Here is a 453,160-nt window from a genome sequence, read left to right as displayed (position 1 = left end):
CTCGGCTTGACCACGGCATCGTCGAATGCCCCCTGTTCAAAATGCCCCGCCGAGGCAAGGTCAGACCACAGGCTGGTCACGACCAGCTCGTAATCGGTTCCATTCACTTTGACGGCAAGAGACGCGCCAAGATGACCGGGCAGTTCAGCCATCTCTTTGAAGGTCGTGCGTTCCAAATGGTCCGCATATTGTTGAAGCACCTCTTCAGACCCTGCAACGGCCCGCCACCATCGAATGATCATAAGCTATGCCTTTCCCAATTCGACGGCCCGGTCGCGGCAGGCGGTCATTGCCTTGGCGATCACATCCCCAAAGCCGTTTTCCTGCATCGCAACAATGGCCGCATGGGTTGTCCCGTTGGGAGATGTGACACGGGCGCGGAGGTCTTGTGGTTCATCGCCCTTGGTGGCCATGGTCGCCGCGCCAAGCGCGGTTTGCAGTGTCAGCGCCTTGGCATCCTCTGGGGTTAGCCCAAGAGCTGTGCCTGCCCGGATCATTTCTTCGATCATCAGGAAATAGTAGGCCGGGCCGCTGCCCGACACGGCCGTGACAGCATCCAGAAGGTCTTCGCGCTCGACGGTGACGCAAATGCCGAAGGCTTCGATGATCGCTTTGGCCGTTGCGCATCGGGCTTCGGTCGTGTGTTGGTTGACGTAAAGCCCCGTCGCCCCCAGGCCAAGTAGGGCTGGTGTGTTGGGCATGGTGCGGGCGATGGCCACCGGTCCAAAGAGACCTTCCAGCGATGCAATCGTAACCCCGGCGGCAATGCTGAGGATCAGCTTGCCAGACAGGTCCGCATCCATCTGTTTGGCCACAGCAGCAATGACCTGAGGTTTGACGGCCAGCACGATGATGTCGGCAGCAGCGGCTTTGGCCACGTCGTCAGTTGTGTGGACACCGTGCTGTTCTGCCAGCCGGTCCCGCTGATCCGCGTTCGGATCAACCACCGTGATCCGGGAGGGTGCCCAACCGCTGGCGATCATGCCACCAATGATGGCCGACGCCATGTTGCCGCCACCTATGAAGGCTATCTTGTCCATGGCTCAGAAGCTCGTGATGACGGTTGCGCCGATGGACTGGAATTTGTCCATGTTCATCAGGGCCTCGGGGGCGTCGTCGATGCTGATCTTGTCGCCGACCAGCCGGGCCGGGTCCAGCTTGCCGCTCTCGACCATATCGAGCATTGCGCCATAGCGATGCGCCTGCATCCCGTGGGAGCCAAGAAGTTCGATCTCTTGCCCGACGATCTTGGGCATCGGCACCGCAGGGGCGGCGTGATCGCCCAGCATCAGGCCGACCTGAATGTGCTTGCCGCGTGGGCGCAGGCACATGATCGAGTTGGTCATGGTCGCCGGATGGCCCAGAGCGTCCAAGGACACATGCGCACCGCCTTTGGTGATCCCTTTGATCGCCTCGACCACGTCACCCTTGCCATCAATGGCCGCAACCGCGCCAAGCTCTTTGGCCAGCGCAAGCTTGGCGGGGTCCAGATCAACACCAATCACATTCGCCCCCGCCGCGCTGGCGATCATCACCGCCGAGAGGCCCACGCCACCGCAGCCATGCACGGCGACCCATTGGCCAGCGCTGACTTTACCTTGGTCGATCACCGCCCGAAACGATGTGGCAAACCGGCAGCCCAGGCTGGCAGCGGTGGCGAAGTCCATTGTCTCGGGTAACGCGACCACGTTCAGGTCAGCCTGATGGATCGGCACATATTCCGCAAAGCTGCCCCAATGGGTAAAGCCCGGCTGTTCCTGATGCAGACACACTTGCTGATGACCCGCATGGCATTCGCTGCAGGACCCACAACCGCAGATGAACGGCACGGTGACCCGGTCACCGACTTTCCAGTTCTTCACATCCTTGCCAACCGCCTCAATCACACCTGCCAACTCGTGCCCCGGGATATGTGGCAGGTCAATGTCACTGTCATGCCCCATCCAACCATGCCAATCGCTGCGGCACACACCGGTGGCTTCGACCTTTAGAACAACCCCATGTGGCTCTGGGGTCGGGTCTGCGACGCTCACCACCTTGGGGGCTTCTTGGAATTTCTCAAACAGGACGGCTTTCATGGCAGAGTCTTTCGGTTGCAGAGACGGATTGAGTGAAAACTACCAATAGTTGGCGAAATAGCCTTGCTATTCTGCCCTCATATGTAAATATTTTGAGTATAAACCCCTCTCCATTGGTTATTTTTGAGGACAGTCTTCCCTTGTCAGGCATCGACACAGTCAACGCACAGATTCTCGAACTGCTTCAAAGCGACGGGCGCATGACCAACGCCAAACTGGCTGAGAACCTGAATATGAGTGAAACACCTTGTTGGCGGCGACTGAAAAAACTGGAAGAGACCGGCATCATTGAGGGGTACCAAGCCCACCTCAATCGCCGAAAGCTGGGACTTGGTGTCATGGCCTTTGTTCAACTGAGTTGCTCAGAGCACGATCAGGCCGCGACCGCTGAATTCCAGCGTATTATCGAGGTCACCCCCAATATCCTCGCCTGCCACAACACGACGGGCGAAGATGATTTCCTGCTGATCGTGGTCGCGCGCGATCTGGACGACTACAGCGCCTTTGTCGACACCACCTTACGGCGTCTGCCGGGTGTCACCAGCATACGCTCAAACCTGTCACTCAAAGAGATGAAAGCCTCGAGCAAACTACCAGTTCGCGTGGCGGAGCGATGATCAATACTCCACTCTGACAGCGGGCAATCGCGCGAACGCATCGAAAGGCAGCTCCGTTCCGTGTCTTTTTCGTTTGTTTCATGAGCAGCGAAGGCACGGTTTCCGCTCGGGAAAAAAACAACCTTGAACGACCGGTTTGACGACTTGCACCGCGTCGCAAAAAAAACAGACCTGGCGCTGAAGCAAACGAATGCTGCATCAGCTAGGTGTTCTTCATATGCCAGCTGTTGGCAAAAACTGACAGAGCGTAGTCGTCAGCGAAACCTTCGGCCACATGTTTGGTGACTTTGGAAATACTATTATCGGTGATTTTTGCTTTGACTCACCAAGAAGCTGCAGCCCCGGCCGCAACCCGCTGGTGGTAAGTGTCATCAGCTACAATGCACGAGCGCGCGGTATAGCGGTCCTCTGAAATGCGCTTTTCAGGCTCAGGTGCGCTTGAATAGCAAGAGAGGCTTCTGACCTAAGTTGTTCGACCGGTGCGTTTTTGAAACTACTTCCGAAAATTTCATGAATTGGCGAGCCGTGGAGGACTCGAACCCCCGACCTGAGAATTAGAAGTTCCCTGCTCTAATCCAGCTGAGCTAACGGCCCGCTCTAGCCATGGGTGTATCAGTCAATTCCCGCACCTTGTCAACTTGCTTGCCCGGGCGGTGACACGCTCGAAAACTCCCTCTTGCCACGGGCATTGCGCGGGTCCAAGCTGCGCAAAAATGAGGGGTGACCATGACCAAAGACATCGCTGAAAGCCTGTGGCACGAGACCGCCACGCAATCCATCACAGCGCCCGCTTTGGCGGGGCAGGTTGCGGCGGATCTTGTGGTGATTGGCGGTGGGTATACCGGTCTTTCGGCGGCTTTGCACGCCGCTGAGGCCGGGCTATCGGTCCGCCTGCTTGAGGCCGGAGTGATTGGCGGTGGCGGTTCAGGGCGCAATGTTGGTCTGGTCAATGCCGGGCTCTGGCTGCCCCCGGACAAGATCACCGCAAAACTGGGCAAGGAACCGGGTGAGAAGCTGATCAAGCTGCTGGGGCAGGCCCCGGATCTGGTCTTTGGCGTGATCGACAGACATGACATGGCCTGCGAACCGGTGCGCAATGGCACCCTGCATTGCGCCCATGCGCCCTCGGGCATGGCGGACCTGGAGAACAGGTATGCTCAGGCCAGCGCCCGCAATGCGCCGGTTCAGCTTTTGGGGGCCGAGGAAACCCGGGCGAGGGTCGGCTCTGACACGGTTTTTGGCGGGCTGTTTGATCCGCGCGCAGGCACGATCCAACCGCTGGCCTATGCACGCGGTCTGGCCCTTGCAGCGCAGGCGGGCGGAGCGGTTTTGCACGAGAACAGCGCGGCGCTCAGCATCGCGAAAACTGGCGCTGGCTGGCAGGTGAAAACCGCGCAGGGCGAGGTTACCGCGCAACACATGATTGTGGCCACCAACGCCTATACCTTGCCGATCTCTGGCCTGCCATCACCCAAAACCATCCCGGTGCATTATTTCCAGGCCGCAACCGCGCCCCTTTCAGCCACAGAGCAGGCCCAGATCCTGCCGGGTCGCGAAGGGTGCTGGGACACGGCGCTGGTCATGTCATCCTGGCGGATGGACGCGGCGGGTCGTTTGATCATCGGCGCGATGGGGCAACTGGATCATCCCGGCGCTGGTGTGCATCTGGCCTGGCTGCGCCGCAAACTGGCCAAGCTTTTCCCGGCGTTGGCCGAGAAACCGCTGACCCATACCTGGTTCGGGCGCATCGCCATGACCGAGGAATATATGCCAAAAATCCTGCAACCCGATCCATCGGCGTTGATCTGCTTTGGCTATTCCGGTCGCGGCATTGGGCCGGGCACGGTGTTTGGCAAGGCCATGGCCGAGGCGTTGATCACTCAAGATGTGACCGTGCTGCCCCGCGCGCCATCGGCTGACCACAACATCACCTTCCCCGGCCTGCGCCAAGTCTATTACGAGACCGGCGCGACCCTGACCCACTTGGTCAAGGATCGCGTTTAGGATCAGAAAGCTAGGGTCACACCGACCGTGTGATCCCGCCATCCACGCGGATGTTTTGCCCGGTGATATAGGCCCCGCCCTCTGAGGCGAGAAAGGCCACGGTTGCGGCGATTTCTTCGTAAGACCGGCCATAACGCCCCAAGGGGATCTGGCTGCGGAACTCCTCTTTCTCGGGCAGGCTGTCGATAAATCCGGGCAGGACATTGTTCATGCGCACATTGTCGGCGGCATGGGTATCAGCGAACAGTTTTGTATAGCTCGCGAGACCCGCCCGCATAACCGCCGAGGTCGGAAAGACCGGGCTGGGCTCAAAGGCGGCAAAGGTTGAGATATTGATGATCGCGCCTGACTTTTGCGCAATCATGTGTGGCGTGACCAGCCGCGTGGCGCGCACCGCGTTGAGGAAATAGACCTCCATCGCATGATGCCAATCCTCATCGCTGATCTCAAGGATCGGCGCGCGCGGACCATGCCCGGCTGAGTTGACCAACACGTCAATCCGCCCCCATCGCTCCATTGTGGCATCCACCAGTTTGCTCAGATCCTCAACGGATTGGTTGGACCCGGTCACGCCAATCCCGCCCAACTCTTGGGCCAGTGCCTCGCCTTTGCCGGATGAGGACAGGATCGCCACCTGAAATCCCTCCGCCGCAAGCCGCCTTGCGCTGTCCGCCCCCATGCCGCTGCCGCCTGCTGTGACAATAGCTGTTTTGATGTCTGCCATGATCTTGATCCGTATCTCTGATGTTTCGCTGCATTATTTCCTTGAATTCATCAGCCAACCAATCAAATCTCCTGCCATTACCCAGTAGAAATTCTATCGCACTTGGGCCCGTATATGCGCAATCTTCCACCCCTCAACGCTCTCAAAGCTTTTGAAGCCTCCGGGCGTCATCTGAACTTTCGCATGGCCGCCGAAGAGCTTGGGGTGACGCAGGGCGCGGTGGCCCAGCAGGTGCGCACATTGGAATCGCGCCTCAAGGTGCAGCTCTTTGATCGCCACGCGCGCGGGCTGACTTTGACCGATGAGGGGCGACGGTTCTTGCCGTCGCTCACCCAGGCCTTTGACCTGATCGCTGAGGCCAGTCAGGATCTGGTTCCGGGCAATCAGACCGCCACCATCAGCGCGACGCCTTCCTTTGCGACCCGCTGGTTGGTGCCGCGACTTGGTGCGTTGACCGCAGACCTCCCTGATCTTCAGGTCCGTCTTGATGCCTCAAACAGTTTGGCGAATTTCCAGACCGACGGGGTCGATATTGCCATTCGGCAGGGCAGGCCGCCCTTTGTCGGGCTTGATCATGATCTGCTCTTTGGGGCCGAGCTGATCGCGGTCTGTCATCCCGACCTGCCAAACAAGGACGCCCCGCTGTCTCAACCGCAGGATTTGCAGGCGCATACCTTGTTACAGGACGCTCATGGCCAATGGCCACTGTTTTTATCTTCGGTCTTTGGCGATCACGTTCCGTCGATCAAAATGACCCGTTTCAGCCAGACATCCCTGACGATTGATGCAGCTTTGGCCGGGCAGGGGGTGGCGCTGACCAACCGGGCTTTTGTGGCGAATGATCTGGAAAACGGCCGTTTGATTCAACCGTTTGAGCACAAAACTGTCACCCAGGACGCCTTCTATTTTGTTGCCCCGCGCCGCCCAAGACAGCCCAAAATTGTTGCCTCTCTCCGGGCCTGGTTTTTGAGCCAGATTTAAACCAACCTCAAAAATACCTTTTTAAAATAACGGCATAGAGTATCGCAAAGGCAACTTTTTCGGGCATCCCATTGACTATTGTCAAGTCGGGACTCAGCCGACAGGCGCATCTTCCGCTTGCCTCACCAAGCAAACGGAGAGTGATTATGTCACTTGGAATCACCCATAAGAAAGTCCGCGGCGCGCTAGGGGCAGGTTTTGCCATGATCCTAAGCAGCGTCGCTATGCCCGCATTCGCCGAAGGCCCCACCCTGAGCGAGGAAGCCTTTGAAGCCTCCAAGCAGCTCTATTTTGAACGCTGCGCCGGGTGCCACGGTGTGCTGCGCAAAGGTGCGACCGGCAAAAGCCTGGAACCCATCGTCAAGAAAAAGAATGCCGACGGGACCATCACCGAATCCGGCACGCTGAAGCTTGGTCAGGAACGCCTCGAGAAAATCATCTCCTGGGGGACCGAAGGTGGTATGAACAACTTCTCGGACATCATGACCGAGCAGGAAATCAAGGACATGGCGACCTACATCATGATGGATCCGCCCAAGCCGCCAGAAATGTCGCTTGAGCAGATGCGCCAGACCCGCAAGGTCTATGTCGAAGAAGCAGACTACCCAACCGAGCCTCTGCATGGTCGCAACTGGGAAAACTTCTTTGTCGTTATCGAACGTGACGTGGGCAAAGTGGCCGTAATCGACGGCGATACCAAAGAAGTTCTGGCCCACATTCCAACCGGTTACGCGGTGCACGTGTTGAAAGCGTCCGAGCACCACAAACTGGAAGAGCCAGAAAATCCAGGCCGTTTCTGGTACACTATGGGCCGCGACGGCAAGATGACCAAAATCGACCTCTGGCAGACCCCAGACAAGATGTTGGTGTCCGAAGTGTCCATCGGCTATGACGCCCGCGACGTTGCTGTGTCCGGCGACGGTAAATATGTCATCGGCGGTGCCTACTGGCCTCCACACTTTGCCATTGTTGATGCCCACACCATGGAGCCGCTCAAAGTTGTCTCGACCCGCGGTGTGAACGTTGACGGCGATTATGTTGAAGAAAGCCGCGTTGCTGCCATCTACACCACACCAAACGAACCAACCTGGATTGTTGCGGTGAAAGAGCTGGGTCAGCTGTGGCAGGTCGACTATTCCGACCTCGACAACCTGCGCATCGACAAGATCAACTCGGCCAAGTTCCTGCATGACGGCTTCTTTGATCCGACAGGTCGCTATTTCCAGATCGCTGCAAACGCATCGAACAAAATGGTTGTTGTCGACACCAAAGATCACAAGCTCGAAGCGATGATCGACACCGCGCCGCTGCCACACCCTGGCCCTGGTGCGAACTGGAACGACCCGAATTGTGGTCCGGTTGCCGGGACAACCCACTTGGGCGAAGGCACTGTGACTGTCTGGGGCAACGACCCGGAAGGTCATCCAGATTCGGCATGGAAGACTTGCTACGAGGTTGAAACCGATGGCGCGGGCCTGTTCATCCGGACGCACCCGAACTCTGATTACATCTGGGCTGACCAGACCAAGCACCCTGAATTGGAAGTGCAGCAATCTGTTCAGGTTATCTCGAAAGAGACCGGTGAGATCGTGAAAACCATCCAGGTGACCGAAGGCGACGGCAACGTTGCCGTACACTTCGAATTCAACAAAGACGGCACCGAGGTTTGGGTCTCCAAATGGAACCGTGCGACCTCGAAAGAGCCAAATGGTGAAATGGTCATCTACGACGCCAAGACCCTCGAAGAGATTGGTCGCGTCAAAGGTCTCTATGCACCGACCGGCAAGTTCAACGTCTACAACCGGTCGAACCACGTCACATAACGTGACTGTCTGACGACACCCAAGAGGGCGGGCCACGCGCCCGCCCTCACTCTTTCTCCCCACCCGTCGGGCACCCGCCGACATTCAGCCAATTCAACGGAGTCAGACCATGACCGACAGCAACGGTTCTGAAACCAAAAAGCCGATCTGGCGGCGGTATTTCCTCTTTGGAATGCCCATCGCCGGGGTAGCCGGTGCCTTTGCCGCCGGGATCATCTTTTGGGGCGGGTTCAACACCGCCATGGAAGCCACGAACACCATGCCCTTCTGCGTGTCCTGTCACGAGATGGGCGATTATGTTTATTCCGAATATGAGGGCACGATTCACGATGTGAACCGCTCCGGCGTTGGGGCTGTCTGCTCTGACTGCCACGTGCCCAAGGACTGGACCCACAAGCTGATCCGCAAGATCAAAGCCTCGCGCGAGGTGTGGGGCAAGATCACCGGATCCATCTCAACGCCCGAGAAATTTGATGCCAAGCGTCTGCATCTGGCGATGAATGAATGGGAACGGATGAAGCGCACCGATTCCATCGAATGCCGCAACTGCCATGACTTCCAGTCGATGATGCCGGAATTCCAGAAACCGCGTGCCCGGCAGCAGCACTTGAACGCGATGAAAACCGGTCAGACCTGCATCGACTGCCACAAGGGCATCGCGCACCTCGATCTGCGTGACCGCGCGGATGAGGACTATCTCGCCACGCTCGAGGCCCCGAATCCGAAATTCATCCGCGAAATCCCGCAGGCCTATCTTGATAGTCTCGCCCGCGTCGAAGCCAAAGAGGCCGAAGAAGCCGCCGCCGCCAAGGCCGCCAAAGACGCAGATCGCGCCAAATTGCTCGCCGCAGTTGACGCAGCGCGCGCCGATGAACGCGCCAAGGTCGAGGCTGAACTGGCAGGCCAGGCAGATGATGCCGCCGCAGCTGGGGCGAATGTGGGTGACACAATCGACTGGGGCGCGATTGCCGTAACAGATCTGACCCTTTTCTACCCCGGCCAGGCCTCCTTTGAATGGGTACAGAACGGCAAAACCCACGGCGGTGCCCGTCCGCTGACCAAGGGCGGCGATGCCTGCACCACCTGCCACGCCAAAGAGCTTGATGCGATTGGTAACAAGATTGTCGCCGGTGGCGGTGGTAAAAGCGATGAGCTGGAACCCTCGGCCATTCCCGGCAAACGCGGCGTGATCCCTGCTACCATCCAGGCGGCGCATGACGGCGACACCGTCTATTTCCGCCTGCAATGGGAAGAGGCCGGTCACAACCCCGCGCCCTTTGTTGAGGGGGGCAAGATGGACCCGGACAACCAGATCAAAGTGGCGATGATGATCGCCGGCACCGGCATCGAAATGGGTGAACAGGTGGGCTGCTGGGCGACCTGCCACGCTGACAACACCTATATGCCCTTTGATCCAGGTGCCGATGCCATCGCGGCCAGCGGTGACGTGGCCGCCCAACTGGGCGCGACCACAACCGTCACCAAATACCTGCCCGAATCCCGCACCAAGATCGAAATCAAAGGCCGCCGTGGCAAGGCGCAAGGGGGCTGGGACAAGCTCGCCACACCCGAGAATATCGAACAGTTCCTCAAGGATGGCACCTTTATGGATCTGATGCGGGTCTATGCCGACGGGTCTTCGGAAAACGGCTATCTGCTGGATCGCCGTGTGCAGAATGATGGTGACATGGCGGCCTCTGCCGTGCTGGGGGCTGATGGCATGTGGACCGTGACCTTTGCCCGCAAACTGGCTTCGGATGCGCCCGGTGACATTCCGCTTGAGGCGGGCAAGACTTACACGGTCGGCTTTGCCATCCACGATGATTTTGCATCGGCGCGCTTCCACCACGTGACGCTGAACACCAGCCTCGCGCTGGATAATGCCGAGGCGATGATCAACGTCCAGGGCCAATAAACCCGATCAAACACCGCGATGCCCCAGTTCTGGGGCATCGTTTTTGCGCAAAGGAGAATGCCATGAAACGGCTCCCCACCGCCCTACTGACTCTTGCTGCCCTCGCCATGGCCCTCCCGGCCCAAGCGCGGAGCAAGAAAGACCCGGCAGAAATCTGCGCCGAGGCTGAAACCCGATATCAGGAAATCTATGGCGCGCCCTCATCCGAGGCCGAGGGCGTCACCGTCGTTACGATGTATAAATACCAATTCTGCCCGCGCGAGATCACCGTGCCCGTCGGCACCACTGTGCGCTGGGTCAATGTCGACAAACGCACCAGCCATTCGGTCAAAATCGGCACAGACCCAGAAAGCGACCGCGCCTTCCCTGAGGAACATATCGAATTCACCTTCCTCTTCCCCGGCTCCCAAGACTATATCTGCGGCCCACATTGGGAAAGCCATGACATGATCGGCATGGTCACAGTCACCGAATAACTCGATCGCCCAGACACGCCCAAAGCCAATACCCCCAGGTTTCTTTGGGCCAAAAATATCCCGGGGTGATTTGATCCGACAGGATCAAGAGGGGCAGCGCCCCTTCTCCCCTTTGACGCAGGGCAAGACCCGCAATTGGTCACAAATCCCCAGCCTTGACTTAAGTTAAGGAAAACCTGCCCCCCCTGCGCCACTTTTATCGCACCATAGCGGACAAGCCTCACCTGCTGCCGACACCCGAATCGTTGACTGGCGCGCATCCCGCGCCAGCAGGGCAGGTTTGACCGTTTGCCATAGCCATCCATTGGACAAGCGAGACGACATATGACCGGCAAAGTATCCCTGATTGGCGCAGGCCCTGGCGACCCGGAGCTTTTGACCCGCAAGGCCGAACGGCTTTTGCAAGAGGCCACATGCGTCGTCTATGACCGGCTGGTGTCTGACGAGATCGTCGCCATGGCCAATCCGAAAGCCAAGATGATCTTTGTCGGCAAGATGCCGCAATGCCATCCCGTCACCCAGGACCGGATCAACGAGATTTTGGTCGAAGAAGCGCAAGCGGGCCAGCGCGTGGCGCGGCTCAAGGGCGGTGATCCTTTGATCTTTGGCCGAGGCTCCGAAGAGGCCGCCGTGCTGCGGGCGCAGGGCATTCCCGTCGAATATGTGCCCGGAATCACTGCCGCTCAGGGGGCCTCGTCGATCTCGGGCGTGCCGCTCACCCATCGCGGGTTGGCCACCGGGGTGCAATATGTCACCGGCCACCGTCAGGCCGACAAAAAGCTGGATCTGGATTGGAAACGTCTCGCCAATCCTGACACCACGCTGGTGATCTATATGGGCGTCGCCAATATCGGCCAGATCGCTGTGGGCCTGATGACCGAAGGCCTGCCCGGCACAACCCCGGTCATGGCGATTTCTCGCGCCACCACCAGCCAGGAACGCCGCATGACTTCCACCCTCGCCAAGGTCGCCCAGGATGCGCGCGAGGCCGAGTTGAAAGCGCCGACCTTGTTCATCATTGGCCAGGTCGTCTCTCTCTACGAGGCACAGGGCCTGCCGCTGGAGGATGATCGGAGAGAGGCCCATGCTTAGCCGTCCAGACCCCAATTTCGGAATTCAGAGCCCTAGGCGCAACGCAGGTTCGCACCCGGCCCCGAGGGCGGGGCTGCCTCGGCTTTTCCCAGCCGTCGATCACGTGACCGCGCAAAAGGAATTGCGCGGCTGCATCATTCGCACCCGCCCTGGGGGGCGGGATCGGGTGCGAACCGGATCGCAGGCGATCCGGACCGATAAGCCGAACCGTTTCGCGCACATCGTCCTAACCAGCCTCATCCTGCTCTTCGCCCTCCTGACCACCCCCGCCTTGGCCAACCCGATCGACGCCAAAGCGCTCGAACGCTTTGTCATTCAGGATTGCGGCTCTTGCCATGGGCTGACGCTCAAAGGCGGGCTTGGCCCCGATATCCGCCCGCAAAGCATCGAACATTACGACCCCGAAGTCCTGCAATCCGTCATCCTTGACGGCGTTCCCGGCACGCCCATGCCCCCGTGGCGCCCGCTGCTCAGCGAGGCAGAAGCCGCCTGGATCGCCGATTACCTCCTCAAAGGAGAAGCCCCATGAAAACCCTGTCCACCCTCTGCGCCATCTGCGCGCTTGGCACCGCGCTATCCGCTGAAACCATCGCCACCGGCGACCTTGGCCTGGTGATCGAACGCGCCACCGGCTCTGTCTTGTTGGTCGATCAATCCGAACGCGCCGCGCTGGACCGGATCACAGGGCTGGGCGACCTCTCCCATGCCTCCCTCGTCTACTCGTCAGATGAACGTTACGCCTATGTCTTTGGCCGCGATGGCGGCTTGACCAAGGTCGACATTGTTGACCGCAAAATCGCCAAACGCGTCGTTCAGGCCGGCAACTCCATCGGCGGAGCGATTTCCGACGATGGCACGCTGGTTGCCGTCTCCAATTACGAACCCGGCGGCGTGCGGATCTTTGATGCCGATACGCTCGATTTGGTTGCCGACATCCCCACCGACAGCAAAACCATCGGTCTTGTCGATGCGCCCGGCGGGCGCTTTGTCTTTACCATGTGGGATACGGGCGAGACCTGGATTGCCGACATGTCGAGCGGCCAAGCCGAAATCACCAAGATCGCCAATATGGGCGACCGCCCCTATGACGCGCTGATCACCGGTAATGGCCGCACCTATATCACTGGCTTGTTCGGCGAGGACGGGCTGACCGCGCTTGACCTTTGGGCTGACAAGCCTGAACCGATCCGCGTGCTGCCCAATTACGGCCGTGGGCAAGAAGAAATGCCGGTCTATAAAATGCCCCATCTTGAGGGCTGGGCGCATACCGGCGGCGAATTTGTCTTGCCCGCTGTTGGCCATCACGAGGTGCTTTGGATCGATAGCGACACCTTGCAGGAAACCGGGCGCACCAAGACCTATGGCCAGCCGGTCTTTGCCATGGCGCGCCCGGATGGACGCCATGTCTGGGTGAATTTTGCCCATCCCAAGAACGACACCATTCAGGTTATCGACACGGTGACCAAACAGGTGGTGCATGAATTCAAACCCGGCCCGGCGGTGCTGCATATGGAGTTTACACCGCGTGGGCACGAAGTCTGGCTCAGCGTGCGAGACGCCGGAAAAGTCGCGGTCTACGACACGCAAAGCTTTGAAAAACTGCGCGAGATTGAGGCCGAAAGCCCATCCGGCATTTTCTTTACCGCCCGCGCGCATCGCACTGGTCTTTGAAAGGACAGGTTATGATCCGAACTCTCTCGCTTGTCATAGCTGCGACCCTTGCCATGGGGGCCGCCCAAGCCGACCCGCGCGCCAATTATCTGGAATTCTGCGCCGATTGTCATGATGCCAACCGCCTTGGCGGCACCGGCCCGGCGCTGATCCCGCAGACCCTGAAACGCATGCGCGGCCCCAAGGTCGAGGCGGTAATCCGCGACGGGCGCGTCACCACGCAGATGCCCGGCTTTGCCGAAGATCTCAGCGACGCAGCCATTGCCGAACTCGCAACCTATCTCAAAACCCCGCTTGAGGCCGTGCCGCCATGGGGTGAAGAGCAGATCATGGCCAGCCGCGTGCTGGACGAAGATTACACGCCCGTCGACGCTCCGATCTGGGCCTCGGACCCGATGAACATCACCCTTGCCGTGGAAACCGGCGATCATCATGTCTCGGTGCTGGATGGCGACACCTTTGAGGTGCTCGACCGTTTCGCCACGCCCTTTGCCGTGCATGGTGGGCCGAAATTCGACCCCAATGGCCGCTTTGTTTTCATCATGTCGCGCGACGGCTGGGTGCAGAAATATGACATCTGGGCGTTGCAACAGGTGGGTCGCGTGCGCGCTGGTCTCAACAGCCGCAACATTGCGATGAGCGGCGATGGCAAATGGCTCGCCGTGGCCAATTATCTGCCCAACACGCTGACCATCCTGTCGACCGAAGACCTGTCCGTTGCCGAAGTGCATGAGATCAAGGGCAAAGATGGCACGCCCTCGCGCGTTTCTGCCGTCTATCAGGCCCCGCCGCGCGACAGTTTCGTGCTGGCGCTCAAGGATGTGCCGGAGATCTGGGAGGTGTCGTACGCGACATATCCCGATATGAACTATTTCGGCGGTGGCCTCGCCCATGATTGGAAGATCGAAGGCCCCGTGCCCCAAGACACCAAATTCCCGATCCGCCGCATCACGACGCCGGATTACCTCGATGATTTCTTCTTTGATCAGGCTTACGAACACGTCATGGGGGCCTCGCGCAAAGGCGAGGATGGCTTGGTCATTGACCTTGTTATCGGTCAAAAGGTGGCTGATCTCGCGCTCAAAGGCATGCCGCATCTGGGCTCCGGTATCACCTGGCAGCATGGGGATACAACGGTCATGGCCACCCCACACCTCAAGGACGCGACCATCTCGGTGATCGATATGCAGACTTGGGAAACCGTGAAAACTATCCCGACCCAAGGCCCCGGTTTCTTTATGCGCAGCCACAAGAACTCCAAATATGTCTGGGCGGATGTGTTTTTTGGTCCCAACAAGGACGTGATGCATATCATCGACAAAGAGACGCTTGAGATCGTGAAATCCATGCGCCCTGTGCCCGGTGCCACTGTGGCCCATGTGGAATTCACCAAGGATGGCAGTCACGCGCTGGTTTCGGTGTGGGAAGATGAGGGCGAGGTGCTGGTCTATGACGCCGAGACGCTCGAAATCGTCAAACGCCTGCCGATGCGCAAACCGTCGGGCAAATACAACGTCTGGAACAAGATTACTTTTGAGGAAGGGACAAGTCACTGAGGCAATTCCCGGATTGCCCGCAATCCGTTTCGCACCCGACCCGCCCGTAAAACCAAAGGTTTGCCTTCGGCAATACGGCGGATGCGAACCCGGCATTGCGCTTTCCTGCCCCCCTGTTAGGGTCGCCCCATGCTGCCCCGTCTCCATCACGCTGCCATCATCTGTGCCGATTACGCGCGTTCCAAACAGTTCTATACCGAAACGCTCGGACTCAAGATCCTAGCCGAGAACCACCGGGCCGAGCGGGACAGCTGGAAGCTTGATCTCGCCCTGCCAGATGGCAGCCAGATCGAGCTGTTTTCCTTTCCCGATGCACCCAAACGCCCCACACGCCCCGAGGCGCAGGGGCTGCGCCATCTGGCCTTTGCGGTGGAGGATATCGACGCGGTCATAGCCCATCTGACCGCCGCCCAGGTCGAGGTCGAACCGATCCGGATCGACCCTTACACCGATGCGCGTTTTACCTTTTTCGCCGATCCCGACGGGTTGCCCCTGGAACTCTACGAGGTCACGACCCCTTGAACACCGGCTTGCGCTTTTCCAGAAAGCTCGCCACGCCCTCGGCGTAATCATCGCTTTCGCCGCAGGTTTTCATGGCGTCGGCTTCGGTCTCCAGATGATCGCTCAGGCTTGCCGTTGCCGCCTGTTGGATGCACATCTTGGACAGGCCCAGCCCCAAAGTCGGCCCATGTGCCAGCCCTTCGGTCAGCTTGCGCGCCTCTGCCATCAGATCCTCATCCGGCAGCGCCTGCCAGATCAATCCCCATTCAGCGGCTTTTTCAGCGGGCAAAGACATTCCGGTCAGCGCCAGCCCCTTGGCCCGCGCTTCCCCCACCAGATGCGGCAAATGCCAGCTGCCGCCAGTATCCGGGATCAACCCGACCTTGGCGAAACTCTGGATGAATTTCGCGCTGTGTCCGGCCAGCACAATATCCGCCGCCAGCGCCAGATTGGCCCCGGCCCCCGCCGCCACGCCATTCACCGCGCAGACCACCGGGAATTCCAGCGACCGGATCAAGCGCACCAGCGGCGCATAGAAATCCCGCACGGTTTTGCCCAGATCCGGCATGCCCGCCATCTTGGATGGGTCACGGTCCCCCAGATCCTGCCCGGCGCAAAAACCGCGCCCGGCACCGGTCAGCAAAACCGCCCGCTTGCCGCCATCCCGCGCGGCCTCCAACGCCGCGCGCAACGCATAATGCATCTCTTCGTTAAACGAATTCAGCTTGTCCGGACGGTTCAGGGTGATCTCTGCCCAAGCTCCGTGATCCGCAACCTTGATCGTATCCGACATTATGCCCCCTCATAACCTGTCATCGCCTTTGCAATCTGCGCGCGCACCTTAGCCACTGCCTCCTCCTTGACCGGGCCAAAGCCGCGCACCTGCATCACCAGCCCGGCAATCCGGGCTGCCTCTGCATGATTAGCGGCGCTCAGCCCATCTGTCAGCCGCAACACAAGGTCGCGATACTCGGCAATTAGTTCGCGCTCCATTCGCCGTTCCGCGGTTTTGCCAAAGACATCAAACGCCCCGCCGCGCAGCCCTTTCATCCGCGCCAAGACACGGAACCCAACCCGCACCCACGGCCCAAAGGCGCGTTTCACCGGGCGTCCGCGCGCATCCAGCTTGCCACCCAGCAAAGGCGGGGCCAAGTGGTGCTTCACGGTGAAATCCCCCTCAAACCGGTCCTTCAACCCGTCAAGGAAACCGGTTTCCAGATGCAGGCGCGCCACCTCGTATTCGTCTTTATAGGACATGAGCTTGAACAAGGCGCGCGCCACCGCCTCTGACAAAAGCCCCGCGTTACCCATCACACGCCGCTCAGCCTCCATGACGCGGCTTACCTCGTCACGATAGCTTTGCGCCCAGCGGCTGTTTTGGTAATCGCTCAAAAACGCCACCCGCCGCGCGATCAGCTCATCCAGGCTTTGCACCGGCGCTTCGGGCAGGTTGGAGACGCGCGCGACCTTGTCGGGCGCGGCGACAACCAAGCGCCCCCAGGCAAAGGCCTGTTTGTTCTGCTCGGGCTTGACCCCGTTCAGCTCAATCGCGCGCATCAGCGCCTCAAACCCGACCGGCACCAGACCCGCCTGCCAGGCCGCGCCCAGCATCAGCACATTGGCATAAACCGTATCGCCCATCAGTGCCTCGCTCAGCGCATTGGCATCCAGTGATTGCAAACCCTCGCCAACCCCGTCGGCAATGCGCTGCACGCGATCCGCGGCGCGCAAATCCGCGTCGCGGTTGCGGGTGAAATCGCCCGTCGGCATCAGCGCGGTGTTAACAACCGCCTTTGTGTGCCCCTTGCGATAGGTGGCAGAGGCTTTGGGTGACGAACTCACCACCAAATCACAGCCAATCAGCGCATCGGCCGAGCTTGGTTCGGTGCGGGCCTGATTGACCGAGCCTTCGGTTGCGCCCATGCGGATATAGCTCAGAACAGGGCCGAATTTCTGCGCAAAGCCCATGAAATCCAGCACGCTCGCGCCTTTCTTTTCCAGATTGGCACCCATGGCGATCAACTGACCAACCGTGACAACCCCGGTGCCGCCAACCCCGGTGACTAGAATGTCATAAGGCTTGTTCAACCCGGGCAAGGCGGGCGCGGTCAACTCCAGCGACAGGCGTTTCAGCACCGCGCTATTCGTTTCCGCGCTGGGCTTTTTCAGCGTGCCGCCCTCGACCGTCACAAAGGATGGGCAAAAGCCGTTCACACAGGTGAAATCCTTGTTACAGCTGTTGAGGTTGATCTTGCGCTTGCGGCCAAACTCGGTCTCCAGCGGCTCAACACTCAGACAGTTGCTTTCCACGCTGCAATCGCCGCAGCCTTCGCAGACCAGCGGGTTGATTACGGCGAATTTCTTGGGGTCTTCCAGTTTGCCACGCTTGCGGAGGCGGCGCTTTTCCGTGGCGCAGGTCTGTTGATAGATCAGCACCGTGGTGCCGGGGATCTCGCGCAACTCGCGCTGCACCCGGTCCAGTTCGGATCGGTGCAAAATCTCCACCCCCACCGGGAAATCGCTGCGCTGGAATTGCTCGGGCTGATCCGAGACCACGACGACTTTCTTTGCCCCCTCAGCCACCATGGATTTGGCAATGCCATGTACCTCAATCGGGCCGTCCACAGTCTGCCCCCCGGTCATGGCGACCGCGTCGTTGAACAGGATCTTATAGGTGATATTCGCGCCCGAGGCGATGGCTTGGCGCACGGCGAGCGATCCGGAATGGTAATAGGTGCCTTCGCCGAGGTTCTGGAACACGTGCTTGTTTCCATTGAATTTTGAGCGCGCAACCCAGTTCACCCCCTCGCCGCCCATCTGGATCAGCGAGGTGGTGTTGCGGTTCATCCAGCTCGCCATGAAATGACAGCCAATCCCGGCCATGGCCTGACTGCCTTCGGGCACCTTGGTCGAGCTATTATGCGGGCAGCCGGAACAGAAATAAGGCGTGCGGGCTGCGCCTTCGACATTGATCAGCTTGGGCGCTGGCACGATGTCTTGCGCCTGTTCCGACAGGCCCAGACCAAAGTTCAAATCCAGCCGCGCCGCGATGATCTTGGCCAGCATTACCGCGCCCAGCTCATGCGTCCAGGGGATCAGCCGCTCGCCATGCTCATCACGTTTGCCGACCATGCGATCCGGTTTCTGACCCGGAAAGTCATAGAAATATTCCTTGAGCTGGCTTTCGATAATCCCGCGCTTTTCCTCGATCACCAGCAGTTCTTGCTTGCCACTGGCGAATTGCAGCGCGCCGACATCTTCGAGCGGCCAGACCATGCCAACCTTGTAGATATCCAGCCCCAGCTCAGCGGCGCGCGCCTGATCAATGCCCAGAAGGCGCAGCGCCTCAAGCACATCCAGATGGGATTTGCCTGTGGTGACAATGCCAAAGCGCGCATCCGCGTGCCCCCATTCCACCCGGTCAATCGGGTTGGCGCGGGCAAAGGCCAGCACGGCGTTTTTCTTGGCCTCCATACGCTCTTCGATCTGCGGGCCGGGCAGGTCAGGCCAGCGGTAATGCAGCCCATCGGTGGGCATCGCAAAATCCGGACTGATAAAGTCGCGATCGGCGGGCAGATCAAAGCTCATGCCACTTTCCACCGTCTCCGAAATCGCCTTGAACCCAACCCACATGCCGCTGAAGCGCGACAGGGCATAGCCCCATTCTGCGAAAGGCAGGAACTCGGCCACATTGGCTGGGTTCACCGTGGGCATGAAAAAGTTCATGAAGGCCACGTCGGATTGATGCGGCATGGACGAGCTGACACAGCCATGATCATCCCCCGCCACCACCAGCACACCGCCCCTGGGTGACGACCCATAGGCATTGCCGTGTTTCAACGCATCCGCCGCGCGATCCACCCCCGGCCCCTTGCCATACCAAAGGCCAAACACGGCCTCGCAGGTCTTGTCCGGGTCGGTTTCCACCTGCTGGGTGCCAATCATTTGCGTCGCGCCGAATTCCTCGTTCACCGCGGGCAGAAATTCGACCCCGGCCTCGGCCACAAGCTTGGCATTGTTGCCGATTTCCAGATCGATCCCGCCGACTGGCGAGCCGCGATAGCCCGAGACATAGCCCCGCGTATCCAACCCATTGGCGCGATCCCGCCGCGCCTGATCCAGCGCGATACGCACAATCGCCTGTGTGCCGGTCAAAAACACCCGGCCTTTGGTTTTGGTATAGCGATCTGTCAGCTCGTAATCGGCCAGGATCGGGGTTTGCTCTGTCATGGTGGTCCTCTGAAAACTCAAAGGGCTATCTGCCCGCGCGAGGGAATAGGGTAGCGGGTCTTGTGGAAAAAGCTGTTCAGATTGCATTGATTTTCGGGTAGATTTGATGGGCATTGTTCAATCTGGGGTCTGATGTGACAGAGTCTTTCCAAATCACCGATCTTGACCGCCGCATTCTGGAATTGCTGCAACGCGATGCCTCGACCTCGATGGCGGATCTGGCGGATAGCGTCGGCTCGTCTTCGGCCACCTGCTGGCGCCGCATTCGCGCGCTGGAAGAGGCGGGCATTCTGGGCCCGCAAATCCGGCTGGTTGATCCGCATAAGGTCGGGCGCAAGATGGATGTGTTCTGCCAGGTGCGGATGAAGTCCCAGGACGCCGAGACGCGCGCCGGGTTCAAACGCGCGGTTGAGCTGGAGCCGACAATCGTCACCGCCTATTCAATCTCAGGCGAATGGGATTACCTGCTGCATCTCCTGGTGCGCGATATGGCCGATTTCGAAGACATCCTGATGCGCCGTGTGTTGGAGCATGAGGCGGTGGCGGCAACCAACACCATCTTTGCCCTGAGCCGGGTGAAATATGCGACCGAGGTGCCGGTCTGAGCGGGTGGACGATCTGACGATCGGCGCGTGCCGCGGGCGGGGCGGGGGGCGCTGCCCCCCGTCGCCAGAGGCGACTCCCCCCGGAATATTTGAACCAAGAAGAAACATGGCTGTGTCGCGGCGGGGTTGTTTTCCCCGTGGGCTGTTGCTTTAACCCCTTGGTGAAACGGAGGAGTTCAGCGGCCCATGACCGATATCGCCACACGTGTCTGGAACCACAAATGGAAGATCGATCCGATTGTGCGCTCGCTGATCGACACGGATTTCTACAAGCTGTTGATGTGCCAATCGGTGTTCCGCAACAAGCGCGACACGCAGGTCACCTTTAGCCTGATCAACCGCTCTACATCCGTGCCCCTGGCCCATCTTATTGATGAGGGCGAGCTGCGTGAGCAGTTGGATCATATCCGTTCCCTTTCGCTGACCCGTGGCGAAAGCACCTGGCTGCGCGGCAACACGTTTTACGGCAAGCGGCAGATGTTCCGCCCTGATTTCATGGAATGGTTCGAAAACCTGCGCCTGCCGGATTACCATTTGGAGCGCGTTGGCGATCAGTATGAGCTGACATTCGAGGGCAGCTGGCCCGAGGTCATGCTGTGGGAAATTCCAGCGCTTGCGGTGTTGATGGAGCTGCGCGGGCGCGCTGTGCTGAACCAGATGGGCAAGTTCGAGCTGCAGGTGCTGTATGCCCGCGCCATGACCAAGCTATGGGAAAAGGTGGAAAAACTGCGAGAAGTGCCCGAGCTGCGGATTGCCGATTTTGGCACCCGCCGCCGGCATTCGTTCCTCTGGCAGGATTGGTGTGTGCAGGCGATGCTGGACGGGTTGGGGCCGGCCTTTGTCGGCACTTCAAACTGTCTTATTGCCAAGAACCGCGATCTTGAGGCGATTGGCACCAATGCCCATGAATTGCCCATGGTCTATGCGGCGCTGGCGCAGGATGACGCGGCTTTGGCGCAGGCCCCCTATGACGTTCTGGCCGATTGGCACGAAGAGCATGAGGGCAATCTGCGTATCATCCTGCCCGACACCTATGGCACCGAAGGGTTCCTGCGCAATGCGCCCGATTATCTCGCGGGCTGGACTGGCATTCGCATCGACAGCGGCGATCCGGCCACCGGGGCCGAAGTGGCGATCAAATGGTGGCAGGACCGGGGCGAAGACCCGCGCAACAAGCTGGTGATTTTCTCGGATGGGTTGGATGAAAACAAGATCCTCGAGCTTTATCAGCAGTTTGCGGGCCGAGTGCGGGTGTCCTTTGGCTGGGGCACTTTGTTGACCAATGATTTTCGCGGTCTGACCCCGGATAACGGGTTGGCCCCGTTCAGTCTGGTCTGCAAGGCGGTGCGCGCCAATGGCAATCCGACGGTCAAGCTTTCGGACAACCCGAACAAAGCCATGGGCCCAGAGGCCGAAATTGCCCGCTATAAGCGGGTGTTTGGCGTCGGAGATCAAGCGGCGATGGATGTTGTGGTCTGACAACCCGTCGAAAAGCCCCGGATTGAACGCAATCCGGTTCGCGCCCGTCCGTCCATGCGTTCGGGCGTATAAATCTGGCTTGATTGGTGACTTGCATAGGTTGGTTATGACGATCCTAACTTAACGAACGTTGCGAGAAACGATGCTGTAATCTTCCATTAAATGCGTAAATTCAATGAGTTGATAGATTGCCAATTGTCAATTCAGCGCGGTTTTTCTGCCATAGCTTGAGACACCATTGACCGGCTTTGTCATTGCCACTTTTCACCACCTGCGCGCGCAGGTAACACGGTCCCGACAGGAGACAGATATGACTCAGATCGAAGCCAAAGCCAGCGTGATGGAAATTGACCTTTATGTCGGGGGGAAATCCTCGCTTGAAGGTGTGTCAAACGTGACCAAGCTGAGCTCGAATGAAAACCCGTTCGGGCCCAGCCCGGATGCGCAGGAGGCGGTCAAGCGTTGCGTGCATGAGCTGCATCGTTACCCCTCCTCGGATCATTCGGCATTGCGTAACGCCTTGGCCGAGATCCACGGGTTGAAGGCTGATAACATCATCTGCGGCGCGGGTTCGGATGAGGTGATCACTTTTCTCTGCCAGGCCTATGGCGGCGAGGGGACCGAGGTTCTTTATACCGAGCACGGCTTTGCCATGTATCGTATTTGCGCTTTGGCCGCCGGGTCGACTCCGGTTGTGGTCAAGGAACGTGACCGCGTGGTTGATGTAGACGCGATCCTTGCGGGCTGCACGGATAAGACCAAGCTGGTCTTTATCGCCAACCCCGCCAATCCGACCGGGACCATGATCGGCATGGCGGAAATCGAACGGCTGGCTGCGGGCATTCCGGATCAGGCCTTGTTGGTGCTTGACGGGGCCTATGCGGAATATGTCGAAGGTTATGACGGCGGGGCCAAGCTGGTCGAGATGCGCAACAATGTCGTGATGACCCGCACCTTCTCCAAGATTTACGGTCTGGGCGGTTTGCGCATTGGCTGGGGCTATGCTCCGCGCGCGGTCATTGACGTGTTGAACCGGGTGCGCGGGCCGTTCAATGTTTCCAACACCGCCTTGGCCGCCGCCGAGGCCGCGGTGCGCGACACGGCCTATACGGAAAAATGCCGCGCCGATAATGCCCGGCTGCGCGCTTGGCTGTCCGAGGCGCTGGCCGAACATGGCGTGCCCAGCGATACCTCGACCGCGAATTTTGTGCTGGCGCGTTTTGCCGATGCAGAAGAGGCCAAGGCCTGCGATGCCTACCTGCAAAAGCAGGGGCTTTTGGTGCGGCAGGTGGCCGGTTATGGGCTGCCCAATTGTTTGCGCATCACCGTCGGGGATGAGCCGGGCTGCCGTCAGGTTGCCCATGCGGTGGGGCAATTCAAGGCAGGCGCGCGATGAGCGAGGCCCCGTTTCAGAAAGTGGCGCTGATCGGGCTGGGTCTGATCGCGTCATCGATGTTCTGGGCGATGAAACGCGCCGGGATGGACAGCCATGTCACCGGTTTTGCCCGCTCCGAGGCCACGCGGGACACGGCGCGCCGTTTGGGCTTGTGTGATCAGGTCTGCGACAGCGCCGAAGAGGCGGTCAAGGATGCCGATCTGGTGGTTTTGGCCGTGCCCGTTGGGGCGATGGGCCCGGTGATGCAGACCATCGCGCCACATCTGAAACCGGGCTGCGTGGTCAGCGAGGTGGGCTCGGTCAAACGCACGGTGATCGAAGCTGTGACACCGCATTTGCCCGAGGGCGTGCATTTTGTTCCGACCCACCCGATGGCGGGGACAGAGCATTCCGGGCCGGATGCGGGGTTTGCCTCGCTCTTTGACAATCGCTGGTGCCTGATTGTGCCCGAGGATCACACCGATGGGGATGCGGTCAGTCGGGTGGAAACCTATTGGACTGCGCTGGGTGCAAATACCGAGCGCATGGATGCGGAGCACCATGATATGGTCTGCGCCGTGGTCAGCCATATCCCGCACCTGATCGCCTATACAATGGTCGGCGTTGCCGATGATCTGGGTCGGATTTCTGACAATGAAGTCATCAAATTCTCGGCCGCGGGCTTTCGTGACTTCACCCGGATTGCCGCGTCTGACCCGACCATGTGGCGCGATGTGTTTCTGACCAACAAAGACGCGACGATCGAGATTCTGGGCCGCTTCACCGAAGAGCTGATGGCGCTGCAACGCGCCATTCGCACCGGTGATGGTGAGCAGCTTCATGCCTATTTCACCCGCACCCGTGCCATCCGCCGTGGCATTCTGGAGGCTGGACAGGATACAGATGCTCCTGACTTTGGCCGTGCAAAGGTGGATCGGTGAAAACTTGGGTTTTGGTAGGACTGCTGACCGTGGCGCTGGCAGCATGCGGCGGGTCGGACCGGCGCGAGGCGCGCAGCAATGACAGTGATCTTGATGGGGTGCGGGGGTTTTTGAACCGGGCCTTTGATCGCGATGATCCGGGCAATGCGGGCGGCGGTCTGTGCGGCGACGGTGATTTGCAGGGCGAGGTGGTCGGCACGGTGCCGGGGCGCATTCCGGCCTGCGGCATCGAGAATGCCATTCGCCTGCAATCGGTTGCCGGGGTTGAGCTTTCGCAAGGGGCCTTGATGACGTGCGAGACCGCCAAGGCGCTGAAAACCTGGGTGAATAGTGGCGTGCGCCCGGCGGTGGGTCGTCGTGGCGGCGGTGTCGCGCGGTTGCAGGTGGCAGCGCACTACGTCTGTCGGACCCGCAACCATCAGCCCGGTGCCAAGATCAGCGAGCATGGGCGCGGCAAGGCGATTGATATTTCCGCGATCCATCTCGAGGATGGCAGCGAAATCAGCGTGTTGGATGATTGGGGGCGCGGCAAGAACGGCAAAGCCCTGCGCCAGATGCACAAGGCGGCCTGCGGACCTTTTGGCACGGTCCTGGGGCCGGAATCGGACCGTTGGCACAAAGATCATTTCCACTTTGACGTGGCGCGCTATGGCAGCGGATCTTATTGCCGATAGGGGCCGAATGAGAAAAGGCGGGGACATCCCCGCCTTTTTTGGTTTTGATTTACTGCACCGGAGCGGTCGGCTCGTCAGCCTCTGGCGTGGCTGCCTCGCTTGGCTCTGGCGTTTCGCCCAGCAGGCCCGAGACGGTGCCATCCATGGACAGGCCCAGCTCATCACCCAGCTTTTTCAGCGCGGGCATTTGCACGGCCATGCCCATGATCGAATCCAGCGCCTGGTTCACCGGGGGTTTGTCGCCAGCAGAGCCAGAGCCGCCACCGTTTGAGCCTCCGTTCAACCCGCCGACCTGGTGAATGCGGATCGAGTCGATCTTTTCAGCCGGTTTCACCGCTTCGGCCAGGACTTTGGGCATTGCCTCAAGGCGGGCCAGGTCAACCTTCATGCTGATCAATTCAGCGCTGAGCGCGTTTTCAGCATCGGTGATGGCGCGTTTACCTTCGGCTTCGGCCAGCATGTCCTTTTTCTTGGCCTCGGCGCGGATGGTGAGCGCGTCTGCTTCGGCCTGGGCCTCTTCGCGGCGGGCTTCGGCGCGGTCTGACGCGGCCTCTTTTTCGGCCTGAGCGGCCAGACGGATCTTGGTCGCTTCCCGTTCCGCTTCTCGCGCCGCTTCGATCAGCGCAATTTGCTTCAGACGTTCGGCCTCGGCCACTTCCTTGGCGGTGGTGACCGCTTCCATGGCTTTGGTCGCTTCGGCGCGGGCAAGGTCGGCAGAGGCGCGGGCGCGGCTTTCTTCCTCGGATTTTTGCTGGATGATGATCTGCTTTTCCTGATCCGCCACTTCCAGCTCGCGCTCTTTGGCAATTTCTGCCTCGCGCAGCTTGCGCTCGCGCTCAATCTCGGCGGCGCGGACAGATTCCTCGCGGGCAATCCGGGCACGTTCGGTTTCGCGCATGGAATCCTCGGTGCGGGCTGCAATCTCGGCCTCTTGCGCGGCCTTAAGGGTTTCGATTTCCTGTTCCTGCGCGATGCGGGCCTGTTCCTCGTCCTTTTGGATGGTGAGGCGCTGACGCTCGGCCTCCATCTCGGCGCGGCGCACGGCAACCTGTGCTTCGGCCTCGATATTGGCGCGCTCTTTCTTGGATTGCGCGATGACCTCGGCCAGTTTGCGCATACCCACCGCGTTAAAGGCGTTGTTTTCGTCCAGTGCCTCGAACGGGGTCTGGTCCAGCGCGGTGAGAGAAACCGCTTCGAGCGACAGGCCGTTTTTCAGCAGGTCCTCGGAGACGGTATTCTGCACCTCCTGGACAAAATCGGCTCGGTTTTCATGCAGCTGGTCCATGGTCATTTGGGCGGCCACGGCGCGCAGGGAGTCGATGAGTTTACCCTCGATCATCTCGCGCAGCTGTTCGACGTCAAAGGTGCGGGCCCCCAGGGTTTGCGCGGCACGGGCGACGCCCTCATCTGTGGGCTGAACCGAGACATAAAACTCGACGCCGACATCGACGCGCATCCGGTCCTTGGTGATCAGCGCGCCGTCACCGTCGCGTTTCACCTCAAGGCGCAGGGTTTTCATGTTAACCGGGCTGACCTCGTGCAGCAGGGGCACGACGACCACGCCGCCATCCATAATGACCTTTTTGCCGCCCGCGCCGGTTTTCACCAGGCTGGTTTCACGGGTGGCGCGGCGATAAAGGCGGGCCATGACAAGGCCGATCACCATGAAAAATGCCAGAACGGCGCCAACAAGGATAAGAAGTGTGATGATATCCATTTTTCCTCCGATAAATCTGTGTGTCAGGCGCTGAGCGCCACGATGAAATAGCCACCGTCATAGCGATGGCGCAGGACGACAACTTCGGTGCCCTGCGGGATCTGCGCATCGTCGCGAAGCGGTTCGGCGCGCAGATAATGGGTGTTGCCGAAGCGGTCGGTGACCTTGACTTCGGCAGGGCGACCGCGGGCGGCGGTGCCTTGGGTTATGACGCCCTGACGGCGGCCAAGATGGCGTTCGGACAGGGCGGCGGTTTCGGTTTTCGGGATCAGTCGCGCAAAACCGCTGCCGAACCGGCGGGCAAAGAATATGGCCGCGACAGCAGCGGGGATCGCGGCCAGCAGCGCGGGCAGGGCCGCGCCGAACAGGCCAAGCACCAGGTTTTGCACGACGACACCGGTGATGCCAAAGGCCATGAGGATGGCCGAGAGCCAGATCAGCGCCGGCATTTTGCCAAAGCCAAGCCAGGCGGCGATGCCACTGGGCTGGGCCGCGCCATCGGGCAGGTCGGTATCGACATCGACATCGGCAAAGCTGGGCAATTCGAGATCCGAGGTGTCCAGCCCATCGAGGTCAATGTCGAGATCGCCGATCTCCATTTCAGGCACATCAAGGTCAGGCTCGTCGATATCCGGGCCATTCAGTTCAGCCCCGTCCATGCCGTCGCCCCCGGCCCCCAAAAGGGTGCCGCCAAGCAAGGCAAAGACCAGCTCAAGTGCGAAAAGGCCAAAGAGCAGGGCAAGCGAAAGGGTAAACGGGACGAACCCGTCAGACAGCAATTGGTCAAACATGGTGATAACGGTATGGTTGTGTATTCATTGGTATACAATGCATATGGGGTCCTCACGGGTTTGTTACAAGTCCCGTGATGCGAATAATTCTCAACAACGATGTCAGAGTGGTGTGACAGAAGCATGATGACAGGGTTCTGACAGACGGGATAGGCGGGTATGCCTTACCGTTGCTCAAATGGGGCGCTGCCCCGTCCCGAGCGCGCTCGGGACTCCCCGGGATATTTTTAGCCCAAAGAAACCTGATGATCTATGCTGATTGTCCACAGGCCCTAGTTAACTGACCTCGGTGAACCCGGCACTGCCGCGATCCTGGGGGTGTTTTTCCAGATGTTTGGCTTTGATTTCGGCAGAGGTGTCGCGGGAGCCGTCATGGCTCCAGCCCGGCGGGGCGACGCAATACATCAAACGGTCGCGCAGGGTGATGCCGGGTTGGGTGGCGTCCTTCCAGATGCCGACCCATTCGTGAAAGGCGACGCGGATCGGGTTGAAGGTGCCGAGATTGTGGACGAGGCCGTAATCGACCTTTTCATCGTCCTGTTCGGGCACGAAGGTGCCAAAGAGCTTGTCCCAAATGATGAAGACCCCGGCATAGTTGCAATCAAGATAGCGCGGGTTGCGGCCATGATGGACGCGGTGATGGCTGGGGGTGTTCATGATGGCTTCGAACCAGCGGGGCATTTTGTTGATGGCTTCGGTGTGGATCCAGAATTGGTAAATCAGGTTGAGCCCGCCGCAGAACAGCACCAGTGCCGGGTGAAAGCCGAGCAGGATCAACGGCGCACGCACGACCATCATAAAGGTAAAGGTGTAGGTCCAGGTTTGGCGCAGGGCTGTGGTGAGGTTGTAATGCTGGCTGGAATGATGGTTCACATGACTGGCCCAGACCCAACGGATGCGGTGGCCAAAGCGATGCACCCAGTAATAGCGTAGATCATCCAGGACAAAGCACAGGATCACCACCGCCAGCGAGCTGCCAAGGTCGAGCGGCGTGATCTCCCATAAGAGGGTAAAGAAGCCCCAGGCGATAAATCCAAGCGCGATGCCCGAAGCGACATTGCCCGCCCCCATGATCAGCGATGTCACCGCATCGCGGGTTTCATAGCGGCCACCGCGTTTTTGTGTGGTAATCCAGAGCAGCTCGATCAGGATGGCGGCGATGAAAAAGGGCACGGCAAGCGAAACCACATCGGGATAGGTGAGTTGATCGGTCATGCGGCGGCTCCGATGTGATTGGTCCAAAGCAGGGCTTCGTCGGGGGTGAGGCGGAGGGCGATGCGGGGTGCGCCGTAATCGGGCAGGGTCACGGTCAGGCCGGTTTCGGTGGCTGTGAAGGTTGCGCCGTTGAGCAGGCGGGCGGTGCTGTCGGCCCCCATGGCCCAGACGATGCCGGGACCGGCCTGGGTCATGATCAATGCGGCCTGAGCGGAAGCACAGAGGGTGACCGAGGTCACGGTGCTGTCGGGGAATTCGCGCAGCCAGGCGGTGCGGGCCTGGGCCTCGGACAGAAAGGTCTTGGGTTTCGACAGGCCGAGCAGATGGGTCAGCACGGCGATCCCGGCAATCCCGACGACCACAAGGATGATCAGAATGTCTAGCGGCATGGCTCCTCCTGCGGGGAACTGTCGGCGGGGCGGGGGCGGATTGTCAAAACTCTCGTAGCGTCAAGGGTCACATTTGCGCCCAATTTGCCGAATCGCAGCGGGTTGGGTGCGGGGATTCGGGCGGGTTTGGCCCGCGTTGTGCCGGGATGCGTGGCAATTTGGGCGCAATTATGGCGGGAATTGTTGGACTGGTGGAGACAAGTTTTGACTGTGCGGCTGATTGTTCCCGAGATTAGGGTTAATGGCGCGATTGTGGCAGAAAACCGTTGCGTGCTGCCGCGTTTTCGCCCAATTCTCTTAACCACTGGGTGGGGGCCCGGACACTGAGAGTAGCACAATGCGCCACATGATCGCCGCCCTGACCCTGACGTTGATCTCCACATTTGCGACCACTTCTGCGACGGCCGATATTTCTTGGCGCGCTGGTGAAATGGGCAATGGATCGGTCATGGTGATGAAGGATCGCAGTGGCGCGATGACCCATGTCAAGCGCGGCTCGGCCGGTGGGGTTCACCTGTTTGATCTCTATGCCGGGCAGGGCAGCGCGGCGGAATTCCTGGGCAGCTACAAGGTGAACGCGCGTGGCGAAGTGACCGAGACTATGGCGATTGACGGCGCGGTGACCCGCTACACCCCGCATCGCTGCAACCGCACCCTGGGCAAGTGCCAGTTCACCGTGACCCATGCGGATGGCTATGTCGAACAGCGCACCCGCGTGACCGAGGCCGTGCGCGGCGGCTTGCGTTACTGGGAATATGGCGCAGATGGGCTGATGGCCGAAGGCGCGATGCAGCTGGATCAGCTGGGGGCCTCTAAGGGGGGCTGGAAAAAGGGCCGGAGCAAACGCAAGACCCGCACCCGCCGGATTATGATTGCGCTGAAATAAGCCGCGAATACCTTCTCTCTCTCTCTCTCTCTCTCTCTCTCTCTCTCTCTCTCTCTCTCTCTCTCTCTCTCTCTCTCTCAGAGCGAATAGGGCGGCCCATTGGGTCGCCTTGTTTGTTTGAAAAGGGGCATAGGACGCGTTTATTGAGCGGCTAATAGCTGAAATAACAGACGAGCGCAGGGCAATGTGGAAGACAGGCGGTTTCCGGCATATTGATATGGCCATCGTTAAGAAGTTGTGAAGTCGGGGTCTTGCGTATCATGCATCTTGTTCTAATCATAATTGCGTTGTGCATGCTCACCAAGGCAACAGGCGTTTCAGCTCAGCAGGTCAATGAAAGCGAACTTTGCAAGCCGGTGACGTCACCTGAAATCCGTTCCGATTTGCTCGCCCTTTCGCGTGATGAACTCGCCGAGATGGGATATGGCGACCTGGATTTTGTCAACAGAGCCTTTTAAGTTGGGTGGAGTGTTTCATGTCTTGGTCTCCAAGTATGGAACGGTCCTCAAGGTTTTGGTGTTCGGATAGACGGCTCGCCAGATTTGGCCTCGTCACGCATACGCCCTTGTAGGCCAATTGCACTTTGCTCTGATTGCCCCTACACCCGGTTACATTGAAATCGTGGCGGCATATTCCGTTCGTAGGTTTGGGGTGCTTTATGCAACTGGCAGAAATTGAAGAGCTGCACGCGGAACATCTGCGGCCCAGATATGGGACGACGACGCCGGATGAGCTGAATTACATTCAGAAGCTGATCATCCGGCACAAACCCAAACGGTTTATCGAGATCGGCACGGCCTCGGGGCTGAGCACCGGATTTATCGCGCGCTTCATGGAAGAGAATGGCGGTGAAAGCGTCACTTCAATTGACTATTCGGCTAAATTCTTTGGGCAGGCGGATAAACCGGTCGGGTTTCTGGCCCCAAAAATTTACCCGAGCGGCCCAGTGCAAGTCGACATAATTCCGCGAAAGTCAGCGCTTGATCTGCAAGAGATGGGCGGGGAATGGGACATGGCATTTATTGATGCCAATCATCAGCACCCCTGGCCGATTGTGGACACGCTGGCGGTTGCGCCGCACATGCGCGGGTCCAAGGTGGTGATCCACCATGACCTACAGCTTTATCGTCGCTTCAAAGAGCTAAGGGGCATCGGACCGCGGGTGTTGTTCAACGAAATGCCCGACAGCCACCGCCATGCGGATATCGCCGGAGGGTGGAACATCTTTTCGGTCGATCTGAACCTGGACAAGGCGCTGCTGGAAGAAGTGGCGATTGGGGCGCTGAGCATGCCTTGGACGAGTTTCCCGAGCTTGACCCCAACCGAAGTGCGAAAATTTGAAGCGATTTTGGCAGCGTACTATTCCTCGAACCTTTTGAATGAGTTCCGGTTGTGCCAAAAGCTCTTTCGGCATTCGATGCCGCGTCGCGCTTTGTTTTCATTGCGTAGGTTCTTGGCAGAAAGCGCTGAGAAAGCAGGGGTGCGCCAAAGATAGCGCGCCCCGTCAGAGTTGTTTTACCCCTCAGCCCCAATCAGGGCGCGCAGCACGGCTTTGGCGCTGTCTGAGGACCAGTCGGCGTCGCCGGTCATGCGGCCGACTTCGTTGCCGTCGGGGTCGATGATCAGCGTTGCGGGCAGGCCGAGTACGCCCAGGCCGCGGGCCAGGGTGGATTTCGGGTCGCGGTGCAGGGGCAGGTTGGTGACGCCGATATCGTCAAAAAAGGCCTTCATCGCCGGGGGCGGGTTGCGCGAAGTGGCGATGGTGAGGACTTCGAATGTGTCACCGCCAAGCTCGGTCTGCAATTCGGACAGCATCGGCATCTCTTTGCGGCAGGGCGCGCACCAGGTGGCCCAGAAATTCACCACCAGCCATTTGCCCTGAAAATCCGACATCTTGAGCGGCTCACCCTCGAAGGTCATGAATTCGACCATGTCGCGGGTTTTGGGTGCGTCATGCAGGATCAGTTTCTTCATGTCGCCCTCGCGCGCGGCGGCGGCCGCGGCAAGATCCGCCTGTGCAGGGTTTGCAAGCGCCAGCGTCACCGTATACAGCAACAAAAGACCCAGATTTTTCATACTTCCTCCGAAGGACAGCTTATGTCGGATACTTCCTCGAACCAGATGTGGGGCGGCCGCTTTGCCGCCGGGCCGGATGCGATCATGGAGGCAATCAATGCCTCGATCGGATACGATCAGCGGATGGCGGCACAGGATATTGCCGGGTCAAGGGCCCATGCGGCCATGCTGGCGGCGACGGGCATCATTAGTGATAGTGATGCAGAGGCCATTCGGGAAGGCTTGCTCACAGTCTTGTCAGAGATTGAGGGTGGAAAATTCGAATTTTCCACGGCGCTGGAAGATATTCACATGAATGTCGAGGCGCGGCTGAAAGAGATTATTGGTGAGCCGGCGGGGCGTTTGCATACCGGTCGCAGCCGCAATGATCAGGTGGCGACGGATTTCCGGCTTTGGGTGCGCGATCAGTTGGATGCGGCAGAAACCGGGCTGTTGGCCTTGATCGACGCGCTGCTGTCGCAGGCCGAGGCCGGGGCGGATTGGGTGATGCCGGGCTTTACCCATTTGCAGACCGCGCAGCCGGTGACCTGGGGCCATCACATGATGGCCTATGTCGAGATGTTTGGCCGTGACCTGAGCCGCGTACGCGATGCGCGGGCACGGATGAATGAATCGCCTTTGGGGGCGGCGGCTTTGGCCGGTACCGGGTTCCCGATTGATCGGCATATGACTGCTGAGGCTTTGGGTTTTGATCGGCCTATGGCGAATTCACTGGATGCGGTGAGCGCGCGTGATTTTGCGATTGAGTTTCTGTCGGTGGCCTCGATTTCCGCGATGCATCTGAGCCGCTTTGCCGAAGAGCTGGTGATCTGGTCCAGCGCGCAATTCCGCTTTGTCACCCTGTCGGATCGGTTCAGCACTGGGTCGAGCATCATGCCGCAGAAAAAGAACCCCGATGCGGCCGAGCTGATCCGCGCCAAGATTGGCCGGATCTTTGGCGCGAATGTCGCCTTGATGATGGTAATGAAGGGTCTGCCGCTGGCCTATTCCAAAGACATGCAGGAAGACAAAGAGCAGGTCTTTGACGCCGCCGATAACTGGATGCTGGCCCTGGCCGCGATGGAGGGCATGGTGCGCGACATGACCGGCAATCGCGAACAGCTGGAGGCGGCGGCCTCGTCCGGTTTCTCGACCGCGACCGATCTTGCCGATTGGCTGGTGCGCGAAACTGGGCTACCCTTCCGGGACGCGCATCATGTGACCGGGGCCCTGGTGGCGCTGGCCGAGAAGAAGGGCTGCGATCTGCCGGATCTGAGCCTGGAGGAGATGCAGGCCGAGAATGCCGCGATCACCGAAGGTATTTTTGACGTGCTGACGGTGCAGAAATCGGTGGCCTCGCGGATGAGCTATGGCGGTACCGCTCCGGCGCGGGTGCGCGAACAAGTGGCCCGATGGAAGGAGGTGTTGGGATGAAGACAGTGATGTTTTTGGCGCTGCTGACCGTGTCAGCCTGCAGCCTTGCCGGATGTGGCGCGGATGGACCGCCCATTCGACCGGGCGCGGAAGCGCAACAGTGATGAGGAGGCCCTGGTTCGCGAGAACCGGGGCCTTTGTTTATGGGGGCTGTGTTGCGGATTGGATATTTTTGCCAAGAAGAAACACGAAGGGTGTTTTTCACATAAATGTTGCGCTAAGGCGGGCTGACGCAGGAACAGGAGGCGGCTTTGGATCATTTTCTCTATCGCGAGGGTGCGCTTTGGGCTGAGGATGTGCCGGTGGCAGAGATTGCCGCGCAGGTTGGCACGCCGTTTTACCTCTATTCCACAGCGACGCTGACCCGACATTTCCACCTGTTTGACGAAGCTTTGGATTGGGGGCCGCATCTGGTCTGTTATGCCATGAAAGCGGCGAGCAATCAGGCCATCCTGCGCACCTTGGCCGCCGAAGGGGCGGGTATGGATGTGGTCTCGGGCGGGGAGCTGGCGCGGGCTTTGGCAGCGGGTGTTCCGGGCGAGCGCATCGTGTTTTCGGGTGTCGGCAAGACGGATGAAGAGATTCACGCCGCCCTGACCGCGCAAATCCGCCAGTTCAACGTTGAGAGCGAGCCGGAAATGGCCGCGATTTCACGCATTGCCAGCGAAATGGGCGTTGAGGCCATGATTGCAATTCGGGTGAACCCGGATGTGGACGCCAAGACCCATGCCAAGATCGCCACCGGCAAGAGCGAGAATAAATTCGGCATTCCGATTGCCCGCGCGCGCGATGTCTACGCGCAGGCCGCCGCCCTGCCGGGGCTGAAAGTGGTCGGTATTGATGTGCATATCGGCAGTCAGCTGACTCAGCTGGAGCCGTTTGAGCTGGCCTATCAGAAAGTGGCCGAGCTGACCGAGACCCTGCGCGCCGATGGTCACGAGATTTCGCGCCTTGATCTGGGTGGCGGGCTGGGCATTCCCTATGCGCGCAGCAACGAAGCGCCACCACTGCCGACCGATTATGGCAAGCTGATTCAGCGCACTGTTGGTCATCTGGGCTGTGAGATCGAGATTGAACCGGGCCGTTTGGTGGCTGGAAATGCCGGAATTTTGGTCAGTAAGGTGATTTATTTGAAAAACGGCGAGGGGCGGGATTTTCTGATTCTCGACGGGGCGATGAACGATCTGATCCGCCCGGCTATGTATGAGGCGCATCACGACATCATTCCCGTGATCGAACCCGAAGTCGGGGTCGAGCCGCAACCCTATGATATTGTTGGCCCTGTTTGCGAAAGTGGCGACACTTTTGCCAAACAACGGCTGATGCCGCCGCTGGGTGCCGGCGATTTGGTGGCGTTTCGCAGCGCCGGTGCCTATGGCGCGGTGATGTCCAGCGAATACAATACGCGGCCTCTGATCCCCGAAGTTCTGGTGAATGGTGATCAATTCGCGGTTATCCGCCCACGCCCGACCTTTGACGAAATGATAAATCGCGATACCATTCCTGAATGGTTGTGAGGCAAACTCCTCGCATAAACCCATGCGAGGATGTTCATGGCCCGTCACATTGATCCGAATCTGAACCGCAAGCTGCGCTGGCCGTTGCTGCTGACCCATATGGGTTTGGTGGCCGAACGGGTGGTGCGCGCCTGGTGGCCGCTTTGGTCGGTGCTGTTTGTTGGCCTGGCCTTACCTATGTTGGGGGTGCAGGATCTTGTCGCGGTGGAATGGATCTGGGCGGTCGGAGCCGTGTTGCTGGCTTTGGTGGTTTGGGCCGTGTGGCGCGGGGTGCGACAGTTTCACTGGCCCAGCCGGGATGAGGCGCTGGATCGGCTGGATGGCTCGCTCAAAGGCAACCCAATTCAGGCGGCGATGGATACACCGGCGGTTGGGGCGCAGGATGCGGCCTCGATGGCGGTGTGGCAGGCGCATCAGGCGCGGATGATGGACCGGCTGAATGGGGCCAAACCGGTGGAGCCGGACCTGAAAGTCTCGCGCGCCGATCCTTTTGCGCTGCGCTATGTGGCGCTGTTGGCGCTGTCGGTGGCGTTTTTGTTTGGCTCCTTTGGCCGGGTGCAATCGGTGACCAACATCGGCGTGGGCGGCCCGGATCTGGCGCAAGGGCCAAGCTGGGAAGGCTGGCTGTCACCGCCAAGCTACACACGCCTGCCAACGATCTATCTGAATGATATCACAGCAGAAAACCTTGAAGCGCCTGAGGGCGCGCTGATCACCTTGCGCATGTATGGCGAGGTGGGCGCGCTGAGCGTGGAGGAAAACATCTCGGGCCGGGTGCTGACGCCGGAACTGGCGCAGGACACGGCACAGGATTTCGACGTGGTTCAGGCGGGCCGTTTGGCGATCAACGGACCGAATGGCCGCGCCTGGCAGATTGCTATGCTGCCGGATCAATCACCTGAGATTCAGCGTACGGGCGACATTGAGGTTGCCTATGACGGTGCGGCGCTGATCCCCTTTGCCGCGCAGGATGACTTTGGCGTCGAATATGGTGAGGCGCGAATTGTCCTGGCGCTGGACGAGGTCGACCGCCGCTATGGCCGCGCGCTGGAGCCTGAAAGCCGCGCCGCGATCAAAGTGCCGCTGCCGATGCCGGTGGCGGGCAGTCGGGTGGATTTCAAGGAAAATATGGGTGGCAACTTTTCGCTCCACCCCTGGGCGAACCTGCCCGTGCGCCTTGAGATGAGCGTGACCGATGGCCGGGGGCAGGTGGCGCGCACGGAGCCTGAGCTGATCACCCTGCCGGGTCGGCGCTTTTTTGATCCCTTGGCGGCGGCGGTGATTGAACAAAGGCAGGCCCTGCTTTGGAATCGCGAGAATGTCGATACGATCTCGATGCTGTTGCGCGCGATTTCCCACCGCCCGAATGAAATTTTTCGCAAGCCGGAGCAGCGCAAATCCCTGCGGGACGTGCTGAAAAAGATCGAAGAGCTTGCCGAAGGCGGGATCAGCGACGAACAGCAAGAAGAGCTGGCCGAAGCGCTGTGGGAATTGGCGATTGAGCTGGAAGAGGGCGACCTTCAGGATGCTTTGGAGCGCCTGCAACGGGCGCAGGAGCGGCTGGAAGAGGCGATGAAAAATGGGGCCTCGGACCAGGAAATCGCCGAGCTGATGCAGGAACTGCGCGAGGCGACACGGGATTACATGCGCGAATTGGCGCGGCAAAACCGGCAGAACGAAGAGCCGGGCGAGCCGATGGACCCTGAGAACATGATCGAACTGTCTCAGGACGACATTCAGCGCATGATGGATCGCATTCAGGAGTTGATGGAACAGGGCCGCATGGCTGAAGCGCAAGAGGCGCTGCGTCAGCTGCAGGAAATGATGGAGAATATGGAATTCACCCAAGGTCAGGGCGGCCAGACCCCGGGGGAACAGGCCATGGATGACCTTTCAGAAACGCTGCGCGACCAGCAAGAGCTGTCGGATGAGGCGTTTCAGGATCTGCAGGAACAGTTCAACCCCGGCAATCGCCAGGATGGCCGTGAACCGGGGCAGCAGCAGGGCGAGGGCGAACCCGGTAACCAGCGCGGCGATGGCCGTGAAGGGGCAGATGGGCAAGGTCAGGGACAAGACGGTTTGGAGCAAAGCCTGGCGGATCGTCAGCGCGCCTTGCGTCAAGAGCTGAACCGCCAGCGTCGCGGCCTGCCAGGGCAGGGGACCGAAGCGGGTCGCCGCTCGGCCGAGGCACTTGAGGATGCCGATCGCGCCATGGACGGGGCCGAAGAGGCTCTGCGAGATGGTGATCTGGCCGAGGCGATTGACCAGCAATCCGAGGCGATGGAGGCGCTGCGCGACGGTATGCGCGCGCTTGGCGAGGCCATGGCACAGCAGCGTGAACAGCGCGATGGCCAGCAGGGCTTTGCCGAGGGGCAGGATGGCGGCGAACAGCGCGACCCGCTGGGCCGCAACCAAGGAACCACAGGCCGGTCAGACACGGATGAGGGGCTGTTACAGGGCGAAGATGTCTATCGCCGCGCCGAAGAATTGCTGGGCGAGATCCGCCGCCGCTCAGGCGAGGCCGAGCGCCCCGAAGTGGAACGCGATTACCTGGATCGGTTGCTGGAACGCTTCTAAAATTCCGTGCACGGAATTTGCAAATTCCATCGATGGAATTTGGATGCTCCTGCCGCGCCGTTGTGTCCAACTTAACTGTCCGGGTCGACTTTGCCGCGCAGGGATTTCACCTCACCCCTTGCCTTCTTGCTCGCCAAGCGGCGCTTTTTCGAGCCGAGGGTGGGGCGTGTTGGAATGCGGCGTTTGGGTTTTATCAAAGCCTTGCGGATCAACTCGACCAATCTCTGGCGGGCGATCTCGCGGTTGCGGGCTTGGGAGCGGGTTTCATCCACTTGCAGGATCAGCGCGCCCTCATTGGTCCAACGCCGCCCCGCCAATTTGCGCAGCCGGTTTTTCACCGAGGCTGGCAGGTTTGGCGACCGCTCCGCCTCATAACGCAGCTCGACCGCGGTTGAAACCTTGTTGACGTTCTGCCCACCCGGCCCGCTGGCGCGGATGAACTGCTCGGTCAGTTCCCAATCCTCAATCGCGATATCGTCGGTGATCTGCAACATGTCCCTTGCATATGTGGCGCTTGGCAAAAGTGAAATGAAAAATTAAAAGGGCCGCCCTTGGGACGACCCTTCGAGAATACGGAGGCGGGGGCCGGTTAGGCTGCTCGCCAGTGTGTTAGGCATTGCCCTGGAATTACCCTAAAGCAGGACCCCGCACACTGTTCCGACACCCTTCTCCAATGTTTCTCTAGACACTGGATCACCTCCTTTCAGCTGTTTATCACGCAGTGAGGTCAGCCTAGTGGAAATTCGTTTCCAACTGGTTGCCTCAAGATGATGTTGCCATGGCTTGGCGAATCCACAAAGTGTTTTCTTTGCATCAAGCAGTGGTATTTGCCCCAACTGCCCGCGAAACGATCAAACGGAACGGCACCAGCGCGATCAGCGCCAGCGACAGCTTGACCATCCAATCGGCCACGGCGAGCGACACCCAGAGCGGTGCAACAGGGCCAGTGCCCAGCAGAGGCAGGGCTTCGTTTGCCCAGGCAACGTCATTGCCGGGCTCAAGGGCAACCAGCTGTGCAGAGAAGGCGATGGTGAAGAAAATCGCGGTGTCGAGGCTGGAGCCGATCAATGTGGAGGCCAGGGGCGCGCGCCACCAGCTGCCGGTCCGCAACCGGTCAAAGATCGCGACGTCGATCAGCTGGGCGGTCAGGAAGGCCAGGCCAGAGCCAATGGCAATGCGCAGGGTCACAGCCGGATAGGTGAACCCGTCACCTTGCAGCATGATCTGCGTGCCGATCAGCGAGCAAATGACACCGACGATAAAGCCGACAAACACCACTTTGCGGGCGGCGGCGGCACCATAGATGCGGTTCATCAGGTCAGTGACCAAGAAAGCGAGGGGATAGGTAAAGGCCCCCCATGTCAGCCAGTTGCCGAACAGGAATTGGACCAGAATGTTGGAGGCCAGAACAATGGCCGCCATGGCAAGGATGCCAGGAATATGCGTGCGTGTCATGTTAGGACCCGTTTTTGCAAGGTTGCGGGGACTTGGCCCGAAGGATTTCGGACGGGCTGGCCTTATAGATGCAACGGCCTTCGCGCAAGGATTAGTTTTGCACCAACCGGTATTCGACAAATTCGGTGCGCTGGAAGCGGCGGAAGTTGTCGTCTGAGATCATGGTGAGACGGATATCGCCCGACGCATCGCGCCAAACAGACAGGCCTTCGAGGTTGTCATGCCGCCAAACTGCTGTTTCCAAGAGGGTTTCTTCGCCCGTGACCGCATCGTCCACTATGGTAAAGCGCCGGATACGCGAGCGAAACCCGATCCCGGTGAACTCGCGTTCGAGCAGATATAACCGCCCCTCGGGGCCAAAATCGGCCCCCACCGGAAGGAAACCGCCGTCACGTCGCAAAGCATAGGGTTGGCGCCAGCTGCCATTGTCATAGCGCCAGACGGGGAAGGGGCGGGTGAGCCGACCAGAGCGTTCGGGAATCGCATAGATCCGGTCCTGGGCATCAATGGCGAGCGCTTCGAAGCCGGAATTGCCCTGCAAATCGCGGAAATATTGCGGGCGGGGCAGCGGTTTTGAGGTTTGCGCGGTGGGGTAGCCCGCCACGCGGTGCAAGCCTTCGAAGGAGACAAACAATCGCCCATCCGAGCGGGTCGCCAATCCTTCGGCGTCTCTGTGATACCCTTTCAGTTGATTGCCATTCCGGTCGCCCAAAAGGCTGGCCGCGCCGGTTTCAACGCCGGTGATGACACCGTCTTGGCGCTGCAGGTGACCAGTTAGCAGAAAGCCGCTATCGCTGATGGTGGTGAATTGGCGACCGCCGCCGGAGAGTTCCAGCCCGGAAAATCCGCCAAGCTTATGCTCTGAACTGGGCCAGGTGTAGCTGCCGACAAATTCCACAGCCTGTGGGGCCAGCGCCGGAGCGGCCAGGCCCCAACTGGTCAGCAAGAGTGTTGCGGCGGCGAGCCATCTGCGCCAGGACATGCGTTTCAGGACCATGCAGGGCCGCAATCAGTTCGAAGACAGGACAGCCGCGCAGGCATTGGGCAGGTCGCCCAAAGTCAGCTCGCGACGCGGTTTGGGCTTGGGCGCATTGGGGTCGCGTGGTTTGGGCGGCGGCGGGTTGAGGATATTGTCGACCCATTCCTGCGCATCGGCGCAACCGTCCCCTTTGGGGATGGGAGCTTGGTCAACGCAGCCCGTCGCCCCTTTGGGGCAGTTCAGGCGCACATGAAAATGATAATGGTGGCCATACCAGGGGCGGATCTTGCGCAGCCAGGCACGATCCCCTTTTTCATCCTTGCACATACGCACTTTGGCGCCGGGAAAGATGAAAATACGGGCCACGCGCGGGTCGCTGGCGGCGGCCTTGAGAATTTCGTGATGGGCGCGGGTCCAATTGTCGTTGGTAAAGGCCCCCTTGCTGCGGCGCAGGGAGATGGACGAGATGTTTTCGCGATCTGTCACCGAAAGGTTCAGATTGTCTGCCGGGCGCAGCCAGATATCGGCATCCAGCCCGATCTGATGGCTGCGATGGCCGGTCAGCATTGGCCCGCCCCGGGGCTGGCTGAGATCACCAACGTAAAGGCCATTCCAACCGGGCTGGGCGGCGGCTTTGCGGCTGAGGTCTTTGACATAGTCAATGAGCTCCGGGTGGCCCCAGTTGCGGTTGCGCGACAGGCGCATGGCCTGCCAGGTTGGCCCGTTTTCAGCCAGTTGCACGCCCCCGGCCAGACAGCCCTTGGAATAGCCACCATAAGGTGAGGCCGGTTGCGAGGATCCTGCCGCCTTGGCACCAAAGAGCTGCTTGGCTTGTTTCGTGGCGAGGATCGGATCGATCTGAACAACAGGTTCGGCAACAGTCGCGCGGGGTTTGCGTGGCTTGTCGCGGCCACAGGACACAAGGCTAAGGGCAATCAGAGTACACAGGACAAACCGGGCGATCACATCTGCTCTCCTTCTGGGTGTACCCATCTTAGCAGAATGAGGCCCAAAATGAAGAGTCCGATGACAGGCAGGAATGCCAGTTGGTTGCTTTGCGTGATGGCAAGGAACAGCGTGATCAGCGCCGGGGCCAGCCAGGCGGTGGCGCGTCCGGCCAATGCAAAAAGCCCAAAGGCTTCGCCGCTGCGGGCGGGGTTGGCATGGCGTACCATGAGCGAACGCGAGGCGGAATAGAGCGCGCCACCCATGCCGCCAATCAGAACACCGCAGATGTAAAAGATGATGTCGGGCAGGTTCGATCCTTCGGCCAATGGCATGCCAAACAGGCTTTCGCGGGACATGCCGACGATGACGCAGCTGACAAGGATGAGGACAATAATTGCGCCTTGGATCACCGGGCGCGGGCCTTTGCGTTGATCGGCAATGCCGCCCAGCCAGGTCAACAGCGCGGCGGCGATGGCGGCGATGATGCCGAAAATGCCGACCTGAATGACGCTCCAGCCCAGAACCAGCGTCGCATAGACCCCGCCATAGGAATACAGCGCGCTGAGCGCGTCGCGGTAGAATAGCGAGCTGAGAAGGAAATTGCGGGTCGAGCGTTGGTGCCAGATATTGCCGAGGCTGATTTTCAGGTCATAGATGACCTTGTTGGGGCGAATGGCGCGGTTGATCGCATCGGGTTCGTCGCGGGTCCACAGGAAAAAGGGGATCAGGAAGAGCGCGAACCAGATGGCGATAAAGGGGCCGACAAAGCGGGTGCCCTCACGCGTTTCGGGATCAAGACCAAAGAGCGGCGACAGCCCGGCCAGGGTTTTGCCGGTCTCTTCGCTTTCGGCAAAAAGCAGCAGCATCAGGAAGAGCGACAAAACCCCACCCCAATAGCCAAAGGCGGCGGCACTGCCGGAAATCCGCCCGACTTGCTCTTCGCTGCCGAGCTTGGGCAGGATGGCGTTGTTGAGGTTAAAGGCGCTTTCCGAGGCGATAAAGCCGATCCAGAACATCGCCAGCACCAGCAACAGCCCGGAGCCATCCGGTTGCAGCATCCAAAGCGAGGCGGCGCAGGCAATGGCAATGCCGGTCAGCAGCCAGAACCAGGGCCGTTTGCGCCCGGTGGCATCGGCCCAGGCCCCAAGGAAGGGTGCGATAATGGCGATGACCAGCCCGGCCAGGGTCTGCCCCGAAGACCAAAGCCCCTGCGCGCTGACCTTGGCGGCGGCAGCATCCGCGCCGAGACCCATGTAATATTGCGTGGCGACAGCGGCGAAATAGGGGCTGAAGACAAAGGTCAGGCCCAGCGTCGCGTAGGGCTGTTGCGCCCAATCAAAGAACATCCATGCCCAGATGCGCTTTTTAGTTGAAACTTCAGCCATATCCGCCCCGTTCGCCATTTTCAGGCATAGAGCCTTTTTCAAGGCAGGCTGGCAAGCTGATCTTAGGGTCAGGACCCATTAATTTGACGTCGCTGGCGCAAGAAGAGCAATAAAGCAGGGGGTTTGGACGCGCAGGAACTGGCGGGGTCAATTGCAAGCGGTCAAAGCCGCTGCTTTGCAGCGCTCCCTGCGTCTGCAAGATTTACCTGATCTCGCCCCTGACCTGCGTTACATCAACTTGAAAGACAACCAGTATTTCTGCGGTGACGTGTCTTGTCACGAACAAGACCAATCAAACCAGTGGTGTCAAATTAATGGGTCCTGACCCTAGCGTAACGTCAGGATTCAGTCGGTTTTGACAGGGGGCCAGGGGCGCTGATCTTCGGCCTCGATCCATTTCTGGACCCAGTCTGACAGGTCTGGTGACTCTGCGCCGGGTTTCAAGCAATCCATCAACTTTTGCGGATCAACAATGCCGTTTTTGTCAGTCAGGGCCATGCGCAGGACGGCGTGGCTGGAACAGGCTCCGTTGGTCTTCCACATGCTTTGATCCATGTAGAAAAACCGTTTGTCCCACCCGAGCATACGGGTGCGGATTTCGACCTTGTCAAACATGCGCACCCTTTGGCGATACCGGATGCAAGTGCCGGCCACGGTCATGCCCCATTTGTTGTCGCGCATGGGGCCATACATGCCCGCCCGTTGCCCGGCGGGAAGGCGTCCGAGATCATAAAGCGTCAGGGTGCGGCCATTGTTGAGTTCCATCCAGAAATCAATGTCCCAGGGCCAGCACATGTGATGCGAGATATGGGTCTCGAGCAGGTCCAGCTGTGGGGCTTTGCGGGCGGTAAACATGCTTTTGAACATGCGGAGGAAAGGGTACATGATGTGCTCCTGAACTATTCGGTTCAGTTGCCGCAGCTTTCACCCCTCGTCAACCAGAACCTCGCGGCAAACTTGCGCTTTTGTCGATGGGTGCTTAGGTGTTGTGCGAGATAGTCAAAGGGGCCCCGAAATGCAGTCGCTGTTTCAGATTTTGATGTTGTTGCTTGACATCGTCTGGTTCTTTATCATTGCGCATGTGATCATGAGCTGGTTGATCAATTTCCAGGTGCTGAATTTGCGCCAGCCGCTGGTTGCGCAGATCTGGGACGGGGTGAACCGGTTGCTGGAGCCGATTTATTCGCGCATTCGCCAATTTCTGCCTCCGATGGGCGGCCTTGATCTGGCCCCGCTGGTGGCTCTGGTGGCGATCATGATCATTCGGATCGTGCTGATCAACAACGCGGCGTTCTTTTACTAGGACGTGAGGGGCGCTGCCCCGCTTGATGGGTTTTAAGGGGCGCTGCCCCTCTGGGCGGCAGGCCTCCCATTCACCCCGGAGTATTTGCACCAAGAAGAAACCCAAGAGGCGGCATGGATATGCGGCCTCTTTTGCTTTGGGGCTTGATTCACCGAATCTTAGTATGAGAATGTCGGGATAAGAGCAGAAATAGTTAATCCCGCAGGTTCTCCTGATGCCACGTGATGCCGCGCCCGGTGAGGCGTTGTTGAAAGATGTCTTTGGCTTTGACGCCTTTCGCCCCGGTCAGGCGGAGATTGTTGAGGCCGTGGCGGCGGGGGAAAACGTGCTGGCGATCATGCCCACCGGGGGTGGGAAATCGCTGTGTTTCCAATTGCCTGCCCTGATGCGCCATGGGGTGACCGTGGTGATTTCGCCGCTGATTGCGCTGATGCGCGATCAGGTGCGTGGGTTGCGCGAGGCGGGGGTTGCGGCGGGGGCGCTGACCTCGGGTAATACGGCTGAGGAAACCGATGCGGTTTGGGATATGCTGCATGCTGGTGAGCTGAAACTGCTATATCTCGCGCCCGAGCGGTTGGCCAGTTCCAGCACGCAGCACATGTTGATGCAGGCGGGCGTGTCTTTGATCGCGGTGGATGAGGCGCATTGCGTCAGCCAATGGGGCCATGATTTTCGCCCCGACTACTTGCGGATCGGCTCGCTGCGCACTGCGTTGGATGTGCCTTTGGCGGCGTTCACGGCGACGGCGGATCAGGAAACCCAGCAAGAGATCGTGCAGCGACTGTTTGACGGGGTCGCGCCGCAAAGCTTTTTGCGCGGCTTTGACCGGCCCAATATCCATCTGGCGTTTCAGGCCAAGGACAGCCCGCGCAAGCAGATCCTGAATTTCGCCGCGGCGCGCAAAGGGCAATCGGGTATTGTCTATTGCGGAACGCGAGCGCGGACCGAAACCCTGGCCAAAGCGCTGAGCGATGAGGGACATAGCGCCTGTTTTTATCACGGTGGCATGGAGGCCGAGGATCGCCGCTCGGTCGAGGCGCGCTTTGCCCGTGAGGATGGGCTGATTGTCGTGGCAACGGTGGCCTTTGGCATGGGGGTGGACAAGCCTGATATTCGCTGGGTGGCGCATTCGGACCTGCCCAAAAGCATCGAGGCCTATTATCAGGAGATTGGCCGCGCTGGGCGCGATGGCGCCCCGGCAGAGACATTGACGCTGTATGGGCCCGACGATATCCGCCTGCGCCGTTCCCAGATTGACGAAGGGCTGGCCCCGCCTGAGCGGCGCGATGCGGATCATGGGCGGCTGAATGCCTTGCTGGGTCTGGCCGAGGCACAGGGCTGTCGGCGTCAGGTTTTGTTGGGCTATTTTGGCGAGCAGGCGGAGCCTTGTGGGAATTGCGACCTGTGTAACACCCCACCGGAATTGTTTGACGGCACCGAGGCGGTGCGCAAGGCGCTGTCGGCGGCGTTGCGGACCGAGGAAAGCTTTGGCGCGGGGCATTTGATCGACATTTTGCTGGGCAAAGAGACGGATAAGGTGCGTTCGCGCGGGCATGAGAACCTGCCGACTTTTGGCTGTGGCAAGGATCTGAGCCGCAATCAGTGGCAGGCGGTGTTCCGGCAGATGATGGGGCATGATCTGATCCGGCCTGATGCGGATCGGCATGGGGCGCTGGTGATGACAGATGACGCCTTGCCGATCCTGAAGGGTGAGCAAAGCATCCAACTGCGCAAGGATGTGGTGCAAAAGGCGGCCGAGCGGCGGCCAGCGGTCAAGATGCTGGTCAGCGATGAGGATGCGCCCTTGCTATCAGCCTTGAAGGCCAAGCGCCGGGCCCTGGCCGAGGCGGCACGCGCGCCCGCCTATGTGATCTTCCCTGACCGCACCTTGATCGAGATGGCGCAGACCCGGCCCAAGACACTGGATCAGATGGCGCGGATCAGCGGCGTTGGTGCAAAAAAGCTGGAGCGTTACGGCAGCACCTTTCTTGAGGTGATCACCGGCGCAATTGAGGCGTTGCACCCGACCCGGCGCAAATTGGCCAGCAGTGGCGCGGGGGAGGTTTATGATGCCTTGATGGAGGCGCAGGTGCAGCTGGCGCGGGGCGAGGATGGGACGGGTAAATACCTGTCTTGCAACAACTCTACCTTGGCCAAGATTGCCAAGGCGCGCCCCTCTAGCGTGGCGGCGATTGCTGCGGTTCCCGGGATGGATGCGCAAAAGGCTGAACGATTTGGCCCGGCTTTTCTTGAGGTTTTGACCCAGGTGGACTAAATCAAGAACAGAGCAACTGGGGGAACGGGCATGCTGGTGGTGATTTCTCCGGCCAAACGGCTGGATTGGAGCGAGCGCAAGGTCGAAATGACCGAGCCGGAATTGCTGGCAGATGCTGGGCGTTTGGCCAAGACGATGCGCAACCTGACCCTCAAGGATCTCAAGGGGTTGATGGGTCTCAGCGACGATTTGGCCAAGCTGAACCGGGATCGTTTCCGCGCCTTTAGCGAGGAGCCTTTGCCCGAAGATCTGCGCCCGGCGGCGCTGGCCTTTGCCGGGGATACCTATCTGGGGTTGGAGGCGGCCAGTCTGGAGCCCGAGGAAATGGCCTGGGCGCAGGATCATTTGCGGATTTTGTCGGGTCTTTACGGGGTCTTGCGCCCGTTGGACGCGATGCAGGCCTATCGCTTGGAGATGGGGTCGCGGCTGAAAACCCGGCGGGGGAAATCACTGTATGAATATTGGCGCGATGACATTGCCAAGGCCCTGCGGGTGCAGGCCGAGGCGGTGGGCAGCGATGTGCTGATCAATTGCGCAAGCCAGGAATATTTTGGTGCAGTACCGCCAAAGGCGCTGAAATTGCGGATCGTCACGCCGCAATTCATGGAAGACAAGAACGGCACGCCCAAGATTGTCAGCTTTTTCGCCAAGCGTGCGCGTGGGGCGATGGCGCGGTTCATCATTCAGAACCGGATCGTCGAACCTGAGGGGATTTTGGGCTTTGACACTGGCGGATATGAATATCGCGCTGATTTGTCTGAGCCGGATAAACCGGTCTTTGTGCGCCCGGCGGATGCGGGGCCTGTTTCCTAACCCGCCTTGCGGGCTTTGGTGATGATCTTGGTATAAAACTCGATCTTGTCGCCCAGATGGGCCTTGCGCAGGGGTTTGGTGAGGTAATCATCCAGCCCGGCCTCAAGAATGCTTTCCTTGTCGCCGGCCATGGCGTGGGCTGTGACGGCGACAATGGGGACATTAGGGCCATCCCCCTCAAGCTTGCGGATTTCGCGAGTGGCCTGTTTGCCGTCCATCTGCGGCATGGAAATATCCATAAAGATCAGGTCGGGGCGCTGTTTCTGGAATTCTTCGACCGCTTCGATGCCGTTATTGGCAAAACGCAAAGTGACGTTAAAGCCAGAGGCCATTTTCTTGAACACCAATTGATTGGTCTTGTTGTCTTCGGCAACGATGACATCAAGCGGCGCGCCTTCGGGTTCAGCCGTTTTGGTTTCAACCACTTCGGATTTCTGCGCTTTGACGGCCTTTTCGGCCGGGCTGACCGCCTCAAGGCTGGAAAAGAGCAAGCGGCGCGGGACGGGTTTTTGCAGAACGGCGACAATGCCACGGGATTCATCAACCGGCACCTGACCGGGATTATCTGACAGGACAAAGACCGGGATCTTGTGACCGGCACCGCGCAGATGGGTGACCAGTTCGACCGCCTCCATATCAGGCAGATCCTGTTCCAGGATCATCAGATCGGGCGGATCGACCATCATGTCGATGACTTCGGACCCGGTTTTGCAATACTCGGTCTTGAGACCAAGAATTTCGAGCTGTTTGGACAGGATCGTGCGGTTGGCGCTGTGATCATCCACCACCAGAACCCGTTTCAGGTAATCGGGGATTTTTGGGGTTTCGACATCAATCGGTTCCTCGGCTGGGAGGACGACGCGCATGCCAAAACAGCTGCCTTTGCCCAGTTCGGATTCAACCCAGACCTCACCCTTCATCAGCTCAACAAGACGGCGGGTGATGGCGAGGCCAAGCCCTGTGCCCTCAAACTTGCGGTTACGCTCATCCTCGACCTGATTGAATTCGCCAAAGACGTGATCGACCTTGTCCGGGGGGATGCCGATGCCGGTATCCTCGATCGTGATGTGAATGGCGGTTTCGCCATCCTCGTACCCGACCCCGACAACGCGGACCAAAACATGGCCTTCGACGGTGAATTTGACCGCATTGCCCAGAAGGTTGGTCATGATCTGGCGGAACCGTCCGACATCGCCGACAAAACGCGTCGACAGGAACATGTCGTAATCCACCAGAAGCGCGATATCCTTGTCCCGCGCGGTGGGCTGCAAAAGCATGACCACCTCGTGAATAGCGCGTTCCAGATCAAAGGGTTCGGGGTGTAGGGTGAGTTTCTCGGCCTCGATTTTAGAATAGTCGAGAATGTCGTTGATGATGACCAACAGCGCCTCACCTGAGCTGCGGATGGTTTCGACATAGAGGTTCTGTTCCTCATCCAGGTCGGTATCCATCATCAGATCAGCCATGCCGACAACCCCGTTCATCGGGGTGCGGATTTCGTGGCTCATATTGGCGAGGAAGGAGGATTTGGCGCGATTTGCAGCCTCGGCGCGGTTCATCGCCTCCTTCAGGCGTTGCTGATCCTCTTTGATCTGGGTGATGTCGATGCGCAGCCCAACGCGCCCGCCATCGCTGGTCTGGCTTTCATAAACGCGAATCCAGCGCCCATCCTCGAGCTTTTGTTCCAATTGCGACCGATCTGTGCGGTGATGGTGCATCCGCTCTTCGATCCATTCCTCTTCGCGCCCCAAGGCCTCGGTATATTGGCCGCGCTCTAGCCCGTAGCGCAGGATATCCTCGAACCGATTGCCTGGGACGATGGCGGGGGCAGAGGCGCTGTAGATTTCGCGATAGGGTTGGTTGCACATGACAAGCCGGTCTTCGGGATCGTACATGACAAACCCGTCGGGCAATTCTTCGACGGCGGACCACATGCGCGCCAATTCGGTGATATCGATGGCAAGGCTGACAACCCCACCATCATCCAGACGTTTGTCGAGAAGCTTGATGAAACGCCCGTTCCAAAGCCGGATGGTTTGCGGTGGGATCGGATCGCTTTCCCAGCGGGCCAGCATCATGTCGCGCCAGGCAACGGGTGTTTCGCCCTGCAGGTCAACCAGCCCCTCTTCGGACAGCACCTCGAGCACTTTGATATAGCTGGCCCCGTTGCCAACATCCTCGATCCCGTCAAAGAGCGACAGGTAGGCCTGATTGGCCAGCTCAATACAGCCATCCGGGTCAAACATGGCAAATCCATCCTGGATGGATTTCAACGCGGTCCAGAGCTGATCGGTGACGTCCTCGATCTTCTGAGTCGCCTCACCCAGTTCATGCACGACAATCTGATGCTGGTGCCGGACCTGAGCCACCTCAGTCCGGGTTTCCTTGATCTCGTCGCTCAATTGGCGGGCATGTTGCCCCAAACGACGATTGGCCTCAAACAGTTCAGCCTGTTTGAGGTCCAACAATCGTTCCGCCGCCAAGCGAGCACGTCTTTCATCGGCCAAACGTGAGGCCAAACTCATCGCAAATCCTCCTGCGTGCATGGCACTTTTGCGCGCTGAGGGTGAAGATCAGTTTAAAATGCCAGCCTTGTTCGAATCCGGGGGGCATGTCAGCATATGGGCATTGACCGAAAGGAGCATTTTGATGCGACGTATTGCGATGGCCCTGATAATGGGCGTTCTCGGTTTGCCATGTGTTCAGGGTGCGTGGGCGCAGGAACAAAACACAGCCATTCCTGACAGACGAGTCATCGTCACGCGGGATGTGGATTTCTACGGCTCTGACTTGCAATCGCTGTTTGATACGTCGCTGGATGCCTGCCAGAAACTGTGTTTGGACAATCCCGAATGCGTCGCTTTTACGTTTAATTCGCGCTCAAATTCCTGTTTCCCGAAATCCGCAGTCAGTGACCGGCAGCCCTATGATGGCGCGGTTTCGGCCTTGGTTCAGAACGCAGCGCCCGAGATGGTGGCACAGGCGGCAGAGCGGCGGTTGGATCTGGGCTTCTTGCGGGAGAAGGATCTGGAACAGGCGCGGGCAGAGGCAGCAGCCCTGGGGCGGCGGCATTCTGGCGGGCAGTGGAGCCCGCGCGCCCTTTTGGATGCGGCGCAAAACAGCGCAGCCTCGGGCAGTTTGCGCGATGCCGCACATTGGACCGGCGCGGCCTTGGCCCAGACGGATGAGGCGGCGCATTGGTTGCAATATGGCCAGTATTCTGCGCGCTACGCCGAAGAGGTCAAAGGCTCGGATCAGCGCAAATACCGCCAACGCGCCTTTATGGCGGCGATCAATGCCTATATGCGCGCTAGCGATCCGGCTCAGATGATGGATGCGCTGCATGATATGGCGGTGGTGCTGGAGAAGGTTGGGCGCGGCCGCGATATTATCCCGGCGCTGCGTTTGGCAGAGTTCTATGGTCAGCGCGACGAGATCACCGAGCTGTTGGACAATGCCATTGGCAAATACGGGTTCCGTATTCGGGAACATACGGTTGAGGCCGATAGCGCCGACCCACGTATCTGTGTTGAATTCTCGGATCGTCTGGTGCGCGCCGGGGTGGATTACGCGCCCTATGTGCGCCTGCCTGATCCGCGCATGGCGGTCACGGCGGATGATCAGCGGATCTGTGTGTCGGGCCTGCAACATGGTGGGCGTTACACGATCACCTTCCGTTCGGGCCTGCCTGCCGATAGCGGTGAAAGTCTGATCCGCAACACCGATATCACTGCCTATGTGCGCGACCGCGACCCCAAGGTGGGCTTTCCGGGCCGTGCCTATGTTCTGCCGCGTTCGGCGGATGCCGGGCTGCCTATTGAGACGGTGAACCTGTCCGAGGTTGATCTGGTTTTGCGCCGGGTGTCGGACCGCAACCTGCTGCGCGCGATTCAGGACAGCTATTTCGGCAAACCGCTATCGAAATGGGAAGAACGCCATTTCAGCAATGACATTGCCGAAGAGATTTGGCGCGGGACGGGTGAGGTTGAAAACCAGCTCAACGCCGATGTGATGACCCGCCTTCCCATGGGCGATGTGGTGGGGGATCTGCCCGCTGGCGTCTATGCGCTGACCGCCTCGGTGCCCAAGAGCGAGGAATTCTCTGATGGGCGCGCGACGCAATGGTTCCTGCTGTCCGATATCGGCCTGACCACGTTGCAGGGCAATGATGGGCTGAGCGTGTTTGCGCGCGGCTTGTCAGACGCGGGCGCGTTGGAGGGGATCGAGGTTGCGCTGATGTCTTCGGCCAACCGGGTGCTGGCGACGGTTCAGACCGACGCGCAGGGCATGGCGCATTTTGCGCCGGGCTTGCTGCGTGGCAAGGGAGGGGCCAAGGCGGCGCTGGTCACAGCCAAACGGGGCGAAGAGGATCTGGCCTTTCTCTCGCTGACCGATCCGGCCTTTGACCTGTCTGATCGCGGTGTCGAGGGGCGTGATCCGGCGGGGCCGATTGATGCATTCCTGACCACGGATCGCGGGGCTTATCGCGCTGGGGAAGTGATCAACGTGACCGCCTTGTTGCGTGATGCCAAGGCAGCAGCGGTGCCTGATCTGCCCTTGACGGCTGTGCTAACGCGCCCGGATGGGGTGGAATATTCACGCCATATCTCGGATGGCGGTGATGCGGGTGGGCATGTTTATACGCTGCCAATTGCGCCATCCGCTCCGCGCGGGACCTGGCAGATTGCCATCTACACCGACCCGGATGCGGATGCCGTGGCCAATACCTCGGTTCTGGTTGAGGATTTCGTGCCCGAGCGTATCGATTTCGATCTGACCCTGCCTGAGGGCGCGATCAACCCGTTGGAACCGCCGAAATTGGCCGTAGATGCCCGGTATCTGTTTGGCGCGCCCGGTGGTGATCTACCGATTGAGGGCGAGCTGCAGCTTTCCAGTCAAAACACACTCACGGAATTTCCCGGCTATCGCTTTGGTCGCCATGATGACGGGCGTATCCTGCGCACCAACAGCTTTGCCGCTGATCTGGTGACGGACGCGGCGGGTAAGGCGGCGCTGGACATACCCTTGCCGGATATCGACGCCAAGGGCCGCCCGATGATGGCGCGGGCGACCTTGCGGCTCTCCGAAGCCTCGGGCCGTCCGGTGGAACGCCGCATCTCGCGCCCGGTTCTGCCAAGCACGCCGATGATTGGCATTCGCGCCGGGTTTGACGGCGAACTGCCCGAGGGCACTGAGGCCAAGTTTGACGTGATGGCGCTGGGTCCGGATTTGAATCCGCAGGTGATGGAGGTCAGCTGGCAGGTGAACCGGGTGCGCACGCGGTATCAGTGGTATCAGCAATATGGCAATTGGCATTGGGAGCCGATCACCACCCGCAAGACCGTGGCCAAGGGCACAGGCCTGTTGGGCGCCGAGCCTTTCGAGATCAGCGCCGATGTGGATTGGGGTCAATATGAGGTGGTCGTTGAGCGTGTGGATGGCAGCTATATCGCCTCGTCGATGAGCTTTTACGCCGGCTGGTATGGTTCAGCGGATACGAGCGACACGCCGGATATGTTGGAGTTGTCATTGGACAAACCGGCCTATCAACCGGGCGACACCGCCACGCTGCGCATGGTGCCGCGCTATGCGGGTAAGGCCTTGGTCGCTGTTATGGCGGATCGGGTGATTTCGATGCAGGCCATTGATGTGACCGAGGGTGAAAACACCCTGACCTTGCCCGTGACCGAGGAGTGGGGCGCAGGCGTTTACGTCACCGCGCAGGTGATCCGCCCGATGGATGTCACAGCCGGGCAAAACCCGGCGCGGGCACTGGGGCTGGCCCATGCGGCGGTTGATCCGGGCGCGCGCAAGCTGGGCGTGTCCTTGGACGTGGCGGACGAGGTTACGCCGCGCGGACCGCTCAAGGCGGCGGTGCAGGTCGATGGTTTGGGGGATAGCGGCACGGCCTATGTCACTGTGGCTGCGGTCGATCTGGGCATTCTGAACCTGACCGGGTTCCAATCACCGGACCCGGCGGGTCATTACTTTGGCCAGCGGCGTTTGGGCGTTGAGATCCGCGATATCTATGGTCGCTTGATCGACGGGATGAATGGCGCGATGGGCGCGGTGCGCTCGGGCGGTGACTATGCCGCCGGGATGCGCATGCAAAGCCCGCCCCCGACCGAAGACCTTGTGGCCTTTTTCAGCGGGCCGGTGACGGTTGATGGCACCGGGCGCGCCGAGGTCAGCTTTGACATGCCGGATTTCAACGGTTCTGTGCGGCTGATGGCGGTGGCCTGGTCCGACACTGCTGTTGGACAGGCCGAGGCCGAGGTGCTGGTGCGTGATCCCGTGGTGCTAAGCGCCTCTGTGCCGCGCTTTCTGGCACCGGGGGATCAGGCGCTGCTGCATCTGGAACTGACCCATGTCAAAGGTGCGGCGGGCGAGATGCCGTTATCTGTCACGGCTGACGGGTTGGGGCTGGATACCAGCGGCCTGCCTGAGAAGGTGACTTTGGCGGATAAAGCCAAGCTGAGCTTTGACATTCCTGTCAGTGGCGATCTGGTTGGCGATCATACACTTGAGATCGCGCTGACGACGCCGGATGGCGTGGTTCTGACCAAGGGGTTGACCCTGGGCGTGCGCAGCAATGACCCGGCGATTGGCGCAACGCGGCGCTTGTCACTGGCACCGGGGCAGACCTTTACCCTGGATCAAGAAGTGTTTGCTGGGCTGCAATTGGCTAGCTCGTCGGCACTGGTTTCGGCCGGTCCGCTGGCGCGGTTTGACGCGCCGGGGCTTTTGGCCTCGCTGGATCGCTACCCTTATGGCTGCACCGAACAGGTCACATCGCGGGCGCTGCCGCTGCTCTACATGAGCTCGATCGCCGAGCCGCTGGGTCTGGGCAATCAAGAGCGGATCGATCTGCGCATTCAGCAGTCTATCACCCGCGTGCTGACCCGTCAGGCACCCAACGGGGCCTTTGGTCTCTGGGGGGCGTATTCCGGGGATTTCTGGCTGGATGCCTATGTCACCGATTTCCTGGGTCGCGCCCGTGCGGCGGGTCATGAGGTGCCGGATATCGCCTGGCGCAATGCGCTGGACAACCTGCGCAACCGCATTGCCTATGCGCCCGATTTTGACACCGGCGGCGAAGACATCGCCTATGCCCTGATGGTGCTGGCGCGAGAGGGTGAGGCAGCGATGGGGGATCTGCGTTATTACGCGGATGAGCGCATGACCCATTTTGCCACGCCCTTGGCGCGGGCGCAGTTGGGGGCGGCCTTGGCCTCGTACGGGGATCAGAAGCGCGCCGATATGATGTTTGCCAGCGCCGCTGGGTTGATCCCGCAAACGGTCTGGAGCAAGCATCGCGTTTATCGTGCCGATTTCGGCAGTGCGGTGCGCGATGCAGCTGGGGTTCTATCGCTTGCAGTTGAGGCGCGCAGCAATGCGGTGGATCGCGAGGCGCTGACTGGGCGGATTGCCGATGTGAACCGCCCTCTCTCGACGCAAGAGCAATCCTGGGCGCTGTTGGCGGCTCATGCCATGGTGCAGGACCCGACGGTTTCCGGGCTTGCCGTGAATGGCGAACCCCTGTCCGGCCCGTTTGTGCGCAAGATCGAAGGTGCGACATTGCAGGCGATGGAGATCAGCAATACTTCGGATCGCAACACCGACATCACTTTGACCACCATGGGCATCCCCGAAGGAGAAGTTGCTGCGACGGGTTATGGCTATTCCATTCAGCGTGACTACTACACAATGGATGGGCAAAAGCTGGGTGATCAGGTGCTGCGCAAGGGGATGCGTCTGGTCGCGGTACTGACGGTGAAACCGTCAGAGGACACCCGCGCGCGGCTGATGATCAATGATGCCCTGCCTGCGGGTTTTGAGATCGATAATCCGAGCCTGCTGCAATCCGGCGACATTCGGGCGTTGGATTGGTTGAAACCCTCGCATACCGAGTTCTCGGAGTTCCGCAGCGAACGGTTCCTGGCGGCGGTCAATCAGAATGGCAATAAGACGATCCAACTGGCCTATATCCTGCGCGCTGTGTCGCCGGGTGAGTTCCATCACCCTGCCGCGCTGGTCGAGGATATGTATCGCCCCGATTTCCGCGCCACCACGGCGTCGGGCCGGGTTGTGATCTTGCCCTAAGACATGCGCCGCCTGTTTGCCCTTGTCCTGATGCTCTGGTCGCTGGCTTTTGCCCGCGACCAGTTCGACGCCTATATCGATGCGACCGAGCTGCCGGTGATGGTACACGCCACCGCGACCGAAGTGCGGGATCGTCACGGCGAGCTGCTGCGCGCCTATATGGTCGAAGATGGGTTATGGCGGATGGAGGTCTCTGCCGATCAGGTCGATCCGCTGTTTTACGAGATGCTGATTGCTTATGAGGATAAGCGGTTTTTCGACCATCAGGGTGTCGATGGCTGGGCGATGGCACGGGCGGTGCGGCAGGCGCTTTGGAATGGGCGCGTGGTCTCAGGCGCGTCGACCCTGACCATGCAGGTGGCGCGGCTGCTTGAAGATGGGTCGACCGGGCGCTGGGATGGCAAGCTGCGGCAGATGCGGCTGGCCTTGGCGCTGGAACGGCAGCTGAGCAAGGATGAGATCCTGGCGATTTATCTGCGCATTGCGCCCTATGGCGGCAATGTCGAAGGGCTGCGCGCCGCGTCCCTGGCCTGGCTTGGCAAGGAACCGGGCCGATTGACCCCGGCTGAGGCGGCGCTGCTGGTTTCGCTGCCCCAAGCGCCCGAAAGCCGCCGACCGGATCGACATCCCGAAGCGGCGCGGATTGCGCGGGATCGGGTGTTGATGCGCATGGCCGGGGATGGGGTCATTGATATGGAGACCGCCCTGGCTGGGCAGATGGATCCCTGGCCCAAAGGGCGTCAGGCCGTGCCGCAATTGGCCCCGCATATGGCGGATCGCGCGGCGGCCATGGGCGAAGGGCGGCATGACCTGACGCTGGATGCCGGGTTGCAACGCAGTCTTGAGGCGCTGGTGCGTGATCACATGGCCAACAAAGACCCGCGCCTGTCCATGGCGGTGATGCTGGCGGATCATCAAAGCGGCGAGATCCTGGCCTCGGTCGGTTCGCCCGATTATGGTGATACGCAGGGGCAGGGCTTTGTCGACATGACACAGGCGCTGCGCTCGCCCGGATCAACGTTGAAACCGCTGGTTTACGGGCTGGGATTTGATGGCGGCATGGCACATCCCGAGACCTTGATCCTGGACACGCCGATCCAGTTTGGCAGCTATGCGCCGCAGAATTTCGACGGGGTGTTTCGCGGCGAGGTCTCGGTGCGCCATGCGCTGCAACTGTCGCTGAATATCCCGGTGATCCGGCTGACCGAAGCGCTGGGCCCGGCCCATGTGATGGCGGCGATGCAGCGGGCCGGGATGCAGGCCGAGTTGCAAGGTGGCGCGCCGGGTTTGGCGCTGTCCTTGGGCGGCGTCGGCACCAGTCTGCAAGACATGGTGCAGCTTTATGCCGGGATGGCCAATGGCGGCGAGGCGGTGCCCTTGCGCTGGCATCGTGGCATAGAGGAAGGAAAAGGTGCGCGGATCTTGTCAGCGGCTTCGGCCTGGCAGGTTGGCAATATTCTCGCCGGTCTGGCCCCGCCCGCCACGGCAGGCCCGCCGGGGCGTGTGGCCTATAAGACCGGCACGTCCTATGGCCACCGGGATGCCTGGGCGCTGGGCTGGGATGGGCAATATGTGGTTGGCGTCTGGATGGGGCGGGCTGATGGCACGCCGGTTCCCGGTGTCTTTGGCGGCGCGGATGCTGCACCGATCCTGTTTCAGGCGCTGGGGCGCGCGCGGGAGCGGGCGGTGCCCTTGCCACCGCCACCACCAGAGACATTGCAGATCGCGCGGGCGCAATTGCCTGCCAATCTGCAACGATTTGGTCCGCGTGAAAAACAGCCCACACTGCAACTGACCTTTCCACCGGATGGGGCGCGTTTGGCCCTGGAAGGCGGGGCTGTGCCGGTGAAATTGCGCGGCGGGGTGCCGCCTTTTGCGCTGTTGGTGGATGGGGCTGTGGTCCAGTCGGGCGTGCAGCGCCCGGAGTTTCTGGCACCGCTTGCCGGGCAGGGGTTTACCACTTTGTCGGTGATTGATGCGGCGGGCAATGCCGGACGGGTGTCGATCGAGCTGCAGTGAATGCGCAAGCTTCGGGTCGTTTTTGTGACTGCGGATAAGCAAGTTGCCTGAAAACAGGAGCTTGCAAAGATGATTTTTCGAGGATTGGAAACCGACATTGCGCGGCGCTATCAGAGGGGCGGTGTTGATGCTTATGGGAACTTGCCTGAGCGGAGCGTGTCAGACGGGCCGGGCAACCCCTGTCGGCATTGTCTGCGGACGGTGCCAGAGGGTGAAGAGATGCTGATTTTGGCGCATCTTCCCTTTGGCGCGTTGCAGCCTTATGCCGAAACCGGACCGGTATTCTTGTGTGGGGGTCATTGTGATGGGGCGGGGGATCAGGAGGGATTGCCCGAGGTGCTGACCCTGTCACCGCAATTTTTGATCAAGGCCTATAGTGCGGATGAGCGCATTATTTATGGCACGGGTGAGGTTGTAGCGCAGGCGGTTTTGGCGGAGGAGGTGGCGCAGCGTTTGGCGCGTGCGGATGTGGCCTTTGTCGATGTGCGATCCGCGCGCAACAATTGCTGGTTGGCGCGGGCGACGCGGGATTAGCGGACGGGGGTGACGCTGGTTTGCCTTTGGCAAACCTCGCCCCACCCACCGTCCCGTAGGCCGTGCCGCGCGATTAGATACGTTCAATCGCCAGTGCGATGCCTTGCCCGCCGCCGATGCACATGGTGATCAGCGCTTTGGAACCGCCAATGCGTTCCAACTCGTAAAGCGCTTTGACGGTGATGATGGCTCCGGTGGCACCAACCGGGTGGCCAAGGGCAATTGCGCCGCCATTGGGGTTCACCTTGGCCGGGTCGAAGCCGAGCCCCTTGTTCACCGCCAAAGCCTGGCTGGCGAAGGCTTCGTTGCTTTCGATCACGTCGAAATCGGACACAGACAGGCCGGTTCGTTTCAGCAGGTTTTCCACGGCAGGCACCGGGCCGATGCCCATGACCTCGGGGCGCACGCCTGCATGGGCATAGCCGATGATGCGGGCGCGGGGTTTGAGACCGGCAGATTCAGCTGCGGAGGCACGGGCGAGAACCAGAGCCGCTGCGCCATCATTGATGCCTGACGCATTGCCCGCGGTCACTGTTCCGTCTTTTTGAAAGACGGTGCGAAGGCCCGACAGGGCCTCAAGAGTGGTGGCCTTGGGATGTTCGTCCGTGTCAAAGGCGACCATATCGCGTTTCACTTTGACCTCAACCGGGACGATCTGATCCTTGAAATGGCCTGCTTCAATCGCGGCTGCGGCGCGGTTCTGGCTTTCCAGGGCAAAGGCATCCTGTGCGTCGCGGCTGATATCGTGCTCGGCGGCGACGTTTTCCGCTGTAACCCCCATATGGCCGGTGCCAAAGGGGCAGTTCAGCGCGCCGAGCATCATGTCCAGTGTCTTGATATCGCCCATCTTGGCCCCCCAGCGTTGGCTGGGCACGATATAGGGGCTGCGCGACATGTTTTCAGCACCGCCGACCAGGGCGAAATCGGCATCGCCCAGCATCAGGGATTGTGCGCCGGAAATGATCGCCTGAACACCGGAGCCACAGAGGCGGTTGACGTTCATCGCTGGTGTCGCCTCGGGGATGCCCGCCTGCATGGCGGCCACGCGTGAAAGGTACATGTCGCGCGGTTCGGTGTTGATGATATGGCCAAAGACCACATGGTCAATCTGCTGACCGTCGACGCCAGCGCGTTCCAAAGCGGCCTTGGCGGCGATGGTGCCGAGATCAATGGGGGCGGTGCCGGCCAGGCTGCCGCCAAAGGTGCCAATGGCTGTGCGTGCGCCGCTAAGAATGACGATATCGTCGCTCATGATGTCCTCCTCTTAAGTTGGGGAAACTATGAGCGCTGCAATGCGGCATGTCAGCCGCAACGTTCCGTCATTGTGGTGAGGTTTGTTGGGATTGGTCGCTAACTCTAGCGCCGGGATACTGGATATTTCACATTGCGGGCGGCAGGCGTGGCCCTGTTTTCCCTTTGTTTTGCGCGTAGGGTGCGCAAGAAGCCAAACAGGCTGAGCACCCCCGGTTTGGACCCGTTTGGCGCGCCGCGAGGCCCCTTGGGCTGCGCATCTTGCAAACCAGGTTTATAAGAGCGCCCGCCCGTGGCTGGAGAGGAAGAGAGAGACGTGAAACGCGACATGACCTGAACATGGCGCGGAAATTATTGAGATTGAGTTAATTCAAACAGTTAGTCTGCGGCTGAAATCAGAGACAAATCACCGTGTTTTGGCACGTCTTGCAAATAGGTTTCGCGGGCTTGCACAGTCACGGCCATGACCAGCAAGGCCCCGATCAGGGCAATATTCAAGATATTCAGACTGCTGTTCATTGCTCTGCCTTTTGTCTGAACGCGGGTGCAATACCCCGTTGCGCACGACGCGTTTGCGAAGCCTTTTATCAAGGGGGCGGGACGGAAAGGTTCAATGCGACATTTCGGCAGTTCAAGGGGGTTTGAGCGGGGTCTTGCGCGACTCACTTGATTTAGGACGCGGTGCTTTGTACATGCTGGGCATGTTTCCGCTTTTCGACATGGGCGACCGTGTGCGCCTTCGCGAACGTTTTTACGGTGCCAACTTTGCAGTTTTGGCCCGACTATAACTGCGCGAATTTTACGGCGTCGAAACGCCTTGTGAAAGCCAACCACCATTAGCAATCAAAACGGGAGAGGACCGCATGTCCCCCAAAACACTCTATGATAAAATCTGGGACGCTCATGTCGCCCACGAAGACGAAGATGGCACCTGCCTTCTGTATATCGACCGCCACCTGGTTCACGAAGTGACCAGCCCGCAAGCCTTTGAGGGGCTGCGTATGGCGGGTCGCAAGGTGCGCGCGCCGGAAAAGACCATTGCCGTGCCGGATCACAACGTTCCGACCACTGCTGGCCGCGAAGATCCAAGCCAGATGACCGAAGAATCCCGCATTCAGGTTGAGGCGCTGGATAAGAACGCCAAGGAATTTGGTGTGCATTACTACCCTGTTTCTGACATCCGTCAGGGCATCGTGCATATTGTTGGCCCCGAACAGGGCTGGACCCTGCCGGGCATGACCGTGGTTTGCGGCGACAGCCACACCGCGACCCACGGGGCCTTTGGTGCGCTGGCGCATGGGATCGGCACGTCTGAGGTTGAGCACGTGCTCGCCACTCAGACCCTGATCCAGAAGAAGTCCAAGAACATGAAGGTGGAGATCACCGGCAAACTCAAGCCGGGTGTGACCGCCAAGGACATCACCCTGGCCGTGATCGGTGAGACCGGCACAGGCGGCGGCACTGGCTATGTCATCGAATATTGCGGTGAAGCGATCCGTGATCTGTCGATGGAAGGCCGCATGACCGTCTGCAACATGGCGATCGAAGGCGGTGCACGTGCGGGTCTGATTGCACCGGATGAAACCACCTTTGAATATGTCAAAGGCCGCCCACATGCGCCAAAGGGTGCCCAATGGGAAGCTGCCTTGGACTGGTGGAAGACTCTTTACACCGATGAAGGCGCGCATTTCGACAAGGTTGTGACGCTGAAAGGCGAAGACATCCAGCCCGTCGTGACCTGGGGTACCTCGCCCGAGGATGTTTTGCCGATCACCGGCGTTGTGCCGCACCCTTCCGATTTTGAGGGCGGCAAAGTCGACGCGGCGGCGCGGTCCATCGAATATATGGGTCTGACACCGGGTCAGAAACTGGCCGATATCGAGATCGACACCGTGTTCATTGGCTCTTGCACCAATGGTCGTATCGAAGATCTGCGCGCCGCAGCCGAAGTGCTGAAAGGCAAAAAGATCAAGGACGGGATGCGCGCCATGGTCGTTCCGGGCTCTGGTCTGGTCCGTGCTCAGGCCGAAGAAGAAGGTCTGGCACAGATCTTTGAGGATGCCGGCTTTGAATGGCGTCTGGCGGGTTGCTCCATGTGTTTGGCGATGAACCCTGATCAGCTATCCGAGAACGAGCGTTGCGCCTCGACCTCGAACCGTAACTTTGAGGGGCGTCAGGGCTTTAAGGGTCGCACCCATCTGGTGAGCCCGGGCATGGCAGCCGCCGCTGCTCTGACCGGCAAGCTGACCGACGTTCGGGACCTGATGTAATGGCATCTGGTGCGCCAATCCAAAACGGGTCTATCCTGCCAGAGGTTGCAACCCTCTGGATCGGGCCAGAACTGGATTGGCTGCACCAGATGTGCCTTAGCAGCTTTGTGCATCACGGACATAAGGTGACGCTGTTCTATGCCGGGTCTGATCTGGCCCCCGTCGTTCCTGACGGGGTGATCACTCGCCCGGCAGCCGATATTTGGGATCCAGCAGACCACGGACATGGCGGGGCACCTGCCTCGATGGTGTCTGATCTGTTCCGGCTCTATCTGCTCAAGCAGACCGAGATGATCTGGATCGACGCGGATGTGTTGTGCCTGCAACCGTTCCCCGAAAAACCCTACCATGTTGGTTGGGAACCTTCGGGAACGGTGAATGGGGCCATTCTGCGTCTGCCAAAAGAGTCGGCCACGCTGAACAGTCTGATCGAATGGTTCGAAGATCCCGAATTTGTCCCGCATTGGATGACCGAGACGCAGCAGGCCAAAGTGGCCGAGGCGGAACCGGGAAAACGATTGGTGACGGCGTTCAAATTGGTGCGGCCTTCGGTCGGGCCACGGGCGTTGAAACACACCTTGCGGGCCAAAAAGGAAAAGCGGTTCATCAGCCCCGCTGAGGTCTATTACCCAGTGCGCGGCGTTTATACCGATGTGCTGTTTTCACCTTTTGGCGGGGTCGAACCTGGCCTGACCGAAGAGACGCTTTGCGTGCATCTCTATGCGTCGATGATCCGTGGCTATCACAAGAAACACACACCAGCGCCGGGCAGTTTCATTGCCGAATATGCCCGGGAAATTGAATTCGATATCGCCCCGTAAGGGCGAGAGTTTGAGGAGACTCAACATGGAAAAGTTTGAGAAACTGACCGGAATTGCGGCGCCAATGCCGCTTGTGAATATCGATACCGATATGATCATCCCGAAACGCTTTCTGAAATCCATCAAGCGCACCGGCTTTGGTGTCAGCTTGTTTGATGAAATGCGTTACAACCGCGATGGCACCGAGATCGAGGATTTCGTGCTGAACAAGCCGCAATACCGCGAGGCAGAGATCCTGGTCGCGGGTGACAATTTTGGCTGTGGCTCGTCGCGCGAACACGCGCCTTGGGCGATCAAGGATTTTGGCATCAAATGCGTGATCTCCACGTCTTTTGCCGACATCTTTTTCAACAACTGTTTTAAGAACGGCATCCTGCCGATCGTTTTGCCACAAGAGCAGGTTGATGTGCTGATGAAGGACGCGGAAAAGGGCCAGAATGCTCGTATGACCGTCGATCTCGAGGCGCAGACCGTGACCACATCGGATGGCGAGACCATTTCCTTTGAGGTGGATGCGTTCAAAAAGCACTGCTTGCTGCAAGGGCTCGATGATATTGGCCTGTCGATGGAGAAAGTGTCGTCCATCGATAGCTTTGAAGAGCAAGCTGCGCAGGCGCGTCCCTGGGTTTGATATTGGATTGGCCTGGCCCCGGTTTCGGGGCTGGGCCTTTTCACTATGCTTGTTGCACGAGGCAGCGAAACCCTTCGGGTGTGCCGTGTAACATCATCGTGCCGACGGCGCTGACAACGGTGCCGTCATGCACGGTTTCAACAGTCTCAAGCGTGTAATCGATATGGCCAAGATGGGCGATCTTGTCCATTTGCTGCATGAAAACCTGCATGACTGCGCCGGGGTCCTGCGACATCAGATCTTCTGGCCCTTCAAAACTGTATTCCCCCACCGCCTCGCGATTGCCATGCATCAGGGTTGCCTTGAATTGTGCCATGCGCGCCTCCTCTGTCTTAAAGTAACAGTTTTGTAACGGTGCGCCTTTTGAGCGACGTTGATCTTGGTCAGATTTGGTGCGGAATTCGGAAATCTTTGCTTGTGGCGCTTGTCTTGTGCCCGAGGGGCACAGGCCCCCTAGATATGGGTTGTCGTAAGGCGCGTTGCCTGACCTTGATGCAATCCCGCACCAGTCGGCGGGTGAAAAAGCAACAAATTCGGCAACTTGGCGATCGGCGTATTGTCGCCGAGATCAAAGTGAGGCAAAACTAAGGCAACAATGAGGCAAGCCGCCACAAAGGCGGCATCGGGATGGAACAAGAAACCGGCATCGTATCGGCTTCGTCCAGACTGAAAGGGCAGGTTCTGTGATCAAACGTATGATCGGCGCAGCCGTTCGGGCGATTCTTGTGGCATCGGTGTTTACCATGCCCGCGATACTCTTGCCCGGCACATCGGCGGATACGGTGCAGATGGTGGTTCTGCTGTCGCTGGTTGCAGCGCTGCTGGTCTTTGTCGAATACAGCTCGGAATATCCAAGCCTGATCGAATTTCGCAATGCACCGCCTTTTAACCGGCTGCGCTTTCTGGCGCTGTTTTGCACGGTTCTGACGTTGACGCTGATGGCGCGGGGGCAGGTCATGCCCACAGCGCTCAGCTCAACCCTGGTTGGGTTGGGGCATATGATCGGTAATGCGATGGATTTCCCATTCTCGCCGGTGCGCTTGATGGTCCTCTTGGCCCCCGAGGGCGCCACGCCACCGGAATTGGACCAGATCCGTATGCATGCGGGCATGTCCTATCTGATTGCCCTGGCAATGTTGCTAAGCTTTGTCGTTGTGGTGCGCCTGTTGGATTGGCCGCTGCGCCATGGGGCGTTCAATTTCTGGGTAAACCTGCCTTTGTTTGACCCGACTGCGGGTGGCGATGTCTTGCGCAGGCTCAAGCGGGACAGCCATGTTAACGTCGCCTTAGGCTTTCTTCTGCCATTCCTGATACCGGCGGTTCTGAAAACCGCTTCGGTTTATGCTGTCTCTGTGTCGCTGACCGATCCACAAACTCTGATCTGGACGATGAGCGCATGGGCCTTTCTGCCAATCAGCTTGATTATGCGCGGCGTGGCACTGATGCGTATCGCCGATCTGATCGAAGAAAAGCGTCGCCGCGCCTACGCGCAGGCCGAATTGCAGGTGGCCTGATCCTTCTTGCCAGTTATTTGTTGGTCGCGGCTGCCGTTTCGGCGGATCCTTTGCGCGTGGCCACATGGCATGGGGATTTCAGCCGCAAGGGGCCGGGATTGCTGGTGCGCGAATTGGCGGGCGACAAGCCCGTGCCGGGGGTAGCCAGCATTGCGCAGGCGCGGCCGGACATCCTGTTGCTGACCAATTTCGACTTTGACGCCGGGCATGTTGCACTAGGGGCGCTGCAAAGCCGGTTGCGCGACCAAAGCTGGCCCATGCCACATCTGTTTGCCTTGCGACCCAATACGGGCCTGCCGACGGGTGTGGATGTGGACGGCGACGGGAAACTGGGCGGGCCCCGGGATGCGCAGGGCTTTGGCTATTTCTCGGGGCAGGGCGGGCAGGCGATCCTGTCGCGTTATCCTGTGCGTTTGGTTGCCGATCATTCAGGGGCGTTCTGGGCGGATGCGCCGGGCAGTTTGATTGCCAAGGATGATCCGGTTGGCGCGGCGCAACGGTTGTCATCCTCGGCCCATTGGGCGGTCGAGGTTGAGGTTGACGGTGCCAAGGTGACCTTACTGACGTTGGCCGCGACACCGCCGGTGTTTGATGGGCCAGAGGATCGCAATGGGCGGCGCAATCGGGATGAGGTGCTGTATTGGTCGCATGTGTTGCATGACAAGGCCGCGTTTGCCGACGCGCCTGTTGTCGTTCTGGGCAATTTCAACCTGGACCCGGATCGCGGGCAGGGGTTGCACGAGGCTGTGGCTCAGGTCCTGGCGCATGACCGCTTGCAAGATCCTTTGCCAAAGGTGCCAACGGTGAAATGGGAGCGGGCAGGAGAGATGCGAATTTCTTACATCCTGCCCGATCAGTCGCTCCGGATAGGTAAGGCCGAGGTTATGCCGCCGGAGCCAAAGGCCGGGCCGCATCGCCTTGTCTGGATGGACCTGCTGTTGGATTGAACGGGCGCAAGGCCTGGGCAATCGCCTCAGACGGGGGCGTTACCGGGAAATCCGGCACAAGCTCGTCAAAGACCTGACCATCCAAATGGTGCGCTTTGTTCCAAAGATAGCTCATCTCGACCAAGTGTTTTGCCAAGGGCCAGAATGGGCGGGCGATTTGAATGGGCAGCCAGCTCATCTTTTTGAGCTTGACGGGTTTGCCCAAGGCTTCGGCGCAGAGGTGTGCCAGGTCATGTCCGCTCAGGGTATAGCCCGCAAAGGGGATGTCGGAAAACCTTGGCAGGAATTCGCGTTGCTCGGCCAAGGCGACAGTGGCGCGGGCAAGGTCGGGCAGAAAGGCCCAGGCATGGGGCAGATCGGGCGCACCGGGATAGGTGAACACGCCTTTCTTCAGGCTTGGGGCCATGATCTTGTCAAACCAGTTGCCCGACGCCTCGGTATCCAGAAAATCCCCGGCCCGCAGGATAATCGTCTGCACGCCCGAGGTGCGAAAGCGCTCTTCCATCTTGATCCGAACTTGGCCCAACGGGTTGCGTGCGGTGTGTGGGGTGTCGGCTGCGAACCGGTCCGGCGCATCCGGCCCGTAGACATAGACATTGCCGGGGATGATCACGGTTGCACCGCTGGACTTGGCGGCGGCGATGACTTGCTCTGTCAGCTTGGGCACTTGCGCCCCCCAGTCGGGATAAAGCGGGTTCCAGGCATTGACGATTACATCCTGCCCCTGCGCAGCCGTGGTCAGGTCATCCTTGGAGCGGTCAAACAGGCTGACCCGCCAGCCGGCATTCCAGAAGGCCTCAGCAGCGTTGCGACCAAAACGGCCATTCGCCCCTAAAATCAAAACTGTTCCTGTCATAACGACGCCTCCAAATTCACGCATGACAAGAATTAGCTATTCAAATTAATTTGGGAATTGCCTGAATTTGCATTGCGTGTATTCATCAATGAATGGATGCGGCGCTCTCAAAACTTGATTGGTCTTTGGTTCAAACCTTTCTGGCGGTGGCCGAAACTGGGTCGCTGTCTCAGGCGGCGCGACAGATTGGCGTTTCGCAGCCGACGGTGGGCCGGCAAATCAAACAGATTGAATCCGATCTGGATGTGACTCTGTTTACCCGACAACCGCGCGGTTTGGCCTTGACCGAAACCGGGGCGGCCTTGTTGCCCCATGCGCGCATGATGGCGGATGGGATACGCGCGCTAAGCCTGACGGCGGCGGGGCGCAGTGACAAACTGTCTGGCCCGGTGCGGATCACCGCCAGTGTGTTTACCGCGCAATACCAATTGCCGCGGATCCTGGCCAAACTGCGCGCCGAAGAGCCGGAGATCTTGATCGACGTCGTTGCCTCGGACAAGGCGGAAAACCTGCTCTATCGCGAGGCGGATATCGCCGTGCGCATGTTTGAACCCACCCAGCTGGATATCATCACCCGTCATCTGGGCGAGCTCGAGCTGGGAATCTACGCCGCCACCAGCTATCTGGATCGGGTTGGGCGACCGGGTGGGTTTGACGAGATGTTTCGCTATGATCTGGTTGGGTATGATCAGAATGACGACATCATTCGCGGTATGCGTGAGATTGGGATTGATGCGCAGCGGGAATGGTTTGCCACCCGCTGCGACCACCACGCCACCTATTTCGAACTGATCCGCGCAGGATGCGGTGTGGGGTTTGCCCAGGTCGGGATTGGGGATGCCTGCCCCGAGGTTGAACGCCTGTTCCCCGACTTTCCGATGCCCACCCTTCCGCTTTGGCTGGCCGCGCATGAGGCGGTCCGGTCGACGCCTCGGATCAAACGTGTCTGGGATGCCCTGGCCGGGGGGCTTTCGCCCAGTGTTTTATAGCGGGTTTCTTGACGCCGCACCCCTTGCGGGATAGGGCCTGTCCAACAGATTTGACAGAGGACAGCACCGATGACCAACCCTTCGATTCTTATCTTGCCCGGCGACGGGATTGGCCCCGAAGTCATGGCCGAAGTCCGCAAGATCATCACTTGGTTTGGTGACAAGCGTGGCCTGGCCTTTGACGTGAGCGAAGATCTGGTTGGTGGCGCGGCTTATGATGCGCATGGCGTGCCTTTGCATGACGACACCATGGCCAAAGCCCAAGAGGTGGACGCGGTTCTGCTGGGTGCCGTTGGCGGCCCGAAATACGACAATCTCGATTTCAGCGTAAAGCCTGAGCGCGGCCTGCTGCGTCTGCGCAAGGAAATGGACCTGTTTTCGAACCTGCGCCCGGCGCAGTGCTTTGACGCTTTGGCTGATTTCTCGTCCTTGAAGAAAGATATCGTGGCCGGTCTGGATATCATGATCGTACGCGAGCTAACCTCGGGCGTTTATTTCGGCGAACCACGCGGCATTTTCGAAGAGGGCAATGAGCGTGTTGGCATCAACACCCAGCGCTACACCGAATCCGAGATCGAGCGCGCCGCCCGCAGCGCCTTTGAACTGGCCATGCGCCGCAACAAAAAGCTCTGCTCGATGGAAAAAGCCAACGTTATGGAATCCGGTATTCTGTGGCGCGAAGTGGTTGAGCGTGTGGCGCAGGATTATCCTGAGGTCGAGCTGAGCCATATGTATGCCGATAACGGCGCGATGCAGCTGGTGCGCGCACCCAAGCAGTTTGACGTGATCGTCACCGACAACCTGTTCGGCGATATCCTGTCTGACTGTGCCGCGATGCTGACTGGCTCGCTGGGGATGCTGCCATCTGCCTCGCTGGGTCTGCCGATGGAGAATGGTCGCCCGAAAGCCCTGTACGAGCCGGTGCATGGGTCCGCCCCTGACATCGCCGGTCAGGGCAAAGCCAACCCGATCGCCTGTATCCTCAGCTTTGCCATGGCGCTGCGCTATAGCTTTGATCAGGGTGCCGAGGCGGATCGTCTGGAAGCCGCAGTTGAGAAAGTGCTGGCCGATGGCGTGCGCACCGCTGATTTGCTGGGCGAAGAGGGTGTGACCCCGGTTTCGACTAGCGAAATGGGTGACACCATTGTCGCGGCGCTGGACGCCAGCATCTAAGCGCTGATTGCGGATTGAGTCATATGAAACGGGCGTTCTGATCAGGAGCGCCCGTTTTGCGTTAGGTGAGGCAGTCGCCAAGATTTCGACACGTATTTCCCTTGCGGCATACCGGGCGAAAGATATAGGCAGATAGCGGTAACAGTCTTTGCAGGTCTGCCATGCCCCAAGCTTCGCTTCCGACACAATCGCCATTGCAAGCCTCTCTGTTCGGGTTGGCCGCATTTGCGGTATTTGCGACTCATGACGTGATCATCAAGCTGTTGGGCGGCACCTATTCCGCGATTCAGATCCTGTTTTTCGGGGCCTTGCTGAGTTTCCCGATCATCACCGTGATTTTGATGCGCGACCGCGAACCCGGCACGCTGCGCCCGAAACATCCAGGCTGGATCGCCCTGCGCAGTGTGTCTGGCTCTTTTGCCGCGCTGGGGGCGTTTTATGCGTTTTCGGTTCTGCCCTTGGCACAGACCTATGCCATCCTGTTTGCCGCGCCGTTGCTCATCACTCTACTGGCGATCCCGATCCTGGGGGAGCGCGTGCGCCTGCGTCGTGGTCTGGCAGTGCTTGCGGGTCTGGTTGGAGTCATGGTTGTTTTGCGCCCCGGTGCGGCCGAATTCGGTCTGGGGCACGCTGCGGCCTTGCTGTCGGCTGTGACGGGGGCGTTGAACTCAATTGTGGTGCGTAAGGTGGGCGCAGAGGAGCGCACGGTCGTCATGATCCTCTATCCGATGATGACGAACTTTATTCTGATGGCCGTGGCACTGCCCTTTGTCTACAAACCTGTCGCCCTGGTGGACATGGGATTGATGGCGGTTGTGGCAGCTATGGTGCTGGTCGCCATGGCCTTTCTCATCATGGCCTATCAACGCGGTCCCGCCGTTATGGTCGCCCCGATGCAATATTCGCAGATCCTGTGGGCGGCGTTGTTTGGGGCACTTTTTTTTGATGAATACCCCGATAGGGCAACCTATATCGGGGCCGGTATCATCATTCTGAGCGGCCTTTACATCCTGCGCCGTGAATCCGGCGACGATGTCTCGGAAAACCGCCCCGTTCTGCGGACCAGAACGCGCGTTGGCCTGCCCGTTGGGCCGCGTGTTGGGGCGTTGATGAAAACCGAAGATAAGGAAGAATAGGCTTGCCAATACCAGGCATCAAAGCTATCCCGCCCGCCACGGTCGGAGTGTAGCTCAGCCTGGTAGAGCACTGTCTTCGGGAGGCAGGGGCCGGAGGTTCGAATCCTCTCACTCCGACCAAATTATCTTATAATCCCGAATGGTTATCAGAAATCCCAATCTTCGTCTTCTGTCGCAACGGCCTTGCCAATGACATAGGACGACCCGGAGCCGGAAAAGAAGTCGTGGTTTTCGCTGTCCGGGCTCAGGGCGGCGAGGATGGCTGGATTTACTTCGGAGACTTCCGGCGGGAACAAGGCCTCAAAGCCGAGATTTTGCAGGGCTTTGTTGGCGTTGTAATGCAGGAAAACTTTGACATCTTCGGTCAGGCCCAGCTCGTCATACAGTTCTTCGGTATATTGGTTTTCGATCCCGTAGAGTTCGAACATCAAGCCAAAGGCATAATCCTTCATCTCTTGCTGTTCGGCCTCTGACAGTTTTTCGTAACCGCGCTGGAACTTGTAGCCGATATAGTAGCCATGCACCGCCTCATCGCGGATGATCAGGCGGATCAGGTCGGCTGTGTTGGTCAGCTTGGCGCGGCTTGACCAATACATGGGAAGGTAAAAACCGGAATAGAACAGGAAGCTTTCGAGGAAGACCGAAGCGATTTTGCGCTTGAGCGGGTCATTGCCCGGCGCATAAGTGTCGAGGATCGCCTTGGCCTTGGCCTGTAAATGCGGGTTTTCTTCGGACCATCGGAAAGCTTCGTCGATCTCTTTGGTCGAACACAGGGTCGAGAAGATCGAGGAATAGCTGCGCGCGTGAACCGCTTCCATAAAGGCGATATTGGTCAGCACGGCCTCTTCATGCGGCGTGATCGCATCGGGCATGAGCGAAGGCGCGCCAACGGCGTTCTGGATCGTGTCGAGCAGGGTCAAGCCGGTGAAAACGCGGATTGTCAGCTGCTTTTCGTGATCGGTCAGCGTTGCCCAGCTGGGAATGTCGTTGGACAGCGGTACCTTTTCCGGCAGCCAGAAGTTGACTGTCAGACGGTTCCAGACCTCAAGGTCTTTTTCGTCATCCAGGCGGTTCCAGTTGATCGCGCGGGGGATCTTGGTCTCGGTCATGTCTTTCATTTCTCTGGCCCCTTATAGCGAGCAAGACACGCAGCCTTGCACCTCGGTCCCTTCCAGGGCCTCTTGGCGCAGACGCACGTAATAGATTGTTTTGATGCCTTTTTTCCAGGCATATATCTGGGCGCGGTTGATGTCGCGTGTTGTGGCCTCGGCCGGAAAGAACAGGGTCAGCGACAGGCCTTGATCCACATGTTCGGTGGCCGCGGCGTAGGTGTCGATCAGCGCTTCTGGCCCGATTTCATAGGCGTCGCGATAGTATTCCAGGTTCACATTGTTCATGAAGGCTGCCGGGTAATACACCCGCCCGATTTTGCCCTCTTTGCGAATCTCGATTTTCGATACGATCGGGTGGATCGAGCTGGTCGAGTTGTTGATATAACTGATCGATCCGGTGGGCGGCACCGCCTGCAAGTTACGGTTATAAAGCCCGTGTTCCATGACATCGGCCTTCAGCGCCTCCCAATGGGCGCGGGTTGGCAGATCGTGGCCCTCAAACAGCTTGGCGACCACGTCGCTTTCGGGCAGCCAGTCGCGAGTGGTGTATTTGTCAAAGAAGCTGCCGTTTGCATAGTCGGATTTGTCAAAATCGACAAAGGTTGTGCCGTGCTCCTTGGCCAAGTCACAAGAGGTCTTGATCGCGTGATAGGCCACAGCGGCAAAGTAGACCGAAGTGAATTCGACCCCATCGGCGCTGCCGTAATGGATATGTTCGCGCGCCAGGAAACCGTGCAGGTTCATCTGACCGAGACCAATCGCGCGGCTTTCATCATTGCCCTTGCGCACGGATGGCACCGAGTCGATGGCCGACATTTCAGACACCGCCGTCAGCGCCCGGATCGATGCACCCACTGTGCGACCCAGATCCCGACCATCCATGGTCTTGGCGATGTTGAGCGAGCCCAAATTGCAGGAAATGTCATTGCCCATCTTGTTATAGCCGAGGTCATCGTTGAACTCGGACGCGGTGTTGACCTGCAGGATCTCGGAGCACAGGTTCGACATATTGATGCGACCCGCAATCGGGTTCATCCGGTTCACTGTGTCCTCGAACATCACATAGGGGTAACCGGATTCAAACTGGATCTCGGCGATGGTCTGGAAAAACTCGCGCGCATTGACCTTGGTCTTGCGGATGCGTTTGTCTTCGACCATCTCATGATATTTCTCGGTCACCGAGATTTCCGAAAACGGCAGGCCATAGACCCGTTCCACGTCGTAGGGCGAGAACAGGTACATATCGGCGTTTTTCTTGGCCAGTTCAAAGGTGATGTCGGGGATCACCACGCCAAGGCTCAGCGTTTTGATGCGAATCTTTTCGTCAGCGTTTTCGCGTTTGGTGTCGAGAAAGCGCATGATGTCGGGGTGATGCGCATTGAGATAGACCGCACCAGCCCCCTGGCGCGCTCCTAATTGGTTGGCGTAGGAAAAGCTGTCTTCGAGCAGTTTCATCACCGGGATCACGCCAGAGGATTGGTTTTCAATGCCTTTGATCGGCGCGCCGTGTTCGCGGATATTGCTGAGCAGCAGGGCCACACCGCCGCCGCGTTTGGACAGTTGCAGGGCCGAATTGATGCCGCGCCCGATGCTTTCCATATTGTCTTCGAGACGGAGCAAGAAACAGGAAATCAGCTCACCCCGAGACTTCTTGCCAGCGTTCAAAAAGGTTGGGGTGGCGGGCTGAAAACGTCCCTCAAGGATTTCTTCCATAAAGGACATTGCCAGTGCTTCGTCGCCGCGCGCCAGGGTCAGCGCGGTCATGACAACGCGGTCCTCGTAGCGTTCAAGAAAGCGTTGCCCGTCGCGGGTTTTCAGCGTGTAAGAGGTGTAATATTTGAATGCGCCCAGGAAGGTTGGGAAACGGAACTTTTTCGCATAGGCCGCATCCCAGATCGCGCGTTGGAAGTTCTTGGAATACTGATCCAGAACTTCGACCTCATAATACCCCTCATCCACCAGATAACCGAGCTTTTCATCCAGCGAATGAAAGAACACGGTGTTCTGGTTCACATGCTGCAAGAAATACTGCCGCGCCGCCTTGCGATCCGCGTCAAACCGGATGTTGCCCTCAGCGTCATAGAGGTTCAACATCGCGTTTAGCGCGTGATAATCTTGCTCGTTTACGCTGCTGTCGAGCATGGGTGTCTCCCTAGTTTTTCAAGCCCTGCGCGGACGCGGGCGATATCGGTGTCGGTGCCGGCCAGCTCAAAGGTGTAGAGCAGCGGGACATTGCATTTCTGGGCGATGATGCGACCGGCCAGGCCATAGGTCGCACCAAAATTTCGGTTACCAGCGCCGATCACCCCAAGGATCCCCTCGCGACGTTCTGGATCATTCAAGAACCGAATGACCTGTTTTGGTACCGCCCCGCGCCCTTCGCCATCGGCATAGGTGGGGCAGATCAGAACATAGGGGGACTGGGGGAATGGCAGCTGGTCCATCTCAGCCGAAAGGCGCAAAGCCGGAAGGCCCAGCCGCTGGATAAAGCGATGGGTGTTTCCAGATTTCGATGAGAAGTAAACCAGCGCCGGGATCGACGCTGACATGGTTTAGGACAGTTGAGCAATCATGTCCGGGCGGAAGCCGGACCAATGATCAGACCCGGCCACCACAACAGGAGCTTGGCGATAGCCCAGACCGGTCACATGATCCATGGCGCTGTCATCCTGAGTCAGATCGATCACGTCATAAGAAATACCCTTGGCATCCAGCGCGCGCGTGGTTGCGGTGCATTGTACACAGGCGGGTTTTGAATAAACGGTGATGCTCATCTGTCCTCTTCTCCGTTGTATAGATCCAAGGACGCCACGGTTTTTTGACCGTTTTCAACACGCCCCCGAACCCTCCGTTCGTGGTTATTCACATGCTTGCGGCAGGTCTCCTGACTTGCGGTTATATGTTTGGCTGACCTTCCCGAAAGCACGCTTTCAGTGGCGAATTCAGCCGCACAAACCGCTTACAGTTGCGGGGGCAGTGCCAGATTTTCACTGGTTTCCCTCTTAGCTTTCAACAGGAATCGAAAGAACCGAAGCAACACGATATTGGGGTTTGAGGGGGCTGGATGTCAACATATAGATTTAACCGCCGGCGCATTTTGTTTTGTTGACAACTTTGATTCCAGTGCGGCGCTTGGTTCACGTGCTGTAGCTTGGGCCGCTTTGGAATGCCAGTGGTCATGTACTATCCGCCTAGGCAATTGTCGCCGTCGCTTGCATGGCCAAGGCCCCATCCTGACGGCGCACCCAAAGGTCAAAGGTTTTTCCATCCGCACCGGGAGAGCCATGAATCGAGAAGGTTTCGTTGTCAAAGATCGGTGCTAAGGCGCGAAAGGCAAAGCTCTGCACCGTGGCTTCGGGATGTTCGCGACGCAATAAGTCCAAAAGCAACGTGGCCAGCAGGGGACCATGCACAACCAGGCCGGAATAGCCTTCGGTCGTGGTGCAAAAGGGGTGGTCGTAATGGATGCGGTGCCCGTTAAAGGTCAGCGCCGAATAGCGGAACAGCAGGACGGGATCCGGGTTAATGGCGCGCGAAAAGGCGCTGCTGTCCGGAGCGGGTTGGGGGTGCGGGGCAGGTGCATCCGGGGACGGTTTGGCGCGATAGACGATGTCATGATCTTCGTCGATGCACAGGGTCTGATCGTCAAAAACCTGATGGCCAACATTGACAAAGACCAGCGGTCCGGACCGCCCGGTTTTGGTTGTGACTGACTTGACCGTCGATACTTTGCGAAGCGTCTGCCCAATCGCCATGGGGGCGTGAAAGGTCAGATTGCTGCCCGCCCACATACGCCGTGGGAGCGGTACAGGCGGGAGGAATCCCCCCAAGGCTGCATGCCCGTCATAATTGGTGTCCGACAGTTTGAAGATCGGCAGGAAATGCAGCCAATGCCACAAAGGTGGGAGAGTGCTGCCGTCGCCATAGTCCGGATCATCCCGATCAAGCGTGGCCGCCAAAGCGTTGGCCGGGAAAGGGGCAATCCGTTCTTCGCGGGTTTCCGTGCGACCCACCCAATCTTGAAAATCCATCTTTGCATCACTCCTTGGCCCGCCACTGAGTTTTGCACGATTTTTGCCTTCGGTGAATTCGCGTTTTGGGAAAGTTGTGTTCGTGATAGTTTAAGGCAATGAAACTTGATCTTGTCGACCTTGGGTTATTCGTGAACATCGCAGAGAGCGGGAATCTGACCCATGGCGCCAGTAAATCGTTTCTGTCGCCCCCAGCCGCCAGCGCCCGGATCAAAGCCCTTGAGCAAGAGGTGGGACGCCCGTTGCTTGTGCGGGAGAACAAAGGGGTGCGTTTAACGGCGGATGGGCAGACCTTTTTGCGTCAGGCGCGTTTGGTCTTGCGGCAGGTTGATTTCATGCAAGATGAAATGTTGGGGGCCGGCCGTATCCGCCTCTTCGCGAATACCACCGCTGTGACCGAGATTTTGCCGGATGTTCTAGCCGGATTTCTCGCAGAGCGCCCGGGGGTCAAGGTTGATCTTCAGGAACGCACGACCAGTGAAGTGATCCGCGGCGTTACCGAAGGTGTGGCGGATCTGGGTGTCGTGTCCGGTGACGTCCCCATGACAGGACTAGAGGTCACACGGTTTTCCGAGGATCGGCTGGTTCTTGTCACGCCGGCTGACCATCCAGCCCTTGGTGCGCGGTCCCTGAGGTTAGAGGACAGTTTGGCATATGATCATGTCGGGTTGCATGACGGCAGCACGTTGAACAGATTCTTACGAGGCCAGGTTCCGCATGGAGGGTATGAGCGCAGTCTGCGCATCCAAGTGCGTAGCTACGAAGCCATGTGCCGCATGATCGAGGCCGGGGTGGGCATTGGAGTGATGCCGGTATCCGCAGCATGTCGGCACGCGGCTGTTATGAATGTGCGCATGACTTCACTCAAAGATAGCTGGGCGCTGCGGCATCGGTCCATTTTGGTCAGAGATCGACGTGCCCTGTCCGGGATCTGTAAGGCCTTGATGGATCACCTCATTGCGAAGGGCGATACCGTCGAACAGGGCTGAATTTTACCGAAGTACCCGCGTTACGACCGAATTTGCCGCAGGCTTGGCAAAATAATCTTCATTCAAAATCAGCAAAGAATGGGATATGCGGGCAGCAAAACGAGGGTTTGATCGGAGCGTGATCTTGCAACATCTCTCGTTTTTGTATACAACGGCATACAGCAAGCTTGTCCCGGGCGCGCCAAAGGATTCGCAGACCGTGGTCAAGCTAACATCGCACTCTAGACTTCTGGGATGAACATGAGCTTGTACACTGATTATCTGGCCGAGATTGAAACGCGCAAAGAGCAGGGTTTGAACCCCAAACCCATCGATGACGGAGCCCTGACCGCAGAGTTGATCGAACAGATCAAAGACACCGGCAACGAGCACCGCGAAGCGTCGCTGAATTTCTTCATCTACAACACGCTGCCCGGCACCACGAGCGCCGCAGGCGTCAAAGCGGCGTTCCTGAAAGAAATCATTCTGGGCCAGGCCGAGGTTGCCGAGATCACTCCGGAATTCGCCTTTGAACTTCTGTCGCACATGAAAGGCGGCCCATCCGTTGACGTGCTGATCGATCTGGCGCTTGGTGATGATGCTGCAATCGCGGCATCGGCTGCGGGTGTTCTCAAGACTCAAGTCTTCCTCTACGACGCAGACATGGCCCGCCTGAAAGAGGCGCTGGATGATGGCAGTGCCGTCGCCAAAGAAATCCTGGAAAGCTACGCCAAGGCAGAGTTCTTTACCGATCTTCCTGAAGTCGACGAAGAAATCAAAGTCATCACCTATATCGCGGGTATCGGTGATATCTCGACCGATTTGCTGTCGCCCGGTAACCAGGCGCATTCGCGAGCCGACCGTGAACTGCACGGCAAATGCATGATCTCGCCCGAAGCTCAGGCCGAGATCGAAGCGATGAAAGCGGCTCACCCTGACAAGCGCGTCATGCTGATCGCTGAAAAAGGCACCATGGGTGTTGGGTCTTCGCGGATGTCCGGCGTGAACAACGTGGCGCTGTGGACCGGTAAGCAAGCCTCTCCTTACGTGCCCTTCGTCAACTACGCGCCTGTTGTTGCAGGCACCAACGGCATCTCGCCGATCTTCCTGACGACAGTTGGCGTGACCGGCGGCATCGGCATTGACCTCAAGAACTGGGTCAAGAAAACCGACGCGGACGGCAATGTTGTCGAAGATGAAAACGGCGACGCGGTACTGGAAGAAGCCTATTCGGTTGCAACCGGTACCGTGCTGACCATCAACACCAAAGACAAAAAGCTGTATGACGAAACCGGCACCAAAGAGCTGGTCGATATCTCTTCTTCCTTCACTCCGCAGAAAGTGGAATTCATGAAGGCTGGCGGCTCCTACGCTGTGGTCTTTGGTAAAAAGCTTCAGACATTTGCCTGTGAAGCGCTGGGCCTGCCGCTGGAATCTGCCTTTGCGCCGTCCAAAGAAATTAATGTCGAAGGTCAGGGCCTGACCGCCGTTGAAAAAATCTTTAACCGCAACGCGCTGGGTGTGAAAACCGACAAGCCGCTGCATGCTGGTTCTGACGTACGCGTCAAGGTCAACATTGTTGGGTCTCAGGACACCACCGGCTTGATGACCATGCAGGAACTGGAGGCCATGGCGGCCACTGTCGTGTCGCCATCCGTTGATGGGGCGTACCAGTCCGGCTGTCACACCGCCTCGGTTTGGGACCTCAAGGCGCAGGCCAATACCCCGCGTCTCATGAAGTTCATGAACGACTTTGGTGTTGTTACTGGTCGTGACCCCAAAGGTGTTTACCACCCGATGACCGACGTGATCCACAAGGTCTTGAACGACATCACTGTTGATGACCGCGCGGTTATCGTGGGCGGCGACAGCCACACCCGTATGTCCAAGGGCGTCGCCTTTGGCGCGGATTCGGGCACCGTTGCGCTGGCGCTTGCCACTGGTGAGGCCTCGATGCCGATCCCTGAATCGGTCAAGGTGACCTTTAAGGGGCAAATGGCCGACCACATGGATTTCCGCGACGTGGTGCACGCCACACAGGCGCAGATGCTGGATCAGCATGGTGACAACGTCTTCCAGGGCCGCGTGATCGAAGTTCACATCGGCACTCTGTTGGCGGACCAAGCGTTCACCTTCACCGACTGGACTGCGGAAATGAAGGCCAAGGCCTCTGTCTGTATCTCCAACGATGAAACGCTGATCGGCTCTCTGGAACTGGCGAAATCGCGCATCCAGATCATGATCGACAAAGGCATGGAGCATGAGAACGGCACGCTGGCGCGTCTGCTTGACCTTGCTGACAAGCGTATCGCCGAGATCAAGTCGGGCGAAGTGCCTGCGCTGACCCCGGACGCGGACGCCAAGTATTTTGCTGAGGTTGTTGTTGATCTGGACCAGATCGTCGAGCCGATGATTGCTGACCCAGACGTTAACAATGACGACGTGTCCAAGCGGTACACCCACGACACCATCCGACCAATCTCGTTCTACAAGGCCGAGAAAAAGGTCGATCTGGGCTTTGTTGGCTCCTGCATGGTGCACAAGGGCGACATCAAGATCGTGGCACAGATGCTGCGTAACCTTGAAGCCGCCAAGGGCAAAGTGGAGTTCAAAGCTCCGCTGGTTGTGACCGCGCCGACCTACAACATCATTGACGAGTTGAAGGAAGAGGGCGACTGGGAAATCCTGCAGAAGTATTCCGGGTTTGAATTCGACGATGCCGCGCCGAAAACCACGGCTCGGACCGAGTATGAGAACATTCTCTATCTCGAACGCCCTGGCTGTAACCTCTGCATGGGTAACCAAGAAAAGGCCGCCAAAGGTGACACCGTTCTGGCCACCTCCACCCGCCTGTTCCAAGGCCGTGTTGTGGCTGACTTGCCCGAGAAAAAGGGTGAATCGCTGCTGGGGTCGACCCCGGTTGTTGTTCTCTCGGCGATCCTGGGCCGCACCCCAACGCTTGAGGAGTACAAGACCGCCGTTGAAGGCATTGACCTGACCAAGTTCGCTCCGCCGCTGGTCAAGCCGATTGATACCAAGTCGGTCCACTTCTAAAGACCACAACCAAATTCAAGATCAAGGGCACCTTTCCAAGGTGCCCTTTTTCGTTTTTGCAGTCTGACGTAATTGGCCTCTCTGCCTTGCGACCCCTTGCTTCGTTTCTGACATTTGTTAAGGCATAGGCAGGATTGTTATCGCTAACCTGCCGCGATGGCCCGCCTGAGTTGACACCCAAGGACACCCCGATGCCACACACCTTGAACGACGCTGATCACCAGAACTGGCTCCGCAAAGAAGCGCGCGCGCAGTTTGCGTTCTTTGCCAATAGCTGTCATCCGCAGGGTGGGTTTCATGTGCTTGGCATGACCGGGGCGCCTTTGTCAGACAGCACGCAGGTTCTGCACACGACCACGCGATTGGTCCACAGCTATACCTTGGGCAAACATGCCGGTGTTGCCGGGGCGGATCGGATCATTGATCAGGGTGTTCAATACCTGCTGTCTGGCCACAGGGACGCAGACAATGGCGGCTATGCCTGGGCCGTTGGCCCTGACGGTTTTGTCGATGGGCGCAAACTGGCCTATGGGCATGTCTTTGTCTTGCTGGCGGCCTCTGCCGCGACTCATGCCGGTCATCCCGACGCCAAGACCCTGTTCGACGACATTGACCAAATCCTGGATCAGTATTTCTGGGATGATGAGGCGGGCCGGTTTGTCGATGAGTTTTCGCAAGATTGGTCAGAGCTGAAACCCTATCGCGGCATGAATGCCAACATGCATGGGGTCGAGGCGCTGTTGGCTGCCTTCGAAGTCACAGGGTCGGAAAAGTATCTGACGCGGGCGGGGCGCATTTTGGCGTTCTTCTTTGATCAGATGGCCCCCAATTATGGCTGGCGCTTGCCCGAACATTATGATGCGCAATGGGTAGTTGATAAGAGTTTTGCCGGCAATCCGATGTTCCAACCCGCAGGAACCACCCCGGGTCACTCCTTTGAGCTTGGGCGTCTGTTGATCCAATACTGGGATCTGGCCGGTCGGGTTGATGAAACTGCGCTCAGTAAGGCGCGGCAGGTGATCTACCGCGCGTTGGAGGATGCCTGGGACAAGGAAAAAGGCGGTTTTGCCTATACCTTGACGTTTGACGGAACGGTTGATGTGCCCAACCGCTATTGGTGGCCTGTGACTGAGGCAATCGGGGCGTTGACTGCGCTTTCAAAGGTTGACCCAAAACCCGAGGATGGCGAATGGTATCGCCGTTGCTGGCAATTTGCCGAGGCACATTTCATGGATGAGACCGGCGGTTGGATTCCCGAGATTGACAGCGACGGCAAACCAGATGCGACGCAGTTTGACGGCAAGCCAGACATTTATCACGCCATTCAGGCCACTTTGTTGCCTTTGGTCCCCGGCGTGTCGCGGCTTTATGATGAGGTCAAAACCATTTCGCTCTGATCCGAAATAAGTGGTTACCACAAAGCCCGCCCAGGATACTTGGCGGGCTTTTCTATGCTGAGTGCACTGGTCGCCTTGGGGTTAGTGGCGCTGATCTCAGCTACGGCTCATGGTCAATCCGGGCGAATGAAAAAAATTTCACGCACGGTGTTTGTATCGCAAAGCGGCCAAGGCAATAACGTGTTGTCAGGTCGCGCAGATATGCTGTCCAAACGACCAAACGCGATGGAAGAGGCACAGAAATGGAGCAGGCTTGGGCTGAGGGGGAGGCGCTGGTGCGGTGGAATGTGGCCGCGCTGCAATCTCGTGCCTATCCCGGCTCGGCGCGTCCTATGCCTGACGTTGTTGACTATCGGTTTGAGAACGGTTGGACCGCGACCGGGGATCTTCCCTGCCGCGAAGCGTTGCGTGCAGAAATTGCGGCTCGGTCGGTCGATCTGCCAGAGCTTTCCTTTGACGAGGTTTATCTTGGCGGTGATGGCGGCGACGTTGATTTTTCTACCTTCTGCCATTTGCCAGAATGGCGCGTCCGCCATGCCCGAGTCACCCTGTCATCCGCCACCGAACAGGTGCTCCGCCTCAACGTGGTGACGGCTGGGGCCGTGCATATCTGGCGCGGTGCCGACTTGGTCCATCGTTTCGAACCTTTTAGTCGCAATGAAAAACAACACTCCGAATTCGAGATGCATGTGCAGGCAGGTGATCAGCCGCTGACCGTGCGTTTTGAGGATTTGCACGAACGGGATACGATTTTTGGGTTCCGATTGCAGTTGTTGCAGGGGCAAGGCCTATCGACGCGGATCGCCTGCGACGCGCAACCGACTGAAATAGCCGAAGCAACCGCCCTGCTCGAAGGGTTGCGGACTCTGGAAGTCTTTCACGAAACAAGCAAGGTCAGTGTGACGTCCGACGCCCTGTCGCAAACGCCATTTGAGCTGGTTTGTCTGGATCTGGATGATCAGGGCGGGCGGCTCTCGCGTGATCATCCGAGCTTTGACATCACTCTCCCAACCGGATGTTTTGGCCTGCGGTTTGGTATCGCGCTGGGTGGCACGATGCTGACTGCGGGGGTGGGCTCAACCGTTTTGACCGGGATGGGCAGGCTTGACCAATCCTGTTTTGAGACCCGCAAAACCGCGCTTTTGCAAAACCAGCAAAGCGGCGATGATATTGTCAATGTTCTGCTGGCGCTGAGCCAAGGCGAGTGGAACACATCCGTTCAGGCGATCTTTAATGAATCGCTAAAGCAAGTGGAACAACGCTACGATTGCGCTGATTTCCGGATGATGAGCCTGCTCTGGATCTGGGATCGGCTGCGTTCCAGGTTGCCCGCAGGACATGCAGATCGGTTGCGCAATGCAATTCTTGGCTTTCGTTATTGGATGGATACGCCGGGCGATGATGTCATGTGGTTCTGGAGCGAAAACCACGTGCTGTGCTTTCACATTGCCGAGCATTTGGCCGGGCAGATGCTGCCCGATGCGATCTTTGGCAATTCTGGGCTGCGTGGCACAGATCACCGAGATCAGGGGGCAACGCGCCTGCATCGATGGTTTGATGCCATAGACGAACATGGTTTGGCCGAGTGGAACTCAGCCGCCTATTACCCGATCAATTACCGCGGGCTGTTGGCGCTTTATACGCTGAGTCAGGATGAAGATTTGCGAGGCCGGGCCAAAACTCTGTTGGATCGTATTTCGCTGATGGTTGCCTTGCATGCGACGGGCGGAGTCTCGGCCGGGACGCAGGGCCGGATCTATGAGAAAGAGCTGCTGGCCGGGCCGATGACTGAACTGGGGGCAATCGCAAGCCTGATGTTCGGGGGCTGGCATGTGCCCGGCAAAGATGCCGCAGCCGTGATGCTGGCCCTGTCCGAGTATCGCCCGCCCGAGCGTTTGACCGGGCTGGCACATCCCAAGCCAGGAACCGTATTGCGCGCGCAATATGTTCAAGGGCTGGAGGGCGGTGCGCATCTGGCTTTGTTCAAAACACCTGCCGTGCAACTGTCATCTGTCGTGCAGCACAAAGCGGGGCAGGCCGGGCATCAGCAACATGTGCTGGATGTGCAATTTGCCAGTGATCCCATGGCGCGCCTTTGGATCAATCACCCCGGAGTCCTGCGCCCATGGGCCGAAGCGCGCCCATCTTTCTGGGCGGGCAATGGCCGTTTGCCCGAGCTTGTTCAGCAGGATGAAACTGCTGTGCTGCGCTATGAGCTACGCGATGGCGACATCGGTTTCACGCATCTCTTCCTGCCGGTGGATCGGTTGGATGAAGTTGAAATCAGCGATCATTGGGTGTTTGCGCGCGCAGGGGCGGGCTTTGCCGCGATTTGGAGCGCGGGCGTTTTGGAACAGCAGAAAACCGGGCTCTACGCGGGTTATGAGCTGCGCCAAGCTGGCCCTGTTTGCGGTTGGGCTGTGATGGTCGGCGACAGTGGCCAATGTGATTTCAACAGTTTTAAAGAGCACGCGCGGGCAATGTCACCCAGATTGGGCGCGGGTGATATAACCATCACAACGAATGTCGGCATCTGGGGAACAGGATCGGCTTGCCCTGTGCCCAGTTCCACAATTCCAAAGATAGAAGAACGCCAAATGCCCAAGGGGCGTTGGACAATTCAACAGGGTTCTCGATCATGAGTATTGACGCATTGCAGAGCAATATCGACGCGCTGTCCCTTGGGTTTCGTCGCCTGAAAGGGATTGGCGATAATGGTGATGCGAGCAGCGAAGAGATTGCCTTTGACGAATGGGATTGGGAAGTTGGCGTTGGCCTATACGGAGAAGCGCGCGCTGCACTGGAACAAAAAGACACGGCCAAGATTGCCCGGCTGGAACGGTGGTATGATTGGCAGATCGGTCGCGGGTTGCCGCGCCCACAGGTGAATTCTACCGCGCCCCTGCTGGCCCTGAGCATCTTGGCCAAACACAACCAACGGGATGATTGGTGCCGCGTGATCGAAGATTGGGCCACTTGGCTGGTCAATGAGATGCCCAAGACCGAAGAGGGTGGTTTTCAGCATACGGTTAAAGAGCGCGACAATGATCGTCAGCTTTGGGATGACACCCTGTTCATGGCGGTGCTGTTCCTTGCCTCGGCGGGCGAATTGTTGGACCGGCAGGATTGGATTGATGAAGCGCATTACCAATTCCTGACCCATGTGCGGCATTTGGGGGACGTGCAGTCGGGGCTATTCTTTCACGGTTGGAACTTTATTGGTCGGCATCACTATGCCCGCGCGCTTTGGGCGCGTGGGAATGCGTGGCTGACCATTGCCATTCCGGAACTGTTTCGAATTTCGCCCCCCAACGCCGTGATTGCCCGTTACCTGACCGAAGTCCTGCAAACGCAGGTCAAAGCCTTGCAAGATTTTCAGGGTCCCAACGGCATGTTCCACACATTGCTGGATGATCCGCAAAGCCCGGTCGAAGCCTCGGGAACCGCTGGGATTGCCTATGGGGTATTGGCCAGCGTGCGCCTGGGCTTGTTGGATGAGAGTTATCTCAAAATTGTTGAGCAGGCCCGCGCCGCGATCCAATCCCGGATTGGTGACGATGGGTTCTTGCAGGATGTTTCGGATGGGACGCCGATGGGGCCGGACCTGGACTTTTATCGCAAGATCCCCAACCTACCGACCCCTTACGGGCAAGCGCTTGGGTCGCTGTTCCTATTGGAGTTGCAACGCCACGAGGCAAGCCAAGCTTAGGGTCCTGACCCTAACCCAGATGCGGCCCGGTGGTGGAGCCGCGCACGATAATCTTGCAACCCAATTCCACCCGCCGGGCCGAACGTTCGTTTTTGGGCAGGGTGCGCGCCTCTTCCAGCAGGTTTAGCGCCACCTGTCCAATTTCCTCCATGGGCACGTGTACCGTCGATAGCGGTGGGTTCTGACGTTTGCCAATCTCAACATTGTCAAACCCCAGCACCGAGACATCGCCAGGCACCTTGACTCCCGATTTAGCCAAAGCATCCATGACCCCGATGGCCACATTGTCTGCTGAACAGAAAAAGGCGGTAAAGGGCAGGGGGCGGCGCTGAACGGCCAACCAGTTCAACATTTTCTGCGTCACGATCTCAGGCCGAAAGGTTTCCACGTCAATGATCGCACCGGGCGGCATGTGATAGCCGCTAGCGCGATAGGCATCGAGAAAACCGTATTTACGATGTTGCCCGATCAACCGCGTGCCATAGGTGACATGGGCAACACGGCGATGCCCGAGTTGGAACAGGTAGTCGGTGGCCATTTGGGCGGCAAAGCGATTGCCGGGGGACACCGTGTCGACTCGCATAGACGGATCCTGCCCGGACAGGATCACAATCGATGGGTCAAGACCGTGAACGGCGTCGATCAAATCCGTTCCATCATCCTGCATGATCGCAACCCCCTGCGGGCGGTGCTTTTCTATCGCGGCAACCAGGCTTTCGGGGATGATTTTATCGCCTTTGTCGATATGCGGGATAAGGCGAATGGATCGCGCCCGGCATTCCTGTCGAAAGGCGTTTAGCATCGTCCAAGAGACATAGTTGCGGTCTGATTTCGGGAAATTTGCCTCGCTGGCGGATAGCAAGACGGTGGGTAACAAGGCCACCGCAGCCTTGCGCCGACGCTTGGCGAGATATCCCAACTCGCGCGCAGCCGAGAGGATTCTTTGCGAAACCTCGGGACTGATCGGGGCGGTTCCGTTCAACACATGGCTAACAGTACTTGGCGCAACTTCTGCAAGCAGCGCGATGTCCTGAATTCGCGGGGTTTTGGCCATGTCTTTATGCCTTGTTCGGGGGTGTTTGGGTGCTGGACCTCAGAGATTTATCCTTTGATTTCAGCGCCCAACAACATTGTCTCGCCGCTTCAACTCCACAAAGGGAAAAGCATGAAATAAATTTCATACGCCTTTCTTGTGCGCAAGGCAATCACCGGAAATTTTAAAGCGCAACTGAGGAGGAGCGCCAGATCGGATGAGGAGGTCCGGGTGTGCCCGTCGTCAGGCTGACCTGAAAATGGAGGAATTCTATGCGACACACCTGGCTGAAACCCGCCACCGCCCTCGCGCTGGTTTTTGCGGCGCAATCCGCCGCTGCGCTTGACGAGGCTCCCATGCTGGCGGAGCAAGTCGCGGCAGGCACGCTGCCCCCGGTTGAAGAGCGTCTGCCGGAAAATCCCCGCGTGATTGATGTGGCGAACTCCATTGGTCAGTACGGCGGCACCTGGCATCGCGCCTTTAAGGGGCCATCGGATCGTTGGGGCCCCACCAAGCTGATGGAAGAGCGCGTGTTGCGCGCCGTCATGGATGCGGATCAGAACATTTCTTATGTTCCGGGCTGGGTCGAAAGCTATGCCGCTAACGAAGATTCCACCGTCTTTACCTTTACCCTGCGCAAGGGGCATCGCTGGTCTGATGGCGCGCCAGTCACCACGCGTGATGTGAAATTCTGGTATGATGACGTGTTCAACAATCGCGAGATCATGCCCGCGGTGCCAGCGCTTTACACCGCTGCAGGTGAGCCGATGGCGCTGGAGATCGTGGATGATCACACCTTTACCGTGACCTTTGCCGCGCCTTACCCTCTGTTCCTGACCGTTCTGGCCAAAGAATCCACCGGCAAGCCGGGGCTTGATCGTCCTGGCTTTATCGAGCCGTTCCACTATCTCAAGGATTTTCACCCGACCTATGCGGATGAAGCCAAGCTGGCGGCGGTCATGGAAAAGCACGGTGCCAAGAAATGGACCGACCTGTGGGATTCCAAAGGCCAGATCCAGGCCTGGTGGTTCAACCCGGATATGCCGGTGCTGACCGCATGGCGCGTGGCGACACCTCCGCCGGCAGATACCGTGGTTATGGAGCGGAACCCGTATTACTATGGCGTTGATGCTGAGGGGAACCAGCTGCCCTATATTGATCGGGTCGAGCACCGCCTGTTCCAGGACACCGAAGCGTTGAACCTGATGGTTGTGCAGGGCGAGATTGACCTGCAACAGCGTCACCTGAACGCCAATGACTTTACCCTGTTCAAGGAAAACGAAGCGGCGGGCGATTACGAGGTTGTGACCTGGACCAAGGCGTCGACCTGGACGATTTATCCCAACCTCAACACGCCAGATGAGACGTTGCGCGCTTTGTTTGACGACAAACGAGTGCGTGAGGCACTGAACATCGCCATTGATCGCGAAACCATCAATGAATTGTCTTTCTCGGGTCTTGGCGAAGCCCGTCAGGCCGGTCCGGTTTCCGGGTCTCCCTTCTTTGATGCCGAGCTTGAAAAAGCTGGCACTGTCTGGGATCCGGACCGCGCGAATGCGCTGCTTGACGAGGCTGGTCTGACCGAGCGTGACAGCGACGGTTTCCGTCTGCGCCCGGATGGCAAGCGCCTGACGCTGGTCATTGAAACACGCCACAACCCGTTGCTCTCGGTTCTGGAGCTGGTGCAGGCCGATTGGGCCGAGATCGGGGTAGAGGCGCTGGTGCGCAACTTGGATCGCACCCTGGTGCAACAGCATGTCGAGACCGGTGAATTCGAACTGGTTCTGGACAACTTTGACCGCTCTTCGATCATCACGGCTGATCCAGTTCGCTTCCTCGGACGATATGGCTTTGCGCATAACTATTTCAAATGGTGGAGCAGTGCCGGGAATAACGGGGTCGAGCCCCCCGCCGATCACCCGATCCGCGATATCTGGGCCGCATGGGAAGCGGCCCAGTCAGCGGGCTCTCTGGATGAGGCCAACGCCCATGCGCAGGATATGGTCAGTGTCTTCCGCGACAATCTCTGGACCATTGGCTTGATCGGCGAAACACCCGCCATCTTTGTCAAATCCAACGAAGTCGAGAATTTCCCGGCCGGTCTGATCGATGACGACGCTTTGCGCGGCATTGGTCTGGCGCAGGCGGCGCAGTTCTACTTCAAACAAGACTAACGGCAGTCGACTCCCGGAACTGTCCCCGAGTCTGGCGATCCTGGTCGCCAGACTCACTTGCCCTCAGGGCCTTGCCCGCTTGGGGCAAGACGTCAAAAAGGAACACCCGATGCTGTGGTTCATCCTGAAGCGCATTCTGTGGTCGATACCGACAATGGTGCTGATCTCGATTGCGACCTTCATCATCATTCAGCTTCCTCCGGGCGACTATGTGACCGCCTATATTGCCGAGCTGGAAGAGACCGGTGAATCGATTTCGGCATTAGAGGCCGTCGAGTTGCGCAAGAGCTTTGGCCTCGATCGCCCGATGATCGTTCAATATTGGGATTGGATCAGCAATATCGTGTTTTATGGCGATTTTGGCCTGTCGCTGGATTGGAAGCTGCCAGTGTCGGATCTGCTGTGGGATCGCATTGCGCTGACATTGATGATCTCGACCCTTTCTTTACTGCTGACCTGGGTGATTGCCATTCCAATCGGGGTTTATTCGGCGACACGGCAATATTCGGTCTTTGATTACGTGTTTACGGTCCTGGGTTTTCTGGGCCGCGGTATCCCGGATTTTCTTTTGGCGCTGGTGCTGATGTGGATGGGCTTTGCCTATTTCAACTTCCATGTTGGCGGGCTGTTTTCACCTGAGATGGCAGATGCGCCATGGAGCCTTGCCAAATTCTGGGATCTGCTGGTTCATCTTTGGGTGCCTGTCGTTGTCTTGGCAACGGGCGGGGCGGCCGGCCTGTTGCGTGTCATGCGCGCCAACATGCTCGAAGAGCTGGGCAAGCCCTATGTGGAAACCGCCTATGCTCAGGGCATGGGCGAACGCGAAGTGGTCTGGCGCTACCCGGTGCGCGTCGCGCTGAACCCGTTCTTTTCTACCGTGGGCTGGGCTTTGCCTGCGTTGATCTCAGGCGATGTGATCACTGCGGTGGTGCTGAACCTGCCAACCACCGGGCCGCTGTTGCTGCGCGCCCTGCTGAATCAGGACATGTATATGGCCGGAGGCTTTATCCTGATCTTGTCGATATTCACCATCATTGGAACGCTGCTGTCAGACATTTTGTTGACCCTGACAGACCCGCGTATCCGCCATGCATAACGGGGGTGACATGACGGATACCAATGTGACTGACATGGATAAGACCCAGGTTATCGACACTGCTCGCCCCATCACTTTGATGTGGTGGCGGTTCAAGCAACACAAATTGGCGCTCTGGTCGCTTTATTTGATCGGGTTCCTGTATTTCGTCGCGGCCTTTGCCGAGTTCCTGGCCCCCTATGATCCATTCAAGCATTCCAAACTGCACGCCTATGTGCCGCCGCAACAGGTGCATCTGTTCCACGAAGGCAGTTTTGTCGGGCCGTTTATCTACGGTCTGGACCGCAAGCGTGACCCCGAAACCGCGCGTTTGATTTTTAGCGAGGACACCGCCAAAGTCCTGCCGATCAAGCTGTTCCATCGCGGTGACAGTTATCATTTCTGGGGTCTGTGGGAGACGGACCTGCACCTTTTCGGCATCGAAGGAGGGCGGCGTGATCGGCTTTACCTGCTTGGCTCGGATTCCTTGGGGCGGGACCTGCTGTCGCGGTTGATCTATGGCGGGCGGGTGACACTGTCGGTGGGCCTGATCGGCGTATTCTTCAGCTTTGTGATCGGGATCACGCTGGGCTCGATCGCTGGACTTGTCGGTGGGCGCGTGGATGCCGCCATCCAACGGGTGGCCGAATTCGTGCGCTCCATTCCGACCATCCCGCTCTGGTTGGGGCTGGCGGCGGCTTTGCCGATCCATTGGGACCCGATTTTTGTGTATCTGCTGATCACGGTCATTCTGGCGCTCATTGGCTGGACGAACCTTGCCCGTGTGGTGCGCGGTCATTTCATGACCATCCGCAACCAGGATTTTGTTCTGGCCGCACAATTGTCGGGGGCGAAACCCAAACGGGTTGTCACCCGTCATATGCTGCCCTCAATGACATCCTATGTGATTGCGGCTGTGACGCTGGCCATTCCCGAGATGATCCTGGGCGAGACATCGCTGTCTTTCCTTGGGCTTGGTTTGCGCCCGCCGGTGGTCAGTTGGGGGGTGTTGCTGCAAGACGCGCAAAACCTGCGCTCCATCGCCTTGGCTCCTTGGCTACTGGCTCCGGGTGCTGCGATTGTTGCGACCATTCTGGCGTTTAATTTCCTCGGCGACGGTCTGCGCGATGCAGCCGATCCCTATCAGAAATAGGGGGCGATCATGCGTAATCCGGAAAACCTGTTGGAAATCGAGAACCTTAAGGTCTCGTTCCAGATGCGGAACTTTACCCTGGACGCGGTCAAGGGCATCGACCTGTCAATCAAACCCGGCGAAGTGGTTGGGGTGGTTGGCGAAAGCGGTTCGGGCAAATCCCTGACCGCGCGCGCCATCCTGAACCTGATGCCGCGCACGGCGCAGACGGCTGGGTCGGTCAAGTTCAAGGGGCGCGATGGCGTGGTCTCGGTCCTGGATCACGGCCGCGAAAGCCGCACCATGCGTGAGCTGCGTGGTGGCCAGATCGGGATGATCTTTCAGGAACCCATGACGGCGCTGTCGCCGGTGCATTCCATTGGCCAGCAGGTGATGAAGACCCTGACCCTGCATACCGATCAACGCAAGAAAGCGTTGGAGGATCGCGCTGCTGAGTTGATGGACCTGGTGCAACTGCCAGACCCGCGCGGGATGCTGAAAAAGTACCCGCACCAGCTTTCGGGTGGGATGCGTCAACGGGCGATGATCGCCATGGCCCTGTCCTGCAACCCCTCGCTTTTGCTGGCGGATGAACCCACCACCGCGCTAGATGTGACGACCGAGGCGCAAATCCTCAACCTGATCCGTGGCTTGCAAGAGCAGTTCAATATGGGCGTGATGTTCATCACCCATAATTTTGGCGTCGTGGCCGAGCTGGCGGATCGTGTCACGGTGATGAACCATGGCATTGTCGAAGAGACCGGCACCATTGATGAGATCTTTTACGAACCCAAAGCGGCCTATACGCAAAAGCTACTTTCCTTGATCCCGCGCCTGCCGGAATATGCCATGGCTGACAATGTCGAAGCTATCCCGGCGCAACCTGCCGCTTTCTCAAAGAAAGCGGATGAGGATGTGGTACTGAAGGTTGAGAACCTCAAGATGTACTTTCCCACGCAGAAAGATTGGCGCGGGCGGGTGACCGAACAGCTGAAGGCGGTGGATGATGTGAGTTTCACCATCCGGCGTGGCGAAACCTTTGGGTTGGTTGGGGAAAGCGGGTCGGGAAAATCCACCGTCGCCCGCGCCATTCTGCGCGCCTATCAGCCAACCGCCGGCACCGTGTCTTTTCAGGCTCCGGACGGTAACTTCCATGAGTTGACCGAGCTGCAAGGCGACCGGCTGCGCAGGATGCGCGCCCATATGCAGATGGTGTTTCAAGATCCCTATTCCTCGCTCAACCCGCGAATGACGGTGGAGCAGTTGATTGGTGAACCGATGGTCAATCAGGGGGAGACCAATCAGAAACTGATCCGCGAAAAGGCAGCGGCGTTACTGCATCAGGTCGGGCTGAAACCCGATATGTTATCACGCTACCCCCATGCCTTTTCCGGTGGCCAGCGTCAGCGCATCGGCATTGCCCGCGCCCTGGTGACGAACCCGTCCTTTGTGGTGCTGGATGAAAGCGTTTCGGCGCTGGATGTGTCCATTGCTGCGCAGACCATCGACCTGCTGCGCGAGTTACAAGAGACGTTGAAACTGACCTATCTGTTCATCACCCATGACCTGTCGATGATCGCCAATTTCGCCGACAATATCGGTGTGATGCAAAAGGGAAAATTGGTCGAGGCCGGGGATACGGTGAGCTTTTTCGCCAACCCGCGCGAGGCATATTCGCGTCGTTTGCTGAATGCGGTTCCCATCCCTGATCCGCGCCGGGCCCGCCGGTTGCAGGCACGTCGCGAAAAAGAGGCGCTATCGGCATGAGCATTGATCCCATTTTGGATGAGGCCCGCAGCTTTGCGCCTATTTTGCTGCTGGATCGGGCAGAACCGTTTCGCCCGGGGCAAATTGGCGTGCATGCCTTTCAGGCGGATGGGCCTTCTCCCAGCTCCAAGTTCCACGTCACGTTGCGCGGTGAGATCTGCTATGAATATGCGATCTTTTGGGATCACGACATTTGCCATACCTACGATCTGGAACATGTCTGGGTGCATGTGGCAGAGGGAAAGGTCATCGCGGTCGAAGCCACCTTTCACGGCAGCCGACATGAGGTGTCTCTGGTCTTGGCAGATGGGCAGCCGCTGATCTGGTGTGAGGCCGGCGCACATGCACATTTTCGCAATCGCGCCCATCGCGACCAGATGGCCGAGGCAACGCGCCTCACCTGTGGCAGTTCTGCAGGGCATGGCGGCATCCATACCGGCAATCCTTTTGCGCAAGACTGGACCGAGATCACCGCCGCCGACCACCGCTTGGCCAAACTCTATCTGCAACGGTTGCAATTCACACCCTGCTTTGGCCATGGGTTGGCTGTCGATCTGGCTGATGTGCCGTTTCTGCCCGCCACCGACCTTCCGGTTTTTATCAAGGCCCGGATGGAGATCCTGCTGGGCAAGCTGCGCACACAGACACCACATATGCCTGCGATCTTTTTTGATTGTGGTGATACGCTGGTGGACGAAGGCACCGAGATCAAGCGCGATGATGGCAGTGATGTGGTGATCAGCGCCGAGCTGATCCCCGGTGCGGAAAAGGTCGTTCGTGACCTCCATGACATGGGCTACCGATTGTGTCTTGTCGCGGATGGTCCGCGTGAGACATTTGAAAACGTGTTGAAACCCTCTGGCCTCTGGGATCTGTTCGAGCAGTATGTGATTTCCGGCGATGTTGGCGTGCACAAACCCGATGCTCGTATGTTTGAGGTCGCGCGGGAAAAGATGGGGCTGACCAAAGATCAGCTGCGCTATGTCCCGATGATTGGAAACAACCTGGAGCGTGATATTCTGGGGGCGAACCGGGCCGGGCATCCGTCTTTCTTTTTCGATTGGTCAGATCGCCGCCGCCGTATTCCCGAAACCGAAGACGAACAGCCCACGGTTCAATTTTCCCGGCTAGAGGTGCTGGTGCATATTTTGCAGCTCTTTGAATTCTCGCTCAGCAAGGATCCCTAACATGACAGAAATTCACGCGCCGCAAGAGGGCAACGTCATCACCGAGATATTGCAAGCCGCCATTGATAACACCGCTGCTGCGGGTGGTGGCCGCGTGACGCTTCCGCGCGGGCGCTGGGTGTCGGGCGCGATTGTCATGCGCTCGGGGATTGAGCTGCACGTGCCTTTGGGGGCAACCCTTGCCTGTTCTGGTGATTACGATGACTTTGTTGCGGGCACTGTGTCCGTCATTGCCGAGGACAGCGACCGCGGTTTCATCGTGGCCCGCGATGCCGAGAATATCGCGATCACCGGCAAAGGTGTGATCCATGGCAGCGGTCCGGATTGGTGTTCGCGTGAGGGTTTGTTCGACGGGGTCAAATGGGCAAACTACAACCGCCCCCGCATGGTGGTGTTCGAGGCCTGCCGCAATGTCGATATTCGCGACGTGACCTTCATCGAGGCCCCGATGTGGACCATTCACCTGGTCGCGTGCGAGCATATCCGGGTGAGCGACCTGACAATTCTCAACGACATGGCGATGCCGAACACAGACGGGGTGAATTTCGACAGCTGTCGCGATGCCTTTATGTCCGGGTGCAAGATTGTCGCCGCTGATGACTCGGTCTGTGTGAAAACCTGCGCCAAGCTTGATCCAGCCTTGGAAGGGCCAGCAGAACGCATTCACGTCACGAATTGCCATTTCACCTCGCGCAGTTGTTCGGTGAAGATCGGGACGGAAACCCATCAGGATGTGCGCGATGTGGTGTTTTCCGGGATCACGATCACGGGCACCAATCGCGCCTTTGGCATTATGGCGCGGGATGGCGGCACGATTGAACGCATTCGGTTTTCCAATAGCACGGTGGATTGCGCTCAGGCACCGCACGCCTATTGGGGATCTGGTGAACCGATAACGATCAACTCCCACGCGCGCGTCCGAGGCGCGCAGCCGTCGATTGTGCGTGACATCGCGGTGACCGGAATAACGGGGCGTTGCGAGGGGGCGATTGTCGTGCATGGTGATCCTGAAAGGCCCATTGAAAACCTGCTGATTTCAGCGGTCAACCTACGTCAGGAGCCAGGCGAATATGCGCATGAAATGTTTTTGGACCTGCGCCCCGTGCCCGAGGATGTGAACGATCTGGATGATCCTGAATTGGGACGGCGAAACTGTTTCGTGCGCCGCCCTGATGGCGGGATTTATGGAGTCGATCCTTACCCGAATGGCCTGCCCGGCATCTTTCTGCGCCATGTGCGGGAGGCGCGGTTGGAGCAAGTGCAAATTGATCGCCCCTCTCCCTTACCCGAAGGCTGGTCGCCTGACTTGATTGATCGGGACGGCTGACCCTACATGACCGCCCCAATGGTCCAGGGAACAAACTCCACCCCGCCATAGCCCAGCTTTTCGCTTTGCGTCTGGGCACCGCTGGCGGTGTTTATCAGAATATCCAGAAGCTCTTGCCCCTTATCTTCCAGTGAGACGCCATCGCTGACGATATCACCGCAATTGAGGTCCATATCGCCCTGCATACGGCGATACATCTCGGAATTGGTGGCCAGTTTCACGCATGGGACGGGCTGATAACCAGATACTGAGCCGCGCCCGGTGGTAAAGACGATCAGGTTCGCGCCGGATGCGATTTGCCCTGTCACCGAACAGGGGTCAAAGCCAGGGCTGTCCATAAAGACAAATCCGTTGGTGTCGATAACCTCGCCGAACTCATAGACCGCGCGCAGTGGGGCCGAGCCGCTCTTGGCCACTGCGCCCAGCGACTTTTCCAGAATCGTGGTCAACCCGCCGCGCTTGTTGCCGGGGCTTGGGTTATTGTCCATCTCACCACCATTGCGCGCGCAGTAGTCTTCCCACCAGGCAATGCGCGTCAGAAGCTTGTCGGCCACGTCCGGGGTTTCGGCGCGGGCCGTCAGCAAGTGTTCTGCGCCATATATCTCGGGGGTTTCGGACAGAATGGTTGTGCCGCCATGGCGCACGATCAGATCCGAGGCGATGCCCAAAGCGGGGTTGGCGGTGATACCGGAATAGCCATCTGACCCGCCACATTGCATGCCAATGGTCAGCGCGCTGAGCGGGGCGGGGGCGCGTTGTGCCTGATTGGCAACCTCGGCGATCCCACGCAATTCTTGCAGGCCGCGTTCCACCGTGGCGGCCGTGCCGCCTTCGGATTGGATCGTCATGTAACGCAGCGCCCCGTCCGAGCGGATTGGCCGCCCGCCAACAAGGTCCGCCACCTGCATGACTTCACAGCCCAGCCCGACCAACAGGATACCGCCAAAATTCGGGTTTTGGGCATAGCCTGCCAGGGTTCTGAACAGCGTGGCATAGCCTTCATCCGCAGCCGACATGCCGCAGCCCGTCCCATGTACGATGGGAACAATCCCGTCGACATTTGGGAAGCCATCGAGCAAGCCGGTTTCGGTTGCGGCCTGCGCGATGAAACGGGCGACAGAGCCGGAACAATTCACCGAGGTCAACACCCCGATATAGTTGCGCGTGCCCACCTTGCCGTCGCTGCGATGGTAGCCCAGAAAATGGCGATCCGATTGGATCGGTGCCAGCGGTTTGACCGCCTGTTGACCATCCGTCTTGGCCACATGATCGGCCATGCCCAGATTATGGGAATGAACATGATCACCCGGCGCAATCGGAGCCGTTGCCTGCCCAATCACCTGCCCGTAGCGGCGTAGATTGTCACCGACCCCATGCGGGGCAAGAGCTATCTTATGACCGCGCGGGATGTCGGAATTTGGAGCCAGCCCAAGGTCATCAATCATGCTGCCCGCCTTAAGATCGCTCAGGGCGATGGCGACGGAATCTCCTGTCTGCAATATCAGAGTTTGGGCCGTCATATCGCCTCCAACGCGTGGATAACCCCGCGCAGTTCCGCCAATCCTCGCATGCGGCCAATCAGAGGGTAGCCAGGATAGGTTCCCATGCTGGCATCGCTCAGCAGATCGTGACCGTGGTCCGGTCGGAAGGGAATGTCGCAATCCGGCCTGTCATTGGCTTTGCGTCTGCTTTCTTCGTTCAACAGGACACGGGCCAGCGCGACCATATTGGTGTCCCCTTCCAGATGCGCCGACTCTTCAAAGGAACCGTCGGGATCTTTGCGCACATTGCGGAGATGGGCAAAATGGATGCGGGATGCATTCTGTTCGGCAATGGCAACAACATCATTGTCCGGGTTCGCCCCAAGCGAGCCAGAGCACAGCGTCAGACCATTCGCGTTGCTGTCATGGGCGGACATGATCCAATCGATGTCATCAGCATTCGAAACGATCCGTGGCAGACCCAGAATATCGCGCGGCGGATCGTCGGGATGGACGCAAAACCGCATTCCCAACTCTTCGGCGGTGGGGATGATTTCGTCTAGGAACCGTTTGTAATTTGCCCTGAGATCCGAATGGCCCAGCCCGGAATAGCTTTGCAAGGCTTGCCGCAAACCGTTCACATCATAGCGGTCAAAGGCCCCCGGCAAACCCGCCATGATTGAGGCCAACAGGGTGTCACGATCTTCCTGAGTGCTGGCCGTGTACCACTCGGCGGCTTTGGTCAAAACATCCGAGGGATAATCCTCGGCCGCTTCCATGCGCCCCAGCATATGGATTTCAAACGCGGCCATGCGATGGGCCTCAAAGCGCAGACAGGTTCCGCCATTTGCGACGGGAGCATGCAAATCTGTGCGGGTCCAATCCAGCAGCGGCATGAAGTTGTAACAGATGGTATCAATGCCCTCCGCCGCGAGATGGGCCATGGATTGGCGGTAATTGGCAAAGAGCATCGTCAGATCGCCGGTGCCGCGCTTGATATCTTCGTGCAGGGGTAGGCTTTCGACCACTGTCCAATCCATGCCTGCCGCTTTGATAAGGTCACGGCGTTTGCCAATCGCATCACGCGACCAAACCTCGCCATAGGGAATTTCGTGCAAAGACGTGACGATGCCCGAGGCTCCGGTTTGCCTGATATCGGCCAGCGAGATCTTGTCCAAACCCTCACCATACCAGCGAAAGGTCTCTTTCATCGCGCGGTCTCCCTCATGGCTGCCAATGCCCCTTTGTCATCAAGTTTTGCAAGCGCCGCAAGCAGGGCAGGGGCGAGTTCGGCAGGGGGATCGCTGAACACGGCTTTGAAACCGATGAGCTTGGTCACCAGATCGTCGCGGGTGGCGGCGGTTGTGATCAACTCTTGCAACTGATCCTGAAGCGGGTCCGAAATGGAAAGGGCGTTGTCGTTGTCATCCTTGCCCTCAAGAAACCGAACCCATCCGGCCACAGCCAACGCCAAACCGTCAAAGCTGCGACCAGCCTTGGCATTGTCCTGAATGGTCCCAAGCAAGCGTTGTGGCAGTTTCTGACTGCCATCCATCGCGATTTGTTCCAGCCGATGCTGGATCGCCGGGTTTTGATACCGCTGCAGCAGGGCCTCGGCATAAGCGGGCAGGTCTGTGGCCTCGGGCGGGGTGAGGGTGGGGATGATTTCCGCAGTCCAAAGATGGGACAGAAAGTTTACGATATCTGCATTTTCGCAAGCCTCGGACACGGTGCGAAACCCGGCAACCGCACCCAGATAGGCGAGGCTGGAATGGGTGCCGTTCAACATACGCAGCTTCATATGCTCGAAGGCTGTGACGTCCTGCACGAACTGGGCTCCGACACTGGCGAAATCGGGGCGATTGTTGTCGACGAACTGGTCTTCGATCACCCATTGGCTAAAGGGTTCGTGACCGACCGGGGCAACGTCTTGTTCACCGGTATGATTGGCGATCTGAGCGATCAAAGCGTCGGTTGTTGCCGGGACAATGCGGTCAACCATCGTCGACGGGAAACGCGCCTCGGACTCGATCCAGGCGGCAAGATCCGGGTCGATTTGCGAGGCGAGAGACAACACGGCAGCTTTGATTTGCGCGCCGTTATTGGGCAGGTTGTCCAGCGACATGACCGTAAAGGGGCGCAGGCCCGCAGCGCGGCGGTGTTGCAAAGCTCTGACAATATATCCAGGCGCGGATTTGGGCATGTCATGGGCGATGTCATGCTGAATATCCGGGTGGTTCATGTCCAGTGCCCCGTCTGAGGAGGCCAGGCAATACCCCTTTTCCGTGATTGTCAGGCTGACGATCTTTACGGTCTCATCCGCCATAGCATCCAACACGGCTTGTGGGTTTTCCGGTGCAACAAGGACATCGTTCAGCACGGTGATGTCCTGCGTCTTCAAACCTTCCGGGCCCATCTCTGCCGCCGTATAGCGCCAGTTCTGCTCGCGCAGCTTGTCGCGGACCCCGGGAGACCGGAGGCTGACACCAATAATGCCCCAATCGCCGCCGTCTTTCTTCATGGCGTTCTGAATATAGACCGCGCCGTGAGAGCGGAAAAAAGCCCCTAACCCCAGATGGACGATCCCAGTTTTCGGGGCGTTTGACATGTCTTGTGTCATTGGCGGTGAGCTTTCTTTGCTGGTCCGGAGATCGGCTCTCGGAGGGAATTCATTGCCTCAGATGCACCCTGAACATCTGTCGCGAGGGTGTTGGGGCCAAAGGATGGACGGGCGTTGGCATTCTGGCACGGAGTTATGGGCAGGCTGCGGGTTCGCGGCCCGGTTTGGGCTGACCAATTTTCGCCATGCGGAACCATGAGTCGCCTTTCCCCTGAAGCACCTCTGGCTATACGAATTTCGCGCAGACTAGTCAACTAATATGTTAGATTGGCTATCCCCTTTATTAGCCGCAATCGTTGAAAACGAAAAAGGTCGCCATGCTACGCAATGGCGACCAAATTCTTTGCAACTGAATGGGCAATTTCTGCCTATCGTTTGCCGTAATAGAGGCCGACCACATGTTCGGCCTGGGCAAAGAATAACCAGCGCGACACCACGACACCGGTCACATGACTGATGACTGCGATCACCGCCAAGAGGTGGCCCGGATTGGTCAGCAACAGCAGCAATGGCAAGACCGTGCTGAGCGCCAGAGAGATCAGGCGCAGTTTGTCGCCGTGTTTGCGGCCCACCACATAGACGAACTCGTTCAGCAGGTAGTTTGTGCCGGTATGCGGCGGCTCGAAAGCGCGAACTTTGCCGCGCGATCCAAGGCCGGTCGCTGTGCCAAGGTCGGTGCCCGAATCCGAAAACCTCTGATCGCCTTGCCAGAACCAATAGGCCTGCACTGCGCCAGACAGGGCAATCAGGAACACCGCCGTGTTGATGTAACCGGCAAGCAAGGCACCTCCGCCCAGCGATAGGGCGAAAAACAATGCTGGCGTTGACCAATGGTTCCAGCGCGGCACGGTTTTCAACTGCGTGTAGATCATCGAGGTGGTGCCGACGGTTGCCAGGCACAGCAAAGCCCCCAGCCAACCCAGTGGCGCGATATGGATGCCCAGGAGGACCCAAAAGAACGCATAAAGCCCCATGACCGCCAGCGCACCGGCTGCGCTCCAGGCTTCGCGGCTCAGCCAACTGCTGCGCCATTGGGTAAACGCTTTGAGCGCACGTTCCGGGTGGCCCAAGTGGAAGGTCGACGCTGCCAAGCCCCCGCAGGCGAGTGCGAAGGCGATGAAGAAGAAGGTAAAGCCGACCCAGCCCCCATGCGGGTCAGGTGAAATACCAAGCCAGAACAATAGGCCGAGACCCAGGCCGGAAAAAGTGGTGAAGATGATAACCGAAGGTGCTGGATGCATCAGAACTTCTCCAGAGCTTTGTCGAGCCAACCAAAGAACCCTTGCGGTTCCTGCGCGACCGGTTCCAGCCAAGGGGCGAGCACATCGACCTCACCTTGCCAGCTGTCTTTGGGTCGTGGGGGGAGGTATTTATTGACCGGCTTGGTGCCCAGTTCCGGCATCAAATCCATGCCGCCGCGCTCGGCGCTGAGTTTGGACACATTGCTTTCGGGATCCGAGAAATCGCCAAAGTGACGAGCCCCTGCGGGGCAAGTACGCACGCAGGATGGTTCTCGATCTTCTTCGGGCAGGTTTTCGTTATAGATGCGGTCAACGCAGAGCGTGCATTTCTTCATCACGCCCTCGGCGGCATCCATTTCGCGCGCGCCATAAGGGCAGGACCAGGCGCAAAGCCCGCAGCCGATGCAATTATCTTCGTTGACCAGAACAATGCCGTCTTCGACGCGTTTGTAGCTGGCCCCTGTAGGGCAGACGGTCACGCAAGGCGCATCGTCACAATGCAGGCAGGATTTCGGGAAATGCACCAGTTGCGCCGGGCCTTGGTCTGGCTGGACCTCGTAACTGTGGACACGGTTCAGAAAAGTGCCCACCGGATCGGCACCATAGGGGTCTTGGTCAGACAGCGGCGCGCCATAGTTTTCAGTATTCCAGCCTTTGCAGGAAATCACGCAGGCATGGCAACCGACGCAAGTATCAAGGTCTATAACCAGACCGAGCTTGCGGTCTGTTTGTTCAGGAAGCGAGGTCATGCAGGGGCCTCATTCGTTGTGGGGCGCGGCAAGGGCAGCGAAATTGAGTATTTGGGCCAAGAAGAAACACAGGTCATTTGCCCACCTTCCAGCGCAGCTCTTTTGGGCCTTGTCCGACCGGTGAGGTCTGAGGCGCGAAATTCGGTTGGCTTTCTTCGGTTGGGCCGCTGGCCTTTTCGATCCGGACTTTGAGGTCGAACCAGGCCGCTTGCCCGGTGATCGGGTCAGAATTGGACCAGCGCAGCCCGTCTCCTTTGGGCGGGAGGAGTTCGTTGATCAGATGGTTGAGCAAGAACCCTTTGGTGGTTTCTGGCGCGTCATTTTCCAGCGCCCAGGCCCCCTTGCGTTTGCCAATGGCGTTCCAGGTCCAGACGGTGTTTTCGTTTAACGCCGCCATTTCCATCACGGGCACAGTGATTTCGCCATGGGCGGAACTGACCCGGGCCCAGTCGCCATCTTGCAAACCGTGCTCACGCATCAGTTTGGAGGGTAAATACAGAGGGTTGCGGCCATGCAGCTGGCGCAGCCAGGCATTCTGGGTGCCCCAGCTGTGATACATGGCCATGGGGCGCTGGGTCAGTGCGTGGATGGGATAACGATCCGGATCGACCATGGTGCCCTCAAACGGTTCGTACCAGATCGGCAGCGGGTCCATGACCTTTTTCAGGCGGTCGCGCAGGTGCTCGGGCGGTTGATGATCCCCATGCCCTTCGGCGGCGCGTTGGAACTTGCGCACCGGTTCGGAATAGAGCGTAAAGATATACGGCGCTGGGGCGTCGTAAAAGCCCATCTCAACCGCCCAATCCTGATAGGCCGCGTTCCAAGGTTTGAAATAGGCCGCTTCGGGCGCGATATGGGCGATGTGAAAGCCGCCATTTTCGATATAGCTGTCAAGCTGCGCGTCGTTCGGCGCACCTCGGCCGGTTGTTGGGCCGTCCTCGCCAATGCGCCAGCCGGTCAGCGGCCCAATGCCAGGTTTGCGTTCGTGATTGGTGATGTAATCAGCATAGTCCTGATATTTGGCGCTGCCATCCTCATTGGTGAAATTGGGCAGGCCGAGTTTGGCACCAAGCTGGATCAGGGCGGTCTGGAAGCCGCGCACATCGCGATCAGGTTCCACCACCGGCCAGCGGATTGCGTCGGCAGCACCGTCCGGCTCGGAAATCGGGCGATCCAGCATCGAGATGCAGTCATGGCGCTCCAGATAGGTGGTGTCTGGCAGGATCAGGTCTGCATAAGCCACCATTTCCGAACTATAGGCGTCAGAATAGATGATGCGCGGAATGACATAATCGCCGTTTTCATCCGTGTCAGTCAGCATCTTCATGACACCAGAGGTGTTCATGGAGGAGTTCCAGGACATGTTCGCCATGTAAAGGAACAGCGTGTCGATCTTATAGGGATCACCGGCATGGGCATTGGCGATGACCATATGCATCAGGCCATGCGCTGACATCGGGTTTTCCCAGGTAAAGGCCTTGTCGATTCGCGCCGCGCTGCCATCGGGTTTGAGCATCAGGTCCTCGGGACCACGGACAAAGCCCAGATGCGGGCCGTCCAGTGGCTGACCGGGGTTAACGCCGCAATGGGGTTTGGGGTGCGCCTCGACCGGTTTGGGGTAGGGCGGTTTGAAACGGAAGCCACCGGGAGTTTCGACAGAGCCGAGCAGGATTTGCAACAGATGCAGGGCTCGGCAAGTCTGGAACCCGTTGGAATGGGCCGAAATCCCGCGCATAGCATGGAAGGAGACCGGGCGGCCGATCATTTGCTTATGTGTCTCGCCGCGGAAATCGGTCCATTCCCGATCCAGAACAACAGGTTCTTCAAAGGCAACACGGGCCAACTCGGCGGCAAGGGCGCGAATACGGCTGGCCGAGATTCCGCAGCGTTCAGCGACAGCTTCGGGCGCATATTGCGGGTCGAGATATTTCTCGGCCATTTCATGCATCACCGAGTGATGGGTAACGCCCGCACGGCGGATATGGCCAGTCAGATCCGGGTAAATGCCAGGTGTGTCAAAGGCGACCAGCTCTTTGGTTTTGCGATCCATGACAAGGGGTTTGTCATTGTCGTCGCGCAGGAACAGGCCGTGGTTTTCTGACTTTGGGTCACAATCCAGCAGCACCGGCGCATTGGTGTAACGCGCGAGATAGTCGAGATCGATGCGCCCCGCCTTAAGCAGCTCATGCACCAGCGCCAGAATGAATAGCCCATCGGTGCCGGGGGTGATCCCGACCCATTCATCTGCCACGGCGTTATAGCCAGAGCGCACCGGGTTCACGCCAATCACCTTGGCCCCGCGCGCCTTGATCTTGCCGATGCCTGCTTTGATCGGATTGCTGTCATGGTCTTCGGCCACCCCAAAGATCATAAACAGCTTGGTGTGCTCCCAATCGGGCTGGCCGAACTCCCAAAAGGCACCACCCATCGTATAGATGCCTGCCGTCGCCATATTGACCGAACAGAACCCGCCATGGGCCGCGTAGTTGGGCGTGCCAAAGCTTTGCGCCCAAAGGCTGGTAAAGCTTTGGGATTGGTCGCGCCCGGTAAAGAAGGCCAGTTTTTCGGGGTTGGTTTCGCGCAAGGGACCAAGCCAGCCAGCGGCGATGTCAAAGGCTTCGTCCCAACTGATTTCTTCGAATTCACCTGAACCGCGCGGACCGACCCGTTTCATCGGTGCCCGCAACCGCGAAGGCGCATTGTGCTGCATAATGCCGGCGCTGCCTTTGGCGCATAGCACACCTTTGTTGACCGGGTGGTCGCGGTTGCCTTCGATATAGGCGACCTTGCCGTCCTTCATATGCACGTTGATCCCACACCGGCAGGCGCACATGTAACAGGTGGTCTTGCGGATCTCGTCCGAGACTTTGGGGCTGGTATCGATGTTCGGCTGTTGGAATGTCATTCGTTTGGCCCCGTCCCTTTGGCTCTGGTCTCGGGCAAACCTGCCAACGCCGCAGGTTCGCGTTTTTCTTGGCTATGCCTGCATCCGCTGAGGGAAATTTGGCGATCAGCCTAGGTCGAAACGGCGAAAAACACACGATGGATCAATTCGTGGCGCTTGGCTTCGCCTTGTCCCAAACCCATATTTTGTTAGGCCCTAAGCGCCCGGAGATCAGCTTGCCGGAAGCAAAGGCAATTTTTGGTCAGATGGCGGTTTTGTCTAATCATGGCGCGGAGAAAGTGGCGAAAATTTCCAGGATGAATGATGTAACATTCATGTATCAATTTTCGGTGTTGGGTTTTCTGTTACGCTACGAGCGTGTCCGAATACCCGCTTTCGAGCATGATTCATCCGCCATTCAGCCACCCCGCCCGGAATGCTCCGGGCGAGGCGGCTTGCGCTTATTGTGGGACCATGTCGTCGGCAGAGATGCCCGCCACTTCCACTGGCTTTTTCATGGCGTCACGGCGGAATGGCTCACCCAACTCTTGGTTGATCATGGCTTCGATCAGGGTGGTCTTGCCCTCTTTCTGATCCTCAATGGCCTTGTTCAGAGCAGCGGTGAGTTCGTCCATGGTGCGCGCAACGACGCCTTGCAAGCCGCAGGCCTTGGCGATGCCAGCATATGACACTTGCTCGTCCAATTCGGTGCCAACAAAGTTGTCGTCAAACCACAGGGTCGAGTTCCGCTTTTCCGCGCCCCACTGGTAGTTGCGGAAAACGACCTGCGTGATGGCCGGCCATTCGCCACGACCAATAGCGGTCAGCTCGGTGACGGCGATGCCAAAGGCTCCATCGCCGGAGAAACCAACAACAGGCACATCAGGGCAGCCGATTTTTGCGCCGACCACGGATGGGAGACCATAGCCACAGGGGCCAAACAGGCCCGGGGCGAGGTATTTGCGACCTTCCTCGAAGGAGGGGTAGGCGTTACCGATGGCGCAGTTATTGCCGATGTCGGAGGAGATGATCGCCTCTTTCGGCAGCGCCGCCTGGATTGCGCGCCACGCCATGCGTGGGGACATCCAGTCCGGCTTGGCGTCGCGGGCGCGCTCGTTCCAGGTGGTGCCCGGATCGTCATCTTCGTGGGTCATCGAGGTCAGCTCTTGTGCCCAGGCCGATTTCTTCTGCGCGATGTCGTCCTTGCGGGCCTGACGGCCTTCGTCACCGGCGGTGTCGGACAGCTGTTCAAGGATACCTGTCGCAACCTTGGCCGCGTCACCGACGATGCCAACGGTGACCTTTTTGGTCAGACCGATGCGATCCGGGTTCATGTCGACCTGGATGATTTTGGCGTCAGCAGGCCAGTATTCCATGCCATAGCCCGGCAGCGTCGAGAACGGGTTCAAACGCGTACCCAGCGCCAGAACAACGTCTGCCTCTTTGATCAACTGCATCCCTGCCTTGGAGCCGTTATAGCCCAGAGGACCAGCAAAAAGCGGGTGGTTGCCCGGGAAGGCGTCATTGTGCTGGTAGCCCACACAAACTGGGGCGTCTAAACGTTCCGCCAGTTTGATCGAGGCGTCGATGCCGCCCTCAGACAGAACAACGCCTGCGCCGTTCAGGATGACTGGGTTCTTGGCTTCGGACAGCAGCTTGGCCGCATCGGTCACCGAAGTCGAGCCACCGGAAGAGCGTTCGAATTCGATGGGCTCTGGGATTTCGATGTCGACAATTTGGGTCCACATATCACGCGGGATGTTCAACTGCGCCGGGGCAGAGGCGCGCTTGGCCTGAGCGATGACACGGGTCAACACTTCGGCAACGCGAGATGGGTCGCGCACTTCTTCTTGATAGGCAACACAATCCGCAAACATGCGCATCTGTTCCATTTCCTGGAAACCACCCTGACCGATGGTCTTGTTCGCGGCCTGAGGGGTGACCAGCAGCAGTGGCGTGTGGTTCCAATAGGCGGTTTTCACGGCGGTTACAAAGTTGGTGATGCCCGGGCCGTTCTGCGCGATCATCATCGAAACTTTACCGGTCGCGCGCGTATAGCCGTCAGACATGAATCCGCCCGAGCCCTCATGGGCGCAATCCCAGAAATGAATGCCAGCTTTTGGGAACAGATCAGAGATTGGCATCATGGCCGACCCGATAATCCCGAAAGCGTGTTCGATACCGTGACGTTGAAGCACCTTCACAAAGGCTTCTTCTGTGGTCATTTTCATTTAGGTGTCTCCCAAGAAAAGGCGGCCGACCAAAAGATCGACAAGATTTGCCTCATCGTAGACAGGACGACGCATGGGAAATAGGGCCAGTTATGGCTTTGCGATATGTCCAGAAATGCTCATTATTGATAATGAAAGGCTCAATAATTTTAGTTTTGTCGATTTTTGGACATTGTTAGCTGCTTTGAATCAGCCCAAACCGCTGCCCAATTTGCGTATGTAATCACGCAGCAAATGGGCTGTGGCGCTCCCCCAGGCATCCCAATTCAAGCGCTCTTCGTATTCCTGACGCGACGACCGGCTCATGGCGGTATAGGTGCCGGGATTCTCCAGAAAATAACGAATGGCGTGATAAAACTGTTCAGAAGTCTTTGAAACCGGGAAGATGCGTCCATTGACGTTGTCCCGCACCAGATCCGCAAGGCTGGGAAAACAGAGAGTCGGCACACCAAAGGCTGATGCCTCGCACACGGGAAAGCCCAATCCGACAGCTGACGGGTGCAAGAGGAAATGCGACCGGCGCAAAATGTCCATAAAGGTCGCTTCTTCCTCTAGTTTGGACTTGTCCAGAAACGGATGCACGGTCACCCATTCGTTCACATGTTGATCAGGCGGGACGCAGCCAACGATGGTCAAATGCGCATCGATACCACTGGAACGCAGCAGTTGAAGGGTTTGAAAGCTCAAGGCTCCGCCGCTGTTATGCCAGTTTCGTGTGATCAAAAGCAGTTGCAGTGGATGATCATACGAAATGGTTTTGGGCTGAAACCCGGATGTTGGGTTGATATTTGCCCCCCATGGCACGACCTCGACCGATGCATCGCCCAATCGCAGGTTCCTGGCCGTTTTGTCCGACGGGACGATAAGGAAGTCAGAAGAGGCCAAAAGCCGCGATTTTCGGATCGAGCGCAAGACATCAATCAGGAACAGAACCGGCGCGTCCGCGAATCTGGCGGGCCCGTGGATACTGTTTGGACCTAATGCGTGGACGGTCAAGGGCGCGTGCCTTTCGAAGAGCGTGTTAGAAAGAGGCACTGTTGGCGCCAGAAAAGTAACGTCAAAGGGCGGTCTGCCTTCGTCGCTCTCGTCGATTTGGGGCTGGGGCGGCTCGGTGTTGTTCACGTTAAAAAAGGTGACGTGGCCCGCATGTGCCTCCAGCGCCTTGCGCATGAAAAACTCTGCCCCGCCAGAGTGATGCCAATCCAATGTCGGCGACGCCCCCAAAAAGGCAATATTCAAGTCTTTCGCTGCCATTTTGGCGCCCCAATTGGATTTCTTCCGCGGGTATTGTGGGGCATATTTGGGACGGAATTTGGGCAGAAGATATAAGGTTTTCAGCGACTTTCGCGACAATGCGGCGCGACTTCGTGTTTTGTTTCCAGCTTCACGATTTTGTACCAATGGTGTCGCGACTTGGCCTTGTGAGATTGATAGAGTGTTAGGAAATCTGCCCTTTTTCAGGGGTGCCTCACGGGACGATTCGCAAAAGATGCCCAACCCGATTGCCTTTCTGGCGCTGGCTGTTTTTCCGCTGGTGGTGGTTGCCCTGTATGGGCGGCTGCGGGCTGATCGTGCCTTGGTCTGGAGCTTGATGCTCGGCTATCTGTTCCTTCCCGAACCGCCCGCCGTTTTTGACCTTCCGCTGATGCCGCCGCTGAACAAGCATAACATTCCGGCGCTTATGGCATTTATGATCGCGCTTTGGCGCTATGGGTATGACGGGCCGATCCTGCCGCAAAACCTGGTTGGCAAGGTCTTGTTGCTGCTCTTTGTCTTTTCACCCGTCATCACCGTTTTCACCAACGAAGAGCCGATTTTCTTTGGGCAGGTCGGGGTCGAGGGGCATAATTTCAAACATGCGCTCGCCCTTCCGATTGAGCAATTCCTGCTGATCCTGCCATTCCTTATGGCGCGCCAGTTCCTTGCTGATGGTGGATCGCAGCGCGAGATCCTTTGGGCGTTGATGATCGGTGGTCTGGTCTATTCGCTGTTCATGCTGATCGAAATTCGCCTGTCCCCTCAGTTGAACCTCTGGGTCTACGGCTACTACCAGCACCTGTTTGGTCAATCGATCCGGGCTGGGGGCTATCGACCTGTGGTCTTCCTGTATCACGGGTTGTGGGTGGCGTTTTTCACCATGACGGCGGTTGTCTCTGCCTATGCGCTTTGGCGAAATTCCAAGGAAACGCGGTTCAAACTGCTGATGGCAGCGCTTTACCTGACCGGGATCATGGTTTTGGCCAAGTCGCTGGGGTCATTGCTGTTCATGGTGCTGCTGGTGCCTTTGGTGGTTCTGTTCAGCACTGGCGTGCAGGTACGGATTGCGATTGTGATCGGCTCGATCGCCTTGGCCTATCCAATACTCAAAGGTGCGGATCTGATTCCGCAAGACCAGTTGTTGGCACAGGCAGCCGCCATCGATCCGCAACGCGCTGGCAGTCTTGAGTTCCGGTTTGACAATGAGAACACGTTGTTAGAGCGCGCCTATCAAAAGCCGATTTTCGGATGGGGCAGTTTTGGGCGGAACCACATCCTTGATCCGGTGAACGGCAATATTCTGACGGTGACCGATGGGCGCTGGATCATTGTGATTGGTGTCTATGGTTGGGTCGGTTTCATTGCTGAATTCGGGCTTCTGCTTTTGCCACTGATCCTGCTTGGCAGGGAAATTGCGGCGCGGCGCGGCCAGGAGATTTCGCCCTATATCGGCCCATTGAGCCTGCTCTTGGCGATCAACGCGCTGGATATGCTGCCAAACGCGACCCTCACTCCGCTAACATGGTTGTTGGTCGGGGCCTTGACCGGATACGCAGAAAAACTGCGCGCCGAGCGGTTGAAAATCACAAAACATAGCACCGCCATGAAATGGCAATCGGTGATGTAACGAGGAAGAGAATGACAGGGAAACCCAAGGTTCTGCTGGTCGCGGATGAATGCAATCCGGAATGGCCCAGCCTGCCGATTGTCGGTTACAAATACGCGCTTGAGATTGCCAAACTGTGTGACGTCACTTTGGCCACCCATGTGCGCAACCGAGAAAACATAGAAAAGGCCGCGCCGACGGGGCTTGAGATTGTCTATATCGATAATGAATGGATCGCCTCGCCGATGTTCAAGCTCGCGCGCCTCATCCGGGGTGGTGAAGAGGTCGGTTGGTCCACTTCGATGATCTTCAACTACCTGCCTTATCTGGCCTTTGAACACGGCGTTTGGCAGCGGTTTAAATCGCAACTCAAAGTTGGTGAGTTTGACATCGTGCATCGTATCACGCCGATGTCGCCGACTTTGCCCAGTTGGCTGGCGCATAAGGTGCCGCAACCCTTTGTGATTGGTCCCTTGAACGGCAATCTCGACTGGCCCGCTGCCTTTGCCGCCGAGCAAGCGCGCGAAAAGGAAAAGCTGCGCCGCTTGCGGGATTTCTATAAATATCTGCCTTTTGCGCGCTCAACCTATGATGATGCCGCGGCTGTTCTCAGCGCGTTTTCCCACACCCGAGCGGATTTGCAGCGGGTTGAGGATGCGCGCATCGTTTCCTTCCCGGAGATCGGGTTTGATCCAGAGATTTTTCACGCCAAGGGGGCCAAGCCCGCCGGGCAGCGTAGCAGTGATGGCAAGATCCACTTTCTGTATGCCGGGCGGTTGGTGCCCTACAAATTGCCAGAATTGCCGCTGCATGCCTTTGCCAAATCTGACCTGCTGAAACAGCACCACCTGCACGTGGTTGGTGACGGGCCAGAGCGTGCGCGCATGCAAATGGTGATCGACGCACATGATCTGGGCGATTGTGTCACCATGCATGGTCGCAAGACCCAAGGCGAGGTCGCTGACATGATGCGCGAGGTTGATGTCTTTGTTTTCCCATCGATCCGCGAACTGGGGGCCGGTGTGGTCATCGAAAGTATGGCTTGCGGCAATCACGTTCTGGTGTCGGATTATGGTGCCCCCGGCGATCTGGCCGGGCAGGGGCGCGGGGCCTGCGTGCCTATGGCAGATTTTGACGGGCTGGTTGCCGGTTTCCGCGCTGAGATGGAGCATTGCGTGACCGATCCGTCGACCATGGGGGCGACAGCCGCGCGGGCGCAAGCCTATGCCGAACAGGGATACCCCTGGGCGAAGAAGGGTGAAAAAACCATGGAGGTCTATCGCGCGCTCTTGGATGGATTGCCATTGGCGGGGTTGGGATATTGAGCATTCCGAGTTTTCACACCGAACGCCTCCACGTGCGCCCTTGGGAGGTTGTCTTGACCGATCCCAAAACACGAGCGCGTTTTGGTCAGGCGGTCATGGAGATGCTGACAGATCCTGTTTTGGAGCATTTGCCAGAGGCCATGCGACCCGGCGCTGGCCCGTCGGCAGCCGAGGATTGGATCAAAGCACGCGAGGGCAGTACTCCCATCGCGTTGGTTGAAAACCAAGAGGCGCTGGTCGGCTTGCTTTTCCTGTTTCATCCCAAGGATGCCCCGGCAGGTACCCCGCTTCACCTTGGCTATGTCTTTGGCGAAGAGGCCTGGGGCAAGGGATTTGCCAGCGAGTTGGTTGCGGGGCTGATGAATGAACTCGACAAAGGACCGGAACAAATGTTGCAAGCCGGGGTTTTACCCGGCAATCCGGCCTCTGCCCGTGTTTTAGAGAAATCCGGGTTTCGCCTGAATGACGCTCTCAGCGATGAAACGATCCTGATTTTTAATCGAACCGTCGGCGCAACTCTTTAACCCTCTGAAATCACCCGCGCTGGGATACCTGCGACGGTTGCACCGGCAGGCACGTCTTTTGTAACCACCGCATTAGCGCCAATCACCGCGTGATCCCCAACGCTCAAGGGGCCAATCAGCTTGGCCCCGGCTCCGACATCCACATGCCCGCCCAACGTCACAGGGCCGGCCAAAGTCACCTGATGAAAAATCATGCAATTTGGTCCGATCTTGCTGTCGGGGTGGATGATGATGCCCGTGGGGTGCGTCAGGCGCAGGCCACCGCCGATTTTTGTGTTCAGGTGCAGTTCGGACTGGCAAATTGTGGACCAGAACAGGTGGTTTAGCACCCAGTATTTCGACGCAATCTTACCCAACACGCCGCCCCGCGCCTGCGCCGCCTGATAGCGCCGTACCGCGCGGATCATCTTTTTCCCTGGCTCCCAGAACCGTTCGATCTGTTCACGTGACCAATCTGGTTCAGTGGCGGAAATGTCTTTTTCCTGCATTTTCTGGACCCTGCCCGTGAATTCGCCAAATTCCTGCCCCAGATTTGAGCCATCCTTGAGGATATGGCAACACTAACCCGTCACCCTGCGCCCGAATCCCCGCCGCAAAGGGCAAGATCCCGGAGAATCCGGAAGGACTGTTGATGAGCACGAACTGTCACACGGGGAGAAACCCCAAATGACGCATGGCACCCATTCCCTCCCTTATCGCAGTGATATTGACGGGCTGCGTGCCTTTGCCGTTTTGTCGGTGGTCCTTTACCATTTCGGCCTGCCTTTGAAGGGCGGGTTTGTTGGCGTGGACGTGTTTTTCGTCATTTCTGGGTTTTTGATCGGTGGGCTGTTGTGGCGTGAATATGATTCCGCCGGCCGCATCTGGCTGATGAATTTCTACGTGCGCCGTTTTCGTCGCCTCGCCCCGGCATTTTTCACCATGGTGCTGGTGACCGGGGCCTTTGCCTGGGTCATTTTGCTGCCCTTTGAATTCCGAGAATTTGGAAAATCTGGGATTGCCGCCACGGTCTATTTGTCCAACGTGCTATTCTACCGCCAAGCGGGGTATTTTGATGCGGCGTCCGAGGAAAAACCGCTGCTACACACATGGTCGCTTGCGGTTGAAGAGCAGTTTTACATCTTCCTACCGCTTTTGATCCTGCTTCTTGGTCGGTCGCGTCGGATGCTTCTGATTGCTTTGATCGGCTGCTGGCTCTTGTCTATTGCTGCCTGCATCCTGATGACGCCATCGCGCCCAATGGCGGCGTTTTACCTGTTCCCCTTCCGCGCCTGGGAGATGCTGACAGGCGTGTTGCTGGCGATTTGGGGATATGAATCTGATCGTGATTGGCGTGGCTATGCGGTGCTCAGCTGGCTCGGGGCTGCCCTGCTGGTGGTATCGGTGCTGTTCATTCCGGCAGGGCCGTTATTTCCTGGCATTCTGGCTTTGGTCCCGGTGATTGGCACCGCGTTGCTGCTGGCCAATGGCACCGGGCGCAACCAGATCAACAAGCTGTTGTGCCACCCGGTTGCGGTGTTCTTTGGCCTGATTTCCTATTCGCTCTACCTGTGGCACTGGCCTGTCTACACGCTCAGCACCTATTTGCGCGGTCATCATGCCAACCTAGTAGAGTCCGCGCTTTGGATGATTTTGTCGGTTGCTTTGGCCTGGCTGTCCTGGAAATTCGTCGAAACGCCTGTTCGTCAGGCGCGCCGGTTGCAGGGCGGTGTTGTTCTGGGCGGTATGGCAGTTGCGTCTTTGGCTGTTTTGGCAGGCGCGGGTTGGATCTTTAAATCCGATGGCGTGCCATCCCGGTTTGGTCCCAATGCCCTACCCCATATCGCTGCGACTGGCGATTTTCTTCAGGATTTCAGCCGATGCTACATCGCTGACACCCTGCCTTTGGATGGGTTAGAGGTCTGCCCAATCGGCCCCGATGGTCCGGCCAAAGTGTTGGTCTGGGGTGACAGCCATGTACGTGCCTTTAAGGAAGGGTTGGATTTGGCCGCGCATGAGGCAGGCGTTCCAGGGCTGATCATTTGGCGGGCCGGTTGCCCACCGCTATTTGGGTTGCGCAAGGTAGAAAGCGCGGCCACCCCGGCGCAAAACACCGCTTGTACGCAGGCCAACCTGCAAATCCGGCAAAGCTTTTCACGGCTCGGCTCCTTGGACTCCGTTCTGCTGATCGGGCGCTGGGCCTATTACGTGTCGGGCTCTGGAACAGGACTGGATGCGCATAACACGATCGATATTTACCCGACCGAAGGGGCGGATCTTTTGGCCTTGTCGCAACCGCAATTGGTTTCGAATGCGGCACGAGAGACGGTCGGTGTTCTGCAAGAGCATTTTGATCAGATTCATGTGTTGCGCCAGCCACCAGAGATCGCAGATTACGACGCCCGCCTTGCCGCGCGCGAGCAAGCGCATTTGGGCCTGCCCTTGGCCGCAACACAAAAGACTGAATTTGAGATGTCGCGCGGTGCTCTGACGATGCGGGCCGCCATGGCAGATGCCCCATGGACGCAGCTGGTTGAGGCTGGGGGGATTAACTGGCTCGATCCCTGGTCGCGCTTTTGCAATGCGGATACATGCAGCGCCTTGCATCAGGGTGTCGGGCAGTATTTTGACAACAACCACATCACCAATTCCGCGGCTTTGCGGGTCCGCGATCTCTTTGCACCGATCTTTGCCTCGATCACGCGCCAATCCGCTTTGATCCAAGGTGCGGATTGATGCCAGACACGACCCCAGAATGGGACGTTATCGTCATCGGAACCGGCATGGGCGGCGGAACAGTGGGGCGAGCCCTCGCCGTGGCCGGGCAAAAGGTGCTTTTTCTGGAGCAAGGGCAAGCCGGGTATCGCAGCGAAGTAAACGGGTTGTCCGAGACATTTGTTCCCGAAGCGCGCCTGAAACGAGGGCTATGGCCCACCCCGTTATCCGTCACGTTGAATGGCAAAGAACAATCCTTTTACGCGCCGCTTGGTGCGGGGGTTGGCGGGTCGTCGGTGTTCTACGCCGCGACGCTGGAACGACCAGAGCGGCATGATTTGGATGACCTATCTGACAGGCCGCACCCGACAGGTGGCTGGCCCTTAAGGTTTGATGATATGGCCCCTTGGTTTGCCCGGGCTGCAGAGATGTTTCAGGTCTATGGATCGCCTGATGATCTCTCAGCTGAGATACCCATTCCACTGCGCGATCCGCCGCTGCTTAACCCTGTGGAGGACTCGCTGTTTCAAACTCTACGCGCGGCGGGGCTGCACCCTTATCATGCGCATACGGGCCTGAAACGGGTCGCTGATTGTCAGACCTGTCTGGGCGTGAAGTGCCCAAAAACCTGCAAGATGGATGGTCGATCCGCTGGGGTTGAGCCTGCTCTGGCAACTGGCATGGCCAGGCTGATCACAGGGGCGCAGGTTACCCGATTGCATGAGGTTGAGGGGCGGATCACGGCCGCAGAATGCCTGATCAATGGCGAAACCCAAACTTTTCACGCGAAACGCTTTGTCCTGGCAGGTGGTGCGCTGGGCTCGCCGCGCTTGCTTTTGGCCTCGGCCAACGCGGCGTTTCCGAACGGGTTGGCAAACCGATCCGGCCAGGTTGGACGCAATCTGATGTTCCACCTGAACGAGATGTTTGCCCTTTGGCCCCAGCGCGGCACGCCGGGTGGCGACGCGACCAAGGCAATATCCATGCGCGATCTCTATTTCCAGAATGGAAGACGGTTCGGCACCATCCAGGCGATGGGCATTCGCGCCTCTTATGGCGAGATCGTGCATTACCTGAACCTCATGCTGGCCCGTTCGCGATTTGCGAAAATCCCGGGATTGTCGCAGCTCACCCGCATTCCGGCGGCCATGGCGCATAAGCTGTTTGGTCAAGCGCAAATCTTTGTCGGTCTGATGGAGGATTTGCCCTATGCAGAAAACCGCGTTCTCTATGATCCGCAAAACCCGGACAAACTGGCCATCAGCTATGATTTTCACCCCGAGCTATTGCAGCGCAGGCGTAGCTTTCGCAAAGCGATTTGGCGGTCTATGCGCGGCCATCGCCGGGCGTTTTTGGGCTTTACGCCCGAGCTGAATTACGGCCATCCCTGTGGAACATTACGGTTTGGCGATGATCCGGCGGCGTCGGTCCTAAATGCCGATTGCCGCGCGCATGACTTGCAAAACCTGTGGGTCGCGGATGCCAGTTTCATGCCGACCTCAATGGGGGTGAATCCAAGCCTGACCATCGCCGCCAATGCCCTGCGGGTTGCGGATGCCATTAAAAAGGAAAGCGCATGAGTTTTCTGACCCCAAAAGACGGGTTTGCGATTGTCACCGGCGCGGGCTCTGGCCTTGGGCGGGCCATGGCGCGCGAGTTGGTGGAGGCAGGTTTCACGGTCGCCGGAACCGGGCGCCGGGTTGATGCGTTGCATGAGACACGCACCTTGTTGGGGGATGGGTTCCTGCCTTGCCCGATAGATGTGTCGGATGCCCAGGCTGTTGCGCAAGGCGTTGACCAATTGGTTGCCGATTACGGGCCGCTTGCCATCCTGATCAACAATGCTGCCGTTTACCCGCGCCGCGATTTTCTGGACGAAACACCAGAGAGTTTTGCGCAGACCATGCAGATCAATCTGGGTGGCGTTGCGAATTGCAGCCATGCCGCCCTGCGCCACATGGCCCCAACCGGGCGCGGGCGCATCCTGAATGTTGCGACCTTTGCCGACATTGCGCCCTTGCCCTGCAGTTCGGCCTATTCCGTGTCCAAAGGGGCGGCACGCATCCTCACGCGGGCTTTGATTGCTGATTTTGGAGATCGTTTGCCGGGCATCGTCATCAGCGATTGGATGCCTGGGATGTTACAGACCGAGATGGGCATTCCTGACGGCATCCCCCCCGAGCAATCGGCGAAATGGGGGGCCAAACTGGCGCAGATGTGCGACCCGGATTTGACCGGAACGATTTTCGAAATGGACCGAGAGGTTTTGCCGCCGCGTGGGGTAAAAGGCAAAATCAAGGATGCCATGCTGTTGCGGCGGGCCAAGCCGCGTCAGCTTTGATCTTGGCCCCGAAACCGCAACCAAAGCGCGCGGATCACGTGACCCGGTAGGATCAGCATGCATTTCAGGTAACGCATGGCTAGCCGTTTGGGGTTGGACATCATGCGCCACAGCCATTCGATCTGCAATTTGCGTGCCCATTGCGGGGCGCGTTTCTGCGTACCCGCAAAGAAATCCAGCCCAGCCCCGATGGAGACAAAGCCGACCTCCGGAGTTTTCCTGCGCCCAAGTGCGGCGAATTCCTCTTGGCGGGGGGCTCCCATGGCGACAAAACACATGCGGGCCCCGGAATCGGCGATCTTGGCCAGAATCTCTTCGGCCTCAGCCCCTTTGGGGTCAAACCCCATGGGCGGAGCAATGCAGCAGACAATTTCGATGTCTCGCACTTCGCGTTCGAGATAGGCAGTCGCGGCGGCCAAAACAGGTTCGGTCGACCCTACCAGCGCAACGCCAACCCCTTGTTTGGCGGCCAGCCTTGCCAGCGGCAAAATGGCTTCGGAGCCTGGGATAAGCGACACAGGCCGCCCCGCCAAATGCGACAGCCACACAATCGGATTGCCATCTGCGCAGACAAAATCCTGCGCGGCATAGGCCGCCTGAAATTCGGTCGATTCAGCCAGTTTCACCAGATGGTCAAGGTTGATCGTTGCCAGGGCGAACCCCTTGCGCTGGGCCAGACGCTCGGTTACCCGCGCCTCTAGAACGGCCCAATTGGGCACGTTCACATCAATATCCCGACCGTTGAATTCAAATTGCATGGCAGCCACTTTCCGATGAGGCAGAGATAACCTGCTTTGCCGTCATGAAAAGTGCTAAATCAGCAACATGGCGATGAAATTATGCCCATGTGATGCCGCACCGCCGCATTTCTCGGACTTGGCCCGCTTATGCCGAATTCTGGCCATGTTTCTATGATTATGTCACACAGGAAAGAAAGGTGGGGATCAAACGCGTGTTGACCGGTATGTGCCGAAATATCCCGCTAAGTGGGGTGTGTTCATGACCAATCAGGTGTGCCTGTTGGGCTGCGGTTTTGTGGCGGATCTTTACATGCGGTCTTTGCAAGTCATGCCGAGGATCAAGGTTGCGGGTGTTTACGACCTAAACCCGGACCGTCTCAAAACATTTTGTGAGTTCTGGAAAGTCCCCGCCAAAGCGTCATTTGACGCGCTGCTGGCAGACGCGCCAAATGCGATCATTTTGAACCTGACCAACCCCTCTGCGCATTTTGAAACCACCAAAGCCTGTCTTGACGCCGGGCGGCATGTTTATTCCGAAAAGCCGCTGGCGATGACGGTTGAGGATGCCAAAACCCTGTACGATTTGGCGCAAGCCAAAGGGGTGATGCTAGCCTCGGCTCCGTGTTCGTCTTTGGGCGAGGCGGCGCAGACCTTGGGCCATGCTTTGCGCAATAATGTCGCCGGAACGCCACGCGCGATTTATGCCGAGCTCGATGATGGGTTCATCCCACAGGCGGCCTATAAGAAATGGCTGTCTGAATCCGGTGCTCCTTGGCCCTATGAAGATGAGTTTCGTGTCGGCTGCACGCTGGAACACGCAGGTTATTACCTTGGCTGGCTGATATCCTGGTTTGGACCGGTGCGCACCGTTGTGGCGGCCAGCGCCGAAACCATCCCGAACAAAGAGGGCGCAGGGCCCTTTGCGCCGGACCTGTCTGTCGCGACTTTGTTCTTTGAAAACGGGCCGGTGACACGGCTGACCTGTTCGATCACCGCCCCGCATGATCATTCCATCCGCATCGTTGGTGACAAGGGCGTCTTGGCCTGCAGGGCGGCCTGGGACAATGCGGCCAAGGTTACCTATGCCAAGCGGATGACCATTCGCCGTCGCCTGTTGGAAAACCCTTTTCCGCGTCGCGTCAAACTGGGCCAGCCCACTCACCCAAAGGTCGCGCGCTGGGGCGCGGCGGCGATGAATTTCATGCTTGGCCCGGCTGAGATGTTTGACGCATTGGCCGCCGACCGCCCCTGCCGCCTATCAAACGAATTTGCCCTTCACATGACCGAAGTCACGCTGGCTATTCAGAACGCGGGCGAACACAGTGGTGCGCAGAAAATGACCACAACCTGCCAAGCGATGGAGCCGATGACATGGGCGCAGTGAAACGCATCATGATCACCGGAGCCAACGGTTTCGTTGGCCGGGCCGCCGTCAGAGAGGCGCGCGCGCAGGGGCTGGACGTGATTGCCCTATACCGGCGCAACCCGCTGCCTGAATGGGCCGACGATCCGGCAATCTTTTCGCAGCAGGCGGATCTGTCTGATCCAGAAAGCGCCTATCTCTTGCGCGACATCACCCAGGATGTGCAGACCGTGATCCATGCCGCGGCCCATCTGGGGGATGATCCTGCCCGCCATGCCGAAGATACCTTGCGCGCCACAGAAACCGTTTTGACAACGCTGAGCGGGACCGAGGCGACCTTGGTTCTGGTCAGTTCGATTGCGGTCTATGACACCATGGCATTGCAACCCGGGGATCAAGTGACCGAGACGTCGCCGCTCGAAAGCCCTGACAAAGCGCGCGATGCTTATGCCGAGGCGAAACTGCGCCAGGAAGAGTTGTGCACTGAATCCGGCCACCCCCTGTGGATCATGCGACCCGGGGCGGTTTATGGACCGTCGCGCAGCTGGCACGCTTTGCTCGGCTTCTGGGCGTCCAAATTCCACGTTCAGATCAACTCTGAGGGGCAGTTGCCTTTGGTGCATGTGGACCATTTGGCCAAATCCTTGGTCGCGGCTGCCTTGGCGGAACCGCCGGGCATTTTGGCCCTGAATGTGGTGGATGATGATCTGCCCACCCGCGCGCGTTTCTTGGCCGCGCATCGCAAGCTGTTTGGCTGGCCAAAGCTGACTGTGCCGATCCGATTTGGGTTGTGGCTGTCTTTGGCCCGGCTCATGTCACGCTGGCAAGATCGTTTGCCGGGGCTGCTGCGTGAACCTGTTTTGCGCGCCCGAGTGATGCCGCTGGATTATCCCAATGTGGCGTTACGATCGGCCCTTGGTGGTGCGGATGAGGCGTCATTCGAGGTCATGTTGGCCAAATGCAAGGAAGGTGAGGCATGACTCGCTTGAAACTCGCCTATTTGACCGGGGAATATCCGCGCGCCTCTGACACATTTATCCAACGCGAAGTCGCTGCTTTGCGCAAATTGGGGCACGAGGTCGAAACCTGTTCCATCCGCACGACCGGGCCCGAGCATTTGGTCGGCCCCGAACAACGCGAGGAACACGCCCGCACCTTCAAGGTATTGGCCGCTGCGAAATCGCCAATGCGTCTGCTGCGCGCCCATTGGCGATGGATGCGTAACCCTGCGCGTTATGGCAAGGCGTTGGGCCTGGCGTGGCGTACCGCGCCCAAAGGCATCAAGGGGCGGCTTTATAACCTCATCTACTTCCTCGAAGCAGGTGTTTTGGCGGCCCATCTTCAGGATCAGGGTGTGCAACACCTGCACAATCATATCGCCAAGGCCTCTTGCACAGTGGCGATGTTAAGCGAAGCTTTGTCCGGCATTCCCTATAGCTTCACCATTCACGGCCCGGATATCTTTTTTGAGCCAAACCACTGGCGGATTGACGAAAAGGCGGCGCGCGCCAAGTTTGTTGCCTGTATCAGCGATTTCTGCCGTTCGCAGCTGATGTGTTTTGCCAAACAATCGGATTGGGAAAAGCTGCATATCGTCCATTGTGGCGTTGAACCCGAGCGGTATGGCAGAACCTGGCATTCAGGGCAGCGCATGTTGTTTGTCGGTCGATTGGCTGGGGTCAAAGGCGTGCCGATCCTGCTGCAAACTTTGGGCGAGCTGCAAAAGGACATGCCCGACCTGTCTCTCAGGCTTATTGGCGACGGACCCGAGCGGGCTTCGTTGGAACAAATGTCCAAGGAATTGGGCGTTTCAGACCGCTTAGAATTCCTTGGCTACAAGAACCAAACCGAAGTCGCTGAGGCGTTGTTAGAAACGGATTTGTTCGTTCTGCCTAGCTTTGCAGAAGGTGTCCCTGTTGTTCTGATGGAGGCCATGGCGTCCGGTGTTCCGGTGATAACCACGCAAATCGCCGGGATATCGGAATTGGTCACGCATGGTGAATCCGGTTGGCTGGTGCCTCCGGGCGACGTGCCGTCCTTGGCGGCCGCGATCCGGCGCGGCTTTGAAGATCCGCCTGAAAGACAAGCGATGGGCGAAGTTGGTCGCGAAACCGTTGAGGCGCAGTTTAACAGCGATAAAGAGGCGGCTTGGCTCTCGCACCTGATCACCAGTTATGCGAACGGAAAGCCTGCGCCAGGTAAACGACCGGAGCCAGGCGAATGACTCCGGTTGATGTGGTTTTGATTGGCCGCAATGAAGGCGCGCGGCTTGTCGCGGCTTTGGCTTCGGTTCAGGGGCAGGCGCGTCAGGTCGTCTATGTGGATAGCGGATCGGCCGATGACAGCATCGCTGAGGCGCGCAAGGTCGGGGCTAAGGTTGTGGAACTTGATATGTCCACGCCTTTCACCGCCGCCCGTGCCCGCAATGCCGGGTTTGACGCGCTGGATGACCCGCAGTTGGTGATGTTCATTGATGGCGATTGCACACTGGTTGATGGGTTCATCGAGGCTGGGCGCGCGCATTTGGCCGACAATCCAAAGACCGGAATGGTGACCGGTTGGCGTTCGGAAATTCATCGCGATGCCAGTCTTTACAACCAGTTATGCGATTGGGAATGGCACCGTCCTGCGGGTGTCATTGACGCTTGTGGCGGTGACATGCTGGTCCGGGCCGAGGCTTGGGCCGGGGTCGATGGCATGAACCCGACCGTGATCGCCGCCGAAGATGACGAATTTTGCACGCGCCTGCGCAAGGCTGGCTGGGTGTTGGAACGTATCCAGGTGGATATGACCCGCCATGACGCCAATATGCTGACATTCGCTTCTTGGTGGAAGCGCGCCGTGCGCACCGGGCATGGCTTTGCCCAGGTTGGTTACCTGCACCCGGAATACTTCAGGAAAGAACGCAAACGCGTGCTGGTCTATGGGCTGGTACTGCCGCTGATCATCCTTCTCAGCACGCAAATCGCCTGGTGGCTGCCCATCCTTCTGGTCACGGTTTACGAGCTGAACTATCTGCGCACCGCCCAGGGTTTGATCCGCGACGGGCTGCCCAGCCAAGAGGCCTGGCGGCACGCGGGCCTGCTCACCTTATCCAAATTTCCAAATCTTATCGGTATGGCCAAGTTTCACCTGCGCCGGATGCGCGGCGACGAAATGCGCCTGATTGAATACAAGTAGAGGGTCCCTGATGACTTCCCTGTCCCAAGAAATTCGCGTCGGTCTGATCGGGGCCGGGTATATCGCAACTTGGCATGCTGATGCCTTAAAGGCGACGCCCGGTGTCACCGTGGCCGCCGTGTGCGACCTGAACGAAAGCGCGGCGCGCGGGCTGGCTGACGGGTATGGGGCCAAGGCCTTTACCTCGGTGGAGGATCTCATCGCCGCCGGGTGCTGCGATGCTGTCCATATCCTGACACCGCCGCACCTGCACGAGGCGATTGCCATTCAATGCCTCAATGGCGGTTTGCACGTTCTGGTGGAAAAACCTGTGGCCGAAAGCGCAGATGCCACCCGTGCCATTCAGGCTGCGGCTAAAGCGTCGGGCATGGTGTTTCATGCGGGCCACAACTTCCTTGGCTTGCCATCCTATTCCCGGATGAAATCTGCCATGCAGGCCGGTGAATACGGCGTCGTTTCCGCGGCTGAAATCACCTGGGCCCTGCCTTTGGCACCGTTGCGGTCTGGCCCCTATAACCTGTGGCTTTTGCGTGAGCCGCGCAATCTGCTGCTAGAGCTCGGGCCGCATCTGATGGCCTTTGCCCATGACCTTTTTGGCGAGATCGACGTGCTTTATGCCGAAGCCTCGAAACCGGTGATGCTACCCGGTGATGATCCGCGCCCGCAGGGGTTCCGCATCTTGGCCCGCGCTGGCCATGTCGATTTGACCTTTACCATCTCGATGGTGGAAACGGTTGATGACCGCTCGGTCACCCTGCGCGGTTCCTCGGCCCGGGCGCGATTGGATTTTGCTCAGGATGTGCTGGTGGTCGAACGCGAAAACGCCTCGGACCTTGTGGTGAACCCGCTGCGCAGGCAGCTTGACCTTGCGGGTCAACACCTGTGGCAAGGGACCAAAAACGCGGCCATTCAACTGAAGTCGCTCAACACCAAAAACCCCTATGGGCAAAGCTTTCGCGGTATGGATACAGCGATTTATGGTGCACTTGCGCAAGGTCGCAAAGCGCCGGCTTGGGGCGGTGACGCGGCGGTTGCTGTCATGCAAGCGCTGGATGATGCTTTGGCCCTGTTGCCTGCCGAAACCCTGGCTGTCAAAGCGCCCGCCGTCCAAACCCGCAAGCCCAAGCCAACGGCCATGGTCATCGGCGGGACCGGGTTTATTGGGCGCGAACTGACCCGCCGCCTCGTGGCGGATGGCCGCGATGTCCGTGTCCTGTCGCGTGGTAAAACCGGCCCCTTCCCAGACCTGCCCGACAATGTGGAAACGATTGGTGTGTCTTTGCATGACCTGGACGGTTTGACCGAAGCGATGAAGGGGATCGACGTCGTCTTTAACCTGGCCAAGGCATTGGAGACCACATGGGCCGATTGTCTGATCAACGATGTTGGCGTCGCGACCCGGATCGGCATGGCCTGCGAAAAGGCGGGTGTGAAACGGTTGGTCTATACCGGAACCATCGCCAGCTACGACATGTCCAACCCCAATGGCGTGATCACCGAAAGCACGCCATTCCCTGAGGATATGACGGATCGCAACCTTTATGCGCGCTCCAAAGCTGAATGCGAACGCCAGTTGATGGCACTGCACAAGGAACGCGGATTGCCTTTGGTCATCGCGCGACCTGGCATTGTGGTGGGGGCGGGTGGCCCGCTCCAGCATTGGGGGATTGGCCGCTGGCACGGCGCTGGCGCGGTTCGGATTTGGGGCCATGGCAACAACATCCTGCCTTTCGTGTTGAATGAGGATATTGCCGATGGTCTTGTGCGCATGATCGATGCTCCAGTGGAAGGGCAGAGCTTTAACCTTGTCGGGGAACCCATGCTCAGCGCGCGCGGTTATTTTGAGGCGATCCATCAGGCATTGGGTGCGAAGATCCGGGTGAGTTCTGGCAATCTGACGGCGTTTTATGCCAGCGACGCAGTGAAATATGTGCTCAAGAAACATGCATTGCGCCGCAAGGGCGTCATTCGGCCATCGCTTGCCGATTGGAAAAGCCGCGCGCATTTCACACCGTTTGACAATACCCGCACCAAAACGGCCCTTAACTGGCAGCCCGAGGCTGATAAGGCCGCCTTTATTGAAAAAGCCATCACCAAGGCCAACCTTATAGGATGCTAGGCCTTGATGCGCCGTTTCGTAAACAATCCCCGCAAATCTGACTTATTCTAGCCAGATTTTGCTGGTCTAAACGGCGATTGAGTAGAAGGCCTTCGCCAGATTGGGCCAATTGAGTCGGAGTTGAGCAGTCACATGAGACAGGTCGCAAGGATCGTCATTCATGCCGGACGGGGCTATATTACTGCCTCGGGCTGCCTTTCGATGAGGCGCGGAGCATGAACGAAATGGATAATCGTAAATTCCGCCGCAAATACAAATCTGTTGATGCAACCGCTGAGCAAGCGGCCGAAGAGGTGCTCCGTCAAGAGGAGTTGCGGGCCGCTGCGGCTGAGGCCAAAGCAGCGGCCCAAAAGGCCGCTTTGGAAGCGCAGCGGCGGGAAGTTGCCAAACGTGCCGCTGCAGAACGGGCGCGTCAGCAGGCCGAAGCTGAACAGCGTGCCCGCGAAGAGGCGGAGAAAACTGCTGCGGAAGCCAAGCGATTGGCCGCTCTGGAAGCGCAGAAAATGGCTGCAGAAGAGGCGCGCCAAAAGGCTTTTGCCGAGGAACGCGCCCGCGAAGCCGAGCGCGTGAAAGCAGCTGAGCAAGCCGAGAAAGACCGCCAGCGGGTGGAAGCTGAGAAGCGCCGCCAGGCTGAGATCGAAGCCCAAAGGCAAGCGGAACTGGCCGCACGCGAAAAGGCAGAGGCTGTGCGTCGCGCCGAGGAGGCGCGCCAAATAGCTGAAGCCGAGGAGGCGCGCCAAAAAGCGGAAGCCGAGGAGGCACGCAAGAAAGCGGACGCGGAGAAAAAGCGCCTGGCCGAAGAGCAGGCAGCGTTGCGGGCTGAAAAGGAAGCGCGCCAGCGCGCTGAGGCCGAGAAACGCGCTCAGGAACGTGAGGCCGCGCGCAAAGCAGAAGAGCAAGCGCGTCGCGAAAAGGCCCGTCTGGAAGAGGCGCGCAAGGAAAAGGAACGTCTGGCCGCAGAAAAAGCTGCTGCGGAACAGGCCAAGCGCGAGGCCGAAGCACAGCGCAAAGCGCAAGAAGAACGCGCCGCCGCCGAAGCGCAGCGACAGGCCCAAGAACAAGCCCGTCAGGAACAAGAGCGTCTTGCCGCCGAGAAAGCCGCTCAAGAACAGCGCGACGCATTGGCCGCACAGCAAGCTGCGGACGCCGCGAAAACACCTTGGGATCGTGTTCCGGAATTCACCCTGAACGCCGCCCATTTGGCGCGCAATCGGATCATCACGGCAGAGCGTGAAGATCCGGCGCACACGGCCTTTGACGTCTTGCGCACACGCTTGTTGCAGGCGCTGTCGGACAATGGATGGAGCCGAGTGGCCATCACCTCGCCAACCAAAGATTGTGGCAAGACCTTTACCGCTGCCAACTTGGCCATCAGCCTTTCACGTCAGGAAAACTGTCGCACGCTTTTGCTGGATTGCGATATGCGGCGGCCCAGTTTGCACAGTGTCATGGGGGTGCAAAATCCCGGCTCAGTCGGTGAAATGCTTCGCGGCAACGTCGCGCCCGAGGACCATCTGATGCGTCTGGGTCAGAACGCAATTCATGCCGGTCGAAACATTGCTTTTGGGTTCAACAAAGCGATTGAACCCTATGCGTCGGAATTGCTGCAAGATCCGCGCACGGCTGAAACTTTGGACAGGATCGAGGCCGAGCTTGAGCCTGATGTCATGCTCTTCGATTTGCCGCCGGCCTTGTATTACGACGATGTCATCGCTTTCCGTCCCTTGTTCGATGGGGTGTTGTTGGTCGTCGGTGGCGGCACAACGACTGAGAAAGAAATCAAAGAAGTTGAGCGCCGTTTGGGTGAAACGACGCCCTTGCTTGGCATGGTGTTGAACAAGGCCGAGAATACGGAAATCAGCAAATACCGTTACTGATCAAAGGTTTTGGGGCATGTCGTGATTACTCGCAGGCCCTATAGCCTTTGTGCAGTTCAACCGCGCGCGGTCCGTTGCATGATGCGGTCAATAAATTCGCCAACCGCTGGGACGCGAGACCCCAAGAACTGAACCCCAGCCCAAAGCGCGGCCAACCCAGCAGCCAGAAATCCGAAGATTTTCAGGCCCCGCCCACCATGAGTCTTGCGGGCCGAGACATGCGGGATGGATACGACTGGTTGGATACCAAGCGCGCGTTCCAGTTGGGCCGCGCTGCGGATAGCTGGGTTCAACAGCTCGATCACAAAGGCAACGGCAACGCCAAAGATGAGCGCCGCCACCCCACCCATGATCGCGGTTTTCTTTCGCGAGCGCGAAACCGGGTATTCCGGTTCCAATGCGGTTTCCAAAACCTCATAACGGTCTGTCTGCTGGCGATCCTCCAACATCTGCCCAAGCTCAGCTTCGGCCTTGCGGCGCGTGATGACGGAGTATTGCTCTTGCAATTGGGTCATTTGGCGTTCGAGGTTGTTCAGCGTCCGCTCAACCTCGGGGCCAGCGGCCAGTTGCCGTTGGATCTGGGCAATGCGCTCCACAACCAGCAGCTTTTGCTCTTGGAGCAAGCCGATCTGGCGGTCCTTGACCTCTTCGCGTTGACGGTTCGATGTCCCTTGCAACGTCAGAATCTGCTGATCCAGATCCAGCTCACTCTCGCGCAGAGTGACCAACTGGCCGCGCAGGTCCACTTGACCAGCTGGCAACGCTTCGGAATTCTTGCTTTTGAAATCAGCAAGTTCCGCTTCCAAGGTCTCAATCTCGGACTTTACCCGCGCCTCTTCAGTGGCAAAGAATTCCAGCGTGTCGCGAGCACGGCCCACACTGCGGTCGCGAGATTGATCGATCACCGAATACATCAATTCGTTCGCCAGATCGGCGGCCTTTTTTGGATTGTCCAACCTGACGGTGATCAACAACCCTGACGGTACGTTGGCTCCGGGCGCAAACGGTTGCGCATTGTTGATGATCTGCGCGATATTGGCCGCCTCGCGCATCATGAAGATCCGCTCATTCATGGCAAGCGTTGGATCATCGGAAAACAGGTTATGTTTTTCCATGATCCGCACAAGGTTGTCCCGAGCCATGAGGCGTTGTTCGATCAGGCGCACGCGGTGGGCGGCGTCTTCGGCTTGGGCGGTGGCACCGGCCAGTTGATCGGGCACGCGGGCATCTTCGATTTGGACAACAGCGGTTGCCTCGTAGATTTTAACCTGGCTCAGGGCAAAATAGAGCGAGAGCATGCAGCCAACAAAGGTGATGGCCAAAATGACATAGGCACGTCGGCGCAGCGCCGAAAGAACTTCGTCGAACGATTGGAACTGGTTCATTTACCTACTCCCGCAAAGTGGCCCCCAATGCGTTCGAAAGCTGAGGAATCACTTAGAGTTCCATCAACTTCGTCACATAGAATAGCAAACTTGCCTAAATTTTGCCACGACTCACCGGCGTTCAATTGGAAACACTGCGTTCGTGGATTTGAACCTGAGGCCATAATTGATGCTCTCTTGACGCACATAGCGCCCGTCAATGCGCGGGAAGCGCACAAAGGGACAGGATCATACCGTCGCAGATCCATTGCTGGACAGTGAGGTCGCCAAGCGCCGTTTGCGGAAGGGCCAATGCCTCCTGATCCTGGGTAAACTGAACCCGTCCAGTTGCCAGATCGACGGTCAGCGCCTCAAAATCAAACAAGGTGCGGTACCGGGCGTAATGCGCTTTGAAGGCCGCCTCTTTGGCCGAGAATATCCGCTTGGGCAGTTTCACCTGTTCTGCGACTGGCACGTTTGCAAGGTCTTCGTCCCGGCAAAGATCGGCAACCAAGTCAGGATCCATTGCGACATCGGGTTCTAGATCCAGCCCGAGCCCGTCATAGCGACCTGATTGGGCAACCACGGCCATGCAGATGTCATCGGCATGGGTGATGCTGCCAATCAACCCGTCCGGCCAAGCTGGCGCGCGATCTTCTGTCATGGGAATGGCTGCTGGATGAAACCCAAGGGCCCACATCGCCTTGCGCGCAGCGATCCGGCCCCCGGTAAACTCGGCGCGCCGGATGGGGATGGCATGGGCGATGGCCTGCTGTTCCTCTGGAAACAGTTGATTGGGATCGTCCATGGGTTCGGACATGGCCCAGGCCAATCCCAAAGGTAAATCCGATCTTGCAAGGAGGGTGCGAAGGCTTTCTGCCTCGGTGCTCATCATGATCAAGCTCGTCGTTTTGCACGCATCTCACGCCGCCGCGCCATGGCATCTGACCGGCTTTGTGCGCGTTCATTGGTGGCGGTTTTGGGTTGACTGTCCGCTGTCGCCGGAGCGCTGGTGCCCTCCATCTTTGACGCGACACAAGCGACCAAATCGGACAACACCGGAAAGCGGAAGATGTCGGTGATCGATAGGGATTTCACACCAAACTCTTCGCGGATGGCACGATGCGCCTGTACCGCCAAAAGCGAATGCCCGCCGAGATCGAAAAAGCTGTCCCGCGCGGTAAAGCCCTGCACGCCCAGGATATTGGTCCAGATCAGGGAAATACCCTGTTCAATTGCGGCCAGATCACCCGCTGTGGCGTTAGGCACCGAAACCGGTTGTGGCGCGACTTCTTTTTGCACAACAGGCGCGACTTTGGCGGCCTGAGGTTTAGGAAGCGCCTTGCGGTTCACCTTCTTGTTCGGGGTCAGCGGGAACGCCTCCAGCTGCATAAAGCGCCCCGGCACCATAAAGCTGGGCAGGCTGGCGGCCATATGGGTTTTCAGCCCTGCTTCATCTTGACGTTCGCCGGTGTAATAACCAACCAGGCGAATGTCGCCGGGCGTGTCTTCGCGCGCGGCCACAACCGCTTGGGTCACGCCAGCAACGCTTTCCAACACGCTTTCGATTTCTCCCAGCTCAATTCGGAAACCACGCAGTTTGATCTGGTGATCCACCCGCCCGACAAAGTCGATTTTGCCATCGGCGCGGCGACGCACCAGATCACCGGTGCTGTACATACGCCCCGTATGGAAGGGGTTGGCGACAAATTTTTCAGCGGTCAGCTCGGGGCGGTTCCAATAGCCGCGGGTCACCCCGTCACCACCAATCCACAATTCGCCGTCCTGGCCAACGCCAACCGGTTCGCCGTTTTCATCCAGCACATAAAGCTGCTGATTCACCAGCGGCTTGCCGATATTGACGACAGTATCGCCGGGTTGAGCGACCTCGACCGAGGACCAAATGGTCGTTTCGGTTGGCCCATACATATTGGTGATTTTTGCGTCGGTAATCTCGGCAAATTCTTTAACCAAGGCACCGGGCAGGGGCTCTCCGCCGAGGAACAGGTTTTGCACATGACCAAGGGCAAAACGCGCCTCATCATTCATGGCAATCATCCGCGCCATTGAAGGGGTGCATTGCAGATGCGTCACGTCATGGCGCACGATTTGCGCAGCGATCGAAAAATCATCTTCGGCCAATTCCGGAGCTTTTTGCGCTGCTTGCACAACCCGAGCCAGCGGTTTGAGCCCCTCAAGCACCACGTCGCGATCAATGCCGTAATCCACCAGACAGGCAATTTCGGTCACACCGATCCGCTTAAGCTGCTCGGTGCGAGCAAGCGCGTCCTCAACCGTGCCAAACAGCCCGCTATCGTTGAAATAACGCTCAAAAGCGAAATCAAGGATCGCATCCAGATCTTCGGCCTCAAGATCGCCCAATTGCAGATCAAAGGCGTTGTTCACCCCTTCGGGGCGTTTGAAGGCCGGGAAGGCCCAAGCGTATTGTTTGATCAACCCGGCGGCGGAATTGAGATAATCGCGCATCGGCTGGCGCGCGGTTTCGCGGGCCTCATCACGGGTCTCGGCAATATAGGTGTGCAGCATCAACGAGACGCTGAAATCCTTGGGGTCGTGCCCGGCATTGCGCAGCTCGTCGTGATAGATCTTGATCTTATCCGCGACCTCGTCAATCGACTGGCCCAGCAGGTGAGTCAGCACGTTGCAGCCCAAGCGACCCGCCTCGCGCCAAGTCTCCGGATTGCCTGCGATGGTGACCCAAATCGGCAGCTCCTTGGTCACGGGACGGGGCTGCGTGACGACCTCGTGCATCGACCCATCTGCCTTTGGGAAAGCCACAGGTTCGCCGCGCCACAAGCGGCGGATCTGGTCGATGTTTTCAACCATCGCCTTCTTGTTGTTCGGGGGCGCATTTTCCGGGCGCAGGACAAAGTCATCCGGCTGCCAACCGCTGGCAATCGCCAGCCCGGCACGGCCATTGGTGAGATTGTCGATGACTGACCATTCTTCGGCGATACGGGCCGGGTGGTGCAGCGGGGCGACGACAGAACCGGATCGCACCCCGATATTCTGCGTAACCGCCGCCACAGCGGCCCCGGTTACAGAGGGGTTTGGATAAGGGCCACCAAAGGCGTGGAAATGACGTTCGGGCGTCCAAACCGCGCAAAACCCGTTTTGGTCGGCAAATTTCGCGCCCTCAAGCAGCATCTTGTATTTGTCTCGACCAACGCCATCATCATTGCCCCAGTAATAGATGGAAAACTCCATCGCGGCGTCAGACATGGGCATCGGTCCTTTTGAGATCAGCCCACGATCTTCATCCGAGGTTAGCACGGTTTTGAAACCGCGCGCGGTGGTCCAGAACAGTTCCAGCACCGAGATGTCAAAGCTGAGGCTGGTCACCGCCAGCCAAGTCCCGCCAAGCGGGATGTGCTGATCCATCCCGGCATAGAAGTTGATCACATTGCGATGCTCGATCATCACGCCCTTGGGCGTTCCGGTCGAGCCGCTGGTGTAGATGAGATAGGCAAGATCTTTTGGACCGCTTGTATCTGCCAGATTGTCCGGCGAAGCGGCGGCAAGTTTCGGCTCAGCGTCGAGCACCAGGATCTGTGCCGAGTTCTGCGGCAGGTTCGCCTCCATCGCCGCCTGCGTTACGATAACCTTGGCATCGCTGTCCTGAACAAAATGCTGAAGGCGATCCGCCGGATAGCTTGGATCCATCGGCAGATACGCCCCGCCAGCCTTGAGGATCGCCAAACCGCCGACCAACAGGTCAACCGAGCGCGAACAGCACAGGCCGACAATCTGGCCCGGCGCGACACCCATGTCTTGCAGGATATGCGCGGCCCGGTTGGCGCGGGCGTTCAAATCGGCATAAGTCAGCGATTGGTTCTCAAAAACCAGTGCGGTGGCGTTGGGGGTTTTGGCAACTTGCGCCTCAAACGCCCGATGCATGGTCAGGGCGCGATCATACTCCGCGCTATTGGTGTTCCAATCGTTCAGGACCATGTCCCGTTCCGCTTGCGGCAGGGCTTGCTGCAATTCCAGGCGCGCGATCAGCAATTCCACCATCGCGGCCGAGATTTTGCCGCTGTCATAGGTCAGTTGGCCAACCTCGGCGTTTACGGTGATGGCGGTTCCGTTGATATGGCCCAGCGAAGACAGGCCAAGATGCGGCATCTGCGGCCAGTCCAGCTCGGGCGCGCGGGCGAATAGGTCGGTCGCAAACCCGGCCTTGATGGCCAGATCTGGAGACCCGCTTTCCAGTCGCAAAGGCACCCAGCCCGCGACCAGGCCGGTTTCGGCTTGGCCACGAATGGCAGCATTGCTGTAGGCGATATCAACCGAAGTCCCTGCGGACAGGTTTTGCACCCACTCCGCCACCTGAGCCAACCCGTTGCTCAGGCTGACTGACCGCGTTTCGATTTTCCCGCTGTCAGTGGCAACTCCGCCCAGTTCCAGAGGCGTGAAATTTGCAAAGCGGTTGCGCCAGTACTGATCACGGCTGGCAATCTGCTTGATGGCGGCATCCACACCGGCGAAATCGCCAGCAACCGGCAACACGTCTCCCTCAAGCGCGACGACAACGGGTGCCACGGGCGTGCCGCAAATGCGGGTGATGTCTTGCAACTCAATCGCACCATTACCGCAGGCCACGGTCAGGTGATCCGCTGTCTCTTTCAGCACCGTGCCCGGCGCACCTTGGCCGTCGACAATACGCGCACTGGTGGCGAGCCAGATTTGATCCTTGGCCCGGAATTTTGGCGCGGCGAGCGGGTTCCAATAGGGGCCGTGATCCAAGGCGCGCACGAGACGCGCCAATTCTTCAGCAGGGCGCGAGAAATCCAGCAACCCATAGCCAGACGGGCGGTCCGCCAAAGCGTGATAGCTGCGCAGCGACAGATCCTGTTTGGTCCGGTTCAACTGACCGGCCTCAAGCTGATCCAGTAGGGCAGGGAAGCTGGCAATCGCTGCCTCATAGGCTTTGGTGTTCAGGGTCAAGGCCGTGTCACTGGCGCTGATATCAAAGCTGCGGGACACCAGCACGTCACCCTCATCAACGCCGCCTTCGATCATGTGCCACGAGATGCCGTGCTGCGTTTCACCCTGCATCAAGGCCCAAACCGGCGCGTTCAAACCGGCATGGCGGGGCAAGGGGCCATCATGAAAGTTGATCGCCCCCTTTGCGGGCAGGGCGAGTACGTCTTCAGGAATAATGTCGAGATTGGCGATGGACAGCAAATAGTCCGTTGCAACACCGGTCAGGCGTGCAGCAAGGTCCGAACCCGGTGCTTCGACCCGAAGTCCGGCCCCACGCGCCCAATCCGCAACACCGTCATTGCGCGTTACCACCGCTGCAACCGTGTTCCCCCGATCCAGCGCCGCCTGGGCGCATTGCACCAAAAGCGATTCATTGCCGATCACAATGCAGGAGAACTGGGTCATTTTATTTACTCCGTTATACCCTCAATTGCGGTGTTCCCCGAGACCGGGACCACCGCTTTGCGCTTTCCCGGCAGGGGCCGGGCCATCGCTTGGACATCATGTAGAACAAGATCACGCAAAAAATGTGGCGGATCAGCGGGGGTTTTGCGTTGAAGCACCCGCCGCATGCGCCAAAACAGCCCACCTAAAAGATGCATTCCGGTGGCAGCAATCGCATAGGCGCGGCCATGGCTCTTACTGAAATAGTGCCATCTGCTGTCGAGCCAAAACTGGGGAATGCGGGTCCAGACCTTCATGCCGGTCGAGACCGACCCGATATGAGCAACATGGCTGTCGCGCACATAGTGGGTCTGGTGCCCGGCGCGGGCGGCGCGCAGGCATAGCTCGGTTTCTTCGAAGTAGAGGAAAAACGTCTCATCAAAGAGGCCGATTTCGTCCAGCACGCTTTGCCGCATCATGATCGAGGCACCGGCAAGCCAATCCACCGGCTGCGTCTGTTCAGGAACGCCGATGGGGACGGATTTGTTTTTCAGCAGGCGTGATACGGGACCAAAACGCATGGCACCCTCAAGCTCGGACCAAAGTGTTGGAAAGCGAAAGGCTGTGACATGCGGATCGCCCTCTTCGCCATGGATGTAACTTCCGGCGAAACCTGCCTCGGGGTGGGTTTCCAGATGGGTCAGCAGTTTTTGCAATGCATCCGGGGCCGGGAAGGCGTCGGAGTTTAGCAGATAGACGTAATCGGGCTTGGACCCATCGGACCACCCCGCACGAATGCCGACATTGTTGCCGGCACCAAACCCGCCATTGTGGCCCGACTGGATCAACCGGATCGGCGCACCCTGCGCCCAATTGGCCTGATCCAATTCGGTTTGCATCTTTTCGAACGATCCGTCGCCGCTGTCATTATCGACCAGCACCAGCTCTGCATCCAGCCCTTCCATGGCACGCAAGGCAGATTGCACCGAGCGCAGGGTCATGTCGGGCGTGCGAAAATTCAGCGAGACCACAAGCAGTTTCGGCATCCGTTACTCCGCCGCTTGGGTGGGAAACTTGACCACCTCACCATGTCCGGCAACGCGGGCCTCGGCCTCTTCGATGGCCGCACGCATACCTGCCGCCAATACGCGGACATTGGGCTCGAGAACCATACTGTCGTGATCTCCGGGCACTTCATGAACCTCAACATGAGGGACGAAGAGCCCCCAGTCATTGTCATTGGTCAAATAGGTGCGTTCAGAATTGACCATCGCGCCGCCGGTCACCTGCCATTTGCCCTGCAGCGGCGGGCGGAAAAGAACAAGGCGGCCGGTCCAAGGTTTGACCGTATAGGCGGCGATGGAGCGATAGAACGCAGCCTCAATCTCGGCATTATGGAAGGCTCCGGCTGTCTCGGTCTCTTCAACCTGGCGGCGTTTTTCGAATTCCCAGGCGATGCGGTTCTTGGCCCAGATCAGCGGATAAAGCGGCCCCTTTTCGCGGGCCTGATGCCATTGGATGATCATCCGGTCCTTGCGCGACAGCGGGCGGCGCTGTGGTAATGGTGTGTCGAGCATAACGACCAAAGACACCTCTTCGCCCATCATTTCCAACTGATGCGCGATCTCATAGGCGGTGATGCCACCACCCGAGAACCCGCCAAGCATATATGGCCCTTCGGGCTGCACTTGGCGCATTTCCTCGATATAGTCGCGCGCGGCATCTTCAATCTTTTCATGCGGGGCTTCGCCGCCCAGCAGCCCTTTGGCTTGCAAGCCATAAAATGGACGATCCGCACCCAAGAGATGGGCCAGATGGCGCAGGTTCAACACATTGCCAAACATGCCAGCAATCAAGAAGAACGGCTGGCGCGCGCCGCCATCGCCATCATGCATCGGCACGATATGGCGGAACCGGCGTTCTGGCGCTTTGGGGGCGTCTGGGGTGTCACCTTCTTCCGGCATGCCGATCTGTTCCGCGATCAGCGCGGCACATTTGCGAATGGTTGGGGCTTCGAACAGGACCGAAATCGGGAAATCGATGCGGAAGGCCTTTTTGACTTTGGCAAACAGCCGCACCGCGATCAGGCTATGCCCGCCAAGGTCAAAGAAACTGTCCTCGACCCCGACATTTTGCACGCCCAGCAGCTCTTCCCAGAACGCGGCCAATTGCCGTTCGATTTCATTCTCGGGGGCGACATAATCGCCCTCCAATTCCGGGCGGTCAAACTTTTGCGTCTCTCCGGCTTCGGCGGTGCTGGCGGCGGTTTGCCGGGTCAGCGCATCGAGATCCATGGACGAGACGACCACTTGCGGTGCCCCCAAGGCCAAGGCGCGATGGAAGGCTTGCACACCTTCCGCAGGCAAAATCCCTTGCGAGAGGTTATGCGCCAGGCGTTCCTCGGCGGGCGATAAGGGCTGTCCAGCTTCTGGTGCGTCGTCAAATTCAACCTCGGCCGGGGTCAGACGGGCAGGGGCCTTGAGCACATCCAGGTTTTCCAGCTTGCGAATGGTAAAGCCCGAGATTTCAACGATCACATTGCCGTCGAGGTCACACAGGGTGACGTCAAAGCTGGCCGTTTCCGCATCCGCGCGGTTCTCGGCGGCATTGCGGACCCAAGAGATGATGCGATCAGGCAGAGGCGCATGGACACGCACCCGCGCATAGCGCACAGGCACCCAAAGGTGGGTCGGTTGATAGCCTTGGATCAACTCCATCGCCCAACCGGTGGCAATATCCATCAAGGCCGGGTGCAACAGGCAGTGATCGCCCTGCGCGAGATCAGGCAGGGACAGTTCGGCGATGCCCTCGCTTTGCCCCAAAGCGCGGTTATCCAAAACCTTCCAACGCGGACCAAAGGCCAGATGCACCTCTTGCGCGGTCGACAATTTCTGCCCCGGCGCGCCGGTTGGCGAACCGCATCGCCCATAGACGGCGTTCAGATCGACTGGATCGGGCCGCGACATGGGCAGTAAGGACAGACCACCTTGTGCGGTCAGGGCAAATCCGTTGCGCCCGTTCAAGGCTGTGTCGGCCAGCACGTCAAAACCATAACCCTCTTCGGTCCGGTTGAGACGGACACGCACATCGCGCGTGCCGCCATCTGCGACGCGCAAAGGACGCAGGAAATTGAGGTCGCGCAATTCGAATGAGCCACTTTGATGGTGGGCGTCAAGCGCATGGGCCGCGAGGGTCAGATAACCCGTGCCGGGCAACAGGGCGTCGCCTGCCTTGGTCCGGTGTTCGTCGATGAACCAGTCATCGGCGCTGTAACTCGCGTGGAAGATGCGATTGCCATGCGCGTCAAAGCTCATGTCATCGAGCATGGGCAGCTCAACAGGTTCAAGCGGCGCTTTTGGCAGATCACCGGAACGTGCGGCGACGGCTTCGGCGGCCATGCCGACCTCGTTCCAAATGCCCCAATTGATCGCCACGACTTTGGTGGCCCCACTGCGCGCGCGGGCGAAGGCGTTGAGATATTCATTGGCTGCCACATAATCGATCTGACCCGCCGGGGCGGTGACGGTCGACGACGAGCTGAACAGCACCATCCAGTCGACGGATCCATCTGGAAAGACTTGCCCCAGCACCTCGGTGCCGTGGATTTTCGGGGTAAACACGTCTTCGACACTGGCCGGGGTTTTGGTCATCAAAGGCGCGTCATCAATGACACCGGCCCCGTGGATGACACCGGTGATCGGGCCAAATTCGGCCTCGGCGGCATCTTTGACCGCCTGCATTTGATCGCGGTTGCACACATCTGCCGCGCGCACCATGACTGTTGCCCCCGCCTCTTCCAGCGCTTGCACCGCGCGGATACGGCGGGCGATGGCGTCTGTTGGGGCGTGTCGGGTGACATAGCTGTCCCACTCGGCGCGGTCCGGCAGGGATTTGCGGGCGAGCAGGATCAGCTTTGCGCCGTGTTGGGCGAAATCCATGGCGAGGCTTTGACCAATCCCGCCAAAGCCACCGGTGATCAGGTAGGTACCATTCGATGCCACCTTGGGGGTGTCGTCGAGTTTGACGGGTTTCATGGCGGCTTCGAACCGGCGATCTTTGCGCAGAGCCGCCACGAGGTCGGCGGGTTCGGCCAGCAACTCTTCTAAAACGCGCGATGTCAGCGCCTGCATCGAGGTTGCATGGCTGGCCATCGCCTTGGCCCGGCCCCAAAAGGACGATTGTGGCGCTTTGGGCAGTTCAAGGTCGCAGGTGCTGACCGTGACGCCGGGCAATTCCCGTGGGATCACCCGGGCGGGACCGGCAATGGTGGCTTTGGCGGGGTAGGGCAACGCCTCGTCCCGCAGCTTGGCCGCGCTATTGGTGAAAATGCTGATATGCGGTTTGGCGGTGCCCTCTTCGGCCAAGGCCTGAGCGAGGAACATGAGCGAATAAAACCCCTGTTCCTGTACGCGGTGAAAGAAGGATGAGCCGGGACGGTGGGATTCATCCTGCGTGACCAACCAGAAATGCGCGATCCGGGTTGGTACGACACCGCGCGCCGCCAGATCCTGCAACAGCATGTCATAACCTTCGCGCCCTCGCTCGGGCGACAAAAGGTAATGATCCTCGGACAGACGGGCGAAACTATCGCCGACGCTGACTTCGACAACCTGGTGGTTGGCGGCGCGCAATTGTGTGGCCGCACCGGAGGCGAGGCCAGACTCGTCGCGGAAGATCAGCCAGGTTTGCGGGTCCGCCTCTGCCAAATCGGCAATGTCAACTTCGACCTGGGCAGAACGGGGCCGCCAAACCGGTTTCCACCCCCAATCCGAGATGTCGTCGCTGCGCATGAGGTATTGTGAGGCGGTGTCGGTTTTGGCTTCGCCCGGCGCAATGAAATAGGGGCTGCGTTGGAACGCATAGGTTGGCAGGGGCACACGAACGCGACGCGCCTCGCCCCAGATTTGTTCCCAATCTATCTCGGCCCCCAGCGCCCAAAGGCGACCCATGACCTCAAACATATGTTTGTCATCCGGGATGGCGTCTTCGGGGTGGCGCAAGCTGCTGATGACCTGGTTGGGGGTCACATCGCTGTGCTGACGCGACAAGGCGGACAGGGCCTTGCCCGGGCCAACCTCAAGGAAAATGCGATCTTCCTTGGCGAGGGTGCCAATGCAATCGGCGAAATGCACCGTGCCGCGTAGGTGTTCGACCCAGTAATCCGGATCGGTGGCCTGCTCAGCCGTCATCAGCGCGCCGGTGCGGTTCGATGTCAGCGGGACTTGCGGTGGGTTCAGGGTGATCGAGCGCAGATAAGTGCGGAAATCTTCAAGGATCGGGTCCAGCATGCGGCTATGGGCGGCAATGTCGATCTGGATGCGCTGGGCGTCGATGTCCTTCGCTTTCAGCTCGGCCTCAAGCCGGTCAAGGGCGGCCTGAGGGCCGGAAGCGACGGAAAGCTCGGGCGCGTTCACAGCGCCAAGATCCAGATCAGCCCCCAAAAGCGGGCGCAAGTCCTCGGCGGGCATGGCGACGGATAACATGCCGCCAGCAGGCACCGTGTCGAACAGTTTGCCGCGCAGATGGACAAGGCCGATGCAATCCTCAAAGGACATGACACCTGCCACACAAGCAGCGGTGTTTTCGCCCATGGAATGCCCGGCCAAAGCGGCCGGTTCGATGCCCCAACTCATCCAAAGCTGGGCAAGCGCATATTCCACGATCATGATCAGCGGCAATTGCAGGCTCGGTTGGCGCAGGGCCTCGTCAGCCCGGACCCGGTCCGCCTCGGCGGGGAGCCAAAGTGCGCGCATATCCTCGCGGGATAAGGTGGCAAGGTGATCAAGGCCGCGATCCATCCATTCGGCAAAGACCGGCTCGGTTTCATAAAGATCACGCCCCATTCCTGCATATTGTGCCCCGCCGCCGGGGAACATGAAGGCGATGTCGGGATTGGTCAGCGCAGTATGGCTGTGGACGCGGCGCGTGTTGTCAGACCGAAGGAGTTCAGCCGCCTCGCTATGGGTTTCGGCCACCACCACCCGGCGTTTCTCAAAGGCACGGCGACCGTTTTGAAGCGTCCAGGCGATGTCGGCCAGGTCTTGATCGGCATGGGCCTCAAGATGGTCGGCCATGCGTTTGGCATTGGCCTCCATCGCGGCTTTTGAACGACCCGATATGCTGAGGATCTGAAACGGGAAATCGCTTTCCTCGGATGCGACCCGTGTTGGAGCCTCTTCGAGGATCACATGGGCGTTGGTTCCCCCAACGCCAAGCGAGTTCACCCCGGCGCGGCGTGGATGACCTTGGGCCTGCCAGTCGGTCAGTGTGTCATTGACACGGAAGGGGGAGTTTTCGAAATCAATCGCAGGGTTCGGGGCCTCATACCCCAGAGAGGGGGGCATTTGTTTGTGATGCAAGGCCAGTGTCGCCTTGATCATGCTGGCCACACCCGCCGCCGTATCAAGGTGGCCGATATTGGTTTTGACCGAACCGATCCGGCAATGCCCCAATTTGTTTGAGCTTTCGCCAAAGGCCTGGGTTAGCGCGGCCACCTCAATCGGGTCGCCCAAATAGGTGCCGGTGCCGTGGCATTCGACGTAATCCACGGTATCAGCGGTGATGTCGGCCAGCGCATGTGCCTCGGCTACGGCTTTGGCTTGCCCATCGACAGAAGGAGCCAGATAACCCGCCTTTTGCGCGCCGTCATTGTTCACCGCGGTGGATTTCAGAACGCCCCATATGTGATCGCCATCGGCCACCGCGTCCGCCATGCGCCGCAGCACAACAACGCCCGAGCCCGAGCCAAAAACCGTGCCTTTGGCGCGATGGTCAAAGGCGTGGCAGGCCCCGTCTGGGCTGAGGATCTCGTTTTCCTTGTAAAGATAGCCACGCCCTTGCGACAGCTCGATGGTGACACCTCCCGCCAAAGCCATGTCACATTCGCCGTTGAGCAGCGCCTGGGCGGCGTAATGGGTGGCCACCAGTGAGGTGGAACAGGCGGTTTGCACGCCGATGGATGGCCCGTGCAGGTCCAGTACGTGGCTTAGGCGTGTGGTCAGAAAGTCCTTGTCGTTGCCGGTATGGCGCAACAGGAACATGCCTGTGCTTTCCACCAGATCGGGATTGGAACAGATGTTGAAATAGAAATAGCTGCCCATCCCGCAGCCCGCAAAAACACCGACCTGACCGGGGAAGTTTTCCGGCACATGCCCTGCGTTTTCCAGCGCTTCCCACGCGGTCTCTAGAAATTGACGGTGTTGCGGATCCATGATCGCTGCCTCTTTGGGGGAAAACCCAAAGAATTCAGCATCAAACATCTCGAAATCATTCAACGGCGCGGCAAAAGGCACGTAATCGCGATGACGGATCAGGCCGGGATCTTCACCGGCGTCTTGCAACTCTTCCTCGCTCAACCGGCGGATCGAAGACACCCCATCGCGCAGGTTGCGCCAATAGGTGGCAATATCTTCGGCCCCCGGCAAATGCGCAGCCATGCCCACAATGGCAATGTCATTTTCGCCAAAGTTCTGGTCGTCACTCATCATCAATCCCTTACCCCGCGACACGAGTCTTGGTCATTTTAGGAGCCCAATGCGCAGTAAATGCGGCGAATTTGAGGTTTTCCGGCCAATTGACGCCCCATTCCATGGGTCAAGGGCTGGCCATTGCGCTCAAACGGATCAGAGGCAAAGGAATAGCAGAATTGTTTCCAAACCGGAAACGGGAGCTGTTACAGGCTATTCCCCGCAAATTCCGCGATGGCCGACCCGTTCACCCAAAGCGCCAAGGCCGCTAGGCCCAAGCCAACCAAAGCGAAACAGAGATCATGCAGCGGGTCCCAAGCACCCATATGGCGCGCGAGCCAGACAACAACTGGATAGGCCAGCAAGAGTGCCACGCCGAAACCGATCAATGCCCCCAACAATCCGGCGGATTGCAAGCCGATCATCAGGCAGGCAATCATCAACACAGCACGGGCCAATGCCAGAACAAAGAATTTCTTTGAATCCCCTGCTGCAAGCGCAGCTTGATCATAGGTCATCACGATCAACATCGGCATTTGCGCAATGGCCAGAATGACCGCAACGGCACCCGCTTCAATATAGCGGTGGTCATATAACATGTCGACAATCCACACCCCGATCAGGGCAAAGACACCGACAAAGCCCATCAGCAACGTCGACACGGCAAAGCGCATCTTGCGCAGCTTGAGGAAGTTTTCGCGTGAGGCGGTTGGCGGGGTTTCGCGGTAAATCGGGATCAGGATCTTGAGCGTCACCATATTGCCCAGCATCATCGGGAAGGAGGCCCAGAAGAAGCCGATATTATAGACGCCGAACACATCCAGGGGGACAAATTTACCGATCAGGATCTTGTCGGCCTGGGTGAAAAAGAACCCACAGACCGTGGCAAGAAATACCCATTTGCCAAAGCCGATCAGCTCTTTGGCGGCGCTTTTGTCCCAGTGGAACCGGTTGCTGGGCCCTGGGAGATAGCGCCAGTTGATGATAACCTCGACCAAGGCCCCGACGACGCCGGAAATGACCAAAGCCCAGACGGAATGCGTCGCAAAGGCCAATACGATGCCAACTGCGACGCCGGAAATCTGGGTGACCATGTCCAGAACGGTCAATCGGCCAAGGTTCAGGTGTCGGTTCGCCGTCACCATCTTGGTCGGGCGGAATCCGGTGATCAAAAGCGTCAGTGCCGAAACCGGCAGCATGTAGAGCAGCAAGTCTTGCCCATAAAGCGCCGCCATCGGCCAGGCACAGGCGCAGGCAACGAGCCACAAGCCAATGCCACGCACCACCTGAATACTGAATGCCGTGTCGAGAAAGTTTCGATCATCGCCTCGTTTGCTTTGCAGAATGGCTGGCGTGACGCCCACATCCGAAAACTGGCCAAGGCCCATCAGGAACACCATGACCAGCGCCATCAGGCCGAATGCCTCGGGGAAGAGCAGACGGGTCAGGATAAGGTTGGAGGCGAGGCGGATCATTTGGCTCATGCCAAAGCCGCCGATCGTCAGAACCGAAGAGCGCAGAACACGCGCGCCGAGGGATGATCCCTGGAAACGGGCCAGCACGCTCATCGTCCCCGGCTCCAGCCTGCGTTGCGGTTGCGGGTCAGTTTGCTGACAAGGGCTACACCGGAATAGACCGCAAAACTGATAGGAGCGTGCAGCGCCATGGACAGTTTGCGGGACAGCGGGAAATCCGGTTTGTCATCATTTTCTATGAGATCCGGGAATTTCTGCGCCACCTCATCCACGCCGACATCCTGGCGACGGCGGACCTTGACCAGATTGTGGAACCCTTCGGCAATCGGCCATTCATAACTGGCCTGCACGCCGACCCGTTCCTGAGGTGCAAAGCTGAGCCTGACATAGGTGTCATCTGAAATGATCTCGGGGAAGGCACCCCATCGGGCGCGGCCTGCGTCGTTCACGGCAAAGACACCACAACCTGGCACGCAGTCACTCATAAAGGGGACTTGCCGCCAAATCCGTGCATAAGCACGGCTGAGCCAGCTTTTGGCTGTGATGTTGACTTTGCCAGAGGCGTATCGCGGAGCGGGGCCGCTCAGGGCATCAGCCAATTGCCACAGCAAACCCCGGCTGATCGTGACATCTGCGTCGAGATAAACCCTTATGGGCGCATGTACTTTGGCGTCAGCCAGGTTCAACGCATTGAGTTTGCCACCTTTGGCCAAATCTAGGACTTCAAGATGCCAGCCAAGCCGGTCAAACGCTGTGGCAAACCCTCGCGCCTGCGCCACCGTATCATCGCTGCACCCGTTGGCGGCCACAATTACCTGAACACCACCACCCTGCCAATCCGATGCCAGAATCGCCTCAAGGCAGCCACCAATCAGCGCCGCCTCGTTGTTTGCAGGGATGATCACGCAGAGCCGCATCGACCCTGCCATCTTGTCTTGCATCATAACCCGTACCCGCAGGGCCACACCTTGTGAAAATACCGCCTCATTTACACAGCGTCTTGACAGTTAACTATGGCCAAAGAATGGAAAGGACTAGATTATTTCGGATATCCGTCTTTGGGAGGACGGTATGCTGCTCATTTTTCAAGGCTAGATCACAGTGACGCAAGCTTTGCGGATCGGATATATTGTTCCCCAGTTTCCTGGGCAAACACACATTTTCTTTTGGCGCGAAATTCTCGCTCTCGAAGAGATGGGGCACGAAGTGCATGTGTTTTCAACACGTAAGCCGCCCAAAGGCCTGATTGCGCATGATTGGTCCGATGAGGCGATGGCGCGCACGACCTATCTGGGCAGCGTCAATCCGGTCAGTGCCTTGATCGCTGGTGCGCGTCTTTTGCCTCAGGGCTTGCCCGGCTGGATGCTGCGCGAAGGAGCGCGGTTCGGCAAGGATGCGTTGGTGACCCTGTCGGCGGCTCAACAATTGGCCAAACACGCCAAAGCCTTGCAGCTGGATCATATCCACGCCCATTCCTGCGCGCGGGCCTCGTTGATTGCCTGTTTCGCCAACAAGCTTGGCGCTCCGAACTATTCCCATACGCTACATGGCCCCTTGTCCGATTATGGACCGGGGCAGCGGTTGAAATGGGAAAATGCCAGTTTTGCGACGGTCATTACCCAGAAGCTGCTGAATGAAATTGGCAATGAGCTTGCTGGCTTTCTGCCGGATCGAATCTCAATTCGTCCGATGGGGGTGGACACCAACGCCCTGCAACGCAGCACGCCCTATTCGGTGCCCGAACATGGCCGCCCGATCCGCATCTTCTCGTGTGGGCGATTGAATATTGTCAAAGGTCATCAGGATCTGATGTCAGCAGCCCGGCAATTGATCGATCAAGGGGTCGATATTCGCGTTGAAATCGCTGGCGAAGATGATGATGGCGGCAATGGCTATCGTCTTGAACTCGAAGCGCATTTGAAAAAGCTGCACCTTCAGGATCACGTGAAACTGCTCGGGGCCATTGACGCGGATCAAGTCAAGGCCAAGCTCGAAGAGGCGCATCTGTTTGTGCTTGCCTCTTGGCATGAACCCCTTGGTGTTGCCTATATGGAGGCGATGTCGATGGGTGTTCCAACCATTGGCACCGCGGCAGGTGGCGTGCGCGAGTTGATCGAAGACAGCGTCAACGGCTATCTGGCCGAACCCAAGGCGCCCAGCCAATTGGCTCGGATCATCAAAACCTTGGCCGGTGATCCCGCCGCTTTGCAACGGCTGTCTGGGGCCGGGCGCGAACATGTGGTCGCGCATTTCCGCGCCGAGTTAGGGGCAGAGACGCTGGTTTCGGAAATTCAGTATTTGTTGGCGCAGCAAGCAGGTTGAACGCTCAGAGCCCTTCAAGCTCTGCCGAAGGGATGATCGGAAAGAATTGGCCTGAGGACCAAACTCCGAACCAGCCGTCGTTATGCGTGCCAAGCTCAACCAAGCGGTAAAAGCTTTTGCGATCAATCAAGGCCTCAAGATTGGCCCGAACCAGAACATAAGGGGATGGTTCGCCTGTCTCTGGGTCGCGTTGGACGCGGATCGGGTGGTCAGCTCCTGCGATGGCGACATCATCCACTTGGGTGTGAAAGGTCAAAACTTGTTCGGTGCCGTCGCCTGTCACGTCAAAATCAACAGCAACAAAAGGCGCGTCATCAACGGTGATTCCCACCTTTTCGACGGGTGTGACGAGAAAATAATCCTCGCCATCCTTGCGCAAAATCGATGAAAAAAGCCGCACCAGCTCAATTCTGCCGATAGGTGTACCAAGGTAGTACCAAGTGCCGTCGCGGGCGATCCGCATGTCCAGATCGCCGCAAAAGGGCGGATTCCACTTGTGAACAGGGGGTAAACCCTTGCCTTTGGCAGCTTTCGCCGACGCTGCAATGCCCTCAGCCGACGGGGTCACAAGATTTTGTCCGCTCATATCTTTTGCCATTTTTAACTCACACGATACATTCATATGCAACGCGATTGATTGCAATGGAGAGTTCTTATGGCGGATGCCGAAAATCTGGTGGCTGAGATCGAAGCGCTGGAGGAAAAGCTGGCCGCGGCCAAGCAATCTATCAATGCCCGCTTTATTGGCCAGGAACGGGTTGTCGACCTGACATTGTCAGCGCTTTTATGCGGCGGTCACGGCTTGCTGATTGGCTTGCCGGGCCTTGGCAAGACCCGTCTTGTGGAAACCCTGAGCACGGTTATGGGGCTGAACGGCAATCGTGTACAATTTACACCGGACCTTATGCCTGCCGATATTCTCGGCTCTGAAGTGCTGGAAACCGGGGCGGATGGCAGCCGCGCCTTCAAGTTCATCAAAGGCCCGATTTTCTGCCAATTGCTGATGGCGGATGAGATCAACCGCGCCAGCCCGCGTACACAATCGGCGCTTTTGCAGGCGATGCAGGAAAAGCAGGTGACCGTTGCCGGGGAAACCCGCGAGCTGGACGCACCATTCCATGTGCTCGCCACGCAAAACCCGATTGAGCAAGAGGGGACCTATCCACTGCCGGAGGCGCAGCTTGACCGTTTTCTTGTGCAGATCGACGTGAACTACCCGGATCGTGACACCGAACGCGACATTCTGCTGGCCACCACTGGCGTTGAAGAGGGCGAGGCGCATCAGGTCTTTACCGGGGATGAGCTGATCGCCGCACAAACCTTGCTGCGTCGCATGCCTGTGGGTGAGGCTGTGGTCGAAATGATCCTTGACCTGGTCCGTGCCTTCCGTCCCGAAGATCCGGGTGCCCCGGATCGGGTGCGCGCATTGGTGGCTTGGGGGCCGGGGCCACGTGCCGCTCAGGCGTTGATGCTGATGGTACGTGCGCGGGCGCTGTTGCAGGGGCGTCTCGCGCCGGCACCTGAGGATGTGATCGACATGGCCCGCCCTGTCCTGACCCACCGTATGGCGCTCAGCTTCTCGGCACGTGCCCGTGGCGAAGACCTTGGCGCATTGATCGAAGAGGTCGCCGCCGGTTTGACCAAGGCTGAGGCTGCCGCGTGACCCAAACCGTCGCCCTCCTGCGCAGCCGCGCCCAAGAAGAGGCTGGCCGCTTTCCCGCGCTTTTGGCGCGGGCGGAGCAATTGGCCGGCAACATCCTGTTGGGCGAACATGGCCGCCGCCGCTCCGGGATGGGCGATGATTTCTGGCAATACCGCCCCATGCGCCCCGGCGATTCCCTGCGATGGGTCGATTGGCGCCGTTCTGCCAAGGGTGACGACCAATTTGTGCGTGAACGCGAATGGCAGGTGGCGCAAAGCGTCCAGCTTTGGGTCGATCCGGGGGCCTCTTTGCGGTTCAACTCAACCAAAGACCTGCCGACCAAGGCGGATCGGGCGCGGCTGATCGCATTGGCGACGGCGGTCCTGCTGATCCGAGGGGGCGAGCGCGTCGGCCTCACAGGTTGGGATCTGCCTCCGCGCCGTGGCGAAACACAGGTTTTGCGCCTTGCTGAAATGCTCAGTCAAGAGGGCGACGCCGATTACAGCGAACCCGAGGCGCGCGGGATCATTCCCAATGCGCGCGCGCTGTTCGTGTCGGATTTCCTGTCGGATCTCGCCCCGATCGAGGCAGCCCTTACCAAAGCCGCCGACCGCAATGTGCGGGGGGTTTTGTTGCAGGTTCTCGACCCAAGCGAAGAGAGCTTTCCGTTTCAGGGCCGCACGATCTTTGAGAGTGTCGGAAAATCACTGGCGCATGAAACGCTCAAGGCGGGTGAACTGCGCGACCGGTACTTGCAACGCCTTTCGGAACGCAAGGACCGGCTCGAAGCCTTGTGTCGCCTGACTGGCTGGCAATTCCATTGCCACCACACGGATCAAAGCGCCCAATCCGCGCTGTTGTGGCTCTATCGGGCTTTGGATGGAGGGCATGGATGACCCTGTTTGGCGTTTTGGGGTTCACGACCCCTTGGTTGTTATTGTCGCTGATTGCATTGCCAATCCTTTGGGTGATCCTGCGCGCCGTTCCGCCCGCCCCGGTGCGGCGGATGTTCCCCGGTGTTGTGCTTTTGCTGGGCCTGAAAGACGACGATCAGGTCACCGACCGCACCCCTTGGTGGCTTTTGTTATTGCGCCTCTTGGCGATGGCGGCGGTGATCATTGGCTTGTCCGGCCCGATTCTGAACCCTGAACCGGAACAAGAGGCGGCAGGCGATGCGCCGCTCTTGGTGGTGATGGATGCCAGCTGGGCCTCGGCCTATGATTGGCGGGCCCGGATCGAGGCTTTGGACGGGCTACTGGCCAAAGCCGGCCGCGATGCCCGACCGGTTGGCATCCTGCGCCTAAGCAATCCGGAATTGGTTCAATTCTCCAGCGCTGATGTGTTGCGGTCGCGGTTGACTGGGCTGCAACCCGAACCTTGGGAGCCCGGCTCAGCCACGGCAAGCGCGGCCATTGCTGCTTTGCCTGATGGCGATTTTGACACCTATTGGTTCTCGGACAGCCTCGCGCGCGAAGAACGTGACGGGCTGCTGCGCCTGTTCGAAACCCGCGGCACTGTTCAAGTCTTTGAAAGCCCGCGCGCTGTTCTTGCCCTTGGCCCTGCCACACTAAGCGAGGGGCAGTTGCACCTGACACTGCACCGGTTGCGCCCCGGGCCAGAGGTTGAGGTTTCGCTGGCTGGACATGGTAAGGATCCGGCTGGCAATCCAGCCGTTTTGTTCCAATCGCCTGTCACGTTTGTACAGGACGCGCTAAGTGCCGAAACCAAGCTGGCGCTCCCTGCGGAATTGCGCGCGCGCATCTCGCGCTTTGAAATCACCGGTAGCCGCAGCGCTGGGGCGGTCACCCTGCCGGATGACAGTTTGCGCCGCCGCGAGGTGGCCTTGATCGCCGGTCGCGAAGGACGCGAGGGTCTGCAATTGCTCGACCCGCTGCATTACCTGTTCAAGGCACTTGCCCCTACAGCAGATCTGTTGAATGGCTCGCTGGACGAGGTTCTGCTGGCCAATCCCGATGCGATTGTCTTGGCCGATGTTGCGACGCTCAGCCCGGGAGAAGAGGAAAAGGTTCTGGAATGGCTGGACAAGGGCGGGCTGCTGTTGCGCTTTGCCGGGCCGCGACTGGCGGCAAGCGATGTCAGCCGCACTTCCGAAGACCCGCTGATGCCGGTGCGTCTGCGCGCGGGTGGTCGCACAGTTGGCGGCGCGATGAGTTGGGGCGAACCCAAGACATTGGCCCCCTTTGCCGAGGATAGCCCCTTTGCCGGCCTGGCAATCACCGATGAAATCACCGTGAACAGTCAGGTCATGGCGCAGCCAGACCCGGCTTTGGCCGAACGCGTGATTGCGCAGCTGAGCGATGGCACGCCACTGGTCACGCGCAAGACCGTCGGGCAGGGCCAGATTGTTCTGGTCCACGTGACCGCCAATGCGGAATGGTCCACTCTGCCGCTGTCGGGCCTGTTTGTGCAGATGTTGGAACGGCTTGCTGTATCCTCAAGCACGGCGGTCGAGGACAGCGCGGCGTTGGAAGGGACCATTTGGCAGCCAGTTTCGGTCTTGGATGGGTTTGGCATTTTGCGCGATGGGGAAACCCTGCCGGGGGTGGATGGCATGGCCTTGTCCAGCGACCCACTTGGCCTCGAGCTGCGCCCCGGTCTGTACCAAGGCGAAGAGCGCAGCTTGGCGCGTAACGTGATCTCGGCTGAGCCTGATCTTCAACCGGTTGTTTGGCCCGATCACATTTCTGTCGAAGGTCTTAGCCGCCCGCAGGAACGCCCCTTGGGTGGGTGGTTGCTTGGCGCGGCGATTGCTTTGCTGCTCGCAGACGTTTTGGCCTCGCTTGCCCTATCAGGTCGTCTGATCGGGGCGCGGGCCGTGGCCAGCCTAATTTTTCTCGCGGCCCTTCCGTTCGACGTACAGGCGCAAACGCCCGATGAACAAATCGCGATAGACGCCACATCTGAGGTGGTTTTTGCCCATGTCCTGACCGGAGACGCCAAGCTGGATGAGCTTGCCGGGGCGGCGATGCGCGGCTTGTCCGATATCCTGTATTATCGCACCTCTGTTGAGCCGGCCAAACCTATGGCGGTAGATCTGGAGCAGGACGAGTTGGCCTTCTTTCCGTTCCTCTATTGGCCGATTTCACCCGATCAACCGATCCCCTCGGACGCGGCCTATATCAAGCTAAACTCTTATTTGCGTTCCGGCGGTATGATCCTGTTTGATACGCGGGACGCGGATATTTCAGGCTTTGGCAGCGCCACGCCCGAAGGGCGCAAGTTGCAGCAAATCGCGGCGCGGCTGGACATTCCGCCGCTTGAGCCCATCCCCGAAGATCACGTTCTGACCCGAACCTTCTACTTGCTTCAGGATTTCCCCGGCCGCTTTGCCGGGCGAGAGGTCTGGGTCGAGGCCGCCCCACCAGATGCGGAACTGGTTGAGGGGATGCCGTTCCGCAACCTCAACGACAATGTGACGCCTGTGGTTATTGGCGGCAATGATTGGGCCTCGGCCTGGGCGGTGGATGCCAATGGCGCGCCGCTCACACGTATGGCGCGCAGCTTTACCGGCGAGCGACAGCGCGAGATTGCCTATCGTTTTGGGGTGAACCTTGTGATGCATGTACTGACGGGCAATTACAAATCAGATCAGGTCCATGTGCCTGCCTTGCTGGATAGGTTGGGACAATGACGGGCCAAATAGTATTCGATCCGCTTTTGCCATGGGTGGTGATTTGGGTGCTGGCGGCCCTTGCCGGGGCGGGCGCTGTGCTGGCCTTTTGGCGCGGGCTGTCTGGCTGGGCCTTGCGTCTGTTGGCCGGGTTTGTGCTGGTGCTGGCCTTGGCGCAACCGTCCTATCAGGTCGAAGATCGCGCCGCGCTGTCTGACATTGTGCTGCTGCTGGTCGACGAAAGCGCATCCCAGCGGTTGGATGCCCGCGCCGAAGTCACGCAAGACGCGGTTCAAAGGTTAGAGGCGCAGTTGACAGCGCGCCCGAACACTGAAATTCGCCGTGTGTCCGTGCCAGATGGCGAAGGCAATAGCGGCACCCAGCTAATGACCGCACTTTCTGCGGTCCTGGCCGAAGAGCCGCGTGGACGGATCGCCGGTATTTTCCTGCTCTCAGATGGGCGGTTGCATGATCTGGAACGCGCGCCGAACCTGCCCGCCCCTTTGCATCTACTGCTCACTGGGCGTGAGAGCGATTGGGACCGTCGCCTATCCGTGCGCAATGCCCCCGCCTTTGCCATTTTGGGTGAAGAGGTCAAACTGACCCTACGCATAGATGATGACGGGGCTGCGCCAGGCGCGACTCAATCTGACATCCTGATCTCGGTGGATGGCGCTGACCCGCAGCGTTTTACCGTGCCCATCGGGCGTGATCTGGAAATGCCTGTCACCCTGCCGCATGGCGGGATGAACGTGATCCAGTTCACCGTTCCCACCGCTGATGGGGAGCTGACCGATCGCAACAACACCGCCCTTGTGCAGATCAACGGCGTGCGGGATCGTTTGCGCGTGCTGCTGGTTTCGGGCGAACCCCATGCAGGCGGGCGGACCTGGCGCAATCTGCTGAAATCGGACAGCTCGGTTGATCTCGTGCATTTCACCATTTTGCGTCCCCCGGAAAAGCAGGATGGCGTGCCGGTCAATGAACTGTCGCTGATCGCCTTTCCAACGCGCGAGCTGTTTCTGGAAAAGATCGACGATTTCGACCTGATCATTTTTGACCGCTACAAGCGGCGCGGGATTTTGCCGTCGATCTATCTGGATAACGTGCGAAACTATATCGAAAAAGGCGGTGCCGTCTTGGTCGCTGCCGGGCCCGACTTTGCCTCAGCGGATTCTCTGTTCCGTTCGCCCTTGGGTCAGGTTCTACCTGCCGAGCCGACCGCTCGCGTGATTGACCAAGCTTTCCGTCCAAGAGTGACCGACCTTGGCCTGCGCCACCCGGTCACGGCAGGCATGGCTGAGCCGGAAACATGGGGGCGTTGGTTGCGCCAGATCGAGGTCAATCCGAACACCGGCTCCACTGTGATGGAAGGGGTCGATGGCAAACCCTTGCTTGTGCTGGATCGTGTTGGCGAAGGGCGGGTTGCCCTGCTGGCCTCTGATCAAGCCTGGCTCTGGAGCCGGGGGTATGAGGGCGGCGGGCCCCAGCTCGACCTGTTGCGCCGCCTTGCGCATTGGATGATGAAAGAGCCCGAGCTGGAGGAAGAGGCGCTTTGGGCTGAACCGACTGGGCAAACCATGCGCATCATCCGCCGTTCGCTAGAGGCAAATGTTGGCGCGGTCACGATCACGCGCCCGGATGGCACACAAGAAGAGGTCACTTTGCTTGAAACCAGCCCCGGGCAATTTGAGACGCTTTATGAGGGGGCCGATATCGGCTTGTACCGTTTGTCTGAGGGCGCGCTTGAGGCGGTGATTGGCCTTGGTCCGGCCGCCCCAAAGGAATTCGAGCAAACCATCGCCAGTGGCACGGCCTTGGCCGAATTGGTCGCCACGCAGCGCGGTGGGATTATGCCGCTAGAGGATGGCGTGCCGCAAATCCGCTCGGTCCGCTCGGGCCGTCCTGCCGCTGGTCGGGGTTGGGTCGGCCTGACACCGCGTGAGGCGTTTGAGACGCTGGATGTGCGCCAGACCGCGCTGCTTCCGGCCTGGCTGGTCTTGCTCATGGCGTCGGTGATGATCGTCGGTGCCTGGTTGCGCGAGGGACGGAACTAAGGTCCGTCGGAGTGTTCACTGGCCTTAGAGCTATTCAAGCTCGAGCTTGAAGACCTCCTCGCTCCACCCGTCGACATTGCTGCGGGCGCGGATGTGTACGATCTTTGTGCCTTTGGGCACCGATACGCCGGATAGGCTGCGGGTAAAGGGTTGTTCATTGACATGGGGGTGGGCCAGTTCGCGTAGGCCCAGAACCTGGCCCTGCAGGTCTTCGACCCGCCAGCCATCGGCATAATCGTCCCAGCCGGTATCCGGATGGGACAAAGTCACGGAAAAGCGCCAGCTGTCACCCGCCTTGTTGGCCGTTGCACCTGTCACAACCGGCGCATCGGCAAAGGCCGCACCCGCCAAAAAAATCAAGGGAATCGCATATCTCATGCGGGCACAGTAGCAGCGTCCTAGTGCTGCGCGCATCACGAAGGCGTGCGGTCGGTGTCCTCGAGCAGAACCGTGCGCGAAAAGGAGGTGAATTCGCGTCTGACAATCACTAGCAACGCAAAGATTGTGGCTATGATCAGCGGGATCGCCCCCGCGAGCCAGGCCGCCGAGGCAATGCCGAAATAAACGGACCGCAATCCGCGATTATAGGCCTTGGCAGCGGTGATATTGATCTCTGCCGCCTTCTTGGCGCGGGGTTGCGCAAAGGGGTCTTTGGCATCCACTGGCACCGCGGCCATCAGGATCGAGCAATAACCAAACAGCCGGTGGGACCAGACAAATTTGAGAAAGGCATTGGCGGCGATCACCAGCATCAGGATCAGTTTCAACTCCCAAACCACCACTGGATCCGCGCTTGAGGTCAGGTCTTGAGCAACTCCGCGCAACCGATCCGCGTTCCCCAACAGCGCCAAACCGCCACCAATGGCAATCATGCTGGCCGAGGCGAAAAACGCCGTGCCTTGACGCAGGCTGCTGACGATTTGGCTGTCAAAGATCCTGGGATCGCGCTTCACAAATTCCTGCATCCAAAGACGGCGATATTCCGACATCAGCTTGGAGGTTGACGGGCGCGAGGCTGGCGGGTTTTCGATGATCGGGCTCACGCCCAGCCATAACAGCAAAAACAGGCACACCGCGCCCAGGTCAAGCGGGGTCAAGGCGTCTATGGCGGTGCCCCAACCCATGTTTAAAACGGCTTGGCCACCACGGCCCATAGAATGGCAATGGCCGCGACAACACTGATTTCATTGAAGATCCGCAGGAAAAGATCAGATTCGCGAAACACCCCTTTGCGCGCGCGCATCACCAGAACACCCGTCCAGACGTAATGCCCGGCCAGCGCAACAACGAGTGTCAGTTTCAGGTGAACCCAGGCGGGCCAGCCAATGTCAAAAGCCATCCACAGGCCCGTTGCCAAGGCGAACACACCCAGACCGGCAGAAAAGCGATAGAGGCGAATCGTCAGATCGCCCAGCGGGCCGAATTCACCGATCTTTTCCCATTCACGCTTCCAATAGATCAGGGCGCGCGGCACTGCAAAGATCGAGGTCATCCACCCCATCACGCATAGCAAATGTATGATTTTAACCCATTCCATGCCTGCAAATGACCCGTAACCGCCGCCAAATTCAAGGAGCCATTTGCTTTGCCCAAAGTTTCCTCTCGCAATTTCGAAATTTTGGTTATATTATTTTACCAATTCAAAGGAGCATCCCATGCAAATGCCTGACCCTGATGCCAGCATTCTGGCACGAAAAGCACGAATTGTGTCGCGTTTACAGGCGGTTTTGGCGCAGGGGGCGGTGATTTCCGATGAATCCGAAACGCGGGCATATGAATGTGATGCCTTGACCGCTTATTGTTGCCCACCTTTGGCGGCGGTCTTGCCATCTTCCACCAAAGAGGTCAGCGCGGTTTTGAAAATCTGCCATGAGGAGGGCGTGCCTGTCGTGCCGCGTGGCTCTGGCACCTCACTGGCGGGGGGCGCTTTGCCGACGGCAGATAGCGTGATCCTGGGCGTCGCCCGGATGAACGATGTGCTCGAAACCGATTACGACAACCGTTTTATCCGCGTTCAGACCGGGCGCACAAACCTGTCTGTGACCGGTGCTGTGGAAGAGAATGACTTTTTTTACGCCCCCGATCCATCATCGCAATTGGCCTGCGCCATTGCCGGCAATATCGCGATGAATTCCGGCGGGGCGCATTGCCTGAAGTACGGGGTGACAACCAACAATCTGCTCGGTGTGACACTGGTGCTGATGGATGGCACGATTGTCGAGCTTGGAGGCGCGCATCTTGACCCGGCGGGGCTGGATCTATTGGGGGTGATTTGTGGCTCCGAGGGGCAGCTCGGCGTGGTGACCGAGGCCACCTTGCGCATCCTGCGCAAACCAGAAGATGCGCGCCCGGTTTTGATGGGGTTTGACAGCAACGAGGTCGCCGGGGCCTGTGTCAGCGACATTATCAAGGCTGGTGTCCTGCCCGTGGCCATCGAGTTCATGGATCGCCCCATTCTGGAAATCGCTGAAAACTTCTCGGGCGCGGGCTATCCGGAGTGCGAGGCGCTGCTGATCATCGAGGTCGAAGGATCGGATGCCGAGATTGAGGAGCAGTTGGACAAGATCCTGTCCATCGCCCGGCAGCATAATCCTGTTGAGCTACGCGAAGCGCAAAGCAGCGAAGATGCCCAGCGCATTTGGCTGGGGCGTAAATCGGCCTTTGGCGCGGTGGGGCAGGTTGCCGATTACATGTGTCTCGACGGGACGATCCCAGTGTCGGAACTGCCGCGCGTTCTGACCGGTATCACCGAGCTGTCCAACAAATACGGGCTGCGGGTGGGCAATGTGTTTCACGCTGGTGATGGCAATATGCACCCGCTGATCATGTTTGACGCCAACAAGCCCGGTGATCTGGAACTGTGCGAGGAAATGGGGGCCGAGGTGCTGCGTCTTTGCGTTGAGGTCGGCGGGTGTCTGACCGGCGAACATGGGGTCGGAATTGAAAAGCGCGACCTCATGACCGATCAATTCACCACTGAGGATCTTGAGATACAAATGGCCGTTAAAGACGTGTTTGATCCCAAATGGTTGCTGAACCCGGCCAAGGTGTTTCCGCTGGCCACATCTGAAACCCGACGCAGCCAGCAAATGGCCGCAGAATGACTGTTGTATCCCAGATGCCCGCCGTGACCGCTCTTTCCCCGTCCTCCGAAGCTGAACTGGCCGAGGTCATCGGCTCGGCGACCTCCGCGCTGCACATTCAAGGCGGCGGTACGCGATCCTTTGCCTCGGTCGCTGCCGATACGGTGCTGAACACAGGCGGTCTGGCAGGTATCTCGCTCTATGAGCCCGGCGCGCTGACCTTGGTCGCCCAAGCAGGGACCAAACTGAGTGACATCCAGGAGGCACTGTCGGCAGAAGGCCAGCGTCTGGCCTTTGAACCCGCAGATATACGTGGTCTTGTGGGTGTCGAAGGCCAATCGACGATTGGCGGGGTGATTGCGACCAATGCCAGCGGGCCGCGCCGCATTCAGGCTGGGGCCGCGCGCGACTTTACGCTGGGCGTCCGTTTTGTGGATGGCAAAGGCACTGTTCTCAAAAATGGCGGGCGCGTGATGAAGAATGTGACCGGCTATGACCTTGTGAAACTGTTGTCAGGCAGTTGGGGCAGTTTGGGGGTGCTGAGCGAAGTCAGCCTGAAGACCCAGCCCATCCCGGAAACGCAGGCTTGTGTGTTGATCAATGGGTTGTCGATCCTTGAGGCGGTTCAGGTCATGTCACAGGCGCTCGGTTCGCCCTACGAGTTGACCGGTGCAGCCCATGCGCCAGCAGGTGTTGACGGTCATCCGGTGACCATGCTGCGGATCGAAGGGTTTGAGGGCTCGGTCAGCTACCGGGCCAGTAAACTAGCCGAGCTGTTTGGCACCTATGATGTGTCCATTGAAACAGATCCTGCAAAGGTAAGCAAAGGCTGGCAATGGGTTCGCGATGTTGTACTGCTCCAAGATCAATCGGGCGATGTCTGGCGGGTTTCTTGCAAACCCTCGGATGCACCAGACCTGATTGAAAAGTCCGGCGCGCAGCAAAGCTTGCTCGATTGGGGCGGTGGATTGGCTTGGTTGCGAATGCCCGCTGGCCGTGACCTCCGCACCGCGCTTGGCGGCTTTGACGGGCACGCGACTTTGGTCAAGGGCGAGGCTGCTTCGGCAAACCTCCCTCAATTTCACCCGCAGCCACCTGCCTTGGCAACATTATCGCAAGCCTTGCGCGCCAAATTTGATCCCAAAGGTATTTTGAACCCGGGGATCATGGGCTGATGGAAAGCAATGTTCTGATTGCATTTGGGATGACCTTTGTCGTGGGGCCAGTTCTGGCCGCGCTGCTGTTGCGCATGCCGCCGCGAGTATGGGTGATTGCCTTGCTTGCTGTGGGCGTCGTTGGCGCGACTTTTGTGGCCAATTGGCTGACGTCGCAAAGCCAGATGTCGCCCTACGCGTCTCTGGCGGCGATGTGGCTGGCTTGGGTTCTGGCGGTCAGCATGGTTGGGCTTGCTTTGCGCAAGCGCATTGAAAACCCGCGACTGCGGCGCTGGGTCACTTTGGTAACCCTTTTGGCGACTACGCTGCCGTGGTTTGGTTTGGCAACTGCGCAAATCATTTCCGGATAATACATGCCAAGCAAGCCAATGACTCCCTATGACTATTTCGCTGATCAAATCCCGTCGTCACAACGGCGCGCCATTCGGCAATTCTGGACGCATTTTGTTAGCAAGGCTGATGAACTGGATGCGTGCTTTAAAGGGCAGGGCGCACCGGGGCGGGTGAGCGAGATCATGGAACCTATCCAGACAATCCACCCCGATCTGATGTGGGAATTTGGCCCCGGAGAGGCAGGTCACGAGCTGGCGATCACCTCGGAATGGGACGCGGCGCAAAATGTCCTGGCCCGTGCTGTGCAACACTTGGCCCCTACACTCCCCGGTTGGAGCTTTCTGGATGCGCGACCGCAGGCCGCTGACATCAGCCTGATCCCTGATCACTACGCCGCACGGTTTGGCGAACAGCTGAGCCTGAGCGAGATCCAATGCGAAGTCACCCGCACTGGTCGCATCGGTTTGACGGTCACCGGCTATGGCGACAAGAACCAGCTGGTCGGCCAGGCCGAAGCTTTGACCGCGATGATGTTTGGCGAATGGGCCGAACGGTTTTACCTTGGCTGGATCGAGGCCGAGACGCAGAAAAAGCCGATTTTTGGCTTTGGCAAAAAGCCCGCGCTGGACCTGCAAGATTTTCACAGCGCCTGGCACAGCACGATGCATGAGGCGCGTGATCAAGCCCCGGGCAAGCCCGCCTTTAAGATTGATCAGGATCACGACAGGATCAGTTCCTTGGATCTCGAGGCTTTGCCAGATGATCATCCGCGCGCCGATCTCGAGACGATCACGACTTTTGATCGTCGCTTTTCTGAAACCGTTCTGGATGCTGGCCCGTTTTCTTCTCCGGCCCTGTCGCGCTTTGGCGAATGGTTCTGCACGCTGCGATTGGATGGCGAGGATGAGCCACATGAAGATTGGCAGGCCGCCTGTATGGATCTGGCCATCGACATGCATGACAGCCTGTCCGAGGCCGAAGCAGGCGGGCGCGTCATGAGCGGTTTTGGAGCGCGCTATTGTTATTTCGATTTTGCACTGGGCGATATTGCCTCGGGGATCGAGATACTCAACCGCCACCTGGTTCAGGCCGGCATGATGAATATCGCGCGACTGCGCTTTCTCGATGCGGGGCTGGAAAAGCTTGACGTTCCGCTTAACCCGCTCTCGACCCAACGACCGAATTGAGGACTGACGACCATGCAAACGCTCTTCACCCCGGACCAGTTGGAAGATCCCGGAACCAAACGCGCAAACGAAATTTTGCGCAGCTGTGTGCATTGCGGGTTCTGCACGGCGACCTGCCCGACCTATCAGGTCTTGGGGGATGAGTTGGACAGCCCGCGTGGGCGGATCTATCTGATCAAGGATATGCTCGAGAATGAGCGTGTGCCGGATGAGAAAACCGTTCAGCATATTGACCGTTGCCTCAGCTGTCTGGCCTGCATGACGACCTGCCCTTCGGGGGTGCATTACATGCATTTGGTCGACCATGCCCGCGCCTATATCGAAAAGACCTATAAACGGCCGCTTTCGGATCGGGCTTTGCGTTGGATATTGGCGCAGATCCTGCCCTATCCCACCCGGTTTCGTCTGGCCTTGCTTGGGGCCAAGATCGGGCGGCCCTTTGCCTTTCTGATGCCGGATGCGCGTCTGAGGGCGATGCTGGATATGGCCCCCAAAACCATCCCTCCGGTCAGTCGTAATGATGATCCGCAAAGCTTTGCTCCAAAAGCTGAACGCAAGAAACGTGTCGCCCTGATGACCGGCTGCGCGCAAAAAGCGCTGAACACCGATATCAACGACGCCACCATCCGGTTGCTGACCCGGCTGGGTTGCGAGGTGGTTGTTGCCAAAGGCGCAGGCTGCTGCGGGGCGCTGACCCATCACATGGGCAAAGAGGATCAAAGCCATGCCAGCGCCGCTGCCAATATCCGCGCCTGGCAGGCCGAAATGGCCAATGGCGGGTTGGACGCGATTGTCATCAATACCAGCGGCTGCGGAACCACCGTCAAGGATTACGGTCACATGTTCCGCAATGATGCCCTGGCCGATCAGGCCAAGGCGGTGTCAGATATCGCCATGGATATCAGCGAGGTGCTGATGCAGTTGGAGCTGCCGGAAAACACGGCGCAACCGCTGCGCATCGCCTATCACGCGGCCTGTTCGCTGCAACATGGGCAGCAGATCAAAACCCACCCCAAGACGCTGTTGAAACGCGTCGGGTTTGAGGTTGTGGAGCCGGCCGACAGCCATCTTTGTTGCGGGTCAGCGGGTACTTACAACCTGATGCAACCCGAGATTTCGGGGCAGTTGAAAACCCGCAAGGTCAAAACGCTTGAGGCCAAAAGCCCCGATGTCATCGCGGCGGGCAATATTGGCTGTATGATGCAGATCGGGTCGGGCACGGATGTGCCGATTGTTCACACGGTTGAATTGCTGGATTGGGCCACGGGCGGGCCGAAACCTCCGAAACTACAGGCCAGCGGTTTGTAAGCTACGCCCGGCGGCCCCTTCAAAGATAAGCTCTTCGATCCCGGCCATGCGAATGGTCCCCTGTGGGCCAGCTGCGATCAATCTGCCGTCTCGCGTCTCAAAGCTGTAATCCTCGGGCGCGCCGGGCAAAAGGGCGCGGTCGCGCCCCGCGCCGCCATGCATGATATCATCGCCACCGCTGCTAACCAGTGTGTCATTGCCCGCCCCCGCGATCAACAGATCAGGATAGGCCGTGCCCTGAAGCCTCTGATTTCCGCTGCCTGCAATCCGGGTGATCCCGTTGTTAAAAGCCTTTGGATCGCGCTGTTCCCATTCGCCTGGACTGGCGGCGTTAAAGGCCATCAGCATGTCCCAACGCGGGTTTTGATCATCCAAGTGACGCAGCGCGCCCCAGCTGCCCCATTTCGTCGCCGGGGCCACGTCAACAAAGGCGTTGAACATGGTCCCTCCGGCCTGCACCCAGCCCGCCAGTAGCAATTCATAGAGCTTGGCCATTTCGGGCGAATAGTTGAATTCGGTCAGAAAGTCGGTCAGGCGCTCATCATTGACCTGTGGACCATGGCCGGTGACATGGGTGCCGCCCTCATACATGATCAAACGCAGCCGCGCCTTGCGCGCCACGCCCGCCTGATAGGGAAATATCTCTTCGGTCAACTCGCGCAATGACCCTTCTTGCAGGGCCAGGGTGACCGGAGCGATGGCGGCTTCGAAGCGGGTTTTCTTGACAAATTCACGCAAGGCGACGCGGCGCAGACCTTGTGCTTCACCCGCCTTAGCGGCGATCTCTTCGGATTGATTCAGCCATTGCGTCATACGCCCGGCCCATTCATCCGTGCCCAGCTCGTAGCCAAAATAGCCGGTCACTGCGTAGGCATCGAAACTGTCCTGTGGAAATTTGCCCAGCTGGAGAAAGGCCAAAGGTGCGCGCAAGATATCCTCTTCCAAACCGGGCCAGCCGGTATGGGTCGATACCACACGCACCAGTCGCGCCTCCGCTTCGTCGCCAAAAACTCCGCTCCAGATATCCATCACCTGCGCTGCGCGCATGCCATAAAACTGCATCCAGCCCGTATCGCTTTCGCCCCAAAGCTCGGTGGCATTGTCCCGCGCCCAACGCGCCTGGGGAAAGATCTGGTTCCAGACCTCATTGGAAAATTCCACATGCGCCTTTAGCCGGGGATCAAGCCCGGCCTTCACCTGTTCCGCAAAAGCGCGGATATAGGCGTCATCAGCCATATGCGGCAGGGTAAACCACGGATCCGCGCCGATCTGATTGGCCAGGCGGATCATCACCTCAATCGGAACGCCCCATTGCGTCCAGCTGGCATCGCTCATCCTTGGGCGGTCTTCCCAGCTGATCACCGGCGAGCCATTGGTCATCATCCAATCCATAAACCGGACCGAACGCGCGTCTTCGACTTTGGCGATCCAAGCGGGGTTAAAGATGGCGCCGGCCTCGTACATTTCCAGATGATCGGCATGGATAACCTGAATATCTCGGATCGGGTCGCTGGCATCGATTTCGGTCAGTTGCATCCCAACCAGACCTTCGCCGGGGGAATAGGTGAACTCGACCCGCCCTTCGGAATAGCGCGCGCGCCGGGCACGACCGGTCAGCTTGAGGTCGCCTTTACCCTGATAGGTCAGCACGTAACTACCGGCGAGATGTTTGGCCGCCTCGGGTTGGTCGGTGAACATGACGCTTTCCAAAGCCAGAACACCTGCGGGAACCCTGACCGGCCAGCCGTTTTCATCCAGATAGCCACCCGCGCGCAGCTCTTCTGTGCTGACGGCACCCCATTGCCCCTCTTTATGTCCGACCCAGCCACGGGCGGTTTTGGCGTGGTTGAGAAACGGGTGTTGCGTTGACCAATCTGATATCCCGTTCAAACCCATCCCCAAAACCGGCACGCCTTCGGGGCGCAGGCCAGAGGGGGGCAGGGCGACGGGCAAACGCTCGGGCAGGTCAGGGGCGGCTTCGGTCTGCTCTGCGACGGCGGTCGGCGCAACCTCTAACGCGCGATCCAGGGCCTGTTTCTGCGGCATTTGTGACCAGATAAACCCGGCGATCTCAGCATATTTGTCAACGATATCAGGATGCAAAGTTGTGGGCGGGCGGTATCCCTCTGGCGGCTGTTCATTGTACAGCGCGGCATAGGTCACCATCGCCGCCAGGAAGTAAAGCGAGGGCGTGCCATGTGGCGCGTCGTCGGTGTAGAACGCCTCGGCTGGCAACCCCTCAAGCAGGCCGTCTTCCCCCAACAATTGCGACAAGACAGTGGCAACTGGGATCAACTGCACGTCGTGGTTGGGGCGCGTATTGGCTAGGGTCGAGATCAGCCCCTCATACCAGTCGTGGTAATCCGAGGTGTTAAAGCGATGATAGCGGCGCAGCCCGCGTTTGCTGGGCGGAAACCCTCCGGTGATACCACCCATCTCGGCCCAGCCCTCATAGACAAACATCCGCGATTTCGGACTTTGTTCAGCCACCCAATCAAACACCGTCAGCATCGCACCTAGCGGGCTTTCATTTGTCGGATTGTCCCCGTCATAGGGGACATCCGGCTTTTGATACTGGATGAAATTGGCGGGCGTGATGATGACCGAGTCATAGCCGATCTGCGCAAAATCAGCCCGGCGCGACGTCTTGGCGCTGCGCACGCCGTCAAAGCCCCAATTCGGGCTGGGGGGCAGCGATTCTGCAAAGTTGCGCATAAAGCCCCATTGCCCATCCACGGCAAAGCTCTTGCCCGCGCTCTGCGCCATCTCGTTCAACCAATGGGGAACGTTGGTAAAATCGTCCTCTTCGCTCAGGTGATGGACAAGGGAATTGCCAAAGAAATAGCTGCGCACCTCGTCGCGCCCCTGACCATGGGCGATGCTGCCAAACAGAACCGCCACAGCGGCCATTGCCCAAATTCGCAAGTTCATCCGATCACCTGTTACACTGCTTTGCGTTTTGCCGGTATTATGGCGCAAGCGGCCCGCCACTCAAACAGGCGAAACGCAAAATTTGCTGTTTCGCGCGAAATCACCAGGGGATTTCCTTGCCCGCCCAATCAAAGAACCGCCCGGATTGTTCCGGCGTCAGTTTAGTGATCACGCGCAGCAGGTTTTGCGCGGCTTGTGCGGGCGTCACGGTTGGATGCCGCGTCTGATAGCGTTCGGTAAACTTGGTGGCGACGGTTCCGGGGTGCAGGGCGACGCAGGCAGCCTGTTTGTGGGTCCGTGCCAGCTCAATCGCGGCGCAGCGGATCACTTGGTTCAACGCGGCCTTTGAAGCGCGATAGCCGGTCCAGCCGCCAAGATGATTGTCACCGATTGAGCCCACACGCGCGGATAGGGCGGCAATGATCGAGGGGCGCTCCTTGGGCAGCAACCGTTTAGCATGGCGCAATACCAAAGCAGGACCAACGGTATTCAGCGCAAATTGATCCATCATCGCCTGCGCAGATATCTGAGACAGCGACTTTTCGGGTCTGGCCCCATTGATCTCAAGCGCCCCCGTCGCGATCAGGATTAGGTCATAAGGGCCAGATATGCGGTCCATGTGGTCTTGTACGCTGATCTCATCGGTCAGATCCAACCCGTCGCCGCTGCGTGACAGGCGGGAAACCTGCCAGTGCCCTGCCTGCAACTGCCCGACAATTGCGCCACCGACCCCGCCGCTAGCACCAATGATCAATGCGTGTTTCATTTGGCCTCCTTTCCTCTGACCTAGTTCATTTGCCGCGCCCGACAAAATTTCTGCAAAAACCTGCTTTTCATTCACGTTGGGCTGGCTATAGTCGCGCCCATGTCAAAGCAGACTCACATAACCAGCATCGCGCGTCTTCCGGCGCCGTTTGCCCGTGGCTTTGACCTACTCCTAACGCGCCTCTGAGCGCGGCCGGTTCGGCGCGCGTGCTCAGAGGAGATGTGTTCGCGCCGTTACCCCGCAACTCTGTTAGGCAAATCCGTTAGGACAATCTGATGAACAAAGTGAACCTTGCTGAAAAGCTGGCCATGTTTGACAGCCATTGGGACCCGCATGTGGTCGCCAGCTATAATGACAACGACGTTATGGTGGTGAAATTCAAGGGCGAGTACCCGTTTCACAAACATGACACGACCGATGACTTCTTTCTGGTGCTCGAAGGCGAAGTGACCATGGATTACGAAGACCATGATCCCGTGACTTTTGGCGCGGGCGAGCTGGTGGTTGTGCCCGCCGGGGTGGTGCATCGCCCCCGGGCCGAAAGCGAAGTCAAAGTGCTTTTGATTGAACCCAAAGGCGAACCAAATTCCGGGGATAGCGACCGCGCGCCTGCCCCCAAACCGCATATCTGATTCAGGACCAAGACGATGACCAAAGATCGAGTACTCATTTTTGATACCACGCTCCGTGACGGCGAACAAAGCCCCGGTGCCACCATGACCCATGACGAAAAGCTCGAGATTGCCGAGCTGCTTGATGATATGGGTGTGGACATCATCGAAGCGGGTTTTCCGATTGCCTCCGAGGGCGATTTCCGCGCCGTGTCCGAGATCGCCGAGCGCTCAAAGAATTCGGTGATTTGTGGTCTGGCCCGCGCGCAATTGCCTGATATCGATCGCTGCGCCGAGGCGGTGAAAAAGGCGGCGAAACCACGTATTCATACCTTTATCGGGACATCCCCGCTGCATCGCGCCATTCCGAACCTCACCCAGGATGAGATGGCCGAACGCATCCATGAGACCGTGACCCATGCCCGCAACCTTGTGGATAATGTGCAGTGGTCGCCCATGGATGCCACCCGCACCGAATGGGATTACCTGTGCCGCGTGGTTGAAATCGCCATCAAGGCCGGTGCCAGCACGATCAACATCCCGGATACCGTCGGCTATACCGCCCCACGTGAAAGCGCCGATTTGATCAAGCGTCTGATCGAAACCGTTCCGGGGGCGGATGAGGTGATCTTTGCCACCCATTGCCACAACGACCTTGGCATGGCGACCGCCAACGCCTTGGCCGCGGTTGAGGGCGGCGCGCGTCAGATCGAATGTACCATCAACGGCCTTGGTGAACGCGCCGGCAATACCGCACTGGAAGAGGTCGTGATGGCCATGAAAGTGCGGGGCGATATCATGCCGTTTGATACTGGCATCGACACCAAAAAGATCATGCATATCTCGCGCCGCGTCGCGACCGTGTCGGGCTTTGCCGTGCAGTTCAACAAGGCCATTGTCGGCAAAAACGCCTTTGCGCATGAAAGCGGTATCCACCAGGACGGCATGCTCAAGAATGCCGAGACGTTCGAGATCATGCGCCCCGAGGATGTGGGCATCGCTGGCACGTCACTGCCGCTGGGCAAACATTCGGGCCGCGCTGCCTTGCGCGCCAAGCTCAATGATCTTGGGATCGAGGTTGGGGACAACCAGCTCAAGGATATCTTTGTGCGTTTCAAAGAATTGGCGGATCGCAAGAAAGAGGTGTTCGACGATGATATCCTCGCGCTGGTCTCCACGGCCGACGATGATGGCAATCAGATCAATCTGGTGAACCTCAAGGTGGTTTGCGGCACCGGTGGTCAAGCCGAAGCCGAGCTTGAGCTGGAAATTGACGGGCAGGATGTGACGGCGGTCTGCAAGGGGGATGGCCCTGTGGATGCGACGTTCAAAGCCGTGCGCAAACTGCACCCCAACACCGCGCGTCTGCAGTTGTATCAGGTCAACGCCGTGACCGAAGGAACGGATGCACAGGCAACCGTCTCTGTCCGTCTTGAGGAGGACGGCATCGTTGCCACTGGCCAGTCGGCGGATACCGACACGGTTGTCGCCTCGGCCAAGGCCTATATCCAGGCGCTGAACCGGTTGCTGGTGCGCCGTTCCAAGGTTGGGCCAGGGGCGGATGCCAAGGAAATCAGCTACAAAGACGTATAAGAAACGAAAGCCGGGCCTCGCGCCCGGCTTTTATCCTTCTGATACGATGCCCAGCTGCAGGTTGATGTTTTCGATCCGGGCGATCCGCGCCTTGGCCTCTGGTCCGGACCGGCTCACCAACATGCCGATCATCGTTTCGGCTAGGGCCATGCTGGCGACGTAAGATGAATAGAAATGCGGGCTTTCGGTCGGCACAAGAAAGCTGGCCGAGCAGTATCGCAGCGCCGGGCAAGCATAGGTGTCGGTTAGCACAATTACATAGGCCCCGTGTTCGTGCGCCAATTGCGCGGCCTTTAACACCGTGTCCGAAAAGGGCGGCTTGGTGATCACGATCATTGCATCGCCTTTTCCCAACTGGCTGACAGTTGCCCCGATGGATGATCCCATCCGGTTGGCCAAACGCCAATTTCCAACGCAATACTCGGCCATATAAGACAGGTATTCAGCCAATCCGGTCGACCCCAACGCCCCCAAAACAACGACCTGTTTGGCGCGGTACAATGTGTCGACCGCCTCGGCCAAGGCCTCTTGATCCAGTTGCGCAGCCATTTGGTCGATATTGGCGATACAGGCGGACAGATGGGCAGAGAAAAAGCTTTGCTGCCCCTTGCCATGCTCAGCTTGCAACCGTTCGGCGCGGGCGGCGAAGTTATTGACATCTTGGGCGATTTTGCCGCGCAGATCGGTTCTGAGCTCAGCAAAACTGGCATACCCCATGGCCCGCGCCAGTCGGGTAAAGGTCGCCGGGGCCAGGCCGGTATCTTCCTCAACTGATCGCAAGGAACGGGTGGCGATGTCGACAGGGTTTTTGGCCACGTAATCAGCTGCGGTCTGCAACCGCGTTGACAGCTGGCCATAGGTCTCGGCCAATCGTTTTTCAAAACTCTCTGACATAGCGCGTCTCCTGCCCCTTGTATGTTTCATTTGTTTCAATCGTTGTCAAACTTGAGGCCTTGTGTTTCATCTTTGGTGTAAGAACCGGAGGGCGCAATGAGCCATATCTTTCCCAGACACACCAAGTCGCAACCCCCTACTGCCGTCCGAGGGGACGGGGTTTATTTGATTGATTCCGAAGGGAAAAATTACCTTGATGCCTCTGGCGGTGCGGCGGTTTCCTGCTTGGGGCATTCCGATCAAGACGTGATCGAAGCCATCAAGAAACAGGCCGAGACGCTGGCCTTTGCCCATACCGGCTTTTTCACGTCCGAACCTGCTGAACGTTTGGCTAACCGTTTGATATCTAATGCTCCTGAGGGGATCGAACGGGTCTATCTGGTTTCTGGCGGGTCTGAAGCGGTCGAATCAGCGTTGAAACTGGCGCGGCAATTCATGCTTGAAACAGACCAGCCAAAACGAAACAAATTCATTGCCCGACGGCAGAGCTATCATGGCAATACGCTGGGGGCGCTGGCCACCGGTGGCAACATGTGGCGGCGCGAACCTTTTGCCCCGGTCATGGTCGAAGGCCACCATATTTCACCCTGCTATGAATATCGCAACCGAGCCGAGGGGGAGAGCCTGGAGGATTACGGTCTACGGGCTGCGAATGAGCTGGAAACAAAGCTACTGGAGGTGGGCCCGGAAACCGTGATCGCCTTTATTGCTGAGCCAGTTGTTGGTGCCACCGCCGGGGCAGTACCCGCCGCGCCGGGCTATTTCAAACGCATCCGAGAGATCTGCGATCAATACGGGATCTTGCTGATCCTGGACGAGGTTATGTGCGGCATGGGACGCACCGGCAGCTTGTTTGCCTGTGAGCAGGACGGCATCGCTCCGGATATTGTCTGCATTGCCAAAGGGTTGGGGGCCGGGTATCAGCCAATTGGGGCTATGTTGTGCTCTGGCCGAATTTACGAGGCGATTGAACAGGGCAGCGGGTTCTTTCAGCACGGGCACACCTATCTGGGCCACCCTATTGCCGCAGCGGCGGCGGATGTGGTGGTGCAAAAGCTGACCGAAGGCGGGCTTGTCAAACGCTCCGCCGAGATGGGCGAAAAGCTGGATCAGGCTTTGCATGCCGAGTTTGGGCAGCATCCCCATATCGGAGATATCCGCGGGCGCGGTATGTTCCGAGGGTTGGAACTGGTGAAAGATCGGGCAAGCAAAACACCGTTTGACCCGGCGATGGGCATCGCGGGCAAGTTGAAAAAGGTGGCGCAGGCCAATGGGTTAATCTGTTACCCCGGCAGCGGCACCATCGACGGCAAGCAAGGCGATCACGTCCTTCTGGCACCGCCCTTTATCATCAGTGACTCACAGATTGATGAGCTGGTTGGCAAGCTGTCCCTTAGCCTGAAAGATGTGCTTGGATGAGATTACCAAAAATCATGGTCGCCCCTAACGGCGCGCGCCTGCAAAAGAGCGATCATCCAGCTGTGCCAATCAGCCTGGATGAGATTGTTGCCTGTGCAAAGGCCTGTCAAAAGGCCGGGGCAGGGGCGTTGCATTTGCATTTGCGAGACGAAGATGGCGGCCATCTGTTGGATGCGAGGGCCTATCAGAATGCCCTGGCGCGGCTGCATCAGGAATGCCCCGGTTTGCTGATTCAGATCACAACCGAAGCGGCGGGCAAGTATCAGCCGGCGCATCAACGTCAGGTCGCGCTTAACTCTGCGGCCCGGCATGTCTCTGTTTCTGTGCGTGAAATCATGGGTGAGCCCGATGCCGCGCGGTCGTTTTATGAGGCCTGCCATGCCTGGGATATTACCATTCAGCATATTCTGTATGATGTTAAAGATGCTGACCTTTTGCGGGGTGTTCTACCGGCTGACCGGTTTAACGACCCGAACCTGCAACTGATCTATGTCCTTGGGCGCTATAGCGAAGGTCAGGCGTCACACCTTGATATGTTGGACCCGTTTTTGGCTTGGATGGAAACGAACAAGCTTGGCCCTGATTGGGCCGTCTGTGCCTTTGGTCCCAAGGAAACGGACTGCTTGGTTTATGCGGCCGCAAAAGGTGGGAAATGTCGCATCGGGTTTGAGAATTCCCGCCATATGTCGAGCGGTGCCATTGCGCAGAGCAACGATCAGCGCGTCGCCGAACTTGTGCGCCTATTGGTATAGAGCCACGGGCAATCTGTCCGAAAACCATCCAGTTTTGTACAGATTGCCCTGGGCTTGATTTCAGAGCATTGCGGGAATGACTTGATCCGGTGGGCGGTGCCCATCGGCAAAGGTTTTGACGTTGATGATGACCTTTTCACCCATCTCAACCCGGCCCTCCTCGGTGGCGGACCCCATATGGGGCAGCATCACCACATTGGGCATGTTGCGCAGCTCGGGGTTGCCTTTGATCCCGTGCTCATAAACGTCCAAACCAGCTCCTGCAATATCACCGGCCTTGAGCATGCGCGTCAGGGCGTTTTCGTCGATGACCTCACCGCGCGACGTGTTCACGATCACCGCGCTGGGTTTCAGCAGTTTGAGCCGGCGGGCGTTCAACAGGTGATAGGTGCTGGGGGTTGAGGGGCAATTGACGCTCAGCACATCCATACGGGCCACCATCTGGTCCAGACTGTCCCAATAGGTTGCTTGCAACGCGTCTTCGGTTTCAGGGCGGAGGCGATGGCGGTTGTGATAGTGGATCTGCATGCCAAAGGCGGCCGCGCGGCGCGCCACGGCTTGACCAATCCGGCCCATACCCAGGATCCCTAGGCGACGCCCGCCAAGACGCCCACCAAGGAAGGCCGTCGGAGCCCAGCCTTGCCACTCTCCAGCCTGCATAACGGCCAGACCCTCTTGGATGCGGCGCGTGACGCCCAGCATCAGGGCCAGAACCATGTCGGCTGTGTCTTCGGTCACGACGCCGGGTGTGTTTGAAACGAGGATGCCTCGGCTGCGAGCGGTCGCCACGTCGATATGGTCAAAACCAGCCCCGAAATTGGCAATCAGTTTTAACTGAGGCCCTGCCTGCCCAATGAGGCCCGCATCAATCGTATCCGTCACCGTGGGCACCAGCACATCGGCCTCTTGCACGGCGGCAACCAGCTCTTCCCGGGTCATGGGGGTGTCGCTGTCGCGCAAAGTCACGTCAAACAACTCTTTCAGTCGCGTCTCGACCACTTCTGGCAAGCGTCGCGTCACAACAACACTCAGACGTTTTGATGACATGGCGGCTCTCCCTAACTTCCCTGATTGCCCCTTGTTTCGCTAAACTGCACGTGGATCGGACGAGGCACAAGAACCTCGCCGCAATAAACTCGAGCGGGAATAGAAAATGTTTGTGAAGAGCTGGGCCTATAGCCTTGTTTTCATTCTATTTGGCAATCTTGTCGCAGCTGAGCAAAGCAGGGGGCCGGTGACGAACCTGCCTTTGCCGCGTTTCGTGTCGATGAAAGCCAATGAGGGCAATGTGCGCCGGGGGCCGTCGCTGACCCATCGCATCGACTGGGTGTATAAACGCCGCGACATGCCGCTAGAGATTACCGCCGAACACGGTCATTGGCGCCGGGTTCGTGATCGCGATGGCGCGGGCGGTTGGGTGCATTATTCGCTCTTATCCGGGGTGCGGACTGTGATCGTGGAAAAAGACTTCTTGCAACTGCATCAACGCGCCGATCCCGGCAGCCCGGTAAAAGCGCAGCTTGAACTGGGTGTGATTGCGCGTCTGGGCGAATGCGGCCCGGCCTGGTGCAAGCTGAGCGCAGGCGGTTATAGCGGCTGGGCACCCAAAACCGCACTTTGGGGTGTTGGGCCGGATGAGATCAGGGAATGACCAAAAGACAGATTGGCATCTTGGTCTTTGCGTTGTTCGGGTTCGTTGCCGGGTATTGGACTGTTGAACTGTTTCAGGCGGTTGATCGCGGCGAACGTGCGGTGGAGCTGTTCGAAACGTATTGTCTCTCTGAAGTGGAAGGTGAGCGGGCGGAAGCCGACGATGCTCTGATATCACTATCTTACCCGGAGGGGACTTGGGCAGATTCTGCGGGTAAACTTGTGGTGCAGATCACTCCTGAACACTGCCGAGTGTCCGACATACTTGAATTCCTGACCGATAAGGATTGGGAAACGGTTGAGGCTCGGATTTCTGCTATTGTTGAAAAAAGGTTTCCGCGGCTGACCGCCGATCTTGATCACGGGGTAAATTGGGACAGCTATGTGTTGTGGGCTGAATACCCTGTCTTTGATCCAAAACGTTGGGGCGTTACTGCCTACAGGTATGATTTTGGTGATGGAAACAGGCAAAGTGCGCTGGCGATCAAACACCCGTCCACAGGCCCTAGTCCCATCAAAAACTGACTGCCAAAAGGTGGCAGTCAGACAAGGTTCAGGTATCTACGCCACCTCATGCAACAAGATTGCAGCCTCAGAACTCGACAGATTGCGCCGCGCGTAGGACCCGTAGACATGCGGGTTTTCCGAGACTTGTGGCAGTTGGTTCAGCAGGCGCGCACGGTCGCCTTCGCCGATTGTCGACAAGGCGGTATTGGCGGGGTGGAAGCTTTCGGTTTCCACGCCGTTGGCGAACAACACCTCGTGGCGCGGCAGCAGCATGTGGATATAGGTCACTTCCTTAAGCTGGGTGTCGCGCACAACGCTGTCGCCATTCACCAGATCGCGGGCGGCCACCAGGACCTCTGGCGTGTTGAACAAGGCGCGGGCGACCACACCTTTGACCAGCATCCGATGCTCGGGCGAAACGATGATCTCTTCATCCGGTTCGCCAATGCCAAAGGCACCGGGGCGGATGCGCACCGGGCGCAGTTTTGGCATGGCAAAAAGGCGCGCGCCGGTCATACGACGGCTGCCAATCCACTGAATCTGTTGCGCTCCGCTATCCTTGGTCTGGACCATGTCGCCTTCGCGCAGGTCTTCGATACGGACATTGCCGCGCGGAGTCATGATCCGGGTGCCGGGGGTGAAACAGATGACACCGCTGGCCTGCTCGCCCGGTGTCTTGCCGCCCGTGCTTTCGATATTGTGGTGAACAATCCAAAGCTCGCGGCCCTTTGGCGGCAGTTCATCAAGGAACATCAGCAAGGGGCGCGACCCTTCTCCGACATCTATCAGGGTCACCGTGTAGCTTTGGCTGCCATCCGTCACGACAAAGCTGCTGTCGCTGAGCGGGTGGTCGACTTCGACCTGATCAAGGCGTGTTTGATGCGTGACGGCGGCGCCAACAAGACGTCTCACCATACGCGCTGCGCGTCTGCGAATATCGGCTTCGCCGTCTGCCTGATCTAGCCGCAGGATTGATGTAGGACCATCAACCCGAACAGCGTCACCCTGCCAGGACCATGCTGCCCCAACAGTGAGTGATGACGGAGGTGCGGCCTGAAGACCGTCTATTTCCGTCTGCGACCAAGAGATGACGAACGTGCCGCGATAGCCCGTTCCCATACCTGTCTGCCTGCCTCGTTTTATTTTATTAACGATAGGTTAACGAATGCGTGCTGAGCTGGGAACCCATTGAATGCGCTTGTTTGTTGCGAATTTTATCAACCAATAGATGTGTGGCAAAATAGCAACAGGTGCTGATTCTCTTTAGCGTCAGAATTGTAACTTTATTCTGACAGAGCCGACAGCCTGCCCCTGATCCTGTCCCTCAAACTCCTCTGTCAGATAGGTCACACCAAAAAAGGTGGAATTCAGCTCGCCCTGCCAATGCACCCCGGCACGCAGGCGGCTGCGCGTTTCTTCAACCTCGTAACCGCGGTCTTCGGGCAGAAAAACGCTGCTTTCAACCCAGGCAAAATCGCCGCCAAAGACGTAGGTCATGCCGGACACATATTCATAGACGCTGCGATAACGCTGGCCGGTGACCGGGTCGCGGACCAGTAATTCGCCCTGTCCAACGGGGCCAAAGCTGAAATCCGCCCCAACGCGTGCGAGGCTCTCAGCCCCCCAGCGCAATTCGGTAAAGGGGCGGACAACGCCAGAGCCAAGCGCGAATTGCCGACCAGCCTCGCCAACAAAGGTGGGGTGAATGCCGTTTTCGATCTGATCATCCAGAACCGACGGGCGCACCGGGTTTTGGCGCAACGCATCATGAATGGCGGTGTGCATGTCGCCCAGCCCGGTTTGTGGGCCAGTAAAGACAAGGTCTCCGCCCAGGGAAAACTCGGTCGCGCCACGGCTGAAATGTGTGTGCAGGCCAAGCGACAAGGCACCGGCAAAGGGGCGGTCATCAGGATCAGGGCGGCGCAAATCCGCAGGGGTGATCACCTGCCCCCCCAAACGGTATTCCAAAAGATCAAAGGGGCGATCCGGCAGAAAGCCATCCCATCCCCGCCCGACAACGCGGCTGGAGGCAACAGAGCCCGATTGCCAGCGATCTCCAAGATCCCCGAGCAAGTCATTGTTCACAAGACGGCCATGGCCCAGCACTTCTCGGCCTTGAGCCGAGGCAATGGAGGCACAGAAACACATGGCGAGAACGGCCATGCTCATCAGACGGATCATCTAATCCTCGAAACTGTCGTGCCCCCCCGGGCAAGAAAGCTCTAACATGGCAACATGTTTTCGCACAGGTCAGAGAGACGTTTCGCTCTGACCTGTGGCGCCGCGCCCTCAGTTTCGCGGATAGGTTCGGATCACTCGGCGGTGAAACCTTCGCGACCGATGCTTTCATAGGCGGCAAAGCCTGCGCGCTTGGCATCTTTGGGGGAATAGACATTGCGCAGGTCGGCCATATGCGCGGTCGCCATTTTGCCGGCGATCTTGCTCAGATCCAAGGCGCGGAATTCGTTCCATTCGGTCAGGATGACCAAGAGATCGGCGTTTTGCGAGGCTTTATATGGGTCGTCAACCCAGTTGACGCCCGGCAGCAGCGCTTCACCCTCGTGTTGACCTTGCGGATCAACCGCGCGGACTTTTGCGCCACCGCCAACCAGCGCCGGAACGATGGTCAAGGATGGAGCATCGCGCATGTCATCGGTGTTGGGCTTAAAGGTTACGCCCAGAACCGCAACGGTTTTGCCGTTAAAGGACCCGCCGCAAAGATCAAGCAGCTTGTCGATCATGCGGCGCTTGACCTCTTCATTGACCTTGATCACGGCCTCGGTGATCTGCATCGGGCTGGCATATTCCTGGCCGATCCGCGCCAAGGCTTTGGTATCTTTGGGGAAACAGCTGCCGCCATAACCGGGGCCAGCATGCAGGAATTTATTGCCGATACGGCCATCCATGCCCATGCCCTTGGAGACCGATTTCACATCTGCCCCGACCTTTTCGCACAGGGCGGCAATTTCGTTGATGAATGTGATCTTGGTCGCCAAAAACGCGTTGGCCGCGTATTTGATCATCTCGGCGCTTTCCAGATCTGTGGTGACGATCGGGAATTCACGCAAATAGAGCGGGCGATAGATTTCTGCCATGACCTCGGCGGCGCGATCATTCTGGACGCCCACAACCACGCGGTCGGGCTTCATGAAATCGTCAATCGCCGCGCCTTCGCGCAGGAATTCCGGGTTGGAGGCAACGTCAAATTCCAGATCCGGGTTTGCCTTGGAAATGGTTTGTTTGACCTGGCGGTTGGTGCCCACGGGCACGGTGGATTTGGTCACGACAACCACATAATCGCTGGCCGCTTTAGCGATCTCTTCGGCCGCAGCCATGACATAGGTCAGGTCCGCATGGCCATCGCCGCGACGGGTTGGTGTGCCCACGGCGATAAACACCGCTTGCGCCCCGTCAATCGCCTCGTGCAGATCCAGAGTAAAGGACAGGCGGCCTGCCTCGACATTCTTGGCCATCAATGTGTCGAGCCCGGGTTCGTAAATCGGAACCTCGCCGCGCTCGAGCATCTCAATCTTCTTGGGGTCTTTGTCGACACAAACGACTTCATGCCCAAAATCGGAAAAGCAAACACCTGAAACAAGGCCAACATAGCCCGTGCCAATCATCGCGATTTTCATCGTTGATGTCCTCAAAAGAAAGTTTGGGGCTAATTGGGGTGGATCGGCAGGGATTGTCAACGGTTCGAGCCGTTTTCCAAGGGGCAGCCCCGGTTGCTACCGGGTGATACCGCCTATGAGTCGCCAATTTGCCATAAATTGCAGCGATTTCACGCCCGTTCCCCAAGAGGCAGATTTGCGCTTGAACTCCCCTCACTGCCGCGGCTATACGGGTCGACGGAGACGTGGCCGAGTGGTCGAAGGCGCTCCCCTGCTAAGGGAGTAGGCGGGAAACCGTCTCGAGGGTTCGAATCCCTTCGTCTCCGCCATCATTTCATCAACAAGCCGGCACAGACGTTTTGCTAGCGGTGGCCGCATGGCCTGCCGGGTGCACCGGCTCCTGGGGGGGGTGAGGCGGCGATATTGAGCCTCAACAGATGTTTTTGTTTATGAACGGGTGATCCAGGCGGCAAACAGGCCGATTGCTGCGAGGCCAAGGAACAATTCAACCCCATGTGTGTGCATGCTTCCGTCTGAATGCGCCAGAGCGGGGGTTGCGAGTGCGGCGGCAACGCTGGCCAAGAGGGCAGATTTCATTCTTCGATTTCCTGTTTGCGTTGATAGAGAAAGTCGCGGATGTCGAGCGTGGATTTCTCATCCATCGACACATAGATCAGCGACATATTGGTGCGTTCCTGAACCATCTGACCGGGAAAGGGCAGATAGCTCAGCTCTCGGGATCCGAAAGAGGGGGAGGCGGTGCCAACCTGCCAGTCGGTTTTCAGCTCAACATCGATCAGTTTGAGCGCCTTGGCCCCGTCTTTGGAGGGGCGCTCGAACGGAACGCCAGCCAGTTTCAGATAGCTGGTTTTGTCGGAAGCTTGCAGAAACCCGTCAATGAACTGCGTGGCGAGGACCTGCAGGTCTGCGGCTTCGTCCTCGTGATGCATATGGCTGTGCAGGTGATCGCCATGGGCATGATTGTGGCCATGCCCGTGCGGGTGATCGTGGTGGTGGGGATGTGGGTGATCGTGTGGCATCAGACACCCACCTTATGCGGGCCGTCATTTGACCAGCGATTGCCTTTAAACTCGCCATGTGGGGTGGTTACTGGCTTGTCGATGAACTTCTTATGCGCACCCATTTTGCCATTCGACACCAGCGCCCCCAGCACATCTACAATCACACGGGTGCCCATCAGGGCGGTGATGTCCGAGGTGTCATAGGGCGGCGAGACCTCGACCAGTTCCATGCCACAGATGCCTTCGGCAGCAATGCCCGAAGCCAGTGCCAAAGCCTCGCGCGGGAGGAAACCACCGGGTTCCGGCCAGCCGGTGCCGGGCACAAAACCGCAATCGATGCTGTCGATGTCAAAGGACATATAGACCATGTCGACGCCGTCCCAGGCCATCTCAAGCGCCATTTCGATGGTTTTGTCGACGCCTATCTTTTCCATGTCGCCCATGGTGATGATGTTGGTCTCGCGTTCGCGGGCAACCTTGACCGCCTCGCGTGGGACCTGCCAGCCGCCAATGCCGATCTGCACGAGGTTCTTTGCAGGCACATTGGGCAGGTTGGTCGAATGAAACCAGGGCGTGGTGTGCATCCGCTCATCCAGGTCTTTTTCCTGAATGTCGGCATGGCGGTCGAAATGCACGATGCCGATCTTTTTCGAAGTGCATTCGGCAATGCCGCGCACGCAGGGGAAGCCGATGGAATGGTCGCCTCCAATCATAATCGGCAGAGAACCAGAGCTGAACACATGGCTGACTGCGCGGCTGATCTGGTCAAAGCTCTTTTCGATATTGGCGGGGATGGTGAACACATCCCCCGCATCGCACATGGTCATCTGTTCGCGCAGATCGACGCCAATCTCGTAGTTATACGGCGTATAAAGCGCCGAGATCTTGCGCACGCCTTGCGGGCCAAAGCGCGTGCCAGGGCGATAGGTTGTGCCGCCGTCAAAGGGGATGCCCAGCACAGTGGCGTCGTAATTGGCGACCTCTAGCACGTCCTCGGCATAGGGGGCCTTCAGAAAGGTATTGATCCCGGCGAAATGCGGCAGTTCTCCGCGCGCAAAAGTCGGGATGGACTTATCCTCGATGCTGTCCGCGCCGGTCAGGCCCATGCGCAGCGCCCAGCGGCGTTCTTCATCGGCGCGGCCTTCGGGCAGGTCTGCCTCTTTCTGCATGGCTTTCCATCCGGCCAGTTTGGTCAGGTCCGGGTGGTGAAAGCGTTTTTCGCGTTGCGCAACGCGGTCACGCAAATCCATCGGATGATGCGATTGTCTCCGCTTTGGTTCCGTAAACACGATGGTTTCTCCCAATTACATGTCCCGCAATTTGTGCGGGGGCTTCCGAGCTTTGGTGATCCTCTTCTGCGGAGCCCGGCGGCGCAGAGGAGGCTTGGCTTACCCCAGCGACAGTGAGGGGTATTGATCCAGAATGTCCTGAAACGGCATGCCCTTGTTTCGAGCGTCGAAATCATAGGTGATCGTGGCCCCGAACAGCCCGGGATCTTGTGGGTCCCAGCGCGGTTTGTCGAAGACCAAGACGCGGTCGCCCAGTTTGAACGCTTCGTCCAGGTCATGGGTGACCATGAAGACGGTCATGTTGGTCTCGTCCCGAAGTTCCAAAAGGAAATCATGCATTTGCAAACGTGTCCCCGGATCGAGCGCGCCAAAGGGTTCGTCCAACAGCAAGATGCGCGGCTTGGCTGTCATGGCCTGCCCGATGGCAAGACGTTGCTGCATTCCGCCTGACAGCGAGGCCGGGTATTGCTGGGCCACGTGGTTCAGGCCGATGCGTTCCAGCATGGTATCCGCGCGCTGCTCTGCCTGTTTGCGCGCGGTCCCGCGCAGGCGGCCAAAGGGTTTGTCAAAACTCTCGGCTGCGATCAGGTTTTCGCGCACCGTCAGGTGTGGAAAGACCGAATATTTCTGAAAGACAACGCCGCGCTCGCGGTTCGGCTCAACTGCGGTTTCGCCGCCCTCGATGCTGATATCCCCTTTATGGGGGCGCTCTTCGGCGAGAAGCATGCGCAGGAACGTGGATTTCCCACAGCCGGATGCCCCGACGATCGAGATAAACTCGGCCTCATCGACGGCGACGTTGACCCGTTCCAGGATTGAACGGTTTCCATAGCGTTGCCAGACATTTGTGACGCTTACAAAGCTCATAGGTTGGCCTCCATCCAGGGGAAGGCGCGGCGCGACAGGGATTTGAGCAGCCAGTCAATGACAAAAGCAAGAACAGTGATCCAGATGACGTAGGTCAGGATGACATCCATCGCCAAATAGCGCCGAACCAGGAAGATGCGATAGCCAAGCCCGACATTCGAGGCGACCGCCTCGGCGGCGATCAGGAACAGCCAGGCAGAGCCGAGCGACAGGCGAACATTTGAAATCAGGCGGGGCAGGATTTGCGGCAGCGCCACGCGCAGGGCAATGACCCAGCTGGAGGCCCCAAGCGTTTGTGCTTTGACGATTTGTTCTTTGGGAATCTCCATCACCCGTTGCGCCAGATCACGGGTCATGAAGGGGGTTATGCCAATCACGATCAGCACAACCTTTGAGACCTCGCCAAGGCCAAAAACGATGAAGAGGATCGGCAAGAGGGCCAGCGGAGGTACCATGGACAGGACAGCGATAAAGCCCGAGAACAAGGACCGCGCATAAGGCAGCAAGCCAATGGCCAGACCCAAGGCCAGTGACAGCATTGCCGAGATCGTCACGCCCCCCAAAAGCCGCGCCAAACTGGCAAAGGTGTCGTTCCAGAGCAGGATTTCCTTTGACCGTTTGTCCGGCACCGTAAACAGGCGCTCCGCCGTCTCGACAATGGTTGTCGGCGCTGGCAGCAGCTTGTCCTGCGGATTGGCAGTGAGGCGGATATCCGACGCAATCGAATAGGCCACAAAGATCATGATAAAGGGCAGGGCTGCCAGCAAAAGCGCAGCAGGGCGGCCCGGAATGTGATTGATCAATCTCATGGCAAGGCTGTCCTTGAGCTGAGAGGGATGGGCGGCGCGAAGATCACCGCCCATCAGGAAGCTTTAGAGAGCGCCGTCAGCGGCCATTTGCATGTAGGTTGTGTCAAAGCGGAACTTCACATTGGCTTCGGAGCCGGTGATCTTTCCGTCCGGATAGGCGATACCGACGAAATCCGCGCTGGGCGCGCCCTCGCCCAGAATGCCCTTGTCGAACAGGAACTCGGCCACATTGGTCATCGTGGTGGGCAACGCGTCAGAGCTGGCCTGTGCCACTGCAGCAGCCGGGTCAAAGAACATCTCGGTCGCCGCCAGCTGGGCTTTGTACCCGGCCAGATCGGTTCCCGAAGCCTCTGCCAAAGCGGTCAGGACCTCTTCGTCACCGGCAGCCATCAGCGCCATGACTTCGTACCAGGCACCGGCAACTGCCTTGCCAAAGTTCGGATTGGCCTCGAGCGTTTCGGTGTTCACCACCATCAGATCAAGGATTTCACCGGGGATTTTTGAGCTATCAAACAGGTTCACCGCATCCGGGCTGGACCCGATAATCTCGGACACCAATGGGTTCCAGGTGACCACGGCCTCGACCTCTTTGGTGGCAAAGGCGGCGATCATGTCGGCGTCAGAGGTGTTGATGACCGAGGTGAGATCGGATTCCTCGAGGCCGACACTGTCCAACCCACGTGCCAGCAAATAATGCGACACCGAAAGCTCCACCAGATTGACAGGCTTGTCCTTGAGATCCTTCAGGCTGTCCACGCCTTTGGCGATCACCGCGTCATTGCCGTTGGAATAATCGCCGATGATCAGCGCCGTTGTGTCGACGCCGCCGCCGGATGGGATCGAAAGCGTGTCCATATTTGTTGCTGATACACCGTCAAAGGCCCCGGCCGTATATTGGTTGATGGATTCGACGTAATCGTTGAACTGCACGATCTCGACATCAATACCGTATTTGTCGGCCCATTTATCCATGATGCCGCTATCCTCAAGATAGCCCCACGGCATCCAGCCCACATAGATGGACCAAGCCAGTTTGAATTCGGTCTTTTCTTGCGCGGCAAGCGGTGCGGTTGTCGCGGTCAGAATACCCAAGGCAAGAGCGGTCGCAGACATCAGTTTGGTCATGTGCATGTAAGTCCCCGTTGTCACGTCCCGCCGAAATCGTGGTTGGTTTTCGGCCCGCTGGCGGAACAATGAGATCAGGGCGCGGACAAAACCAGCGCAGTAACCTCCCGGGATTTTGGCCCGCCGTGTGCCTTTCCGGAATTTGCCGGAAAGGTGGCGCTTCTCGGACCTGACCTGATGATATCAGCGGAACCCTAAGCACCCTGCAGGCTCAGCACAGCGCAGAGCGGTTGCGATGAGCAAGTTTGCGGCGTGTGGTTTTTATCTGGGGGCGGAAAATGAACAAAAAACGGGCAGGATTCGCGGCGTGTGCACGTTTTCTGGTCTTGGGTTCGGCCTGTTTGGCTGGCGAACTGCCGGATTAACCCGGTGCTGAGATGCTTTCCGGGTGCAAAAGACCGGGGGCGAATCCCGATGCGAGATCAAGAAAAGATCGCGATTTTGCGCTATGTGCCGCGTCGATCAGCGGAGCTTAGTCGCTGAATTTCGTCAGGTCAAAATCGGGCAGCCTGCCAAAGGCTTCGCGCAAGGCACCGCCCCAACCGTCCGAGATGGCCGCATAATAGGGGTCATTTGCCTCGATACGGAATTCATGATCGCAGCTTAGGGAATCCGCCTTGTAAACGCGCACATCCAACGGCAAATCCACGCCCAGATTGGCCTTGATCGTCGAGTCAAACGACACGAGCAGCAATTTCACCGCGTCGTCAAAGGACATCTCGGCATCAAAGGCGCGCACCAGGATCGGGCGGCCGTATTTGGTTTCGCCAATTTGGAAAAACGGTGTGTCGGCGCTGGCTTCGATAAAGTTGCCCTCGGGATAGATCATGAAAAGCCGGTGATCCCCGCCCTTGATCTGCCCGCCAACCAGGATTGTGGCGTTGAAGCCGCTATCGGCCTTTTGCCCGGCCTCGGCATGATCTGCGATCACCTCCTTGAGCGTGTCGCCCACAAGGACCGCCACCTGAAACATGCTTTCGGCCTGCAAGATGCTTGGGTTGCGATCCTGCGCGGCCTTTACCCGCTCTTCAAGAAGGCTGATCACGGCTTGGGTCGTGGCGAGGTTGCCAGCGGTCATGATCGTAATCGACCGATCGCCGGGCACGTCCCAGGAAAACATCTTGCGAAAGGTTGAAATATTGTCGACGCCCGCATTGGTCCGGGTATCCGACATGAAGACCATGCCATGTTTCAACATAAGCCCAACGCAGTAGGTCATTGTGCCCTCAAATTAAGTTCACGCTCATTATTTAGGCTACTGCTGTACTTGCAAGGCAACTTCAAGCGCTTCTTGGCCCGCGCCCTGCCGAATACCCAGAATTGGTGCGGCATCGCGATAATCGCGGCCTGTGGCAAGGGTGATGTAGCGTGAGTCGGGGGAGATACCGTTTGAGACATCAAACCCAACCCACCCAAGGCCGCTGACATGGACTTCGCACCAGGCATGTGTTGCGTCCTGATCCACACGATCATCCATCAGAAGATAGCCAGAGACATACCGCGCCGGAAAACCCAAGGCGCGCGCAACGGCAATCATGATATGCGCGTGATCCTGACAGACACCTTGACCCGAGGCCATGGATTGCTCGGCGCTGGTTGTGCTGTCAGTGACGCCGATTTGATAGGCGACCGCCTTTGAAACCTCAGAAGACACCGCGTGCATCAAGGCCACATCATCCATGTCCTTGCGCAGTTTCTGCATCTCGCTGACCAAAGGCCGGATCGTCGCGCCCGGTTTGGTTTGCTCGGTGGGTTGTTGGAAAAGCCAAAGCGGCGCATAGCCGCGATGCGGGCCCGTCACACCGGCCAAATCATCGACCTCGACAACGCCCTCATTCAAGATCTCGACCGACGTTGCAGCATTGTCCACTTTGACCAGCTGCGTGCGGTTCTGGAATTGATCGTCAAATTCAACTTGCCTGGCCCCACCCGTCACCGAGGTGGTCCATTCCAGAACGGTTTGGCCTTTGCCGTCTTTCGGTGTCAAACGAAGTTGTTGCAATGCGTAATGGACAGGCACGTCATAAGAATAGGTCGTGACATGCCGGACCGTTAGTCGTCTTGTCTCAGCCATAAAAGCGGAAATCCTCCTCGATATGCCCGGCCAGTTTGGCATTATCGGCGATAAAGCTGCTCAGAAATTCGTGTAGCCCGTCCTCAAAGATCGTATCGACGGTCTGCGAATTGATCCGATGACACAAGGCATCGACCTGAACATTGCTTTCCTGCCGCGAGGCATATTCCTTTTCAAGATGCCCCAGGTTTTCGCCGATCTTCTTGGCGCAGAATGCCAGGGATCTGGGCATTCGGCTGTCCAAAATCAAGAAGTTCGCGATAGAGGCCGGCCCGCTTTCCCCGCCCGAAAGCCAACGATAGCTGCGCTCGGCAGAGACTGAGCGCAGGATGACCTCCCATTGCGCATTGTCGATCGAAGACCCGACAAACGCCGCTGAGGGCAGCAGGACGTAATATTTTACATCCATAATGCGTGCCGTATTGTCTGCCCGTTCGATAAAGGTGCCGAGGCGGGCAAAGGCAAAGATGTCGTTGCGCAACATGGTGCCGTGCAAGGCTCCGCGAACCACCGATGTGCGAAACCGGATCTGGGTGAGAATGTCATGCATCGCGCGTTCGGTCACCGGGCGCGACAGCAGATCCTTGAGAACCATCCAACATTCATTGGTGGCTTCCCAAACTTCGGAGCTAAGCGCGGTGCGTACCAATCGCCCGTTATTCCGGGCCGCCGTGATCGCGGTCATGACAGAGGATGGGTTATCCTTGTCCCGCAGCATGAAGTTGATCACCTGCGCAGCGTCATAGCTGTCATATTTCTCAAGATAGGCGTCATTCATCCCGGCCGTAGTGATGATTGACTGCCACTCGTTTGAATCCCCTTCCGAGCGGGTCAGCGCAATGTGCCAACCGGCCTCCAGAAGACGAGCGGTGTTTTCGGCGCGTTCAAGATAGCGGAACATCCAGAACAGGCCGCCAGCAGTTTTGCCCAGCATCATGTTTTAGTCTCCCAATACCCAAGTGTCTTTGGTGCCGCCGCCCTGAGACGAATTCACCACGAGGGAGCCCTTTTTCAGAGCGACCCTGGTCAACCCGCCAGGGGTGATGTCGACCCGATTGGGAGAGACGAGAACAAAGGGCCGCAGATCGACATGTCTGGGGGCCAGCCCCGCCTTGGTCAGAATGGGGACGGTCGACAGGGAAAGCGTCGGCTGGGCGATATAGTTCGCCGGGCGCGCGCGCAGTTTCTTTTCAAAGGCGGCAATTTCCTTTTTCGAGGCCGCGGGCCCAACCAGCATCCCATAGCCGCCTGATCCGTGCACTTCTTTCACGACAAGATCGGCCAGGTTGTCGAGCACATATTTCAGGCTGTCTGGTTCCGAGCAGCGCCAGGTTGGCACGTTCTTTAGAATTGCCCGTTCGCCTGTGTAGAACTCAACAATATCAGGCATATAGGAATAAAGCGCCTTGTCATCGGCGATACCTGTGCCAGGCGCGTTTGCAATAGTGATATTGCCCGCCCGATAGACATCCATAATCCCAGGAACGCCAAGCAGACTATTGGGATTGAATGTCAGCGGATCAAGGTAATCATCATCCACCCGACGATAGAGCACATCAATGGGTTGATACCCTTGCGTCGTGCGCATGGAGACATAGCCGTCTTCGACACGCAGATCGGTGGATTCCACCAGTTCAACGCCCATTTGATCCGCCAGGAAGGCATGTTCGAAATAGGCCGAATTATGGGTCCCCGGCGTCAGGACAGCCACAACAGGTTTGGCGTTCGGAGAGTTCGCCGGGCAGCTATCGGCCAATGAGCGGCGCAAAAGCTGGGGATAAGCCGAGACCGGACGCACCTTTAACTGGCTGAACAACTCGGGAAACATCTGCAACATGGTTTCGCGGTTTTCGAGCATGTAGCTCACACCAGATGGGGTGCGGGCATTGTCTTCGAGAACATAGAATTCATCCTCGCCGGTGCGCACCAGATCGGTACCGACGATATGGGTGTAAACGCCGCCGGGCGGTTTGACCCCGATCATTTCCGGCAGAAAGGCTTCGTTACCCGCAATGATTTCCCTGGGGATACGCCCCGCTCTCAGGATTTCCTGACGGTGGTAGATGTCATGAAGAAACGCATTGATCGCCCGAACGCGCTGTTCAATGCCCCTTTCCAGGGTGCGCCATTCTTTGGCGGCAATGATGCGCGGGACAATGTCGAACGGGATCAGCCGTTCATCCGCTTCTTCTTGTCCATAAACGTTGAAGGTGATGCCAATGCGGCGAAAGAAATTTTCGGCTTCTGCGGATTTGCGCCTGAGCGCCTTCACGTCTTCGCTTCTAAACCACTCAAAGTAGGTTTGGTATGGATTTCGCGGCTCGTCCGTTTCGAGCAACATTTCATCAAAATGCAGGCTGGTATTCGTCATAATATTACGTTCGCACAAGAATTTTTGAGTGCAAGCAGATATATTTAGAAACCGTTTACCTTTCGAAATTTCCGGCGCGGCGCGAAGAAATGATTAAAATTTAGGCAACCCACTGAGGTTGCATTGGAAATTTGATCAAGTTGGGTGCAAGAAATACGTGTATTTGAGCGGATATTTCACGCGGTCAAAGGCTGAAAATCGCTGTTCTCGGGGCCCGGAAATGATCCGCGTGACTGATTTAAAAAGCAAAATTCGACCCGAATCAGAGAGCCGTGTCAAAATCCGTCAATCCCGACCTTTGACGCATGCCCGGCTTTGGCATCCCCTTAGATTTCGCGCTGAAGGCGAAGGCCCGTGGCGGACTTTTGAGTCTCTGCCCATTGCCGAGGGGATTGGCCATACATGCGTTTGAACTCACGGCTGAACTGCGAGAGGCTGACATAGCCGACCTCGAATGCGGCTTCATTGATGCTGGTTCCCCCGGCAACCATCATGGCGGCATTATTCAATCTCATCGCTTTCACAAATTGAATGGGTGACAAGGTGGTCATTTGTTTGAATTTACGGTGGAAAACGGCGCGGCTCATGCCAGCCCGATCTGCCATATCTTCAATGGAAATGGCCGTACCCAGATTGGAAGAAACATGGGCGATAGAGCGGGCAATTGCGTTGCCAGGGCCAAAGGATTGCCGGGCAAACTCGCCAGCTTCACCCTTGAGGATCGCATAATGTAACTCGCGAAGCCGCGACGCGCCCAAAATGGCCGTATCGGTCTTGCTGTCCCCAAGTTGCAACACGCGCAATAACGCCTCGGTAAAGGAGTTATCCCAGCGCGCAAGGCCAATGCTTTGGTTTGGGGGGATGCGGTGACTGGCTGCGGAGTGCGCACCGGAATTGTCCATCTCCAGGATCAGTTCGGCCATGATGCGTTGATCGAGTGAAATCAAAACGCCAAATAGGGGGGTCGCCAAAGACGCCTCTGGCGTTCCGGCCTTGATCGGCATCGAGACCGGACAACAGAGATATTGACCGTCACCGTATACATGCCTTTGCCCGTCAAAGACCGCCTCTTTTGTTCCGCTGACAATGGCCACGATACAGGGGTCATAGACGACGGGTACGCACGGGATGGCCTGTGTCGCACGAAACAGCTGCACCCCCGATATCCCGGTCTCGGTCAGCCCCTCCTGGACGGCCCTTTGGGCGATAAGCTGTTTGATGTCTTCCTTGCTCATGCTTGGAATAGAGGCCGAGATTCTTCTTGTTGCAAGTCGTTTGATATAATTGGGCAAGTATATGCGAGAAATCAGCCTTATTTCGTCTGTTTCTGAGAGTTATTTGCATGGGCAAGATGCGAAACTCAACAGCGCTGTCTCGCAGGCAGTGAAGCAAGGACGAAGCGATGCCAGATACAACTTTCGGACCCAAAGGCTGGACGCCTGAGCGGCTTGGCCCGCAGAATGGGAAAACCTATCTGATCACCGGCGCCAATGCCGGAACCGGGTTTCAGGCAGCTCGGATCCTTTTGGCCAAAGGGGCGCAAGTGGTCATGCTGAACCGCAGTGTGGACAAGTCCGAAGCCGCCATTCAAAGTTTGAAGGATGAGTTTGGACAAGAGGCGAAGGTCAGCTTTGTGCGTATGGATCTTTCCGATCTTGCCAGCGTGCGCAGGGCGGCTCAGCACGTGCTGGAAACAGTCCCGCAGATCACTGCGTTAATCTGCAACGCGGCCATCGCCCAGGTGCCCGTGCAGAAACTCACCGTGGACGGGTTTGAAAGTCAGCTTGGCACCAATCATTACGGCCATTTCCTGCTTTGCGGGATGCTGTTTGACCGTTTTGAGATGTCCAAAGGGCGGATCGTGGTTGTCGCCAGTCTTGGTTACAATATGGGGATCAAAACCATTCAGTTCGAAGACATGAACTGGGACAAGAATTACAGCGCCAACCCGGTCTATAGCCAGTCCAAGCTGGCGCAAATGATGTTTGCCTACGAGTTGCAGGATCGCGTCAAAGCGGCTGGCAAGGCGGTGGGGGTCTTTGTCTGCCATCCCGGCTCGTCCGCGACCTCATTGATTACAACAAGCGGCGGCTTTTTGACCCGTATTTTGTTCAAACTCATGTCCCTGTCACCAATGGTGCAGAGTGCTGAAAAAGGGGCCTATCCAGAGGTGATGTGTGCAACCGAAGACGGGCTGGCACAACGCGCCCTCTATGGCCCTACGGGGCGGATGCAATTCGTTGGGCCTGTCGGCAAAGGCGTGCTCAACGCGCATGCATATGACAAACCGGTTATGACCCGGCTTTGGCAAGTGTCTGAGGAGGCGGTAGGGTTTACCTGGAACTTGCACAAAGCCGGGTCGTCAGAAGGGCGCACCCTTCTATGAATTGAGGTAGTTTTCGAGAGTCTTGGCGACTCCTTTGGTCCAGAGGGATCGAAGATGTCTGTCAAAGGTAGCTGCAAAACCTACGTTATGGGCAATATCGCCATAGATCTCGTCCATACCCAACCACATTTGCGGGTCCTGTTTGGCCAAACTGGCATTGTGTTGGAGCTTGTCCCAAACCGGGTCATTGGGGGCGATGGTTGAACCGTCTTCGCGGGTGCCCGCACACATGCGCGCCCAAAGGGCCTGAACCAGCGCCAGACCTGTGATAGGGGTTCCTGCCGCGATGGCTTCGCGGATGACCGGCAACAGCGCACCGGTGTGGCGGGATGACCCGTCAAAGGCAACGCGGCGGACGGTGTCAAGGATCTCGGGGTTGGAAAACCGCCGGTCGACCAGATCAACATAGGCGCTGGGCGTCATGCCGGGAACGTCTTGCACATGTGGGGCGATTTCCTCCAACACAACCTTGCGAAACAGGGCGCGGATAGCCGGGTTTTGCATGGACTGAGCGATGGTTTCGAGCCCAAGAATCTCTGCCGGGGCGGCAATGATCTGGTGACCGCCATTCAGAATACGCAGCTTCATCGCCTCATAATCATGAACCTTGTCGGTAAAGGTGACGCCGACTTTTTCCAGCGCAGGGCGGCCCGCGCAAAAGTTGTCTTCGAGGATCCATTGCCGGAAATTCTCGTGCGTGACAGGCACCGCATCGTCCAGGCCAAATTTGCGCACCAATGCCAGCTCTCGTTCTCCGGTGGCGGGCACGATGCAATCGACCATCGAATTGGGAAAGCTGCAATTATCCCGCACCCAATCGGCAAAGTCCGGGTCCATAAGTTGGGCAAGCGAGGTCACGACCTGACGCATGATCACCCCATTGCCGGGCAGGTTGTCACAGCTTTGAATCGTAAAGGGGCCGGTACCTGCAGAACGACGGTTTCTAAGCGCGGCGAGAATGGCTCCAAAGGCTGTGGTGGGCGCATCTGGCGTGGCGACATCCTGTTGAATATCGGGCTGGGTTGGGTCGAATTCCTTGGTTGAGGGCGACAGGTAATATCCGCCTTCGGTCACGGTCAGCGACACGATCCGAATGTCGGGCTGCGACATACGTTCGATCAGAGCCGCATGGCCCGGTGTGACCGGCACGTAATCGATCATCGAACCGACAATTTCCGCCGATGTGCCGGATGGGTCCAGCTCGACCAATGTGCTGAGATAGTCCTGCTCGGCCATCTTTTGGCGCTGGACCTCATCATAGCTGCGCACACCCGCGCCGATAATCGCCCAATCATGATCCTGTCCCTGCTGGAACAGCCGATGCAGATACCAGGCCTGATGCGCGCGATGAAAATTGCCCAGACCGATATGGAGAATGCCGGAGCGCAATTGGCTCCGGTCATAGCGCAGGCCTTTGACCCCCGCGGGGAGGGTGTCCAAAGCAGCGTTTTTGAGTTTGGTCGCCATAATGCACCGGTCTTGTTGTGCCTCCCGGTCGAGAAGGCGGGTTTCGTCGTTCATGTTGTCGCGAGCCCCTGTCAGCTCATCCAATTGCCGCCGTCGACATTGTATGTCTGCGCGACGATGTAATTTGCGTCTTGGCTGGCCAGAAAGACGGCCATGCCGGTCAGATCGTCGGCGGTGCCCATACGGCCAAATGGAACCGCCTCGCCGACCTCTTTTTTCTTTTGCCCCAAGGGTTTGTTTTCATATTTGGCGAACAGGGCGTCGACCCCCTGCCAATGTTCGCCATCCACCACGCCGGGGGCGATGGCGTTGACGTTGATGCCGTGTTTGATCAGGTTCAGCCCGGCGGATTGGGTCAGGCTGATGACCGCCGCCTTTGAGGCGCAATAGACCGAGACAAGCGGCTCTCCGCGTCGCCCGGCCTGGCTGGCCATATTGATGATCCGGCCACCTTGCCCCCGTGTGATCATGTGTTTGGCCACCGCCTGCATGGTGAACAAGACACCCGCCACATTGATCGAAAACACTCGGTCGAAATCTGCTCGTCTTACCTCGTCCAATGGCGCGGCGGTAAAGATCGCGGCGTTGTTGATCAGGATGTCGATATGGCCAAGGGATTGGATCGTGTGACCAACCGCCTGTTCGATACTGCCTTGGTCCGAGACATCCATCGCAACGGCAACGGCCCCATCGCCCAGCTCTGCCGCGGCTGTTTGGGCCGCAGCGAGGTCAATATCGGCTATCGCCACGCGCGCGCCCTCGGCGATATAGGCCTTGGCAAAGGCCAGGCCGATACCGCGCGCGGCCCCTGTGATCAGGGCGGTTTTTCCAGCCAGTCGCGTCATTCGATCCGCAAGCCTTTTTGGTCGAATTTGTGGATGTTCTGCGCTTGTGGCGTGAGAAAGACGGTATCCCCGTGTTTGACCGCCACATCGCCAGCGGCGCGCACGGTCATCGGGTCACAGCCGTCGATGCCATGCACATGGATGAAGGTGTCAGAGCCCAGATGCTCGGCCACGCCGACCTTGCCCTCCCATTGACCACCGGTTGTGGAAACCTCGATATGTTCGGGGCGCACACCGATGGTATGGGCATTGTGCTTTGCGGCCTCGGCCCCTTCGATCAGGTTCATCTTGGGGGAGCCAATGAAGCCGGCGACAAATTTGTTGCGCGGCTTGTGATACAGTTCGAGAGGCGAACCAACCTGTTCGATCACACCAGCCTGCAACACCACGATCTTGTTCGCCATAGTCATGGCTTCGACCTGATCATGGGTCACATAGATCATCGTGGTTTTCAGGCGCTCATGCAGCTCACCAATCTCAAGACGCATCCCGACGCGCAGCGCTGCGTCCAGGTTCGACAGTGGTTCGTCGAACAAGAAGGCGGCTGGTTCGCGGACGATTGCGCGACCAATGGCAACACGCTGACGCTGACCACCCGACAGGTCCGCCGGTTTGCGATCAAGGTAATCCATCAGGTTCAGCGATTGGGCCGCGGTTTCGACCTTTTGGTCGATCTCGGCCTGATCCATTTTCGCCATGCGCAGTGGAAAGCCGATATTCTTGCGCACACTCATATGCGGATACAGCGCGTAGGATTGGAACACCATGGCCAGCCCCCGCTCGGATGGCGGCACTTGGGTGGCGTCGTTCCCGTCAATCTCGATATAGCCCGAGGTGAGATCCTCCAATCCGGCGATCATGCGCAAGAGCGTGGATTTCCCGCAGCCCGACGGGCCGACAAATACCGTGAATTCCCCGTCTTCGATGGTCAGGTCCAGCGGTGGAATGACCTGCGTGTCACCAAAGCTTTTGGTCACGTTTTTCAGTACGATACGTCCCATTGTCTTTCCTTATTTCACAGCGCCAAAGGTCAGGCCCTGGACAAGTTGTTTTTGACAGAACCAACCCAGCACAACGATCGGGCCGACGGCTGCGGCCGAGACCGCCGATAGCCGTCCGAAAAACAGCCCTTCGGGTGCGCGGTTGCCTTCGATAAGCTTGGACAGGGTGGCCGCATCCGTGGTGGTGAGGCGCACGGTCCAATAGGCTTCGTTCCAGCAGAAGATGAAGCAGAGCAGGGCGGTCGAGGCGATGCCCCCCCAGGCCAGCGGGATCAGGATTTCCTTGATTTCACCCCAGGTGCTGACGCCGTCCATTTGTCCGGCCTCGATGATGTCCTTGGGGATTTCCTTGAAATAGGTGAACAGCATCCAGACCACGATGGGCAGATTGATAAGGCTGAGCACCAGGATGATCAGGAAATGGCTGTCAAACAGGCCAAGGCTTTTGGTGATGAAGGTCATCGGGTAAAGCACCGCCGCCGCTGGCAACATCTTGGTGGAAAGCATCCACATCAGCACGTCCTTGGTTGTGCGGCTGGGGTTGAATGCCATGGCATAGGCGCAAGGGATGCCCACAAAGAGGGTAAAGGCAGTGGCCAGAACGGAGGTGATGACCGAGTTCTTGGCAAAGCGCCAATAGTCGTAATTCTCGGTCATGTTCAGATAGTTTTCCAGCGTCGGCGTGAACCAGATCAGGTATTCCGGTTTGACCGCATCCGCATCGGTTTTGAAGCTGGTCAGGACCATCCAGAAGATCGGGAAAAAGAACAGCAGTCCCACGATCCAGGCCAGGGTTGGCCGACCAAATTTCGCGAATTTCGAGGGTTTAGCAACGATAGCCATCGGTCAGTTCCCTTATTCCATCAAGCTTTTGCCAATCATGCGCAGCAGAAAGATTGCGACGATATTGGCGAGGATGACCGCAAAGATGCCTGTGGCGCTGGCGGCTCCGATATTGTTGTTGGCGAATTCGCCGATCAGATAGGGCAGGTTCTTGTTGCCGTTGCCGCGGCTGACGATCTCGATCTCGGCATAGAGCGAGAGGTGAAAGATCGCCTGGATCATGACCACAATCGCAATGGGGCGGGCCAGGTGCGGCAGGGTCAGAAAGCGGAATTGCGACCAGGTTCCAGCCCCGTCCAGAACGGCGGCTTCTTTCTGCTGCTGGTCCTCGGATTGCAGCGAGGTCATAAAGATCAACACCGCGAAAGGCGTCCACTGCCAGGTCACCATGATGATCACCGCATAGGCCGATGTCTGGGTGGCGCGGAAGGAAATCGGTTCAAGCTCAGGCCAGAGCGAAAAGAAACCGCCGACCAAAGGCGCGGCACGCAGGGCATCGAGCAGGTCGTTGATGCTGCCAACGGCGATCCCTTGCAGACCCAGCACCGGGTCCAGGATCATGTTGATCCAAAGCACGGCATTCACGGCAGGCATCACGAAAAAGGGCGAGATCAGCAGAACACGGACGATCCCCTGTCCGGCAAAGGCCTTGTTGATCAAAACGGCGATCAGCACGCCAAGGATGACAGTCAGGAACAAAATGCTGCAGACGATCAACAGGCTGTTTTGGATGGCCAGCAGAAAGTCCTTTGAATTCAGGACGAATTCATAATTCCCGAAGCCACGCCAGTTCGATAGGCTGGGCGTCGTCCATTCCGGACGGCGCAAGTTGTTCAAAACATAGCGAATAAACGAAAAGTACAGTGTCATCCCCAATGGGATCAGCATCCATACCAAGAGCAGTAGAACTGCGGGTGTTTGAAGAAGGCGCGGAAGCTTTCTATCAGACATGATCCTATTCTCCCGGCAAAACGGTCTTTCCGTTTTGCTTGTCACTTTAGGTTGCGAATATCAGGACGTTACGCGTCGCCGGGGCGCTTAGGCAAATCTGACGACTGGTTGGCGGAGGGCCCGGGTGTCCCGGACCCTCGCTCAAGGGTCTTAGTAGTAACCAGCTTCTTTCATGATCGCATCAGCAGCCTTTTGCGAGGCAGCCAAGGCGTCTTCGACCGATTTTGCACCGGACAGGGCCGCAGCCATTTCCTGTGCGACAGCCGAACCAACCTCGGGGAATTCCGGGATCGCGGCGAACTGAACACCCACATAAGGTTTCAGATCAGTCGCTTCTGGTGCGGCGCTGTCAATCGCTGCCAGCTCTGCGGCAGCAAATTTTGCAGCAGCCTGGAATTCAGGGATGGCATAGGTCGAGGCACGCTGACCGGTTGGAACAGAGCCCCAGCCAAAGTCCGGGTGATTGCCAACGGCTTGGACGTATTCTTTGGACGTGGCCCATTGAATAAAGTCAGCCGCTGCTTCGGCATTGGGCGATCCAGCCGGGATGGCCATGGCCCAGGCCCACAACCAGTTGGCCCCAACCGGGTTACCGGCATTGGGCGACTGGGCATAGGCAACACCGTCAACGTCCAGGAAAGAGGCGGCGATGGTGGCGTCAATCCACATGCCACATTTGCCTTCGTTATACAGCGCGAGGATCTCGTTGAACGAGTTGCCCTCGGAGCCGGGTGGACCATAGTTGCCCAGCAGATCAACATAGAAGTTGATCGCAGCCTTCCATTCCTCGCTGTCGATGGTCGGCTTGTAATCCTTGTCAAACCAGGCCCCGCCAAAGGAATTCACCACGGTGGTGATAAAGGCCATATTGTCGCCCCAGCCGGGCTTGCCGCGCAGGCAGGCACCATAGACGCCGTTATCGGGGTCGTGAATGGCTGCTGCTGCTGCTTTGACATTGTCCCAGCTGTCATTGTCACCAATCGCAACACCTGCCGCATCGGTCAGGTCTTTGCGATACATAACCATGGACGATTCACCATAGAACGGTGCCGCATACAGCGTGCCCTCGTGGGACAGACCATTGCGCATCGCTGGCAGGATGTCGTCAACGTCATAATCTGCCGAGAAGTTGAGGGGTTCGATCCAACCGGCAGCACCCCAGATCGGGGCCTCTTGCATGCCGATATTGATGATGTCGTACTGGCCGCCGCCGGTTGCTGTATCGGACGTGACCTGTTCCCGCAGAACGCCTTCTTCCAGCGAAACCCAGTTCAGTTCAACGCCGGTCTCAGCCGTATAAGCCTCTGCGACTTTCTGCATGTTGATCATGTGACCGTTGTTCACGATCGCGATTGTCAGTGACTCTGCCGATGCGCCGCTTGCTGCAACAAGCGTAAGCGCGGTAGCCGCACGAAGTGCGTTCTTGAGTAACATCCGTCTCCTCCCTGTATTGGATGTGATGCCAATAAGGTAGTAATTAACACAACGCGCCGTCAACTAAAATTTTACGCGCGCAAAGTTTTGGGGCGATTTAGGCGGAGTCCCTCATCACCAATTTGCCTTCAAACAACGTCGTTTCGTGTTTGTTTTCAGACCCTTCGATGGCCTTGAACAGGGTCTCAACCGCGCAGCGGGAAATTGCGTCATAGTCCTGCGCTATGGTCGTCAAAGGCGGGCAGGTGAAGCGGGAAAAGGGGTGATCGTCATGCCCGGCGACGCGAATCTGGCAATCCGGATCACGGCCAACGCGGATCTTTTGCTCAAAACATGCGGCCAGAAACCCAATGGCCAGGCGGTCATTGCTGCACAAGATCGTGTTGCTTTTGAACAGCCCGGCGGCCAGTGCCTTGCCGCCTTCGCGCCGGCCAATCTCTTCGAACTCCCAACCTTCGCCGTCAACCTTCACGATCTGCGGCTCGTGTCCAAGCCGCTCCATCGCCTCAATATACCCCTTTCTGCGCCGGTTGGCATTGGGGTTTGACGGGGTTTTCATCTCAAGAAAACTGGGCGGTTCGCCGGTGCGACAGAGATACTCCACGATCAGACGGGCAAATTGCCAATTGTCCGACCCAACAAAGGCAAAGCCCATATCCGGCAGAAAACTGTCAAAGATCACCGTGGGGATATCGGCACAGAATTTTTCGACAATCGCCCGGTCCGATGTGCGCCCAAGCGGGGCCAGCAATACCCCGGCGGGTTTCAATGAGCGTAGGCTGTCGAGAATATCGTTTTCCAACTCCTGATCGCCATGCGAGCTATACAGGGTTGGCCGAAACCCGGCGGCGATACAGCGCTGCTCGATATTGCGGGCCAGTTCGGCAAAGAACGGATCTGCCAGGTAGGGAACAACAATCCCAAGGTTCTTGGTCAGTTTGCGGTTCTGATTGATCGCAAACATATTGGGGCGGTATTCGTATTTCTCGAGCGCCTCTTCGATCCGTTTGCGGGTGGATGTGCGCACGCTTTCCGGGTCGTTGAAGTATTTCGAAACGGTGGGGCGCGAGATGCCGCTGAGGGCCGCGAACTCCTCCATGTTTCGGATCGTGTTTTTCGCCATCGCCCCCCCTTTGTCAGGAAACCGGACGGGGTTCGTCAATGTTTCCAACCTCTATTTTGACGCGCGGAAAATATTAGGAAAAATTTTCTTGCCGGGAAAGTAAAAATTGGAGCGCTGATGGTGTCAGACTCCCTTGTCGGGCTAGATGACCTCGGCATTATGCCGATCCTCAGCCCTTATCCTCAAGGTGCTTTTGCCACAGGTCCGGCCGGCGTTCTTGCGTCAAAGCCTCGCTTTGTTCACGCCGCCAGGTGTCGATTTTGCCGTGATGACCAGACATTAGAATGTCGGGGATCGCCCGGCCTTGCCATTCGGCGGGGCGGGTATATTGCGGGTGCTCCAACAGGCCTGCGGAATGGCTTTCATCCACAGTGCTTTCGGCATTGCCCAACACGCCCGGCAGCAGGCGCACGGTTGCGTCCAGCATGGCCTGGGCCGCAATCTCGCCCCCGGTCAAAACGAAATCCCCCAGCGAGACTTCGGCAATGTTGTAATGTTCGATCACCCTTTGATCCAACCCCTCAAACCGGCCACAGATCATCGTGACCCCCGGCAAAGCCGCCCAATCGCGCGCCATCGCCTGATCAAAGCGTTTGCCGCGCGGTGACAGATAAACCAGCGGGCCCGGCGCGCGCTGTAGGGTGTAGTCAATGGCGCGGCCCATGACATCGGGGCGCAATACCATTCCCGCGCCGCCACCCGCCGGGGTGTCATCGACATTGCGATGCTTGCCCTCACCAAACAGCCGCAAATCCGTGGTCGAGAGCTGCCATTTGCCCTCTTTCAACGCCTTGCCGGTCAGGCTTTCGCCCAGAACGCCAGGAAAGGCGTCTGGAAACAGCGTGATGATATGCGCCTGCCAGGCCCGCGCCAGATCGGGGTTGTGACTCACCAATTCACGCGGCTTCAACGTGGGCCGGATCGACTTGCGACCATGCGATTTGCTTGGGGGCTGTTTGCGACCTGTTTCAGGGGGCGTGCTGTCTGACATGAGAATTCCTGCTTTGGCCCCCTCCTACCCGTTGCAGGCAAGTGGGGCAAGCATGCCCGATCACAGCCCGGAAAAGGCCGGTTCGAAATAGTCGCCTTGGCGTGGTGGTGCCGTCAGAGTGCCGGTCAAAAGGTCCCAAATGCTACGGTCACGTGGCGCGCGGCCTTCGAAATTGACAAAGATGCAATGCGGCGCGGGCCAGGCCTGCCCCAACTGCTCTGTCAGAAAATCCAGTTCGGCATCGAAAAACGGTTGCAGCGTCGCCACCCGGTGTGGCGGGTCCAGCGCCAATTCCTGGAGCTTATAGGTTCCGTCATTCCAACCTTGGATCAGTTGTCTGATGCGGTCCAGAAACTCGGGATTAGATTGCGCACGCGGATCGCGCAAGGTCTGATCACGGGTCAATCGGCCAAAATACCCCGCGACGGTGGCCCGATCGCAACTGGGCTGTTCCAGACACCAAAGCGCCGCGGCCTGTTGGTCTGCGTCGAACAGATCGTGTTCCATAACCACATGGTGCCAAAGATCCACGTCAGCATCCGGCAAGGATTTCAACACGCGCAGCAGCGGTCCCGCTGCCCGGTCCTGTTCCCAGATCGCCTGGGTCGACAGAAACGCGCCATAATCACGATCAAAGGCCGCGCGGCGCAGCGTGATCAGGTCGATTTCGTCGCGCAGATCCAACATCGTGTCCGGGCGGGCAAAGAGTTGCGCAATGCGCCCCGCTTCACCGGGATCGGCCCGCAGCATTGTGTTGATCAGATACAGTTCAGAGCGTTGCGCAGCCGACAGCTTGGCCAAATCCAACGTTTTCCATCCCTGCATAAACCCCTGCAAGGTCCGCATGATTGCGGTGTCCCGGTCCAGGGGCGCTCCGGGAATGTGATACTCCTGCGAGCAAGCCAGCGCACGCATCAGGTCCTGAGATATCGCAGACGGATTGGGCAGTTTGGCTCGCTCAGCCTTTGGCAAGGGGCCGCGCAGTAATGTGTCTGAACGAGCCCGGCCCGTGGTCCTGTTAACCCGATCCGGCTGTGGACGCAGCGAGGCTACCAAGGCATAGGCGCTGCCCAGCCCGCTCATCGTGACGCTGAGTCCAGACAAAGGCAGCGCGGCTGCAATTGCGGGCACCAGGGCCAAACCAGTTAGAAAAATACGCTGCACTCAGACGTCCACTTGCTGACTTCGATAGCTCGATTACGGCTAAAATTAGACAGAAATTGTGGCGTTAAGTGGGTGAAATATTCCAATTTATTACTGGTTAGGGTTCTCACTTGGCATCACTGTTTCAAATTGGATGAAATTGTTTCCAAAAAACGGGTTTTGGCAGTTGTGAACCAGATGAAGAATTTAGGGTCCCAAAGAATCTAATTTTTGCATTCGGTAAACGCATAGGGAGAAATCATACGCAAGGTTAAAACTCCGCATTGAAATGGTTAATTGAATGCGGCAACCTGCCGGGGCGCACTAAAGGTGTGCTATAATTGTAGGTTACCCGGGAGGGGGCATGTCAAAACTCTCAATCAAATACTTTCCTGTAGGCGGCGGCCTGTGTATGGGCGACGGCAAAGGTCACGATTCAAAGAAAATGGAACTCATTCGCCGTATTCTGGATCAGGATACAAGCGCGACCACGGAGCTGATCGACTATGTCATCGTCGGTGAAAGCGGGTCCAAGGACTCAGATGCTGGCAAGCAGCTGGCTGTCTATCTGAGCCAAGAAGAAAACTGGATCCCAGAAGCGGACGGCAATGATTTCCGCTATGAGGCGATCATGGGCGACATTACCATGCAGGTGACGGCCTATGATCGTGCCCCTGACGAATACATGTCAGCGGTACCCGAAGGGGCGCATAGCGCTCGTTTTGTCGAGATCAATCACTTCAACTCGGCCAATGGCTATCGCAAATCCTTTGGTTTTATGTATTACGCGACCAAAGAAAGCGAAGTGATCAGCGCCGCGCTATTCTCCAAGGCAATTGTCACCCGCGTTTGGGCCGGAATTCGCGCGCTATATACCTATGTGATGAATTGGATGACCGAGGGGCAGTTTGCCCCAGTGAACCAGGAACAAGCCGAAGAAATCGATGGTAACGCTAACCAGGAAGCCATCGATGTCCTAGAGGAAGGTGGCGAAGAGGTCGAGGATTTTGGCGTTGCGCTGGACGAGGCTGCGGCTGAACTTGCCGGGGCTGTCGATCTCGTTGCGATTGGCACCGTGCTTGGAACGATTGTTTTTGTCGGTATTTTGCTCATCGGAATGATTTTGCTGGTCGCAATCTTCTATCTGGTTCACGTGATCTGGAAAGTTCTTGGGGTCAGGTATCTTGTTATTAACATGTGCCAGGATCTGTCGTTCCATCTTAAGGCGTTGCACCTAGACAATGTTGATGAAGACAAAAAAGCGTTCCCGGGTATCCTGAAGGACGGGGCCAAGAACAATACCTTACCCTCTACTTCAAAGGTAAGGTTCGCAGATGACGCTGGAGGCTTTCATCCTACCGTTCCCGTTGTTCACTATGCGGTTTTCCAAATGTTGAACAACAAAAAGTTTCTTGAAGGACTTGGGGTTCTGTTGGAACTGCAAGATGTAAATGATGTGGGCGAAAGCCATGGCACCGACGTCTTTGCCAAATACGAAGTACACGCGGCAGAAGATAACGAGCAGGCTGTCGTAGAAGACCTGAACTTGCATACCCCAGAGCAGGAATACAATGACATCGGAGAGCAAAAACGTTTCGTACAGCTAAAAACGCGAGATGGGCTGACACTGACCCAGGCGACCCAGGCGCTTGGCGGTGAGAAGAGCGGCATCTATGATGTCGTCTGGATTGTGCAAGACGGGTCTTTGTAATCCGCCTGGCCGGAAGTGAAAGCGGGCGCGTGTTGAAATGCACGCGTCCATGATGACCGGTTTGGGCTTAATCAAACAACCCCTCAGGCGGATCGGCAACAATCCGGCCGGCGCTCAGATCAACCGTGGGCACCACTGCCAGGGTAAAAGGCATCAAAACAGTCTTGGACGATCCCGGAACCTGCAACTCCAGCAGATCCTCGGCCCCGTGGTTTTGTACCGCATGAACACGCCCCAATAGCGCGCCACCGCTGTCAAACACCTCAAGTCCCATCAGGTCAGTGTGGTAAAACTCGTCATCGGGCAAATTGGGCAACACATCGCGCGGGGCAAAAAGCTGCAAACCCTTCAGGGCGTCTGCCTCTTCCTTGCTGCCGATCCCGGAAATCCGCGCGGCAAACCCGTTCTTAAGCGACCGTGTCAGTTGGATCTGGTCAAAGACCTGTTCCCCGTCCTCAGAGGTCAGTGGCACATAATCAGCAATCGCTTCGGGATCGGCGGTAAAGCTTTTCAGACGAACCTCGCCATGCACGCCAAAGGCACCGGCCAATGCTCCGACACAGATTTTGTCCGTCATGATTTGCCCCCAATGCTGCACATCCCGTCGGCCCAAGAGCCCCCGGATTGATCGCAGAGTGTTTTCTGATTGTCACGTTCAAACAGGATGCCTGCGAGGAACGCAAACAGCACAAAGATCACAAGCCGGATCAGGCGGAACATGAGACGCCTCTTGGGCTAGGGAAAATCCCCGGCGAGGGTGGGCCTCGCCGGGAGCAAAAGAGAAATTACTCTTCTGCGGCAGCTTCCGCTGCTTCTGCGGCCTTGGCGGCTTTTTCTTCGGCGCGCTCAACGGCTTTCTTGCCTGGGGCACCTTTCTTGGGGTTGTTGCGCTCTTTCTTGGCAACAACGTCAGCCGCTTCGAGGAAGCGAGACACACGGTCGGTGACCTGTGCGCCTTCACCCAGCCAGTACTGAACGCGCTCGATGTCCATTTTCACGCGCTCTTCGCTGTCTTTTGGCAGCAGCGGGTTGTAGGTGCCCAGCTTTTCGATGAAGCGGCCATCGCGTGGCATACGCGAGTCAGCAGCAACAATGCGGTAGAAGGGGCGCTTTTTGGAGCCGCCACGGGCCAGACGGATTTTGATAGCCATTTTGTTGTTCTCCTTGAGATGGCAGTGTGACGCGGAGGGCGCGTCAGGATTGGTGTTGTTTGTGGTGTTGGATCACTTCCTGAATGATGAAATTCAGGAATTTCTTGGCGAATTCCGGGTCAAGATTGGCCCGGTTCGCAAGGTCTTCGAGCCGCGCAATCTGTTTTTCTTCGCGCGCGGGGTCGGAGGGCGGGAGGTCATGTTGGGCTTTCAGAACCCCAACAGCCTGCGTGTGTTTGAACCGCTCGCCCAGAGTATAGACGAGGATCGCATCGAGGCGGTCGATGCTTTCGCGGTGCTCTTTCAGCAGCTCGGCGGCGCGTGCGGTTGCGTCGGTCATATCAGTCAAGTGCCCAGCCTTTCGGTTTAAAGAGCGGATCCTGGTAATGCGCGATTTCCATATCGATCCCGTGGCCTAGCTGGCTTTGCAGCTCTTCCAGGGATGGGTGGCGATAGACCGCGTCATGGCCGTCAACGGTGGCGGCCGAGGCATCTTTGGTGCAGCCCAGACGTTCCGCCAAACGGATCGCTTCCAGGTTTTTCGGGTCGATATAGGACACGGCGGTGTCCCAGCCGAGATCATGGTAGAAATAGCGGCGCACGCGGTCAGCGGCCTCTAGCGCATAACCCTTGCCCGATTGGTCAGGCCAAATGATCCAGGCAATTTCCCGCTCCGGCCATTTCGCCGGGAACCAGCCCCCGGCCATGCCGACGGTTTCATCTGTATCCTTGAGGTGGATCATCCACATGCCATAGCCACGGATTTCCCAATGGCCGATTTCAGAGGCATAGAGCATCCAGGCTTCATATTCATTCAGCGGCCCGCCCATAAAGCGCGAGCGGTAGCTGGCAAAGGTCGCCTTGAAGTTCGGGTAATCCTCGGGCTCGGGCGCGCGCAATTGCAGGCGCTTGGTTTCGAGGACAGGAATATCGCGATGGACCATCAGGATGCTCCTTTTGCGCTGTGGCGATAGGCATAGGTATGCCCGTCAGAGGACAGGGTTGCTTCGAGTTCGCTGTCGCGCGCGGCACCCAGTTTTTCCATCAAACGGATGCAACGATCATTGTCCGGATCGACAAAAGACGCGACGCTGTCCCATTTTAAAGCGTCAAAAGCATAGTCCCGGGCGGCGATCATGGCCTCTTCGGCATAGCCGTGCCCCTCGGCCTCTTCGGTCAGGAAAATGCCCAGCTCGGCCTCGGGGTCTTCGTATTCATAGCCCAAGAGCACAAAGCCCGCCGAGGGTGTGGTCTGCGCGTCAATGGTCCAAAGCCCATGGCCATGCAGCAGCCATAGCGCGGAATACCCGGTGAATTCGGCCCAGGCTTCGGCACGGGTAAAGGGGCCGCCCATCAGGATGGACCGGTCGCTTTCCATGATCTTGGCATAGGCCTTGAAGTCATAGATACGCGGTGCGCGCAGTTGCAGGCGACGCGTGTCGAGCGATGGGATCTTGCCACCAAGGCGCGCGGCCTGACGGGCCGCGGGGCCGGGGCGATGCTTTTCGCAAGGGGCGAGGGTAGGTTTGTCGGTCATGACGCCCCCGCGATTGGCTGGCGATAGACGAGACAGGGGTCTTCGGGTTTTGGGACCGTCGCGTTTGGATCGCGTTGCGCGCCGAGCCGTTCGGCCAAGGTGATCGAGCGCGCGTTCTCTGGGGCGATATAGTGGACGATATTGGTCCAACCCAATGTGTCGCGGGCATCCTTAATGGCGGCCTGCGCGGCTTCAAAGGCAAAACCTTTGCCCTCAGACCCGTCAAACATCAGCCAGCCGATTTCAGTTTCCGGCCAGCCCTGCGGGTAGTAGGGGCCGACAAGGCCGATAATGTCATCCGACTCCTTGGTCGTAACCGCCCAAAGACCGTAGCCGCGCACGTCCCAATGGCCCAGCATGGCGCAGAAATTGGAAAAGGCTCGGAATTCGGGCACAAAGCCACCGACATATTGCGACCGCTCCGTCTGGTAAAAGGCGGTTGTGGCGGCGGCGTCCTTTGGGGCCGGAGGGCGCAGGATCAGGCGCTCTGTGCTCAGGGTGCGGGTCATGACAGCACCTCATCCGGGCCGGGATGGCGCCACAGCTCGTCTTCGCCCATGGCGACGTTTTCATAGGTGCGCTCATAAACGGCACCCAGCCGCTTGGCCAATGCCTGTGAACGGGTGTTAGACGGCACGATATTTGAGGTCAGGGTCGTGAAACCCAGATCTTCATAGGCGTAGCGGCGCACACGCAAAGCCGCCTCATAGGCGATGCCCTTGCCCTCAAAGCCTGCGAAAACCACCCAGCCGATTTCCGGCTCTGGCCAGCCTTCGGGGTTCCAAATGCCGCAAATGCCGGCAGGTTTGCCCGTGACCTTGTCTTCGATGACAAAGTAACCGTAGCCGTGCCAATGCCAGTGACCGACATTCAAGGTGAACCACCGCCAGGCATCGCCGCGATTGGGCGAGGCCCCAAAGCCTTCGGCGCGGTCCTGGTCGAGCAGGAAGGCAATCACCGCCTCTGCGTCGAGCTTTTCAGGGCCACGCAGGATCAGGTTTTTGGTCTCAAGGATCGGGGCTTGGGTCAGGCTCATGAATAGGCCTCCGCATTGCCATCGATATCGGGGCTGTGGCGGTAGACAACGTCGACATCATCATAGGTCTTGGCGGCCGGATCCAATTGGGCCCCCAAACGTTCCGCCAGCGCAATGGAGCGGGCATTGTTGCGATCGATATAGCTGACCAAGCTGGTCATGCCCTGTTCCCAGGCCCAATGCAGCGCGGCTGTGGCCGCTTCGGTCATGTACCCTTGGCCCTCATAGCCATCAAACAGGATCCAGCCGATTTCGCGTTCGGGGAAATGTGGCGGGTGGGTGATGGACACTTGCCCGATCAGCGCCCCGTCTTTGGTTTCCACAGCCCAGCCGCCAAACCCAACCAGATCCCAAGACCCGACCTCGGAACTGAACCCATACCACAGATGCGTCTTGTTCTGTGGCGCATCCACATGCTCTGCCCGTTTGCCCGCGAAAAACGCAGCAAAGGCATCCATGTCCGACAGGACATGGTGGCGCAGGCGCAAGCGTGGGGTTTCGAGGCTGGGTGCAGGCATGGTGTTCAGTGTGTTCGCGTGTCGTTTGGTAAGAGGTTGGCCCCCTTCGGGGAGAGTATTTGGACCAAGAAGAAGACCTTATTTCTTTTTGCCAAAACCAGAGAGGCCCGGGGGCAGGCCAGCGCCGCCCAAGCCGGGCAGTTTGCCGCCCATGCCTAGCTGCTTGGCCGCGGCCTCCATGGCGGCGGGGTCCATTTTCGACGGGTCCATCCCGGCCATGTCACCCATGCCCGATGGCATGCCGCCTTTGCCGAACATGCCCTTCATGGCTTGTTTCAGCATGCCGCCTTTGCCCATCTTGCCCATTTTCTTCATCATGTCGGACATTTGGCGCTGCATTTTTAGCAGTTTATTGAGGTCGGAGACCTCCATGCCAGCCCCGGCTGCGATACGTTTCTTGCGCGAGGCTTGGAGCAGCTGCGGATTGGCGCGCTCTTTCTTGGTCATGGACTGGATCAGGGCGATCTGCTGTTTCAGCACCTTGTCATCCATCCCGGCCTCGGTCGCCTGTTTGGCCATTTTGCCCATGCCCGGCATCATTTGCATCATGCCTTCCATGCCGCCCATCTTGATCATCTGTTCAAGCTGCATCTTGAGGTCGTTCATATTGAACTGGCCCTTGGAAAAGCGCTTCATCATGCGCTCGGCCTGTTCGGCCTCCAGCGTTTGCTGGGCTTTTTCCACCAGGGCAACGATGTCACCCATGCCAAGGATACGGCCTGCGACACGCTCGGGTTCGAATGTTTCCAGCGCGTCCATCTTTTCACCAAGACCGACGAACTTGATCGGCTTGCCGGTGACGGCGCGCATGGAAAGGGCGGCACCGCCACGCCCGTCGCCATCCATCCGGGTCAGGGCGACGCCGGTGATGCCGATGCGGTCGTCAAAGTTTTCGGCGGTATGCACGGCGTCCTGACCGGTCAAGCCGTCAACAACCAGCAGGGTTTCACGTGGGTTGGCAACGTCACGGACCGCTTCGACTTGCTGCATCAGCTCTTCGTCGATCGACAAGCGTCCAGCCGTGTCGAGCATATAGACGTCATAACCACCCAAGGACGCTTGGGTCTTGGCGCGTTTGGCGATGGTGACCGGGTCTTCGCCTTTGACGATGGGCAGGGTGGCGACACCGATTTGCTTGCCGAGGATCTCCAGCTGTTCCATTGCTGCCGGTCGGTTGACGTCGAGAGAGGCCATCAGGACTTTTTTACCGTCACGTTCGGTCAGGCGTTTGGCCAGTTTCGCGGTGGTTGTGGTCTTACCCGAGCCTTGCAGGCCGACCATCAGGATCGGCGCGGGCGGGCTGTCGATCTTCAACGCGCCAGGCTCACCTTCGCCTGCGAGAACTGCGATCAACTCGTCATGGACGATCTTTACCACCTGCTGGCCCGGTGTCACCGATTTGGTGACCGACGCGCCGGTGGCTTTCTTTTCGACAGCTTTGATGAATTGGCGGGCAACGGGCAGGGAGACGTCCGCTTCGAGCAGGGCGACGCGCACCTCGCGCAGGGCGGTTTTTACGTCATCCGCAGACAGGGCACCCTGCTTGGTCAGCCGGTCAAAGACGCCGCCAAGGCGTTCGGACAGATTTTCAAACATGGCGCGTGCTCCTCGTGCCGTATATATATAAGGACTGAGGATCATCTGGGATCCAAAGTGCCGATTTGCAAACCCTAGCGCTGTACTAAGCCAAATGCGCGAAAGCCCCCGTGGGCGCAACGCGCTGACGGAGGGCGATCCCGGGCAAACCCAAGGGACCGGAAGACACAACTCTCCCGGATAGTTGGGGGCGGTCTAAGAGATCACGCATGGTGAGTCAAGAAGGCTATGGCGAAGCTGTCATGTAGATGTGCCTAGAAAGCAGGCGAAATGAGTAACCTTTGGGGATTGGGTTAACCATTCCTGTTCAATTTACTAACAATTGTGTCAGTGCGTTGCCCAAAAACAGCAATCAAAGGGCGTTTTCCCGCCAAAGGGTATTGGTTGGCAGGATTTTAGCTGGCGATTTATCCTCAAATCCGCTACGAATCGCGTGAAGCCGCTATTTTTGATGGAGTTTGAAATGAAAAAGCTGATCGCTTCCGTGCTGGCATCCGCCGCCGTTGCAACCGCTGCCGCTGCTGGCGGCTACGACACTGCCCCTACCACCACTGTTGATGATGGCTATGACGCTGTTCCTGTAGCAGCTGCAAGCTCTTCGGGTGGCATGTCCACCGTTGCAATCATCGCCGGTGTTGTTCTGGTTGGTGCTGCTCTGGCATCTTCGTCGGGTTCCGACTGATATCAGACGTCTCGGCCTTCTTTGGTCGAACGATTGTGAATTCCGAAACAGCAGCCCTTGCGGGTTGCTGTTTCTTTTTTGTCAGTAAGCTGTGCCGTGCCTCTTGTAATTGAGCGAGAAAGGCCAAATTCCTTACGCAACGCCAACGAAAACAAGAGGGGCATCATGCAGAACTGGGATGAGATCAGAACAGCTTTTCATGTCGCGCGTTTGGGAACGGTCAGCGGAGCCGCCGAAGAGCTCGGTGTTCACCATGCGACGGTCATTCGTCATATCGACTCGCTCGAGTCCCGGCTTGGCGTCAAACTGTTTCAACGCCATACGCGCGGATACACCGCCACCGAGGCGGGCGATGACCTTTTGCGGGTGGCACAAGCCACCAATGATCAGTTTTCGCAGCTCGAAGGTCGGATCAAAGGGCGCGGCAATGATGTGACCGGCGAACTTATGGTGACCTCCATTGCATCCCTGGCCCCGCTTTTGGTGCCAGCCCTGGCCAGTTTTCAGCGCAAATACCCCGATGTCGTGGTGCGTTTTCTGACCGGCGAACGCCTGTTTCGCCTGGAATATGGCGAGGCGCATGTGGCTTTGCGCGCTGGGTCGGTTCCGTCCGAGCCAGACAATGTCGTACAGCCTTTCGCGCGCCAGCCAATCGCGCTGTATGGCTCCAAATCTTACCTTGCCGAGCATGGGATGCCGAAATCGGTTGCCGACCTGAAAGATCATCGTTTTGTCGGCAATGACAGCGAAGACAGTCGCGCCCCTTTTCAGGTCTGGCTGTTGAAACATGTGCCCTTTGATAATGTCATGTTCCGCGGCTCTGACTGGCGCTCTTTGGTGCATGCGATCCTGGCGGGGGCTGGAATGGGCTTTCTGCGTGTTGGTGAGGCAGCGCAATATCCGGATCTGGTTCAGGTCATGCCGCCCGAAGAGGATTGGAGCGCCTCGCTTTGGCTGGTGACGCATGTCGATCTGCATCGCACGGCCAAGGTTCAGGCATTTCTCAAGCACCTCAAAGATTACAGTGTGAATGAAGGCCTGAAAGGGTGAGGGCCATAACGTGAGCATGGGGGCCCAAGAGGCGCGGCGCGGGCATCTCGCGATGCTCAGCTTTTCGGCTTTGGTTGCCGGATCTTTTTCGCTGGGCGGAATGGTCGGGCCGTTTATCGAGCCTGAAGTTTTGAATGCGATCCGCTTTGCCTTTGTCGCCCTTGTTCTTGGCGCTTTGGCCTGGATGACGGGCGGAATGCAGCGCGAGACGTTTCGCGCGCCGTGGCGCTATCTGATCCTAGCCGGTCTTTTTGCCATCTATTTCGTGACCATGTTCGAGGGGTTGAAGACCGCGCAACCCGTCAGCATGGCGGCGGTTTTCACCTTCACCCCGGCCATGTCTGCGGTGTTTGGGTACTTTCTTTTGCGTCAAATCACGACATGGCGCATGGCCTTGGCCATCGTGACCGGCGCTTTCGGCGCGCTTTGGGTGATTTTCCGCGGTGATTTTGAATTGGCACGGCGGTTTGAAGTTGGTTTTGGCGAGATGCTGTTTCTGGGCGGTTGCGCCGCCCATGCCTTGTATACGCCGCTCTTGCGCAAACTCAGCCGCGGTGAGCCTGCCATGGCCTTTGTCACCGGTATCTTGATTGCCGGGGCTTTGATCCTGTCGATCTGGGCGGGGTGGGATTTGTTGGCGACAGATTGGGCTGCCCTACCTGCGATCGTTTGGATCACCATTGCCTATACGGCTTTGGCCGCAACCGGTTTGACCTTTCTGGCCTTGCGTTACGCAACCCTGCGTCTGCCCAGTGCCAAGGTCATGGCCTATACCTATCTGGTGCCAAGCTGGGTAATCCTGTGGGAATTGGCCTTGGGGCGATCTGTGCCGACGGCCATGGTTTTGCCCGGTGTCGGCCTGACCGTGTTTGCCCTGATCCTGTTGCTAAAAGACGAAGAGCCTCAGCCCGTTTCGGCTTGATCCGGCGCGGGGTCCGATAGTTCCTGTTCCAGAAATCGCTCAAACGCATCCAGATTGATCGGTTCAAACTGACCAAATCCCTGCATCCAGACCGAGGCATCGCGCAGGGCGTTGGGTTCAAGCTTGCACCATTTCACCCGACCGCGCTTTTCCTGACTGATCAGGCCCGCATTGGCGAGGATCATCAGGTGTTTGGAGATCGCGGCCAGTGACATTTCAAACGGGTCGGCCACATCGGTCACAGCCATATCATCCTCAAGAAGCATCGAAAGGATTGCGCGCCGGGTCGGATCGGCCAGGGCGGCAAAAACGGTGTCGAGGGTGGCTGTCATAGCGCAGCCTTATAAGGGATCGCTCCAGAATTCAAAACCCTCGGGGATCGTGCGGGCGATGCTTGTATAGATAGATTTGTTGCGGGTCCAAACCGATGTCGCGCAGGTGATGGTCGCTCATACCCTCTGGCAAGCCATCAATGATGTCCGTGGTTGTCGGGGTGGTGCGCGGCAGGCGCAGAGCGTGCAATAGGGTAAGTAAGCGCGCAAAAATCCCGCGCCGCCGCAATGGGTGGCTGCGATCATGTGTCATTTTGTGTCTCTCAATTTCTGGGGTAGGGGCAGTATTTCCCGAAAAGAAAGAGCAATCAAACGCAGTTGCTTGACGAATGCTGTGCGAAAAGCGCACAAATAAGGTATGTCACGCGTTCTCCCTCCGCTCAACGCGCTCCGCGCGTTTGAGGCTGCCGGCCGTCATCAAAGCTTTTCTTCTGCGGCCCAGGAGCTGGGTGTTGCCCATAGTTCAATCAGCCGCCATGTGCGCGGGCTCGAACAGCGATTGGGCGTGCAATTATTCCGCGAAGCGGCGCGTGGTGTCACCCTGACCAGCGAAGGCCGGGCCTATCTCGCGCAAGTCTCGCCGATGTTTGACGCCCTGTCCGAGGCGACCGAGGCCATGACCGGCCGTGCCAGTGGCGTCGTCACCATCAGTTGCGAACCGACTTTCGCCACGCATTTTGTTATGCCGCGATTGGGGGCCTTTCTGGATGCCTTTCCCGAGATTGAGCCACGCATCACGCCGTCCCAATCCTTGGCTGACCTCAGCGCGTTCGAGGCGGATGTCGCCATTCGCTCTATCGTTCGGACAGTGCCGGACCAGCCGAGCATGGTGGTCAGCAATGCGCCGCTATCGGTCTATGGCTGCCCACATGCCTTTGCTGATCTTAAAAAACCGGTCGAGCTGTTGGATCGTCGCCGGTTTCAGGACCGTCATGGCGATCCCTGGCGGGATTGGTTTTTGGCTGCCGGGGTCGATGTCTCTGATTTGGCTAGCCCGCAATGGCGCATGCGCGCAAATCTTGCTTTGCCTGCCGCGTTGGCCGGGCAGGGGGCGCTGTTGATCACCGATGACATCGCCCGGCTTTATGTAGAGCAGGGGGCGCTTGTTCGGCTGTTTGACCTATCGATCCCCGGCGGCACCTATCAGATCCTTGTTGAACCCCGTGCGGAGCGTCGCCGCGCGGTGCGGCAGTTCCGTGATTGGTTGGTGGCCGAAGGCGCGCCGTTTCGCAGTTAAATTTTCGCTATTGACTGCTAAATACAATTATTGCATATAGCAATCATGATGAAACACGACTCCTATCCACATTATTGGGTGAATCACTTGTCCTTTCTACTGCGACGCTCGCTGGTGCAAAGGTTCGAGGCCGAAGGGCTGGATGTCAGCGCCGAAGAATGGGCGGTGCTTTTGATCCTGCAATCGGTGCCTGACCTGACCGCAACCGAGCTGTCAGATCGCAGCATGCGCGACAAAACGACGATCACCAGAACTCTGGACCGGCTTGAGCGCAAGGGGCTGGTGCTGCGCCTGCGCGACACCAAAGATCGCCGGTCTGTCCGGCTAAGCCTGAGCCCGATGGGGCAGGCGGTCTTTGAAGAGCTGGCACGCATTGCCCAAGGGTTGATCAAGCAAACACTGGCAGGGATCGCCCCGGAAGATGTCGAGCAAGCCCTGACAGTCATGAAACGCATGGCCGCGAACCTAACGGAGGAACAACATGGCCTATAATTACAGCAGCTTTGATGCCAGCGATTATGACCTGGTCAATTTTCGCGGCCCCCAGCCGGGATCAAAAGCCCCGGACTTCGAAATTGATCTGGCCACTGGTGGGGCGACGCGGCTTTTGGACTTTGAGGGCGACTTTTTGGTGCTGGAAATGGGCAGCCTAACTTGCCCGCTCTTTCAGGGGCGACGCGAGGTGATGACGCGGCTCGACCTCCAGCATCCCGATGTCAGCTTTGCCGTTCTCTATGTCCGCGAAGCGCACCCCGGTAGCAAAATCCCGGCCCACTCGACCCAAGGTGACAAGGCCAGCTGTGCTGCGACCCTTGTTGCGGATGGCGAAAATCGCCGGGTTTTGGTGGATGATATTGCTGGGCGTGTTCACCAGGCGTATGGCGGCTATCCCAATTCGGTCTTTATCATCAACCGCAATGGCTGTGTTGTTTATGCTGTCGACTGGAACAATCCCGCCGTGACCGGACGCGCCATTGCGTTGTTGAAGGCTGGAAAACCCGCCGCGCTGCGCGCCTGGTTCAAACCCGTTCCTCCCAAGGTCAGCCTGACGGTCTTGGGTGAGGGCGGCAAAGGCTCGATGTCTGATTTCCTGCGCGGGTTGCCCAACCTGATCTGGAACAATCTTGTGCGCCGAAACCTGCGTTTGGCCTTTGGTCGCAAAGGGGCGGTGGCACCGGATGTGCAGTGCTGAATAAAGCAGGCTGCGAAACTCAACGTTTTGGTTGAATATGCATTTTGGCCATGATTGACCCGTGGCCAGCCTGCGACGGAATCTCCCATTGCCCGACGCGTCCTGTAAAATCATTTTATTTCAAATATTTACGTATAGGCTTACGCGGCTTAACCACCTGTTGACTCGGAGCCGCTGCGCGCATACCAACCCCCTGAACTCCAAACGGGGCGAAATGCGTGTCTGAAACCGATCCAAAGCAGCAGCTGAAAGAGCTGGAAGCCAAGATCGAAGCGGCCAAAGGGCCCAAAGGCGGCAAGAAGCACCAGGAGGAGCACTATTCCATGGCCAATCAGGCCTGGCGGATGGTGACGGAATTGGTGGCCGGTCTCGGGATCGGCTTTGGCATCGGATACGGGCTTGATGTGCTGCTGGGCACGACGCCTTTGTTCATGGTGCTGTTCATATTACTGGGTCTGGCGGCCGGCGTGAATGTCATGATGCGCACCGCCAAAGAGATCCAAGCGACACAAGAAGCCGCGCAAGTGGCAGATGAAGGGGACAAAGATGGCGTCTGACACCGCAGCAGCAGAAGGCAGCAGCCTGGTATTCCACCCGATGGATCAGTTCATCGTCAAGCCGCTGTTCGGCGACGGTGCAGTTGGCATGTTCACCATCACAAACGTGACCCTGTGGCTGTTCCTGGCGGTTCTGGCGGTCATCGGTCTGATGGTGATCGGCACGTCGCGCCGCGCAGTTGTCCCGACCCGCAGCCAGTCGATTGCCGAATTGGCCTATGGCTTTGTCTACAAGATGATCGAAGATGTGACCGGCAAAGACGGCCTGGTCTTCTTCCCATATATCATGACGCTCTTCATGTTCATCGTCTTCGCCAACTTCCTTGGCTTGATCCCGATGAGCTTTACCACCACCTCGCATTTTGCCGTGACCGTGATCCTGGCTTTTGCCGTGTTCATCACCGTAACCGTGGTTGGTTTCGTCAAAAACGGCGCAGGCTTCCTTGGCCTGTTCTGGGTTTCCAGCGCCCCTGCTGCGCTGCGCCCGATCCTGGCCGTGATCGAATTGATCTCTTACTTTGTCCGCCCCGTCAGCCACAGCATTCGTCTGGCTGGCAACGTTATGGCGGGCCACGCGGTTATCAAAGTGTTCGCGGGCTTTGCTGCGATCACTCTGGTTTCGCCGATTTCCATCGTCGCCATCACCGCGATGTATGGTTTGGAAATCCTCGTGGCCTTTATCCAGGCCTACGTGTTCACCATTCTGACTTGCGTGTATCTCAAAGACGCACTGCACCCGTCACACTAATGCAAATGGCGGGGTAGAACCCCACCCTACGGCATCCCTCATTCAACTTCCAATCGTAAGGAGATAGGACTATGGAAGGCGATCTCGCACACATCGGCGCAGGCCTGGCAGCAATCGGTTCCGGCGCAGCCGCAATCGGGGTAGGTAACGTTGCAGGCAACTTCCTGGCAGGCGCTCTGCGTAACCCATCGGCCGCTGCTGGCCAAACTGCTACTCTCTTCATCGGCATCGCGTTTGCGGAAGCGCTGGGCATCTTCGCCTTCCTCGTTTCGCTGCTGCTGATGTTCGCCGTATAATCCACGGAACATAATCCTTACGCGCGGGCGGTTCAGCATATCGCTGGCCCGCCCGATCGAAAGACAACGTTCCGACGGAGGACAGACATATGGCGTCTGATACACACGCTGCCCAAGCCGTCAGTTCCTGCGTTGACTCGCATGGCTCTGCTGTTGGCATGCCGCAGCTTTGCGGTGACTGGATCGGCAACCAGGTCTTCTGGCTGGTGATCACTCTGGTGGTGATTTTCCTTGTCCTGTCGCGCATCGCCCTGCCGCGCATCGCGTCGGTTCTGGCGGAACGTCAGGGGACGATCACCAATGATATCGCCGCTGCCGAAGATCTGAAGCGCAAGGCTGAAGAAGCCGAAGCCGCTTATGAGAAAGCACTGGCAGATGCACGTGCCGAAGCGCAGAACATCGCGCAGGCAACACGTGACGAAATCAAGGCCGAGCTCGACGTGGCCCTGGAAAAAGCTGACGCGGAAATCGCCGCCAAAGCTGCTGAGTCGGAAAAGGCAATCGCCGATATCCGCGCCTCGGCTCTGGAAAATGTCGAAACCGTCGCCAAAGACACAGCCGAGGCCATCGTGGCCGCGCTGGGTGGCAAAGCCGACGGTGCCAAGGTTGCCGCTGCTGTGGCAGAACGGATGAAAGGATAAGACATGAAAAAGCTGATCCTTCCCGCCGTTTTCGCCCTGAGCGCCACCCCGGCTCTCGCCGCTTCCGGCCCTTTCTGGTCGCTGGGCAATACCGACTTTGTCGTTTTGCTGGGCTTCCTGCTGTTCCTGGGTGTTCTGGCCTATTTCAAAGTGCCCGGAATGCTGGGCGGCATGCTGGACAAGCGCGCCGAAGGCATCCGTGACGAGCTGGACGAAGCACGCAAGCTGCGTGAAGAAGCCCAGACACTGCTGGCCAGCTACGAGCGCAAGTCGCGTGAAGTTGCTGAGCAGGCAGAGCGCATTGTTGCCCATGCCAAGCAAGAGGCCGAACTGGCTGCTGAGCAGGCCAAAGAAGACATGAAGGCTTCGGTCGCCCGCCGTTTGGCAGCCGCTGAATCCCAGATTGCGTCTGCCGAAGCCAGCGCCGTCAAAGAGGTGCGCGACAGCGCAGCCCGCGTCGCCGTACTGGCCGCGCAGGATGTTGTGGCCGGCGAAATGACCGCCGCCTCCGCAAGCACCTTGATTGATGATGCAATCGCTGAGGTTGGTGCTAAGCTGCACTAAGCCGCTTTAAACACGCTACAAAATGGCCTGGCCCTTTTGGTGCCGGGCCTTTTTTATGGCCGCCCCCGCGGGCCTGAGGTTTCTTTGGGCCTCAAATATCCCGGGGTGAATTGCCGCCTCGCGGCAAGAGGGGCAGCGCCCCTTATCCCCCTTACCGGCAAAGCCAGGATTGTGGACTGACAGACACTCTGACTTGGCGAAAAATCTCACCTGTCTTTCCTTGACGCAGCCCCACATATAGGATCAAAGCAGCGTTCTACAGGCATATCTGGACCAATCCCAAGCAAAGAGGCGCAGCGTGGCACATACGATCGTTGTCGGAAACGAAAAGGGCGGAGCGGGGAAATCCACCGTCTCCATGCATGTGGCCACGGCCCTGTCGCGCATGGGGCACCGCGTTGGCGCGTTGGATCTTGACCTGCGCCAAAAGACCATGGCGCGCTACCTCGAAAACCGCCGCAAATATCTGGATGCCCAGGGCCTTGATCTGCCCACACCGATCTATGTCGATCTCCCGGCGACCGAGGCGCAAAACGCGGCTGACGGCGAAAAGGCCTATGATACGCGCCTCAGCCAGGCGGTGGCCGAGTTGGAATCTCAATCGGATTTCATCGTGATCGATTGCCCGGGCTCTCATACCCGGCTGGCGCAAGTTGCCCATTCGCTGGCCGACACCCTGATCACGCCGCTCAATGACAGCTTTGTCGATTTTGACCTGCTGGCTAAGATCGACAGTGACGGGGAAAAGATCCTCGGCCCCTCGGTCTATTCTGAAATGGTCTGGTCTGCGCGGCAATTGCGGGCGCAGGCTGGTTTGCAGCCGATTGACTGGATCGTGCTGCGCAACCGCCTTGGGGCTCAGCAAATGGTCAACAAGAAAAAGATGGAGAGCGCTGTCACCCGGCTGGCCAAGCGGATCGGCTTTCGCGTGGCTCCGGGCTTTAACGAGCGGGTGATCTTTCGCGAATTGTTCCCGCGCGGCCTGACCCTGCTGGATCTGCGCGATATTGGCGTCAAGCAGCTCAACATCTCGAATATCGCCGCGCGTCAGGAGCTGCGTGACCTGATCAAAGCGCTGAACCTGCCCGGGGTCACTGTGGATTTTTAATCGCTACACCGCGACGCGTTCGCCAAACTGAAAAGGGCCGGGGACTACCCCGGCCCGTTTTCGTTACTCCGCAGGGACAGCCTGCACGGGGCTGTGGCCAAAGTGTTGACGACCCAAGCGCAACACCAGAGCAATCGCGATGATCTGCGCGATGATGGCCAGACCCGTCACGCTCCAATAGGCGACACCGAATTTGGCGATCAAACCAGAGGCGACGAGACCTTTGTTCACAAAGAAATGGATCATCACCGACAGGGCAACCGCTGGGCAGACCAAGGCATAGGACCCCGGGGAGGTCTTGGATCCGGTGACAAAGTCGTCGAAATACCCCTGCGCTTTCAACACAACCCAGCCCAGCCCGAGAAAGGCTAATTGGATCGCCAGCAGGCGGGTCAGAAAGATCATGGTTTCCCCGTCGCTGCCATGCACATCTAAAGTTGTGTGCAACCCATGGTTCTGACGCAGGAACATGATGCCCAACACGGTCACAATCGGCACGATGATCATCAATGTCGGTCCGGCTTCGCGCGCTGTCCCATGTTGCAACATCGAGGAAACTGCCGAGGCCGCAGCAAGGACCGTGTAAAGAATGGCGGTGACGCCAAGAATGGTCGACAACACCAGGGACACGCCAACGGTGGCGGGGGTCGTGCTCATCGCGGCGGGCGCGGCGAAACCGACAGCCACCATGGAAACGGCAAAGGCCGGCAAAAGCTGAGCAAAGCTGTTATGCGCCGTGACATCAAACACGCCGCCCTTGCTCAGGACCCGCCCCAGAAAGCGACCGATCAACCGTGCGGCAAGCACGCCAATCGCGGCAAAGGCGATCATCGCGAGGGGAAAGAGGTATTCGACCACGCTCCACAGGCCCGGCACAAAGACCAGCCCCACAATGAACATGGCGTTCACGGTCATGGCCAGAGCCAAGGGCATGGCCAGCAGCGTGGATTCGGCATTGGACTGCACGAGCTTTTGATAGGCCTCGGTCTGTTTGAACCGCCCCAATGCGGACAGGTTCCAAAGCAGCAGGCGCACATTCTGAAAAGCAAAGAACGCGATCCCGATCCAGGCCGTGACGATGGCGGCCTGCATCCATGGGCTACCCGAGGAAAAGGCGGCCATGATGTCTTCGAAAATCGGCACCGGGCGGCCCTTATGCGGGACCCAGAACATCAGGAACATGAAAAACGAAACTGTCACCCCGCCTGCGCCAAGCGAAGCCAGAAAGTAGAGCGGAGAGTAGCTGTCCGCTGGTTTTGTGTGCGTGGCCATGAGGGCCTCCATTAACATTCTGAATATGGAATGTAATATATATTCCAAAATCGGAATGTAAATATGTAATTTCCGGAATATGTATTTGCCTGCGCCTCCCCCCTTGGCCGTTAACCAGAAAGTAACCAAGGTTGCCTATCGATGAATCATGCGTAGATGGTTGCCTTTCCTCATTCTTTTACTCGGGGCCTGTGATGCGGCAGGCCCCGGGTTTCGCGGCATTCCCGGGATTGAGCGCGAATATGACGGGTCCAGATTCACGCTCCGGCACAATGGCGATGTGGTCGAGGCGATTCGCACCTCTCCGGAATGGCTGCCCAAATTTCCCGACGTGTCTGCCAAGGCGGCGCATCTGGCTCATATGGAAACCGGTTGCGATCCCGTCTGGGTCGATGGTGATGAATCCATGATGCGCGTTGGGCTGAAATGCGAGGGGCGCAAGGCCCCCAAACGCCCCCGCAAAAGGCGCACAATCTTTTGCGAAATCGGCGATCTTTGGCAAAGCGGGGAAAGCATCTCGGGCTACATGACCTGTGGATAACCCTATGCCGACCCCGCAATATCTTGTGGAGAAGTGGCGGCAAACCGCCAAATAGGCGTATATTTCGTTGACTCACAGGGGCTCGCCCGCCCAATCTGACCGCCAACAGCGGAATCAGGGCAGGCCTTTTGCGATTCAACAAACTCAGACTGACGGGCTTCAAAAGCTTTGTGGACCCAACTGATCTGGTCATCGCCGATGGCCTGACCGGTGTTGTGGGGCCAAATGGCTGTGGCAAGTCCAACCTGCTTGAGGCGTTGCGCTGGGTCATGGGCGAAACTCGCGCCAAAGCCATGCGTGGCGGCGGGATGGAGGATGTGATCTTTGCCGGGGCTGCGACCCGCCCGGCGCGCAACTTTGCCGAAGTGCTGCTGACCATCGACAATAGCGAACGCCTCGCCCCGGCGGGGTTCAATGACAGCGACCAGTTGGAGATCACCCGCCGCATCACCCGCGATGTCGGCAGCGCGTACAAGGTGAACTCAAAAGACACGCGCGCCCGCGATGTTCAGATGTTGTTCGCCGATGCCTCGACCGGGGCGCACAGCCCGGCTCTGGTTCGACAGGGACAGATTTCCGAATTGATCAACGCCAAGCCCAAAAACCGTCGCAAGGTTCTTGAAGATGCCGCCGGGATTGGTGGTCTCTACCAGCGGCGTCACGAGGCCGAGTTGAAGCTCAAGAATGCCGAGGCCAATCTTCTGCGCGTCGATGATGTGGTGGAACAACTGGCCGGGCAATTGGGACAACTGGCCCGTCAGGCCCGTCAGGCCGCACGCTACCGCGCCATTGGCGAAGAGCTGCGCCAGTCCGAAGGGATGTTGCTCTATCGCCGTTGGCGCGAGGCCGAAGAGGCACGCCTGGTCGCGCAGGATCAGTTGCGCGAAATGATCCAGCACGCGGCGCAGGCCGAAAAGATCGTGCGCGCAGCAGCGGCTTTGCGGGTCGAAAGCGAAGATGCCCTGCCGCCCCTGCGCGAAGAAGAGGCCATTGCCGCTGCGATCCTGCAACGTCTGGTGGTGCAGCGCGATGCCCTGTCGGATCAGGAAAAGCGCGCGGTGGAAACCATCGCCACGCTGAAACGCCGGATCGAACAGCTTGATCGCGACATGGAGCGCGAAGCCGGTCTGAACCACGATGCGGGCGAAACGATCAAACAGCTGGAATGGGAGGCCCGCGAGCTTGAGAAAGCCGCTGAGGGTCACGAAGATCGGTTGGAAGAGGCCTCGGATGCGGCCTCTGAGGCGGCCAGCATCTTGCATGAGCGCGAGGCAGACCTGTCGCAGCGCACCGAAGATGTGGCGCGTCTTGCCGCCCGCCACCAATCGGCGCAACGCTTCGTGGCGGATAGCCGCAAAGCCATGGATCGTGCCGAGGCCGAGGTTACCCGCGCGCGCCAAACAGTGGGGCAGGCGACCCTGACCTTGCAAGGCGCGGGCGAGGCGGCAGAGGCCGCTGAACAGGCGCAGGATGACGCGCAGGCCATGGCCGAACGCGCCGAAGAGTTGCTGGCCAATGCCGAAGAGGCCCGAACCGAAACCCAATCGCGCGAGGCTGAGGCGCGGGCAGAACGCTCCGAGGCTGAGGGCGAAATGAACGCGCTGCGGGCCGAGGTCACAGCCCTGGCCCGCCTTCTGGAACGCGACACTGCCGAGGGCGGCCAGATCCTGGATCGGTTGCAGGTCGAGCAGGGCTTTGAAAAGGCGCTCGGCGCGGCCCTGGCCGATGATCTGCGCGCCCCGCAGGTTGAGGCGGACGGCCCGACCGGCTGGTCCGAATTGCCAGCCTATGCCGAGAACCAACCGCTGCCCGAGGGCGTCACGCCTTTGTCGCGGCATGTTTCGGTGCCTGATGTTCTGGCCCGCCGCATGGATCAGATCGGTCTCGTTGGCTCAGATGATGGCCCGCGTTTGCAAGAGCATCTGAAACCCGGCCAGCGCCTTGTCACCCTCGAAGGGGATCTTTGGCGTTGGGACGGCTTCCGCGCTTGGGCCGAAGACCAGCCCTCGGCGGCTGCGCTGCGTCTGGAGCAGCTCAACCGGCTTGAGGCGTTGAAACAGGAAATGGCCGAAGCGTCGGCGCATCTGGATGGCACCCGCGCCGCCCATGAGGCGTTGCAGGCGCGTCTGGCCGAACTCACCGCCGCCGACAAATCCGCCCGTGAGGCGCGGCGCCAGGCTGACCAGCAACTCACCGCCGCCAATCGCGCCTATAACCGCGCCGAAGCGGACCGTGACATGGCCGAAAGCAAGCTGGAAAGCGCAACGCTCTCCGTGCGTCGTTATGAGGAAGAGATTGCCACCGCTCAGGAGCAGTTGACCGAGGCCGAGCGCGGATTGTCCGAGCTTGATGATCTCGACGAGGCGCGCGGTCAGGTCGAAGACATCAAAATGACCGTCGAAGCGGCGCTTATGACCATGATGGCCAAACGCTCTGCCCATGATGAGCTGCGCCGCGAAGGCGAGGCACGGGTTGGGCGCCGTCAACAGGTGACCAAGGAACTCTCGGGCTGGCGTCACCGCCTCGATACCGCAGAAAAGCGCGCGGGCGAGCTGGCGGATCGCAAAGAGGCCAGCCTTGAAGAGCTGGAAGAGGCGATCACCGTCCCTGATGAGCTGTCAGAAAAGCGCGATGAGCTGTCGGGCGGGATCGAAGAAGCCGAAGCGCGCAAGGCTGAGGCCACAGATGCGCTCAGCGTCGCCGAAAGCGCCCTGCGTAATGCCATCGCCGAAGAACGCGACGCCGAACGTCTGGCCAGCGAAGCCCGCGAAACCCGCGCCCGCGCCGAGGCCCGCGCCGAAGCCGCGCAGGAAACCGTTTCTGCTGCCGCCGAGCGCATTGCCGAAGACCTCGATTGTGGCCCCGAACAGCTGCTGGAACAGCTTGGCACATTGCCCGAGGACATGCCTGCCTCCGAGCAGATCGAACAGGATGTCGGGCGCCTGAAACGTCAGCGTGACGCCTTGGGGGCCGTGAACCTGCGCGCCGAAGAGGACGCCAAAGAGGTCCAGACCGAGCATGACGAATTGGTGCAGGAAAAGGCTGACCTTGAGGAAGCCATCCGCACCCTGCGCACCGGCATTGCCAGCCTCAACAAAGAGGGGCGCGAACGTCTGCTGACGGCCTTTGAGCAGGTCAATGCCAACTTCTCTATGCTTTTCACCCACCTCTTTGGCGGCGGCGAGGCCAATCTGGTCATGGTCGAAAGCGACGACCCGCTTGAGGCTGGGCTGGAAATCATGTGCCAACCGCCGGGCAAAAAGCTCTCGACCCTCAGCCTGTTGTCCGGTGGCGAACAGACCCTTACGGCGCTGGCGCTGATCTTTGGCGTCTTCCTCGCCAACCCGGCCCCGATCTGCGTGCTCGACGAGGTCGACGCGCCGCTGGATGACGCCAATGTGACCCGCATGTGTGACATGCTGGACGAGATGTGCCGCCGCACCGATACGCGCTTTTTGATCATCACCCACCATGCGGTGACCATGGCCCGTATGGATCGACTGTTTGGGGTGACCATGCAGGAACAGGGCGTTAGCCAGCTGGTCTCGGTCGATCTGAAAAAAGCAGAAAAACTGGTCGCATAATCGTGACGAAGCCGTTGGCTCCGGTTAGGGTATCCTGACATTCGGAGGTGCCCATGCGCGTGACCCTGACATTTCTGATGCTATTGGCCGCCCCGGTCTGGGCGCAAAGCTTTGTTCTCAAAAGCGGAGATGCCGCCTTTGAGAATGCCGAGCTGGATCAACGGCTGCGCGGTCAGGTTTTGACATTCTTTGATGATGGTCAGTCTAAATATTACGAAGACGGGCGGTATAGCTATACCTATGCCAATGACGGCGGCACCGCCTATGGCTATTGGGATATCAACCCGGCAGGCGCGGTCTGTATCCAGTTTCTCAACGAACAAACCCGCTGTGATATGTATGTCAAAAATGGCGACCGGTTGATCCTGATCACCGAAGAAGGTCACCGCTTTCCCGTGCGCCCATAGGCTGCCTTGATGAAGCTTTTCCTGCTCACGACGTTGACCATGGTGGCCTTTGCCGCCAATTCCCTTTTGACCCGCGCCGGGGTGTTCGGGGCCGGGTTGGATACCCAAAGCTTTGCCATGCTGCGGCTCATGTCCGGGGCCTTTGCGCTGATGGCGCTGTGCCGGTTAAACGGCATCCGCATTCAGGGCTTTGGCTGGAAACGGGTGGTCAGTGTCTTTGGCCTCGCGCTTTACATCATTGGATTCACTGATGCCTATCTGGTCATGGATGCCGGGATTGGCGCGTTATTGCTCTTTGGCACGGTGCAGGTGACCATGTTTTTCGGCGCGGTTCTGGCACGCGAAACCCTGCCGCCGCTCAGGATTGTTGGCTCGGCCCTGGCCTTTGGCGGATTGGTCTATCTCGTCTGGCCCTGGCAGGATATCTCCCGCTACCCGATTGGCGTTTTGATGATGATCGCGGCGGGCATTGGTTGGGGTATTTATTCACTTGCTGGTCGCGGCAGCGCTGCGCCTCTGGCCGACACCGCCGCCAATTTCCTTTTGGCCTGTTTGGTTGTCCCGCTGGTGTTCTGGGCGATGGGTGCCGACATGCCCATGCTGGCGGCACGGGCTGAGAACTGGGCTGGCATTGGCTATGCGGTGGCCAGTGGCGCGGTGGCCTCGGGCCTTGGCTATGCGCTGTGGTTCCACGTCTTGCCCCAGCTTCAGGCCAGCATTGCCGCCGTTGCCCAGCTCACCGTGCCACCCATTGCCATGGCGGGCGGGATGCTGTTTCTGGGCGAAGCGCTAACCCTGAAATTCACAATCGCCTCGGTTGTCATTCTGGGCGGTGTCGCCCTGTCTGTCTTGGGCCCGCGCTACTTGGTCAAAAGCTCCAACGCATCATAAGCAATCGCGTCAGACCAGGGGATATGGCGCAGGCTATCGGGTTTCAGATGTAACCTCTGCACCTCGTCTCGTGAAAAGAACCGCCGCTTGGTCACCACACCTTCGGGATCGGTCCACGCCGGTGGCAAGGCGCTGGTCAACTGGCAGCGAAAGAAGATCTCGACCTGATGGAACCCATCCGAAGGGTTGTGGAATTCATTGACCAGACAAGGCGCGCCGACCGTCACCGACAGCCCGCACTCCTCCATGATCTCGCGTGCCAGGTTATCGGGCAAAGATTGCCCTTTCTCGACACCGCCTCCTGGCGCGCACCAAAGATCCGACACCCCACCAGGCCAGGCATTGACCAAAAGCAGGCGGTCGCCCTGCAAAAGGACGCCACGTACGGCAAGCCGAATGGGGCGATTGGTCATGTGCTCTCCTTTTGCCCCTTTCCTACGGGGGCTGGGGTGCTTATTTCAAGCGCCATGAAAAATGTGCTGACATATGTGTTTCTGGTTTTAACTTGCCTCGCGACCCCGGCGCGCGCGGATTGCGTCGTCATGCTGCACGGGCTGGCGCGCACAGGCAATTCCTTTTTGGTCCTTGAGCGCGTGTTGCAAACCCGTGGTTACGAGGTGGTCGTCGCTGATTACCCCTCGACCGAGGCCCCGATCGAGCAATTGGTCCAAGTGATCCCCGAGGCCATCGGGCAGTGCCACGCGCCCGCGGTGCACTTCGTCACTCATTCTATGGGCGGCATCCTTTTACGCTACTGGACCGAGCATAATACCGCCCTTGGCATCAACCGTGTCGTCATGCTCGCCCCGCCCAATCAGGGCAGCGAGATTGTCGATGAATTGGGCGATCTGGCCCCGTTTGAATGGATTAACGGACCGGCAGGCCTGCAATTGCGCACCGGGGATGAGGGGATCACCTCGACCCTCGGTCCCGTGCAATTTGAACTGGGCGTGATTGCCGGATCCGACACCATGAATCCCGCCTTTTCCGCCTTTCTGCCGGGCGCAGATGATGGCAAGGTCACGGTTGAGTCAACAATCGTTGAGGGCATGAAGGCGCATCTGACCCTGCCGGTCACCCATACCTTTATCATGCAAGATCCCATGGCTATGGCGCAGGTCGATCTGTTCCTGCGCGAAGGCCGTTTTGACCCGGATCTGGATTGGACCCAAGAGGTGGACATGCACTTCTTTGGCTGCCTGGCGGGGATATGCCCGGCCAAGAAAAATGAGACACCCTATGAGCCTTGAGATCACGCTGAGCGGCGCGCGCTTTTTACGCCCCGATGGTTGGGATGACGCGCCCTTGCCCCTGGCGGGCGGGCAGTTTGTTGACGCACCTGCTGGGCGGGCGATTGACCTCAGTGGGTTTGACGTTCTGCCCGGTATCATTGATGTGCATGGCGATGGGTTTGAACGCCACATGGCCCCGCGCCGCGGGGCCTTGCGAGAACGTGATGCGGGCATGGTCGCCGTTGCGGCGGAACTGGCGGCCAATGGCATCACCACGGCGGTTCTGGCACAGTTCTGGAGCTGGGAGGGCGGGTTACGCGGCCCGGAATTTGCCCGCGAAGTCTTTGACTCCGTGCGCCTGATGCAGGACAGCGTGCCGATTGACCTACGCCTGCAAATGCGGCTTGAGACCCATATGCTGGATGATCTCGATGCGGCCGAGGCGCTGATAGCTGAACATGGCATTCGCTATGTGGTCTTTAACGATCACCTCCCCCATGCGCGTCTGGCCGAAGGGCGCAAGCCGCCGCGCCTGACTGGCCAAGCCCTCAAGAGCAAGCGCAACCCCGAGGACTATTTCAAATTCCTGCTGGACCTGCACGCGCGTGGCCCCGAGGTTGGCCCGGCGATGGAGGCTTTGACCGCGCGCTTGGCCGCGCAAGGCGTGACTATGGGCAGTCATGATGATCACAGCGCCGAGGATCGCGCGCTTTGGCGCGCGCGGCGTGCGCAGGTCTCGGAATTCCCCGAGACCCTGGAGGCCGCCCAAGCGGCCCGCGAGGCCGGGGATTTCATCGTGCTGGGCGCGCCCAATGTGGTGCGCGGGGCCAGCCATGCGGGCAATGTTTCGGCGCAGGACCTGATCGGGGCAGGGCTGTGTGATGCTCTGGCGTCAGATTACCACTATCCCTCACCCGCCCGCGCCGCCTGGCGCTGCTTCGAGCTGGGCCTTCTGGACGAGGCCGACGCCTGGCACCTGGTTTCTGCCGGACCGGCGCAGCTTTTGGGCTTGCAGGATCGTGGTCGGTTTGCGCCCGGTTGCCGCGCAGATCTGGTGGTGATGGAGCCGCAAACCCGCCGGATCGTGGCGACTCTGGCGGGCGGTCGCGTGGCATGGATGAGTGGAGACGTGGCACAACGTTTCGTCTAAGCGCACCCAAAATCCATTGATGGATTTTGCAAATTCCGTTGACGGAATTTGTTGCGCCTCCCTATAGCGTTTCGCGAAAATATTGGATCGCAAATACCTTGCCACGCTTCGCGTTCTCAGGACATTCGCGATCCGGGTGTCTCAACTATTTCTCGAAACGCTTAGCCCGAAACGATCCGGTTCACATGGGCCATTTTGCGGCCCGGTTTCACATCCGCCTTGCCATAAAGGTGCAGCGCGCAGGCGGGGTCTGCCATCAGCTCGGGCAGGCGGTCCATGTCGTCACCAATCAGGTTTTCCATCACCACATCCGAATGCCGGTTGCCATCGCCCAAAGGCCAGCCTGCGACCGCGCGGATATGCTGCTCAAACTGGCAGCAGGTACAGCCATTCTGTGTCCAATGGCCGGAATTATGCACACGCGGCGCTATTTCGTTGATCACCAACCCCTGCGGCGTGACAAAGAACTCGACCCCCAACACGCCGACATAATCCAGCGCATTCAGAATACGTCCGGCCATCAGCACGGCATCGGTCAGCAGTCGCGCCGGCACTTTCGCCGGAACTGTGGTGGTGTGCAAAATACCGTCGCGATGCACGTTTTCACCCGGATCAAAGGCCGAAACCTGACCATCTGCGCTGCGCGCGGCAATCACCGAAATTTCGCAGCTGAAATTCACAAACCCCTCAAGAACCGCCGGAGCCCCCTGCATATCTGCCAGCGCCTGAGCGGCATCCTCGGCGGATTTCAGGCGCGACTGGCCCTTGCCGTCATAGCCAAAGCGCCGGGTTTTCATGATCGAGGGCGTGCCAATTTCCGCCACCGCCGCCGTCATATCGACCTCGGATTCGACATTGGCAAAGGGGGCCGTGGACAGGCCCAGCTCGGCCAGGAACGTCTTTTCGGTCAGGCGATCCTGACTGATGCGCAGCGCTTCGCGATTGGGGTGGATCGGGCGCAGCGATTCCAACAGATCCAGCGACGAGGTCGGGATGTTCTCGAACTCATAGGTGATCACATCTACGGTTTCAGCAAAGGCGCGCAGGGTATCCGCATCTTCATATGAGGCGGTGGTCACCTTGGCCGCCACATCGGCAGCAGGTGGGTTGGCGCTGGGCTCAAAGATATGGGTCTTGAAGCCAAGGCGCGAGGCCGCGACTGACAACATCCGGCCAAGCTGGCCTCCTCCGAGGATACCGATGGTGGATCCGGGGGCGAGTGGCGTGGTCATGGCGGGCCTCCTGTTGAGATGAGGCTAGATGCCGCGAAAGAGGATCCCGATGCAAGAGGGGCAAAGGGGGCAATCTCTACGATTTGCCCCGTTTTTTGTACCTTTTGCCCTCAGATCAGGTCGCGATCAGGTTCATCTGCGATCGACGCTGACAAATCATTGCGCCATTTGTCCAGCCGCGCCGCCAGTTCTGCATCCTGCAGCGCCAGAATGCCCGCCGCCATCAACCCGCCATTCTTGGCCCCAGCTGCCCCAATGGCCATGGTCGCCACGGGAAACCCTCGCGGCATTTGCAGGATGGAATAAAGGCTATCGACACCGGACAAGGCACGGGTCTGCACCGGAATGCCAATCACAGGCACGCGGGTTTTAGACGCCATCATACCGGGCAAATGCGCGGCACCACCCGCGCCCGCAATGATCACCTGCAAACCACGATCCACAGCCGTCTTGCCATATTCCCACAACCGATCCGGGGTGCGGTGGGCCGAGACGATCTTGACCTCATGCGCGACACCCAGCTCTTCCAAAACATCGGCAGCTTCTTTCATGGTGGGCCAATCGGACTGGCTGCCCATGATGATCCCAACTTTGACGGCAGTGTTTGTGGCTTTGCTCATATCGATCCCCTGCGATGAAGAAGCGCGCACTATAGGCAGCCTGACCCATAGGGCAATGCGCCGGGTTCAGCGCAGATGATCCTGTGCCAGTTTTGCCATGAGAATATCATCATACCACTGACCGCCCAGGTTCACCGCCTCGCGCGCCACCCCTTCGCGGCGAAACCCGCAGGCTTCATAGCAGCGAATGGCGCGGGTGTTGATCTCAAGACAACGCAAGGCGACGCGGTGCAGGCCCAGCGTCCTGAACGCATGGTCCAGAATCAATGCCACCGCCTGCCGCCCGATCCCCTGACCCAGCCGCGCCGGATCAGCCAGGCCAATGGCCAGCGAGGCGCTGCCGTTGAACGTATCAAACCCATGCAGGCGCGCATCGCCGACAACCTGATCATCGACATCAATGATCCAGGCCGGATCATGATTGCTGATCCGTGTCACCCAATCCATCGCCACCTCGCGGGACCAGGGTTTCAGCTTGGCCGGATCAATGCCGTACATGCGCGCAATGGTCGGATCCTGCCCCAGGGCAAACCGCGCCTCTGCATCGCCAGCCCGGGGCGGGCGCAGGGTGACCGTTTCACCACGCAAAACACGCCCGTCAGTCTCCTCCTCCCCGACCAATCGCATGTCAGGCGATGATATCCGGCAACAGGCGATCCTCGATCAGGGCGATCTTGTCCTTGAGTTGCAGTTTCTTCTTCTTCAGGCGCTGCAGGGTCAACTGGTCAAAGGTGCCCGTGTTCTGCAAGGCGCGAATCGCATCGTCCAGGTCGCTATGCTCCTGCTTGAAAACCTCCAACTCGACGCGCAACACGTCATCGGTTTTCATGGACAGGTCTGTAGGCGCGTTCATGGTGGAACCCCCTGAAATACAACTGGCTTATAGGATAGCGGATTAATCGCGAATCCGCAAAGCCCTTGCACTAAAGCAAAGAGGTTCCCATATTCATAAAACGCGTCGGTCGCCAGGATGGGGCCGCCGCATGTGACGGTCGCTTTGCAAAAGGACGTGTCGATGACCAAACTGACCTTGGGGTCCTATCCCCATATGCTCGGCTTCGAGCAACTGGAGCGCCTGCTGGAGCGGACCGCAAAAACCAGTGAGGGCTATCCGCCTTTCAATATCGAACAAACTGCAGATTACGCGTATCGGATCACGCTTGCCGTGGCCGGTTTCGCAGAGGATGACCTGTCGATCACCGTCGAAGACCGCCAATTGGTGGTGCGCGGTCGGCAAAAGGACGATGGCAGCGAACGGGTGTTCCTGCATCGTGGCATCGCTTCGCGCCAGTTCCAGCGCTCTTTCGTGCTGGCGGATGGGGTCGAAGTGGGCGAGGCCAAGATGGAAAATGGCCTGCTGCATGTGGATCTGAAAATCAACCGTCCGGAAACGGTGGTTCAGACGATCCAAATCAAGAAAGGATGAGGCATGTTCGAAAAGTATGACTTTGACAAATCCGCCGAAGAAAAGCTGGTCTATGTCCGCCCGGTCAAGGGCAAGGATCTGCCAGATGACGTGCGCGCGCAGGTGGGCCGCCGCGCGACGCTTTATGCAGTGCATAATGCCGAAGGCGAACGTCTCGCGCTGGTCAAGGACCGTGCCTTGGCCTTTGTTCTGGCGCGCCAGAATGATTTGGCTCCGGTGACCGTTCACTAACTTGGGCTAATCGTGGTTGAACGGTTGTTTGACGTAAGTGCAGTCAATCTAGCAATGGCGATCCTGGCCGTTCTGGTGGTCGGGGTCGCGGTGGTGGATCGGCTTTGGCGATGGGCCAGGGCCAAGCAAAACAAGTCGGAAATAGCCGGCTGGCAAGCCGAGCTTTTGCGCCACAAAGACGCGCCCGATTTCTTTCAATATGTTGCGGCCTATCTGGCCAAGGTTGATCCGCAAGGGTGCGCACCAGAATTCGCTCCGCTTCTGCGTAAATGTCGCGCTGTTGTGACCGTTGACGTTGCTTTTAACGGCGAGGGGCTGGACTGGTTCGTGTTTCACGGTTCTGCTGCCGAGATTGAAGAGGCCGCCGAGGTGGTGGCAGAGCTGGGGTTGGACCCGCTGGTGCCAATCCTTCGCGAAGTCTTACCCTGGTTTGGCTGGAGTGAGGCCAACCCTCAGGCATCCGAATTTGACCACCCGGATCGGCAGGAATACATGGCCCGGCTGAGCGCGCTTCAACAGCGTTTTGCCGCGCTGGGCGGGGCGGATCTGGTTAGTGCGACGTTGAACGACGCGGTGCGCGACAGGTTGCCCGACATACTGGCCTATCGCCCGTGACCCAGGGCGATGGCCTGGGGGGGGGCGTTAAGATCTTGTTAAGTAGTTGACAGCTGTCAACTTTTTCCGACAGCAGCCGAAAACCACCCCCTCGCGCCAAGCGCCACCAAAATCCATCGATGGATTTTGCAAATTCCGTACACGGAATTTGGGCGCGTGTTGTAGCGGTACCAGTTTTTGTTGAAACAGAAAAAGGCCGGGGACTGCCCCGGCCTTTTCTTGGTTTTGTGCGAGACAATCCGCTTATTGCGCGGCGATCAGGCCCATGCTTTCCAGCTTCAGGATCACCTGATGGGCGCAGTTGTCGACTTCGACATTTTCGGTCTCGACGCTCAGCTCAGGGTTCTGCGGCACGTCATAAGGGTCCGAGATACCGGTGAACTCTTTGATCTTGCCTTCACGCGCCAGCTTGTACAGGCCCTTGCGGTCGCGGCGTTCACATTCCTCGATGCTGGTGGCAACGTGGACTTCGACAAAGGCACCGAATTGTTCGATGTCCTCGCGCACGGCGCGGCGGGTGGTGGCATAAGGGGCGATGGGCGCGCAGATGGCGATGCCGCCATTCTTGGTGATCTCAGAGGCCACATAACCAATGCGGCGGATGTTGAGGTCACGATGCTCTTTGCTGAAACCCAGCTCAGAGCTGAGGTTTTTACGCACAATGTCACCATCCAGCAGAGTCACCGGGCGGCCGCCCATTTCCATCAGCTTGACCATCAGCGCGTTGGCGATGGTGGATTTGCCCGAGCCGGAGAAACCGGTGAAGAACACGGTAAAGCCCTGCTGGCTGCGCGGTGGCTTGGTGCGGCGCAATTCCTTGACCACTTCGGGGAAGGAGAACCATTCGGGAATTTCCAGACCCTCGGCCAGACGGCGGCGCAGCTCGGTGCCCGAGATGTTCAGGATGGTGACATCATCCTTGTCAGCGATCTCATCCGCGGGCTCGTACTGAGCGCGTTCCTGCACGTAAACCATGTGCTTGAAGTCGACCATTTCCGCGCCGATCTCGTCCTGATGTGCGCGATAGAGGTCTTGCGCATCGTATGGACCGTAGAAGTCTTCGCCCTGGCTGTTCTTGCCGGGTCCAGCGTGGTCGCGGCCAACGATGAAGTGGGTGCAGCCGTGGTTCGCGCGGATCAGACCGTGCCAAACCGCCTCACGCGGGCCTGCCATACGCATGGCCAGGTTCAGCAGCGACATGGTGGTGGTCGATGCCGGGTATTTGTCCAGAACCGCTTCGTAGCAGCGCACGCGGGTAAAGTGATCAACGTCACCCGGCTTGGTCATGCCAACGATCGGGTGGATCAGCAGGTTGGCCTGCGCTTCTTTCGCGGCGCGGAATGTCAGCTCCTGGTGGGCGCGGTGCAGCGGGTTACGTGTCTGGAACGCAACCACTTTGCGCCAGCCCAGCTTGCGAAAATAGGCGCGCAGCTCGTTCGGGGTGTCGCGGCGGGCGCGGAAATCATAGTGAACCGGCTGCTGAATGCCGGTGATCGGGCCACCGAGATAGATCTTGCCAGCTGTGTTATGCAGGTAGTTCACCGCCGGATGCGCATCGTCATCGGCACCAAAGACTTTTTCCGCCTCAACCGATTTGTTCGGCTCCCAACGGTCAGTCACGGTCATGGTGGCGAGGATCACGCCCTCTTGGTCGCGCAGGGCGATGTCCTGACCAATCTCGATGGAGCCTGCGAATTCTTCGGATACGTCCAGAGTGATCGGCATCGGCCACAGGGTGCCGTCGGCCAGGCGCATGTTCTCCACAACGCCGTTGTAATCCTCTTCCGACAGGAAGCCTTTGAGCGGGTTGAAGCCGCCATTCATCAGCAGTTCCAGGTCGCAGATCTGGCGCGGGGTCAGATCGTGGCTGGTCAAATCTGCTGCTTCGACCTTCAGCTTCTGAGCGCTGTCATAAGAGACATAAAGCTCGGGGATGGGTGCAAGATTGTTTTGCATGATTTTGGTCCTGTGTTTAAACGGCTCTAGGCCGCTGGTCGTCCCGGTGAGTTCCGCGTGCAGAGCGTCATATTCTGCGAATTTGCGGGCCAAGAAATTGTCTCTGAGCCGGATCTGTTCGGCGGCGCCTTTGACGGTGATCGCATAGGCAAAGCGCTGGCGTTTGTCGGGGCCATCGCGGTCGCTGATCTTGATCAACCCTGCCTCGGCCGCCAGGCGCAATTGCGCATTCAGCTTGCCCAGTGACACGCCGACAGCCGCCGCCGTCGCGCGCTGAGACGCGTCAGGCGCGGCCTCAAGCTGGCGCAGCAGGCGAAAGAGCAGATCCTCTTCCTCAGCCAATTTTTGCGTGTCGGTTGGCATATCAGACTCAAAGTATGTTCACGCGTGAACGCATTGCACAGTTCGCAATCGCAGAAAAGCAAAAAATCCAACCCCTCGGGTCAATCGGCGGAATGCGGCAGATAGGCCACAAGGGGTGCGTGGCAAAACGCGAAACGGATTGCCCCAACGTTACGCTCGCAGCTTGGGTGTGGGCGGTTAGGGTGCGGCCATGGAATTTGACTATGTCATCGTGGGCGGCGGGTCAGCGGGCTCTGTCATGGCGTCGCGCCTGTCGGAAAACCCCAAGACCTCGGTTTGCCTGATCGAAGCCGGAGGGGCGGGGCAGGGCATCCTTGTGCGGGCGCCGGCTTTGGTGGCGGCCATGGTGCCGGGGTACCTCAAGCTCAACAACTGGGCGTTCAAAACCGTCCCGCAGCCGCATCTGAACGGGCGGCGCGGGTTTCAGCCGCGCGGCAAGGCCTTGGGCGGCTCTTCGGCGATCAACGCCATGCTCTATATTCGCGGCCACCCTTCGGATTATGATGATTGGGCCAATCTGGGTTGTGCGGGCTGGGATTGGCAATCGGTGCTGCCCTATTTCAAAAAGGCCGAGGGCAATAGGCGCGGATCTAGCGATCTGCATTCCGCTGACGGTCCGTTGCAGGTGCGCGACCAATCCGAACCGCGGGCGATCACCCATGCCTATCTTGAGGCCTGCAAACAGGCGCAATTGCCGCTCACCAAAGATTTCAACGGTGCGCAGCAAGAGGGAGCCGGGCTGTATCAGGTCACGCAGTTTCACTCAGGCCCGAAGGCAGGGGAGCGTTGTTCCGCCGCGGCGGCCTATCTGCCGCCCGAGGTCAAACGCCGGAGCAACCTGACGATCCTGACCCGCGCGCAGGTTTTGCGAGTCGTGACCGAAGGCAAGCGCGCGGTTGGCGTAGACATGCGTCGCAACGGTCAGGAACAGCGCGTGCAAGCACAGGCTGAGGTGATCCTGAGCGCGGGGGCTTTTGGCTCACCTCAGCTCTTGATGCTGTCGGGCATCGGCCCGGCGGAGGAGCTGAGCAAACATGGCATTCCCCCGGTCCATGTCGCGCCGCAGGTTGGGCAAAACCTGCAGGATCATCTGGATTACACCCTGTCCTATAAATCCAAACGTCCCGATACCGTCGGGCTCAGCGCGCGCGGAGCCTGGCAATTGGCGCGTGCCGGTCTGCGGTGGCGCAAGGATGGGTCGGGCCTGTTTGCCTCGCCCATGGCTGAGGGCGGCGGGTTTTTCCGCACCTCTCCAGATTTGGAGCGGCCGGATATTCAGCTGCATTTCGTTGTCGGTATTGTCGATGATCACATGCGCAAGCTGCATTATGGCTTTGGCTATTCCTGCCATGTCTGCGTGCTGCGGCCCGAGAGCCGTGGGCATGTGCGCTTGCGCTCCGCCGATCCTTTGGCCGCGCCGCGCATTGACCCAAATTTCCTGTCATCAGAGGGCGATCTTGAGGCGATGACGCGCGGGGCGCGGATGATGGAACAGATCATGCAGGCCGAGGCCCTGACCCCCTGGCGCGGTCAAAAGCTGTTTGCCCATGATGGCAGTGACGCCGCGCTTGAGGCTGATATTCGCGCCCGTGCCGACACGATCTATCATCCGGTGGGCACTTGCCGCATGGGCAATGATCCCGAGGCGGTGTGCGACCTGCAAGGGCGGGTCAACGGGGTGGAGGGGCTGCGCGTTGTGGATGCGTCCCTGATGCCCAGACTGGTCGGCGGCAATACCAATGCGCCAACCATCATGATGGCGGAAAAGATCTCGGCCGAGATGAAGGCGGATTAACCTTCAAGCCCCCAGCCGTCCGGGGTGAACCCATGCTCCAGCGCGGCGCGGGTTGCGACCTCTTCGCCGATCCAGATCCCGTCGGCAGACACGACCTGATCCATCAAGGTGGCCACCAGATAAGGGGCCTCGCCATCCTCAGGCTCGATATATTCACAAGTGTAATCGGCGCGGCTTAGCGTATCGGCCAAGGGCCGCCAATCGGCCTCATCCGAGCTGGGCACAAAGAAATAGTCCACATCGGCAATCTCAGGCAGCCCATGTTCGGATTGCAATTCCTCATAGGTCGCAAAGGTTTCGGCCTTTTGGGCGGCAAGATCATGGGTCATGGAGCTCTCCTTGGGCCGACTTACTGCGCTGCCTTTACCCGAGCGGCGCGCGCCTGTCACCAAAAGAAACCCTATGTTTCTTCTTGGTCCAAATACTCTGGGGGGGTGGGGGTGAAACCCCCACTCCGATGCGGGATTTATTCCTGTTCGGCCAGAAAACGCTCGGCCTCGAGCGCCGCCATGCAGCCCATGCCCGCCGATGTCACCGCTTGACGGTATTTGTGATCGGTCAGGTCGCCCGCCGCAAAGACACCAGGGATCGAGGTCGCGGTGCTGTCCGGCTTGGTCACCACATAGCCGCCCATATGGGTCTCCAGCACATCTTTGACCAACTCATTGGCCGGGGCGTGGCCGATGGCGACAAAGACACCGGCGCAGTCAATGACTTGTTCTTCGCCGGTCTTGGTGTGTTTGACGCGCACGCCTGTCACGCCTTTGGGATTGTCATCCCCCAGCACTTCCTGAACCTCGTGGAACCAGAGCGGTTCGATCTTTTCATTCTTGAACAGACGGTCCTGCAGGATCTTTTCCGAGCGCAGCTCATCGCGGCGGTGGATCAGCGTCACCTTAGAGGCAAAGTTGGTCAGGAACAGCGCTTCTTCGACGGCAGTGTTGCCGCCGCCGATCACGACAATCTCTTTGCCGCGATAGAAAAAGCCGTCACAGGTTGCGCAGGCCGAGACGCCAAAGCCCTTGAAGGCTTCTTCGCTCTCAAGCCCCAACCATTTCGCACGCGCGCCGGTGGCGAGGATGATCGAATCGGCGGTGTATACCGTGCCGCTATCGCCCTGCGCCACAAAGGGGCGCTGGTCAAAATTGATCGAGGTGATGATATCGCCAATGATCTCGGTGCCCATGGCGCGGGCGTGCTCTTCCATTTTCATCATCAGTTCAGGGCCCTGAATGTCGATGAAGGATGGATAGTTTTCCACCTCGGTGGTGGTGGTCAACTGGCCGCCTGGCTCAAGGCCCTGGACCAGAATGGGCTCGATCATGGCACGAGCCGCATAAACAGCGGCGGTATAGCCCGCAGGGCCGGAACCGACGATCAGAACTTTGGTGTGGCGGGTCTCAGACATGTGGGCTCTCCTTAAACGCTTGGCTGATATAGCGGGCGGATGGCCCGGATTAAAGAGCCTGTTCCAACACGCAAGGTTTTGTGAGGTCAGAGAGGGAAATGTTTCGCAAAAGCGGCCTCGCCAGAGGACGAAAACCGGATCACCCGGCTGTTTTCCAAACGCCGGGCCCAGCCGAGATCGATCATCCGGCTTAGCATGGCGCGCCCGACGCTGCCCGCCAGGTGGGCGCGCCGCTCGCTCCAGTCCAGACAGTCGCGGCATAGCGGGGCGCGGTTCCTTTGTAACGTGTCGAGGTCGATGCCAAATTCGCTGACAAAGGTCGCGCCGGTCTGGGTCAGGGATAGGTCAGTCTCGTCATGCAGGATCAGCCCGCGTTGCATCAGGCTGTCATACATGTGCGTGCCCATATCGCCTGCCAGATGGTTGTAACACACCCGTGCCTTGCGCAGGGCGGCGTCCTTGGGGCCGGTGCGGGTGCGCAGATGGCCGGATTTGGCGGCAATGCCCATCAGGCTTTCCAACAGATGCGCGACACCATCATTGGCGAGGGTGGAATATTTATGCCGCCCCTGTTTGCGCGTCACCACAAGCCCGCCTTCAGACAGTTTGGCCAAATGCGTGCTGGCGGTTTGGGCTGAAATCCCGGCCTCGCCCGCAAGTTCGGTCGCTGTCAGGGCCTTGCCGCTCATCAAAGCGGTGAGCATGTTTGCCCGCGCCGGATCTCCGATCAGGGCGGCAATATGGGCGATATCTGGACCTTCTTTCATAGTTCGATGCTAAGCGAAGCATTTGCGCTGATCAAGTCCGTATGCTGTCCGAGGCAGAATAGGAGATTGTCATGCTGACATGCGTCATTCGTTATCAAATCGACCCGACCAAACGGGCACAATTTGTGCAATATGCGCAAAACTGGGGGCAGGCCATCCCGCGCTGTGGCGCGGATTTGATCGGCTATTATGCCCCGCAAGAGGGATCCTCCACGCTGGCCTATGGGATCTACAATGTTGAGAATCTAGCAGAGTACGAGGCCTACCGACAGCGTCTGGCCCAAGACCCATTGGGGCGGGAAAACTATGAGTTTGCCCAGAAAGAAAGGTTTCTTTTACGCGAAGATCGGACATGGTTGCAGCATGTGTCGGCCCCTCATGGTCCGACAAAAACAGGAGGTGCCACGTGATTGCCGTCATTTTCGAGGTCGAGATCGCAGAGGGGCAAAAGCAGCGCTATCTGGATATAGCCGCGCTGTTGAAGCCTGAATTGGAGCAGGTGGAGGGGTTCATCTCGGTGGAGCGGTTCCAAAGCCTGACCAACCCGGACAAATTGCTGTCGCTCTCTTTCTTTCGCGACGAAGAGGCGGTTTTGGCCTGGCGCAATCTGGCGGAGCATCGCCAAGCACAGGCCGACGGGCGTGCTGGGATCTTTGCCGGATATCGGTTGCGGGTCACCCAAGTCTTGCGTGATTACGGCATGACGGATCGCGATGAGGCCCCCAAGGACAGCTTGGGCGCACATAAAGGGTGAACCTGCGGGGGGACTTAACGGCCGGGTCCCCCGAGTTTTAACAAAGAATATGCGCAAGCTTTGCCATTCTGGAATGATCTTGCGCTTTTACGAAACAATATTGCGTGGGCCTTGCAAGCTGCTATAACAATCGCGAATTGCAGGGGAAGACTATGCCAACGCACCGGCTTGATCCAATTGACCGTATGATTCTGGCCGAGTTGCAGGCAGATGGGCGCATGACCAATGTCGAACTGGCCCGTCGCGTCGGCATTTCCGCCCCGCCTTGTCTGCGCCGGGTGCGGACCTTGGAAGAGCAGGGATTCATCAAGGGCTATCACGCGGATGTGGATGCGCGCGAGCTGGGCTTTGAGGTGCAGGTCTTTGCCATGGTTGGGCTGGTCAGCCAGGCCGAAAGCGATCTGCGCGCCTTTGAGGAGCGGTGCCGGGAATGGCCGCTGGTGCGGGAATGCCATATGCTGAACGGCGAGGTGGATTTCATTTTGAAATGCGCCGCACCGGACCTGTCGACCTTTCAATCCTTCCTGACCGGTGATCTGTTGACCGCGCCCAATGTGGCCAGCGTCAAGACGTCTTTGGTCATTCGCGGGGCCAAGGATGAGCCCGGCGTGCCCTTTGACGTTCTTGAGGAACGGCTGAGCCGCAACGCCTAAGGCGTGGTGGGGTAGAACCCCACCCTACGGCATTCCTTATCAGGTCTAACTGTCCAGCAACTGTTCGATCACCTTGCGGGTAGAGCGGGTCAGGCTGACCTGGCCAAAATCGTTCAGGTCGGTGAGGTTGGGGAACATGGACAGGAAAAGCGCGCGCATGTTCTGGCCCAGATCCTGACCGATGCTTTTGCCGGGATGGTAGGTTTCCATCTCGACCCCGCCAATTTCGATCGTGGTGTGTTCGCGCACCATCAGGTGATACATCTGCACGGTGCCTGCGGGCGTGATTTCTAGGAAACGGTCGCCATCGACATAGTCCTGAACTGGAGCCAAAACACGGCCCTGACCCAGCAGATTGCGCAGCTTGTCATGGCGAACGACCATGCGGGCACCGGGGCCGACCATCAGGTCAAAGGCGGGTTTGCCAAGGCCGAAAGCGTCGCTTGTGATGCGGGTCAGGTGGGTCAGTGAACTGGTGCCGTCCTCGCGACCGGTCAAGGCACCGGGCACATAGGTGGTGGAACCGATCCAGGTGACAGGCTCGGCACCGTTTGCGGTTTCAATATAATCGCCGGGCAGCAGATCCTCGATCGCGACTGGGCCACGAACGGTCTGGATCAGCGTGCCTCGGGCAAAAGCACTCGCACATTCCTCAAACAGGGGCGTCGCAGGCGCCACATGTTGACGAAACGAAACTGTGAGATCGGGTAAAAGCGCCGCTGCCTCGTATTTGCGCATGAGAGAGGGTGCGCGGGCTGGCGTCTCCAGCGCGTCCCGTTCAGACGGGAGCGGTGCGGAGAGAGCATGTTGCATGCTGGAGGTGCCGTGACGGAGGCTGGACATGTGATCACCCTTTACTCAGGTATGTCACATTCGTGCTGGCCCCCACCAACAACGACAAATGGACGATAGCGTTTGCGTTTCGTTGAACACGAATAGGCCGCAATCGGGGATCATCGTCAAGATTAGGTCGTTTTTGAGGGGTGGAGCGCGGTCAATCCCGCGCGGATCAAAAGGATTGTCGAGAATTCATAAACGAAAATGCCACATTTCACCGGGAGGAGGGGTGAAACATGGCAAAATTTAAGAGAATCAGATTCGATTTGGCTCAGGCAGAGCGCAAATGCGCCTGAAGGGCCGCGCGACGGCGTGCGATGGAGGCCATACGGGTCGCGCCGCGTTCCCAAGGCATCTGGGTGTTGGTTTCGCGGGCGGTGGCTACGATGGACTTGATGAAGCGCGCTTTGCCGGTGGCGGGGGATTTGGTCGCGGTTTTCATGGGCCTGTATCCTGGTCTGTGTCTGCTCAATCTGGCGTTATGCCTTTGTTAAGCATGTTTTCCTCCGGAAATGGGGCAGACTTGTGACCTTGGTGGGATAATACGGCGACGATTTGTGGATTGTTTCGTGTTCGCGATCAAAGCCGAATGGCCGAGATCAAACGCCCATAATCAGCCTCTTTGGCATGGGTGGTGCGGCGATAGGAAAAGAAACGATCCGGGTCGGAATAGGTGCAATGGCCGGTCCACATCGCCTGAACACCCGCAGCGCGCAGCTTGGTCAGTCCATAGGAGGGCAGGTCAAACATCATGCGGTCGTTAAACCCCGGAATGAAGAAACGGCTGTTCTCGGGATCCTGGGCCTGAAAGGCTTCGACAAATTCCGGCCCGACCTCATAGGCCTTTTGGCTGATCGAGGGGCCGATCACGGCGGTGATGTTTTCGCGCTCTGCCCCGAGGTCGATCATCGCGTCAATCGTTGCCTCTAGCACCCCATCCCGCGCGCCTTTCCACCCGGCATGGGCGGCCCCAATCACTTCGTTGTCGGGATCGGCAAAGAGCACCGGCTGGCAATCAGCGGTGAGGATCGACAAGGCAATTCCCGGTGTGGCGGTGACCAGGGCGTCGGCCTTGGGCTTGTCCGCGCTTGGCTCGGTGACCGTGATGACATCGGGGGAATGGACTTGATGAACGGCGACGAGGTGGTCAGGTGCGATTCCCATCGCTTCGGCGACGCGGGCGCGGTTGATGGCCACCACATCGGATTGATCCGAAGAGCCGGTGCCGCAATTCAAGCCCTCGAACACACCCGAAGAGGCACCGCCGCGTCGGGTAAAGAAGCCGTGGCGCAGAGGGGCCAGCGCATCGGCGGTGATAATTTCCAAAGTCATGCATCAAATCCCGGTGGCAGCGCGGCACCTGTGGGAACAAGTGCCAGTGACTTGAATAACGAACCCATTTCTTGGGGGTGCGTCAACCTGCGATGTGCAGCGATATGCGATTCCAGTGCCGCGCCGCTCAGCGCCTGAGCGAGGGTTTGCGCACGGGCGGTGATGCCAAGGCTTTCCAGCACGACGCCTTGCGGGGTCATGGCGCTGGCTGTGACCCGGTTTGCAGATTTGGCCAGGGCTTCGAAGTCCACATGGGCGGTCAGGTCGGCCTGGCCGGGATGGGCAAACGGATCAGCGTGCTGGTGGTTTTCCAAGGCCTGGAACGTGTCGCCGTTGGAACGCCAATCGCCATAGTCAAAGATCAGCGCCGCGCCGCCATGATCCGCTATGCGTCGCGCGATTTCACCGGTGATGGGGGCGGCAGGGGCGCAGGTTTCGACGAGCTGGCCCGGTGTTGTGTCAGCAAGCCGGTGATCGAGCGCCTGGATCGGTGCGGGGTCCGACAGGGCAGGGATCAGATTGCCGTCTTGCGCCGCCACCATCGTTTCGCGCCAGCCTTTGTCGTCGCGGGTGAATTGGCGGATTGGCAGGGCGTCAAAGAATTCATTGGCGATGAGGAAGAGCGGGGCCTCGGGCAGGTCGGCAATGCTGTCATGCCAGATAGGAGAGTGCCCGGCCAACCGCTGCGCTTGTGCAGCGCGCAAGGTGGGGGAGGCCTCGACCAGATGGATTTGGGCAGCGGCGTGAAAACCCGGAACGGATCTGGTTGCGCGCAGGATGTCCGCCATGAGCGTGCCACGTCCTGGGCCAAGTTCGGCGAGCAGGATGTGCCGAGGGGCCCCTTGGTCAAGCCAAGTTTGCGCAAGGCACAGACCGAGCATCTCGCCGAACATCTGGCTGATCTCGGGCGCGGTGGTGAAATCACCGGCCTGCCCCAGCGGGTCGCGGGTGGTGTAATAGCCGTGCTGCGGATGCAGCAGGCATTGGGTCATGTAATCCGCCAGAGTGATCGGGCCGGTGGTGGCAATCTGGCGGATCAGGATGTCTTTGAGTGCGGTCATGCGGTGGCAGGGGCCGGGCGCTGGCGCAGGGCGCGCAGGATGAAATAGACCCCGATGGCGATCATGGGGATGGTCAGCGTCTGGCCCATGGTCAGCCCGAATCCGTCAATATGAAAGGCCAGTCCAAGCGGATTGCCGGGCGATTGGAATTGCGCATCCGGCTGGCGGAAGAATTCGACGATGAAACGGGCAAGGCCATAACCGGTCAGGAAAGTGCCCAGGATCAAACCGGGCGTTTTCAGCGCCCCACGACGGATGAGGACAAGGATGACCAGGCCCAGAAGGAGACCTTCGAGCCCGGCCTCATAGAGCTGGGAGGGGTGACGTGCGCAAAGCTCGCCCACTGCTTGGCCGCAATCCTGTGCGGCGGCACCGGGAAAGATCACACCCCAACGCACTTCTGTGGCGCGCCCCCACAGCTCGGCATTGATGAAATTGGCAAGGCGGCCAAAGAGCAATCCGACCGGGGTGGCAAGGGCCAGCATATCGGCGGTGGGCAGCTTGGCGATGTTGTTGCGCGCACAAAAGATCCAGGCGGCAATGACGGTACCGAGGAAGCCACCATGAAACGCCATGCCACCGGACCAGATCATCGGGATCTCGTGCGGATTGGCGAGGTAATAGCCGGGTTGGTAGAACAGTACATAACCAAGACGCCCGCCAATGATCACGCCCAGAATGATCCAGGTCAGCAGGTCTTCGATCTGTTTTGGCTGCATCGGTGGTTGATCGTCGCGCCAAAGCGCGGTGCGCTTGACGGTGATCACGGCCAAACGCCAGCCAATAAGGATTCCGGCGATATAGGCCAGCGCGTACCAGCGCAGCGCCAGATGGAAGCCAAAGAGATCAATCGCAAAGATCTCGGGCGAGAGGGGCGGAAAGGGGATTGCTGCCAACATGCGTCCTGTTGCCTCTGGTTTCGGGGGGAAGTCAAGCTTGTGACTTGTCCTTTTGCGCCCCATATAAGGGGTAAGTGTAATGCCGGAGTGACCTATGCAAAGCCGCAACAAGGTATTTGAAGATATCGGCCAGCTGATGACCAACGCAATGGGCGTGGCACAGGGGGCGAAAACCGAAGCTGAAACCGCGATGAAATCCATGATGGATCGCTGGCTGGCGGATCGCGATTTTGTGACTCGGGAAGAGTTCGACGCTGTGCGCGCCATGGCGCAAAAGGCACGCGAAGAGAACGAAGCGCTGAAGGCGCGTTTGGAGGCGTTGGAGAACGCATCCAAATAAGGATGATGGGTAACGTTCGTCCTGCGGACATCACCCCACCCACCATCCCTTTAGGATTCGCCCTGACGCGGCGTCTTATGCATACAAGAGCAAACACAGGATGCTGCCGATAATCAGCAGGCATCCCGCAATTTCTGTTCGATTGATCTTTTCCTTGAAGAAGAACAGGCTTGAGCCGAAGCTGAACAGCATTTCCACCTGAGCCACGACCTTGACCAAGGCCGCCTGTTGCAAGGTGAAGGCAGTGAACCAGCCAAAGGTTGCCGTCGCCCCGACAAAGCCAACCGCAAGGGCCGGTTTCCAAGCCGCGCGCATTTTCGCGAACTGGTCGCGTTCGCGCAGGGCGATATAGGCGAGCATGACACCTGTCTGAAAGGCGATGCCGATCAGCAAGGTTGTGGCGGCCTGGACAAAGAACACGTCCGAGGCGACGCTGCGCGCTGCGGTTTGAAACCCGATAGCGGCCAGCCCGAACAACGTGCCCGATCCAAGGCCGATCAGGGCGGTGCGGCTACCGATGGAGACAAACACATTGCGCAACGTGATTGAGGTTTGCGCAACTGAGATCAGCATGACTCCAAGCACCGCGATGCAGATGGACACCACCGCCCCGGCAGTGAACTCGGCACCAAATAGCACGATGGCAAACAGGGCGGTTTGCATTGGCTCGGTGCGCGAATAGGCATTGCCCACGACGAAATTTCGAAATGAAAACAGATGCACCAGAAGGAAGGTCGCGGCAATTTGGGCAAGCGCTCCGACGATCAGCCAGAGGGCAAAGCGGAAGGACAGGCCGGGCAGTTCAAACCCCATGGGGCCAAACAGGACGGCGCAGTAGAGCAGCGCAAAGGGCAGGCCAAAACCAAAACGGACAAAGGTCGCCCCTGTGGTGCTGAGATGGCCTTTGAGGTGCTTTTGTAGCGTCGAGCGCAGATTTTGCAGAAAGGCCGCGGTGACCGTGATGGGGATCCAAAGGCTCATGATCTGGTCACGCTGCGGCCTGTCTGTGTGTGGTTAGGCTTCGATCATATCGACGCGCGTGGCGTGACGGCCGCCTTCGAACTCGGTGTTGAGATAGGCGTCGACGATGTCCAGCGCCAGACCTTCGCCAACGACGCGCGCGCCAATCGACAACATATTGGCGTTGTTATGGGCGCGGATCATGCCCGCTGAGAACGTGTCAGAGCAGACACCGCAACGGATGCCCGGCACTTTGTTCGCCGCCATCATGATGCCCTGGCCCGTGCCGCACAGGATGATGCCAAGCGCGCAATCGCCCGAGGCCACCAATTCGGCGGCGGCTTGGCCGTGCTTGGGGTAATGGGTGCTTTCATTGGTCACCGGGCCGATATCGACCGGTTCCCAACCCGCCGCTTTGATATGGGCGGCGATGGTCTGGCGAAGGTCGATGGCGGCGTGGTCGCTGGACAGGGCGATACGTTTATTGGCGGTCATGGCAGGGTCCGATTCGAGAGAGTGTCAGGTCTTGGACGGGATAATCTGCTGAGCGATGCCTGCAAAGAGCAGATAGATGGATGTGACATTCAGCCCCCAATGCGCCCAGCTTTGCGGATGGAAATCCACCCACGCCGCCCAGCCGGCAAAAAAGGTCCAGGCCAGTGCAATGGGCAGCGAGAGCGCGCGCCAGCGCTCGGTGCGCACCGGGTGAATGAATTTGAGCGGTAGGAACATGGCAATCGCCAGCACGGTCACAAGGGCGAGGATGATCCAGAAATCGGGACGCAGCGCAAAGAGCACGATCACCAGCATGTTCCAGCATCCGGGGAAGCCTTGGAACGAATTATCCGCCGTCTTCATCCGGTTATCGGCGAAATACATCGCACTGGCAAAGGTGATTACGATGATTGCAAACCACCCGGTCCAGCCGGGCAAAAGGCCGGATTGGAACAGGGCAAAGGCCGGGATGAACACATAGGTCAGATAGTCGATGATCAGATCCAGCAACACGCCGTCAAAGCGCGGCGCATAAGTCTTGACCTCATATTTGCGCGCCAGCGGGCCGTCGATGCCGTCAACGGCAAAGGCCACCACAAGCCACAAAAACATCAAAGACCATTCTTCCTGCACAGCAGCCAGCATGGCCAACATGGCAAAGACGGCTCCGGTGGCGGTGAGCAGGTGGACAAACAGGGCGCGCGTTTCAAGTGTCATTCACCTGTCATGGCGGAAAATGACGTGGGGCGCAAACAGGCAGTTTTGGTCTTGAAGCAGTTTCAAGCTCATGGCACACCCGGTGCACTCTCAGGGCGGGGTGAAATTCCCTACCGGCGGTATGCAGTTTTCTGCGAGCCCGCGAGCGGCTTGGGCAGCCCCCAAGTGTCAGCAGATCCGGTGAGAGGCCGGAGCCGACGGTGAAAGTCCGGATGGAAGAGAGCGGACAGGGCGCGCCTGCAACAGGCGGCGTGCCTTTGGTCGTGATCGCCTTGGGTGGATGTGTCTGCACAAAGGAGATCATGATGACACACCCCCGATTTGCTTTTGTTAAAGCGGCGTGGCACGCGGAAATTGTCGATCAGGCTTATGCTGGGTTTTGCGAGCTGATTGACGCGGAACATGTCGATGTAATCGACGTGCCGGGCGCGTTTGAAATGCCATTGATGGCGCGGGATTTGGCCGCGACAGGCAAATATGCCGCCATTGCCTGCGCGGCGCTGGTGGTTGATGGCGGGATCTACCGCCATGATTTTGTCGCTCAGGCCGTGGTTGATGGGTTGATGCGCGCCGGGTTGGATACGGGCGTGCCGGTCTTGTCAGTGTCACTGACGCCGCATCACTTCCAACCGACCGAGCATCATATCGGCATCTATCGCGACCATTTCGTTGAAAAGGGACGCGAAGCAGCACAGGCAGCGCTGGGCATCCTTAAGGCGCGCGAAGCTTTGTGATTTATGCTCCCCGTCGCCGAGAGGGGGCGGGGAGGTTTAGGGTCAGGACCCATTAATTTGACGCCACTGGCGCAGGAAGAGCAATAAAGCAGGGGTTTTGAGCGCGTAGGAACTGGCGGGGTCAATTGCAAGCGGTCAAAGCCGCTGCTTTGCAGCGCTCCCTGCGTCTGCAAGATTTGATTGGTCTTGTCCCTGAGCTACGTTACATCACCTTGAAATACAACCAGTATTCCTGCGGTGATGTGCCTTGTCAGGACCAAGACCAATCAAACCAGTGGCGTTAAACTAATGGGTCCTGACCCTAGGATGTTTGGGGTGGGTTGGCCATCAGGGCCGCCAGCTCTGCCAGCTCTGAGCCGATCCCGGTTTCGACCTGATCCGCAGCGGCGCGGCGCACAGTGTCGTCCTTGTTCTGGCCAAGCTTCCAGGTGCTGTCGATATCTTCGACACGAAAGCGATAAGGCAGGATCATGCGCAAAAAGCGCGCCTGAACCTCATCGTTGAGTTTATCCATTTTCCAGACCGGTTTGGGCAGAAGCCGGGTTTCGTAATCATCTGATTGCGCCGCCAAAACGTCGGGCAGGTCCTCTGGCGGCAGCGGCTCTAGCACGCCCGTCAGATGCACCGCGACATAGTTCCAAGTCGGGACATGATCATCTTCACCATACCAATCCGGCGAGATATAGGCATCGGCCCCGGTCACCAGAATCTTGGCCGGACTTGGCTCTTTGAGGCGGGTGATCGGGTTGGAGCGCACGAGGTGCAGCACAGCTGAGCTGCCATCCTCGGCCAGCAGGAACGGGATATGTGAAATCAGAGGCACTGGATTGGCGGAGATCACCAAAGACCCAAAGGCCCGTTTGCGGGCAAATTCCAAGCTGATCTGGGTCTCGGTTTTGCGAAAATTCGGGTTCGGGTGCATGGCTGACCTCTTGGCTCATCTGGCGAATGGTCCAAGGGGTAGGGGCGCGGGATGAGCTGGGCAATGGTTACATTGTACCCCAAACAATTCCAGGTTTTGGGCAATTGCAGCTATCGCGAGGCCAACCACTGGCGTTGCGCTTCGCCCAGACGGAAATGCCCGGTGATCTTGTGGTCAAACAACATGTTTTCCGTCCGCGTACCCCAGCCGATATTATGGGTCACCAAAGGGGTGCCATCAGGGCTGTGTTTGTCCGAGATAATGCCGATATGGGGCAGGTTGCTGCCGGATAGGCGGAAAGACACGATGTCACCGGTCTCGAACGCGGATGGATCGGAGCTGAGCGGCAGGTCAGCCCCTGCGCGAGTCAGCAGAACTTCAAGGTTGGGAACACGGCGGTGGTCGATATTCCGATCGGTGGATTTCAGGCCCCAGATTGTTGGGTATTTGGCAAAATGCGCCTTCATGTCCTTATGCGTGGCCTCTTGCAGGTCGATCCCCCAGGCGTCACGCATGGCGCGGATCACCACATCGGTGCAAACGCCCCGCATCCGGGGCAGATCGCCCATGGGGTACTCCAAACCGACATAGCGCGGATCATAGATCAGGGTGACACCAACCTGGGTCTGTGCGGCTTGGGCCAGGCGAAGCGGCGGCTGGTCGGGCAGCGGCGGCGTGGCCTGTGCCTGATGGAAATAGGCGCCAATACAGAGGGCGGAGATCAGAGAAACAAGTAGGAACAGGCGCATAGAGAACTCGTGGCTTTGGAACAGGGGGGATTATGCGCAATGTGACTGGATTGGCAAAAGGGCCGGGCGGGAATTCGCTGGCGGCGCTTAAGGTTCTAGAGATGATAGGTCAGCGCGCGCTGGATGAAGAGCTGTGTTTTGCCATCTGCAAGATCCGCGTCATCCGACAACAGCAAAGCGCGCGTGCCGTCAAAGCTGAGAGTATCGGGAAATTGCGTCTGGAAATCGGCGACAAGACGGGTTTGGCAATGCACGAACAGCGCTTTGCCTTGGGTCTTCTTTGACACGCCAAGCCGCAGGGTGGTCCCCGACTTGGTGGCTGAGGTCAGATAGGCGGGCTGGCCCCATTTCAGACATTCCTCAAGCGGACCGATGGTCTTATCCTTGGCTGCCGTGGCAAAGATCAGCTCGCGCAACTGCAACAGGCCCGGGCGGAGATGCGCAGGAAAGGCGTCAAAGGCGGCTTGCACCTGAGGAGAGGCAAAGGGTGTCATTACCTAAGGTTGCGACGGGGCGCAGCAATGGGCAAGCCCCTATCAACCCTGTGCCAAGAGCTGGTTGCCCTTACTACCGGAAATTGTCGTGGAGACGATCTGCCCGACCTTTTGTGGCGATGCAAAATGCACTTCGGTGAATTGCTCGGTCCGGCCCATTTCCGGGCTTTCCATCAAAACCTGATGGGTCGCGCCCTGCTGCGCTGCGAGGTGTCGTTGCACCTGAGCCTCACCAGCTGCGCGAAGACGAGCGGCGCGAGCCTTGATGACTTTGCCATCCACCTTGTTTGGGATCTTGGCGGCAGGCGTGCCTTCGCGCACCGAATAGGGGAAGACATGCAGCCAGGTCAGATCGCAATCCTCAACCAGCTTGAGCGAGTTTTCGAAATGCGCCTCGGTTTCGGTCGGGAAACCAGCGATGATATCGGCACCAAAGGTCATGTCAGGGCGCAAACGGCGCGCCTCTTCGCAGAATTGAATGGCGTCGTCGCGCAGGTGGCGACGCTTCATCCGTTTCAGTATCAGGTCATCGCCATGCTGCAGCGACAGGTGCAAATGCGGCATCAAGCGCGGCTCAGTAGCGATGGCCGTCATCAGGTTCTCATCCGCCTCGATGGAATCGATCGAACTGATGCGCAGACGTGGCACATCGGTCAGGCGCAGGATGCGCATGACCAGATCGCCCAGGCGCGGTTCACCCGGAAGGTCCGCCCCCCAAGAGGTCAAATCAACCCCGGTCAGCACCACCTCGTTATAGCCCTGTTGAACCAGGCGTTTGATCTGATCCACCACGACACCGGCGGGAACCGAGCGGGAATTGCCGCGACCATAGGGGATGATGCAGAAGGTGCAACGATGGTCACAGCCGTTTTGCACCTGCACATAGGCGCGGCTGCGGGTGCCAAACCCGTCAATCAGATGCCCGGCGGTTTCGGTGACCGACATGATGTCATTGACCTGCACCGATTCCGTTTCGCCGATAAAATTCGGCCCCAAACCGTTCCAGGTTTCGGGGGACATCTTTTCGGTGTTGCCGATAACGGTGTCGACCTCCTCCATCGCGGCAAAGCTGTCTGGGTCGATCTGCGCCGCGCAACCGGTGACGATAAGCTTGGCATCCGGGTTTTCACGGCGCAGCCGCCGGATCTCCTGACGCGCCTTGCGCACGGCCTCTTGGGTCACGGCGCAGGTGTTGATTACCACGGCATTGTCGACCCCGGCCTTGGCCGCGAGGTCTTTCATGGCTTCGGTTTCATAGGCGTTCAGGCGGCACCCAAGCGTGGTGAACTTGGGCGGCTTGATATTGGGAATGTTCACCTTTGCGCCTCCAGCCAGTCGGTTTCGAACTGGCCGCTAAAGACATGAGCGGTGCCGCCGGTCATCCAAACGCCATCGTCTTTCCAATCGATCTGCAAGCTGCCGCCATCTAGATCAATTTGTACCGAGCGCCCGGTCAGCCCGCGCCGCGCCGCCGCCACCGCGGTTGCACAAGAGGAGGAGCCCGAGGCCAGCGTCACGCCAACGCCTCGCTCCCAAACCCGCATCCGCAGGTGGTTTTCGCCAATCAGGCTGGCGAATTGCACATTGGTGCGTTCAGGATAAAGCGGGTGGTGTTCGGTTTCGCTGCCCCGCGCCTTTAGATCAACCGCCTCCGCGTCCTCCACAAAGAAGGTGCAATGCGGATTGCCCATGCCGGTCGCGGTTGGTGCGCCGTCGATGGGCAGTTTCAACGTGTCCATTTCTTGCGCCAGCGGAACCTCATCCCAATTCAACTGCGGGTGCCCCATATTGACCGAGACCAGCCCATTGCCGGCTTCAAGCGCCCGCAACGTGCCGCGATCCGTGGTCAGGGTCAGGTCGGTCGCACCGGTTTCATCCATTAGATAGCGCGCCACACAGCGTGTGGCGTTGCCACAAGCGGCCGAGGTTGAACCATCGGAGTTGTAAAAGATCAGATGCGGGTCGCCATCGCGCAAGGTGATCTCGGCAAGTTGGTCGAATCCCACGCCGAAGTGGCGATGCCCAATGGCGGTGATCTGCGATTCTGACAACTCATGCTTGCGCGCACGGGAATCGATCACGACAAAGTCGTTTCCCAGCCCGTGCATCTTCATAAATGGCAGTGTCATCGCAGAATCCTGATTGTCTGAGGGGGCTATATACGCGCCCCAGCCCTTTGTTTCCAGCGCTTCGCACGGTGTGCAATCCTGCTATGCATTTTCTTGTGCAGTTTTTTCATTTAGGCGCTTGACCCCCCCCACCACCATCACTAAAAGCCCCCCTCACAGAGTGGGCCGTTAGCTCAGTTGGTAGAGCAACTGACTTTTAATCAGTGGGTCGCAGGTTCGAATCCTGCACGGCTCACCACTTTATCCAAAGGCTGACAAATGACACGTAGTTTGTCGCTTTTGACAGAGGTTTGCCTCTTTTCGACAGCTAATTTGTCACTTGGGGTGAGCTCTAGCTATTAGTAACCACCACACGACATGCATCTGAACATTTGACTGGCAACTGGCGTTCTTTCATATAGCTGGTGAGACGCAATCTTGTATCGCCCTCTTTCCGAGGCCCACGCGTGAGCGTGGGCTTTCGTGCATTTGGCGATCTGTTTCACCAACGTCGTGTATTCACGTGAGCTTGGGCACATATGTCCGTGTATTTCTGGGTCGATATCGTATAGGTGACCTGCAACTTTTCCTCGGGTTGCCTAGGTCGGCAATCATTTATGCGTTGGCTCCGAATTTGAAGAACTTTTCTCGTAATTGGGGTCTCTGGCGAAGCAACCTTTCGATTTCAAATGCTGAGAAGTGCTTTTGAGAAATGCTCCTCCGTTCTCAGATGGCATCAGCAGCGTCGAACAAGGTCGCGTCAATTACAGTGGAGGTCATGATGCCAAAACCATCCGCACCATACTGATCCAGCATGTCACCAATGTCAGTCACATCGCGCTTCCCGAGCGATTTCTTGGAAGTGACCAATTTACATTGAAAGACGAACTTCCTGCTCGGTTCTCTGTAAGCAAGCGGTTGAGTCCAGACGACAATGTCTCGACCGCCATCTCTAGACCGAGCCTTTCCCATCTTTCGAATTGTCTCGTGGTTGAAGCCAGGGTGGGAATAAATGATGTCGTAGCAAAGCGTCTCGAATTGCTCATCATTGAGAGTTCTCCAGTCAAACTGGTGGGCTGCCGAAAGACCTAAGGCTTCTTCGACGCTTTCTGAGAGTTGGGTGATTCTGTCAGCCAACGCCTTGGTCTCAAATGTATTCAGCGGTCTTGTGTCGAAAAATAGATGATGCCAACCTTCTTCCTTGTCGGATAGCACAATCAATTCTCCGCTTTCATGAACAAGACAATCGTGTTTCGCAGCAGTTTGTTCGAGCGCGTCTTGACCTCTGGCAGCTTGAGATGAAAGCAAACTGGGCGAGGTCGAAAACAATGGCTGTTGCCACCCTAAACGCAGGACTTGATCTTCCTCTCCGAGGAACGATTGGCAAACCCGCGCCTTGAGAAACCCATCCAAGGGAAAGTGAACGTGCTGACTGCCAGTTGTTGCGATGCAGGCTCTCTCCATCATTGTCAGTCTTGCAGCGTGAAACTGCGAGATTTTCACGTCCTGATTGAGGACTTCGAAGAGGTCATCAAGATCAACGCCTTCAGGGACAATCCAGCTCTCAATTGATGCATAGGCATCCCCACCGAGCCTTGTCGAGAAGGCGGACCTGTGGAAGCCGAAACGCCTTTCGGGATAGCGCGCCAAATCGGTCTGCACCCAGTCGGTTTGCTCGTATGTGTAATACGCGCCGTTGATGAGGTTTGCATAATAGTCGTCGACCAAGGCCGGGAAAAAGAACTGTGCCTCGTCGAGGTCTTTTTTGTATTGCTCCATGGTGTCTGGATACTTGTCAAAATAATCAGAGAATTGTTCGGCGATTTCCGGATCGTCGCCGCCAAAATGGATGCACGCCTGTCGCAGAACATCCAGAAATCCAGGTTCCGGCTCACACCCTTCGAACACGAACTGCGTCCGGTAAGGTGGATTAGATTGTCGCTCCATGGATAACTGAGGGTTGTGAACTCGGGCCGCCATGGCTTCGGCGACGAATGAAACGTCGAGAATGTCCTCACAAATCGATAGGTGTTCACTCGCCCGTCCGATCGCATAGGCGGGAATAATGACCGAGACGTGCTTTGGGCAATCCGCTTCGGCTTCGATACTCTTGATAATCAAGAGTAGATTGTCTGACTCGAGGTTGATCTGATGCGGAATACAGCTTTTCATTTCTTGTCCAAGTCAACGTTTAGGGATCGAGGGCGGCTAACTTGGCACTCCATTCATGTAAGATCGCCGCATCTAAAGAAAGCCGAAGGTTGCTGGTTTCAAATTCTTCCCTATTTTCTCCACGAATCGAATTCGGAAGGCAGCAAGCTGTAGACTTGCTCCTTGGTCATCGAATGCATGTCGAAATTCATTTGCAGCTGTTTCGCCACCTTGGTCGCCAAGCGTCTGGCGCTGCCAGGGGTTTCTTTGCCAAGCGCCTTTTTCTTCATAGCCCCGCTTTCGGCATCCAAGTACATTTCGACCGACACCTCCAGCAAAGCCGGTGTTGTCAGGAAATCCTTGTCGGAGGTATAGAGCTGCTCGATGGCATCGGAGTGCTCATACATGGGCCGAGACAAGAACAGGCGCGCAGCAGTCTCTCCCAGTTGCCTGTGAAGCCAGAACGAAATGAAAGCCAGATGCCTGTAGTAACGGAACTTGCTGTAGGCGAGGGGAATATACCGATAGGTACTCCATAGATCATGTGAGATTCCCCGACTGGATCGCTTCAGCAATTGAGGGAGGTAGACCGCCGATATCCAAGCCCATAGTCCCACATTCGAATACTGGACCTTGGACAATTCGGCAGGAAGTGCCTCGTGAAGATAGTGGCCGAAATCGTACCTTGAATCGAAGACCATGGAGACATCGATTGGGTCAGCTCCAGGCACCTCTTGAACCAATTCTGAAGTCCCAGCGATTTTTTCAACCATGGAAAAGAAATCTTCGGAAACCTTCGCTGGCTGCGAAGATTTCACCTTTACCCTCTCCGCATCCATCAGTTCCTGAAAGGCGACTACACCATCCGAATTGAACTCGCAAAGCGTTCTCTCCATTACAAAATCTCCTCGATCAGGGTTTTGCCGTCCCGCCATTTCTGACTGGTGAACGCAGCAACGATCTGTTCGACGAGGTCGAGCCTATCAATGTTGTCTGCGTCGTTGAGATGGGCAGCTTCTTCTCCCTCGAGGGGTATTGCGAGCCGTTGCTGAATAAAGCTCACCCACTTTGCCAATAGGGAATCCTCGTCAATGTCCTTGATGCTGTCAAATCTCAGAAGAATCCCTGTGGCGACACTTCTCACGATCTCGGGAAAGACATGCGCGGCGAACAGTGGATCGTCGACGAATTTGTGGAAATAGTCGGCGTGCACGAACACCTCGAAGTCTCCTTGCCCATCCCAGCCGACTTGCCAAATGCGATCCCCAATGCTCGTTGAGGGCTTGGGATGAAAGATACCTTGGTTCTGTTCCCCCGAGCCTTCGTCCCCACTGCCGGTATGGAGCCTTACACGCCCACCCGTCGCGGCGAGGATCTTCCCTGAAGCATCTACAGAACGTGAAATCACCTTCAGGCGAAATTCCAAGTTTGCTCCATCCGGGATCTCATGCAGCTCGATTTCATCCTCGTACCTGTATTCCGGAAGCACATGTCGACGGATGTCGCCGAGCGCGAAGACATCGAGTACGAACTCCTTAGGTTCTTCTTTGTCGAGCTTGCACTCTTTCTCGATCGCGGCCCGGTCGAATTTTGCATGTATTCGGACAGTTTCCCCTTGGCGGTCAATGAGTTGTAAAGAGAAAAGCTCGCTTTTCTGTTTGATCCGAGCTCGACCAGTGAAATTATGCGTGTCGTTGAATTCAAGCTGAATGGTCATCGGCTAACCTCATCACAATTTAATTCTTGGATGGATCAGCAAGTCCCGGTTCCCATCGAAACCTTTTGCTGAAACCCGAAACTCCGGCTGGAGCAACTCAACGGTGAAGGTATTCTCCGACGCCGAAATAACTTCTGCTGCCCCTTTTGGCGAAATCTCGATTGGAATGGTCTTTCCAAATTGGAAGTCAATTTTGCTGTAGTCCCGCCATGATCTGCTTTTTCCGAGAGCCGATACATATGCCGCTTTCACGGAAACTTCGACTGGGAAGGCAACTTCCTCTTCTTCGAACAGTTCGGCAATGTTCCCCACCGGGAGCAGGTCGAAACCCGGGTTCTCTGTATCCCTTTCGACCCGAATGGCAGGCGACCTCTTCACTGGGGGGATGTCATCCGGTTCCTCCGACTTTTTCCGCTTCTGTCCACGTTTCTTCTTGGAACCAACCCCCATCGGTTCCGTGACAGAGAAGATATCATCGGCGAAATTCTCGTATGTGCTCGCATCCTCATCTTCCCGCGAAAGGATGCGATACATGTGTGCTGGGAGATCCATCACAAACCGCAGCGCCCAATCGGATGTGAAGCTTTTTTGTTCATTGAAACGATTCAGGAACCACCTCGTATGTGCCGGCTCTTCGGCTTCCTTGAGGTAGTCCGACATATCTCGATCTTCAGCGATCAAGAAACAGGTGACATTCTTTGCCGGGATGTTCGAGGGTTGCCTCGATATGATAATCTGGTTCCGGATGAATTGCGCATTGTCGGTCAGCTTGTAGTCATCTTTTTTGAAATAGACTTCGACCAAACCGACCTGCTGCTCCCCATCAACAGTCTCGAATTTCAGGCTGAAGCTAAACCCAACCAGTTGACCATTCTCGAATGCAGAAAACATCCTTCCGAGGTTGTCTTCCGAAAAACATTCCTTGGAAACCGCTCCTCGGGTGTCTCCATGAGCAGTGTGGCTCATGGTCGGCTCATTTCCAGCAAACCAGTTTGGGTTTCCGCCGGTCTTGAGTTCAAGGATCTCCCGCACAATCCCGACACGGTGTTCAGTATCCGAAACAGCTTTCCTGAGCCGCTCTCCTTGATCTGCAATATGCGTGATCACTTCTGAGAGGTTCTCCGCGCACACCGTCGTCGTCTCGCCGGAAAGGCGATCGACGACTTCGACAACAAGATCACCCTTCAGGATGGGCCAGTAGTAATCGCGTACTGTCGCAAGGAGAAGCCCACTGCTGTCGACTGAACTGGGAATGCCCGGGATGAAGATCGACAAGCCGCTCTCGTCACGCTTCAAGGAGAACTCGGACAGGAACCTCTCAACGTCAGTAGTTTCCTCGATTGGCATGAACTTTTCATTGCCATCTTCATGAACGGATTGGCCAAATCGGCCATAGCCGAGATAACTGCTCCCGTTCACCCGATGATAGGGCAAGTTCGCAAAGCCAAGAAGATATCTCTTCCGGTCTTCGCTGCGCTTTGTCACCGCCAAAAACAGCGACATCCCGGAAATACGAGTAAGAGTGGTTTTACCAACGCCGTGACTGCCGCTGGACCCTTTACCCTTGCCACTGATCCCATCGTTCCACCAGAAGCCGACGAAGTTGGATCCCGAATGAGCGTTGCTTTTGTCAGTTTCGCCGATAAGGCCCTTGGTGCCTTCATCTTCGATAATCAAACAGCGAAGCTCCCTTCCGGCAAAACTCTCGGCGAATTTTCCGAGGTCGTTGCTCGACAGATGGTTGTCAACGGTCTCTCCTGCTTGACCAGTCCGGAGGAATGGCTCAAGCGTTTCCCATGGGAACGAGGCCAACGAAAGACGCACTCTGACCGGCTTCGTCGGATCAAGAGCTGCGTCCAATGAGTTCTGGACAGCTTCGCGAACCAGAGCCGTCGAAGCATCCTGATCGTTGAAGAACTCATTCAGTTTCGAACTTGAATTGCTGTGCTCTGGGCCGGCCTTTGGAAAACTCCACATCACATCTTCCTAATTTACAATTTGAAATCTTGGTCCGAGGGGCGGGTCTGAGCAAAACGCCCCTTTAATGCTTTCATTTCATCGTCGAGCGCCTTCATGATTTTCCGAACATCACTATCATCAAACGAATAGTTGTTCCTGTTCGAGAGATTTCCGATGAGGCGGAGATCCTTGATCGCCTTGTTCACGCGCTTCTCGGCGAGTTCCTCAAATTTCTGTCGCTTGTCTCGTTCAACCATCGGCCGTCACCTCCAACTCGCGTGGCGCCCGACTCATATAGTTATTCAATAGTCAAAATGTCAACTACATATGAAAAATGTAGTGATCAATTTTCGAATTGAAGACTATTTTCGGCCTAATTGATTACTCTTTCGTCGCTTGTTTCAACATGCTGGAAACCGCGCTTGCGATCTGAAATGCCAGATACGGAGGCACTGCATTGCCCACCTGATGGTACTGAGCCGTTCTGCCCCCATGGAAGAAATAGTTGTCAGGGAACGTCTGCAATCTGGCTGCCTCTCGGACCGTCAAGGATCGACACTGTGTAGGGTCAGGATGAATGAAATAGTGCCCATCCTTTGAAATATGACTCGTCACCGTGGTCGAAGGGCGGCTACCTACCTGAGTTCGGAAACGGTCAGCAAAGTGCCCTGTTTCACGGTTCTTATGATCAGGTTGCAGAAAATCAGGGAACTCTGACAATTTCGGAGCCTTCTTATGCTCCTCTGCAAAGATGGAAGAGAACAAGTAACGCCCGAGATCGCCGGGGATGTGCCCCCTGGTTTCATGATGAAGGACGGCCTCCAGTTTTTCGTCCAACAGCCATTCTTCCAGATCCTTCGGAAGCTGATGACCATCAGAGTATTCTCGCGCTAGCCGCTCCGTCGGAAGCTCATTGCTTACGGCAATCCGGCGAGCACGTTTCCGAATCTCTTCCGGCACACCCTCCGCATTCGAAATCTTCGTCGCCTGATCTCGAATTGAATCGGTCCAAGCTTCCAGTTGATCTTCTCGGCTCAGTCCACTCCGCACTCGTGGAATCCCGGAGAGTGCCTCTTTAACCATTACCTTCAGGTCTCTGCGAACAAGAAGGGGATCCTCCCCGAGGTCCAACTTATCAGCAATGTCCTTTCGAAAGCCGACCACGATCACTCGGTGCCTTGCTTGCGGCACACCGTGATCTTCGGCGCGGAGAATGAAATCTCGGGCTGGAGGATGTCCCAACCCGAGATGAGGAGGAGCAGCGAGGGGAACAAGTGTGTAACCTTTCCCAGCACAGGCAAGATCATCAAGAACCCGGTGGAAGATGCCGCCACCATCCACCTTGCTCGACAACATACCCTTTACGTTTTCCATGACGAAAGCAGCTGGCTCAAGGCGTTTCAAGATGTCCACGTATTCCTCATAGAGATAATGTCGGTGGTCTTGTTCTAGAACATAGTCTTCTTTGCCCTTGTTTCGCGATCTCCCGGCGAGCGAGTATGCTTGGCAAGGAGGCCCACCGATCAGAATGGTGTTCCTGTCATAGTCGACCCGTACCTCGTCAAGAACCTCGGCAATTTCGTCGAACACACCGGGTTCCCCCAGAACGAGCTGCCGAACTTCCTGGACTGCGCAGTTCCATTCGTCCGGATAGAGCTCCAACCAGTTCGGGAACTCTGCGCCATTATTCAGAGCCTCGTAATACTCGGCAGGAAATTCGTCTCCAAAACGACGCAGGAAAGAACGCAGACGCAAGGTCTGCACGGCATTGGTCTCCATCTCCACTGAAAGGTGGATTTTCATGCTGACCTCACCGTTGCGACCAGCCTGAGAAAACCCTTCCCCAAGCCCTCCCGGGCCCGCAAACAGGTCGATTATTGCGAATTCACTGCTCATATACATCCCTTCATTGTATTATTCTTTTATCTTCAAGAGCATGATGTGCGCCAGGGCAAACCTGTCACGGCGAGAATGGGATTACATGGCAGACATAGTCACACCCGAAGTGCGCTCCAGGATGATGTCGCGCATTCGTGGTCGAAATACCAGGCCGGAGGTAGTTCTGCGGAAGGCCCTTCATCGGAGAGGATTTCGATTTCGGCTGAATGCCAAAAAGTTGCCTGGTTCACCGGACATCGTGCTGCCGAGGTGGAAAACCGTTCTGTTTGTTCATGGTTGCTACTGGCACCGCCACCCAGAGTGCCGGAAAGCCACAACTCCTTCCAGCAACGTCGAATTCTGGACAAAAAAATTTCGCCAGAATGTGGAAAGAGATGCGCGCAACATCCGCGACCTTCAGGAGGCCGGATGGCGTGTGGGTGTCGTCTGGGAGTGTGCCATAGGCCGCAAGCCACCGCCCCACTTGCTCCAAGAACTTGAGGAGTTCATTGTGCTTGGGCAGTCTGACCATAGAGAATTTGACTGAAACAAAACGGGTATCCGTAGTTCATGGTCGGCTTTAGGCAGAGTCGTAGTTCCACGGCATTGCCGTATAGCAGGGGCACTACCGAAGCAGCGGCCAAGTTCATCCTCAACAAAAAGAAAAGCAATCACAAATTACCAACCTAAACAGATGTACAAACTCATGAAATCATTCACAAATTACGTACATCCAACAAAACTTACCTGCTCTCCCGCTAGAGCCTCAGTTGGCCCTACTCCAATTCGCTCCCATGCTCCACGTCGCCCCAGTGCTTGTTTGGCGGCAGTTTCGAAGCCCTTCGCTGGATGTTTTCGATCCGCACCGGCTTGAAGTCCCACTGGTCGACGCCGACATTGATGCTGTTTCTCGAGCCTTTCCACTGATCATGAACATGACCAAATAACTGCAACGCGCCGCGGCGGGCTCTGTTCCAGGTGATCATGGGGTAGTGGCATAGGGTCAGCATCTGGCCGCTGTCTTCGATCTCGGCCATGTACTCCACAGTGTGCCAAGGTAACGACACAATCGCTTCATCGTCGTGATTTCCAATGATCAGGCGCTTGCGACCGGGAAGAGCGTGAAACCAAGCCGACAACTGGCTTTCATCATCCGACTTGGCAAAGGCGAGGTCACCCAGGATCCAAAGATCATCCTCGGGCGAAATCAAGTTTTGGAAATTGCCTATGATCTGCGCATTCATCTCGGCAACCGACCCAAAGGGCCGATTGCAGAACTCGATAATGCGGTTGTGGCCGAAATGAAGGTCAGCCGAATACCAGATTGCCATAATTTTCCTTCGGGCCTGTTCGTAATATGTTGGCGTAAATCACCCTTGGTTTCGTCTGCTCAAAGCATACAGGTGGAGCATGCCGAGGCACAATATATAGTGTTTTGCGTCAACGGTGAGGCCGCCTTCAAGAACGCCTCCGAAATGGCTATTGATTTTAAACGACTTTTTCATCGATTTACTCACAAGAGCCTGTGAGTTTCGATGATTGCAGCGCTAACAGCGACTTGAGACAATGACTCACAACCTCTTGTTACGGCACCTAACACCTTCTTGAGAGTCTTTGTGTCACGGCTTCTTGCCTTCTATCACTCTGTTTTAGCTGCAATTTTTTACTTGCCAGAGATTCTCGGCTCTGAGTACGAATGTAATCGCAGGTGATTCGCATTGGTTGCCGAAATACGTGAGATAACCACGAGATGATACTAGATTTAGAACTCCACGAGGATGTCCGTTATCAGCTCAAAAAGCGGGGAGTGACGCTGTCGCAGATCGCTCGGGAGCTCGGAAAATCACCCAGTACCATCACAGCCGTGAGCCAGGGGCGCGTTAAATCACACATGGTTCAAGAAGCGATTTGCAGACATTTGGGCAAATCTCATCCTTCAGAAATTTGGCCAGATCGTTACCCTGTAAGGCTCGATAACGAGGAGGGCCAGAAAATGTAGCTCTTGAGGGAAAAAGAAAAAAGGTTCGAAAGTTGCACCTTCCGAACCCTCTAACTTCAGGCATCAAGGACACCGTCTATCTAAGGACTTGATGCCCCAACACAGAGAAAAAGTCAAGCGATTGGCGAGCAATCTGGCTCGCCAGCGCAGAAAGTCTTTATCAACTGAAAGGGGTCCATCATGGCCACCCTGAAACGCGCAATCTGCGCGAACAATATCGCTAACGCAAATTCAGATACACGACACAATGCTTCCGCCAAAAGGGTGGGCACGCCGTCCGATGACACTACCAACGGCTTCGTGTTGCCAATTCCGTCACAAACCTCCCGCAAGATCAGCTGGCGGTCTCGCGGCAGCTGTCGTGGAACCGCCGTTCTCCGGCTCAATGGTAGCCAGCAGATTGTCGTCTACGAAAGCCTGCTCGAGCTCATGTGCATCTTGCTCATCACTACGCGGGTGGATGTTTTGGCGGTATGGGATCAGCCGCCTGCCATTCGATATCGGCGTCCAGACGGAATTCCCCACGAACACACATTCGATTATCTGATCGAGTTGGAAACCGGACTCCGATACGCCGTTGCTATCAAGCCAAAGGCAATGATCGCAAAGCGACAATTTGATATCGAACTTGGCTACGTGGCTGCAGCGATGCCAGAGAACTTTGCCGATGATGTCATCTTGTTGAGCGAAGGGGATTTCACGCGGGCTCAGGCCCTCAATGCCCAACGTTATCATGAGTTTGCAAAGTCGCCTGATATCGAAGCCGATGAGAAAATCATGAACGTCGCCTCGCAAGCGCGTGAACCGCGCACCCTTGCCGACCTGATCGAACTGAGCGGCTTGGCTGGGCGTGGTTTTAGAGCGGCATTTCGGGCGATCATCGAGGGTCGGTTGAACCAACTCAATCCTGAAAAAATTGGGCTTCAAACACTGGTGTCGGCGGAGGGCTTGGTATGACTTTCCGATACGACCCCACTGATACCTTCATCATCTTTGGTACGAAGCGTCGTTGCACGCATCAAACTGAAGCCGTTTGCGTGTTTGATGCTGAAGATCCAAAACAAGGGCCTTCTATAACCCTAAGCCACAGGGAAATTGGGTTCCTGCGTGGCAGTAACAATTGGCGCTACATCCCTGGTTCTGGAACTCTCGAACGGCTTAGAAGGACTGCAAAAACGGGCATCAAAGGGCTGCGACATGCGCATCCCGACGACCAGGACGCCGCAATCTTCGCGTTCATGGAATGCATGGCCCTCAAAGCCTTTCATGAAGCTGGAACCGTCACGCTCACACCGGCGAGCCTCCGAAAACACTGGCCGCAAATACTTCAGGAGTTTTCCGCTCAGGAAGCCGTGCGCAACCTGGGCGACGGGCCCCGTCGCGGGGGAAGCAAGCTTCCTCAACAAAGACGTCCACATTCACCGGAAACCCTGCTCAGGCTGTATCGAAAGCTTCGCAAGGGCAATTACGATCCAAGTTCGCTGTTGCCGCGATACAGAAAGCAGCGGGTCGGTGGAAAGACGTTCTGCGCGGAAACCGAGGACTTCATCAGAGACCACATCAAGGCGTCCATCAACAGGGAAGGTCTCGGCGCGTCAGAAATTGCCCAAGATACGCGCAAGGCTTTGATCCAGGAAAACCAACGACGTGCCGAAAACGGAGAACGTCTTCTCGGCGTCCCAAGCGAACGCACGATAGAGCGTCGGATAGAGCTGCTGGATCCGTTCGAGGTAGCCGTGCTGAGACACGGTGTGGACAAGGCACGGATGGAATTTGCGACGCCTTCCGGCGGCCTTGACGTCCTCTATCCGCTTGAGCGGGTGGAAATCGACGAGTGGGAAGGTGATGTTCGGACCTTGTTCAAACAGCTTGGCATCCTGAACGAGTTGCCGATCGACATGCGTGAGCAGGTGCCTTCCGGTCGCCGGTATGTCTACGCTGCCATCGATTGTGCCACACGATGCATGGTCGGCCTCGTGGTGTGTGCGACACCGAACGCGGACGCCGCGCGTCGTGTCATTGGGCAGATTCTGAAAGACAAGACAGAGATTGCTAGGGCTGCAGGTGCCGAGGGGTCGTGGGAGTTTTTCGGCACCCCACATCTTATCTGTACAGACACCGGCTCCGCGTTTCGGGCCAACATGTTCGTTGTTGCGGTCAACACGCTCGGATCGATCATGCTGTTCCCGCCAGTCAAGATACCGGAGCTGAGGAGCCGGGTTGAACGCTTGTTCGGCACCATGGCGCGGCAGATCATGCCGCGCCTTCCCGGTCGAACATTCGACAGCCCGAAAGCCCGAGGTGACTATCTGTCGGAGGAACGCACCGTGCTTTCTGATGAAGACTTGACGCGGATACTCACGATCTGGGCCGTGGACCACTATCACCATCAGCCCCACAGTGGCCTACCTGGCGCGCAATCGCCGGCAAGCCGGTGGCGAGAGTTGGCGGCGAAATACGATGTGACCGAGCCACCGGATCTCAATACGAGGCGGGTCGCGCTTGGATATGAATTTGAGCGCAAGCCTTCCAAGCAGGGCGTTGTTCTGTTCTCGAACTACTACAACTGTCCCGAATTGATCAAATACTGGCGCACAAACAAGGGCAAACCGGTTCAGGTTCGTATCGACCCGGAAAACATTGGAGCGGTTTCAGTGGAAATCGGACGCGAGTGGTTTCAGGCAACTGCATTGAACGGTGAAACACTCGAGAATTTGTCGCTTGCAGAATGGCGGTTGGCAATGCGCGAACTTCGCCAGCGATACGCCGGTGAAGCCCTTGTCACCCTCCCACAGCGCGACCGCGCGATTGAGAAAATCAAGAACATCGTCGGGGAGGCCTGCGAGCGTGCCGGGCTGATCGACCCGGGTTACTCGGCTGAACACCTTGAATATCTCGAGAAAAATCTCTGCGCGGGTCTCCTGTTCGATCACCCGAGCGAACCGCCTGTATCGGATGAGGACGTGCCCTTCGGTCGCAAGATCACGCCCAGCACATCAGTTCAGGGGCGGCCTCTTAGCGGCAAAACCGACAACACACCCGATACCGACAACGGAGAACCGGATTGGAAACTGGAGGACTAACCATGAACGATATCCAACGCCTTTCCCCCGAAATTCAAACGCAACTCACGCGCTTGAGAAGTCGCTTCGTGCCGCGCCAGTGCTATCAGAAATTCGCAGATGCCGTTAGTAATCTCGAGGACCGCCGCAGAGCCGAAATCGCGGAGGGCCTGCATCCGGAGGCCCGAGGGATTGCCGTCATCGGCAATTCCGGCTCTGGCAAATCCACCGGGATCAACCACTTCTTCCGGAAGCACGATACATTGTCGTTGTTATCCGAATATCGTGAGACCGCGGATGTCGCAAGCTTCCTGGTACCGTCACCTGCGACGCTCAAAGGAGTGGGAATTTCCTGTTTGAGCGGTCTGGGTTATCCGCTCATGCGGGATAGGACTGCCGGGATCATTTGGGAGCTCGTACAAACGCATTTGCGAGAGCTTCAGGTTATGTTTCTCCATCTGGACGAAGCCCAGGACCTGATGGGTTCACAAAGCGAGCGCGAGATGCTTGCCGTGGTCAACACGCTGAAATCGGTGATGCAAAATCGGCGCTGGCCGGTCAGTATAATCCTCAGCGGCCTTCCTGATCTTCGAACACTGTTAAATCTCGATCCGCAACTCGGGCGCCGATTTACGCCGGTCAGTTTCAGCCAACTTGATGAAATCCATGACGGGCGGAACGTTCGTGCATTGCTTGGACAATATGCTGTGGCCATCAGCCTTGAACTTGCCCCGGAACTGCAAGAGGACGATTTCATCGCGCGCCTCATCCACTCCGCCGCAAGCGAATTCGGCATCCTGATCGAGATAGTTATCGGCGCAATCGAGATATGCCTTCGGCGACAGGAAACAGTCTTGGCAATGCCACGCTTTGTTGCAGAGTATCTCCGGCGCACCGGGTGTGCAAACGATCCGAATCCCTTTGTTCGTCAAGATTACACGGCGCTCAATCCGAGGCTGCTGCTGCCGAAGAATGAGGATGTGTCTCCTTCGATCCCACCTCGCCGGAAAAAAGGACGAAAGCAATGACACGCTTACGGCTCACAGTCTCTCCCCTTGCGGGAGAGACATTCCAATCCATCATAACGCGGATCGCTGCTCGAAACGGCGCCAGTTTCGCTCAGGATTTCTGCGCGGATATGGCATTGACCTGGCGCGAGATCACTCGCGGAAACCCTGCAGCGGTCAGGTCATTGGCGATATTGGCCAATATTCCGATGGAAAAAATGGAGCGCTTCGCTGTGCGTAGCCTTAGCCACCATGAGCACTCGATCAATGGCGAGTATCTGACGTCTGCTACCCTGCCGCGCCGCGAACTCACGGTTTGTCCTCTCTGCCTTGAAGAAGATGTCAAGAAAAGGGGTGCGCTGGCGCGATACTGCCGGGTTGAATGGTTGGTCGGGTGCTACCGAAACTGCCATATCCACCACATTCCGATGCTCACTCTGCCAGATGCCGAGTATCCTCGATGTCAGCACGATTTCTATCAGCGCGTCGAAGATCACTGGCGCGTCATTGTGAGGTCTGCGAGCGCCACTGTGTCGGTAAAACATGGCGTTGAACTCGAAAAATACTTGGCAAAGCGTCTGCGTGGTAAAAAGACAAACAAATGGTGTGACCAACTCGATTTGGACCTCATTTGCCGCCTTTGTGAATGGATCGGCATTGTTCTCACATTGGGTGCGAAGGCATGCCCAACCGATTTAGAAGCAGGCCAAATGTCGCGAGCGGCCTCTGCCGGTTTTGATGCATTGTCCAGTGGCCCTCAAACGCTCGAAACCGCGTTTCGTGCCATTCGGGATGCATCAACCAGCACTAATCCTGGGTTTCAGGCCGACTTTGGAGTGCTTTCGCGACGTTTGGAACGCGTTGATCATGATGACCCTAGATACGCTCGGTTTCTGGATCTGCTGACGGGATTCGCCTTTGCCAACTACCCCTACGACAAAAGGGATGCCCTCTTCGGCAGATACTGCAAAAGAAGGCAAATTCATTGCGTTAATACAGCGGCGAAGAAACATGGAATGAACGGTACCAGAACGGCGCGGTTGGCAGTTGCGCTTGGGTTGGGGACAATCAAACAAGGACAACGCATTCGATTTTCAGCACCAGAGTACGACCCTATCTTTGCTGAGTTCTCGGAGTGCATTCCACCGCAGCAAGCTGCAGTTCGTCTTGGGGCCTGGAAAGGCAGAATTCCGTCTCTCGCCGCGTCTGGAATGCTCCTGCCGCGGTTCAACTTTCCAGAAATGGTACCTGTATATCATCCTGACGACATCGACGCATTTCTCAAAACAATCGAGCGGCATGCTATTGAAGTAAGTGAGGTGCCTCGTGGGTACATTGCTCTGACCACGCTGGGGAAACATGCGAAGTGCCAGCTGGAAACCATAATAAAAGTTGCCCAGGAAGGCCGATTGGAGACCCTTTGCAAGCTGAAATGTGCTAACGGCCTTCAAGCCCTATACGCTGACCTTGAAGACCTGCGTGATCAGATTCAGAAGCCTGCTCCGGACGCCTTCACCAAGCGCGACCTTCAGCAAGTTCTCCGCGTCAACAGTTCTACCATTACATTTCTTGTGCAGGAGCGAATACTCCCTGCCACAATCGTTCCTCATCATCGATCTCGCCGACCAGTCGCTCTCATAAGCCATGCGACGGTGGAGAGCTTTTTAGAAACCCACGCCACGCTTGGCATGATGGCGTACGCTGCCAAAACTCAGGCCAAGCATGTTGCGACCAAACTGGAAAAAGCCGGGATAGATCCTCTCCCACTAGGCGCGCGCAATAGCAAAATCTATGTTCGCACGCCCGAGTTGGAATCCATGTTCGACCCGAGAAGTAACGTTGATTCGAACTGTGTGTGTACTATGCCAAATACACGGCGATCTATTCATCCCGAAGCTGGCAACGAATAAGTTTTGCCTATGTTATGAAAGAAATCAGATATGACTGAACACACCTACTTCGGACTTGAGGTCGTCAACGGACGTGGAGTCCGCTCCACAGATATCGCATGTTTACCTTTCGCAGATTTCTGGTCTCAAAGCGTGGTTGGGTCGACACAAGCGTTGGGTCACAGTAATGGCGAATGGCTGGTGTATCTGCATGATTGGGAGAATTTTTGCGAGTTATTTATTAGGACGGGGCAATATAGGGATACTAAAGACGCGGCACACTCCGTGTGGCGTTATTGGGAGGATGACTTCACGCCTAAGACTTATTTCGGGCTCGAAATCATCGAGGGTGGTCTTGTCCGCATAGCCGACATTGCTTGGCTGCCATTCTATGAGTTCTGGCGGGACAGCACTGCACAAGTGGGTAAGGGGCGAACTCGGAATCCACATAGTCAACACATTCCGCTCAGCGAGTGGGAGGGGTTCGCTCGCAGCTTTATAGAGACGGGCCACAATTGATATGCGGGAGCAATAACATACCAGGCCAAAAGCCTAGGCGCCCGCAAGAGACGTTAATGATCCCGCGAATTCACTCATTTCACCCAACCTACCGTGCGCTGGCGCGGTGGCTTCATGTGCCCCACGATTTTTCTTGCTTGGCCTGAAAAACAGCAAACTTCATGTCGAAAAGTGCCAAACCGTTGTCGGAGACAACGCATGATATTGATTGAAATCAATCTGTTATATAAAATACAAGCGACAAACTAGCTGTCGTTTTACAAAGGCTTAGCCAGAGATGGCTGAGCCTTTTGGTTTTTCTGGGCTTCGTAATGTTTCTAGTGTGTCAAACGTTGCGCCGGTGCTGATGCCACGAATGTTCGTTTGTAAACAACGCGCTGATCTGCCGTGACCGAGTTGCGGATGTGCTCAGAGAGCAGCCTCGAAAACCTACAAATGGATGTAATGTTTGGCGCAGTGGGGCCTTTGGTCGCTCCTCAGGCAGGCGCTGACCAACGGAAATTTAAAGAGTTCAGGCAATCTTGTAACAAAGATTGAGGTTTTTTTAGTTATGAGATCGACACGTTCCACAACATCCACCCTTTCCCGTTTGCTATTTATTTCGGTGTGTTCCATCGCGATCATTATTTCGGCCTTTGCCTTTTTCGCGATACAAGACCGGCGCCTGGACACGGCCGCGACCGAGCTTGCGGAATTCGACAAATCCCTGCTCATGCTGGATGCAGAAATGCTGCAGGCGCGCCGTAACGAAAAGGATTTCCTGCTCCGGCGCGATCTCAAATATGCAGAGCGACATCGCGAAACCATGACACGCATATTTTTGTTGCTGGACGACCTTGGGGCAAATGCGACCGAACACAATATGCCAGACGCCAAGGCTATGGTTCAGGGCATTCAAGGCGTCATGCAGGCCTATCAGGACACATTTGAGCGTCAGGTCGGGTACATTCAGACTCTGGGATTAACGCCGAATGATGGGCTGGAGGGCGCGCAACGTGCCGCAGTTCATGGGATCGAAAGCCTGGTAAATGCGCATGGGCAACCGGATGTGGCGGTCAAGATGCTAATGATGCGCCGCCATGAGAAAGATTTCATTCTGCGTCGACAGCAAAAATATTTTGATCGGCTGAATGCCCGCGTCGACGAATTTCGGGCCTTTCCAGAGCAAGCTTTTGGCGGGGCCACGCACGCGACAAAGGCAATGGAACTGATCACGGTGTATCAGGATGCCTTTCTTGCGCTTGCGGAAACCACGATCAAGGAACGCGATAATCGCAAGCGTCTGTCTGCCCTTTATTCCGAGGCCTCACCCTTTGTCGATGACATTCACAATGCTGTGCAATCAGCGTTGGACGGGATGAAGACAACATCAGAAAAATGGCGCCAGGCATTGGTCGCTACGGGTATTGCGGCGGCCATTCTTGGATTGGTTACGCTGGTTTCGTTCACACTGCTAACATCCCGGCGGATATCGCGACCATTGGTGGCTTATTCCCAGGCATTGCTGGCCCTTGCGAAAGGGAAAGTTGTGGAAACGCCCCCCGCCTCGCGTATTACTGAAATGGTCCAGCTTGGCGATGCTCTGGAGCAGTTGCAAAGCAATGAGGCCGAGCGTCGAGAACTCATGACGACAATGGAAGTAACGCAGGAACGTCAGGCGACGGCCACATTCGTCCTCAAGGATGTGTTGGACAAGCTTGCCAAAGGTAACCTGGCGATCCGAATCGACAAGTTTGCCGGTGGTGAACATGCACAACTCAAAACCGACTTTAATGGCGCTGTCGAACAGCTGGAGGCCGCGATTTCCGAGGTGATCGAAGGTGCGAACAGCATTGGTCACCACGCCGATACAGTTTCACGGGCCTCGCAAAGCTTGGCGCGGCGAACTGAAACACAGGCTGCCAGCCTGGAACAGACCGTTGCTGCGGTGGATGAGTTGGCGAGCAATGTCCGGCAATCCGCGGCCAATGCAGAGGAGGTCTATGAACATATCGCCAACGCGCAGGAAAAGGCGCGACAAGGCAATTTGGTGGTCGAGGAAACCATTCAGGCGATGGACCAAATCGATGCATCCTCGAAAAAGGTCACGCAAATCATTGCAACCATCGATGATATCTCGTTTCAGACCAATCTTTTGGCCTTGAACGCCGGCGTCGAAGCGGCCCGCGCAGGCGAAGCGGGGCAGGGGTTTGCCGTGGTGGCGCATGAGGTTCGCATACTTGCGCAGCGCTCGTCAGAGGCTGCGTTGGAGATCAAGAACCTGATCACCGAAAGCTCCCTGCTGGTCGATCGCGGTGTGGATTGCGTCGGAAAAACCGGTGACTCGCTCAGTGATATTGCCGAAACGGTGGATAAGGTACGCAATCTGGCTGGTGAGCTGGCCTCTTCCTCGCAAGAGCAATCGACGGGTCTGTCTGAAATCAACAATGCAATGGGGGAATTGGACAAAATCACCCAGGAAAACGCTGCAATGGTGCAAGAAACCAAAGATGCAAGCGGGTCACTGAGGCACCAAGCGCAGATGATGGAACGCCAGACTTCATTGTTCGAAGTGTCTCAGGCTCATCCCATAGAGTCCGCCGCGCTTGGCGCGGCTTGAGCTTGCATTCGGCGCATAGGTTTTACGCTTGGGGCACAAGATCCGCTTCCCAAGCTCGGATGATGACTGCCGGTCTCGCAGGCCGCGCCGATTGCAGGCTGCCCAAGATCAAGCGTCGGTTTAACCAACCCAAGTCCCCGGCTGGTGCCGTAACCGAAATAACCGACATCGCATACCGTTCCGGTTCGCGGGTTTCATCGACAATGACACGGTTGCGGATCGTAAGCACATCGCCATTGCTGGCCTGCATCTCATAAAGTGCGTCCAATTCCTTGACGCCGTCCGGGCGCAGCACCTGCCGATCAGCGCCGCCTGACAAAACCTGCCCCTGTAACGCGTCGCAGCTCGGCCCTGCGTAAAATTGGCCACCCAAGATAGGCACCATGAAACGCTGTCCAGTCGGGCCGGTACCCAAGTCTTGCCTGGGACCGACATCGACAATGGCTGTCCAAAGCAATCGTGTCGTTGGATTGGTCGGTGGAAATCGGGTCAGGAGGTCGGCGTCATTCATGTCAGTCTCATACACTGTTTCTTTCAGTTGACGTCATGCAGGTTTCTTATCGCTGGCCCGAAAGTCTTATCCATGCCATGCAGAAGGAACGTCGTTGACGCGACAAAAGTGCGATATGAAATACCTATCACTGAGGGAGGTGATTTATTTTTCGATTATCGCATTGACGGGTAGCATTCTGGATCAGATGCGGGTCACCCGCTCATTCGGGAGGAAATTCATGTTCAACTCACTTCGAAATCTGGCTGTGGCCGGAAGCGTGATGGCAATGTCGGCCATCTATGCCAATACGGCACAAGCTGCAGACGAGCTTGTGATATCGTCGGCAACCCCGCCACAACATATTCAGACATTGACCATGGCACGTTTTGCCGAGGCGTTGATGGAGCGGTCCGGCGGCACGTTGAAAGCCAAGGTGTTTGACAGCAGCCAGCTATATAACGCCCGCGATGTCGGCAAAGCCGTTGCCCGAGGAGATGTGGGCATGGCAACGGTACCGTCGCCCTATCTGAGCCGTGTTGAAAGCAATATCAACGTTTTGGACTTGCCGGTTCTTAAAGGCATGACCGCCCAGGAACGCGCGAAAATGCTTGATGGTCCCTTGGGCGACAAACTGAACGAGATGTTGCACGCGAAGATGGGTGTTGTCGTGCCGGGCAACTGGCCAATTCTAGGGCGGGTTTACTACTGGTCGACATCCAAGCCTCTGACAAATTTTGAAGAATTCGTAGGCCTTCAAGTTCGTATTCCAGGTGGTGCAGGCCCTGCTGCGCTGGTCGAGGGTATGGGTGGAGTGCCGGTGGTCATGCCCGGGTCCGATATGCCTTTGGCGCTGCAACAAGGGACCGTTGATGCGACTATGGCGGCGATTGAATCTGTCGTTCAGCAGAAATTGACCGATGTCGGAGTGCGATACGGTTTCTGGGACCAAGGTGTTGTCGGCTTTTTGATCCCGATTGTCAGCCAAGCTTATTGGGACAGCCTGAGCGATGATGAAAAGGCATTGTTCACAGAGGTTTGGAACGATGTCGTGGCGGATCAACGGGTTGCCAACTTGGCAGTCGATGCAGAGATGCGCGCAACGCTCAAGGATTGGGGCGTGACGATTTCCGACGCAGATGATGCTTCATCGGCGGCCATGCGTGAAAAGATGATGCCGCAACAAGAAGCGGTCATTGCCAAGTACAAGCTGGATGCTGATCTGGTGGCCCTTGCGACCGAGGCAGCGGCACAGTGAGTCAGGTTATCGCATTTCTCGATCGCCTGATCGGCTGGATTGCTGCCATCGCGTTGGGCATCACCTTTGTGTTGTTGCTCTATAATGTGGCAACACGATACCTGATACAATTTGGCGTCATTCCTCCTTCGGTCCAGCTGAATTGGGTGTTCGAGATTTGCGTTTTTCTACTGGTCTGGGCGGTACTCCTCGGAGTCGCCCGGATCGAAAGACGCGCACAGCACATTCGGGTGGACTTTCTCTATAACCAGTTCGGCCCCAAAGGGCAGGCGGCGGCCGAGTTGTTCGCGTTGATTTTCGCTGCGGGTGTGGCGGTTTTCTTTATCTATTCGGGAAAGCTGGTCGTTGATGACGCGATCCTGTGGGATGAGCGCAGCGAAACAACTCTGCGGACGCCGTTCTGGATTTTGTACCTCGCACTCAGCGTGTCCTTTACGGTGCACCTGCTTTTTATCCTCGAACGCCTGCGCCTGCTCATCACCACGGGTGAGAGCGCCAAAAACACGCATTTCGATTAGGACCAACCGACATGGAAACCATGATTTTGCTCGCGCTCCTTGCGGCCTTGATCCTTCTTGCCCTGGGCATTCCGATCTACCTAGTTCTGATGGGATTGGCTTCGGCCCTTTTGGTGGCCGAGGGCCGCACGATTGCTGGATTGGGGCAGCATGTGTTGGATCACCTGCAGTCCCCGATCCTGATCTCGGTGCCTTTCTTCATCCTGTCAGCCGTGTTGATGCAAGGTGGAGGATTGGCGCGGGTTCTATTTGATGCGGCTTTGGCATGGATCGGATGGATACGAGGCGGATTGGCGATTGCCGGTGTCGCCGCTACGGCAGTTTTTGCGGCAATCACGGGCTCCTCGGCGGCGACGACCATGGCGATGGGCACTTTGTTGGTGCCCCTGATGGAAGAAAAAGGATACAAGACCTCCTTTGCGATGGGGCTGACCGCTGCCGCAGGGACGCTTGGTATTTTGATACCGCCGTCACTTCCGATGATCCTGTTCGGATTGATCGCAGAGGAATCCATTCCCCGGCTCTTTTTGGGGGGCGTAATTCCCGGTTTGATGCAGGCAGGTTTGTTCGCCGCCTATATCTTTCTTGTCGCGAACAAGGTTGGCGGTAAGGCAGAGCCGCGGGTGTCACGCAAAGAATTCGTGAACACCAATGTCCACGCCTTCCCAGCCTATCTGATCCCGATTGTCGTTCTCGGCGGTATTTACGGTGGGTTTGTGACCCTGACCGAAGCTGCGGTTTTGGGGGTTCTGTGTGCGCTTATCGCTGTGCTGTTCATTTACCGCTCGGCACGGTTGCGCGACATTCCTGGAATGCTGACGCAGGCGGTGGACCGGACCTCGGTTATCGTTTTGATCATCATGGGCGCGACGCTTGTCTCAGCCTGGATCATCAAATCTGGCGTGCCTCAGTCCTTTGCCGCCTCTATTGTGGAAAGCGATATGAAGCCTTGGCAATTCCTGCTTATCATGAACGGGTGCTTGTTGGTTTTGGGCATGTTTCTGGAAGGAGTTGCGATCATTTTGATCGTGTTGCCGGTGGTCTTTGTGGTCGTACGCCAGCTTGGCATTGATATGACCCATTTTGCGGTTGTTATGGTCATCAATATCGAACTGGCTTTGTTATCGCCGCCGATTGGATTGAACCTGTTTGTCATGTCGAATGTGGCCGGGCGACCCGTGCTCGAAGTGCTGCGCGGCACGATCCCTTTCTTCTTGATCATGCTTGGGCTTTTGATGGCGGTGACGTTCTTCCCTGCCCTATCCACATGGTTGCCTAATCTGGTATTGGGAAGCTGATTCTTCCTGTCTTTCCAAAGGACCACCCATGACTCAAGCCCCCGTTCTGATCGCAGGAGGCGGGATTGGCGGCCTGTCTCTGGCGCTGACCCTGCACCAGATTGGCGTCGATTGTATCGTTTTCGAAAGCGTGCGCGCGTTGAAGCCGTTGGGTGTCGGCATCAATTTGCAACCCAATGCGGTGCGTGAATTGTTCGATCTCGGCTTTACGGCTGAAGAGTTGGACCGCTTTGGCACTCCGGCCAAGGAGTGGGCTTTGGTCGGGCAAAAAGGGCAAGAGATTTATTCCGAACCGCGCGGGACCCTGGCCGGGTATAAGTGGCCGCAATACGCTGTGCATCGCGGCACATTTCACATGGCGCTTTACCATCGTTTCGTGGAGCTGGCCGGGGCCAAGGCGGTGCGGACGGGGTGTCGTGCCACGGCGTATGAAAAGAATGACGACGGGACTGTCACCTTGGTTCTTCAGGGGCCGGATGGCGAGCTGCGCGAAACGGGGAGTCTGCTGATCGGCGCGGACGGCATTCATTCTGCGATCCGAGCGCAAATGCACCCGGAACAACCGCCAATCCACTGGGGTGGCGCGGTGATGTGGCGGGGCACGACCTTGGCCAAGCCTGTCCGCACCGGCTCTTCGTTTATTGGTCTTGGGACCCATGCGCATCGTATGGTGATCTATCCCATTTCTAAACCGGATCCCGAGAGTGGGCTGGCCATGGTCAACTGGATTGCCGAAGTCACATATGATGATCCGTCAGCGCATGAGACCATGGGTTGGTTCCGCCAGGTTAAGATTGATGACTTCATTCATCATTTCCAGGACTGGACCTATGATTGGCTCGACGTCCCTGCGCTGATCCGAGGTGCTGACGCGGCATATGAAAACCCGATGATTGATCGTGATCCTGTGCCGACATGGGTGGACGGGCCTGTCGCTTTGATGGGGGATGCGGCCCATGCGATGTATCCAACCGGATCTAACGGGGCCAGTCAGGCGATCATCGATGCGCGCACGATTGGGGCTAAGATGTTGAAACACGGCGTCACATCGGATGCATTACATGCCTATAACGATGAGCTTTGCGCACCGGTATCGGACCTGATTTTGCGCAACCGAGGGGCGGGGCCTTTCGGTTTGTTGAACTTGGTCAACGACCGGTGTGGCGGAGAGTTTGACCAGATCGATGATGTCATACCCGAACAGGAACGTCGGGATTTCATGGGCAAATACCAGGCTGCGGCTGGTTTTGCGCGAGACACTTTGAACAAGGCTCCAAGAACCATCGCAGCTGGGGCCCGTGTCTGAGCCTAGGCTCAGACCTTCATTTGATCGCTGATCGTAGTCAGCCCGTGATCGTGCAGAAACCGAAGAACGTCTGCGTTGAAAACATCGGGTTTGGCCTGCGCCACAGAATGCCCACTGCTTTCGACCAGGCGTTTGCGGGCTTGTGGCATCGATGCGGTGACTTTGTCGAAGATGACCCGGTGGACTGGAGCGGTCTCCTTGCCGCTAACCAGCAGGATCGGCATCTTCATGGCACCCAGAACCTCTGGGGGGATGAGTGGGAATTCGTCGCGGGACAGCGACAAACTGCGTGCGGCGCGTGCATTCAGCATGCGCCTTTCCATGACATGTGCGGGAACCTCTTCGGGGGCCACTCCGACAATCCCGGCCGTCAGGATACGGACACCCATTTCATCATCGCCCTGTTCAAAGGCGGCGCGAGCAGGGTCATCGGCATTTGCCAGAAAGGCGCGGGCGATTTCTCCGCCGTCCTCTGTCATAAAGGCATAGCGCATCATCGGGGCCTCGACGGATACGAGACCAGACACGCGGTCCGGGTATTTGGCGGCCATGGCCAGCGCTGTAAACCCGCCGTAAGAGCTGCCAACCAAAATGGCTTTGTCGATTGACAGGGTATCCATCAGGCCTTTCAGGTCTTCGGCGTCGACAAGCGCACTGTGGTCTCGCGACACAAGTGGGTTGGGGTTTGGATGGCTGTAGCGGCGGCTATAGGCGACACAATCAAACCGGTCCCTAAAGCTGTCCCATTGCGGTGCCCAAGAGCGCCAGTCGCCCATGGCACCATGAATGAAAATGACAGTTGGCCCCGTTCCTTCCCGAACATAATGCAGCACGGTTCCATCCGAGAGTGTCGCCGCTTCTGGTACGTGGTCAAGAAAGGTCAAGGCCGCATCCTTTTGTGAGGTCAATGACGCAGGGCCGAGCGGTCTTGCCCGGTCTGCGCAAGATCAAGCTATCAAAGCCAGCAATAGGCAGATAATAATTGGTGGGCCGTAGAGATAAGAAAGTGCGATACCATGCCGCCCAGTGCGAATACGTTGCTGAACAGATTTGTCGTCAAAGCCAAGTTCCGCCACATGCAGGTGCTGATTAAATTGGCCGAGGTCGGAAGCATGCGCAAAACGGCCGAAGCGGTGAACATGACACAACCGGCGATTTCCCAATTGGTGCAGGAGCTGGAAAAGCTCTTGGAAACCGATCTTTTCTTTCGCCACGCCAAGGGCGTCGAACCGACCGAGGCGACGATGGAGCTTTTGCCTGTCGCTCATCGCATTCTGGGTGCCTTGGAAGATGGGGCAGAGAATGTGGCAAGCCGGTTGCAGCAGCAGAGCGGTGTCGTACGTGTATCCGCAAGCCCGGCGGCTTTGGGCGGATTGATCCAAGGCAAGCTTGACCGTTTTGCAACCCGCTATCCTGATATCCAGGTCCATATTTCTCAGGTTAGCGATACAGATCCCTTGGGTCAGATCGTTGATCGTTCCGTGGATGTTGTGTGTACGCGCGAACCCGCTGTTGTTCCGGCAGGTTGGCGGTTTCACAAATGTCTCGATGACGGTTTGATTGCCGTATGTGGCCGGTCGCATCCGCTCGCCAAACGTTCCAAGATCAGCAATGCCGATTTGGCAGAGGCGAAATGGTTGCTGAACCGGGTTGGATCAGTCGCGCGGGCGCGGTTTGAAGAAATTGCACAGGCCCATGGCTGGCCACGCGAAAGCCGCTGCCAAATGATCATGCACATCCCTGAATTGACCAAGGAAATGCTGGCAACTGGCAAGTATCTTGCCATTTTGCCGCGCAGTGTGGCGATGCCTTGGTTGGATGTCGGGGATGTCATCGAAATGGAGACTGAGATCAGCGCACCATTGCGCCCCTTAGGATTGCTTTGGGAACAGGACAAAGCGGGGTCTGCAACTGCGGCTTTGGTGTCTCATCTAAAGGCCACCTGAGCCGCAGATTATTGGGTTGCGCGTCAGTCCTGCGACGGAGCCGGATGCGATTGTTTCTGGAAAAAGAAACATAGGGCGGCAACGCCAATGCCAATCCCGTCTGAGAGCCAACCGCCAGCGATCATGCTCAACCCGCCAAGGGCCAGCAACCCGCGCAAGACCATGTTTGCATGGCCCAGGAACCAGCCTTGGACTGCACATGACAGTAAATAGACGCCGATCACGGCTGTCACGGCGACATGCAGGATCTCGTGCCAGGCCCCGTCCAAAAGCATCGCGGGCGAAAAGAAGAACATGTAAGGCACGACAAAGGCAGCAAGGCCAATGCGGAAGCTTTCGACCGAAGTGCGCACCGGGTCCGACCCGGCAAGAGCTGAGCCTGCATAGGCCGCCAAAGCCACCGGGGGTGTGATGGCGGACATAACGGCAAAGTAGAAGATGAACAAATGCGCCACCAAAGGCTCGACACCCAGGTTGATCACGCCCGGCGCGATCACGCTTGCGGCAACGGCATAAGCCGCTGTTGTTGGCATGCCCATGCCAAGAATGATCGACACCACCATGGCAAAGAAAAGCGCAAAGATCTGGCTTTGATCGGCGAGGCTCAGCAGCACGGTGGAAAAGCGCGCGCCAATACCTGTCAGGGCGATTACACCAACGATAATTCCGGCCGTGGCGCAGACGGCCACCAGTTGCAGCACCATGCGCGCGCCTTGATCCAGCGCGTGAAACAGCCGCGCAGGGCCCATGGCATGCGGGGTGAACCATGACACAACCGCCGCCGCCATCATGGCATATGTTCCGCAGCGAATGACGGAATACCCCGCAAATAGCGCACCGATCAGAACCAGGATCGGCGAGAACAAATAGACCTGTTTGATCAGCACATTGAGTTTGGGCAGTTGGTCCCGTGGCAAGCCCTTCATATCGGCCTTTTGCGCAGCAAGATCGACCATGAAATAGACTGAAATGAAGTAGATAACAGCCGGGATGATGGCTGCGTAAACGATCTCCATATAGGAGATGCCCGTGATCTCAGCCATGATAAAGGCCCCGGCCCCCATAATCGGTGGCATGATCTGCCCACCGGTCGATGCGGCCGCTTCGACCGAGGCTGAGGTTTGCGGTTTATAGCCTACTTTTTTCATCATCGGGATGGTGAGCGAGCCAGTTGCGACGACATTGCCGGCTGAGGTGCCGTTGATCATCCCCATCAAGCCAGATGCGAAAATGGCCACCTTTGCAGGTCCGCCACGCTTGTGACCCGCCGCCGCAAAGGCCAGGTTCACGAAATATTCCCCAACCCGTGTGGTCTGCAAGAACGCTGCGAAGACCACAAAGAGGATGATATAGGTCGACGAGATGGCGATTGGTGCAGACAGGATGCCATTGTCAGTAAAGATGTAGGAAAAGAACCTTTTGGCGTCGTATCCGCGATGCTGAAAGATACCGGGCAACCAAGGGCCAAGAAACGCATAGGCCACGAAAATGCCGACAATGATCACCAGTGCCATACCCGCAAGCCGCCTTGTCAGTTCAATAATAAGCATGACCCCAGTGATCGACGCCCACATGTCGCCCGGCAAAGCCATTGGCATGCCCGCACGCAATTGAAGCTGGCGCGCAAAGAAGATGATGTAACCAATGGCAGCAATGGTTGCGATGGCCAAGAGAACGTCTCCCGCATCAAAGCGGGCCCGGTTGCGATCAGGGAAAAGCCACCCATTCAGGATGGCCAGGCCAGTCCCTAATGCCAAAGGCAGGCCAAAGCTTTGCATTGCCCAAGCAGGTGGGAGCCGTTCGCCGAGAATTGTGCCATTGATCCAGATCGCCGCGACACCTGCAAAGCCGTACAGGATCCCGGCACCAGCAAGGGCCAAAAGAGCCATCGATAGAGGTGACCGTTTCGACATTGCGTCCGAAAAACGGGTCGAACTATATAGCAGGAAACCCAGTGCCAGCCCTCCGCCCACATGCGACAGACGATAGGCCCATGTTTCAAGCGGATAGACGTTCATAACCGCGAGGTGAAAGACTGTGTAACTTGCACACAGGATGGCGATGACCCAGTTCCGGGTGCCGTCAAAATCGCGTTGGTTGGCGGATAGAGGTTCCTCATCCACGTTGGCCCGGGCGGTTTCCTGTTCGATCAGCGACTGATGGTGATTATCTCCCATCACGGTTTCGGGATCCGAAGGCTGGCGCATGGTGTTTTCTTCTTATTGAGAGAGAGCAGAAGCACGTCGGGCGGGCCTTTTGGCGGCCCGCCCGCAAATTTTCTGGAAGGTTGATTACTTCAAGTTCGCCGGAATCTCGTATCCGTTTTCTTCAAACCATTTCACCGCACCGGGATGGAATGGAATGACCTGGTTCTTGAGCACATTTTCCGCCAGAGTTTCCTTGGCGGCAGCGTGGTTTGTCACCATCCGGTCGTGATTGGTCATGGCCAGCTTGGTAATCTCATAGGCAAGACTTTCCGGCAGGCTTTCATTGGTGATGGCAAAGTTCCACAGCGAGACGGTTTGCAGGGCCTCGGGCTGATCTTCATAAGTGTTGGCAGGGATGGTGAACGGAGCCATGGCTGGAACGATCGTCATCATCTTGCCCAATGTTTCTTCATCCATCGAGATAAAGCGCACATCGTTTTCAACGGCCAATTGGGCATAGGCCCCGGTTGGCAGGCCTGCGGCATAAACAAAGGCGTCAATCAGACCATCCTTGAGCTGACCTGCCGTGTCGGAGCCGCCAGCATTGGAGACTTTGACACCGTCATAGCCATCGGCGTTTTCAAAGAAACGAGTCCAATAGGTGGCAGACGTGCCGCCCGCGGGGCCAACGCCCACGCGCTTACCGGCCATGTCCTGAAATCCGGTGATGTCGGACGATGCCAGCACTGCGGCCTGCAACGGAGTCTGATACATCGGGAAGAGCGCGCGCACTTTTTCATGCGGAACGCCCGGCATCAAAGGGCTTTCGCCTTTGCGCGCCTCGTCCGCTGGGCCGAGTGTGACAAAGCCTAGCTGATGTTCACCGGTTTCAACCAGGGTCACGTTTTGTACCGGCCCACCGGTAATTTCCGCACCGGCGTTGATACCGAGAGCTTCGGTGATCATGGCACCAAAGCCCGATCCGTATCCAAAATAGGTGCCACCCTGCGAGCCGGTTCCAATGGTGATGCTGTCGGGCCAGCCATCGCGGTCTTGCGCCATTGCCGGGGCGGCCAGAGCCAGACACATCGTTGCTGCTGCAATCTTGGTGAATTTCATGGGTTTCCTCCTCCACTATTGGGTCATCATCCGCAGATGCGGTGTGGTCCCTCTGGCCAGAGAATGACCATGCCAAAGGTGTTTCCCAACGGGAGCAAGATTATATTCACAAATGATATAAAATCAGGCGGTCGCCTCAAGTGTCTCTAGATGGCGGTCAAGCAGATCGAGAAACGCATCTCGAACAGGATCGCGGGTGCCACGAGTCCAGGCCGCCGCAAGGATCAGCTTAGATCGTGTTGCGCCAACGGGTAGATCCAGCGGAACAAAGCGAACACCGGACACCTGAAACCGCGCGGTCCAACGCGGCACAATGGCCAGCCCGGTTCCCTCAGCTACCAAATTGACAATGGTTTGTTTTTCGTCAGCGACCTGGGCCACCCGAGCGGTTAACCCAGCGTCGAGAAACAGTTTAATCGTCAGGTCGTGACTGTGGGGGCGGGACCTGCGGTCGGGGACGATCAGTGGTTCCTCAGCCAAATCCGCAATAGAAATCAGAGAGCTGTCAGCCAAAGGGTGATCGTGGCGCAAAGCGACAACAGCCGTTTCAAAGAACAAGGTCCTGAACTGAATCCTGGGGTCGCGTTGGTCTGGTGGGCGACAAAAGGCAATATCCAAACCGCCGCTTAGCAATCGGGGCAGAAGACGAATGGTCTTCTGCTCGATAATTTGAACGGCTATCTCAGGCGCTTCTTCCCGCAGAATGGCAAGGAATTGCGGCACGAGACCGGCTGCCGCACTGTCGATGGCCCCCACTCGCAAAACCCGATTTTCCGACCCGCGCATGTCCCGCACGCGGCTTTCAAACGCTTCGGTCTGCGTGACCAGGGCGCGGGCATCCTCAAGCAAGGACGTGCCGATTTCCGTCAGAGCGACTGAACGGGTGGTGCGTTGAAACAAGCGCACATCAAGGTTGTCCTCTAGCTGTTTGATATGCCGGCCCAGCGAGGCAGGCAGCATATCCAAGGACTGTGCCGCACGGCCAAAATGCAGGGTTTCCGCCGCAGCGATAAAGCATTTGAGTTGATTAATATCCAAGGCGAACACCAAAATTATTGCTGATCCGTATATAATCAACAAGAAGTTGGCTTGGCCAGAACTTCCCGATAGCGTCCTTGGACAAAGACGCGGAAACGTCCGGATGCACGCCAACCGAAACGTGCCCAAGGCGTGGAATGCCACAACCCCATCTAAGGCAAGACGGACATGAAAACCTACAAGATCGCAGCCATTCCCGCCGACGGTATCGGCCCTGAAGTTATTGCAGCGGGTCTTCAGGCTCTTGAAGCTTTGGCGCGTCGGGATGGCGGGTTTGAATTGGACGTAACCGAATTTGACTGGGGGTCTGAGCGCTATAAACGCACTGGTGCGCTGATGCCGGAGGATGGCAAAGAGCAGCTCAAGAATTTTGATGCGATTTTCTTTGGGGCTGTTGGGGCACCCGACGTGCCTGACCATGTAACGCTTTGGGGGCTTCGCCTGCCGATCTGTCAGGGCTTTGACCAATACGCCAATGTCCGTCCAACACGCATACTGCCGGGCATTACCTCTCCGCTTGCGGGGGTCGGGCCCGACGATCTGGATTGGGTTATCGTGCGGGAAAACTCCGAAGGGGAGTATTCTGGTGTTGGCGGTCGTGCGCATCGTGGCCAAGCCGAAGAAGTCGCAACCGAAGTTTCGATTTTCACTCGGGTCGGTGTCGAGCGGATTATGCGCTATGCGTTTAAGCTGGCGCAATCACGTCCACGCAAGTTCCTGACAGTCGTGACCAAATCCAACGCTCAACGGCATGGGATGGTCATGTGGGATGAAATCGCAGCTGAAGTCGCCAAGGATTTCCCGGATGTGACCTGGGACAAGATGCTGGTCGATGCGATGACCGTGCGCATGGTCAAAGATCCGGCCTCTTTGGATACGATCGTTGCCACGAATCTGCATGCCGATATCCTGTCGGACTTGGCTGGGGCTCTTGCCGGTTCGTTGGGTGTCGCGCCCACTGGAAACATCGATCCAGAGCGGCGGAACCCGTCGATGTTCGAGCCCATCCACGGCTCGGCGTTTGATATTACCGGCAAGGGCATCGCCAACCCGGTCGCGACCTTCTGGACGGCCAGCCAGATGCTGGAACATCTTGGGGAAATGGATGCGGCCAAGCGGCTCATGCGCGCAGTTGATAAAGTGTGCTCTGACGGAGTGTTGACGCCGGATGTGGGCGGCACTGCCACAACCAAAGATGTGACCGAAGCTGTGTGCCAGGCGATACGGGGCGAAAATATTTAAGCTCTTTCCACGCTTGGGCGGCAGCGATACATTTTGGCCTAGATGGGGAAGGCGACGGCATCGTCGCCTCCTAACTTTTTAACTCAGGCGTAGCGGCTGGCTTCGAGACCGTCGAATGAAATGTCGGGCTCTTTTTCGGCCACCAGATCGGCAACGGCGCGGCCTGACCCGCAGGCCATGGTCCAACCAAGTGTGCCATGGCCGGTGTTCAAAAACAGGTTGTTAAACTTTGTCCGACCCAGAATTGGCGTTCCATCCGGGGTCATCGGGCGAAGCCCTGTCCAGCCTTCGATCTTGGATTGATCGCCGCCCTTCGGGAAAAGGTCGTTTACGACATGCCGAACAGCGTCGGTGGCGTGTTTCCCCAAAGACTTGTTATACCCAATGATTTCAGCCTGACCGGCCACCCGGATGCGATCCCCCAGGCGGGTGAGGGCAACCTTAAAGCTTTCATCCATGATCGTGGATTGAGGGGCCGCATCGCCGTCCATAACCGGCAGTGTGATCGAGTATCCTTTGACCGGATAGATCGGCAGGCGAATGCCAAGTTTTCTTAGCAAAACCGCAGAGAATGGACCAAGGCAGCAGACAAACTTGTCTCCCTCAACCTCGCCATTCTCTGTCATAACGGCCGAAATGCCCGACGCCTCATGCCGCAGTCCCTTGATGGTTTCGTTATAACGGAACTGAACGCCGAGCTTTTCAGCTTCGCTTGCCAGGGCTGTGGTGAACTTGCGGCAATCGCCAGTGCGGTCTGAGGTCAGTTGCAGCCCGCCGACGAATTTTTCGGACACATGCTTTAATCCGGGTTCAGCGTCGATGCACCCCTCGCGATCCAGAACCCGAAAGGGCGAACCGAATTCTTCGAGGATTTCCTGATCGACTTTTGAACTGATGACCTGCTTTTCGCTGCGAAACAGCTGGAGCGTACCCAGTTCGCGCTGGTCGAACTGGATTGGAACCTCGGCCATCAAATCGGTCAGTGCTTCGCGGCTATAGCCGGAAATACGGACCATGCGGCTTTTGTTGATCCGATAGGAGGCTTCGTTGCAATTCCGGAGCATTTGCAGGCCCCAGGACCACATGGTCGTGCTGAGCAATGGCCAGATCGTGAGCGGGCGATACCGCATCAACATCCATTTCAGGGCTTTCTTTGGAATGCCGGGCGCGGCCCAGGGAGAGGACATTCCGTAAGAAAGTTCGCCGGCATTGGCAAAGCTGGTTTCCAGCCCTGCCTCGCGTTGGCGGTCAATCACGACAACCTCAGCCCCTTGCTTGGCAAGGTAGTAGGCTGTCGTAACACCGATGACACCGGCACCCAGAATGATGACTTTCATTGATTTGGCTTTCTTGCGTGGTCGCTAGGGTCAGTTTGCTTCGGCAGCAGTTACGATGATTTCAACTCGAAGCTGTTCGCGCGCCAGCTTGGCCTCGCCACAGGCGCGGGACGGGGCCTTGCCTTCGGGAACCCATGCGTCCCAAACTTCGTTCATCTCGGCGAAATCGGCCATGTCGGCCAGCCAAACAATCGCTTGAAGGATGTGTTCGCGCGACGAGCCGTGATTGTCGAGCAAGGCTTCGACTCGCGACAGGCAATCTTTGGTTTGCTCTGCCACCGTGTCGCCGGCACCGACCTGACCACACAGGTACAATACGCCATTATGCTTGACGACTTTGCTCATGCGGGTGCCGGTTTCAAAACGTTCGATCATTGTCTTTCTCATTTCTGTGTGCGGCCTAAAGGGCCGATAGGGTTCTTTTGCAATCCTGTGCATTTTCCGCGGGTTCATTGGCCGCCGCAGGGCGGGCATAGCGGAGTTCACGGCACCGAATTGGGTGTAGGAAATAGCGCCGTTGGAACTGTTTGGAAAACAATGAACCACAAGAGAAGCCCGTGGCAATGGCCACTTCGCGGATCGGAAGATCGGTAAACTTCAGCAGCTGATTGGCCCGTTCCAAACGAATGTTGCGGTAAACAGTCAGAGGCGTTTCGTTGAAGTACTTCATAAAGCTGCGTTGCAATTGACGTGAGGACACGGGGAGCAGCTTGTAAAAGTCTTCGATGCGCAACGGGTCCTCGATGTGATCCTTCATGATGGCGATGGCTCGCGAAACGGTCTGATCTCCATGGGCAAGGCGGATGTAGTGGTTTTCGGTGTCCGTGCGTGTGTTGGCATGAGCTGCCGCCAGGCCAACGCAGGATTGCACCTGCTCGGCCAGGTACTCGCCGCAATCAACGGTGATCATCTCGATGACCATATGGGCCGCCGCCAGTTTGCCCGTTGCGGAATAGACGTTTCGATCGCGCAGGCTTGTGGCGCGTGTATCATCGGAGTGTAACTGTAGCTCATTCGCAGCCTGCGAAAATTCCATATGCACGCAGTATTTATGGGACCGATATGGCGGGATATCGGCGGCGGCCAACACGGCGCTGCCGACAAAACCGACACGCTGGACGCAGGGCAAATGCGTCCGCAACTTGCGCGCATCCTGGGCATTTATCAGCCACGGCGTTTCGACCGAACCGAACAGAATGACAGTTCGGTCAGAAAATTCCGCGCCGGTCTCAAAGGCCTGTGCGAAATCCTCAACGATATCGACATTGTATTGGACGTCGGTTGAAAAGCGGTTTGCCAGTGCGAACAGCTCTTCGCAGGCCGTGACAGCATAGGCTGATCCCGCATCCTGAACGACAATTGCGACATGTTTTGACGTGGTCTTGAAAGGACGGATGTTCGAAGCTCGGTCCGCTTTGATATGTGGCTGGTGATGCATGTTGAAACCTTCCCTTCGAACTGCGCTGGTCACGCCTGTCATTGTCGCCTGTCGGCACCGACCGACTGTTTCGAATTGGTGTTAAGGAACGCCCTTTCAGACCGGCTTTCTTAGATTTGGAGACCCGCTGGTCACGGTGGCAATGCCCTGTCTTTGGTACGTGGTTCCAAAGGCGGATCGTGCCGTGTTGTCTAAGGGCCCTATAAAAGTGCTCCACCGCCCATAATGGGCGATGGAGGCTTGTAGTGGTCTACAAGAGACCAACGGAGGAGCTGTTAAGCAGCGTAGGTCGGGAACGCTGCGCAGAGTTTCGCAACCTGCGCTTTGCAGCGCTCAATGGTTGCATCTGTGTCTTCGGCCGCTTCCGCCTCAATCAGGTCGGCGATCATTTCGCCCAACTGGACAAACTCATCTTCCTTCATGCCACGGGTCGTTGCCGCGCTCACACCAAGGCGCAGGCCAACCCATTCAGGTGGGCGTGGGCTGTCATTCGGGATGGCGTTTTTGTTGGCGGTGATGTTGGCCTTTTCCAGCACTGTTTCAGCGCGTTTGCCGGTGATGCCCTTGGGGCTGAGGTCGAGCAGAACGATATGCGTGTCGGTGCCACCGGAAACGATGCGGATGCCGCGGGTTTGCAGAGTGTCCGCCAGTTTGGCTGCGTTGGCTTTGACTTGCGCGCCATAGGCTTTGAATTCGTCGGTCAGCGCTTCGGCCAGACATACGGCTTTGCCTGCCAGAACCTGGCTGTGGATCGAGCCCTGAACACCCGGGAAAACGGCGGATTGCAGTTTTTTGAACCATTCCTCGTTATTGGTCAGGATCAGGCCACCGCGTGGGCCGCGCAGGGTTTTGGTGGTGGTGCAGGTGACGATATCCGCGTGTGGGAATGGCGAGGGGTGGACGCCCGCAGCAACCAGACCGGCGATATGCGCCATATCGACGTGGAAATAGGCACCAACCTTTTTGGCGATCTGACCCATGCGCTCAAAATCTATCTCGCGCGGATAGGCAGAGCCACCGGTGATCAACAGCTTAGGCTTTACTTCTTCGGCCAGTTTTTCCAGCTCATCATAGTCGATGACTTCGGTGGTCGCGTCGACGCCGTAATGGTGCGGCTCGAACCAACGGCCGGACAGGTTCGCCTTGAGACCGTGGCTCAGGTGGCCACCGGCGGCCAGGTCCAACGACAGAACCTTGTCACCTGGCTTGAGCAGCAGGAAGAACACGCCAAGATTCGCCTGGCTGCCCGAATGGGGCTGCACGTTGGCATATTCGCAGCCAAACAGCTCTTTGGCGCGATCAATGGCGGCCTGTTCGACCACATCGACATATTGGCCACCGCCATGGAAGCGGTTGCCCGGATAGCCTTCGAGCGTCTTGTTGGTCATCGCGTGACCCAGCGCATCCAGCACGGCGCGGCTCACGATGTTTTCGGATGCGATCAGTTCGATCTGATCTTCTTGGCGCTGGCGCTCGTTGACGAGTGCTTCGGCGACAAGCGGATCGACTGTCGCAACAGTATCAGAGAAATGCGCTGACATTTTAGGGTCCTCCGGTGGAATCAGGCTTTGCTCAATGATCTGCACTTGTCGCAGGTGAGACAAATGAGTATTGCTAAAAAGTACGCGCAGAAAAACTAAGCCTAAATCACATGTCGCTTTCTCCCCAAAGGCCCAAAGGGCCGCATCTGAATTCCCTTCGCGCCTTTGAAGCTGCCGCCAGATTGAAGAGTTTTGCAGCGGCAGCGGATGAGCTTTCGGTGACGGCTGGCGCGGTCACGCAACATGTAAAAACGCTTGAGGCCTGGGCCGGAACGCCCTTGTTTGTTCGCAATGCACGCGGGGTCACTCTGACGCCTCTGGCCGAAGAGCTGTTACCACAGTTTTCTTACGCCTTTGACCAGTTGGGTGCAGCCGTTCACAACCTGCGAAACAAGGCGCAGCCTGAGCGGATCAGGATTGCCGCGCTCCCCTCGATTGCGCAGCTTTGGCTGGCACCGCGTTTAGGAAAACTGAGGCTTCTGGCGACCGAGGCCACTGTTTCGGTCGTAGCCTTGGAGGTGGCCCCCAATCTGGCCCGCGAACCCTTTGATCTGGCGCTGTTCTATTCCGAGGAAGCGCCGGGTGACTTTGATCTTACCGTTTCTGATGACGTGATTTTTCCGGTGTGTTCCCCTGCGGTGGCCGAGCGGTTGCAGGATGTAAGTGACCTGAAATCCGAGACTTTGCTACATGACGGATCGTGGCGCGATGACTGGGAGAAATGGCTGAAAAGCCAGGGAAATCCGCAGTCCATGCCCAAGTCGGGCACAGTGCACTCGCTGTTTTCGGTCGCCTTGGAGGAGGCCCGTCACGGGGGTGGGGTTTTGATGGCGCACGAACTGCTTGTGCAGGATTTTCTCAAAACGGGCGTTCTTGTTCGACCTTTTTCCGGCTCTTTGACGCTGCCCCGAAAACTGGTGGCAAAATTTACGCCAGCTTTTTGCAAGTCACCGGTTTATGAGAAAGTGAAATCGGTTTTGCTAGAAGAGAATTGACCACGGGATAGGGGCCTGGCACTCCGCGCCCGTTTCGCTGCGCTAGGCCTCAGAGCACGGACCCGTGTCTTTGGCCGATGGTCTTGCCGATCCAATCCCAGAACGTGCGCACATTTCGTTTCATCAGCTTGTTGTCCGAGGTGACAACATAATAGCTTTTGGGGGCTGGGACTTCCTCTTTGAAGGGCTTCACCAATTGGCCCGAAGCAAGCTCGTTTCGGAGCAGGCCGGTATGGCCAATGGCGATACCATTGCCGTTCAGCGCGCTTTGAATCAGCGCAGAGTAGAGCGAAAAGCCAAGGGAGTTTGTCAGCTCCGGCCCATTGACGTAAGTCAGCCAGTCTTCCCAATCATCTTGCCAATACAGGTCGTATAGGGCGGGAACGTTTTGCAGATCATCCAGGGTCAAGCCATCGGGAAATTTGGCCAGCAATCCGGGTGCGCAAACAGGTGTCAGCATTTCCGACATAAGCTGGACACAGGCATAGTTCTCCGGTGGCTTCGTCCCGTGCCAAATCATGATATCCAGATCGTTGGCCAGAAAGTTTGGCCCTACCAGATCCGCCACCAGCTCGGCCCTGACATCCGGGAAGGCGTGAATGAAATCTTGCACAAGAGGCAGCACGATCCTTTCGGACACCACATGAAGTGCGCCGATCCGAATAGGTTGTTCGTCATATTGCGATTTGAATACCTGGGTGCGCAGTTTGAAATCCGTCAGAAACCGCTGGACGATTTGCAGGTAGTCCTGCCCGGCTTGATTCAATTCGACCCCGCGCGCATGGCGCTTGAATAGCTCGACGTTCAAGCTTTGCTCCAGATTCTTGACCTGGTGAGCCACCGCAGCTGGTGTCAAGTTCAGCTCGGCCCCCGCCTTTTTGAAGCTGTTCAAACGCCCTGCAGCTTCGAAGGCGGTCAGTGAGTATAACGGGGGGGATGCGTTAGACATGCCTTAGGTTCTCTTGCTGCTGGGGTCGTGTGAGAGCCCGCTTTTTGAGGGCGGCTGGCCCATGCCTTCGCATTCCTAGTTGATTCACTCAACAAAAAAGAGGCATAGAAATTTTTTGGCTAATGCGCGTGTTGTACAAGTGATGCGGCGCTAACATCTGCTTAGAGTGACTGTTGCAACACGCGTTTACTTTATTGAATTTTATATAAAACAGATGCCCTGAGGCGCGAAGAGATGAGGGGAACCACATGTTGCGCCATAGTTAAATTTGGCCCAGACCAAAAAACATTTCGTTGTTTCCGCCTCCTGAATGGTTCGAAAAACGGGCCACTGACGCACCCCGACCTAACGAATTTGGGGTGAAAGATCTCAATCTGGGAGGATTTCAATTGATCTTTAAGACCCTCTCGAGCATCGCCGCATCGGCCGTGCTCGCTACTGGAACCATGCTGGCAGCAACAGGCACCGCCCAAGCTGACGAGCGTTTTACCCTGGCGCATGCCATGCCGCCGGAACACATCTTCCACCCAACGTCCGAAAAGTTCATGGAAGCGCTGGGCGAAGGTTTTGAGGTGGAATACCACCCGGGCGGTGACCTGGGCGACTGGACTTCGCTGTTTGAGCAGGCGATGCAAGGCGCGGTTCCCATGACCATGACCTTTGCAGCCACGGAATTTGATCCGCGTCTGAACATCTTTGCCGCCGGCTACATCGTTGATAGCTGGGAACAGGCCCGCAAGATGTATGGCCCCAACGGTGCAATGATCCCGGTTTATGACGAGATCCTCTCGGACCTGGACATGAAGCTGGTCGGCGTTCTGCCGGTTGACTTTGGCGGCTACGCCATCCGCAAAGGTGTTGGCGCTGTACCGCTTGACCTGCCTGCCGAAGGCAACGGGATCAAGGTTCGTGTGCCGGGCCTGGAAATCGCGATCAAGCGCTACGAATTGCTGGGCTTCAGCCCGGTTCCAATGCCGTTCGCCGAGCTTTACACCGCACTGCAGCTTGGCACCGTCGATGGTCGTACCTTTGGCCCACCACCAGAAATCTGGCAGATGCGTGACGTGCTGGAAACCTATGTTTACAGCAAGGACTACTTTGAGCACGCCTATTGGCTGGTGAACAAAAGCTGGTGGGATGATCTGTCGGACGAAGACCGCGCCAAAATGCAGACGGCAGTTGATACAGCTGTCAGCTGGGCGTGGGATGAAGCCAAGACCATCAGCGACAAAACCCTCGAAGACATTCGTGGCGCGGGCATCAACGTAGTTGAGTTCAACGACGAGCAACTCGCCGCTGTGAAAAAGATCGTCTACGAGCAGGAATGGCCGTTCCTCGAGAAAATCGTAGGCCCTGAAACGACTGCCGCTCTGAAGGCTGCTGCGGGCGTTGAATAAACCCTTCCCAACTGATTGCCCGGCCTCGTGCCGGGCAATCGCTTTTGGGCCGGATGAAAATAATTAACATTTGGGGGGAAGTGTCCGTGACACTTGAAACATCAGAGGCCACCGGTCTCGAACGAGCTTTGGTGCTCGTTCTAAAATCATCCATGATCCTGTTCGCGATTGCGCTCGCCGTTTTGATGTTTGTCACAGTGGTCATGCGCTACGGGTTGTCCAACCCATTCCTGGCCATCGAAGAAGCCGCAATTTTGCTTGGCATTTGGCTGTATTTTGTCAGCGCGGGCTATGTGACCGGCACGCGGTCGCATATCTGCGGAGGCGCTCTTCACCTCGTGGTGAAGCAGAAGAAAAGCCGCAATTACGTGCGTTTGATGACCACGCTGATCTGCCTTGGCGTCACTGTGGTGGCTCTGTGGTACGCGACCAAATACGGCTGGTTCACTTTCGATAAGGGACGCAAGAGCACCTATCTTCAGTGGCCGCGCGCCCTGTGGGTCGCCAGCATGGTGTTCGGCTTTGGCGTGATGACGCTGTTCCTGATTTTCCAATCCATCCGTGATTTCAAGATCATTCGCAATTTCAGCAACACCGCTCAGGGAGAAATCTGATGCTTGCCGTCTCTGTCGCGCTTGTCGTTATTGTCGTTCTCTTGATGTTGGAAGTGCCCGTCGCCTTTGTCTTTGGTCTGGCATCTTTCATCATTGTTATCCTGACGGGTCGGGATATCGAATTCCTCATTCCCTATGCCTATCAACAGGAAAGCAGCTTTGCTCTTTTGGCACTGCCACTCTTTGTGATCGCTGGCTCGCTGATGGGGGCAAGCGGCATTTCTGACCAGCTTGTCCGTTTTGTGAACTCCTTTGTGGGCTCGATCAAAGGCGGGCTAGGGGCAGTGACGATTGTCACCTGCGCCCTGTTTGGTGCCATTGCGGGTAGCGGATCATCCGCCATTGCCGCCATCGGGTCGATGATGATCCCACGCATGGTCGAGGCTGGGTATCCCAGGTCTTATGCCATTTCGCTGGTGGCCTGTTCGTCGGTTCTGGCGATCCTGATCCCACCCAGCGTTGCCATGATCCTGTTTGCCATCACCAGCGGCCTGTCAGTTGCGGCTTGCTTTCTTTCGACGATCATTCCGGGCGTGTTGATCATGGCGATCTATGTGGTCATGAACATCTTTCAGGCCCGTGGTTTCAAGGATCTCGAGGTTGAGCCTAAGGTGACTTTTCCGGAACGTCTGGGCAAAATTGGTCGGGCGACCAAGGGGGCGTTCTGGGCATTGCTTATGCCGGGCATCATGCTGGGTGGTATCTATGGCGGGATTTTCACCCCGACCGAAGCGGCAGCCGTCGCGCTGATTTACACGCTTCCTGTCGGGTTCCTGATCTACAAAGGCCTGAACATGCGCACGACAACCGATGCGTTTGTCGAAGGCGCGCGCAACACCGGCGCTATCATGATGATGCTGTTCTTTTTGTTCATCATGAGCCGCGCCATGGTTCAGGAAAACATCCCGCGTGACATCGCGGAGTTCATGCTGTCGCTGTCTGACAACAAGATTGTCATCCTGCTGATGATCAATGCGCTGTTGCTGATGCTGGGCATGCTTGTGGATGACACCGCCGGCGCAGTCCTGGCCGCGATTGTTCTGCTTCCGGTCACCAATGAGATTGGCATTCACCCGATCCATTTCGCAGCCATTGTTGGGACGAATCTGGGCCTTGGGAACGTCACTCCACCCTGTGCGCCGCTCTTGTTTATGTCCGGCGCAATCGGCGGGCAGACAATCGATCAATACATCAAACCCACCCTGAAGTTCATGCTGATCGGTCATCTGCCCGTTGTTCTTCTGGTCACCTACATTCCCGACATCGCGCTGTATCTGCCGCGCGTGTTGATGGGAGTTCAATAGGATTGATGGCCCGGCGGCGGCTGTCGCCGGGTCTCGTGATCCCATAAACGAGAGGGAATGGACATATCATGCCGCTCAAAGATATTTTGGTTGCCTTCAGCAGTGGCAGCACGTCGCAAAACGTCCTGAAATTTGGCTTGTCTTTGTCAGAGCAAGCCGAGGCCAGCGTCACCGCGCTGCACGTGGCTCCGATTGTGATGGAAGAGATGCAGATCTCGACCTGGATGCCCGAAAAACTGATGCAACGGGTGAAGGATGCCAATGAGGCCGCGCCGCAGAAAGCCAAAGAAGCCATGGAGGCCTTGCTGGCGCAGCTGGGTAAACCGGACACGGTCAAATGGCGCGTTGAAACCGGGAACGTCGCGGATGCGCTTGCCTCGCATTCTCGGCTCCACGATCTGCTGGTCGTGGGCAAATACTCGGAAACCACCGAAGAAACCGGGACGCATGTGCGTTCGGAACATATCGTCACCCGTTCGGGGCGTCCCTTGGTGGTTGTGCCGCGCGATTGGGAAACCGAGCAGCCGATCGAGCGGATTGTCATCGCCTGGGATGGTGGTTTGACCGCCACACGTGCCATGAATGACGCACTGCTCATGCTGCCTTTTGTCAAGCATATCGACGTTCTCAGCATTACCAAAGCGGACCCGAACAAGGCACCGTTGGTCGAGTTGAAGGCACATCTGGCCCTTCACAATCCGCGCATCACCTTGACGACCGTTAAGCCCAGCGGAAACACCGCCGATCAGATCCTGCAGTATTGCCAAGACAAAGACGCCGATATTCTGGTGGTGGGCAGTCGTGGGTCAGCGCGGTTGCGCAGCGGCTTGGTGCATGGTGGCACCGGGCGGAGCATTCTGGATGACGCAACCCTTCCGGTTATGATTTCGCACTAGAGTGCTTAAAAAGCGGGCCGTAGGTCAGTGTGACCCACGGCCCGTTTTTTGTTGGCGGCAACCCGGCGCGGAATTGGCCGGTGGTTAGCTCGTTTTGTCGCTGCTGAACGTGTCTTTCAACCAGTCGCTGCCATCATCGATACGGTCCTCGACGCTTTGGACAACGGGATCGATGCGTTTGGCCTGAAAGCGTTTCCAGCGCACACGGATGGCCCAGAACAGCGCAAAAAGTACGGTCAGGATGACAATGTTTGTCCAGGGGATGATGCGGGTGTCGGGGCTGTCGACTTCTTTGACAGATACGGCATTGGGAAAGATCGAGATAAACTCGTTTCGCCACCCGTAATGGCGCACCGCGATCCAACGGGGATCGTCGGCTGTGGATTTCATATCGCTGGCTTCGGCGTACAGGTTGGATGTATCGAACTTGAAATAGGGCGGCCAGCCCCAGCCGGTATCTTCGTTGCGATAGACCATGATCCCGCCATCAGAATCGACGGTCTGAATAAAGAACACATCGCGTGTTGGCAGGGTGCCATCACTGCCCACATCGGCCTGTGCCCAGAACCAGCTGTTTTCACCGGGATCGACCCGCTTTTCGTAGGTGTCCGTGATCCGAACGATGTCGTTTTGGGGCAGGGTGTAGTGCAGGAAGGCCGCAACAATGACCCAAAACGCAATTATGATTGTCCATTTGACATATGCCATTCCCGGCCCCTTTCAGTGGAAATTCGTCAGATAGATGATGCTGGCCACAATGCAGATTGGCAGCACATAGACCAGCAGAAACAGCATGGTGCGACGCTGTTTTCCGCTTTCAGCGAGGCCTTGGTCGATAAATTGCTCTCGATCATCCGGTTGACCCTGCGACAGCCAGTCTTGCTCCAGCTCCTCCTGCTTGGCATTGCGCCAACGGATCCACAGGATCACAAAGATCACGGTCTGCACGATCAAGGCCAGGACCAGGAACCGCAACATGGCAAACATCATATTCCCCTTGTCTGACAGGTAAGACCGCCATCAGGTGTTTTCCAGCCCAGTTGAGACTACCAAGTATTTGTTGTCCAGCGTCTTGGCGCGGTCGAGATGACCAGCGCCAGAACCGGCCCCCAAATGATCACCGCCTTGGCCCCGAGCGTGGTGAAATAGCTGAGGCTGCCGGTGGTCGAAAAGAGGAGAGCGGTCAGTTGCGGGTTTTCCAATTGGTAAAGCAGTGCAAAGCCGCAGGCCGAGAGCGCCCAAAGTACGACAGAAGAGACTGCAGCCGTGGTCGCCATGCCAAACACGGTTTCGGGCATCCATCTTTCGATGATGCGCGGCACCAAAATGGCCAGCGCGATGAGGGCGAGAGAAGGGAGTGCTAGGCCAAGAAACATAGCGCCAAGATGGGGGTGGCGCTGGCGGCGGTCAACCTTGCGGATCGGTGTTTGAAACCCAGCTTTGTGCCAAGGCAAAGGCGCCGTCCAAAGGGCTGCCTTTGGGGGCGGTCAGGTTGTTTTTCATGTCTTGGGGCAGGAAGGTCGCGAAATGCGGGGCGATCCCGCCGGTATAGGTGAGGGGTAAATGGGCCTGCCAACCCATTTGGCGCAGAGCGTCTGCGATGATGTCGGTGCCGTCTTGCATAATCTCATGGGCGATTGGGTCCGCCGTTTCGGCGGCTTGCGTGACCATTGGGGCCAGCGCCCCGAAATCCGCCGCATCCGCCTGCCCGGCAAAGGCGATGATGTCGGCCGCATTGCCGAACTTGGCCAGAATGGCTTCTGTCAAAGCGCTGCCTGCCTGCAAACCTTCCTGTGCGGCCAAAGTGGCGGAAAGCGCCTTGCGGCCCACCCATTGGGACGAGGCCTCGTCACCCAGAATAGCGCCCCAGCCACCGGCAAACCGCGCGGAACCGTCGATTTGAACCGCCTGAAACGACCCGGTGCCGCAATGCATCAAGGCCCCATCCTGCCCGTCCAGTGCTCCGTTCAGCGCAGGCATTCGGTCCTCTTCGATTTTGCAGGTGGCAAAGGGCAGGGCGGCGGCGACCTCTTGCGCTTTCTCATCCCCCGTCACGCCGGCAAGGCCCAGATAGGCGGGCACGGAGTGCAACGTTTCGACGGGTAGGTTGATCTCGGATGCGAGCAAAACCAGGCCTTGGGTTATGCTGTTGACGGCCTCGGCAAGATCTGTGCTGACATTGCTGCTGCCGGTTTCGACAACCACACGCGCGCCGTTGATCTCACAGGCCACGCGGCAACGACTGCCGCCGCCGTCAATTGCGATCACATCTGGGATTGTGGTCATGTTCCTGGCCTTTGGTCGGTTACCCAAGGTTCTGAATAGATGACCCTAAGTCGTTTCGACAACCCAATTAGGACAAATGCCCGAGGCCTGAATGAAAGGATCAACCTCAAGACCGCGAAACAACCCGTGACGGGTGATCAGAATGGTGCCAACCCCGGCGGCGGACCCGCCCAAGACGTCGGTGTGTAGCGTGTCGCCAACCATGGCGATGCGCGATTTGGGGATGCCAGCGAGCCGGGCAAGGGCCACGTCGAAGGCATTTTTGTAGGGTTTGCCGAAAAACAGCGGCTGCGTGCCCAGTTGATCGGCAATCTCATGCGCGATTGTGCCGGGCTCCAAAGACAACCCATCGACACGCGGTGCCACCAGATCCGGGTTGGCGACGACTAACGGGCGAGGGTTCCGGCGCAGCGCATCGCGCAGCCGGATTGTGTCGGCATCACCCCAGTTTTGACTGGAGAGCAAAAGGAACCCACCAGCGCGCTCATACAAGGACGGATCGAGATGCAGGTTGCGCAAAGGAAAGGGGCTGTCAGAGAAATCATCCTCAGCCAGAGCTGCCGCTGCCCATGGCGCACCGCTTTCCAGAACCGGCAAAGAGGCCAAGGCCACATCCCGGCTCGACACGACCTCATCAGCGGTGAAATCGAAACCAAGCCTGTGGTATTTCGCCAAAAGCTGGACACGCGTGTAGCTTGCTGCGTTGGTCAAAACGATCAGGCGTTTGCCCAAGCCGCGCAGCTCTTGCAGCCGTTCGACGGCCCCTGCAATCGCCTCTTCTCCGCGATTGAGCACACCGAACGCGTCCAGGATGTAAGCGTCAAAGTGTTGGGCGGTGTCTGCAAGCGACTGGCCAAAGGTCGATTGGCTTGGAAACTCCGCGCGAGGAAGGCGGGGGCGAATGGCTTCGTAGCGCTCAAACGCCCATTGCGGTGACAGAAAGCTGGTCATCAAGGCCTCTTACCCTGTCTTGACCAACACTGGGTCAGGCTCGACCCAGCTCAACCCATTTTCCAATAGCAAGCGCTGGGCGCGACCGGGGTAGTCTGTGATGATCCCGTCAACCCCGGCATCTATGGCGTTCTGAATGTCTTTGACTTCGTTCACCGTCCAGGCGTTGACGATGAGGCCAAGCTCTTGTGCGCGGGCCACATCGGATTTGGTGATGTCCGCGAAATAGGGGCTCCAAACGGACCCACCAAGAACGGCGATCAGATCCGGCAAAGAGCCGTCGAAATCAGCCAAGGATGCTCCGGCCATCCAGGGCGAACCTTCAAAGACGTTGGACTCCATCGGTGCTTTGGCCTTGGGCGCGTAGGTCAGGTGTGACCTTGGGATCGCGGGCGCGCGTTTCTTGACCGCTGTCAGGATATTCCAGTCAAAGCTTTGCACGATGCAGCGCTGAGTCAGGCCAAAATCTTCCAAAACCGACAGGATTTGATCGGTGAACTCATCCACCGGAGGGGTGAATTCCGGGTGTTTGGGGTGGCTTTTGATTTCGACATTTAGCCAGATGTCATCAAAGGGCGGCTGCTGAACCAGTGCCGCCAAGTCCGCAAGTTTCGGGATACGAAGCCCCGACAGGAACGCCTGATCGGGATAGCGCGTGGCATAGCCTGTCCCGGCGCGCAATCCGCCAACATCATAGGTTTGCAGCTGATCAAAGCTCAGTTCAAAGATCCCCGGCCCTTCGTTTGGCAACCAATGCCCGTTCCGGTCACGGGTCGAGGCGGCCATAAGCTGAGGGTTATGGGTGATCACCGGCACGCCATCCTTGGTCGACAGCACATCCAACTCAACAACTTTGACCCCGATGTCAAAGACATGGCGGAAGGCCATCATGGTGTTTTCCGGCAAAACCCCCCGCGCGGCGCGGTGGCCATGTAGCCGGACAATACCGGGGGCCTTTCGCAGGGGGGCGAGGGGATCAGTCATGACTTACTCTTCAATCCGTTTTTCGGACTTGGCGTCGAACAGGTGCAAATGCGACTGCTTGGCGGCAAAGGAGACCTGATCACCAACCTGATGGTCGGTGATCCCGTTCAGGCTGGCGACGATTTGCGTGTCGGTCCCATCGAGAACTCCGTGCAGGAGCGTCACGCCACCGAGATGTTCGAGCATCTCAATTGTCATCTTGAACGGCCCGTTCTCCTCAGGTTTCAGATGTTCGGGGCGCACACCCAGCAGGACTTCGCCAGACGCAGTCGATCCGGTCGCGATGGTCGTGCCATTGCTCAGGGTCACCTGACCAGCATTGGCGGCCCCGGACAGAAAGTTCATCGAGGGCGAACCGATGAACCCGGCGACAAAGATCGAGGCGGGGCGTTCATAGAGCTCAATCGGCGTGCCAAACTGTTCCACATAGCCGCCATTCAAGACCATGAGACGATCGCCCAATGTCATGGCCTCGACCTGGTCATGGGTCACAAAAATCGAGGTGACCCCAAGGCGCTTTTGCAGTTTGCGGATTTCCAGCCGCATCTGCACGCGCAGCTTGGCGTCGAGGTTTGACAAAGGTTCATCGAACAAAAACACCTGCGGATCACGCACAATCGCGCGGCCCATGGCGACGCGCTGACGCTGACCGCCGGACAATTGCCGCGGCTTGCGATCCAGATATTGCCCGATCTCAAGGATCTCGGCGGCCTCATTCACGCGACGGTCGATCTCGGCCTTGGAGAGTTTGCGGATCTTGAGCCCATAGGCCATGTTGTCACGCACGCTCATATGCGGATACAGCGCGTAATTCTGGAACACCATCGCAATGTCGCGATCTGCTGGCTCCAGATCATTCACCCGCTTGTCACCAATATGGACATTGCCCGAAGTCACGCTTTCCAGCCCGGCCACCATGCGCAGCAAGGTGGATTTCCCACAGCCCGACGGGCCGACAATGACGACAAATTCGCCGTCTTCGATCTCGGCATCAATGTGGTGTAAGACCTGCGTATCGCCGTAGGATTTTGTTAATGTGTCGAGTTTGATACCAGCCATCTGCTCGTCTCGTCCTATTTATCGGTTTCCGTCAGCCCTTGCACAAAGAGCTTTTGCATCGCGATGACCACAAAGATTGGTGGCACCATGGCCAGCAAGGCAATCATCATGATGATGTTCCATTCGGGGGATTGTTCGGCCGCTTCAAGCATCTGTTTGATCGACACCACAATGGTGGACATATCCGCATCTGTGGTGATCAACAGCGGCCAGAGATATTGGTTCCAGCCATAGATGAACAGGATCACAAACAGCGCGGCGATATTGGTGCGGCTGAGCGGGATCAGGATGTCCCAGAAAAATCGCATCGGGCCCGCGCCATCAATCCGCGCGCTTTCCAGCATTTCGTCAGGGATGGTCAGGAACACCTGGCGGAACATGAATGTCGCCGTAGCCGAGGCGATCAGCGGAATGGTCAGGCCCCAATAGCTGTTGAGCATGCCAAGATCGGCGACCACTTCGAAAGTGGGCAGGATACGCACCTCAACCGGCAGCATGAGGGTGATGAAGATCATCCAGAAAAAACCCATGCGGAAGGGGAATTTGAAATAGACAATCGCAAAGGCCGACAGCAGCGAAATCGCGATTTTGCCAAAGGCGATCATCAGCGCCATCAGGAGCGAGTTGAACATCATCATCCAGACCGGCGCGATTGAGGTCCCGGTCAGGCCAGAGCCCCAGAAGGTCTGTTTCAGGTTCACAAAGAACTGGTCGCCGGGCCACATCGGGATCGGCGTTTGCAACATGCGCTCGGCTTCGTGGCTGGCCCCGACAAAGGTGATCCAGACCGGCAGGGCAACCATGGCCACACCCAGGATCAGGATCAGGTGGGACAGGATCGCAAGGAAAGGGCGGTTCTCAACCATCAGTATTGCACCCTCTTTTCGATAAAGCGGAATTGGATCACGGTCATGCCGATCACCAAGATCATCAGGATCACCGACTGCGCGGCAGACCCGCCGAGGTCGAGCCCGACAAACCCGTCATTGTAGACCTTGTAAACCAGCGTTGTGGTGGAATTGGCCGGGCCGCCTTGGGTCACGGCGTGGATGATGCCGAAGGTCTCAAAAAAGGCATAGGTCGCGTTGATCACCAGCAGGAAAAACGTTGTGGGCGAAATCAGCGGGAAGATGATCGTTGCAAAGCGGCGGATCGGACCAGCGCCGTCAATCGCAGCGGCCTCAGTGATCGAGCGCGGGATAGATTGCATCGCGGCGAGGTAGAACAAGAAGTTATAGGCAACCTGTTTCCACGCGGCGGCGATGATCACCAGGAACATGGCTTGGCCACCATTCAGATAATGGTTCCAACCATAGCCGATCTTTTCCAGGATAAAGGGAAAGATCCCGATGGTTGGATTGAACATGAACAGGAACAAAGCCCCGGCCAGAACAGGTGCCACCGCATAGGGCCAGATCAGCAAGGTGCGGTAAACGGTCGAGCCGCGAATGACGCGGTCTGCAAACCCGGCAAGGATCAGAGCGAACGCCATGGATAGGAACGCCACGCAGGCCGAAAAAAAGATCGTCCGCCCGAATGAGCTGCGATAATGGCTGTCATCCCAGAGATAGGTGAAGTTTTCAAACCACACGAATTCGGTCGACAGGCCAAAGGCGTCTTCGATCAGAAAGGATTGATAGACCGCCTGGCTGGCGGGCCAGATAAAGAAGATCAGCGTGACGATGACCTGCGGCGCTACCAAAAGGTAGGGCAGGATCGACGCGGGAAAGTGAACGCGCTTGAGCATCGGATCTCGGGGATTGGAAAGGCGGAAAAAGGCCCGGCAACGCTCTGGTCGCCGGGCCCGATGTCAGGTGGATCGGTTTATTTGACCGAACGCTCGAACTTGCGCAGCAGGTCGTTGCCGCGGTTTGCAGCATTGTCCAGCGCTTCCTGAGCCGAGATGTTACCGGCCCACAGAGCTTCCATTTCTTCGTTGATCACGTCACGGATCTGAACAAAGTTGCCAAAACGCAGGCCGCGGGAATTGGCGGTCGGGGTGTTCAGGCTCAGCTGTTTGATCGCGGTGTCGGTGCCTGGGTTGCTTTCATAGAAACCCTGCTCTTTGGACAGCTCGGCCGCCGCTTTGGTGATCGGCACATAGCCGGTTTCCTGGTGCCACCAAGCCTGAACCTCAGGCGAAGACAGGTAGGTCAGGAACTGTGCCAGCCCTTTATATTCGTCAGATTCGTGACCTTGCAGAGCCCACAGGGTTGCGCCACCGATGATGGAGTTCTGAGGCGCGTCAGCAACGGTCTTGTCCAGCGGCAGCATGGTCTGACCGAACTTGAACTTGGCTTGACCCACGATCGAGCCGTAATAGGCCGAAGAGTTCATCCACATGCCGCATTCACCATTGGTGAACATGGGCAGGCTGTCGCCGCGACGACCGCCATAGACGAACTTGTTGTCAGCTTGCATGTCAGCAACGGCTTGCAGACGGGCGGCAACCTGATCGTTGTTAAAGGTCAGCTCGGTGTCGAAACCGGCAAAACCGTTCTCTTTGGTGCCCAGTGCCAGATCGTGCCAGGCCGAGAAGTTCTCGATCATGACCCAGGACTGCCAGCCAAAGGAGATGCCGCATTTCATGCCATTGTCGACCAGCGCCTTGGCGGCGGCGTCCACTTCTTCCCAGGTGCCGGGTACTTCAACACCTGCCGCTTCCAGAGCGTCGGCATTGTACCACAGAACTGGAGTGGAGGAGTTGAACGGCATCGAAAGCAGCTCACCCTCTGGGGTCTGGTAGTAGGACACAACCGCTGGCAAATAATCGTCGCCATTGAACGGCTCACCGGCGTCGGCCATCAGTTTTTCAACCGGATAGATCGCGCCCTTGGCGGCCATCATCGTGGCGGTGCCAACTTCGAAAACCTGAACGAGATGCGGCTGCTCACCGGCGCGGAAGGCGGCGATAGCGGCGGTCATGGTCTCGGTGTAGTTGCCCTTGTAGGAGGGTTTGACGACGTAGTCGGACTGCGACGCGTTAAAGTCGGCAGCCATTTTGTCGATGCGTTCACCATTGGTGCCGCCCATGGCGTGCCACCAGTTGATTTCGGTTTGCGCATAAGCGGATGTGGCGAGGGCACCCATCAATACGGTGCTCGCCAGAAGCGATTTGGTAAAGGTCATGTGTTTCTCCCTGACAGTTTCAAAACTGCTGTGAAAAGCAGCATTTGCCAGCGGAAATGATAATTCAAGTGAAATATTTGTAAATCTGACATAACACTGTGTTATGATAGTGGTGGAGAAGAACGCGCAGCCTGAGGCGTTAACAGGGGGTTAAGTTATTGAAATTTCAACTAAGACAGCTTGAGGCGTTTCGCGCCGTGGCAGAAGCCGGTAATATCACACGCGCCGCAAAAAATTTGGGGGTGTCGCAGCCAGCGGTCAGCCGTTTGCTGTCAGACTTTGCCAAGTCCGTCGGTTTCGAACTGTTTGAGCGCCGTCGCGGGGTGTTGGAGCCGACAAGTGAGTCGCGCTATCTGCTGACCGAAGTCACCCGGATTCTTGACGGGCTCGACCATCTCGAAGATCTGCGCCGGGATCTGACCGAACGCACGGCGGGGCATATCCGCATTGCCTGCCTGCCCGGCTTTGCCACCAGCCATCTGCCCAAGGTCCTGGTTGATTTTCTCAAGGAAAGACCGGGGGTTACCGTGACAATCGACCCGGATCGTCCCGAACGGATTTTGGAATGGATCATTGGCGAGCAATATGATTGCGGCCTCACGGATGGGTTTGCCGGTCACCCAGCAACCGAAAGTCGGGATTTGTTTATCAAATCGGTTTGTATTCTGCCCAAAGGCCACCCGCTGCAGTCGAAACAGCGGATCAGCCCGGCGGATCTGGCCGATGAAAAGATGATCCACACCAAACGCGACAGCCGCTTTTATTACCGTTTGTCCCGCGCCTTTTCCGATGCGGGTGTCGCGATCAACAGTTGGGTCGAGGTCCGCCAGTTCACCACCGCCTGCACCATGGTCAGCAAAGGCATGGGGGCCTCAATCGTCAGTGCGCTGGACGCGGAACAATTTCGCGAGGCAGGCATCGTCATCCGCCCCTTTGATCCGCCGATTTATCACCGCCTGTCGATCCTGCGCCCTGCGACGGGGGCGCGAACACCTGTGGTGATCGACTTTATCGAGGCCTTTATCCAAAGCCTGACGCCCTTTCTGGCCGAGGCCCCGGTAGAGACTGCCAAACTGACAAGTTAGCCCTGCGGAATACCTGACTTGAGCGATCTCCATCCGTTCGGCAAAAGCCAAGCATTGATAGAAAAAGGGGATATTGCCATGCGTTTGGTTGCAATCTTGATCGCCGGTGCGCTTGCGCTTCCGGCTCATGCTGATGAGATCAGCGATACGTTGCAATCCGCTTTGGATGCTTATGCGGATGGCGACATCCAATATGCATTGGAAGAGCTGGATTTCGCGAAACAGAAACTGTTGGAGCTAAAAACCGACAGCCTCGGGGCATTCTTGCCTCCTGCGCCTGAGGGGTGGAGTTTCGAAAAGAACTCCGAAATGAATTCGGCCCTGGGCATGTTGGGCGGCGGTGTCGGGGCCGAAGGCACCTATAGCAACGGTGACGGCGCGTCAGTTAAAATCACCCTGATGGCGGATAACCCGATGGTGGGCAGCATGGCGGCGATGATCACCAACGCCTCGGCCATGGGGATGAAGGTGGAACGCATCAACCGCCAGCGTTTTGCCATTCAGGATCAGCAGATGATGGCGCTGGTTGCCAATCGTATCCTCATTCAGACCGAGGGGGACCTGGCGCTGGCTCAGCAAATTCTGGAGCAGATGGATTTCAAAGCCATGGCCAATTTCGGTCAGTGATCAAGAGCTTTGGGGGCCTGGGATCAGCCAGGCCTCCAGATAGGGCAAAAGCCGGTCAGGCAGCGCAATTGTGTTGTGCAAGGCGCAAAAATTCAGCGCAACGGCCTGCACGAGAAAGGCCTGGACCCCTTCGGCCAAAAGATCCGGCGAAACATCCTGGCGAAAGGCCGGGTTTGACAGCCAGTGAATGAAAATCCCGAATTGGCGTTCAAAGGTCACGGCAATCGGTCCGATTTCCTCGATCGCCGCCGCGCCGGACCGGCGGATGATCACGTCAAAGATGTCGCGATCCTGGGCCATATAGGTCACCAAAGGCATCAGTGATTCGATCAGGTCGGGCACGGTTTTCGGCGCTGGCAGTGCCTCCATTTCCTCCAATATCCCGTCGATATCCTCTCCGATCAGATGATCGAGCAGGGCTTCTTTGTCCGGAAAATGGGCGAAAAACGTGCCCTTGGCCGTGCCTGCACGCTTGACCACCTCTTCGGTGCGCAGGCCGGGATATCCTTGTTCTTCAACAGCTTGCCGCGCAGCCTCAAGCAGGCGGGCGCGGGTTTTCAAAGTGCGGGCTTGGGTGGCTTTGGTCATGGCTTCAGTTTGCATAAATTTTGACCGCGGTCAAATTAGATATTGACCACGGTCAATTCCATCCGATATTTGACCGTAGTCATTTTTATCGGAGAGCCCCCAATGACCCGCAATATTTTCGTCTTTGACGCCCATCCTGTCGCCAACACGCTGAATGCCCATTTGGCCAAAACCTATGCTGATGCCGCACGCACCGCGGGACATCAGGTGACGACAATGTCCCTGTCTGACATGCAGTTTGACCCGGATTTTGGGCAGACCCATTACCGCCAAACAAAGCCATTTGAGCCCGACCTTGAGACGTTTATGCAAGCGTTGGAAGCGGCAGATCATCTCGTGATGACTATGCCGATGTGGTGGGGAAGCTATCCTGCCAAAACCAAGGCGCTGTTGGATCGCGCGCTCATGACCGGGCGTGCCTTTGACACGCGCAATGCGAATTTCGTCGGGTTGCCCAAGCCTCTGCTGACAGGGCGTTCAGCTCGGGTGATTATCACCTCGGATACACCAAGCTTTTTTCAGAAATGGGTTTACGGAAACGCGTTCCAAAAGCAGATCCGCAATCAGGTGCTGAGCTTTGTCGGCATCAAGCCAAGCAAATTCACCTGGTTGGCCGCCGCCGGACAGCCCAAAGACGGGCAGGTCGAAAAATGGGCGGCCAAGATTGCCGTTCTTGGCCGCGCCGGTCAGTGATCAGCCGACCACGTTGGTCTCAGGGCCGTAGGGATACCCGGTGATGTTTTCATTGCCGGTTTCCGTGATCACCAGGATGTCATGTTCGCGGTAGCCACCCGCGCCGGGCTGGCCTTCGGGCAAAGTCAGCATCGGTTCCATGCTGATCACCATGCCGGGTTCCAGCACCGTGTCGATGTCTTCGCGCAGCTCAAGCCCGGCCTCGCGCCCGTAGTAATGCGACAACACGCCAAAGCTGTGACCATAGCCAAACGTGCGGTATTGCAGCAGGTCGCGTTCGGCGAAAAATTCGTTGATCTTCTCGGTCACCTCGGCGCAGCTGACCCCCGGTTTCAACAGCGATATGCCGTATTCGTGGGCCGCGACATTGGCCTCCCAGATCTTGAGACTGGCCGGGTCGACCTCTTGCACGAACAAGGTGCGTTCCAGCGCGGTGTAATAGCCCGAGATCATTGGGAAGGTGTTGAGCGACAGGATATCTCCGCGCTGCAATTGCCGGGAGGTGACCGGGTTATGCGCGCCATCGGTATTGATACCCGATTGGAACCAAACCCAAGTGTCACGATATTCGGCATCCGGAAAGCGTTTGGCGATTTCCAGCTCCATCGCGTCGCGCCCGGCCATAGCAATGTCAATCTCGCGCGCACCGGGTTTGATCGCCTCGCGGATGGCATAGCCACCCACATCAGCAACCTGCGCGCCATGGCGGATCAGGGCTTTTTCGGCCTCGGATTTATGCATGCGCTGGCGCATTGTGGCGGGGGCGATGTCTTTGGTTTCAGAGGGAGCCAGAAACTCGTTCAGCAGCGCGTTCTGTGCAAGGGTCAGATGGTCACCCTCGTAGCCGATCACTTTGCCCGGCCCGGTGAGAGACAGGATCGCGCGCCAGTAATTGTTCCGCTGCCAATCGGTATAAGTGATGTTGTCACCATGGGAGCGCCGCCAAGGCTGCGCCGCGTCGATTCCGGCGCTGATGGTGACACTGTCGCTTTGCGTGACAACCAGCCCATAGGGGCGACCAAAGCTGCAATAGAGAAAGCCGGAATAGTAGGCGATGTTATGCATCGAAGTGAAGACACAAGCCTCGATGCCCTGCGCGCTCATTGCAGTGCGCAGTTTCGCCAGTCGCGCGTCATATTCGGACGCGGAAAAAGGCAGAGATTTCTCACCCTGGTGAAAACGGTATTGCTGGGGACGTTCCATGAAACCCTCCTGAGGATGGTGGGGCACCTTCCCCTACCATCGGTAAAGCAAGGTCCCGGCGTACAGGACGGAATGTGGGGCTGTTGGTGACGACGCCATCGCCTGCCCTGGGCGGGAGAGTGCAGGAGGTTGGGGCGGTTGGCAAGGCCCGATTGATTAGTGAGAGGGAGGGATTCGAACCCTCGAAGCACAGACATGCTTACTCCCTGGTATAGCGGAGTACCTTTGGCCACTCAGTCACCTCTCTTGAACTCTACTTAAAGGTAACGCATCACATATTCAATGTGGTCAATTCTTAAGGTCAAACGCTTAGTTAAGCGAGCCATAGCGCTTTAGCTTGAATCCCAAACGTAGCTCTGGATTTCGCTGAAATGGTAGCATTGTTTCTCGCGTCTTCTTTTGCTTGATCAAAGTTAGCTTTGAAAGAAATGGTGCTGGAAGGACGGCGGAAACCCTTTTACGTGCTACACGTTCCAGCTGATCCCCTTGCGTGGTCTTCTCCGCCGACCCCGCTAAGGGAGCTTTGACTGTAAGGCGCTCGTCACGCGCGATCAAGCTTTCTAGCCTGACCTGAAAGAAAACTGAGGTAGGAGCGAGGGGCAGCCCTTCACGCTCCCAGGAGTGGCTTTGCCGTAGCAGACCAAAGTGGGTTTGAAGGTTATATTACGCGCTATAGCTGAATTGCCCAATGGTCGGGGCATAAAAGCTAGCCCTTGGTGGAAAGCGGGCAGGCGGTGGCGGCCATGGTAGCCAGCATGTCGCGAAGGCGATGCATCTCTTCGATCTTTTGATCAACCTCGCAGAGTTTCTCGGTCAGTAGCCCTGTTACTTCTGTGGCGCTCAGTCCTTGATCAGACATGGCGCAGGCCAGATCTTCCATTTCACGCAGTTTGAAGCCGAGGGATTGACCGGTTTTGATGAGGTGAACCACACGCGCCATTGCCGGGTCAAAATCGCGATAGCCGTTGGTGTGCCGCTCGGATCGGATCAGCCCGCGTTTTTCATAAAGGCGGAGCGTATCTGTGCTAACGCCGGTGAGACGAGATAATTCCCCGATGCGCATGAAACCCTGTTGACCTTGGACTATGGTCCTAGGTTTATAGAGCGCCCTGACCAAAATGGAAAGGTGCGCAAGATGTATTCTAAACCAACACTGAACAGGATTTGCAGGTTATCTGCCTGGTATGATTTGATTATCACGTGGCCCTTTGCTTTGCCGATCACGCTGGGGATCTTGTGGCAATACGGGTTCATGCCACTGAACGCCGTTTTGGGATTTGCGGCCTTACCCGCGCTTGATGTGCATGCGGTATTGTTTGGCAACTTCTTTGGATCGGTTGTTGTGATTTGGGCGCTGGTGCGGCTCTATTTGAATGATAGCCGGTTGGCGCTGTTCGATGGTCTGGGGCGGGTGCTGTTTAGTGTCGCCATGGTGAATGCGTTGATGGCGGGGATTTCACCGATTATCTGGGCGTTCCTGATCCCCGAGCTGGCCTGGGCGATAGCGCAGTTGATCGGGTTTGTCCGGTTTAGAACGCGTGTCGAGGTTTAAAGGGTAACTCGTTTGTTCAGAAGGGGGGGGAGCGAGGGGCCAGCCCCTCGCGCTCCCCGGAGTATTTTTGCCAAGAAGAAACACAAAGAGGCGCGCGGGGCTGGCGTTGGTTTTAGACTGTCAGGCAGACATATTTCAGTTCGAGATAGTCTTCGATACCGTGATGGCTGCCTTCGCGGCCAAGGCCGGATTGTTTGACGCCGCCAAAGGGCGCGTTTTCGGTGGAGATGATGCCGGTGTTCACGCCGACGATGCCATATTCCAGCGCCTCGGCGACTTTATATACGCGGCTGAGGTCTTTGGCGTAGAAATAGGAGGCGAGGCCAAAGATCGTGTCATTGGCGAGCTCGATGACCTCGTCCTCGGTCTCGAATTTAAAGATCGGGGCGAGCGGGCCAAAGGTTTCTTCGGTTGAGACCGCCATCTCGCGCGTGGCCCCTTTGACGATGGTGGGGGCGAGGAAATTGCCCGGTGCCTGCGGTGTCTCACCGGCATAAATCACCTCAGCGCCTTTGGCCGTGGCATCGGCGACATGATCCTGCACCTTTTTGATCGCGGCGGGGGTGATAAGGGGGCCGAGCTCAGTGCCCTCTTCAAGCCCGTCGCCGACCTTCATCTGTGACACGCGCGCGGCGAGTTTGGTGCTGAACTCCTCATAGACACCAGCCTGCACATAGATGCGATTGGCGCAGACGCAGGTCTGACCATTGTTGCGGAACTTGCAGACGATGGCCCCTTCGACGGCGGCATCCACATCGGCATCGTCAAACACAATAAACGGCGCGTTGCCGCCCAGCTCCATCGAGCATTTCATCACGTTATGCGCGGCCTGCTGCAACAGGATACGACCCACATTGGTGGAGCCGGTAAAGGTCAGCTTGCGCACCTTTTGGTTTTCGCAGAACTCTTTGCCGACGCCAGGCGCATCCATGCTGGGTAGGATGTTGAACACACCCGCCGGAATGCCTGCACGCTCGGCCAGAACCGCCAAGGCCAAAGCCGAAAGAGGTGTTTCCGAAGCCGGACGGCCCACAAAGGAACAGCCCGCGGCCAGCGCAGGGGCGGCCTTGCGGGTGATCATGGCATTGGGGAAGTTCCAAGGCGTGATCGAGGCGGCCACACCGATGGGCTGTTTCATCACCATGATACGCTTGTCACGCATATGGCCGGGGATGGTTTCGCCATAGATACGCTTGGCCTCTTCGGCAAAGAACTCAATGAAAGAGGCCCCATAGGCGACCTCACCTTTGGCCTCGGCCAGCGGTTTGCCCTGTTCGGCGGTCATGATGGTGGCCAGATCATCCTGATTTGCCATCATCAGATCGAACCATTTGCGCAGCACATTGGCGCGCTCTTTGCCGGTCCATTGTGCCCAATCCTTTTGCGCCACGTAAGCGGCGTCAATCGCACCGGCGACCTCTTCTCGGGTCAGATCGGTGACCTGTGCGATGATGTCGCCGCGTGCCGGATTGTCGACGTCAAACGTGGCGCTGCCCTCGACCCAAGCGCCATTGATATAGGCGCGGGTTTCCAAAAGCGAGGGATCCTTGAGCAGGGTTTTGAGGTTGGTTGCGGACATTTGAAATTCCCTGGAGTTTCTGACTTGGCATTAGGCAAAGCATCTGGTGAAGTAAAAGTATAGAGCCAAAAGAGAAGAGCCGATGGACCTAGATGACGCCTATGCCAATGCCGCCTATATCCCGGACGGGGAAAGCTACCCGGATCGTTGGGCGGTGGATGCCGATAAGTTTCGCAAATCCCAGGCGCTGACAGGGCGGGCGCGGCTGGGTCTGATGTATGGCCATGGCACGCGCGAGGTGCTCGATCTGTTCATGCCCGAAGGCACACCAAAGGGTTTGGTTGTGTTTGTTCATGGGGGCTATTGGCTGAAATTTGATCGATCTTATTGGTCGCATCTGGCGGCTGGAGCGCAGGCCGAAGGTTGGGCCGTGGCGGTTCCGTCTTATGATCTCTGTCCGCGTGTGCGGATTGCCGACATCACCCGTCAGATTGCCAATGCGATCACCGTCGCGGCGCGCGAAATCGAGGGGCCTGTGCGCTTGTCCGGGCATTCGGCTGGCGGGCATCTTGTGTCGCGCATGTGCGCGCCCGGTGTTCTGCCCGACGACATTCTGGCGCGTTTGGCCAAGGTGCAGCCGATCTCTCCGGTCTCGGATCTACGTCCGTTGATGCAGTTGACGATGAATGCTGAGCTGAAAGTGGACGAGGCCGAGGCGCAGGCCGAAAGCCCGATTTTCCAGCCCAAACCGGATGTTGCGGTCACCGTCTGGGTCGGCGCAGAGGAACGCCCGGTCTTTCTGGATCAAGCCCGTTGGCTGGCCGAAGCCTGGGCCTGTGGTCACGAGGTCGTGCCTGGAAAACACCATTTCGACGTGATCGACGCCTTGGCCAACCCGTCCAGCGATATGGTGCGCGACCTGCTGAATTAAAAAATCGGGTAAGGTATCCAAGGATTGCGCTTTGGGCTGCGTCCAAGTCATGAGATGCGTATGACTGTGAGTGACAAAGACCTGGCCCTGGCCGCAGCGAATGGAGATCGGCAAGCCTTTGCGGCTTTGCTGGATCGGATCTATGACCCGATGTTCCGGCTGGCCTTTCGCCTGACCGGAAGCAAGGCCGAGGCTGAGGATCTGGTGCAGGATATCTGTGCCGCTCTGCCGGCCAAGCTCTGCCGCTTTCGGGGCGAGGCCAAGGTGATGACCTGGCTCTATCGGATTGTGATGAACGCGGCGCGGGATCGGTTTCGCCGCCGTGCCAGCCATGCCAAGGCGGCTGAGGGCTGGGGTGATTGGGAAATCGCGCGCCGCGCCGTCGAAGAGGAACAGGCGGAACGGGCGGATTGGTTGCGCCTTGCCATGAATGCACTGACACCGCCCGAGTTGCGGGAAACGCTGGTGTTGATCCTGGACGGGCTGAGCCATGCGGAGGTTGCCAAGATACTCGGTGTCTCCGAAGGTACGATCAGCTGGCGCATCTCGGAGGCGAAAAAGAAACTCAAAGCGATGAAGGAGGCCGAAGCATGAGCGATTTTGATGATCTCAAACGCGCATTGGATGCGGCCACACCAAAGGCTGACGATACGCGCAAGGCGGAAAACCTTGCCCGCGCGATGGAAAATTTTGACGATTTGCAATTTTCTTCCCAAGGAAATGCGGATGACACGCGTCTGACCTCTGAACGCCCGGAAAACGGGCTGATCAGAGGAGTAAGAAAAATGATTGCCAATTTCTCGACCCGCGGAGTTTTGACCGCAACCACCGCGCTGGCCGCTTTGGGGCTGGTGATGATTGTACCGGTTGTAAGGGATCAAATACCCGGCATGCCCGGTGCCATTGTGACCGAGCAAAATGCACCGGGGGGCGAACTGCTGTCCTTGGACCCTGCGCAAGAGCCTGTCGTTGAAGAGGCCGAGGCACCGCAGCAAGGGGGCATTGCGCTATCGGGAAGTGCAGACATAGGCACCGTTCCAGAAGGCGGTGAAACAACATTGTTTCACACGGATATGGATGTCACCTTTTCCCTCTCAGGAGAAACAGATAATGGCCAGGCCTTCGGTGCGCCTGTTTCAAGGCCAGCACCAACACCGATGCCAACAGCCAAAGCCAGCCCGCGCGTTGGGGCCGCCAATGGCGGTTTGACCCAGATGTATTCCGGTGGCGGTGCGCAGCTTTCCATGCCGCCCATGGAGCCTGTGATTGTCGTAGAGGAAAACACCGAAGCCTTCCCCGAGGCCGAGGCCAACCCGCTGAAAGTCACCGCCGAAGACCCGGTTTCGACCTTTTCCATCGATGTGGACACGGCCAGTTGGTCGATCCTGCGCAACTCGCTGACCTATGGCACTCTGCCCCCCGACGGCGCGGTGCGGATCGAAGAGATGGTCAATTACTTCTCTTACGACTACCCGGCCCCAACCGGCGATCAGCCATTTCAGCCCAGCATTGGCGTGACCGATACGCCTTGGAATGATGGCACACAGATCGTGCATATCGGCCTTCAAGGCATGATGCCGGATGAACGCCCGCCGATGAACCTTGTCTTTCTGATCGACACATCGGGCAGCATGAACCAGCCCACCAAACTGCCCTTGCTCAAGCAAAGCTTTCGTTTGATGCTGGGCCAGTTGACCGAGAATGACAGCGTTTCCATCGTGACCTATGCTGGCAGCGCGGGCCGTGTGCTTGACCCGACCCCGGCGGATCAGCGCGACAAGATCCTGCAAGCCCTGGAAAACCTGCAAGCGGGTGGCGGCACTGCCGGGCAAGAGGGGCTGCAACAGGCCTATGCCACCGCCAAGGAAATGGCAGAAGAGGGCAAGACCTCGCGCGTGATCCTGGCCACGGATGGCGATTTCAACATCGGCATTCATGATCCAGATGAGCTCAAGGATTATATCGCCAAGGAACGCGACAGCGGCACTTATCTGTCTGTCCTGGGCTTTGGTCGCGGCAATCTGGATGATGCGACGATGCAGGCCTTGGCACAGACCGGCAACGGCATGGCCGCCTATATCGACACGCTGAGCGAGGCGCGCAAAGTGCTGGTGGATCAACTGACCGGTGCCTTGGTGCCCATCGCAGATGATGTAAAAATTCAGGTCGAATTCAACCCGGCCAAGGTCGCTGAATACCGGTTGATCGGCTATGAAACCCGCGCCCTGAAACGCGAGGATTTCAACAATGACAAGGTCGATGCCGGAGAAATTGGCGCAGGCCATCAGGTCACCGCGCTTTATGAGATCACCCCTGTCGGATCAGAGGCGCGCCTGACAGATCCGCTGCGCTATGGCGCTGCGCCAGAGGCGGTGGACAGTGATGAGCTGGGCTTTTTGCGCCTGCGTTACAAAGCCCCCGGAGCAGATGAAAGCCAGTTGATCGAGGCCTCGATTGTCGAAAACACCGATGCGCTTGCAGATGCGGATTTCGCCCTGGCCATCGCCGGTTTTGGCCAAATCCTGCGCGGCTCAGACCTGATTGGTGATTGGTCCTTTGGCGATGCGATCAAGCTGGCGCAGGGGGCCAAGGGCGCTGACCCTTATGGCTACCGCCAAGAGGCCATCACCCTAATGCGCCTGGCCGAAAGCATGTCACAGTAAATTAATGGGGCGTCCTTTCTTAGGGTGCCCCCACCTTCTCGCCTTGTGGGCAGGGGGCCTCAATCTGCAAAACCTCATGATACTTGATCGCCCCCCAAGCTGCGGTGAATTTGAACGTCATCAGCTCGCTATCGGCAAAGAGCAGTTGATCCTGCCGCGCCAATTCCGCAATTTTGGCATGTAGGGCCGCCAATTCACGTTGAATTTCGGCACCACTATCGGGCCGCATCCGGCGCGACACTGTGGTGAAAAACTGATGCTCTTCGCCCAAAGATGTCATCACCATGTTCAGGAACCGCAAGTTCAGCTCGCGGATATAGGCCATCAGCGGGCCGTCCTGGCGAAACTGGATCGGGCCGGGCCACATTAGCCGCACTTGGCCATTCTCCCGTATCTCAACCAGGTTCAACCGCTCCAATTTCATACCCAGGGCAAAGAGCTGATCCTGAGACAGGTTGTAGCGGCCCAGAATGTGTTCCGCCGAGACCTTGTCGCGCAACAGGATGTAATAGTGAAACAGGCTCTTATCCTTGGCCAGCGCTGCTTCGACTTCGATGGGCAGCGTCAGCGGGGCATCAACGCTGCGCTCGGCGCGATCCACGACATCAGATAGGTTGACCTCAAGCACGTCGCAGATCTCCAACAACCGGCTCAGCTTGCAATCGCGCTGCGAGAATATCCGTTTGATGGTGGGTTCGGACAGGTCCAACCGTTTTGCCAGATCCGCATAGGTCATGTTTCGCGCCTTAAGCGCCTGTTGCAGGATGGCAAAGCTGTTGGCATGCATGGGTTTGATCCTTGGTTGCGTGATTGAGTATCTAAATATGATGCTAAGAATGTCAAATATTGAAGATCGGTATCGCAAATAGATCTTTCCCTCATCAACTGATGAAGGAAATCAATGATGAAACTCCAAACCTTGACGATGACTGTGCTTGCCTCTGCCTTTGCGATGACCGCCCAAGCGGAAACGATCTGGAGCGCAGAAGGCTTTGATTGGCCGGAATCCGCGATCGAGCTGCAAGAAACCGGCCAGATCGTGGTCAGCAATATGGTCGGCTCCCCTTTTGAGCCGGATGGAAATGGCTTTCTGTCCTTGCTGTCCGCCTCGGGCGAGGTGATTGAAAAGCAGTGGATCACCGGGATGCACGCCCCCAAAGGCATGGCCATTGCTGGCGGTCATCTGTTTGCGGCGGATCTGGACACGCTGCGGATTGTCGATCTGGCCACGGGCACGCTGGTCAACAGCATCAAGGTCGACGAGGCCGGGCTGCTGAATGATGTGACCTCGGACGGTGAAAATGTCTATATCAGCGATATGCTGACCCACACGATCTGGCGCTATTCTGACGGCAATGTCGAACCGATTTTGCAGGGTGGTTCGCTGACACATCCAAACGGGCTGCTATGGGATCAGGACCGCCTTTTGATTGGCAATTGGGGCCCCGGGATGAAAGAGGATTTCACCACCGATGCGCCAGGTGATTTGATCGCCTGGACACCGGGCACAGACAAGGTCGAGGTCATCGTATCTCAGCTGGCCAATATCGATGGTGTCATCCGCTTGAACGGCAAGCTTTTGGTCAATGACTGGATCACCGGCGAAATCTTTGAAGTCTCTGACAGCGGCGAGGTGTCCAAAACCGCGCAATTTGGGCAAGGGCTGGCAGATATCGGGGCCGGTGACGGTGTCATCCTCATGCCGCATATGCTGACTGGCAAGGTCGAGGCGTTGGCCATCAAATAAACACTGCGGCTGCGCAACAGGACTTTTATTAGGTTTGACATAAAACCGTTGCGCAGCCGTAATAAAGGCCATCCGGACGCTCGAAAAACTATGAGGAGAGACCGTCGTGGGCTTTAAGACGTTTTGCTTGACTTCGGTATTGGCGCTTAGCGCTGGAACCGCTTTTGCAGAAATGAATTTCAACCGCATTTCCAGCTTTGCCACGCCAATGAACATGGCAGATGGCGAAGACAAAAAGGCCGAAACTTCGGCCGAAATCATTGCCGCAACCGCCGACGGTAACACGCTGGTCTATACGGACAGTCCGCTGGGCGTGCTGGGGCGTATCGACATCACCGATGCTGCCAACCCCAAGCCGCTGGGCAATATCGCCCTGGAGGGTGAGCCGACTTCGGTTGGTGTTGCCGGTGTCAATGCCATTGTTGGCGTGAACACGTCCGAGTCTTACACCGATCCATCGGGCTTCCTGGCCGCGATCAACATTGCTGACGGGTCCGAAGCTGCGCGTTGTGATCTGGGCGGTCAGCCCGACAGCATCGCGGTGGCCAAGGATGGGTCTTTTGTGGCCGTCGCCATCGAAAACGAGCGTGACGAGGATCTGGGCGATGGCCGTACCGGTCAGTTGCCCGCTGGCTTTCTGGTCACCGTTGCTCTGAACGGTGATGTGCCTGCCTGTGACACGCTGAAAATGATCGAGCTGACTGGCCTGGCCGAGGTTTCCCCCGAAGATCCAGAGCCCGAATTTGTCGACATCAACGACAATGGTGAGATCGTCGTCACCATGCAGGAGAACAACCACATGGTTGTTGTGTCCAAGGATGGCGAGATCCTGAACCACTTCTCAGCCGGTGCCGTTGACCTCGAGGGCATCGACGCCACGGATGAGCGCGGCGCGCTGCTCTTCACCGAAAGCCAAATGGGCCGTGTCCGTGAACCTGATGCGGTCAAGTGGATCGATGCCGACCATTTTGCCACCGCCAATGAGGGCGACATGGATGGTGGCTCGCGCGGCTGGACCATCTTCAACAAGGATGGTTCGGTTGTCTATGAAAGTGGGGCGAGCTTTGAGCACGCGCTGGTTCAGATCGGCCACTACCCGGATAAGCGTTCCGACAGCAAAGGCGTTGAGCCGGAAAGCATCGAATTCGCCAAATTCGGCGACACGCCTTACGTTTTTGTCGGGTCCGAGCGTGGGTCCGCTGTGGGTGTCTATGACGTCACCGATCTCAGCGCGCCGGTTCTGAAACAGATCCTGCCATCGGGTGTTGGCCCAGAGGGGTACGTTGCCCTGCCCGCGCGCAACCTGCTGGTATCCGCCAATGAAAAAGATCTGATCGAAGACAAGGGCCCGCGTGCCCATGTCATGATGTATGAGCTGCAGGATGCGGCCCCTCAGTATCCGACCCTGACCTCCGAAGGTGCCAAAGAGCTGATCGGCTGGGGCGCGATTTCGGGCATGGTGGCTGACAAAGACGGCATGATCTATGCGGTCAATGACAGCTTCTTTGGCTTCCAGCCGTCGATCTTCAAGATCGATGCCAGCCAGACACCGGCCAAGATCGTTGACGTGATCCGCGTTCACCGCGCCGATGGTGCCGCTGCCCAGAAACTGGACCTCGAAGGCATCACTCTGGACGGCAAGGGTGGTTTCTATCTTGCCTCTGAGGGGCGCACCGACCGCGCGATCCCGCACGCGGTTTACCACGTCGACGGCGATGGTCTGATCAAAAGCCATAAGCAGGAAATTGGCCTGCCAGCTGAGCTGATGGCGGTTGAGAAACGCTTTGGCTTTGAGGGCATCACCATGATTGGCGATACTCTGTGGATGGCCGTTCAGCGCGAATGGAAAGACGACCCCAAGAACCACGTGAAACTGGTGGCTTATAACCTTGAAACCAAGGAATGGGGCGCGGTTCACTATCCCAAAGCCGAGCCGAAAAAGGGCTGGGTTGGTCTGTCCGAGATCGTGGCACATGGCGATTACGTCTATGTCATCGAGCGCGACAATCAGATCGGGTCGGACGTTGTGACCAAGAAAATCTACCGCATCCCGGCTGCCGAAATGGTGCCTGCGAAACTGGGTGAGGTTCTGCCCGTCGTGTCCAAAGAAGAAGTGCGCGACCTGATCCCAGATCTGCAGTCCTTTGGCGGTTACGTCACCGACAAGATCGAAGGCCTGGCGATCCTGCCGGACGGCTCGGCTTTTGTCAGCACCGACAATGATGGTGTCGATGACAGCTCGGGCGAGACCTTCTTCTGGTCGATTGGCAAGCTTTAAGCTGCCGCGACAAGCCAAAACAAACGCCCTGCGGATCGGCTCCGCAGGGCGTTTTCTTTATGTGATGGTCCTGTAGCGAGTTGTCAGGTCGCCAAGCGCGTCAAAGTATGGGATTGGGCCATAGCTGGCACGTGCAACACCTAGCTCAGCGACGGATTGAACCGTAGGAATACCGCGCATCATCACATTGGCGGGCAGATCTGTGCCTTCGACGATCTGCGCAATCAAATCAGGCTCTGTAAGACCTGGTACAAAGAACCCATCGGCTCCAGCCTCCTTATATGCGCTCGCGCGCTCCAATGCCTCTTCAATCTGGGCGGCGTGATCCTCTGGATTTTCTCTGAGAAACAAATCGGTGCGGGCATTGATAAAGAAAGGCACAGCTTGAGCATCGGCCTGGGCGCGAATGGCCGCGATGCGCTTGGCCTGTTGTTCGAGCGGGTACAAACCTTCGCCTTGCACGATACGGTCTTCGAAATTCAAACCCACAGCGCCGGTCTCGATCAATTGGCGGATATTTTCGGCCAAAGGTTCAGGATCAACCGCATACCCACCCTCAAAATCAATCGTCACTGGCAGCTCGGTGCTGGCCACGATGCGCTCAGCGATACACAAGAGCAGGTCCATTGGGAGCATCTCGCCATCTGGATAGCCTTGTGCGGCAGCAACTGACCAACTGCCGGTGGCGATGGCCTTAGCTCCCTCTTTTGCCAAGGCTTGCGCTCCGCCCGCATCCCAGATGTTATACAGAACAACCGGGTCACCCTTTTTATGCAAGCCTTTGAAGATCTGCGCCTTTTCTACTTGGGTCATGTCCTCTCCCTCTGTGGCAGATATTGCCGTTCAATTTCCAATAGCTTCTGTTTGCGCCACAACCCGCCGCCATATCCGGTCAGCGATCCATCCGCGCCAAGCACCCGATGACAGGGGATGACCAGTGCAATTTGATTGGCCCCGTTGGCGCGGGCCACGGCGCGGGTGGCGCTGGGCTTGCCCATCTGTTGGGCCAATTCGGAATAGCTGAGGGTTTCACCTGCGGGAATGCGCCGGAGCGCGTGCCAGACCTCGCGCGTGAAGTCTGACCCGTGATAGGCGAGGGGCGTTTCGAACGTGGCTTTGGTGCCTGCGAAAAAGCCCGCCAGTTCCTCAGCGATTTGCGCCGAGATCTCGGTCTTGCCAATGCCGATTTCGCCCTTGGCAAACTTGTTCAGTTTTTTCAGCTCGGTCGGCAGGGCCTTGCGTTCGAGAAATTCGAGCAGATGCAGTTCAGTCTTGCTGGTCACGGCGATCATGTCGCCAAGGGCTGTGGGAATCCAATCGGCAAACAAAAGCGGTTGGCGGGACAGGGTGCCAGGTGCGCGACCCAGCAGTTTGGCAAAGGCGTCGCGAAAGGCGCTGGGCGAGTCAAAGCCCGCATCCAACTGCGCCTCAATCACTGCGCCGCCCCCGGCGATGGTTTCAAAGCCTTCGCGAATGCGCCTTTGCCGCGCCATTTCCAGAAAGGTCATGCCAAAATGGCGTTTAAAGCTGCGACGGATTGTTGACGGATCAAAGCCCAGTCGCGCGACATCGGCCTCTTTCCAGCGATAGGCGGGGCGGTTTTCAAGGGCGTCCAACAGCACCTTGATTGCCGGGTCAGCCTCGGCTTCGGCCAGCAGGGGGTGGCAGCGTTTGCAGGGGCGAAACCCGGCCTCGATACAATCCGCAACGCTTTCATAAAACGTGCAATTTTCGCGTTTCGGCTTGCGGGCCGGGCAGGTCAGTCGACAAAAGACACCGGTGCTGGACACACCAACATAGGCGCGCCCGTCATAGGTCGGGTCGCGGTCCAAAAGGGCCTGATACAGGGTGTCGGGATCGGGAAGCTTGAACAACATGAGGGTGTTCTAACATGCCAGACACGGGCCGCCGCCGAAATTCGGGCGTTTATTCTGTTAGGGTCAGAACCCATCAATTCACAACGCTCAGTTCGCCAGATTTTGTTCCAGACCAGGCATATGCCCGCAGGAATAGTGGTTCTATTTCAAGGGTATATAACGCAGGTTGGGGCAAAATCCGGCGAACCCGTCGCGCCAGAAGCGCGCTAATACCAGTTGGCCTCCCTTCGGGAGGACGGGCATGGAGAAATACACGCTCTCAGCGGCTCTATTTTCTTGCCAAGGCAACCAGCCTTGTCTGCGAAATTCAAGCCTCTGATAACACGTATTTTTCCATGCTGAGCATTGTGAATTGATGGGTCCTGACCCTAGAGAACAGCGCTTTGATCTTCGAGAATTTTGCCCCATGCAAAAATCTCGTAATTGCGAAGTTCGGGGACGTAGAACGGATCGGCAGAGATCAGGACCTCGACCTTGGCTTTGCTGTCCAGTTCCACGATCCAAAGCGCACCGCAGAAATCCGCCCCGGCATCCGGGCGCAAGCCGCCGCCGATCAGCAATTCGGGGTGGGCTTTGACATAGGCGACATGGGCATCGCGGCGGGATTTATCCGCGCGGATTGCCATCATATCGGGGTGGTCTTTGAAAATCACGGCCCAGCGGGTCATCCTTTATCCTCCTGTTTTCAAGAGGCTACGCGCGAGAGGGCAAGGGCCATAGAGCCAGATGCTCGCGGCACTTATCCCAGATGATCACAAAAGAGTTGCCCGGTTGTCCTTTCCCGAATCGCACAATGCTCTAGGTTGTTGGCCGTGAATTCACGCAGAAGGACACTGCCATGAAACGCCGTACTTTTCTCAAGACTTTTCCCGCCGCAGCGGCCTTGACCGCCACCGCCGGTATCGTTCCCATTGCCGTTATGGCGGATGGGCATGGGACACAGGTGGTTGCCGCCCAGAAATTCAAAATTGGCGACATGATTGTGACAGCCATTTCAGATGGTTACTTTAACATGCCGCTGAATATGCTGCAGGGCGCGGATCAGGAGACGATTGCGCAATTGCTGGTCGCCGGTCATCAGGACCCGGCCAACTTCCGCGCCGCGGTGAACGCTTATCTGGTGCAATCGGGTGGTGAAAACTGGCTGATTGATGCGGGGACTGGGGCTGTCTTTGGGCCGACCTTGGGGGATTTGCCAAGTGTTTTGAGTGCCTTAGGGGTGCAGCCTGGTGACGTTTCCAAGCTGATTGTCACGCATATGCATGGCGATCATATTGGCGGGGCGATTGCGGATGGCGCGGCGCTTTATCCCAATGCCGAACTGGTGGTGACCAAGGCGGATGTGGATTTCTGGACCTCGAAAGACATTCAGGCCCAGGCCCCGGAGAATTTCCGTGGGGCTTTTGATCTGGCCATGGGCGTCATTGCCGCCTATCAGGATCGGCTGCGCATTGTCGAGGGCGAGGCTGATCTAGCCCCGGGTTTAGTTGGTCGCCCGATGCCGGGACATACCCTTGGACATCAAGGGGTTATGCTGGAAAGTGCCGGGGACAGCCTGTTGATTTGGGGCGATATTGTGCATGTGAGCCATGTGCAGATGACCCATCCCGAAGTCACCATTGGCTTTGACACGGATCAGGAATTGGCGGCGAAAACGCGGGCGGATCTGTTTGCCTCGCTGGTGAAAGGCGACCAGAAGATCGCGGGCATGCATATGCCATTCCCGGGTGTTGGCTATGTCGAGAAATCCGGCGAGGCCTATCGCTTTACACCAGCGACTTGGGACTATCTCTGAGCCTCTGACGGAAGCGTATTAAGAAGGCGTGCGGTGCCGGTAACGGATCGCGCGCCTTTTGTGCAACGGGGGTATTGGTACAAAACGCCCGCTGTTTTGTAGAGATTGCCCCGGGGTGTCACGGGGTGCTGAGAGGGGCGATTTGGCCAATCTGTCCGATTCTGGCGTTGTTTGGGGGAGATTGGCCGGGCATTGGGGCGCTTGCGATGTGCCGGGCAAAGTTTTTGGTTAAATCCGATTCATAAGTGTTAATTTACCCCAGTTTGGCGGCGATTTGGGGCGCTGCCCCGCCCCGAGCAAGCTCGGGACTCCCCGGAGTATTTGGACCAAGAAGAAGCATGGGGCTGCGTGTTTTGGGATGGGGCTGCGTCGGGTTGGGCGGGTGATGGGCGCGGAAGCGGTATTTGTTTCATCTTGTCCCCTTGGATGGGCTTCGCTATTCCCGATAGAACACCACCGCGGGCGCTCGTTGATAGGTGAGATCACATGGGCTGTTTCTGGTTTTGGTGAAGGGTGAAGGGATGATGAGAATGCGGGTCCTTGCAGGTCTGGTTTTGGCGGGTTTTGTGTCAGCTTGTGGCGGCTTGCCAGCCTCAAATCCGGATCAGGGCAAACCTGCAAAAACCGGCGGTTTCCTGTCTGGCCTTATGGCCCCCAAAACCTCGGAAAGTGATGCCAAACCAGCCAAGACCCAACTGCCTTTGGCGCGGGCGCGTCTGGTGGGCGGCGATGTGATTGTGGCCGGGCCTGAGGGTTATTGTCTGGATCCGGTGACCATCGAGAACAAGCGCGACCGGGGGTTTGCCCTGATTGCCTCCTGTCACATCCTGTCTGATGGCAAGGTAGGTCAAGCGGTTGAGCCTGTCCTGATCACTGTTACGGTTGGCCCCAAGGGCGGTGCCTCGGACCTGCCGACCCCGCGCGAGCTGGCCTTTACCGCCAAGGCCCCTTTGCTGGGGGGGGAGACTGGTGAGGGTTTTGTTGTTGCCAACCTGGATGGTGGCGGTGATGCCCTGCTGGAGGGCGGCGATAAGCGGCATTGGCGCGGCGCGTTTTTGCAAGGGGATCGGCTGGTTGGGCTGGCGCTTTATGCGCCCAAGGGCAGCCCCTATGCCGGGGCGCATGGCGGTGGGATGCTGCGCAAGCTGCATAACAAAGTCGCCTCGCTGAGCCCAAGTGGCGCGGCAAAACCGACCAAGCGCAAAAAACCACAGCAAAACGCGCTATTGGACCGTTTATTCGGCCGTTAAGATTTGCCATACTATGATCAGGCTTGGGTTTCGCTGCGTTTTGGCGGCGAAACAGTCGGCTTGGCTGGGATGAGAACGGCAAATCGGGGCATTCTATGGGTGGCGAAAAACAAGGTTGGCTGGACCGCTCGTTAGAGCATGGCGCGCTGCGCCGCTGGTCGCGTGCGGCCCGGGCTGCGGCGGATACCGATCTGGTCGAATTGCGCAACCAACGTGTGCGGGCGCGTAAGCTCAAGCATCAGCTCGATGAACTCATTCACGTGGCTGACTCACGCCTTGCGCTTCCCTATATCGGGAATCAGTCTTTCCCACGGCCGGCGGATGCCGATTGGGCCTGGCGGCCCGAACTGTGGTGTGGCCCGCTTCCCGTTCCCGGGATTTCCTCGGTGCAGTCAAAATCCATGCTGGGCAAAGAGGCGACGCTGTTTCACGATTGCCAGCATTCGGAACTGACCCTGCGCCAGATCCGCAATATGCGCGAAGAGGATCTGGCCGCCTTTGGCTTGCGCATGGATGTGTTCCGCTTTGACGGCTCTTACCTGTCGCTGGCGATTGACCTGCCCGAAGAGGCGAGCGCGGGGTTGCTGCGCAAACATCTGATCCGCATTGAAACCATCGTTGAGATGGAGAAACCGCTGGAGATTTTTGCGCGGCTGAACATCAAGCACGGCCCCAATACCGAGCAGATCGTGCGCGAACTGCCCCTGAACGAAGAAGATATCGTCGTCGAATTTGATCTGGCCTATACCAAGCTGAACGAAAAGCGGGTGGAAAAGATGTGGCTGGATCTGATTTTCGAAGGCCCTCAGATGAACCAGGTGATCCTGCGGGATCTCACCTTTAGCCGTCGCAAGCGGGCGGAGCTGTAACAGGAGAGACATGGAAATGAGCGCCTTTTCCCTCACCAAAACCCGCTTTCGCGAAGGCCTTTGGGAAGGTCTGCTGACCGCCGTCGAAAAAGGTGCAGCGCAGCCGGAGATTTCGGTGACATTGCGCGACATGCCGGTGCGCGGCGTGACCCTGACCGATGCCAAGGAGGCCGGGCGCTGGGTGATCCAGATTCCGGTGCCGGTTGAGGCGGTGGGCGAAGGGGTGCAAACCTTTTTGATCAGTGATGCCAATGCGGATGTGGTGCTGGACAGTTTCACGCTGATCGCGGGGGATGTGCTGGGCGATGACATCCGCGCCGAGGTGGATCTGCTGCGCGCCGAGCTGGACATGCTCAAACGCGCCTTCCGTCGCCATTGTCTGGAAACCACCTGACCTTTTGTCACGGCATTCGGGTTTCTTTGGGCCAAAAATATCCCGGGGAGTCCCGAGCTTGCTCGGGACGGGGCAGCGCCCCATCCCCCTCTCACCTTGACCCGTGCCCAAGATCGGCTCAGGTTGCGGCCATTCTTGGCAAGGAGCTTTCATGTCCCCGTTTCGCGGCATTGCGCTGAAACTCTGTGCGGTTTTTCTGTTCACCATCATGGCGTCCCTGATCAAGGCGACCTCGGATCTGGTGCCGCCGGGTGAGGCGGTGTTTTTCCGGTCTTTCTTTGCCATGCCGATCATCATTGGCTGGCTGTTTCTGCGCGGCGATTTGAAAACCGGGCTCCGGGTCAAGCGCCCTATGGGGCATTTCTGGCGTGGGGTGATTGGGGTGTCGGCGATGGGGTTCGGCTTTGCCTCGCTGGGCTTGCTGCCTTTGCCAGAGGTCACCGCCATCGGTTATGCCGCGCCGATGTTCACGGTCCTGTTCGCCGCCGTTTTGCTGGGCGAAAGGCTGCGTGCCTTTCGTCTGAGCGCGGTGGGGCTGGGGCTGGTCGGGGTGATCGTGGTGATGTGGCCGCGCCTGTCGCTGGATCAGTTGGATGATGTGGCGATGTTGGGCGTTGCCTGCGTGTTGATTTCTGCCGTGCTGCGCGCCCTGGCGCAGATCCATATTCGCAAGCTTGTCGCTACCGAAGAGACCTCGGCCATTGTGTTCTTTTTCTCGCTCACCGCGACGAGCCTGTCTTTGCTGACCATTCCTTTTGGCTGGGCCTGGCCGGGCTGGTTTGGGTTTGGATTGCTGGCGGCATCGGGGTTTGTGGGCGGCGTGGCGCAGATCTTTTTGACCTCGGCCTATAAGCATGCCGAAGCGGCGTTGCTGGCCCCGTTTGATTACGCCTCGATCCTGTTTGCGATTCTGTTTGGCTATGTGTTCTTTGCCGAAGTGCCGACGGCCATGGTGCTGATCGGGTCGGGTATTGTTATGGCGGCGGGTGGGTTGATCATCTGGCGCGAGCGGCAGCTGGGGCTGAAACGCGGCAAGGCGCGGCCCGGGATGACCCCGCAGGGTTAAAGATCAAGCCTTAAAGATCAAAGGTTTCGGCCAACCAATAGCTTGGAGCGAGAAGATTGCGGCGGAAGCGGCCCAAGGGGAATTTGCCCGGCGGGGCGGCCATCGTGGCGGGCAGGGCGGTGCCGTCGATCAGGTGCTGCGCCAGCAGGTGGCCGGCATAGCTGCCCATGGCCACGCCATTGCCGTGAAAGCCAAGCGTGGCGTAGAGGTTTGGGGCCTCGGGCACCTGACCGACAAAGGGGGTCAGATCACCCATCAGGCAGACCAGCCCAGACCATTCATGGCTGATCTCGACCTTGCGCCAGGCGGGAAACATCAAGTTGAAATCCTGACGGATCTTGCGTGACAGGGCCTGTTGGCTTTTGGCGGTGGCGCGCAGCCCGCCGCGCATCCCAAACAGAAAGCGGCCATCGGGCATAAGGCGGAAATAATGTAACAGATTGCGCGAGTCATAGGCCATTTGGTCCGACCACCAACCAGCCTCTTGCTGCTCGGTCTCGGTCAAAGGGCGGGTGACGATGACATGGGATTGCACCGGCAGATAACGCGCGCCGAGCCAGTCGGGAAGGTCATCGCTCGAATAGCCATTGGTGGCGATGATGACCTGTTTGGCCTGCACCTGATGCGCGCCAGTGGTCAGATGCCAGCCCGAGGCGTGGGGCGTGATTTGCGAGACCGGGGCATTCTGGAACAGCTCGGCCCCGGCGGATTTGACCACTTGGGAGAGGCCCGAGAGGTATTTCATCGGGTTCAGGGCAAAGCCTTTGGGCGAGGTGAGGCCACCCAGCCAAGGGCCGTTTAGGCCCTGCGCCTGCAGGTCTTGGCGGGTCAAAAGCTGGGGTTGCGCCTCGGCGTTGGGCGGTGTTTCAGCCGCCTGTTTCTGCATCGCCCGCCAGGCGCGTTTGGAATGGGCGAGACAGGTTTCGCCTTGGGAATGGGTGTCGGCATCGATGGTATGATCGGCCAACAGGCCCGAGACGTGATTAATGGCCTGCGCCTCGGCCCGCAGCCAATCGGCCCCCGCACCGTCGCCAAAATACTTGTCCATCCGCGCGGGGGTGATCAGCGCACCGCCGGCACAGCAAAACCCGCCATTGCGCCCCGATGCGCCCCAACCCGGATGCATGGCGTCAAACACGGCCACCTTGCGCCCGGACCGCGCCAAGGTAAGCGCCGCATTCAAGCCGGTAAAGCCGCCGCCGATGATGGCGATGTCGCAGCTATGGTCTTGGTCAAGGCTTGGCCAAGCCTCAGGGTCAACCGTTGACGCCCAATAGCTGCCACTGTCGGGCTTGTAGGCCTCGGCCTCGTAGATGCGTTTCATGTGCTGCGTTCGGCGGCGCGCTCTTCTTTGGCCTGGCGCACGGCGGCGCGTTTGGAGATCAGCGAGGTGGTGATCACGCCTACGGTCACAATGGCGATCAGGATGGTGGATAGCGCGTTGATTTCCGGGCTGACGCCCAGGCGCACGGCGGAAAACACCTTGATCGGCAGGGTGGTCGCGCCGGGGCCCGTGGTAAAGCTGGCAATGACCAGATCATCAAGCGACAGGGTAAAGGCCAGCAGCCAGCCCGAAATCACCGCAGGGGCGATGATGGGCAGGGTGACAAGGCGGAATGCCTCGAACGGGGAACAGCCAAGGTCCAGCGCGGCCTCTTCCAGCGAGTGATCAAAACTGACCAGGCGCGAGCTGACCACAACCGAGACATAGCACATGGCAAAGGTGGTATGGGCCAGGATCACCGTCAGAATGCCGCGATCAAGGCCGATGCCAATAAAGAGCAAAAGCAGCGAGAGACCAGTGATGACCTCGGGCATGACCAGCGGTGCATAGATCATGCCGGAAAACAGCGTGCGCCCGGCAAAGCGCCCGCCGCGCACCAGAACATAAGCCGCCAAAGTGCCAAGGACCGTGGCGAGTGTTGAGGCGAAAAAGGCGACTTTGAGCGTGACCCAGGCCGCTTGCAGGAAATCCTCGTTCTGCAGCAATTCGCCATACCATTTGGTGGAGAACCCGGCCCAGACCGTGACCAGCCGCGATGAGTTGAAGCTATAGACCACCAGGATGATCATCGGCAGGTAGAGAAAGGCAAAGCCCAAGGTCAGGGATGTGGCGTTGAACCAGGAGAACCGTCTCATTTCCCGGCCTCCTGTTGTTTTTGCTGGTTAAGCTGAAAGAGCACGATGGGCACGATCAGGATCAAGAGCAGGATCACCGCCACGGCGCTGGCCACTGGCCAATCGCGGTTAGAGAAGAATTCCTCGTAGAGAACCTTGCCGATCATCAACGTGTCCGAGCCGCCGAGAAGCGAGGGGATGACGAATTCGCCCAAGGCCGGGATGAAGACAAGGAAGCTGCCCGCAAAGATCCCGGCCCGGGACAGGGGCATGGTGACCATCCAAAAGGCTTGCAGGCGAGAACAGCCGAGGTCTTCGGCGGCTTCGAGCAGGGAATCGTCCATCTTTTCCAGCGCGGAATAGATCGGCAGGACCATGAAGGGCAGATAGGTGTAGGCGATGCCGATATAGACGGCGGTGTTGGTGTTGAGGATGGTGAGCGGCGCGTCGACAAGGCCGATCCCCATCAGGAGCTGATTCAGCAGGCCTTCGGTGCTGAGAATGCCCTTCCACGCGTAGACGCGGATCAGAAAGCTGGTCCAGAAGGGCAGGATGATCAGCATGAGCAAGGTGGGCCGCCATTCCGGCGCGGCGCGGGCCATGCCATAGGCAATCGGATAGCCTACCAGCAGGGTCAGCACGGTAGAGACCACAGCAATTTTCAGCGAGCTGAGGTAGGCGAGGCGATAGAGCGGGTCTTCGCCAAGGAAGGTGTAGTTTTCGAAATCGAGCTCGGCAAAGAACTCTTTGATGCTGGCCCAGCCTTCGGAGAGTTCCAGCGTGGGCAGGTAAGGCGGGCGGGCAATGGCGGCGTCCGAAAGCGAGATCTTGAACACGATGACGAAGGGGATCAGGAACAGGACCAAGAGCCAGAGGTAAGGGATACTGATCAGCAGGGCGCGACGCATGTTAACCCTCCCTTGCCGTGCGGCTGGGCCAAATTCCATGGATGGAATTTGCAAATTTCGTCGACGAAATTTGGGGGGCGGCCGGGGAGAGGGGGGCAGGGGGCCAGGTGATCATGTCCCTTGCTCCAGCACCACGCCCGCCGTGGTCGTAAAGCTGAGCCAGACCTCGTCTTCCCAGGTGATCTGACGGCGCGAGACGCGGCGTGTATTGGCGATCTGGGCTTTGACCATCGTGCCATTGTCCAATTGCACGTGATAGGTCGAGATATTGCCGAGATAGGCAATGTCGATCACCTTGCCCCTAAGCACATTGGGGGCGTCGGGCTTGGTGGTGGAGATGTTGAGCTTTTCCGGGCGCAGCGCCAGTACGACATCAGCCCCGCCGAAGGTTTCCGATGCGTTGGAGGCGATCAGGGGCGGGTGGTCAGGCGACCAGGTGATGGCCAGCCCGCCCGCTGGGATCTCGGGCGGTGCCGAGACGGGCTGCGGTTCGGCAGCTGTGACCTGCTCGACAATAGGGGCGGGGGTGTTAGGATCGCGCTTGCCCAGTACCGGTTCAAGCACGCGGTCATGCAGCCATTCACCCATGGCATTGGGCTGTGGGCGACGTTCGTCCGAGGGGCTGGGCGATGTCGGTTCGGCGGGTTTTGCGGGCTGCGGGGCTGGTTTGGACTGCGACGCTGGTGCGGCTTTTCGAGTGGAGGCCTTGCCCGAGATCAGGTTCACATCGCCAATGAAATCAGCCACATAGACCGAGTTTGGCGCTTCGTAGATAACATCAGGTGTGGCCACCTGCACAATGCGCCCATGATCCATTACCGCGACACGGCTGGCCACGGTCATGGCTTCCTCTTGGTCATGGGTCACGATGACAAAGGTGGTGCCGGTGCTTTCCTGAATATCCATCAGCTCGAACTGGGTTTCCTGGCGCAGCTTTTTGTCTAGCGCGCCGAGGGGTTCGTCGAGCAGCAGCAGTTTCGGGGCTTTGGCCAGAGAACGCGCCAGGGCGACACGTTGGCGTTGACCGCCAGAGATTTGGTGCGGTTTGCGGCGGGCGAATTTCTCGAGCCGGGTCAGGCGCAGCATCTCGTCAACCCGCGCGGCGATCTTATCCTTGGCCATGCCTTCGCGCTTGAGGCCAAAGGCGATATTGTCCCAGACCGAGAGATGCGGGAACAGCGCGTAGCTTTGGAACATCATGTTCACCGCGCGCTTGTTGGGCGGCACGGCTCCGATATCCTGACCGGCCAGCAGGATCTTGCCCTCGCTCGGGGTTTCAAACCCGGCCAACATGCGCATCATCGTGGTTTTGCCACAGCCGGACGGACCAAGCAGGGCAAAGAATTCGCGCGCATAGATTTTCTGAGAGAGATTGTCGATCGCGGTGAAATCGCCAAAGCGTTTGGTGACATTCACAAATTCGATCAGGGGCTTTTCCTGGGAATCCTCCCAAGGGGCAAAGACGGTCTGGGCCATGTAATTTCCCGGCAAGAACGGGCCCGCCCCGCAATCGGGACGGGCAGATTGTCAAATCAGACGCCGGATTTGATCCGGGTCCACAGACGGGTCACAGAGCGCTGGACCTTGGCCGGGTAAGGGTCTTTGATATAAGTGGTTTCAAGCGCTTCGGCCGGTGGGTAGACCGCTGGATCGTCGATCACATCGGGGACCAGGAATTCCTGCGCGGCCTTGTTGCCATTGGCGTAGAACACGTAGTTGGACGCGGCGGCCATGTTCTGACCATCCAGGATGAAGTTCAGGAATTTATGCGCCCCTTCGGGGTTTGGCGCGTCCACCGGAATGGCCATCATGTCAAACCACATCAGCGCGCCTTCTTTGGGCGGGTTATAGGCGATGTTGACGCCGTTATTGGCCTCTTGCGCGCGGCCACGGGCCTGAAGCACGTCGCCGGACCAGCCGACGGCCACGCAGATGTCACCATTGGCCAGCGCGTTGATATATTCAGAGCTGTGGAATTTCTGGATATGGGGGCGCACGCTTTCCATCAGCAGCGCGGCTTTTTCCAGATCTTCCTTGTCATGGGTGTTGGGATCAATGCCGAGATAGGTCAGCGCCGCCGGGAACAGCTCGTCCGGGGCGTCGAGGAAATGCACGCCACAGGAGGCGAGCTTTTCCATATTGGCGGTTTCAAAGATCAGCGCGAGGCTGTCGAGCGGCGCATCGTCGCCCAGCACTTCTTTGACCTTGTCGACATTGGTGCCGATGCCGGTGGTGCCCCACATGTAGTTGATGGCATAGGTGTTGTCGGGGTCAAAACGCGCGGTGCGTTCCGAGATCACATCCCAAAGGTTGCCGTAATTGCCAAGCTTGGCTTTATCCAGCGGCTGGAAGACACCCGCCTGAATTTGGCGCTGAAGAAAGCCGCCGGTTGGAACAACCACGTCATAGCCGGACCCGCCCGCGAGCATTTTGGTTTCCAGCAATTCGTTGCTGTCAAAAACGTCGTAAACAAGAGTCAGTCCGGTCTCTTCTTCGAATTTCTTCAAAAGAGACTCGTCAATATAGTCAGACCAATTGTATACGCGAACTTCGTCAGCACTGGCGATGCCAGCCATCAGTGCCAGCGCGGCGGTCATAGTGGTGAGCGTCTTGGTCATCTCATTCTCCCGTTGGTCGCGGGGGTCTTTGCCCCCGTCTTGGTGTCTCTTCCAAGAATTTGATCATAAGTTGCATTGCAAAGCAACTTTGGCGATGCTCACACGAGAAATTACCCGGCGCAAGGGCCGGAGCGACGCAAATGCTTAATGGAAAGGCGCGTTGATGAAATCTGAAGCAAGCAAAGCGCAGCGCGCAGGGCTTCCGGTGCACGAAAAAGTGTACCGAGATTTGCGTGACGCGATCCTGTTTGGCGAATTTGAACCGGGTGAACCGCTGACAATTCAAGGGCTTGTCGCGCGGCTGGATGCCGGGATGACCCCGGTGCGCGAGGCGTTGCGACGCCTGACCGCCGAGGGCGCGCTGCTGGCTATGGGCAATCGCCGCATCATGGTGCCGGTGTTGGATTTGCCGGATGTGGACGAGCTGACCGAGGCGCGATTGGCGTTGGAGGCGGTGCTGACCAAACGGGCCGTTTTGCTGATTTCTGAGGCGGAAATTGCCGAACTGGCTGAAATTGATGCGCGTTTGGATTCGGCGATTGAGCGGGGGGATGTCTCTTTGTACCTCAAAGAGAATCACGCCTTTCACGCGCGATTGAACGAAATTGCCCAGGCTCCGATCATGACGGCGCTTGTTGATGGGCTTTGGCTGCGGTTTGGCCCGTCTTTGCGGGTGGTTTGTGGTCAGTTTGGCACGCGCAACCTGCCGGATCGACACAAGGAATTGCTGACGGCCTTACAGGAGCGGGACAGCGATGCCGCTGTCGAAGCCATCCAAGAGGATGTCATCCAAGGGATGGACCTGATCCGGCAATCCATGCAGCCCGATCTGTGAGGGCGGGAATCTTTGCGCCAGATGCTGCGCGTCATTGACATGAAATAATTTGATCATATTCTGGCGTGACCCTCAGCAAAGGCCCGTATCATGACCCTTTTGTCCGTAAATACCCCGACCGAAGAGCTGCGCCGCGTCGATGCAGCCCACCATATGCACCCGTTCACGAATAACTCGGAACTGGAGGATAAGGGTGCGCGAATCATCACCCGGGCCGAGGGGTGCTGGTTGAGTGACAGTGAGGGCAATCGCATTCTTGACGCGATGGCGGGGCTGTGGTGCGTGAATATCGGTTATGGGCGCGAGGAGCTGTCGCAAGCCGCCGCACGCCAGATGAGCGACCTGCCTTATTATAACACCTTCTTTCAGACCTCGCATGTGCCCGCGATTGCGCTGTCGGCCAAGTTGGCCGAACTGGCACCGGGGGATTTGAACCATGTGTTCTTTGCCGGGTCCGGGTCTGAGGCGAATGACACCAATCTGCGTATGGTGCGCACCTATTGGCAGGCCAAAGGCCAGCCAGAGCGCAATGTGATCATCGGGCGCTGGAACGGCTATCACGGCTCGACCGTGGGCGCGATGAGCCTTGGCGGCATGAAGGGCATGCACGCGCAGGGCGGCATTGTCGATGGGATCGAACATATCGATCAGCCGAACTGGTGGCTTGAGGGCGGAGACATGTCGCCCGAAGAATTTGGGCTGGAACGCGCCCGCCAGCTTGAGGAAAAGATCCTTGAACTTGGGCCGGACAAGGTTGCCGCATTTATCGCCGAGCCGGTGCAGGGCGCGGGCGGGGTGATCGTGGCGCCAGACAGCTATTGGCCAGAGATCCAGCGGATCGTTGACAAATACGGTATCCTGCTGATCGCGGATGAGGTGATTTGCGGTTTTGGGCGCACCGGGAACTGGTTTGCGACCGAGACTCTGGGCCTGCGCCCGCATATCATGACCATCGCCAAAGGCCTGTCATCGGGCTATCAGCCGATTGGCGGCTCGATCGTCTGTGATGAGGTGGCAGAGGTCATCGGCGGGGTCGAGTTCAACCACGGCTACACCTATTCCGGCCATCCGGTGGCCTGCGCCGTGGCGCTGGAAAACCTGCGCTTGTTGGAAGAGGAAAAGGTCATCGAGCGGGTGCGCGATGAAACCGCCCCCTATCTGAAACAGAAGTTCGAGGCGTTGGTCGATCACCCGCTGGTGGGCGAGGCCAAGATTGTCGGGATGATGGGATCCATCGCGCTCACGCCGAACAAGGAGACCCGCGCGGTCTTTGCCGCCGAGGCGGGGACGGTTGGCTTTATCTGTCGGGAACGCTGTTTCAGCAACAATTTGATTATGCGCCATGTTTATGACCGCATGATCATCTCGCCGCCTTTGGTGATCTCGAAGGAAGAGATCGACATCTTGATCGAACGGGCCCGTCAGAGTTTGGACGAGACCCATGCGATTTTGCGGGAAAAGGGCCTGATGCAGGAGGGGTGACGCCAGTCACCCTTTTTGCCACGCCCTATACGGGCCTCAGGATTTGCGTGCGTTGGAAATTGGGCGGAACCAGGTCTTGGCGAACGCCTCGCCATAGATGTTGGAAATCGCTTCATAGGTGATCAGGGCAACTGGCATCTGCTTTTCCTTTATTCGAGACCGCTCACGTTAGTGAAAATAGGTTAACGAAACTTTCTTGCGGCGTGTATGCGACTTTTGGACAATTATTGCATGGAAAGCGTCAGGTAACCGGCTGGGGCATTTGTTCATTCTTTGTTTCAGAATCGCGGGCGCTCTGCTAAGTTTTGTAGGATGAATACCCAAGCCCCCAATATGCGCCCAGTTATCCGTCAATTGGACGATGCCGCCATTAACCGTATCGCTGCGGGCGAGGTGGTGGAACGCCCGGGCTCGGCTGTGAAGGAACTGGTTGAAAACGCCATTGATGCCGGGGCGCGGCGGGTGGAGATTGAGATTGCGGATGGGGGTAAAACCCTGATCCGCATCACCGATGATGGCTGCGGGATGACGGCGGATGAGCTGCCTTTGGCGCTTTCACGGCACGCGACCTCAAAGATTGATGGGTCGGACCTGCTGAACATTCATTCCTTTGGCTTTCGCGGTGAGGCACTGCCCAGTTTGGGGGCTGTCGGACGCCTGACCATCCAATCGCGCGCCCGCGGCTTTGACGCTGTTGAGCTGAGCGTTGAGGGCGGCGAGATGTCGGCCATCAAACCCTGTGCGCTAAACAGTGGCACGGTGGTGACCCTGCGCGATCTGTTCTTTGCCACCCCGGCGCGGTTGAAATTCCTGCGCTCGGACCGGGCCGAGACCATGGCGATCAGCGATGTAATCAAACGGCTGGCCATGGCGGAGCCCTCGGTCGGGTTCTGTCTGCGCGATGTATCCGGTGGTCGGGACAAGGTCAGCTTTCGCGTCGAGGCCGAGACCGGCGATTTGTTTGACGCTCTGCGCGGACGTTTGGGCCGGGTGATGGGGCAGGAATTTGTCGAAAACGCCTTGGCCATTGATGCGGAGCGTGAAGGCATTCGCCTGACCGGCTATGCCGCCTTGCCGACCTATTCACGTGGCAACGCGATTGCGCAGCATCTGTTTGTGAACGGGCGTCCGGTGCGGGACAAAACCTTGATCGGAGCGCTGCGCGGGGCCTATCAGGATTTCCTGTCGCGGGAGCGTCACCCGGCGGTGGCGCTGTTTGTCGATTGTGACCCGCATAAGGTGGATGTGAACGTGCACCCGGCGAAATCCGAAGTTCGGTTCCGCGACCCGGGCCTTGTGCGCGGGCTGATCGTGTCTTCGTTGCGCCATGCTTTGGCCGAGGCGGGGCATCGCGCCTCGACCACGGTGGCGGATATGACCCTGGGGGCGATGCGCCCCGAACCGGTGGAGCCGCGTATCTATCAGATGGATCGCCCGTCACTGGGTGCGCGCGTGGCCAGTTATCAGGCTCAGGCCCCTTTGCCCGCGTCCGATCCGGTTGCGCCGGGCTTTTCCGACCTCTCGGCCAGCTATTCGGCCCGCGTGGTGGAACCGGTTGAGACCGAGGCGCGCTTGGCCGAGCGCGATGAGGGGTTGCCGCTGGGCACCGCGCGCGGGCAGGTGCATGAGAATTACATTATTGCCCAGACAGAATCCGGCATGGTGATCGTCGATCAGCACGCCGCCCATGAACGTCTGGTCTATGAAAAGCTGAAAAAGCAGATGGCCGAGACCGGTGTCGCGGCGCAGGCGCTGTTGATCCCCGAGGTGGTGGATCTGTCGGAGGATGATTTGACCCGCTTGCTGTCAATCTCGGATGATCTGGCGAAAATGGGGCTGGTGATCGAACCTTTTGGCGGATCGGCTTTGGCGGTGCGCGAGACCCCGGCGATCCTGGGCGAGATCAATGCCAAGGCGCTGATCCTCGACATTCTTGATGAGCTTTCAGATATCGGCCAATCGCAATTGGTGCAGGAAAAGATCGAGGCGATTCTGTCGCGCGTTGCCTGTCATGGCTCGATCCGGTCCGGGCGGAGGATGCGGGCCGAAGAGATGAACGCGCTTTTGCGCGAGATGGAGGCAACGCCCCATTCCGGCCAGTGCAACCATGGCCGCCCCACCTATGTCGAGCTGAAGCTCAGCGATATTGAAAGGCTGTTTGGACGCACATGATCCAGATTGGTGACACGTCTTATTCTTTGCAGGACCCGGTGGTTGTGATGGTGCTGGCGGTTGGCTTTGTGCTGCTGCTGATGCTGGTGCTGTTGATCACCAGCCTGCGCCGCGCCGGGCAGACCGCGCAAACCGCCGAGATGCTGGCCCATGCTTTGGGCGATATGTCGGCCCGGGTCGATCATCTGGCCAATGGGCAGGGGCAGCTTGAAGGCAGTTTGAACTCGGTGGCGCATCAGCAGACCCAATCGGCGACCCAAATGACAGTGCTGATGGAGCAGCGGCTGGGCGAGGTGCAGTTGCGCCTGCATGAGGACCTGTCAAAGGTGCAGCGCAATACCGGTGAAAACCTTGCCCATATGCAGCAAAGCCTAGCGGATAATATGGCGGCGCAGCAGTTGAAACTGTCCGAGACGCTGGGGCAAAATCAGGTGCGGTTGCAGGAGAATATGGCGGATCTGCAGATGAAGACCGCGCGCAACCTGACCGATCTGCAGGAAAAGATGAATGTCGCTTTGTCTGGCAGCGCCAAGAACACCGCGACCTCGCTGTCGGCCTTGCAGGAACGGCTGCAAACCATCGACAAGGCGCAAGAGAATATCACCAAACTGTCGGGTGATGTGCTGACCTTGCAGGATATCCTGTCGAACAAGCAGACACGCGGGGCGTTTGGGGAAATTCAGCTGACGGATATTGTCTCCAAAGCACTGCCCAAGGACAGCTATACGCTGCAGGCGACGCTGAGCAACGGCAAGCGGGCCGATTGCCTGATCCATTTGCCCAACCCTCCGGGGCCGATTGTGGTGGATGCGAAGTTCCCGCTGGAAGGGTACGAGGCGCTGCGCAATTCGACGACGGATGCGCAGGTGGTCGAGGCGGCGCGGCAGCTCAAGACCTCGGTCAGGAAGCACATCAAGGATATTTCCGAGAAATACATCCTGGATGGTGAGACCGCGGATGGCGCGCTGATGTTTTTGCCGTCTGAGGCGATCTATGCCGAGCTGCACGCGAACTTTCCCGATCTGGTGCGCGAAGGCTTTGCCGCGCGGGTTTGGATCGTTTCGCCTACGACGTGTATGGCCACGCTGAACACAATGCGGGCGATTCTCAAGGATGCGCGGATGCGCGAACAGGCCGGGGCCATTCGTAAAGAATTGTCGATGCTCTCGCAGGATGTGGAGCGTTTGGGCACCCGCGTGGGCAATCTGGACCGTCACTTTGGCCAGGCGGCCAAGGATATCGAAGAGATCAAGATCAGCTCGGACAAGGCTGGTAAACGTGCACGGCGTTTGGATAATTTCGATTTCGAAGAGCTGGCGCAGGACGGTACGGGCAATGTGGTTGCCCTGCCGGATAAGAGCTAGTTTAGAAATCATCTAAAGTTTAACGTTAAACAATAGCCATGCGTCTGGCGCATGAAAGCTATGCGTCTGCTTATCTGCCGTGACGTAGCGGGACCTGCTAAATCATCATTCCAACGCGATTGCAGAAGAGTATCGCCTTGGCTTTCTCTTCCTGATTGCGCGGAAATTGACTTGGTTTAGCTTTAAACCAATTAACGCGCCCCGGCGCAGCAAGGGAGAGAGGACATATGGCAGATCTACCAAATGACATTGATCCGGTTGAATCCCAGGAATGGCAGGAGGCGGTCGAAGACGTCATCCAGCGTGACGGTGCTGATCGCGCCCATTTCCTGTTGGACAAGGCTGTACAACAAGCGCGCGCAGCTGGGGCGAAACTGCCCTTCTCGGCGACCACGCCTTATCAGAACACCATTTCGACCGATGACGAAGTCGAGATGCCCGGCGATACCGATATGGAATGGCGCATCCGCACCATCAACCGGTGGAACGCCATGGCGACCGTTGTGCGCCGCAATAAAGAGAGCAGCGAATATGGCGGGCACATTGCCTCCTTCGCCTCCTCGGCTGCGCTTTATGATATTGGTCTGAACCACTTCTGGCGCTCCAAATCCGCAATTCATGGCGGCGATCTGGTCTTCTTTCAGGGGCACGTGATCCCCGGCATTTACGCGCGTTCCTTTATGGAAGGCCGTCTGAGCGAAGAGCAGTTGGAAAACTTCCGCTCGGAGGTTGCTGGCGGCGGGTTGTCCTCTTATCCGCACCCTTGGCTGATGCCGGATTACTGGCAGTTCCCAACCGTTTCCATGGGTCTGGGCCCGCTGATGGCGATCTATCAGGCGCGGTTCATGAAATACATGCACAACCGTGGTCAGATCGACATGGCCGACCGCAAAGTCTGGTGCTTCCTTGGTGACGGCGAAATGGACGAGCCCGAAAGCCTCGGCGCGATCCATCTGGCCGCGCGCGAGGGTCTCGACAACCTGATCTTTGTTGTGAACTGCAACCTGCAGCGTCTTGACGGGCCGGTGCGCGGCAACTCCAAGATCGTGCAAGAACTCGAAGGCAATTTCCGCGGTTCCGGTTGGGATGTGATCAAGCTGCTTTGGGGCAAAGGCTGGGACGAGCTGCTGGAGAAAGACACCAGCGGCAAGCTGCGCCAGCTGATGGAAGAGACCGTGGACGGCGATTACCAGACCTTTAAGTCTAAGGACGGGGCCTATATCCGCGAGCATTTCTTTGGCAAATATCCAGAGACGGCTGAGCTGGTCAAAGACTGGTCGGACGATCAGATTTGGGCGCTGCGTCGCGGCGGGCATGACCCGAAAAAGGTCTATAACGCCTTTAAACGCGCGACCGAGGCCAAGGGTCAGCCAACTGTGCTTCTGGTCAAAACCGTCAAGGGTTACGGCATGGGCAGCGCTGGTGAGGGGCAGAACACCACCCACCAGCAAAAGAAAATGGCCGAAGATCAGCTGAAAGCCATGCGCGACCGTTTCCAAATTCCAGTGACGGATGAGGAGCTGAAAGAGAAGGTGCCGTTTGTTACGCTGAACAACGCGCAAAAAGCCTATCTTGCGGATCGTCGCAAAGAGCTGGGCGGGGAATTCCCCAAACGCTTTACTGGCGCGCCTGCGCTTGAGATCCCGGAACTGGAAAAGTTTAAGGCTCAACTAGAAAGCACCGGTGAGCGCGAGATTTCGACCACCATGGCCTTTGTCCGTATTCTGACCACGCTGCTGCGGGACAAGAAGATCGGCAAGAATATCGTGCCAATCGTGCCGGATGAAAGCCGCACATTCGGGATGGAAGGGCTGTTCCGCTCGGTCGGGATTTATAACCCCAAGGGCCAGCAATACACGCCCGAAGATGCTGAACAGATGATGTATTACAAGGAATCTGAAAGCGGTCAGGTTCTGCAGGAAGGCATCAACGAAGCGGGTGCGATGGCGGATTGGATTGCGGCGGCGACGTCTTATTCCAACCACGGCGTGCCGATGATCCCGTTCTTTATCTATTACTCGATGTTTGGCTTCCAGCGCATCGGCGATCTGGCTTGGGCCGCAGGCGACAGCCGTGCCCGTGGCTTTATGCTGGGCGGCACTGCGGGCCGCACGACGCTGAACGGCGAAGGCTTGCAGCACGAGGATGGGCATTCCCACATCCTTGCGGGCACCATCCCGAACTGCATCAGCTATGACCCGACCTTTAGCTATGAGGTCGCGGTGATCGTGCAGCATGGTATGAAACGGATGTATCAGGATCAGGAAGACGTGTTCTTTTACCTGACCTTGATGAACGAGAATTACAGCCATCCCGACATGCCGATGGGCGCTGAAGAGGGCATTATCAAAGGTCTCTACCGTTTCCAGAAGACGGCGAAACCGGCGAAAAAGCATGTGAACCTGATGGGCTCGGGCACCATTCTGGTGCAGGCGATCAAAGCCGCCGAGATGCTCAAGGAAGACTTTGGCGTGACCTCGGATATCTGGTCGGCGACCTCGCTGAACGAATTGGCACGGGATTGCCAGGATGTGGCGCGCCATAACCGGTTGAACCCGCTGGCAGAGCAAAAGACCTCTTACGTGGCGCAGCAATTCGCCAATGCCAAAGGTCCGATCATCGCTGCCACCGATTACATGAAGAACTATGCAGAGCAGATCCGCACCTGTGTTCCAAACCGTTACACGGTTCTGGGGACAGATGGGTTTGGTCGCTCGGATAGCCGGGTGAACCTGCGTCGCTTCTTTGAGGTGGATGCCAACCACATCGCCGCAGCCGCGATGGTCGATCTCTTCCGCGAAGGCGTGGTGAGCGAGAAAGACCTGAAAGCCGCTTTGGCAAAATATGACATCGACGGCGAAAAGCCGAACCCGCGTTTGGTTTGAGCGGGATATGGAGCTTGCCCAGCAAAAGTGGGTACCGGTTTTGCGGTTCGGGCAAGCGGCCAAAAAGAAATCTGGAGTTTGAACAATGACAGTTGACGTAACAGTCCCCGATATTGGCGATTTCACTGATGTGCCGGTTGTGGCGGTTCTGGTTTCCGTGGGCGACACGGTGGCCGAAGAAGACCCGCTGATCGAGATTGAATCCGACAAGGCGACGATGGAAGTACCATCGCCGGTGGCCGGTGTGGTCAAAGAGATCAAAGTTGCCGAGGGCGACAATGTCTCGGAAGGCACGCTGATCATGGTGGTCGAAGGATCTGGCGCGGCAGCCGCCCCAACCGAGGCCCCCAAGGCAGAGGCCGCCCCGGCGGCAGCGCCCGCAGCAGCGGCTCCGGCCCCTGTGGCGGCGGCTCCGGTCACCGATGCGGGGTTCTCAAAGGTGCATGCCTCACCCTCGGTGCGTGCCTTTGCCCGTCGGGTTGAGGTGGACCTGAACAAGGTGAACGGCACCGGTCGCAAGGGACGCATCCTGCGCGAAGACATCGAGAAGGCGCTGAAATCCAGCGTGGCCCCGGCAGCGGCAGCAGCCGGCGCACAGGGCGGCATGGGTATCCCACCGATCCCAGCTGTAGACTTTTCGAAATTCGGCCCGGTTGAAGATGTGGAAATGCCGCGGATCAAAAAACTGTCCGGGCCTGCCTTGCACAAATACTGGCTCAACATTCCACATGTCACGCATAATGACGAAGCGGACATCACCGACCTGGACAAGTACCGCAAGGAAATGGACACGATGGCCAAAGAGAATGGCTATCGCGTGACCTTGCTGAGCTTTGTCATCAAGGCGTCTGTTTCGGCGCTGAAAGAGCATTGGGAAGTCAACAGCTCGATCCATCCTGACGGCGATAAGCTGATCAAGAAGGATTACTACAATATCGGTTTTGCGGCCGACACTCCTGGTGGACTGGTTGTGCCGGTGATCAAGGATGCGGATCGCAAAGGAATTGTCGAAATCTCCAAGGACCTGATGGAACTGTCCGGCAAGGCCCGCGCGGGTGAGCTGAAATCAGCGGATATGTCCGGGGCGACCTTTACCATTTCCTCGCTGGGCGGGATTGGCGGGACCTCCTTCACGCCGATCGTGAATGCGCCAGAGGTGGCGATCCTGGGGCTGACCCGCTCCAAGATGGCCCCGGTCTGGAATGGCGAGGAATTTGTGCCGCGCCTGATGCAGCCGCTGTCGCTGTCTTATGACCATCGCGCCATTGACGGGGCTTTGGCGGCGCGCTTCTGCGTGACGCTGAAAACCCTTCTGGGCGATATGCGCAAGCTGATGTGGTGAGGTGACAATCATGGAAATCAAAGTACCCGATATTGGTGATTTCACCGACGTGCCTGTGGTTGCCGTTCTGGTGGCCGTGGGGGACAGCGTGGCCGAAGAAGACCCGCTGATCGAGATCGAGAGCGACAAGGCGACGATGGAAGTGCCGTCGCCCGCAGCTGGTGTGGTCAAAGAGATCAAGGTTGCTGAAGGGGACAAAGTCTCGGAAGGCTCGTTGATCATGGTGTTGGAGGCCTCTGGAGGGGGGGCGTCCGAAGGGGGCATCGAGCCCCCTGCGGACGCGGCCGCAGAAGCGGCTCCAGCGCCCGTGGCCGCAACCGGCACCGCGACAGGCGCGGGTGACGTGCATGCCGAGGTCGTGGTTCTGGGCTCTGGCCCGGGCGGCTATACGGCGGCGTTCCGTGCGGCGGACCTTGGCAAAAAGGTTGTGCTGATCGAAAAGAACCCGACCCTGGGCGGCGTGTGCCTGAACGTGGGCTGCATCCCGTCCAAGGCGCTGCTGCACGTGGCCAAGGTGATCACCGAGGCCGAAGAGATGTCTTCGCATGGTGTCAGCTTTGCCAAGCCCGAGATCAATCTGGACGAGTTGCGCGCCTTTAAGGACAGTGTTGTCGGCCAGTTGACCGGTGGTTTGGACGGCTTGTCCAAGGGGCGCAAGGTGCAGATTGTGCGCGGCATGGGCACCTTTACCGGGCCGAATATGATTTCGGTTGCCGGTGAAGACGGTGTCACCACCGTGTCGTTCGATCAATGCATCATCGCGGCGGGGTCTGAGCCGGTTGCGCTGCCTTTCATTCCTGAGGATGAGCGCGTGATCGACAGCACTGGCGCGCTGGAGCTGAAAGACGTGCCAGAGCGGATGCTGGTTCTGGGTGGCGGCATCATTGGTCTGGAAATGGCCTGTGTTTACGACGCTTTGGGATCGAAGATCACCGTGGTTGAGCTGATGGATCAGATCATTCCGGGTGCGGATAAGGATGTGGTGAAGCCTCTGATGAACCGCATCAAAGGGCGTTATGAGAATATCTTCCTCAAGAACAAAGTGACGGCGGTTGAGGCCACTGATGCTGGCATGAAGGTCACCTTTGAGGATGATAAGGGCGAAAGCTTTTCCGATACGTTTGACAAGGTTCTGGTCGCCGTGGGCCGCAAGCCCAATGGCAAGCTGATCAATGCCGACCAGGCGGGGGTTGCTGTGGATGATCGCGGCTTTATTGCCGTGGACAAGCAGCAGCGCACCGGGCAGCCGCATATCTTTGCCATTGGTGACGTGGTCGGCCAGCCGATGCTGGCGCATAAGGCTGTTCATGAGGGCAAAGTGGCCGCCGAGGTTGCCGCAGGTCACAAGCGGTTCTTTGACGCCAAGCTGATCCCGTCGGTCGCCTATACCGATCCCGAGGTCGCCTGGTGCGGTCTGACCGAGACCGAGGCCAAGGCCAAAGGTATCAAGGTCGAAAAAGGCGTGTTCCCCTGGGCCGCATCGGGCAAATCCCTGTCCAATGGGCGCTCTGAGGGCATGACCAAGCTGATCTTTGACCCGAGCGATGATCGTCTGCTGGGAGCCTGCATCGTGGGCACCAATGCGGGTGATCTGATCTCGGAATGCGCGCTGGCGATTGAGATGGGCGCGGATGCGGTTGATCTGGGCCACACCATCCACCCGCACCCGACCCTGTCAGAGACCGTGAACTTTGCCGCCGAGATGTTTGAGGGCACCATCACCGACCTGATGCCGCCTAAAAAGCGTAAAAAGTAAGCGGAACATGACACAAAGAGAGGCGGGGGAAACCCCGCCTTTTTTGTTTAAAGTGTTTCGAGAAATGGTTGCGACAAACGGATCGCGAATGGCCTGAGAACGCGACGCATGGCAAGGTTTTTGCGATTCAACGTTTTCTCGAAGCGCTATAGGGCTAGGGGCAGGACCGGGCCCTCAGCAGGTCTGAGAGGACAGCCTGACTAGGTGGCAGTTGGAAGGTTGACCTTTGGTCGCCAAGACGCTGCGCCCCGCGATCCTCCAGAACTTTTCGACATAGCGATGTGATGGCTTTCATCGGGCACGGCATTGCCGTTATCTGGCGAATATGATGGCTGGTTTTGAATCAGGAGCTCTCGGTCGCAATGCATATTCGTTCCAAACTTGTCGAAGATATCTGTGGCTGGACAGCGCTTGCTCCGGGTCTGACCCCCTATCGGTCGCTTGACGCTGACGCCACGGCGGATTGCGTGGTGATCGGGGCGGGGTTTACCGGGTTGGCGATTGCCCGCCGCCTTGCCGAGCTGCGGCCAGAGGCGCGGGTTGTGCTGGTGGACGCCAAGCGCGTGACCGGCGGTGCCAGTTCGCGTAATTCCGGCTTTGCCGTTGCCAATGAGGGCCCCGGTCATGCGCAGCTACATACAGAGCAGGGACGGGCCAGTTACTTTACCATGAACCGGATTGATCGCTTTGGCGTCAGCAGTTTGCGAGACCTGGTTCAACAGCATGGCATCGAGGCGCAATGGGAGGATACCCCGTCAATCCATGCGGCACATGATCCGCGCAATTACCAACGATTGCAGCGCCATTTGGATGCGTTTCAGCAATTGGGGATCAATGCGCGCCTGGTAGAGGGGCCCGAGCTAAAGACGCGGTTGGGGACCGATTTTTATGGTTTGGGGGTCGAGACCAGCGGAGGCGCATTGTTGCAACCGGCGATGATGGCGCAAGGGTTGGCGGCCCATTTGCCGCGCTCGGTTGAGGTCTTTGAAAACACGGCGATTTCGTCACTTCGTCACCTGGATGGGGGCTGGGCGATGACGGCAAACGGGCATACATTGCGCGCGCAACAGGTCTTTGTCGCTGTGAACGCGTTCTTTCCCCGGCTCGGGCTGAAACAACGCCGTGTGTTTCCATTGGCGCTGACAGCCAGCTTGACCCGCCCCCTGAAACCGGAAGAGGAGCGCGCCATTGGCAACCCGGCCAGCTGGGGCATCCTTTCGCCGCGCTCTCTGGGGGCGACGATGCGGCTGACATGCGACCGTAGACTTCTGATCCGCAACACGGCGGAGTTTCTGGCAGGCGGTGTGCGCCCCGACGCCCTGGCCGCGCGCAAACGACAACATGCTGTCGGGCTGCGCAAACGCTTTGCCTTTCTGGATGAGGGCGATATCGACTTTACCTGGAGCGGAACGATTTGCATCAGCCGCAATGGCAAGCCGGTTTTTGAGGAAAACCAGCCGGGGCTGTATTTGTGCGGTGGCTACAACGCGTCTGGCGTTTCTCGGGGGACCGCTATGGGGCGGTTGATCGCCGAATATGCGACGGGACAGGACTCAGAGCGGTTGAGCGACGCGTTGAACCTGATCAAGCCGACGCGGCTGCCGCCGCGACCCTTTCTTGACCTTGGGGTGAAAGCCAGGGTTTGGATGGAACGGCAGGCAGCGGCAAAGGAGCGGTGATCCGGTCCGCTGGTAATTCTAGAGAGGTTGGAATGGGGTCTGGTGCTGAGCAGGTTTATGTTGTCTGGGACCTATGGGATGGGGTGCGCAGTGGCATCGCCGACTATGACGGAGCCCCCCATTTCTTTGAATACAAGTTTGACAATGACCTAGCCGATTTTTCGGAGGTGTTTGAGCTTAGAATGATCGACGCCGAAACCCTGCAAATGGCGCTTGACCAATGGGCCATTTACCGGGCTTGGGAAGCGCAATTTCATTCCGGCAGGGTTAAACTGGAAACGCATCCGGGGCACGGGGGGATCGATCAACAATACGACCAACTTGAGCAAGCGTTGAAGCAACGCATTTCCGAGGCACCAGTGGTTGCGCAGGTCGGGGCAAGGTTTCAACCAATAGAAAGGCAAACTGACCGCCCTTACGGATGCCTTCTCGACATGGAGGTGATGTGGTCTGAGGCGCAGATATGTGTGAAGTCACCCTCACCGACCTGATGCTGTCCGAGCAGCGGACGAAGTAAGCGATTATCACTCACAGTTAAAGGCGGGAGAAACCCCGCGCTTTTTGTTACCGTTTTATGTCTTGCGTCTTGTGTCTTATGGCAGCAGTACGGACAAAACGGCCGTTCCTGTTTTAGCTGTAGGAGGCCGCGTTCCAACAACAAATTGGCTATCTACCGATCATGCTTCGCAATAAGGCAATTCTTCTTTCGAGTGATGCCTCCGGCCTCTTAAGTAATATTTCGACAGTGCCATCGTCCAATCCGCTCAAGTCTCGAGTTTCGATTATGAATCCTAGCGCAGCAAAGGCAACATTGGCCGACTTATCGAGAAGCGCCCTTCTGGCGACCTCGGAGGTATGAGCCGGTAGTTCGATCGTTCGTTCCCGAACCTTGCCTCCTTCTTTCCAGATGTACTTTCTGTACAGCAATGCTTTGAATGCAATCAAACGCCGATACGAGCACTCTGCTTTTTCCGCGACCTCTGGAAGCAACTCATCGTAAAAGCCGGTTTGGAGGATAAGGCCCAAGATTTGGTTTTTAGCGCGATCTGAGACGCCAAAGATAAGAATAGTGCGCAATGCGTCCTTCACTTTGGGGTAAGAGATGAGAGCCTCAACTACGTCCCTTTCGGGCTTCGCCATTCGACCAAACCTTGCGTCATCAAGGAGCAAACCCATTGAGCCTGCGATCATGTAAGGCAGTCCACCATTTGGTCCGCCATCGTTTTTCATCAACCTTTCAATGGCTTTGGCAGATGCCACGCGCACTTGAGGCACCCAGTCGTTGAGTCGCAATACGATCATCGCAAATCCGATGGTCGGACCTAAACCATGTACATGTGCCAAGCCGAGTTCTCGGGCGTAACCAGAGCGAGAGGTAGTAAACGCTAGAGCCGCCATACTGTCAGCGGCGCAAACATGTTCGATTTCTTGGTTGCCAAACCCAAACTCTGTGTGTCTCCCAATATCATCGACGACCAAGCCTAGTTTCCGATCAAGAGCGGAAACGGTTGCGATACTCTCGTGGCTAAGCGCAATTCCAACGCTATTCCGTTCATCCACCAACTTGAGCTTAGTACCACGAGGAAGGGTTGAGACAACACTGTCGAGCAACACTCTCCAACTCGGCCTCCGCCGGGCCTTGACCGCATTTTGGAACAGCACCTGCAAGTGGTTCGCGATTACATCGAACGGCTCGTGTCCGCGCCCGAATACAAAAATTGTTGGGTCGCCATATTCGTGTTTCAACATTTGAATAGCTTCTCCAAGCGAGTCTAAAAAAGTTCCAAACGCACGGAGGTGCGCTGCAATACTCATCGCCAAAACGGACCTTCTAACAGCGCGCAGCATCGGTCAACATGGGCTTGAAGCGGAAATTTGAAGAGCGTTTTCTAAAAATTAGGAGAGAACGAACTGCGGGATTCAGTTCGTTAAAAGTGAAAAGACCACTCCCAATCCCATTTGCGCAAGATCAAAGCCGCCGGCCTTTGGCCCATGCAATATCCTGAGCGAAACAATCCTGAATAGGAGACGCGACATGGGAAGTATTGGTGGTAAACTCAGTGTCCGCAAAGCCGCTGCCGTCATTGTGATGGCGCGGGAGTTGGACCGGGCAGAGGGCGAGCTGCGCGCCTTTATCGATCGGATGGACGAAGAGGAGCAGGCGGCTCTTGTGGCGGTCATGTGGATCGGGCGCGGGGCCTTTGAAGCCGAAGAGCTGCAAGAGGCGTTTGATACCGCGATTGCCGAGGCCTCGACGCCAACGGCGGATTACCTGATTGGCACGCCGCATCTGGTCGACAATCTCGAAGGCGGGCTTGAGGCGCTGGGCTTTGATGCCATTGATGAAGAAGATCAACTGATGACCCGCGGGTCCTGAGACCGAAACTATCGCAGCGACCGCCCCTTGACGATGGCATCCGAGCCAAAGCGGGCGCGGATTTCATCTGTGGCCCGTTCGGCCTTGGCGCGGGTTCCGGCCTTGGGGTCGAGCAGGTCTCCGGCGCGATCGGCGCTGTCCTCGGGCACCAGATCCGAAATCCCGGCCCCGATCAGGCGGAACGGTCCCTTGTCGATCTGTTGGTCAAACATGGCGCGGGTCAGGCGATAGATCCGATCCGCAATTTGTGTCGAATCCGGCAGGGATTGCCGCCGGGTGATCAGCTTGAAATCAGCGGTTTTGAGTTTCAGCGTCACCACACGGCCAGCCAAACCGCGCGCCTTGGCCCGGTCAGAGACCTTCTCAGACAGCCGCCAGAGATGGCCATCGAGAATTTCCGGGTCTGACGTGTCTTCGAAAAACGTGGTCTCGTTCGAGATGCTTTTGATTGGGGCGTTGCGGGTGATGCGGCGCTTGTCCTGCCCTCGCGCCAGATACCAAAGCCGTTCGCCCATGGAGCCAAAACGCGCGGTCAGATCCTCTTTCTCCCAGCGGCGCAGATCCTCAAAGGTGCGGATGCCCGCGCGTTCCAGCGACTCTTGCCCCACCGTTCCGACACCCCAGATCAGGCGCACGGGTTTGGGGCGCAAAAACTCTTCGGTCTCGGCGGCCCCGATGATGGAAAACCCGTTGGGCTTGTCGAGATCAGAGGCGATCTTGGCGAGAAATTTGTTATGTGACAGGCCGATAGAGCCGGTGACGCCCAGCTCATCCTTCATCCGCTTGACCAGCCGGGCCAGCATGATGGCCGGGGGAACACCGTGTAATTTGGTGGTGCCGGTCAGGTCCAGAAAGGCCTCGTCCAGCGAGAGTGGCTCGATAGAGGGGGTCATTTCCTCCATCATGGCGCGGATGGCTTTGGAGGTTTCGACATAGACCTCCATGCGCGGTTTCACGACCACCGCATCGGGGCATTTCTTGAGCGCCTGAAACATCGGCATGGCCGAACGCACGCCGCGCATGCGTGCGATGTAACAGGCGGTCGACACCACCCCGCGCCGCCCACCGCCAACGATGACCGGCTTGTCCATCAGTTCTGGATTGTCGCGTTTTTCAACGCTGGCATAAAAGGCGTCGCAATCCATATGCGCGATGGAGAGATCCCATAATTCGGGATGCGAGATGATCCTGGGCCGCCCGCAAGACGGGCAGCGGGCCCCGGTTTCAAAGGGCGTCAGGCAATCTCGGCACAAGGATGGCATGGCGTCAGGATACAGGTAACCCGGTTTGGCAACAATCGGGGCATGGTTATCAAGACTTTCTTTTTGCGCAAAAATCCCCATCTTGGTGACAAGTCTTTTCAGGAGAGAATTCATGGATATCGAACAGCTGATTTCCGAGATCGCCAGCGGGAATGTTGTGATCCTGCTTTTGGCGGCCTTGATCATCTTCAGCATTTTGCTTGGCGTGCGGATTGTACCGCAATCGGAAAAACATGTGGTGGAACGCTTTGGCCGTTTGCGTACGGTGCTGGGGCCTGGGATCAATTTTATCGTACCATTTCTGGATCGGGTGCGGCACAAGATTTCCATTCTTGAGCGCCAATTACCCAACGCCAATCAGGATGCGATCACCACGGATAACGTGCTGGTTCAGGTGGAAACTTCGGTGTTTTATCGCATTCTGGAACCGGAAAAGACGGTCTATCGGATTCGCGATGTTGATGGTGCGATTGCAACCACCGTGGCCGGGATCGTGCGGGCCGAGATCGGTAAGATGGAGCTAGATGAAGTTCAGTCGAACCGCTCGCAACTGATTTCCCAGATCAAGGCCAGCGTTGAGGATGCGGTGGATGATTGGGGGATCGAGGTGACACGGGCCGAGATTTTGGATGTGAACCTGGATCAGGCGACGCGGGACGCGATGTTGCAGCAGTTGAATGCAGAACGTGCCCGACGTGCGCAAGTGACCGAGGCCGAAGGGGAACGCCGCGCTGTGGAATTGCAGGCGGATGCGGATCTGTACGCGGCTGAACAGGCGGCCAAGGCGCGCCGGGTAACCGCCGAGGCTGAGGCCTATGCGACTGAGATCGTTGCGAAGGCGATCAAGGAACACGGGGTAGAGGCGGCGCAGTATCAAGTGGCGCTGAAACAGGTTGAGGCCTTGGTGAAGGTTGGTGAGGGGCAGGGCAAGCAGACGGTGATCGTGCCAGCTAACGCATTGGATGCCTTTGGCGATGCGTTTTCAATGCTGAGAGGAGGTAAATGATGTGGGAACAATGGTGGATCTGGGCCGGAGCCGGTCTGGTGATGTTGATCGTCGAAATCTTTGCCCCTGGATTTGTGTTCCTGGGCTTTGGGTTTGGCGCTTTGGCGGTTGCGCTTTTGATGGGGCTGGCCCCTGGGCTGATCACTTCGTTGCCCGTCGCGTTGCTGATTTTTGCGCTATGCTCGCTGGTGGCGTGGTTGGTCATGCGCAAGCTGGTGGGCGAGCGCAAGGGGCAGACCAAGGTGTGGCACACGGATATCAACGACAATTGAATGAGCGATAAGGCACGTGCCGAGTTTCACGGGGCCAAGGTGTTGGTTTTCCTTGGCTCTGACCTCTTGGTTGTTGAGCGCGATCACACGCCGGGCATCCCTTGGCCAAGGTATTTGGATCTGCCGGGTGGCGGTCGCGAAGGGGTGGAAAGCCCCGAGGCCTGCGCGATGCGTGAGACGCGGGAAGAGGTGGGTTTGCAGCTGAGCGAGGATCAGCTGCGCCTTGTTCAAATTCGCGACAGTGAAGGCCGGTACAGCTGGTTCTTTGCCGCGCATTTGGCGGCTGAAGCCGTCACTGACATCGTGTTTGGCGATGAGGGTGTCGGGTGGAGCTTAATGGCTCCGGAGAGGTATGTTGCCCACCCCAAGGCCATCCCGCCCTTTGCGGCAATCGTCGCGGGTTATCTGGCAGACAACCCGCGCGGCACGCGGTGACAAAAGTTTTAGATAAAACTTTTGCAAATTCCGTGAACGGAATTTGGGTGCCCGGACTTAACTGTTGAGTTCTGTCACAATCGCCTGGGCCGCCGCGCGCGGATCAGCGGCTTTGTGAACCGGGCGGCCGACTACGATGTGGTCGGCTCCGTTGGCGATGGCCATGGCCGGGGTGGCGATGCGTTTCTGGTCGCCCAGATCAGCACCGACAGGGCGCACGCCTGGTGTGACGATCAGCTTGCCCTCAGCCTCGGGCAGGGCGCGGATCAGCGCCGCCTCGTTCGGAGAGGCAATGACCCCATCCGCCCCGGCAGCCAGCGCACGAGCGGCGCGTTCGGTGACGATGTCGGGAATGTCGCCTGCTTTGATCAGCGAGGCATCCAGATCAGCGCGATCCAGCGAGGTCAGGATGGTCACCGCCAGGATTTTTAGGTCTTTGCCCGCCGCGCCCTCTTTGGCGGCGCGCACCACATGCGGGTCGCCATGCACCGTCAGGAAATCGAGATCAAACTGGGCGATCCCGCGCACCGCAGCCTCAACCGTGGCCCCGATGTCAAAGAATTTCATATCCAGAAAAATCTTTTTGCCATGCTCGGCCTTCAGCTCATTGGCGAGCGCAAGGCCGCCGCCGGTCAACATGCCCAGACCGATCTTGTAGAACGACACGCTGTCCCCAAGGTTTTGCACCAGATCAATGCCGGCAACGACATTTGGCACGTCCAAAGCAACAATCAGGCGGTCATCAGAGGGGGGGAGCGTCATGGCAGGACCTTTCGAGAAAGCAAACGGCCCCCTTTTGCGTCCATGCCCCCATAAGGTCAAGCCTGTTTGCGTGCCTTCATCAGCTCGGGTGCCAGTTTCAAACTGCCTTTGCGACGATATTCCGGCATGCGCCGTGTTTGGCGCAGCGCCTCGGCCAAAAGCAGCAGGCGATGCTGGCTTTTGTCGATTTCAACCTTGCGCGGCAGGGTCAGGGGCACGTTGATACGCGTTTCCCCTGCGACCAGCGACACAGACCCGCGCATACACCCGCCGGGGCCAATATCGCGAAATCCGGTATATTCTACTTTGGAAATGATCATTTTAGGCAGCCTCCACGCGCGAAAGCTTGACTCAAAGGTGTTTAAAAACCGCTGCACCGTGCGGGCAAAGACATTCAAATTGCAATGGTATTTTTGCAACGCTTGCCCCTTGAAGGCGAGGCTGAGAACCTCCATCTTGGCTATGAGGCCCTTACCTTTCGCGTGCCGCCAAGCGGGCGCAAATTCAGCCAAGGGCGCTTGGACAAAGGAGAATAGCCATGAACCTTGACAAGTTCACGGAGCGGTCGCGCGGTTTCATTCAAGCCGCTCAAACGATTGCAATGCGGGAGAGCCATCAGAAACTGGCCCCTGAACATCTGCTCAAAGCATTGATGGATGATGATCAGGGGTTGGCCAGCAACCTGATCACCCGCGCCGGTGGTAAGCAGAGCCGCGTGTTGCAGGTGGTTGACACCAAGATGGCCAAGATCCCCAAAGTGACGGGGGATGCCGGTCAGGTCTATATGGATAGCGCCACTGGTAAGGTGCTGGATGAGGCGGAGAAAATCGCCACCAAGGCCGGGGACAGCTTTGTTCCGGTGGAACGTATGCTGATGGCGCTGGCGCTGGTGAAATCCCCGGCAAAAGAGGCGCTGGAGGCGGGTGATGTCTCGGCCCAGAAGCTGAACGAGGCGATCAACGATATTCGCAAGGGGCGCACTGCCGACACGGCGACCGCAGAAGAGGGCTATGACGCGCTTAAGAAATATGCGCGCGACCTGACCGAGGCGGCGCGTGAGGGCAAGATCGACCCGATCATTGGCCGCGACGAGGAAATCCGCCGCGCCATGCAGGTGCTGAGCCGTCGTACCAAAAACAACCCTGTGATGATTGGTGAACCCGGCGTGGGTAAGACTGCGATTGCCGAGGGGTTGGCCCTGCGCATCGTCAATGGTGACGTGCCGGAGTCCTTGCGCAACAAACAGCTTTTGGCGCTGGATATGGGCGCTCTGATTGCCGGTGCGAAGTATCGCGGTGAGTTTGAGGAACGCCTGAAGGCGATCCTGACCGAGGTGACTGAAGCCGCCGGTGAAATCATCCTGTTTATTGACGAAATGCACACGCTGGTTGGCGCGGGCAAGGCGGATGGGGCGATGGATGCCTCGAACCTGCTGAAACCTGCTTTGGCACGCGGTGAACTGCATTGTGTCGGCGCGACGACGCTGGATGAATACCGCAAGCATGTGGAAAAAGACGCGGCTTTGGCGCGGCGGTTCCAGCCTGTGCTGGTTGAGGAACCGACTGTTGAGGATACGATCAGCATCCTGCGCGGCATCAAAGAGAAATATGAGCTGCACCATGGGGTGCGGATTTCTGACAGCTCTTTGGTGGCGGCCTCGACCCTGTCGCATCGCTACATCACCGACCGGTTTCTGCCGGACAAAGCCATCGACCTGATGGACGAAGCGGCCTCGCGTTTGCGCATGGAAGTGGACAGCAAACCCGAAGAGCTGGACGCGCTGGACCGCGATATTCTGCAAAAGCAGATCGAGGTTGAGGCGTTGCGGCTTGAGGATGATCAGGCCTCCAAGGATCGGCTGGCCAAGCTGGAACAGGATCTGGGCGACCTGCAACAGGAATCGGCTGAGATGACTGCGAAATGGCAGGCCGAGCGGGACAAGCTTGCCTCGGCGCGTGACATCAAGGAGCAGTTGGATCGCGCCCGCGCTGAGCTGGAACAGGCCAAGCGCGAGGGCAATCTGGGCCGCGCGGGGGAACTGTCTTATGGCATCATCCCGGGGCTGGAAAAGCAGCTGCAAGAGGCCGAGGACAGCGATGATGTCATGGTCGAAGAGGCGGTGCGCCCCGAGCATATCGCTGCTGTCGTGGAACGTTGGACGGGTATCCCGACCTCGAAAATGTTGGAGGGCGAGCGTGAGAAGCTGCTGCGCATGGAAGATGACTTGCACAAGCGGGTGATCGGCCAGGAACAGGCGGTTACGGCTGTGTCCAACGCGGTGCGCCGAGCGCGTGCAGGTCTGAATGATGAAAACCGGCCGTTGGGTTCTTTCCTCTTCCTTGGGCCAACAGGGGTGGGCAAGACGGAGCTGACCAAAGCCGTTGCGGATTTCCTGTTTGACGATGACAGCGCCATGGTGCGCATAGACATGTCGGAATTCATGGAGAAACACGCGGTCGCCCGTCTGATCGGCGCGCCTCCGGGCTATGTTGGCTATGATGAGGGCGGGGTGCTGACCGAAGCGGTGCGCCGTCGCCCCTATCAGGTTGTGCTGTTTGACGAGGTCGAAAAGGCGCATCCGGATGTGTTCAACGTGCTGTTGCAGGTGCTCGATGATGGGCAGTTGACCGATGGTCAGGGCCGGACGGTGGATTTCAAGCAGACGCTGATTATCCTGACCTCGAACCTTGGCTCGCAGGCGCTAAGCCAATTGCCCGAGGGTGCGGATAGTGCGCAGGCGAAACGGGATGTGATGGACGCGGTGCGCGCCCATTTCCGCCCGGAATTCCTGAACCGTCTGGACGAAACCATCATCTTTGACCGCCTGCGTCGGGATGACATGGATGGCATCGTTGATATCCAGTTGGCGCGTTTGCTGAAACGCCTTGCCGCGCGCAAGATCACGCTGCAACTGGACGAGGATGCGCGCCAATGGCTTGCGGATGAGGGCTATGACCCGGTCTTTGGGGCCCGTCCACTGAAACGGGTGATCCAACGCGCGCTGCAAAACCCGCTGGCCGAGATGCTGCTGGGCGGTGACGTGGCGGATGGTGACACGATCGTGGTCAGCGCTGGGGCCGACGGGTTGCTGATTGGCGATCGCGTCGGGGCCAGCAATCGGCCCAAGCCGGATGATGCCGTTGTGCATTAAACCATTGTGACACAAGTCAAAGGCCCGCTTTCACGGCGGGCCTTTTTCTTATAGACAACAGGGCATTATTGGATCGGAGTGTGTGAATGGACTGGCAGAGCCTGTTGAATACGCAGCGTTTGTTCAAGGATAAAGAGGAAGACGCGGCGCGCCCCAATTACACCATGGACGCGGATCGGATCATCTTCTCCGCGCCGTTCCGTCGGCTAGCCAACAAAACCCAAGTGCATCCGCTCCATGGCCATGATCATTTGCGCCACCGTATGATCCATTCCAACGAAGTCGCAACGGTTGGGCGCAGTTTGGGAATGCAGATCGGAGCCTGGTTGGAGGTCGAAAAGTACATCGGACAAGGTGAGGCGCATCGGGTTGCGGGCATCATCCATGCGGCCTGTCTGGCGCATGACATCGGCAACCCGCCCTTTGGCCATTCCGGCGAAGAGAGCATCGGCAAATGGTTTGCAGAACGATTTCAGGAGCCACGCGGCGTGTTTCGCGGTATTGATGCCGGGTTGTGGCCCGAGTTCGAGGCCTTTGAGGGCAACGCCCAAGGGTTTCGCATTTTGACGCGGTTGGAAATGTATCGCGGGGATTACGGGATGGACCTATCGGCGGCGGTGCTGGGCGCTTTTACCAAATACCCGATGACGGCCCGCACGCGGGCGGTATTGACCGATCATTCCTATGTAGGGGCCAAGAAATTTGGTTTGTTTGATCGCGAGGCAAAAACCTATGCCAGAGTCGCGGACCGGCTGGGCTTGATTGCTGAAACCGCAGCGGATGGCAGCACGTGGTGGCGGCGTCACCCGCTTGTCTTCCTGGTCGAGGCGGCGGATGATATTTGCTATAATATTGTTGATCTCGAAGACGGATACACGGCGCGAGATCTCAGCTTTGATCAAGTGCGGGACCTATTGCTGCCTTTGATCGAAAACACACCCAATGATGACAATCTCGGCAATCATACCGAATATGAAAAGATTTCACACTACCGCGCCTTGGCCATTGGTGGCGCGATTTGGGCCTGTGTCGAGGCGTTTAAGGCCAATCACGACGCTATTATGAATGGCACTTATTCCAACGATCTTATTGCCGATTCCGCGCTAGGCCCGGCCTTTGCCAGGATCAAGAAAACGGCGCGGGAACAGCTGTTTGTTGCCCCACGAAAAACCAAGCTGGAAGTGCGTGGCCGCAATGTGATCCGCAATGTGTTGGATGGGCTCTTGCCCGTATTTGATGCTTTGGCTGAGCGGGGTTGGGATGAGGCTAAGTTGCCCGATTACGAACGACAGGTTGTTCGCGCCCTGGAACTGGACTTGCGAGGCGTGACCGATAGCTATTCGGCACTGCATGCCATGACGGATTTTGTGTCGGGCATGACTGATCGGTACGCCGTAGATACTGCAGAGATGTTGATGGGGCGGTAAACCCGCCCCAGCTTGGTCAAAAGATGAAGTCGTCGGCAGAGATGGTGCTTGCATCGACGTTCTGTAACGTGATCGAATTGTCACCAGCCAGTTGGATATGCACATCTGCGCCGACCTGGGTGATCACCAGATCGCTATAGCCGGTGATGCCCTCAGAGGCGTAGCCGGACACGTCAAGCAGATCCGAGCCATCCTCAAAGTCGGTGATGATGTCATTGTTGCTGCGCATTTCAAAGACAAAGGTGTCAGAGCCGGTGCCACCGGTCATCAGGTCCTGACCCCAGCCGCCGATCATGATGTCATTGCCGCTGCCGCCATCCATGGAGTCTTTGCCAGCGCCGCCGTCAAGAATGTCGTTGCCGGCATCGCCCCACATCTTGTCATTGCCGTTTTCGCCAATGACCTCGTCATGACCGTCACCACCATAAAGGCGGTCATTCTTGTTGCCGCCATTGATGTAGTCATTGCCCTCATCGCCAAAGATCAGGTCGTTATCTGCATCGCCAAAGATCACGTCATTGCCAAACCCGCCATGGATCTTGTCCTGGCCGGACCCGCCATAGATCAGGTCATTGCCAAGTTCGCCGCGGATTTGGTCACGGCCCGAGCCTCCGAAAATCTGGTCGTTGCCGTGGCCGCCCCAGATCCGGTCAGAGCCATTGCCCGCCGTGATTATATCTGCACCCGAGGTGCCAACCACCGTGTCGGAACTGTCCGAAGTGGTTGTGGTTACAGGGGCTGCGGTCAGCACGAAATCGGACGCGCTCAGGTCAGAAGGGGCAACGCCGGAAATCTCGATCGAGTTGCCATTGCCCAGCATGATCAACGTGCTGGCCCCAAGATCGAGGATGTTGAGCAGGGAAATGTCGTAAACGCCAATTGCGGTCAGGTCGATCCTGTCGATGCCCAGTTCGAAATCGGTGATGGTGTCATTACCACTTTTCCAGCCGTCGATGATGAAGAGATCCGCACCGTCTTCGCCGGTCAGGCGGTCGTTGCCTTTGCCGCCGATGATCGTGTCATCATTGGCACCGCCGTTCAGCGTGTCATCATCCTGACCGCCATCCAGATAGTCTTCGGCATCGCCCCCAAAGAGCTGGTCGCTGTTATTGCCGCCAAACAGGGTGTCATCCCCGCCGCCGCCGACCAGCAGATCATCGGCATTGCCGCCATCCAGCAGGTCGTTGCCGTTTTCACCATAGAGTGAATCGTGACCACAGGCTCCTATCAAGACATCGTCGTTTTCGCCACCCAGGATCTCGTCACCGCCATTGCCGCCCAGCAGGGTGTCGTTGCCGTTCATCCCCAGGATCAGGTCGGCCCCGTTATCCCCCATGTAGTAATCATTGCCGCCCAATAGGGCGACAACATCGCGTGTGAGCGTTCCGGTCAGGCTGTCATCGCCGTCGGTTCCAAATACGGTTGGCATGGCAGTGCCCCTTTTCAAAATAAGTTGTGGTGCCCCGAACCCAAAAGCGCGGCCATTTCCCCCCGAAATCGCTGCAAACTCAATATGGTTAACGAGACTAGAAAGGGCGTATGGGGCTGGCAAAGGAAATGTCCGAATTTCGCCACAATTCGGCCCCATTGCACGCATGGCGGGAAAATTGGTTTCGCGGGGCGCAACAATTGCGCCCGAGCGCTTCAAATGTTGAGAAGTGCGGTTTTAGTCCAGCCCAATTGCGGCACGCGCGATTCCATCCAGAAGGGATTCGACCTTTTTCATCTCGCCCTCGGGATAGGTGCGAAAACCGATGGTGGTGGTGTCGGGTGTTTCCGGGCGCACCATGACAAAGACATCATAGGGGCAGAATACGATGTTCATCGGGTCAGCTTCCATCACTTCGCGCGAGATTTTGGCCGAACAAAAGCTAAAGACGTCGGCATTGAGGAACAACACCCTTTCAGACCCGATATCGGCCCGCGTGCGTTCCAGCATTTCGCCGGTATGGGAGACGGAATCGATCACGAGACCAGCATCGATAATGGCGCTCTCAAGACCAAAGACAACGTCGTCAAAGCTGTCTTCTGTATCATAGGTGATCATGTCCGCCGCAAGGGCAGTGCTGCTGAGGATCGACAGGGCCATTGCTGTCAGAAAATGTTTCATGCTCTCTCACTTTCACGAATTCGGCAGCGGGGCTGCCATTTTGCTGCGACAATGGCACAGTAGGGTGCAGAAATCTGTTTGCCTTTGAGACAAATCAACACATTCGCGGAGATGAATATGGGATATGCAATGGCCGCGCTGGAATATTTGGCGCTTTTGTTTGTTTTCTTTCTGGGTATCGGCGTTGCGCTGGTCATTGTGCTGTTCATTGCGGATCGTCGCCAGACCGGCGATGCGATCCGGCGGAATTATCCGGTCATCGGGCGGTTTCGGCATCTGTTCACCGAATTGGGAGAGTTCTTTCGCCAGTATTTCTTTGCCATGGATCGCGAAGAGATGCCGTTTAACCGGGCGCAGCGCAATTGGGTATCGCGGGCCACGGGGGCCAAGAGCAATACGATTGCCTTTGGTTCGACCCGCAACCTCAACGTGCCGGGCACGCCGATTTTCATGAATGCGGTGTTCCCGCCGCTGGACGATCAATATGCCTCGACCGAACCGCTTGAGATTGGGCCGCATTGCCGTGAGCCCTATGCCGCCCCGTCGATTTTTAACATTTCAGGGATGTCTTACGGGGCCTTGTCCAAGCCAGCGGTGCAGGCGCTGAGCCAAGGCGCGGCCAAGGCCGGGATTTGGTTGAACACCGGCGAGGGCGGGCTTGCGCCGCATCACCTCGAAGGGGGATGTGACATTGTCTATCAGATTGGCACGGCCAAGTTTGGGGTGCGCGATGCCGAAGGCAATCTCAGCGATGACAAGCTCCGCGAAGTGGCCGCCAAACCTCAGGTCAAGATGTTTGAGATCAAGCTGAGCCAGGGGGCCAAGCCTGGTAAGGGGGGCATCCTGCCCGCCGCTAAAGTCAGCAAAGAGATTGCCGAGATCCGCGGCATTCCCGAAGGCCAGCCCGGCATTTCGCCCAACCGTCACCGCGAGGTGGATGATTTTGGCGATCTGCTTGATCTGATTTGCCATATTCGCGAGGTGACCGGCAAACCGGTGGGGTTCAAAACCTGTATGGGCTCTGCCGACCCTTGGGTGGATCTGTTTGAGGCGATCAAGGAACGCGGGGCCGAACATGCGCCGGATTTCATCACTGTGGATGGCGGCGAAGGCGGGACCGGCGCCGCGCCGATGCCCTTGATGGACCTAGTGGGCCTGCCGCTGCGCGAGGCTTTGGTACGCATGACCGATCTGCGTGACAAATACGGGCTGCATGAGCGCATTCGCATTGTCGCCAGCGGCAAGCTGATCAATCCCGGCGATGTGGCCTGGGCGATCTGTGCGGGGGCGGATTTTGTGACCTCGGCGCGTGGCTTCATGTTCTCGCTGGGCTGCATTCAGGCGCTGAAATGCAACAAGAACACCTGCCCGACCGGGATCACGACCCATGATGCCGGGCTGCAAAAGGGGCTTGTCGTGCAGGAAAAGCACAAGCGCGTCGCGCTATATGCGCAATCCATCATCTACGAGGTCGAAACCATCGCCCATTCGGTCGGTGTCGCCGAGCCGCGCCAGATGCGGCGACGGCATGTGCGAATTGTTCGGGATGATGGTCGATCCGTGCAGATGAACGAGCTTTACCCCTCTCAACCGAAAACTGGCGAGATGGCCTGAGCCGGAAAAATCAGCGCGATGACAAGCCCGGCGGCAATGGTCCCAAAGGCCCAAGCGGATCGGCGCAGGCGGGGGTGGCAGCTCCATGTGACAATCATGAGCGCCGCCCCGGCATTGGAAACAAGGCCGACCCACAACATGCCCCAGGGCACCTGGAGGTCGAGCACAGCAAAGAGCGCGCCGAGATATCCGACCAGTAAGGCCGAGAGGGCCACTGCATACAGGCGATAGATCAGTGGTTCCTGGCCCCATTGACCGGTGAGATTGTTCAAACGGGCATTGGTGGCAAAGCCGAACAGCCCGATCAGCGGCAGGGTGAGGAGAATTTTGACAGTCAAAAGCAAAGCAAGCGGGGACATGGTGCGAATCCTGAGTTTGAATTTTGAACTTAGCTTGAGGTAGGCTATCTGGGTTCGTATGTCAAACTCAACTGATTCCGAAATCATCCCCCGTTTCCCACCTGATCGCTGCGGACTCGCACTGGCGGCGGGGGTGTTGGGGGATAAATGGGTGCTGATGATCATCCGCCAGCTGTTTTATGGTGTCGCTCGGTTCGAGGATATTCGCGCCGAAATCGGTGTGCCGAAATCGGTACTGTCGGCGCGGCTCTCGTCGCTGATTGAGCAAGGTATTGTGGCCAAGCGCCCCTACAAGCCCGAAGGCGGGCGCACGCGGTATGAATACCTCCTGTCTCGAACAGGGTTTGATTTGGCTATGTCCCTGTTGGCGCTGTTGGAATGGGGTAATCGGCATCTTGACCTGGCGGGGGCACCGATTGGGCCAGTGCGTCGGTCTGATCGCGCCAAGCTGCGGGTGGCCTTGTTGGATGAAGAGGGCAGCGAGGTTGCGTTGCAAGATATTCGGCTGGCGGATTTGAGTAAGTAGAGGTTCGACATAGGTTCGCGCCCGACCCGAGGGCGGCTCACCGGCATGGTCGACCTTAAACTCAATCTCGGCGTTCCAAGGGACCGCAGCATTGCAAATTCGCACCCGCCCTGGGGGGCGGGTCGGGTGCGAACCGGATTGCAAGGCAATCCGGGAAACCCCGTTTTGTTACAGCCCCACCACGCCAACGTGACCCAAATTAATTTGGTCCGCGATCACAGAGCCTTTATCTATCCGTCAACAGAGATAGGAGACCCCAATGGCCAAACGCTGGATCAACGACCTCACTCAGGCGGACGTCACGCCCGAATCCGCCTTTCTGAACCGGCGGCAAATTCTGGCGGGTTTGGGGGCCAGCACGGTTATTGGTGCTGGTTTCAGCGCGGGTCAGGCGCAGGCGCAAGAGGCGCTGAAACCCAATGATTGGGACGACATCATCAACTACTGCAACTATTACGAATTCGGCACCGGCAAGGATGATCCTGCCAAAAACGCCCATACGCTGACCACAGACCCCTGGAGTGTCAAAATCGACGGCATGGTCGAGCGCCCGGGCGATTACGCGCTTGGCGATATCCTCGCCAAGATGACCATCGAAGAGCGGATTTACCGCTTCCGCTGTGTTGAGGCCTGGTCGATGGTCGTGCCTTGGAACGGGTTTGAACTGGCTGACCTGTTGGAAATGGCAGGCGTCAAGCCTGAGGCGAAATATGTCGCCTTTGAAACGGTTTACCGCCCCGAAGAGATGCCGGGCACCCGCTATCCTGTGCTCGACTGGCCCTATGTCGAAGGCTTGCGTCTGGATGAGGCCATGCACCCGCTGACCCTGATGGCCACAGGGATCTATGGCAAACCGCTGCCCAACCAGAACGGCGCGCCGATGCGTTTGGTGGTGCCGTGGAAATATGGGTTCAAGTCGATCAAATCCGTGGTTCGGATCACATTGACAGACTCTGAACCACCCACCAGCTGGAACAAGGCCAATGGCCGCGAATACGGGTTTTATAGCAATGTGAACCCAACCGTGGATCACCCGCGCTGGTCACAGGCGACAGAGCGGCCCTTGGGTGGTGGTTTGTTTGCGCGTCGTAAACCAACATTGATGTTCAATGGCTATGAAAAAGAGGTTGCCGCCCTGTACGAGGGCATGGACCTGACCAAGAATTTCTGAGCCGTTACTGCCGATGATTGACCGCCTGAACACATTTATCCGCAAAGTCCCGACCTGGTTTGTCTACCTGATTGGTGCCTTGCCCGCGCCCTGGCTGCTTTATCTTGCCTTGACCGGTGGTCTGGGCGTCGAGCCGATCAAGGCGTTAGAGCATGAGCTGGGTGAATTGGCGTTGCAATTGCTGATTGTCGGCCTTGCCATCACGCCCCTGCGCCGCTTTGCCAAGCTCAACCTGTTGAAATTCCGCCGTGCCATTGGGTTATTGGCGTTTTTCTATGTGGCTCTGCATTTGCTGGTCTGGTTGGTTCTGGATGTTCAGATCCTGTCGCAGATCTGGGCCGATATTCTGAAACGCCCCTATATCACCGTGGGCATGGCTGCCTTTGCGCTGATGGTCCCGCTGGCGGTGACCTCAAACAACTGGTCGCTGCGCAAGCTGGGCGCGCGTTGGCGCAAACTGCATCAGCTGACCTATGTTGCGGTGCTGCTTGGGGCGTTGCATTTTGTGATGTTGGTCAAAGGTTTCCAGATAGAGCCGTTGATTTATATGGCCGTTGTTCTGGCGCTGCTGGCGACTCGGGTGAAGGTAAAGCGCGCGCTGTTTGCGCAGCGCTCCTGACCGTCAGGGAAAGATCAGCGGCGCATCTTCGGGCTGCCATTGTTTGTACTTCGACATAATCGCCGCGAACCTGTCGCTTTCCAAAAAACGCTCAAGCCAGGCCTGCAAAGCGGGCCAGGGCTGGGCATCAAACCAGGCTTTGTCGATAAAGGCGAACTGGCGGATAAACGGCAGGATGGCGTAATCGGCCAGGCTGGGCGCTTCAAAGATCCAATTACCGATTTGCGCGTTAAGGTCGCCGAGGAATTCGCTGGCCTTGGCGCGCTCTTCTTCGGCATCGCAATCGGGATAGCGTGTGGCGTATTTTGTGCGATCGAGGGCCGATTTGAACGGGCCATCGCTGCGCTTGATCCAGTCCCAGCCCGCGTCCGGCATGGCCCGCCACGCTTCGGGATCGGCTTGTTGCAAAGCCCAGATCATGATGTCGAGGCTTTCATCAATGATCGTGTCACCCGTCACAAGGCAAGGCACGGTGGCGCTGGGCGAGGCATCGAGAAAGGCCTGAGGTTTGTCGCGCAAAACCACCTCGCGCAGCTCGACCTTGAGGCCAGAACTGGCAATGGCCAGCCGCGCCCGCATGGCATAAGGGCAGCGGCGAAAGGAATAGAGAAGAGGCGTCATGCGTTTTGCAGCGCGTCCGCCACCGCAAGATCGGCCATTTCCAAAATCGCTTCGCGCGTTTTGGCGGCGGCGATGAACAACCCGTTATGGCAGAAGGTGGCACCACTGACGCCGCTTGCCTGTTCGAGCTTTTCATCGGTCAGACCGGCCCAACTGGCAGGCAGGTCGGCGCGCTGCTCAAAGCTGTCATCGCTCAGTCGAATGCCGCCAATGCTCCAATCGCCTTGCTTGCGCGGATAGACGACAAAGAGCAGATGATCGGCACCCGCCTCATCCAAAACTGCGCGAAAGGGCATGCCCATGGGCAATTCCAAAACGCGGCTTTGACCGGCATCTTCGACTGCTTGGAAGACCAAAGACCGTGCCCGGCGTTTGGCGGCCTGCTGCATGACCTGCGCCTTGATCAAGGGCTTGGCAATGGCCAATGCAAGGTCAAAAGCAACGTCATCCGCATCCTCGCCCTCAGCATCAAAAACCGGCTTTAGGGTTTCCAGCAAACTGGGCAAAGTCAAAGGGGCCAGTTCCGCTGCGGTTGAGGGGCTGATCGCGCCATTATCCAGCAGATCAATGGGCAAAACAAACTCCTGATCCACGGCGTCGAACACCGCGTCGAGATCGTCGGCGGGCACGTTCAGACTTTGAATATACGCCTTGCCGTAATGTCTCCAAATCAGGCCAAAGGAACTGTAAGGCGCGCCGCTATCGCGTATGGGAGCTTGGCGTTGGTGATGATCAAAGATGCGCTTTTCGGGGCAGTAATCACCTCCGACGTCATAAATGATCTTTTTTTCTGAGGGGCTTATCCATTCCGCGTCACGGGTGCGGATGATTTTGGAACTGGGAAACAATTGACTGAGAACGGCACTGGAACAAAGTTCGTCGGCATGGAAACCGCCGGAGTGTGTCACCAGGAATTTCGGGTTCATAGTCGTGTTTTTTCCTATTGGCCTTGGTCGGGATTAAAAGATTAGTAGTCTGCGCTGCAAAGGATATGCCGCATACGTATTTCGGTGGCATTTCGCAGGGCTTGTGTCAAATCTGTCGCAACTTTGGATGGTAAATAGCTAAATCGATACCGTTACCTTGGGTCAATTGGGCTGCGAAAAGATGCGGTGAGTTTGACGACACGGGATCAAGCCCCGCCAATGTCTGCCGGGGCGACGGAGACGGTTTTGACCACCGCATGGCAGGTTGTCCCCACGCTAAGATCCAGCGCCGAGACGCTGCGCTGTGTGATGCGGGCCAGCACTCTGCCAGCGGGCGTGGAGAGCGACAGGATCGCCCCCGGCCCGCCCCCGGCGCGGATTTCTTCGATCGTGCCGGGGAGTACGTTGAGGGCAGACAACCCTTCGGGTCGGGAGCGGGACAGGATGACATCCTGAGCGGCAATGCGCAGCCGGACGCGAGCGCCAGTGGGTTTATCCAGCTTTGGTAAGAACAAGGGGATGCCCGCAGCGTCCAATTCGGTCAGGCCATCGGTGTGATGCGCGGCGACTGTCGCCTCCAGAATGGCCCCCGCTGCGCGCACGCCGGTGGGGGTAAAGCTGGGATCGCTGAGCACATCCGTCGCGGTCCCTGTTCGCGCAACTTTGCCATTTTCCATCGCCACAACCGTGGTGGCCAGGCGCGCCACCTCGACCGCAGAATGGCTGACATAGAGGATCGGAAGTTTCAGTTCGTCGCGCAGGGTTTCAAAATAGGGCAGGATCTCGGCCTTGCGCGGTTCGTCCAAGGCGGCCAGAGGCTCATCTGCCAACAGTAGCTCGGGCCCGGCCAAAAGGGCGCGACCAATGGCGACCCGTTGCTTTTCCCCGCCCGACAGATCGCCGGGGGCGCGTGTTAGCAACGCCCCTAAACCCAGCATCTCGATGATCATGTCGCGCTTGGGGGCCTGGGGGTTGGGCGGTGCAAAGCGGCTGCCATAGGTCAGGTTCTGGGCGACGGACATATTTGGGAACAGGCGGGCCTCTTGGAAGACATAGCCAAGTCGGCGCTTATGCACCGGCAGGTTCACCCGTAACGCACTGTCAAACAGCACCCGGTCCTGAACGGCGATGCGCCCGCTATCGGGTGTGACCAACCCGGCCACAGCGTTGGTCACCGTGGTCTTGCCCGAGCCTGAACGGCCAAACAAAACCGTCAGCCCATCTGGCGCGTCAAAGCTGAGGTCGAAATCCGTGTCCCCCAACCGGTGTGTGATGGCGACAGACAGGCTCATCCCTGGCCCACCCGTTTTGCCATGCGCCGCGCCAGAATTTCTGACAAGACCAAGGCCCCCATGGCCACGATGACCGAGATTATCACAAGCCTCAGGGCTGAGCTTTCACCGCCTGGCACCTGCAAGAACGCATAGATCGCCGAGGGCAGGGTTTGGGTTTGGCCGGGGATGTTGGAGACAAAGGTGATGGTGGCCCCGAATTCCCCCATGGCCTTGGCAAAGGCGAGGATGGAGCCAGCCAGAATGCCGGGCAGGATCAGCGGCAGGGTGATCGTGACAAAGACCCAAAAGCGCGAGGCCCCCAGCGTCGCGGCGGCCTGTTCCAGCTTTGGATCAACCGCTTCGATCGACAGGCGCATGGCGCGCACCATCAGCGGAAAGCCCATGATGGCGGCGGCCAGAGCAGCGCCTGTCCAGCGAAAGGCCAGCGTGATCCCCATTTCGTGCAAAAGCGATCCTACCGGGCCGCGAATGCCAAAGGTCAGCAGTAGTAGATAGCCGGTCACCACCGGGGGCAGGATCAGCGGCAAATGCACCAGCCCGTTCAGGATCTGGCGACCGGGAAATTCCCAGCGGGCCAAGGCATAGGCGGTCAGAAGGCCCAAAGGCAAAGCCGCAAAAGTGGCCCAAAGTGAGACGCGCAACGACAGGGCGACGGCGTTCCATTCTTCAATTGACAGCCACTCCAACGTTTACTCTCCCAAAACTTCGAAACCATGCGCTTGAAACAGCGCGCTGGCCTCGGCGGATTTGAGGAAGGTCAGAAAGTCGGTCGCAGCCTGCGTTTCTGAGATTTGGGCGGCGGGGTATTTGATCGGCTGATGGGTGTCCTCGGGGAAGGGGGCCACCACATGAACCCTCTCGTCAGCCTGCGCATCGGTGGCATAGACGATGCCGAGCGGCGCTTCTCCCAAAGCAACCAGGGCGAGGGCGGCGCGTACATTGTCGGTTTGGGCAACTTGCGTCGCGACGCTTTGCCATTGTCCGAGCGTTTCCAGGGCTTCTTTGCCGTAGATCCCGGCGGGCACGGATTGCACGAGACCCATGGCCAGAAATCCATCACCCAATCTCTGGGACAGATCCAAATCTGTCCAATCCTGCGCCGGGCTGGGGGCATGGGAAATCAAAACCAATTGATTGCCAAGCAGGTCAAACCGGCTGTCTGCGACGATGGCCCCCTGGTCTTCGAGATAGGTCATCCAAGTGCTGTTGGCCGAGAGGAACACATCCGCGGGGGCCCCAAAGGATATCTGACGCGCCAGCGCAGCAGAGCCAGCATAGGACAGTGTTACATCGTGATCGGTGGTTTCCTTAAAAACCGCGCTTACCTCGTCCAGCGCGGTTTTCAGGCTTGCGGCGGCAAAAACCGTGATCTGCTCGGCGCGCAGCGGAGCAGCAAGGCAAAGCAGCGCAAGCGCCAGATAGGCCGGGCAACGAAAGGAGCGCGAGGCCAAGATGTTGTTCCACATGCGTTTCATTCCCCCTTGAATGGCATGAGGAGCGCCTGCCATCCAGTTCAAATGCACAACGCGGCCTGATTGGCCGCCTTGCAGAGACATATAAGGTCGGATTCGCGCCCGTCGAAATTGGAGATTGGTGTCACTTGCTCTTCAAAATGATTTGAAGATGCATGTTTTCCCTCTCACCAATTTACCAAGCGGGGATAAACTGGGTCTTAGCAATGACCTATGGGGCCTGACGTGCGCGACATCAAAGTATCAACCTGTCCAGGGTGCGGTGCCTGTTTGCCTGAAATCGCAGGGCCCACGCATTCCTATATGACGTCTTCTGCTGCGTGTTTTGAGGCGTTTACGGATGTTTTGGCCTTTGAATACAGCGACAGTGCCCTGCTGCCGACGCATCGATTGACCGTTGATACCTTTGCGGTTCAGCACGGGGGTGGTGGTGAAACGCGGCGGCAGGTGCAATCGACAGGTTTGCATTTGGCGCGGCTTTACCTGCAATTGGGGCGAAACCTGACACCGCAGGATTCCAACAATGTTATGCTGGGCCTAGGGCAGTACAAGGCGAGCTTGATCTATCTCGCGCCGCCTCAGAGCTATACGATGACAGTGTCTGATGTGCGCCCATTTGCTGGCGGTCCGCAACATGCGACGAAGGTCCGAGAATGGGCCAAGGCGACCTGGGCGGATTGGCAGGATCACCACGCCTATATCCAAGACTGGACTGAGCGGCATCTGCGCTAGGGGCTTTTGATCGATCTGTCAGGAAAACCGCCCCGAACATCCGGGGCGGTTTTGTTGTTCAACGCAGGCGCTGTTCGGTTTCGCCGTCAAAGAACATGGTGTTTTCGAGGTCGAATTCGATGGTGACGGTCGAGCCTTCGTCGATCTCTTCATCACTATCGGTTTCGACGGTGATCTTGTCGCCGTTCTTGGTCAGCAGGTAATCATAGGCCACGCCACCCAGACGTTCGCGAATGTCCAGCGTCAGGTCATCGCCTTGCTCGGACACGCGGATATGTTGCGGGCGCACGCCGACCAGGACCGGCTTGCCTTCGCCGGGCAGGGTGACATTGGCCTCGATCACCCTGTTCAGATCGGGAATGCGCACCTTGCCGCCCTCAACAACGCCGTTGAGAAAGTTCATCGACGGCGAGCCGATGAACCCGGCGACAAAGCGGTTATCCGGGTCCTTATAAAGCTGCATGGGCGAGCCGACCTGTTCAATGCGGCCTGCGCGCAGCACGACAATCTTGTCGGCCAGGGTCATGGCTTCGACTTGGTCATGGGTGACATAGATCATTGTCGCCCCGATATCCTTGTGAAGGCGCGCAATCTCGACCCGCATATCGACGCGAAGTTCCGCATCAAGGTTCGAGAGCGGTTCGTCGAACAGGAACACTTCGGGGCCGCGGACAATGGCGCGACCAATGGCAACACGCTGGCGCTGGCCACCGGACAGGGCCTTGGGCTTGCGCTTGAGGTAGTCGTCCAGTTTCAGGATGCGGCTGGCCTCGCCAACCTTTGCCTTGATTTCGGCCTTGGGCACGCCATTCATCTTGAGGCCAAAGCCCATGTTTTCTTCGACCGTCATATGCGGGTAAAGCGCGTAGGTCTGGAACACCATGGCCACGCCGCGATCCGAAGCATCCATATGGGTCACGTCGCGCGCGCCAATGTCAATTTGACCGGCTGAGGTTTCTTCAAGCCCGGCAATCATGCGCAGCAAGGTGGATTTGCCGCAGCCCGAGGGGCCAACAAAGACGCAAAACTCGCCCTCGTCGATTTGCAGATCCACATTGTGGATCACCTGGGTGTCGCCATATTTCTTGACGGCTTGGGTCAGCGTGACGCCGGACATGTTGGTCTCCTTCGATTCAATCGGGGAACTGCCAGGATTCGGCAGCTTCAGCGATTTTTTCAGCGGTTTCTGTCAGGGCCGGGCGCAGCTGTGTCAGCTCGTCCAGCGTTTTGAGTTGGGTTGATGTGGTGATCGACATGGCCCCAAGAACCCGACCGGATTGCGCCAGGATCGGGGCCGAGATGCAGATAATTCCGGGTTCGTGTTCTTCGCGGTCAAAGGCGATGCCGTCAGCGCGGATCGTATCCAGTTCAGCGCGGAACGCATCGGCATCCGCAATGGTGTTTGCGGTATGGATGTAAAAGGATTGCCGTTGAATCGCGGCCTCGCGCGCGTCGTCCTCCAGATGGGCGATCATGGCTTTGCCGACACCGGTGCAATAGCCCGGACCAACCTTGCCGGCCGCCGAAAACATCTCGATCGGTTTCAGGGCATTGCGCTTATCGACATAGAGAACCTGGCCACCATCAAGCTGCGCCAAGTGGATGGTTTCACCCACTTCGCGGGACAGGTCATCCAGGAAGGGGCGGGCGATCGGAGCGAGCGAGCTTTGCTGCCAAGCGGCATGTGCCAGGCGCACCAACCGCAATCCGGGCGAATAGGTCTGTGTTGATTCGTCATAGGCCAGCATCCCCTGATTGGTCAGGGTCTGAACCAGCCGATACAGGGTCGCCTTGGGATGCGGAGATTCGCTGAGCAATTCGCCAAAGCGCACGGGGCGGGATTTGGCGGCGACCAAATCCAATACTTCCAATGCTTTACCGACTGTGCCATCGCCTGAGCCCTTGGGCTTTACTTGGCTGTTCATACGATTTTCCTCCCGTCCTCTCGTGGGTCAGACCCAACGAGAGTGTTGACAGTCCTAGCCCGAATCTTCCATAGTTTCAATAGTTGGAAACTGGTTTCATTATTTGGAACATAAAATGAAGCCGCCAGCAACAAGCAAATGGGAGGACACCAATGCTTAAGAAATTCGCTTCGGTTGCAGGGGCAATGGCCCTGACGACCGCTCTTGTCACACCGGCCATGGCGGAACTGTCGGGCACGCTGCGCATCATGTCAGACATGTCGAACCCGGCACCGCGCGCGATCATGGAAGGTCTGGCAGCGGACTTTGACGCCATGCACCCCAACCTGACCGTCGAGGTCGAGATCGTTGACCGCGAAGCCTGGAAAAGCCAGATCCGCAATGCGCTGACCGCTGACGCGCCTGACGTGATCAACTGGTACGCGGCCAACCGTATGGGCCCCTATGTCAAGGCTGGCCTGTTCGAAGACATTTCCGACATGTATGCCAATGGCGATCTGCCCGGTCTGGACAGTGTCAAAGGCGCGATGACCATGGATGGCAAGCAGTGGGGTGTGCCCTATACCTACTACCAGTGGGGCATCTACTATCGCGAAGACATCTTCAAAGATCTGGGCCTGTCTGAGCCGACCACCTTTGACGAAGAAATCGCCAACTGCCAGAAGATCGTTGATTCCGGCCGTAAGTGCTACACCATCGGGTCCAAGTTCCTGTGGACCGCAGGTGGTTGGTTTGACTACATGAACATGCGCACCAACGGCTTTGATTTCCACATGCAACTGGCCACTGGTCAGGCATCCTGGACATCGGACGAGGTCAAGGCGACCTTTGCCAACTGGCGCAAGCTGATCGATATGGGCGCGTTCATCGACGATCACCAGACCTATAGCTGGCAGGAAGCGCTGCCACCTTTCGTCAATGGTGAAGCGACAGCCTACTTGATGGGTAACTTCGTAGTGCCACATCTGCGCGAAGCTGGTCTGACCGATGAGCAGATCGACTTCTACCAGTTCCCAAAGATCGCGGATGTGCCGATGGGCGAAGACGCCCCGACAGACACATTCCACATCGCGTCTGGTGCAAAGAACAAAGAAGCCGCGCGTGCGTTCCTTCAGTATGTCACTTCGGCTGATGTTCAGACCAAGATCAATGCCGGTTCCGGCCTCGGTCAGCTGCCAGTTAACGCCAACTCTTCTGTGGATGATGACGAATTCCTGAACCAGGGCTTTGACATGCTGTCCAACAATGCCACAGGGGGGATCGCTCAGTTCTTTGACCGCGATTTCCCAGCGGAAATGGCCTCGGTCGGCATGGAGGGTCTGCAGGAATTCATGGTGTTCCCGGATAACCTGGACGACATTCTGAACCGCCTCGAAGCGGCGCGGACCCGCATCTACAAGTAAACTGAACCGCGCCTCACCCGGTTTGGGTGGGGCGCATCTGTCTTGGGCGTATTCGCAAGCCGGGCGGCCTTCGCAACCGCCAAAGCATGGGAGGAACCATCATGAGCGCAGCCACGCAAAGCTGGGCCAATCGCAACCGTATGACGCTGACCCCGCTGCTGTTTCTGGCGCCGGGGATGCTGTTCTTTGCGGTCTATGTGATCATCCCGATTTTCCAAAGCTTCAACATCTCGCTTTACGAGTGGGACGGATTGGGCGAGGCGACCTTTGTGGGCGCGCGCAATTACCAAGAGCTGGTGACCGACCGCGCCTTTGAGATTTCGCTGTGGAATAACGTCAAATGGCTGCTGCTCTATCTGCTGGCCATTCCGGCGGGGTTGTTCATTGCGCTGTTTTTGAACCAGACGGTCTTTGGCATTCGCCTTTATAAGTCGTTGTTCTTCTTCCCGTTTGTGATCTCACAAGTGGTGGTGGGCCTGGTGTTTTCCTGGTTCTACCTGCCCAATGTCGGCCTGTTTGACATCGTGATGGGCTGGTTTGGCGTTGATATTCGCGGCGGTGTGTTGGGCAATCCGAACACGGCGACCTATGGCATCATCGCCGCCGGGATCTGGCCGCAGACCGCCTATTGCATGATCTTGTACCTCACGGGCCTGAACGCGGTGGACCCTGAACAGGTCGAGGCGGGGCGTCTGGATGGGGCCAAGGGCTGGCGGATGCTGTGGCATGTGATTTTGCCGCAACTGCGCCCGGCGACGTTCATTGCTTTTGTGGTGACAATCATTGGTGCGCTGCGCTCGTTTGACCTGATCTCGATCATGACCAATGGCGGGCCGTTTGGATCAACGCGGGTTCTGTCCTTCTACATGTTCGAGAAAGCGCTGTCCGAATACGGGTTCCGCATGGGCTATGGCTCGGCCATCGCGGTGGTGCTGTTCTTTATCATGTTGTTCTTCATCGCCTATTTCCTGTGGTCGATGTATCGCGACGAAAAGGAGGCGCGACGATGAGCAGGGGGCAAGAGCCGAAGCGGCAACATGTGAATGCACTGTCGGATGCCTCCGGCGGGAGTATTTGGACCAAGAAGAAACAGGGGCGTTTTGCCGCTGAGCTGGGGGGGCGCTGAGATGTTTCCGACACCTATTCAAAAGCAATCGCGCGGCGCGCAGGTGACTTATCAGGCCCTGTTGCCGGTGGTGTTGATCATGTGGCTGTTGCCGCTGCTTGCGGTGATGCTGTTTTCCATGCGGCCTTTGGCGGATTTCACCAATGGCAATTATTGGGGCGTGCCGTCCTCGTTCGAGTTCTTCACCAATTACGGCAAGGTTTTCTTTGAAAGCGATATGCCGCGTTATCTGTGGAACTCGCTGGTGATTACTGTACCCACCGTGATTGGCGCTGTGGCGCTGAGCTGCATGACCGGTTTTGCGCTGGGAATCTATCGGTTCAAGGGCAACTTGCTGATCTTCTTCATGTTCATCGCGGGCAACTTTGTGCCGTTCCAGATTCTCATGGTGCCGGTGCGTGATCTGACCGTGTCGGCAGGCCTGTATGACACCAAGCTGGGGCTGGTTCTGTTCCATATCGCCTTTCAGACCGGGTTTTGCACCTTGTTCATGCGCAACTTTATCCGCGCCCTCCCATTCGAGTTGATCGAGGCGGCGCGCGTCGAAGGTGTGGCGGAATGGCGGATTTTCTGGTACGTGGTTCTGCCGCTGATGCGACCGGCGATTGCGGCGCTGGCGGTGCTGATCTTTACCTTTATCTGGAACGATTATTTCTGGGCGGTCGTGCTGACACAAGGCCCGGACGCGCAGCCGGTGACGGCGGGGATCACCTCGTTCAACTCGCAATTCGTGGCGCAATATCACCTGATGAGCGCGGGTAGCATCGTGGCGGCGCTGCCGCCGGTGGCGATGTTCTTCATGATGCAGCGACACTTTATTGCGGGCCTGACCCTGGGGGCCGTGAAGTGAAGACTTGGCGCATTGACGCAAAGGGCCAGACGATTGTTCTGGCCTCGGATGGCGGTGTTCCTGCCGCCATCTATTGGGGGCCGAGCCTGCCTGAGACTGATTTGACGGCCATCGCCGCGCAGGCTCAGGTCGACGTGACAGGTGGGATGATTGACCGCCTGCCTCCGATCCCGCTGTGCCCCGTCGAAGGGGATAGCCTGCATATGCAGCCCGGGCTGGTTGCCTATCGTAACGGGCGGGCGCTGCATCCGCACTTTGAGTTGGTTTCCGGCGAGGATAACCGCTTTGTGGCTGAGGATGCCGCATTGGGCCTGCGCCTGACGGTTGAGTTCCACCCTGTTGGTGCGGTGATCGAGACGCGCACGGTCCTTGACGCTGCACAACCCGTGACCCTGCATCATTTGGCGGCTCCGGTTCTACCTGGGCCGCAATCTGGCGATATCCGCCATTTTGGTGGGCGGTGGATTGGAGAATTCCGCGCCGAAAAAGCGCCCTGGCAGCCCGGTATTTTCAAACGCGAAGCCCGCACGGGGCGCTCGGGGCATGAACATCCGCCGCTGGCCTTCTTTGCCGAAGCTGGGTGTTCCAACGCCCAAGGCACGGCCTTTGGCATGCATTATGGCTGGTCCGGTGGTCACATCATGCAAGCCGAAGAGCTACCCGATGGTCGCCGCCAAATCCAATGGGGCCATGCCACCGGGACTCAAGGAACTGGGACCCGGTTTGAAACCGCCAGTCTGGCGGTGACTGTCTCGACCCATGGGCTCAACGGCTGCGCCACGGCCTTTCAACGCTACATTCGCGACGAGGTGGTGAGCTGGCCCAAGCCCGACACCGCCCGCCCGGTGCATTACAACTGCTGGGAAGCGATCTATTTCGACCATGATCTAGAGACGCTCAAGGATATCGCCAATCGCGCAGCTGAACTGGGGGCAGAGCGCTTTGTGCTGGATGACGGCTGGTTTGGCAGGCGCGATGATGACACGACCAGTCTGGGCGATTGGGAGATTGATCCGCGCAAATGGCCCGATGGGCTGACGCCGATTATTGAGCATGTGCAGAGCCTGGGTATGAGTTTTGGCCTGTGGTTTGAGCCTGAGATGGTCAATATGGACAGTGACCTGGCCCGCGCGCATCCGGATTGGATATTGGGGCGTGCCGATCAGATCGAGGGGCGTCAGCAGCGCGTGCTGGATATGGCGAATGGCGAGGTGCGCGATTACCTGTTTGACAAGATTGACGCGGTGCTCGGCAGCCATGACATCGACTACGTCAAATGGGATCACAACCGCTTGTTGCCCGCGCCGGATGCGACCCAGGCCGAGGGCACTTTGATCCTGCTGGAATGCCTGCGTCAGGCCCACCCAAACGTGGAGTTCGAAAGCTGTGCCTCGGGCGGCGGTCGCGTTGATGCCGGTATCCTGCGCAGCACCCAGCGTGTCTGGCTGTCCGATAGCAATGACCCCCTGGAGCGCTTGCGAATCCAGCATGAGGCGGCGCTGTTGCTGCCAATGGCGGTGACCGGATCGCATGTTGGGCCACGCAAGTGCCATACGTCAGGCCGGGTCAGCGATATACGCTTTCGTGCTTGGGTGGCGGCGCAGCGCCATATGGGGTTCGAGATGGACCCGCGCGAGCTGAGCGAGGACGAAGCGCAAGTGCTGCGTGATGTGGCCAGCTGGTGGAAGGCCAACCGAGATTGGATGCGACGGGCGGACATTTTGCGGCTCGACAGCAACGATCCTGCAGTGATCGCTGAACAGCAACTGGCCGAGGATGGCGCGTGCTTTGTCGTCTTTGCCGGGCAGGCAGAGAGCAGCGCGCAAATTCTGCCGCGCCCTTTGTGCCTGACGGGCTTGGACCCGGACGCCACCTATCGTATCAGCCTGCTCAACGCTGATGAGGCCCATCACCTGTCGCGCGGTACGCCTGCGATCAAACAGGGGCCGGTCGAACTCAGCGGTCAATTTCTCATGCATCATGGCCTGACCCTGCCATGGCGTTTTCCGGAAACCATGTGGGTCCTCGAGGGGGCGCGGCTATGAGCGGCTTGGCTTGGATAGCGGTTGATTGGGGCACCTCGCATTTGCGGGTCTGGCTGATGGCGGATGACGGCTCGGTTCTGGATCGCAAGGAATGTGATCAGGGCATGGGGCGGCTGACCGCAGCGGATTATGAGCGTGTCTTGCTGGAACAGGTCGGTGCGGCTTTGCCCGAAAGCGGTCAGGTCCCGGTGATTGTTTGCGGCATGGCTGGCTCTCGCCAAGGATGGTGCGAGGCCCCCTATGCCAGCACCCCTTGCGAAGCGCCCTCGCTGGCGCAAGCCACGCAGGTGGCAACGGCAGATGCGCGGCTCGATGTACGTATTCTGCCCGGGATCAAGCAGGAACGACCCGCAGATGTCATGCGCGGCGAGGAAACCCAGATCGCGGGGTTCCTGGCGCAAGAGCCTGATTTTGACGGCGTGCTGTGCCTGCCCGGAACGCATAACAAGTGGGTGCATATCAGTGCCCGCGAGGTCGTCAGCTTTCGCACCTTTATGACAGGCGAGCTTTTTGCCTTGATCGGTGGCCAATCGGTGTTGCGCCATTCGCTCGGCGAAGACGGCTGGGACGATGCCGCCTTTCTCGATGCGGTTTCGCAAGGCATGTCACACCCGGCGGCGCTGGGCTGTGATCTCTTTGCGTTGCGCGCGGAATCGCTGCTGCAGGGGCTCAGCCCTGCCACGGCCCGCGCCCGCCTGTCGGGCCAGTTGATAGGCATGGAGCTGACCGCCTCGCGCCCCTATTGGCTGGGGCAGGATGTGGTCGTTCTGGGCGAAAGCGGTATTGCCGGGGCCTATATGAAAGCGCTGGATGCGCAGGGCGCGATGCCGCGCTCGGTCTCGGCCGCTGATATCACCTTGCGCGGGTTAACCGCCGCCTTTGAGACACTCAAGGAAACAAAATGAGCCGTGAAATCATTGCCATTCTGCGCGGGCTGACCCCGGCAGAGGCCCTGCCGATTACCGATGCGCTGATCAATGCAGGGATCACCAAGATCGAAGTGCCGCTGAACTCGCCCGACCCGTTTGACAGCATTGCGGCGATGCGTGCCCATGCCGGGGATCGCGCCGTGATCGGGGCGGGTACGGTTTTGGAGGTCGCTCAGGTCAAAAAACTGGCTGAGATTGGGGCGCAGATGGTGGTTTCGCCTGATTGCTTCCCCGAAGTGATCCGCGCCACCAAGGCGGCGGGAATGCTGTCCCATCCTGGTGTGATGACCCCGTCCGAGGCGTTCAGTGCCTTGCGCAATGGTGCGGATGGGCTCAAGTTCTTTCCCGGTTTCAAACTGGGTGTGGACGGGCTTAAAGCGCTCAAGGCGGTGCTGCCGCCTGAGGCCAAGACCTATGCCGTGGGGGGCGCAGGCCCAGCCAACTTCTCGGACTGGGTGGCTGCGGGTGTAAGCGGTTTTGGCATTGGCTCTAACATCTACAAACCCGGCTATAGCGCCGAACAGGTGGCCGAATTGGCCGCTGAGATCGTCACCGCCTATGACGAGGCTTTTGCATGAAGCGCACGCTTGGCACTTGTTACTATCCCGAACATTGGCCCGAAGAGATCTGGGAACAAGACGCCGCCCGCATGGTCGAGGCTGGACTGACCTGGATACGTATCGGTGAGTTCGCCTGGTCGCGGATTGAGCCGACACCGGGCGATTTGCATTGGGATTGGCTGGATCGCGCCATCGAAGTACTGGGCAGGGCCGGGCTCAAGGTGGTGTTGGGCACGCCTACCGCCACGCCGCCGCGCTGGGTGGTGGACAAGCATCCCGATATGCTCGCCGTGGATGCGGACGGCAATCCGCGCAAGTTCGGTTCGCGTCGGCATTATTGTTTTAGCCATGCCGGGTATCTCGACGAATGCCGTCGCATCGTTGGTCTGGTGGCGGAACGCTACGGGGCGAATCCTCATGTGGCGGCCTGGCAGACCGATAATGAATATGGCTGCCATGATACGATCATCAGCTATTCCGATGCGGCGCGTCTGGCGTTCCGCGACTGGCTGCGCGCGCGGTATGACAGTGTTGAGGTGCTGAATAAGGCCTGGGGCAATATCTTTTGGTCGATGGAGTATAACAGTTTTGACCAGATCGACCTGCCCAACCTGACGGTGACCGAGCCGAACCCGGCCCATGTCATGGCCTTCCGCCGCTTTTCCTCGGATCAGGTGGTGGTGTTTAACAAGGTGCAGGTTGATATCCTGAAACAGCACACCTCGGCACCCATTGCCCATAACTATATGGGGCGGATCACCGACTTCGATCACTATGACGTGGGAGCGGATCTGGAGATCGCGAGCTGGGACAGCTATCCGCTCGGCTTTCTTGAGGATCGCGTCGGGGCCAGCCTGGAAGAGCAGCGCGATTATGCGCGCCAGGGCGACCCGGATTTTCAGGCCTTTCACCATGACCTCTATCGGGCCGTGGGCGCGGCCAAGGGCAATCAACCTGTGGCGCAGGGCCGTTGGTGGGTTATGGAACAGCAGCCCGGCCCGGTGAACTGGGCTCCTTACAATCCATCTCCGCTGCCCGGCATGGTGCGGCTCTGGACGTGGGAGGCCTTTGCCCATGGGGCCGAGGCGGTGTGCTATTTCCGCTGGCGTCAGGCCCCTTTTGCGCAGGAACAACTACATGCTGGGCTTTTGCGTCCTGACAGCGTGGATGCCCCGGCGATCCATGAGGCGCGGCAAGTCAGGGATGAGCTGATAGACGCGCCAGAGGTGCAGCCGAAACAGGCCCCGGTGGCTCTGGTCTTTGACTATGCCTCGGATTGGATGTGGGCGACACAACCGCAGGGGCAGGGGCTGAGCTATTTTGGTCTCGTTCTGGATACCTATCGCGCCTTGCGCCGGGCCGGGTTGACCGTCGACATTCTGCCGCTGCGCGCCGATGTTTTTGACGGTTACAAGGCGATCTTTGTCCCCGGTGTCATGTATCTTTCGGATGAGATAAAAGCGGCACTCAGCGCGAGCAAGGCGCAGGTCGTTCTTGGTCCGCGCACCGGTGCGCGCGACGCGGATTTTGTTATGCCACACGCGCCTTTGCCCCCTGCCATGCCGGGGTTGGATGTCACCGTGTCACGGCTGGAAACCCTGCGCCCCGATATGCCCATAGCCTTGCAAGGTGGCGGTGCGATCACCGGCTATCTCGAAGAGATCGAAGGCAGTGCCGAAACGCTGCTAAAGACCGAGGCCGGGGCTCCGGTCGCCATGCGCCAAGGCAATCTGACCTACATGGCGGGCTGGGGGGATGGTGCGGCGATGGATCGCTTGGTTGCTCTGATCGGCGGCGCCGCGGGTCTGGAGCTGCGCCAATTGCCCAAAGGCATCCGCACCCGCGATACTGCGACGGAACGGTTTTGGTTCAACCACACAACCGAGGCGGTTGAAGTCGAGGGTGAAATGCTGCCCGCAGCCGGCGTGCGCCGCGTGGCTCTGACCTAGGGGCGGGACCCTAAGCTTTCAAACGAAAGCACGAATCAAACACTTACCCCCGGACCTATTGATCCGGGGATACGAGTTTTAGCTTCCCAAACCCGCCTCGGCCTCGATTTGCTTGCGCGATTTGCGCGCGCGCTCGGTGGCTGATTTCAACTGACCACAAGCGGCCATGATGTCTTCGCCCCGCGTTTTGCGGATGGGTGAGGCATAGCCCGCCTGATAGATGATATTGGCAAAGGCGCGGATACGATTGTTTGACGACCGCTTATAAGGCGCGCCGGGCCATTCATTGAACGGAATCAGGTTGATCTTGGCGGGAATGTTAAAGCGCTTGATGTGGTCAATCAAACGATGCGCGTCTTCGTCACTGTCATTCACCCCAGCCAACATCACATATTCAAAGGTGATGCGTTCGGAATTCGAGGCCTTGGGATAGGCGGCCAGCGCCTCAAGAAGTTCATCGATATTCCATCGCTTGTTGATCGGGACCAGCACATCGCGGGTTTCATTCGTGGTCGCGTGGAAAGAAATCGCCAGCAAACAACCGATTTCCTCAGCCGTGCGCGCAATCTCTGGAACGACGCCAGAGGTCGAAAGGGTTATGCGGCGGCGCGAAAGTTGAATGCCTTCGGGATCCATGGCGATCTTCATCGCGTCCCGCACATTGTCGAAGTTGTACAAAGGTTCGCCCATGCCCATCAGCACGATATTGGACAGCAGCCGTGTTTCATCCTTTGGGGCACCGGGCACTGGCCATTCGCCCAAGTCATCACGCGCCATCATTACCTGACCGATGATCTCACCGGCGGTCAGATTGCGCACCAACTTTTGCGTGCCGGTGTGGCAAAAGGAACAGGTCAGCGTGCAACCCACCTGGCTGGAGATACACAAGGTGCCGCGATCTTCCTCGGGGATATAGACCACCTCGACCTCATGCCCCCCCGCAATGCGCACCAGGTATTTGCGTGTGCCATCCTCGGACACCTGCTTGGACACCACTTCGGGGATCTCGATCACGAATTTTTCAGCCAGCATGGCGCGATAGGGCTTGGCCAGATTGGTCATGCTGTCAAAGTCGCGCACACCCCATTGATAGATCCACTGCCAAATCTGCCCAACCCGCATCTTGGCCTGCTTTTCCTTGGTTCCGGCCTCGATCAGCACGTCGCGCATCTGCGCGCGTGTCAGACCAACAAGGTTCTTTTTCTCTCCCTCCGGCAGTTTGCGGGGGATTGTCATAACATCCTGCGTGATCGGGGCATCGGCGGGCATGGCTGTGCTCTCTGGCTGAGTCTCAACAAGGTAAGGGGCGCGTTTACACGAAAAGATGTGAAAAAGAAAATGAATTTGAAGGGCAAGGTAACTGACAGGCTGTTGTCAGTTGGCCCCTGTCACAAGGGCAGCAGACAATACAGGAGATTTGATATGTCTGTTCTAGAAACCGTGCGCTACCGTTTGAAACCTGATGCCACCCCCGAGGCGGCGATCAAGGCCTGGGAAAAATCCCAAAGCTTTGCCCGTGCCCAGGATGGGTTTCTGTCGCGCAAACTGGCTGTGACGGGCGAGGGCGACTGGCTTGATCTGGTTGAGTGGCGCGATATGACCTGCGCCAAGGCGGCTGGTGCGGCCTTTAACCCAGCCAATTTCCCGGAACTGATGGACCTTGTCACCGTTCTGGACGAGAGTTCCATGGTTATGTCCCATTACGAAGTGAAAGGCGAAACAGGCTGAGATGCGGCGCACCGACCGGCTATTCGAGATTATTCAAATCATCCGCGACGGTCGCCTCCACAAAGCGCAGGACCTTGCGGAGGTGCTCGAAGTGTCGGTGCGCACCATCTATCGTGACCTTGATACGCTGACCGCATCCGGCATCCCGATTGAAGGCGAACGGGGTGTCGGCTATATCCTGCGCGCGCCGATTTTCCTGCCCCCGGTGACGTTGACCCAGGTCGAACTCGAAGCGCTGCATCTTGGTGCGGCCCTTGTCCAGCGCAGTGCGGACCCAGAGCTGCAACAGGCCGCCCGCAACCTGGTGGCAAAGGTGGACCAGGTCATGCCAGAGGCGCGCAAACCTCCGGATGAGGGCTGGGGCATGGCGATTTTTGGGTCCGATGACATTCAGGCCAGTTTTGCCTTCATGCCGCTGATCCGCAGTGCCATTCGCGAAAAACAGGTCCTGACATTGGATTATGCCCGGGCTGATGGCCAAACCAGCCGCCGCCACATCCGCCCTTTGCAAATGGAATATTGGGGCGCGGTCTGGACCTGTACCGCGTGGTGCGAATCCCGCAATGATTTTCGCGTCTTTCGCATCGACCGCATGTGCGGCGTGCTCAAGGCGGATCGCATGTTTCAGGACGAACCGGGCAAAACCCTGCGGGATTACGTGTTGCGTGAAGGCTATGCCGATGAACAAGAAAAAGGCGCAATCTGAACCGCGCCCTTTTACTCTGTCAAAGTTTCTTCTTGGTCCAAATATTCTGGGGGTGAATGGAGCCCTCAGGCTCCAGAGGGGGCTAGCCCCCTGACCCGCCCGCCGCAGGGGTTACCCGCAGCGTTTGCCCGCATCCTCAACCGCAGCTGTAAAGCCCAGCAAGGAGAATGTATCTTTGGTGATCGTCCCACGCCCGGATTTCGCTGTCAGAACCGCATTCGCGCCACGTTTCATCGCAGTCACGATCTTGGCGTCATCCTGTGGCGTCGCGGGCCAGGCCCATTCACCCTCGGTATAAAGCTCGAACTGGGTGCCGCCGATATTCATGTTGACGGTGGAGCCTTTGGCAAAAGGATAGCCGCCGGTAAAGGCCAACTGACCAGTCACACCCGCTCCGGGACGGAAAAACACCATCAACAGGATGTCACCGCGGGTCACGGATTTGATCCGTCCTGACGCATCCGTGTTCACGCTTTCCTTATAGGTCGACACGGCCCAGCATTCCTTGGGGCTGTCACCCTCAAAGACCGACCAATCCGTCATTGCATCAACACGGTTTGTGCTTGTTTCCTGTGCGACCGCCATGTTTGCGGTCAGCAACAGTGCGGCTGCACTGGCTTTGAAAACCCGACCAAGACCTGAAATCATTCCTGCAGCCTCCAGCTGTCTAGCCTCTTCACTCTTGCCGCGCTTGTGCCAGATCTTTTGTTCCAAAGACAGCGCGCGACTTTTTTCTCTCGACGGCGGGACAATAGCCTGAAAAAACCAAAAACGAAAAGCCCTGTTGGCAGATTATTGCTTAGCAATGAGGAAACTAGGATGTGTGCAGCCGAAGCTTTGGTCGAAATCCACCGTGGGCCATTTTTGGAAAGCCAACATATGGGGCATGCGGTCATCTGTGATAGCACAGGTGGTATAATTGAGGCCTGGGGCGATCCTGAGACAATTGTGTTGCCCAGAAGCTCTGCCAAGATGATTCAAGCCCTGCCTTTGGTCATGTCCGGGGCCGCCCAAGCCTATGGCATCGGTCCGGATCGGCTGGCTCTTGCCTGTGCGTCGCACCAGGGGGCACCTTTGCATGTTCAGGCGGTCAATACCTGGCTGGCGGATCTCGGCCTAGGGGACGGCGATCTCATCTGCGGGACCGAAGCCTCGCGCGATAAGGAGTTGAGGTTCCAGATGATCCGTGACGGCGAAACCCCGTGCCGCGTTCATAACAATTGCTCGGGCAAGCATTCCGGGTTTCTGACCTTGACCAAACATCTTGGGGCGGGTGCGAATTATGTCGATCCCAGCCATCCGGTGCAGGTGTCTGTGCGGGATGCGTTTGAAGACGTGACCCAGATGGAGAGCCCGGGTTTTGGCATTGACGGCTGCTCGGCCCCGAATTTTGCCACAACCATGCATGGCATGGCGCGGGCCATGGCCTTTTTCGCCAGCGCGGGGCAGCGCAATGACGCCATGTCTAACGCTGCGGGGCAGTTGGTCGAGGCGATGATGGCCTTCCCGGAACTGGTCGCCGGGGAAACCCGCGCCTGCACCCATCTGATGCGCGCCGCACAGGAGCCACTGGCTATCAAGACAGGGGCCGAAGGTTATTTCGTCGCCATTCTGCCAAAACGCGGGATCGGCATCTCGCTCAAGATTGCAGATGGGGCGACCCGTGCCTCCAATTGCGCGATTGCCGCCATTCTGGTGCGGCTTGGCGTGTTGGATGCGGCGAACCCGGAAGTGAAACGCTTTCTCAACCCGCCAGTTAAAAACTGGGACGGTTTGGTGACGGGGGAAATACGGCCAGTGGCTGGGTTGACCGGCGCGGCTTAGGGGCCTGACCTTAGACGAAATCTGCCTTGGCATAGCCTTGCAAATAGAGCAGGGCGGTCAGATCGCCGTGATTGACCCGCAGGTTACACTGCGCTTGCACGCTGGGTTTGGCGTGCAAAGCCACGCCCATTCCGGCGCGGGTCAACATGCCCAGATCATTGGCCCCATCGCCGACTGCGACCACATCAGCCTCGGAAATCCCGAGTTTGGCGGTGATCTGTTCCAATGCCTCGACCTTGGCCTCGCGCCCCAGGATCGGGCGGCCCACCTCACCGGTCAGCTTTCCATCCGCAACGAGCAATGTATTGGCGCGGTTTTCGTCAAAGCCGAGCATCTGTGAGACGCGCGAGGTAAAGGCGGTGAACCCGCCCGAAACCAGCGCCGCATAGCCGCCATCCTGTTTCATCGTTGCCAACAAAGTCTTGCCGCCGGGCATCAGGGTGATGCGATTGGCAACGACCGTGTCGATCACGCTTTCGGGCAGATCCTTGAGCAAGGCAACGCGTTCGATCAGTGCCCCGTCGAAATCCAGCTCGCCATTCATGGCGCGGGCGGTGATGTCTTTGACATGGGCACCAACGCCGGCCTCTTCGGCCAGCTCGTCGATGCATTCCTGCTGGATCATGGTGCTGTCCATATCCGCCAGAACCATGCGCTTCTTGCGCCCGGCCTCGGGGAAGATGTTCAGGTCGACCTGATCAAGGAGAGAGGCGCGCACCTCATCGAAATTCTCCGGCGCTTGCGCCAGCGGGAATTCCGCCGCCTCACCCTCGGACAGCCAAACCGCGACCCCGCCGCCCCAGGCATTGCGCAGGTTATCAACAAGCGCGGTGTCGAGAGTGCCGGGTTTGGCGATGAGAGAGACGATCAGCATGGGTCAGGCACCTTGGGCAGCTATTGGGGCTCATTCGCGGCGGGTTTTGGCATGGGATGCCCCTCTTGGCCAGCGCTGAGGGGGAGAGGGGCGAAAATTTTTGCAAAAAATTTTGCGCCAGGACGCGCTGTTTCAGAACCTCGGGAACGTCAGGCAAAGCTGCCCTGACAGAACCACCCCGAGGACAGCGCGCCGCCATGGGCGTAAAACAGCCAGAGCCGGTCGCCGTGATCGGTATCGACCTGCCAATAATCGCGCACCCCGCTGCGCCAGGCTGGTTCATCCAGCCACCATTCCGGGGCGATCCGTTCGGGCCCCGACGCCCCCGTGGTGACAAAGCGCCGTCCGCGCCATTGGAAGCCTTTGGGCAGGTCGGGGTGATCGGGGGCGGTGACCGCATCTGGCGGCCATAGCAATAGGGGGCGCGGGGTTGGTGGGCTGGGCCAGTCCCGCGCCGGTTCCGACCAGGCCGCTGCCAGAGTGGTGGCGCATTTCTCGGGGATATGGCTGCTGCTTGGATGGCGGCGGGTGATGGCCTCCATGCCGATGCGCGCGCCCAATCGGCCCAGCAGATCCTCAAGCGCGGCCCCCTGATCCTTGCGCTGCTTGCCGCGTTCGGCGGCGGCCTTGTGTCCGGCCATGCGGCGGTCATGCAGCGGGTCATGGCCCACCGCCTCAAGCCGCAGCATATCAATGCCCGGGCCAGCCTCGATCCCGGGCAGTTTCATCTTCAGCAAGGGCATCAGCCTGTGGGGGGAGGTGCTGGCCACCGCCGCGCTGACCATCTGCCATTCCATCAGCCCATCGCAGCGATGTGCTTCGATGCGCAGCACCCGCGCCCCGCGCCCCTTGGTCTTGAGCTTGGCACAGAGCTGCTCCAGCATCCGCTCCAACCCGGCGACCACATCCGCCTCAAGCCCGATAGGCTCGGGAAAGGACATGCGCACCGAAAAGCGTTCGGGTGGCGGGGCGGGAGAGATCGGCTCAGGCGCGCTGCCAAGCGCTTGATCCAGCTTATCCACCAACCCACGCCCAAAGCGGCGGGCCAGCCCGGCGCGGGGTTGCCCCATCAGGTCACCCACCCGGCGCAGGCCCAGCCGGTTCAGTTGCTCCACCATCTGCGGTTCAAGCCGCAGCGCGGCGATGGGCAGAGGCGAAAGCACCTGCCAGCTTTTGCCGATGGGCGCGATGCGCTCTTGCAAGGCGGGGCCGGTGGAGATGTGCGGGGCCGCGCCGCCGCGCGTCCAATGCCGCCGCTTACCCGCCCGGGAGCGGGTGGCGCGGGCCTCTTGATCGATGGCATCACCGGAGCGATGTGCCTGTGTGTCCTGCGCCGTGAACCGCGCCAGAGCCCAGGCAGCCCCCAATGTATCGGCGATGCCAAGGCGGACGGTCAGCCCCAGATCGGCGCAATCCAGCGCCACCTGTTCCGCCAGCGCCACCTCTCCGCCGAACAGATGGGCGCAGCCGGTCAGATCGATCACCAGCCCATCCGGGGGCGAGGCGGCGACCCAAGGGGAAAACTTGCCCGCCCAGCGGTGCAGCACCCCGAGAAAAGCCGCCTCTTGCCGTTCGGATTGGGGGCGGGTGATCAGGTCGCCACACATGGCATAGGCATCGCGCAGGGGTTGGCGCAGATGCAGCCCCAGCTTCGCCGCCTCTGGTGACAGGGAGGACAGGATCTGTGCCTGCCCTTCATCGCGGATCACGGCCAAAGGTTTGCCCAGCAAATGTGGTTCCGCCCGGATCAGGCGATCAACCCCAAGGCGGGGAAACCAAAGCGACAGGATGCGACGATGTGGCATGGGGCAGGCAGAGAATCGACAGAGGATGATTTTGTTCTCTATTTGTTCTAATTTGCCTTGCTTGCTGAGTCGAGTCCTCTGCGCCGGAACGGATCCCTATGCGTGGTCATCCTTAAAGAGGCGCGGTTCAGACGCATCACCGGACAATTCACGTGCCAATTGCGTGTTCTTCACCTGTCGCGGATCAAGGGACGGATCGGCCTCGGCGCGCAGGTTGAACACGGTCAACAAGGTTTCTTGGGTCAGATCCTGTCCGGAGCCGCCGCCCTGATCCTTGGAGGTTTTGCCCTGCTGCGTCTGGGCCAGAACCAATTCCTGCATCAGTTCGGCCTTGAGCGACATCAGCGCATTAAGCTGCCGGGTCAAGGCTTCGGCCTGGGGGCCAGTGGCGGTTTGCAAGGCCCCTTGCAAGGCTTCGATCTGTTGCTCCAGCTCTTTGATCTGCTCGCTCAGCTTGACCTCAAAATTGCGGATATCGTCAATCGCCTCGCGCAGCTGATCGATCACCCGCTCAGGCTCTTCGATCGGGGGGGCATGCGCCTCTTGCACATAGGTCTCAAAGCGATCCTCTGCGGCGGTCGGCGTGTCATTTTGCGCCGGTTTCGGCGTGTTGTGATTATGTTTTTCGGGATCAAAAATTTGTCCCGCGACGGGTTGTACATCCATGACTATTTCAAACCTTCTGTTTGAGCGGATGCAGGTTAGCGCCAATTCCTAAAGAAACTCCTGCCCGAAATCCGCCATGGCGCGGGAACCGCGCTTTGTGTCGCGAATACGCTTGCCCGTGGTCCGGCAATGTCGCAGGTTAAGGCAAAGCTAAAATGGGAGGTCCAAATGCGGACACGTGCAGCTGTTGCACTTGAGGCGGGCAAGCCTCTGGAAGTGATGGAAGTGAACCTCGAAGGCCCCAAGGCGGGCGAGGTTCTGGTGGAAATCAAAGCCACAGGCATTTGCCACACGGATGAATTCACCCTGTCAGGGGCCGATCCCGAAGGGTTGTTCCCGGCTATTCTGGGTCACGAGGGCGCGGGTGTTGTCCTGGAGGTTGGCGAAGGCGTGACCTCGCTCAAACCGGGCGATCATGTGATCCCGCTTTACACACCGGAATGCCGGGAATGCGAATATTGCCTATCGGGTAAAACCAACCTGTGCCAGGCGATCCGCAGCACGCAAGGTCAGGGCTTGATGCCCGATGGCACCACGCGGTTCAGCATGTTGGATGGCACGCCCATTCTGCATTACATGGGCTGTTCGACCTTTGCCAATCACACGGTCCTGCCGGAAATTGCACTGGCCAAAGTGCGCGAGGACGCGCCCTTTGACAAGATTTGCTATATCGGTTGCGGGGTCACCACCGGGATCGGCGCGGTGATCAACACCGCCAAGGCCGAGATCGGCTGCCGGGGCGTGGTCTTTGGCCTCGGTGGCATTGGTCTGAACGTGATCCAAGGTCTGCGCATGGCTGGCGCGGATCAGATCGTAGGTGTTGATTTGAACCCGGACAAAAAGGCCATGGCCGAGCGGTTCGGCATGACCGACTTTGTAAACCCGGCTGAGGTCGAGGGTGATCTGGTCGCGCACCTGGTAGAGCTGACCAAGGGCGGTGCGGATTATTCCTTTGACGCGACCGGCAATGTCAAAGTCATGCGCGACGCGTTGGAATGTGCCCATAAGGGCTGGGGTGAGTCGATTATTATCGGCGTGGCTCCGGCGGGTGCTGAAATCTCGACCCGTCCGTTCCAACTGGTCACTGGCCGCGTTTGGAAAGGTACTGCCTTTGGCGGCGCGCGTGGTCGGACAGATGTGCCCAAAATCGTTGACTGGTATATGGACGGCAAGATCGAGATCGACCCGATGATCACCCACACCCTGTCACTCGACGACATCAACAAGGGTTTCGACCTGATGCATGCCGGTGAATCGATCCGCTCTGTGGTGGTGTTCTAAACTGTTGCAAAACCAATGAAGATAAAGGGGCGCGCACTTGCGCTGCCCCTTTTATTTTAGTGATTCTTGATAAAACTTGACGGCATCTCTGTCTAAATAAACGTTGCCATTGGGCGCAAAGAGCACGCGGAGGTTGGGTAAGTCGGCAATAGGGCTAAGGTCTTCGATCAACGACGGATCCAAGTTCAGGCTTTCGAGCGTTGAGATATTGGCCAGTGCAGCAATGTCATTGACATTGGTGCTTCGAAGGCTGAGATGGGTGAGAGGCAAACTCATTATTGTTTCTAAATCGATGTTGCTGGCTCCATCTAAAAATAGCTTCCTTAAGAACGTCAGTTTCTTGACGTCCTGGAGGGTGAGGTCGCCGATGTTTTCTAGATTGAGAGATGTGGCATCGAAGTTAACGCAAGTGTTGACGACCCATAGACGTTCTTTACCAAACCGGTCGGGGCAGTCAGCGTCAGTTTTTTTGGAAACCTGTCTTTCGAGCTTTCTAATTTGCAGACTCAAATTACGGTTCTTAGTTTCAAGCTTGTCGATGGTTTCATTCAGAGATGAAGCCTGATCTGAAAGTTGGTCGCGTTCGGTCTCAAGGCTCTCGACCATAGCATTCAGGTTTTGCAGTTCCACGGCGGCTTTTTCCAACCGGGATTTGTTCGCTAGCTCTTGCTCGTTCAGCCTTTGTTCGTAGCTATCCTTGGCTTCTTTAACGGCAGAGCCTGGTACGATTAGCTGCAAACTGTATGCGATGGCACCGACAAGAAACAAGACCGTTGCACCTAAAGCCATCACCTCCGCGAAATACGCCCAACTAGCCTGCTTTTTGTTGAGGTCTTGCGGGAGGGGCAAAGCTTTTATGCGTTCTTGCGCATCTTGTGCAAACGCACCATTTGGGAAATCTCGCAGGTAGACCTCATAAGACTTTTCGGAATCAACTCTCAACGCAAATTGGTATTGTCTTAGATCCTGCTCCAAAGCGAAGGAACTTGTCGGGGCTGAGTCGATTTCGCCACGTTCCTTAGGTTCGATCAACTTTGAGACTTCGGAGATGATTTCCTTCAACGCGGTCTCGCTCAACGGCGAATCAAATTCTAGTCCTTGGTCATCCGCAAGATCCATAGGCATTTGTGCACCTAGATCACCGATGTAAACTGGGAGGTAGATATTGCTAACCTCGCGACCCTTATCCTTGGCTTCTTGCTGCAGCTTCTTGGTGAGGCGGGCTTCTTTAGGGATCCACTGAGACCGTGTGGCTGCTTCGGTCCATAAGACTAAGGTCAGCTTGGCGCTGCGTACCATCCGATCTAGCACTTCGTTGAAGTTTTCACCTTTGTCGATTTCTGCATCAGCAAATGTAGTGAAATTCGCGTCTTGTAACGCGCGGATCACCTTGTCACGCAAATGCGCTTCTTCGCGTTTGTAGGAAACAAAAATATCAAGATCGATTGACATAATAAACTTCGCGTTGGAGGTGTTCCCATTTAGTCTTTTGCAACGCGGATTGTCCACGATTTTGCATCAACACCTTATTGACGAATCTTGAACGCAGACAGATTCTCAAAGGTACAAAAGCGAAAGCGTTAAAATAGGAAAGCCTCCACATGACCGTCACGATCCGCCCGTTTTCTGAGGGTGATGTTTATGCCGTTCTGGCGATGATCCAGCCGGTTTTTGCTGCGGGGGATACCTATGCCATCGATACGGATATGAGCGCCGAGGAAACGCTGGCCTATTGGACCGGGGGCGAGAAACATACCTTTGTGGCCGAAGAAGACGGCGCGTTGCTTGGCACCTATTACGTGGTGCGCAATTTTAAGGGTGGCGGTAGTCATGTCTGCAATTGCGGTTACATCACTGCCGCAGCAGCGCGGGGCAAGGGGGTGGCGCGGGCGATGCTGACGCATAGTTTGGATCAGGCGCGCAGCCTGGGTTTTCGCGCCATGCAATTTAACAGCGTCATCGCCACCAATACCCGAGCCATCGACACCTGGGAACGGGCGGGTTTTGAGGTGGTGGGCCGTTTGCCCGAGGCGTTTTTGCACCCCGAGCAAGGCTATGTGGATGCGCTGGTGATGTTTAAGACGCTTTAAGAGACTTCGATCACGCTCTTGTCGATGGCCAGAACATAGCCGCGTCGGGCGATATTCTTGACCAGCAATTCGCTGACCATCTGATTGCCCAAGCCGTCCCGCAGCCGCTTGATGCGGGTCGCCCCTGCTGCCTCTTCGCAATCGCTTTCGTCTTTGCCAGAGATCAGCGCTTCGATCTGGGCACCGGTCATGATGTCATCATCCATGCGGGCCTCGGCCAGAACAGACATGGTTTCCATCATGGCATCGGTCAGTTTGAACCCCATCGTGTTCAGATAGACCTTGTTTTCGGCGCGCGAAATCACCAGCGAACTCACTTCGATCCCAGACCGTTCAATCTGGGCCATGCGGCGATTCAACGTGACCAGCATGATCAAAAACACCAGTGCCGAAATCAGCATCGCAGCGGCAAAGATCAGCAGCACAAAGATCACCATGCGATAGCTGGTCAGCGTATCACCAAAGGCGGTGCCGCTTTGCGCCAGAATCTCAAGCAGTTTCACAACCGGCTGTTCGGTCAGATTGTCATTCTGCACAAAGATCTGCTCGACTCGGGCGTTGAACGCATTGGCATCGGGCAAGGTCAGCAACAGCATGACACCGGCCAGAACCAGAATCGCCACGATGGTGGTGATTCCGATGGTTACGATCCGACTGCCTGCTCGCAGATTCTCAGTAACGGAGGTAGTACTCACCAGCATTTGCCCTTTTCGCACCCGAAGGCGTGTTTTCCGACAGACCAACCACGTTCAGCAGTGTCCAGCCACCGGACGCAACGCGCCGGCTTGCCGATTGTGCCGCCGCGCTGGCAGAGGGGCAAGATCCATCAAGTGACAGGATGCCGTAATGCAGACGCAGGGGGCTGTCCTTTTTGGCTTTGTATTCAACAAAGCAGTCAGCCTGCGCCGCAGCGGGCAGTGCCAGGGTGATGGCCACAAGGAGGGGGGCAATGAAATGTCTCATGGGGCCAAGGTGCGCAAAACTGCGCTGAAATTCAATAACAGACGCGAATTCGGGGGCTTGGCCGGGCTGATATTCGATAACCGCGCGGCGTTATTGCCAGATTTCGGCGGTTTCGGTCAGGGTCGACTCACCAAAGCTGATCCCCAGCGAAAACAGATTTGACCCGAGAGGAGTTTCCCATGTCTGCTAAATTCATTACCGGCGTCCTGACAGCCGCTGCCTTTATTACAACGCTTGCCATTGCGGCCCCTGCCGAGGCCGGGAGCAAGAAGAATGACAATCTGAAAAAGTTCATCGCAGGGGCGGCGACCCTGTATCTGCTGCATGAGTTGCATGAGAACGGCAGGATAAAGGTGCATGGCTATAACGGTCATGGCCATGGTCACGGCGGCTGGAAATCCAAAAAGCCTCCGATCCCGCGCTACTGCATCACCAAAGTCGGTGGTAAGAAAAAGGGCAAGCGGATCGCGACCCGTCGCTGCCTCAAGCACAATTACAGCGCGTTCCACCGCCTGCCGAAAGCCTGCAAAACCACCTACTGGCGCAAGGGCCACAAGCGCCCGGCCTACGCTGTGCGTTGCCTGAAGAACCACGGTTTCCGCATTTCCAAGCGTCACTGATTTCGTTCGAGCAGCTCCGCGCCCCTGCGGCGCGGGCAACCCCGGGGGTCTGTCCCACCCCCTGCTCCGAGGGGCCTCGTTTCGGCGAGGCCCCTCTTTTCCTTTTGTGATTTCTGGTCAAGAGTGTGCGCGAAACACGACAGGAGGGCGGATCATGGCCACAGGCTATTTATCGACACATGTTCTAGACACGGCGCGCGGTGTGCCTGCTGAAGGCATCAAAATCGCGCTCTATAAGGTGACGGGCAACAGCCATCGCAAAATCGCCGAGACCGTGACCAATGCCGATGGGCGCACCGATACGCCGATTTTGCCCGCGGAAAAGTTCCAGACCGGCACCTATGAGCTGATCTTTTTCACCGGTGATTATCTACGCGAGACCGGGCAAGCGGGCGAAGATCCGCTTTTCCTCGACCAAATCCCGATCCGCTTTGGCATGGCCGATCAAGACGCCCATTACCACGTCCCACTCCTGCTTTCGCCTTATGGGTATTCGACCTATCGGGGGTCCTGAGCGAGGCTTTGCTGTTGTCTGTAGGCTGAAGTGACGGTCGTTTCGGAGTTTTTCATCGAATGCGAACAGGCGATAATAGTGGGCACCAAAGCATAACTGCCTCGTTTTTCTAACTCTGCGGTGTTGACCTATAGGTGATTGCGCGATCTTGGGTTAACAAAAGGTAAAAGCAAAACGCCCGATAAAAGAGGCAGGAGCAGAGCATGAAAGATTTACTACTACAGGACGTCGCCCATGATTGCGCGGTGAACCGGTTCGGATTCTATTGCGTTCCCGAAGCGTTTCAGCACACCGAGGTCGCAAAAAAACTGCGCAGAGGTGAGGTGAATGAGCCGCGCACGCTGGAATTGATCAGCCGCATGGTCGGCGAGGGTGACGTGATCAGCGGTGGTTCTTTCATCGGGGATTTCCTACCGCCTTTGTCTAGCTTTCTTGTCCCGGGCGCGCGGGTACACTCCTTTGAACCCAATCCCGACGCTTTTGATGCGGCCTCGCAGGTGATCGCGCTGAATGCCTTGCTTAATGTTGATCTGCACCCGGTCGCCGTGGGCAAAGAAGAGGCGGTTCTGCCGTTTCAAAACATGCGCCGCAGCGGCAAAGCCATGGGCGGGCTGTCCAAGATTGTTGAAGAACATATCGAAGGTCAAACCGTCGAAGTGCCCGTGACCCGGCTTGACGATCTGATCGACGCGGGCCGCAAAATCTCGGTCCTGCAGCTGGATATCGAGGGGCAGGAATGGCCGGCTTTGCAAGGCGCGCAGGGGATCATCACGCGCAACATGCCGATGATCGTCGTCGAGTCCTTGGAAACCACCGAAGCACGTGTTGATGAGGATAAGCTGGCTGAACTGGCCCCCGATGCGGGCTATAAATTCATGGGCAAGATGGAGCGCAATTCCTTCTTTTTGCCATTGGCCGCGCGCGGGCTCTGAGCCACCGTCGCGTTAGTGTCATGCAAGACGGATAGGGCTCTGACATCTCACTGTCGGAGCCCTTTTCATGAGCCAGATCATCAAAGACACCACCGATGACGCCCTGATCCAGGAATACCTGAACAAGGGCGGTAAGATCACCAAAGGCGCAACCAAGCCCCCCAAACCCGAACTGGGCCTGTCCAAGGGCACGTGGGGTCAGGTGCTGAGCAAAGAAGAAAAGGCCGCGCGGGACGGTAAAGCGTAAGTCCTCTGTACATGAGCTGAGGGAGTGATTATCTACCCCTCCCATGGCTAAGAAACCCGCATCCGACCCGAATTACAAAGTGATCGCCGAAAATCGGCGAGCACGGTTTGACTATGCCATCGAAGATGACATCGAATGCGGGATCGTACTTGCCGGGTCCGAAGTCAAATCCCTGCGTGAGAACTCGGGCAACATTGCCGAAAGCTATGCTGCGGTTGAGGATGGTGAGCTTTGGCTCGTGAACTCTTATATCGCACCGTATGACCGGGCCATGTTCAGCCATGAGGAAAAGCGCCGCCGCAAGCTGCTGGTGTCCAAGAGAGAGCTGTCGCGCCTGTGGAACGACACCCAGCGCAAGGGCATGACCATCGTGCCGCTGGTGATGTATTTTAACCATAAGGGCATCGTGAAGCTCAAGATCGGCATCGCCAAAGGTAAGAAAAACCACGACAAACGCGAGACCGAGGCCAAGCGCGATTGGGGTCGCCAGAAACAGCGGCTGCTCAAGCAGGGTTGAAGATAGACCTTTTGGGGGGAACGCGGCGATGTTCTTCCCGTAATCAGCGCCATGTCATTTCTGTAATCTTCGCCCCGTAACGCGGGGAAACCCGATTTGGGTGTGGAAGGAATACGGAATGGAATTGATTATTGGTTTGATCTCGGGCGCGATTGGCGGCAACGCCGCTGGTGGTTTGCTGAAAAACCTCAACCAGGGCACGTTGATCAACTCGCTGGCCGGTATCGTTGGTGGTGGCCTGGGTGGCACGATCCTGTCTCAGCTTGGTCTGGGTGGTATGGAAGGCGCCGCCGGGGGAATGGATTTGGGTAGCATTCTCAGCCAAGTTGCCGGCGGTGGCGTTGGTGGCGGCGTGGTTCTTGCCATCGTTGGTGTGATCCGCAACAAATTGACCGGATAAATTCAGGTTTTGCGCCCTTCGAGGCGCATGCCGATCTTGCAAGCGCCGCCCCCGGGGCCTATGGACATAACGATCCATGATTTCGGGGGTGTGCCATGTCTCACGACGATCCCAAAACGCTTGTGTCCACCAGCTGGCTGGCGAAACATATCAAAGACCCCGACCTGCGCATTCTGGATGCGAGCTGGTACCTGCCCGCAATGGGCCGCGACCCAAAGGCCGAATATGACGCAGCGCATATTCCCGGGGCGCGCTTTTTCGACATTGATGATGTGAGCGACAACCGCTCTGACCTGCCCCATATGGTGCCGCCGGTGGAAAAATTCATGTCGCGGCTGCGTGCCATGGGGGTGGGCGATGGCCATCAGGTGGTGGTCTATGACGGGATGGGCCTGTTTTCCGCCGCCCGTGTCTGGTGGCTGTTCCGTCTGATGGGGCAGGATAATATTGCTGTTCTGGATGGTGGTCTGCCAAAGTGGCAGGCCGAAGGGCGCGAGGTCGAAGATCTCCCTCCCGTGATCCGCGACCGCCACATGACCGTGCGCCGTCAGGCTCATATGGTCAAAGATGTGACACAGGTCTCGGCGGCCTCGAAACTGAAAGACCACGAGATCCTGGATGCCCGCGCGCCTGGCCGGTTCCGCGGCGAAGATCCCGAGCCGCGCGAAGGCATGCGCGCCGGGCATATTCCAGGGGCTAAAAACGTGCCCTTTGCGACGCTCTTGAACGCAGATGGCACGATGAAAGATCCCGACGGTCTGCGCGCGGCCTTTGCTGCGGCGGGCGTGGATCTGAACAAACCAGCCATCACATCCTGCGGGTCCGGCGTGACCGGCACGATTATCAACCTGGCGCTTGAGGTGCTGGGAAAGCGCGATCACTCGCTTTATGACGGGTCCTGGAGCGAATGGGGGCAGTTCCCCACTCTGCCCGTCGCCACCGGAGAAGACTGATGTTCGAAACTCTCACAGAGCAACCTGCCGATAAAATCCTGCAGCTGATGCAGATGTATCGTGAAGATCCGCGCGAGGGCAAAATTGACCTCGGCGTGGGTGTTTACAAGGACGCGACGGGCAAAACGCCGGTCATGCGTGCGATCAAGGCGGCGGAAAAGAAGCTGTGGGAAGAACAAGACAGCAAGGCCTATACCGGTCTGGCCGGTGACCCGGCCTTTGCGGATGCGATGATTAACTTGGTTCTGTCTGACAGTGTGGCCCGCGAAAACATTGCCGCTGTGGCGACACCGGGTGGCACCGGCGCTGTGCGTCAGGCTTTCGAACTGGCGCGTTTGGCGAAATCCGATGTGCGGGTGTTCGTGTCGGATCCGACCTGGCCGAACCATGTGTCGATCCTGAAATATCTTGGCATTGAGGTTGTGACCTATCGCTATTTCGATGGCGAAACGCGCGGCGTGAACTTTGAGGGCATGGTTGAGGATCTGGCCAAGGCGGGTCCGGGTGACATCGTGCTGCTGCATGGTTGCTGCCACAACCCGACCGGGGCAAACCTGAACCTGACCCAATGGCAAGAGGTCGTGGACCTGCTGAACAAAACCGGCTCGGTTCCAATGATCGACATCGCCTATCAGGGCTTTGGCGACGGGTTGGAAGAAGACGCGGCGGCGGTTCGCTTGGTGGCCTCCTCTGTTCCGGAATGCCTGATTGCGGCGAGCTGCTCCAAGAACTTCGGTGTCTATCGCGAACGCACGGGTCTGCTGATGTCGATCGCGGCGGATGCGTCCAAGACCAAGCTGAACCAAGGCACATTGGCGTTTTTGAACCGTCAGAACTACTCCTTCCCGCCAGATCATGGCGCGCGGGTGGTGACAATGGTGCTAAACGATCCGGCGCTGCGCGCAGATTGGCAGGCGGAATTGGAAGAGGTGCGCACCTCGATGCTGGGCCTGCGCGAGCAACTGGCCTCGGAATTGCAGCGCCTGTCCGGTTCTGACCGTTTCGGCTTTATCGCCCAGCACCGTGGCATGTTCTCGCGTCTCGGGGCCTCGGCTGAGCTGGTTCAGAAACTGCGCGAAGACCACGCGATCTATATGGTGGGTGACAGCCGTTTGAATATCGCAGGTCTCAACAAAACCTCGGTGCCCATCCTGGCAGAGGCCATCATCAAGGTTGGCATCTGATCCAACTGTCAAAAGGTGCGGGCCAAGGCCCGCGCTTGATATCTCAGCCCCCGCCTTGTGCGGGGGCTTCGTGTTTGGCGCTTTTGGCGGATGGAGGCGCGAGATAGGACTGATGGCTTTTTTGCTTTGAACTGGGAAGCCTCCGGCGGGAGTATTTGGCACCAAGAAGAAGCACGGCCTTTGTTTCTTCTTGGCGGTAAGTACTCTGGGGGTGAATGGAGCCGTCAGGCTCCAGAGGGGGCGAGCCCCCTGACCCGCCCGCCGCAGGCGTTTGGGGTCAGAATATGGCGCAGCAGGGCAACGGGATGGCTGCGCAGGGAGAGGCGGGTAGAGACATAGTCTTCGACCACGTGTTCGCCCAAGGTCATGGCAGGGAGCTGGTTTTTGGGTTCAAAAATCGCCTCCCCATCCAGATCTCGGGCGAAAAGTGGCAATTCTGCGCCTTTGACCAGGGCCTTGGTGTCCCATTGCGCCTCGCGCCGCGCCTGGCCGGTCTCAGCAAAAACGTCGGCTTCGGCGAGGCGGGTCAGGATCTCTGGGGACAGGCCCGCCTTGCGCCAGACATCGCGCACGGAGTGATAGCCATTGCCACGCGCGGCGGTGATCCAGCTGGCATCTTCTTCGCGGATGCCCTTGATTTGGCGAAAGCCCAGGCGCAGGGCCAGACCACCATTTTCATCCGGCTCCATCATATTGTCCCAAAAGCTGGCATTGATGCAGACCGGGCGCACCTCGACCCCGTGTTCGCGCGCATCGCGCACGATCTGGGCCGGGGCGTAGAAGCCCATGGGCTGCGCATTCAGCAGCGCGCAGGCAAAGATACCGGGATGGTGGCATTTGATCCACGCGCTGGCATAGACCAGCAGGGCAAAGCTGGCGGCGTGGCTTTCGGGGAAGCCATAGGAGCCGAACCCTTCGATCTGGGAAAAGCAGCGGGCAGAGAATTCTTCGTCATAGCCATTGGCGCGCATCCCTTTCATAAAGCGGTTGCGGAATTCGCTGACATTGCCGTGTTTCTTGAAGGTGGCCAGCGAGCGGCGCAGCCGGTCTGCCTCGGAGGGGGAAAAACCGGCACCAATGATGGCGATCTGCATGGCCTGTTCCTGAAACAGCGGCACGCCCATGGTCTTGCCCAGCACCGCGCCGAGTTCGTCCGAGGGAAAGGTGACCTCTTCTTCGCCATTTCGGCGGCGGATATAGGGGTGGACCATGTCGCCCTGGATGGGGCCGGGGCGGATGATGGCGACCTCGATCACCAGGTCATAAAAATTGCGCGGCTTCATGCGGGGCAGAAAGTTCATCTGCGCCCGGCTTTCGACCTGAAAGACGCCGATACTGTCAGCCTGACACAGCATGTCATAGACGCGCGGATCTTCGGGGGGCAGAGTGGCAAGGCTGTAGTTGGGGCCGTGATGGCGTTCGATCAGGTCAAAGGCTTTGCGGATGCAGGTCAGCATTCCAAGGCTCAGCACATCGACCTTGAGAATGCCAAGCGCGTCGATGTCATCCTTGTCCCAGCAGATGACGGTGCGCTCTTCCATGGTGGCGTTTTCGATGGGGACGAGTTCGTCAAGTCGGCCTTCGGTGATGATGAACCCGCCCACATGTTGCGAGAGATGGCGCGGGAATCCGATGATTTCATAGACCAGTTGCAGGGTCAGTTGCAGCTGGCGATCCGTCGGGTCGAGGCCAATTTCGCGCATGCGGCTGGCCTCGAGACCTTTGGCCGAGAAGAAGCCCCAGAGCTGCGAGGAGAGCGCGCCGATCGTGTCCTGGGACAGGCCCATGGCGGTGCCCACCTCGCGGATGGCGCGTTTGCCGCGGTAATGGATGACGGTGGCGCAGAGCCCGGCGCGGTGGCGGCCATAGCGCTCATAGATGTGCTGGATCACCTCTTCGCGCCGTTCATGTTCGAAATCAACATCGATATCGGGTGGCTCGTCCCGCGCCTCGGAGACGAAACGTTCAAACACCATGGTGCCGATTTCGGGTGAGACAGAGGTCACGCCGAGGCAATAGCAGACCACGGAATTGGCGGCCGAGCCGCGGCCCTGGCAGAGGATGTCGCGCGAGCGGGCAAAATCCACGATGTCGCGCACGGTGAGGAAATAGGGTTCGTATTTCAGTTTGGCGATCAGGGCGAGTTCGTGGTCGAGCATGGCGCGCACCTTGTCGGGGGCACCGGTGGGATAGCGCCAGCGCAGGCCTTCTTGTGAGAGGCGGGCGAGCCGTTCGGTGGGGGTTTCATCCTGCGTGATCTCTGAGGGGTATTCATAGCGCAGGGAGCTAAGGTCAAACTGGCATGCCTCAAGCAGATTGGCGGTGCGGGCAATGGCGGCGGCATGGGGGCCAAGGATCTTGTGCATATCCGCGCCCGAGCGCAGGCGTTGTTCGCCGTTGGCCAGAGAGCTGCGGCCCAGCTTGTCGACGCGGGTGCCGGTGCGAATGGCGCTGAGCACATCGGCCAGCCGCCGCCGGGTTCCGTGATGCATCCGCGGCGCGGCGCTGGCGATGGTTGGGATATGCAGGCTTTGGGCGAGCTGTGCGTGATGGTCAAAGCGTTGCGTATCTTGTCCGTCATAGCAGGGAGAAAGCGCGAGATATGTGTCCCGGGGCAGGCGGCGCGTCAGCTGTTGCGCCTGTTCCAGCCAGTCATGCGCGCCGCGCGGCAGATGTTGCGTCTGCGGGTTCGGGTGCAGGATCAGGATCAACCCGGTCATGTCATTGGGCAGGTCAGACAGGCGGAGATCGCAGGCCCCTTTTTCAGCCCTTGTACGCCCTGTGGTCAGCAAGCGGCAGAGCAGCGCCCAACCCTGACGGCTTGCGGCGAGGGCCGTGGCCTCGATCCCGTCGGAAAAGCAAAGGCGCGCGGCGGGGATCAGGCGCGGGACATTGGTGATATGTTGTGAGGGTGGTGGCGGGATATGGGCCGGGCAGGGCGGCCCTGTGACTCCATCGCGCGCCTCACTCTCGGCGCGTTCCTGAACAAGCCGGGAAATATCGCGCATCTTGGTATGGGCGCGCACGATCCCGGCCACGGAATTCTGATCGGCAATGGCAATGGCGCTGAGGCCCAGCAGGGCGGCGCGGTCCATATACTCCTCGGGATGGGAGGCCCCGGTGAGGAAGGTGAAGTTTGAGGTGATGCAGAATTCGGCGAACATGGGTGAAGTATATTCACGCTTTGTTCTCATGTGGAGTCTGTATGTTGATCGCGGGAAAACCGAGAGGTTCCGCGGTGTTGACTGCGGTGATTGAGTATTTTTGCCAAGAAGAAACGGAGGCGTTTCGTGCCCCTTACGCTTGGCGATGAGGGGCAAAGAGCGCGGCAAGGGCCAGAATCAGGCCGGAGACCGTCGCAATCATGCCGGCGGCCGAGACCGAGGCAGAAGCTCCGAGCCAGAGTGGGCCGTAGCCTGCCAGCACATAACCGAAAATGGCTGAGAGCGCGGCGAAGAGCAGGGACCAGGCGACCTGAGACTCCAGCCGGTTTGTCATCAGGCGGGCGGCGGCAGGTGGGCAGATGAACATGGCGATCACGATGATCGAGCCTACGGCGTCAAAGGCGGCAACAGCGGCCAGAGCGGCGGCGGTGACGATGGCGAGGCTGATCACGGTGGTGGGCAGGCCCAGCGAGCGGGCAAAGCCTTCGTCAAAGGTGGAGAGCTTGAGCGGACGCCAGAAGAGCCATGTCAGCAGTGAGAGCAGCACCAGCGCCGCGCCCATACGCGGAAGTTCGGGGGGCAAAGCAGCCAGGGCAATTGGATCAGTCAGCGAAGCCCAACCCACGGCGTCCAGCCAGATCAGGCTTTCCAGATTGCCATAAAGCGCGTGTTCCACATCCAGATGCACGCCGGACGTGTCTGATTGCTCCAATAGGAGCACGCCGCCAGCAAACATGGCCGTGAACACCACGCCCATGGCGGCCCCCGGTTCGACCTTGCCCAGGCGGCGGATGGCTTCGATCAGGATCACTGCCAGTAGGGCGGCCCCGGCGGCCCCGACCATCATGGCGGTGGTTGTGATCATGCCGGTGACCAGAAAGGCCACGACAATGCCGGGCAAAACCACATGGCTGATCGCATCGCCAATCAGCGACTGGCGGCGCAAGAGCAGAAAGTTGCCGGGCAGGGCGCAGGCCATGGCGGCCAAGGTGCCAATCACCAATGGCGGTAGGGACAGGGCGACAAATTCAAAACCCATCAGATCACCCCCTGTGGTTTGAGACGATTGTCGATCAGCGCAACCTGGTCAGCGGTCAGAATATCCGTGATCGGCGTCAACCCATCATCGCGGCTGGCCAGCATGGCCAGTTCTTCGATGCGGCGCAGCTCTTGCCAGCGGGTTTCGTCCTGCAGGGCTGCGGCGGCGGCAATGCGGCCTGCATCCGTCGGCACGCCATCGGCGCGCATCATACCATGGGCGCGTAACATGCGCTGGGTCATGGCTTCGTAAACTGGTTGATTATGGGCGAGGGCCAACAGGCCTTGGCGCAAATGCACATCATGTTGCAACCGGCGATGGCGCAGGGCCGAAGCCAAAACGCCACGGGAGGGGGCGAGAAAAAGCGATAGGGCAAAGAGCGCAAAGGCCACCAAGACGATGATCGGGCCGGTGGGCAGGTCAGGGGCGGTGGCGGAAAGGGCCGCTCCGACATATCCAGACAGGCCACCAAACAGCGCGGCCAGCAGGGCGACGTGTGTGGCATTCTCGCTCCAGAACCGGGCGGCGACGGCGGGGATGATCAGCATGGCGACAATCAGGATCAGCCCGACGATTTTCAAGCCCACCACGGTTACCGCCAGCACCAGCACCATTAGCGCCATATCAATGCGCGCGGTATTCAGGCCCTGGACGCGGGCATAGCCTTCGTCAAAGGCGGTCATCAGCATGGGGCGGCGCAGAGCGAATGTAGCCAGCAAGACCAGCGCGCCTCCGGCAGCAATCACCAAAGCGTCGCTGCGCAACATGCCAGCGGTTGAGCCGAGCAAGAAGCCTTCGAGCCCCGCTTGGCGGCCCGATTGCATGGTCTGGATGATGGTCAGCAGCACAATGCCAAAGCCGAAAAACACCGAGAGAACCGCGCCAATGGCGGCGTCTTCGGGCAGGCGGGTTTGGCGGGTGATCCAGTTGACGGTCCATAGGCCCGCCCAGGCCGACAGGGCTGAGCCAACCATCAACCCCGGTAGAAACCGCCCGTCACTGCCAAATGCCACCATGATCAAAAAGGCCAGTGCGAGGCCGGGCAGGGTGGCATGGCTGACCGCGTCAGAGACCAACGCGCGTTTACGAAGGTAGAGAAAGGCACTGACCGCTCCGGCAGCGACCCCCAAAGCAGCAGAGCCGAGTGTCACCAACACGGCATTATAGCCGAGCTGCAATGTCAGAGCCTCAAACACGGATCAGCCTGCGCGCGCCACCAGCCCATCACCCAGCCGTCCGCCATAGGTGGCGTGCAGCGCATCCTGGGTAAAGGCTTCGGCCACCGGGCCTTCGCCCATGCGGCGGCGGTTGATCAGGAACACGCGGTCAAAATACTCTTCGACGGTGGACAGATCGTGATGCACGGCGACCACGGTTTTACCCGCATCGCGCAGCTCTTTCAGAACCGAGATGATCGCGGCCTCGGTGGCGGCGTCGACCCCGGCGAAAGGTTCATCCAGCAGGTACAGGTCAGCCCCCTGCGCCAAGGCGCGGGCCAGGAACACCCGTTGCTGCTGGCCGCCTGAGAGCTGGCCAATCTGGCGATCTGCAAAATCCTGCATGCCAACGCGGGTCAGGCACTCTGTCACCTTGGCGTGGTGGTGGCCGTGAATGCGTGACAACAGGCCCAGCTCGTGATGCAGACCCATCATCACCACGTCGCGCACTTGCGTGGGGAAATCCCAGTCAATGCTGGCGCGTTGTGGCACATAGGCGATGCGTTTGCGCTGGCTTTCCAGTGGTTTGCCCCAGCAGGTCACGCGCCCAGCCAGAGGTGAGACAATGCCAAGCGCCGCCTTGAGCAGGGTGGATTTACCTGCGCCGTTGGGGCCGATAATGGCCGTCATGCTGCCCGCTGCGATGGTCATATCGACCGAGAACACCACCGGATCCGCGCCATATGACACGGTCACCCCGCGCAGGGCCAAAGGCGCGCCATCCAGGTTTTCGCTGACGATTTCGCCGTTTTCTGCTGCCAGTTCGACCGGTGTCATCGCTTAGACCTTTCCGCCCAGTTTGCCATTCAATCCTTGCAAAGGCACATCAACGCCCAAAGCGCCTGCGATCATGGTCGCGTTGTGATCAATCATGCCTATATAGGTGCCTTCATAGGTGCCCGGTTCGCCCATTGCGTCCGAGAACAGCTCGCCGCCGATCTTGACCTCATGACCTTGGGCCGCGGCCCCTTCGATCAGGGCGCGAATGTTGCGATCCGAGACCGAGCTTTCGACAAAGACCGCGCCGATCTTGCGGGTGACGATGTCGTCAACCAGCGTGCGGATGCGTTCCAGCCCGGCTTCGGATTCGGTCGAAATGCCCTGAATGCCTTTGACCTCAAACCCATAGGCCGCGCCGAAATAGCCAAAGGCGTCATGAGCCGAGATCAGCACGCGGGATTGTTCGGGCACCTGTGCCAGCACATCACGTGCATAGCTGCCGACTTTGGCGATCTCGGCGAGATAAGCCTCGGTATTCGCGGTAAAGGCGTCAGCGGCCTCGGGGCGCTGCGCAATCATGGCGTCGCGGGTGGCGGTGACCGCATGGGTCCACAACTCCGGCACCATCCAGATATGCGGGTCCGAACGGTTTTCGTAATCTTCGTGATGCAGCAGCTGATCCGCAGGGACCGCCTCGGCCACGGCGGTGATGGGCACGCGTTTGGTAAGGCTGTGCATGAAATCTTCGAGCTGCGCTTCGAGATACAGGCCATTCCACAGCACCAGATCGGCGCGGGTCATGGCAACAATGTCAGAGCGGGTCTGGCGATAGCCATGCGGGTCAACGCCCGGCCCCATCAGCGCCTGAACTTCAACCAGATCACCACCAATGGCGCGGGCGGCATCGGCCACCATGCCCGTGGTTGCGACAACACTCAGTGGCGCAGAGGCCAAAGCGCGGGTGCCCATAAGGGGGGCGGCGGCCAATCCGGCCAGAATCGCACGGCGAGAAAGCATAAAATTCTCCCTTTCACAGCATGAATATGATAATCATTCGCAAGAAGTCAATGCTCTTGCGACTTATTCGCAATAAGAAAGGGCCTGACGCGGCCTGATGATCAATTTCTGACTGTTTGGTCAGAGATTGCTTGAATTTCACGCAAAGCTCTGGCTAGGGTCAGGCTTGCCTTTTGGCGTTACGGAGGACGAGATGTCAGAACTCGGGACGCAGACAGGGGTTGCCCTGGACAGCGCGCAATTGCCCCAGACCGTTGAGCCCCGCAATCCGGGGATGGCGTTGGATATGGATGTGGTGATGAACACCCGCGCCAATCGCAGCGCCATTGAGCGGCGGGCGAAAACCCTGCCGGGGCGGCGCTCGGTCAAGAAAGAGTACCAAGCCGCCTGGCTGGCGCGGGCGATTTCCTGCATCGACCTGACAACCCTGTCCGGGGATGACACGGCGGGGCGCGTCGCGCGGCTATGTGCCAAGGCCAAACAGCCGGTGCGCGCCGATCTGCTTGAGGCGCTGGGCCTGCCCGATCTGACCACAGGGGCGGTCTGCGTTTATCACGACATGATCCCCCCGGCGCTGAAGGCGTTGGAGGGCAGTGGCATTCCTGTGGCCGTGGTTTCCACCGGCTTCCCGGCGGGCCTGTCGCCCTTTCATCTGCGCATTGCCGAGATCGAAGAGAGCGTAAAGGCAGGTGCAGAGGAGATCGATATCGTCATCTCGCGCCGTCTGGTTCTGAGCGGGGATTGGCAGGGTTTGTATAATGAGATGAAGACCATGCGCGAGGCCTGTGGTGACGCCCATGTCAAAGCGATCTTGGCAACGGGTGAACTTGAGACCCTGCAAAATGTTGCCCGCGCCTCTCAGGTCTGCATGATGGCCGGGGCGGATTTTATCAAGACATCGACGGGTAAAGAGCCGGTCAATGCGACGCTGCCGGTTTCGCTGGTGATGATGCGCGCCATGCGCGATTACTATGAGGCGACCGGGTATCGCGTCGGCTACAAGCCTGCGGGTGGGATTTCCAAGGCCAAGGATGCGATCAACTATCTGGCGCTGGTCAAGGAAGAGCTGGGGGATCGCTGGCTGCGCCCGGATCTGTTCCGCTTTGGCGCGTCGTCCTTGCTGGGCGATATCGAACGCCAGCTTGAGCACCACCTGACCGGGGCATATTCGGCCTCTTGGCGTCATGCGGTTGCGTAAAAGATGTTGATACGGCGAACTCTTAACCCCGCCTCGGGCCGGGCAGCGCCAACCCGCCCCTCATCGGGGCAGCACTGCCTTTTGTGGCCAAATCACGCTTTCAAAACGCATCACCGGATGCGGGAGACCCTAAAATGACCATCAAGGACATCTTTGAGACCATGGATTACGGCCCGGCCCCCGAAGCTTCTGGCGATGCGCTGGCTTGGATCGTTGACCAGGGCGGCAAGTTTGGCCATTTCATCGACGGGGCCTTCACCGCTCCTGGCGCAGGGTTTGACAGCAAGAACCCGGCCACCGGCGAGGTGCTCGCGACGCTGAGCCAGGCCAGCCAAGGTGACATTGACGCCGCCGTTAGTGCCGCACGCAAAGCCCAACCCGCTTGGGAAAAGCTGGAGGGCAAAGGCCGGGCGCGCTATCTCTACGCTTTGGCGCGGTTGTTGCAAAAACATGCCCGCTTGTTGGCCGTGCTGGAAACGCTCGATAATGGCAAGCCGATCCGCGAAAGCCGCGATATCGACATCCCTCTGGCACAGCGCCATTTCTACTATCACGCGGGCATGGCCCAGCTGATGGAGGCCGAACTGCCCGAGGCGCAGGCGCTGGGTGTTTGCGGCCAAATCATCCCGTGGAATTTCCCGTTGCTGATGCTGGCCTGGAAGGTCGCGCCCGCGCTGGCCATGGGCAATACGGTGGTGCTGAAACCGGCGGAATGGACCTCGCTCACAGCCCTGTGTTTTGCTGATATCTGCCGCCAGGCAGGATTGCCCAGGGGCGTGGTGAATATCGTCACCGGCGACGGGGCGGTTGGTGAGATGATCGTCAATTCCGAGGTCGACAAGATCGCCTTTACCGGCTCTACCGAAGTCGGCCGCAAGATCCGCGAAGCCACCGCTGGCAGCGGCAAATCCCTGACGCTGGAGCTGGGTGGAAAATCGCCTTACATCGTCTTTGAAGACGCCGATATTGACTCAGCCGTCGAAGGTTTGGTTGACGCGATCTGGTTCAATCAGGGCCAAGTCTGCTGCGCCGGGTCGCGGCTCTTGGTGCAAGAGGGCATTGCCGAGGCATTCCACGCCAAGCTCCGCGCACGCATGGACAAGCTGCGCATCGGCAATCCGCTGGATAAATGCATTGATGTGGGCGCGATCGTTGATCCGGAACAGCGCAACCGCGTCGCGGCACTGGTTGATGCCCATGGCGGCGAGGGCGAGGTTTACACCGCCAAATGTGACCTGCCTGACGGCTGTTTCTACCCGCCGACCCTGGTCTCGGGCCTCTCGCCCGCCTCCGCTTTGATGCAGGATGAGATCTTTGGCCCGGTGCTGGTCAGTTCGACCTTCCGCACCCCGTCCGAGGCAATCATGCTGGCCAATAACACGCGTTATGGGCTGGCGGCCTCGGTCTGGTCCGAGAATATCAATGTCGCCTTGGACATCGCGCCCAAACTGGTCGCTGGCGTGGTCTGGGTCAATGGCACCAATATGTTTGACGCGGCCGCGGGCTTTGGCGGTGTGCGCGAAAGCGGCTTTGGTCGCGAAGGCGGTTGGGAGGGTCTTGCTGCCTATACCAAGCCAAAGGGCAAGGGAAAGGCGCTGAAACCTGTTGCCGAGTTCCCCGGAGATAATGCCGAGCCTCAGCCGGTGGATCGTACCGCCAAGCTCTATATCGGCGGCAAGCAGGCGCGGCCTGATGGCGGCTATGCGCGCAACATCTTTGACAAATCCGGCAAACTGATCGGCCAGGCCCCGATTGCCAACCGCAAGGATGTGCGTAACGCGGTCGAGGCCGCCCGCGCTGCCAAAGGTTGGAGCGGCGCAACCGCCCATAACCGCGCGCAGGTGCTTTATTATATCGGTGAAAACCTGTCCGCGCGTGGCGATGAATTCGCGGCTCAGATCAATCGTTTGACCGGCGGCAAAACCGGTGCAGCCGAGGTTGAGGCGGCAGTGGATCGCCTGTTCACCTATGCGGCCTGGGCGGACAAGTTTGATGGGCAAGTGCGCTCGGTCCCCATGCGTGGCGTGGCTTTGGCCATGCGCGAGGCGTGCGGTGTGATTGGTGCGCTGTGCCCGGATGAGCTGCCATTGCTTGGTCTGATCTCGGTCATGGCCCCGGCGATTGCCATGGGCAACCGCGTGGTTTTGGTTGCCTCCGGACCCTTCCCGCTGGTCGCCACGGACTTCTACCAAGTGCTGGAAACCTCGGATGTTCCGGGCGGGGTGGTCAATATCCTGACCGGCTCCCACGCAGAACTTGCCTCGACCTTGGCCACACACATGGATGTCGAGGCGGTCTGGTCTTTCTCATCCACGGACTTGTCCGAGGTGGTCGAAAAAGGCGGCGCGGGCAATTTAAAACGCACCTGGGTCAACCATGGCATCGCGCGCGATTGGATGGGCGAGGCGGGCGAGGGGCGCACTTTCCTGGATCAGGCGACCGAGGTCAAAACCGTCTGGGTGCCTTACGGCGCGTGACGGTTACAAAAAAGAGGGGCGCACCCTGACAGCAGGGAGCGCCCCAAATATCTGCAACGACCCTGCTTTTAAAACGCGGCATCCTCTGGCAGAGCCTCAAGCAAATCACCGGGCTGGCAGTCGAGCACCTCACAAATCCGGGCAAGGGTCTCAAAGCGGATGCCCTTGACCTTGCCCGATTTCAGCAAGCTGATGTTCTGCTCGGTGATGCCCACCTGCTCGGCCAATTCGCGCGACTTCATCTTGCGCCGTGCCAGCATAACATCCAATCTCACCACGATCTGCATCAGACAAACGCCTCGTTTTCCTGCTTGATCGCAATGGCTTGGGTCAGAACCACGCCAATGACAAGCATCATGCCGCCCGCCAGCGCAAAAATCAGGTCCTCCAGCCCAAAAGCAACAGAGAGCTGGCGCTGGCCCTGTGGGGCATCCATGGTCAGAAACAGCACTTCCCAGGTATGGCTGAGAACCTGCATCAGAGCTTTGACCAGAAATCCGGCGCCAATCCCGCGAATGGCGGTGCTGGCCTGTGTGGACAGGGCGGCATCCCCCGCAAAGGCCCTGAACAGCCGATACATGTGCCAGAACACATAGAAGAGCGGGGCAAGAGAGACCCAAATCGACAAAGACCAAAGCGTGACCGCCAGACGGCTTGGCGTCCAGGACATGTCGGTTATTCCAATCTCCTGCGCCAGTTCCGCCATGTGATGGTCTGGCTGAAAGCTAAGCAAGGCCCCAGTCAGAAAAAGGACGGCCAGGGCAAACAGGCTGACCAGGCTCAAGATTTGTGAAAGGCGGCGCGTTCGGTTTGGGAGGGAGGGCATATCAGCTCCTATTGCATGAGGGTCATAATTTAATGTAAAACAATAAAAAATGATTCCACAAGGAGAATATTGTGCGTCTGGTTTCAAAACTTTTACTATCCTCCCTTGGGGGCCTTGCCCTTATGGCTTGTTCGACCGTGAACCCGGTGACTTTGGCCAGGTTAAGTCAGGTCAATCCGCTGGAAACTGATCCGGCCCTCTATCGGGTTTTGGCAAACCTGCCGGAGGGGTTGGATGTCAAACAAGGGTCAAGCCAATTGGTTTTGAGCATGACACTGGATGGGGAGACGCAAGTGAATGAATTCACCTTGCAGCACCTCGACAAGGGCGGCGTGCAAGAACTGGCCGTGGCCGAGGGGGATCTTGAGCGATTGCGTGCTTTGCAAGTTGTCGCGCGACAGGCCAAGCAGCAAAACCCCGGCGGTTCATCCGGCAGCCTGTCTGCCAGTGTCGGGCTTTGCACGGTCAATGGCGGGCCTGACCCCGATGATGAGATTTCGATCGATCTGGTGATGGATGGGCAAACAGCCCTGCCATTGGTGCGGGCGCTCAGCGTGTCACGTTATCTGGAAGAGATTGAAAACAAGGGGTCAGGCCCCTTGCAACCCTGTCCCTAAGCGCCTTTATGGGCAGTCATTGAGATTTCACTTTTGCAGTGTTATCTTGGTGACATGCCCGGCGCCGGGGCTTTTGCGGCGTGTGACCTAAAGGAGGACAATGTCCTGTCATCTCTGGCAAATGCGGCGGATGCCGCGCAAAAGGGCCAACCAATGAGCGGCCTGCCCACCAAGGAAGCAACAAGCGAGGCGATCCTTGCTGCGATCCTTGAAATTCTTTCCGACAACAAAGCCGAAGACGTTGTGCAGGTTGATCTGCGCGGCAAGTCTTCTGTTTGTGATGCTATGGTGATCTGTTCCGGGCGCTCGTCCCGCCAGGTTTCGGCGCTGTCGGACAAACTGGTCGAAGAGCTCAAGCACCGCCTGGGTGTTCTGTCCACGATTGAGGGCAAGGAAACCGGCGATTGGGTGCTGATTGATGCGGGTGACGTGATCGTACACCTGTTCCGCCCCGAAGTGCGGGAATTCTATCAGTTGGAAAAGATGTGGGTGCCGATCAGCGAGGGTGCCGCCCCGTCCGCATCATAAATGCGGGTGCATCTTTGTGTTGTGGGCCGGCTGCGCAAGGGGCCGGAGCGCGAGCTTATTGACGACTATCTGACACGCTTTGACAAAGCCGGGCGAGCACATGGGCTCGGCCCGGTTTCCGTGCATGAGGTCGAGGACAAGAAGGGCGGCGGTATGGCGGCCGAGGCGGTTTTGCTGCGACGGGTGCTGCCCAAGGGCGCGGTCATCTGTGCGCTGGATGAGCGCGGCGAGGTGATGAGTTCGCCCGATTTTGCCGGTCGGATGGAGAAATGGCGCGACGGTGGCGCGCAGGATCTGGCCTTTGTTATTGGCGGCGCGGATGGGATTGACCCGTCTTTGCGGGCCGAGGCGGACCGGTTGTTGAGCTTTGGCAAGATGGTCTGGCCGCATATGCTGGTGCGGGTGATGTTGGCGGAACAGCTTTATCGTGCAGCCAGCATTCTGGGCGGGAGCCCGTATCACCGGGTCTAAAGACGCGCAGTCAGATTGGGGGCCAGCCCCCAAACCCCCGGGATATTTTTAGCCCAAAGAAGACCTGAAAGGGACCTGGGTTGCGTTAGCTATAAGCAATGTAGAGTAGCAGTGCGCCGAAGATGACGCGGTAGATCACGTAGGGCGTAAAGCTGACGCTGCGCAGCAGGCGCATCATGATGGCCAGCGCTGCAAGGGCAGAGACAAAAGCCATGGCGGCGGCGATGGCCCCATCGCGAGCGAGTTGTGCGTTGGCTGACGAGGCGAGGTCGAGGCCCAGTAAAGTGCCCGAGGCGATGATGGTAGGGATCGACATCAACATGGAGAGCTTGGCCGCGTCGTGGCGGGCATAGCCGAGCTTGAGCGCACCAGTGATGGTGATGCCCGAGCGTGATGTGCCGGGGATCAGGGCGAGCGCTTGCCACAGCCCCATGGTGATAGCGTCGCGCAGGGACCAATCAGTTTCTACCTTGTCGGCTGCGCTGGTCTGATCCGCCCAATAGAGCACAAGTCCAAAACCAAGCATCGACCAGCCGATCACCGCGGTGGAGCGCATCATGTCGCTGAGTCCGGTGAGTTTCAGGATTAAACCGGCGATGATGACGGGGATGGTTGCGATCACCAACAGAAAGGCGAGGCGGCTTCCGGGGGTATCGATGCGGCCGGTCAGTAGGCGGGGTAGCCCTGTCAGGACGCTTTTGCAATCCTGCCAAAAATACAGAATCACCGCGAGCAATGTGCCGACATGAACAGCCACATCAATGGCCAGGCCCTGGTCTGGCTGGCCCGAGAGTTGTGACGCCAGAATCAGGTGACCTGACGAGGAAATCGGCAAAAACTCGGTAATCCCTTGGATCAAAGCCAAAATAAGCAGATAGGTATAGGTCATGTGGCGATCTTGTTGGCTGGGCTGTCTGTCTGTATAACCTATTGGAATTTTGAGGAAAGCTTTAAAGTAAATCCGAAGTGGACCTAAAATTCGAAAATTCGTTACAATTTTTGATGGTGGAGGGTGAAAAAAGTGAATTTAGGTCAGCATAATTGACTTTTATTCCTGCCCGCCCTTCTATAATGAGACCTGACCCAAGTTCTTTCGAGAAAGAGGCACTGCCCATGGCCAAGCAGCCGATGCTAAAATTTGTGACCGTTGATCGTGACATGCCGGAGAAGCGTGATGCGACGGTGCGGAGCAAAGATTTCGACGAGATTTATGCAGAGTTTGCTGCCGCCAAAGCTGCTGAGCAGGCGAGCCGTTGCAGCCAGTGTGGTGTGCCTTATTGCCAGAACCACTGCCCGCTGCATAACAACATCCCGGATTGGCTGAACCTGACCGCGACTGGCCGCCTTGAAGAGGCGTACCAGGTGAGCCAGGCCACCAACACCTTTCCGGAAATCTGCGGTCGTATCTGCCCGCAGGACCGTTTGTGCGAAGGCAATTGCGTGATCGAGCAATCCGGGCATGAGACTGTCACCATTGGGGCGGTTGAGAAGTATATCACTGATACTGCTTGGGAAAATGGTTGGGTCAAGCCGATCACCCCGGCGCAGGAGCGCCCTGAAAGCGTCGGCATTATCGGCGCGGGCCCCGGTGGTCTGGCCGCTGCTGACATGCTGCGCCGTGCCGGTGTGCAGGTCACGGTTTATGACCGTTATGACCGTGCGGGCGGCTTGCTGACCTATGGCATTCCGGGCTTCAAGCTGGAAAAAGACGTGGTCATGCGTCGCAATGATCAGCTGGCACAGGCCGGTGTGAATTTTGTGATGAATTGCGAGATTGGCAAGGATGTCACCTTTGCTGAGCTGCGCGAAAAGCATGACGCGATCATCGTCGCGACCGGCGTTTACAAGAGCCGCGATCTGGGCGGGCCGGGTGCCGGCGCCAAGGGGATCGTCAAGGCGATCGACTATCTAACTGCTTCTAATCGCGTGGCAAATTTCGGTGACACGGTTGCGGAATATGAGAGCGGTGAGCTGAATGCAGCCGGTAAAAAGGTTGTGGTGATTGGCGGGGGCGACACGGCGATGGACTGTGTGCGCACGGCCATCCGTCAGGGCGCCGAGAGCGTCAAATGTCTGTACCGTCGTGACCGCGCCAATATGCCAGGCAGCCAGCGTGAGACCAAGAATGCCGAGGAAGAAGGCGTGGTCTTTGAATGGCTGACAGCGCCAAAGGGCTTTAAGGGCGACACTGTTGAGGCGGTGATCGTGGACAAGATGCGCCTTGGGGCCCCGGATGCCTCGGGCCGCCAAAGCCCTGAAGTTATTGAAGGTTCTGAATATGATGAACCCGCCGATCTGGTCATCAAGGCCCTGGGTTTTGAGCCGGAAGAGCTGCCGACACTTTGGGATCAGCCCGAGTTGGAAGTGACCCGTTGGGGCACGATCAAGGCCGAATTCACCACGGGCCGCACGGCGATGCCGGGCGTCTATGCGGTGGGTGACATCGTGCGCGGTGCCAGCCTTGTGGTCTGGGCGATCCGCGACGGGCGTGACTGCGCCGAGGCTCTGTTAAGTGATCTTAACGCCAAAGCCGCGGTCGCTGCCGAGTAAGCCTCGGGCGAAAAATGGGCGGGCAATCTGTACAAAACCCCCGGAATTTTGGGGAGATTGCCCAGGCCAAAACCAGGCAAAATCGGGCCTAACATATGCCGGATAGGCAATATGTACAAAACCCGGCCCGTTTGGGAGAGATTGCCCCCCATGCCAGCAAGTCGGCGCGGCGGGCGTTAGGAAAGCTTAATAAGGCAGGTGGGCTGACCCAAGAGGGGCCAGATCTTAGCAAAGGATGAAGGCGATGGAAAAGACGGGAGGATGCATGTGCGGCGCAGTTCGTTTCACGGCGCGTGATGTCCCGTCGCATTTCGGGGCCTGCCATTGCGAGATGTGCCGCCGCTGGACTGGTTCCGCCCTGTTGGGCGTGACCGTGCCCGAGGAAAGCGTTGCCTGGGAAGATGAAACCCATCTCAAGCGCATCACCTCCAGCCACTGGGCCGAGCGCGGCTTTTGCGATCAATGCGGAACCGGGATGTTTTTCCGGGTGACGCAAGAGGGCGTTTGGTCGGGCAATATCGAATTCCCGATTGGTGTCTTTGACGATCCGAACGGGTTCGAGATGGATAACGAGATCTATATCGACCACAAGCCCGACAGTTTTTCCTATGCCGGAGAGGGGCGCAAGCTGCTGACCCGGGCGGATTGTGTGGCGAAGTTTTCGGTTTTGGGGGACGGGTGATGATGTTCGAAGAGGGACGCGCCCGAGCCTGGGCCCGAGACTGGAAAAGCATCGCTGCCCTGGATGAGATGAGTGAAGGTTTGGGCATGGGCATAGGTTATGTGACTTGTGTCGGCGAGAATGCGCCCTCCCGGGGGGAGGGTCGGGCGCGGCCCGGCCTTGAGGCCGGGCGATGGGTTTGCGGGCAGGGCCGGGCAAAAGCGGCTGTCACGCAAGTTTGAGAGATCGGGAACGAGGGGCGCTGCCCCTCGCGCTCCCCGGAGTATTTTGGCCAAGAAGAAACATTGGCCAGTTGGAAATCGGGTCGCTGGAGCGGCCAAAATGAAGAGGTGAAGCCATGACCAAATATGACGCGGACTGGGTCAGAGCCGAAGAGGCCAAGCGCAAGTGGATGGCCGAGAATGGGCTTTATCACGAGAGCGAAGAGCATTCCTCTTGTGGGGTGGGGCTTGCGGTTTCTCTGGACGGCAAACCGAGCCGGAAGGTTGTTGAGGCGGGGATCACCGCGCTCAAGGCGATCTGGCACCGCGGCGCGGTGGATGCGGATGGCAAGACCGGTGACGGGGCGGGCATTCATGTGCAGATCCCTGTATCCTTCTTTTACGATCAGGTTGAGCGCACAGGCCACAAGCCGCGCAAGGATGAGCTGATTGCGGTTGGTCAGGTGTTCCTGCCGCGCACGGATCATGGCGCGCAGGAGACCTGCCGGACCATCGTTGAGTCCGAAGTGCTGCGCATGGGCTATTACATTTACGGCTGGCGCCATGTGCCGGTGAATGTCGCCTGCCTGGGTGAGAAAGCCAACGCGACCCGCCCTGAGATTGAGCAGATCCTGATCTCGAATTCCAAGGGTGTGGATGAAGAGCAGTTTGAGCGCGAGCTTTATGTGATCCGTCGTCGGATCGAAAAGGCGGCGGCGGCGGCGGCTGTGCCGGAACTGTATATTGCCTCGCTGTCCTGCCGCTCGATTATCTATAAGGGGATGATGCTGGCGGAGCAGGTGGCGGAGTTTTACCCGGACCTGCAGGATGAGCGTTTTGAAAGCTCGTTCGCGATCTATCACCAGCGGTATTCGACCAATACTTTCCCGCAATGGTGGCTCGCGCAGCCTTTCCGCATGTTGGCCCATAACGGTGAGATCAACACGCTCAAGGGCAATGTCAACTGGATGAAATCGCACGAGATTCGGATGGCGAGCGCGTCGTTCGGGGATCATGCTGAGGATATCAAGCCGATCATTTCCAATGGGGCGTCGGATTCGGCGGCATTGGATGGTGTGTTTGAGGTGCTGGTGCGGGCCGGGCGCTCTGCGCCGATGGCGAAAACCATGCTGGTGCCGGAAAGCTGGTCCAAGCAGGCGGTGGAATTGCCGCAGGCCTGGCGGGACATGTATTCCTATTGCAACGGTGTGATGGAACCCTGGGATGGCCCCGCCGCGCTGGCGATGACTGATGGGCGCTGGGTATGTGGCGGCCTGGACCGCAACGGCTTGCGCCCGATGCGCTATGTTGTGACCGGCGACGGGATGCTGATTGCGGGGTCGGAAACCGGGATGGTGCCGTCGGATGAGGCGACCGTACGGGAAAAGGGTGCGCTTGGTCCGGGGCAGATGATTGCCGTGGATATGGCTGAGGGCAAGCTGTATCACGACGTTGAAATCAAAGACAAACTGGCGGCGAGCCAGCCCTTTGGCGACTGGGTGTCCAAGATCACCGAGCTGGATGGGCCTTTGGCTGCGGTGACGGAGAAGGCGCTGTTTGAGGGGGCCGAGCTGCGCACCCGTCAGATTGCTGCCGGTTACAGTGTGGAAGAGCTGGAACAGATCCTTGCGCCGATGGCCGAGGATGGCAAAGAGACGCTGGCCTCGATGGGGGATGACACTCCGAGCGCGGTTCTGTCCAAGAAGTATCGCCCGCTGAGCCATTACTTCCGTCAGAACTTTAGCCAGGTGACCAACCCGCCGATTGACAGCTTGCGCGAATATCGGGTGATGAGCCTGAAGACCCGGTTCGGGAACCTGAAAAACGTGCTGGATGAGAGCAGCGCGCAGACTGAGATCCTGGTGCTGGATACGCCTTTTGTGGGCAATGCCCAGTTTGAAGAGCTGAAAAAGCACTTTAACTCGCCCTGCGTGACCATCGATTGTACCTTTGCCGCAGGTGAAGGCGCGCTGCGTGAGGGGCTGGATCGGATCCGGTCCGAGGCGGAAGACGCTGTGCGCTCCGGCGCGGGGCATATCATCCTGACCGACGAGAATGTCAGCGGTGACATGGTCGCGATGCCAATGATTCTGGCGACCAGCGCGGTGCATAGTCATCTGACCCGCAAGGGTTTGCGGACCTTCTGCTCGCTCAATGTGCGCGCAGCGGAATGTATTGATCCGCATTACTTTGCCGTGCTGATCGGCTCGGGTGCGACCGTGGTCAACGCCTATCTGGCCGAAGACAGCCTGGCCGACCGCATCAATCGCGGGCTGCTGGATATGTCGCTGACCGAGGCGGTGGGCAAATATCGTGAAGCCATCGATCAGGGCCTGCTGAAAATCATGTCCAAGATGGGGATCTCGGTGATCTCGTCTTATCGTGGCGGGTTGAACTTTGAGGCCGTGGGCCTCAGCCGTGCCATGTGCGCCGAATTCTTCCCGGGCATGATCAGCCGTATTTCCGGTATTGGTCTCAACGGTTTGCAGAAAAAGGCCGAAGAGATCCACGCGCTGGGCTTTGCAAATGGACAGGATGTGTTGCCAATCGGGGGCTTCTACAAGGCCCGTAAGAGCGGCGAGACCCATGCCTGGGGTGCGCAGACCATGCACCTCATGCAATCGGCCTGTGATCGCGCCAGCTATGAGCTGTGGAAGACCTATTCCAAAGCCATGCAGGCCAACCCGCCGATCCATCTGCGCGACCTGCTGGCGATCAAACCGCTGGGCAAGGCGATCCCGATTGAAGAGGTGGAAAGCATCACTTCGATTCGTAAACGCTTTGTGACGCCGGGCATGAGCTTGGGGGCGCTGAGCCCTGAGGCGCATAAGACCCTGAACGTGGCGATGAACCGGATTGGTGCCAAGTCTGACAGTGGTGAGGGTGGTGAAGATCCCGCACATTTCGTGCCGGAGCCGAATGGCGACAACCCAAGCGCCAAGATCAAGCAGGTGGCTTCGGGGCGCTTTGGTGTGACCGCCGAATACCTGAACCATTGCGAAGAGCTGGAGATCAAGGTTGCGCAGGGCGCGAAGCCTGGTGAGGGTGGCCAGCTGCCGGGCATGAAGGTCACCGACCTGATTGCGCGTCTGCGTCATTCGACCAAGGGCGTGACCCTGATTTCGCCGCCGCCGCACCACGATATTTACTCGATCGAGGATCTGGCGCAGCTGATCTATGACCTCAAGCAGATCAACCCGCGTTGTAAGGTGACTGTGAAGCTTGTGGCCTCGTCTGGTGTTGGCACGATTGCCGCCGGTGTGGCCAAGGCCGAAGCCGATGTGATCCTGATTTCGGGGCACAATGGTGGTACGGGTGCGAGCCCGGCAACTTCGATCAAACATGCGGGTCTGCCATGGGAGATGGGTCTGACCGAGGCGCATCAGGTTCTGGCGATGAACAAGCTGCGTGATCGCGTGACCCTGCGGACCGATGGTGGTTTGCGCACCGGTCGTGACATTGTCATGGCGGCGATGCTGGGGGCCGAGGAATATGGCATCGGCACCGCGGCGCTGATCGCGATGGGCTGTATCATGGTGCGCCAGTGTCAGAGCAACACCTGCCCGGTTGGGGTTTGTACGCAGGACGAAGCCCTGCGCGACAAGTTCACCGGCAATGCCGATAAGGTTGTGAACCTGATCACCTTCTACGCGCAGGAAGTGCGTGAGATCTTGGCCGAGATTGGGGCCAAGACTCTGGATGAGGTGATTGGCCGTGCTGATCTGCTGTCTCAGGTCTCGCGCGGGTCCGAGCATCTGGATGATCTTGACCTCAACCCGCTGTTGATCCGTGTCGATGGCTCGGATGACATCGTTTATGACCGGGATCGCGGTCGGAACGAGGTGCCCGATACGCTGGATGCAGAGATCGTGCGGGATGCGGCGCGCTTCCTTGAGGATGGCGAGAAGATGCAGCTGTCTTATGCGGTGATGAACACGCACCGCACCGTGGGCACCCGCACCTCGAGCCATATCGTGCAGAAATTTGGCATGCGCAACGCGCTGCAGCCGGATCACCTGCATGTGAAGCTGACCGGCTCGGCGGGTCAGTCGCTGGGGGCCTTTGCGGCGCCGGGGCTGAAGATCGAAGTGTCCGGTGATGCCAATGACTATGTCGGCAAGGGCCTGTCGGGCGGCACAATTGTGGTGCGCCCACCGCTGGTTTCGCCGCTGGTGGCCGCAGAGAACACCATTATCGGTAACACTGTTCTGTATGGTGCGACCGATGGTTATCTCTTCGCAGCGGGCCGTGCCGGTGAACGTTTTGCGGTGCGCAACTCGGGTGCCTCTGTGGTGGTTGAGGGCTGTGGGTCCAACGGGTGTGAATACATGACCGGTGGGGTTGCGGTGATCCTGGGCTCGATTGGCGCGAACTTTGGCGCGGGTATGACCGGTGGCATGGCCTATCTCTATGATCCGGAGGGTCAGGTGGCTGATCTGATGAATATGGAGAGCCTGGTGACCTGCCCGGTGAGCACCCCGGAATGGGAAGCGCAGCTGAAAGGCTTGATCGAACGCCATGTGGCCGAGACCCGGTCGCGCAAAGGCGAAGATATCCTGCAGAACTGGGATCTGGAAAAGGCGAATTTCGTACAGGTCTGCCCGAAAGAGATGCTGGACAAGATCAAGCACCCGCTGGGGATCGAGGATCAGCTGGCTGTGCCGGCGGAGTGATTTTCGGTCCGGGTGCGGCGCTGTTTCAGCAAGCTGAAAGGCGCCCCGCCCACCGTCCCATAAGCGCAAAACGAGAGGCCCCGCCGGTTGGTGGGGCTTTTTGGTTTTTGGGGGAGGCCAGTTCTGACCTGAATTGACGGCGTTAGGGCCCGTCCCTAGGGTATTCTTGGTTCTTAGAAGGTGAAACGGAGGCGGTGGTTTTCCGACATGACTTTGAGGTTGCGGAACATCGGATTTGATGCGCTTCGAGCGTCGACAAACGCCCCCGGTTGGGCCGGGAAATTTTTCACCCGGTCAAGGACGATGTGCAATTACATCTATAGAAACTTCTCAGCCCCAGAGCTGGAACGGATCGCGCCCAGCAGTCTTTTGATTGCGATGCATCACACGCCAATGCCAGACATATACCAAGCGAATGGATGGCAGGTTGCTGATATTCCTGTGCGCTTGAAGGATGCTGAAAGCTATCTTGCCGATGACATGGCATCACCTGAGTTCTATTATTTTCTAGCGGAGTTATTGGATGAAGGCCTTGTTAAACTCGAAGCGCAATCCAGGTTTCCCAGAGAGCGGATCAATAACGTCGCCAAGGATTTTCTTGATAACGGTTGTGAAAACATTTGGACTCTTGCCAAGAGATCCCCAAGGGGTTTGGGCCTGACAGGCAGATTCGACGCGAGGATGTCGCCGGACCGGTTCCGGGCGTCTTTTGTCCTGTCAGAAGGTGATGTGGAATTGCATCGCGAACCTGTGTTTTCTTCGGAGCCAACGGAGACCAGCTGGTATTACCAGCGGTTAAGAAACCTGTCTTATGAGAATGGAAGGTTCTTTTGGGGCGTTCGATGGAGTTTTGATTTGGCCAGCTTAAAAGAATAGCGAGGTTTACCAGTCTTTGCTGTTGGCCGGGGGCGAGGCCTGACACCCTAGGGAAATTACCTCAGTTTTGACATATTGTTTTCGTGGCACCGGCATAGTTCTTTGGCATGGTTAACGCATTCCTGAAATGGGATTTGAGAGTGATTTTGGTGTGTCCCAGTGCACGTGCCCGAACGCCCCTGATTGATTTGTTCGGGAGAGGACGCCCCGTGTCTGTGGGGTGTCCTGTACTGGTGGGATTTGAACAAGCCAGGTTTGAACAAGACGGGGCGGCAGTATAGGACAGGATCATGGCCGCCAAGACGACACGCAAGAAAAAGACGCGCAGCAAGAAGAAAGACAGCAAGCCGGGGTTTCGCCCGTTGCGCTGGCTGCTGCGCAAGCTGTTTTGGGCAGGAGCGATTGCTATGGGGCTTATGGTATTGGCGGTGGTGATTTATGCCGGGCTGAACCCGCCCACGACCCATACGATGTGGTCAGAAGAGCGCCGATTGGGCGCGGTTGATCAGCACTGGGTGGATGTTGACGAGGTTGCGCCAGTGATGCTGCGCAGCGTTGTGGCGGCGGAGGATGCGAATTTCTGCACCCATTGGGGCTTTGACATGGGGGCGATCCGCGCGGCGATTGCTGATGGCGGTGCGCGCGGTGGCAGCACGATTTCGCAGCAGGTCGTCAAGAACGTCTATTTCTGGCAGGAGCGCAGCTATATCCGCAAGGCGATGGAAGGGGTTATGACTCCGATCGTTGAGGCGGTCTGGACCAAGCGGCGTATCCTTGAGGTCTATCTGAACGTGGCCGAATTCGACACGGGCGTTTTTGGCATTGAGGCGGCAGCGCAGCATTATTTTGGTGTGGCCCCGGATAAGCTGAGCGCGCGGCAGGCGGCTCTGTTGGCCGCGGTGTTGCCAAGCCCGAAGAAACGCAGCGCCTCGCGCCCGTCCAGCTTTGTCAGCAAGCGGGCGCGGGTCATTCAGGATGGGGCGGCGACGATCAAGCGGGACGGGCGCGCCAAGTGTTTTGAATAAGGGGTTCGTCCGTGTGGTCTGAGTTTCGCAAGTGTCAGGTATTGGCGGATTTGGCGGCGGCTGGCGGCAAAGCGGTTGATGTTTTGCCGCAGGAAGAGGCCCGGCGGGCCTGGCAGGATGCGATCACGGACGAGATCTGGTTGGCGGCCATTGCGGGGGAAGAGGATGCAGGGGCTTGTTTGGAGGCAAGCCTGACCTTGTTTGAGGGGGCGGTTCTGGGCGTGGAGGCGGTGCAGGATCTGGCTTGGCTCTGGGAAGACAATCACAGGATTTACGAGCAGGCCGCGCCAGAGATGCGTGTGGCTCTTTTGCAGGCGGTGGCGTGGTTACAACGCTTTTCGCATCAAAGATTTGAGCCAGAACCTAAGCGGGAATTGATGCTGAGCCGGAGCCTGGCTGAGGTTGAGGCGCTGTTGATCCCGCTGGCGAAATCGCTGAGTGCGGCGGGGGTGGAGGCCGTGGCGCGGGCGGAGTACGGCGGGGATGTCGAGATCCATAAGGCGGGTTTGCAAAAGATGCTGGCGGGGACGGATATGGTCTATCCTGATCCGAGTGATCGCAGGCATCCTGCGGAAGTGGTTGAGCTGGTTTCACATGTGCCGGGTCAGTTTGGGCATGCGCCCTGTCTGGCGATTGTTTTGCTGGATGCGGTTCGGTCCGGGGATGATTGTGACAATGCTGCGTTCCGCTGGAAGCTGCAGGCGGAGTATATCTTGCAGATGCCGGAACGAATGCGCGCGCCGCTTGTCGCGGGGTTTCGGTATCTTTATGAAAGTAACCCCGATTGGGGGGACTTCCTGTACCCAAGAGGTCGGGGAATGACACCTGTGCCGAGCTCGGTTGGGTGACGCCCCCTCACCTGGAGTGCTGTTTGTCATGTGACGCGGTTGCGTGCGGCGAGCGGTGACAAAATCCATCGATGGATTTTGCAAATTCCGTTGACGGAATTTGGGGGCGCTTGGGGTTAGGTCGGGGTTAAGAGCCAGGCTTGTTCCATGCCTTGGGTGCGGGTGCCGAGCGGGCCGGTGATGGGTTGGGACAAAAGCTCGGTGATCGCATACCTGTCCGCGTAGTGCTGCGAGATTTCATCCTGAGGGGTGGAAAAGGGCGGGCCGTCGGTCAGGGTCTGGTCATAGTCGAACCCGATCAGCAGCTGCGGAGCGGATTGGGTGATCTTGATCAGATGCGCGGCATAGAGGGGCGGGTTTCGGGTGGCAGGGCCACAAGAGCAGCGCGGTCATAGATGGCAGTGACGGGGCCTAAGTCATTAGGCTGTCAGCGCAAAGGCATCACCGCAATAAAGGGTCAGATCGCCCGCCCGGTAGCGGGTCAAAGCGCCGGTTTTGGTGATTTGGGGGGACAGTGACAGGCGGTCAAACACCTCTTCCACCGCCGCTTGGTTGAACTCGATGCCGGTGACACGCAGGCCCTGGGACAGGAGCCAATCGAGATCAAAGCTTTTGCCGCAGAGCGGGACAAAGACATGATCCGCCGGGCTGAGATTGAGCTGGGGCAGAAAGCGGGTGAGCAGGGGATTGGCGGCGGGTTCGTGAAAGCCGATCCGCCCTTCGGACCAGCGCGCCTGCCAAAAGGATTCTTGCATGATGTGTTCCTTACGTCATGGGGGACGTTTGGGGTGATAGAACTTGAAGGCTGGTTTAGGTCAAGTCAAGATGGCAATCTTTGAAAACAAGTCTTTGTAGGTCGGGAGGTCTAAGTGGTTTTTCTTGTCGAGGATCCCAATCGGGGGGCAGGCTTTCTACGTTTTGAAGGAGTTGAAAACGAAGCTTATCGAAAAGCTGTAGAACTACTTCGAATTGCGGGTGGTTTGTTCTGTGATGGCTCATTTGAGCATCTACGTGACGGCCCAGGCTTTTGCGAAGTTCTGGATGCAGCGCTTAATCCAGCGAGGGCACGTCTGGAGCAACAACTCAATGGCGCGACCGTTTCGATTAGTTTAGATGCTAACTATTTACGCCGATCTCTGGACCTGTTTGAAAAGCATGATGGAACAGCAATTGACAAGGCCGAACTCGAATTTTTGGCTGTTTGCCTTCTAAGCTCATTTTGTAACGCCAAACTTGGCCCAGGATTTGCTCTTGCTGAGTTCTACTCAGGTATTGCCAGTGACACAAAGCTGACGCGTCGGGCTTTGACAGCCTTTGAATACTACGGTTTGAACTGCGACCCAGACGAGATATTGCTGAATTTGGTGACCGAACAAGTTGCACGGTTCAGGCCGCGAAAGTCGGCTAAACGGTTGGAGTTATCGGACGTTAAGTGGATTGCTGAAAACTCTAAAGCTAAAGCTGAATTATTGTCATGCCTTTATGCGGCTGAGATCGAACGAAAGCTACCAGATTTGACAATGCAGCTCCGCCTTGAGAGGTGGGTGCAGAAGGTTAACGAGGAAGGGGCATTTGCATTTGGCAGTATTCGATACTTTTGCTTGTATTTCTCTGGAGTGTGCTCAGATTTTGGGGTGGCGCGACGTTCGATGTTGAAATCAATTCACTCGCGTTCTTTTGAGAAGGCGGCGACAGGTGTTCTGAATGCTGCCCGCGACTGTTATTTTGCTTCGGAATACGCATCCAGTATGAATCGTTTGCACAAAGTTGAGGGGCCTAGGGTTTTTGTGACCAATGATAAGGCTTTGGCTTTGTGCATGAGTTCAGAGAAGGAAATACGCACCAAATGGGATGCCACTGAGTGTTTCGATTGGCCCCAAAATGATACGCTCAGCAACGACAGTAAGAAGATTTTGTACGAGGCCATACAGATCGGGGAAGAGGGAATGCAACCTGACGCGCTTCGACCTCCTGCGCGAGAAGTTTACAACCACATAGATTTGAAGTTAGAGCGAGCCTGGAGAGCTTTGCGGCAAACATTTTAGGTGAGCGGCGGGTTCTCACCATAGGGGGAGTTGCACCTTGTGTGGTTTCACGGATATTAGGGCTGGTGTTTCCCGTTGCAGGATTAAAGTCGCAGATGGCCAAGCTCTACCACGTTCCTCTTTCGCCCTTTTGCCGCAAGGTGCGCCTGTCTTTGGCGGAAAAGAAGATTGAATGCGAGCTGGTGGAAGAGCGCTATTGGGAGCAGGATCCAGATTTTCTGCGCCGCAATCCGGCGGCCAAGGTGCCGGTGCTGAAGATTGACGGCAAGATCATGGCCGAGAGCAGCGCGATTTGTGAGTGGATCGAGGAGAAATATCCCGAACCGGCGCTGATGCCGCGCTCGGCCGATGCGCGTTACGAAGTGCGCCGGATCGTGGCCTGGTTTGATGACAAGTTTCATCAGGAAGTGACCTCGAAGCTGCTTTATGAGCGGGTGAACAAGAAGATCATGAAGGCGGGGTTCCCGGACAGCACCAATGTCAAGGCCGGGGCCAAGGCGATCAAGTATCATCTGGATTACATGGCCTGGCTGCTGGATCATCGCCGTTGGCTGGCGGGGGATAACATGACCCTGGCGGATTTTGCTGCTGCGGCGCATCTGAGCGCGTTGGATTACATCTCGGACGTGGATTGGAACCGCTCTGAGGTGGTCAAGGATTGGTATGCCAAGATCAAATCGCGCCCGGCCTTTCGGGCGATCTTGCAGGATCAGGTGCCGGGCTTTCCGCCGCCTGCGCATTATGCTGACCTGGATTTTTGATATTGGCGGGGTAGGGGGCGCTGCCCCCTCGGCCTGCGGCCTCACCCCCGGGATATTTTTGGCCCAAAGAAACCATGAGTGGTGATCTGAAACAGGCTTTGGTGGTTGAGGCTGCTGAGGTGGGCTTTGCCGATTGTCGGATCTGTCGGCCCGATGCGGTGCCCCAGGTGATGGCGCGTTTGCAGGCGTTTCTGGAGGCGGGGCGGCATGGGCAGATGGGCTGGATGGGCGAGCGGGTGCATTGGCGCGGGGCGCCGGATGCGCTTTGGCCCGAGGCGAGGTCGGTCATCATGCTGGCGGAGAATTACGGGCCGGATTTTGATCCGCGTGCGGTTCTGGAGCAGAAGGATCGCGGGGCGATCAGTGTTTATGCGCAGAACAAGGACTATCATGACGTCGCCAAGAAACGGCTGAAGCGGCTGGGGCGTTGGTTGATCGAAGCTGCGCACAGGCAGAGGCAGGAGGCGGAGATCAAAGTCTTTGTCGACACGGCCCCGGTGATGGAAAAGCCGTTGGGTATGGCGGCGGGGCTGGGCTGGCAAGGCAAGCATACCAATCTGGTCAGTCGCAAACTGGGGTCGTGGTTTTTTCTGGGCGCGATCTTTACCACGCTGGAGCTGGAGCCCGATGAGGCTGGCGTAGATCGCTGTGGGCAATGCCGGGCCTGTCTGGATGTTTGCCCGACTGACGCCTTTCCCGCGCCCTATCAGCTGGATGCGCGGCGCTGCATTTCTTATCTCACCATTGAGCATACGGGGCCGGTGGATGAGGCGCTGCGCGAGGGGCTGGGCAATCACATCTATGGCTGTGATGATTGTCTGGCGGCCTGTCCGTGGAACAAGTTTGCGCAAGAGGCGCATGAGGCCAAGTATCACGCCCGAGACGAGTTGAAAGCCCCCAAGCTGGCAGAGTTGGTTGTGCTGGATGATGCCGGGTTTCGTGCCCTGTTCAGCGGCAGCCCGATCAAGCGTGCCGGGCGGGATCGGTTTGTGCGCAATGTCTTATATGCCATCGGAAACTCTGGGGATTCAGGGCTGGCAGAGTATGTGCGCCCCTTGTGCGACGACCCGGATGTGGCGGTCGCGGATGCGGCGCGTTGGGCTTTGGCACGGATTGGCTGATGTAAAGCACACTTGACATTTCATGCTCGCCCAATAGATGTAAAGTACGTTTTACATTTCTAAAAGGTGCGAGATGAGCAGATATGGGTTTGAATTTGGCTCGGCCATGGCATTCTACGGGGTGTCGGTGGCTTTGTCTTCCTTGGCGATAAATACGTTGGATCTGGGGGCCCATGGGGCGATTTACCTGTCGCTGGTGCCAATGCCCGCCACGGTTGTGGTGGCTTGGGTGGTGTGGCGCAATCTGAAGCGGATGGATGAGTTGCAAAAGCGGGTGCAGGTCGAAGCCATCGGCCTGGCCTTTGCACTAACGGCACTGGTGACGTTCAACTATGGTTTTCTCGAAATGGTCGGTTTTCCACGCCAAAGCGCGTTTTGGGTTTGGACTATTATGGCCGCTTGTTGGGTGCTGAGCAGCTTCCTTGTCAAAAGACGTTACTAGGGTTTGTTGATGCGGATTACCAATGGTTTGCGCGAACAGCGTAAGGCGCGTGGCTGGACCCAGGCCGATCTGGCCAAGGCCTGCGGCGTGTCGCGGCAAACCATCGTGTCGATTGAAAAGGAACGCTATGACCCAAGCCTGCCGTTGGCGTTTCAATTGGCAGAGGCGTTTGGGCTGCGGGTGGATGACCTGTTTCATCCGGTGATCGAGGGAGAAAATGGCTCTGGCTGATGGCTGGAGCCGTGGGTGGGGCGCCAGGCTGCCATCCCGACGCCCCGAGCAATAGCCTAGTTCTTGGGAGAAATAGGGCTGTCACCCGCCGTTTACATATGTGAACGTCTTGATTCTTGCGAGTCTTTCTCAAGCTTATGTGAAAGTGCCGTTTGGGCAGTTTGAATTTTCGACAATCTCGCCTTTATTGGGGGGTAAGGAGAACGCGCATGACCAATTATGAAAAACGTCCCGACGTGGTGGCCAGTCTGACTGCTGAACAATATCGGGTGACACAGGAAAATGGCACAGAGCGGCCGGGCACCGGAGAATACCTTGAGAACAAGCAGGCCGGGATCTATGTGGACATCGTCTCGGGGGAGCCGCTGTTTGCGTCGGCGTCGAAATATGAATCCGGCTGTGGCTGGCCGAGCTTTGTCAAACCGATCGAACCGGACAATGTCGTTGAGCTGCGTGACACCAGCCATGGCATGATCCGCACCGAGGTGCGGTCGCGCCATGGGGATAGCCATCTGGGTCATGTCTTTCCTGATGGGCCGATGGATCGCGGCGGGCTGCGTTACTGCATCAACTCGGCGGCGCTGCGCTTTATCGCCAAGGAAGACATGGAAGACGAGGGCTATGGCCAATATGTCGATCAGGTGGAGGATCTGGTATGAGCGAACGCGCGGTTTTGGCGGGGGGCTGTTTCTGGGGCATGCAGGATCTGATCCGCAAGCTGCCCGGAGTTGGGGACACGCGGGTTGGCTATACCGGCGGTGATGTGCCCAATGCCACCTATCGCAACCATGGCACCCATGCGGAAGGGATCGAGATCATGTTCGACCCCGCGCAAATCAGCTATCGGCAATTGCTGGAGTTCTTTTTCCAGATCCATGACCCGACCACGGTGAACCGGCAGGGCAATGATGTGGGGATGAGCTATCGCTCGGCGATTTATTTCACCAATGATGCGCAACGTCAGGAGGCGCTGGACACCATTGCCGATGTGGAGGCGAGCGGGATCTGGCCCGGCAAGGTGGTGACCGAGGTGGAACCGGTGGGTGACTTCTGGGAGGCTGAGCCCGAGCATCAGGATTACCTGGAGCGGTTTCCCAATGGCTACACCTGCCATTTCCCGCGCGCCAATTGGGTGCTGCCTAGGCGGGGTTGAGCGGACGGTGACGTTCGTCTGAAAGGGCTTGGCAGAGTGCGGGAGGGGCCGGTGGCGGCCCCTTCTGTCGTCAAACATATGCATAAATGCATGATGTCTCTGCTGTGCTTGGCAATTCCCAAGGGGTCGTGGTGTTCCTATCTAAGGCGCATCACTGAGTAGACGCCGTAGGACAGCCCGATGCAACATGATCAGTTTTGGAACAAGATTGCCCGCAAATATGCGCAGGATCCGATCAGCAATATGCCCGCTTATGAGGCCACTTTGGCGCGGGTGCGTGAATTGATCACCCCGAATATGGATGTACTGGAACTGGGTTGCGGCACGGGTACGACGGCGCTGAAGCTGGCGGATGCGGCGGGGCAGTATACAGGCACGGATATTGCCAGCGAGATGATCAAGATCGCCAATGAAAAGCTGGCGGGCAGTGGTGCGCAGAACCTGCGCTTTGAGACCGCGGCGGCGGGGGATGCCGGGCAGGGCAGCTATGATGCGGTGCTTGGGTTCAACCTGTTTCATCTGGTGCAGGATCCCGAGGCGGCCTTGGCCCATGTGCATGGGCAATTGCGCGAGGGCGGGTTGTTTATTTCGAAAACCCCGTGTTTGGGCACGCGGCCCTGGTTCATCCCGATGATCAAGGTGATGCAATGGATCGGCAAAGCACCCCGCCCGGTGCATAGTTTCCGCCCCACCCGGTTAAAGACGATGATCGAAGCGGCGGGCTTTGAGGTCGAGGAAATGATGTATTTCCAGAAACAGTCCATCAGCCGCTTTATCGTGGCGCGCAAGGTTTAACCCTAAGGCGTTAACCTAAGGCACCTGCGTCTTGCGCAATTCGTGAAAGACGATTTCCAGAAACATGTGAAAGCTGATCTCGGCATCTGACGGGATGGTCTGATCTTGATGGGTGACGGTGGCAAAGGCATGTTTCATCGCCACCTCGCAAGAAGTGAAATGCTGCGGCTGAAGGCGGAATTTGCTATGCGAGGCCGCAAAGCTTTGCACGAGGTCCGAGATCCCACTGCCTTTGGAAGAGGCACGCACCAGATCAAAAAGGAACCGCTCCATCATATGGGTTTTGGCAATCGGGCTATGGTCAAATAGCGGCGCAAGATCCGGCGAAAGCTCAACCAGCTTGCCGTAGAACGCATCGCGAAAGACCCCCTTTTTCTGAAAGACTTTGGGGAATTGTTCCTGGAGGTATGACGGGTCAAATGTTTGCATGGTCACTGAAAAATTGAGGGACGAATAACGGGCTTTTTCTAGGTTTTACCCCAAGTGAACTTGACTTCGGTTAATTGAACCAGCGTTTTCTGCTCCGACCTGACGTGACGTAGGCAATGACAACGTAAAGCAGTTTGTGTGATCTGGCCGAAAGATGCCGGGCAGGGGGGCGACTCTGATGTGCGGCTTGGAGAATTCGGAGGAGCCAGGATGAGCCACTACCCGCATATGTTACAGCCGCTGGATCTGGGCTTTACCACGCTAAAGAACCGCGTGCTGATGGGCTCGATGCACACCAATCTCGAAGAGCGCGGCGATTGGAACGCGGTGGCGGAATTCTATGCCGAACGGGCGCGTGGTGATGTGGGGTTGATCGTGACCGGTGGTATGGCTCCGAACCGTGAGGGGGGCGTTTTCCCCGGTGCGGCGGGCTTGTTTAGCGATCAGGACATTGCCAATCACAAGGTCATCACCGACCGGGTGCATGAGAATGGCGGCAAGATTGCCATGCAGATCCTGCATGCGGGGCGTTATGCCTATGGGCCGGAATGTGTCTCGGCCAGCCCGGTGAAATCGCCGATCTCGCCGTTTCCGCCCAAGGAGCTCGACGAAGAGGGGATCGAAAAGCAGATCGCCGACATTGCCCATTCCGCCGCGCAGGCGCAGCGCGCGGGTTATGATGGGGTCGAGGTGATGGGGTCCGAGGGCTATTTCCTCAACCAATTCTTGGTGACCCACACAAATAAGCGCACGGATCGCTGGGGCGGGTCTTATCAGAACCGTATGCGCCTGCCGATTGAGGTGGTGAAACGGGTGCGAGAAGCCGTCGGCCCGGATTTCATCGTGATCTATCGGTTGTCGATGATTGATCTGGTGCCTAATGGCTCCACCCATGAAGAGGTGGTGCAACTGGCGCAAGAGATTGAAAAGGCGGGTGCGACCATCCTCAATACCGGCATTGGCTGGCACGAGGCGCGGGTGCCGACCATCGCCACCTCTGTGCCGCGGCGGGCCTTTGCCTGGGTCACCAAAAAGCTGATGGGCAAGGTCGGCATTCCGGTGATCACCTCGAACCGCATCAACACGCCAGACGTGGCCGAGCAAGTGCTGGCCGAGGGCTGCGCTGATATGGTGAGCCTCGCGCGGCCTTTCCTGGCGGATTCGCAGTTTGTTGCCAAAGCGGCGGCGGGCAAGGCCGAGACCATCGCGCCCTGTATCGCCTGTAACCAGGCCTGTCTCGACCACACATTCCAAGGTAAGGTCAGCAGCTGTCTGGTGAACCCGCGCGCGGCCTTTGAGACGCAGATTGACCTGACGCCCGTTGCGGCGCCCAAGAAAGTCGCCGTTGTCGGCGCTGGGCCTGCGGGGCTGGCAACGGCGATCACGGCGGCGCAGGTTGGGCATGAGGTCACGCTTTACGATCGCGCGGACGAGCTGGGCGGTCAGCTCAACATGGCGAAACAGGTGCCGGGCAAAGAGGAATTCTGGGGCCTGGTGGATTGGTTCAAAACCATGGTCGCCGAAACCGGTGTCACCGTGAAGCTGGGCCATGAGGCGACCGAGGCAGACCTGCAAGGGGCCGATGAGGTGGTCATCGCGACCGGCGTCACCCCACGCGATCCCGGCATTCCCGGGCAGGATCACCCCAAGGTGCTGGGCTATATCGACGTGCTGCGCCACAAGGCCGAGATCGGCAAAAAGGTGGCGGTGATCGGGGCCGGGGGCATTGGCTATGACATTGCTGAATATCTTGTGACCGATGACAGCCCGACCGAAAACCTGCCGGAATGGATGCGCGAATGGGGGGTGACCGACCCCGAAGAGGCGCGCGGCGGATTGGCCCCGGAAGGGCCACAGCCCGAGCCCGCCATTCGCGAGGTCACCGTCTTGCAGCGCAAGAAGGAAAAGCCGGGCAAGCGTTTGGGCAAGACCACGGGTTGGATTCACCGTGCCTCATTGCAGATGAAGAATGTGCAGATGAAGGCAGGCGTGAATTATGAGCGCATCGATGATGAGGGACTGCATATCTCTTACGGAGAGGCGCGTGAAAACCCCGAGGTCATCGCCTGTGACAATGTCATCCTCTGCGCCGGTCAGCTGTCGGAGCGCAGCCTGGCCGACAAGCTGGAGGCAATGGGCATCACCCCGCATGTGATCGGCGGCGCGGATCTGGCGGCAGAACTGGACGCCAAACGCGCCATTGATCAAGGCGTGCGGTTGGCGGTGAGTTTTGGGGCTTCATAGCCCCAAAGTCTTTGGCTGCAAGGCGTGGCGGTTGCGGGTCGGCTCAAAGTTGTATCATATGTGGAATATGTATGATTTTGAGGAATAGGCCCGCCCATGTTCAAACCCCCTTTTGCCGCGGCTCTAGCCGCGTCCGTTTTCTCAAGCCTTTTAGGCGCAACTGAGGTCAGTGCGGACAGTGTTGATCCCAAGACGGTATTGGTCATCTACACGGCTGGAAGCTACCCTGAGAATGTCATTGGGTCTTTGGTCAAGCTCAGCCCAGAACTGCAAGATGTCGACATGAAAAACGCCTATGCGGATCTGCCCTTTGGTGGGGTAAATCAGCCTCGTAAGTGCGACATGTACAAGATCGGCACCAAGGCGCAGCCGGTATTGGCGGCGGTTTGCAATACTTTGTTCTGGACAGAAGCGGATCAGGCGGCTGTTGCCAAAGTTACGGATTCCGTGTTGTTCCTGTTCTCCGTTTCCGACGGGTCGGATTCCACCTCAGAGCGCGGCATAAAGATTTTGCGCGATCACAAGATGAAAGCGGATGGTATTTTCTATGTCGATCACGCCGCTGTCGATGATGAAGAGCTGTATGAGTATGTCATGTCAGGGTATCAGGATGTCCTCAGCATGAATGACCTGGAAAATCTTCCTTTGGTTAAAGATTCCCCACGGTCTGGTGCTGTGTCCTACCCGTCTTATTGGTCTGAGCCGGAGATTTTGACTGGCGTGATGAAGATGCTGGCGGATTAGCGGCAGAACGCTGGCAATCGGCAGGCCGTGGTGGATAGCCTGGCCGACCTCATGATCAGGCGGGCGCTGGTGTGGCGCGCGCCTGTTTGTTTGGTCAGGCCTTAGCGTGGGATGATTTGGCCCGGCAAGGAGTTCACGGTCATGGTCTCATCCGGTTGGAAATGGATTACAGACCGGATCGACTCGCCCCTCTGCAGCAGATCAAAGGCAGTGTTGATCTGATCGTGGTGCATGTGATGGGTGATGTAGGGATCGACGTCGAAATCGCCGCGCAGCCATTCATCCACCATGCCCGGCAATTGGCTACGCCCCAGCACGCCGCCAAAGGCGGTGCCGCGCCAGACCCGGCCAGTGACCAATTGGAACGGACGGGTTGAGATTTCCTGCCCGGCACCAGCCACACCGATTACGGTGCATTCGCCCCAACCCTTGTGACAGGCTTCGAGCGCAGAGCGCATCAGACCGACATTGCCCACGGCCTCAAAGGTGTAATCAAGACCGCCATTGGTCATCTCGATCAGTACTTCGTGAATTGGCTGCGAGAAATCCTTGGGGTTGACGCATTCGGTCGCACCAAGGGATTTGGCGAGCGGGAATTTGTTCGGGTTTACGTCGACGCCAATGATCCGTGAGGCACCACGCAGGACGGCCCCCTGGATCACCGCCATGCCCACGGCCCCCAGCCCAAAGACAGCGACGGTTGCGCCTGCTTCGACCTTGGCGGTATTGCGTACGGCTCCGATGCCGGTGGGGACAGCGCAGCCCATGACCGAAGCCTTGGACAGTGGTGCATCCTTGCTGATCTTGGCGACCGAGATTTCGGGCAGGACAGTGTATTCGCTGAATGTGCTGGTGCCCATGTAATGCAGGATCTGCTTGCCCTTATAGGAAAAGCGCGAGGTGCCGTCGGGCATGAGACCGGCCCCTTGGGTGGCGCGAATGGTCTGACACAGGTTGGTTTTGCCCGATTGGATATAGGGGCAATTCGGGTCTTCGGGCACATAGAGCGGGATCACGTGATCGCCCGGCTTGACCGAGGTCACGCCTTTGCCCACCTCTTCGACAATACCGCAGCCCTCGTGGCCGAGGATGCAGGGGAACAGGCCTTCGGGATCTTCGCCCGAGAGGGTGAACATGTCGGTGTGGCATAGGCTGGTTGTGACGATGCGCACCAGCACCTCGCCATCTTTTGGTCCCTCAAGATCGATCTCTTCGATCTCAAGCGGTTGGTTGGGGCCCCAGGCAATTGCAGCGCGTGTTTTCATTTTTGATCTCCCTGAAATTGGAATGGCTTAGTGAAAGACCTGTGCACCCTGTTCGAGCCCGAGCTCCTGAACAGGGTCCAGGACCAGGACTAGCCGGGTCTCGCCGGTTCCTTCGATCGGGGGGGAGCGGTGGCGCAGACCCGATTGCGGGACGGTAGGCCAGCGCGATCCGCGCATGACGATTGGCGAGCCGGTTCCAACGGTTTCGATACGGGCGGGATCATCGCCGTTTTGCGAGATTCCATATTGCGTACCGGTCCCGCGATAGGTGCAGACAAGGCGCGCAGTGATCACATCCATATGGAATTTGCGGCAAGCATTGGTGGTGATCACATCCAATCGCATCCGCAAATAGGGGGCTTGCATGGTGTCGGCAAAGATTTCGGCCAGGGCGGCAACATCGTCGATCAGCAGATCCCGTTCCATAGTCGCCGGCAGGTCTGAGGCCTGATAGATGTCCCGCATAGCCCGCTGCACGGCGTTCGGGCGCAGAATGGTGCGCGTTTTGGGCAGGGTCTCGGGCGGGAGCGCATCGATCCAGGTTTGGAATTGAGCCAAGGGCGTGCGATTCCAAATCGCGGCGGCGCAGCTGGGTGTGTGGATCGCGGCGAGGCCTGTTGGCTCCTCGTTGATCTCTACGCCCGCCATGGGAGCTGTTGAAATCTCGCGTACCAGGTTCATGCCAACGTCCTCGCTTTTGATTGCGTGCTGGCGGGGGTGAGTATCGCCAGTGAGAATGTGTTATGAAATAACATTACATCACGCAAGCGGGATGATACCCTGTCTTGCAGTTATCACGTTGATCTCATGGTTGGCGCGGGCAAGGCTGTCAGTTTTGAGGCCTCGCGCCTGCACGAGATCTGCACATTCTCTCCCCAAGGTCTGATGCGCCGGGGTGTCACAACCGGGGCGGATTTATTTTTGTAGGAGAGTGAGATGCTCAAGTCCGCAGGGCGGCGGTTTATCGTCGTGGGTATATTGGTTTTGTTGATGTTCATCCCGCTGATGTTCGCGGGCGAAGTCATTCAATCGCGTAAGAATTATTCGCAAGGCACGATCCGCGATGTCGGGATGGAATGGGGTGGCCAGCAGGTGTTGGTCGGGCCGGTCATGGTGATTCCGGTGGAAAAGGAGATCGTGCAGATCAGCACCCGGCCCAAGCTGGACCCGGTCACGGGTGTGGTGATGAGCGATGCGGAGACCGGCAAAGAGCTGATGGAACGCTATGAAGAAGTGGTGATCCGGCGCAGTGAATCGGTCTACCTGCTGCCCGGTGACTTTGAGGTCGATCTGAGCACCAAAAGCCAGATGCGCGCGCGCGGGATCTTTCAGGTGCCGGTCTATCAGGCTGAGGCGGGCATGGTGTTTGACTTTGACGTCAGCGGTGCAGAAACGGTGATTGGCCCCAAGGAAACGCTGCTGTGGGATCAGGCCGAGATCGTGATGGAAGTCTCAAACAACCGCGCGCTGCGCGGTGCGGCTGAGATGACGCGGGGCGGCGAGGTTTTGGAACTGGCCCCGCTCTCGGGGGCGAGCGGGTTTAAGGCCCTGCTGGGCGATCCCCGTGCCGGGCAGGGATATGAGCTGAAACTGGGCTTTAACGGCGCGCAAAAGCTTTTCATTGCCCCGGTGGGGCGTGACAGCAAGGTCACCATGACCAGCGACTGGCCACATCCAAGCTTTGGCGGGGCGTTTCTGCCTGATGCGCGCGAGATCAGTGAGGAAGGGTTCAGCGCGAAATGGAGCATTCCACATCTGGCCCGCCCGCTGCCGCAGATTGGGCGCGAGGATCCGATCAGCGCCGCGCGGCGCAGCAGTGGCTTTGGGGTGAACTTTATCGAACCGAATGATTTCTACCAAAAGGCCTATCGCGCCGCGAATTACGGCATTCTGTTCATCGCGCTGACCTTCCTGACGATCCTGTTGATTGAACGCGGCAGCGGCAAGCCGGTACATGCGGTGCAGTATATCCTTGTGGGTCTCACGCAATCGGTCTTTGTGTTGCTGATGGTCGCCTATGCGGAACAGATCGGCTTTGCTGCGGCTTATGCGCTGTCGGCGGGGGCAGTGATTGGTTTGCTGACCTTGTTCGGCTTTATCGCGCTGAAACTGGGCGCGCGGGCGCTGGTATTGGGGGCGATGCTGGTTGTGGTCTATGCGGTGCTGTATCTGATCCTGAACTCGGCAGATTACGCGCTGATGGCGGGTTCGACCCTGGCCTTTGCCGCGATTGCCCTGACCATGTGGGCGACACGGAACGAGGATTGGTTTGGCCCCGAGAAGGAGCCGCGCCCGGGCATGTTCCAGCGCATGTTCGGCGCGGCCCCGCGCCCGGCAGTGCCAACGCCCCCCGCCGCGCCCGCGGCTATGCGGGGAAATCCGGGTCCAGACCCCTCATAGCTCATAGGAGTTTCCGCGCGCTCGTGATAGGGTCAGGCCCTACTACTTCACAATGCTCAGCATGGAAAAATACGTGTTATCAGAGGTTTGACTTTCGAAGGCAAGGCTGGTTGCCTTGGCAAGAAACTCGAGCCGCTGAGAGCATGTATTTCTCCATGCCCTTCGGGTTCACCGGATTTTGCCCCAGCCTGCGTTATATGCCCTTGAAAGAGAACCACTATTCCTGCGGGCATATGCCTGGTCTGGAACAAAATCTGGCGAACTGAGCGTTGCGAATTAGTAGGTCCTGACCCTATACTATAGGCGGAGCGCGCGGTGTCTTTTGAGGATGTCAAAATGGCCAATTCCAAGACCGAAAAACAGCTTTCTGTTCCGTCAAAATATGAACCTTTGCTGGATGGGGACCCGCGTCTGCGCAGCCTTGATTTGCAATTGAGCCAGGAGGCGGTCGCGGCCAAACCGATGTTTTCGATCCAGGAGGCCGATGTCGAAGATCTGCCGGATTGGGCCGAGGATGAGCCTGCTCAGGCTGTGACCGCGCCAAAGCTCAATCAGCATTTGATCAGTTGCACGGCCTTTACCCGCGACGCCAAGGGCGAGGCGAGCTTTTTCTCGGCGCTGTTCAAACAAGAGGCCAAGCTGAAACAGGTGGGCGTGGTGCAAGAGGCCAAGGCCTTTACCGTGCGCGAGGTGAATGGGGTTGAGACCGAAGTTGGCGTCGCGGTGCGCTTGCAAGTTGAGGCGTCGGAGTTTTCCTCGGACACTCATGTCTCGATCCCCAATATCGCCGCCGAAGCGCAGCTGGGCATGAGCCGCGCTCAGATGGAGATCAGCGTGCGCGGCTTTGCCGGGCCTTTGGGCGATCTTCTGCCCGCGCCCGAAAGCGTCAACCTGACCAGCTATGCGCAATATCTTGAGGCCTTCCAGAAGATCCAGAAACACGTGTTTTCCAAGGAAAGCCAGGGGGAGGTGACCCCGGTGGTTCTTGGGCAGCATCGCCCGCCCGCCGGGGCCTCCTGACAGGGTTATTCAACCGTAATGGTGATCACCTCGGACATGACGGGCGTGGTATGAGGCACATGGCTGGCATCGCCTAGCACCAGTTGCAGCGTGTGGGTGCCCGGAGCGAGGTCAATCGTGACCTCGGTCTGGCCACCGCCGAAATGTTTGTGATTGTCATCTGCCGGAACGCCATAGGTCAACTCCTCGGCCCCGTCCTCGCCCTCACCAAAAGGGGCGCGGTCGATCAGCAGGTGGTGGTGGCCGGTATTGTCCTTTTCGGTCCCGGCCGGGGCGACGCCCATGCCAGAGAGACCAAAGAGGATGGTCACCGGGCTGGAGACCGTATCGCCATCGGCAATATTGGCAAAATAGACCTTGGCCCCATCCGGAGCCGGGGTTTCGCCCCCCTGGGCCAGCAGCGGAGAGGCAAAGAAAAGGGATGAGACAAGCAAGGCAGTGCGTAGGATCATGGAAAGCTCCGTATCAAAGTGTATTGGAATAAGGTGAGGCTAGCATGACTCTTTGATTCCCGCCAAAGCGCTTGCAGGCGGGCTTGCGCTGGTCGGCGGATTGGTGTTTGCAAGATCAGTCAGACTTCGCGGACAGGGCCAGCGCTTATGATCTTTCTCACCATTCTCAACGGGCTGTTGCCGTCTTTCCTGATGGTCGTTCTGGGTGGATTGCTGCGCAATCGGCTGAGCGAGAATGCCTGGGCGGGGCTGGATAAGCTCAACTTTGAGATCCTGTTTCCGGCGCTGATTTTCACCGCAGCGGCCAGCCGCCCGATTGCGGTGGCCGATATGTTAAGGATCGCGCCGGCGGTCTGGGTGATCTTGGGCGTGGGATTGGTTCTGGGTTATGGCGCGCGGCGCTATGGGCCACAGAGGTTTCTGGATTTCGCGGGGGGCTGGCAAACGGCTTGGCGGTTCAACACGGCGCTGGGCTTTATCGCTGTGGGGGCTTTGCCGGGCGCGGATCTGGGCAAATTGGCGGTGGCTGTGGGCATGGCCATTCCGATGGCAAACCTGATGGCGGTCACAGCCTTGTCACGCGGTGGCAGTCTGGGGCTGGGGGCGACCTTGCAAAAGATCGCCCTGAACCCGTTTTTGTTGGCGTCCTTGTCTGGCGTGGCGGTGGGTCTTTCGGGGTTAAAGATCCCCGGCCCGGTTCTGGCCCCGGTTGAGATGCTGGCCGCCGCCGCTATTCCCGTGGCCTTGATCTCGATCGGAGCGACGATGGATTGGCGGGCCTTGGCGCGGCTGGACCGGTCCAGCGCCATCCTGTGCGGCGTCAAACTGATGGCCCTGCCTGCCCTGACCTTTCTGGTCTGCGCTCTGGTTTCGGTCCAGACAAGCCTGATGACCGTGCTGGTGGTCTTTGCCGCCCTGCCCACCGCATCGGCCGCGCATGTGCTGGCGGCTGGCTTTGGTGCAGATCGACGCCTGGTGGCGACATTGATCGCCCAAAGCACATTGTTGGCGGCGCTGAGTTTGCCGGTGTGGATGGCGGCTGTGATGATTTGGGCTGGGTGAGAGTGAAGCTTCACTATCCCCAAGTGTTTCTCGTCAATTTGTTCCCGAAGGGCTGACCCCGACCGCGGGTGGGGGTGAAGCCCCCGCCCGTGGGGGCGGTCGGGGGCTGCCCGGCCCGAGGCCGGGCGGGTGACGTGTCAATGGCGCGCATCTTATTTCGCGCAACTCGGGTATCAGTCGGAAACTCACCTCCCTCCCTGTTTCCTCGCCGCGAACAGAAACCAATAAAACCCCGATATTGTCGCGGGCCTGTCCAAATCCCGCCCCATTGTCACGGCAAACCTGTCTTCAACAAATTATTGAAGAGGGACCCGAGCATGGATCGCCTGACCGAAATGGAAGCCTTTGCCACCGTGGTGGATCAGGGCGGATTTACAGATGCCGCCAAGAAGATGGGGATTTCAAAATCCGCCGTCTCCAAACACGTCTCTTCGCTTGAGGCCCGGCTGGGCGCGCGCCTTTTGAACCGCACCACGCGCCGCGTGTCCCCGACCGAAATTGGCCTGGCCTATTATGACCGCGCTCGTCGTGTGCTGAATGATGCTGGCGAAGCGGATGCCCTGGTCACCTCGATGCAAAGCGCGCCCTCTGGTTTGTTGCGCATCAGCGTTGCGACTGATTTCGGCGTCAACCACCTTAGCCCGCAACTGGGGGATTTCCTGGCTGAATTCCCTGATATCACCGTCAATATGGTGCTGAACAACCGTTATGTTGAGCTGATTTCCGAAGGGTTTGACATGGCGATCCGCATTGGGGAGCTCGAAGACAGCACCCTACGCGCCCGCAAACTGACCGAGACCAGCAAACGCATGATCGCCTCGCCCAAATATTTTGAGCAATATGGCCGTCCGCAGCGCATTGATGATCTGAACGAACACAAGCTCTTGCATTATTCCAACCAGTCCAGCGGCAATGTCTGGAAGCTGACCGCGCCGTCGGGTGAAAAGCGTCAGGTCCGCACCGCCGGGTGGCTGACCGTGAATGACGGCCAATCGCTGTTGAATGCCTGTGTGGCGGGCCTAGGCATCGCCTATCTGCCCTCTTACCTCTATCACGAAGCGATGGAGGCCGGTCTGGTCGAGGATGCGATCCCCGATCTGCCGCAGGAAACCCAAGGCATCTATGCCGTCTACCCGCCGGGCCGCTTTACCCAGCCCAAAGTGCGCGCCTTTATCGATTATCTGGTGCATGCCTTTGCCGAAAAAGGCCCAGAGCGCTGGTAAAACCTTTCATTTCTTCCCTGTAGCCTGCAATCGCAGGCCTCCTCTCCCGGGCCACTTGGTCCGGGTTTTTCTTGAGAAGCGGGACACGAGATGATCAGCTATTGGGAAGTATTTCTGCTGTGCACAAAGTCGGGACCAGCCCGGTTCCGGTGAGAGCGATGTTTGCGTTTAAGTAGAGGAGTTCGTCAAAACAAAAAACGTCGTAGGGCCAGGCAGTCGACAGGCATGCTCTGGCTGGAATCCATGGATCCGGTAATGCGCGGGGCTCTCTCAGTTCACTGAGTTCTGTCCAGTCTTTTGGATGTTTTTTGCGCGAAATTTCGATTGGCCCTTTTTCCCTATCTACAGACCAGTCTTTGATGTTGGCGAATTCCGACTGGGAATACTCCAGGCACTCGCGAAAAGCGGCCTCCATACTTGCGGTACTGTAAACCAAGTAATTGCCATATCTCGAGGTCTCAACCTGCCCGCAGAACCAATCCCGTGAAACCCGGAGCCTGTTTTGCCTTGCCCAATCTTCATGGATCATAAAGTACCCGAAATAGGGTTCTTGAATGAGATCCGCCGCCTTGCTGCGCGGGAAATCCGGCTCCAGCTGCAATTTTCGATTCTCTTGGCGAGGCTCAGCTGTTAGCAGCGCGGCTTCGATCTGTTTTTCTTGCTTTCTGTCAAAGAAGCGCATGCCGTCATCATGCATGTATCTTACGTCCACATACGGAACGACAAACGTCATCAAATTTCTCCAATTCAAACCAAACAGGACCGTAACTTTGTGATGCCCCGCAAGTGGTGCCTCGCTTTAGAACAGGTCGCCTTTCTTTTGTTTGTGAGCCAGCCAATGCGATAGCGAGTCATAGGTGGCGGGCGCTTCTGATCCCGGTGACGCAAAATTGTGAATTTCAATGATGGTGCCGGGCGGAATGTTTTTGCCGATCAGAAAACCGGCGGTGTCATCATTGGACAGGGATTGCGCAAAGGGGATCATCTTGCGGTCAGGATAGCGCGCGTTGAGGGCGTTAGCAAAAGCCCTATAGCTCTCGTGTGATGGAAGGGCGTAACCTACACGTTCAAGGGGTTCTGTGAGATCAGGCATCAGAATTGAGGTCGGAGGGGCAAGGCCCAGCTCTTTGAAATTGCCGATGATCATCTGTTGCGTTGTTATCAAAAGGGGCACCGGTACTTGCAGGTGGGCTCCTGCCCTATTCCGTCGAAATCAGCACCGCCTCGATGCGGCGGTTGGCTTTGCGGCCTTCGGGGGTGAGGTTTGAGGCGATAGGGGAGAGATAGCCGACACCATCCGCGCCGATTTGCCCAGAGGGGATGCCATGGCGGTCGCGCAGATAGGTCACAGCCGCCGAGGCGCGTTTGCGCGACAGGGCCTGGTTGCCCTCCAAAGAGCCGACCGCGTCGGTATGGCCGACAAACAGCACCTGACGCGTGGGATTGGCCGTCAGATAATCGGCAATCGCATCCAGTGAGGCGACACTGCCCTCACCCAGCGAGGCCGAGCCGGTTTGAAACACCAGATCGCTCAGGATGGCATGGCCTTGCGTTTCCAATTGGTCGGCGATGGCGCTGTCGGTCACAGCAGCGGTGGGCAGGGCCGCGCCGGTGGCGCGCACGCGCCCGCCACCATCCCCGGCGCGGATAATCTGGACGTAACCGTTGCTTTTGTCCTGCGAGGCCAAAAGCGCCACCGCCTGGCCCTTGGGGCCGGTGGCCGACAGGAAATGGTAATCGGTTAGGTCGACAAACATGTCAGGCGCGGGCAGGACAAAGGTTTGAAAGCGAAAGTCAAACCCGCCGCAGCGCGCCGAGGCGCAATCCAGCGCCACATCAAACCCGGCCTCGCGCAATTGATCGCGCAGCGGCTGGATCATTTGCAACGGCGTCAGCCCGCTGGCCTTGATGCGCCAGGATTGCACCCGCACCACGCCTTCGACGCGTTGGGTCGGCAGACCTGCATCCGCGCTCCAGGGCGCAATCGGCAGGGCGAAAGCGCCCTTTTGCTGCACCACTTCGCGCGTCAACTCTGCCCCGCTGGGCAGGGCGAGATCCTGAGCGGCCACAGGGGCAGCCATGGCGGCGGCCCAAAATGCGAGCAATGCCGCCTTAGCGATGTTGCGAATGGTAGTCGTCATTGGGACGCATATCTGTGGCACTGGCAACGCGGTTGGACATGTTAAAGAACCCGGTGACATTGGCGATGTCCCAGATGTCACGGTCGCTGAACCCGGCATCGCGCAGCGCTTCGCGGTCATATTCGGCAATCTCGGCGCTGGCTTTGGTGACTTTCTCGGCAAAATTCAGCATGGCGCGCTGGCGCTGCGAAAGATCCGCCACACGCCAGTTCATCACCAGCATTTCGCCCAGTTTCGGATCACCCGACAGCTCGCGCACCGCCGCACCATGGGCGGTCAGGCAGTAGAAACAGCGATTGATGGCCGAGACGACAACGGCAATCATTTCTCGCTCCAGCTTGGACAACCCGCTATCGGCCAGCATCAGATCGTTATAAAGCGCGGTGAAGGCGTTCAGCTTGTCGATGTCAAAAGCATGGGCGCGTAGCACATTTGGCACCATGCCCAGCTTGTCCTGACAGATGTCGAAATATTTCTGGGTCTGTTCGGGCAGTGGATCAACCATGGGCAGGTTGAGCGCGGTGGGGAGATCTTGGCTCATGTCTCATCGCTTTCTGCATCGCTGAGGATGCGATAATGGTAGCGGCTGGTAATTTCGAGCTGCAAGGACTGGTATAGCCCGTTGGCATGTTCGTTGGCTTCGGTGACAAGGGCCCCGATCCAGCGTGCGCCCTTGCGTTGGGCCCAAAGCGCGGCGCAGCGCATCATCCAGGCCCCAAGCCCCTTGCCGCGATGGTCCTCGCGGATTTCCAGGGCGTGGACCAGGGCAACCCCGTCATGAATGGCGCAAAACCCTGTGCCTGCAGGGCGGTCACTGACGCGGCCAAACAACCCGGTTTTGGGGGCAGAGCAGCGCTCCATCACCTGGATACGGGCCGGGTCCAACCCGCCTTCTTCCCAGATTTCAAACATCACCGCCAAGGGTTCCCAGATCGCAAAGGCGGTCACGCGGGGCAGGGGGCGGTCGGTCAGGGTTTCAATCGGGGCCAGCCGGATCACCGTCGGGTCAACCTTGTCATAACCGCGCGCGGCCAAGGCCTCGTCCAGCGCGGTTTCGCCCTGACGGATCATGAATAGCGGCGATTGCCCCATCAGGCGCATGGCGGATTCGGCGGCGGGCAGGTCTTCGGGTTGCCAGGGGCTTTTGGCAGTGGTGGCAGAAATGCGTTTTCCGCCTCCGCGCCCCTCGCGCAAAAGCCATGGTCCCGCCTCGACCAGCGCGGCGGCAGGCCAGGTTTTGTCTATCGCGGCAAAGAGCGTGTCTTTGCCCGGACTGTCTTTGAGCATCTGTGTCACGCCTTGTTTATGGCGCGGCTTGGCGATGCTGTCCATGCGCGATGATGCGCGCCGTCACGTGTCGGGAAACAAGGTGGCGAGCGCGGCCATGGCGTGATCAACCTGCGCCCCATCCGCGCCCCGGATCACCACATTGGCCCCATAAACCCCGTCCTTTTGGAACGGGTAAGACCCAAAGGACAGATCGGCATATTGCGCGGCCAATTCGGCGAGCGGCCCGGCAATATCGCCTTCGCCGCGATAGATGCGCAGCGATTGGCTGAGCAGGGGGGAGCCGCCGGTCAGATTTGGCAAAAGGCTGGCCACCATGGCCTGAAACACCGCCGGAACCCCGGCCATGACATGCACATTTTCGATGCTGAACCCCGGCGCGATGGAAACCGGATTGTCGATCAGTGTCGCCCCAAAGGGAATACGCGCCATGCGCAGGCGCGCCGCATTCAGCTCGGTGCCCTGGCGGTCATAATGCGCTTGCAAGCGCGCCCGCGCCTCGTCCTGAACATCAATGCCGGTGCCAAAAGCCTCGGCAATGCAATCGGCGGTGATGTCATCATGGGTTGGTCCAATCCCGCCCGAGGTCACCACCACATCATAGGCACCACGCAACCCGTTCACGGCGGCGATAATGGCGGCTTTGTCATCGCTGACCACCCGCACCTCTTTCAGATCGATGCCATGTTTGGTGAATTCCTGCGCGAGGAAATGCATATTGGCGTCACGGGTGCGCCCGGACAATATTTCATCCCCGATGACAAGCATGGCGGCGCTGGGATTGGACATATGTGCACTCCTTTGTCTTGCGCCCAAGGATAGAGCCGCGCACGCTGGCTGCAAGCGCTGCTTCCCTCTTTTGTGATGGCGCGCTAAGCCTGTGCTTATGAAGTTTGCCGCCCCTCTGATCCCCGCCACGCTGATCCGCCGCTATAAACGCTTTCTCGCTGATTGCCTGTTGGAGGATGGGCGCGAAATTACTGCTCATGTGGCCAATCCCGGCTCGATGCTGGGGCTCAAGGACGAAGGATTGCGCGTCTGGCTGGAACCCAATGATGACCCCAAACGCAAGCTGAAATTTGCCTGGCGGTTAGTGGAACATGAGGGCGGGCATTTCACCGGAGTCGATACCGGCGTGCCCAACAAGATGCTCAAATCGGCGCTGATGGCGGGTGAGGTTGCGGGGCTGACGGGCTATAACCTGGTGCGCCCCGAGGTGAAATACGGCGAAAACAGCCGCATCGACTTTCTGCTGACCAGCGCGGGGCGGCGCGATTGCTATGTCGAAGTGAAATCAGTGACCCTGTCGCGCCAACCCGGCCTGGCCGAATTTCCCGACAGCGTCACCGCACGCGGCACCAAACATCTGGGCGAGTTGGCCAATATGGCCCAAGCGGGCCAGCGCGCAGTCATGCTCTACCTGATTCAGCGCACCGATTGCACCTCAATGACTTTGGCTGCTGATATCGATAAAAAATATGCCGCCGCCTTTGAGCAGGCCACGGCATCGGGTGTCGAAGTGCTGTGCTTTGACTGCGCCATTTCCCCGCAATCAGTGAGGCTTGGGCAAAGCCTGCCTTTTTCCACCTCGCCCCTGTCTTCTTTGGGCTGAAAATATCCCGGGGGGTGCGGGGGGCTGGCCCCCCGCTCACCGAAAAAAAGGGCTCAGACCTTCAGGTTCGGAATGATCTGCTTCTTGCGGCTCATGATGCCGGGCAGCACAACGCTGTCACCCTCAACAACCGCCCCAAAGCTCTTTTCTGCCACGCCTTTGACCACGTCATTTGGCACCAGCAGAGTGGCTTCTTCTTTCAGGATGTCGACCACAAAGAGCAGAACCTGATCGACACCGTCTTCTTCCTGAACAGTGGCATAGGTTTCCATGATCGACGCTTTGCGATCCAGTGGGATCTCAGGCGCGGTGGTTTCCAGAACCGAGACGCGGAATTTCACGCCGTCGACTTCGTATTCCTTGCTGTCCATGCGGATCAGCTCTGCGTCCGAGAAAGCAGAGACGTCGGATTTCGCCGCAAACATCTCGCCCGCATAATCGGCGACGTTCACACCCAGATCTGCCGCCAAAGCCGCCACAACTTCGCGGTCGCGATCGGTGGTGGTGGGGGAGCGGAATTCCAGCGTGTCAGACAGGATGCAGGTCAGGGCCGCGCCTTTGATGGCTTCGGGCATCTTGGCGACATCGTCACCCATCAGGTCATACATGATGGTCGCGGTGCAGGCGAGCGGGCGGATGGTGATGTCGATCGGGCCTTTGGTTTCCAGACCGCCAACCAGTTTGTGGTGGTCGATGATCGCCTGAACGTCGGCACCATTGATATTGGCGGGCAGTTCGGCGGGGTTGTTGGTGTCAACCACAACGCAGGCCTGGCCGTCTTCGACGTCGGAGATGATGCGCGGCTTGGGCAGGTCCCAGCGCTGCAGCATCCAGGCGGCTTCGGTGTTGGGTTCACCCAGCAGAACCGCCTCGGCGTCGCCGCCCTGGACGGTGTTCATGTACCAGCTCCACAGGATCGGAGAGCCGGTGGAATCGGTGTCGGGGGATTTGTGGCCAAATACCAGGGTCGTCATGATGCATTCCTTAACAAAGGTCCGGTTTGCGCGCCTTCTAGCGCTGCAATCAAGCCTTGTCACCCCGCCAGAGCGGAACTGCGACCATTGCGGCCTGCGCCCCAAATTTCATCGATGAAATTTGCAAATTCCGTGCACGGAATTTGGGGTCAGCGCGGCATTGGGGTCTTGTGCTTGTTATAGGCGGACCAATCGGTGATTTCGGGGTAATACATCTGCCGCCAGCGCCGCACTTTTGGATTCATCACCCGTTTCCACAGCGGCGGGATCATCGCGTAGACCGCCATGAAGGGATAGCCATAGGGCAGTTGCGGGGCCTCGGCTTCGTCGTGGTTTTGCAACAGCGGAAAGCGCCGGTCAGGTTTGTAATGGTGGTCGGAATGGCGTTGCAGGTTGATCAACAGCCAATTGGTGGCCTTATGCGCGGCGTTCCAACTGTGGCGGGGCATGACATGTTCATATTTTCCATCGCCAAGATGTTTGCGGGTCAGCCCGTAATGTTCGGTGTAATTCACCACTTCAAGCTGCCAGATCGCAATGCCGGCCTGGATCGCAAACAAGAAGAGCCCATACCAGCCGCCGACCAAAAACGCGCAAAGCAGCATTGCGCCTTGCAAGCCCCAATAGCGCCAGAACGGGTTCTTGGCGCTGTGCCAGGGCAGGTTCTTGCGCGCCAAGAGATCGCGTTCAGCTTTGAAAGACGAGTGCAGGCTTTGGCGCAGAACGCGGGGGTAGAAGCGGTGGAAACCTTCGTTATAGCGCGCGGTGACCGGGTCGCGCGGCGTGCCGACATAGCGGTGATGGACCAGCAGATGTTCGGAGCGGAAGTGTGAATAGAGCACCATGGCCATGAGAATGTCGCCCAGCCAGCGCTCGAACCGGTTGCGCTGATGCATGAGCTCATGGGCATAGACGATCCCCACAGTGCCGCTCATCACGCCGGTTCCGAACATGACGCCAAAGACCTCCCAACCGCCCAGGTGATCGGCGCGCGACACATAGGCGACCAGACCCATGATGGTCAGGAACTGCAAAGGCACCCAGATTTGGGTCAGGAGTTTGTACCAGAAGAGCTGGTCATCGCTGGTATCGAGATCGGCGTCTTCGGTGTTGAGGCCGACCAGAAGGTCGATGGCCGAGAACAAATACCAGGTGACCAGAGGGGTGATCACCACCCACCAACCGCCCATGATTGCGCCGAACCAGACCAGGGGGAGCAGGATGAAGGACAGAAAGAAGGGCAGGGCCGAGCTGAACTTGGCAACTTGCGAAGCGGGAACCATTGCGGGACTCCTGATTTTGTCAGGAGCATCCTAGGGTTAGGTCGCTTGGTTTGGCAAGGCTGGGCGGGGGAGGGGCGCTGCCCCTCTTGTCGCAGGCGACAATTCACCCCGGGATATTTTTGGCCCAAAGAAACCTGGGGTCAGGATGTATTGTTTTGACCCTAAGGCCTATCCCTTGCTGGCGAGATCATAGGCTTTGCGCATCACGGTTGGCAGGTCGTCGCGGTTGAATTCGCCGGGTTCGACAAACATGCCCTGATCGGGTTTGCGATCCATGGGGACGAGGGCGGTCAGGACTTTCAGGCGCAGGTGGAAATGGGTGAAGGTGTGGCGGGCTTCGGCGTTCAGCTCTTTCCATTCGGCGCGGATGGGCGGGGCGGGGCTCGGGGCCTCGTTCCAATCCGAGCCGGGCCAGCCCAGCATGCCGCCAAGCAGTCCTTTGTCGGGGCGGCGCTCCAGCAGCCAGGCCCCATCAACGCGGCGGGCGAGATAGGCGATGCCGAACCGGGTGGGTTTGCGTTTCTTTTGGGCTTTCTTGGGCAGTTCGGCGGCGGTTCCGGCGGTCCAGGCCGCACAGGAGCCGCGCCAGGGGCAGAGGCCGCAAGCCGGGTTTTTGGGTGTGCAGATGGTGGCGCCAAGATCCATCACCGCCTGAGCGTAATCGCCGGTGCGCAGTTCTGGCGTCAATTGCGCAGCGTAATCGTGAAAGACCGGCTTGGCCTTGGGCAGCGGGGTGTGATCGTCAAAGATACGCGCCATGACCCGTTCCACATTGCCATCCAACACTGTTTCGGGCTGATCAAAGGCAATGGAGGCGATGGCGGCGGCGGTATAGGGGCCAATCCCCGGCAGGGTCAGTAGCGTGTCATGATCGTTGGGGAAGGTGCCATCAAAGTCAGAGGTGACCACGCGGGCGCATTTCAGCAGGTTGCGGGCGCGGGCGTAGTAACCCAGCCCGGCCCAGGCAGCCATGACATCTTCGTCCGCGGCATTGGCGAGGTCTATCACAGTGGGCCAGCGCGCGGTAAAGGCCTCGAAATAGCTTTTGACCGCCACCACAGTGGTTTGCTGCAGCATGATTTCCGACATCCACACCCGGTAGGGATCAGGCGCAACCCCGGCGAGACGCGCCGCAGGAGGAACGCGCCAGGGCAGATCACGGGCATGGCGGTCATACCAGTCGAGCAGGTCACTGGCTTTGGGGAGGTCACGCAATGGTGAATGTCCTTCGCTGTTTCCTGCGCGATATCACGCAGATTAGTAAGAGTAGGGGCTGGCACCCCACGGGCAGCGCATTACAATAGCGCCCGAATAAGGGATTCACACCATGTCGCCGCGCAAGACAACCACTTATGGCTTTGCCCGTACGTCCAACCTGTTGCAAGCACAGGTGCGCAAGGCGTCCGAAGCCCGTGGTTTTGCGCAATCGCGGGTGTTGACCCATTGGGAAGAGATTGTCGGCAGCGATATCGCCGCCATGTCGCGCCCGGTCGAGATCAGCTATGGGCGCGGGGGATTCGGCGCGACCCTGTCGGTTCTGACCAATGGCGCGAATGCTCCGCTGCTGCAAATGAAACGCGATGAGTTGCGCGAAAAGATCAACGCGGTGTACGGCTATAACGCCATTGCCCGCATTCGCGTGACCCAAACCGCCGCCACCGGATTTGCCGAAGGGCAGGTGGATTTTGTCCATCGCAAAAAGGCGGAAAAACCCAAACCCAACCCCGAAGTGCAAGCCAAGGCCAAGGCCGCTGCGCAAGAGATTGCCGATGAGGCCCTTCGCGCAGCGCTTGAACGGCTGGCCAGCAATGTCATATCGAAAGGTAACCGGAGTTAAACCGGTGCCGCTACAGAGGAAATGTTACCGATGATGAACAAGATTCTACCCATTGGCGCGGTTGCGCTGGCGCTGGTGGCAGGCGGTGCCTGGTATATGACGCAAGGCGCGTCTACCCCCGGTTCGACAGCCTTGCCGGGTGCAGCCAATGCGCAATCGGCTGATGTGGATACTTCGAGCGTGATCGAAATGGTTGAGGGCAATCCCGACGCCGCGGTTCAGGTCATCGAATACGCCTCCTTTACCTGCCCGCATTGTGCATCCTTCCATGAAAACACCTATAAGCAGCTGAAGGCGGATTATATCGATACCGGCAAGATCGGCTTTACCTTCCGCGAAGTCTATTTCGACAAGTTCGGCATGTGGGCCTCGATGATTGCACGCTGTGATGGGCCCGAGAAATTCTTTGGCATCACCGATATGATGATGAAGGGCCAAAGCACCTGGGCACGGGCCGGTTCCGAGGGTGCGATTGCTGATGAGCTGCGCAAGATTGGTCGCCTCGCCGGGATGGAGAGTGAGCAGATCGAAGCCTGCCTGACCGATGGTGACAAGCTGCAGACGCTGGTGGCCTGGTATCAGCAGAACGCCACCAAGGATGAGATCCGTTCCACCCCGTCCTTTGTGATCAATGGCGAGCTTTATTCGAACATGAGCTACGCTGATTTCAAAGCTTTGCTGGACGAGAAACTCGGCGAATGAAGCCATCTGATGTTTCGGCGCCCAAGGGCCCGTTGGAGGGTGTGAAAGTCATTGAACTGGCACGCATTCTGGCGGGGCCCTGGGCGGGCCAGACCCTGGCCGATCTTGGCGCTGAGGTGATCAAGATCGAATCCCCGGCCGGGGATGATACACGGCAATGGGGGCCGCCCTTTATCGAGCGCGAAGGCGATCAGTCGGCGGCCTATTTCCATTCCTGCAACCGTGGCAAAGCCTCCGAGGTGGTCGACCTCGCCAGCCCTGACGGGCAGGCGCGGATGCGCGACTTGGTGGCAGATGCGGATATCCTGATCGAGAATTTCAAACTCGGCGGGTTGAAGAAATACGGCATGGATTACGAGAGCCTTTCGGCGCTCAATCCACGCTTGATCTATTGCTCGATCACCGGGTTTGGGCAGGACGGGCCTTATGCGCATCGTGCTGGTTATGATTACATCATTCAGGGCATGAGCGGCTTTATGTCGATCACGGGCGACCCGGATGGGCAGCCGCAGCGTGCCGGGGTGGCGATCACCGATCTCTTTACCGGGCTCTATTCGGTCAGCGGGATCCTGTCGGCGCTTTATCAGCGCGAACGCACCGGCAAGGGGCAGCATATCGATATGGCGCTCTTGGATTGCGCCGTGGCGGCGATGGCCAATCAGTCGATGAACTATCTCAGCACCGGCACACCGCCGGGGCGAACCGGCAATTACCACCCCAATCTGACGCCATATCAGGTGTTTGACTGCTCGGATGGTCATATCATCATCGCCACCGGCAATGACGGCCAATATCAGCGGCTATGTGGTTTGCTGGGGCTCGAAGAGATGGCAGAGGATCCGGATTACCTGAAAAACGCTGATCGGGTCGCCAATCGCGATGCGATGATCGCGCGCCTGTCGGCGGCTACGGCTCAGCGCAGCAAGGCTGACCTTTTGGCCGCTTGCGAAGCGCAGGGCGTACCGGCTGGGCCGATCAACGATATGGCCGATGTCTTTGCCGACCCGCAGGTCCAGGCCCGCGGCATGCAAATCTCCCCCGGAGGCATCCCCGGCGTGCGCACCCCGATCACCTTTTCAGACGCGGAATTGGTGCTGGATCGCCCCGCGCCAAAGCTCATGGGAGAGTGACAAGGCCCCGCTAAAGCGTTGTCGATTAAACCTGACACATTTAACGCTGCCGGAAATCATAGATTTCAACGCGTAAAATGCGGCCTGATGCTTCAGGTTTTAATCGAAACTCTCTAGAAGGGCCTTCTCCGTTCAAGAAAACGCCTATGCTTCTTCTTGGTCAAAATACTCCGGAGAGCGCGAGAGGCTGGCCTCTCGCTCCCGCGCTCTCAAGCAGGACCGAGTATCAGACCTGATCCACAACCATCAGATGCTGCGCGAGGCTTTGCACCTCGTCCATCCATTCGGTGACGAGTTTCAGATCAGATGGGGCCGCCATCACGCCAACCGGGATCTGGCGTTTCAGCACCGCCTCAACCGCCAAGGAGACCGGCACCGAGACAAGCCGCGCCATGGCGGTGCCGCGCTCATCGCCCCAGGCATCCATGACATAGGTCTTGTGCCAAACCGCGTGCCCGTCCTTTTCGGCCTTCAGATCCACGCAAAGCACCACGCGATCCGGCTCGCCCTCTTCATAGGCGTTCTCCGCCAAAAGCTGATCGGCGATTTCGACCAGACGCGCATCGCTGGCCGTGCCGGCTTCGGCAAAGATATCGGCCCAGGCGTCGGCCCAGCCGTTCAGGCGCAAGGTGCCGCGGACAAAGTCTTTGACCTTCCAAGCCTCCTCAAACCCGTATTCCTCCATGAATGGCAGGGAATCTCGGTTGGGATAGACCTCGAAACTTTCGGGCACGGGCAGCGGCGCATCATAGCGGCTTATCGCGTCCCAGGGGCGGCTCACGTTCAGTTCCGAGAAATGGCGGATCGACCGCGAGGGGGAGCGCAGCGCCTTGAGCACGCCCACAGGGGCCCAGCTGAACTTGTAGCGAAAGGCATTGGCGATCTTGGGCACGCCGCCGCAATAGGAGGTAAAGCTGATCTCATTCTCAGTATCGTAAGCGCCCGACGCCTTGTAATCGGCCACAAGCGCATGGGCCATCAGATGGTCGATCCCCGGATCAAGCCCGACCTCATTGATGATGCGCACCCCGGCGGCGCGGGCTTTGCTGTCCAGCGCGCGCATTTCCGGCGCGATATAGCTCGAGGACACAAAATGCGCGCCCTTGCTGATTGCCAATTCGGCCAAGGGTACGTGCCAATCGCCGGGCAACATCGAGACGATGACATCATCCGCCTGCAAGACCCCGGCCAATGCGTCACTGTCAAAGGCGCGAATATCCTGCGTCAGATCGCCAACCGCTTCTTGGGCCTTGGCAATCGTGCGGTTCCACACCGTCACGGGGTGACCGGCGCTGATCAGGCGGCGCAGGCCGGGAATGGCCGACAGGCCGGTGCCACACCAATGGATTGTCATAGTTTAGACCTCGGGCTTGTGCTGTGTATAAGTGTCAAAGGCGCGTCCCCAGACGCCGCTGTCGATATCGTCCAATGCTTCGAGATGCGGCAATAGTTGCGCTGCAAAATCCTGCGAAGATTCCAAAGGCAGAAGCGAGGGCAGATTGTCGATGGCCATGACATCCAGCGGCGGGGCGTCATAGGCGCGGGTCACGGGTTGGGCCCAATTGGTTTCCAGATCATAGACCTTGATCGGGGAAAATTCGCTTTGTGGATCACAGGCAATATCGCCAATCACTGACAACCGGCGCAAATCGGTCTTGGCGCTGTCTGGCACAAAGACCGGGCAGCCCGGGGCGGCGAGGATGCAATTAAAGAACAGGTCATGTTCCAGGATTTCGGGGAAGGGGCCGCCGCTGGCGGTCTCCGCCATATCCCAATCGGTTGTGGCAACACCCATCTGCTTGCAAAGATCTCGTGCGCCGGTTCCAACGCGCCCCAGGGCTCCGATGACGATGGCGGTGGGGCGCTCGGTTCCGACGCGATCCAGCGCGGTGGTCAGCTCCGCTTGCAGGGCTTCGGAATTGGGCCAGGTGGAGACCGGAGGGCACATGCCGCCCTGTTTCTGCGCCGCCCAGGCAAAGAGCGAGACCGCCGCCCCGGCATAGCCCGCCCAATAGCCAAAGGCTGCGACCCGGCGGGCGTTATCATCCACCAGATATTCCAGATCATAAAGCGCCCCACCCCCAGCGGTAAAGCGCGTAAGCAGTCGTGCCCCGGCCTCTTGACCCTTATAGGCATGGCCGAACATGATATGGCGGTGGATCAGCGGTGTGTCCGCCTCAGGCAATTCCTTGAGACCAAAGATGATCGCATCCGCAGGGGCATCCGGCCAAGACCCTTCATCCGCCAGTTCCGCCCCGGCGGCGGTAAAGGCCGCGCTGGGCAGGATCCGCGTGGCGCTGAATTCGATAGTGACGCGAAAGCCCTTGGCGATCAGTTTCGCCACACCTTCGGGTGTGATGCCGACGCGTTCTTCATTGGGGCGGCTTTCGGCGCGAATCCAGAGATGGGTCATGGTGGGTCCTTGATGCTTGCTAGAACGGAGGCGACTGTTCACAACCGCGCGGCTGGGCGCAAGAATTTTCCAAAATTCTTGCAAAATTCATCGATGAATTTTGGGGGCGGTGACCCTAAAGATGTGTGCGGGCAAAGGCGCGTGCAGGGGTGTCCAGATGGGGGATCGCGTTGAATTGCGTCATGGCCAGCCCGGTCGACAGGGGCTGCACCCGATGCAGCGAACTGTTTTCGATCGTCAGACACATATGGGACATGGCGGCGATGTCCAGCCGCATGATCAACCGCATGGCCATACCAATCAGCCCGCCGGAGGTCACGACCAGCGCACGGCCCTCACCCGCCGCGATTTCGTTCAACACGTCGCTGACGCGGGATTCGAAATGGGCAAAGGTTTCGGGCACATCTTCGATCCGCCCTTCTTTCCAATAGGTGAACAGGGTTGGCAGATGTTCAATAAACCCCTCGCGTTCCTGCGGGATGGGCAGGCCATGCTGTTCTTGCAACCGGGTCGCCACGTCGAAATATTGCATTTCGTTCAGGCGCGGATCACGCACCACCTCGGTCGGGCAATCCGGGCCAATCCCCTCTGCCGTTTCAATATGACGCTGCAAGGTGCCGGTATAGGTGCGGGCAAACACTTCGCCGGTTTGCTGAAAATGCTCCCCCAGCCAACGCGCTTGCTGCCAGCCCAGATCGCTGAGCTTGTCATAGCTGGTTTCATCGCGGGCCTCGGTATTGGCCTGGCCATGACGAACAAGAGTAATATGGGACATGAAACTGCTCCTTTGGCCCTGTCTTAGGGTCTTTGTGTGACAGGGAAAAGAGCCTTTGCTCTGGTCACTTGCGCACAAAGCCCTTACATACGGCCAAAGTCTTGATGGAGCCCATGGAGCCTGACGTGAACAAGGATAAAGGCCGCGTGACCCGCGACGGAATTCGGATTTACCAACCCGGCGATTTTGCTGGCATGCATGCGGCTGGCCAGGTGACCGCGCAGATCCTGGATGAGGTTGCCGAACATGTCTTTCCGGGTCAGACCACCGGAGCGATTGATGACTTCATTCGCAAGCGGGTCGAAGAGCTGGGCACGACCTCGGCCACCATCGGCTATAAGGGCTATCAGCATGCCAGCTGCATCAGCGTCAATCACGTGGTGTGTCACGGCATTCCCGGTGACAAAAAGGTCAAGGATGGCGATATCCTCAATATTGACGTCACCGTGATCAAGGATGGCTGGTTTGGTGACAGTTCGCGCATGTATGTGGCGGGCAAGATGTCGCGTAAGGCCGAGCGTTTGGTGCAGGTCACCCATGATGCGCTGATGAAGGGGATCGAGGCGGTCAAGCCGGGCAATACCTTTGGCGATATTGGCCATGCGATCCAGACCTATGCGGAATCACAACGCATGTCGGTTGTGCGTGATTTCTGTGGTCACGGGCTGGGCCGCGTCTTTCATGCGCCGCCCAATGTCTTGCATTACGGCCGTCCGGGCACCCGCGAAGTGCTGGAAGAGGGCATGTTCTTTACCATCGAGCCGATGATCAATCTGGGCCGCCCGGAAACCAAGGTTCTGTCAGATGATTGGACAGCGGTGACCCGCGACAAATCCCTGTCGGCGCAGTTTGAGCATTCTATCGGCGTCACGGCGGATGGCTGCGAGATCTTTACACTGTCGCCGGGGAACATGTTCCACCCGACTTACAAGACCGCTTAATTCGGAATGGCCCGTCGCTGGCGGGCCAGCCAAAGGTGGGCCAAGGCCCCAAGCGCGTAAATTGCGGCGGTGCTGGCAAAGAAACCGGCCTCTCCGCCGATATCCCCAGCCCAAAGCAGCAGCGGCGTGCCCAACAAGTTGCCGGTATTGCCAGCCTGAGCCATCAGCCCATAGGACAGCGCCCGATCCTGCACGTCGCTGTTCAACGCGGGTACCGAGGCAAAGCTGCCACCCTGGATCAAGCCCAGCACCGCAAACAGCGTCAGAGCGCTGGCCAGCCCAAAGGGGATTGCCAAGGTTGCGATAACCAGCAGCGCCGCTGCACCCATGCCCGCGATGATGATCTGCACCGCCGAAAAGCGCCGCAGCAAAATCGGCACAATGGCCAACGAGCCAATCACACTGATCAGCGGCATGGCCCCGACAGCCAGCTCTTTGACCTCAAGCGGGAGTTTTTCCGGCAGAATGGCCACCAGCGACACGAAGGTCAGCGTGTAAAACAACCACCCGGCGGCGGGGGCGGAAATGCGCGGTGAGCGGAAGGCGGTGATATGCGAGGCCACAAAGCCCTGAGGGGCAGGGGCCGTGTTGTCGTGTTGAATAACGGTTGGAACAAAGAGCAGCACAAGGCCGGACAGCCCGAGCAACAGCACGCCATGGCCTAGGAACAAAGGCGGCAGGACCTGTTCGCCCAGCATTGGGATCACGCCCCAGGCGGTGATTGCAAAACTGACGCCGAAAAAGCTGCTCCACAGCCCCATGGCCAGCCCCATAAAGCGGGGCGCGGTGAGTTGCGCGATCAAGGTCGGGGCTGCGACCACGATGATGAGATGGGAGAGACCTTCGATCACGCGGCTGATCAGCATCAACTCGATCCGTGGCAAGCCGGATTGCAAAAGCGATAACGCCCCGCCCAAGGCCAGGCTGAGCAACAACAGCCGCTTGGCCCCGAACCGCGCCACCAGATTGCCCGCGACGATGCCCAGAAACACCCCGACCAAAGAGACCAGAGATAACAGCCAACCGACCTGCGCTCCGATACCCGGATAGGCGGCTTGCAGCTGATCAAACGGCACCGCGATCTTGGCAAATTGCGCCGCCGCGCCGAGCCCGGCAAACCAGAGCAGCAAAACAAGGAGTGGCTTTGGAAGCGGGATGGTCATGGAACGGGCCTGCACGCGGAATGGTGATCCGGGTCTAGCCCTGCGCAGAGTGACGCGCCACGCATAAATTATGCGTATGCTATTTACTTGGAATAGAAGTCTGCGACCTTGAAGATTAGCTACTACACAGGTTCGCGCCCAGCACCGAGGGTGGGCGCGTCTAACCTTGGCAGCTGAGTGGTGGTATCAGGTAACTGTGCATCTTGTTGAAACGTTGAGGCGAATTCGCGCCCGCCCTGGGGGCGGGGTCGGGCGCGAACCGGATCGCAGGCGATCCAGGGGGCATTTTTCTCTTTGGATTAATTTTGGTTCCGGGGGACGTCAAAATTACTCAGTTGCCAGGGCGGTTCAAAACCCGGTGGTCAGGCGCACAGGGCGGCCATCGGCGAGATACATGCGTTCCCAGATCATTCCGCCCGGGCTGATGCGCAGCTCGGGATAGATTGCGCCCGACGTGATCAAGCGCTGTGGCGCCGGGGCGATGTCATCCCACCAGCCTTTGCCGTCCAGTTCAGCCTCAGCCTGCTGAATCTCTTCGGTGGCGAATTGCCAAAGCGACACGCCAATGAGACTGCGCATGCTGACATTCCAATCGCGGGCGCGGGTTTTTGAATAGGCCAGGCATTCATGGCTGGCCTCATCCACCAGATGAACGGCAAAATCCGCCCCTTCGATCAGGCGTTTGACCGCCGCATCATCGGCGCGGCTGGCCCCCAACTCTCTAAGGGCGCGCTGCTGCATCTCATGCTCGGGCACCTGCGCCCCGCTTTCCCAGCGCGACACGGTGGTCTGGCTGACCCCCAGCGCTAAAGCCAAGGCCTCCTGCTTGAGCCCAAGCGCCGCGCGTTGGCGTTTCAGGCGTTTGCCAAAGGAAGGGAAGGTTGGGGCGGATAAGCGGGTCATAGCTGAGTTTTAGAAGACCTAGGGGTCCCTTAAAAGGATGAGTTCAGAGTCCTTTGGGTTATATTCCATGGTTAGTACGGCTTCTTTCTTTGGAGTTTCAAGCGCACCACCATATAGCGCTAGCCGAAACTCTTTTTCGCTTGAGAAACAAAAGCGCTTGCGCCGCCAGGTGTCGCGTGCGTCAAATGCTTCTGGTCCGCGTGGTTGGTCGGAATATTCGACAGGGCCCCAAATCAGTTCAAATCCATTAGGCGTTTCAGCTGATAAATCTTGAAACAACTCCATTGGGTTGTTGATTTGCACAACCCATTCGCCCCATTTTCGGTGAGACTCGCACAGCTCGCTTGAGAAGCAGGAGATAAAGTAGCGTTCTGGATGGGCCGTGCTGAGTTTAAGATTTGAAGTCAAGTTGCCTGTAAAGGCCAGTTTTCCCTCTGAGTCTTTTATTGTCATCGGCAATCCCTTTCCTTCTACGAAAGAGATCCCTTCCAGTTCGTCTCTTCGAGAGACGTCTTCGATCTCTCTATAGTAAATAAGGTTTTTTAGCCTGATCTGTCCTGAGAGAAATTCTTCAGACTGTTCTTTACTGTTAAAGCGACGAAAGAGAGGGTTGGGTGGAGGTACTCGAAATCTAGACCAATCAAGAGTTTCGTCGTTCAGAGAGGGCATAACACATTCCAATGCTTTACTTAATGGTAAGGAACCATTGTTCGGTTAGCAAGGAACGCCACTCGTGCTGCTTTGCTCGCAATCGGCTTAGGGAAACCAACTGAGCGGCTCCGCCGCAGAAGAAGCCTTTCATCGTGACTAAGAGCATGTCGAATGAGCTCTTTGCGGCCCAATCGTTGTAATTCACCACTGCCAAAGCGCCGGGACAAAGCGATAGGCCTCGCCCTCTTTCATCACATGGCCGACACCGGGGAAGGGGAAGTGATACCCCAGCACCGCAATTTGATCCGCCACAGCCATATCCAATAGGCGGCGGCGGGTGGCGGCGGTCATGTCACCATCCATGTCAAACCCGTTCACCCAATCGGGATGGGCAAAGTTCATCCAGGCATGGTTCATCGCATCCCCGACCGCCATCAATTGCTGCCCGTCGGATTCGACCACCACGGCCATATGCCCCGGCGTATGGCCGGGCGTGTCGATAACCCGTACACCGGGTGCAATCTCGGTCCCGTCGCTGACCAATTTCCACTCGGCCCCGTCCACATTGATCGAATTCTGCGCCCCGACAATGAATTGCTGCGCTTCGGCAGGGGCGGAGGCGAGCAAGCCATCCTGCATCCAGTAGGTCCGCTCGGTCTCACCAAGGAAGTAAGCGGCATCGGGAATGATCGCCTCGTCGAAATCATCGCGAATGCCCCAGATGTGATCGGGATGGGCGTGGGTGATGACCACATGGGTGATGGTGCTGGCATCAATCCCGGCGGCGTCGAGATTCTCCATCAACCGCCCGGCCGTATCAAGGAAGCGCGACCCCGAGCCGGTATCGACCAGTACCTTGGCCTCTCCCAGCTCGATCAGCAGGTGGTTGGTATGGCTGTAATTTCTGGTGGGTGAGAGGAAATGCGCCTTGAGAAAGGCCTGCACTTCGCCCGGGTCCGCATTCACGCCCAAGCCGCTGGCCGGGGTTTCCAGATGGCCGTCCGAGATCACAGTCAGCTTTGCCTGTCCCAGGGTAAAACTGAAATGCCCGGGGTTAGCGGTTGCGGGCGGGCCAAGATCGGCGCGGGCCAGGCTGGGCAGGGTCAAGGCGGGCATGGCGGCGGCCATGCTCAGCAGGTCACGGCGGGTTGGGCGGAACAGGGGCATGGGACCTCCATCATGCATTCATTTGAATGTGATGATATATGAGGCGGCCCATATGTCTATACTGTTTGGGACTTAGGGCGGTCTGGTAATTGATGACACGCTCTAGTCATCAGGAACCAAAATTCTTGTCATAGAGCTAGTGTCCCCGGATCGCTTGCGATCCGGTTCGCGCTCATGCCAAAGGCATGCTTCCAGCATGACCCCGCCCGTCAAACCAAAGGTTTGCCTTCGGCAAAGCGGCGGGCGCGAATTCGTCTCAACGTTTCATCAAGATGCACCGATATCTGATACCACTGCCCGGCTGCCAGGATTAAACGCGCCCACCCTCGGTGCCGGGCGCGAACCTGCGTGGCTGAAAATTATTTATGTAGCGGATTTCAGTTCCGGGTGACTAGGCTTGTGCCTCGAGAAAACTGATCCAGGTGTCGCCATAACGTTTCTGATCCAGCAGCACAAAACCGTCTGGGGCCTCCTGCGGCTCGGATTCCTCCCAGACTATCAGCGCCTTGTCTGCGATCCAGCCCTGTTCCTGAGCCATGCGCAAGGCTTTGCCCCCCAGACCCTTGCCATAAGGCGGGTCAAGAAAGACCAACTGGCACGGGGTATCTGCCGGTGGCAGCCGTGTGGCATCCCGGTTGATCAGCTTGACCGCAGTTTTGCAGCCCAGGGTCTGGATGTTCTCACGCAGGATCCGCCCGGCGACCCGGCCATCATCGATAAAGGTGACATGCTCTGCCCCGCGCGACAAAGCCTCCAACCCCAAGGCTCCGGTCCCGGCAAAGAGGTCCAGCACATGCGCACCCTCAATCGGGTCGCCAAAACGCCCGCCATTCAACGTGTTGAACAGGCTTTCACGCACGCGATCCGTGGTCGGGCGCAGATGCGCGCCGGGATCACCCTTGCCGACCGAGGCCAGCCTGCGGCCGCGAAATTCTCCTGCAATGATTCTCATATGCGCCTCTGCGGGATGGTGGGCGGGGCGATGTGCCTTGGCACAAGCGGCGTCCCCATCCCTATCAGGCCTTCAACAGGGTTTTCAGCTCAACCGACAGGTCGGCAACCTGCTCGGCTGCAGGCGATTTCCCGGCCTCGATCAAGCGCTTGCCAACCATATAGCCGCGCGGATCATTCATCGCATCCACCGCCAGAAGGGTCTCGCCAGCATAATACCAATGTGAGCGCGGCCCGTCCTCGCCATCGCGCACCACGACGCGATCATAACCGGTGTTCAGCCCGGCGATTTGCAGTTTCACATCATATTGATCTGACCAGAACCAGGGCTTGGCAACATAGTCCTGACCCGCCCCCATGATGTTATCCGCCACCAGCTCGGCCATATCCACCGCGTTACCGACGCTTTCCAGGCGCATCTGACCGCCTGCTGCTGGGAAGCTGGCGCAGTCACCTGCCGCCCAGATCGCCGGGTCAGATGTGCGCCCCTGTGCGTCCACCTTGATGCCGTTCTCGATCTCTAGCCCTGCTGCCTCGGCCAGACCACTGCCCGGCGTGATGCCGACGCCGACGATGACAAAATCAACCTCCAGCGTGGTGCCGTCGCTCAGCTCGGCCCCGCTCACGGCCCCATCGCCAGTCAAACGCGCCAATCCGCAGCCCTCGCGCAGATCAACGCCATGGGATTGGTGCAGGGCGCGAAAATAATCCGAGGTTTCCGGCGCGGCCACCCGTTGCAGGATGCGATCCGCCGCTTCGACCAGCGTCACCTTCAGACCAAGTTTCGCAGCAACCGCCGCCGCCTCAAGCCCGATATATCCGCCGCCGACAATCAGAACCTTGGCCCCTGCGACACAGCGCGGGGCCATGGCATCGACATCCGCCAGGCTGCGCACAACCAAGACGCCCTCCAGATCACCCCCAATCGCGGCAGGCAACCGGCGCGGGTCTGACCCGGTGCAGAAAACCAGATGGTCATAGGCCACAGTCTGATCACCTGCCGTAACGGTCTTGGCATCGCGATCGACGCTGTCGACGCGTGTACTGCAATGCAGTTCAATATCATTCTCGGCATAAAAGCTTTCGGGGCGTAGGAACAAACGTTCCAGCGCCATGTCGCCCAGCAAATAGGCCTTGGACAGCGGCGGGCGCTGATAGGGCGGTTGCGGTTCATCCCCGAACACGGTGATCTTTCCGTCAAACCCTTTGCCACGCAGGCGCGCCACCAGAGACGCGGCCGCTTGCCCGGCTCCGATCACAACCACATCTTTCATCGCACACCTCTTGCTATTCCTTGCGGGCAAACTACCGTCCAAACCATAGAAAACGCAATCATAAGGGCGACCAGGACAATGTCGATTTCAGTAGGGGACAAACTGCCAGAGGCGCAACTGTGCCGCATGGGGGCCGAAGGGCCCGAGCAAGTGGCGATGAGCAGCCTGACCGCAGGGCGCAAAGTGGTGATTTTTGGCCTGCCCGGAGCCTATACCGGCACCTGCAGCTCGGCCCATGTTCCAAGCTTCATGCGCGTGCGCGAGGATCTGGCAGCCAAAGGCGTGGATGAGGTGATTTGCCTGTCGGTAAACGACCCGTTCGTCATGGCCGCCTGGGGCGAATCAACCGGTGCCAGCGCGGCGGGCATCACCATGTTGGGGGATGCCGAAGCCGGTTTCACCACCGCCATTGGCATGGATTTCTCTGCCCCGCCTGTCGGGTTGATCAACCGGTCCAAACGCTATGCGCTGATGGCCGAAGACGGCGAGGTCAAGGTGCTGCACCTTGAGGAAAACCCCGGCGTCTGTGACATCTCTGGCGGCGAGGCGATGCGCGACGCGCTTTAGGGTCAGGATGCATTGCTTTTGCGCCACTTGTTTACCTGATCTTGTTCCTGACAAGGCACATCGGCGCGGAAGTACTGGTTGTATTTCAAGGCGGTGTAACGCAGTTCAGGGGCGAGATCAGGTAAATCTGTCGCACCAGAGGTGCGCCATTTACATTGGCTCCCCTTTGGGGAGACAGACGCAGGAAGCGCTGCAAAGCAGCGGCTTTGACCGCTTGCAATTGACCCCGCCAGTTCCTGCGCGTCCAAAACCTCTGCTTTATTGCCCTTCCTGCGCCAGTGGTGCCAAATCAATGCGTCCTGACCCTAGGCGTGTTCAACAAAACTGGGGCACGCGTGGTCAAATCCGGGTGCCTCAAAATCCATGCATGGATTTTGCAAATTCCGTCGACGGAATTTGGATGCGGTCCCTTTCAGGCCACGGATCAGTCAGAATCGACGAGACTGTCCATCTTGCGCGCCAGTTTCGCATCCAGTGCCGAAATCCCGCCCACATCATGGGTGGCCAACTGCACGCTCACCCGCTTGTAACTGTTGCTCCAATCCGGATGGTGATCCCATTTTTCCGCCCAAAGCGCCGCCCGAGTCATAAAGGCAAAGGCCTCAGGAAAATCCTTGAACACAAAGGTTTTCTCAAGCGCATCACGCCCTTCGGTCATTTTCCACCCGCTCTCGAACAGCGGTGCCAGCACGGTCTTGCGCGCGGTTTCTGACAAAATCTCGCTCATTCCTGTTCCTCCCGAATCTCGCGTCGAAACGGTCCATAAGCCGTCAAGATTTCAATATCCTCATCGATCGCCGCGCGTTCTGCCTCAAGATAACGTGCCACCGCGTCGGAAAAGCCCGGATTGGCCAGCCAATGCAGGGAATGGGTCACGACGGGCAGATAGCCCCGCGCTAGTTTATGTTCGCCCTGCGCCCCGGCCTCGACCCGGCGCATCCTATGCTGAATCGCGTAATCGATGGCCTGATAGTAACATGCTTCGAAATGCAGGCAGGGATGATCTTCGACACAGCCCCAATAGCGCCCAAAAAGCGTGTCGCGCCCGACAAAGTTCAGCGCCCCGGCCACGGGACGCCCCTCTCGGGTGCATATCACCAGCACGATATCGTCGCGCAGCCACTCTTGCGCAATGTCGAAAAACGCCCGGGTCAGATAGGGCGACCCCCATTTTCGCGCCCCGGTATCCTGATAGAACATCCAGAAGGCATCCCAGTGATGGGGTTGGATCTGATCCCCACTAAGCACCTCGATCTCGCCGCCAAAACTTTGCGCCTTCAAGCGCTCCTTGCGGATATTCTTGCGCTTACGCGAACTGAGTGAGGCAAGGAAAGCGTCAAAGTCGGCATACCCGTCATTCACCCAATGAAACTGCTGCGAGGCGCGGCGCAGCAAGCCCATCTGCTCCCCGGCCAGCGCCTCATCCTCGGTGCAAAAGGTGATGTGCAGCGATGACAGCTCATTATCGGCCCCAAATTGCACGGCCCCCTGGATCAGCGCCGACATGCCCTCGGCCTCATAGCCCGGACGGGTCAGAAAGCGGCGACCAGTGGCCGGGGTAAAGGGCACGGCGATTTGCAGCTTGGGGTAATAACGCCCCCCAGCCTGTTCCAAGGCATGGGCCCAATTGTGGTCAAAGATATACTCACCCTGACTGTGCCCCTTGGCGTAAAGAGGCGAGACCGCAATCGGAAGGCCAGCCTTTTCCACCACCAGATAGCGCGGCTCCCACCCGGTTCCCGGCCCGACCGAGCCGCTTTTTTCAAGGGCTGACAGAAACCGGTAGGTCGTGAACGGGTCCAGCGGGCGACCCTCTGCCGCTTCGGGGCAAGCACAGGCATCCCATTCCTGGGTCGCGATTTGATCCAGCGAAGACAAGATGTTGACGGTAAGGGGCGCGTGATCTTCCATGCGATCCAATCTGGCGTTTTCGCCGGATCAATCAAGGTTGGATCAGGCGGTATAGCCCTCGAATGTCACATTATCCGCAATTTCGCGCGCCTCTGCCTCTTGCTCGGGCGACCGCACGGTCCAACACAGGATCGGCACGCCTTGCGCCTTTAGCTCTGCCACCCGTGGGTTGGACAGATCATTGCAGTTATGGCTGATGAAACAGGCCCCCACCCGATCATAATCGGGAATGGTGCGCAACTCCTCCAACCGGGCCGGGCGGATCACCTGCCATTCCTCGGGCAAGAAACTGCACGTCGTCAGACCGCGTGGCCGCTGCGGGGCAAGCCGCGCGAGTTCGGCCACCGAATGCGGGTTGAAGGACATCAGCGCCACATCGCCCTGATACCCATCCAGCGCGGCGACCGTGGCGTGCTCCAAAGCGCCGATATTGGGGCCCATGCCGCCATCCTGATCCTTGACCTCGATCAGCAAGGGCACCTGGCCCGCAACGATCCGCAACACTTCCTCAAAGGTCGGCACCCCTTCATCCCCGTGCAGCAATTGCGTTTCCGCCAGCTCTGGGGCTGATCGAAGCTGAATGGGGCCGGCGACACCGGTCAGGCGCGCCATATCGTAATCGTGAAACACCATGGCCTGCCCGTCGCGCGACAATTGCAGGTCAATTTCAATCCCATAGCCCGCCGCAATCGCGGCACGGATCGCCGCGCGCGAATTTTCGGGGCGGGCCTGGGTCACATCATGGAATGCCCGATGCGCAACCGGGCGTTCCAACAAGGTGCGAGGCAGCATCAGGCCAGCTCGAAGATGCCTTCGATTTCAACGGCAACGTTGAAAGGAAGCGCAGCTGCGGACACGGCCGAGCGGGAATGTCGACCTGCGTCGCCGAGGATGTCTACCAGCACGTCAGATGCGCCGTTGATCACCTTGGGCTGGTCGGCAAAATCGCCGTGGGAGTTCACGAAACCGGTCAGTTTTACAACCCGCTTCAAGCGCGTCAGATCACCGCCACAGGCCGCGCGCACTTGCGCCAGCAGGCTCAGCGCGCAGGCTTTGGCGGCGTCTGCGCCTTGTTCAACGCTCAGATCATCGCCGACCTTGCCGGTGATGAACCCGTCCGGCCCGATGCTGATCTGGCCGGAGACAAACAGCATATTGCCGCTGAGCACGTAAGGCACATAGTTGGCCGCGGGGGCCGGTGCGTCGGGCAAGGTCAGACCCAGTTCAGTCAGGCGCGTTTCGATTGGATTGCTCATCAGAATCCCTCCTTAGATTGCGCGCGACGCTAGTCTTGGGGCGTGGCAAAGAAAAGCCCCCATGCTTCTTCTTGGCCAAAATACTCAATTGGGCCTCGTGTCTTGCAAGACCGACAATATGCACGTCACCTTCCGCCCATCGCGCCCCGTCAGGGGCTGATCAAGCGCCTGCCTTGGCAGGCACCGCTTAACAACAGTCAGCTCTCGCGGAAGGCATGGGCGAGGTAGTCGGTGAAAGGCTTGACCAGATAGCCCAGCGGGGTGCGATCCTCGGTGCGGATAAACGCCTCCACCGGCATGCCGGGGATCAGGGTTGCGCCTTCGGGCAGGCGGGTGATCTCGTCCTCATTCAACACGATCTCGGCGCGGTAATAGCGGATTTGCGAGCTTTGATCCTCAAACGCATCCGCCGAAATCTGCACCACATGGCCAAACAGTTCCGGAGTCTGCTTTTGATCCAATGAGGAAAAGCGCAGCGATACGTCCTGTTCGACAAAAAGCTGGTCGATATGGATCGGCTCCACCTGTGCGGCGATGACCAGTGGGCGGTCTTGCGGGACGAGATAGAGCACCGGATCCGCCGGGCGAATGACCGAGCGCGGGGTAAAGACCGCCAGCCCATAGACCACGCCCGAGACCGGAGCGCGGATTTCCATCCGGCTGAGACGTTCGCGCAGGGCGTTGCGCTGTTCGGCCTGTTCGCGCTCGCGCAATTGCAGGTCGCGCAGGGTGGTGATGGCCTCTTCGCGCTGCTGGGATTCAAGGCTGAGCATCTGAATGTCGATCTCGGTGATCCGCCCCTCGGCCTGGGCCTTTTGCGCCTGCAATTGCCCGACTTGGCCCGCCAGATTGGCCTCTTCGCGTTGCAGGTTCAAAACGCGGCTGGCCTGGGCCAAACCCTTTTCAAGCAATTTGCGCTGATCCGACAGCTCTTGCTCGATCAAGCCCAATTGCGTTGACAGCGCCGCTTGCTGGGCTTCGATCCCCCGGACCTGATCCTGAATTTGATCCTTGCGTTTGCTCAGCTGTTCGACTTCGCGGGTGATGGTGATACGGCGGGCGTTGAACAGGTTTTCCTGTCCGGTCACCAGATCGCGCACTTCGCTGTCTTGCTCGGCTCGTTGCAAAACCTCAGCCGGAAAGGCGATGTCATCTGCACCGTCACGTTCCGCCTTGAGCCGGGCCGAGCGTGCGCTGAGTTCGAAAAACGCCCCATCGGCAATGGCCAGCTCTGAAAGCAACAAAGTCGGGTCCAAGCGCAGCAGAACCTGCCCGGCCTCGACCGTGTCGCCCTCATCAACAAGGATTTCCGCGACAATGCCGCCATCCAGATGCTGAACAATCTGCCGGTTCTGATCGACCTCGATTGAGCCGCTGGCAATGATCGCGCCGGAAATATTGGTGGTGGTGGCCCAGGTGCCAAACCCGCCCACCAGAACCAACAGGGCCACAAGGCCCAGAGTCATGTGGAACCGCATGGAATATTGTCCGCTGCTCATCGCACACCTCCCTGTGTTGGGGCTTGTTGGATTTGCTGGTGGTTCTTGACCATATCCTTGAGCACCTGATCCTTGGGGCCAAAGGCGGTGCGGGTGCCGTTTTCGATCATCAGCAGCAGGTCACATTCTCGGATGGCGGCGGGGCGATGGGCCATGATCAGCACTGATTTCCCGGCCTCTTTGAAACCGCGAATGGCGCGGTTCACCGCCTCGGAGCCTTCATTGTCGAGGTTGGAATTGGGTTCGTCGAGCACGAGCAAGACCGGATCGCCATACATGGCGCGGGCCAGGCCGATCCGCTGGATCTGCCCCCCGGACAGGCGACCACCCGCGGCGGTGACCTTGGTGTCATAGCCATCGGGCAGTTTCAGGATCATCTCATGCGCATCCGCCTTGCGCGCGGCGTCGACGATTCTTTCTGCGTCGGGATTGGGCGAGAGGCGGGCAATGTTTTCGGCGATGGTGCCGTCAAACAGGGTCACCCGCTGTGGGAGATAGCCAATCAACTGGCCCAACGTGTCGGGCCCATATTGGTCAATCGTTGCGCCATCCAGCCGGATCTTGCCCGCTGCCGGGCGCCAAATGCCGGTCAAGGCGCGCGCCAATGTGGATTTGCCCGAGCCTGACGGCCCGATCACGCCGACAGCCTGCCCCGGTTGCAGCATGAATGACACCATGCGCAGCGAGGCCTGTTGTTCACCCGGCGGCACCACGGTCAACTGCTGCACATCGAGCTTGGCCTGGGGGTAGGGCAGTTCGGTGCGCTCTTTCTCTTCGGGCATTTCACCCAAAAGCTGCGACAGGTTCTCCCAGCCTTTGCGGGCACGTTCCACGGCAGGCCATTGGCCAATCGCCTGTTCCACCGGAGCCAGCGCGCGGCCCATCAGGATAGAACCGGCAATCATCGCACCGGGCGACAGCTCGCCTTGCAAGACCAGATAGGCCCCAAGCCCCAGCATCGCCGATTGCAAGAGCAGACGGAACGTTTTGGTGAGCGTCGAGAACGAGCCGGTCAGGTCCGAACTGCCGATTTGCCCGGCCAAGGCTTGGGACCGGGCCACCATCCAGCGCTGAAAGGCGTTCTTGCGCATGCCAAGCGCTTGTACCATCTCGGCCTCGGACTGGATCTGCTGGGCGGAGTTTTCCGCCTGCATCACCATCATGTTGGATTTCAGGCTGGGGGCGCGGGTGACCATCTGGTTGATGACCGTCACCACGATCAGAAAACCGCCGCCCACAAAGGCCAGAATGCCAAGCCAGGGGTGAAAGATCATGATCCCGATGAGGAAAACCGGCGTCCAGGGGATATCGAACAGCGCCAGCAAGACGGGTGATGACATCAAACGTTGGACGGATTCCAGATCACGCAGCCCGGTTTGCGCCAATTGATCCGGCTTCACCGCCGAGCGGCGCAGCACCGCATCAAAGACCCGCAGATCCAGTGCCGATTGGAACCGCGCTGCAACCCGCCCCATGACGCGCCCACGTACAAAATCCAAAATCCCCATCATGGAATAGAGAAAGACCACAAGCACAGAGAGCGCGATCAGCGTTGCTTCGGAGCGCGAGCCAAGCACACGGTCATAGACCTGCATCATATACATCGGCCCGGTCAGCATCAGCAGGTTTACAAATGCGCTAAAGATGGCGGCAAACCAGAAATACGGTCTGTTCTGGCGCATGGCGGCGCGCAATTCGTCCCGACCTGCTTTGATTAGATCTTTGTTCATCCGGGTTGTTCTACTCTGGTTTCCTAGGTTGCCGCCCGGGCGAAATCCGGGCAAGCTGGGCGGCATGTCGCCAATGTGTCACAGGGTTATTGAAACCAGATGATCGCATTGGGTCTTATGTAAAAAGTTACTAAGTAGCCTTTTATGGGAATGCTGCCGCTTCCCCAAGGAATTAGAAGAGGTTTTTTGCGGATGGTCCAGATGCGTGCGTCTTTGGCCACTTTGATTTTGGTGAGCCTGTCGGCCTGTTCGGTTCCCGGACCCGGCGAGGCCCCTGATGGGGTGCATGACCCTCATGAGCAGACCAACCGCAAAGTGCATGCCTTTAACCGCAAGATCGATCAAAAGGTGCTGCGCAGCGCGGGGGTTGGGTACGCGACTGTGGTGCCCGAAGGCGTGCAGGACAATGTCAGCAACTTTGCCGATACGGTGGCTTTGCCCGGCACGGTGGTGAACCAGATCCTGCAGGGGCGTCCTGGCCCGGCCACCCGCAACACGGTGCGTTTCGCAATCAACGCGACCTTGGGCTTTGCCGGTTTGGCGGATGTGGCCACCGATTTCGGCATCCCCGAGGATAACAGCGATTTTGGCGAAACCCTGGCCGTGTGGGGCGTGCCCGAAGGGGCCTATATGGAATTGCCCTTCCTTGGCCCTTCGACCGAGCGGGATACCGCCGG

420 protein-coding genes, 5 tRNA genes, 1 pseudogene and 3 riboswitches (2 of these 429 running past the window's edge) are annotated in these 453,160 nt (G+C 58.2%); of the genes and pseudogenes, 212 read left to right on the top strand and 214 right to left on the bottom strand.

Features of this window, described 5'->3' with window-relative positions; all coding sequences use genetic code 11:
* The 3 genes in view from CLV87_RS07970 to CLV87_RS07960 are tightly spaced (at most 3 nt apart) and all read right to left on the bottom strand, a layout consistent with a single transcriptional unit that may run on beyond the window.
* A protein-coding gene (locus CLV87_RS07970) for a hypothetical protein (protein WP_099242152.1) crosses the window boundary here: on the bottom strand, positions 1-242 show its 5' portion. Its footprint begins 85 nt before the window's first position; only the first 242 of its 327 coding nucleotides appear in the window; the start codon lies at positions 240-242; its stop codon lies off the left edge, out of view.
* 3 nt (positions 243-245) lie between these two features.
* Positions 246-1,040 (bottom strand): pyrroline-5-carboxylate reductase, encoded by a 795-nt coding sequence (gene proC / locus CLV87_RS07965; protein WP_099242154.1) that lies wholly within the window; start codon positions 1,038-1,040, stop codon positions 246-248.
* Between the two features lie 3 nt (positions 1,041-1,043).
* Complete coding sequence (locus CLV87_RS07960; protein ID WP_099242156.1) at positions 1,044-2,078, bottom strand: zinc-dependent alcohol dehydrogenase family protein; 1,035 nt, start codon at positions 2,076-2,078, stop codon at positions 1,044-1,046.
* A 32-nt stretch (positions 2,079-2,110) separates the two neighbouring features.
* Here CLV87_RS07960 and CLV87_RS07955 point away from each other — a divergent pair, with 32 nt between their 5' ends.
* A complete protein-coding gene (locus tag CLV87_RS07955) occupies positions 2,111-2,695 on the top strand; it encodes an Lrp/AsnC family transcriptional regulator (protein ID WP_235871870.1) in 585 nt (194 codons plus the stop codon).
* 516 nt (positions 2,696-3,211) lie between these two features.
* On the opposite strand, the gene CLV87_RS07950 is transcribed toward CLV87_RS07955, so the two are convergent.
* A tRNA-Arg gene (locus CLV87_RS07950) sits at positions 3,212-3,289 on the bottom strand.
* 132 nt (positions 3,290-3,421) lie between these two features.
* Here CLV87_RS07950 and CLV87_RS07945 point away from each other — a divergent pair.
* Positions 3,422-4,699, top strand: coding sequence for an NAD(P)/FAD-dependent oxidoreductase (locus tag CLV87_RS07945; RefSeq protein ID WP_099242158.1), 1,278 nt, complete (start codon positions 3,422-3,424; stop codon positions 4,697-4,699).
* Positions 4,700-4,715: 16 nt separating this feature from the next.
* Here the strand turns inward: CLV87_RS07945 and CLV87_RS07940 are convergent, their stop codons facing one another.
* The gene (locus tag CLV87_RS07940; protein WP_099242160.1) at positions 4,716-5,423 is read right to left on the bottom strand and encodes an SDR family oxidoreductase; all 708 of its coding nucleotides are present in this window, start codon (positions 5,421-5,423) and stop codon (positions 4,716-4,718) included.
* 114 nt (positions 5,424-5,537) lie between these two features.
* Between CLV87_RS07940 and gcvA the strand changes: the two genes are divergently transcribed.
* The 9 genes from gcvA to gloA2 all read left to right on the top strand — a co-directional run bounded on the left by gcvA (position 5,538) and on the right by gloA2 (position 15,459).
* Positions 5,538-6,404, top strand: coding sequence for a transcriptional regulator GcvA (gene gcvA / locus CLV87_RS07935; protein ID WP_099242161.1), 867 nt, complete (start codon positions 5,538-5,540; stop codon positions 6,402-6,404).
* Between the two features lie 146 nt (positions 6,405-6,550).
* Positions 6,551-8,227: a cytochrome D1 domain-containing protein gene (locus tag CLV87_RS07930; protein WP_099242163.1), complete on the top strand. Its 1,677-nt coding sequence runs from the start codon at positions 6,551-6,553 to the stop codon at positions 8,225-8,227.
* A gap of 109 nt (positions 8,228-8,336) precedes the next feature.
* Positions 8,337-10,142 carry a NapC/NirT family cytochrome c gene (locus CLV87_RS07925; RefSeq protein ID WP_099242165.1) on the top strand — a complete coding sequence of 602 codons (1,806 nt, stop codon included), beginning with the start codon at positions 8,337-8,339 and terminating at the stop codon, positions 10,140-10,142.
* A 62-nt stretch (positions 10,143-10,204) separates the two neighbouring features.
* On the top strand, positions 10,205-10,618 hold the full coding sequence (locus CLV87_RS07920; RefSeq protein WP_133840721.1) for a cupredoxin domain-containing protein: 414 nt from the start codon (positions 10,205-10,207) through the stop codon (positions 10,616-10,618).
* A gap of 324 nt (positions 10,619-10,942) precedes the next feature.
* The gene (gene cobA, locus CLV87_RS07915) at positions 10,943-11,710 is read left to right on the top strand and encodes a uroporphyrinogen-III C-methyltransferase (protein WP_099242167.1); all 768 of its coding nucleotides are present in this window, start codon (positions 10,943-10,945) and stop codon (positions 11,708-11,710) included.
* Positions 11,703-12,239: a c-type cytochrome gene (locus CLV87_RS24330; RefSeq protein ID WP_099242169.1), complete on the top strand. Its 537-nt coding sequence runs from the start codon at positions 11,703-11,705 to the stop codon at positions 12,237-12,239. The genes cobA and CLV87_RS24330 overlap by 8 nt, the downstream gene beginning before the upstream one ends.
* On the top strand, positions 12,236-13,381 hold the full coding sequence (locus CLV87_RS07905) for a cytochrome D1 domain-containing protein (RefSeq protein WP_099242171.1): 1,146 nt from the start codon (positions 12,236-12,238) through the stop codon (positions 13,379-13,381). Before CLV87_RS24330 ends, CLV87_RS07905 begins: the two co-directional genes overlap by 4 nt.
* A gap of 11 nt (positions 13,382-13,392) precedes the next feature.
* Complete coding sequence (locus CLV87_RS07900) at positions 13,393-14,937, top strand: nitrite reductase (RefSeq protein WP_099242173.1); 1,545 nt, start codon at positions 13,393-13,395, stop codon at positions 14,935-14,937.
* 129 nt (positions 14,938-15,066) lie between these two features.
* The gene (gene gloA2, locus CLV87_RS07895) at positions 15,067-15,459 is read left to right on the top strand and encodes an SMU1112c/YaeR family gloxylase I-like metalloprotein (RefSeq protein ID WP_099242174.1); all 393 of its coding nucleotides are present in this window, start codon (positions 15,067-15,069) and stop codon (positions 15,457-15,459) included.
* On the opposite strand, the gene paaG is transcribed toward gloA2, so the two are convergent.
* Both paaG and CLV87_RS07885 read right to left on the bottom strand, forming a co-directional pair.
* Positions 15,446-16,231, bottom strand: a complete 786-nt coding sequence (gene paaG / locus CLV87_RS07890; protein WP_099242176.1) for a 2-(1,2-epoxy-1,2-dihydrophenyl)acetyl-CoA isomerase PaaG — start codon at positions 16,229-16,231, stop codon at positions 15,446-15,448. The two genes, gloA2 and paaG, sit on opposite strands and share 14 nt — an antisense overlap.
* Entirely contained in the window at positions 16,231-19,668 is a 3,438-nt protein-coding gene (locus tag CLV87_RS07885; RefSeq protein WP_099242178.1) for an indolepyruvate ferredoxin oxidoreductase family protein, read from the bottom strand. The genes paaG and CLV87_RS07885 overlap by 1 nt, the downstream gene beginning before the upstream one ends.
* Before the next feature lie 134 nt (positions 19,669-19,802).
* Here CLV87_RS07885 and CLV87_RS07880 point away from each other — a divergent pair, with 134 nt between their 5' ends.
* The 5 genes from CLV87_RS07880 to CLV87_RS07860 all read left to right on the top strand — a co-directional run bounded on the left by CLV87_RS07880 (position 19,803) and on the right by CLV87_RS07860 (position 24,742).
* The gene (locus CLV87_RS07880; protein WP_099244602.1) at positions 19,803-20,273 is read left to right on the top strand and encodes an Lrp/AsnC family transcriptional regulator; all 471 of its coding nucleotides are present in this window, start codon (positions 19,803-19,805) and stop codon (positions 20,271-20,273) included.
* Positions 20,274-20,459: 186 nt separating this feature from the next.
* Positions 20,460-21,752, top strand: coding sequence for a nicotinate phosphoribosyltransferase (pncB, locus tag CLV87_RS07875; protein WP_099242180.1), 1,293 nt, complete (start codon positions 20,460-20,462; stop codon positions 21,750-21,752).
* 310 nt (positions 21,753-22,062) lie between these two features.
* Positions 22,063-23,148 carry a histidinol-phosphate transaminase gene (gene hisC / locus CLV87_RS07870; RefSeq protein ID WP_099244604.1) on the top strand — a complete coding sequence of 362 codons (1,086 nt, stop codon included), beginning with the start codon at positions 22,063-22,065 and terminating at the stop codon, positions 23,146-23,148.
* Positions 23,145-24,068, top strand: a complete 924-nt coding sequence (locus CLV87_RS07865; RefSeq protein ID WP_099242182.1) for a prephenate/arogenate dehydrogenase family protein — start codon at positions 23,145-23,147, stop codon at positions 24,066-24,068. Before hisC ends, CLV87_RS07865 begins: the two co-directional genes overlap by 4 nt.
* Positions 24,065-24,742, top strand: a complete 678-nt coding sequence (locus CLV87_RS07860) for an extensin-like domain-containing protein (RefSeq protein WP_099242184.1) — start codon at positions 24,065-24,067, stop codon at positions 24,740-24,742. The genes CLV87_RS07865 and CLV87_RS07860 overlap by 4 nt, the downstream gene beginning before the upstream one ends.
* A gap of 49 nt (positions 24,743-24,791) precedes the next feature.
* Here the strand turns inward: CLV87_RS07860 and CLV87_RS07855 are convergent, their stop codons facing one another.
* From CLV87_RS07855 to CLV87_RS07840, 4 genes are all read right to left on the bottom strand, one after another.
* A complete protein-coding gene (locus tag CLV87_RS07855; protein WP_099242186.1) occupies positions 24,792-26,459 on the bottom strand; it encodes a flotillin family protein in 1,668 nt (555 codons plus the stop codon).
* A 23-nt stretch (positions 26,460-26,482) separates the two neighbouring features.
* Positions 26,483-27,250, bottom strand: coding sequence for an OB-fold-containig protein (locus CLV87_RS07850; protein WP_099242188.1), 768 nt, complete (start codon positions 27,248-27,250; stop codon positions 26,483-26,485).
* Between the two features lie 276 nt (positions 27,251-27,526).
* A complete protein-coding gene (locus tag CLV87_RS07845) occupies positions 27,527-28,465 on the bottom strand; it encodes a sterol desaturase family protein (protein WP_099242189.1) in 939 nt (312 codons plus the stop codon).
* Complete coding sequence (locus tag CLV87_RS07840; protein ID WP_099242191.1) at positions 28,462-28,854, bottom strand: hypothetical protein; 393 nt, start codon at positions 28,852-28,854, stop codon at positions 28,462-28,464. The genes CLV87_RS07845 and CLV87_RS07840 overlap by 4 nt, the downstream gene beginning before the upstream one ends.
* A 337-nt stretch (positions 28,855-29,191) precedes the next feature.
* Here CLV87_RS07840 and CLV87_RS07835 point away from each other — a divergent pair, with 337 nt between their 5' ends.
* From CLV87_RS07835 to CLV87_RS07830, 3 genes are all read left to right on the top strand, one after another.
* Positions 29,192-29,740: a hypothetical protein gene (locus CLV87_RS07835; protein ID WP_099242193.1), complete on the top strand. Its 549-nt coding sequence runs from the start codon at positions 29,192-29,194 to the stop codon at positions 29,738-29,740.
* Positions 29,741-30,033: 293 nt separating this feature from the next.
* Positions 30,034-30,198 (top strand): hypothetical protein, encoded by a 165-nt coding sequence (locus CLV87_RS23835; RefSeq protein ID WP_166652695.1) that lies wholly within the window; start codon positions 30,034-30,036, stop codon positions 30,196-30,198.
* Between the two features lie 200 nt (positions 30,199-30,398).
* Positions 30,399-31,235, top strand: a complete 837-nt coding sequence (locus CLV87_RS07830; protein ID WP_099242195.1) for a class I SAM-dependent methyltransferase — start codon at positions 30,399-30,401, stop codon at positions 31,233-31,235.
* Between the two features lie 20 nt (positions 31,236-31,255).
* Here the strand turns inward: CLV87_RS07830 and CLV87_RS07825 are convergent, their stop codons facing one another.
* Positions 31,256-31,816, bottom strand: coding sequence for a TlpA disulfide reductase family protein (locus CLV87_RS07825; protein WP_099242197.1), 561 nt, complete (start codon positions 31,814-31,816; stop codon positions 31,256-31,258).
* 21 nt (positions 31,817-31,837) lie between these two features.
* Here CLV87_RS07825 and argH point away from each other — a divergent pair, with 21 nt between their 5' ends.
* From argH to CLV87_RS07810, 3 genes are all read left to right on the top strand, one after another.
* Complete coding sequence (argH, locus tag CLV87_RS07820; protein ID WP_099242199.1) at positions 31,838-33,229, top strand: argininosuccinate lyase; 1,392 nt, start codon at positions 31,838-31,840, stop codon at positions 33,227-33,229.
* A gap of 251 nt (positions 33,230-33,480) precedes the next feature.
* Positions 33,481-34,746: a diaminopimelate decarboxylase gene (gene lysA, locus CLV87_RS07815; RefSeq protein ID WP_099242201.1), complete on the top strand. Its 1,266-nt coding sequence runs from the start codon at positions 33,481-33,483 to the stop codon at positions 34,744-34,746.
* 36 nt (positions 34,747-34,782) lie between these two features.
* Positions 34,783-37,323 carry a TIGR02302 family protein gene (locus CLV87_RS07810; protein WP_099244606.1) on the top strand — a complete coding sequence of 847 codons (2,541 nt, stop codon included), beginning with the start codon at positions 34,783-34,785 and terminating at the stop codon, positions 37,321-37,323.
* Positions 37,324-37,394: 71 nt separating this feature from the next.
* Here the strand turns inward: CLV87_RS07810 and arfB are convergent, their stop codons facing one another.
* The 6 genes from arfB to CLV87_RS07780 all read right to left on the bottom strand — a co-directional run bounded on the left by arfB (position 37,395) and on the right by CLV87_RS07780 (position 42,975).
* Positions 37,395-37,817, bottom strand: coding sequence for an alternative ribosome rescue aminoacyl-tRNA hydrolase ArfB (gene arfB, locus CLV87_RS07805; protein ID WP_099242203.1), 423 nt, complete (start codon positions 37,815-37,817; stop codon positions 37,395-37,397).
* A 319-nt stretch (positions 37,818-38,136) separates the two neighbouring features.
* On the bottom strand, positions 38,137-38,778 hold the full coding sequence (locus CLV87_RS07800) for a queuosine precursor transporter (RefSeq protein WP_099242204.1): 642 nt from the start codon (positions 38,776-38,778) through the stop codon (positions 38,137-38,139).
* Positions 38,779-38,869: 91 nt separating this feature from the next.
* Positions 38,870-39,775 carry an esterase-like activity of phytase family protein gene (locus CLV87_RS07795; protein WP_235871869.1) on the bottom strand — a complete coding sequence of 302 codons (906 nt, stop codon included), beginning with the start codon at positions 39,773-39,775 and terminating at the stop codon, positions 38,870-38,872.
* Between the two features lie 12 nt (positions 39,776-39,787).
* Entirely contained in the window at positions 39,788-40,750 is a 963-nt protein-coding gene (gene mepA / locus CLV87_RS07790; RefSeq protein ID WP_099242206.1) for a penicillin-insensitive murein endopeptidase, read from the bottom strand.
* Positions 40,720-42,090, bottom strand: coding sequence for an MFS transporter (locus CLV87_RS07785; RefSeq protein ID WP_099244610.1), 1,371 nt, complete (start codon positions 42,088-42,090; stop codon positions 40,720-40,722). Before CLV87_RS07785 ends, mepA begins: the two co-directional genes overlap by 31 nt.
* A gap of 345 nt (positions 42,091-42,435) precedes the next feature.
* Positions 42,436-42,975, bottom strand: coding sequence for an acyl-CoA thioesterase (locus CLV87_RS07780; RefSeq protein WP_099242207.1), 540 nt, complete (start codon positions 42,973-42,975; stop codon positions 42,436-42,438).
* A gap of 130 nt (positions 42,976-43,105) precedes the next feature.
* On the opposite strand from CLV87_RS07780, the gene CLV87_RS07775 reads away from it, so the two are divergent.
* The 3 genes from CLV87_RS07775 (at position 43,106) to yaaA (ending at position 46,481) form a co-directional block, all read left to right on the top strand.
* Complete coding sequence (locus tag CLV87_RS07775) at positions 43,106-43,393, top strand: YggT family protein (protein WP_099242208.1); 288 nt, start codon at positions 43,106-43,108, stop codon at positions 43,391-43,393.
* Between the two features lie 214 nt (positions 43,394-43,607).
* Positions 43,608-45,668, top strand: a complete 2,061-nt coding sequence (recQ, locus tag CLV87_RS07770; protein WP_099242210.1) for a DNA helicase RecQ — start codon at positions 43,608-43,610, stop codon at positions 45,666-45,668.
* A 30-nt stretch (positions 45,669-45,698) separates the two neighbouring features.
* Positions 45,699-46,481 (top strand): peroxide stress protein YaaA, encoded by a 783-nt coding sequence (yaaA, locus tag CLV87_RS07765; RefSeq protein ID WP_099242211.1) that lies wholly within the window; start codon positions 45,699-45,701, stop codon positions 46,479-46,481.
* On the opposite strand, the gene CLV87_RS07760 is transcribed toward yaaA, so the two are convergent.
* Positions 46,478-49,006, bottom strand: a complete 2,529-nt coding sequence (locus CLV87_RS07760) for a hybrid sensor histidine kinase/response regulator (protein WP_099242213.1) — start codon at positions 49,004-49,006, stop codon at positions 46,478-46,480. The genes yaaA and CLV87_RS07760 overlap by 4 nt on opposite strands.
* A 124-nt stretch (positions 49,007-49,130) precedes the next feature.
* On the opposite strand from CLV87_RS07760, the gene CLV87_RS07755 reads away from it, so the two are divergent.
* The 3 genes from CLV87_RS07755 (at position 49,131) to CLV87_RS07745 (ending at position 57,137) form a co-directional block, all read left to right on the top strand.
* Positions 49,131-54,584, top strand: coding sequence for an alpha-2-macroglobulin family protein (locus CLV87_RS07755; protein ID WP_099244612.1), 5,454 nt, complete (start codon positions 49,131-49,133; stop codon positions 54,582-54,584).
* A gap of 3 nt (positions 54,585-54,587) precedes the next feature.
* The gene (pbpC, locus tag CLV87_RS07750; protein ID WP_099242215.1) at positions 54,588-56,603 is read left to right on the top strand and encodes a penicillin-binding protein 1C; all 2,016 of its coding nucleotides are present in this window, start codon (positions 54,588-54,590) and stop codon (positions 56,601-56,603) included.
* A 69-nt stretch (positions 56,604-56,672) separates the two neighbouring features.
* Entirely contained in the window at positions 56,673-57,137 is a 465-nt protein-coding gene (locus CLV87_RS07745; RefSeq protein ID WP_099242216.1) for a DUF1203 domain-containing protein, read from the top strand.
* Between the two features lie 73 nt (positions 57,138-57,210).
* On the opposite strand, the gene CLV87_RS07740 is transcribed toward CLV87_RS07745, so the two are convergent.
* Positions 57,211-58,389, bottom strand: coding sequence for an acetyl-CoA C-acyltransferase family protein (locus CLV87_RS07740; protein ID WP_099242218.1), 1,179 nt, complete (start codon positions 58,387-58,389; stop codon positions 57,211-57,213).
* A 377-nt stretch (positions 58,390-58,766) separates the two neighbouring features.
* Positions 58,767-58,907 carry a hypothetical protein gene (locus tag CLV87_RS23830; RefSeq protein ID WP_166652694.1) on the bottom strand — a complete coding sequence of 47 codons (141 nt, stop codon included), beginning with the start codon at positions 58,905-58,907 and terminating at the stop codon, positions 58,767-58,769.
* Between the two features lie 344 nt (positions 58,908-59,251).
* On the opposite strand from CLV87_RS23830, the gene leuC reads away from it, so the two are divergent.
* From leuC to leuD, 3 genes are read left to right on the top strand one after another with little or no spacing between them, the layout of a single operon-like run.
* On the top strand, positions 59,252-60,658 hold the full coding sequence (gene leuC, locus CLV87_RS07735) for a 3-isopropylmalate dehydratase large subunit (RefSeq protein ID WP_099242220.1): 1,407 nt from the start codon (positions 59,252-59,254) through the stop codon (positions 60,656-60,658).
* Complete coding sequence (locus tag CLV87_RS07730) at positions 60,658-61,479, top strand: glycosyltransferase family 32 protein (protein ID WP_099242222.1); 822 nt, start codon at positions 60,658-60,660, stop codon at positions 61,477-61,479. Before leuC ends, CLV87_RS07730 begins: the two co-directional genes overlap by 1 nt.
* A gap of 25 nt (positions 61,480-61,504) precedes the next feature.
* Positions 61,505-62,110, top strand: coding sequence for a 3-isopropylmalate dehydratase small subunit (leuD, locus tag CLV87_RS07725; protein WP_099242224.1), 606 nt, complete (start codon positions 61,505-61,507; stop codon positions 62,108-62,110).
* A gap of 43 nt (positions 62,111-62,153) precedes the next feature.
* On the opposite strand, the gene CLV87_RS07720 is transcribed toward leuD, so the two are convergent.
* Entirely contained in the window at positions 62,154-62,426 is a 273-nt protein-coding gene (locus tag CLV87_RS07720; protein WP_099242225.1) for a hypothetical protein, read from the bottom strand.
* Between the two features lie 367 nt (positions 62,427-62,793).
* Here CLV87_RS07720 and CLV87_RS07715 point away from each other — a divergent pair, with 367 nt between their 5' ends.
* Both CLV87_RS07715 and CLV87_RS07710 read left to right on the top strand, forming a co-directional pair.
* Positions 62,794-63,624 carry a hypothetical protein gene (locus CLV87_RS07715; RefSeq protein ID WP_099242229.1) on the top strand — a complete coding sequence of 277 codons (831 nt, stop codon included), beginning with the start codon at positions 62,794-62,796 and terminating at the stop codon, positions 63,622-63,624.
* Positions 63,625-63,680: 56 nt separating this feature from the next.
* Positions 63,681-64,571 carry an endonuclease/exonuclease/phosphatase family protein gene (locus CLV87_RS07710; RefSeq protein WP_235871868.1) on the top strand — a complete coding sequence of 297 codons (891 nt, stop codon included), beginning with the start codon at positions 63,681-63,683 and terminating at the stop codon, positions 64,569-64,571.
* On the opposite strand, the gene CLV87_RS07705 is transcribed toward CLV87_RS07710, so the two are convergent.
* Positions 64,507-65,427, bottom strand: coding sequence for a Rossmann-fold NAD(P)-binding domain-containing protein (locus tag CLV87_RS07705; protein ID WP_099244616.1), 921 nt, complete (start codon positions 65,425-65,427; stop codon positions 64,507-64,509). The two genes, CLV87_RS07710 and CLV87_RS07705, sit on opposite strands and share 65 nt — an antisense overlap.
* 92 nt (positions 65,428-65,519) lie before the next feature.
* On the opposite strand from CLV87_RS07705, the gene CLV87_RS07700 reads away from it, so the two are divergent.
* The 4 genes from CLV87_RS07700 to CLV87_RS07685 all read left to right on the top strand — a co-directional run bounded on the left by CLV87_RS07700 (position 65,520) and on the right by CLV87_RS07685 (position 68,845).
* Entirely contained in the window at positions 65,520-66,416 is an 897-nt protein-coding gene (locus CLV87_RS07700; RefSeq protein WP_099242233.1) for a LysR family transcriptional regulator, read from the top strand.
* A gap of 69 nt (positions 66,417-66,485) precedes the next feature.
* Positions 66,486-67,589 (top strand): 3-isopropylmalate dehydrogenase, encoded by a 1,104-nt coding sequence (gene leuB / locus CLV87_RS07695; protein WP_099242235.1) that lies wholly within the window; start codon positions 66,486-66,488, stop codon positions 67,587-67,589.
* Between the two features lie 161 nt (positions 67,590-67,750).
* Positions 67,751-68,725, top strand: coding sequence for a DMT family transporter (locus CLV87_RS07690; RefSeq protein WP_099242237.1), 975 nt, complete (start codon positions 67,751-67,753; stop codon positions 68,723-68,725).
* A gap of 43 nt (positions 68,726-68,768) precedes the next feature.
* Positions 68,769-68,845 (top strand) — tRNA-Pro (locus CLV87_RS07685).
* Between the two features lie 26 nt (positions 68,846-68,871).
* Here CLV87_RS07685 and nrdF read toward each other — a convergent pair.
* The 5 genes from nrdF to CLV87_RS07660 all read right to left on the bottom strand — a co-directional run bounded on the left by nrdF (position 68,872) and on the right by CLV87_RS07660 (position 73,868).
* A complete protein-coding gene (gene nrdF / locus CLV87_RS07680; RefSeq protein ID WP_099242239.1) occupies positions 68,872-69,843 on the bottom strand; it encodes a class 1b ribonucleoside-diphosphate reductase subunit beta in 972 nt (323 codons plus the stop codon).
* A gap of 12 nt (positions 69,844-69,855) precedes the next feature.
* Positions 69,856-71,979, bottom strand: a complete 2,124-nt coding sequence (gene nrdE / locus CLV87_RS07675) for a class 1b ribonucleoside-diphosphate reductase subunit alpha (RefSeq protein ID WP_099242241.1) — start codon at positions 71,977-71,979, stop codon at positions 69,856-69,858.
* Positions 71,961-72,374 (bottom strand): class Ib ribonucleoside-diphosphate reductase assembly flavoprotein NrdI, encoded by a 414-nt coding sequence (nrdI, locus tag CLV87_RS07670; protein ID WP_099244618.1) that lies wholly within the window; start codon positions 72,372-72,374, stop codon positions 71,961-71,963. The genes nrdE and nrdI overlap by 19 nt, the downstream gene beginning before the upstream one ends.
* 15 nt (positions 72,375-72,389) lie before the next feature.
* The gene (nrdH, locus tag CLV87_RS07665; RefSeq protein ID WP_099242243.1) at positions 72,390-72,611 is read right to left on the bottom strand and encodes a glutaredoxin-like protein NrdH; all 222 of its coding nucleotides are present in this window, start codon (positions 72,609-72,611) and stop codon (positions 72,390-72,392) included.
* 83 nt (positions 72,612-72,694) lie between these two features.
* A riboswitch (cobalamin riboswitch) is annotated at positions 72,695-72,885 on the bottom strand.
* 143 nt (positions 72,886-73,028) lie between these two features.
* A complete protein-coding gene (locus CLV87_RS07660; protein WP_099242246.1) occupies positions 73,029-73,868 on the bottom strand; it encodes an FAS1-like dehydratase domain-containing protein in 840 nt (279 codons plus the stop codon).
* Between the two features lie 98 nt (positions 73,869-73,966).
* On the opposite strand from CLV87_RS07660, the gene CLV87_RS07655 reads away from it, so the two are divergent.
* The 5 genes from CLV87_RS07655 to bglB all read left to right on the top strand — a co-directional run bounded on the left by CLV87_RS07655 (position 73,967) and on the right by bglB (position 82,996).
* Positions 73,967-74,857, top strand: a complete 891-nt coding sequence (locus CLV87_RS07655; RefSeq protein ID WP_099242248.1) for a LysR substrate-binding domain-containing protein — start codon at positions 73,967-73,969, stop codon at positions 74,855-74,857.
* 240 nt (positions 74,858-75,097) lie between these two features.
* On the top strand, positions 75,098-77,890 hold the full coding sequence (locus tag CLV87_RS07650) for a bifunctional aconitate hydratase 2/2-methylisocitrate dehydratase (RefSeq protein ID WP_099244620.1): 2,793 nt from the start codon (positions 75,098-75,100) through the stop codon (positions 77,888-77,890).
* A 191-nt stretch (positions 77,891-78,081) separates the two neighbouring features.
* Complete coding sequence (locus tag CLV87_RS07645; RefSeq protein WP_099244622.1) at positions 78,082-79,287, top strand: AGE family epimerase/isomerase; 1,206 nt, start codon at positions 78,082-78,084, stop codon at positions 79,285-79,287.
* A 242-nt stretch (positions 79,288-79,529) separates the two neighbouring features.
* A complete protein-coding gene (locus CLV87_RS07640) occupies positions 79,530-81,929 on the top strand; it encodes a hypothetical protein (protein WP_099242250.1) in 2,400 nt (799 codons plus the stop codon).
* A complete protein-coding gene (gene bglB, locus CLV87_RS07635) occupies positions 81,926-82,996 on the top strand; it encodes a beta-galactosidase BglB (RefSeq protein WP_099242252.1) in 1,071 nt (356 codons plus the stop codon). The genes CLV87_RS07640 and bglB overlap by 4 nt, the downstream gene beginning before the upstream one ends.
* A gap of 10 nt (positions 82,997-83,006) precedes the next feature.
* On the opposite strand, the gene CLV87_RS07630 is transcribed toward bglB, so the two are convergent.
* Positions 83,007-84,050 (bottom strand): LacI family DNA-binding transcriptional regulator, encoded by a 1,044-nt coding sequence (locus CLV87_RS07630; RefSeq protein ID WP_099242254.1) that lies wholly within the window; start codon positions 84,048-84,050, stop codon positions 83,007-83,009.
* A gap of 251 nt (positions 84,051-84,301) precedes the next feature.
* Here CLV87_RS07630 and CLV87_RS07625 point away from each other — a divergent pair, with 251 nt between their 5' ends.
* The 6 genes from CLV87_RS07625 to CLV87_RS07600 all read left to right on the top strand — a co-directional run bounded on the left by CLV87_RS07625 (position 84,302) and on the right by CLV87_RS07600 (position 92,691).
* The gene (locus CLV87_RS07625; protein ID WP_099242256.1) at positions 84,302-86,203 is read left to right on the top strand and encodes an ABC transporter substrate-binding protein; all 1,902 of its coding nucleotides are present in this window, start codon (positions 84,302-84,304) and stop codon (positions 86,201-86,203) included.
* A 109-nt stretch (positions 86,204-86,312) separates the two neighbouring features.
* Complete coding sequence (locus CLV87_RS07620) at positions 86,313-87,299, top strand: ABC transporter permease (RefSeq protein WP_099244624.1); 987 nt, start codon at positions 86,313-86,315, stop codon at positions 87,297-87,299.
* 10 nt (positions 87,300-87,309) lie between these two features.
* Positions 87,310-88,431 carry an ABC transporter permease gene (locus CLV87_RS07615; protein WP_235871867.1) on the top strand — a complete coding sequence of 374 codons (1,122 nt, stop codon included), beginning with the start codon at positions 87,310-87,312 and terminating at the stop codon, positions 88,429-88,431.
* 9 nt (positions 88,432-88,440) lie between these two features.
* Complete coding sequence (locus CLV87_RS07610; protein WP_099242258.1) at positions 88,441-90,177, top strand: ABC transporter ATP-binding protein; 1,737 nt, start codon at positions 88,441-88,443, stop codon at positions 90,175-90,177.
* Positions 90,174-91,364, top strand: coding sequence for an HAD family hydrolase (locus CLV87_RS07605; RefSeq protein ID WP_099242260.1), 1,191 nt, complete (start codon positions 90,174-90,176; stop codon positions 91,362-91,364). Before CLV87_RS07610 ends, CLV87_RS07605 begins: the two co-directional genes overlap by 4 nt.
* Position 91,365: 1 nt before the next feature.
* Positions 91,366-92,691, top strand: a complete 1,326-nt coding sequence (locus tag CLV87_RS07600) for a glycoside hydrolase family 28 protein (RefSeq protein WP_099242262.1) — start codon at positions 91,366-91,368, stop codon at positions 92,689-92,691.
* A 2-nt stretch (positions 92,692-92,693) separates the two neighbouring features.
* Here the strand turns inward: CLV87_RS07600 and CLV87_RS07595 are convergent, their stop codons facing one another.
* The 8 genes from CLV87_RS07595 to CLV87_RS07560 form a co-directional block, all read right to left on the bottom strand.
* The gene (locus CLV87_RS07595) at positions 92,694-94,211 is read right to left on the bottom strand and encodes a UxaA family hydrolase (RefSeq protein ID WP_099242264.1); all 1,518 of its coding nucleotides are present in this window, start codon (positions 94,209-94,211) and stop codon (positions 92,694-92,696) included.
* Complete coding sequence (uxuA, locus tag CLV87_RS07590) at positions 94,208-95,383, bottom strand: mannonate dehydratase (protein WP_099242266.1); 1,176 nt, start codon at positions 95,381-95,383, stop codon at positions 94,208-94,210. The genes CLV87_RS07595 and uxuA overlap by 4 nt, the downstream gene beginning before the upstream one ends.
* Entirely contained in the window at positions 95,380-96,792 is a 1,413-nt protein-coding gene (locus tag CLV87_RS07585) for a mannitol dehydrogenase family protein (RefSeq protein ID WP_235871866.1), read from the bottom strand. Before CLV87_RS07585 ends, uxuA begins: the two co-directional genes overlap by 4 nt.
* Positions 96,793-97,160: 368 nt before the next feature.
* Positions 97,161-98,033, bottom strand: coding sequence for a dimethyl sulfoxide reductase anchor subunit family protein (locus CLV87_RS07580; RefSeq protein ID WP_099242270.1), 873 nt, complete (start codon positions 98,031-98,033; stop codon positions 97,161-97,163).
* Positions 98,033-98,782 carry a 4Fe-4S dicluster domain-containing protein gene (locus tag CLV87_RS07575; protein WP_099242272.1) on the bottom strand — a complete coding sequence of 250 codons (750 nt, stop codon included), beginning with the start codon at positions 98,780-98,782 and terminating at the stop codon, positions 98,033-98,035. The genes CLV87_RS07580 and CLV87_RS07575 overlap by 1 nt, the downstream gene beginning before the upstream one ends.
* Before the next feature lie 73 nt (positions 98,783-98,855).
* Positions 98,856-101,687, bottom strand: a complete 2,832-nt coding sequence (locus CLV87_RS07570) for a molybdopterin oxidoreductase family protein (protein ID WP_099242274.1) — start codon at positions 101,685-101,687, stop codon at positions 98,856-98,858.
* Between the two features lie 440 nt (positions 101,688-102,127).
* Positions 102,128-103,897, bottom strand: coding sequence for a sulfoacetaldehyde acetyltransferase (xsc, locus tag CLV87_RS07565; protein ID WP_099242276.1), 1,770 nt, complete (start codon positions 103,895-103,897; stop codon positions 102,128-102,130).
* A 189-nt stretch (positions 103,898-104,086) separates the two neighbouring features.
* Positions 104,087-105,151: a glycosyltransferase family 4 protein gene (locus CLV87_RS07560; RefSeq protein WP_133840720.1), complete on the bottom strand. Its 1,065-nt coding sequence runs from the start codon at positions 105,149-105,151 to the stop codon at positions 104,087-104,089.
* Positions 105,152-105,386: 235 nt separating this feature from the next.
* On the opposite strand from CLV87_RS07560, the gene CLV87_RS07555 reads away from it, so the two are divergent.
* The 3 genes from CLV87_RS07555 to CLV87_RS07545 are packed head-to-tail and all read left to right on the top strand — an operon-like array spanning position 105,387 to position 108,609.
* Positions 105,387-106,781 carry a hypothetical protein gene (locus CLV87_RS07555; protein ID WP_099242279.1) on the top strand — a complete coding sequence of 465 codons (1,395 nt, stop codon included), beginning with the start codon at positions 105,387-105,389 and terminating at the stop codon, positions 106,779-106,781.
* Positions 106,782-106,792: 11 nt separating this feature from the next.
* Positions 106,793-108,085 (top strand): glycosyltransferase family 4 protein, encoded by a 1,293-nt coding sequence (locus CLV87_RS07550; protein ID WP_235871865.1) that lies wholly within the window; start codon positions 106,793-106,795, stop codon positions 108,083-108,085.
* A gap of 53 nt (positions 108,086-108,138) precedes the next feature.
* Positions 108,139-108,609 (top strand): GNAT family N-acetyltransferase, encoded by a 471-nt coding sequence (locus CLV87_RS07545; protein ID WP_133840719.1) that lies wholly within the window; start codon positions 108,139-108,141, stop codon positions 108,607-108,609.
* Here CLV87_RS07545 and CLV87_RS07540 read toward each other — a convergent pair.
* Complete coding sequence (locus CLV87_RS07540) at positions 108,606-109,097, bottom strand: serine O-acetyltransferase (RefSeq protein ID WP_099242284.1); 492 nt, start codon at positions 109,095-109,097, stop codon at positions 108,606-108,608. The genes CLV87_RS07545 and CLV87_RS07540 overlap by 4 nt on opposite strands.
* Before the next feature lie 178 nt (positions 109,098-109,275).
* Between CLV87_RS07540 and CLV87_RS07535 the strand changes: the two genes are divergently transcribed.
* Genes CLV87_RS07535 through CLV87_RS07525 form a run of 3 tightly spaced genes read left to right on the top strand, consistent with a single transcriptional unit; the run spans position 109,276 to position 113,644 of the window.
* Complete coding sequence (locus CLV87_RS07535) at positions 109,276-111,324, top strand: acyltransferase family protein (RefSeq protein WP_099242286.1); 2,049 nt, start codon at positions 109,276-109,278, stop codon at positions 111,322-111,324.
* Positions 111,324-112,883 (top strand): GMC oxidoreductase, encoded by a 1,560-nt coding sequence (locus tag CLV87_RS07530; RefSeq protein WP_099242288.1) that lies wholly within the window; start codon positions 111,324-111,326, stop codon positions 112,881-112,883. Before CLV87_RS07535 ends, CLV87_RS07530 begins: the two co-directional genes overlap by 1 nt.
* Entirely contained in the window at positions 112,880-113,644 is a 765-nt protein-coding gene (locus CLV87_RS07525; protein WP_099242290.1) for an SDR family oxidoreductase, read from the top strand. Before CLV87_RS07530 ends, CLV87_RS07525 begins: the two co-directional genes overlap by 4 nt.
* Here CLV87_RS07525 and CLV87_RS07520 read toward each other — a convergent pair.
* The gene (locus tag CLV87_RS07520) at positions 113,635-114,402 is read right to left on the bottom strand and encodes a WecB/TagA/CpsF family glycosyltransferase (RefSeq protein ID WP_099242292.1); all 768 of its coding nucleotides are present in this window, start codon (positions 114,400-114,402) and stop codon (positions 113,635-113,637) included. The two genes, CLV87_RS07525 and CLV87_RS07520, sit on opposite strands and share 10 nt — an antisense overlap.
* A gap of 241 nt (positions 114,403-114,643) precedes the next feature.
* On the opposite strand from CLV87_RS07520, the gene CLV87_RS07515 reads away from it, so the two are divergent.
* The 6 genes from CLV87_RS07515 to CLV87_RS07490 all read left to right on the top strand — a co-directional run bounded on the left by CLV87_RS07515 (position 114,644) and on the right by CLV87_RS07490 (position 122,923).
* Positions 114,644-115,768, top strand: a complete 1,125-nt coding sequence (locus CLV87_RS07515; protein ID WP_099242294.1) for a Gfo/Idh/MocA family protein — start codon at positions 114,644-114,646, stop codon at positions 115,766-115,768.
* A complete protein-coding gene (locus tag CLV87_RS07510; protein ID WP_099242296.1) occupies positions 115,756-116,727 on the top strand; it encodes an NAD-dependent epimerase/dehydratase family protein in 972 nt (323 codons plus the stop codon). Before CLV87_RS07515 ends, CLV87_RS07510 begins: the two co-directional genes overlap by 13 nt.
* Positions 116,724-117,971 carry a glycosyltransferase gene (locus tag CLV87_RS07505; protein WP_099242298.1) on the top strand — a complete coding sequence of 416 codons (1,248 nt, stop codon included), beginning with the start codon at positions 116,724-116,726 and terminating at the stop codon, positions 117,969-117,971. Before CLV87_RS07510 ends, CLV87_RS07505 begins: the two co-directional genes overlap by 4 nt.
* Positions 117,968-118,927, top strand: a complete 960-nt coding sequence (locus tag CLV87_RS07500; RefSeq protein WP_099242299.1) for a glycosyltransferase — start codon at positions 117,968-117,970, stop codon at positions 118,925-118,927. Before CLV87_RS07505 ends, CLV87_RS07500 begins: the two co-directional genes overlap by 4 nt.
* Before the next feature lie 10 nt (positions 118,928-118,937).
* Positions 118,938-121,046, top strand: a complete 2,109-nt coding sequence (locus CLV87_RS07495) for an NAD-dependent epimerase/dehydratase family protein (protein WP_235871864.1) — start codon at positions 118,938-118,940, stop codon at positions 121,044-121,046.
* A gap of 215 nt (positions 121,047-121,261) precedes the next feature.
* The gene (locus tag CLV87_RS07490) at positions 121,262-122,923 is read left to right on the top strand and encodes a CpsD/CapB family tyrosine-protein kinase (RefSeq protein ID WP_235871863.1); all 1,662 of its coding nucleotides are present in this window, start codon (positions 121,262-121,264) and stop codon (positions 122,921-122,923) included.
* A gap of 56 nt (positions 122,924-122,979) precedes the next feature.
* On the opposite strand, the gene CLV87_RS07485 is transcribed toward CLV87_RS07490, so the two are convergent.
* The 7 genes from CLV87_RS07485 to CLV87_RS07455 form a co-directional block, all read right to left on the bottom strand.
* The gene (locus tag CLV87_RS07485) at positions 122,980-124,308 is read right to left on the bottom strand and encodes a GumC family protein (RefSeq protein ID WP_099242301.1); all 1,329 of its coding nucleotides are present in this window, start codon (positions 124,306-124,308) and stop codon (positions 122,980-122,982) included.
* A gap of 196 nt (positions 124,309-124,504) precedes the next feature.
* Positions 124,505-125,182 (bottom strand): 4'-phosphopantetheinyl transferase family protein, encoded by a 678-nt coding sequence (locus CLV87_RS07480; protein ID WP_099242303.1) that lies wholly within the window; start codon positions 125,180-125,182, stop codon positions 124,505-124,507.
* A gap of 2 nt (positions 125,183-125,184) precedes the next feature.
* Positions 125,185-129,696 (bottom strand): MupA/Atu3671 family FMN-dependent luciferase-like monooxygenase, encoded by a 4,512-nt coding sequence (locus CLV87_RS07475; protein ID WP_099242305.1) that lies wholly within the window; start codon positions 129,694-129,696, stop codon positions 125,185-125,187.
* A gap of 5 nt (positions 129,697-129,701) precedes the next feature.
* Complete coding sequence (locus CLV87_RS07470; protein ID WP_099242307.1) at positions 129,702-130,721, bottom strand: glycosyltransferase family 2 protein; 1,020 nt, start codon at positions 130,719-130,721, stop codon at positions 129,702-129,704.
* A 3-nt stretch (positions 130,722-130,724) separates the two neighbouring features.
* The gene (locus CLV87_RS07465) at positions 130,725-137,162 is read right to left on the bottom strand and encodes a type I polyketide synthase (protein WP_370739609.1); all 6,438 of its coding nucleotides are present in this window, start codon (positions 137,160-137,162) and stop codon (positions 130,725-130,727) included.
* Positions 137,163-137,347: 185 nt separating this feature from the next.
* Positions 137,348-138,709, bottom strand: a complete 1,362-nt coding sequence (locus CLV87_RS07460) for an oligosaccharide flippase family protein (protein ID WP_099242311.1) — start codon at positions 138,707-138,709, stop codon at positions 137,348-137,350.
* Positions 138,706-139,560, bottom strand: coding sequence for a glycosyltransferase (locus CLV87_RS07455; protein ID WP_235871862.1), 855 nt, complete (start codon positions 139,558-139,560; stop codon positions 138,706-138,708). The genes CLV87_RS07460 and CLV87_RS07455 overlap by 4 nt, the downstream gene beginning before the upstream one ends.
* 157 nt (positions 139,561-139,717) lie before the next feature.
* On the opposite strand from CLV87_RS07455, the gene epsE reads away from it, so the two are divergent.
* Entirely contained in the window at positions 139,718-140,938 is a 1,221-nt protein-coding gene (gene epsE / locus CLV87_RS07450) for an exopolysaccharide biosynthesis GT4 family glycosyltransferase EpsE (protein WP_442417498.1), read from the top strand.
* A gap of 4 nt (positions 140,939-140,942) precedes the next feature.
* Here epsE and CLV87_RS07445 read toward each other — a convergent pair whose 3' ends face one another.
* Positions 140,943-141,524 carry a DUF1285 domain-containing protein gene (locus CLV87_RS07445; RefSeq protein ID WP_099244636.1) on the bottom strand — a complete coding sequence of 194 codons (582 nt, stop codon included), beginning with the start codon at positions 141,522-141,524 and terminating at the stop codon, positions 140,943-140,945.
* Positions 141,525-141,593: 69 nt separating this feature from the next.
* Between CLV87_RS07445 and CLV87_RS07440 the strand changes: the two genes are divergently transcribed.
* The 4 genes from CLV87_RS07440 to CLV87_RS07425 are packed head-to-tail and all read left to right on the top strand — an operon-like array spanning position 141,594 to position 148,268.
* The gene (locus tag CLV87_RS07440; RefSeq protein WP_099242313.1) at positions 141,594-142,601 is read left to right on the top strand and encodes an AAA family ATPase; all 1,008 of its coding nucleotides are present in this window, start codon (positions 141,594-141,596) and stop codon (positions 142,599-142,601) included.
* Positions 142,598-143,476 carry a DUF58 domain-containing protein gene (locus CLV87_RS07435; RefSeq protein WP_099242315.1) on the top strand — a complete coding sequence of 293 codons (879 nt, stop codon included), beginning with the start codon at positions 142,598-142,600 and terminating at the stop codon, positions 143,474-143,476. Before CLV87_RS07440 ends, CLV87_RS07435 begins: the two co-directional genes overlap by 4 nt.
* Positions 143,473-146,232, top strand: a complete 2,760-nt coding sequence (locus CLV87_RS07430) for a DUF4159 domain-containing protein (protein ID WP_099242317.1) — start codon at positions 143,473-143,475, stop codon at positions 146,230-146,232. Before CLV87_RS07435 ends, CLV87_RS07430 begins: the two co-directional genes overlap by 4 nt.
* A complete protein-coding gene (locus tag CLV87_RS07425) occupies positions 146,229-148,268 on the top strand; it encodes a DUF7408 domain-containing protein (protein ID WP_099242319.1) in 2,040 nt (679 codons plus the stop codon). The genes CLV87_RS07430 and CLV87_RS07425 overlap by 4 nt, the downstream gene beginning before the upstream one ends.
* A gap of 30 nt (positions 148,269-148,298) precedes the next feature.
* On the opposite strand, the gene CLV87_RS07420 is transcribed toward CLV87_RS07425, so the two are convergent.
* From CLV87_RS07420 to CLV87_RS07410, 3 genes are read right to left on the bottom strand one after another with little or no spacing between them, the layout of a single operon-like run.
* The gene (locus CLV87_RS07420; protein ID WP_099242321.1) at positions 148,299-148,646 is read right to left on the bottom strand and encodes a hypothetical protein; all 348 of its coding nucleotides are present in this window, start codon (positions 148,644-148,646) and stop codon (positions 148,299-148,301) included.
* 35 nt (positions 148,647-148,681) lie between these two features.
* Positions 148,682-149,392 carry a DUF599 domain-containing protein gene (locus tag CLV87_RS07415; protein ID WP_099242323.1) on the bottom strand — a complete coding sequence of 237 codons (711 nt, stop codon included), beginning with the start codon at positions 149,390-149,392 and terminating at the stop codon, positions 148,682-148,684.
* 2 nt (positions 149,393-149,394) lie between these two features.
* Complete coding sequence (locus CLV87_RS07410) at positions 149,395-149,805, bottom strand: CopD family protein (protein ID WP_099242325.1); 411 nt, start codon at positions 149,803-149,805, stop codon at positions 149,395-149,397.
* A gap of 118 nt (positions 149,806-149,923) precedes the next feature.
* On the opposite strand from CLV87_RS07410, the gene CLV87_RS07405 reads away from it, so the two are divergent.
* The 5 genes from CLV87_RS07405 to glcF are packed head-to-tail and all read left to right on the top strand — an operon-like array spanning position 149,924 to position 155,354.
* Entirely contained in the window at positions 149,924-151,372 is a 1,449-nt protein-coding gene (locus tag CLV87_RS07405) for an FAD-linked oxidase C-terminal domain-containing protein (protein WP_099242327.1), read from the top strand.
* Positions 151,369-152,526, top strand: coding sequence for an FAD-binding protein (locus CLV87_RS07400; RefSeq protein ID WP_235871861.1), 1,158 nt, complete (start codon positions 151,369-151,371; stop codon positions 152,524-152,526). The genes CLV87_RS07405 and CLV87_RS07400 overlap by 4 nt, the downstream gene beginning before the upstream one ends.
* Positions 152,526-152,876, top strand: a complete 351-nt coding sequence (locus CLV87_RS07395; RefSeq protein WP_099242331.1) for a hypothetical protein — start codon at positions 152,526-152,528, stop codon at positions 152,874-152,876. Before CLV87_RS07400 ends, CLV87_RS07395 begins: the two co-directional genes overlap by 1 nt.
* A gap of 3 nt (positions 152,877-152,879) precedes the next feature.
* Positions 152,880-154,046, top strand: a complete 1,167-nt coding sequence (locus CLV87_RS07390) for a hypothetical protein (protein ID WP_133840718.1) — start codon at positions 152,880-152,882, stop codon at positions 154,044-154,046.
* A gap of 12 nt (positions 154,047-154,058) precedes the next feature.
* Positions 154,059-155,354: a glycolate oxidase subunit GlcF gene (gene glcF / locus CLV87_RS07385; RefSeq protein WP_099242335.1), complete on the top strand. Its 1,296-nt coding sequence runs from the start codon at positions 154,059-154,061 to the stop codon at positions 155,352-155,354.
* Here glcF and CLV87_RS07380 read toward each other — a convergent pair.
* Positions 155,334-158,285, bottom strand: coding sequence for a calcium-binding protein (locus CLV87_RS07380; RefSeq protein WP_166652690.1), 2,952 nt, complete (start codon positions 158,283-158,285; stop codon positions 155,334-155,336). The genes glcF and CLV87_RS07380 overlap by 21 nt on opposite strands.
* A gap of 100 nt (positions 158,286-158,385) precedes the next feature.
* The gene (locus CLV87_RS07375; RefSeq protein ID WP_099244638.1) at positions 158,386-159,051 is read right to left on the bottom strand and encodes an SDR family NAD(P)-dependent oxidoreductase; all 666 of its coding nucleotides are present in this window, start codon (positions 159,049-159,051) and stop codon (positions 158,386-158,388) included.
* 275 nt (positions 159,052-159,326) lie between these two features.
* Here CLV87_RS07375 and CLV87_RS07370 point away from each other — a divergent pair, with 275 nt between their 5' ends.
* Together CLV87_RS07370 and CLV87_RS07365 are read left to right on the top strand one after the other, a co-directional pair.
* Positions 159,327-159,683, top strand: coding sequence for a cupin domain-containing protein (locus CLV87_RS07370; protein ID WP_099242339.1), 357 nt, complete (start codon positions 159,327-159,329; stop codon positions 159,681-159,683).
* A gap of 15 nt (positions 159,684-159,698) precedes the next feature.
* Positions 159,699-161,255: a 2-isopropylmalate synthase gene (locus CLV87_RS07365; protein ID WP_099242341.1), complete on the top strand. Its 1,557-nt coding sequence runs from the start codon at positions 159,699-159,701 to the stop codon at positions 161,253-161,255.
* Between the two features lie 30 nt (positions 161,256-161,285).
* On the opposite strand, the gene CLV87_RS07360 is transcribed toward CLV87_RS07365, so the two are convergent.
* A complete protein-coding gene (locus tag CLV87_RS07360) occupies positions 161,286-162,149 on the bottom strand; it encodes a MurR/RpiR family transcriptional regulator (RefSeq protein ID WP_166652689.1) in 864 nt (287 codons plus the stop codon).
* Between the two features lie 96 nt (positions 162,150-162,245).
* On the opposite strand from CLV87_RS07360, the gene CLV87_RS07355 reads away from it, so the two are divergent.
* Together CLV87_RS07355 and CLV87_RS07350 are read left to right on the top strand one after the other, a co-directional pair.
* Entirely contained in the window at positions 162,246-163,568 is a 1,323-nt protein-coding gene (locus CLV87_RS07355; RefSeq protein WP_099242345.1) for an aspartate aminotransferase family protein, read from the top strand.
* On the top strand, positions 163,565-164,320 hold the full coding sequence (locus CLV87_RS07350; protein ID WP_099242347.1) for a BKACE family enzyme: 756 nt from the start codon (positions 163,565-163,567) through the stop codon (positions 164,318-164,320). Before CLV87_RS07355 ends, CLV87_RS07350 begins: the two co-directional genes overlap by 4 nt.
* A 60-nt stretch (positions 164,321-164,380) precedes the next feature.
* Here CLV87_RS07350 and CLV87_RS07345 read toward each other — a convergent pair whose 3' ends face one another.
* Complete coding sequence (locus tag CLV87_RS07345; protein WP_099242349.1) at positions 164,381-165,367, bottom strand: 2-hydroxyacid dehydrogenase; 987 nt, start codon at positions 165,365-165,367, stop codon at positions 164,381-164,383.
* A 106-nt stretch (positions 165,368-165,473) separates the two neighbouring features.
* On the opposite strand from CLV87_RS07345, the gene CLV87_RS07340 reads away from it, so the two are divergent.
* Positions 165,474-165,971 carry an SH3 domain-containing protein gene (locus CLV87_RS07340; protein WP_099242351.1) on the top strand — a complete coding sequence of 166 codons (498 nt, stop codon included), beginning with the start codon at positions 165,474-165,476 and terminating at the stop codon, positions 165,969-165,971.
* Complete coding sequence (locus CLV87_RS07335; RefSeq protein WP_099242353.1) at positions 165,968-166,495, top strand: hypothetical protein; 528 nt, start codon at positions 165,968-165,970, stop codon at positions 166,493-166,495. The genes CLV87_RS07340 and CLV87_RS07335 overlap by 4 nt, the downstream gene beginning before the upstream one ends.
* Before the next feature lie 36 nt (positions 166,496-166,531).
* Here CLV87_RS07335 and CLV87_RS07330 read toward each other — a convergent pair whose 3' ends face one another.
* From CLV87_RS07330 to CLV87_RS07320, 3 genes are all read right to left on the bottom strand, one after another.
* On the bottom strand, positions 166,532-167,596 hold the full coding sequence (locus CLV87_RS07330; protein ID WP_099242354.1) for a Hint domain-containing protein: 1,065 nt from the start codon (positions 167,594-167,596) through the stop codon (positions 166,532-166,534).
* 150 nt (positions 167,597-167,746) lie between these two features.
* Positions 167,747-168,658 carry a lipid A-modifier LpxR family protein gene (locus CLV87_RS07325; protein WP_099242356.1) on the bottom strand — a complete coding sequence of 304 codons (912 nt, stop codon included), beginning with the start codon at positions 168,656-168,658 and terminating at the stop codon, positions 167,747-167,749.
* 131 nt (positions 168,659-168,789) lie between these two features.
* Positions 168,790-170,112, bottom strand: a complete 1,323-nt coding sequence (locus CLV87_RS07320; protein WP_099242358.1) for a UDP-glucose dehydrogenase family protein — start codon at positions 170,110-170,112, stop codon at positions 168,790-168,792.
* Between the two features lie 218 nt (positions 170,113-170,330).
* Between CLV87_RS07320 and CLV87_RS07315 the strand changes: the two genes are divergently transcribed.
* Positions 170,331-170,420 (top strand) — tRNA-Ser (locus CLV87_RS07315).
* 118 nt (positions 170,421-170,538) lie between these two features.
* On the opposite strand, the gene CLV87_RS07310 is transcribed toward CLV87_RS07315, so the two are convergent.
* The 11 genes from CLV87_RS07310 to CLV87_RS07260 form a co-directional block, all read right to left on the bottom strand.
* On the bottom strand, positions 170,539-170,688 hold the full coding sequence (locus CLV87_RS07310; RefSeq protein ID WP_099242360.1) for a peptidase M23: 150 nt from the start codon (positions 170,686-170,688) through the stop codon (positions 170,539-170,541).
* Entirely contained in the window at positions 170,685-171,131 is a 447-nt protein-coding gene (locus CLV87_RS07305; protein ID WP_099242362.1) for a hypothetical protein, read from the bottom strand. The genes CLV87_RS07310 and CLV87_RS07305 overlap by 4 nt, the downstream gene beginning before the upstream one ends.
* Complete coding sequence (locus tag CLV87_RS07300) at positions 171,131-172,402, bottom strand: agmatinase family protein (protein WP_208293328.1); 1,272 nt, start codon at positions 172,400-172,402, stop codon at positions 171,131-171,133. The genes CLV87_RS07305 and CLV87_RS07300 overlap by 1 nt, the downstream gene beginning before the upstream one ends.
* Before the next feature lie 99 nt (positions 172,403-172,501).
* Complete coding sequence (locus CLV87_RS07295) at positions 172,502-173,269, bottom strand: ATP-binding cassette domain-containing protein (RefSeq protein WP_099242365.1); 768 nt, start codon at positions 173,267-173,269, stop codon at positions 172,502-172,504.
* Positions 173,266-174,132 (bottom strand): ABC transporter permease, encoded by an 867-nt coding sequence (locus CLV87_RS07290; RefSeq protein ID WP_255301688.1) that lies wholly within the window; start codon positions 174,130-174,132, stop codon positions 173,266-173,268. Before CLV87_RS07290 ends, CLV87_RS07295 begins: the two co-directional genes overlap by 4 nt.
* A 9-nt stretch (positions 174,133-174,141) precedes the next feature.
* A complete protein-coding gene (locus CLV87_RS07285; RefSeq protein ID WP_235871860.1) occupies positions 174,142-175,203 on the bottom strand; it encodes a putative urea ABC transporter substrate-binding protein in 1,062 nt (353 codons plus the stop codon).
* A 102-nt stretch (positions 175,204-175,305) separates the two neighbouring features.
* A riboswitch (guanidine-I (ykkC/yxkD leader) is annotated at positions 175,306-175,412 on the bottom strand.
* Between the two features lie 263 nt (positions 175,413-175,675).
* On the bottom strand, positions 175,676-176,422 hold the full coding sequence (locus CLV87_RS07280) for a proteasome-type protease (protein WP_099242369.1): 747 nt from the start codon (positions 176,420-176,422) through the stop codon (positions 175,676-175,678).
* A 36-nt stretch (positions 176,423-176,458) separates the two neighbouring features.
* The gene (locus tag CLV87_RS07275; RefSeq protein WP_099242371.1) at positions 176,459-177,277 is read right to left on the bottom strand and encodes a transglutaminase family protein; all 819 of its coding nucleotides are present in this window, start codon (positions 177,275-177,277) and stop codon (positions 176,459-176,461) included.
* Positions 177,270-178,211 (bottom strand): alpha-E domain-containing protein, encoded by a 942-nt coding sequence (locus tag CLV87_RS07270; RefSeq protein ID WP_099244642.1) that lies wholly within the window; start codon positions 178,209-178,211, stop codon positions 177,270-177,272. Before CLV87_RS07270 ends, CLV87_RS07275 begins: the two co-directional genes overlap by 8 nt.
* Positions 178,212-178,217: 6 nt before the next feature.
* On the bottom strand, positions 178,218-179,648 hold the full coding sequence (locus tag CLV87_RS07265; protein WP_099242373.1) for a circularly permuted type 2 ATP-grasp protein: 1,431 nt from the start codon (positions 179,646-179,648) through the stop codon (positions 178,218-178,220).
* Between the two features lie 326 nt (positions 179,649-179,974).
* Positions 179,975-180,883, bottom strand: a complete 909-nt coding sequence (locus CLV87_RS07260; RefSeq protein WP_099242375.1) for an AraC family transcriptional regulator — start codon at positions 180,881-180,883, stop codon at positions 179,975-179,977.
* A 167-nt stretch (positions 180,884-181,050) separates the two neighbouring features.
* Here CLV87_RS07260 and CLV87_RS07255 point away from each other — a divergent pair, with 167 nt between their 5' ends.
* Positions 181,051-182,034, top strand: a complete 984-nt coding sequence (locus CLV87_RS07255; protein WP_099242377.1) for an SDR family oxidoreductase — start codon at positions 181,051-181,053, stop codon at positions 182,032-182,034.
* On the opposite strand, the gene CLV87_RS07250 is transcribed toward CLV87_RS07255, so the two are convergent.
* The 9 genes from CLV87_RS07250 to CLV87_RS07210 form a co-directional block, all read right to left on the bottom strand.
* A complete protein-coding gene (locus CLV87_RS07250; RefSeq protein WP_099244645.1) occupies positions 182,029-183,501 on the bottom strand; it encodes a mannitol dehydrogenase family protein in 1,473 nt (490 codons plus the stop codon). The genes CLV87_RS07255 and CLV87_RS07250 overlap by 6 nt on opposite strands.
* A gap of 71 nt (positions 183,502-183,572) precedes the next feature.
* A complete protein-coding gene (locus tag CLV87_RS07245) occupies positions 183,573-184,346 on the bottom strand; it encodes an L-iditol 2-dehydrogenase (protein WP_099242379.1) in 774 nt (257 codons plus the stop codon).
* Positions 184,343-185,347, bottom strand: a complete 1,005-nt coding sequence (locus CLV87_RS07240) for an ABC transporter ATP-binding protein (protein WP_099242381.1) — start codon at positions 185,345-185,347, stop codon at positions 184,343-184,345. Before CLV87_RS07240 ends, CLV87_RS07245 begins: the two co-directional genes overlap by 4 nt.
* A gap of 9 nt (positions 185,348-185,356) precedes the next feature.
* Positions 185,357-186,190, bottom strand: coding sequence for a carbohydrate ABC transporter permease (locus CLV87_RS07235; protein WP_099242383.1), 834 nt, complete (start codon positions 186,188-186,190; stop codon positions 185,357-185,359).
* Between the two features lie 12 nt (positions 186,191-186,202).
* Positions 186,203-187,141 carry a carbohydrate ABC transporter permease gene (locus CLV87_RS07230; protein ID WP_099242385.1) on the bottom strand — a complete coding sequence of 313 codons (939 nt, stop codon included), beginning with the start codon at positions 187,139-187,141 and terminating at the stop codon, positions 186,203-186,205.
* A gap of 150 nt (positions 187,142-187,291) precedes the next feature.
* Complete coding sequence (locus CLV87_RS07225; protein WP_099242387.1) at positions 187,292-188,575, bottom strand: ABC transporter substrate-binding protein; 1,284 nt, start codon at positions 188,573-188,575, stop codon at positions 187,292-187,294.
* A gap of 97 nt (positions 188,576-188,672) precedes the next feature.
* On the bottom strand, positions 188,673-189,698 hold the full coding sequence (locus tag CLV87_RS07220) for a LacI family DNA-binding transcriptional regulator (RefSeq protein WP_099244647.1): 1,026 nt from the start codon (positions 189,696-189,698) through the stop codon (positions 188,673-188,675).
* A 169-nt stretch (positions 189,699-189,867) separates the two neighbouring features.
* Positions 189,868-190,689 carry a tRNA (guanosine(37)-N1)-methyltransferase TrmD gene (gene trmD, locus CLV87_RS07215; protein WP_099242388.1) on the bottom strand — a complete coding sequence of 274 codons (822 nt, stop codon included), beginning with the start codon at positions 190,687-190,689 and terminating at the stop codon, positions 189,868-189,870.
* A gap of 60 nt (positions 190,690-190,749) precedes the next feature.
* The gene (locus tag CLV87_RS07210; RefSeq protein WP_133840717.1) at positions 190,750-191,853 is read right to left on the bottom strand and encodes a hypothetical protein; all 1,104 of its coding nucleotides are present in this window, start codon (positions 191,851-191,853) and stop codon (positions 190,750-190,752) included.
* Positions 191,854-192,196: 343 nt separating this feature from the next.
* On the opposite strand from CLV87_RS07210, the gene CLV87_RS07205 reads away from it, so the two are divergent.
* Positions 192,197-193,543 carry a hypothetical protein gene (locus CLV87_RS07205; RefSeq protein WP_133840716.1) on the top strand — a complete coding sequence of 449 codons (1,347 nt, stop codon included), beginning with the start codon at positions 192,197-192,199 and terminating at the stop codon, positions 193,541-193,543.
* A gap of 67 nt (positions 193,544-193,610) precedes the next feature.
* Here CLV87_RS07205 and rimM read toward each other — a convergent pair whose 3' ends face one another.
* From rimM to ffh, 10 genes are all read right to left on the bottom strand, one after another.
* Complete coding sequence (gene rimM / locus CLV87_RS07200) at positions 193,611-194,120, bottom strand: ribosome maturation factor RimM (RefSeq protein ID WP_099242394.1); 510 nt, start codon at positions 194,118-194,120, stop codon at positions 193,611-193,613.
* The gene (locus CLV87_RS23825) at positions 194,117-194,263 is read right to left on the bottom strand and encodes a hypothetical protein (protein ID WP_166652688.1); all 147 of its coding nucleotides are present in this window, start codon (positions 194,261-194,263) and stop codon (positions 194,117-194,119) included. Before CLV87_RS23825 ends, rimM begins: the two co-directional genes overlap by 4 nt.
* 65 nt (positions 194,264-194,328) lie before the next feature.
* The gene (gene rpsP / locus CLV87_RS07195) at positions 194,329-194,694 is read right to left on the bottom strand and encodes a 30S ribosomal protein S16 (protein ID WP_099242396.1); all 366 of its coding nucleotides are present in this window, start codon (positions 194,692-194,694) and stop codon (positions 194,329-194,331) included.
* Positions 194,695-194,737: 43 nt separating this feature from the next.
* Entirely contained in the window at positions 194,738-195,034 is a 297-nt protein-coding gene (locus CLV87_RS07190; protein ID WP_099242398.1) for a chorismate mutase, read from the bottom strand.
* A 1-nt stretch (position 195,035) separates the two neighbouring features.
* Positions 195,036-195,638 (bottom strand): GNAT family N-acetyltransferase, encoded by a 603-nt coding sequence (locus CLV87_RS07185; protein WP_099242400.1) that lies wholly within the window; start codon positions 195,636-195,638, stop codon positions 195,036-195,038.
* Positions 195,638-196,231: a GNAT family N-acetyltransferase gene (locus CLV87_RS07180; protein WP_099242402.1), complete on the bottom strand. Its 594-nt coding sequence runs from the start codon at positions 196,229-196,231 to the stop codon at positions 195,638-195,640. Before CLV87_RS07180 ends, CLV87_RS07185 begins: the two co-directional genes overlap by 1 nt.
* Positions 196,228-196,740 carry a GNAT family N-acetyltransferase gene (locus tag CLV87_RS07175; RefSeq protein WP_099242404.1) on the bottom strand — a complete coding sequence of 171 codons (513 nt, stop codon included), beginning with the start codon at positions 196,738-196,740 and terminating at the stop codon, positions 196,228-196,230. Before CLV87_RS07175 ends, CLV87_RS07180 begins: the two co-directional genes overlap by 4 nt.
* The gene (locus CLV87_RS07170; RefSeq protein ID WP_099242406.1) at positions 196,737-197,267 is read right to left on the bottom strand and encodes a GNAT family N-acetyltransferase; all 531 of its coding nucleotides are present in this window, start codon (positions 197,265-197,267) and stop codon (positions 196,737-196,739) included. Before CLV87_RS07170 ends, CLV87_RS07175 begins: the two co-directional genes overlap by 4 nt.
* Entirely contained in the window at positions 197,264-197,785 is a 522-nt protein-coding gene (locus CLV87_RS07165) for a GNAT family N-acetyltransferase (RefSeq protein ID WP_099242408.1), read from the bottom strand. The genes CLV87_RS07170 and CLV87_RS07165 overlap by 4 nt, the downstream gene beginning before the upstream one ends.
* 78 nt (positions 197,786-197,863) lie before the next feature.
* Positions 197,864-199,381, bottom strand: a complete 1,518-nt coding sequence (gene ffh / locus CLV87_RS07160; RefSeq protein ID WP_099242410.1) for a signal recognition particle protein — start codon at positions 199,379-199,381, stop codon at positions 197,864-197,866.
* Positions 199,382-199,844: 463 nt separating this feature from the next.
* Between ffh and CLV87_RS07155 the strand changes: the two genes are divergently transcribed.
* The 3 genes from CLV87_RS07155 to CLV87_RS07145 all read left to right on the top strand — a co-directional run bounded on the left by CLV87_RS07155 (position 199,845) and on the right by CLV87_RS07145 (position 202,035).
* Positions 199,845-200,063 (top strand): hypothetical protein, encoded by a 219-nt coding sequence (locus CLV87_RS07155; RefSeq protein WP_133840715.1) that lies wholly within the window; start codon positions 199,845-199,847, stop codon positions 200,061-200,063.
* Between the two features lie 165 nt (positions 200,064-200,228).
* Positions 200,229-201,113 carry a LysR family transcriptional regulator gene (locus CLV87_RS07150; protein WP_099242414.1) on the top strand — a complete coding sequence of 295 codons (885 nt, stop codon included), beginning with the start codon at positions 200,229-200,231 and terminating at the stop codon, positions 201,111-201,113.
* Between the two features lie 16 nt (positions 201,114-201,129).
* Complete coding sequence (locus tag CLV87_RS07145; protein WP_099242416.1) at positions 201,130-202,035, top strand: DMT family transporter; 906 nt, start codon at positions 201,130-201,132, stop codon at positions 202,033-202,035.
* On the opposite strand, the gene CLV87_RS07140 is transcribed toward CLV87_RS07145, so the two are convergent.
* Both CLV87_RS07140 and CLV87_RS07135 read right to left on the bottom strand, forming a co-directional pair.
* Positions 202,017-202,367 (bottom strand): ArsR/SmtB family transcription factor, encoded by a 351-nt coding sequence (locus tag CLV87_RS07140; protein ID WP_099242417.1) that lies wholly within the window; start codon positions 202,365-202,367, stop codon positions 202,017-202,019. The two genes, CLV87_RS07145 and CLV87_RS07140, sit on opposite strands and share 19 nt — an antisense overlap.
* 31 nt (positions 202,368-202,398) lie before the next feature.
* Positions 202,399-202,620 carry a hypothetical protein gene (locus CLV87_RS07135; protein ID WP_099242419.1) on the bottom strand — a complete coding sequence of 74 codons (222 nt, stop codon included), beginning with the start codon at positions 202,618-202,620 and terminating at the stop codon, positions 202,399-202,401.
* A gap of 105 nt (positions 202,621-202,725) precedes the next feature.
* Between CLV87_RS07135 and CLV87_RS07130 the strand changes: the two genes are divergently transcribed.
* The 3 genes from CLV87_RS07130 to CLV87_RS07120 all read left to right on the top strand — a co-directional run bounded on the left by CLV87_RS07130 (position 202,726) and on the right by CLV87_RS07120 (position 204,796).
* Entirely contained in the window at positions 202,726-203,604 is an 879-nt protein-coding gene (locus CLV87_RS07130; protein ID WP_099242421.1) for a LysR substrate-binding domain-containing protein, read from the top strand.
* Between the two features lie 87 nt (positions 203,605-203,691).
* A complete protein-coding gene (locus CLV87_RS07125) occupies positions 203,692-204,096 on the top strand; it encodes a MarR family winged helix-turn-helix transcriptional regulator (protein WP_176556007.1) in 405 nt (134 codons plus the stop codon).
* Positions 204,086-204,796, top strand: a complete 711-nt coding sequence (locus CLV87_RS07120) for a deiodinase-like protein (protein ID WP_099242425.1) — start codon at positions 204,086-204,088, stop codon at positions 204,794-204,796. Before CLV87_RS07125 ends, CLV87_RS07120 begins: the two co-directional genes overlap by 11 nt.
* Positions 204,797-204,945: 149 nt before the next feature.
* On the opposite strand, the gene CLV87_RS24355 is transcribed toward CLV87_RS07120, so the two are convergent.
* The gene (locus CLV87_RS24355; protein WP_407946581.1) at positions 204,946-205,128 is read right to left on the bottom strand and encodes a hypothetical protein; all 183 of its coding nucleotides are present in this window, start codon (positions 205,126-205,128) and stop codon (positions 204,946-204,948) included.
* Between CLV87_RS24355 and CLV87_RS07115 the strand changes: the two genes are divergently transcribed.
* The 6 genes from CLV87_RS07115 (at position 205,042) to CLV87_RS07090 (ending at position 208,710) form a co-directional block, all read left to right on the top strand.
* Complete coding sequence (locus tag CLV87_RS07115; RefSeq protein WP_370739628.1) at positions 205,042-205,353, top strand: AtpZ/AtpI family protein; 312 nt, start codon at positions 205,042-205,044, stop codon at positions 205,351-205,353. The genes CLV87_RS24355 and CLV87_RS07115 overlap by 87 nt on opposite strands.
* Entirely contained in the window at positions 205,343-206,101 is a 759-nt protein-coding gene (locus CLV87_RS07110) for a F0F1 ATP synthase subunit A (RefSeq protein WP_099242429.1), read from the top strand. The genes CLV87_RS07115 and CLV87_RS07110 overlap by 11 nt, the downstream gene beginning before the upstream one ends.
* 71 nt (positions 206,102-206,172) lie before the next feature.
* Entirely contained in the window at positions 206,173-206,397 is a 225-nt protein-coding gene (locus CLV87_RS07105) for a F0F1 ATP synthase subunit C (protein ID WP_072630388.1), read from the top strand.
* Positions 206,398-206,486: 89 nt separating this feature from the next.
* On the top strand, positions 206,487-207,038 hold the full coding sequence (locus tag CLV87_RS07100; RefSeq protein ID WP_099242431.1) for a F0F1 ATP synthase subunit B': 552 nt from the start codon (positions 206,487-206,489) through the stop codon (positions 207,036-207,038).
* A gap of 3 nt (positions 207,039-207,041) precedes the next feature.
* A complete protein-coding gene (locus CLV87_RS07095; protein ID WP_099242433.1) occupies positions 207,042-207,602 on the top strand; it encodes a F0F1 ATP synthase subunit B in 561 nt (186 codons plus the stop codon).
* A 298-nt stretch (positions 207,603-207,900) separates the two neighbouring features.
* Complete coding sequence (locus CLV87_RS07090; protein ID WP_099242437.1) at positions 207,901-208,710, top strand: division plane positioning ATPase MipZ; 810 nt, start codon at positions 207,901-207,903, stop codon at positions 208,708-208,710.
* A 63-nt stretch (positions 208,711-208,773) separates the two neighbouring features.
* Here the strand turns inward: CLV87_RS07090 and CLV87_RS07085 are convergent, their stop codons facing one another.
* Positions 208,774-209,982, bottom strand: a complete 1,209-nt coding sequence (locus CLV87_RS07085) for a TsoY family (seleno)protein (protein WP_099244649.1) — start codon at positions 209,980-209,982, stop codon at positions 208,774-208,776.
* A gap of 148 nt (positions 209,983-210,130) precedes the next feature.
* Between CLV87_RS07085 and CLV87_RS07080 the strand changes: the two genes are divergently transcribed.
* The 4 genes from CLV87_RS07080 (at position 210,131) to CLV87_RS07065 (ending at position 215,405) form a co-directional block, all read left to right on the top strand.
* The gene (locus CLV87_RS07080) at positions 210,131-210,523 is read left to right on the top strand and encodes a hypothetical protein (RefSeq protein WP_099242439.1); all 393 of its coding nucleotides are present in this window, start codon (positions 210,131-210,133) and stop codon (positions 210,521-210,523) included.
* A gap of 128 nt (positions 210,524-210,651) precedes the next feature.
* Positions 210,652-214,107, top strand: a complete 3,456-nt coding sequence (gene smc / locus CLV87_RS07075) for a chromosome segregation protein SMC (RefSeq protein WP_099242441.1) — start codon at positions 210,652-210,654, stop codon at positions 214,105-214,107.
* Positions 214,108-214,160: 53 nt separating this feature from the next.
* Entirely contained in the window at positions 214,161-214,514 is a 354-nt protein-coding gene (locus CLV87_RS07070) for a hypothetical protein (protein ID WP_099242443.1), read from the top strand.
* 9 nt (positions 214,515-214,523) lie between these two features.
* Complete coding sequence (locus CLV87_RS07065; RefSeq protein ID WP_099242445.1) at positions 214,524-215,405, top strand: DMT family transporter; 882 nt, start codon at positions 214,524-214,526, stop codon at positions 215,403-215,405.
* Here CLV87_RS07065 and CLV87_RS07060 read toward each other — a convergent pair.
* Positions 215,375-215,818 (bottom strand): NUDIX domain-containing protein, encoded by a 444-nt coding sequence (locus CLV87_RS07060; RefSeq protein ID WP_099242446.1) that lies wholly within the window; start codon positions 215,816-215,818, stop codon positions 215,375-215,377. The genes CLV87_RS07065 and CLV87_RS07060 overlap by 31 nt on opposite strands.
* A gap of 54 nt (positions 215,819-215,872) precedes the next feature.
* Here CLV87_RS07060 and CLV87_RS07055 point away from each other — a divergent pair, with 54 nt between their 5' ends.
* Both CLV87_RS07055 and CLV87_RS07050 read left to right on the top strand, forming a co-directional pair.
* Positions 215,873-216,655, top strand: coding sequence for an esterase/lipase family protein (locus CLV87_RS07055; RefSeq protein WP_133840747.1), 783 nt, complete (start codon positions 215,873-215,875; stop codon positions 216,653-216,655).
* Positions 216,645-217,787 carry an alpha-D-ribose 1-methylphosphonate 5-triphosphate diphosphatase gene (locus tag CLV87_RS07050; RefSeq protein WP_099242448.1) on the top strand — a complete coding sequence of 381 codons (1,143 nt, stop codon included), beginning with the start codon at positions 216,645-216,647 and terminating at the stop codon, positions 217,785-217,787. The genes CLV87_RS07055 and CLV87_RS07050 overlap by 11 nt, the downstream gene beginning before the upstream one ends.
* A 161-nt stretch (positions 217,788-217,948) precedes the next feature.
* Here CLV87_RS07050 and CLV87_RS07045 read toward each other — a convergent pair whose 3' ends face one another.
* The 4 genes from CLV87_RS07045 to CLV87_RS07030 all read right to left on the bottom strand — a co-directional run bounded on the left by CLV87_RS07045 (position 217,949) and on the right by CLV87_RS07030 (position 220,492).
* Positions 217,949-219,019, bottom strand: coding sequence for a 5-(carboxyamino)imidazole ribonucleotide synthase (locus CLV87_RS07045; RefSeq protein ID WP_099242450.1), 1,071 nt, complete (start codon positions 219,017-219,019; stop codon positions 217,949-217,951).
* Positions 219,020-219,129: 110 nt separating this feature from the next.
* Positions 219,130-219,639 carry a 5-(carboxyamino)imidazole ribonucleotide mutase gene (gene purE, locus CLV87_RS07040; protein WP_099242452.1) on the bottom strand — a complete coding sequence of 170 codons (510 nt, stop codon included), beginning with the start codon at positions 219,637-219,639 and terminating at the stop codon, positions 219,130-219,132.
* Positions 219,640-219,705: 66 nt separating this feature from the next.
* On the bottom strand, positions 219,706-220,266 hold the full coding sequence (locus CLV87_RS07035; protein ID WP_099242454.1) for a GNAT family N-acetyltransferase: 561 nt from the start codon (positions 220,264-220,266) through the stop codon (positions 219,706-219,708).
* Between the two features lies 1 nt (position 220,267).
* On the bottom strand, positions 220,268-220,492 hold the full coding sequence (locus tag CLV87_RS07030; RefSeq protein WP_099242455.1) for a YdcH family protein: 225 nt from the start codon (positions 220,490-220,492) through the stop codon (positions 220,268-220,270).
* Positions 220,493-220,654: 162 nt separating this feature from the next.
* Between CLV87_RS07030 and CLV87_RS07025 the strand changes: the two genes are divergently transcribed.
* The 3 genes from CLV87_RS07025 to CLV87_RS07015 are packed head-to-tail and all read left to right on the top strand — an operon-like array spanning position 220,655 to position 221,911.
* Entirely contained in the window at positions 220,655-221,065 is a 411-nt protein-coding gene (locus CLV87_RS07025) for an Hsp20 family protein (RefSeq protein WP_099244651.1), read from the top strand.
* A 3-nt stretch (positions 221,066-221,068) separates the two neighbouring features.
* Positions 221,069-221,296, top strand: coding sequence for a DUF1150 family protein (locus CLV87_RS07020; RefSeq protein WP_099242457.1), 228 nt, complete (start codon positions 221,069-221,071; stop codon positions 221,294-221,296).
* Positions 221,297-221,308: 12 nt separating this feature from the next.
* The gene (locus CLV87_RS07015; protein ID WP_133840714.1) at positions 221,309-221,911 is read left to right on the top strand and encodes a hypothetical protein; all 603 of its coding nucleotides are present in this window, start codon (positions 221,309-221,311) and stop codon (positions 221,909-221,911) included.
* A gap of 243 nt (positions 221,912-222,154) precedes the next feature.
* Here CLV87_RS07015 and CLV87_RS07010 read toward each other — a convergent pair whose 3' ends face one another.
* Positions 222,155-224,230 carry a bifunctional sulfate adenylyltransferase/adenylylsulfate kinase gene (locus CLV87_RS07010; RefSeq protein ID WP_099242461.1) on the bottom strand — a complete coding sequence of 692 codons (2,076 nt, stop codon included), beginning with the start codon at positions 224,228-224,230 and terminating at the stop codon, positions 222,155-222,157.
* Between the two features lie 190 nt (positions 224,231-224,420).
* Between CLV87_RS07010 and CLV87_RS07005 the strand changes: the two genes are divergently transcribed.
* On the top strand, positions 224,421-226,025 hold the full coding sequence (locus CLV87_RS07005) for a GMC family oxidoreductase (protein WP_099242463.1): 1,605 nt from the start codon (positions 224,421-224,423) through the stop codon (positions 226,023-226,025).
* Here the strand turns inward: CLV87_RS07005 and CLV87_RS07000 are convergent.
* The 3 genes from CLV87_RS07000 to CLV87_RS06990 all read right to left on the bottom strand — a co-directional run bounded on the left by CLV87_RS07000 (position 226,022) and on the right by CLV87_RS06990 (position 228,200).
* Positions 226,022-226,354, bottom strand: a complete 333-nt coding sequence (locus CLV87_RS07000) for a ribonuclease E inhibitor RraB (protein ID WP_099242465.1) — start codon at positions 226,352-226,354, stop codon at positions 226,022-226,024. The genes CLV87_RS07005 and CLV87_RS07000 overlap by 4 nt on opposite strands.
* 137 nt (positions 226,355-226,491) lie before the next feature.
* Positions 226,492-227,433, bottom strand: a complete 942-nt coding sequence (trxB, locus tag CLV87_RS06995) for a thioredoxin-disulfide reductase (RefSeq protein ID WP_099242467.1) — start codon at positions 227,431-227,433, stop codon at positions 226,492-226,494.
* An 86-nt stretch (positions 227,434-227,519) separates the two neighbouring features.
* Positions 227,520-228,200: an ArsR/SmtB family transcription factor gene (locus CLV87_RS06990; protein ID WP_099242469.1), complete on the bottom strand. Its 681-nt coding sequence runs from the start codon at positions 228,198-228,200 to the stop codon at positions 227,520-227,522.
* Between the two features lie 71 nt (positions 228,201-228,271).
* Between CLV87_RS06990 and CLV87_RS06985 the strand changes: the two genes are divergently transcribed.
* The 3 genes from CLV87_RS06985 (at position 228,272) to CLV87_RS06975 (ending at position 229,607) form a co-directional block, all read left to right on the top strand.
* On the top strand, positions 228,272-228,610 hold the full coding sequence (locus CLV87_RS06985) for an NIPSNAP family protein (protein ID WP_099242471.1): 339 nt from the start codon (positions 228,272-228,274) through the stop codon (positions 228,608-228,610).
* On the top strand, positions 228,607-228,954 hold the full coding sequence (locus CLV87_RS06980) for an antibiotic biosynthesis monooxygenase family protein (protein WP_099242473.1): 348 nt from the start codon (positions 228,607-228,609) through the stop codon (positions 228,952-228,954). The genes CLV87_RS06985 and CLV87_RS06980 overlap by 4 nt, the downstream gene beginning before the upstream one ends.
* Before the next feature lie 152 nt (positions 228,955-229,106).
* Positions 229,107-229,607 (top strand): Lrp/AsnC family transcriptional regulator, encoded by a 501-nt coding sequence (locus CLV87_RS06975; RefSeq protein ID WP_099242475.1) that lies wholly within the window; start codon positions 229,107-229,109, stop codon positions 229,605-229,607.
* Between the two features lie 45 nt (positions 229,608-229,652).
* On the opposite strand, the gene CLV87_RS06970 is transcribed toward CLV87_RS06975, so the two are convergent.
* The 5 genes from CLV87_RS06970 to lgt form a co-directional block, all read right to left on the bottom strand.
* Positions 229,653-230,450, bottom strand: coding sequence for a Hint domain-containing protein (locus tag CLV87_RS06970; RefSeq protein ID WP_099242477.1), 798 nt, complete (start codon positions 230,448-230,450; stop codon positions 229,653-229,655).
* Positions 230,451-230,715: 265 nt separating this feature from the next.
* Positions 230,716-230,886 (bottom strand): hypothetical protein, encoded by a 171-nt coding sequence (locus CLV87_RS23820; RefSeq protein WP_166652687.1) that lies wholly within the window; start codon positions 230,884-230,886, stop codon positions 230,716-230,718.
* A gap of 137 nt (positions 230,887-231,023) precedes the next feature.
* Positions 231,024-231,776 (bottom strand): peptidoglycan editing factor PgeF, encoded by a 753-nt coding sequence (gene pgeF, locus CLV87_RS06965; protein WP_099242479.1) that lies wholly within the window; start codon positions 231,774-231,776, stop codon positions 231,024-231,026.
* Complete coding sequence (locus CLV87_RS06960) at positions 231,773-232,837, bottom strand: class I SAM-dependent methyltransferase (RefSeq protein WP_099242481.1); 1,065 nt, start codon at positions 232,835-232,837, stop codon at positions 231,773-231,775. The genes pgeF and CLV87_RS06960 overlap by 4 nt, the downstream gene beginning before the upstream one ends.
* Entirely contained in the window at positions 232,834-233,736 is a 903-nt protein-coding gene (gene lgt / locus CLV87_RS06955) for a prolipoprotein diacylglyceryl transferase (protein ID WP_099242483.1), read from the bottom strand. Before lgt ends, CLV87_RS06960 begins: the two co-directional genes overlap by 4 nt.
* A gap of 94 nt (positions 233,737-233,830) precedes the next feature.
* On the opposite strand from lgt, the gene CLV87_RS06950 reads away from it, so the two are divergent.
* On the top strand, positions 233,831-234,076 hold the full coding sequence (locus CLV87_RS06950) for an accessory factor UbiK family protein (RefSeq protein ID WP_099242485.1): 246 nt from the start codon (positions 233,831-233,833) through the stop codon (positions 234,074-234,076).
* Positions 234,077-234,151: 75 nt separating this feature from the next.
* On the opposite strand, the gene CLV87_RS06945 is transcribed toward CLV87_RS06950, so the two are convergent.
* From CLV87_RS06945 to CLV87_RS06935, 3 genes are read right to left on the bottom strand one after another with little or no spacing between them, the layout of a single operon-like run.
* On the bottom strand, positions 234,152-235,057 hold the full coding sequence (locus tag CLV87_RS06945; RefSeq protein ID WP_099242487.1) for an EamA family transporter: 906 nt from the start codon (positions 235,055-235,057) through the stop codon (positions 234,152-234,154).
* Between the two features lie 33 nt (positions 235,058-235,090).
* Positions 235,091-235,531, bottom strand: a complete 441-nt coding sequence (gene rpiB / locus CLV87_RS06940; protein ID WP_099242489.1) for a ribose 5-phosphate isomerase B — start codon at positions 235,529-235,531, stop codon at positions 235,091-235,093.
* A 24-nt stretch (positions 235,532-235,555) separates the two neighbouring features.
* Entirely contained in the window at positions 235,556-236,248 is a 693-nt protein-coding gene (locus tag CLV87_RS06935; RefSeq protein WP_099242491.1) for a CDP-alcohol phosphatidyltransferase family protein, read from the bottom strand.
* 82 nt (positions 236,249-236,330) lie between these two features.
* Positions 236,331-236,476, top strand: a riboswitch (FMN riboswitch).
* 77 nt (positions 236,477-236,553) lie between these two features.
* Between CLV87_RS06935 and CLV87_RS06930 the strand changes: the two genes are divergently transcribed.
* Positions 236,554-236,982, top strand: a complete 429-nt coding sequence (locus CLV87_RS06930; protein WP_099244653.1) for a 6,7-dimethyl-8-ribityllumazine synthase — start codon at positions 236,554-236,556, stop codon at positions 236,980-236,982.
* Positions 236,983-237,283: 301 nt separating this feature from the next.
* Here the strand turns inward: CLV87_RS06930 and CLV87_RS06925 are convergent, their stop codons facing one another.
* The 5 genes from CLV87_RS06925 to dapF form a co-directional block, all read right to left on the bottom strand.
* Complete coding sequence (locus CLV87_RS06925; protein ID WP_099242493.1) at positions 237,284-237,904, bottom strand: FMN-binding negative transcriptional regulator; 621 nt, start codon at positions 237,902-237,904, stop codon at positions 237,284-237,286.
* A 110-nt stretch (positions 237,905-238,014) separates the two neighbouring features.
* Entirely contained in the window at positions 238,015-238,653 is a 639-nt protein-coding gene (locus CLV87_RS06920; protein ID WP_099242495.1) for a DUF1287 domain-containing protein, read from the bottom strand.
* A gap of 95 nt (positions 238,654-238,748) precedes the next feature.
* Complete coding sequence (locus CLV87_RS06915) at positions 238,749-239,147, bottom strand: DUF1801 domain-containing protein (RefSeq protein ID WP_099242497.1); 399 nt, start codon at positions 239,145-239,147, stop codon at positions 238,749-238,751.
* A 42-nt stretch (positions 239,148-239,189) separates the two neighbouring features.
* A complete protein-coding gene (mtaB, locus tag CLV87_RS06910) occupies positions 239,190-240,449 on the bottom strand; it encodes a tRNA (N(6)-L-threonylcarbamoyladenosine(37)-C(2))-methylthiotransferase MtaB (RefSeq protein ID WP_099244655.1) in 1,260 nt (419 codons plus the stop codon).
* Between the two features lie 11 nt (positions 240,450-240,460).
* Positions 240,461-241,276, bottom strand: a complete 816-nt coding sequence (gene dapF / locus CLV87_RS06905; RefSeq protein WP_099242499.1) for a diaminopimelate epimerase — start codon at positions 241,274-241,276, stop codon at positions 240,461-240,463.
* A 162-nt stretch (positions 241,277-241,438) separates the two neighbouring features.
* On the opposite strand from dapF, the gene CLV87_RS06900 reads away from it, so the two are divergent.
* A tRNA-Lys gene (locus CLV87_RS06900) sits at positions 241,439-241,514 on the top strand.
* Positions 241,515-241,981: 467 nt separating this feature from the next.
* Here CLV87_RS06900 and CLV87_RS06895 read toward each other — a convergent pair.
* The 6 genes from CLV87_RS06895 to CLV87_RS06870 form a co-directional block, all read right to left on the bottom strand.
* Positions 241,982-243,427: a restriction endonuclease gene (locus CLV87_RS06895; protein ID WP_099242501.1), complete on the bottom strand. Its 1,446-nt coding sequence runs from the start codon at positions 243,425-243,427 to the stop codon at positions 241,982-241,984.
* Positions 243,428-243,537: 110 nt separating this feature from the next.
* Positions 243,538-244,302 carry a hypothetical protein gene (locus CLV87_RS06890; RefSeq protein WP_099242503.1) on the bottom strand — a complete coding sequence of 255 codons (765 nt, stop codon included), beginning with the start codon at positions 244,300-244,302 and terminating at the stop codon, positions 243,538-243,540.
* Complete coding sequence (locus CLV87_RS06885; protein ID WP_099242505.1) at positions 244,302-245,123, bottom strand: hypothetical protein; 822 nt, start codon at positions 245,121-245,123, stop codon at positions 244,302-244,304. The genes CLV87_RS06890 and CLV87_RS06885 overlap by 1 nt, the downstream gene beginning before the upstream one ends.
* A gap of 12 nt (positions 245,124-245,135) precedes the next feature.
* The gene (locus CLV87_RS06880; RefSeq protein WP_099242507.1) at positions 245,136-247,100 is read right to left on the bottom strand and encodes a hypothetical protein; all 1,965 of its coding nucleotides are present in this window, start codon (positions 247,098-247,100) and stop codon (positions 245,136-245,138) included.
* Positions 247,101-247,114: 14 nt separating this feature from the next.
* Entirely contained in the window at positions 247,115-247,339 is a 225-nt protein-coding gene (locus tag CLV87_RS06875; protein ID WP_099242508.1) for a hypothetical protein, read from the bottom strand.
* 124 nt (positions 247,340-247,463) lie between these two features.
* Complete coding sequence (locus tag CLV87_RS06870; protein ID WP_099244657.1) at positions 247,464-248,978, bottom strand: DNA cytosine methyltransferase; 1,515 nt, start codon at positions 248,976-248,978, stop codon at positions 247,464-247,466.
* A gap of 40 nt (positions 248,979-249,018) precedes the next feature.
* Between CLV87_RS06870 and CLV87_RS06865 the strand changes: the two genes are divergently transcribed.
* Positions 249,019-249,507: a very short patch repair endonuclease gene (locus tag CLV87_RS06865; protein WP_328591542.1), complete on the top strand. Its 489-nt coding sequence runs from the start codon at positions 249,019-249,021 to the stop codon at positions 249,505-249,507.
* 229 nt (positions 249,508-249,736) lie between these two features.
* Here CLV87_RS06865 and CLV87_RS06860 read toward each other — a convergent pair whose 3' ends face one another.
* Positions 249,737-250,291 (bottom strand): metallophosphoesterase, encoded by a 555-nt coding sequence (locus CLV87_RS06860; protein WP_099242510.1) that lies wholly within the window; start codon positions 250,289-250,291, stop codon positions 249,737-249,739.
* A 419-nt stretch (positions 250,292-250,710) separates the two neighbouring features.
* On the opposite strand from CLV87_RS06860, the gene CLV87_RS24350 reads away from it, so the two are divergent.
* The 7 genes from CLV87_RS24350 to CLV87_RS06825 all read left to right on the top strand — a co-directional run bounded on the left by CLV87_RS24350 (position 250,711) and on the right by CLV87_RS06825 (position 260,035).
* Positions 250,711-250,959: a helix-turn-helix domain-containing protein gene (locus CLV87_RS24350; RefSeq protein WP_099242512.1), complete on the top strand. Its 249-nt coding sequence runs from the start codon at positions 250,711-250,713 to the stop codon at positions 250,957-250,959.
* Positions 250,960-251,139: 180 nt separating this feature from the next.
* The gene (locus CLV87_RS06850) at positions 251,140-251,916 is read left to right on the top strand and encodes a hypothetical protein (RefSeq protein ID WP_099242514.1); all 777 of its coding nucleotides are present in this window, start codon (positions 251,140-251,142) and stop codon (positions 251,914-251,916) included.
* Complete coding sequence (locus CLV87_RS06845) at positions 251,913-254,042, top strand: Mu transposase C-terminal domain-containing protein (RefSeq protein ID WP_099242516.1); 2,130 nt, start codon at positions 251,913-251,915, stop codon at positions 254,040-254,042. Before CLV87_RS06850 ends, CLV87_RS06845 begins: the two co-directional genes overlap by 4 nt.
* A 2-nt stretch (positions 254,043-254,044) precedes the next feature.
* Positions 254,045-255,049, top strand: coding sequence for a TniB family NTP-binding protein (locus CLV87_RS06840; RefSeq protein WP_099242518.1), 1,005 nt, complete (start codon positions 254,045-254,047; stop codon positions 255,047-255,049).
* The gene (locus CLV87_RS06835) at positions 255,046-256,938 is read left to right on the top strand and encodes a TniQ family protein (RefSeq protein WP_099242520.1); all 1,893 of its coding nucleotides are present in this window, start codon (positions 255,046-255,048) and stop codon (positions 256,936-256,938) included. Before CLV87_RS06840 ends, CLV87_RS06835 begins: the two co-directional genes overlap by 4 nt.
* Positions 256,939-256,968: 30 nt before the next feature.
* Positions 256,969-257,436 (top strand): hypothetical protein, encoded by a 468-nt coding sequence (locus CLV87_RS06830; RefSeq protein ID WP_099242521.1) that lies wholly within the window; start codon positions 256,969-256,971, stop codon positions 257,434-257,436.
* Between the two features lie 550 nt (positions 257,437-257,986).
* Entirely contained in the window at positions 257,987-260,035 is a 2,049-nt protein-coding gene (locus CLV87_RS06825; RefSeq protein ID WP_099242523.1) for a methyl-accepting chemotaxis protein, read from the top strand.
* Positions 260,036-260,057: 22 nt separating this feature from the next.
* Here the strand turns inward: CLV87_RS06825 and CLV87_RS06820 are convergent, their stop codons facing one another.
* Positions 260,058-260,546: a DUF3237 domain-containing protein gene (locus tag CLV87_RS06820; protein ID WP_099242525.1), complete on the bottom strand. Its 489-nt coding sequence runs from the start codon at positions 260,544-260,546 to the stop codon at positions 260,058-260,060.
* A gap of 220 nt (positions 260,547-260,766) precedes the next feature.
* Between CLV87_RS06820 and dctP (CLV87_RS06815) the strand changes: the two genes are divergently transcribed.
* Genes dctP (CLV87_RS06815) through CLV87_RS06800 form a run of 4 tightly spaced genes read left to right on the top strand, consistent with a single transcriptional unit; the run spans position 260,767 to position 264,905 of the window.
* Positions 260,767-261,783: a TRAP transporter substrate-binding protein DctP gene (dctP, locus tag CLV87_RS06815; protein WP_166652686.1), complete on the top strand. Its 1,017-nt coding sequence runs from the start codon at positions 260,767-260,769 to the stop codon at positions 261,781-261,783.
* Positions 261,780-262,301 carry a TRAP transporter small permease gene (locus CLV87_RS06810; RefSeq protein ID WP_099242529.1) on the top strand — a complete coding sequence of 174 codons (522 nt, stop codon included), beginning with the start codon at positions 261,780-261,782 and terminating at the stop codon, positions 262,299-262,301. Before dctP (CLV87_RS06815) ends, CLV87_RS06810 begins: the two co-directional genes overlap by 4 nt.
* A gap of 11 nt (positions 262,302-262,312) precedes the next feature.
* The gene (locus CLV87_RS06805; RefSeq protein ID WP_099242531.1) at positions 262,313-263,599 is read left to right on the top strand and encodes a TRAP transporter large permease; all 1,287 of its coding nucleotides are present in this window, start codon (positions 262,313-262,315) and stop codon (positions 263,597-263,599) included.
* A gap of 28 nt (positions 263,600-263,627) precedes the next feature.
* Entirely contained in the window at positions 263,628-264,905 is a 1,278-nt protein-coding gene (locus CLV87_RS06800) for a flavin-dependent oxidoreductase (RefSeq protein ID WP_099242533.1), read from the top strand.
* An 8-nt stretch (positions 264,906-264,913) separates the two neighbouring features.
* Here CLV87_RS06800 and CLV87_RS06795 read toward each other — a convergent pair whose 3' ends face one another.
* Positions 264,914-265,789 (bottom strand): alpha/beta fold hydrolase, encoded by an 876-nt coding sequence (locus CLV87_RS06795; RefSeq protein ID WP_133840713.1) that lies wholly within the window; start codon positions 265,787-265,789, stop codon positions 264,914-264,916.
* Positions 265,790-265,921: 132 nt separating this feature from the next.
* Between CLV87_RS06795 and CLV87_RS06790 the strand changes: the two genes are divergently transcribed.
* Positions 265,922-266,851, top strand: a complete 930-nt coding sequence (locus CLV87_RS06790; protein ID WP_099242537.1) for a LysR family transcriptional regulator — start codon at positions 265,922-265,924, stop codon at positions 266,849-266,851.
* Between the two features lie 23 nt (positions 266,852-266,874).
* Here the strand turns inward: CLV87_RS06790 and CLV87_RS06785 are convergent, their stop codons facing one another.
* The 3 genes from CLV87_RS06785 to CLV87_RS06775 form a co-directional block, all read right to left on the bottom strand.
* On the bottom strand, positions 266,875-269,058 hold the full coding sequence (locus CLV87_RS06785) for a TRAP transporter permease (RefSeq protein ID WP_099242538.1): 2,184 nt from the start codon (positions 269,056-269,058) through the stop codon (positions 266,875-266,877).
* Positions 269,059-269,142: 84 nt separating this feature from the next.
* Positions 269,143-270,117, bottom strand: coding sequence for a TAXI family TRAP transporter solute-binding subunit (locus tag CLV87_RS06780; protein WP_099242540.1), 975 nt, complete (start codon positions 270,115-270,117; stop codon positions 269,143-269,145).
* 123 nt (positions 270,118-270,240) lie between these two features.
* Positions 270,241-271,155, bottom strand: coding sequence for a LysR family transcriptional regulator (locus CLV87_RS06775; RefSeq protein ID WP_099244661.1), 915 nt, complete (start codon positions 271,153-271,155; stop codon positions 270,241-270,243).
* Between the two features lie 168 nt (positions 271,156-271,323).
* On the opposite strand from CLV87_RS06775, the gene CLV87_RS06770 reads away from it, so the two are divergent.
* The gene (locus CLV87_RS06770; RefSeq protein ID WP_099242542.1) at positions 271,324-272,397 is read left to right on the top strand and encodes a tartrate dehydrogenase; all 1,074 of its coding nucleotides are present in this window, start codon (positions 271,324-271,326) and stop codon (positions 272,395-272,397) included.
* A gap of 83 nt (positions 272,398-272,480) precedes the next feature.
* On the opposite strand, the gene CLV87_RS06765 is transcribed toward CLV87_RS06770, so the two are convergent.
* The 4 genes from CLV87_RS06765 to glyA all read right to left on the bottom strand — a co-directional run bounded on the left by CLV87_RS06765 (position 272,481) and on the right by glyA (position 276,713).
* The gene (locus CLV87_RS06765; protein WP_099242544.1) at positions 272,481-273,734 is read right to left on the bottom strand and encodes a D-amino acid dehydrogenase; all 1,254 of its coding nucleotides are present in this window, start codon (positions 273,732-273,734) and stop codon (positions 272,481-272,483) included.
* 30 nt (positions 273,735-273,764) lie between these two features.
* A complete protein-coding gene (locus CLV87_RS06760; protein WP_099242546.1) occupies positions 273,765-274,109 on the bottom strand; it encodes a RidA family protein in 345 nt (114 codons plus the stop codon).
* A gap of 25 nt (positions 274,110-274,134) precedes the next feature.
* Entirely contained in the window at positions 274,135-275,172 is a 1,038-nt protein-coding gene (locus tag CLV87_RS06755; protein ID WP_176556009.1) for a helix-turn-helix domain-containing protein, read from the bottom strand.
* 275 nt (positions 275,173-275,447) lie between these two features.
* Positions 275,448-276,713 carry a serine hydroxymethyltransferase gene (gene glyA / locus CLV87_RS06750; RefSeq protein WP_099244663.1) on the bottom strand — a complete coding sequence of 422 codons (1,266 nt, stop codon included), beginning with the start codon at positions 276,711-276,713 and terminating at the stop codon, positions 275,448-275,450.
* A gap of 110 nt (positions 276,714-276,823) precedes the next feature.
* Here glyA and CLV87_RS06745 point away from each other — a divergent pair, with 110 nt between their 5' ends.
* Positions 276,824-277,708 carry a LysR family transcriptional regulator gene (locus tag CLV87_RS06745; protein WP_099242550.1) on the top strand — a complete coding sequence of 295 codons (885 nt, stop codon included), beginning with the start codon at positions 276,824-276,826 and terminating at the stop codon, positions 277,706-277,708.
* A gap of 49 nt (positions 277,709-277,757) precedes the next feature.
* Here the strand turns inward: CLV87_RS06745 and CLV87_RS06740 are convergent, their stop codons facing one another.
* Positions 277,758-278,657, bottom strand: a complete 900-nt coding sequence (locus tag CLV87_RS06740) for a LysR substrate-binding domain-containing protein (protein WP_099242552.1) — start codon at positions 278,655-278,657, stop codon at positions 277,758-277,760.
* 389 nt (positions 278,658-279,046) lie between these two features.
* Here CLV87_RS06740 and dctP (CLV87_RS06735) point away from each other — a divergent pair, with 389 nt between their 5' ends.
* The 4 genes from dctP (CLV87_RS06735) (at position 279,047) to CLV87_RS06720 (ending at position 282,868) form a co-directional block, all read left to right on the top strand.
* Positions 279,047-280,054 carry a TRAP transporter substrate-binding protein DctP gene (dctP, locus tag CLV87_RS06735; protein WP_218012912.1) on the top strand — a complete coding sequence of 336 codons (1,008 nt, stop codon included), beginning with the start codon at positions 279,047-279,049 and terminating at the stop codon, positions 280,052-280,054.
* Between the two features lie 86 nt (positions 280,055-280,140).
* Entirely contained in the window at positions 280,141-280,668 is a 528-nt protein-coding gene (locus CLV87_RS06730) for a TRAP transporter small permease (RefSeq protein ID WP_166652684.1), read from the top strand.
* Positions 280,668-281,972 (top strand): TRAP transporter large permease, encoded by a 1,305-nt coding sequence (locus tag CLV87_RS06725; protein WP_099242556.1) that lies wholly within the window; start codon positions 280,668-280,670, stop codon positions 281,970-281,972. Before CLV87_RS06730 ends, CLV87_RS06725 begins: the two co-directional genes overlap by 1 nt.
* A gap of 68 nt (positions 281,973-282,040) precedes the next feature.
* On the top strand, positions 282,041-282,868 hold the full coding sequence (locus CLV87_RS06720; RefSeq protein WP_099242558.1) for a universal stress protein: 828 nt from the start codon (positions 282,041-282,043) through the stop codon (positions 282,866-282,868).
* An 84-nt stretch (positions 282,869-282,952) separates the two neighbouring features.
* On the opposite strand, the gene CLV87_RS06715 is transcribed toward CLV87_RS06720, so the two are convergent.
* The 10 genes from CLV87_RS06715 to ugpB all read right to left on the bottom strand — a co-directional run bounded on the left by CLV87_RS06715 (position 282,953) and on the right by ugpB (position 291,277).
* Positions 282,953-283,576: a DUF1523 family protein gene (locus CLV87_RS06715; protein ID WP_099242560.1), complete on the bottom strand. Its 624-nt coding sequence runs from the start codon at positions 283,574-283,576 to the stop codon at positions 282,953-282,955.
* Between the two features lie 12 nt (positions 283,577-283,588).
* Positions 283,589-283,855, bottom strand: coding sequence for a hypothetical protein (locus CLV87_RS06710; protein ID WP_133840712.1), 267 nt, complete (start codon positions 283,853-283,855; stop codon positions 283,589-283,591).
* A gap of 59 nt (positions 283,856-283,914) precedes the next feature.
* Positions 283,915-284,190 (bottom strand): hypothetical protein, encoded by a 276-nt coding sequence (locus tag CLV87_RS06705; protein WP_133840711.1) that lies wholly within the window; start codon positions 284,188-284,190, stop codon positions 283,915-283,917.
* An 85-nt stretch (positions 284,191-284,275) separates the two neighbouring features.
* Positions 284,276-285,154 (bottom strand): BadF/BadG/BcrA/BcrD ATPase family protein, encoded by an 879-nt coding sequence (locus tag CLV87_RS06700; RefSeq protein WP_099242566.1) that lies wholly within the window; start codon positions 285,152-285,154, stop codon positions 284,276-284,278.
* A gap of 45 nt (positions 285,155-285,199) precedes the next feature.
* Entirely contained in the window at positions 285,200-286,105 is a 906-nt protein-coding gene (locus CLV87_RS06695) for an HAD-IIA family hydrolase (RefSeq protein WP_099242568.1), read from the bottom strand.
* A gap of 9 nt (positions 286,106-286,114) precedes the next feature.
* Positions 286,115-287,089, bottom strand: a complete 975-nt coding sequence (locus CLV87_RS06690) for a glycerophosphodiester phosphodiesterase (protein ID WP_099242570.1) — start codon at positions 287,087-287,089, stop codon at positions 286,115-286,117.
* A gap of 3 nt (positions 287,090-287,092) precedes the next feature.
* The gene (locus CLV87_RS06685; protein WP_099242572.1) at positions 287,093-288,148 is read right to left on the bottom strand and encodes a sn-glycerol-3-phosphate import ATP-binding protein UgpC; all 1,056 of its coding nucleotides are present in this window, start codon (positions 288,146-288,148) and stop codon (positions 287,093-287,095) included.
* A gap of 14 nt (positions 288,149-288,162) precedes the next feature.
* The gene (ugpE, locus tag CLV87_RS06680) at positions 288,163-289,014 is read right to left on the bottom strand and encodes a sn-glycerol-3-phosphate ABC transporter permease UgpE (RefSeq protein ID WP_099242574.1); all 852 of its coding nucleotides are present in this window, start codon (positions 289,012-289,014) and stop codon (positions 288,163-288,165) included.
* The gene (gene ugpA / locus CLV87_RS06675; protein ID WP_099242576.1) at positions 289,014-289,895 is read right to left on the bottom strand and encodes a sn-glycerol-3-phosphate ABC transporter permease UgpA; all 882 of its coding nucleotides are present in this window, start codon (positions 289,893-289,895) and stop codon (positions 289,014-289,016) included. Before ugpA ends, ugpE begins: the two co-directional genes overlap by 1 nt.
* Before the next feature lie 77 nt (positions 289,896-289,972).
* Positions 289,973-291,277, bottom strand: a complete 1,305-nt coding sequence (gene ugpB / locus CLV87_RS06670) for a sn-glycerol-3-phosphate ABC transporter substrate-binding protein UgpB (RefSeq protein WP_099242578.1) — start codon at positions 291,275-291,277, stop codon at positions 289,973-289,975.
* 158 nt (positions 291,278-291,435) lie between these two features.
* On the opposite strand from ugpB, the gene CLV87_RS06665 reads away from it, so the two are divergent.
* Together CLV87_RS06665 and CLV87_RS06660 are read left to right on the top strand one after the other, a co-directional pair.
* Positions 291,436-292,362, top strand: coding sequence for a LysR substrate-binding domain-containing protein (locus tag CLV87_RS06665; RefSeq protein WP_099242580.1), 927 nt, complete (start codon positions 291,436-291,438; stop codon positions 292,360-292,362).
* A 78-nt stretch (positions 292,363-292,440) separates the two neighbouring features.
* Entirely contained in the window at positions 292,441-292,989 is a 549-nt protein-coding gene (locus tag CLV87_RS06660) for a hypothetical protein (RefSeq protein WP_099244667.1), read from the top strand.
* On the opposite strand, the gene CLV87_RS06655 is transcribed toward CLV87_RS06660, so the two are convergent.
* Complete coding sequence (locus tag CLV87_RS06655; protein WP_235871858.1) at positions 292,990-293,592, bottom strand: TetR/AcrR family transcriptional regulator; 603 nt, start codon at positions 293,590-293,592, stop codon at positions 292,990-292,992.
* A gap of 87 nt (positions 293,593-293,679) precedes the next feature.
* Here CLV87_RS06655 and CLV87_RS06650 point away from each other — a divergent pair, with 87 nt between their 5' ends.
* Positions 293,680-294,270: an NAD(P)H-dependent oxidoreductase gene (locus CLV87_RS06650; protein ID WP_099242582.1), complete on the top strand. Its 591-nt coding sequence runs from the start codon at positions 293,680-293,682 to the stop codon at positions 294,268-294,270.
* Here the strand turns inward: CLV87_RS06650 and CLV87_RS06645 are convergent, their stop codons facing one another.
* The 3 genes from CLV87_RS06645 to CLV87_RS06640 form a co-directional block, all read right to left on the bottom strand.
* Entirely contained in the window at positions 294,271-295,473 is a 1,203-nt protein-coding gene (locus CLV87_RS06645; protein ID WP_099242584.1) for a M24 family metallopeptidase, read from the bottom strand. It abuts the gene before it with no gap.
* A gap of 159 nt (positions 295,474-295,632) precedes the next feature.
* Positions 295,633-295,720: transfer RNA gene (locus CLV87_RS23815), tRNA-Tyr, on the bottom strand.
* Positions 295,721-296,179: 459 nt separating this feature from the next.
* Positions 296,180-296,536 (bottom strand): MerR family transcriptional regulator, encoded by a 357-nt coding sequence (locus CLV87_RS06640; protein ID WP_099242586.1) that lies wholly within the window; start codon positions 296,534-296,536, stop codon positions 296,180-296,182.
* A gap of 72 nt (positions 296,537-296,608) precedes the next feature.
* Between CLV87_RS06640 and CLV87_RS06635 the strand changes: the two genes are divergently transcribed.
* Complete coding sequence (locus CLV87_RS06635) at positions 296,609-297,025, top strand: hypothetical protein (RefSeq protein WP_099242588.1); 417 nt, start codon at positions 296,609-296,611, stop codon at positions 297,023-297,025.
* 112 nt (positions 297,026-297,137) lie between these two features.
* Here the strand turns inward: CLV87_RS06635 and CLV87_RS06630 are convergent, their stop codons facing one another.
* Positions 297,138-298,604, bottom strand: coding sequence for an NAD-dependent succinate-semialdehyde dehydrogenase (locus tag CLV87_RS06630; RefSeq protein WP_099242590.1), 1,467 nt, complete (start codon positions 298,602-298,604; stop codon positions 297,138-297,140).
* A gap of 82 nt (positions 298,605-298,686) precedes the next feature.
* On the opposite strand from CLV87_RS06630, the gene CLV87_RS06625 reads away from it, so the two are divergent.
* The 3 genes from CLV87_RS06625 (at position 298,687) to CLV87_RS06615 (ending at position 302,138) form a co-directional block, all read left to right on the top strand.
* The gene (locus tag CLV87_RS06625) at positions 298,687-299,475 is read left to right on the top strand and encodes an alpha/beta hydrolase (protein ID WP_099242592.1); all 789 of its coding nucleotides are present in this window, start codon (positions 298,687-298,689) and stop codon (positions 299,473-299,475) included.
* 60 nt (positions 299,476-299,535) lie between these two features.
* On the top strand, positions 299,536-300,069 hold the full coding sequence (locus tag CLV87_RS06620) for an RNA polymerase sigma factor (protein WP_166652683.1): 534 nt from the start codon (positions 299,536-299,538) through the stop codon (positions 300,067-300,069).
* 191 nt (positions 300,070-300,260) lie between these two features.
* On the top strand, positions 300,261-302,138 hold the full coding sequence (locus CLV87_RS06615) for a vWA domain-containing protein (RefSeq protein ID WP_370739629.1): 1,878 nt from the start codon (positions 300,261-300,263) through the stop codon (positions 302,136-302,138).
* Positions 302,139-302,157: 19 nt separating this feature from the next.
* Here CLV87_RS06615 and CLV87_RS06610 read toward each other — a convergent pair whose 3' ends face one another.
* Positions 302,158-302,925 (bottom strand): helix-turn-helix domain-containing protein, encoded by a 768-nt coding sequence (locus CLV87_RS06610; protein WP_099242598.1) that lies wholly within the window; start codon positions 302,923-302,925, stop codon positions 302,158-302,160.
* 117 nt (positions 302,926-303,042) lie between these two features.
* Here CLV87_RS06610 and CLV87_RS06605 point away from each other — a divergent pair, with 117 nt between their 5' ends.
* Positions 303,043-303,885, top strand: coding sequence for an SMP-30/gluconolactonase/LRE family protein (locus CLV87_RS06605; RefSeq protein WP_133840710.1), 843 nt, complete (start codon positions 303,043-303,045; stop codon positions 303,883-303,885).
* Between the two features lie 172 nt (positions 303,886-304,057).
* Positions 304,058-306,163 (top strand): esterase-like activity of phytase family protein, encoded by a 2,106-nt coding sequence (locus CLV87_RS06600; RefSeq protein ID WP_099242602.1) that lies wholly within the window; start codon positions 304,058-304,060, stop codon positions 306,161-306,163.
* A gap of 57 nt (positions 306,164-306,220) precedes the next feature.
* Here CLV87_RS06600 and CLV87_RS06595 read toward each other — a convergent pair whose 3' ends face one another.
* From CLV87_RS06595 to CLV87_RS06585, 3 genes are all read right to left on the bottom strand, one after another.
* A complete protein-coding gene (locus CLV87_RS06595; protein ID WP_099242604.1) occupies positions 306,221-306,976 on the bottom strand; it encodes an isocitrate lyase/PEP mutase family protein in 756 nt (251 codons plus the stop codon).
* Positions 306,973-308,040 carry a bifunctional transcriptional activator/DNA repair enzyme AdaA gene (locus tag CLV87_RS06590; RefSeq protein ID WP_099242606.1) on the bottom strand — a complete coding sequence of 356 codons (1,068 nt, stop codon included), beginning with the start codon at positions 308,038-308,040 and terminating at the stop codon, positions 306,973-306,975. The genes CLV87_RS06595 and CLV87_RS06590 overlap by 4 nt, the downstream gene beginning before the upstream one ends.
* 368 nt (positions 308,041-308,408) lie before the next feature.
* Positions 308,409-308,708, bottom strand: coding sequence for a YciI family protein (locus CLV87_RS06585; RefSeq protein ID WP_099242608.1), 300 nt, complete (start codon positions 308,706-308,708; stop codon positions 308,409-308,411).
* Positions 308,709-308,878: 170 nt separating this feature from the next.
* On the opposite strand from CLV87_RS06585, the gene CLV87_RS06580 reads away from it, so the two are divergent.
* The 5 genes from CLV87_RS06580 (at position 308,879) to CLV87_RS06560 (ending at position 313,414) form a co-directional block, all read left to right on the top strand.
* Positions 308,879-309,835: an MBL fold metallo-hydrolase gene (locus CLV87_RS06580; protein WP_099242610.1), complete on the top strand. Its 957-nt coding sequence runs from the start codon at positions 308,879-308,881 to the stop codon at positions 309,833-309,835.
* 530 nt (positions 309,836-310,365) lie between these two features.
* Positions 310,366-311,085, top strand: coding sequence for a dihydroxy-acid dehydratase (locus CLV87_RS06575; RefSeq protein WP_099242611.1), 720 nt, complete (start codon positions 310,366-310,368; stop codon positions 311,083-311,085).
* Between the two features lie 95 nt (positions 311,086-311,180).
* The gene (locus tag CLV87_RS06570) at positions 311,181-311,954 is read left to right on the top strand and encodes a DUF6478 family protein (RefSeq protein WP_099242613.1); all 774 of its coding nucleotides are present in this window, start codon (positions 311,181-311,183) and stop codon (positions 311,952-311,954) included.
* A 16-nt stretch (positions 311,955-311,970) separates the two neighbouring features.
* Positions 311,971-312,348 carry a hypothetical protein gene (locus CLV87_RS06565; RefSeq protein WP_099242615.1) on the top strand — a complete coding sequence of 126 codons (378 nt, stop codon included), beginning with the start codon at positions 311,971-311,973 and terminating at the stop codon, positions 312,346-312,348.
* Between the two features lie 151 nt (positions 312,349-312,499).
* Positions 312,500-313,414 carry a DMT family transporter gene (locus tag CLV87_RS06560; RefSeq protein ID WP_099242617.1) on the top strand — a complete coding sequence of 305 codons (915 nt, stop codon included), beginning with the start codon at positions 312,500-312,502 and terminating at the stop codon, positions 313,412-313,414.
* Positions 313,415-313,424: 10 nt separating this feature from the next.
* Here the strand turns inward: CLV87_RS06560 and CLV87_RS06555 are convergent, their stop codons facing one another.
* From CLV87_RS06555 to CLV87_RS06535, 5 genes are all read right to left on the bottom strand, one after another.
* A complete protein-coding gene (locus CLV87_RS06555) occupies positions 313,425-314,738 on the bottom strand; it encodes an NAD(P)/FAD-dependent oxidoreductase (RefSeq protein WP_099242619.1) in 1,314 nt (437 codons plus the stop codon).
* On the bottom strand, positions 314,735-315,553 hold the full coding sequence (locus CLV87_RS06550; RefSeq protein WP_099242621.1) for an ABC transporter permease: 819 nt from the start codon (positions 315,551-315,553) through the stop codon (positions 314,735-314,737). Before CLV87_RS06550 ends, CLV87_RS06555 begins: the two co-directional genes overlap by 4 nt.
* Positions 315,550-316,440: an ABC transporter permease subunit gene (locus tag CLV87_RS06545; RefSeq protein WP_099242623.1), complete on the bottom strand. Its 891-nt coding sequence runs from the start codon at positions 316,438-316,440 to the stop codon at positions 315,550-315,552. The genes CLV87_RS06550 and CLV87_RS06545 overlap by 4 nt, the downstream gene beginning before the upstream one ends.
* 111 nt (positions 316,441-316,551) lie before the next feature.
* Positions 316,552-317,916 (bottom strand): ABC transporter ATP-binding protein, encoded by a 1,365-nt coding sequence (locus tag CLV87_RS06540; protein ID WP_099242625.1) that lies wholly within the window; start codon positions 317,914-317,916, stop codon positions 316,552-316,554.
* Positions 317,917-317,972: 56 nt separating this feature from the next.
* Positions 317,973-319,058 (bottom strand): polyamine ABC transporter substrate-binding protein, encoded by a 1,086-nt coding sequence (locus CLV87_RS06535; RefSeq protein ID WP_099242627.1) that lies wholly within the window; start codon positions 319,056-319,058, stop codon positions 317,973-317,975.
* A gap of 163 nt (positions 319,059-319,221) precedes the next feature.
* Here CLV87_RS06535 and CLV87_RS06530 point away from each other — a divergent pair, with 163 nt between their 5' ends.
* The 9 genes from CLV87_RS06530 to CLV87_RS06490 all read left to right on the top strand — a co-directional run bounded on the left by CLV87_RS06530 (position 319,222) and on the right by CLV87_RS06490 (position 333,064).
* Positions 319,222-319,893 carry a GntR family transcriptional regulator gene (locus CLV87_RS06530; protein ID WP_099242629.1) on the top strand — a complete coding sequence of 224 codons (672 nt, stop codon included), beginning with the start codon at positions 319,222-319,224 and terminating at the stop codon, positions 319,891-319,893.
* 90 nt (positions 319,894-319,983) lie between these two features.
* On the top strand, positions 319,984-321,375 hold the full coding sequence (locus CLV87_RS06525) for an aspartate aminotransferase family protein (RefSeq protein ID WP_099242631.1): 1,392 nt from the start codon (positions 319,984-319,986) through the stop codon (positions 321,373-321,375).
* 312 nt (positions 321,376-321,687) lie between these two features.
* Positions 321,688-323,547, top strand: a complete 1,860-nt coding sequence (gene mutL / locus CLV87_RS06520; protein ID WP_099242633.1) for a DNA mismatch repair endonuclease MutL — start codon at positions 321,688-321,690, stop codon at positions 323,545-323,547.
* Positions 323,544-324,911, top strand: coding sequence for a DNA recombination protein RmuC (locus CLV87_RS06515; RefSeq protein ID WP_099242635.1), 1,368 nt, complete (start codon positions 323,544-323,546; stop codon positions 324,909-324,911). The genes mutL and CLV87_RS06515 overlap by 4 nt, the downstream gene beginning before the upstream one ends.
* A 227-nt stretch (positions 324,912-325,138) precedes the next feature.
* Complete coding sequence (gene aceE / locus CLV87_RS06510; protein ID WP_099242637.1) at positions 325,139-327,796, top strand: pyruvate dehydrogenase (acetyl-transferring), homodimeric type; 2,658 nt, start codon at positions 325,139-325,141, stop codon at positions 327,794-327,796.
* 85 nt (positions 327,797-327,881) lie between these two features.
* A complete protein-coding gene (aceF, locus tag CLV87_RS06505) occupies positions 327,882-329,138 on the top strand; it encodes a dihydrolipoyllysine-residue acetyltransferase (RefSeq protein ID WP_099242638.1) in 1,257 nt (418 codons plus the stop codon).
* Positions 329,139-329,148: 10 nt separating this feature from the next.
* Positions 329,149-330,894 (top strand): dihydrolipoyl dehydrogenase, encoded by a 1,746-nt coding sequence (lpdA, locus tag CLV87_RS06500; RefSeq protein WP_176556011.1) that lies wholly within the window; start codon positions 329,149-329,151, stop codon positions 330,892-330,894.
* 362 nt (positions 330,895-331,256) lie between these two features.
* Positions 331,257-332,573 (top strand): NAD(P)/FAD-dependent oxidoreductase, encoded by a 1,317-nt coding sequence (locus CLV87_RS06495; protein ID WP_099242642.1) that lies wholly within the window; start codon positions 331,257-331,259, stop codon positions 332,571-332,573.
* A gap of 32 nt (positions 332,574-332,605) precedes the next feature.
* Positions 332,606-333,064, top strand: a complete 459-nt coding sequence (locus CLV87_RS06490; RefSeq protein ID WP_099242644.1) for a hypothetical protein — start codon at positions 332,606-332,608, stop codon at positions 333,062-333,064.
* A gap of 175 nt (positions 333,065-333,239) precedes the next feature.
* Here CLV87_RS06490 and CLV87_RS06485 read toward each other — a convergent pair whose 3' ends face one another.
* Positions 333,240-334,394 (bottom strand): hypothetical protein, encoded by a 1,155-nt coding sequence (locus tag CLV87_RS06485; RefSeq protein ID WP_133840709.1) that lies wholly within the window; start codon positions 334,392-334,394, stop codon positions 333,240-333,242.
* Between the two features lie 214 nt (positions 334,395-334,608).
* Between CLV87_RS06485 and CLV87_RS06480 the strand changes: the two genes are divergently transcribed.
* Positions 334,609-334,950, top strand: a complete 342-nt coding sequence (locus CLV87_RS06480; RefSeq protein WP_099242648.1) for a DUF3775 domain-containing protein — start codon at positions 334,609-334,611, stop codon at positions 334,948-334,950.
* 8 nt (positions 334,951-334,958) lie between these two features.
* On the opposite strand, the gene CLV87_RS06475 is transcribed toward CLV87_RS06480, so the two are convergent.
* Positions 334,959-336,212 (bottom strand): DNA polymerase IV, encoded by a 1,254-nt coding sequence (locus tag CLV87_RS06475; RefSeq protein WP_099244671.1) that lies wholly within the window; start codon positions 336,210-336,212, stop codon positions 334,959-334,961.
* 112 nt (positions 336,213-336,324) lie between these two features.
* On the opposite strand from CLV87_RS06475, the gene CLV87_RS06470 reads away from it, so the two are divergent.
* The 3 genes from CLV87_RS06470 to CLV87_RS06460 are packed head-to-tail and all read left to right on the top strand — an operon-like array spanning position 336,325 to position 337,925.
* Positions 336,325-337,218, top strand: coding sequence for an SPFH domain-containing protein (locus tag CLV87_RS06470; RefSeq protein WP_099242650.1), 894 nt, complete (start codon positions 336,325-336,327; stop codon positions 337,216-337,218).
* Entirely contained in the window at positions 337,215-337,490 is a 276-nt protein-coding gene (locus CLV87_RS06465) for an NfeD family protein (RefSeq protein ID WP_099242652.1), read from the top strand. The genes CLV87_RS06470 and CLV87_RS06465 overlap by 4 nt, the downstream gene beginning before the upstream one ends.
* Positions 337,491-337,925 (top strand): NUDIX hydrolase, encoded by a 435-nt coding sequence (locus CLV87_RS06460; RefSeq protein ID WP_099242654.1) that lies wholly within the window; start codon positions 337,491-337,493, stop codon positions 337,923-337,925.
* Positions 337,926-337,982: 57 nt separating this feature from the next.
* On the opposite strand, the gene pyrF is transcribed toward CLV87_RS06460, so the two are convergent.
* Positions 337,983-338,687, bottom strand: coding sequence for an orotidine-5'-phosphate decarboxylase (gene pyrF, locus CLV87_RS06455; protein WP_099242656.1), 705 nt, complete (start codon positions 338,685-338,687; stop codon positions 337,983-337,985).
* Positions 338,688-338,743: 56 nt separating this feature from the next.
* Complete coding sequence (locus CLV87_RS06450; protein ID WP_099242658.1) at positions 338,744-339,007, bottom strand: hypothetical protein; 264 nt, start codon at positions 339,005-339,007, stop codon at positions 338,744-338,746.
* Between the two features lie 218 nt (positions 339,008-339,225).
* On the opposite strand from CLV87_RS06450, the gene clpB reads away from it, so the two are divergent.
* Positions 339,226-341,838, top strand: a complete 2,613-nt coding sequence (gene clpB, locus CLV87_RS06445) for an ATP-dependent chaperone ClpB (protein ID WP_099242660.1) — start codon at positions 339,226-339,228, stop codon at positions 341,836-341,838.
* Positions 341,839-341,924: 86 nt separating this feature from the next.
* On the top strand, positions 341,925-343,265 hold the full coding sequence (gene dgt / locus CLV87_RS06440) for a dGTP triphosphohydrolase (RefSeq protein WP_099242662.1): 1,341 nt from the start codon (positions 341,925-341,927) through the stop codon (positions 343,263-343,265).
* 16 nt (positions 343,266-343,281) lie between these two features.
* Here the strand turns inward: dgt and CLV87_RS06435 are convergent, their stop codons facing one another.
* Positions 343,282-344,694, bottom strand: coding sequence for a calcium-binding protein (locus tag CLV87_RS06435; RefSeq protein WP_099242664.1), 1,413 nt, complete (start codon positions 344,692-344,694; stop codon positions 343,282-343,284).
* Positions 344,695-344,931: 237 nt separating this feature from the next.
* Positions 344,932-345,375, bottom strand: a complete 444-nt coding sequence (locus CLV87_RS06430) for a DUF302 domain-containing protein (RefSeq protein ID WP_099242666.1) — start codon at positions 345,373-345,375, stop codon at positions 344,932-344,934.
* A gap of 117 nt (positions 345,376-345,492) precedes the next feature.
* On the opposite strand from CLV87_RS06430, the gene CLV87_RS06425 reads away from it, so the two are divergent.
* Positions 345,493-346,989 (top strand): FMN-binding glutamate synthase family protein, encoded by a 1,497-nt coding sequence (locus tag CLV87_RS06425; protein WP_099244673.1) that lies wholly within the window; start codon positions 345,493-345,495, stop codon positions 346,987-346,989.
* Here CLV87_RS06425 and CLV87_RS06420 read toward each other — a convergent pair.
* Positions 346,962-347,513 carry a hypothetical protein gene (locus tag CLV87_RS06420; RefSeq protein ID WP_166652682.1) on the bottom strand — a complete coding sequence of 184 codons (552 nt, stop codon included), beginning with the start codon at positions 347,511-347,513 and terminating at the stop codon, positions 346,962-346,964. The genes CLV87_RS06425 and CLV87_RS06420 overlap by 28 nt on opposite strands.
* On the opposite strand from CLV87_RS06420, the gene CLV87_RS06415 reads away from it, so the two are divergent.
* From CLV87_RS06415 to msrQ, 3 genes are all read left to right on the top strand, one after another.
* Positions 347,506-347,874 (top strand): winged helix-turn-helix transcriptional regulator, encoded by a 369-nt coding sequence (locus tag CLV87_RS06415; protein ID WP_235871892.1) that lies wholly within the window; start codon positions 347,506-347,508, stop codon positions 347,872-347,874. The genes CLV87_RS06420 and CLV87_RS06415 overlap by 8 nt on opposite strands.
* Before the next feature lie 259 nt (positions 347,875-348,133).
* Complete coding sequence (gene msrP / locus CLV87_RS06410) at positions 348,134-349,045, top strand: protein-methionine-sulfoxide reductase catalytic subunit MsrP (protein WP_099242672.1); 912 nt, start codon at positions 348,134-348,136, stop codon at positions 349,043-349,045.
* Positions 349,046-349,058: 13 nt separating this feature from the next.
* Complete coding sequence (gene msrQ / locus CLV87_RS06405) at positions 349,059-349,664, top strand: protein-methionine-sulfoxide reductase heme-binding subunit MsrQ (protein WP_099242674.1); 606 nt, start codon at positions 349,059-349,061, stop codon at positions 349,662-349,664.
* A gap of 3 nt (positions 349,665-349,667) precedes the next feature.
* On the opposite strand, the gene CLV87_RS06400 is transcribed toward msrQ, so the two are convergent.
* The 5 genes from CLV87_RS06400 to modA form a co-directional block, all read right to left on the bottom strand.
* Positions 349,668-350,285, bottom strand: coding sequence for a glutathione S-transferase (locus CLV87_RS06400; protein ID WP_099242676.1), 618 nt, complete (start codon positions 350,283-350,285; stop codon positions 349,668-349,670).
* On the bottom strand, positions 350,282-351,211 hold the full coding sequence (locus CLV87_RS06395) for an MYG1 family protein (RefSeq protein ID WP_099242678.1): 930 nt from the start codon (positions 351,209-351,211) through the stop codon (positions 350,282-350,284). Before CLV87_RS06395 ends, CLV87_RS06400 begins: the two co-directional genes overlap by 4 nt.
* 206 nt (positions 351,212-351,417) lie before the next feature.
* Positions 351,418-352,503: a molybdenum ABC transporter ATP-binding protein gene (modC, locus tag CLV87_RS06390; protein ID WP_099242680.1), complete on the bottom strand. Its 1,086-nt coding sequence runs from the start codon at positions 352,501-352,503 to the stop codon at positions 351,418-351,420.
* Complete coding sequence (gene modB / locus CLV87_RS06385; RefSeq protein WP_099242682.1) at positions 352,500-353,192, bottom strand: molybdate ABC transporter permease subunit; 693 nt, start codon at positions 353,190-353,192, stop codon at positions 352,500-352,502. The genes modC and modB overlap by 4 nt, the downstream gene beginning before the upstream one ends.
* Before the next feature lie 3 nt (positions 353,193-353,195).
* A complete protein-coding gene (gene modA / locus CLV87_RS06380; protein WP_235871857.1) occupies positions 353,196-353,972 on the bottom strand; it encodes a molybdate ABC transporter substrate-binding protein in 777 nt (258 codons plus the stop codon).
* A 219-nt stretch (positions 353,973-354,191) separates the two neighbouring features.
* Here modA and CLV87_RS06375 point away from each other — a divergent pair, with 219 nt between their 5' ends.
* Positions 354,192-354,710 (top strand): DUF5946 family protein, encoded by a 519-nt coding sequence (locus CLV87_RS06375; RefSeq protein WP_099242684.1) that lies wholly within the window; start codon positions 354,192-354,194, stop codon positions 354,708-354,710.
* A gap of 58 nt (positions 354,711-354,768) precedes the next feature.
* Here CLV87_RS06375 and CLV87_RS06370 read toward each other — a convergent pair whose 3' ends face one another.
* Both CLV87_RS06370 and CLV87_RS06365 read right to left on the bottom strand, forming a co-directional pair.
* Positions 354,769-355,827: an ABC transporter ATP-binding protein gene (locus CLV87_RS06370; protein ID WP_099242686.1), complete on the bottom strand. Its 1,059-nt coding sequence runs from the start codon at positions 355,825-355,827 to the stop codon at positions 354,769-354,771.
* Positions 355,828-355,843: 16 nt separating this feature from the next.
* Positions 355,844-356,635: an IclR family transcriptional regulator gene (locus tag CLV87_RS06365; protein ID WP_099242688.1), complete on the bottom strand. Its 792-nt coding sequence runs from the start codon at positions 356,633-356,635 to the stop codon at positions 355,844-355,846.
* A 185-nt stretch (positions 356,636-356,820) separates the two neighbouring features.
* On the opposite strand from CLV87_RS06365, the gene CLV87_RS06360 reads away from it, so the two are divergent.
* The 7 genes from CLV87_RS06360 (at position 356,821) to CLV87_RS06330 (ending at position 365,497) form a co-directional block, all read left to right on the top strand.
* A complete protein-coding gene (locus CLV87_RS06360; protein WP_370739630.1) occupies positions 356,821-358,038 on the top strand; it encodes an ABC transporter substrate-binding protein in 1,218 nt (405 codons plus the stop codon).
* Positions 358,039-358,139: 101 nt separating this feature from the next.
* Positions 358,140-359,048 carry a carbohydrate ABC transporter permease gene (locus CLV87_RS06355; protein ID WP_099244679.1) on the top strand — a complete coding sequence of 303 codons (909 nt, stop codon included), beginning with the start codon at positions 358,140-358,142 and terminating at the stop codon, positions 359,046-359,048.
* 117 nt (positions 359,049-359,165) lie between these two features.
* Positions 359,166-360,014, top strand: a complete 849-nt coding sequence (locus CLV87_RS06350) for a carbohydrate ABC transporter permease (RefSeq protein WP_099242690.1) — start codon at positions 359,166-359,168, stop codon at positions 360,012-360,014.
* Positions 360,011-362,059, top strand: a complete 2,049-nt coding sequence (locus tag CLV87_RS06345; protein ID WP_099242692.1) for an alpha-galactosidase — start codon at positions 360,011-360,013, stop codon at positions 362,057-362,059. The genes CLV87_RS06350 and CLV87_RS06345 overlap by 4 nt, the downstream gene beginning before the upstream one ends.
* Positions 362,056-362,964 carry a 2-dehydro-3-deoxygalactonokinase gene (locus CLV87_RS06340; protein WP_099242694.1) on the top strand — a complete coding sequence of 303 codons (909 nt, stop codon included), beginning with the start codon at positions 362,056-362,058 and terminating at the stop codon, positions 362,962-362,964. The genes CLV87_RS06345 and CLV87_RS06340 overlap by 4 nt, the downstream gene beginning before the upstream one ends.
* Positions 362,961-363,566: a 2-dehydro-3-deoxy-6-phosphogalactonate aldolase gene (locus tag CLV87_RS06335; protein WP_099242696.1), complete on the top strand. Its 606-nt coding sequence runs from the start codon at positions 362,961-362,963 to the stop codon at positions 363,564-363,566. Before CLV87_RS06340 ends, CLV87_RS06335 begins: the two co-directional genes overlap by 4 nt.
* Positions 363,563-365,497: a beta-galactosidase gene (locus CLV87_RS06330; protein ID WP_099242698.1), complete on the top strand. Its 1,935-nt coding sequence runs from the start codon at positions 363,563-363,565 to the stop codon at positions 365,495-365,497. Before CLV87_RS06335 ends, CLV87_RS06330 begins: the two co-directional genes overlap by 4 nt.
* Before the next feature lie 78 nt (positions 365,498-365,575).
* On the opposite strand, the gene rlmN is transcribed toward CLV87_RS06330, so the two are convergent.
* The gene (gene rlmN, locus CLV87_RS06325) at positions 365,576-366,766 is read right to left on the bottom strand and encodes a 23S rRNA (adenine(2503)-C(2))-methyltransferase RlmN (RefSeq protein ID WP_099242699.1); all 1,191 of its coding nucleotides are present in this window, start codon (positions 366,764-366,766) and stop codon (positions 365,576-365,578) included.
* Between the two features lie 153 nt (positions 366,767-366,919).
* Between rlmN and CLV87_RS06320 the strand changes: the two genes are divergently transcribed.
* Both CLV87_RS06320 and CLV87_RS06315 read left to right on the top strand, forming a co-directional pair.
* Positions 366,920-367,225 (top strand): antibiotic biosynthesis monooxygenase family protein, encoded by a 306-nt coding sequence (locus CLV87_RS06320; protein ID WP_099242700.1) that lies wholly within the window; start codon positions 366,920-366,922, stop codon positions 367,223-367,225.
* A 1-nt stretch (position 367,226) separates the two neighbouring features.
* Positions 367,227-367,931, top strand: a complete 705-nt coding sequence (locus tag CLV87_RS06315; protein WP_099242702.1) for a helix-turn-helix transcriptional regulator — start codon at positions 367,227-367,229, stop codon at positions 367,929-367,931.
* Positions 367,932-368,042: 111 nt separating this feature from the next.
* Here CLV87_RS06315 and CLV87_RS06310 read toward each other — a convergent pair whose 3' ends face one another.
* The gene (locus CLV87_RS06310) at positions 368,043-368,579 is read right to left on the bottom strand and encodes an invasion associated locus B family protein (RefSeq protein ID WP_099244680.1); all 537 of its coding nucleotides are present in this window, start codon (positions 368,577-368,579) and stop codon (positions 368,043-368,045) included.
* Between the two features lie 171 nt (positions 368,580-368,750).
* Here CLV87_RS06310 and CLV87_RS06305 point away from each other — a divergent pair, with 171 nt between their 5' ends.
* Positions 368,751-369,755, top strand: coding sequence for an asparaginase (locus CLV87_RS06305; RefSeq protein WP_099242704.1), 1,005 nt, complete (start codon positions 368,751-368,753; stop codon positions 369,753-369,755).
* 10 nt (positions 369,756-369,765) lie between these two features.
* Here CLV87_RS06305 and serB read toward each other — a convergent pair whose 3' ends face one another.
* The 3 genes from serB to CLV87_RS06290 form a co-directional block, all read right to left on the bottom strand.
* A complete protein-coding gene (gene serB / locus CLV87_RS06300; RefSeq protein ID WP_099242706.1) occupies positions 369,766-370,629 on the bottom strand; it encodes a phosphoserine phosphatase SerB in 864 nt (287 codons plus the stop codon).
* A gap of 149 nt (positions 370,630-370,778) precedes the next feature.
* Positions 370,779-372,434, bottom strand: coding sequence for a Y-family DNA polymerase (locus CLV87_RS06295; RefSeq protein ID WP_099242708.1), 1,656 nt, complete (start codon positions 372,432-372,434; stop codon positions 370,779-370,781).
* A gap of 96 nt (positions 372,435-372,530) precedes the next feature.
* Positions 372,531-373,100: a hypothetical protein gene (locus CLV87_RS06290; protein WP_099242710.1), complete on the bottom strand. Its 570-nt coding sequence runs from the start codon at positions 373,098-373,100 to the stop codon at positions 372,531-372,533.
* Positions 373,101-373,268: 168 nt separating this feature from the next.
* Between CLV87_RS06290 and CLV87_RS06285 the strand changes: the two genes are divergently transcribed.
* Positions 373,269-374,381 carry an S-(hydroxymethyl)glutathione dehydrogenase/class III alcohol dehydrogenase gene (locus CLV87_RS06285; protein ID WP_099244682.1) on the top strand — a complete coding sequence of 371 codons (1,113 nt, stop codon included), beginning with the start codon at positions 373,269-373,271 and terminating at the stop codon, positions 374,379-374,381.
* Positions 374,382-374,432: 51 nt separating this feature from the next.
* Here CLV87_RS06285 and CLV87_RS06280 read toward each other — a convergent pair whose 3' ends face one another.
* Positions 374,433-375,833 (bottom strand): TIR domain-containing protein, encoded by a 1,401-nt coding sequence (locus CLV87_RS06280; protein ID WP_099242712.1) that lies wholly within the window; start codon positions 375,831-375,833, stop codon positions 374,433-374,435.
* Positions 375,834-375,982: 149 nt separating this feature from the next.
* Between CLV87_RS06280 and CLV87_RS06275 the strand changes: the two genes are divergently transcribed.
* On the top strand, positions 375,983-376,471 hold the full coding sequence (locus tag CLV87_RS06275; protein ID WP_099242714.1) for a GNAT family N-acetyltransferase: 489 nt from the start codon (positions 375,983-375,985) through the stop codon (positions 376,469-376,471).
* Here the strand turns inward: CLV87_RS06275 and CLV87_RS06270 are convergent.
* Positions 376,468-377,166, bottom strand: coding sequence for a hypothetical protein (locus tag CLV87_RS06270; RefSeq protein WP_370739610.1), 699 nt, complete (start codon positions 377,164-377,166; stop codon positions 376,468-376,470). The genes CLV87_RS06275 and CLV87_RS06270 overlap by 4 nt on opposite strands.
* Positions 377,144-377,434, bottom strand: a complete 291-nt coding sequence (locus CLV87_RS06265) for a hypothetical protein (RefSeq protein WP_099242718.1) — start codon at positions 377,432-377,434, stop codon at positions 377,144-377,146. The genes CLV87_RS06270 and CLV87_RS06265 overlap by 23 nt, the downstream gene beginning before the upstream one ends.
* Before the next feature lie 179 nt (positions 377,435-377,613).
* Here CLV87_RS06265 and CLV87_RS06260 point away from each other — a divergent pair, with 179 nt between their 5' ends.
* The 8 genes from CLV87_RS06260 to CLV87_RS06225 all read left to right on the top strand — a co-directional run bounded on the left by CLV87_RS06260 (position 377,614) and on the right by CLV87_RS06225 (position 382,801).
* On the top strand, positions 377,614-378,054 hold the full coding sequence (locus CLV87_RS06260) for a hypothetical protein (RefSeq protein ID WP_099242720.1): 441 nt from the start codon (positions 377,614-377,616) through the stop codon (positions 378,052-378,054).
* A 154-nt stretch (positions 378,055-378,208) separates the two neighbouring features.
* Complete coding sequence (gene uraH / locus CLV87_RS06255) at positions 378,209-378,568, top strand: hydroxyisourate hydrolase (RefSeq protein WP_099242722.1); 360 nt, start codon at positions 378,209-378,211, stop codon at positions 378,566-378,568.
* 203 nt (positions 378,569-378,771) lie between these two features.
* On the top strand, positions 378,772-379,500 hold the full coding sequence (locus CLV87_RS06250) for an FkbM family methyltransferase (RefSeq protein WP_099242724.1): 729 nt from the start codon (positions 378,772-378,774) through the stop codon (positions 379,498-379,500).
* Between the two features lie 67 nt (positions 379,501-379,567).
* Positions 379,568-379,747: a hypothetical protein gene (locus tag CLV87_RS06245; RefSeq protein ID WP_099242726.1), complete on the top strand. Its 180-nt coding sequence runs from the start codon at positions 379,568-379,570 to the stop codon at positions 379,745-379,747.
* Positions 379,748-379,790: 43 nt separating this feature from the next.
* Entirely contained in the window at positions 379,791-380,264 is a 474-nt protein-coding gene (gene smpB / locus CLV87_RS06240; RefSeq protein ID WP_099242728.1) for an SsrA-binding protein SmpB, read from the top strand.
* A gap of 118 nt (positions 380,265-380,382) precedes the next feature.
* The gene (locus CLV87_RS06235; RefSeq protein ID WP_099242730.1) at positions 380,383-380,664 is read left to right on the top strand and encodes a hypothetical protein; all 282 of its coding nucleotides are present in this window, start codon (positions 380,383-380,385) and stop codon (positions 380,662-380,664) included.
* Between the two features lie 95 nt (positions 380,665-380,759).
* Positions 380,760-381,617 carry a 3-mercaptopyruvate sulfurtransferase gene (sseA, locus tag CLV87_RS06230; protein ID WP_099242732.1) on the top strand — a complete coding sequence of 286 codons (858 nt, stop codon included), beginning with the start codon at positions 380,760-380,762 and terminating at the stop codon, positions 381,615-381,617.
* The gene (locus CLV87_RS06225; protein ID WP_099242734.1) at positions 381,617-382,801 is read left to right on the top strand and encodes an amino acid aminotransferase; all 1,185 of its coding nucleotides are present in this window, start codon (positions 381,617-381,619) and stop codon (positions 382,799-382,801) included. Before sseA ends, CLV87_RS06225 begins: the two co-directional genes overlap by 1 nt.
* Before the next feature lie 224 nt (positions 382,802-383,025).
* Here the strand turns inward: CLV87_RS06225 and CLV87_RS06220 are convergent, their stop codons facing one another.
* The 5 genes from CLV87_RS06220 to CLV87_RS06200 form a co-directional block, all read right to left on the bottom strand.
* Positions 383,026-385,965, bottom strand: a complete 2,940-nt coding sequence (locus CLV87_RS06220; RefSeq protein ID WP_099242736.1) for an error-prone DNA polymerase — start codon at positions 385,963-385,965, stop codon at positions 383,026-383,028.
* Between the two features lie 133 nt (positions 385,966-386,098).
* Positions 386,099-387,004 (bottom strand): metal ABC transporter permease, encoded by a 906-nt coding sequence (locus CLV87_RS06215; RefSeq protein WP_176556012.1) that lies wholly within the window; start codon positions 387,002-387,004, stop codon positions 386,099-386,101.
* Positions 387,004-388,200, bottom strand: a complete 1,197-nt coding sequence (locus tag CLV87_RS06210) for a metal ABC transporter permease (protein WP_099242739.1) — start codon at positions 388,198-388,200, stop codon at positions 387,004-387,006. The genes CLV87_RS06215 and CLV87_RS06210 overlap by 1 nt, the downstream gene beginning before the upstream one ends.
* 3 nt (positions 388,201-388,203) lie before the next feature.
* A complete protein-coding gene (locus CLV87_RS06205) occupies positions 388,204-388,998 on the bottom strand; it encodes a metal ABC transporter ATP-binding protein (protein WP_099242741.1) in 795 nt (264 codons plus the stop codon).
* Between the two features lie 3 nt (positions 388,999-389,001).
* Complete coding sequence (locus CLV87_RS06200) at positions 389,002-389,958, bottom strand: metal ABC transporter solute-binding protein, Zn/Mn family (RefSeq protein ID WP_099242743.1); 957 nt, start codon at positions 389,956-389,958, stop codon at positions 389,002-389,004.
* A gap of 193 nt (positions 389,959-390,151) precedes the next feature.
* Between CLV87_RS06200 and deoC the strand changes: the two genes are divergently transcribed.
* Both deoC and CLV87_RS06190 read left to right on the top strand, forming a co-directional pair.
* Positions 390,152-391,156, top strand: coding sequence for a deoxyribose-phosphate aldolase (gene deoC, locus CLV87_RS06195; protein ID WP_099242745.1), 1,005 nt, complete (start codon positions 390,152-390,154; stop codon positions 391,154-391,156).
* A gap of 134 nt (positions 391,157-391,290) precedes the next feature.
* Positions 391,291-393,633: an aldehyde dehydrogenase family protein gene (locus CLV87_RS06190; protein ID WP_099242747.1), complete on the top strand. Its 2,343-nt coding sequence runs from the start codon at positions 391,291-391,293 to the stop codon at positions 393,631-393,633.
* A 68-nt stretch (positions 393,634-393,701) separates the two neighbouring features.
* Here CLV87_RS06190 and CLV87_RS06185 read toward each other — a convergent pair whose 3' ends face one another.
* Together CLV87_RS06185 and CLV87_RS06180 are read right to left on the bottom strand one after the other, a co-directional pair.
* Positions 393,702-393,920 (bottom strand): helix-turn-helix domain-containing protein, encoded by a 219-nt coding sequence (locus tag CLV87_RS06185; protein WP_099242749.1) that lies wholly within the window; start codon positions 393,918-393,920, stop codon positions 393,702-393,704.
* On the bottom strand, positions 393,920-394,459 hold the full coding sequence (locus CLV87_RS06180; RefSeq protein ID WP_099242751.1) for a DUF2975 domain-containing protein: 540 nt from the start codon (positions 394,457-394,459) through the stop codon (positions 393,920-393,922). The genes CLV87_RS06185 and CLV87_RS06180 overlap by 1 nt, the downstream gene beginning before the upstream one ends.
* A 122-nt stretch (positions 394,460-394,581) precedes the next feature.
* Here CLV87_RS06180 and CLV87_RS06175 point away from each other — a divergent pair, with 122 nt between their 5' ends.
* The 3 genes from CLV87_RS06175 (at position 394,582) to rlmH (ending at position 396,075) form a co-directional block, all read left to right on the top strand.
* Positions 394,582-395,076 (top strand): hypothetical protein, encoded by a 495-nt coding sequence (locus CLV87_RS06175; protein WP_099242753.1) that lies wholly within the window; start codon positions 394,582-394,584, stop codon positions 395,074-395,076.
* Positions 395,077-395,229: 153 nt separating this feature from the next.
* The gene (rsfS, locus tag CLV87_RS06170; RefSeq protein WP_099244683.1) at positions 395,230-395,604 is read left to right on the top strand and encodes a ribosome silencing factor; all 375 of its coding nucleotides are present in this window, start codon (positions 395,230-395,232) and stop codon (positions 395,602-395,604) included.
* A complete protein-coding gene (gene rlmH / locus CLV87_RS06165; RefSeq protein ID WP_099242755.1) occupies positions 395,605-396,075 on the top strand; it encodes a 23S rRNA (pseudouridine(1915)-N(3))-methyltransferase RlmH in 471 nt (156 codons plus the stop codon).
* An 85-nt stretch (positions 396,076-396,160) separates the two neighbouring features.
* Here rlmH and CLV87_RS06160 read toward each other — a convergent pair whose 3' ends face one another.
* Entirely contained in the window at positions 396,161-396,964 is an 804-nt protein-coding gene (locus tag CLV87_RS06160) for an undecaprenyl-diphosphate phosphatase (RefSeq protein WP_099242757.1), read from the bottom strand.
* A 224-nt stretch (positions 396,965-397,188) separates the two neighbouring features.
* Between CLV87_RS06160 and CLV87_RS06155 the strand changes: the two genes are divergently transcribed.
* From CLV87_RS06155 to CLV87_RS06130, 6 genes are all read left to right on the top strand, one after another.
* Positions 397,189-398,625: an NAD(P)-dependent oxidoreductase gene (locus CLV87_RS06155; protein WP_099242759.1), complete on the top strand. Its 1,437-nt coding sequence runs from the start codon at positions 397,189-397,191 to the stop codon at positions 398,623-398,625.
* A 244-nt stretch (positions 398,626-398,869) separates the two neighbouring features.
* A complete protein-coding gene (locus CLV87_RS06150) occupies positions 398,870-399,307 on the top strand; it encodes a GFA family protein (protein WP_235871855.1) in 438 nt (145 codons plus the stop codon).
* Positions 399,308-399,644: 337 nt separating this feature from the next.
* Positions 399,645-404,180, top strand: a complete 4,536-nt coding sequence (gene gltB, locus CLV87_RS06145; RefSeq protein WP_099242763.1) for a glutamate synthase large subunit — start codon at positions 399,645-399,647, stop codon at positions 404,178-404,180.
* Positions 404,181-404,483: 303 nt separating this feature from the next.
* On the top strand, positions 404,484-405,056 hold the full coding sequence (locus CLV87_RS06140) for a hypothetical protein (protein ID WP_133840706.1): 573 nt from the start codon (positions 404,484-404,486) through the stop codon (positions 405,054-405,056).
* A gap of 290 nt (positions 405,057-405,346) precedes the next feature.
* A complete protein-coding gene (gene mtgA / locus CLV87_RS06135) occupies positions 405,347-406,081 on the top strand; it encodes a monofunctional biosynthetic peptidoglycan transglycosylase (protein WP_099242767.1) in 735 nt (244 codons plus the stop codon).
* 11 nt (positions 406,082-406,092) lie between these two features.
* A complete protein-coding gene (locus tag CLV87_RS06130) occupies positions 406,093-406,929 on the top strand; it encodes a hypothetical protein (protein WP_133840705.1) in 837 nt (278 codons plus the stop codon).
* Between the two features lie 116 nt (positions 406,930-407,045).
* On the opposite strand, the pseudogene CLV87_RS24345 reads toward CLV87_RS06130, so the two are convergent.
* Together CLV87_RS24345 and CLV87_RS24260 are read right to left on the bottom strand one after the other, a co-directional pair.
* Positions 407,046-407,305: pseudogene (locus tag CLV87_RS24345) on the bottom strand (hypothetical protein).
* 43 nt (positions 407,306-407,348) lie between these two features.
* Positions 407,349-407,684, bottom strand: a complete 336-nt coding sequence (locus tag CLV87_RS24260; RefSeq protein WP_099242771.1) for a class I SAM-dependent methyltransferase — start codon at positions 407,682-407,684, stop codon at positions 407,349-407,351.
* Positions 407,685-407,798: 114 nt separating this feature from the next.
* Between CLV87_RS24260 and CLV87_RS06110 the strand changes: the two genes are divergently transcribed.
* The 8 genes from CLV87_RS06110 (at position 407,799) to CLV87_RS06075 (ending at position 413,477) form a co-directional block, all read left to right on the top strand.
* A complete protein-coding gene (locus CLV87_RS06110; protein ID WP_099242773.1) occupies positions 407,799-408,974 on the top strand; it encodes a hypothetical protein in 1,176 nt (391 codons plus the stop codon).
* Positions 408,975-409,069: 95 nt separating this feature from the next.
* Positions 409,070-409,735, top strand: a complete 666-nt coding sequence (fzlA, locus tag CLV87_RS06105) for an FtsZ-binding protein FzlA (protein ID WP_099242775.1) — start codon at positions 409,070-409,072, stop codon at positions 409,733-409,735.
* Between the two features lie 74 nt (positions 409,736-409,809).
* Positions 409,810-410,856 (top strand): tRNA epoxyqueuosine(34) reductase QueG, encoded by a 1,047-nt coding sequence (queG, locus tag CLV87_RS06100; protein ID WP_099242777.1) that lies wholly within the window; start codon positions 409,810-409,812, stop codon positions 410,854-410,856.
* 73 nt (positions 410,857-410,929) lie between these two features.
* Positions 410,930-411,298: a hypothetical protein gene (locus CLV87_RS06095; protein ID WP_099242779.1), complete on the top strand. Its 369-nt coding sequence runs from the start codon at positions 410,930-410,932 to the stop codon at positions 411,296-411,298.
* Between the two features lie 9 nt (positions 411,299-411,307).
* Positions 411,308-411,529 carry a helix-turn-helix transcriptional regulator gene (locus CLV87_RS06090; RefSeq protein WP_208293327.1) on the top strand — a complete coding sequence of 74 codons (222 nt, stop codon included), beginning with the start codon at positions 411,308-411,310 and terminating at the stop codon, positions 411,527-411,529.
* 209 nt (positions 411,530-411,738) lie between these two features.
* Positions 411,739-412,188, top strand: a complete 450-nt coding sequence (gene msrB, locus CLV87_RS06085; RefSeq protein ID WP_099242781.1) for a peptide-methionine (R)-S-oxide reductase MsrB — start codon at positions 411,739-411,741, stop codon at positions 412,186-412,188.
* Positions 412,185-412,682, top strand: coding sequence for a peptide-methionine (S)-S-oxide reductase MsrA (gene msrA, locus CLV87_RS06080; protein WP_099242783.1), 498 nt, complete (start codon positions 412,185-412,187; stop codon positions 412,680-412,682). Before msrB ends, msrA begins: the two co-directional genes overlap by 4 nt.
* A 180-nt stretch (positions 412,683-412,862) precedes the next feature.
* Positions 412,863-413,477, top strand: a complete 615-nt coding sequence (locus tag CLV87_RS06075) for a class I SAM-dependent methyltransferase (protein ID WP_099242784.1) — start codon at positions 412,863-412,865, stop codon at positions 413,475-413,477.
* 15 nt (positions 413,478-413,492) lie between these two features.
* Here the strand turns inward: CLV87_RS06075 and CLV87_RS06070 are convergent, their stop codons facing one another.
* On the bottom strand, positions 413,493-413,906 hold the full coding sequence (locus tag CLV87_RS06070) for a globin family protein (protein ID WP_099242786.1): 414 nt from the start codon (positions 413,904-413,906) through the stop codon (positions 413,493-413,495).
* A gap of 210 nt (positions 413,907-414,116) precedes the next feature.
* Here CLV87_RS06070 and CLV87_RS06065 point away from each other — a divergent pair, with 210 nt between their 5' ends.
* Together CLV87_RS06065 and CLV87_RS06060 are read left to right on the top strand one after the other, a co-directional pair.
* On the top strand, positions 414,117-416,150 hold the full coding sequence (locus tag CLV87_RS06065) for an NADPH-dependent 2,4-dienoyl-CoA reductase (protein ID WP_099242788.1): 2,034 nt from the start codon (positions 414,117-414,119) through the stop codon (positions 416,148-416,150).
* 96 nt (positions 416,151-416,246) lie between these two features.
* Entirely contained in the window at positions 416,247-416,894 is a 648-nt protein-coding gene (locus tag CLV87_RS06060) for a hypothetical protein (protein WP_099242790.1), read from the top strand.
* Positions 416,895-416,995: 101 nt separating this feature from the next.
* On the opposite strand, the gene CLV87_RS06055 is transcribed toward CLV87_RS06060, so the two are convergent.
* Positions 416,996-418,159: an S-(hydroxymethyl)glutathione dehydrogenase/class III alcohol dehydrogenase gene (locus CLV87_RS06055; RefSeq protein WP_099242792.1), complete on the bottom strand. Its 1,164-nt coding sequence runs from the start codon at positions 418,157-418,159 to the stop codon at positions 416,996-416,998.
* Positions 418,160-418,186: 27 nt separating this feature from the next.
* On the bottom strand, positions 418,187-418,840 hold the full coding sequence (locus tag CLV87_RS06050; protein ID WP_099242794.1) for a DUF1826 domain-containing protein: 654 nt from the start codon (positions 418,838-418,840) through the stop codon (positions 418,187-418,189).
* 255 nt (positions 418,841-419,095) lie between these two features.
* Here CLV87_RS06050 and creD point away from each other — a divergent pair, with 255 nt between their 5' ends.
* Both creD and CLV87_RS06040 read left to right on the top strand, forming a co-directional pair.
* Positions 419,096-420,559 carry a cell envelope integrity protein CreD gene (gene creD / locus CLV87_RS06045; RefSeq protein WP_099242796.1) on the top strand — a complete coding sequence of 488 codons (1,464 nt, stop codon included), beginning with the start codon at positions 419,096-419,098 and terminating at the stop codon, positions 420,557-420,559.
* Between the two features lie 336 nt (positions 420,560-420,895).
* A complete protein-coding gene (locus CLV87_RS06040; protein WP_099242798.1) occupies positions 420,896-421,579 on the top strand; it encodes a hypothetical protein in 684 nt (227 codons plus the stop codon).
* A 5-nt stretch (positions 421,580-421,584) separates the two neighbouring features.
* Here CLV87_RS06040 and CLV87_RS06035 read toward each other — a convergent pair whose 3' ends face one another.
* Entirely contained in the window at positions 421,585-422,031 is a 447-nt protein-coding gene (locus CLV87_RS06035) for a DUF4399 domain-containing protein (protein ID WP_099242800.1), read from the bottom strand.
* A 147-nt stretch (positions 422,032-422,178) separates the two neighbouring features.
* Between CLV87_RS06035 and CLV87_RS06030 the strand changes: the two genes are divergently transcribed.
* Complete coding sequence (locus CLV87_RS06030; RefSeq protein ID WP_099242802.1) at positions 422,179-423,093, top strand: AEC family transporter; 915 nt, start codon at positions 422,179-422,181, stop codon at positions 423,091-423,093.
* Between the two features lie 317 nt (positions 423,094-423,410).
* On the top strand, positions 423,411-424,316 hold the full coding sequence (locus tag CLV87_RS06025) for a LysR family transcriptional regulator (protein ID WP_099242804.1): 906 nt from the start codon (positions 423,411-423,413) through the stop codon (positions 424,314-424,316).
* 94 nt (positions 424,317-424,410) lie between these two features.
* Here CLV87_RS06025 and CLV87_RS06020 read toward each other — a convergent pair whose 3' ends face one another.
* The 6 genes from CLV87_RS06020 to CLV87_RS05995 form a co-directional block, all read right to left on the bottom strand.
* The gene (locus CLV87_RS06020) at positions 424,411-425,049 is read right to left on the bottom strand and encodes a hypothetical protein (RefSeq protein WP_099242806.1); all 639 of its coding nucleotides are present in this window, start codon (positions 425,047-425,049) and stop codon (positions 424,411-424,413) included.
* Between the two features lie 66 nt (positions 425,050-425,115).
* A complete protein-coding gene (locus CLV87_RS06015) occupies positions 425,116-425,490 on the bottom strand; it encodes a hypothetical protein (RefSeq protein WP_133840704.1) in 375 nt (124 codons plus the stop codon).
* A gap of 25 nt (positions 425,491-425,515) precedes the next feature.
* The gene (locus tag CLV87_RS06010; RefSeq protein ID WP_099242810.1) at positions 425,516-426,457 is read right to left on the bottom strand and encodes an OmpA family protein; all 942 of its coding nucleotides are present in this window, start codon (positions 426,455-426,457) and stop codon (positions 425,516-425,518) included.
* On the bottom strand, positions 426,429-426,998 hold the full coding sequence (locus CLV87_RS06005; RefSeq protein WP_099242812.1) for a peroxidase-related enzyme: 570 nt from the start codon (positions 426,996-426,998) through the stop codon (positions 426,429-426,431). Before CLV87_RS06005 ends, CLV87_RS06010 begins: the two co-directional genes overlap by 29 nt.
* Entirely contained in the window at positions 426,995-427,789 is a 795-nt protein-coding gene (locus CLV87_RS06000) for a GNAT family N-acetyltransferase (protein WP_306438009.1), read from the bottom strand. The genes CLV87_RS06005 and CLV87_RS06000 overlap by 4 nt, the downstream gene beginning before the upstream one ends.
* Before the next feature lie 18 nt (positions 427,790-427,807).
* Positions 427,808-428,533 (bottom strand): competence/damage-inducible protein A, encoded by a 726-nt coding sequence (locus CLV87_RS05995; RefSeq protein ID WP_099242813.1) that lies wholly within the window; start codon positions 428,531-428,533, stop codon positions 427,808-427,810.
* A 97-nt stretch (positions 428,534-428,630) separates the two neighbouring features.
* Between CLV87_RS05995 and sfsA the strand changes: the two genes are divergently transcribed.
* Positions 428,631-429,356 carry a DNA/RNA nuclease SfsA gene (sfsA, locus tag CLV87_RS05990; RefSeq protein WP_099242815.1) on the top strand — a complete coding sequence of 242 codons (726 nt, stop codon included), beginning with the start codon at positions 428,631-428,633 and terminating at the stop codon, positions 429,354-429,356.
* A gap of 53 nt (positions 429,357-429,409) precedes the next feature.
* Here the strand turns inward: sfsA and CLV87_RS05985 are convergent, their stop codons facing one another.
* The 3 genes from CLV87_RS05985 to mutY form a co-directional block, all read right to left on the bottom strand.
* Positions 429,410-430,330: a manganese-dependent inorganic pyrophosphatase gene (locus CLV87_RS05985; RefSeq protein WP_099242817.1), complete on the bottom strand. Its 921-nt coding sequence runs from the start codon at positions 430,328-430,330 to the stop codon at positions 429,410-429,412.
* Between the two features lie 149 nt (positions 430,331-430,479).
* The gene (locus CLV87_RS05980; protein WP_099242819.1) at positions 430,480-431,613 is read right to left on the bottom strand and encodes an alkane 1-monooxygenase; all 1,134 of its coding nucleotides are present in this window, start codon (positions 431,611-431,613) and stop codon (positions 430,480-430,482) included.
* 168 nt (positions 431,614-431,781) lie between these two features.
* The gene (gene mutY / locus CLV87_RS05975; RefSeq protein WP_099242821.1) at positions 431,782-432,828 is read right to left on the bottom strand and encodes an A/G-specific adenine glycosylase; all 1,047 of its coding nucleotides are present in this window, start codon (positions 432,826-432,828) and stop codon (positions 431,782-431,784) included.
* A gap of 112 nt (positions 432,829-432,940) precedes the next feature.
* Between mutY and CLV87_RS05970 the strand changes: the two genes are divergently transcribed.
* The 3 genes from CLV87_RS05970 to CLV87_RS05960 are packed head-to-tail and all read left to right on the top strand — an operon-like array spanning position 432,941 to position 435,282.
* Positions 432,941-433,450, top strand: coding sequence for a DUF721 domain-containing protein (locus CLV87_RS05970; protein WP_099242822.1), 510 nt, complete (start codon positions 432,941-432,943; stop codon positions 433,448-433,450).
* A gap of 33 nt (positions 433,451-433,483) precedes the next feature.
* Entirely contained in the window at positions 433,484-434,152 is a 669-nt protein-coding gene (locus CLV87_RS05965) for a DsbA family protein (RefSeq protein ID WP_099244693.1), read from the top strand.
* Positions 434,149-435,282, top strand: coding sequence for a CaiB/BaiF CoA transferase family protein (locus tag CLV87_RS05960; RefSeq protein ID WP_099242824.1), 1,134 nt, complete (start codon positions 434,149-434,151; stop codon positions 435,280-435,282). The genes CLV87_RS05965 and CLV87_RS05960 overlap by 4 nt, the downstream gene beginning before the upstream one ends.
* Positions 435,283-435,508: 226 nt before the next feature.
* Here CLV87_RS05960 and CLV87_RS05955 read toward each other — a convergent pair whose 3' ends face one another.
* From CLV87_RS05955 to CLV87_RS05945, 3 genes are all read right to left on the bottom strand, one after another.
* A complete protein-coding gene (locus CLV87_RS05955) occupies positions 435,509-436,636 on the bottom strand; it encodes a saccharopine dehydrogenase family protein (RefSeq protein ID WP_099242826.1) in 1,128 nt (375 codons plus the stop codon).
* A gap of 3 nt (positions 436,637-436,639) precedes the next feature.
* Positions 436,640-437,695, bottom strand: coding sequence for a saccharopine dehydrogenase (locus CLV87_RS05950; protein ID WP_099244695.1), 1,056 nt, complete (start codon positions 437,693-437,695; stop codon positions 436,640-436,642).
* Positions 437,696-437,810: 115 nt separating this feature from the next.
* Positions 437,811-438,470: a histidine phosphatase family protein gene (locus tag CLV87_RS05945; RefSeq protein WP_099242828.1), complete on the bottom strand. Its 660-nt coding sequence runs from the start codon at positions 438,468-438,470 to the stop codon at positions 437,811-437,813.
* A 125-nt stretch (positions 438,471-438,595) separates the two neighbouring features.
* On the opposite strand from CLV87_RS05945, the gene map reads away from it, so the two are divergent.
* Positions 438,596-439,411: a type I methionyl aminopeptidase gene (gene map / locus CLV87_RS05940; protein WP_235871854.1), complete on the top strand. Its 816-nt coding sequence runs from the start codon at positions 438,596-438,598 to the stop codon at positions 439,409-439,411.
* On the opposite strand, the gene CLV87_RS05935 is transcribed toward map, so the two are convergent.
* From CLV87_RS05935 to CLV87_RS05910, 6 genes are all read right to left on the bottom strand, one after another.
* Positions 439,408-440,574 (bottom strand): MFS transporter, encoded by a 1,167-nt coding sequence (locus tag CLV87_RS05935; RefSeq protein ID WP_099242830.1) that lies wholly within the window; start codon positions 440,572-440,574, stop codon positions 439,408-439,410. The two genes, map and CLV87_RS05935, sit on opposite strands and share 4 nt — an antisense overlap.
* Before the next feature lie 348 nt (positions 440,575-440,922).
* Complete coding sequence (locus CLV87_RS05930) at positions 440,923-441,477, bottom strand: helix-turn-helix transcriptional regulator (RefSeq protein WP_099242832.1); 555 nt, start codon at positions 441,475-441,477, stop codon at positions 440,923-440,925.
* Between the two features lie 18 nt (positions 441,478-441,495).
* Positions 441,496-442,146, bottom strand: coding sequence for a hypothetical protein (locus tag CLV87_RS05925; RefSeq protein WP_099242834.1), 651 nt, complete (start codon positions 442,144-442,146; stop codon positions 441,496-441,498).
* Between the two features lie 183 nt (positions 442,147-442,329).
* The gene (locus tag CLV87_RS05920; protein WP_099244699.1) at positions 442,330-443,295 is read right to left on the bottom strand and encodes an MBL fold metallo-hydrolase; all 966 of its coding nucleotides are present in this window, start codon (positions 443,293-443,295) and stop codon (positions 442,330-442,332) included.
* A gap of 391 nt (positions 443,296-443,686) precedes the next feature.
* A complete protein-coding gene (gene rsmD / locus CLV87_RS05915; protein WP_099242836.1) occupies positions 443,687-444,247 on the bottom strand; it encodes a 16S rRNA (guanine(966)-N(2))-methyltransferase RsmD in 561 nt (186 codons plus the stop codon).
* A gap of 64 nt (positions 444,248-444,311) precedes the next feature.
* Positions 444,312-445,520 (bottom strand): NAD(P)/FAD-dependent oxidoreductase, encoded by a 1,209-nt coding sequence (locus CLV87_RS05910; RefSeq protein WP_099242838.1) that lies wholly within the window; start codon positions 445,518-445,520, stop codon positions 444,312-444,314.
* Positions 445,521-445,598: 78 nt separating this feature from the next.
* On the opposite strand from CLV87_RS05910, the gene CLV87_RS05905 reads away from it, so the two are divergent.
* Positions 445,599-446,087: a peroxiredoxin gene (locus tag CLV87_RS05905; protein WP_099242840.1), complete on the top strand. Its 489-nt coding sequence runs from the start codon at positions 445,599-445,601 to the stop codon at positions 446,085-446,087.
* A gap of 424 nt (positions 446,088-446,511) precedes the next feature.
* Here CLV87_RS05905 and CLV87_RS05895 read toward each other — a convergent pair whose 3' ends face one another.
* The 6 genes from CLV87_RS05895 to CLV87_RS05870 all read right to left on the bottom strand — a co-directional run bounded on the left by CLV87_RS05895 (position 446,512) and on the right by CLV87_RS05870 (position 452,483).
* Complete coding sequence (locus CLV87_RS05895; protein WP_099242844.1) at positions 446,512-446,814, bottom strand: 4a-hydroxytetrahydrobiopterin dehydratase; 303 nt, start codon at positions 446,812-446,814, stop codon at positions 446,512-446,514.
* Positions 446,811-447,998 (bottom strand): GNAT family N-acetyltransferase, encoded by a 1,188-nt coding sequence (locus CLV87_RS05890; RefSeq protein WP_099242846.1) that lies wholly within the window; start codon positions 447,996-447,998, stop codon positions 446,811-446,813. Before CLV87_RS05890 ends, CLV87_RS05895 begins: the two co-directional genes overlap by 4 nt.
* Before the next feature lie 42 nt (positions 447,999-448,040).
* Complete coding sequence (locus CLV87_RS05885; protein WP_099242848.1) at positions 448,041-448,790, bottom strand: glycerophosphodiester phosphodiesterase family protein; 750 nt, start codon at positions 448,788-448,790, stop codon at positions 448,041-448,043.
* A complete protein-coding gene (locus tag CLV87_RS05880) occupies positions 448,790-449,254 on the bottom strand; it encodes a RidA family protein (RefSeq protein ID WP_099242850.1) in 465 nt (154 codons plus the stop codon). Before CLV87_RS05880 ends, CLV87_RS05885 begins: the two co-directional genes overlap by 1 nt.
* Before the next feature lie 197 nt (positions 449,255-449,451).
* Entirely contained in the window at positions 449,452-450,753 is a 1,302-nt protein-coding gene (locus CLV87_RS05875) for an HlyD family type I secretion periplasmic adaptor subunit (protein ID WP_099242852.1), read from the bottom strand.
* On the bottom strand, positions 450,750-452,483 hold the full coding sequence (locus CLV87_RS05870; RefSeq protein WP_099242854.1) for a type I secretion system permease/ATPase: 1,734 nt from the start codon (positions 452,481-452,483) through the stop codon (positions 450,750-450,752). The genes CLV87_RS05875 and CLV87_RS05870 overlap by 4 nt, the downstream gene beginning before the upstream one ends.
* Before the next feature lie 192 nt (positions 452,484-452,675).
* Between CLV87_RS05870 and CLV87_RS05865 the strand changes: the two genes are divergently transcribed.
* Positions 452,676-453,160: the 5' portion of an MlaA family lipoprotein gene (locus tag CLV87_RS05865; RefSeq protein WP_099242856.1), read on the top strand. 262 nt of this gene lie beyond the right edge of the window; only the first 485 of its 747 coding nucleotides appear in the window; its start codon is at positions 452,676-452,678; its stop codon lies off the right edge, out of view.

It is taken from the genome of Pelagimonas phthalicica (genome assembly GCF_004364805.1).
Classification (GTDB): domain Bacteria; phylum Pseudomonadota; class Alphaproteobacteria; order Rhodobacterales; family Rhodobacteraceae; genus Pelagimonas; species Pelagimonas phthalicica.
The sequence above is the reverse complement of the archived record's forward strand: the minus strand, read 5'-3'. Positions and strand labels throughout refer to the sequence as shown.

Bases quoted from the DNA above. Each gene is read 5' to 3' on its own strand.
- CLV87_RS06465 (WP_099242652.1), top strand. From the start codon at position 337,215: ATGATGTGGGAACAATGGTGGATCTGGGCCGGAGCCGGTCTGGTGATG.
- CLV87_RS07045 (WP_099242450.1), bottom strand. From the start codon at position 219,019: ATGACCACGCCACTCGCCCCCGGATCCACCATCGGTATCCTCGGAGGA.
- CLV87_RS07690 (WP_099242237.1), top strand. From the start codon at position 67,751: ATGCCCCAAGCTTCGCTTCCGACACAATCGCCATTGCAAGCCTCTCTG.
- CLV87_RS07810 (WP_099244606.1), top strand. From the start codon at position 34,783: ATGGCCCGTCACATTGATCCGAATCTGAACCGCAAGCTGCGCTGGCCG.
- CLV87_RS07700 (WP_099242233.1), top strand. From the start codon at position 65,520: ATGGATGCGGCGCTCTCAAAACTTGATTGGTCTTTGGTTCAAACCTTT.
- CLV87_RS06695 (WP_099242568.1), bottom strand. From the start codon at position 286,105: ATGACCAGCTTTCTGTCACCGCAATGGGCGTTTGAGCGCTACGAAGCC.
- msrA (WP_099242783.1), top strand. From the start codon at position 412,185: ATGAGCGAACGCGCGGTTTTGGCGGGGGGCTGTTTCTGGGGCATGCAG.
- CLV87_RS06225 (WP_099242734.1), top strand. From the start codon at position 381,617: ATGTTCGAAACTCTCACAGAGCAACCTGCCGATAAAATCCTGCAGCTG.
- CLV87_RS05870 (WP_099242854.1), bottom strand. From the start codon at position 452,483: ATGAACAAAGATCTAATCAAAGCAGGTCGGGACGAATTGCGCGCCGCC.
- cobA (WP_099242167.1), top strand. From the start codon at position 10,943: ATGACCGGCAAAGTATCCCTGATTGGCGCAGGCCCTGGCGACCCGGAG.
- CLV87_RS07415 (WP_099242323.1), bottom strand. From the start codon at position 149,392: ATGGGTTGGGGCACCGCCATAGACGCCTTGACCCCGCTTGACCTGGGC.
- CLV87_RS07265 (WP_099242373.1), bottom strand. From the start codon at position 179,648: ATGACGAATACCAGCCTGCATTTTGATGAAATGTTGCTCGAAACGGAC.
- CLV87_RS07155 (WP_133840715.1), top strand. From the start codon at position 199,845: ATGAAAAAGCTGATCGCTTCCGTGCTGGCATCCGCCGCCGTTGCAACC.
- rlmN (WP_099242699.1), bottom strand. From the start codon at position 366,766: ATGCCCGCCGATGCCCCGATCACGCAGGATGTTATGACAATCCCCCGC.
- msrB (WP_099242781.1), top strand. From the start codon at position 411,739: ATGACCAATTATGAAAAACGTCCCGACGTGGTGGCCAGTCTGACTGCT.
- sseA (WP_099242732.1), top strand. From the start codon at position 380,760: ATGTCTCACGACGATCCCAAAACGCTTGTGTCCACCAGCTGGCTGGCG.
- CLV87_RS07065 (WP_099242445.1), top strand. From the start codon at position 214,524: ATGAAGCTTTTCCTGCTCACGACGTTGACCATGGTGGCCTTTGCCGCC.
- CLV87_RS07205 (WP_133840716.1), top strand. From the start codon at position 192,197: ATGTCAAAACTCTCAATCAAATACTTTCCTGTAGGCGGCGGCCTGTGT.
- CLV87_RS07600 (WP_099242262.1), top strand. From the start codon at position 91,366: ATGACAGAAATTCACGCGCCGCAAGAGGGCAACGTCATCACCGAGATA.
- CLV87_RS07355 (WP_099242345.1), top strand. From the start codon at position 162,246: ATGAGCCATATCTTTCCCAGACACACCAAGTCGCAACCCCCTACTGCC.
- trxB (WP_099242467.1), bottom strand. From the start codon at position 227,433: ATGTCTGAGACCCGCCACACCAAAGTTCTGATCGTCGGTTCCGGCCCT.
- CLV87_RS06550 (WP_099242621.1), bottom strand. From the start codon at position 315,553: ATGAGACGGTTCTCCTGGTTCAACGCCACATCCCTGACCTTGGGCTTT.
- xsc (WP_099242276.1), bottom strand. From the start codon at position 103,897: ATGAAAATGACCACAGAAGAAGCCTTTGTGAAGGTGCTTCAACGTCAC.
- CLV87_RS07475 (WP_099242305.1), bottom strand. From the start codon at position 129,696: ATGACCCAGTTCTCCTGCATTGTGATCGGCAATGAATCGCTTTTGGTG.
- CLV87_RS07440 (WP_099242313.1), top strand. From the start codon at position 141,594: ATGGCGGATGCCGAAAATCTGGTGGCTGAGATCGAAGCGCTGGAGGAA.
- CLV87_RS07420 (WP_099242321.1), bottom strand. From the start codon at position 148,646: ATGAGATATGCGATTCCCTTGATTTTTTTGGCGGGTGCGGCCTTTGCC.
- CLV87_RS07535 (WP_099242286.1), top strand. From the start codon at position 109,276: ATGACGCATGGCACCCATTCCCTCCCTTATCGCAGTGATATTGACGGG.
- CLV87_RS07000 (WP_099242465.1), bottom strand. From the start codon at position 226,354: ATGACCCATGATCTTGCCGCCCAAAAGGCCGAAACCTTTGCGACCTAT.
- CLV87_RS06860 (WP_099242510.1), bottom strand. From the start codon at position 250,291: ATGGCAATCTGGTATTCGGCTGACCTTCATTTCGGCCACAACCGCATT.
- CLV87_RS07705 (WP_099244616.1), bottom strand. From the start codon at position 65,427: ATGACAGGAACAGTTTTGATTTTAGGGGCGAATGGCCGTTTTGGTCGC.
- CLV87_RS06570 (WP_099242613.1), top strand. From the start codon at position 311,181: ATGGGTGGCGAAAAACAAGGTTGGCTGGACCGCTCGTTAGAGCATGGC.
- CLV87_RS06140 (WP_133840706.1), top strand. From the start codon at position 404,484: ATGTGCAATTACATCTATAGAAACTTCTCAGCCCCAGAGCTGGAACGG.
- CLV87_RS07400 (WP_235871861.1), top strand. From the start codon at position 151,369: ATGACTGTTGTATCCCAGATGCCCGCCGTGACCGCTCTTTCCCCGTCC.
- CLV87_RS06700 (WP_099242566.1), bottom strand. From the start codon at position 285,154: ATGACCACAATCCCAGATGTGATCGCAATTGACGGCGGCGGCAGTCGT.
- CLV87_RS07110 (WP_099242429.1), top strand. From the start codon at position 205,343: ATGGCGTCTGACACCGCAGCAGCAGAAGGCAGCAGCCTGGTATTCCAC.
- CLV87_RS06725 (WP_099242556.1), top strand. From the start codon at position 280,668: ATGCTTGCCGTCTCTGTCGCGCTTGTCGTTATTGTCGTTCTCTTGATG.
- CLV87_RS06625 (WP_099242592.1), top strand. From the start codon at position 298,687: ATGGACCTAGATGACGCCTATGCCAATGCCGCCTATATCCCGGACGGG.
- CLV87_RS07585 (WP_235871866.1), bottom strand. From the start codon at position 96,792: ATGACACAAGACATGTCAAACGCCCCGAAAACTGGGATCGTCCATCTG.
- CLV87_RS06790 (WP_099242537.1), top strand. From the start codon at position 265,922: ATGCCGCCCAGTGCGAATACGTTGCTGAACAGATTTGTCGTCAAAGCC.
- CLV87_RS06330 (WP_099242698.1), top strand. From the start codon at position 363,563: ATGAAGCGCACGCTTGGCACTTGTTACTATCCCGAACATTGGCCCGAA.
- CLV87_RS06315 (WP_099242702.1), top strand. From the start codon at position 367,227: ATGCGGCGCACCGACCGGCTATTCGAGATTATTCAAATCATCCGCGAC.
- arfB (WP_099242203.1), bottom strand. From the start codon at position 37,817: ATGTTGCAGATCACCGACGATATCGCGATTGAGGATTGGGAACTGACC.
- CLV87_RS06285 (WP_099244682.1), top strand. From the start codon at position 373,269: ATGCGGACACGTGCAGCTGTTGCACTTGAGGCGGGCAAGCCTCTGGAA.
- CLV87_RS07720 (WP_099242225.1), bottom strand. From the start codon at position 62,426: ATGGCACAATTCAAGGCAACCCTGATGCATGGCAATCGCGAGGCGGTG.
- CLV87_RS06605 (WP_133840710.1), top strand. From the start codon at position 303,043: ATGAAACTCCAAACCTTGACGATGACTGTGCTTGCCTCTGCCTTTGCG.
- CLV87_RS06805 (WP_099242531.1), top strand. From the start codon at position 262,313: ATGGAAACCATGATTTTGCTCGCGCTCCTTGCGGCCTTGATCCTTCTT.
- fzlA (WP_099242775.1), top strand. From the start codon at position 409,070: ATGGCCAAGCTCTACCACGTTCCTCTTTCGCCCTTTTGCCGCAAGGTG.
- pbpC (WP_099242215.1), top strand. From the start codon at position 54,588: ATGCGCCGCCTGTTTGCCCTTGTCCTGATGCTCTGGTCGCTGGCTTTT.
- dapF (WP_099242499.1), bottom strand. From the start codon at position 241,276: ATGACACTGCCATTTATGAAGATGCACGGGCTGGGAAACGACTTTGTC.
- CLV87_RS06055 (WP_099242792.1), bottom strand. From the start codon at position 418,159: ATGAAAACACGCGCTGCAATTGCCTGGGGCCCCAACCAACCGCTTGAG.
- creD (WP_099242796.1), top strand. From the start codon at position 419,096: ATGCTCAAGTCCGCAGGGCGGCGGTTTATCGTCGTGGGTATATTGGTT.
- purE (WP_099242452.1), bottom strand. From the start codon at position 219,639: ATGAGCAAAGCCACAAACACTGCCGTCAAAGTTGGGATCATCATGGGC.
- CLV87_RS07480 (WP_099242303.1), bottom strand. From the start codon at position 125,182: ATGATGAGCACCGAGGCAGAAAGCCTTCGCACCCTCCTTGCAAGATCG.
- ugpA (WP_099242576.1), bottom strand. From the start codon at position 289,895: ATGCTCAAGCGCGTTCACTTTCCCGCGTCGATCCTGCCCTACCTTTTG.
- CLV87_RS05890 (WP_099242846.1), bottom strand. From the start codon at position 447,998: ATGGAAGATCACGCGCCCCTTACCGTCAACATCTTGTCTTCGCTGGAT.
- CLV87_RS23820 (WP_166652687.1), bottom strand. From the start codon at position 230,886: ATGAAAACCGCGACCAAATCCCCCGCCACCGGCAAAGCGCGCTTCATC.
- CLV87_RS07470 (WP_099242307.1), bottom strand. From the start codon at position 130,721: ATGCCGAAACTGCTTGTGGTCTCGCTGAATTTTCGCACGCCCGACATG.
- CLV87_RS06685 (WP_099242572.1), bottom strand. From the start codon at position 288,148: ATGGCTGGTATCAAACTCGACACATTAACAAAATCCTACGGCGATACG.
- CLV87_RS06760 (WP_099242546.1), bottom strand. From the start codon at position 274,109: ATGATCGAACGTTTTGAAACCGGCACCCGCATGAGCAAAGTCGTCAAG.
- CLV87_RS06515 (WP_099242635.1), top strand. From the start codon at position 323,544: ATGATCCAGATTGGTGACACGTCTTATTCTTTGCAGGACCCGGTGGTT.
- CLV87_RS06880 (WP_099242507.1), bottom strand. From the start codon at position 247,100: ATGTGGAGTTTTCCAAAGGCCGGCCCAGAGCACAGCAATTCAAGTTCG.
- CLV87_RS06050 (WP_099242794.1), bottom strand. From the start codon at position 418,840: ATGAACCTGGTACGCGAGATTTCAACAGCTCCCATGGCGGGCGTAGAG.
- CLV87_RS06175 (WP_099242753.1), top strand. From the start codon at position 394,582: ATGGCTTGTTCGACCGTGAACCCGGTGACTTTGGCCAGGTTAAGTCAG.
- CLV87_RS07900 (WP_099242173.1), top strand. From the start codon at position 13,393: ATGATCCGAACTCTCTCGCTTGTCATAGCTGCGACCCTTGCCATGGGG.
- sfsA (WP_099242815.1), top strand. From the start codon at position 428,631: ATGAAGTTTGCCGCCCCTCTGATCCCCGCCACGCTGATCCGCCGCTAT.
- CLV87_RS06070 (WP_099242786.1), bottom strand. From the start codon at position 413,906: ATGCAAACATTTGACCCGTCATACCTCCAGGAACAATTCCCCAAAGTC.
- pncB (WP_099242180.1), top strand. From the start codon at position 20,460: ATGACCGATATCGCCACACGTGTCTGGAACCACAAATGGAAGATCGAT.
- CLV87_RS07730 (WP_099242222.1), top strand. From the start codon at position 60,658: ATGGCATCTGGTGCGCCAATCCAAAACGGGTCTATCCTGCCAGAGGTT.
- modC (WP_099242680.1), bottom strand. From the start codon at position 352,503: ATGAGCCTGTCTGTCGCCATCACACACCGGTTGGGGGACACGGATTTC.
- CLV87_RS07605 (WP_099242260.1), top strand. From the start codon at position 90,174: ATGAGCATTGATCCCATTTTGGATGAGGCCCGCAGCTTTGCGCCTATT.
- CLV87_RS07885 (WP_099242178.1), bottom strand. From the start codon at position 19,668: ATGACAGAGCAAACCCCGATCCTGGCCGATTACGAGCTGACAGATCGC.
- CLV87_RS06895 (WP_099242501.1), bottom strand. From the start codon at position 243,427: ATGAAAAGCTGTATTCCGCATCAGATCAACCTCGAGTCAGACAATCTA.
- CLV87_RS07640 (WP_099242250.1), top strand. From the start codon at position 79,530: ATGGAGCAGGCTTGGGCTGAGGGGGAGGCGCTGGTGCGGTGGAATGTG.
- CLV87_RS07165 (WP_099242408.1), bottom strand. From the start codon at position 197,785: ATGCCTGCACCCAGCCTCGAAACCCCACGCTTGCGCCTGCGCCACCAT.
- CLV87_RS07610 (WP_099242258.1), top strand. From the start codon at position 88,441: ATGCGTAATCCGGAAAACCTGTTGGAAATCGAGAACCTTAAGGTCTCG.
- CLV87_RS24330 (WP_099242169.1), top strand. From the start codon at position 11,703: ATGCTTAGCCGTCCAGACCCCAATTTCGGAATTCAGAGCCCTAGGCGC.
- CLV87_RS07845 (WP_099242189.1), bottom strand. From the start codon at position 28,465: ATGACCGATCAACTCACCTATCCCGATGTGGTTTCGCTTGCCGTGCCC.
- CLV87_RS07220 (WP_099244647.1), bottom strand. From the start codon at position 189,698: ATGGCGAAAAACACGATCCGAAACATGGAGGAGTTCGCGGCCCTCAGC.
- gcvA (WP_099242161.1), top strand. From the start codon at position 5,538: ATGCGCAATCTTCCACCCCTCAACGCTCTCAAAGCTTTTGAAGCCTCC.
- CLV87_RS07505 (WP_099242298.1), top strand. From the start codon at position 116,724: ATGACTCGCTTGAAACTCGCCTATTTGACCGGGGAATATCCGCGCGCC.
- aceE (WP_099242637.1), top strand. From the start codon at position 325,139: ATGGCAGATCTACCAAATGACATTGATCCGGTTGAATCCCAGGAATGG.
- CLV87_RS07630 (WP_099242254.1), bottom strand. From the start codon at position 84,050: ATGGCCAAAACCCCGCGAATTCAGGACATCGCGCTGCTTGCAGAAGTT.
- CLV87_RS06375 (WP_099242684.1), top strand. From the start codon at position 354,192: ATGGGGCCTGACGTGCGCGACATCAAAGTATCAACCTGTCCAGGGTGC.
- CLV87_RS06565 (WP_099242615.1), top strand. From the start codon at position 311,971: ATGAGCGCCTTTTCCCTCACCAAAACCCGCTTTCGCGAAGGCCTTTGG.
- CLV87_RS06040 (WP_099242798.1), top strand. From the start codon at position 420,896: ATGGCCAATTCCAAGACCGAAAAACAGCTTTCTGTTCCGTCAAAATAT.
- lgt (WP_099242483.1), bottom strand. From the start codon at position 233,736: ATGTTGGCAGCAATCCCCTTTCCGCCCCTCTCGCCCGAGATCTTTGCG.
- CLV87_RS06395 (WP_099242678.1), bottom strand. From the start codon at position 351,211: ATGAACCCGAAATTCCTGGTGACACACTCCGGCGGTTTCCATGCCGAC.
- CLV87_RS07285 (WP_235871860.1), bottom strand. From the start codon at position 175,203: ATGACCAAACTGATGTCTGCGACCGCTCTTGCCTTGGGTATTCTGACC.
- CLV87_RS06835 (WP_099242520.1), top strand. From the start codon at position 255,046: ATGACACGCTTACGGCTCACAGTCTCTCCCCTTGCGGGAGAGACATTC.
- CLV87_RS07920 (WP_133840721.1), top strand. From the start codon at position 10,205: ATGAAACGGCTCCCCACCGCCCTACTGACTCTTGCTGCCCTCGCCATG.
- CLV87_RS05970 (WP_099242822.1), top strand. From the start codon at position 432,941: ATGTCGCCGCGCAAGACAACCACTTATGGCTTTGCCCGTACGTCCAAC.
- msrQ (WP_099242674.1), top strand. From the start codon at position 349,059: ATGATTGACCGCCTGAACACATTTATCCGCAAAGTCCCGACCTGGTTT.
- CLV87_RS06495 (WP_099242642.1), top strand. From the start codon at position 331,257: ATGCATATTCGTTCCAAACTTGTCGAAGATATCTGTGGCTGGACAGCG.
- modA (WP_235871857.1), bottom strand. From the start codon at position 353,972: ATGTGGAACAACATCTTGGCCTCGCGCTCCTTTCGTTGCCCGGCCTAT.
- glcF (WP_099242335.1), top strand. From the start codon at position 154,059: ATGCAAACGCTCTTCACCCCGGACCAGTTGGAAGATCCCGGAACCAAA.
- CLV87_RS07030 (WP_099242455.1), bottom strand. From the start codon at position 220,492: ATGAACGCGCCTACAGACCTGTCCATGAAAACCGATGACGTGTTGCGC.
- CLV87_RS06480 (WP_099242648.1), top strand. From the start codon at position 334,609: ATGGGAAGTATTGGTGGTAAACTCAGTGTCCGCAAAGCCGCTGCCGTC.
- mepA (WP_099242206.1), bottom strand. From the start codon at position 40,750: ATGGGTACACCCAGAAGGAGAGCAGATGTGATCGCCCGGTTTGTCCTG.
- CLV87_RS06640 (WP_099242586.1), bottom strand. From the start codon at position 296,536: ATGCGCATCGGGGAATTATCTCGTCTCACCGGCGTTAGCACAGATACG.
- CLV87_RS06710 (WP_133840712.1), bottom strand. From the start codon at position 283,855: ATGTTTGCCATGTTGCGGTTCCTGGTCCTGGCCTTGATCGTGCAGACC.
- CLV87_RS06430 (WP_099242666.1), bottom strand. From the start codon at position 345,375: ATGAAACATTTTCTGACAGCAATGGCCCTGTCGATCCTCAGCAGCACT.
- CLV87_RS06985 (WP_099242471.1), top strand. From the start codon at position 228,272: ATGCTGACATGCGTCATTCGTTATCAAATCGACCCGACCAAACGGGCA.
- CLV87_RS06555 (WP_099242619.1), bottom strand. From the start codon at position 314,738: ATGAAACGCATCTACGAGGCCGAGGCCTACAAGCCCGACAGTGGCAGC.
- CLV87_RS05965 (WP_099244693.1), top strand. From the start codon at position 433,484: ATGAACAAGATTCTACCCATTGGCGCGGTTGCGCTGGCGCTGGTGGCA.
- CLV87_RS06635 (WP_099242588.1), top strand. From the start codon at position 296,609: ATGTATTCTAAACCAACACTGAACAGGATTTGCAGGTTATCTGCCTGG.
- CLV87_RS06800 (WP_099242533.1), top strand. From the start codon at position 263,628: ATGACTCAAGCCCCCGTTCTGATCGCAGGAGGCGGGATTGGCGGCCTG.
- CLV87_RS07780 (WP_099242207.1), bottom strand. From the start codon at position 42,975: ATGTACCCTTTCCTCCGCATGTTCAAAAGCATGTTTACCGCCCGCAAA.
- rsfS (WP_099244683.1), top strand. From the start codon at position 395,230: ATGAGCGGCCTGCCCACCAAGGAAGCAACAAGCGAGGCGATCCTTGCT.
- CLV87_RS06260 (WP_099242720.1), top strand. From the start codon at position 377,614: ATGTCTGCTAAATTCATTACCGGCGTCCTGACAGCCGCTGCCTTTATT.
- CLV87_RS07570 (WP_099242274.1), bottom strand. From the start codon at position 101,687: ATGACATTCCAACAGCCGAACATCGATACCAGCCCCAAAGTCTCGGAC.
- yaaA (WP_099242211.1), top strand. From the start codon at position 45,699: ATGCTGGTGGTGATTTCTCCGGCCAAACGGCTGGATTGGAGCGAGCGC.
- CLV87_RS07575 (WP_099242272.1), bottom strand. From the start codon at position 98,782: ATGACCTCGCTTCCTGAACAAACAGACCGCAAGCTCGGTCTGGTTATA.
- CLV87_RS06020 (WP_099242806.1), bottom strand. From the start codon at position 425,049: ATGACGTTTGTCGTTCCGTATGTGGACGTAAGATACATGCATGATGAC.
- pyrF (WP_099242656.1), bottom strand. From the start codon at position 338,687: ATGACGCTCCCCCCCTCTGATGACCGCCTGATTGTTGCTTTGGACGTG.
- CLV87_RS07615 (WP_235871867.1), top strand. From the start codon at position 87,310: ATGACGGATACCAATGTGACTGACATGGATAAGACCCAGGTTATCGAC.
- CLV87_RS06340 (WP_099242694.1), top strand. From the start codon at position 362,056: ATGAGCGGCTTGGCTTGGATAGCGGTTGATTGGGGCACCTCGCATTTG.
- CLV87_RS06075 (WP_099242784.1), top strand. From the start codon at position 412,863: ATGCAACATGATCAGTTTTGGAACAAGATTGCCCGCAAATATGCGCAG.
- CLV87_RS06490 (WP_099242644.1), top strand. From the start codon at position 332,606: ATGGGGTCTGGTGCTGAGCAGGTTTATGTTGTCTGGGACCTATGGGAT.
- argH (WP_099242199.1), top strand. From the start codon at position 31,838: ATGTCGGATACTTCCTCGAACCAGATGTGGGGCGGCCGCTTTGCCGCC.
- gltB (WP_099242763.1), top strand. From the start codon at position 399,645: ATGACCAAATATGACGCGGACTGGGTCAGAGCCGAAGAGGCCAAGCGC.
- CLV87_RS06000 (WP_306438009.1), bottom strand. From the start codon at position 427,789: ATGGACAGCATCGCCAAGCCGCGCCATAAACAAGGCGTGACACAGATG.
- leuD (WP_099242224.1), top strand. From the start codon at position 61,505: ATGGAAAAGTTTGAGAAACTGACCGGAATTGCGGCGCCAATGCCGCTT.
- proC (WP_099242154.1), bottom strand. From the start codon at position 1,040: ATGGACAAGATAGCCTTCATAGGTGGCGGCAACATGGCGTCGGCCATC.
- CLV87_RS05960 (WP_099242824.1), top strand. From the start codon at position 434,149: ATGAAGCCATCTGATGTTTCGGCGCCCAAGGGCCCGTTGGAGGGTGTG.
- CLV87_RS06590 (WP_099242606.1), bottom strand. From the start codon at position 308,040: ATGTTGTTCAAGCTTCCCGATCCCGACACCCTGTATCAGGCCCTTTTG.
- CLV87_RS06475 (WP_099244671.1), bottom strand. From the start codon at position 336,212: ATGCCATCCTTGTGCCGAGATTGCCTGACGCCCTTTGAAACCGGGGCC.
- CLV87_RS07250 (WP_099244645.1), bottom strand. From the start codon at position 183,501: ATGGCGACCAAACTCAAAAACGCTGCTTTGGACACCCTCCCCGCGGGG.
- CLV87_RS06545 (WP_099242623.1), bottom strand. From the start codon at position 316,440: ATGCGTCGCGCCCTGCTGATCAGTATCCCTTACCTCTGGCTCTTGGTC.
- CLV87_RS07740 (WP_099242218.1), bottom strand. From the start codon at position 58,389: ATGAGCGACGATATCGTCATTCTTAGCGGCGCACGCACAGCCATTGGC.
- serB (WP_099242706.1), bottom strand. From the start codon at position 370,629: ATGCTGATCGTCTCTCTCATCGCCAAACCCGGCACTCTCGACACCGCG.
- CLV87_RS07945 (WP_099242158.1), top strand. From the start codon at position 3,422: ATGACCAAAGACATCGCTGAAAGCCTGTGGCACGAGACCGCCACGCAA.
- CLV87_RS23825 (WP_166652688.1), bottom strand. From the start codon at position 194,263: ATGTTCCGCCTGATCCGGCTTGTGATCTTTGTGCTGTTTGCGTTCCTC.
- rimM (WP_099242394.1), bottom strand. From the start codon at position 194,120: ATGACGGACAAAATCTGTGTCGGAGCATTGGCCGGTGCCTTTGGCGTG.
- CLV87_RS07855 (WP_099242186.1), bottom strand. From the start codon at position 26,459: ATGGATATCATCACACTTCTTATCCTTGTTGGCGCCGTTCTGGCATTT.
- CLV87_RS07540 (WP_099242284.1), bottom strand. From the start codon at position 109,097: ATGCAGGAAAAAGACATTTCCGCCACTGAACCAGATTGGTCACGTGAA.
- CLV87_RS07495 (WP_235871864.1), top strand. From the start codon at position 118,938: ATGACTTCCCTGTCCCAAGAAATTCGCGTCGGTCTGATCGGGGCCGGG.
- CLV87_RS07080 (WP_099242439.1), top strand. From the start codon at position 210,131: ATGCGTAGATGGTTGCCTTTCCTCATTCTTTTACTCGGGGCCTGTGAT.
- CLV87_RS06560 (WP_099242617.1), top strand. From the start codon at position 312,500: ATGTCCCCGTTTCGCGGCATTGCGCTGAAACTCTGTGCGGTTTTTCTG.
- CLV87_RS07500 (WP_099242299.1), top strand. From the start codon at position 117,968: ATGACTCCGGTTGATGTGGTTTTGATTGGCCGCAATGAAGGCGCGCGG.
- CLV87_RS07645 (WP_099244622.1), top strand. From the start codon at position 78,082: ATGCCACACACCTTGAACGACGCTGATCACCAGAACTGGCTCCGCAAA.
- CLV87_RS07905 (WP_099242171.1), top strand. From the start codon at position 12,236: ATGAAAACCCTGTCCACCCTCTGCGCCATCTGCGCGCTTGGCACCGCG.
- CLV87_RS07520 (WP_099242292.1), bottom strand. From the start codon at position 114,402: ATGCAATTTGAATTCAACGGTCGGGATATTGATGTGAACGTGCCCAAT.
- CLV87_RS06355 (WP_099244679.1), top strand. From the start codon at position 358,140: ATGAGCGCAGCCACGCAAAGCTGGGCCAATCGCAACCGTATGACGCTG.
- CLV87_RS07230 (WP_099242385.1), bottom strand. From the start codon at position 187,141: ATGTCTGATAGAAAGCTTCCGCGCCTTCTTCAAACACCCGCAGTTCTA.
- CLV87_RS07345 (WP_099242349.1), bottom strand. From the start codon at position 165,367: ATGTCATCAAAACGTCTGAGTGTTGTTGTGACGCGACGCTTGCCAGAA.
- CLV87_RS05945 (WP_099242828.1), bottom strand. From the start codon at position 438,470: ATGTCCCATATTACTCTTGTTCGTCATGGCCAGGCCAATACCGAGGCC.
- CLV87_RS06875 (WP_099242508.1), bottom strand. From the start codon at position 247,339: ATGGTTGAACGAGACAAGCGACAGAAATTTGAGGAACTCGCCGAGAAG.
- CLV87_RS07425 (WP_099242319.1), top strand. From the start codon at position 146,229: ATGACGGGCCAAATAGTATTCGATCCGCTTTTGCCATGGGTGGTGATT.
- CLV87_RS06820 (WP_099242525.1), bottom strand. From the start codon at position 260,546: ATGAATGACGCCGACCTCCTGACCCGATTTCCACCGACCAATCCAACG.
- CLV87_RS07755 (WP_099244612.1), top strand. From the start codon at position 49,131: ATGCGACGTATTGCGATGGCCCTGATAATGGGCGTTCTCGGTTTGCCA.
- CLV87_RS07335 (WP_099242353.1), top strand. From the start codon at position 165,968: ATGACCAAAAGACAGATTGGCATCTTGGTCTTTGCGTTGTTCGGGTTC.
- CLV87_RS06720 (WP_099242558.1), top strand. From the start codon at position 282,041: ATGCCGCTCAAAGATATTTTGGTTGCCTTCAGCAGTGGCAGCACGTCG.
- CLV87_RS07555 (WP_099242279.1), top strand. From the start codon at position 105,387: ATGCCCAACCCGATTGCCTTTCTGGCGCTGGCTGTTTTTCCGCTGGTG.
- CLV87_RS07830 (WP_099242195.1), top strand. From the start codon at position 30,399: ATGCAACTGGCAGAAATTGAAGAGCTGCACGCGGAACATCTGCGGCCC.
- CLV87_RS05885 (WP_099242848.1), bottom strand. From the start codon at position 448,790: ATGCTGCCTCGCACCTTGTTGGAACGCCCGGTTGCGCATCGGGCATTC.
- CLV87_RS06060 (WP_099242790.1), top strand. From the start codon at position 416,247: ATGTTCAAACCCCCTTTTGCCGCGGCTCTAGCCGCGTCCGTTTTCTCA.
- CLV87_RS06690 (WP_099242570.1), bottom strand. From the start codon at position 287,089: ATGACTGATCCCCTCGCCCCCCTGCGAAAGGCCCCCGGTATTGTCCGG.
- CLV87_RS07510 (WP_099242296.1), top strand. From the start codon at position 115,756: ATGGGCGCAGTGAAACGCATCATGATCACCGGAGCCAACGGTTTCGTT.
- CLV87_RS06460 (WP_099242654.1), top strand. From the start codon at position 337,491: ATGAGCGATAAGGCACGTGCCGAGTTTCACGGGGCCAAGGTGTTGGTT.
- CLV87_RS06200 (WP_099242743.1), bottom strand. From the start codon at position 389,958: ATGCTTTCTCGCCGTGCGATTCTGGCCGGATTGGCCGCCGCCCCCCTT.
- ugpB (WP_099242578.1), bottom strand. From the start codon at position 291,277: ATGACCTTTACCAAATCGCTTCTGGCGAGCACCGTATTGATGGGTGCC.
- recQ (WP_099242210.1), top strand. From the start codon at position 43,608: ATGCCACGTGATGCCGCGCCCGGTGAGGCGTTGTTGAAAGATGTCTTT.
- CLV87_RS07800 (WP_099242204.1), bottom strand. From the start codon at position 38,778: ATGACACGCACGCATATTCCTGGCATCCTTGCCATGGCGGCCATTGTT.
- CLV87_RS07625 (WP_099242256.1), top strand. From the start codon at position 84,302: ATGCGACACACCTGGCTGAAACCCGCCACCGCCCTCGCGCTGGTTTTT.
- CLV87_RS05880 (WP_099242850.1), bottom strand. From the start codon at position 449,254: ATGAGCAATCCAATCGAAACGCGCCTGACTGAACTGGGTCTGACCTTG.
- dgt (WP_099242662.1), top strand. From the start codon at position 341,925: ATGGACTGGCAGAGCCTGTTGAATACGCAGCGTTTGTTCAAGGATAAA.
- CLV87_RS07465 (WP_370739609.1), bottom strand. From the start codon at position 137,162: ATGATGAGTGACGACCAGAACTTTGGCGAAAATGACATTGCCATTGTG.
- CLV87_RS07275 (WP_099242371.1), bottom strand. From the start codon at position 177,277: ATGGCTGAGACAAGACGACTAACGGTCCGGCATGTCACGACCTATTCT.
- CLV87_RS06850 (WP_099242514.1), top strand. From the start codon at position 251,140: ATGGCCACCCTGAAACGCGCAATCTGCGCGAACAATATCGCTAACGCA.
- CLV87_RS07595 (WP_099242264.1), bottom strand. From the start codon at position 94,211: ATGACGGCCCAAACTCTGATATTGCAGACAGGAGATTCCGTCGCCATC.
- CLV87_RS06265 (WP_099242718.1), bottom strand. From the start codon at position 377,434: ATGAGACATTTCATTGCCCCCCTCCTTGTGGCCATCACCCTGGCACTG.
- CLV87_RS07100 (WP_099242431.1), top strand. From the start codon at position 206,487: ATGGCGTCTGATACACACGCTGCCCAAGCCGTCAGTTCCTGCGTTGAC.
- CLV87_RS07405 (WP_099242327.1), top strand. From the start codon at position 149,924: ATGCAAATGCCTGACCCTGATGCCAGCATTCTGGCACGAAAAGCACGA.
- CLV87_RS05930 (WP_099242832.1), bottom strand. From the start codon at position 441,477: ATGACCCGCTTATCCGCCCCAACCTTCCCTTCCTTTGGCAAACGCCTG.
- leuC (WP_099242220.1), top strand. From the start codon at position 59,252: ATGTCCCCCAAAACACTCTATGATAAAATCTGGGACGCTCATGTCGCC.
- CLV87_RS07330 (WP_099242354.1), bottom strand. From the start codon at position 167,596: ATGGGAACGGGCTATCGCGGCACGTTCGTCATCTCTTGGTCGCAGACG.
- CLV87_RS06935 (WP_099242491.1), bottom strand. From the start codon at position 236,248: ATGACACTTGAAACGCGCGCCCTGTTTGTCCACCTGCTCACCGCCACC.
- CLV87_RS07865 (WP_099242182.1), top strand. From the start codon at position 23,145: ATGAGCGAGGCCCCGTTTCAGAAAGTGGCGCTGATCGGGCTGGGTCTG.
- CLV87_RS07825 (WP_099242197.1), bottom strand. From the start codon at position 31,816: ATGAAAAATCTGGGTCTTTTGTTGCTGTATACGGTGACGCTGGCGCTT.
- CLV87_RS24260 (WP_099242771.1), bottom strand. From the start codon at position 407,684: ATGCAAGAATCCTTTTGGCAGGCGCGCTGGTCCGAAGGGCGGATCGGC.
- CLV87_RS06745 (WP_099242550.1), top strand. From the start codon at position 276,824: ATGTCGCTTTCTCCCCAAAGGCCCAAAGGGCCGCATCTGAATTCCCTT.
- clpB (WP_099242660.1), top strand. From the start codon at position 339,226: ATGAACCTTGACAAGTTCACGGAGCGGTCGCGCGGTTTCATTCAAGCC.
- CLV87_RS07290 (WP_255301688.1), bottom strand. From the start codon at position 174,132: ATGGGCGGTGATCTTCGCGCCGCCCATCCCTCTCAGCTCAAGGACAGC.
- CLV87_RS07375 (WP_099244638.1), bottom strand. From the start codon at position 159,051: ATGAAACACGCATTGATCATTGGTGCTAGCGGCGGGGTCGGTGGCGCA.
- CLV87_RS06740 (WP_099242552.1), bottom strand. From the start codon at position 278,657: ATGTCTAACGCATCCCCCCCGTTATACTCACTGACCGCCTTCGAAGCT.
- bglB (WP_099242252.1), top strand. From the start codon at position 81,926: ATGAGTATTGACGCATTGCAGAGCAATATCGACGCGCTGTCCCTTGGG.
- CLV87_RS07120 (WP_099242425.1), top strand. From the start codon at position 204,086: ATGGCCTATAATTACAGCAGCTTTGATGCCAGCGATTATGACCTGGTC.
- CLV87_RS06295 (WP_099242708.1), bottom strand. From the start codon at position 372,434: ATGCCACATCGTCGCATCCTGTCGCTTTGGTTTCCCCGCCTTGGGGTT.
- CLV87_RS06755 (WP_176556009.1), bottom strand. From the start codon at position 275,172: ATGCATCACCAGCCACATATCAAAGCGGACCGAGCTTCGAACATCCGT.
- CLV87_RS06065 (WP_099242788.1), top strand. From the start codon at position 414,117: ATGAGCCACTACCCGCATATGTTACAGCCGCTGGATCTGGGCTTTACC.
- CLV87_RS06930 (WP_099244653.1), top strand. From the start codon at position 236,554: ATGACACACCCCCGATTTGCTTTTGTTAAAGCGGCGTGGCACGCGGAA.
- rlmH (WP_099242755.1), top strand. From the start codon at position 395,605: ATGCGGGTGCATCTTTGTGTTGTGGGCCGGCTGCGCAAGGGGCCGGAG.
- CLV87_RS06595 (WP_099242604.1), bottom strand. From the start codon at position 306,976: ATGACCCAAGTAGAAAAGGCGCAGATCTTCAAAGGCTTGCATAAAAAG.
- CLV87_RS07320 (WP_099242358.1), bottom strand. From the start codon at position 170,112: ATGAAAATCGCGATGATTGGCACGGGCTATGTTGGCCTTGTTTCAGGT.
- CLV87_RS07150 (WP_099242414.1), top strand. From the start codon at position 200,229: ATGCAGAACTGGGATGAGATCAGAACAGCTTTTCATGTCGCGCGTTTG.
- CLV87_RS07370 (WP_099242339.1), top strand. From the start codon at position 159,327: ATGAACAAAGTGAACCTTGCTGAAAAGCTGGCCATGTTTGACAGCCAT.
- leuB (WP_099242235.1), top strand. From the start codon at position 66,486: ATGACCAACCCTTCGATTCTTATCTTGCCCGGCGACGGGATTGGCCCC.
- msrP (WP_099242672.1), top strand. From the start codon at position 348,134: ATGGCCAAACGCTGGATCAACGACCTCACTCAGGCGGACGTCACGCCC.
- CLV87_RS23835 (WP_166652695.1), top strand. From the start codon at position 30,034: ATGCTCACCAAGGCAACAGGCGTTTCAGCTCAGCAGGTCAATGAAAGC.
- CLV87_RS07050 (WP_099242448.1), top strand. From the start codon at position 216,645: ATGAGCCTTGAGATCACGCTGAGCGGCGCGCGCTTTTTACGCCCCGAT.
- CLV87_RS07185 (WP_099242400.1), bottom strand. From the start codon at position 195,638: ATGGTCCATCGCGATATTCCTGTCCTCGAAACCAAGCGCCTGCAATTG.
- uraH (WP_099242722.1), top strand. From the start codon at position 378,209: ATGGCCACAGGCTATTTATCGACACATGTTCTAGACACGGCGCGCGGT.
- CLV87_RS07745 (WP_099242216.1), top strand. From the start codon at position 56,673: ATGATTTTTCGAGGATTGGAAACCGACATTGCGCGGCGCTATCAGAGG.
- CLV87_RS06320 (WP_099242700.1), top strand. From the start codon at position 366,920: ATGTCTGTTCTAGAAACCGTGCGCTACCGTTTGAAACCTGATGCCACC.
- CLV87_RS07380 (WP_166652690.1), bottom strand. From the start codon at position 158,285: ATGAACTTGCGAATTTGGGCAATGGCCGCTGTGGCGGTTCTGTTTGGC.
- CLV87_RS06525 (WP_099242631.1), top strand. From the start codon at position 319,984: ATGACCCTTTTGTCCGTAAATACCCCGACCGAAGAGCTGCGCCGCGTC.
- CLV87_RS07660 (WP_099242246.1), bottom strand. From the start codon at position 73,868: ATGGATTTTCAAGATTGGGTGGGTCGCACGGAAACCCGCGAAGAACGG.
- CLV87_RS07960 (WP_099242156.1), bottom strand. From the start codon at position 2,078: ATGAAAGCCGTCCTGTTTGAGAAATTCCAAGAAGCCCCCAAGGTGGTG.
- CLV87_RS07235 (WP_099242383.1), bottom strand. From the start codon at position 186,190: ATGGCTATCGTTGCTAAACCCTCGAAATTCGCGAAATTTGGTCGGCCA.
- CLV87_RS07655 (WP_099242248.1), top strand. From the start codon at position 73,967: ATGAAACTTGATCTTGTCGACCTTGGGTTATTCGTGAACATCGCAGAG.
- CLV87_RS06650 (WP_099242582.1), top strand. From the start codon at position 293,680: ATGACCCGCAATATTTTCGTCTTTGACGCCCATCCTGTCGCCAACACG.
- CLV87_RS06470 (WP_099242650.1), top strand. From the start codon at position 336,325: ATGGATATCGAACAGCTGATTTCCGAGATCGCCAGCGGGAATGTTGTG.
- CLV87_RS07190 (WP_099242398.1), bottom strand. From the start codon at position 195,034: ATGACCGACGCAACCGCACGCGCCGCCGAGCTGCTGAAAGAGCACCGC.
- nrdE (WP_099242241.1), bottom strand. From the start codon at position 71,979: ATGCTCGACAGCAGCGTAAACGAGCAAGATTATCACGCGCTAAACGCG.
- CLV87_RS23830 (WP_166652694.1), bottom strand. From the start codon at position 58,907: ATGAACAGCAGTCTGAATATCTTGAATATTGCCCTGATCGGGGCCTTG.
- CLV87_RS06540 (WP_099242625.1), bottom strand. From the start codon at position 317,916: ATGGCCCAGACCGTCTTTGCCCCTTGGGAGGATTCCCAGGAAAAGCCC.
- CLV87_RS05910 (WP_099242838.1), bottom strand. From the start codon at position 445,520: ATGAAAGATGTGGTTGTGATCGGAGCCGGGCAAGCGGCCGCGTCTCTG.
- CLV87_RS07460 (WP_099242311.1), bottom strand. From the start codon at position 138,709: ATGAGCGTGCTGGCCCGTTTCCAGGGATCATCCCTCGGCGCGCGTGTT.
- CLV87_RS07020 (WP_099242457.1), top strand. From the start codon at position 221,069: ATGTTCGAAAAGTATGACTTTGACAAATCCGCCGAAGAAAAGCTGGTC.
- CLV87_RS06715 (WP_099242560.1), bottom strand. From the start codon at position 283,576: ATGGCATATGTCAAATGGACAATCATAATTGCGTTTTGGGTCATTGTT.
- CLV87_RS07055 (WP_133840747.1), top strand. From the start codon at position 215,873: ATGAAAAATGTGCTGACATATGTGTTTCTGGTTTTAACTTGCCTCGCG.
- CLV87_RS06335 (WP_099242696.1), top strand. From the start codon at position 362,961: ATGAGCCGTGAAATCATTGCCATTCTGCGCGGGCTGACCCCGGCAGAG.
- CLV87_RS06580 (WP_099242610.1), top strand. From the start codon at position 308,879: ATGAAACGCCGTACTTTTCTCAAGACTTTTCCCGCCGCAGCGGCCTTG.
- CLV87_RS07135 (WP_099242419.1), bottom strand. From the start codon at position 202,620: ATGACACATGATCGCAGCCACCCATTGCGGCGGCGCGGGATTTTTGCG.
- CLV87_RS07925 (WP_099242165.1), top strand. From the start codon at position 8,337: ATGACCGACAGCAACGGTTCTGAAACCAAAAAGCCGATCTGGCGGCGG.
- CLV87_RS06250 (WP_099242724.1), top strand. From the start codon at position 378,772: ATGAAAGATTTACTACTACAGGACGTCGCCCATGATTGCGCGGTGAAC.
- CLV87_RS06220 (WP_099242736.1), bottom strand. From the start codon at position 385,965: ATGTTCGCCGAATTCTGCATCACCTCAAACTTCACCTTCCTCACCGGG.
- CLV87_RS07140 (WP_099242417.1), bottom strand. From the start codon at position 202,367: ATGACAGCCACCCTCGACACCGTTTTTGCCGCCCTGGCCGATCCGACC.
- CLV87_RS07560 (WP_133840720.1), bottom strand. From the start codon at position 105,151: ATGGCAGCGAAAGACTTGAATATTGCCTTTTTGGGGGCGTCGCCGACA.
- CLV87_RS06205 (WP_099242741.1), bottom strand. From the start codon at position 388,998: ATGACACCGGTCGAACTGGCAGCAGAAAACGGCGAAATCGTCAGCGAA.
- aceF (WP_099242638.1), top strand. From the start codon at position 327,882: ATGACAGTTGACGTAACAGTCCCCGATATTGGCGATTTCACTGATGTG.
- CLV87_RS06765 (WP_099242544.1), bottom strand. From the start codon at position 273,734: ATGAAAGTCATCATTCTGGGTGCCGGTGTCATCGGTGTTACGACAGCC.
- CLV87_RS06780 (WP_099242540.1), bottom strand. From the start codon at position 270,117: ATGAAATTCACCAAGATTGCAGCAGCAACGATGTGTCTGGCTCTGGCC.
- hisC (WP_099244604.1), top strand. From the start codon at position 22,063: ATGACTCAGATCGAAGCCAAAGCCAGCGTGATGGAAATTGACCTTTAT.
- CLV87_RS06180 (WP_099242751.1), bottom strand. From the start codon at position 394,459: ATGCCCTCCCTCCCAAACCGAACGCGCCGCCTTTCACAAATCTTGAGC.
- CLV87_RS06275 (WP_099242714.1), top strand. From the start codon at position 375,983: ATGACCGTCACGATCCGCCCGTTTTCTGAGGGTGATGTTTATGCCGTT.
- paaG (WP_099242176.1), bottom strand. From the start codon at position 16,231: ATGTCGGATACGATCAAGGTTGCGGATCACGGAGCTTGGGCAGAGATC.
- CLV87_RS07930 (WP_099242163.1), top strand. From the start codon at position 6,551: ATGTCACTTGGAATCACCCATAAGAAAGTCCGCGGCGCGCTAGGGGCA.
- CLV87_RS07490 (WP_235871863.1), top strand. From the start codon at position 121,262: ATGAACGAAATGGATAATCGTAAATTCCGCCGCAAATACAAATCTGTT.
- nrdH (WP_099242243.1), bottom strand. From the start codon at position 72,611: ATGAGCATCACCGTTTATTCAAAACCCGCCTGTGTACAATGCACCGCA.
- CLV87_RS06925 (WP_099242493.1), bottom strand. From the start codon at position 237,904: ATGCACCCGAACCCGAATTTTCGCAAAACCGAGACCCAGATCAGCTTG.
- CLV87_RS07260 (WP_099242375.1), bottom strand. From the start codon at position 180,883: ATGAGCAAGGAAGACATCAAACAGCTTATCGCCCAAAGGGCCGTCCAG.
- CLV87_RS05980 (WP_099242819.1), bottom strand. From the start codon at position 431,613: ATGGTTCCCGCTTCGCAAGTTGCCAAGTTCAGCTCGGCCCTGCCCTTC.
- CLV87_RS06235 (WP_099242730.1), top strand. From the start codon at position 380,383: ATGGAATTGATTATTGGTTTGATCTCGGGCGCGATTGGCGGCAACGCC.
- CLV87_RS06245 (WP_099242726.1), top strand. From the start codon at position 379,568: ATGAGCCAGATCATCAAAGACACCACCGATGACGCCCTGATCCAGGAA.
- CLV87_RS06915 (WP_099242497.1), bottom strand. From the start codon at position 239,147: ATGACACCCTTTGCCTCTCCTCAGGTGCAAGCCGCCTTTGACGCCTTT.
- pgeF (WP_099242479.1), bottom strand. From the start codon at position 231,776: ATGACTTTGGAAATTATCACCGCCGATGCGCTGGCCCCTCTGCGCCAC.
- CLV87_RS07175 (WP_099242404.1), bottom strand. From the start codon at position 196,740: ATGACCCGCACCCTGAGCACAGAGCGCCTGATCCTGCGCCCTCCGGCC.
- dctP (WP_166652686.1), top strand. From the start codon at position 260,767: ATGTTCAACTCACTTCGAAATCTGGCTGTGGCCGGAAGCGTGATGGCA.
- uxuA (WP_099242266.1), bottom strand. From the start codon at position 95,383: ATGAAAGAGACCTTTCGCTGGTATGGTGAGGGTTTGGACAAGATCTCG.
- CLV87_RS05875 (WP_099242852.1), bottom strand. From the start codon at position 450,753: ATGAGCAGCGGACAATATTCCATGCGGTTCCACATGACTCTGGGCCTT.
- glyA (WP_099244663.1), bottom strand. From the start codon at position 276,713: ATGTCAGCGCATTTCTCTGATACTGTTGCGACAGTCGATCCGCTTGTC.
- CLV87_RS06400 (WP_099242676.1), bottom strand. From the start codon at position 350,285: ATGACGCCTCTTCTCTATTCCTTTCGCCGCTGCCCTTATGCCATGCGG.
- CLV87_RS06615 (WP_370739629.1), top strand. From the start codon at position 300,261: ATGATTGCCAATTTCTCGACCCGCGGAGTTTTGACCGCAACCACCGCG.
- CLV87_RS06420 (WP_166652682.1), bottom strand. From the start codon at position 347,513: ATGATCATCAGCACCCATTTATCCCCCAACACCCCCGCCGCCAGTGCG.
- CLV87_RS06840 (WP_099242518.1), top strand. From the start codon at position 254,045: ATGAACGATATCCAACGCCTTTCCCCCGAAATTCAAACGCAACTCACG.
- rpiB (WP_099242489.1), bottom strand. From the start codon at position 235,531: ATGACCGCCAATAAACGTATCGCCCTGTCCAGCGACCACGCCGCCATC.
- CLV87_RS06825 (WP_099242523.1), top strand. From the start codon at position 257,987: ATGAGATCGACACGTTCCACAACATCCACCCTTTCCCGTTTGCTATTT.
- CLV87_RS07270 (WP_099244642.1), bottom strand. From the start codon at position 178,211: ATGCTGGGCAAAACTGCTGGCGGCCTGTTCTGGATGTTCCGCTATCTT.
- CLV87_RS07240 (WP_099242381.1), bottom strand. From the start codon at position 185,347: ATGGGACGTATCGTACTGAAAAACGTGACCAAAAGCTTTGGTGACACG.
- ugpE (WP_099242574.1), bottom strand. From the start codon at position 289,014: ATGGTTGAGAACCGCCCTTTCCTTGCGATCCTGTCCCACCTGATCCTG.
- CLV87_RS06960 (WP_099242481.1), bottom strand. From the start codon at position 232,837: ATGACCGCACTCAAAGACATCCTGATCCGCCAGATTGCCACCACCGGC.
- CLV87_RS07525 (WP_099242290.1), top strand. From the start codon at position 112,880: ATGAGTTTTCTGACCCCAAAAGACGGGTTTGCGATTGTCACCGGCGCG.
- CLV87_RS06365 (WP_099242688.1), bottom strand. From the start codon at position 356,635: ATGAACAGCCAAGTAAAGCCCAAGGGCTCAGGCGATGGCACAGTCGGT.
- CLV87_RS06030 (WP_099242802.1), top strand. From the start codon at position 422,179: ATGATCTTTCTCACCATTCTCAACGGGCTGTTGCCGTCTTTCCTGATG.
- CLV87_RS07455 (WP_235871862.1), bottom strand. From the start codon at position 139,560: ATGATGCAAGACAAGATGGCAGGGTCGATGCGGCTCTGCGTGATCATC.
- CLV87_RS07245 (WP_099242379.1), bottom strand. From the start codon at position 184,346: ATGACGCGACTGGCTGGAAAAACCGCCCTGATCACAGGGGCCGCGCGC.
- CLV87_RS06920 (WP_099242495.1), bottom strand. From the start codon at position 238,653: ATGCGCCTGTTCCTACTTGTTTCTCTGATCTCCGCCCTCTGTATTGGC.
- CLV87_RS07325 (WP_099242356.1), bottom strand. From the start codon at position 168,658: ATGATCCGTCTGATGAGCATGGCCGTTCTCGCCATGTGTTTCTGTGCC.
- CLV87_RS06600 (WP_099242602.1), top strand. From the start codon at position 304,058: ATGAATTTCAACCGCATTTCCAGCTTTGCCACGCCAATGAACATGGCA.
- CLV87_RS07350 (WP_099242347.1), top strand. From the start codon at position 163,565: ATGAGATTACCAAAAATCATGGTCGCCCCTAACGGCGCGCGCCTGCAA.
- CLV87_RS06630 (WP_099242590.1), bottom strand. From the start codon at position 298,604: ATGTCCGCAACCAACCTCAAAACCCTGCTCAAGGATCCCTCGCTTTTG.
- CLV87_RS06155 (WP_099242759.1), top strand. From the start codon at position 397,189: ATGGCCAAGCAGCCGATGCTAAAATTTGTGACCGTTGATCGTGACATG.
- CLV87_RS06535 (WP_099242627.1), bottom strand. From the start codon at position 319,058: ATGACCAAGACGCTCACCACTATGACCGCCGCGCTGGCACTGATGGCT.
- lpdA (WP_176556011.1), top strand. From the start codon at position 329,149: ATGGAAATCAAAGTACCCGATATTGGTGATTTCACCGACGTGCCTGTG.
- CLV87_RS06830 (WP_099242521.1), top strand. From the start codon at position 256,969: ATGACTGAACACACCTACTTCGGACTTGAGGTCGTCAACGGACGTGGA.
- CLV87_RS06885 (WP_099242505.1), bottom strand. From the start codon at position 245,123: ATGACCATTCAGCTTGAATTCAACGACACGCATAATTTCACTGGTCGA.
- CLV87_RS06025 (WP_099242804.1), top strand. From the start codon at position 423,411: ATGGATCGCCTGACCGAAATGGAAGCCTTTGCCACCGTGGTGGATCAG.
- CLV87_RS05895 (WP_099242844.1), bottom strand. From the start codon at position 446,814: ATGAGCGAGATTTTGTCAGAAACCGCGCGCAAGACCGTGCTGGCACCG.
- CLV87_RS07095 (WP_099242433.1), top strand. From the start codon at position 207,042: ATGAAAAAGCTGATCCTTCCCGCCGTTTTCGCCCTGAGCGCCACCCCG.
- CLV87_RS06945 (WP_099242487.1), bottom strand. From the start codon at position 235,057: ATGAGCCTTTGGATCCCCATCACGGTCACCGCGGCCTTTCTGCAAAAT.
- CLV87_RS06660 (WP_099244667.1), top strand. From the start codon at position 292,441: ATGCGTTTGGTTGCAATCTTGATCGCCGGTGCGCTTGCGCTTCCGGCT.
- CLV87_RS05920 (WP_099244699.1), bottom strand. From the start codon at position 443,295: ATGCCCCTGTTCCGCCCAACCCGCCGTGACCTGCTGAGCATGGCCGCC.
- CLV87_RS06090 (WP_208293327.1), top strand. From the start codon at position 411,308: ATGCGGATTACCAATGGTTTGCGCGAACAGCGTAAGGCGCGTGGCTGG.
- CLV87_RS05985 (WP_099242817.1), bottom strand. From the start codon at position 430,330: ATGACGACCCTGGTATTTGGCCACAAATCCCCCGACACCGATTCCACC.
- CLV87_RS06190 (WP_099242747.1), top strand. From the start codon at position 391,291: ATGACCATCAAGGACATCTTTGAGACCATGGATTACGGCCCGGCCCCC.
- CLV87_RS07025 (WP_099244651.1), top strand. From the start codon at position 220,655: ATGACCAAACTGACCTTGGGGTCCTATCCCCATATGCTCGGCTTCGAG.
- CLV87_RS06160 (WP_099242757.1), bottom strand. From the start codon at position 396,964: ATGACCTATACCTATCTGCTTATTTTGGCTTTGATCCAAGGGATTACC.
- CLV87_RS07105 (WP_072630388.1), top strand. From the start codon at position 206,173: ATGGAAGGCGATCTCGCACACATCGGCGCAGGCCTGGCAGCAATCGGT.
- ffh (WP_099242410.1), bottom strand. From the start codon at position 199,381: ATGTTTGAAAATCTGTCCGAACGCCTTGGCGGCGTCTTTGACCGGCTG.
- CLV87_RS07795 (WP_235871869.1), bottom strand. From the start codon at position 39,775: ATGGTCCTGAAACGCATGTCCTGGCGCAGATGGCTCGCCGCCGCAACA.
- CLV87_RS07580 (WP_099242270.1), bottom strand. From the start codon at position 98,033: ATGCATCCAGCACCTTCGGTTATCATCTTCACCACTTTTTCCGGCCTG.
- CLV87_RS07530 (WP_099242288.1), top strand. From the start codon at position 111,324: ATGCCAGACACGACCCCAGAATGGGACGTTATCGTCATCGGAACCGGC.
- CLV87_RS06865 (WP_328591542.1), top strand. From the start codon at position 249,019: ATGATGTGCGCCAGGGCAAACCTGTCACGGCGAGAATGGGATTACATG.
- CLV87_RS06035 (WP_099242800.1), bottom strand. From the start codon at position 422,031: ATGATCCTACGCACTGCCTTGCTTGTCTCATCCCTTTTCTTTGCCTCT.
- CLV87_RS07760 (WP_099242213.1), bottom strand. From the start codon at position 49,006: ATGAGTTTGGCCTCACGTTTGGCCGATGAAAGACGTGCTCGCTTGGCG.
- queG (WP_099242777.1), top strand. From the start codon at position 409,810: ATGAGTGGTGATCTGAAACAGGCTTTGGTGGTTGAGGCTGCTGAGGTG.
- CLV87_RS07515 (WP_099242294.1), top strand. From the start codon at position 114,644: ATGACCAATCAGGTGTGCCTGTTGGGCTGCGGTTTTGTGGCGGATCTT.
- CLV87_RS07550 (WP_235871865.1), top strand. From the start codon at position 106,793: ATGACAGGGAAACCCAAGGTTCTGCTGGTCGCGGATGAATGCAATCCG.
- CLV87_RS07010 (WP_099242461.1), bottom strand. From the start codon at position 224,230: ATGCCAACCGACACGCAAAAATTGGCTGAGGAAGAGGATCTGCTCTTT.
- CLV87_RS06785 (WP_099242538.1), bottom strand. From the start codon at position 269,058: ATGCGCCAGCCTTCGGATCCCGAAACCGTGATGGGAGATAATCACCAT.
- CLV87_RS06005 (WP_099242812.1), bottom strand. From the start codon at position 426,998: ATGAGCCAAGATCTCCCCACCGCGCTCAACCTGCCCATGGTTGATCCA.
- CLV87_RS07255 (WP_099242377.1), top strand. From the start codon at position 181,051: ATGCCAGATACAACTTTCGGACCCAAAGGCTGGACGCCTGAGCGGCTT.
- CLV87_RS06970 (WP_099242477.1), bottom strand. From the start codon at position 230,450: ATGTCCAGCCTCCGTCACGGCACCTCCAGCATGCAACATGCTCTCTCC.
- CLV87_RS07785 (WP_099244610.1), bottom strand. From the start codon at position 42,090: ATGGCTGAAGTTTCAACTAAAAAGCGCATCTGGGCATGGATGTTCTTT.
- CLV87_RS06150 (WP_235871855.1), top strand. From the start codon at position 398,870: ATGGAAAAGACGGGAGGATGCATGTGCGGCGCAGTTCGTTTCACGGCG.
- CLV87_RS07130 (WP_099242421.1), top strand. From the start codon at position 202,726: ATGTCACGCGTTCTCCCTCCGCTCAACGCGCTCCGCGCGTTTGAGGCT.
- CLV87_RS05905 (WP_099242840.1), top strand. From the start codon at position 445,599: ATGTCGATTTCAGTAGGGGACAAACTGCCAGAGGCGCAACTGTGCCGC.
- CLV87_RS07485 (WP_099242301.1), bottom strand. From the start codon at position 124,308: ATGAACCAGTTCCAATCGTTCGACGAAGTTCTTTCGGCGCTGCGCCGA.
- CLV87_RS06290 (WP_099242710.1), bottom strand. From the start codon at position 373,100: ATGGATGTACAACCCGTCGCGGGACAAATTTTTGATCCCGAAAAACAT.
- smpB (WP_099242728.1), top strand. From the start codon at position 379,791: ATGGCTAAGAAACCCGCATCCGACCCGAATTACAAAGTGATCGCCGAA.
- CLV87_RS06370 (WP_099242686.1), bottom strand. From the start codon at position 355,827: ATGTCCGGCGTCACGCTGACCCAAGCCGTCAAGAAATATGGCGACACC.
- CLV87_RS06870 (WP_099244657.1), bottom strand. From the start codon at position 248,978: ATGAGCAGTGAATTCGCAATAATCGACCTGTTTGCGGGCCCGGGAGGG.
- CLV87_RS06350 (WP_099242690.1), top strand. From the start codon at position 359,166: ATGTTTCCGACACCTATTCAAAAGCAATCGCGCGGCGCGCAGGTGACT.
- CLV87_RS07940 (WP_099242160.1), bottom strand. From the start codon at position 5,423: ATGGCAGACATCAAAACAGCTATTGTCACAGCAGGCGGCAGCGGCATG.
- CLV87_RS06655 (WP_235871858.1), bottom strand. From the start codon at position 293,592: ATGCAAACTGAAGCCATGACCAAAGCCACCCAAGCCCGCACTTTGAAA.
- CLV87_RS07295 (WP_099242365.1), bottom strand. From the start codon at position 173,269: ATGAGCTTTGTAAGCGTCACAAATGTCTGGCAACGCTATGGAAACCGT.
- CLV87_RS06215 (WP_176556012.1), bottom strand. From the start codon at position 387,004: ATGGGTTTTGAATTTGTCGCCCTGTCCCTACCGCCATTGGTGATTGGC.
- CLV87_RS07035 (WP_099242454.1), bottom strand. From the start codon at position 220,266: ATGCGATTGGTCGGGGAGGAGGAGACTGACGGGCGTGTTTTGCGTGGT.
- CLV87_RS06890 (WP_099242503.1), bottom strand. From the start codon at position 244,302: ATGGAGAGAACGCTTTGCGAGTTCAATTCGGATGGTGTAGTCGCCTTT.
- CLV87_RS05995 (WP_099242813.1), bottom strand. From the start codon at position 428,533: ATGTCCAATCCCAGCGCCGCCATGCTTGTCATCGGGGATGAAATATTG.
- nrdF (WP_099242239.1), bottom strand. From the start codon at position 69,843: ATGAAAGACATGACCGAGACCAAGATCCCCCGCGCGATCAACTGGAAC.
- CLV87_RS07840 (WP_099242191.1), bottom strand. From the start codon at position 28,854: ATGCCGCTAGACATTCTGATCATCCTTGTGGTCGTCGGGATTGCCGGG.
- CLV87_RS06425 (WP_099244673.1), top strand. From the start codon at position 345,493: ATGGGATATGCAATGGCCGCGCTGGAATATTTGGCGCTTTTGTTTGTT.
- CLV87_RS07410 (WP_099242325.1), bottom strand. From the start codon at position 149,805: ATGGAATGGGTTAAAATCATACATTTGCTATGCGTGATGGGGTGGATG.
- CLV87_RS06360 (WP_370739630.1), top strand. From the start codon at position 356,821: ATGGCCCTGACGACCGCTCTTGTCACACCGGCCATGGCGGAACTGTCG.
- CLV87_RS07145 (WP_099242416.1), top strand. From the start codon at position 201,130: ATGGGGGCCCAAGAGGCGCGGCGCGGGCATCTCGCGATGCTCAGCTTT.
- CLV87_RS06435 (WP_099242664.1), bottom strand. From the start codon at position 344,694: ATGCCAACCGTATTTGGAACCGACGGCGATGACAGCCTGACCGGAACG.
- CLV87_RS07835 (WP_099242193.1), top strand. From the start codon at position 29,192: ATGCGCCACATGATCGCCGCCCTGACCCTGACGTTGATCTCCACATTT.
- gloA2 (WP_099242174.1), top strand. From the start codon at position 15,067: ATGCTGCCCCGTCTCCATCACGCTGCCATCATCTGTGCCGATTACGCG.
- CLV87_RS06415 (WP_235871892.1), top strand. From the start codon at position 347,506: ATGATCATCCGCCAGCTGTTTTATGGTGTCGCTCGGTTCGAGGATATT.
- CLV87_RS07305 (WP_099242362.1), bottom strand. From the start codon at position 171,131: ATGCCACACGATCACCCACATCCCCACCACCACGATCACCCGCACGGG.
- CLV87_RS07395 (WP_099242331.1), top strand. From the start codon at position 152,526: ATGGAAAGCAATGTTCTGATTGCATTTGGGATGACCTTTGTCGTGGGG.
- mtgA (WP_099242767.1), top strand. From the start codon at position 405,347: ATGGCCGCCAAGACGACACGCAAGAAAAAGACGCGCAGCAAGAAGAAA.
- CLV87_RS06010 (WP_099242810.1), bottom strand. From the start codon at position 426,457: ATGACGACTACCATTCGCAACATCGCTAAGGCGGCATTGCTCGCATTT.
- CLV87_RS07650 (WP_099244620.1), top strand. From the start codon at position 75,098: ATGAGCTTGTACACTGATTATCTGGCCGAGATTGAAACGCGCAAAGAG.
- CLV87_RS06095 (WP_099242779.1), top strand. From the start codon at position 410,930: ATGAGCAGATATGGGTTTGAATTTGGCTCGGCCATGGCATTCTACGGG.
- CLV87_RS07360 (WP_166652689.1), bottom strand. From the start codon at position 162,149: ATGTCAGAGAGTTTTGAAAAACGATTGGCCGAGACCTATGGCCAGCTG.
- CLV87_RS07280 (WP_099242369.1), bottom strand. From the start codon at position 176,422: ATGACCTACTGCGTTGGGCTTATGTTGAAACATGGCATGGTCTTCATG.
- CLV87_RS06610 (WP_099242598.1), bottom strand. From the start codon at position 302,925: ATGCATGCCAACAGCTTTGCCATCCTGCAACAGGCGCTTAAGGCGCGA.
- CLV87_RS07365 (WP_099242341.1), top strand. From the start codon at position 159,699: ATGACCAAAGATCGAGTACTCATTTTTGATACCACGCTCCGTGACGGC.
- CLV87_RS07430 (WP_099242317.1), top strand. From the start codon at position 143,473: ATGACCCTGTTTGGCGTTTTGGGGTTCACGACCCCTTGGTTGTTATTG.
- CLV87_RS06990 (WP_099242469.1), bottom strand. From the start codon at position 228,200: ATGAAAGAAGGTCCAGATATCGCCCATATTGCCGCCCTGATCGGAGAT.
- rpsP (WP_099242396.1), bottom strand. From the start codon at position 194,694: ATGGCTATCAAAATCCGTCTGGCCCGTGGCGGCTCCAAAAAGCGCCCC.
- CLV87_RS07340 (WP_099242351.1), top strand. From the start codon at position 165,474: ATGTTTGTGAAGAGCTGGGCCTATAGCCTTGTTTTCATTCTATTTGGC.
- CLV87_RS06770 (WP_099242542.1), top strand. From the start codon at position 271,324: ATGAAAACCTACAAGATCGCAGCCATTCCCGCCGACGGTATCGGCCCT.
- CLV87_RS06450 (WP_099242658.1), bottom strand. From the start codon at position 339,007: ATGATCATTTCCAAAGTAGAATATACCGGATTTCGCGATATTGGCCCC.
- CLV87_RS07850 (WP_099242188.1), bottom strand. From the start codon at position 27,250: ATGTTTGACCAATTGCTGTCTGACGGGTTCGTCCCGTTTACCCTTTCG.
- CLV87_RS07005 (WP_099242463.1), top strand. From the start codon at position 224,421: ATGGAATTTGACTATGTCATCGTGGGCGGCGGGTCAGCGGGCTCTGTC.
- CLV87_RS07180 (WP_099242402.1), bottom strand. From the start codon at position 196,231: ATGACCGACAAACCTACCCTCGCCCCTTGCGAAAAGCATCGCCCCGGC.
- CLV87_RS06575 (WP_099242611.1), top strand. From the start codon at position 310,366: ATGCGGGTCCTTGCAGGTCTGGTTTTGGCGGGTTTTGTGTCAGCTTGT.
- CLV87_RS07445 (WP_099244636.1), bottom strand. From the start codon at position 141,524: ATGAGCGGACAAAATCTTGTGACCCCGTCGGCTGAGGGCATTGCAGCG.
- CLV87_RS06530 (WP_099242629.1), top strand. From the start codon at position 319,222: ATGAAATCTGAAGCAAGCAAAGCGCAGCGCGCAGGGCTTCCGGTGCAC.
- CLV87_RS06280 (WP_099242712.1), bottom strand. From the start codon at position 375,833: ATGTCAATCGATCTTGATATTTTTGTTTCCTACAAACGCGAAGAAGCG.
- CLV87_RS06185 (WP_099242749.1), bottom strand. From the start codon at position 393,920: ATGCAGATCGTGGTGAGATTGGATGTTATGCTGGCACGGCGCAAGATG.
- CLV87_RS05935 (WP_099242830.1), bottom strand. From the start codon at position 440,574: ATGACCATCCCGCTTCCAAAGCCACTCCTTGTTTTGCTGCTCTGGTTT.
- CLV87_RS24350 (WP_099242512.1), top strand. From the start codon at position 250,711: ATGATACTAGATTTAGAACTCCACGAGGATGTCCGTTATCAGCTCAAA.
- CLV87_RS07070 (WP_099242443.1), top strand. From the start codon at position 214,161: ATGCGCGTGACCCTGACATTTCTGATGCTATTGGCCGCCCCGGTCTGG.
- rsmD (WP_099242836.1), bottom strand. From the start codon at position 444,247: ATGAGAATCATTGCAGGAGAATTTCGCGGCCGCAGGCTGGCCTCGGTC.
- CLV87_RS07620 (WP_099244624.1), top strand. From the start codon at position 86,313: ATGCTGTGGTTCATCCTGAAGCGCATTCTGTGGTCGATACCGACAATG.
- trmD (WP_099242388.1), bottom strand. From the start codon at position 190,689: ATGTCAGACAGCACGCCCCCTGAAACAGGTCGCAAACAGCCCCCAAGC.
- CLV87_RS06620 (WP_166652683.1), top strand. From the start codon at position 299,536: ATGACTGTGAGTGACAAAGACCTGGCCCTGGCCGCAGCGAATGGAGAT.
- CLV87_RS06305 (WP_099242704.1), top strand. From the start codon at position 368,751: ATGTGTGCAGCCGAAGCTTTGGTCGAAATCCACCGTGGGCCATTTTTG.
- CLV87_RS06645 (WP_099242584.1), bottom strand. From the start codon at position 295,473: ATGGAACGTCCCCAGCAATACCGTTTTCACCAGGGTGAGAAATCTCTG.
- CLV87_RS06310 (WP_099244680.1), bottom strand. From the start codon at position 368,579: ATGATTTCAGGTCTTGGTCGGGTTTTCAAAGCCAGTGCAGCCGCACTG.
- CLV87_RS06950 (WP_099242485.1), top strand. From the start codon at position 233,831: ATGCAAAGCCGCAACAAGGTATTTGAAGATATCGGCCAGCTGATGACC.
- CLV87_RS07775 (WP_099242208.1), top strand. From the start codon at position 43,106: ATGCAGTCGCTGTTTCAGATTTTGATGTTGTTGCTTGACATCGTCTGG.
- deoC (WP_099242745.1), top strand. From the start codon at position 390,152: ATGTCAGAACTCGGGACGCAGACAGGGGTTGCCCTGGACAGCGCGCAA.
- CLV87_RS06845 (WP_099242516.1), top strand. From the start codon at position 251,913: ATGACTTTCCGATACGACCCCACTGATACCTTCATCATCTTTGGTACG.
- CLV87_RS05955 (WP_099242826.1), bottom strand. From the start codon at position 436,636: ATGACAATCCATTGGTGTGGCACCGGCCTGTCGGCCATTCCCGGCCTG.
- CLV87_RS07060 (WP_099242446.1), bottom strand. From the start codon at position 215,818: ATGACCAATCGCCCCATTCGGCTTGCCGTACGTGGCGTCCTTTTGCAG.
- CLV87_RS05950 (WP_099244695.1), bottom strand. From the start codon at position 437,695: ATGACCCATCTCTGGATTCGCGCCGAAAGCCGCCCCAATGAAGAACGC.
- CLV87_RS07225 (WP_099242387.1), bottom strand. From the start codon at position 188,575: ATGTTACTCAAGAACGCACTTCGTGCGGCTACCGCGCTTACGCTTGTT.
- CLV87_RS07170 (WP_099242406.1), bottom strand. From the start codon at position 197,267: ATGAGCCTGACCCAAGCCCCGATCCTTGAGACCAAAAACCTGATCCTG.
- mutL (WP_099242633.1), top strand. From the start codon at position 321,688: ATGAATACCCAAGCCCCCAATATGCGCCCAGTTATCCGTCAATTGGAC.
- CLV87_RS06585 (WP_099242608.1), bottom strand. From the start codon at position 308,708: ATGACCCGCTGGGCCGTGATTTTCAAAGACCACCCCGATATGATGGCA.
- CLV87_RS07310 (WP_099242360.1), bottom strand. From the start codon at position 170,688: ATGAAATCTGCCCTCTTGGCCAGCGTTGCCGCCGCACTCGCAACCCCC.
- CLV87_RS05925 (WP_099242834.1), bottom strand. From the start codon at position 442,146: ATGCCCTCTCTGAACGACGAAACTCTTGATTGGTCTAGATTTCGAGTA.
- CLV87_RS07085 (WP_099244649.1), bottom strand. From the start codon at position 209,982: ATGGCCACGCACACAAAACCAGCGGACAGCTACTCTCCGCTCTACTTT.
- CLV87_RS07390 (WP_133840718.1), top strand. From the start codon at position 152,880: ATGCCAAGCAAGCCAATGACTCCCTATGACTATTTCGCTGATCAAATC.
- CLV87_RS06975 (WP_099242475.1), top strand. From the start codon at position 229,107: ATGCCAACGCACCGGCTTGATCCAATTGACCGTATGATTCTGGCCGAG.